At 71.5% G+C, this 458087-nt stretch carries 410 protein-coding genes, 3 tRNA genes, 1 other RNA gene, 1 pseudogene and 1 riboswitch (1 of these 416 running past the window's edge); of the genes and pseudogenes, 266 read left to right on the top strand and 149 right to left on the bottom strand.

The genetic code is table 11. The features are described 5' to 3' along the window. Positions 1-1039, top strand: partial view of an MGH1-like glycoside hydrolase domain-containing protein gene (locus tag KUA19_RS02060; protein WP_308167278.1) — the 3' end only. 1628 nt of this gene lie to the left of the window's left edge; the window shows 1039 of its 2667 coding nt (coding positions 1629-2667); its start codon lies beyond the left edge, outside the window; the stop codon is at positions 1037-1039. A gap of 69 nt (positions 1040-1108) precedes the next feature. On the opposite strand, the gene KUA19_RS02055 is transcribed toward KUA19_RS02060, so the two are convergent. The 5 genes from KUA19_RS02055 to KUA19_RS02035 form a co-directional block, all read right to left on the bottom strand. Next, positions 1109-2479 (bottom strand): ATP-dependent 6-phosphofructokinase, encoded by a 1371-nt coding sequence (locus tag KUA19_RS02055; protein WP_217394244.1) that lies wholly within the window; start codon positions 2477-2479, stop codon positions 1109-1111. A gap of 78 nt (positions 2480-2557) precedes the next feature. After that, on the bottom strand, positions 2558-3817 hold the full coding sequence (locus KUA19_RS02050) for a hypothetical protein (protein WP_217394242.1): 1260 nt from the start codon (positions 3815-3817) through the stop codon (positions 2558-2560). Between the two features lie 51 nt (positions 3818-3868). Continuing rightward, positions 3869-4780 (bottom strand): formylglycine-generating enzyme family protein, encoded by a 912-nt coding sequence (locus tag KUA19_RS02045; RefSeq protein ID WP_217394661.1) that lies wholly within the window; start codon positions 4778-4780, stop codon positions 3869-3871. A gap of 143 nt (positions 4781-4923) precedes the next feature. Next, the gene (locus KUA19_RS02040) at positions 4924-5556 is read right to left on the bottom strand and encodes an HdeD family acid-resistance protein (RefSeq protein ID WP_217394241.1); all 633 of its coding nucleotides are present in this window, start codon (positions 5554-5556) and stop codon (positions 4924-4926) included. 94 nt (positions 5557-5650) lie between these two features. After that, a complete protein-coding gene (locus tag KUA19_RS02035) occupies positions 5651-6355 on the bottom strand; it encodes a ZIP family metal transporter (RefSeq protein WP_217394240.1) in 705 nt (234 codons plus the stop codon). A gap of 510 nt (positions 6356-6865) precedes the next feature. Between KUA19_RS02035 and KUA19_RS02030 the strand changes: the two genes are divergently transcribed. The 8 genes from KUA19_RS02030 (at position 6866) to KUA19_RS01995 (ending at position 14528) form a co-directional block, all read left to right on the top strand. After that, positions 6866-8386, top strand: coding sequence for an arylsulfatase (locus KUA19_RS02030; protein WP_308167277.1), 1521 nt, complete (start codon positions 6866-6868; stop codon positions 8384-8386). A gap of 1 nt (position 8387) precedes the next feature. Beyond that, complete coding sequence (locus tag KUA19_RS02025) at positions 8388-9290, top strand: HAD family hydrolase (protein WP_217394238.1); 903 nt, start codon at positions 8388-8390, stop codon at positions 9288-9290. Between the two features lie 16 nt (positions 9291-9306). Then, the gene (locus KUA19_RS02020; RefSeq protein ID WP_217394236.1) at positions 9307-10557 is read left to right on the top strand and encodes an amidohydrolase/deacetylase family metallohydrolase; all 1251 of its coding nucleotides are present in this window, start codon (positions 9307-9309) and stop codon (positions 10555-10557) included. Positions 10558-10755: 198 nt separating this feature from the next. Continuing rightward, on the top strand, positions 10756-11238 hold the full coding sequence (locus KUA19_RS02015; RefSeq protein ID WP_217394234.1) for a hypothetical protein: 483 nt from the start codon (positions 10756-10758) through the stop codon (positions 11236-11238). A gap of 52 nt (positions 11239-11290) precedes the next feature. Further along, entirely contained in the window at positions 11291-12439 is a 1149-nt protein-coding gene (locus KUA19_RS02010; RefSeq protein ID WP_308167276.1) for a hypothetical protein, read from the top strand. A 137-nt stretch (positions 12440-12576) separates the two neighbouring features. Further along, positions 12577-13470, top strand: coding sequence for an NAD-dependent epimerase/dehydratase family protein (locus tag KUA19_RS02005; RefSeq protein WP_217394232.1), 894 nt, complete (start codon positions 12577-12579; stop codon positions 13468-13470). A 27-nt stretch (positions 13471-13497) separates the two neighbouring features. Next, the gene (locus KUA19_RS02000; RefSeq protein WP_217394230.1) at positions 13498-13908 is read left to right on the top strand and encodes an ester cyclase; all 411 of its coding nucleotides are present in this window, start codon (positions 13498-13500) and stop codon (positions 13906-13908) included. 17 nt (positions 13909-13925) lie between these two features. Then, on the top strand, positions 13926-14528 hold the full coding sequence (locus tag KUA19_RS01995; RefSeq protein ID WP_217394228.1) for a class I SAM-dependent methyltransferase: 603 nt from the start codon (positions 13926-13928) through the stop codon (positions 14526-14528). Positions 14529-14615: 87 nt separating this feature from the next. Here the strand turns inward: KUA19_RS01995 and KUA19_RS01990 are convergent, their stop codons facing one another. Both KUA19_RS01990 and KUA19_RS01985 read right to left on the bottom strand, forming a co-directional pair. After that, entirely contained in the window at positions 14616-16049 is a 1434-nt protein-coding gene (locus tag KUA19_RS01990; RefSeq protein WP_217394226.1) for a glycoside hydrolase family 76 protein, read from the bottom strand. A 107-nt stretch (positions 16050-16156) separates the two neighbouring features. Next, entirely contained in the window at positions 16157-17524 is a 1368-nt protein-coding gene (locus KUA19_RS01985; RefSeq protein ID WP_217394224.1) for a sigma-70 family RNA polymerase sigma factor, read from the bottom strand. Between the two features lie 236 nt (positions 17525-17760). Between KUA19_RS01985 and KUA19_RS01980 the strand changes: the two genes are divergently transcribed. Beyond that, complete coding sequence (locus KUA19_RS01980) at positions 17761-24435, top strand: RHS repeat-associated core domain-containing protein (protein WP_254548401.1); 6675 nt, start codon at positions 17761-17763, stop codon at positions 24433-24435. Positions 24436-24495: 60 nt separating this feature from the next. Continuing rightward, positions 24496-25500, top strand: a complete 1005-nt coding sequence (locus KUA19_RS01975) for a WD40 repeat domain-containing protein (protein WP_217394220.1) — start codon at positions 24496-24498, stop codon at positions 25498-25500. Between the two features lie 58 nt (positions 25501-25558). On the opposite strand, the gene KUA19_RS01970 is transcribed toward KUA19_RS01975, so the two are convergent. Then, positions 25559-26248, bottom strand: coding sequence for a tetratricopeptide repeat protein (locus tag KUA19_RS01970; protein WP_217394218.1), 690 nt, complete (start codon positions 26246-26248; stop codon positions 25559-25561). 119 nt (positions 26249-26367) lie between these two features. Here KUA19_RS01970 and KUA19_RS01965 point away from each other — a divergent pair, with 119 nt between their 5' ends. Continuing rightward, the gene (locus KUA19_RS01965) at positions 26368-26709 is read left to right on the top strand and encodes a hypothetical protein (RefSeq protein ID WP_217394216.1); all 342 of its coding nucleotides are present in this window, start codon (positions 26368-26370) and stop codon (positions 26707-26709) included. A 12-nt stretch (positions 26710-26721) separates the two neighbouring features. On the opposite strand, the gene KUA19_RS01960 is transcribed toward KUA19_RS01965, so the two are convergent. Further along, on the bottom strand, positions 26722-27951 hold the full coding sequence (locus KUA19_RS01960) for a CDP-glycerol glycerophosphotransferase family protein (protein ID WP_217394214.1): 1230 nt from the start codon (positions 27949-27951) through the stop codon (positions 26722-26724). 257 nt (positions 27952-28208) lie between these two features. On the opposite strand from KUA19_RS01960, the gene KUA19_RS01955 reads away from it, so the two are divergent. The 3 genes from KUA19_RS01955 (at position 28209) to KUA19_RS01945 (ending at position 37826) form a co-directional block, all read left to right on the top strand. Then, positions 28209-32735, top strand: a complete 4527-nt coding sequence (locus KUA19_RS01955; RefSeq protein WP_217394212.1) for an FG-GAP-like repeat-containing protein — start codon at positions 28209-28211, stop codon at positions 32733-32735. A gap of 238 nt (positions 32736-32973) precedes the next feature. Then, positions 32974-36702: a S8 family peptidase gene (locus KUA19_RS01950; RefSeq protein ID WP_217394210.1), complete on the top strand. Its 3729-nt coding sequence runs from the start codon at positions 32974-32976 to the stop codon at positions 36700-36702. Positions 36703-36839: 137 nt separating this feature from the next. Then, positions 36840-37826, top strand: coding sequence for a helix-turn-helix domain-containing protein (locus KUA19_RS01945; RefSeq protein ID WP_217394208.1), 987 nt, complete (start codon positions 36840-36842; stop codon positions 37824-37826). Here the strand turns inward: KUA19_RS01945 and KUA19_RS44405 are convergent. After that, entirely contained in the window at positions 37823-37930 is a 108-nt protein-coding gene (locus tag KUA19_RS44405; protein WP_308167314.1) for a hypothetical protein, read from the bottom strand. The genes KUA19_RS01945 and KUA19_RS44405 overlap by 4 nt on opposite strands. A 52-nt stretch (positions 37931-37982) precedes the next feature. Between KUA19_RS44405 and KUA19_RS44400 the strand changes: the two are divergent. Continuing rightward, positions 37983-38030, top strand: a pseudogene (locus KUA19_RS44400) (hypothetical protein); the annotation flags it as partial. A 43-nt stretch (positions 38031-38073) separates the two neighbouring features. After that, positions 38074-38241: a single stranded DNA-binding domain-containing protein gene (locus tag KUA19_RS44395; protein ID WP_217394205.1), complete on the top strand. Its 168-nt coding sequence runs from the start codon at positions 38074-38076 to the stop codon at positions 38239-38241. A gap of 95 nt (positions 38242-38336) precedes the next feature. Here KUA19_RS44395 and KUA19_RS01930 read toward each other — a convergent pair whose 3' ends face one another. The 4 genes from KUA19_RS01930 to KUA19_RS01915 form a co-directional block, all read right to left on the bottom strand. After that, positions 38337-39332 carry a DUF2339 domain-containing protein gene (locus tag KUA19_RS01930; RefSeq protein ID WP_217394203.1) on the bottom strand — a complete coding sequence of 332 codons (996 nt, stop codon included), beginning with the start codon at positions 39330-39332 and terminating at the stop codon, positions 38337-38339. Positions 39333-39774: 442 nt separating this feature from the next. Continuing rightward, a tRNA-Arg gene (locus KUA19_RS01925) sits at positions 39775-39849 on the bottom strand. A 242-nt stretch (positions 39850-40091) separates the two neighbouring features. Further along, complete coding sequence (locus KUA19_RS01920; RefSeq protein WP_217394201.1) at positions 40092-40718, bottom strand: DUF305 domain-containing protein; 627 nt, start codon at positions 40716-40718, stop codon at positions 40092-40094. Beyond that, a complete protein-coding gene (locus tag KUA19_RS01915; RefSeq protein WP_217394199.1) occupies positions 40718-41509 on the bottom strand; it encodes a thioredoxin-like domain-containing protein in 792 nt (263 codons plus the stop codon). Before KUA19_RS01915 ends, KUA19_RS01920 begins: the two co-directional genes overlap by 1 nt. An 86-nt stretch (positions 41510-41595) precedes the next feature. On the opposite strand from KUA19_RS01915, the gene argS reads away from it, so the two are divergent. From argS to KUA19_RS01880, 7 genes are all read left to right on the top strand, one after another. Further along, positions 41596-43242: an arginine--tRNA ligase gene (gene argS / locus KUA19_RS01910; RefSeq protein WP_217394197.1), complete on the top strand. Its 1647-nt coding sequence runs from the start codon at positions 41596-41598 to the stop codon at positions 43240-43242. 10 nt (positions 43243-43252) lie between these two features. Next, entirely contained in the window at positions 43253-44635 is a 1383-nt protein-coding gene (gene lysA / locus KUA19_RS01905; protein ID WP_217394195.1) for a diaminopimelate decarboxylase, read from the top strand. Between the two features lie 38 nt (positions 44636-44673). Continuing rightward, the gene (locus KUA19_RS01900; protein WP_217394193.1) at positions 44674-45960 is read left to right on the top strand and encodes a homoserine dehydrogenase; all 1287 of its coding nucleotides are present in this window, start codon (positions 44674-44676) and stop codon (positions 45958-45960) included. Positions 45961-46178: 218 nt separating this feature from the next. After that, positions 46179-47228 (top strand): threonine synthase, encoded by a 1050-nt coding sequence (gene thrC / locus KUA19_RS01895; protein ID WP_217394191.1) that lies wholly within the window; start codon positions 46179-46181, stop codon positions 47226-47228. Positions 47229-47341: 113 nt separating this feature from the next. After that, entirely contained in the window at positions 47342-48565 is a 1224-nt protein-coding gene (locus KUA19_RS01890; RefSeq protein ID WP_217394188.1) for an MFS transporter, read from the top strand. A gap of 80 nt (positions 48566-48645) precedes the next feature. Beyond that, the gene (locus KUA19_RS01885; protein WP_217394186.1) at positions 48646-49509 is read left to right on the top strand and encodes an SPFH domain-containing protein; all 864 of its coding nucleotides are present in this window, start codon (positions 48646-48648) and stop codon (positions 49507-49509) included. Between the two features lie 9 nt (positions 49510-49518). After that, entirely contained in the window at positions 49519-49710 is a 192-nt protein-coding gene (locus KUA19_RS01880) for a type II toxin-antitoxin system antitoxin (protein WP_217394184.1), read from the top strand. Between the two features lie 20 nt (positions 49711-49730). Here KUA19_RS01880 and KUA19_RS01875 read toward each other — a convergent pair whose 3' ends face one another. Further along, on the bottom strand, positions 49731-50162 hold the full coding sequence (locus tag KUA19_RS01875) for a hypothetical protein (RefSeq protein WP_217394182.1): 432 nt from the start codon (positions 50160-50162) through the stop codon (positions 49731-49733). A gap of 74 nt (positions 50163-50236) precedes the next feature. Between KUA19_RS01875 and thrB the strand changes: the two genes are divergently transcribed. Continuing rightward, positions 50237-51139: a homoserine kinase gene (thrB, locus tag KUA19_RS01870; protein ID WP_217394180.1), complete on the top strand. Its 903-nt coding sequence runs from the start codon at positions 50237-50239 to the stop codon at positions 51137-51139. A gap of 391 nt (positions 51140-51530) precedes the next feature. After that, on the top strand, positions 51531-53456 hold the full coding sequence (gene rho, locus KUA19_RS01865) for a transcription termination factor Rho (RefSeq protein ID WP_217394178.1): 1926 nt from the start codon (positions 51531-51533) through the stop codon (positions 53454-53456). 181 nt (positions 53457-53637) lie between these two features. Here rho and KUA19_RS01860 read toward each other — a convergent pair whose 3' ends face one another. The 3 genes from KUA19_RS01860 to KUA19_RS01850 all read right to left on the bottom strand — a co-directional run bounded on the left by KUA19_RS01860 (position 53638) and on the right by KUA19_RS01850 (position 56334). Continuing rightward, positions 53638-54222 carry a Uma2 family endonuclease gene (locus KUA19_RS01860; protein WP_217394175.1) on the bottom strand — a complete coding sequence of 195 codons (585 nt, stop codon included), beginning with the start codon at positions 54220-54222 and terminating at the stop codon, positions 53638-53640. A gap of 98 nt (positions 54223-54320) precedes the next feature. Further along, entirely contained in the window at positions 54321-55223 is a 903-nt protein-coding gene (locus tag KUA19_RS01855) for a phosphatase domain-containing protein (protein ID WP_217394173.1), read from the bottom strand. Between the two features lie 19 nt (positions 55224-55242). Further along, a complete protein-coding gene (locus KUA19_RS01850; protein WP_217394171.1) occupies positions 55243-56334 on the bottom strand; it encodes an RNA ligase in 1092 nt (363 codons plus the stop codon). Between the two features lie 161 nt (positions 56335-56495). On the opposite strand from KUA19_RS01850, the gene rpmE reads away from it, so the two are divergent. Together rpmE and prfA are read left to right on the top strand one after the other, a co-directional pair. Then, on the top strand, positions 56496-56720 hold the full coding sequence (gene rpmE, locus KUA19_RS01845; protein ID WP_217394169.1) for a 50S ribosomal protein L31: 225 nt from the start codon (positions 56496-56498) through the stop codon (positions 56718-56720). Between the two features lie 85 nt (positions 56721-56805). Further along, complete coding sequence (prfA, locus tag KUA19_RS01840; RefSeq protein ID WP_217394167.1) at positions 56806-57894, top strand: peptide chain release factor 1; 1089 nt, start codon at positions 56806-56808, stop codon at positions 57892-57894. Positions 57895-57901: 7 nt separating this feature from the next. Here the strand turns inward: prfA and KUA19_RS43755 are convergent, their stop codons facing one another. The 4 genes from KUA19_RS43755 to KUA19_RS01820 all read right to left on the bottom strand — a co-directional run bounded on the left by KUA19_RS43755 (position 57902) and on the right by KUA19_RS01820 (position 61616). Next, positions 57902-58951 (bottom strand): hypothetical protein, encoded by a 1050-nt coding sequence (locus KUA19_RS43755; RefSeq protein ID WP_217394165.1) that lies wholly within the window; start codon positions 58949-58951, stop codon positions 57902-57904. A gap of 93 nt (positions 58952-59044) precedes the next feature. Beyond that, the gene (locus KUA19_RS01830; protein WP_217394163.1) at positions 59045-59833 is read right to left on the bottom strand and encodes an ABC transporter permease; all 789 of its coding nucleotides are present in this window, start codon (positions 59831-59833) and stop codon (positions 59045-59047) included. Between the two features lie 2 nt (positions 59834-59835). Further along, entirely contained in the window at positions 59836-60621 is a 786-nt protein-coding gene (locus tag KUA19_RS01825; RefSeq protein WP_217394161.1) for an ABC transporter permease, read from the bottom strand. Next, a complete protein-coding gene (locus KUA19_RS01820; RefSeq protein WP_217394159.1) occupies positions 60618-61616 on the bottom strand; it encodes an ABC transporter ATP-binding protein in 999 nt (332 codons plus the stop codon). Before KUA19_RS01820 ends, KUA19_RS01825 begins: the two co-directional genes overlap by 4 nt. 68 nt (positions 61617-61684) lie before the next feature. On the opposite strand from KUA19_RS01820, the gene prmC reads away from it, so the two are divergent. From prmC to KUA19_RS01800, 4 genes are all read left to right on the top strand, one after another. Then, complete coding sequence (gene prmC, locus KUA19_RS01815) at positions 61685-62527, top strand: peptide chain release factor N(5)-glutamine methyltransferase (RefSeq protein WP_217394157.1); 843 nt, start codon at positions 61685-61687, stop codon at positions 62525-62527. Positions 62528-62581: 54 nt separating this feature from the next. Then, the gene (locus tag KUA19_RS01810; protein WP_308167275.1) at positions 62582-63250 is read left to right on the top strand and encodes an L-threonylcarbamoyladenylate synthase; all 669 of its coding nucleotides are present in this window, start codon (positions 62582-62584) and stop codon (positions 63248-63250) included. Then, positions 63250-63864, top strand: a complete 615-nt coding sequence (locus tag KUA19_RS01805; protein ID WP_217394153.1) for an arsenate reductase/protein-tyrosine-phosphatase family protein — start codon at positions 63250-63252, stop codon at positions 63862-63864. Before KUA19_RS01810 ends, KUA19_RS01805 begins: the two co-directional genes overlap by 1 nt. Positions 63865-63954: 90 nt before the next feature. Further along, complete coding sequence (locus KUA19_RS01800; RefSeq protein WP_217394151.1) at positions 63955-64359, top strand: Cg1360 family ATP-synthase-associated protein; 405 nt, start codon at positions 63955-63957, stop codon at positions 64357-64359. On the opposite strand, the gene KUA19_RS01795 is transcribed toward KUA19_RS01800, so the two are convergent. Further along, a complete protein-coding gene (locus KUA19_RS01795) occupies positions 64360-64833 on the bottom strand; it encodes a hypothetical protein (RefSeq protein ID WP_217394149.1) in 474 nt (157 codons plus the stop codon). A 274-nt stretch (positions 64834-65107) separates the two neighbouring features. On the opposite strand from KUA19_RS01795, the gene KUA19_RS42340 reads away from it, so the two are divergent. The 11 genes from KUA19_RS42340 to KUA19_RS01740 all read left to right on the top strand — a co-directional run bounded on the left by KUA19_RS42340 (position 65108) and on the right by KUA19_RS01740 (position 74296). Next, positions 65108-65440: an AtpZ/AtpI family protein gene (locus KUA19_RS42340; protein ID WP_254548395.1), complete on the top strand. Its 333-nt coding sequence runs from the start codon at positions 65108-65110 to the stop codon at positions 65438-65440. A 28-nt stretch (positions 65441-65468) separates the two neighbouring features. Then, positions 65469-66272 carry a F0F1 ATP synthase subunit A gene (gene atpB, locus KUA19_RS01785; RefSeq protein ID WP_217394147.1) on the top strand — a complete coding sequence of 268 codons (804 nt, stop codon included), beginning with the start codon at positions 65469-65471 and terminating at the stop codon, positions 66270-66272. 116 nt (positions 66273-66388) lie between these two features. Beyond that, complete coding sequence (gene atpE, locus KUA19_RS01780) at positions 66389-66592, top strand: ATP synthase F0 subunit C (protein WP_212833416.1); 204 nt, start codon at positions 66389-66391, stop codon at positions 66590-66592. 69 nt (positions 66593-66661) lie between these two features. Continuing rightward, positions 66662-67192, top strand: coding sequence for a F0F1 ATP synthase subunit B (locus KUA19_RS01775; protein WP_217394145.1), 531 nt, complete (start codon positions 66662-66664; stop codon positions 67190-67192). After that, on the top strand, positions 67192-68013 hold the full coding sequence (locus tag KUA19_RS01770) for a F0F1 ATP synthase subunit delta (RefSeq protein WP_217394143.1): 822 nt from the start codon (positions 67192-67194) through the stop codon (positions 68011-68013). The genes KUA19_RS01775 and KUA19_RS01770 overlap by 1 nt, the downstream gene beginning before the upstream one ends. Positions 68014-68077: 64 nt before the next feature. After that, positions 68078-69712: a F0F1 ATP synthase subunit alpha gene (atpA, locus tag KUA19_RS01765; protein WP_217394141.1), complete on the top strand. Its 1635-nt coding sequence runs from the start codon at positions 68078-68080 to the stop codon at positions 69710-69712. A 2-nt stretch (positions 69713-69714) separates the two neighbouring features. Next, positions 69715-70644, top strand: coding sequence for a F0F1 ATP synthase subunit gamma (locus KUA19_RS01760; RefSeq protein ID WP_217394139.1), 930 nt, complete (start codon positions 69715-69717; stop codon positions 70642-70644). Continuing rightward, positions 70644-72071, top strand: coding sequence for a F0F1 ATP synthase subunit beta (gene atpD / locus KUA19_RS01755; RefSeq protein WP_217394138.1), 1428 nt, complete (start codon positions 70644-70646; stop codon positions 72069-72071). The genes KUA19_RS01760 and atpD overlap by 1 nt, the downstream gene beginning before the upstream one ends. Positions 72072-72162: 91 nt before the next feature. Beyond that, the gene (locus KUA19_RS01750; protein ID WP_217394136.1) at positions 72163-73446 is read left to right on the top strand and encodes an LCP family protein; all 1284 of its coding nucleotides are present in this window, start codon (positions 72163-72165) and stop codon (positions 73444-73446) included. Positions 73447-73563: 117 nt separating this feature from the next. After that, a complete protein-coding gene (locus KUA19_RS01745; protein ID WP_217394134.1) occupies positions 73564-73845 on the top strand; it encodes a F0F1 ATP synthase subunit epsilon in 282 nt (93 codons plus the stop codon). A gap of 31 nt (positions 73846-73876) precedes the next feature. After that, entirely contained in the window at positions 73877-74296 is a 420-nt protein-coding gene (locus tag KUA19_RS01740; RefSeq protein ID WP_217394132.1) for a DUF2550 domain-containing protein, read from the top strand. Positions 74297-74393: 97 nt separating this feature from the next. On the opposite strand, the gene KUA19_RS01735 is transcribed toward KUA19_RS01740, so the two are convergent. From KUA19_RS01735 to KUA19_RS01720, 4 genes are read right to left on the bottom strand one after another with little or no spacing between them, the layout of a single operon-like run. After that, a complete protein-coding gene (locus KUA19_RS01735) occupies positions 74394-75170 on the bottom strand; it encodes an ABC transporter permease (protein ID WP_217394130.1) in 777 nt (258 codons plus the stop codon). A 31-nt stretch (positions 75171-75201) separates the two neighbouring features. Beyond that, positions 75202-76173 carry an ATP-binding cassette domain-containing protein gene (locus tag KUA19_RS01730; protein ID WP_217394128.1) on the bottom strand — a complete coding sequence of 324 codons (972 nt, stop codon included), beginning with the start codon at positions 76171-76173 and terminating at the stop codon, positions 75202-75204. Positions 76174-76221: 48 nt separating this feature from the next. Beyond that, positions 76222-76602 carry a VOC family protein gene (locus KUA19_RS01725; RefSeq protein ID WP_308167273.1) on the bottom strand — a complete coding sequence of 127 codons (381 nt, stop codon included), beginning with the start codon at positions 76600-76602 and terminating at the stop codon, positions 76222-76224. Then, entirely contained in the window at positions 76599-77177 is a 579-nt protein-coding gene (locus KUA19_RS01720; RefSeq protein WP_217394125.1) for a cob(I)yrinic acid a,c-diamide adenosyltransferase, read from the bottom strand. Before KUA19_RS01720 ends, KUA19_RS01725 begins: the two co-directional genes overlap by 4 nt. A gap of 82 nt (positions 77178-77259) precedes the next feature. On the opposite strand from KUA19_RS01720, the gene murA reads away from it, so the two are divergent. Beyond that, positions 77260-78549 (top strand): UDP-N-acetylglucosamine 1-carboxyvinyltransferase, encoded by a 1290-nt coding sequence (gene murA, locus KUA19_RS01715; RefSeq protein ID WP_217394123.1) that lies wholly within the window; start codon positions 77260-77262, stop codon positions 78547-78549. Between the two features lie 121 nt (positions 78550-78670). Here murA and KUA19_RS01710 read toward each other — a convergent pair whose 3' ends face one another. Then, positions 78671-78985 carry a hypothetical protein gene (locus tag KUA19_RS01710; RefSeq protein WP_217394121.1) on the bottom strand — a complete coding sequence of 105 codons (315 nt, stop codon included), beginning with the start codon at positions 78983-78985 and terminating at the stop codon, positions 78671-78673. Positions 78986-79145: 160 nt separating this feature from the next. Between KUA19_RS01710 and KUA19_RS01705 the strand changes: the two genes are divergently transcribed. Further along, on the top strand, positions 79146-79994 hold the full coding sequence (locus tag KUA19_RS01705; protein ID WP_217394119.1) for a 3-hydroxyacyl-CoA dehydrogenase family protein: 849 nt from the start codon (positions 79146-79148) through the stop codon (positions 79992-79994). A 159-nt stretch (positions 79995-80153) separates the two neighbouring features. Here the strand turns inward: KUA19_RS01705 and KUA19_RS01700 are convergent, their stop codons facing one another. The 3 genes from KUA19_RS01700 to KUA19_RS01690 form a co-directional block, all read right to left on the bottom strand. Further along, positions 80154-80984 carry an alpha/beta hydrolase-fold protein gene (locus KUA19_RS01700; RefSeq protein ID WP_308167272.1) on the bottom strand — a complete coding sequence of 277 codons (831 nt, stop codon included), beginning with the start codon at positions 80982-80984 and terminating at the stop codon, positions 80154-80156. Next, positions 80942-81757: an ABC transporter permease gene (locus KUA19_RS01695; protein WP_217394117.1), complete on the bottom strand. Its 816-nt coding sequence runs from the start codon at positions 81755-81757 to the stop codon at positions 80942-80944. The genes KUA19_RS01700 and KUA19_RS01695 overlap by 43 nt, the downstream gene beginning before the upstream one ends. Before the next feature lie 73 nt (positions 81758-81830). Next, positions 81831-82694, bottom strand: a complete 864-nt coding sequence (locus tag KUA19_RS01690) for an ABC transporter ATP-binding protein (RefSeq protein ID WP_308167271.1) — start codon at positions 82692-82694, stop codon at positions 81831-81833. 127 nt (positions 82695-82821) lie between these two features. On the opposite strand from KUA19_RS01690, the gene KUA19_RS01685 reads away from it, so the two are divergent. Continuing rightward, the gene (locus KUA19_RS01685) at positions 82822-84816 is read left to right on the top strand and encodes an ethylmalonyl-CoA mutase (protein WP_217394115.1); all 1995 of its coding nucleotides are present in this window, start codon (positions 82822-82824) and stop codon (positions 84814-84816) included. Here the strand turns inward: KUA19_RS01685 and KUA19_RS01680 are convergent. The 5 genes from KUA19_RS01680 to KUA19_RS01660 all read right to left on the bottom strand — a co-directional run bounded on the left by KUA19_RS01680 (position 84809) and on the right by KUA19_RS01660 (position 90161). After that, a complete protein-coding gene (locus KUA19_RS01680; RefSeq protein WP_217394113.1) occupies positions 84809-85465 on the bottom strand; it encodes a hypothetical protein in 657 nt (218 codons plus the stop codon). The genes KUA19_RS01685 and KUA19_RS01680 overlap by 8 nt on opposite strands. Further along, on the bottom strand, positions 85462-88122 hold the full coding sequence (locus KUA19_RS01675) for an FtsK/SpoIIIE domain-containing protein (protein WP_217394655.1): 2661 nt from the start codon (positions 88120-88122) through the stop codon (positions 85462-85464). Before KUA19_RS01675 ends, KUA19_RS01680 begins: the two co-directional genes overlap by 4 nt. Before the next feature lie 61 nt (positions 88123-88183). Beyond that, positions 88184-89194 (bottom strand): hypothetical protein, encoded by a 1011-nt coding sequence (locus KUA19_RS01670; RefSeq protein ID WP_217394111.1) that lies wholly within the window; start codon positions 89192-89194, stop codon positions 88184-88186. Positions 89195-89204: 10 nt separating this feature from the next. Continuing rightward, positions 89205-89465, bottom strand: coding sequence for a hypothetical protein (locus KUA19_RS01665; protein ID WP_217394109.1), 261 nt, complete (start codon positions 89463-89465; stop codon positions 89205-89207). A 93-nt stretch (positions 89466-89558) separates the two neighbouring features. Then, on the bottom strand, positions 89559-90161 hold the full coding sequence (locus KUA19_RS01660; RefSeq protein ID WP_217394107.1) for a DUF4126 domain-containing protein: 603 nt from the start codon (positions 90159-90161) through the stop codon (positions 89559-89561). Positions 90162-90233: 72 nt separating this feature from the next. On the opposite strand from KUA19_RS01660, the gene nucS reads away from it, so the two are divergent. The 4 genes from nucS (at position 90234) to KUA19_RS01640 (ending at position 93199) form a co-directional block, all read left to right on the top strand. Beyond that, positions 90234-90893, top strand: a complete 660-nt coding sequence (nucS, locus tag KUA19_RS01655) for an endonuclease NucS (protein WP_217394105.1) — start codon at positions 90234-90236, stop codon at positions 90891-90893. A 187-nt stretch (positions 90894-91080) separates the two neighbouring features. Continuing rightward, positions 91081-91722, top strand: a complete 642-nt coding sequence (locus KUA19_RS01650; protein ID WP_217394103.1) for a hypothetical protein — start codon at positions 91081-91083, stop codon at positions 91720-91722. A 99-nt stretch (positions 91723-91821) separates the two neighbouring features. After that, on the top strand, positions 91822-92490 hold the full coding sequence (locus KUA19_RS01645; protein WP_217394101.1) for a hypothetical protein: 669 nt from the start codon (positions 91822-91824) through the stop codon (positions 92488-92490). A 40-nt stretch (positions 92491-92530) separates the two neighbouring features. Next, positions 92531-93199, top strand: a complete 669-nt coding sequence (locus KUA19_RS01640; protein ID WP_217394099.1) for a hypothetical protein — start codon at positions 92531-92533, stop codon at positions 93197-93199. 79 nt (positions 93200-93278) lie between these two features. Here the strand turns inward: KUA19_RS01640 and KUA19_RS01635 are convergent, their stop codons facing one another. The 3 genes from KUA19_RS01635 to KUA19_RS01625 form a co-directional block, all read right to left on the bottom strand. Next, positions 93279-94778 (bottom strand): aldehyde dehydrogenase family protein, encoded by a 1500-nt coding sequence (locus KUA19_RS01635; protein WP_217394097.1) that lies wholly within the window; start codon positions 94776-94778, stop codon positions 93279-93281. A gap of 41 nt (positions 94779-94819) precedes the next feature. Continuing rightward, complete coding sequence (locus KUA19_RS01630) at positions 94820-95506, bottom strand: SDR family NAD(P)-dependent oxidoreductase (protein WP_217394095.1); 687 nt, start codon at positions 95504-95506, stop codon at positions 94820-94822. A gap of 199 nt (positions 95507-95705) precedes the next feature. Next, a complete protein-coding gene (locus KUA19_RS01625) occupies positions 95706-96782 on the bottom strand; it encodes an RNA ligase (ATP) (protein WP_217394093.1) in 1077 nt (358 codons plus the stop codon). 185 nt (positions 96783-96967) lie between these two features. Between KUA19_RS01625 and KUA19_RS01620 the strand changes: the two genes are divergently transcribed. The 3 genes from KUA19_RS01620 to KUA19_RS01610 all read left to right on the top strand — a co-directional run bounded on the left by KUA19_RS01620 (position 96968) and on the right by KUA19_RS01610 (position 100259). Further along, entirely contained in the window at positions 96968-98752 is a 1785-nt protein-coding gene (locus tag KUA19_RS01620; protein WP_217394654.1) for a 3-hydroxyacyl-CoA dehydrogenase family protein, read from the top strand. A 166-nt stretch (positions 98753-98918) separates the two neighbouring features. Continuing rightward, positions 98919-99188 (top strand): Rv1322 family protein, encoded by a 270-nt coding sequence (locus KUA19_RS01615; protein WP_217394653.1) that lies wholly within the window; start codon positions 98919-98921, stop codon positions 99186-99188. A 273-nt stretch (positions 99189-99461) separates the two neighbouring features. Then, on the top strand, positions 99462-100259 hold the full coding sequence (locus KUA19_RS01610) for an alpha/beta hydrolase (protein WP_217394092.1): 798 nt from the start codon (positions 99462-99464) through the stop codon (positions 100257-100259). Between the two features lie 20 nt (positions 100260-100279). Here the strand turns inward: KUA19_RS01610 and KUA19_RS01605 are convergent, their stop codons facing one another. The 4 genes from KUA19_RS01605 to mce all read right to left on the bottom strand — a co-directional run bounded on the left by KUA19_RS01605 (position 100280) and on the right by mce (position 105024). After that, a complete protein-coding gene (locus tag KUA19_RS01605) occupies positions 100280-101383 on the bottom strand; it encodes a DivIVA domain-containing protein (protein WP_217394090.1) in 1104 nt (367 codons plus the stop codon). An 80-nt stretch (positions 101384-101463) separates the two neighbouring features. Next, entirely contained in the window at positions 101464-102708 is a 1245-nt protein-coding gene (locus KUA19_RS01600) for a DivIVA domain-containing protein (RefSeq protein WP_217394088.1), read from the bottom strand. 191 nt (positions 102709-102899) lie between these two features. Next, positions 102900-104255, bottom strand: a complete 1356-nt coding sequence (gene ccrA, locus KUA19_RS01595) for a crotonyl-CoA carboxylase/reductase (protein WP_217394086.1) — start codon at positions 104253-104255, stop codon at positions 102900-102902. A gap of 289 nt (positions 104256-104544) precedes the next feature. Then, the gene (mce, locus tag KUA19_RS01590) at positions 104545-105024 is read right to left on the bottom strand and encodes a methylmalonyl-CoA epimerase (RefSeq protein ID WP_217394084.1); all 480 of its coding nucleotides are present in this window, start codon (positions 105022-105024) and stop codon (positions 104545-104547) included. 66 nt (positions 105025-105090) lie between these two features. Between mce and KUA19_RS01585 the strand changes: the two genes are divergently transcribed. The 5 genes from KUA19_RS01585 to KUA19_RS01565 all read left to right on the top strand — a co-directional run bounded on the left by KUA19_RS01585 (position 105091) and on the right by KUA19_RS01565 (position 112187). After that, positions 105091-106272 carry an acetyl-CoA C-acetyltransferase gene (locus KUA19_RS01585; RefSeq protein ID WP_217394082.1) on the top strand — a complete coding sequence of 394 codons (1182 nt, stop codon included), beginning with the start codon at positions 105091-105093 and terminating at the stop codon, positions 106270-106272. Beyond that, positions 106269-107225, top strand: a complete 957-nt coding sequence (meaB, locus tag KUA19_RS01580; protein WP_217394080.1) for a methylmalonyl Co-A mutase-associated GTPase MeaB — start codon at positions 106269-106271, stop codon at positions 107223-107225. Before KUA19_RS01585 ends, meaB begins: the two co-directional genes overlap by 4 nt. A gap of 218 nt (positions 107226-107443) precedes the next feature. Beyond that, a complete protein-coding gene (locus KUA19_RS01575) occupies positions 107444-110605 on the top strand; it encodes an FtsX-like permease family protein (RefSeq protein WP_217394078.1) in 3162 nt (1053 codons plus the stop codon). Next, positions 110602-111525 (top strand): ABC transporter ATP-binding protein, encoded by a 924-nt coding sequence (locus KUA19_RS01570; protein WP_217394076.1) that lies wholly within the window; start codon positions 110602-110604, stop codon positions 111523-111525. The genes KUA19_RS01575 and KUA19_RS01570 overlap by 4 nt, the downstream gene beginning before the upstream one ends. After that, positions 111525-112187, top strand: coding sequence for an ABC transporter ATP-binding protein (locus tag KUA19_RS01565; protein ID WP_217394074.1), 663 nt, complete (start codon positions 111525-111527; stop codon positions 112185-112187). The genes KUA19_RS01570 and KUA19_RS01565 overlap by 1 nt, the downstream gene beginning before the upstream one ends. Positions 112188-112351: 164 nt before the next feature. Here the strand turns inward: KUA19_RS01565 and KUA19_RS01560 are convergent, their stop codons facing one another. Continuing rightward, positions 112352-115573: a penicillin acylase family protein gene (locus tag KUA19_RS01560; RefSeq protein ID WP_217394072.1), complete on the bottom strand. Its 3222-nt coding sequence runs from the start codon at positions 115571-115573 to the stop codon at positions 112352-112354. A gap of 222 nt (positions 115574-115795) precedes the next feature. Between KUA19_RS01560 and icmA the strand changes: the two genes are divergently transcribed. Continuing rightward, on the top strand, positions 115796-117469 hold the full coding sequence (gene icmA / locus KUA19_RS01555; protein WP_217394070.1) for a coenzyme B12-dependent isobutyryl-CoA mutase large subunit: 1674 nt from the start codon (positions 115796-115798) through the stop codon (positions 117467-117469). Positions 117470-117543: 74 nt separating this feature from the next. Here icmA and KUA19_RS01550 read toward each other — a convergent pair whose 3' ends face one another. Both KUA19_RS01550 and KUA19_RS01545 read right to left on the bottom strand, forming a co-directional pair. Beyond that, positions 117544-118812 (bottom strand): hypothetical protein, encoded by a 1269-nt coding sequence (locus tag KUA19_RS01550; RefSeq protein ID WP_217394068.1) that lies wholly within the window; start codon positions 118810-118812, stop codon positions 117544-117546. After that, positions 118809-119324: an RNA polymerase sigma factor gene (locus KUA19_RS01545; protein WP_217394066.1), complete on the bottom strand. Its 516-nt coding sequence runs from the start codon at positions 119322-119324 to the stop codon at positions 118809-118811. Before KUA19_RS01545 ends, KUA19_RS01550 begins: the two co-directional genes overlap by 4 nt. 90 nt (positions 119325-119414) lie before the next feature. Between KUA19_RS01545 and KUA19_RS01540 the strand changes: the two genes are divergently transcribed. From KUA19_RS01540 to KUA19_RS01525, 4 genes are all read left to right on the top strand, one after another. After that, complete coding sequence (locus KUA19_RS01540; protein WP_217394064.1) at positions 119415-120347, top strand: tetratricopeptide repeat protein; 933 nt, start codon at positions 119415-119417, stop codon at positions 120345-120347. A 30-nt stretch (positions 120348-120377) separates the two neighbouring features. Next, on the top strand, positions 120378-121385 hold the full coding sequence (locus tag KUA19_RS01535; RefSeq protein WP_254548394.1) for an arginase family protein: 1008 nt from the start codon (positions 120378-120380) through the stop codon (positions 121383-121385). A 338-nt stretch (positions 121386-121723) separates the two neighbouring features. Next, a complete protein-coding gene (locus KUA19_RS01530) occupies positions 121724-122080 on the top strand; it encodes a hypothetical protein (RefSeq protein WP_217394062.1) in 357 nt (118 codons plus the stop codon). Continuing rightward, entirely contained in the window at positions 122073-122474 is a 402-nt protein-coding gene (locus KUA19_RS01525) for a hypothetical protein (protein WP_217394060.1), read from the top strand. The genes KUA19_RS01530 and KUA19_RS01525 overlap by 8 nt, the downstream gene beginning before the upstream one ends. 149 nt (positions 122475-122623) lie before the next feature. Here the strand turns inward: KUA19_RS01525 and KUA19_RS01520 are convergent, their stop codons facing one another. Then, positions 122624-123739: a hypothetical protein gene (locus tag KUA19_RS01520; RefSeq protein WP_217394058.1), complete on the bottom strand. Its 1116-nt coding sequence runs from the start codon at positions 123737-123739 to the stop codon at positions 122624-122626. Between the two features lie 188 nt (positions 123740-123927). On the opposite strand from KUA19_RS01520, the gene KUA19_RS01515 reads away from it, so the two are divergent. Then, entirely contained in the window at positions 123928-124437 is a 510-nt protein-coding gene (locus tag KUA19_RS01515; protein ID WP_217394056.1) for a SigE family RNA polymerase sigma factor, read from the top strand. A gap of 2 nt (positions 124438-124439) precedes the next feature. Next, a complete protein-coding gene (locus tag KUA19_RS01510; protein ID WP_217394054.1) occupies positions 124440-125549 on the top strand; it encodes a hypothetical protein in 1110 nt (369 codons plus the stop codon). 129 nt (positions 125550-125678) lie between these two features. Here the strand turns inward: KUA19_RS01510 and KUA19_RS01505 are convergent, their stop codons facing one another. Next, on the bottom strand, positions 125679-127583 hold the full coding sequence (locus tag KUA19_RS01505; protein ID WP_217394053.1) for a penicillin-binding transpeptidase domain-containing protein: 1905 nt from the start codon (positions 127581-127583) through the stop codon (positions 125679-125681). 204 nt (positions 127584-127787) lie between these two features. Between KUA19_RS01505 and KUA19_RS01500 the strand changes: the two genes are divergently transcribed. Then, positions 127788-132824, top strand: a complete 5037-nt coding sequence (locus tag KUA19_RS01500) for an NAD-glutamate dehydrogenase (RefSeq protein WP_217394052.1) — start codon at positions 127788-127790, stop codon at positions 132822-132824. 142 nt (positions 132825-132966) lie between these two features. Here KUA19_RS01500 and KUA19_RS01495 read toward each other — a convergent pair whose 3' ends face one another. Further along, the gene (locus KUA19_RS01495; protein WP_217394051.1) at positions 132967-133545 is read right to left on the bottom strand and encodes a flavodoxin family protein; all 579 of its coding nucleotides are present in this window, start codon (positions 133543-133545) and stop codon (positions 132967-132969) included. A gap of 74 nt (positions 133546-133619) precedes the next feature. Beyond that, positions 133620-135068, bottom strand: coding sequence for a glycoside hydrolase family 3 protein (locus tag KUA19_RS01490; protein WP_217394050.1), 1449 nt, complete (start codon positions 135066-135068; stop codon positions 133620-133622). Between the two features lie 207 nt (positions 135069-135275). On the opposite strand from KUA19_RS01490, the gene KUA19_RS01485 reads away from it, so the two are divergent. Continuing rightward, positions 135276-136469, top strand: a complete 1194-nt coding sequence (locus KUA19_RS01485) for an ROK family transcriptional regulator (protein ID WP_217394049.1) — start codon at positions 135276-135278, stop codon at positions 136467-136469. 134 nt (positions 136470-136603) lie between these two features. On the opposite strand, the gene KUA19_RS01480 is transcribed toward KUA19_RS01485, so the two are convergent. Together KUA19_RS01480 and KUA19_RS01475 are read right to left on the bottom strand one after the other, a co-directional pair. Continuing rightward, positions 136604-137581: a DUF2705 family protein gene (locus tag KUA19_RS01480; RefSeq protein WP_217394048.1), complete on the bottom strand. Its 978-nt coding sequence runs from the start codon at positions 137579-137581 to the stop codon at positions 136604-136606. Then, the gene (locus KUA19_RS01475) at positions 137578-138606 is read right to left on the bottom strand and encodes an ATP-binding cassette domain-containing protein (RefSeq protein ID WP_217394046.1); all 1029 of its coding nucleotides are present in this window, start codon (positions 138604-138606) and stop codon (positions 137578-137580) included. The genes KUA19_RS01480 and KUA19_RS01475 overlap by 4 nt, the downstream gene beginning before the upstream one ends. A gap of 153 nt (positions 138607-138759) precedes the next feature. Between KUA19_RS01475 and KUA19_RS01470 the strand changes: the two genes are divergently transcribed. The 7 genes from KUA19_RS01470 to KUA19_RS01440 all read left to right on the top strand — a co-directional run bounded on the left by KUA19_RS01470 (position 138760) and on the right by KUA19_RS01440 (position 145376). After that, on the top strand, positions 138760-139596 hold the full coding sequence (locus KUA19_RS01470; RefSeq protein ID WP_308167268.1) for an ABC transporter ATP-binding protein: 837 nt from the start codon (positions 138760-138762) through the stop codon (positions 139594-139596). Next, positions 139596-140210, top strand: a complete 615-nt coding sequence (locus KUA19_RS01465) for a ribonuclease FAU-1 family protein (protein ID WP_217394042.1) — start codon at positions 139596-139598, stop codon at positions 140208-140210. The genes KUA19_RS01470 and KUA19_RS01465 overlap by 1 nt, the downstream gene beginning before the upstream one ends. Positions 140211-140228: 18 nt before the next feature. Further along, entirely contained in the window at positions 140229-140606 is a 378-nt protein-coding gene (locus KUA19_RS01460; RefSeq protein WP_217394040.1) for a YccF domain-containing protein, read from the top strand. Between the two features lie 107 nt (positions 140607-140713). Then, positions 140714-141487 carry an enoyl-CoA hydratase/isomerase family protein gene (locus KUA19_RS01455; RefSeq protein WP_217394038.1) on the top strand — a complete coding sequence of 258 codons (774 nt, stop codon included), beginning with the start codon at positions 140714-140716 and terminating at the stop codon, positions 141485-141487. A 59-nt stretch (positions 141488-141546) separates the two neighbouring features. Continuing rightward, positions 141547-143187 (top strand): acetolactate synthase, encoded by a 1641-nt coding sequence (locus KUA19_RS01450; protein WP_217394036.1) that lies wholly within the window; start codon positions 141547-141549, stop codon positions 143185-143187. A 423-nt stretch (positions 143188-143610) separates the two neighbouring features. Further along, positions 143611-144564, top strand: coding sequence for an ATP-binding cassette domain-containing protein (locus KUA19_RS01445; protein ID WP_217394034.1), 954 nt, complete (start codon positions 143611-143613; stop codon positions 144562-144564). Beyond that, complete coding sequence (locus KUA19_RS01440; RefSeq protein ID WP_217394032.1) at positions 144561-145376, top strand: ABC transporter permease; 816 nt, start codon at positions 144561-144563, stop codon at positions 145374-145376. Before KUA19_RS01445 ends, KUA19_RS01440 begins: the two co-directional genes overlap by 4 nt. Here the strand turns inward: KUA19_RS01440 and KUA19_RS01435 are convergent. Further along, positions 145360-148476: an AfsR/SARP family transcriptional regulator gene (locus KUA19_RS01435; protein ID WP_217394030.1), complete on the bottom strand. Its 3117-nt coding sequence runs from the start codon at positions 148474-148476 to the stop codon at positions 145360-145362. The two genes, KUA19_RS01440 and KUA19_RS01435, sit on opposite strands and share 17 nt — an antisense overlap. A 121-nt stretch (positions 148477-148597) precedes the next feature. Beyond that, positions 148598-150640, bottom strand: a complete 2043-nt coding sequence (locus tag KUA19_RS01430; protein WP_217394028.1) for a right-handed parallel beta-helix repeat-containing protein — start codon at positions 150638-150640, stop codon at positions 148598-148600. 172 nt (positions 150641-150812) lie between these two features. Here KUA19_RS01430 and KUA19_RS01425 point away from each other — a divergent pair, with 172 nt between their 5' ends. The 3 genes from KUA19_RS01425 to KUA19_RS01415 all read left to right on the top strand — a co-directional run bounded on the left by KUA19_RS01425 (position 150813) and on the right by KUA19_RS01415 (position 154656). Continuing rightward, entirely contained in the window at positions 150813-152114 is a 1302-nt protein-coding gene (locus tag KUA19_RS01425; protein WP_217394026.1) for an MFS transporter, read from the top strand. Between the two features lie 68 nt (positions 152115-152182). Beyond that, the gene (locus KUA19_RS01420; protein ID WP_217394652.1) at positions 152183-153349 is read left to right on the top strand and encodes an alanine racemase; all 1167 of its coding nucleotides are present in this window, start codon (positions 152183-152185) and stop codon (positions 153347-153349) included. Further along, positions 153346-154656 carry a D-arabinono-1,4-lactone oxidase gene (locus KUA19_RS01415; protein WP_308167266.1) on the top strand — a complete coding sequence of 437 codons (1311 nt, stop codon included), beginning with the start codon at positions 153346-153348 and terminating at the stop codon, positions 154654-154656. Before KUA19_RS01420 ends, KUA19_RS01415 begins: the two co-directional genes overlap by 4 nt. Before the next feature lie 203 nt (positions 154657-154859). Here the strand turns inward: KUA19_RS01415 and KUA19_RS01410 are convergent, their stop codons facing one another. Genes KUA19_RS01410 through KUA19_RS01400 form a run of 3 tightly spaced genes read right to left on the bottom strand, consistent with a single transcriptional unit; the run spans position 154860 to position 156096 of the window. Next, complete coding sequence (locus tag KUA19_RS01410; RefSeq protein ID WP_217394024.1) at positions 154860-155258, bottom strand: PLD nuclease N-terminal domain-containing protein; 399 nt, start codon at positions 155256-155258, stop codon at positions 154860-154862. A gap of 18 nt (positions 155259-155276) precedes the next feature. After that, positions 155277-155651: a DUF202 domain-containing protein gene (locus KUA19_RS01405; protein WP_217394022.1), complete on the bottom strand. Its 375-nt coding sequence runs from the start codon at positions 155649-155651 to the stop codon at positions 155277-155279. A gap of 49 nt (positions 155652-155700) precedes the next feature. Beyond that, complete coding sequence (locus KUA19_RS01400; protein ID WP_217394020.1) at positions 155701-156096, bottom strand: YidH family protein; 396 nt, start codon at positions 156094-156096, stop codon at positions 155701-155703. 19 nt (positions 156097-156115) lie between these two features. Between KUA19_RS01400 and KUA19_RS01395 the strand changes: the two genes are divergently transcribed. Next, positions 156116-156967, top strand: a complete 852-nt coding sequence (locus tag KUA19_RS01395; protein WP_217394018.1) for a GNAT family N-acetyltransferase — start codon at positions 156116-156118, stop codon at positions 156965-156967. Positions 156968-157120: 153 nt separating this feature from the next. Here KUA19_RS01395 and KUA19_RS01390 read toward each other — a convergent pair whose 3' ends face one another. Next, positions 157121-157312, bottom strand: coding sequence for a hypothetical protein (locus KUA19_RS01390; protein WP_217394016.1), 192 nt, complete (start codon positions 157310-157312; stop codon positions 157121-157123). Between the two features lie 239 nt (positions 157313-157551). Between KUA19_RS01390 and KUA19_RS01385 the strand changes: the two genes are divergently transcribed. The 5 genes from KUA19_RS01385 (at position 157552) to KUA19_RS01365 (ending at position 162972) form a co-directional block, all read left to right on the top strand. After that, positions 157552-158331 (top strand): electron transfer flavoprotein subunit beta/FixA family protein, encoded by a 780-nt coding sequence (locus KUA19_RS01385; protein ID WP_217394014.1) that lies wholly within the window; start codon positions 157552-157554, stop codon positions 158329-158331. 30 nt (positions 158332-158361) lie between these two features. Continuing rightward, positions 158362-159318 carry an electron transfer flavoprotein subunit alpha/FixB family protein gene (locus tag KUA19_RS01380; RefSeq protein WP_217394013.1) on the top strand — a complete coding sequence of 319 codons (957 nt, stop codon included), beginning with the start codon at positions 158362-158364 and terminating at the stop codon, positions 159316-159318. 125 nt (positions 159319-159443) lie between these two features. Continuing rightward, entirely contained in the window at positions 159444-160616 is a 1173-nt protein-coding gene (locus tag KUA19_RS01375; protein ID WP_217394012.1) for a cysteine desulfurase family protein, read from the top strand. 260 nt (positions 160617-160876) lie between these two features. Beyond that, positions 160877-161956 carry a tRNA 2-thiouridine(34) synthase MnmA gene (gene mnmA, locus KUA19_RS01370; RefSeq protein WP_217394011.1) on the top strand — a complete coding sequence of 360 codons (1080 nt, stop codon included), beginning with the start codon at positions 160877-160879 and terminating at the stop codon, positions 161954-161956. After that, positions 161953-162972, top strand: coding sequence for a methionine synthase (locus KUA19_RS01365; RefSeq protein WP_217394010.1), 1020 nt, complete (start codon positions 161953-161955; stop codon positions 162970-162972). The genes mnmA and KUA19_RS01365 overlap by 4 nt, the downstream gene beginning before the upstream one ends. A 30-nt stretch (positions 162973-163002) precedes the next feature. Here KUA19_RS01365 and KUA19_RS01360 read toward each other — a convergent pair whose 3' ends face one another. Further along, entirely contained in the window at positions 163003-163551 is a 549-nt protein-coding gene (locus KUA19_RS01360; protein ID WP_217394009.1) for a hypothetical protein, read from the bottom strand. Between the two features lie 11 nt (positions 163552-163562). Next, a complete protein-coding gene (locus KUA19_RS01355; protein ID WP_217394007.1) occupies positions 163563-164231 on the bottom strand; it encodes a winged helix-turn-helix transcriptional regulator in 669 nt (222 codons plus the stop codon). A gap of 116 nt (positions 164232-164347) precedes the next feature. Here KUA19_RS01355 and KUA19_RS01350 point away from each other — a divergent pair, with 116 nt between their 5' ends. The 8 genes from KUA19_RS01350 (at position 164348) to gatA (ending at position 174491) form a co-directional block, all read left to right on the top strand. After that, a complete protein-coding gene (locus KUA19_RS01350; protein ID WP_217394005.1) occupies positions 164348-165046 on the top strand; it encodes an SDR family oxidoreductase in 699 nt (232 codons plus the stop codon). A gap of 96 nt (positions 165047-165142) precedes the next feature. Further along, a complete protein-coding gene (locus tag KUA19_RS01345; RefSeq protein ID WP_308167265.1) occupies positions 165143-166138 on the top strand; it encodes an ADP-ribosylglycohydrolase family protein in 996 nt (331 codons plus the stop codon). Between the two features lie 47 nt (positions 166139-166185). After that, positions 166186-168291, top strand: a complete 2106-nt coding sequence (gene ligA / locus KUA19_RS01340) for an NAD-dependent DNA ligase LigA (protein WP_372451741.1) — start codon at positions 166186-166188, stop codon at positions 168289-168291. A 24-nt stretch (positions 168292-168315) separates the two neighbouring features. Then, positions 168316-169371: a hypothetical protein gene (locus KUA19_RS01335; RefSeq protein ID WP_217394001.1), complete on the top strand. Its 1056-nt coding sequence runs from the start codon at positions 168316-168318 to the stop codon at positions 169369-169371. After that, positions 169368-170309 (top strand): GNAT family N-acetyltransferase, encoded by a 942-nt coding sequence (locus KUA19_RS01330; protein ID WP_217393999.1) that lies wholly within the window; start codon positions 169368-169370, stop codon positions 170307-170309. Before KUA19_RS01335 ends, KUA19_RS01330 begins: the two co-directional genes overlap by 4 nt. Positions 170310-170501: 192 nt before the next feature. Continuing rightward, complete coding sequence (locus tag KUA19_RS01325; protein WP_217393997.1) at positions 170502-172589, top strand: putative bifunctional diguanylate cyclase/phosphodiesterase; 2088 nt, start codon at positions 170502-170504, stop codon at positions 172587-172589. Between the two features lie 121 nt (positions 172590-172710). Continuing rightward, on the top strand, positions 172711-173010 hold the full coding sequence (gene gatC, locus KUA19_RS01320) for an Asp-tRNA(Asn)/Glu-tRNA(Gln) amidotransferase subunit GatC (RefSeq protein WP_217393995.1): 300 nt from the start codon (positions 172711-172713) through the stop codon (positions 173008-173010). A gap of 5 nt (positions 173011-173015) precedes the next feature. Beyond that, positions 173016-174491 (top strand): Asp-tRNA(Asn)/Glu-tRNA(Gln) amidotransferase subunit GatA, encoded by a 1476-nt coding sequence (gene gatA, locus KUA19_RS01315; protein WP_217393993.1) that lies wholly within the window; start codon positions 173016-173018, stop codon positions 174489-174491. Between the two features lie 94 nt (positions 174492-174585). On the opposite strand, the gene KUA19_RS01310 is transcribed toward gatA, so the two are convergent. After that, the gene (locus tag KUA19_RS01310) at positions 174586-175248 is read right to left on the bottom strand and encodes an aquaporin (protein WP_217393991.1); all 663 of its coding nucleotides are present in this window, start codon (positions 175246-175248) and stop codon (positions 174586-174588) included. Positions 175249-175567: 319 nt separating this feature from the next. Here KUA19_RS01310 and gatB point away from each other — a divergent pair, with 319 nt between their 5' ends. Beyond that, on the top strand, positions 175568-177064 hold the full coding sequence (gene gatB, locus KUA19_RS01305; RefSeq protein ID WP_217393989.1) for an Asp-tRNA(Asn)/Glu-tRNA(Gln) amidotransferase subunit GatB: 1497 nt from the start codon (positions 175568-175570) through the stop codon (positions 177062-177064). Between the two features lie 3 nt (positions 177065-177067). Here gatB and KUA19_RS01300 read toward each other — a convergent pair whose 3' ends face one another. Further along, entirely contained in the window at positions 177068-178564 is a 1497-nt protein-coding gene (locus KUA19_RS01300) for a metallophosphoesterase family protein (protein WP_217393987.1), read from the bottom strand. Positions 178565-178584: 20 nt separating this feature from the next. Continuing rightward, positions 178585-179700 (bottom strand): PQQ-dependent sugar dehydrogenase, encoded by a 1116-nt coding sequence (locus KUA19_RS01295; RefSeq protein ID WP_254548393.1) that lies wholly within the window; start codon positions 179698-179700, stop codon positions 178585-178587. A 103-nt stretch (positions 179701-179803) separates the two neighbouring features. Between KUA19_RS01295 and KUA19_RS01290 the strand changes: the two genes are divergently transcribed. The 3 genes from KUA19_RS01290 to KUA19_RS01280 all read left to right on the top strand — a co-directional run bounded on the left by KUA19_RS01290 (position 179804) and on the right by KUA19_RS01280 (position 182812). Further along, entirely contained in the window at positions 179804-180310 is a 507-nt protein-coding gene (locus KUA19_RS01290; protein ID WP_217393986.1) for a SigE family RNA polymerase sigma factor, read from the top strand. Next, positions 180307-181725, top strand: coding sequence for a hypothetical protein (locus tag KUA19_RS01285; RefSeq protein WP_217393983.1), 1419 nt, complete (start codon positions 180307-180309; stop codon positions 181723-181725). Before KUA19_RS01290 ends, KUA19_RS01285 begins: the two co-directional genes overlap by 4 nt. Before the next feature lie 163 nt (positions 181726-181888). Beyond that, positions 181889-182812: a 2-hydroxyacid dehydrogenase gene (locus KUA19_RS01280; protein ID WP_217393981.1), complete on the top strand. Its 924-nt coding sequence runs from the start codon at positions 181889-181891 to the stop codon at positions 182810-182812. A gap of 151 nt (positions 182813-182963) precedes the next feature. Here KUA19_RS01280 and KUA19_RS01275 read toward each other — a convergent pair whose 3' ends face one another. Next, positions 182964-183308, bottom strand: coding sequence for a PH domain-containing protein (locus KUA19_RS01275; RefSeq protein ID WP_217393980.1), 345 nt, complete (start codon positions 183306-183308; stop codon positions 182964-182966). Between the two features lie 90 nt (positions 183309-183398). On the opposite strand from KUA19_RS01275, the gene KUA19_RS01270 reads away from it, so the two are divergent. Both KUA19_RS01270 and KUA19_RS01265 read left to right on the top strand, forming a co-directional pair. Further along, positions 183399-184490 (top strand): WD40/YVTN/BNR-like repeat-containing protein, encoded by a 1092-nt coding sequence (locus tag KUA19_RS01270; RefSeq protein WP_217393979.1) that lies wholly within the window; start codon positions 183399-183401, stop codon positions 184488-184490. Continuing rightward, positions 184490-185182 (top strand): MoaD/ThiS family protein, encoded by a 693-nt coding sequence (locus KUA19_RS01265; protein WP_254548391.1) that lies wholly within the window; start codon positions 184490-184492, stop codon positions 185180-185182. The genes KUA19_RS01270 and KUA19_RS01265 overlap by 1 nt, the downstream gene beginning before the upstream one ends. A gap of 20 nt (positions 185183-185202) precedes the next feature. On the opposite strand, the gene KUA19_RS01260 is transcribed toward KUA19_RS01265, so the two are convergent. The 3 genes from KUA19_RS01260 to glyA form a co-directional block, all read right to left on the bottom strand. Then, positions 185203-185760, bottom strand: a complete 558-nt coding sequence (locus tag KUA19_RS01260; protein ID WP_217393978.1) for a hypothetical protein — start codon at positions 185758-185760, stop codon at positions 185203-185205. Between the two features lie 80 nt (positions 185761-185840). Beyond that, positions 185841-186857, bottom strand: a complete 1017-nt coding sequence (locus KUA19_RS01255) for a LacI family DNA-binding transcriptional regulator (RefSeq protein WP_217393977.1) — start codon at positions 186855-186857, stop codon at positions 185841-185843. A gap of 204 nt (positions 186858-187061) precedes the next feature. Beyond that, positions 187062-188327: a serine hydroxymethyltransferase gene (glyA, locus tag KUA19_RS01250; protein ID WP_217393976.1), complete on the bottom strand. Its 1266-nt coding sequence runs from the start codon at positions 188325-188327 to the stop codon at positions 187062-187064. 235 nt (positions 188328-188562) lie between these two features. Between glyA and KUA19_RS01245 the strand changes: the two genes are divergently transcribed. Beyond that, positions 188563-189132 (top strand): thioredoxin family protein, encoded by a 570-nt coding sequence (locus KUA19_RS01245; protein ID WP_217393974.1) that lies wholly within the window; start codon positions 188563-188565, stop codon positions 189130-189132. Positions 189133-189298: 166 nt separating this feature from the next. Here KUA19_RS01245 and ilvD read toward each other — a convergent pair whose 3' ends face one another. Then, positions 189299-191143 (bottom strand): dihydroxy-acid dehydratase, encoded by a 1845-nt coding sequence (gene ilvD, locus KUA19_RS01240; RefSeq protein ID WP_217393972.1) that lies wholly within the window; start codon positions 191141-191143, stop codon positions 189299-189301. Between the two features lie 186 nt (positions 191144-191329). Between ilvD and KUA19_RS01235 the strand changes: the two genes are divergently transcribed. From KUA19_RS01235 to KUA19_RS43750, 11 genes are all read left to right on the top strand, one after another. After that, complete coding sequence (locus tag KUA19_RS01235; RefSeq protein WP_217393970.1) at positions 191330-193630, top strand: putative bifunctional diguanylate cyclase/phosphodiesterase; 2301 nt, start codon at positions 191330-191332, stop codon at positions 193628-193630. Positions 193631-193810: 180 nt separating this feature from the next. Then, entirely contained in the window at positions 193811-195631 is a 1821-nt protein-coding gene (locus KUA19_RS01230) for an acetolactate synthase large subunit (protein ID WP_217393968.1), read from the top strand. A 75-nt stretch (positions 195632-195706) separates the two neighbouring features. Continuing rightward, entirely contained in the window at positions 195707-196225 is a 519-nt protein-coding gene (gene ilvN, locus KUA19_RS01225) for an acetolactate synthase small subunit (RefSeq protein ID WP_217393966.1), read from the top strand. 108 nt (positions 196226-196333) lie between these two features. After that, positions 196334-197344: a ketol-acid reductoisomerase gene (gene ilvC, locus KUA19_RS01220; protein WP_217393965.1), complete on the top strand. Its 1011-nt coding sequence runs from the start codon at positions 196334-196336 to the stop codon at positions 197342-197344. Between the two features lie 263 nt (positions 197345-197607). Then, positions 197608-199209, top strand: coding sequence for a phosphoglycerate dehydrogenase (gene serA, locus KUA19_RS01215; RefSeq protein ID WP_217393964.1), 1602 nt, complete (start codon positions 197608-197610; stop codon positions 199207-199209). A 234-nt stretch (positions 199210-199443) separates the two neighbouring features. Continuing rightward, the gene (locus KUA19_RS01210; RefSeq protein ID WP_217393963.1) at positions 199444-200466 is read left to right on the top strand and encodes a hypothetical protein; all 1023 of its coding nucleotides are present in this window, start codon (positions 199444-199446) and stop codon (positions 200464-200466) included. A gap of 65 nt (positions 200467-200531) precedes the next feature. After that, positions 200532-201461: a hypothetical protein gene (locus KUA19_RS01205; protein ID WP_217393962.1), complete on the top strand. Its 930-nt coding sequence runs from the start codon at positions 200532-200534 to the stop codon at positions 201459-201461. 19 nt (positions 201462-201480) lie between these two features. Further along, on the top strand, positions 201481-202032 hold the full coding sequence (locus tag KUA19_RS01200; protein ID WP_217393961.1) for a GNAT family N-acetyltransferase: 552 nt from the start codon (positions 201481-201483) through the stop codon (positions 202030-202032). 187 nt (positions 202033-202219) lie between these two features. Beyond that, positions 202220-203245 (top strand): 3-isopropylmalate dehydrogenase, encoded by a 1026-nt coding sequence (locus KUA19_RS01195; protein WP_217393958.1) that lies wholly within the window; start codon positions 202220-202222, stop codon positions 203243-203245. 146 nt (positions 203246-203391) lie between these two features. Next, the gene (locus KUA19_RS01190; RefSeq protein WP_217393957.1) at positions 203392-204486 is read left to right on the top strand and encodes a branched-chain amino acid aminotransferase; all 1095 of its coding nucleotides are present in this window, start codon (positions 203392-203394) and stop codon (positions 204484-204486) included. A 266-nt stretch (positions 204487-204752) separates the two neighbouring features. Further along, positions 204753-204875 (top strand): hypothetical protein, encoded by a 123-nt coding sequence (locus tag KUA19_RS43750; protein WP_302498253.1) that lies wholly within the window; start codon positions 204753-204755, stop codon positions 204873-204875. A 441-nt stretch (positions 204876-205316) separates the two neighbouring features. On the opposite strand, the gene KUA19_RS01185 is transcribed toward KUA19_RS43750, so the two are convergent. After that, on the bottom strand, positions 205317-206036 hold the full coding sequence (locus KUA19_RS01185) for a bifunctional DNA primase/polymerase (protein WP_217393955.1): 720 nt from the start codon (positions 206034-206036) through the stop codon (positions 205317-205319). Positions 206037-206267: 231 nt separating this feature from the next. Here KUA19_RS01185 and KUA19_RS01180 point away from each other — a divergent pair, with 231 nt between their 5' ends. Genes KUA19_RS01180 through KUA19_RS01160 form a run of 5 tightly spaced genes read left to right on the top strand, consistent with a single transcriptional unit; the run spans position 206268 to position 210830 of the window. Beyond that, a complete protein-coding gene (locus KUA19_RS01180) occupies positions 206268-207497 on the top strand; it encodes a helix-turn-helix domain-containing protein (protein WP_217393953.1) in 1230 nt (409 codons plus the stop codon). Further along, positions 207498-208091 carry a flavoprotein gene (locus tag KUA19_RS01175; RefSeq protein WP_217393951.1) on the top strand — a complete coding sequence of 198 codons (594 nt, stop codon included), beginning with the start codon at positions 207498-207500 and terminating at the stop codon, positions 208089-208091. It abuts the gene before it with no gap. Positions 208092-208117: 26 nt separating this feature from the next. Further along, positions 208118-208933 (top strand): Nif3-like dinuclear metal center hexameric protein, encoded by an 816-nt coding sequence (locus KUA19_RS01170; RefSeq protein ID WP_308167262.1) that lies wholly within the window; start codon positions 208118-208120, stop codon positions 208931-208933. A 44-nt stretch (positions 208934-208977) separates the two neighbouring features. Continuing rightward, positions 208978-209718, top strand: coding sequence for a zinc ribbon domain-containing protein (locus KUA19_RS01165; RefSeq protein ID WP_217393948.1), 741 nt, complete (start codon positions 208978-208980; stop codon positions 209716-209718). A 2-nt stretch (positions 209719-209720) separates the two neighbouring features. Then, positions 209721-210830, top strand: coding sequence for a bifunctional RNase H/acid phosphatase (locus KUA19_RS01160; protein WP_217394647.1), 1110 nt, complete (start codon positions 209721-209723; stop codon positions 210828-210830). A 153-nt stretch (positions 210831-210983) separates the two neighbouring features. On the opposite strand, the gene KUA19_RS01155 is transcribed toward KUA19_RS01160, so the two are convergent. Both KUA19_RS01155 and KUA19_RS42335 read right to left on the bottom strand, forming a co-directional pair. Then, on the bottom strand, positions 210984-212390 hold the full coding sequence (locus KUA19_RS01155; protein WP_217393947.1) for an RNB domain-containing ribonuclease: 1407 nt from the start codon (positions 212388-212390) through the stop codon (positions 210984-210986). A gap of 56 nt (positions 212391-212446) precedes the next feature. Beyond that, on the bottom strand, positions 212447-212881 hold the full coding sequence (locus KUA19_RS42335; protein WP_254548386.1) for a hypothetical protein: 435 nt from the start codon (positions 212879-212881) through the stop codon (positions 212447-212449). On the opposite strand from KUA19_RS42335, the gene KUA19_RS42330 reads away from it, so the two are divergent. Then, on the top strand, positions 212811-213563 hold the full coding sequence (locus KUA19_RS42330; protein WP_254548385.1) for a hypothetical protein: 753 nt from the start codon (positions 212811-212813) through the stop codon (positions 213561-213563). The two genes, KUA19_RS42335 and KUA19_RS42330, sit on opposite strands and share 71 nt — an antisense overlap. 205 nt (positions 213564-213768) lie before the next feature. Here the strand turns inward: KUA19_RS42330 and KUA19_RS01145 are convergent, their stop codons facing one another. From KUA19_RS01145 to KUA19_RS01135, 3 genes are read right to left on the bottom strand one after another with little or no spacing between them, the layout of a single operon-like run. After that, on the bottom strand, positions 213769-214272 hold the full coding sequence (locus KUA19_RS01145; RefSeq protein ID WP_217393946.1) for a protein-tyrosine phosphatase family protein: 504 nt from the start codon (positions 214270-214272) through the stop codon (positions 213769-213771). Between the two features lie 8 nt (positions 214273-214280). Next, complete coding sequence (locus KUA19_RS01140; protein ID WP_217393945.1) at positions 214281-215300, bottom strand: cation diffusion facilitator family transporter; 1020 nt, start codon at positions 215298-215300, stop codon at positions 214281-214283. Between the two features lies 1 nt (position 215301). Continuing rightward, a complete protein-coding gene (locus KUA19_RS01135; protein WP_217393942.1) occupies positions 215302-215622 on the bottom strand; it encodes an ArsR/SmtB family transcription factor in 321 nt (106 codons plus the stop codon). 64 nt (positions 215623-215686) lie between these two features. On the opposite strand from KUA19_RS01135, the gene KUA19_RS01130 reads away from it, so the two are divergent. Beyond that, entirely contained in the window at positions 215687-216259 is a 573-nt protein-coding gene (locus tag KUA19_RS01130; protein WP_217393939.1) for an HD domain-containing protein, read from the top strand. Here the strand turns inward: KUA19_RS01130 and KUA19_RS01125 are convergent. Together KUA19_RS01125 and KUA19_RS01120 are read right to left on the bottom strand one after the other, a co-directional pair. Further along, entirely contained in the window at positions 216256-216756 is a 501-nt protein-coding gene (locus KUA19_RS01125; protein ID WP_217393937.1) for a DUF1877 family protein, read from the bottom strand. The genes KUA19_RS01130 and KUA19_RS01125 overlap by 4 nt on opposite strands. A gap of 3 nt (positions 216757-216759) precedes the next feature. Beyond that, positions 216760-217290: a hypothetical protein gene (locus KUA19_RS01120; protein WP_217393934.1), complete on the bottom strand. Its 531-nt coding sequence runs from the start codon at positions 217288-217290 to the stop codon at positions 216760-216762. 114 nt (positions 217291-217404) lie between these two features. On the opposite strand from KUA19_RS01120, the gene KUA19_RS01115 reads away from it, so the two are divergent. Genes KUA19_RS01115 through KUA19_RS01105 form a run of 3 tightly spaced genes read left to right on the top strand, consistent with a single transcriptional unit; the run spans position 217405 to position 220624 of the window. Next, positions 217405-218166, top strand: a complete 762-nt coding sequence (locus tag KUA19_RS01115) for a DUF8692 domain-containing protein (RefSeq protein ID WP_217393931.1) — start codon at positions 217405-217407, stop codon at positions 218164-218166. Beyond that, complete coding sequence (locus KUA19_RS01110; protein WP_308167261.1) at positions 218163-219521, top strand: type I glutamate--ammonia ligase; 1359 nt, start codon at positions 218163-218165, stop codon at positions 219519-219521. Before KUA19_RS01115 ends, KUA19_RS01110 begins: the two co-directional genes overlap by 4 nt. Continuing rightward, positions 219509-220624 carry an amidohydrolase family protein gene (locus KUA19_RS01105; protein WP_308167260.1) on the top strand — a complete coding sequence of 372 codons (1116 nt, stop codon included), beginning with the start codon at positions 219509-219511 and terminating at the stop codon, positions 220622-220624. Before KUA19_RS01110 ends, KUA19_RS01105 begins: the two co-directional genes overlap by 13 nt. A gap of 259 nt (positions 220625-220883) precedes the next feature. Here KUA19_RS01105 and KUA19_RS01100 read toward each other — a convergent pair whose 3' ends face one another. Together KUA19_RS01100 and KUA19_RS01095 are read right to left on the bottom strand one after the other, a co-directional pair. Next, the gene (locus KUA19_RS01100; protein ID WP_217393928.1) at positions 220884-221978 is read right to left on the bottom strand and encodes a hypothetical protein; all 1095 of its coding nucleotides are present in this window, start codon (positions 221976-221978) and stop codon (positions 220884-220886) included. Between the two features lie 282 nt (positions 221979-222260). Then, entirely contained in the window at positions 222261-222695 is a 435-nt protein-coding gene (locus KUA19_RS01095; RefSeq protein ID WP_217393925.1) for an ArsI/CadI family heavy metal resistance metalloenzyme, read from the bottom strand. A 90-nt stretch (positions 222696-222785) separates the two neighbouring features. Here KUA19_RS01095 and KUA19_RS01090 point away from each other — a divergent pair, with 90 nt between their 5' ends. Both KUA19_RS01090 and KUA19_RS01085 read left to right on the top strand, forming a co-directional pair. Next, complete coding sequence (locus KUA19_RS01090) at positions 222786-223157, top strand: ArsR/SmtB family transcription factor (RefSeq protein ID WP_217393923.1); 372 nt, start codon at positions 222786-222788, stop codon at positions 223155-223157. A 264-nt stretch (positions 223158-223421) separates the two neighbouring features. Continuing rightward, entirely contained in the window at positions 223422-223790 is a 369-nt protein-coding gene (locus KUA19_RS01085; RefSeq protein ID WP_217393921.1) for a hypothetical protein, read from the top strand. A 560-nt stretch (positions 223791-224350) separates the two neighbouring features. Here the strand turns inward: KUA19_RS01085 and KUA19_RS01080 are convergent. After that, positions 224351-224833 carry a hypothetical protein gene (locus tag KUA19_RS01080; protein WP_217393918.1) on the bottom strand — a complete coding sequence of 161 codons (483 nt, stop codon included), beginning with the start codon at positions 224831-224833 and terminating at the stop codon, positions 224351-224353. A gap of 764 nt (positions 224834-225597) precedes the next feature. On the opposite strand from KUA19_RS01080, the gene KUA19_RS01075 reads away from it, so the two are divergent. Then, a complete protein-coding gene (locus tag KUA19_RS01075) occupies positions 225598-226407 on the top strand; it encodes an inositol monophosphatase family protein (protein ID WP_308167259.1) in 810 nt (269 codons plus the stop codon). A 47-nt stretch (positions 226408-226454) separates the two neighbouring features. Continuing rightward, positions 226455-227600: an EAL domain-containing protein gene (locus KUA19_RS01070; RefSeq protein ID WP_217393916.1), complete on the top strand. Its 1146-nt coding sequence runs from the start codon at positions 226455-226457 to the stop codon at positions 227598-227600. 597 nt (positions 227601-228197) lie between these two features. On the opposite strand, the gene rnpB is transcribed toward KUA19_RS01070, so the two are convergent. Next, an RNA gene (gene rnpB, locus KUA19_RS01065) (RNase P RNA component class A) lies at positions 228198-228611 on the bottom strand. A 72-nt stretch (positions 228612-228683) separates the two neighbouring features. On the opposite strand from rnpB, the gene KUA19_RS01060 reads away from it, so the two are divergent. Both KUA19_RS01060 and npdG read left to right on the top strand, forming a co-directional pair. Continuing rightward, the gene (locus KUA19_RS01060; protein WP_217393913.1) at positions 228684-229427 is read left to right on the top strand and encodes a sulfite exporter TauE/SafE family protein; all 744 of its coding nucleotides are present in this window, start codon (positions 228684-228686) and stop codon (positions 229425-229427) included. Between the two features lie 216 nt (positions 229428-229643). Further along, complete coding sequence (gene npdG / locus KUA19_RS01055) at positions 229644-230324, top strand: NADPH-dependent F420 reductase (protein ID WP_217393911.1); 681 nt, start codon at positions 229644-229646, stop codon at positions 230322-230324. Positions 230325-230463: 139 nt separating this feature from the next. Here the strand turns inward: npdG and panB are convergent, their stop codons facing one another. The 5 genes from panB to KUA19_RS01030 all read right to left on the bottom strand — a co-directional run bounded on the left by panB (position 230464) and on the right by KUA19_RS01030 (position 236341). Continuing rightward, complete coding sequence (panB, locus tag KUA19_RS01050) at positions 230464-231303, bottom strand: 3-methyl-2-oxobutanoate hydroxymethyltransferase (RefSeq protein WP_217393909.1); 840 nt, start codon at positions 231301-231303, stop codon at positions 230464-230466. Between the two features lie 193 nt (positions 231304-231496). Further along, complete coding sequence (locus tag KUA19_RS01045) at positions 231497-233251, bottom strand: NAD+ synthase (RefSeq protein ID WP_217393907.1); 1755 nt, start codon at positions 233249-233251, stop codon at positions 231497-231499. Positions 233252-233471: 220 nt separating this feature from the next. Then, the gene (locus KUA19_RS01040; RefSeq protein WP_217393905.1) at positions 233472-234509 is read right to left on the bottom strand and encodes a cation:proton antiporter; all 1038 of its coding nucleotides are present in this window, start codon (positions 234507-234509) and stop codon (positions 233472-233474) included. A gap of 2 nt (positions 234510-234511) precedes the next feature. Continuing rightward, complete coding sequence (locus tag KUA19_RS01035; RefSeq protein WP_217393903.1) at positions 234512-235447, bottom strand: hypothetical protein; 936 nt, start codon at positions 235445-235447, stop codon at positions 234512-234514. A gap of 78 nt (positions 235448-235525) precedes the next feature. Then, positions 235526-236341, bottom strand: coding sequence for a hypothetical protein (locus KUA19_RS01030; protein WP_217393900.1), 816 nt, complete (start codon positions 236339-236341; stop codon positions 235526-235528). A 151-nt stretch (positions 236342-236492) separates the two neighbouring features. Here KUA19_RS01030 and KUA19_RS01025 point away from each other — a divergent pair, with 151 nt between their 5' ends. Continuing rightward, positions 236493-237845: a glutamine synthetase family protein gene (locus KUA19_RS01025; RefSeq protein ID WP_217393897.1), complete on the top strand. Its 1353-nt coding sequence runs from the start codon at positions 236493-236495 to the stop codon at positions 237843-237845. Between the two features lie 166 nt (positions 237846-238011). On the opposite strand, the gene KUA19_RS01020 is transcribed toward KUA19_RS01025, so the two are convergent. Continuing rightward, the gene (locus KUA19_RS01020; protein WP_217393895.1) at positions 238012-238896 is read right to left on the bottom strand and encodes a 3-methyladenine DNA glycosylase; all 885 of its coding nucleotides are present in this window, start codon (positions 238894-238896) and stop codon (positions 238012-238014) included. Positions 238897-238967: 71 nt separating this feature from the next. Here KUA19_RS01020 and KUA19_RS01015 point away from each other — a divergent pair, with 71 nt between their 5' ends. The 6 genes from KUA19_RS01015 (at position 238968) to KUA19_RS00990 (ending at position 241985) form a co-directional block, all read left to right on the top strand. After that, positions 238968-239306, top strand: coding sequence for a PadR family transcriptional regulator (locus KUA19_RS01015; protein WP_217393893.1), 339 nt, complete (start codon positions 238968-238970; stop codon positions 239304-239306). Next, on the top strand, positions 239303-240109 hold the full coding sequence (locus tag KUA19_RS01010; protein ID WP_217393891.1) for an ATP-binding cassette domain-containing protein: 807 nt from the start codon (positions 239303-239305) through the stop codon (positions 240107-240109). Before KUA19_RS01015 ends, KUA19_RS01010 begins: the two co-directional genes overlap by 4 nt. Continuing rightward, a complete protein-coding gene (locus tag KUA19_RS01005; RefSeq protein WP_217393889.1) occupies positions 240106-240789 on the top strand; it encodes an ABC transporter permease in 684 nt (227 codons plus the stop codon). The genes KUA19_RS01010 and KUA19_RS01005 overlap by 4 nt, the downstream gene beginning before the upstream one ends. A 49-nt stretch (positions 240790-240838) precedes the next feature. Next, positions 240839-241627, top strand: a complete 789-nt coding sequence (locus KUA19_RS01000) for a fumarylacetoacetate hydrolase family protein (RefSeq protein WP_217393887.1) — start codon at positions 240839-240841, stop codon at positions 241625-241627. An 89-nt stretch (positions 241628-241716) separates the two neighbouring features. After that, a tRNA-Gln gene (locus KUA19_RS00995) sits at positions 241717-241788 on the top strand. A 124-nt stretch (positions 241789-241912) separates the two neighbouring features. Next, positions 241913-241985: transfer RNA gene (locus tag KUA19_RS00990), tRNA-Glu, on the top strand. 263 nt (positions 241986-242248) lie between these two features. Here KUA19_RS00990 and KUA19_RS00985 read toward each other — a convergent pair. Beyond that, positions 242249-242752, bottom strand: coding sequence for a MarR family winged helix-turn-helix transcriptional regulator (locus tag KUA19_RS00985; RefSeq protein WP_217393885.1), 504 nt, complete (start codon positions 242750-242752; stop codon positions 242249-242251). An 85-nt stretch (positions 242753-242837) separates the two neighbouring features. Between KUA19_RS00985 and KUA19_RS00980 the strand changes: the two genes are divergently transcribed. Then, a complete protein-coding gene (locus KUA19_RS00980) occupies positions 242838-244103 on the top strand; it encodes an MFS transporter (RefSeq protein WP_217393883.1) in 1266 nt (421 codons plus the stop codon). 84 nt (positions 244104-244187) lie between these two features. Here the strand turns inward: KUA19_RS00980 and KUA19_RS00975 are convergent, their stop codons facing one another. Then, positions 244188-246017 carry a DUF3352 domain-containing protein gene (locus tag KUA19_RS00975; protein WP_217393881.1) on the bottom strand — a complete coding sequence of 610 codons (1830 nt, stop codon included), beginning with the start codon at positions 246015-246017 and terminating at the stop codon, positions 244188-244190. A gap of 139 nt (positions 246018-246156) precedes the next feature. Between KUA19_RS00975 and KUA19_RS00970 the strand changes: the two genes are divergently transcribed. Then, a complete protein-coding gene (locus KUA19_RS00970; protein ID WP_217393878.1) occupies positions 246157-246537 on the top strand; it encodes a hypothetical protein in 381 nt (126 codons plus the stop codon). Positions 246538-246601: 64 nt separating this feature from the next. Here the strand turns inward: KUA19_RS00970 and KUA19_RS00965 are convergent, their stop codons facing one another. Next, positions 246602-247288: an IclR family transcriptional regulator gene (locus tag KUA19_RS00965; RefSeq protein ID WP_217394642.1), complete on the bottom strand. Its 687-nt coding sequence runs from the start codon at positions 247286-247288 to the stop codon at positions 246602-246604. Positions 247289-247354: 66 nt separating this feature from the next. Here KUA19_RS00965 and leuC point away from each other — a divergent pair, with 66 nt between their 5' ends. From leuC to KUA19_RS00950, 3 genes are all read left to right on the top strand, one after another. Then, positions 247355-248764 carry a 3-isopropylmalate dehydratase large subunit gene (gene leuC / locus KUA19_RS00960; protein ID WP_217393875.1) on the top strand — a complete coding sequence of 470 codons (1410 nt, stop codon included), beginning with the start codon at positions 247355-247357 and terminating at the stop codon, positions 248762-248764. 16 nt (positions 248765-248780) lie between these two features. Beyond that, positions 248781-249368 carry a 3-isopropylmalate dehydratase small subunit gene (gene leuD, locus KUA19_RS00955; RefSeq protein WP_217393872.1) on the top strand — a complete coding sequence of 196 codons (588 nt, stop codon included), beginning with the start codon at positions 248781-248783 and terminating at the stop codon, positions 249366-249368. 221 nt (positions 249369-249589) lie between these two features. Then, positions 249590-250162: an HU family DNA-binding protein gene (locus tag KUA19_RS00950; RefSeq protein WP_372451740.1), complete on the top strand. Its 573-nt coding sequence runs from the start codon at positions 249590-249592 to the stop codon at positions 250160-250162. Between the two features lie 68 nt (positions 250163-250230). Here the strand turns inward: KUA19_RS00950 and KUA19_RS00945 are convergent, their stop codons facing one another. Next, positions 250231-250893, bottom strand: a complete 663-nt coding sequence (locus KUA19_RS00945) for a TetR/AcrR family transcriptional regulator (protein ID WP_217393869.1) — start codon at positions 250891-250893, stop codon at positions 250231-250233. A gap of 93 nt (positions 250894-250986) precedes the next feature. Between KUA19_RS00945 and KUA19_RS00940 the strand changes: the two genes are divergently transcribed. After that, on the top strand, positions 250987-251343 hold the full coding sequence (locus KUA19_RS00940; protein ID WP_217393867.1) for a DoxX family protein: 357 nt from the start codon (positions 250987-250989) through the stop codon (positions 251341-251343). A 37-nt stretch (positions 251344-251380) separates the two neighbouring features. On the opposite strand, the gene KUA19_RS00935 is transcribed toward KUA19_RS00940, so the two are convergent. The 4 genes from KUA19_RS00935 to cofC form a co-directional block, all read right to left on the bottom strand. Further along, complete coding sequence (locus KUA19_RS00935) at positions 251381-252247, bottom strand: CHAD domain-containing protein (protein WP_217393864.1); 867 nt, start codon at positions 252245-252247, stop codon at positions 251381-251383. 31 nt (positions 252248-252278) lie between these two features. Beyond that, positions 252279-254519, bottom strand: coding sequence for an RNA degradosome polyphosphate kinase (locus KUA19_RS00930; protein ID WP_217393861.1), 2241 nt, complete (start codon positions 254517-254519; stop codon positions 252279-252281). A gap of 89 nt (positions 254520-254608) precedes the next feature. After that, positions 254609-254803 carry a cold-shock protein gene (locus KUA19_RS42325; protein WP_254548383.1) on the bottom strand — a complete coding sequence of 65 codons (195 nt, stop codon included), beginning with the start codon at positions 254801-254803 and terminating at the stop codon, positions 254609-254611. A 10-nt stretch (positions 254804-254813) separates the two neighbouring features. After that, complete coding sequence (cofC, locus tag KUA19_RS00925) at positions 254814-255410, bottom strand: 2-phospho-L-lactate guanylyltransferase (protein WP_308167258.1); 597 nt, start codon at positions 255408-255410, stop codon at positions 254814-254816. A gap of 163 nt (positions 255411-255573) precedes the next feature. On the opposite strand from cofC, the gene KUA19_RS00920 reads away from it, so the two are divergent. Genes KUA19_RS00920 through KUA19_RS00910 form a run of 3 tightly spaced genes read left to right on the top strand, consistent with a single transcriptional unit; the run spans position 255574 to position 258432 of the window. Further along, the gene (locus KUA19_RS00920) at positions 255574-256314 is read left to right on the top strand and encodes a lysophospholipid acyltransferase family protein (RefSeq protein ID WP_217393858.1); all 741 of its coding nucleotides are present in this window, start codon (positions 255574-255576) and stop codon (positions 256312-256314) included. After that, positions 256311-257303: an NAD(P)H-dependent glycerol-3-phosphate dehydrogenase gene (locus tag KUA19_RS00915; RefSeq protein ID WP_217393855.1), complete on the top strand. Its 993-nt coding sequence runs from the start codon at positions 256311-256313 to the stop codon at positions 257301-257303. The genes KUA19_RS00920 and KUA19_RS00915 overlap by 4 nt, the downstream gene beginning before the upstream one ends. Positions 257304-257334: 31 nt before the next feature. After that, positions 257335-258432 (top strand): cystathionine gamma-lyase, encoded by a 1098-nt coding sequence (locus KUA19_RS00910; protein ID WP_217393853.1) that lies wholly within the window; start codon positions 257335-257337, stop codon positions 258430-258432. Between the two features lie 176 nt (positions 258433-258608). Here KUA19_RS00910 and KUA19_RS00905 read toward each other — a convergent pair whose 3' ends face one another. After that, positions 258609-259136 carry a hypothetical protein gene (locus KUA19_RS00905; protein WP_217393851.1) on the bottom strand — a complete coding sequence of 176 codons (528 nt, stop codon included), beginning with the start codon at positions 259134-259136 and terminating at the stop codon, positions 258609-258611. Between the two features lie 82 nt (positions 259137-259218). Between KUA19_RS00905 and KUA19_RS00900 the strand changes: the two genes are divergently transcribed. Further along, positions 259219-260328, top strand: a complete 1110-nt coding sequence (locus KUA19_RS00900; protein ID WP_217393848.1) for a D-alanine--D-alanine ligase family protein — start codon at positions 259219-259221, stop codon at positions 260326-260328. Positions 260329-260465: 137 nt separating this feature from the next. Here the strand turns inward: KUA19_RS00900 and KUA19_RS00895 are convergent, their stop codons facing one another. Both KUA19_RS00895 and KUA19_RS00890 read right to left on the bottom strand, forming a co-directional pair. Beyond that, positions 260466-261044 (bottom strand): DUF3515 domain-containing protein, encoded by a 579-nt coding sequence (locus KUA19_RS00895; protein WP_217393846.1) that lies wholly within the window; start codon positions 261042-261044, stop codon positions 260466-260468. Further along, positions 261041-261274: an Lrp/AsnC ligand binding domain-containing protein gene (locus KUA19_RS00890; protein WP_217393844.1), complete on the bottom strand. Its 234-nt coding sequence runs from the start codon at positions 261272-261274 to the stop codon at positions 261041-261043. Before KUA19_RS00890 ends, KUA19_RS00895 begins: the two co-directional genes overlap by 4 nt. A gap of 92 nt (positions 261275-261366) precedes the next feature. On the opposite strand from KUA19_RS00890, the gene KUA19_RS00885 reads away from it, so the two are divergent. Then, positions 261367-262308, top strand: a complete 942-nt coding sequence (locus tag KUA19_RS00885) for a thiamine-phosphate kinase (protein WP_217393842.1) — start codon at positions 261367-261369, stop codon at positions 262306-262308. A gap of 181 nt (positions 262309-262489) precedes the next feature. Continuing rightward, positions 262490-262957 (top strand): GNAT family N-acetyltransferase, encoded by a 468-nt coding sequence (locus tag KUA19_RS00880; RefSeq protein ID WP_217393841.1) that lies wholly within the window; start codon positions 262490-262492, stop codon positions 262955-262957. A gap of 152 nt (positions 262958-263109) precedes the next feature. Here the strand turns inward: KUA19_RS00880 and rpmB are convergent, their stop codons facing one another. After that, positions 263110-263301 (bottom strand): 50S ribosomal protein L28, encoded by a 192-nt coding sequence (gene rpmB, locus KUA19_RS00875; protein ID WP_212833164.1) that lies wholly within the window; start codon positions 263299-263301, stop codon positions 263110-263112. A gap of 216 nt (positions 263302-263517) precedes the next feature. On the opposite strand from rpmB, the gene KUA19_RS00870 reads away from it, so the two are divergent. Both KUA19_RS00870 and recG read left to right on the top strand, forming a co-directional pair. After that, the gene (locus KUA19_RS00870; protein WP_217393839.1) at positions 263518-265113 is read left to right on the top strand and encodes a DAK2 domain-containing protein; all 1596 of its coding nucleotides are present in this window, start codon (positions 263518-263520) and stop codon (positions 265111-265113) included. 2 nt (positions 265114-265115) lie between these two features. Further along, entirely contained in the window at positions 265116-267311 is a 2196-nt protein-coding gene (gene recG, locus KUA19_RS00865; protein WP_217393836.1) for an ATP-dependent DNA helicase RecG, read from the top strand. A 63-nt stretch (positions 267312-267374) separates the two neighbouring features. Here the strand turns inward: recG and KUA19_RS00860 are convergent, their stop codons facing one another. Then, on the bottom strand, positions 267375-268637 hold the full coding sequence (locus tag KUA19_RS00860; protein WP_217393834.1) for an LPXTG cell wall anchor domain-containing protein: 1263 nt from the start codon (positions 268635-268637) through the stop codon (positions 267375-267377). Between the two features lie 203 nt (positions 268638-268840). On the opposite strand from KUA19_RS00860, the gene rsmD reads away from it, so the two are divergent. The 7 genes from rsmD (at position 268841) to mutM (ending at position 273344) form a co-directional block, all read left to right on the top strand. Further along, complete coding sequence (rsmD, locus tag KUA19_RS00855) at positions 268841-269434, top strand: 16S rRNA (guanine(966)-N(2))-methyltransferase RsmD (RefSeq protein ID WP_217393831.1); 594 nt, start codon at positions 268841-268843, stop codon at positions 269432-269434. Positions 269435-269441: 7 nt separating this feature from the next. Beyond that, a complete protein-coding gene (coaD, locus tag KUA19_RS00850; RefSeq protein WP_217393828.1) occupies positions 269442-269930 on the top strand; it encodes a pantetheine-phosphate adenylyltransferase in 489 nt (162 codons plus the stop codon). Positions 269931-270049: 119 nt separating this feature from the next. Continuing rightward, entirely contained in the window at positions 270050-270544 is a 495-nt protein-coding gene (locus tag KUA19_RS00845; protein ID WP_217393825.1) for an ATP synthase subunit B family protein, read from the top strand. 141 nt (positions 270545-270685) lie between these two features. Continuing rightward, positions 270686-271273 (top strand): YceD family protein, encoded by a 588-nt coding sequence (locus KUA19_RS00840; RefSeq protein ID WP_217393822.1) that lies wholly within the window; start codon positions 270686-270688, stop codon positions 271271-271273. An 86-nt stretch (positions 271274-271359) separates the two neighbouring features. Next, positions 271360-271533: a 50S ribosomal protein L32 gene (gene rpmF / locus KUA19_RS00835; protein ID WP_212833150.1), complete on the top strand. Its 174-nt coding sequence runs from the start codon at positions 271360-271362 to the stop codon at positions 271531-271533. A gap of 119 nt (positions 271534-271652) precedes the next feature. Continuing rightward, the gene (gene rnc, locus KUA19_RS00830) at positions 271653-272405 is read left to right on the top strand and encodes a ribonuclease III (protein WP_217393821.1); all 753 of its coding nucleotides are present in this window, start codon (positions 271653-271655) and stop codon (positions 272403-272405) included. Between the two features lie 81 nt (positions 272406-272486). Continuing rightward, on the top strand, positions 272487-273344 hold the full coding sequence (gene mutM / locus KUA19_RS00825; protein ID WP_217393818.1) for a bifunctional DNA-formamidopyrimidine glycosylase/DNA-(apurinic or apyrimidinic site) lyase: 858 nt from the start codon (positions 272487-272489) through the stop codon (positions 273342-273344). On the opposite strand, the gene KUA19_RS00820 is transcribed toward mutM, so the two are convergent. The 3 genes from KUA19_RS00820 to KUA19_RS44390 all read right to left on the bottom strand — a co-directional run bounded on the left by KUA19_RS00820 (position 273277) and on the right by KUA19_RS44390 (position 275281). Continuing rightward, positions 273277-273882 carry an endo alpha-1,4 polygalactosaminidase gene (locus KUA19_RS00820; RefSeq protein ID WP_217393815.1) on the bottom strand — a complete coding sequence of 202 codons (606 nt, stop codon included), beginning with the start codon at positions 273880-273882 and terminating at the stop codon, positions 273277-273279. The two genes, mutM and KUA19_RS00820, sit on opposite strands and share 68 nt — an antisense overlap. Continuing rightward, positions 273879-274502, bottom strand: coding sequence for a spherulation-specific family 4 protein (locus tag KUA19_RS00815; RefSeq protein WP_217393812.1), 624 nt, complete (start codon positions 274500-274502; stop codon positions 273879-273881). Before KUA19_RS00815 ends, KUA19_RS00820 begins: the two co-directional genes overlap by 4 nt. A 107-nt stretch (positions 274503-274609) precedes the next feature. Beyond that, the gene (locus KUA19_RS44390; RefSeq protein WP_308167257.1) at positions 274610-275281 is read right to left on the bottom strand and encodes a CAP domain-containing protein; all 672 of its coding nucleotides are present in this window, start codon (positions 275279-275281) and stop codon (positions 274610-274612) included. Between the two features lie 238 nt (positions 275282-275519). Here KUA19_RS44390 and KUA19_RS00805 point away from each other — a divergent pair, with 238 nt between their 5' ends. From KUA19_RS00805 to KUA19_RS00775, 7 genes are all read left to right on the top strand, one after another. Next, a complete protein-coding gene (locus tag KUA19_RS00805) occupies positions 275520-275714 on the top strand; it encodes a hypothetical protein (protein ID WP_155372087.1) in 195 nt (64 codons plus the stop codon). A 339-nt stretch (positions 275715-276053) separates the two neighbouring features. Further along, a complete protein-coding gene (smc, locus tag KUA19_RS00800) occupies positions 276054-279593 on the top strand; it encodes a chromosome segregation protein SMC (RefSeq protein WP_217393810.1) in 3540 nt (1179 codons plus the stop codon). Continuing rightward, on the top strand, positions 279590-280189 hold the full coding sequence (locus KUA19_RS00795; protein ID WP_217393808.1) for an HAD-IA family hydrolase: 600 nt from the start codon (positions 279590-279592) through the stop codon (positions 280187-280189). The genes smc and KUA19_RS00795 overlap by 4 nt, the downstream gene beginning before the upstream one ends. A gap of 338 nt (positions 280190-280527) precedes the next feature. Beyond that, positions 280528-281184 carry an ABC transporter ATP-binding protein gene (locus KUA19_RS00790; RefSeq protein ID WP_217393805.1) on the top strand — a complete coding sequence of 219 codons (657 nt, stop codon included), beginning with the start codon at positions 280528-280530 and terminating at the stop codon, positions 281182-281184. Between the two features lie 91 nt (positions 281185-281275). Then, positions 281276-284413 carry an ABC transporter permease family protein gene (locus KUA19_RS00785; RefSeq protein ID WP_217393803.1) on the top strand — a complete coding sequence of 1046 codons (3138 nt, stop codon included), beginning with the start codon at positions 281276-281278 and terminating at the stop codon, positions 284411-284413. Then, positions 284410-287382: an FtsX-like permease family protein gene (locus KUA19_RS00780; RefSeq protein ID WP_217393801.1), complete on the top strand. Its 2973-nt coding sequence runs from the start codon at positions 284410-284412 to the stop codon at positions 287380-287382. Before KUA19_RS00785 ends, KUA19_RS00780 begins: the two co-directional genes overlap by 4 nt. Before the next feature lie 2 nt (positions 287383-287384). Then, positions 287385-288278 (top strand): ABC transporter ATP-binding protein, encoded by an 894-nt coding sequence (locus tag KUA19_RS00775; RefSeq protein ID WP_217394640.1) that lies wholly within the window; start codon positions 287385-287387, stop codon positions 288276-288278. 20 nt (positions 288279-288298) lie between these two features. Here the strand turns inward: KUA19_RS00775 and KUA19_RS00770 are convergent, their stop codons facing one another. Continuing rightward, positions 288299-289915: an alkaline phosphatase D family protein gene (locus tag KUA19_RS00770; protein WP_217394639.1), complete on the bottom strand. Its 1617-nt coding sequence runs from the start codon at positions 289913-289915 to the stop codon at positions 288299-288301. Positions 289916-290007: 92 nt separating this feature from the next. Here KUA19_RS00770 and ftsY point away from each other — a divergent pair, with 92 nt between their 5' ends. The 7 genes from ftsY to KUA19_RS00735 all read left to right on the top strand — a co-directional run bounded on the left by ftsY (position 290008) and on the right by KUA19_RS00735 (position 299549). Continuing rightward, positions 290008-291276 (top strand): signal recognition particle-docking protein FtsY, encoded by a 1269-nt coding sequence (ftsY, locus tag KUA19_RS00765; RefSeq protein WP_217393799.1) that lies wholly within the window; start codon positions 290008-290010, stop codon positions 291274-291276. 21 nt (positions 291277-291297) lie between these two features. Next, complete coding sequence (locus KUA19_RS00760) at positions 291298-292101, top strand: aminoglycoside phosphotransferase family protein (protein WP_372451739.1); 804 nt, start codon at positions 291298-291300, stop codon at positions 292099-292101. 253 nt (positions 292102-292354) lie between these two features. After that, positions 292355-293797 carry an ammonium transporter gene (locus KUA19_RS00755; RefSeq protein ID WP_217393797.1) on the top strand — a complete coding sequence of 481 codons (1443 nt, stop codon included), beginning with the start codon at positions 292355-292357 and terminating at the stop codon, positions 293795-293797. Between the two features lie 24 nt (positions 293798-293821). Continuing rightward, positions 293822-294160 carry a P-II family nitrogen regulator gene (locus KUA19_RS00750; RefSeq protein WP_212833127.1) on the top strand — a complete coding sequence of 113 codons (339 nt, stop codon included), beginning with the start codon at positions 293822-293824 and terminating at the stop codon, positions 294158-294160. A 35-nt stretch (positions 294161-294195) separates the two neighbouring features. Next, complete coding sequence (locus KUA19_RS00745; RefSeq protein ID WP_217393795.1) at positions 294196-296484, top strand: [protein-PII] uridylyltransferase; 2289 nt, start codon at positions 294196-294198, stop codon at positions 296482-296484. Between the two features lie 337 nt (positions 296485-296821). Further along, entirely contained in the window at positions 296822-298375 is a 1554-nt protein-coding gene (gene ffh / locus KUA19_RS00740; protein WP_217393793.1) for a signal recognition particle protein, read from the top strand. A 259-nt stretch (positions 298376-298634) separates the two neighbouring features. Then, entirely contained in the window at positions 298635-299549 is a 915-nt protein-coding gene (locus tag KUA19_RS00735) for a sulfotransferase domain-containing protein (RefSeq protein ID WP_217393791.1), read from the top strand. 66 nt (positions 299550-299615) lie between these two features. On the opposite strand, the gene KUA19_RS00730 is transcribed toward KUA19_RS00735, so the two are convergent. Genes KUA19_RS00730 through KUA19_RS00720 form a run of 3 tightly spaced genes read right to left on the bottom strand, consistent with a single transcriptional unit; the run spans position 299616 to position 301982 of the window. After that, the gene (locus tag KUA19_RS00730; protein WP_217393789.1) at positions 299616-300422 is read right to left on the bottom strand and encodes a hypothetical protein; all 807 of its coding nucleotides are present in this window, start codon (positions 300420-300422) and stop codon (positions 299616-299618) included. A gap of 40 nt (positions 300423-300462) precedes the next feature. Next, entirely contained in the window at positions 300463-301206 is a 744-nt protein-coding gene (locus KUA19_RS00725) for a hypothetical protein (protein WP_217393787.1), read from the bottom strand. Next, positions 301203-301982: a hypothetical protein gene (locus tag KUA19_RS00720; RefSeq protein ID WP_217393785.1), complete on the bottom strand. Its 780-nt coding sequence runs from the start codon at positions 301980-301982 to the stop codon at positions 301203-301205. Before KUA19_RS00720 ends, KUA19_RS00725 begins: the two co-directional genes overlap by 4 nt. Before the next feature lie 49 nt (positions 301983-302031). Here KUA19_RS00720 and KUA19_RS00715 point away from each other — a divergent pair, with 49 nt between their 5' ends. Together KUA19_RS00715 and proS are read left to right on the top strand one after the other, a co-directional pair. Next, positions 302032-303114 (top strand): amidohydrolase family protein, encoded by a 1083-nt coding sequence (locus tag KUA19_RS00715; protein ID WP_217394637.1) that lies wholly within the window; start codon positions 302032-302034, stop codon positions 303112-303114. 23 nt (positions 303115-303137) lie between these two features. Next, entirely contained in the window at positions 303138-304547 is a 1410-nt protein-coding gene (gene proS, locus KUA19_RS00710) for a proline--tRNA ligase (protein ID WP_217393783.1), read from the top strand. 55 nt (positions 304548-304602) lie between these two features. Here proS and KUA19_RS00705 read toward each other — a convergent pair whose 3' ends face one another. Continuing rightward, complete coding sequence (locus tag KUA19_RS00705; protein ID WP_217393781.1) at positions 304603-305001, bottom strand: hypothetical protein; 399 nt, start codon at positions 304999-305001, stop codon at positions 304603-304605. A 225-nt stretch (positions 305002-305226) separates the two neighbouring features. On the opposite strand from KUA19_RS00705, the gene KUA19_RS00700 reads away from it, so the two are divergent. Beyond that, positions 305227-305874, top strand: coding sequence for a ribonuclease FAU-1 family protein (locus KUA19_RS00700; RefSeq protein ID WP_217393779.1), 648 nt, complete (start codon positions 305227-305229; stop codon positions 305872-305874). Positions 305875-306044: 170 nt separating this feature from the next. On the opposite strand, the gene KUA19_RS00695 is transcribed toward KUA19_RS00700, so the two are convergent. Further along, on the bottom strand, positions 306045-306377 hold the full coding sequence (locus KUA19_RS00695) for a hypothetical protein (protein ID WP_217393777.1): 333 nt from the start codon (positions 306375-306377) through the stop codon (positions 306045-306047). A 516-nt stretch (positions 306378-306893) separates the two neighbouring features. On the opposite strand from KUA19_RS00695, the gene rpsP reads away from it, so the two are divergent. The 11 genes from rpsP (at position 306894) to KUA19_RS00640 (ending at position 313743) form a co-directional block, all read left to right on the top strand. After that, complete coding sequence (gene rpsP / locus KUA19_RS00690; RefSeq protein WP_217393775.1) at positions 306894-307370, top strand: 30S ribosomal protein S16; 477 nt, start codon at positions 306894-306896, stop codon at positions 307368-307370. Beyond that, the gene (locus tag KUA19_RS00685; RefSeq protein ID WP_217393773.1) at positions 307342-307605 is read left to right on the top strand and encodes an RNA-binding protein; all 264 of its coding nucleotides are present in this window, start codon (positions 307342-307344) and stop codon (positions 307603-307605) included. Before rpsP ends, KUA19_RS00685 begins: the two co-directional genes overlap by 29 nt. Positions 307606-307621: 16 nt before the next feature. Then, a complete protein-coding gene (gene rimM, locus KUA19_RS00680) occupies positions 307622-308140 on the top strand; it encodes a ribosome maturation factor RimM (RefSeq protein ID WP_217393771.1) in 519 nt (172 codons plus the stop codon). A 14-nt stretch (positions 308141-308154) separates the two neighbouring features. Then, positions 308155-308925: a tRNA (guanosine(37)-N1)-methyltransferase TrmD gene (trmD, locus tag KUA19_RS00675; protein WP_217393769.1), complete on the top strand. Its 771-nt coding sequence runs from the start codon at positions 308155-308157 to the stop codon at positions 308923-308925. A 184-nt stretch (positions 308926-309109) separates the two neighbouring features. Next, entirely contained in the window at positions 309110-309466 is a 357-nt protein-coding gene (gene rplS, locus KUA19_RS00670) for a 50S ribosomal protein L19 (RefSeq protein ID WP_217393767.1), read from the top strand. A gap of 250 nt (positions 309467-309716) precedes the next feature. Then, positions 309717-310511 carry a signal peptidase I gene (lepB, locus tag KUA19_RS00665; RefSeq protein ID WP_217393765.1) on the top strand — a complete coding sequence of 265 codons (795 nt, stop codon included), beginning with the start codon at positions 309717-309719 and terminating at the stop codon, positions 310509-310511. A 140-nt stretch (positions 310512-310651) separates the two neighbouring features. Beyond that, positions 310652-311287: a signal peptidase I gene (lepB, locus tag KUA19_RS00660; protein ID WP_217393763.1), complete on the top strand. Its 636-nt coding sequence runs from the start codon at positions 310652-310654 to the stop codon at positions 311285-311287. 49 nt (positions 311288-311336) lie between these two features. Continuing rightward, the gene (locus KUA19_RS00655) at positions 311337-311813 is read left to right on the top strand and encodes an NUDIX hydrolase (protein ID WP_217393761.1); all 477 of its coding nucleotides are present in this window, start codon (positions 311337-311339) and stop codon (positions 311811-311813) included. Then, the gene (locus tag KUA19_RS00650) at positions 311807-312514 is read left to right on the top strand and encodes a ribonuclease HII (RefSeq protein WP_217393759.1); all 708 of its coding nucleotides are present in this window, start codon (positions 311807-311809) and stop codon (positions 312512-312514) included. Before KUA19_RS00655 ends, KUA19_RS00650 begins: the two co-directional genes overlap by 7 nt. A gap of 100 nt (positions 312515-312614) precedes the next feature. Then, the gene (locus tag KUA19_RS00645) at positions 312615-312932 is read left to right on the top strand and encodes a DUF2469 domain-containing protein (RefSeq protein WP_217393757.1); all 318 of its coding nucleotides are present in this window, start codon (positions 312615-312617) and stop codon (positions 312930-312932) included. A gap of 277 nt (positions 312933-313209) precedes the next feature. Further along, entirely contained in the window at positions 313210-313743 is a 534-nt protein-coding gene (locus KUA19_RS00640) for a M23 family metallopeptidase (RefSeq protein WP_217394636.1), read from the top strand. Between the two features lie 177 nt (positions 313744-313920). Here KUA19_RS00640 and KUA19_RS00635 read toward each other — a convergent pair whose 3' ends face one another. The 4 genes from KUA19_RS00635 to KUA19_RS00620 form a co-directional block, all read right to left on the bottom strand. Next, on the bottom strand, positions 313921-315090 hold the full coding sequence (locus tag KUA19_RS00635; protein WP_217393755.1) for an aminotransferase class V-fold PLP-dependent enzyme: 1170 nt from the start codon (positions 315088-315090) through the stop codon (positions 313921-313923). Between the two features lie 30 nt (positions 315091-315120). Continuing rightward, entirely contained in the window at positions 315121-316302 is a 1182-nt protein-coding gene (dprA, locus tag KUA19_RS00630; protein ID WP_217393753.1) for a DNA-processing protein DprA, read from the bottom strand. Next, the gene (locus KUA19_RS00625; RefSeq protein WP_217393751.1) at positions 316299-317822 is read right to left on the bottom strand and encodes a YifB family Mg chelatase-like AAA ATPase; all 1524 of its coding nucleotides are present in this window, start codon (positions 317820-317822) and stop codon (positions 316299-316301) included. Before KUA19_RS00625 ends, dprA begins: the two co-directional genes overlap by 4 nt. Before the next feature lie 61 nt (positions 317823-317883). Continuing rightward, positions 317884-318243, bottom strand: a complete 360-nt coding sequence (locus tag KUA19_RS00620) for a YraN family protein (RefSeq protein ID WP_217393750.1) — start codon at positions 318241-318243, stop codon at positions 317884-317886. Positions 318244-318532: 289 nt separating this feature from the next. Here KUA19_RS00620 and KUA19_RS00615 point away from each other — a divergent pair, with 289 nt between their 5' ends. From KUA19_RS00615 to KUA19_RS00580, 8 genes are all read left to right on the top strand, one after another. Continuing rightward, on the top strand, positions 318533-319408 hold the full coding sequence (locus tag KUA19_RS00615; protein ID WP_217393748.1) for a hypothetical protein: 876 nt from the start codon (positions 318533-318535) through the stop codon (positions 319406-319408). A 238-nt stretch (positions 319409-319646) separates the two neighbouring features. Then, positions 319647-320474 (top strand): 30S ribosomal protein S2, encoded by an 828-nt coding sequence (gene rpsB / locus KUA19_RS00610; protein WP_217393746.1) that lies wholly within the window; start codon positions 319647-319649, stop codon positions 320472-320474. A gap of 78 nt (positions 320475-320552) precedes the next feature. Continuing rightward, the gene (gene tsf / locus KUA19_RS00605) at positions 320553-321380 is read left to right on the top strand and encodes a translation elongation factor Ts (protein WP_217393744.1); all 828 of its coding nucleotides are present in this window, start codon (positions 320553-320555) and stop codon (positions 321378-321380) included. Between the two features lie 135 nt (positions 321381-321515). Beyond that, positions 321516-322235: a UMP kinase gene (pyrH, locus tag KUA19_RS00600; RefSeq protein ID WP_217393742.1), complete on the top strand. Its 720-nt coding sequence runs from the start codon at positions 321516-321518 to the stop codon at positions 322233-322235. A 173-nt stretch (positions 322236-322408) separates the two neighbouring features. Further along, a complete protein-coding gene (gene frr / locus KUA19_RS00595; protein ID WP_217393740.1) occupies positions 322409-322966 on the top strand; it encodes a ribosome recycling factor in 558 nt (185 codons plus the stop codon). Then, positions 322966-324324 carry a phosphatidate cytidylyltransferase gene (locus KUA19_RS00590; protein WP_254548381.1) on the top strand — a complete coding sequence of 453 codons (1359 nt, stop codon included), beginning with the start codon at positions 322966-322968 and terminating at the stop codon, positions 324322-324324. Before frr ends, KUA19_RS00590 begins: the two co-directional genes overlap by 1 nt. 129 nt (positions 324325-324453) lie before the next feature. After that, positions 324454-325581 (top strand): dual-specificity RNA methyltransferase RlmN, encoded by a 1128-nt coding sequence (rlmN, locus tag KUA19_RS00585; protein ID WP_217393739.1) that lies wholly within the window; start codon positions 324454-324456, stop codon positions 325579-325581. Between the two features lie 31 nt (positions 325582-325612). Beyond that, positions 325613-326803 carry a DivIVA domain-containing protein gene (locus KUA19_RS00580; protein ID WP_217393737.1) on the top strand — a complete coding sequence of 397 codons (1191 nt, stop codon included), beginning with the start codon at positions 325613-325615 and terminating at the stop codon, positions 326801-326803. 68 nt (positions 326804-326871) lie between these two features. Here KUA19_RS00580 and KUA19_RS00575 read toward each other — a convergent pair whose 3' ends face one another. Next, positions 326872-327096, bottom strand: a complete 225-nt coding sequence (locus KUA19_RS00575; RefSeq protein ID WP_217393735.1) for a DUF2631 domain-containing protein — start codon at positions 327094-327096, stop codon at positions 326872-326874. Positions 327097-327258: 162 nt separating this feature from the next. Between KUA19_RS00575 and KUA19_RS00570 the strand changes: the two genes are divergently transcribed. Then, complete coding sequence (locus KUA19_RS00570) at positions 327259-328857, top strand: Rieske 2Fe-2S domain-containing protein (protein ID WP_217393733.1); 1599 nt, start codon at positions 327259-327261, stop codon at positions 328855-328857. Between the two features lie 432 nt (positions 328858-329289). Beyond that, the gene (locus KUA19_RS00565) at positions 329290-330477 is read left to right on the top strand and encodes a S8 family peptidase (RefSeq protein WP_254548379.1); all 1188 of its coding nucleotides are present in this window, start codon (positions 329290-329292) and stop codon (positions 330475-330477) included. Between the two features lie 146 nt (positions 330478-330623). On the opposite strand, the gene KUA19_RS00560 is transcribed toward KUA19_RS00565, so the two are convergent. Both KUA19_RS00560 and KUA19_RS00555 read right to left on the bottom strand, forming a co-directional pair. Beyond that, entirely contained in the window at positions 330624-333098 is a 2475-nt protein-coding gene (locus tag KUA19_RS00560) for a GcvT family protein (protein ID WP_217393731.1), read from the bottom strand. Between the two features lie 35 nt (positions 333099-333133). Further along, positions 333134-333838, bottom strand: a complete 705-nt coding sequence (locus KUA19_RS00555; protein WP_217393729.1) for a TetR/AcrR family transcriptional regulator — start codon at positions 333836-333838, stop codon at positions 333134-333136. A gap of 100 nt (positions 333839-333938) precedes the next feature. Here KUA19_RS00555 and KUA19_RS00550 point away from each other — a divergent pair, with 100 nt between their 5' ends. From KUA19_RS00550 to ispG, 5 genes are all read left to right on the top strand, one after another. Next, on the top strand, positions 333939-336050 hold the full coding sequence (locus tag KUA19_RS00550) for an MMPL family transporter (protein ID WP_217393727.1): 2112 nt from the start codon (positions 333939-333941) through the stop codon (positions 336048-336050). A 375-nt stretch (positions 336051-336425) separates the two neighbouring features. Further along, positions 336426-336965, top strand: a complete 540-nt coding sequence (locus KUA19_RS00545) for a GNAT family N-acetyltransferase (RefSeq protein WP_217393725.1) — start codon at positions 336426-336428, stop codon at positions 336963-336965. 196 nt (positions 336966-337161) lie between these two features. After that, positions 337162-338343, top strand: coding sequence for a 1-deoxy-D-xylulose-5-phosphate reductoisomerase (dxr, locus tag KUA19_RS00540; protein ID WP_217394633.1), 1182 nt, complete (start codon positions 337162-337164; stop codon positions 338341-338343). Further along, positions 338343-339566: a M50 family metallopeptidase gene (locus KUA19_RS00535; RefSeq protein ID WP_217393723.1), complete on the top strand. Its 1224-nt coding sequence runs from the start codon at positions 338343-338345 to the stop codon at positions 339564-339566. Before dxr ends, KUA19_RS00535 begins: the two co-directional genes overlap by 1 nt. A 7-nt stretch (positions 339567-339573) precedes the next feature. Then, positions 339574-340734, top strand: coding sequence for a flavodoxin-dependent (E)-4-hydroxy-3-methylbut-2-enyl-diphosphate synthase (ispG, locus tag KUA19_RS00530; protein ID WP_217393721.1), 1161 nt, complete (start codon positions 339574-339576; stop codon positions 340732-340734). Between the two features lie 219 nt (positions 340735-340953). Here ispG and KUA19_RS00525 read toward each other — a convergent pair whose 3' ends face one another. Continuing rightward, a complete protein-coding gene (locus KUA19_RS00525; RefSeq protein WP_217394632.1) occupies positions 340954-341559 on the bottom strand; it encodes a PadR family transcriptional regulator in 606 nt (201 codons plus the stop codon). A gap of 146 nt (positions 341560-341705) precedes the next feature. On the opposite strand from KUA19_RS00525, the gene KUA19_RS00520 reads away from it, so the two are divergent. After that, a complete protein-coding gene (locus KUA19_RS00520; protein WP_217393719.1) occupies positions 341706-342542 on the top strand; it encodes a GNAT family N-acetyltransferase in 837 nt (278 codons plus the stop codon). Between the two features lie 170 nt (positions 342543-342712). Further along, the gene (locus tag KUA19_RS00515) at positions 342713-343228 is read left to right on the top strand and encodes a hypothetical protein (RefSeq protein WP_217393717.1); all 516 of its coding nucleotides are present in this window, start codon (positions 342713-342715) and stop codon (positions 343226-343228) included. 296 nt (positions 343229-343524) lie between these two features. Here the strand turns inward: KUA19_RS00515 and KUA19_RS00510 are convergent, their stop codons facing one another. Further along, on the bottom strand, positions 343525-344748 hold the full coding sequence (locus KUA19_RS00510) for an NAD(P)/FAD-dependent oxidoreductase (protein WP_217393715.1): 1224 nt from the start codon (positions 344746-344748) through the stop codon (positions 343525-343527). Positions 344749-344890: 142 nt separating this feature from the next. Between KUA19_RS00510 and KUA19_RS00505 the strand changes: the two genes are divergently transcribed. The 7 genes from KUA19_RS00505 (at position 344891) to KUA19_RS00475 (ending at position 351425) form a co-directional block, all read left to right on the top strand. Further along, entirely contained in the window at positions 344891-346234 is a 1344-nt protein-coding gene (locus KUA19_RS00505; protein WP_217393713.1) for a glutamine synthetase family protein, read from the top strand. 2 nt (positions 346235-346236) lie between these two features. After that, a complete protein-coding gene (locus tag KUA19_RS00500; protein WP_308167312.1) occupies positions 346237-347580 on the top strand; it encodes an aldehyde dehydrogenase family protein in 1344 nt (447 codons plus the stop codon). Between the two features lie 8 nt (positions 347581-347588). Continuing rightward, complete coding sequence (locus KUA19_RS00495; protein WP_217393709.1) at positions 347589-348353, top strand: 3-oxoacyl-ACP reductase; 765 nt, start codon at positions 347589-347591, stop codon at positions 348351-348353. Positions 348354-348358: 5 nt separating this feature from the next. Next, entirely contained in the window at positions 348359-349105 is a 747-nt protein-coding gene (locus tag KUA19_RS00490; RefSeq protein WP_308167256.1) for a gamma-glutamyl-gamma-aminobutyrate hydrolase family protein, read from the top strand. A gap of 162 nt (positions 349106-349267) precedes the next feature. After that, the gene (gene map / locus KUA19_RS00485) at positions 349268-350125 is read left to right on the top strand and encodes a type I methionyl aminopeptidase (RefSeq protein WP_217393705.1); all 858 of its coding nucleotides are present in this window, start codon (positions 349268-349270) and stop codon (positions 350123-350125) included. Next, positions 350122-350859 carry a VIT1/CCC1 transporter family protein gene (locus KUA19_RS00480; RefSeq protein WP_217393703.1) on the top strand — a complete coding sequence of 246 codons (738 nt, stop codon included), beginning with the start codon at positions 350122-350124 and terminating at the stop codon, positions 350857-350859. The genes map and KUA19_RS00480 overlap by 4 nt, the downstream gene beginning before the upstream one ends. Positions 350860-350960: 101 nt before the next feature. Then, a complete protein-coding gene (locus KUA19_RS00475) occupies positions 350961-351425 on the top strand; it encodes a nitroreductase/quinone reductase family protein (RefSeq protein WP_217394631.1) in 465 nt (154 codons plus the stop codon). Positions 351426-351508: 83 nt separating this feature from the next. Here KUA19_RS00475 and KUA19_RS00470 read toward each other — a convergent pair whose 3' ends face one another. From KUA19_RS00470 to KUA19_RS00450, 5 genes are all read right to left on the bottom strand, one after another. Further along, positions 351509-354265, bottom strand: coding sequence for an ABC transporter permease (locus KUA19_RS00470; RefSeq protein WP_217393701.1), 2757 nt, complete (start codon positions 354263-354265; stop codon positions 351509-351511). Then, positions 354262-354981 (bottom strand): ABC transporter ATP-binding protein, encoded by a 720-nt coding sequence (locus KUA19_RS00465; RefSeq protein WP_217393699.1) that lies wholly within the window; start codon positions 354979-354981, stop codon positions 354262-354264. Before KUA19_RS00465 ends, KUA19_RS00470 begins: the two co-directional genes overlap by 4 nt. Further along, a complete protein-coding gene (locus KUA19_RS00460; protein WP_217393697.1) occupies positions 354978-355550 on the bottom strand; it encodes a PadR family transcriptional regulator in 573 nt (190 codons plus the stop codon). Before KUA19_RS00460 ends, KUA19_RS00465 begins: the two co-directional genes overlap by 4 nt. A gap of 181 nt (positions 355551-355731) precedes the next feature. Further along, positions 355732-356172, bottom strand: coding sequence for a ferritin-like domain-containing protein (locus KUA19_RS00455; protein WP_217393695.1), 441 nt, complete (start codon positions 356170-356172; stop codon positions 355732-355734). Continuing rightward, positions 356169-356693 (bottom strand): hypothetical protein, encoded by a 525-nt coding sequence (locus KUA19_RS00450; protein WP_217393693.1) that lies wholly within the window; start codon positions 356691-356693, stop codon positions 356169-356171. Before KUA19_RS00450 ends, KUA19_RS00455 begins: the two co-directional genes overlap by 4 nt. Before the next feature lie 209 nt (positions 356694-356902). Here KUA19_RS00450 and rimP point away from each other — a divergent pair, with 209 nt between their 5' ends. The 18 genes from rimP to dapB all read left to right on the top strand — a co-directional run bounded on the left by rimP (position 356903) and on the right by dapB (position 375960). Beyond that, complete coding sequence (rimP, locus tag KUA19_RS00445; RefSeq protein WP_217393691.1) at positions 356903-357577, top strand: ribosome maturation factor RimP; 675 nt, start codon at positions 356903-356905, stop codon at positions 357575-357577. Next, entirely contained in the window at positions 357574-358632 is a 1059-nt protein-coding gene (nusA, locus tag KUA19_RS00440; protein WP_308167255.1) for a transcription termination factor NusA, read from the top strand. The genes rimP and nusA overlap by 4 nt, the downstream gene beginning before the upstream one ends. Before the next feature lie 15 nt (positions 358633-358647). Next, positions 358648-358992, top strand: a complete 345-nt coding sequence (locus tag KUA19_RS44385) for a YlxR family protein (protein ID WP_308167254.1) — start codon at positions 358648-358650, stop codon at positions 358990-358992. Positions 358993-359206: 214 nt separating this feature from the next. Continuing rightward, positions 359207-362320 carry a translation initiation factor IF-2 gene (infB, locus tag KUA19_RS00430; RefSeq protein WP_217393689.1) on the top strand — a complete coding sequence of 1038 codons (3114 nt, stop codon included), beginning with the start codon at positions 359207-359209 and terminating at the stop codon, positions 362318-362320. 88 nt (positions 362321-362408) lie between these two features. Next, a complete protein-coding gene (locus KUA19_RS00425) occupies positions 362409-363425 on the top strand; it encodes a TRM11 family SAM-dependent methyltransferase (protein ID WP_217393687.1) in 1017 nt (338 codons plus the stop codon). 21 nt (positions 363426-363446) lie between these two features. Then, positions 363447-363740, top strand: coding sequence for a DUF503 domain-containing protein (locus KUA19_RS00420; RefSeq protein ID WP_217393685.1), 294 nt, complete (start codon positions 363447-363449; stop codon positions 363738-363740). 142 nt (positions 363741-363882) lie between these two features. Then, complete coding sequence (rbfA, locus tag KUA19_RS00415; protein ID WP_217393683.1) at positions 363883-364365, top strand: 30S ribosome-binding factor RbfA; 483 nt, start codon at positions 363883-363885, stop codon at positions 364363-364365. Further along, the gene (locus tag KUA19_RS00410) at positions 364362-365399 is read left to right on the top strand and encodes a DHH family phosphoesterase (RefSeq protein WP_308167253.1); all 1038 of its coding nucleotides are present in this window, start codon (positions 364362-364364) and stop codon (positions 365397-365399) included. The genes rbfA and KUA19_RS00410 overlap by 4 nt, the downstream gene beginning before the upstream one ends. A gap of 63 nt (positions 365400-365462) precedes the next feature. Continuing rightward, positions 365463-365870: a hypothetical protein gene (locus tag KUA19_RS00405; RefSeq protein ID WP_217393681.1), complete on the top strand. Its 408-nt coding sequence runs from the start codon at positions 365463-365465 to the stop codon at positions 365868-365870. Continuing rightward, positions 365867-366085 (top strand): DUF6186 family protein, encoded by a 219-nt coding sequence (locus tag KUA19_RS00400; RefSeq protein WP_217393679.1) that lies wholly within the window; start codon positions 365867-365869, stop codon positions 366083-366085. Before KUA19_RS00405 ends, KUA19_RS00400 begins: the two co-directional genes overlap by 4 nt. Before the next feature lie 648 nt (positions 366086-366733). After that, the gene (locus tag KUA19_RS00395; protein WP_217393677.1) at positions 366734-367453 is read left to right on the top strand and encodes a hypothetical protein; all 720 of its coding nucleotides are present in this window, start codon (positions 366734-366736) and stop codon (positions 367451-367453) included. 19 nt (positions 367454-367472) lie between these two features. Continuing rightward, positions 367473-368855 (top strand): MATE family efflux transporter, encoded by a 1383-nt coding sequence (locus KUA19_RS00390; protein ID WP_372451738.1) that lies wholly within the window; start codon positions 367473-367475, stop codon positions 368853-368855. 77 nt (positions 368856-368932) lie between these two features. Continuing rightward, positions 368933-369775: a tRNA pseudouridine(55) synthase TruB gene (truB, locus tag KUA19_RS00385; protein WP_217394629.1), complete on the top strand. Its 843-nt coding sequence runs from the start codon at positions 368933-368935 to the stop codon at positions 369773-369775. Next, entirely contained in the window at positions 369775-370710 is a 936-nt protein-coding gene (locus KUA19_RS00380; RefSeq protein ID WP_217393673.1) for a bifunctional riboflavin kinase/FAD synthetase, read from the top strand. The genes truB and KUA19_RS00380 overlap by 1 nt, the downstream gene beginning before the upstream one ends. A gap of 160 nt (positions 370711-370870) precedes the next feature. Next, the gene (gene rpsO / locus KUA19_RS00375) at positions 370871-371140 is read left to right on the top strand and encodes a 30S ribosomal protein S15 (protein ID WP_217393671.1); all 270 of its coding nucleotides are present in this window, start codon (positions 370871-370873) and stop codon (positions 371138-371140) included. 199 nt (positions 371141-371339) lie between these two features. After that, positions 371340-373667, top strand: a complete 2328-nt coding sequence (locus KUA19_RS00370; protein ID WP_217393669.1) for a polyribonucleotide nucleotidyltransferase — start codon at positions 371340-371342, stop codon at positions 373665-373667. A 63-nt stretch (positions 373668-373730) separates the two neighbouring features. Continuing rightward, the gene (locus KUA19_RS00365) at positions 373731-375065 is read left to right on the top strand and encodes a M16 family metallopeptidase (protein ID WP_372451755.1); all 1335 of its coding nucleotides are present in this window, start codon (positions 373731-373733) and stop codon (positions 375063-375065) included. 139 nt (positions 375066-375204) lie between these two features. Continuing rightward, positions 375205-375960: a 4-hydroxy-tetrahydrodipicolinate reductase gene (gene dapB, locus KUA19_RS00360; protein ID WP_217393667.1), complete on the top strand. Its 756-nt coding sequence runs from the start codon at positions 375205-375207 to the stop codon at positions 375958-375960. Positions 375961-376113: 153 nt separating this feature from the next. Here dapB and KUA19_RS00355 read toward each other — a convergent pair whose 3' ends face one another. Continuing rightward, entirely contained in the window at positions 376114-376686 is a 573-nt protein-coding gene (locus tag KUA19_RS00355; protein WP_217393665.1) for a GNAT family N-acetyltransferase, read from the bottom strand. A 49-nt stretch (positions 376687-376735) separates the two neighbouring features. Between KUA19_RS00355 and KUA19_RS00350 the strand changes: the two genes are divergently transcribed. Then, complete coding sequence (locus KUA19_RS00350; protein WP_217393663.1) at positions 376736-378046, top strand: glycosyltransferase 87 family protein; 1311 nt, start codon at positions 376736-376738, stop codon at positions 378044-378046. On the opposite strand, the gene KUA19_RS00345 is transcribed toward KUA19_RS00350, so the two are convergent. After that, positions 377942-378508 carry a GNAT family N-acetyltransferase gene (locus tag KUA19_RS00345; RefSeq protein WP_217393661.1) on the bottom strand — a complete coding sequence of 189 codons (567 nt, stop codon included), beginning with the start codon at positions 378506-378508 and terminating at the stop codon, positions 377942-377944. The two genes, KUA19_RS00350 and KUA19_RS00345, sit on opposite strands and share 105 nt — an antisense overlap. 138 nt (positions 378509-378646) lie before the next feature. Here KUA19_RS00345 and KUA19_RS00340 point away from each other — a divergent pair, with 138 nt between their 5' ends. Continuing rightward, the gene (locus tag KUA19_RS00340) at positions 378647-379864 is read left to right on the top strand and encodes a winged helix-turn-helix domain-containing protein (protein ID WP_217394627.1); all 1218 of its coding nucleotides are present in this window, start codon (positions 378647-378649) and stop codon (positions 379862-379864) included. Positions 379865-379941: 77 nt separating this feature from the next. Next, a complete protein-coding gene (locus KUA19_RS00335) occupies positions 379942-380358 on the top strand; it encodes a DUF2752 domain-containing protein (RefSeq protein ID WP_217394626.1) in 417 nt (138 codons plus the stop codon). 183 nt (positions 380359-380541) lie between these two features. Here the strand turns inward: KUA19_RS00335 and KUA19_RS00330 are convergent, their stop codons facing one another. After that, positions 380542-381342 (bottom strand): DUF4097 family beta strand repeat-containing protein, encoded by an 801-nt coding sequence (locus KUA19_RS00330; RefSeq protein WP_217393660.1) that lies wholly within the window; start codon positions 381340-381342, stop codon positions 380542-380544. 18 nt (positions 381343-381360) lie between these two features. Then, complete coding sequence (locus KUA19_RS00325) at positions 381361-381846, bottom strand: toxin-antitoxin system HicB family antitoxin (protein ID WP_217393658.1); 486 nt, start codon at positions 381844-381846, stop codon at positions 381361-381363. 164 nt (positions 381847-382010) lie between these two features. Here KUA19_RS00325 and thyX point away from each other — a divergent pair, with 164 nt between their 5' ends. The 5 genes from thyX (at position 382011) to KUA19_RS00300 (ending at position 389382) form a co-directional block, all read left to right on the top strand. Further along, the gene (thyX, locus tag KUA19_RS00320; RefSeq protein WP_217394625.1) at positions 382011-382754 is read left to right on the top strand and encodes an FAD-dependent thymidylate synthase; all 744 of its coding nucleotides are present in this window, start codon (positions 382011-382013) and stop codon (positions 382752-382754) included. Positions 382755-382795: 41 nt separating this feature from the next. Continuing rightward, positions 382796-383692: a 4-hydroxy-tetrahydrodipicolinate synthase gene (dapA, locus tag KUA19_RS00315; protein ID WP_217393657.1), complete on the top strand. Its 897-nt coding sequence runs from the start codon at positions 382796-382798 to the stop codon at positions 383690-383692. Positions 383693-383815: 123 nt separating this feature from the next. Continuing rightward, the gene (locus KUA19_RS00310) at positions 383816-385501 is read left to right on the top strand and encodes a ribonuclease J (protein ID WP_217394624.1); all 1686 of its coding nucleotides are present in this window, start codon (positions 383816-383818) and stop codon (positions 385499-385501) included. Positions 385502-385766: 265 nt separating this feature from the next. Continuing rightward, positions 385767-388232 (top strand): DNA translocase FtsK, encoded by a 2466-nt coding sequence (locus KUA19_RS00305; protein WP_217393655.1) that lies wholly within the window; start codon positions 385767-385769, stop codon positions 388230-388232. 34 nt (positions 388233-388266) lie between these two features. Beyond that, positions 388267-389382 carry a low temperature requirement protein A gene (locus KUA19_RS00300; protein WP_217393653.1) on the top strand — a complete coding sequence of 372 codons (1116 nt, stop codon included), beginning with the start codon at positions 388267-388269 and terminating at the stop codon, positions 389380-389382. A gap of 126 nt (positions 389383-389508) precedes the next feature. Here KUA19_RS00300 and KUA19_RS00295 read toward each other — a convergent pair whose 3' ends face one another. Beyond that, positions 389509-389841 (bottom strand): CBU_0592 family membrane protein, encoded by a 333-nt coding sequence (locus KUA19_RS00295; protein ID WP_217393651.1) that lies wholly within the window; start codon positions 389839-389841, stop codon positions 389509-389511. A gap of 11 nt (positions 389842-389852) precedes the next feature. Further along, positions 389853-389920: riboswitch (guanidine-III (ykkC-III) riboswitch) on the bottom strand. Between the two features lie 178 nt (positions 389921-390098). On the opposite strand from KUA19_RS00295, the gene rimO reads away from it, so the two are divergent. The 5 genes from rimO to KUA19_RS00270 all read left to right on the top strand — a co-directional run bounded on the left by rimO (position 390099) and on the right by KUA19_RS00270 (position 394331). Beyond that, positions 390099-391604, top strand: a complete 1506-nt coding sequence (rimO, locus tag KUA19_RS00290) for a 30S ribosomal protein S12 methylthiotransferase RimO (protein ID WP_217393649.1) — start codon at positions 390099-390101, stop codon at positions 391602-391604. 1 nt (position 391605) lies between these two features. Then, on the top strand, positions 391606-392205 hold the full coding sequence (gene pgsA, locus KUA19_RS00285; RefSeq protein ID WP_372451737.1) for a CDP-diacylglycerol--glycerol-3-phosphate 3-phosphatidyltransferase: 600 nt from the start codon (positions 391606-391608) through the stop codon (positions 392203-392205). Beyond that, positions 392202-393041 (top strand): arylamine N-acetyltransferase family protein, encoded by an 840-nt coding sequence (locus tag KUA19_RS00280; protein ID WP_217393645.1) that lies wholly within the window; start codon positions 392202-392204, stop codon positions 393039-393041. Before pgsA ends, KUA19_RS00280 begins: the two co-directional genes overlap by 4 nt. A 91-nt stretch (positions 393042-393132) precedes the next feature. Next, positions 393133-393672: a CinA family protein gene (locus KUA19_RS00275; RefSeq protein ID WP_308167251.1), complete on the top strand. Its 540-nt coding sequence runs from the start codon at positions 393133-393135 to the stop codon at positions 393670-393672. A 206-nt stretch (positions 393673-393878) separates the two neighbouring features. Continuing rightward, the gene (locus KUA19_RS00270) at positions 393879-394331 is read left to right on the top strand and encodes a helix-turn-helix domain-containing protein (RefSeq protein ID WP_217393643.1); all 453 of its coding nucleotides are present in this window, start codon (positions 393879-393881) and stop codon (positions 394329-394331) included. A 235-nt stretch (positions 394332-394566) separates the two neighbouring features. Here the strand turns inward: KUA19_RS00270 and KUA19_RS00265 are convergent, their stop codons facing one another. From KUA19_RS00265 to KUA19_RS00255, 3 genes are all read right to left on the bottom strand, one after another. Then, the gene (locus KUA19_RS00265) at positions 394567-395346 is read right to left on the bottom strand and encodes an SAM hydrolase/SAM-dependent halogenase family protein (RefSeq protein ID WP_217393641.1); all 780 of its coding nucleotides are present in this window, start codon (positions 395344-395346) and stop codon (positions 394567-394569) included. Positions 395347-395368: 22 nt separating this feature from the next. Then, positions 395369-396547: an acyltransferase family protein gene (locus tag KUA19_RS00260; protein ID WP_217393639.1), complete on the bottom strand. Its 1179-nt coding sequence runs from the start codon at positions 396545-396547 to the stop codon at positions 395369-395371. 109 nt (positions 396548-396656) lie between these two features. After that, positions 396657-401132: an ATP-dependent helicase gene (locus KUA19_RS00255; protein ID WP_217393638.1), complete on the bottom strand. Its 4476-nt coding sequence runs from the start codon at positions 401130-401132 to the stop codon at positions 396657-396659. Positions 401133-401376: 244 nt separating this feature from the next. On the opposite strand from KUA19_RS00255, the gene KUA19_RS00250 reads away from it, so the two are divergent. Beyond that, positions 401377-401676 carry a hypothetical protein gene (locus KUA19_RS00250; protein WP_308167250.1) on the top strand — a complete coding sequence of 100 codons (300 nt, stop codon included), beginning with the start codon at positions 401377-401379 and terminating at the stop codon, positions 401674-401676. A 198-nt stretch (positions 401677-401874) separates the two neighbouring features. Here the strand turns inward: KUA19_RS00250 and leuE are convergent, their stop codons facing one another. Both leuE and KUA19_RS00240 read right to left on the bottom strand, forming a co-directional pair. After that, the gene (gene leuE / locus KUA19_RS00245; protein ID WP_217393634.1) at positions 401875-402525 is read right to left on the bottom strand and encodes a leucine efflux protein LeuE; all 651 of its coding nucleotides are present in this window, start codon (positions 402523-402525) and stop codon (positions 401875-401877) included. Positions 402526-402534: 9 nt separating this feature from the next. Further along, the gene (locus KUA19_RS00240; protein WP_217394622.1) at positions 402535-403737 is read right to left on the bottom strand and encodes a bifunctional pyridoxamine 5'-phosphate oxidase family protein/GNAT family N-acetyltransferase; all 1203 of its coding nucleotides are present in this window, start codon (positions 403735-403737) and stop codon (positions 402535-402537) included. Positions 403738-403828: 91 nt separating this feature from the next. On the opposite strand from KUA19_RS00240, the gene KUA19_RS00235 reads away from it, so the two are divergent. Then, complete coding sequence (locus KUA19_RS00235) at positions 403829-405163, top strand: aminotransferase class I/II-fold pyridoxal phosphate-dependent enzyme (RefSeq protein WP_217393632.1); 1335 nt, start codon at positions 403829-403831, stop codon at positions 405161-405163. On the opposite strand, the gene KUA19_RS00230 is transcribed toward KUA19_RS00235, so the two are convergent. Together KUA19_RS00230 and KUA19_RS00225 are read right to left on the bottom strand one after the other, a co-directional pair. Continuing rightward, positions 405160-405570 (bottom strand): TFIIB-type zinc ribbon-containing protein, encoded by a 411-nt coding sequence (locus KUA19_RS00230; RefSeq protein WP_217393630.1) that lies wholly within the window; start codon positions 405568-405570, stop codon positions 405160-405162. The two genes, KUA19_RS00235 and KUA19_RS00230, sit on opposite strands and share 4 nt — an antisense overlap. An 89-nt stretch (positions 405571-405659) precedes the next feature. Next, positions 405660-406547 carry a phytanoyl-CoA dioxygenase family protein gene (locus tag KUA19_RS00225; protein WP_217393628.1) on the bottom strand — a complete coding sequence of 296 codons (888 nt, stop codon included), beginning with the start codon at positions 406545-406547 and terminating at the stop codon, positions 405660-405662. Positions 406548-406963: 416 nt separating this feature from the next. Here KUA19_RS00225 and KUA19_RS00220 point away from each other — a divergent pair, with 416 nt between their 5' ends. The 5 genes from KUA19_RS00220 to rny all read left to right on the top strand — a co-directional run bounded on the left by KUA19_RS00220 (position 406964) and on the right by rny (position 413584). Continuing rightward, positions 406964-408268: an MFS transporter gene (locus KUA19_RS00220; RefSeq protein WP_217394621.1), complete on the top strand. Its 1305-nt coding sequence runs from the start codon at positions 406964-406966 to the stop codon at positions 408266-408268. A 477-nt stretch (positions 408269-408745) separates the two neighbouring features. Continuing rightward, positions 408746-408946 (top strand): DUF3046 domain-containing protein, encoded by a 201-nt coding sequence (locus KUA19_RS00215; protein WP_217393626.1) that lies wholly within the window; start codon positions 408746-408748, stop codon positions 408944-408946. 193 nt (positions 408947-409139) lie between these two features. Then, positions 409140-410192, top strand: coding sequence for a recombinase RecA (recA, locus tag KUA19_RS00210; RefSeq protein WP_217393624.1), 1053 nt, complete (start codon positions 409140-409142; stop codon positions 410190-410192). Between the two features lie 25 nt (positions 410193-410217). After that, positions 410218-410868, top strand: coding sequence for a regulatory protein RecX (locus tag KUA19_RS00205; protein WP_217393622.1), 651 nt, complete (start codon positions 410218-410220; stop codon positions 410866-410868). Positions 410869-411727: 859 nt separating this feature from the next. Further along, positions 411728-413584 carry a ribonuclease Y gene (gene rny, locus KUA19_RS00200; protein ID WP_217393620.1) on the top strand — a complete coding sequence of 619 codons (1857 nt, stop codon included), beginning with the start codon at positions 411728-411730 and terminating at the stop codon, positions 413582-413584. Between the two features lie 49 nt (positions 413585-413633). Here the strand turns inward: rny and KUA19_RS00195 are convergent, their stop codons facing one another. The 4 genes from KUA19_RS00195 to KUA19_RS00180 all read right to left on the bottom strand — a co-directional run bounded on the left by KUA19_RS00195 (position 413634) and on the right by KUA19_RS00180 (position 417059). Further along, the gene (locus KUA19_RS00195) at positions 413634-414539 is read right to left on the bottom strand and encodes an amino acid ABC transporter permease (RefSeq protein ID WP_217393618.1); all 906 of its coding nucleotides are present in this window, start codon (positions 414537-414539) and stop codon (positions 413634-413636) included. A gap of 61 nt (positions 414540-414600) precedes the next feature. Continuing rightward, positions 414601-415275 (bottom strand): amino acid ABC transporter permease, encoded by a 675-nt coding sequence (locus tag KUA19_RS00190; RefSeq protein ID WP_217393616.1) that lies wholly within the window; start codon positions 415273-415275, stop codon positions 414601-414603. Between the two features lie 76 nt (positions 415276-415351). Then, positions 415352-416206 carry a glutamate ABC transporter substrate-binding protein gene (locus KUA19_RS00185; protein ID WP_217393614.1) on the bottom strand — a complete coding sequence of 285 codons (855 nt, stop codon included), beginning with the start codon at positions 416204-416206 and terminating at the stop codon, positions 415352-415354. Positions 416207-416315: 109 nt separating this feature from the next. Continuing rightward, positions 416316-417059, bottom strand: a complete 744-nt coding sequence (locus KUA19_RS00180) for an amino acid ABC transporter ATP-binding protein (RefSeq protein WP_217393612.1) — start codon at positions 417057-417059, stop codon at positions 416316-416318. Between the two features lie 146 nt (positions 417060-417205). Between KUA19_RS00180 and miaB the strand changes: the two genes are divergently transcribed. The 8 genes from miaB (at position 417206) to KUA19_RS00135 (ending at position 427208) form a co-directional block, all read left to right on the top strand. Then, positions 417206-418771 (top strand): tRNA (N6-isopentenyl adenosine(37)-C2)-methylthiotransferase MiaB, encoded by a 1566-nt coding sequence (gene miaB, locus KUA19_RS00175; protein ID WP_217393610.1) that lies wholly within the window; start codon positions 417206-417208, stop codon positions 418769-418771. 382 nt (positions 418772-419153) lie between these two features. Further along, positions 419154-420287 carry an inositol-3-phosphate synthase gene (locus KUA19_RS00170; protein WP_217393608.1) on the top strand — a complete coding sequence of 378 codons (1134 nt, stop codon included), beginning with the start codon at positions 419154-419156 and terminating at the stop codon, positions 420285-420287. After that, positions 420284-421195, top strand: coding sequence for an SCO3242 family prenyltransferase (locus KUA19_RS00165; RefSeq protein WP_308167247.1), 912 nt, complete (start codon positions 420284-420286; stop codon positions 421193-421195). Before KUA19_RS00170 ends, KUA19_RS00165 begins: the two co-directional genes overlap by 4 nt. A 17-nt stretch (positions 421196-421212) precedes the next feature. Next, complete coding sequence (locus KUA19_RS44380; RefSeq protein ID WP_308167246.1) at positions 421213-422703, top strand: EboA domain-containing protein; 1491 nt, start codon at positions 421213-421215, stop codon at positions 422701-422703. Next, a complete protein-coding gene (locus tag KUA19_RS00150) occupies positions 422703-423551 on the top strand; it encodes a TatD family hydrolase (RefSeq protein WP_217393606.1) in 849 nt (282 codons plus the stop codon). The genes KUA19_RS44380 and KUA19_RS00150 overlap by 1 nt, the downstream gene beginning before the upstream one ends. Further along, positions 423551-424813, top strand: a complete 1263-nt coding sequence (gene eboE / locus KUA19_RS00145) for a metabolite traffic protein EboE (protein WP_217393604.1) — start codon at positions 423551-423553, stop codon at positions 424811-424813. The genes KUA19_RS00150 and eboE overlap by 1 nt, the downstream gene beginning before the upstream one ends. After that, positions 424801-426237: an alkaline phosphatase family protein gene (locus KUA19_RS00140; protein WP_217393602.1), complete on the top strand. Its 1437-nt coding sequence runs from the start codon at positions 424801-424803 to the stop codon at positions 426235-426237. The genes eboE and KUA19_RS00140 overlap by 13 nt, the downstream gene beginning before the upstream one ends. Positions 426238-426311: 74 nt before the next feature. Beyond that, positions 426312-427208, top strand: a complete 897-nt coding sequence (locus KUA19_RS00135; RefSeq protein WP_217393600.1) for an aldo/keto reductase — start codon at positions 426312-426314, stop codon at positions 427206-427208. Positions 427209-427636: 428 nt separating this feature from the next. On the opposite strand, the gene KUA19_RS00130 is transcribed toward KUA19_RS00135, so the two are convergent. Beyond that, a complete protein-coding gene (locus KUA19_RS00130) occupies positions 427637-429313 on the bottom strand; it encodes a cellulase family glycosylhydrolase (RefSeq protein ID WP_217393598.1) in 1677 nt (558 codons plus the stop codon). 150 nt (positions 429314-429463) lie between these two features. Next, positions 429464-430672: a DUF349 domain-containing protein gene (locus KUA19_RS00125; protein WP_217393596.1), complete on the bottom strand. Its 1209-nt coding sequence runs from the start codon at positions 430670-430672 to the stop codon at positions 429464-429466. Between the two features lie 235 nt (positions 430673-430907). Here KUA19_RS00125 and miaA point away from each other — a divergent pair, with 235 nt between their 5' ends. Both miaA and dapF read left to right on the top strand, forming a co-directional pair. After that, a complete protein-coding gene (miaA, locus tag KUA19_RS00120) occupies positions 430908-431867 on the top strand; it encodes a tRNA (adenosine(37)-N6)-dimethylallyltransferase MiaA (protein WP_217393595.1) in 960 nt (319 codons plus the stop codon). Continuing rightward, positions 431864-432643: a diaminopimelate epimerase gene (gene dapF, locus KUA19_RS00115; protein ID WP_217393593.1), complete on the top strand. Its 780-nt coding sequence runs from the start codon at positions 431864-431866 to the stop codon at positions 432641-432643. The genes miaA and dapF overlap by 4 nt, the downstream gene beginning before the upstream one ends. A 201-nt stretch (positions 432644-432844) precedes the next feature. On the opposite strand, the gene KUA19_RS00110 is transcribed toward dapF, so the two are convergent. Then, a complete protein-coding gene (locus tag KUA19_RS00110; RefSeq protein WP_217393591.1) occupies positions 432845-434281 on the bottom strand; it encodes an NAD-dependent malic enzyme in 1437 nt (478 codons plus the stop codon). A gap of 167 nt (positions 434282-434448) precedes the next feature. Here KUA19_RS00110 and hflX point away from each other — a divergent pair, with 167 nt between their 5' ends. Both hflX and KUA19_RS00100 read left to right on the top strand, forming a co-directional pair. Beyond that, the gene (gene hflX / locus KUA19_RS00105; protein ID WP_254548376.1) at positions 434449-435885 is read left to right on the top strand and encodes a GTPase HflX; all 1437 of its coding nucleotides are present in this window, start codon (positions 434449-434451) and stop codon (positions 435883-435885) included. 51 nt (positions 435886-435936) lie between these two features. After that, a complete protein-coding gene (locus tag KUA19_RS00100; protein WP_217393587.1) occupies positions 435937-437547 on the top strand; it encodes a hypothetical protein in 1611 nt (536 codons plus the stop codon). Between the two features lie 63 nt (positions 437548-437610). Here KUA19_RS00100 and lexA read toward each other — a convergent pair whose 3' ends face one another. Beyond that, positions 437611-438354, bottom strand: coding sequence for a transcriptional repressor LexA (gene lexA / locus KUA19_RS00095; protein ID WP_217393586.1), 744 nt, complete (start codon positions 438352-438354; stop codon positions 437611-437613). A gap of 445 nt (positions 438355-438799) precedes the next feature. On the opposite strand from lexA, the gene nrdR reads away from it, so the two are divergent. Further along, the gene (nrdR, locus tag KUA19_RS00090; protein ID WP_217393583.1) at positions 438800-439330 is read left to right on the top strand and encodes a transcriptional regulator NrdR; all 531 of its coding nucleotides are present in this window, start codon (positions 438800-438802) and stop codon (positions 439328-439330) included. A 67-nt stretch (positions 439331-439397) separates the two neighbouring features. Beyond that, on the top strand, positions 439398-442244 hold the full coding sequence (locus KUA19_RS00085; RefSeq protein WP_217393582.1) for a vitamin B12-dependent ribonucleotide reductase: 2847 nt from the start codon (positions 439398-439400) through the stop codon (positions 442242-442244). 72 nt (positions 442245-442316) lie between these two features. Here KUA19_RS00085 and KUA19_RS00080 read toward each other — a convergent pair whose 3' ends face one another. Then, a complete protein-coding gene (locus KUA19_RS00080) occupies positions 442317-443774 on the bottom strand; it encodes a hypothetical protein (RefSeq protein ID WP_217393580.1) in 1458 nt (485 codons plus the stop codon). Between the two features lie 127 nt (positions 443775-443901). Here KUA19_RS00080 and KUA19_RS00075 point away from each other — a divergent pair, with 127 nt between their 5' ends. The 3 genes from KUA19_RS00075 to KUA19_RS00065 are packed head-to-tail and all read left to right on the top strand — an operon-like array spanning position 443902 to position 445929. Beyond that, positions 443902-445044: an epoxide hydrolase family protein gene (locus KUA19_RS00075; protein ID WP_217393578.1), complete on the top strand. Its 1143-nt coding sequence runs from the start codon at positions 443902-443904 to the stop codon at positions 445042-445044. 37 nt (positions 445045-445081) lie between these two features. Beyond that, a complete protein-coding gene (locus KUA19_RS00070; protein WP_217393576.1) occupies positions 445082-445444 on the top strand; it encodes a DUF6915 family protein in 363 nt (120 codons plus the stop codon). Next, on the top strand, positions 445441-445929 hold the full coding sequence (locus KUA19_RS00065; protein ID WP_217393574.1) for a hypothetical protein: 489 nt from the start codon (positions 445441-445443) through the stop codon (positions 445927-445929). Before KUA19_RS00070 ends, KUA19_RS00065 begins: the two co-directional genes overlap by 4 nt. 39 nt (positions 445930-445968) lie before the next feature. On the opposite strand, the gene KUA19_RS00060 is transcribed toward KUA19_RS00065, so the two are convergent. Beyond that, a complete protein-coding gene (locus tag KUA19_RS00060; protein ID WP_217393572.1) occupies positions 445969-446280 on the bottom strand; it encodes a tetratricopeptide repeat protein in 312 nt (103 codons plus the stop codon). Positions 446281-446473: 193 nt separating this feature from the next. Between KUA19_RS00060 and KUA19_RS00055 the strand changes: the two genes are divergently transcribed. Beyond that, positions 446474-447373 (top strand): DMT family transporter, encoded by a 900-nt coding sequence (locus KUA19_RS00055; protein WP_217393570.1) that lies wholly within the window; start codon positions 446474-446476, stop codon positions 447371-447373. Positions 447374-447510: 137 nt separating this feature from the next. On the opposite strand, the gene KUA19_RS00050 is transcribed toward KUA19_RS00055, so the two are convergent. Beyond that, positions 447511-448800, bottom strand: coding sequence for a cellulose-binding domain-containing protein (locus KUA19_RS00050; protein ID WP_254548374.1), 1290 nt, complete (start codon positions 448798-448800; stop codon positions 447511-447513). Between the two features lie 223 nt (positions 448801-449023). Next, on the bottom strand, positions 449024-450025 hold the full coding sequence (locus tag KUA19_RS00045; RefSeq protein ID WP_217393564.1) for an aldo/keto reductase: 1002 nt from the start codon (positions 450023-450025) through the stop codon (positions 449024-449026). Positions 450026-450168: 143 nt separating this feature from the next. On the opposite strand from KUA19_RS00045, the gene KUA19_RS00040 reads away from it, so the two are divergent. Further along, the gene (locus KUA19_RS00040; protein WP_217393562.1) at positions 450169-450873 is read left to right on the top strand and encodes a flagellar basal body-associated FliL family protein; all 705 of its coding nucleotides are present in this window, start codon (positions 450169-450171) and stop codon (positions 450871-450873) included. An 86-nt stretch (positions 450874-450959) separates the two neighbouring features. On the opposite strand, the gene KUA19_RS00035 is transcribed toward KUA19_RS00040, so the two are convergent. Continuing rightward, positions 450960-451337, bottom strand: coding sequence for a VOC family protein (locus tag KUA19_RS00035; protein ID WP_217393560.1), 378 nt, complete (start codon positions 451335-451337; stop codon positions 450960-450962). Between the two features lie 73 nt (positions 451338-451410). Here KUA19_RS00035 and KUA19_RS00030 point away from each other — a divergent pair, with 73 nt between their 5' ends. Continuing rightward, complete coding sequence (locus KUA19_RS00030) at positions 451411-451944, top strand: hypothetical protein (protein WP_217393559.1); 534 nt, start codon at positions 451411-451413, stop codon at positions 451942-451944. Between the two features lie 15 nt (positions 451945-451959). On the opposite strand, the gene KUA19_RS00025 is transcribed toward KUA19_RS00030, so the two are convergent. After that, the gene (locus KUA19_RS00025) at positions 451960-452646 is read right to left on the bottom strand and encodes an iron-dependent transcriptional repressor DtxR (RefSeq protein ID WP_217393557.1); all 687 of its coding nucleotides are present in this window, start codon (positions 452644-452646) and stop codon (positions 451960-451962) included. Positions 452647-452852: 206 nt separating this feature from the next. On the opposite strand from KUA19_RS00025, the gene KUA19_RS00020 reads away from it, so the two are divergent. From KUA19_RS00020 to KUA19_RS00010, 3 genes are read left to right on the top strand one after another with little or no spacing between them, the layout of a single operon-like run. After that, a complete protein-coding gene (locus KUA19_RS00020; protein WP_217393555.1) occupies positions 452853-453671 on the top strand; it encodes a sulfurtransferase in 819 nt (272 codons plus the stop codon). Continuing rightward, a complete protein-coding gene (locus KUA19_RS00015; protein ID WP_217393553.1) occupies positions 453668-454843 on the top strand; it encodes an acetoin utilization protein AcuC in 1176 nt (391 codons plus the stop codon). The genes KUA19_RS00020 and KUA19_RS00015 overlap by 4 nt, the downstream gene beginning before the upstream one ends. A gap of 3 nt (positions 454844-454846) precedes the next feature. Then, positions 454847-457330, top strand: coding sequence for a GNAT family N-acetyltransferase (locus tag KUA19_RS00010; protein ID WP_308167245.1), 2484 nt, complete (start codon positions 454847-454849; stop codon positions 457328-457330). A gap of 158 nt (positions 457331-457488) precedes the next feature. Here KUA19_RS00010 and KUA19_RS00005 read toward each other — a convergent pair. Then, positions 457489-458087 (bottom strand): sigma-70 family RNA polymerase sigma factor (locus KUA19_RS00005; RefSeq protein WP_217393551.1); only part of this gene is annotated, 599 nt, incomplete at its 5' end.

Genomic DNA, 458087 nt, shown 5'->3' with positions numbered 1-458087 from the left:
CGGCCCGTTCGACCGGTCGGCGTCGCTGCCCGTGCCCGGGGTGCTGGAGCAGTCCGACGGCACCGCCTGGATGGCGATGTACGCCCTCAACCTGCTGGAGATCTCGCTGGTCCTGGCCACCCACGACCGGGTCTGGACCGACATAGCGACCAAGTTCCTGGAGCACTTCGCCTACATCGCCAACGCCGCCTCCGACCAGGGCCTGTGGGACGACGAGGACGGCTTCTTCTACGACGTGCTGCGCCGCACCGACGGCCGGGAGGTGCCGCTGAAGGTGCGCTCGGTGGTCGGGCTGCTGCCGCTGTGCGCCACCACCACGCTCAGCTCGGTGACGCTGGTGCGGCTGCCCGAGATCGCGGCCCGGCTGCGCTGGTTCCTCACCAACCGGCCCGAGTTCGCCGAGGTCGTCGGCTCACGGCGGATCTCCGGCGGGGGTCAGCAGCAGCGGCTGCTCGCTGTGGTCGGGCCCGAGCAACTGCGGCGCATCCTGTCCCGGATGCTCGACGAGGAGGAGTTCCTGTCGCCGTACGGGCTGCGCTCGCTGTCGCGTTATCACCTGGCGAACCCGTACACGGTGCGGCTGGGCGGCAACGACTTCACCGTCGGGTACGAGCCCGCCGAGTCGACCAACGGGCTGTTCGGCGGCAACTCCAACTGGCGCGGCCCGATCTGGTTCCCGGTGAACTACCTGCTCATCGAGGGCGTGCGCCACTACGCCCGGTTCTTCCACGAGGACCTGCAGGTGGAGTTCCCCACCCGCTCCGGCCAGAAGCTCACCCTCGACCAGATCGCCGACGACCTGTCCGACCGCCTGATCGCCCTGTTCCTACCGGACGGCAACGGTGACCGCCCGTACGCCCCCCGCCACCCCCAGCTGCCCGACCACGCCGACTGGACCGACCACCTGCTCTTCTACGAGTACTTCCACGGCGACACCGGCCTCGGCCTGGGCGCGGCCCATCAGTGCGGCTGGACCGCCCTGGTCCTCGACCTCATCCTCACCCGCCGCCACCCCGACCCCTCCCCAGACCCCCGCTGACCACCCCTTTCCCGTCGATCATGAACTTATGGCACGGGTCGACGGCGTGTCGGTGGCACGGCTTCCTGATCAACTGGCCCGGAGGATGGGGGCGGCGGGCTGGAGGGTGGGGGCGGGGCCGAAGGTGCGGGGCTGGCCGGTGGCCTCCAGGACCGACATCCAGAGGTCGCCGGCGGGATCGACCTGGTTGCGCTTGCTGATGGCCAGGGAGATCGGCACGTGTACGAACCGGCCGCGCCATCGCCCGACCACCATCGCGGTGCGCCCGGCCATCGCGGCGTGCACGGCGGCGTGGGCCAGCCGGATGCAGTAGACGCTGTCGTACGGGTTGGCGGGCACGCTGCGGATGGCGTAACTGGGGTCGATGTACTTGAGGTTGGCCTCCATGCCGTGCGCGGCGAAGTCGTCGGCGATGCGCTTGCGCAGGTAGATGCCGATGTCGCGTAGCTTCGGGTTGCCGGACTTGTCCACCTGCACCGGCTCGGAGTTCAGGTACTCCTGCCCGGCGCCCTCGGCCGCGACCACCACCGCGTGCCCACGCGTGCGCACCCGTCGGCGCAGGTGCGCCAGGAACCCGTCCTCCCCGTCGAGCGTGAACGGCACCTCCGGCACCAGCACGTAGTCGGCGTCGTTGTTGGCCAGCGCGGCGTAGCAGGCGATGAAGCCGGAGTGGCGGCCCATCACCTGCACCAGGCCGACGCCGTCGGGCACCGCCCGCGCCTCCACGTGCGCACTGCGGATCGACTCGGTCGCCTTCGAGAAGGCGGTCTGGAAGCCGAAGCTCTGGTCGATGTACGGGATGTCGTTGTCGATCGTCTTCGGCACCCCGATGACGGCGATCTTCAGCCCGCGCTCCTTGACCACGTCGGCGATGCGCAGCGCCCCGCGCATCGAGCCGTCACCGCCGATCACGAACAGCACGTTGATGCTCATCTGCTCCAGGCAGTCGACGATCTCGTACGAGTCCTGGCTGCCGCGCGAGCTGCCGAGGATGGTGCCGCCGTACTCGTTGATGCCGCTGACGGCCTCGGCGGTGAGGTCGATCGGCGGGTGCCCGTACTTGGCGATGAAGCCCTGGTAGCCGTTGCGGAAGCCGTAGATCTTGGTGACGCCGTAGTGGGAGGTCAGTTGGAGCACCAGACCCCGGATGACGTCGTTGAGACCGGGGCACAGACCGCCGCAGGTCACGATGCCGACCCGGGTCTTCGACGGCTGAAAGAAGATCTTGCGGCGCGGGCCGCCCGGCTCGAACCCCGGCAGCGCCTCGATCGGCATGTCGCGGCTGGTCAGCATGCCCACGGTGTCGTCGAACAGAACGCGGTCGTCCTCGTTGACGTAGTGCTCGGTCGATGCCGCCCCGTCCAGCAGCGACGCCAGCGGCGAGTCCACCCGGCAGTCGCCCAGCGACCGTACCGCCAGATCCACACCCTCGGGAACCATCCCAAACCTCCTACCCACCCGGGAGCCCGCACCCTACCCCCGCCCTGTTTCCCCCTCCACCCCTCGCCCACCTGTTGGTTAGAAGAGGAGCCAGGTGGAGAAGAGGGTGCCCATGGGCAGGGCGATGGCGGCAGCGGCGTCGGTGTACGGCCACAGGACCAGGCGGGCCGGGAGGTGGCGGAGCAGGAGGACGGCGGGCAGCAGCAGGGTGTGCGAGCGGTACTGCGAGACGCCCGGTCCAGCGACGAGTGGGCCGACGAACATGGCCAGCGCGTACAGGGCCAGCCCGGCGTCGACCGGGGTCAGCGTGCGGCGCCGCGCCGCGAGCACGGTGGCGGCCACGCACAGCAGCACCAGCCCCAGCGACCAGTACAGCTCCGCGTCGGTGAACACGTGCAGCACCCACAGCAGCTCCGGTCGGGGCTCGGGGATCGGGATGACCGCGGGCTGCGTGGCCAGCTGCCACAGCGAGGTGATCGGGTTGTGGAACCCGTTGCCGTAGTGCCGCTGGATCATCAGGTAGGCGTCCCAGTGCCCGACCGTCAGCTGGTACACCCCGAACACCACGGCCAGGCCGAGCAGTGGCAGGCCGCACGCCAGCAGTGCCGCGCGCAGCGCCCGAGGCCAGGTCAGCTCGCCCCGGTGCCACAGCACCGCGACCGGGCCGAGGCCGAGCGCCGCGACCAGGATCCCCACCGGGTACGCCGCGGCGACCACCGCCCCGAGCAGCCCCGCCAGCGCCCACCGCCGCGCGTGCAGCGCGAGCACGCAGCACAGCAGCAGCGCCGCGGCCAGCGACATCGGGAACACCGCGTGCAGATAGACGCCGCTGGGCAGAACCGTGGCCAGGGCGAGCACCGCCAGCGCCGTCCCGCGCGCGACGGCGGCGCGCCGCAGCAGCAGCCACAGCAGGGCGGCGGTGACGAGCAGGCAGACCTCGGTGATCAGCAGGCCCGCCTCGTACTCGCCGAGGCCCGTGATCGTCGTGATCGCCTTGATCAGGCCGGGGTAGAGCGGGAACCAGCCCGCCGAGCCGCACCAGGCGTCGGGGGAGAACAGCGGGGCCAGGGCCGGGTCCTCGCGGCAGGGGAACAGGTCGTAGCCGCGCGAGGCGATCAGGGCGTACAGCCCGGAGTCGGCGCGCACCCGCCCGTCCACCGGCAGGTACGGCTCGCCCACCAGCCACCCGGCGATCGTGTAGAGCAGGTGCCCCACCAGGTACGACACCACCGGCGGCAGCACCTCCCAGGCCCGTGCCCGCCACTGCCGCCGCCGGCTGGGTGCTTCGGTGTCGGCGGGTGCGTCGGATGTGCCGACGACGGGGGCGGGGGCGGACATGGCGACCATCCTCCCGAACCCGCGCCACCCGCGTGGTCCCGGGGTGCGGGCTCAGTCCGGGCGGACCACCAGCCGGAAGCCGAGATGACAGGTGGAGGTGTCGACGGCCTGCGGCATCCGGGCGGCGGGACGGTACCGGCGGCAGTAGTTCGGCGCGCACAGGAACGAGCCGCCCTTCATCACCCGCCGTGGGATGCGCACCCCGGGCAGGGCCGGGTCGTAGCTGTCCTGCTCGCGGCCGCCGCGCGGGTCGGCCGGGGCGCAGCAGGCGTGCGTGGCCGGCTCGTACGGCCCGAACCAGTCCGAGGTCCACTCCCACACGTTGCCGATCATGTCGGACAGCCCGAACAGGTTCGGCGGGAACGAGCCGACCGGCGCGGTGTGCTCGTAGCCGTCGGCGCACAGGTTGAGCACCGGGAACTCGCCCTGCCACACGTTGGCCAGGTGGATGCCGCCGGGCGTCAGCTCGTCGCCCCAGGCGTACTCGGGGGGCTCGGCGCGGCCGCCGCACGCGGCGTACTCCCACTCGGCCTCGGTGGGCAGGTCGGCTCCGGCCCACCGGGCGTACGCGGCGACATCGGCCCAGGCCACGTGCACCACCGGGTGGTCGTCGAGCCCCTCGATCGAGGAGTCGGGGCCGTACGGGTGGCGCCAGTCGGCGCCCGGCACGAAGTGCCACCAGTTGCCGAGGTCGCGCAGGTCGACGCGGTGGTTCGGTTTGACGAACACCACCGAGGCGGGCACCAGCAGCGCCGGGTCGGCGCCGGGGTAGTCGGCGGCGTCCGGGGCGATCTCGGCGACGGTGACGTGCCCGGTCTCGCGGACGAACCGGGCGAACTCGGCGTTGGTCACCGTGCACCGATCCATCCAGAAGCCCGTGACCGTCACCGGGTGCGCGGGCGCCTCCTCCGGATAGTGCCGGTCGGAGCCCATCCGGAAGGTGCCGCCGGGGATCCAGACCATGCCCGGCCGGGGTGGTTCGCGGTAGCCGGGCTGCTGCTCGATCGGGACGGCGGGGATGGTCTCGGTCGGGTCGTCGGGCTCGGGCAGCGCGGCGGCGTCGCCAGGGGCGACGCCGTTCACGGGCTTGTCGGCGGTCGTACGGATCACCTGGCCGCCGTGCCGTTCGTCAGCTCGCGGGCTCGGTGGGACAGCTCGCGGATGCGGAAGGCCATGATGAAGTCGGTGATGGCGCGGGTCAGCGCGATGACGCCGACCAGCACGATCAGCAGTCCGAGCGACCGGGTGAACCGGCCTGCCGCCCAGAAGCCCAGGATCATCTCGATGATGCCGATGATCAGGCCGAGCCACCAGCCGTCGTGCTCGCGCTTGGTCATGAACGCCAGGATGATGTCGGCGGCGCCCTTGAACAGCAGGTACCAGCCGATGAACGCGGCCAGCCAGAACACCGTCTTGCCGGGGTTGATCCAGCAGATGAAGCCGGTGAACAGGAACAGGATGCCCAGGATGGCGTGCAGCCAGCGCCAGCCGGGCGCGAAGAACGCCTGGAACAGCTCGGCGACGGCCGCGACCAGGATGACGATGCCGGTCAGGGTGGCGATGGTGTTGATGCTGCGGGAGTTGAACGCCAGCACCCACCAGCTGATGATGATCCAGCACACGCCGGTGATCAGGAACAGCCACCAGGGCACCTTGGTGAGCTGTGCCAGCTCCTGCCCGTAGAGCGTCTCGTTGGGCCGGGGCCCGCCGATGCCGGTGTTGCCCGCGGTGGTGCTCATCCGGACCTCCTGCGCAGTGTCGTTCGAACCACAGACTATGCACGGTATGCGTGCTTCGATGCCTTTTCCTGAATTAGCCGAATATCAACCGGTCCTACGCCATCGCGGACAGGGCACCGGCGACCGCGAAACCGAGCACCGTGAGCAGCCCCGTCGCCTTGCCGCCCTGCGCGTACGCCTCGGGCATCATCGAGTCGGTGAGCATCGTGAGCACCGCCCCCGCCGCGAACGCCTCGGCGTAGGTCCCGTCCGCCTGCGGCAGCAGCGTGACCGCCAGGTATCCGACCGCTGCGGCGAGCGCGGACAGGCCGATGATGATCCACCAGATCCGGTATGGCCGCCGCGGACCGCCCCCGACCGTGTCCATGGTGGCGGTGGCACCCAGCGACTCGGGCAGGTTGGACAGGAACACCGCGGCCAGGAATGCCACCCCGACCGTGCCGCCCTGCGCCACGCCCATGCCCAGCACCATCGACTCCGGGATGCCGTCCAGCAGCGCGCCGAGCGCGATCGACCGCTGGGCCGAGCCCGCGCCCCGGCTGGACCGCTTGGTGACGGCCCGGTCGAGCTGGTAGAAAACGGCCGCGCCGAGGCCGAAGGCGGCGAACAGCCAGGGGTCGGGGCCGAAGCCGGTCGGGATCAGCTCATACGCGATGGCGGCCAGCAGCGCCCCGGCGCCGAAGCCCATTACCATGCCGACGGTGGCGCGCGGCGCGCGCCAGTGCACCGCCAGCCAGGCCCCGATGAGTAGCGACGACGCTCCGAACGCACCCCACGCCGCCGCTTGCAGTGCCTCCACGCAGCGTCAACGCGCCTGCTGTCACGCCGGCTGCGGCTCTGCCCAAATTGACCTGAACATGAGAATTCCTGCCGTTAATCCCGGAATACTGGGCGAGCGAGTGTCCGCCCGATGCTGCAGTTTCGGGGAAAGTGCAGCAATGAGCCTGGTTGTTCGTGCGGTTTCCCGGAAAGTGCACCGTCCCCACCGGAGGTGATCATGGCGCGCAAGCAGGCGGTTGGGACCGCGGCTGGCCGGGCGCCCGCCGCGAAGGCGGCCGCGAAGAAGACGTCGACGGCGAAGAAATCGCCCGCGACGAAGACGGCACCCGCCAAGTCAGTGGTTGTGGCAGCGGGTCCGGCCGCGAAGCGGGGCACCGCCGCGAAAGCCGCCAAGAAGGTCCCGGCGAAGAAGGTGACAGCCAGCGCGGGTCCTGCCCCGTCTCCCCGGAAGAAGGCGGCGTCGGGTCCCGCCCGGAGCGCGTCGGCGAAGCGGGGTACGGCGAGGGCGACCAAGGCGACCGGGCGCGCAGTGACCGGCGGCGGGAGCGCGGGTGCGGGCCGACCCAACATCCTGGTGATCTGGGGCGACGACATCGGCATAACCAACCTGAGCTGCTACAGCGACGGGCTGATGGGCTACCGCACGCCCAACATCGACCGCATCGCCGACGAGGGCGTGCGCTTCACCGACTACTACGGCGAGCAGAGCTGCACCGCCGGTCGGTCCGCGTTCCTCACCGGGCAGTCGGTGTTCCGCACCGGCCTGTCCAAGGTCGGCATTCCGGGCGCCGAGATCGGGTTGCAGGAGCAGGACCCGACCATCGCCGAGGCGCTCAAGCCGCTCGGCTACGCCACCGGCCAGTTCGGCAAGAACCACCTCGGGGACAAGGACAGATTCCTGCCCACCCGGCACGGGTTCGACGAGTTCTTCGGCAATCTCTACCACCTCAACGCCGAGGAGGAGCCCGAGCACGAGGACTACCCGGACCCGACGGACTACCCCGACTTCAGGCGCAACTTCGGCCCACGCGGTGTGCTGCACTGCTGGGCCAACCCGGACGGCACCCAGCGCATCGAGGACACCGGTCCGCTGACGCGCAAGCGGATGGAGACCATCGACGACGAGGTGCTGACGCACGCCACCGACTTCATCGAGCGGCAGGCCGCGGCCGAGACCCCGTTCTTCGTGTGGTTCAACACCACGCACATGCACTTCAAGACGCACCCGCGACCGGAGATCAAGGGACAGGCCGGGCGCTGGCAGTCCGACTACCACGACGTGATGCTCGACCACGACCGCGCGGTGGGAGAGCTGCTGGACCTACTCGACCGGCTCGGCCTGGCCGACGACACGATCGTCATGTACAGCACGGACAACGGGCCGCACCTGAACTCGTGGCCCGACGCGGGCATGACCCCGTTCCGCAATGAGAAGAACTCCAACTGGGAAGGCGCCTACCGGGTGCCGGCGATGCTGCGCTGGCCGGGCCGGATCCGACCGGGCTGGGTCAGCAACGAGATCCTGAGCCACCTCGACATGTTCCCGACCCTGCTGGCCGCTGCGGGCGACCCCGACATCGCGGCGCGGCTGCGCGCGGGCACCGACCTGGCGGGCAAGCGGTTCAAGGTGCACCTGGACGGGTCCAACGCGCTGCCGTATCTGACCGGCGAGGAGGAGCACGGCCCGCGCGAGGGGTTCTTCTACTTCTCCGACGACGGCGACCTGACCGCGCTGCGTTTCGACAACTGGAAGCTGGTCTTCATGGAGCAGCGGGTGCAGGGGACGATGCGCATCTGGGCCGAGCCGTTCGTGGTGCTGCGCGTACCCAAGCTGTTCAACCTGCGCACCGACCCGTTCGAGCGGGCCGACGTCACCTCGAACAGCTACTACAGCTGGTTCCTGGACCGGGTGTACCTGGTGCTCGCCGGGCAGAAGCTGGTCGGCGACTTCATGTCGACGTTCTCGGAGTTCCCGCCGCGGCAGAAGGCGGCGAGCTTCACCGTCGACCAGGTGATGGAGAAGATCATGGAAGGCGTCGGGAGCCACTGAGATGATCGACCTGCTGCCGTCGTGGCGGCCCGGGGCGAGCCGCGACGCGGTCGAGGCCTTCCTCGCCGCGTCGCGGGACCTGCCCGCCGACCAGCGCGTCGCGGTGCTCGACAACGACGGCACGCTGTGGTGCGAGAAGCCGAGCTACGTCCAGTACGACTTCCTGGTCGCCCAACTGCATGACGCGGTGGCCGCGGACCCGGCCGTGGCGCAGCGGCCCGAATACCGGGCGCTGCTGAGCGACGACCGAGCCGCGCTGGGCGAGCTGGGCCTGCAGCGGGTGGCGACGGCGCTGCTGGAGCTGTGCGCGGGGCTGACCCCGGAGGAGTTCACCGATCGGGTGCACCGCTTCATGGCCACGGCGACACATCAGCGGGGTGTGCGGTACCCGAAGCTGGTGTACCAGCCGATGCGGGAGCTGCTGGGCGCGCTGCGGGCGCACGAGTTCTCGGTGTTCGTGGTCACCGGCGGCGGCACCGAGTTCGTCCGGGCGGTCAGCGCGCAGCTCTACGGCGTCGCGCCCGACGACGTCGTCGGCACGCTGGTGGAGTACCACTACGCCGAGCACGACGGCCATCCGGAGCTGGAGCGCACCGCCGCCGCGTTCGGTGAGGTCAACGAGGGTCCGGCCAAGGTCGCACACATCCAGACCCAGCTCGGGCGGCGACCGGTCTTCGCCGCGGGCAACTCCGGCGGCGACCGGCAGATGCTGGAGTACGCCGCCGCCGCGGGCCCGCCCAGCCTGGCCCTGCTCGTCGACCACGACGACGCCGACCGCGAGTACGCGTACACGTCCAAGGCCGTCTCCTTCGCCGAGACCGAGGCGATCACCGACGTGGCCCGGCGCGAGGGCTGGACGGTCGTCAGCATGCGGGACGACTGGACGCAGATCTTCGCCCGGTGACCGCTAACCTCGCCCCATGCGGTACGACCTGTTGCTGACCGGCGGGCGGGTGCTCGACCCCGGTGGCGGCCACGCCGGGGTGCTCGACATCGGCATCCGCGCCGGACTGATCGCCGAGGTCGGCCCCGGACTGCGGCGCGAGGCGGCCCGCGAGGTCGTCGACGCCACCGGCCGCCTGGTCACCCCGGGCCTGGTCGACCTGCACACCCACGTCTTCGGCGGCGCGACGTACTGGGGCATCGACCCGGCGCCGGTCGCCTGGTGCTCCGGGGTCACCACCTGGGTCGACGCCGGTTCGGCGGGGGCGTACACGCTCGACGCGCTGCGTACCGCCATCGCCGCGCACCGGGTACGGGTGCCGGTGCTGCTCAACGTCGCCGGGCCGGGGCTGGCCGCCGCCACCGGCGAGGCGCGCGACCTGGACAACTGCGACACCGACCTGGCCATCCGCACCGTCGAGGCCAACCGCGACCTGGTGGTCGGGATCAAGGCGCGCATCGACCACAACGCCGTCGGCGGCAGCGGGGTCGAGCCGCTGCGCCGGGCGCTGGCCGTCGGCCGGGCCTGCGACGTGCCGGTGATGGTGCACATCGGCGTGGCGCCGCCCACGATCGGCGAGGTGCTGCCGCTGCTGCGCCCCGGCGACATCGTCACCCACTGTGCCAGCGGCTTCGCCCACGACCCGGCCGCCCTGGACCCCGCCGTGCGCGCCGCGTACGACCGGGGCGTGCTGTTCGACGTGGGGCACGGGGCCGGGGGGTTCGCCTTCGACGTACTGGAGGCGCAGCTCGCGGCCGGGATGCCGCCGCACACGGTCTCCACCGACCTGCACGGGCGCTCGCAGCACGGCCCGGTGTTCGACCTGCCGACCACGATGGCCAAGCTGCTCGCGGTCGGGATGAGCCTGGACCAGGTCGTCGCGGCGACCACGATCGCCCCGGCCCGCGCTCTCGCACTGCCCGCCGGCAGCGGCACGCTACGCCCCGGCGCCCCCGCCGACGTGGCCGTGTTCACGGTCGAGAAAGGCGCGTTCGAGCTGGCCGACGTACACGGCCAGCGGCGCACCGCGCCGCTGCGGCTGCGCAACGAGGCGACCTACCTGTCCGGCCGACCGCTGCCCCCGGCGCTGCCCGCCGCGCCGGCGCCGTGGATCCCGCTCACCGACGCCCAGCGCGCCGCCCTGGCCAGCCGCGAGCGAGCCATCCGCGCCCTCCTCACCGTCCCCCTGGTCCCCCCGCACGCCCTCGCCAACCAGTTCCCGAGGTAAGGAAGGGCCCCTTCTTATCGCAATACGTGGTAGAAGGGCCCCTTCTTGACGCGACCTCGGTGGGCGGATGCTACGGGACGGGGTCGTCGGGTGACCGGGCTTTGCGGTAGTTCGTGGTGATCGGCCGGGTGGCGCGCAGAATGGACGTCTTGGGGCTGGCTCTCCCAGCCGGCGCCCTGGCCCCGTGAGGAGGACGTCATGCGACGCCTCTGCAGTAGAGCCGCCATCCTCGCCGCCACCGCCCTCGCGGCCGCGACCCTGTCCGCCGCCCCGGCCGCCGCCGCCACCCCGCCCGGCGCGGTCGAGCCAACCCCGGCGATATGCGCCAAGACGGCCAAGACGGTGGAGGACGGCCTGACCGAGTTCGCGGCGGAGCTCTCCGACGTCACCCAGGCCGCCGACTCCGGCGATCTGAGCGGGGCGGAGAAGTCGGTGCGCAAGGCCGGTGACGCGCTGGTCGCGCTCGGCGCCGACCTGCGCAAGGACGCGTCCACCGCCGACGCCGCCGACGTACGCAAGACCCTGGGCCAGCTCGCCGACGAGTTCGAGAAGCAGGGCAAGCAGCTCGACACGCTCAAGGACCTGCAGGAGCTGGACGTGTCCCGCATCGACGAGCTGTCCGACCAGATGATCGCCCTCTGCGGTGCCTCGGTCACGCCGTCGCCCGGGCGCACCTCCTGACGGGTGCACCGCTCGAGTCGTGCCGCGCGCGGTACGGCTCTAGCATCGTCGCGTGCCGCCCCGACCCCTGCCGCGCCTGCTGCTCGCCCTCGCCACGGCGTTAGCCCTGGCCGGATGCGATTCCGCGCCTGAAGCCGCCCCGGGCTGGGTGCCCGCGTCCGGCGCCGCCACCCCGAGCACCGCGCCCAGCGTCGCCGTGCGCCCGTCCCCGTCGCGGGTCCCGTTCGCGCCCGGCAACCCGAGGGGCGGGGCGACGGTGCCAGCCGAGGCGCGCGCGGTCGACACCTCGCATCCGACCCGGGTGGTCGGCACCGGCACCCCGGCCAGCTGCACCTCGCAGGCCGTGGTCAAGGCGGTGGCGGCCGGGGGCGTGATCACGTTCGACTGTGGCCCGGAGCCGGTCACGATCACCATGACCGCCACCGCGAAGATCCGCAACGCGAACGGTCCGCGCATCGTGCTCGACGGGGGCGGCCTGGTCACCCTGAGCGGTGGCGGCAAGCGCCGCATCCTGTACATGAACACGTGTGACCAGGCGCAGGGCTGGACCACCTCGCACTGCCAGGACCAGGACCACCCGCAGCTCACGGTGCAGAACCTGACCTTCGCCGACGGGAACTCCACCGGTGAGAAGACCGAGGGTGGCGGGGGTGGGGCCGTCTTCGTACGCGGCGGACGGTTCAAGATCGTCAACTCGCGGTTCATTCGCAACCGCTGCGACGGCACCGGCCCGGACCTCGGCGGTGCCGCGGTACGGGTGCTCAGCCAGTACCACAACCAGCCCGTGTACGTCGTGAACAGCACCTTCGGCGGTGCCAAGGGCCTGGGTGGCAGCTGCGCCAACGGTGGCGCGCTGAGCAGCATCGGCGTCTCCTGGACCGTGCTGAACAGCGTCTTCAGCCACAACTCGGCGATCGGCCGGGGCGCGAACCCGGCCCGCTCGGGCACCCCCGGCGGCGGCAGCGGCGGCGCGATCTACGCCGACGGCAACCTGTTCACCATCCGGGTGGCCGGGACGATCATCGAGGACAACCACGCCCGCGAGGGCGGCGGCGCGATCTTCTTCGTCAGCAACGACCGCACCGGCACGCTGCGCATCGAGCACTCCACGCTGCGCCGCAACCCCAGCGACGGGTTCGAGACCCGGGGCTTTCCGGGCATCTTCTTCCTCGGCGCCCGCCCGCCGACGGTCGTTCGGTGAATGAACGGGCCGTGTCGGGCAGCCTGTATGCTGCTAGGCGCCTGGCAGGCACCTCGCGAGATCGGTTCACGACCGGCTGACGGTGCGGCCGGGGCGGACAGCTGATACAGCCGAGTGGTGCGGGAGTCGAAGAAACCATGTCGAACGAGATCCTCCTGGTGACCGGCGGTGCCGGGTTCGTGGGCAGCCACCTCATCCGCGAGCTGTTGGCCACCCGCCCGGACGCGCACATCGTCTCGATCGACAACTACTTCACCGGCACGAAAGCCAACGAGATCGTCGACGCCCGGGTCACCTACCTCGAGGGCAACACGATCGACGTCGCCAAGATCTGGGCCGAGCACGGCTACGCCTCGCCGCGGCAGGTCTTCCACCTCGGTGAGTACGCGCGGATCGTGCAGTCGTTCGCCGAGTTCGACCGGACCTGGGAGTACAACAGCCGCGGCACCAAGGAAGTGATCATGTTCTGCGCCGAGCACGGCGCGCGCCTGGTCTACTCCGCGTCCAGCTCGAAGTTCGGCAACGAGGGCAAGGACGAGCACCTCAACCCGTACGCGTGGACCAAGGCCAAGAACGTCGAGCTGATCAAGAACTACGGCGACTGGTACGGCCTCGACTACGTGATCACGTACTTCTACAACGCGTACGGCCCCGGCCAGATCACCCACGGCACCTACGCCACCGTGATCGGCATCTTCGAGCGGCTCTACCTGGAGGGCAAGCCGCTGACCGTGGTCTCGCCCGGCACCCAGACCCGTGACTTCACCCACATCTCCGACATCGTCGCGGGTGTGCTCGCCGCCGCCGAGGGCGGCAAGGGCGACGGCTACCTGCTCGGCACCGGCCGCGAGTGGGAGATCCTCGAGGTGGCGAACCTGTTCGGCACCGAGGTCGAGATGGTCCCGGCGCTGCCCGGCGAGCGCACCAAGGGCCGCGCCGACAACGCCAAGGCCCGCGCGCTCGGCTGGGAGCCGAAGGTCGTGCTCAGCGAGTACATCGCCGAGTTCGTGCGGCAGCACCCGCGCGGCTGATCCACCCGCGTCGCTAGGCTGCGGGCCATGTCATACGCGGACACGGCCCGCCGCCTCGTCGCGCAGGTGTGGAACGCCGAGCACGAGGCCGCGGCATACGAGCTGGTCGCCGTCGGCTGCCCCGGCCTGGACGGCAGCGGACCCGACGCGGTGCTCGCCTGGCACCGCGACCGCCGCACCTCCTTCAGCGACCTGCGCTACCAGCTGGTCGAGGTCGTCGCGTCCGAGACCGGCGCCGCGCTGCGCTGGCGGGCCACCGGCACCCAGGACGGTCCGTTCGGCCCGGTGCCCGCCACCGGCAGGCCCGTCGCCTACGCCGGTGCGACGTTCCTGTCCTTCGACGCCGACGGCCGCGTCGCCGACGTGTGGAGCGTCAACGAGCTGTTCCAGCTCCTGCAGCAGCTCGGCGTCACCGTGACCCCACCGGAGCAGGGCTGACGGCTACCGTAGGGGCCATGCTCGACCCTCAGGCTGTCACCCGCGCCACCTACGACCAGATCGCCACCGCGTACGCCCAGCAGTTGGGCGGTGTCGACGGCATGGCACCGGACCGCGAGCGTTTCGCCGCGGCCCTCGGCTCGGGTGCGCTGGTGGCCGACATCGGCTGCGGCCCGGCCCACCACGTACGCGCGCTACGCGACCTGGGTCTACGCGTGGTCGGACTGGACCTCTCCGAGGGCCAGCTGCGCGCCTCCGACGGCGTGCCGGGGCTGGTCCAGGCCGACATGCTCGCGCTGCCGCTGTCCGCCGGCGCGGTGGACGGGATCTGGGCCATCGCGTCCCTGCTGCACCTGCCGCGCGAGCTGGCCCCGCGGGCGATCGCGGAGTTCGCCCGGGTGCTGCGCTCGGGCGGGCAGCTGTGGCTGACCGTGGCGGAGGGCGAGGGTGAGGGCTTCGAGCCCTCGCACTACGACGAGAGCCGCGCGCCGCGCTGGTTCAGCTACTACAGCGAGCCGGAGCTGCGCGGATGGCTGGAACCGGTCGGGTTCGAGGTGGCGTGGACGCGGCGCGGCCAGACCCACCGCTCCTGGCTGTCCCTCCACTGCCGCCGCGCCTGACCTGCAACCGGTTTGGAAGGGCCCCTTCTACCTCGCATTGCGATAAGAAGGGGCCCTTCCTTACTCCCGGGGCGGGGCGTGGGGGAGTTACCAGGCGGCGTTCATGAGGTCGGTGGCGCTCTGCTGCCGGGCGGCGTCCGTGCTGTCCAGTGGCCCCGCCCAGCGCAGGCCGTACGCGTCGAGCGGGTTGCGGTCGGCGGCGTACGCCGCGTCGGCGTTGCGCCGCAGGTAGGCCAGGTACGGCCGCCCCGACAGGGCGGTGTCGAGCTTGACCAGGCCGCGGGCGAACACCCCCTTGAAGGTCGGCCCGTCGGCGCCGCAGTTCGGCTCGCACGGTTCGCGCAGGATGCCGTTGACGTTGAGCGACGACGACGTGGTCGCCGCGTCGGCGGTGCGACGGGCGGCGGTGAGCAGGGACGCGTCCCCGGTGGCCCGGTTCAGCTCGGTCAGCCCCGCGATCAGGACCCCCTGGTTGTACGACCACGCCGTCGACCCGTTGTTGCGGCAGGTCGACAGGTTGATCCCGTCGTTGACCAGCCCCGACGAGTTGACCAGCCCGGTGTTCTGGATCCAGGTCCACGTGCTGCGGGCCCGCTGCAGGTACGCGGTGTCGCCCGGGATGCGGTTGTGCAGGGCCGCGTTGAGCTGCAGGAACAGGCTGTTGGCGATGGCGGCCTTGTAGGTGCGCGCGGTGCTCCACCACACGCCGCCGCCGCAGGTGCCGTCCCAGTAGGAGTTCATGAAGTCGGCGTCGAACCGGGCCGTGTTCAGGTAGCGGCTGTCGCCGGTGGCGTCGTACGCGGCCACCCAGGCCAGCCCCCACCAGCCGGTGTCGTCGAGGTAGTCGTTGGTGAAGTTCCCCCGGTTCTTGCCGATGTTCTTGTCGTAGGTGTTCGCGATCGCGTAGCGGTAGCTGGGCATGCCGGTCACCCGGATGCCGTCGATGACGGCGGTGAGCGCGTTGGCGCTGTTCCACCAGCCCGTGGTGTCGAACAGGCCGGTGCCGAGGTTGTAGAACTGCATCAGCGCCGTCGCGGCGGCGGTGGCCCGGTTGCCCGCGTTCCAGGTGGTGCGGGCCCAGGCCGTGCACGCGACCTCGGGCCGGTCCCCGGCTTTGCCGCAGGCGCGCAGCGCGCCCACCCCCAGGCCCGCCCAGTCGTCCACGTTGTACATCAGCGTCCGCCAGCCGTGCTGGCCGGTCGGGATCGCGGTGTCGCCGAGCTTGCTGCCCGCGGTCCAGGTGCGGCCGCCGTCCATGGAACGGTCCAGCCACACGTGGTCGCCGGGGTTGCCGTTGCCGATACTGGCCCAGCCCATGGCGTCGGCGTCGTCGAAGTGCAGCACGATCGTGCGGCCCCAGACCCCGGCGGTCACCGGTTGCCGGTCGCCCGGGGACAGGGCGGGATCGCGCGCGTCGCAGTACCTGTTGCAGATCGTCGCGGCCCAGGCCGCGCCCGGCGCGCCGAGCACCGCCACGGCCGCCAGCAACGCCGCCACCAGGGCGGTTCGAAATCTTCGCATGACTCTCTCCTGAAGGGACGGATCAGGGAAAGAGCGCTCTCTCGACTACGCTAGAGAGGGTGTGTCCAGCAATACAACCCTTTCGATATGCCAGTGTTCGAGACTGCTCAGCGGAAACCGAACATCTGGGTCCAGTAGTACCGGTACGGCCCGCCCGTGGCCCGTCCCACGCCCATCGCCTTGGACGAGCAGTTCAGGATGTTGGCGCGGTGGCCCTTGGAGTTCATCCACTGCTGCATCGTGGCCTTGGCGGTGGAGTTGCCCGCCGCGATGTTCTCCGCCGACGGCTGGGTGTACCCCTGCGCCTTGGCCCGGTCCCACGGCGAGACGCCCTCCGGGGTGTCGTGGGAGAAGTAGGCCCGCTTCGCCATGTCCTCGCTGTGCAGCCGGGCCGCCTTGGCCAGCCGCGCGTCGGCGTGCACCGGCCCGCAGCCGACCTTCTTGCGCTCGGTGTTGACCAGCGCCAGGATCTGCTCCTCCGGCGTCTGCGGGGCCCGGGGCGTCGGCTTGGGCGAGGCCGACGGCGCGGGGGAGGGCGAGCCCGACGGCGAGGCCGAGGTCGAGGGCGCAGCGCCGGTCGTGGCCGTCGCGGCCGGGTCGGGCGACACCGCCGCCGCGGCGCCCGGCGGCCGTGCCGCGCTGTCCGCCTCACCGCCGCCGGGCGGCATCAGCACGTACACGCCGGCCGCCAGTACCGACGCGGCCGTCACCACACCGGCCAGCCGCAGTGCCCACCGGCGCCCCGCGCCACCGGTCGACCGGACCATGCCCACGGTGAACAGCAACCCCAGCACCGCGTACGCGCTGACCTTGGTGCGCAGCCGACGGCAGTGCTCGCACTGGTTGATGTGCCGGTCCACCCGGCCGCGCTCGCGGGCGTTCAGTCGCCGGTGCCCCGGGGCGATCGCGTCCAGCCCGGCGCAGCGCCCGTGCTGGCGGGCGACCAGCATGGTGCGCACCGCGCTGCCCAGCGCCTTACGGGAGCGGTGCACCAGCACCGCCGCGTGCGCCGAGCCGACGCCCAGCACCTCGCCGACCTCGCGGCTGGACAGGTCCCAGCGCAGCGTCAGCTCCAGCACCGCCCGCTGGCGCGGCTCCAGTGCGTGTGCGGCGTTCCAGACCAGCTCGTACGCCTCACGCTGCTCGGCCGCGAACTCCGGCCGCCGGGCCCGGTCGTCGTCGGCGAGCAGCTCCTCCGGCAGCGGCCCCGGCGACACCCGCCCCGCCGCCGACATCGCCCGCCGGTACGCGATCGAGAACAGCCACGTCTTCAGCGCCGCCGGGTCGCGCAGCTTGTCCAGATCCCGCCAGGCGACCAGGAACGTCTCCTGCACCACGTCCTCGGCCGTGTGCCGGTCGCCGACCTGCCGGACCACGAATGCCAGCAACCCCGGCCGGTACTGCCGGTAGAGCCGTTCGAAGGCGTCCCGGTCGCCCGCGAGCGCGCCTCGGGCCAGCGATGTGTCCGACCGCATGACAACCTCCTGGAAGAGCGGTGATGCCAGTAGGTCCCGCCACAGCGCCCGCCATTACACCCCGCGGCCGATTCTTTGTCGACCGGTGCGCCAGGCGGCAGCCGTTACCGAAATGAGATTTCAAGGTCATCGGACGGGTCAGCGGAAGCGCGATCGTCCATGTCATTCTGTCGCCGCCGTTGACGGGGAGTGTTCCGTCCACATACGAGAACCAGTGGCGACCGATGGGGATTGACATGTACAGACGGAAGGGTTTGACGCTGCGCAGGGCATGGCGCCCTGCGGCGGTGATCGGCCTGGCCACAGTGGTGGCGATCAGCATCACCGGGGTGGCGGTGGCCAAACCGCCCAAGCCGAACGCCGCACCCGCGACCGGGCAGGTGCCCGCGGTGCGCGATGTCAAGGCCGTGCCGTCCCACTTCAGCCCACCGGCCGACGCCGCAGCGAAGTCGTTCACTCCGACCAAGACCGCCTGGCCCGCTGCCGCATCCGGCACCGCGACCCTCGCGGCGCCGGCGGCCGGTGCCCGCACCGGTGCACGCGTCGCCGCAACGGGTACGCCCGTCTGGGCCCGCTCTGTCGCCGCCGCGGCAGGCTTGGCCTACACCGGACCGTCGGCTGTCAGCGTCCAGGTCGTCGACCGGGCCCGCACCGAGGCTGCCGGGGTCCAAGGCGTCCTGTTCACGGTGACCGGCACCGGATCCGGCCCGGCCGAGATCGGTGTCGACTACGGTGCCTGGTCGCAGGCGATCGGCGGCAACTACGGTTCCCGGCTGCGCCTGGTCCAGTACCCGTCCTGCATCCTCACGACCCCCCAGGTCGCCGCCTGCAGGCGGGCCACTCGGCTGGCCTCTCGCAACGACGCCAAGGCCGCCACTGTCGCGGCGCAGGTCGCGGTGCCCGCCGCAGCTCCGGCGACTACCTCGCCGGAGCTGGCGAGCGTGCTCGGCATGACCGCCACGCCGATTCAGCCCATCGGCCAGACGCTCGTGCTCGCGGCCGCCGCCGACGCCGGCGAGGAGGGCGGGGCCGGTGGCACCTACGCGGCCACCGACCTCAAGCCGTCCGGCAGCTGGGCCGGTGGCTCGTCGACGGGCAACTTCACCTACACCTACCCGCTCGCGACCGCGCAGGGTCCGTCGTCACTGCTGCCGCAGATCAAGCTGGGCTATGACTCCTCGGCCACCGACGGGCAGACCGCCTCCACGCAGGCGCAGGCGAACTGGGCCGGCGAGGGCTGGAGCACCCCGCGCTCGTACATCGAGCAGACCTTCCTGTCCTGTTCGGACAAGCCCGAGGGCACCGCGGCGCCGGTCTCGACCTACGACCAGTGCTACAACGGGCCGATCCTGACCCTGTCGCTCAACGGCTCTTCGACGGCCCTGGTCTGGGACGCGACCAAGCAGGTGTGGAAGCCGGAGGCTGATGACGGCGCGGTGGTCAAGCGCGTCACCAACGGCGGCGACAACGGGACCCCGACCTACAACCACGAGTACTGGACCGTCACCGACCGCTCCGGCACCGTGTACTCGTTCGGGCTGAACCGCCTGCCCGGATGGACCTCGGGCAAGACCCCGACGAACTCGGTCGACTCGATCCCGGTGTTCTCGGCGCACAGCCCGAACGGGACGACGTTCACCGATCCCTGCTACAACGCCACCTGGTCGCAGTCCTGGTGCACCATGGCCTACCGCTGGAACCTCGACTACGTCAAGGACATCCACGGCAACGCGATGGCGTACTACTACAAGCAGGACACGAACTTCTACGGTCGCAACAAGGGCGCCACCATGACGTCCTACGTGCGCGACAGCCACCTGGACCACATCGACTACGGCTTCACCGACGGCAACGCCTACGGCACCGTGGCCAACCAGCTGAAGTTCAACACCGGCGACCGCTGCGTCAGCGGCACCTGCCAGCCGCTGAACTCCGCCAACAAGGGCAACTGGCCGGACGTCCCGTTCGACCTGATCTGCGCCTCTGGCGCCACCTGCACTTCGTGGTCCCCGGCCTTCTTCTCGACGGTACGCCTGACCTCGATCGTGTCGCAGCAGTGGTCGCTCGGGTCGGCGCAGTACGTGCCGCTGGACACGTACGCGTTCACCCACACCATCCCGCCGACCGGGGATGGCACCTCGCCGACCCTGTGGCTGTCGTCGATCACGCATACGGGTTCGGACACGAGCGTCGGCAGCACGCCGTCGATCGTGTTGCCGGCGACCTCCTTCACGGCGGTGCAGCTGCAGAACCGGGTCGACACCGTCAGCGACGGGCTTCCGGCCTTCTACAAGTACCGCATCCAGGGCATCACCACCGAGGCCGGTTCGCAGATCACCGTCAGCTACGGCCTGCCGAATCCGTGCACGGCGCCGGTGACGACCCCGGCGGCGACGAACACCTCGTCGTGCTATCCAGTGTCGTGGACGCCGCCGGGCTACACGAACCCGATCACCGACTGGTTCAACAAGTTCGTGGTCACCAAGGTCACCGAGTCCGACCCGACCGGCGGTGCCCCCGCCAAGGCCACCTCCTACAGCTACCTCGGCGGCGCGGCCTGGCACTACGACGAGAACGAGGTCGTCAAGGAGAAGTACCGCACCTACGGCCAGTTCCGCGGATACGGCAAGGTCAAGACGCTCGGCGGTGACGGCGTCAACGACCGGCGCTCTCAGTCCGAGACGGTCTTCTACCGGGGCATGTCGAAGAACAACAACACCACGGTGGTCAACCTCACCGACTCGCAGGGCGGCGTGCACGAGGACGTCGAGGAGTTGGCCGGCAAGGCGCTCGAGGTGACGGCGTACCTGGGTGAGGACGGTCCGGTCGACCACTCGACCATCACGTCCTACTGGGTCTCCGGCGCGTCGGCGACCCGCACCCGGACCGGCCTCTCGGCCCAGACCGCCCACAAGGTGCAGCAGGTGGAGTCGTTCACCCGGCAGGCGGTGACGAGCTCCGGCAGCACCGTCTGGAAGTACACGCAGACCGACGACACCTTCGACCAGGTGGTCACCTCGCCGACGTTCGGCATGGTCCTGTACTCCTACAGCCACACGGTGCCGGTGGACCCGGCCTACGACAAGTGCACCAGGACGGCGTACGCCCCGGCGAACACCACCAAGAACCTCGTCCTCGCCAGCGAGGTGGAGGTCCTGGCGGTGGCTTGCGGCGGCTTCACGGCCGGCGCGAACCCCTCGGCGCCGGGCTCGGTCAACACACTGACCGCGCCGACCTCGGTGAACCGCCCCGCGCAGGTCATCTCCGACAACATCACCTTCTACGACGACATCACCTGGAACACCACCTTCCCGCAGACGGCCGCGCCGACCCTGGGCACGGTGACGATGGGGCGGCAGGCCAGCGACTACACGGCCGGCGCGTACGTCTACAAGACGACCAGCCGCACCACGTACGACTCCTACGGCCGCAAGATCGACGAGTACGACGGCAACGCCAACAAGACTTCGACGGCGTACACGATGAACTCGATCGGCCTCACCACGGGGATGTCGATCACCAACGCCCTGGGCCAGACGACCTACAGCGCCCAGGCGACCGGCCGCGGCTCGACGCTGACCACCACCGACATCAACGGGATCGTCACCACGCAGAAGTGGGACGCGCTGGGCAGGCTGGCCGCGGTGTGGAACCACTCCCGCGCCACGACGCTGCCCGCTAACTACAAGTTCACCTACGTCATCGCCAACAACGGCACGTCGTCGGCCACGACGCAGAAGCTGAACGACTCGTCGGGGTACCAGACCTCGACGTTGATCTACGACGCGCTGCTGCGTACGCGCCAGACCCAGTCGATGACGCCGCAGGGCGGCCGAGTCGTCACCGACACGTTCTACGACAGCCGGGGCTGGACGACCCGCAAGTACAACAGTTGGTGGGACCCGGCCACGGCGCCCAACACCACCCTGGTGTCGCCGGCTGCGCTCAACCCGGTCTCGGTCGTCTCCGACCAGGAGGAGTACGTCTACGACGGCCTCGGCCGGGCGGTCATCACCCGGGCACTGAAGAACGGCGTCGAAGTCTCGCACAAGACCACCGTGTTCAACGGCGACCGGGAGATCGTCATCCCGCCGGCCGGCGGCCTCGTGTCGGCGAAGGTCACCGACACCGTGGGCCGCACCGTCGAACTCGACCGCTACTCGGTTCCGCCCACGCTCAACACGCCCGCTGACACGTTCACCGGGATCTTCAGCGTGACCGGCGGCACGATCGAGCCGGTCACCTACACCTTCGACAGCCACGGCAACCAGACGACCGTCACCCAGGGCGTCAACGGCCCGGTCTGGACGTCGACCTACAACCTGATGGGCCAGGTCACGTCGAAGACCGACGCCGACGCCGGGCAGGTCAGCGACATCCGGTACGACGGCAACGGCAACATGGTCCAGCAGACCGACGCGCTGGGCAAGACGACGTCGTTCACGTACGACGCGGTGAACCGCAAGATCGCCGAGTACGCCTCGACGGTCGCCGCTCAGGCGCCGAACAAGCTGATGGCGAGCTGGGTCTACGACAACTTGAACAACGCCGTCGTGGGTATGGCGTACCCGAAGGGCAAGTTGACCACGACGACCGTGTACGACGGCGGCAACGCCTACGTCACGCAGCAGAACAACTTCAACGTCTTCGGTTCGTCCACCGGGGTCACGTACACGATCCCGTCGGTGGAAGGCGCCCTGGCCGGCACGTACACGTTCAGCCAGATCTACACCGCCACCACCGGTCTGCCGCTCAAGGACATCTACCAGGCAGGCGGCGGCCTGCCGGCCGAGACGGTGCTGCACGGCTACTCCAGCGCGCTCGACCTGGCCAACACGCTGGGCGGGCTCACCGGATACTCCCAGGGCACCCTGTACGACGCGTTCGGTCGGGTCACCCAGCAGACGCTCGGCGCCGGCACCAACCTGGCCTACGTAACCAACACGTGGGACCCGCACACCGGCAACCTCACCAACCAGCTGATCACCCGGTCGACGGGCAGCGCGGCGGTCAACGAGGAGGCCTACTACTACGACGATGCGAGCAACCTGCTCCGTCAGGTCTCGACCCGGCTTGGCAGCCAGTCGGAGACGCAGTGCTTCGACTACGACGACCTGATCCAGCTCGTCGGTGCGTGGACCGCGACCGACAGCTGCGCGGCCGTGCCCACGACCGCCAGCCACGCCCAGGTCGCGAGTGGGTTCGGGACGAGTTCGGCCTACTGGACCACCTGGTCCATCAACAACCGGGGTGACCGTGACCAGCAGGTGCGACACGCCATCACCGGTGGGCCGAGCAGCGACATCACCACGGCGTACGCCTACAACGGCAACGGGGCCGGGCAGCCGCACACGCTGACCAGCACCACGACCACCGGTGGGGCGACCGGTGGCACCTCCTACACCTACGACGCGGCCGGCAACATGGCCACCCGCAACGCCGGCAGCGGCAGCCAGGTGTTCCACTACGGCGAGGAGAACCGGCTGCTCAGCATCACGGGCAGCACGGGCGGCGACTCCAGCTACGTCTACGACGCCGACGGCCGTGTCCTGGTGCAGCGCAACCCGGGCAAGAACGTCCTCTACCTCGGTGCGCAGCAGCTGACGCTGAACACCTCGACCCAGGCGGTGACCGGTAACCGCTACTACGGGCTGCCCGGCGGCGGGAACGTGGTGCGGACCGGGACGGCGACCAACGCGTACCAGTTCGCCATCCCCGACAAGCACGACACCCCGACGATCTACCTCGACGCGACCGCGCAGACGCCGACGTTCCGGCAGTACACGCCATACGGCGCCCCGCGCGGGGCGGCGGTCGCGGCACCGGACAACCACGGCTTCCTCAACAAGCCGATGGACACCACGACCGGGCTGACCCTGATCGGGGTGCGACAGTACGATCCGGACACCGGCCGGTTCGTCACGGTCGACCCGTTCTTCGACGCGCAGAAGCCCGAGCAGCTCAGCGGGTACTCGTACGGCGGCAACAACCCGGTGCTCAACGCCGACCCGTCGGGCCAGCGGTTCACCATGGACGACGGCGCCGAGGCCGGCCGCAGCTTCTTCTCAGCGCTGTCGGGCCTGTTCAACGGCGCGATGTTCCGCGGGCGCTCGTACCTGGCAGAGGCCAACAAACTGCGCAACACCGAGGCCGCCAAGCACATGAGCCGCACCACCGTCGCCTACTTCGATCGGCACGGTGCCGGCAAGTGGTGGCAGAAACTCACGCCGGAGCGCGCGATCATGCACGCGGCGCCGTCCGGCGGCGGCTTCTGCTGCGAGCCCAACGCGGCGGGCGGCAAGGAGGGCCCGCCCAACTATTCGACGAACAGGAACGGTCTGTGGACCAGGGCGGTCTCCTGGGAGCGGAACTTCGACGCCGCGAACGCCGTCGAGGACGTGCCGTTCAAGACGGGGGCGCCCGACGCGCCGCCCAAGACCCTGACCTACAAGCCGGTCTGCGCCCGTAACTGCCAGGTCGCCACCGTTCCCGAACGGTTCGTGCCGGGCACGACAGCGGCGGAAGGCGGTGCGTGGGGCAAGGAGAACGTCTCCCGCTGGACCCGCACCGGCACCTCGATGCTGGAGTCGGCGCTCAAGGACAACAAGCTCGGCTCGGCCCTGTCGAAGGTGAACGGCGTGCTCGAAGGTGCCGGGCCGGTGCTGAAGGGCGTCGGTGTGGTCGGCACGGTCATCACCGTCGGTGTCGACATCTACAACGTCGTCAACGCACCGCCGGAGGAGCGGCCCCGGATCGCCGCGCACGCGGTGGGTGAGCTGGCCGGCGGCATCGCCGGTGCCGCAGCCGGGGCGGCGATCGCAGGGCCGGTCGGGGCTATGATCGGCGGCTATCTGGGCAGTAAAGCCGGAGGATGGGTGGCCGACAAGGTCAGCGACTTCTTCCACTGGTGACGAAGGCTCGGGGCAGGCCCGCAGGGGCCTGCCCCGAGCCCCCTGTGATGAGGGGGAGCGATGGAACTGGCCGGCGGCTCCGGGCCCCCGTTCCTGGAGGTCGATCGGATCATCTCGTTCTGCGGCCTGCACACCACGCAGGTCGCGGGCCGGTCCGTGCTGGTGCTGGGCACCATGCGATTCCGCGACGCGGTGGAGTTATACGACGCCGCCGACGGCTCCCCGATCAACAGCATCGATGTCGGCAGCCGGGAGACGAACTACGGCAACCTGCGGACGCTGCTGCTCCCGTACCCGGAGCAGCCCCTGCTGCTCGGCGGGTTCTCCTACCGGCCGATCCACGTGTGGCAGATCCCCGACGGGGAGGTCGTGGCGCAGTGGAAGGCGCCCGGTCCCTGGGAGGCCGCGACGGTCCATGAACAGGGCTCGGTCACCACAGTCGCGATGGCGGTCGAAGGTACGGTACGCCAGTTGGACGCGTTCACCGGACGAGAGGCGGGCGAGCGTCTGCACGCGCGGGAGGGTAAGTCCCTGTTCCGCCGCAACACCTCTGAGCTGTGGAGTGTGGCGAGCTCCGGCCCGTATCTGCTGGCCGGGAGCTCGTCGGGCGATGTGTGGCAGTGGGACGCCGGATCCGGCGACGTGGTCGCAGTGTGGAAGGAAGCGCACTCCGGCCCCGTCCTGCGCATGACCGCACACGAGGTCGCGGGCCGCCCCGTGCTCGCCACCATGGGCTCGGACCAGGCCGTACGGGTCTGGGACGTGTCCGACGGCACCCAGCTCGGCGAGGACGTGTGGCTGTCGTTCGACATGCCGCGTCCGGCGTTCGCCGCCGGCGGCCGGCTGCTGATCGCCGGGGACCACGAGCTGAAGCAGGTCGACGTGCTGACCGGGGAGCGCGGCCCGGTGCTGGCGCGCTGGGAGCAGCCGAACCCGGAGCGCACCGAGTTCGACTATGCGATCGAGGAGATCGCCGTCGGCGACATGGCGGGCGTCGAGGTCGTCTTCGCGGCCTCCACCGCGGCGGTCTGGCGCCTCGACGCCGCGACCGGCGAACCCGTCTGACCGGGCGGTGTGCGCCCGTTCGCCAGGCCTGGGTGCTCTGGCCGGTGACCCGGCCGGGTCACCGGGACAGGGCGCTCATCCTGTCGCGGACGATCTCAGCGTCCTGGTGCCCCAGCTGCTCCAGGACGGCCAGCGACTGTCGCCAGGCTGCCACCGCCTGCACGCGTTCGCCGGTGGCTGCCAGACATTCGCCCAGATGGTTCAGGGCGTCGGCGGTGCCGTGCCGGTCGTCGATCTGCTCGAACAGCTCCACCGCCTCCCGCAGCCGGGCGGCCGCCTGGTCGAAGCGCTCCAGGCGCAGGTACGCGTAGCCGAGGCTGTCCAGTGTCGCCGCCCGCCCGCGCCGGTCGTCGGAGCCGCGCAGCAGCGCCAGCGCGCGCAGGCAGCAGGCCACGCAGCTCTCGTAGTCGCCTGCCTGCGCGTGATACCAGCCCGCGCAGTTGAGGGCGTTGCCCAGCAGGGTCACGTCGTCTGTCTGCTCGAACAACGGGATGCTGCGCAGTGCCCGTTCGAGGGTCTCCTCGGGGCGGTCGAGCAGCTCCAGCGCCAGCGCGATGTCCAGATGGGCCTGGCCCTCCCCGGCCGGATCACCGGCCAGCAGCACGATCGCGTGCTCCAGCGCCTCGATCGCGTCGTGGTGGCGGCCCGCGCAGGCCAGCGCGCGACCGAAGCCGCGGCGCGCGTGCGCGCGGTCGTGCCTGCTGCCGCCGCACTCGGCTGGGTCTTCGACGACCACCTGAACGACCACGGCAGCTACGTCCACTGCTGAACCGCCTGACACCGCCGGGCCCGCCTTCATCCAGGAGGCGGGCCCCGGCGGTGTTCCGCGTCGATAGACGTTTGTCGCGCCATGCCATCATCGGCGGTATGACCGTCAACCGCCGTGGCGTCACCGCCGTCCTCGGCTTCCTCGCCAGCTTCACCGCGTTCACGTCGATCGGGCTGTACTCGACCGGCACCGCCGCCTACCGCGAGGCCGGCGGCGCCACGACGCTGCAAGGAATCACCACCGACCCGTTCGGCCTCTGGCTCGCCACGGCGGTGCTCGCCTCGGCGCTGCTCGCGCTGGTCGGCACGATCCTGTTCCTGCGGGGGCGCCGAGCCGCTCCGACGCTGCTGGCCGCCGGGGTGCTGGGGCTGGTGGCGGTGGTTCCCGGCCTGCTGGCGCTGCTGACCTACCGGCGGGTGGCGCTGGACTCCCGGGTCTGAGACCGGGTCGGCTCAGCGCTGGGTGGCGAGCGTGGCGGCGGCCGCCGGGACGGGCTGCGCGGCGAGGGCGGTCTGCTCGCCGAGCAACACCCGCCGCACGATCCGCTCGCTGGCCCGGCCGTCCTCCAGGGCGCAGAACCGGTTGCGGAACGACGTCCGCGCCCGCCGGGCCGCCTCGTCGTCGACCGAACCCGTCAGGAACCGCTCGACCAGCTCGGCCTGGGTGGTCACGACGACGCCGGGGGACTGGTCGAAGATGTCGAAGTACACGCCGCGCTTGGTGCGGTACTGCTCCCAGTCCGAGGCGAACACGACGATCGGCCGGTCCAGGATCGCGTAGTCGAACATCGTCGAGGAGTAGTCGGTGACCAGGACGTCGGCGGCCAGGTAGAGGTCCTCCACCACCGGGTACGCGGTGACGTCGACGACCTGGGCGGAGTCGGTGGCCGGGCCCTGCGCGGGAGACTCGTAGAAGTAGTGCGTACGCAGCAGGATCGTCGTGTCCGGGCCGAGCGCCTCGGCCAGGGCGGCGACGTCGAGGTGGCCCGCGAAGCGGTTGGCGGTGCTGCCCCGGTGGGTCGGCGTGTAGAGGATCACCCGCTGGCCGGGGGCGACGCCGAGCGCGGCCCGGACCCGCTCGCCGTGCTCGGGTGAGGCGTTGACCAGGATGTCGTTGCGCGGGTAGCCGACCTCCAGCGACTCGAAAGTACCCGGGTACGCGGTGCTCCAGGCTTCGGTCGAGTGCCGGTTGGCGGCGACGCTGAAGTCCCAGCGGCTCACCCGCCGCAGCAGCTCCTCGCCGCCCTCGCCCTTGCGGCCCGCGTGGATGAAGCTGTCGACGCCCATGAGCTTGAGCGGGGTGCCGTGGTGGGTCTGCACGTGCACGCTGCCGCGCCGCTTGAGCACGTAGTCGGCGAAGTTGACGTTCCCGATGAAGAAGGCGCCCCGGGCCATGATCCAGAAATACTGGAGCGTCTCCTCGACGACGTATGAGACGTCCTCCGGCATGGTCGCGGCCGCTTCCTTGGTGACCACCCAGACCCCGCGCACCCGCGGCGCCAGGTCCCGGGCCTTCTCGTAGATCGCGGCCGGGTTGCACCGGTAGCCACGGCCCCAGTACGCCGTGTAGACGGCGAGGTACGGGTCGATCGGCAGCAGCAGGAACAGCCGGTAGCAGAGGTACTTCACGGCCCGGAACCCCTGCCGGACCAGTCGGCGCAGCTTCGGAAGGACGCTTCGCAACGGACTGACCCCCGACATGCCGACCCCTATCGCACCAGAGTGAACAGAAGGTATCAGCTCGTCGGCCCCAGGGAGAAGGCCAGGTTTTCGGAGGTGGGAGGTTTGTCGCCACCGTAACGGCGCCGCCGGGAGCCCTCGGCTACTGAAGATCATCGCTGTCCTGGGTGCCCCCATGGGGTGGACTTCTTTGGCTAGCCTGTCGCCGATACCGGGACGCGGGGGCCTTCATGGGAACGAGACGGGGATCATTCATGCGAATGCACAAGCACAGACGGCGCGTGCTGCACGGCGCGATCGTGACCACCGGATTGGCCCTGGCACTGGTCGCGGCGGGCATGCCCGCCGTGGCGGCGCCGAACGCGGCGGCGCCGCGCACCGTGGCGGCCGAAGGCGCCGCGGTGACGGCGGACCAGGCCATCGCCCGAGCCCGAGCGACCGGCCGGAAGGTGGACGTCGTCGGCTCCACGACCGAGACGGACACCCTCACCGCCAACCCCGACGGGACGCTGACCCTGACCAGATCCCTGAAGCCGACGCGGAAGTACACCTCCGCCGGCTGGCGCCCGCTGGATGCCACGCTCCGGCGTGCCGCGGACGGCTCGGTGGTCCCCACGCTGGCCGCGGGGCCGATCAAACTGTCCGGCGGTGGCAGCGGCCCGCTGGCGACCCTGGGCGAGCTGGGTCGTTCCGTGGCGCTGAGCCTGCCCGCCAACCTGCCGACCCCCACATTGGACGGCGCGACGGCGACCTACGCGGCGGTCCTGCCCGGCGTGGACCTGAAGGTGACCGTCGACGATCAGGGCGGATTCTCCGAGGTCCTCGTGGTGCATGACGCGAAGGCGGCCGCGAACCCGGCGCTGCGCACCCTGCGGCTGGCGACGACGACCGACGGGGTGAGCCTCAGCGGGGACGCGGCGGGCAACATCGTCGGCCACGACCGTCGGGGTGCCGTGGTCCTGAGCGCGCCGGCTCCGATCATGTGGGACTCGACGCCCAGCGGCCGCCGGGTCACGGCGGACGGGCGCGGGGTGCTGCGCGACGCCGAGACCGGCCGAGTGGCGATGTCCTCCGCCCGCGGGCCGGGCCTGGCCGCTCGGCGTGCGGGCATCGGCGTGCAGGTCAAGCGCGATGCCATCACGCTGTCGCCGCAGCAGTCGATGCTCACCGACGCGGCCACCGTCTACCCGGTCTACATCGACCCCAGCTTCGCCTGGGGGGCCACCGAGTCCGCCAGCAAGACCGGGTGGGCCACCGTCTCCCGGGGCTACCAGGGCAACGACTATTCGAACAGCAACTACTGGATGAACGGCCCCGACCCCGACGACAACTACCAGGTCGGCAACTCGGGCTGGACGCAGCCGGGACAGATCTGGTCCCGTACGCTGATCAACCTCAACATCAACACGACCCTGCTCAGCGGCGCCATCATCAACACCGCGACCCTGGACATGAGCCTGATCCGCTCCGCGAACTGCACCGATCACTGGGTCGCCCTCTACGCGCCGGCGGCGACGCTGACGCAGAGCAACGCGACCTGGAACGCCTGGGAGAGCAACCGCACGGCGGGCGGCTGGGGCGGCTACATCGACCACAGGAACGCCGCCGCCGGCTACACGGGCTGCGCCAGCGCGGAACCCGTCGGGTTCAACATCAAGAACACGGTCGTCGCCAACATCGCCGCCCACAAGAACACCCAGACATTCCTGCTCGCCGCGGAGAACGAGTCGGACACTCTGGCGTACAAGGAGTTCGACGAGAACGTCACCTACGTCACCATCAACTACAACCACGCGCCCAACACCCCGACGGGCATGACCACCAGCCCGGCGACCTCCTGCAGCGCGGGCACGCCCGACGCGGTCGGCGACGGCCAGGTCACCCTGTACGCCCCGGTGTCGGACCCGAACAACAACATCCTGGGCGTCACGTTCCAGCTCTGGAAGACCAGCGACCCGGCCACGATCCTGAAGTCCTCCGACCCGAACCTGCTCTCCGCCGGGTCGGGCACCACGGCGGTCTTCAACGTCGACGAGCCCACCCTCAAGACGGCTTCCGGCTCGGCGATCACCCAGTTCTCGTGGAAGGTGCAGGCCACCGACGGCAACCTCGCCAGCCCGTGGTCGGCGACGTGCTCGTTCATGTTCGACCCCACCCGTGCCGGCGCACCGACCGTGACGCCGCCCGCCTCGGCCACCATCGGCCAGAACGCGGTCTTCACGGTCACCAAGCCACCGACGGGCTCCGTGCCGTCCAGCTACACCTACCAGCTCAACGGCGGCGTGCCGGTCTCGGCTCCGGCGGTGTCGGGCAACGCCAGCATCACGGTCGTCCCCAGGCGGACCACCAACACTCTCACCGTCATCAGCGTCTCGCCGGGCGGCAACTTCGGCGAGACCGCGAGCATCGTCTTCAACGCGGTGCCCGGCCCCGCCGCCGCGGCCGACGACCTCACCGGTGACGGCATCGCCGACCTGGTGACGGTCGGCGCGGCCCACAACCTGCCGCCCGGCCTCTGGCAGGCGGCCGGCACCGGCACGGCGGCGTCGCTCAAGGTCGCGGCGACCAACATCGGGGTACGCGGAAACGGGATCTACGGCACTGACGGCCCCGAGGACTTCACTGGCGCACAGGCGATCACCGGCAAGTTCACCGGCACCAACCTGCAGGACGTGCTGGTCTACTACCCGGACGGGTTCAACGCCGGTGGCGGGTCCGTGATCAGCGGGCCGGGCGACGGATCGATCCTGCAGGCCCCGCAGTCGGGCAACCAGGCCACCATCAGCGCCGGACTGCTGACCGACATGAACGGCAACAACCCGGCCCAGCTCGCCAACGCGGGCGACGCCTCCGGCCAGCACCTGGCCTACCCGGATCTGATCGCGGTCACCGCCGGTGGCGGCAGCTCGTACCTGGCCTACTACGTGAACCAGAACGGGCTCAACAACTACAGCACGCCGTCGCCGCTGGCCAACCTGACCCCGGCCGGTGACACGGCCTGGAGCACCTGGACCATCGCCACCACCCAGGTCGCCTCGGGCACGGCGATGTTCCTCTGGCAGCCGTCGACCGGTGCGCTGCACCTGTGGACGCAGCTCAACTACAACATCAACGCAGGCACCCTGTCCTACACCGGCTACACGCTGCGATCCGGCGGGTGGAACACCGGCGCGGCACTGGGGCTGCGCGCGGCCGACATCAACCGCGACGGCGTGGCGGACCTGTGGACCGTCGCCAACGGGCAGAGCGTGACCGCCCACCTGGTCACCGGGCTCACCGGTACGCCGACCGTCACCGCCCAGCAGCCGCAGGTGCTGCCCTGCGAGGCGCACGCGTGGTCGCTCGACGACGTCCAGTCGGGCCCGATCGGCACCGCGGCCGAGGCGGCGGGCACGAACGTGCTGACCGCCACCGGCAACGCCGTCTGGAACGCCGGTGACCTCTTCCCCTCGGATGTCCTGCTCAACGCCCTGCCGGGCGGCACCTCGGTGGACCCGGCCGGGACGGGCAGCCTGACCAGCGCGACGCCGCTGATCGACACCACGAAGTCCTTCGGCGTGTCGATCTGGGTGAAGCCGCTGGTCGAGGGCGGCGTGATCCTCTCCGAAGACGGCGCGCACGCGTCCCGGTTCACGGTGTCGATCGATCCGACCACCAAGACCTGGCGATTCGGCATGGCGACCAGTGACCTCAACGGCGCGTCCTACGACGTGGCGGCCTCCTCGCAGACCGTTCAGCTGGGCGCCTGGACCCGGCTCCAGGCGGTCTACAGCGCGCCGACGAACTCGATGGCCCTCTACGTCAACGGCGCGCTCGGCGGCACCGCGGTGCACACCGCGGCGGTGTCCTGGCCCGCGACGGGTCGGCTCGTGCTGGGCCGTTCCCTGGTCAACAGCGCGTCCGGCAACTACTACGCGGGCGAGATCGGCAACCTGCAGGTCTGGGACGTCGTGCCGGCGATCGACCAGATCGGGCCGGTGAGCACCCAGCCCAACCTGGACTTCAACGCCGACGGCAAGCACGACATCGCCAGCATCGACGCCAACTGGGACCTGTCGATGTGGCCCGGCGACGGCGCCGGTCACCTGGTCAACGGCAACTACATGTCATACACCGGCGGCAAGTTCCTGAACTACCACGGCATCGCCGTCGGCGACTTCAACCTCGACAAGCGGGCCGACGTCGCCGCCATCGACGCCGCCAACAACCTCGTGTTCTACCCGGGCAACGGGGCCGGGCGGGTCGGCGTCGGCACGCCGATGAAGGGCACCGGCGGGTCGTTCGCCGGGTTCCACGGCCTCAGCGGCGGTGACTTCAACGGCGACGGCCGATTCGACATCGCCGCGATCGACTCGGCCAACAACATGCAGCTTTACCTGGGTGACGGTACCGGCCTGGTCGGCAACCCGAGCCCGATGCTGTGCACCACGGGCTGCTGGGTCAACTTCCACGGCTTCGTCGCCGGTGACTACAACGGCGACGGCAAGACCGACATCGCCGGGATCGACGCGTACAACAACATGAACTTCTACCCGGGTGACGGCGCCGGTCACGTCACCCTGGCCGGCAGTGGCGCGATGCTGTGCACCACGGGCTGTTGGCAGAACTTCAAGGCGATCGCGCCCGGCGACTTCAACAGCGACGGCAAGACCGACATCGCCGGGATCGACGCGAACAACAACATGATGATGTACCCCGGAGCTGGTGGGGGGCTGCTCATCGGGGGAAACCCGGCGGGCATGTACTGCACCAACGGCTGCTGGGTGAACTTCCGCGCCATCGCCTGACCGGACCCGTCCGGCCCCGGACCTCGGGGCCGGACGGGTCCGCCGGTCGTAAAGACGCTTGAAGCCGCTGATCTGCGTTGAGCAGATCAGCGGCTTCTGTCTTTGTGCGGGCAGCCGCGCGTCGCCGCCGGCGTTCGGTGGAAGCGTTGTTTCTCAGGCTCTGGCAGGTATTTGCCATGGCGATTATTCGTCGTCATCGGATCTTCTGGCCGGCGTCGGTGACTGGTAGACCCGTGCCATGTCCTCTCCCTCACAGTCTTCCGCCCTCCGGAGTAGGCGTTGGCAACTGCTGGCGGCGGTGACGGCGGTGCCGTTGCTGGCGACAGGTTTCGCCGTGCCGCAGTCGCCGGTGCAGGCCGCGCCGAGCAGGCCCGCCGTCCCGGCCAGGCCGACGGCGACTCACAAGGTCACCCTGGTCACCGGCGACGTCGTCACGGTCACCACGATGGCCGACGGCGAGCAGACCGTCGACGTCGACCGCCCGGACCAGGCTGTCGGCGGCGTGAAACTCCAGGAGATCAAGGGTGACATCTATGTCATCCCCGACGAGGCCGAGCCGCTGCTCGGCGCCGGCAAGCTGGACCGCCGCCTGTTCAACGTCACCGACCTGATCGAGATGGGCTACGACGACGCGAAGACGGCCAGCGTGCCGCTGATCGCGACGTACACCCAGGCCCAGACCCGTGCGGTCGTCGAGCCGAAGGTTCCCCGCGGCAGCAAGCTGACCCGCAGGTTCGCGAACATCCGCGGCGCCGCGCTGACCACCGAGAAGAAGCAGACCCGCACCTTCTGGTCCACGGTCGCGCCGCAGGGCAGCACGACGCTGGGCGAGGGCGTGGCCAAGTTGTGGCTCGACGGCCGCGTGCAGGTCAACCTGAAGGACAGCGTGCCGCTGATCGGCGCACCCGAGGCGTGGGCGGCCGGATACACCGGCAAGGGCGTCAAGGTCGCGGTGCTGGACACCGGCATCGACGTCAACCACCCGGACCTCAAGGACCAGATCGACGGCACCGCCAGTTTCGTGCCGGGCGAGGCCATAACCGACGTCAACGGGCACGGCACGCACGTGGCCTCGACGATCGTCGGCACCGGCGCCGCCTCCGGCGGCGAGTTCAAGGGCGTGGCCCCCGGCGCCGACCTGATCGTCGGCAAGGTGCTGGCCGGTGCGGAAGGCTATGGCCAGGACTCGTGGATCATCGCGGGTATGCAGTGGGCCGCCGAGTCCGGTGCCGACGTCGTCAGCATGAGTCTCGGCGACCAGTACCCGACCGACGGCAGCGACCCGATGTCGCAGGCGGTCGACGCGCTGTCGGCGCAGTACGGCACGCTGTTCGTCATCGCCGCGGGCAACTCGGGGCCGGAGAGCATCTCCACCCCGGGTGCGGCGGCCTCGGCGTTGACCGTGGCCGCCACGGACAAGCAGGACTACCTCGCCGGGTTCTCCAGCACCGGCCCGCTCGCGTTCTCCGGCGGCATGAAGCCGGACATCGCGGCGCCGGGGGTGGACATCACCGCGGCCCGCTCTCAGGACATGACCGACGGCGGCGAGGGCCTGTACCGCACCCTGAGCGGCACGTCGATGGCGACCCCGCATGTGGCGGGCGCGGCGGCCATCCTGGCTCAGCAGCACCCGGACTGGACCGGGGCGATGCTCAAGGAACACCTGATGAGTACCGCGAAGGCCCTGGGCGAGTGGTACTCGCCGTACGAGGTCGGCACGGGACGCGTCGACGTGGCCGCCGCCGTGCGGACGACGGTGCGCGGCACCGGGTCCCTGTTCTTCGGCAATCACACCTGGCCGCACGAGCCGACCGACACCGCCGTGACCAAGGACCTGACCTTTACCAACACCGGCGCCGCCGACGTCACGCTGAACCTGGCGTTGACCAACGCCGACGGTCCGTTCACGCTGGGCGCGGCCACGGTGACCGTGCCGGCCGGCGGCACGGCGACCGTCCCGGTGACCGCAGACCCGCAGGCCGCCGCCGTGGGCCTCCGGCACGTCGGCTACGTGGTCGGCACCGACGCGGCCACCGGGCAGCCGGTGACCCGCACCTCGGTGGCGCTGCTCAAGGAGGACGAGCGCTACGACCTGAACATCAAGCTGATCGGTCGGGACGGCAAGCCCGCCTCCGGCGAGGTCGCGGTGGCCCTGGTCGGCGACCCGCTGCCGTGGTTCGTGCAGGTCGACGGCTCGCTCACCATGCGCATGCCGCCCGGCACCTACGTCGTCTGGACCTACCTCGAGGTGGCCGGCGAGAAGGCGGACCGGTCCGGGCTGGCGGTGCTGGTCGACCCGGAGACGGTGCTCGGCGGTGGCCCCGCGGACGTGGTGCTGGACGCGCACAAGGCACGCCTGCTGCAGACCGAGGCGCCGCAGCGTACCGAGGACCGCCAGCGCAAGGTCGACTTCAAGGCGTCCTTCCGCGACCTCGGCACGTATGTGCGGCGCGGGTACGACATCCCGCCGATGTACGACGACATCTACGTCGCGCCGACGGAGCCGATGAAGCAGGGCGAGTTCATCCTGACCACCCGCTGGCGCAAGGGCGAGCCGGGGTTCGCGCTGAGCGCGTTCGGCGGCCTGGTCCGCTTCGAGACCCTCACTCAGGGGGGCAGCCTGCTGGACACCGGTTCGGACCGCCTGCGGCCCGTCTACGCCGGCAAGGGCGCGGCAGCGGACTACAAGAAGATCAAGGCCAGGGGCAGGCTCGTCGTCGTCGAGCGCAGCGACGAGGTGTCGGCCCAGGAGCGTACCGCGGCCGCGGTCGCGGCCGGCGCCAAGGCGTTGGTCGTGGTCAACGACGGCGTCGGGACCCTGGCGCAGTACATCGGCGAGTCGACGATCCCGGTCGCCACGGTGCACCGCGACGCGGGCAAGGTCCTCATCGCGCTGGCCAAGCTCGGGTTCTTCGAGCTGACCGTGAAGCAGACGGAGTTCACGCCGTTCGTCTACGACCTGACCCGCGACTACCCAGGCCAGGTGCCGGACCGGCCGCTGGTCTACCGGCCGAGCCAGCGCGACCTTGTCAAGATCGACGCGCGGTACTACAACGCGGGCACTCCGGGCGAAGCCGTCGGCTACCGGTACGACATGACGATCTCCCCGGGGCTCGGCGGACTCGAGCGCGAGTGGCACCCCGGCACCCGGGTCGAATGGGTCACCCCCGGACAGGCCTGGCGGGAGACGCACGCGCAGATCTTCGGCAACTCGCAGTTGTGGGTGATGTACTCAGGCACTGACTCCTACGCCGCGAACACCGCCCCGCGTCTGGACTGGTTCGCCCCGGCGATCCGTCCCGGCAGCAGCGAGGCCTACGAGATATACAACTCGCGTTGGCAGAACACCATGATGTGGAACACGCAGGCGTGGAGCTCCTCCAGCGACACCATGCAGCTCGGCGGCTGGATCGAGTGGGGTGCGGTGCCGACCCACACACAGCTGTTCCAGGGCGACACGCTCCTCCGGGAGAACCTGTTCAGCGAGGATGCGCAGTGGGTCGAGGTCCCGCCGGGCGACCTGCCGTACCGGGTCGTCATGGACGCCGAGCGGCCGGGTGACGTCTTCCGGCTGTCGACCCGCACCCATAGCGAGTGGACCTTCAGGTCCGACACCGTCGAGGCCGACGACCTGGTGCGCTTCTCGGTGCTGAACCTGAACTACCGGCTGGAGACCGACCTGCACGGCGACCTGCCGGCGGGCACCGTCCAGCAGATCGGGCTCAAGCCTGGGTCCATGGACCTCGGCACCGTCCCCGGCAAGATCACCAAGGTGACCCTGGACATTTCCTACGACGATGGCGCCACCTGGCGCAAGGTGACCCTGACCAAGGGCGCCAACGGTTACTGGAACGGGTCGTTCCAGACCCCGCACAAGCCCGGCTTCATCTCGCTCCGTGCGAGCGCCCAGACCGACGCCGGGTACAGCGTCAAGCACGAGATCATCCGGGCCTACGGCCTGCGGTGAGCCACCACGACGGGCCCCGGGCAGGCGACTGCCCGGGGCCCCACCCGTCACCCGCGTTTCCCGCGGAGGCCTGCCAAGGCCTGCCGCCATGGCGCATACTCTCCCCGCTGCACCAAGCGGAAGGGAGCCGGTCACCGATGCTCGATGTGCTGGGGCTCGAACCTGCCGACGAGAGCGTCTACCGGGCGCTGCTCGGACGGCCGAACTCCACCGCCGCACTGCTGTCGGATCTGCTCGCCGCCCCGCCCGCCGACGTCGACAAGGCCCTGTCCCGCCTGGTCGAGCGAGGACTGGCGATCAAGTCCGCCAGCGGGCAGTTCACCGCCGCACCCCCGGCCATGGCGCTCGGCGCGCTCATCAGCCAGCAGCGCGACAGGCTGCGTATGGCTGAACACGCACTGGTGGGTTTCGCCGAGCAGCACCGTGCGGCGATGATCGGGCGCGACATCAACGACCTGATCGAAGTCGTCACCGGCGTCGACGCCATCCGCCACCGCTTCCTGCAGGTGCAACAGGCAGCCCGCACGCAGATCCGCACCTTCATCACCGCGCCGTTCGTCGCCGTGCCACCCGAACAGAACACGGCCGAACCCGAGGCCATCGGCCGCGGCGTGCGCTTCCGGGCGGTACTCGACCGCGCGGTGCTGGCGGAGCCCGGCATCGTCACCGATGCCGTCACCTCCCTGCGCAACGGCGTGCAACTGCGGGTGGCCGACCACCTGCCGATGAAACTCGTGCTGGCCGACGCCGACTTGGGCCTGGTTCCGCTGGCGGTCACGCCCGCCGGCGAGCCCGGCGCGGTGCTGCTGCACCGCAGCGGCGTGCTCGACGCGCTGGACGCGCTGTTCGAGACGGTATGGCGCAGCGCCCATCCGCTGGAGTTGGTCGGCACCGGCGCGGACGCCGAGACCGCGGCCGAGCTCGGTGCCCCGGGCCCGACCGATCTCGACCGTAGGATCCTCGCGCTGCTGCTGGCCGGGGTCACGGATCAGACGGTCGCGACACAGCTGGGTCTGTCACCCCGGACGCTGCACCGGCGCCTGCGCCACCTCATGGACATCGCCGGAGTTCAGACCCGCATGCAGCTGGGCGGACACGCCACCCGCCAGGGCTGGGTGGACTAGACCCAGGCCGCGACAGCGCCAGACACCGCGCCGCGCAGCGACGAGGCCAGCCGCCGCTCCAGGGTGGCCAGGCGCTGGGTGGCGGACGGCTGCGAGACATGCAGGGAAGCCGCAGCAAGCCCTATCGACCCGCACTCGCAGACCGTGTGGCGCGAAATGGCCGAGAACGTCGCGGAGAGCCTGCGCAAGGGCGCCCGGGTCGTGGTGACCGGCCGTCTGCGGCTCAGCCAGTGGACCACCCCGGAAGGTGAGAAGCGCCAGAGGTTTCCAGCTCGACGTGGAGGACATCGGGGCGTCGCTGCGCTACGCCCGCGCCGAGGTCAAGAAGCTCGTCCGCACCGGGGATGGTCAGCCGCCGGCGGCTGAGGCCAACCCGTGGGCGACGGGCGGCGGCGACGCTGAGCCGCCGTTCTGACGGCCATGAGGTGTGTTTCCGCGCGGTCCGGTGGCGGTAGCCTTCCGGCCCGCGCGGCAAGCGTCGAGCCGGTATCCAGGCGGTGTCGCGGCTGTTCAGTCATCCAGAGGCAAGGCGTCCTTTTGGGATGCTGGTTTGCTGGTCGGCTCCTTCAGCCAGACCCGCACTCTCTGTGGGAGGTCAGTGGTCAACAGCGCCGTCGCCCCGAGGCCGATGACCGCCACCCCGACGCCGATGAGCGCCACACCACCCAGCGTCTCGCCATCCGTCAGCCCCGCCACCCCGGGACCGATACCCGCCGCCCCGACGCAGATGCCCACCACGCCCCACTTTGCCTCGCCGTTCATCAGGACCACCACCACCCCGGCACTGATCAACGCCGCTCCGAGGCCGATGAGCATCACGCCCCACATCGTCTCGTCTTTCATCAGCATCACCACTCCGAGGCAGATGGCCGCCACCCCGGCGCCGATGAGCGCCACGCCGGCCAGCCTCTCGACGTTCACCAACACGGCCACCCCGAGGCAGATGAGCGCCGTCCCGGCGCCGATGCCCGCCATGCCACCCAGCGTCTCACCGTCCGCCAGCACCGCCACCCCGAGGCCGACGAGCGCTACCCCGAGGCCGATGAGCACCACGCCAACCAGCCTCTCGACGTTCACCAGCACCGCCACCCCGGCACCGATGAGCGCCGTCCCGAGGCCGATGGCCGCCACGCCAACCAGCGTCTCGCCATCCGGCAGCACCGCCACCCCGACACCGATGAACGCCGTCCCGACGCCGATGGCCGCTGCGGCCAGGAGGTTCCGTAGCGCTATCTCCGGGTTGCTGGGGATGAGGACGGCAGCGGTGGTCGTCGCTGCGGCCAGCAGCGTCAGGTACAGGATCGCTGTGGGGGACAGGGGTGAGGCTGCCAGGAGCGTGGCGATGAGTGCGACGCCGAGCAGGAAGCGACTGGGGTAGACCACCCTGCGGGCGCGGGGTTGTTCGGCGGCCCAGTCGCGTACTCGGAAGGCTGCGGTGACCAGCGCTGCCGCCACGACGACCACGGCAAGGATCCGGAGGCCGCCGAGGTCGCTGGCGGAGTTCACCGCTAGTCCGGCGGCAGCGCCAGTGAGCGCAGAGGTGATCCACGTCTGCCAACGCTGGCGCGGTCGCGTCGATGTGGATCCCGGAGATTCAACCTCGCCCATGTGCACATGATGGCGACCACCGACAAGGCCATCAATGCTCCGGTCGCCTCAGGCGGTACACCCGAACGCCCGCCGCAACCTGCCGAACGTGTGGCCTGATGCACGTCCACGCAGCCCGGACGTCGAGCTGCCTACGTGCTGGCCACGGAGGCTGACACGCGAGAGTCGACCGGAGCCGAGCCTGACGCAACTGTGCCTGCGTTGGACGCGTAGGAACTTCGGCACCCGTTCGGCACGGACGGCCGCTCACGGCCGCGTAAGCCCGGTGGTAACCGTACATACGTTTGAAGCCGCTGGTCTGCTTCTCGCAGGTCAGCGGCTTCTTTTTGCTGGTGGTCCGTGGTGCCCCCGGCAGGATTCGAACCTGCGCCCCCGCCTCCGGAGGGCGGTGCTCTATCCCCTGAGCTACGGGGGCTCAGCGACCGACAAAGAGTAGCAGGGTCCGCTGCCCGGTGCCGAATCGGTATCCGCCGCCCGTGTCGCGGCCGCCTTGCCCTTCCGTGATCGCTGCTTGCGGTCAGAACATCGGCTCCCAGCCCAGGTTCTGACCGACAACGGCGATCATGGCGCCGCCAGCCGCGGCGACGAGGCTCCGCTGCCGTACCCACGGAAAAGCCCCGCCGGACCATGCCCGGCGGGGCTTCGGCGAGGAACCGCTCAGCTGAAGCCGAGCGTTGTCTGCAGTTGCTGCATGGCCGCGATCTCGCCCTGCTGTCCGCTCTTCATCGTCCCGGCGAGCCAGGTCACGTCCGACTGGTCGGTCGCGGCGAGCACCGCGTCGACCATGTGGATGCCGCCCAGATGATGCTTGATCATCATCTGCAGGAACAGCCGGTCGACGTCACGTCCGGTCGCCTTCTCCAGCTCGGTCATCTCGGCGGGAGTGGCCATGCCGGGCATCAGGTTGCCCTGGACGGCGCTGTCGCCGTCGGGCATCCACGCCATGGGCTTGGCCGCGGAGTTGACGTTGAGGTTCCAGTCGCGCAGCCACTGGCGCATCATGCCGATCTGCGCCTGCTGGGTCATCGCGATGTCGCCGCCGAGCGAGCGCACCGCGGGCGAGGTGGCCCGGTCCGCGGCGATCATGCCCATGGCCACGGCCTGAGCGTGGTGGGAGGACATGTCGCGGGCGAACCCGGCCGCCGCCGAGTCGTCGGCGGGCAGGCTCGTTCGGTGCACCAGGTTGGTGCCGACGAAGCCGATGGCGAGGCCGAGCAGGAGGGCGACCAGCCCGGCCACGCCGACCTGCCGCCAGGGGCTCGGGCTGGTCGTCTCCTGGGTCATCAGCCGTTCGTCCCGCCCTGCATCATGGCCTGGACCTGCTCCTGGGTCAGCGGAGTGGTGCCGGTGGCGGTGTTGCCGCCGGAGCAGACCGCGCCAGGCTCCTGGGTCGCGTTGACGCGCAGGTCGGTGATGAAGTCGTCGATGCGCTTGTCGTCGGCGTTGTCCAGCTTGAGCTGGAAGCCCCACGCCTGCAGCGAGATCGGCTTGTCCAGCTTCTCGATCGGGCTCATGAGCATGTATTCCTTGCCCGCGACCTTCGCCCGGAGCTTGTCGACCTCACCGGCGGGCAGGTCGCTGCGGTAGGCGACCCACACGGCCCCGTGCTCGAGGGCGTGCACGGCGTGCTCGTTCGGGATGGGCGCGTCGTAGACGTTGCCCATGCACTGCTGCCAGACCTCGTTGTGGTTGCCGCCGACAGGCGGGCTCTGCTTGTAGGTCTGGGTGCCGTACGCGTGGGTGCGGGTCAGGTCGGCCGCGTTGGTCTCGCGGAAGTCGACGATGCCGGGGATCGTCTTGGCGGCGCCCTCCCAGTCGAACGGGGGCTTGAACGCCTGCCAGGCGCCGTAGCCGATGATGCCCGCGGCGAGCAGGCCGACTGCGGTGAACAGGGCGATCGGGCCCCAGTTGCGACCCTGGTTGACCTTGATGGGCGTGATCGGCTTGCCCTTGGGGCCCTTGGGTGGGGTCTTCGCACCGGCCGGGGCCTTGGTGCCGGGCTTGGCGCCGGGCTTGCCGCCGACCTTCACAACGTTGGGGCGGTGCTGCTCGCCGCCCTGCGTGCTGATGCTCATCGTGGTGTCCGTCACATCGAGGGGTGGGCGCGCCCGCCATGTGGTGGGACGCAGAGGGCAGAAGTCTACCCGGTTAGCATGGCCGGGTGACTCCCGCGAATCTTGCCGACGCTGTTCTCGCCGCCGCTCGGGCCGTCTTCACGGCCCGTGATCTCGATCTGTCGGCCCTGCCGACGGTGGCGACGGTGGAGCGTCCGCGAAACCCGGAGCACGGAGACTACGCCACCAACCTGGCACTTCAGGTCGCCAAGAAGGTCGGCGCGAACCCGCGCGAGCTGGCGTCGGCGCTCGCCGAGGAACTCAGCAAAGTCACAGGCATCGCTTCGGTGGAGATCGCCGGACCGGGCTTCCTGAACGTGCGGGTCGACGCCGCGGCCGCCGGTGAGCTGGCCCGGTCGGTGGTCACCCAGGGCAGTGCGTACGGCCGGGGCACCGCCCTCGCCGGGCAGCGGCTGAACCTGGAGTTCGTGTCGGCGAACCCGACCGGCCCGATCCACCTCGGCGGGGTGCGCTGGGCGGCGGTCGGCGACGCGCTGGCCAGGCTGCTGAAGGCGGCGGGCGCCCAGGTCACCACCGAGTACTACTTCAACGACGCCGGAGCGCAGATCGACCGGTTCGCCCGGTCGCTGCTGGCGGCGGCGCGGGGCGAGCAGACGCCCGAGGACGGCTACGGCGGCGCGTACATCGCGGAGATCGCGGCGGCGGTGCGGGCGAAGGACCCGAGCGCCGACGACGTTGAGACGTTCCGGGTCGAGGGCGTCGAGCTGATGTTCGCGCAGATCAAGTCGTCGCTGGCCGAGTTCGGCACCACCTTCGACGTGTACTTCAACGAGAAGGACCTGCACGACAAGGGCGAGCTGGACCTGGCCCTGACCCGGCTGCGCGAGCAGGGCCACGTATACGAGGCCGACGGCGCGACCTGGCTGCGCACCACCGACTTCGGCGACGACAAGGACCGGGTGCTGCGCAAGAGCGACGGCGACTGGACCTACTTCGCCGCCGACTGCGCCTACTACCTGGACAAGCGGGAACGCGGCGCGGACCGGGTGGTGATGATGCTGGGCGCCGACCACCACGGCTACGTGGGCCGCATGCGTGCCATGGCCGCCTGCTTCGGCGATGACCCGAGCACCCACCTGGAGATCCTGATCGGCCAGCTGGTGAACCTGGTCAAGGACGGCGTCCCGGTCCGGATGAGCAAGCGCGCGGGCACGGTCGTGACGATGGAGGACCTGGTCGAGGCGATCGGCGTCGACGCGTCGCGCTACGCGCTGGGCCGCTTCAGCATCGACTCGCCGATCGACATCGACGTGGACCTGTGGACGCGGGCGTCGAACGAGAACCCGATCTACTACGTGCAGTACGTCGCCGCGCGTACCGCCGGGGTGGCTCGGCAGGCCGCCGAGCTGGGCCTGACCCGCGACAGCGCGGAGTTCGACCCGGCGCTGCTGGCGCACCCGAAGGAGCTGGAGCTGATCAAGGCGCTCGGCGACTTCCCGGGCGTGGTCGCCCACGCCGCCGAGCGGCGCGAACCGCACCACATCGCGCACTACCTCGAGCAGAACGTGGCCCGCGCCTTCCACCGCTTCTACGACGAGTGCCGCGTCACCCCGATGGGAGACGCGCCCATCGAGCCTGTCAACGTGGCCCGGCTCTGGCTCAACGACGCCACCCGCACCGTCATCGCCAACGGCCTCGGGCTGCTCGGCGTGACCGCCCCCGAACGGATGTGACGGCAAGACCATGAGAGCTCATGAGGCCGGTGCCCTGCACGGAGAGATCGGGCAGACCGGCCCCACCTGGCTGCGTACCCCCGGCGACGTGAACGCGCTGCTGGAGCCCTTGTGGCCGCGCACCGCGCGCAAGGACGACGGGGTGCTCCAGGTCGGCGGCCTGAGCGTGACCGAGCTGGCCGAGCAGTACGGCACTCCGGCGTACCTGCTCGACGAGGAGGACTTCCGGGCCCGCTGCCGCGCGTTCAAGCAGGGCTTCGACGGCGCCGAGGTGTACTACGCGGGCAAGGCGTTCCTGTGCCGGGCGATCGTGCGCATCCTGGTCGAGGAGGGGCTGAGCCTCGACGTGTGCAGCGGTGGCGAGCTGGCGACCGCGCTGTCGGGCGGCATGGACCCGGCCCGGATCGGGCTGCACGGCAACAACAAGTCGGTCGCCGAGCTGACCCGGGCGCTGCGCGCCGGGGTGGGCCGGATCGTGGTCGACTCCTTCGACGAGATCGACCGGCTGAGCGCGCTGGCGCGCGAGCTGGGCGTACGGCCCAAGGTGATGATCCGGGTCACGGTCGGCGTCGAGGCGCACACGCACGAGTTCATCGCCACCGCGCACGAGGACCAGAAGTTCGGCTTCTCGCTGGCGGGCGGCAAGGCGTTCGAGGCGGCCCGGCGGATCCTGGCCGAGGACACGCTGGAACTGCGCGGGCTGCACTCGCACATCGGCTCGCAGATCTTCGACACCTCCGGGTTCGAGGTGAGTGCACGCCGGGTGCTGGCGCTGCAGCAGCGGATCATCGAGGAACTGGGCGTCGAGCTGCCCGAGCTGGACCTCGGCGGCGGCTTCGGCATCGCGTACACCAGCCAGGACGACCCGCAGCCCGCCGCGGACCTGGCCGAGCGCATGTTCAAGATCGTCGAGGGGGAGTGCCGGGGCCTGGGCATCGCCCAGCCGCACCTGTCCATCGAGCCCGGCCGCGCCATCGTCGGCCCGTCCACCTTCACGCTGTACGAGGTCGGCACCGTCAAGCAGCTCGACGGTCTGCGCACCTACGTCAGTGTCGACGGCGGCATGAGCGACAACATCCGCGCCGCGCTGTACGACGCGTCGTACTCGGCGACCCTCGCGTCACGCGCGTCACAGGCGGAGCCGATTCTCGCCCGCGTGGTGGGAAAACATTGTGAAGCGGGGGACGTGGTGGTGAAGGATGAATTCCTGCCTGCCGACGTCAAACCAGGAGATCTTATCGCCGTGCCGGGTACCGGCGCCTACTGCCGGAGCATGGCGAGCAACTACAACCAGGTGCCGCGGCCGCCGGTGGTGGCCGTACGGGACGGGCAGGCACGGGTGATCGTGCGCCGGGAGACCGAGGACGATCTCCTGGCGTTGGACGTGGGGTAGGGGGCGTCCGCCCTCGCCGGAACGCATCGGAGAGACAAGTGGCTGACTCGCTCAAGGTGGCGCTGCTGGGGTGTGGCGCGGTCGGCTCGGAGGTCGTCAGGCTGCTGCACGAGCAGGCCGACGACCTGACGGCGCGCATCGGCGCGCCGATCGAGCTGGTCGGCATCGCCGTACGCAGGGGTGGGCGCGACCGGGGCAACCTGCCGGTCGACCCCGCCCTGTTCACCACCGACGCCCTCGGGCTGGTCAAGCGGGACGACGTCGACGTGGTGATCGAGGTCGTCGGCGGCATCGAGCCCGCGCGCACCTGGCTGGTCGAGGCGCTGCGCGCGGGCAAGAGCGTGATCACCGGCAACAAGGCCCTGCTGGCCGAGGACGGTGGCAGCCTGCACGACGCCGCCGCCGAGGGTGGCGCCGACCTGTACTACGAGGCTGCCGTCGCCGGGGCCATCCCGCTGCTGCGCCCCCTGCGGGAGTCGCTGCACGGGGACAGGATCATGCAGGTCACCGGCATCGTGAACGGCACCACCAACTTCATCCTGTCCGCCATGGACAGCACCGGCGCCGGCTTCAACGAGGCCCTCGAAGAGGCCACCGCCCTCGGGTACGCCGAGGCCGACCCGACCGCCGACGTCGAGGGCTTCGACGCCGCCGCCAAGGCCGCGATCCTGGCCAGCCTCGCCTTCCACACCCGGGTGCGGGCCGCCGACGTCTACCGCGAGGGCATCACCGAGGTCAGCGCCGCCGACGTGGCCAGTGCCAAGGCCATGGGCTGCGTCATCAAGCTGCTGTGCATCGCCACCCGCACCGCCGACGGCGGCGTCAGCGTGCGGGTGCACCCGGCGATGATCCCGCGCACCCACCCGCTGGCCGGGGTCAACGAGTCGTTCAACGCGGTGTTCGTCGAGGCCGACGCCGCCGGGCAGCTCATGTTCTACGGCCGGGGCGCGGGCGGCGCGCCGACGGCCAGCGCGGTGCTGGGTGACCTGGTCGCGGTGGGCCGCAACCGGCTCGCGGGCGTACGCAGCCCGAGCGAGTCCGCTTACGCCGACCTGCCGGTGCGCCCGATGGGCGAGGTGCGGACCCGGTACCACGTGTCGCTGGACGTCGCGGACCGTGCCGGGGTGCTCGCCGCCGTGGCCGGGGTCTTCGCCAAACACGACGTCTCCATCGCCACGGTCAACCAGTCCGGCCGCGGCGACGAGGCGATCCTGGTCATCGTCACCCACTCGGCCCCTGACGCCGCCCTGGCCGCCACGGTCTCCGAACTGCGCACTCTCGACTTCGTCCGCGCCGTGGCCAGCCTCCTCCGCGTCGAGTTCTAGCCCACCCGCCCCCCCGCCCCCGCCCGCCTCGCGGGTCGATCATGAACCTATGGCACGGTTCGACGGCGTGGCGGTGGCACGGCTTCCTGATCGACAGGCGGCTGGGCCGCCCGGCGGGACGGTGCGAGGATGGAGCATGTCCCGCTGGGTGGAACCCTGGTGGTGGCTGCGGCGTTGAACGGGCAAGGTAGCCGATGACAATCGGTAAGGGGGCCAGCATGTGGCGTGGATTGATCGAGCAGTATCGCGACCGGTTGCCGGTGTCGGAGAAGACGCCGGTGATCACGCTGCACGAGGGCAACACGCCCCTGGTCCCGGCGCCGGTGCTGTCCGACCGCACCGGCTGTGACGTCTACCTGAAGGTAGAGGGTGCCAACCCGACCGGCTCGTTCAAGGACCGCGGCATGACCGTGGCGGTCTCCAAGGCCGTCGAGGAGGGCGCGAAGGCGATCATCTGCGCCTCCACCGGCAACACCTCGGCCAGCGCCGCGGCGTACGCCGCCCGCGCCGGGATCACCTGCGCGGTCCTCGTGCCCCAGGGCAAGATCGCGCTGGGCAAGCTGGCCCAGGCGCTGGTGCACGGTGCGAAGTTGCTGCAGGTCAGCGGCAATTTCGACGACTGCCTGAGCATGGCTGCCAAGCTGGCACAGGACTACCCGGTGGCGCTGGTCAACTCGGTCAACATCGACCGGCTGCACGGCCAGAAGACCGCCGCGTTCGAGATCGTGGAGGCGTTGGGCGACGCCCCGGACATCCACTGCCTGCCGGTCGGCAACGCGGGCAATATCAGCGCGTACTGGATGGGGTATCAGGAGGACGTGGTCGCGGGCAACGCGACCCGTGCCCCGAGGATGTTCGGCTTCCAGGCCGCCGGCTCCGCCCCGATCGTCGACGGCGCGGTGGTGGCCAACCCGTCCACGATCGCGACCGCGATCCGCATCGGCAACCCGGCGTCGTGGACCAAGGCCCTGGACGCCCGGGACCAGTCCGGTGGCCTGATCGAGGCGGTCACCGACCGCGAGATCCTCTCGGCGTACCGGCTGCTCGCCCGCGAGGTGGGCGTGTTCGTGGAGCTCGGCTCGGCGGCCAGTGTCGCGGGTCTGCTGCAGAGCGCCGCCGCGGGCAGGCTCCCGGCGGGCTCGCGCATCGTCTGCACGGTGACCGGCCACGGTCTCAAGGACCCGGAGTGGGCCATCTCCACCGCCCCGGCTCCGACCACGATCGGCAACGACCTGCTGGCCGCGGCCCGCGAGCTCAACCTCGCCTGAGTCGCATCGCCTACGCCGCCGCCACCCGCCACGGGTCGGCGGCGGCTCGCGTATCCGCCGAGATCGGGGGTGGCGGACGATGCCTCCGAGCATCCCAGGTGTACGGTGCCTCTGTGTTTCGGGTCCTTACCTCCAACCGTGACTTCCGGCGGCTGTTCCTGGCCGAGCTGATCGTGTTCGGCGCGGACTGGTTCGTCATGGTCCCCCTGTTGTTGCTGCTCAACGAGAAGACCGGACAGGGGCTGTGGGGCGGCCTGGCCCTGGCGGCGGAGACCGGCACGGTCGCGTTGCTGCTGCCGTACGCCGGGACGATCGCGGACCGGTTCGACCGCAAGCGCATCCTCATCACCTCGAACCTGTCCGCCCTGATCGCCGTGGTGGGCCTGTTCCTGGTGCACGGCTCGTGGGCGGGTCCGATCGCACTGGTGTCGGTCGCGGCGCTGTCGGGGGCGAAGGCGTTCTACACCCCGGCCGCCAACGCGGCCATGCCGAACCTGGTCGACCGCAGTGACCTGTCGCCCGCGATGGCGGTGCACGGCGCGGCCTGGGGGACGGTCACCGTGCTCGCCTCGTCGCTGGGCGGGGTGGTCAGCGCCTGGCTGAGCCCGTACGCGTGCTTCGGGTTGGTCGCCTTCGGGCTGGTGGGAGCCGCCCTGCTCACCTCGGGCATCCACCGCCCCACGCGGGAGCCCGGGAAGATCGAGCCGCGCCCGGCGTTCGCGGCGATCGGCGAGGCCAACCGCTTCCTGCGGCGCGAACCGCGGCTGCTCGCCCTGGTCACCGTGAAGTCGGCGGTCGGCGTCGGCAACGGTCTGCTGGCCACGTTCCCGCTGCTGGCCACGGCCTTCGGCGTCGGGCCGCGCGGGCTGGGCCTGATGTTCGCGGTACGAGGTCTGGGCAGCCTGGTCGGCCCGTTCGTCTTCCGGGCGGCGCTGGCCCGCCCGCACTGGCTGTTCCCCGCGCTGGCCATCTCCATGTCGACCTATGGCGTGGTCTACCTCGGCGTCTCCGTGGCCACCTGGTTCCCGCTGGTGCTCGCCGGAATCTTCGTCGCGCACGCGGCCGGCGGCGGCAACTGGGTGATGTCGAACTACGCGCTGGCGCAGGAGGTGCCCGACGAGCTGCGTGGCCGGGTCGGCGCCAGCGATCAGATGATCGCCATGCTGGCGGTGACCGTGTCGCAGCTGGTCGTCGGCTTCTTCGTGGACTCGGTCGACGTGCGGCTGCTGATCGCCTGCTGCGCCACCACGACCCTGCTGTATGCCGTCGGCTGGCGCCTGGTCACCCGCCGCCTGACCACCACCGCCACCACGCCCGCCCTGGCCACCGCCGACTGACCGCTCCCGTTCACCTCCCGAGCGGGGCTTGACCGGCCCTGCTAGCTTAGTGATATCACTTCGATATTGGGGAGGCGGTCATGCAGAGGCGGGCGTTCCGGGTCTCTGGGTTCCTGCTGGTACTCGTGGCGCTGGCGGTGCTGGCGACCACCATCGCGGTCATCGCGGCGAAGTTCGAGACGCCCGGCGGGGACGGCGTCATCGGCATCACCGTCGCGGTCGCCGCGGTGCTGATCACGCTGATCTGCACCGGGTTCATCGTGATCAGCCCGAACGACGCCCGGCTGATCCAGTTCTTCGGCTCGTACGCGGGGACGATCGACACGCCCGGGTTTCACTGGACCTGGCCGCTGACCGAGAAGACCAAGGTCTCCAAGCGGGTGCGCAACTTCGAGTCCAACCGGCTGAAGGTGTCCGACGCCGACGGCAACCCCGTCGAGATCGCCGCCGTGGTGGTGTGGCGCGTGGTGGACACATACGCGGCGAAGTTCGCCGTCGACGACTTCGTGAACTTCGTGGAGGTGCAGGCCGAGACGGCGGTGCGGCACCTGGCCACCAGCTACCCGTACGAGGCGCACGGCACCGATCGCACCAGCCTGCGCGACGCCGCCGCCGTCAGCGACGAGCTGACCGCCGAACTGCGTGAGCGGGTGGCGCTGGCCGGGGTCGAGGTGGTCGAGTCACGGATCACCCATCTCGCCTATGCTGCGGAGATCGCTCAGGCCATGCTCGCGCGCCAGCAGGCGCAGGCGATCGTGGCCGCCCGCGCGACCATCGTGGAGGGAGCCGTGGGCATGGTCTCCGGCGCGCTGGAGCAGTTGCGCGAGCAGGGTGTCGTCGAGCTGGACGAGGAGCGCAAGGCGCAGATGGTGTCGAACCTGTTGGTGGTGCTGTGCGGCGATCGCGCCGCGCAACCCGTCGTCAACGCGGGCACCCTCTACTGAGGACGACGTGTGGCTGAGCGCAAGAAGCTGCTGCTGCGGCTCGATCCGGCGGTGTACGACGCGATCGCCCGCTGGGCCGCCGACGACCTGCGCAGCGTCAACGCGCAGATCGAGTACGCACTGCGCAACGCGCTGAAATCGGTGGGGCGGCCGGTCGACCGCCCCACCGCGGTCATCGAGGACGACGAGTCGGAAGACTGACCGTCCGCAGTGGAGCATCGTCAGACTGACGGGACCGTCCACTCCGACTCACCGGGCTTGGGGGCGAACAGCGCCGGGTCGACCTGCGCCGGGTCGACCTGCGCGGGCTGCGGGCGCTTGCGGCCCACGAACGCGCCCGCCAGCAGCAGCGACACCCAGAGCAGCTCGCTGGTGCTGATGAGGGTGCTGATTACGCGGATCATCGTGAACCGGTCCTTGACGTCGCCCTCGTAGACCGAGCGCAGCATCATGCTGTAGCCCCAGTACGACCACCAGACGGCGAAGCCGAACTGCGCGACGCCCAACGCACAGCCCAGGACGATCAGCGTGGTGGCGGCGGCCCCGAGCCGCTTGCGCAGCACCAGCGCCAGGACCAGCCCGGCCAGCAGCGCCAGGGGGATGAGCAGGGCGGGGATGGCCCACGCGAGTTCGGTGGGGTCGTCGAAGTTCATGTGATCTCCCGAGGGGTGGACAACCGGCACACCGTACCGGTCGGTCACCACCCGCGCAGTCCGATAATGACCGCGTGACGATCACCTTCGAACCGGGCGCCCGCACCGTGCTGGCCCCGGCGACCAGCGCGAACCTCGGCCCGGGGTTTGACGCGCTCGGCCTGGCGCTGGACCTGTGCGACGAGGTCACCGCCTGGGTGACCGAGGACGGAAAGACCCGGGTCACGGTCGAGGGCGAGGGCGCCGGGGAGTTGCCCGCCGACGACACCCACCTGGTCGTACGCGCGATGCGGGAAACTTTCGCCGAGCTGGGCGCACAGCCGTCCGGCCTCGGTCTGCACTGTCGCAACCGTATTCCGCAGGCCCGCGGCATGGGTTCGTCCAGCGCCGCGATCGTGGCCGGGGTGACCCTGGCCAACGCGCTGGCGGGCGGCCGCCTCAGCCGGGCCGACGAGGTGCGCCTGGCCGGCCGGATCGAGGGGCACCCTGACAACATCGCGCCCTGCCTGCTGGGCGGGTTCACCATCGCCTGGGGTGGCGCGACCGGCGCCAGGGCGGTGTCGCTGCCGGTGGCCTCCGGGGTGCGTCCGACCGTCTTCGTGCCCGCGGTCCGGGGCTTCACCGCCGCAGCGCGCGCCGCACTGCCGCCGCAGGTGCCGCATGCCGACGCCGCGTTCAACGCGGGCCGTTCGGCGCTGCTGGTGCACGCGCTGACCGAGGCTCCGGGGCTGCTCTACGAGGCCACCGAGGATCGGCTGCACCAGGGCTACCGCGCGCCGGGGATGCCGGAGACCGCCGAGCTGGTCGCACGGCTGCGGGCGGCGGGGGCCGCCGCCGTCGTCAGCGGCGCTGGTCCCAGCGTGCTGGTGTTGTCGCCCCTGCCGTCCGGTTTCGCCCCGTCCGGCAGTTGGCTGGCCCACAGTCTTTCGGTGAACGCTGGCGGGGCCATCGTACGCGAAGGTAGGATGCCTAGTTAGAAACCGGGGCGTATCACCTGAGTTTTTGCAGCAGTTCAGACACGCCGAGTAGCCCGGTGTTGCCGCTGGTCTAAGTCGTTGATTACGCTCTAGGGCAGCACAGCCGCGAAGCGCCCGATCTTCAGCGGGGCGGCGCAGCCGGAGCTCGGTTCAGACGGACACGTTTGCCTGACAGTACGGCCGTCCACCCCCTGTCTACGCCTGCCGCAGCCTGATCGCACGCTCCTGGTGCCCTGCCCGTCGCTTCTGGACGGAAATCGGGAACACCGTCGAGACTGCGCAAAAACCCCCGTAGGGCTCGCGATGAGCACCCACGGGTATCCGAGGCCGCCCGGCCGCCACTGTCGAAAGAAGACCCGGGCTGCCCCGGCCAATCGAGGGAAGGAATCCATTGAGCGACACCACCGACATGACGTCGGATGTCTCCCACGTCGCTGACGACGCCTCCACCGGCCGGCGCCGCCGTACCGCCGGCAGCGGTCTCTCTGCGAAGCTGCTGCCTGAGCTGCAGACCCTCGCAGCGGGGTTGGGCATCACGGGCACCGCACGCATGCGTAAGGGCGAGCTGATCGCCGCGATCACGGCCAGCCAGGGTGGTGGCGCTCCGCGTCCCCGCGCTGACGTCGCCGCGGCCGCCGCGCCGGCGCGCGAGGAGGTGCGGGCCGAGGTCCGCGAGACCGCGGCCGAGCCCGCCGGCGCGGAGGGTGCCGAGCCGCGTGGCGAGCGTCGTGGCCGCCGCGGGGCGCCGGAGCCGCGTGGTGAGGCTGAGGCGTCCGCCGCCGCCCCCGAGGGCCGCGAGCGGGGCGAAGGTCGCCGTGAGTCGCGCCGGGAGCGCAACGGCGAGCGGGGCGAGCGTGGTGACCGCGGCGAACGCGGCGAGCGCTCGGACCGGAGCGAGCGCGGCCCGCGCGACTCCGAGCGGGGCGAGCGCGCCGAGCGGGGCGAGCGCGCCGAGCGGGGCGAGCGGACCGACCGCGGTGAGCGCAACGCGGAGCGGGGCGAGCGCGCTGAGCGCAGCGCCGACCGCGCGCCGCGTGAGCGCGAGCGCGAGCGCGACTTCGACGGGGATGAGGACGGCGACGGCCGCCGCGGTCGGCGCAGCCGGTTCCGCGACCGCCGCCGCGGCCGCGACCGCGAGACCGGCGGTGCCGCCGGCGGCGGTGCCGAGCCGCAGGTGAGCGAGGACGACGTCCTGGTGCCGGTCGCCGGCATCGTCGACGTGCTCGACAACTACGCGTTCGTGCGCACCACCGGCTACCTGTCGGGCCCCAACGACGTCTACGTGTCGATGTCGCAGGTCAAGAAGTACGGGCTGCGCCGCGGTGACGCGATCACCGGCGCCGTGCGGGCCTCCCGCGACGGCGAGCAGCGCCGCGACAAGTACAACCCGCTGGTCCGGCTGGACACGGTCAACGGCATGGAGCCCGATGAGGCTCGCCGTCGGCCGGAGTTCTACAAGCTCACTCCGCTGTACCCGCAGGAGCGCCTGCGCCTGGAGACCGAGCCGCAGATCCTGACCACGCGCGTGATCGACCTGGTGATGCCGATCGGCAAGGGGCAGCGCGCGCTCATCGTGTCGCCGCCCAAGGCCGGTAAGACGATGGTCCTGCAGTCGCTGGCCAACGCGATCACGACGAACAACCCCGAGTGCCACCTGATGGTGGTGCTGGTGGACGAGCGTCCTGAAGAGGTCACCGACATGCAGCGCTCGGTGAAGGGCGAGGTCATCGCCTCGACCTTCGACCGGCCGCCGATGGACCACACCACCGTCGCCGAGCTGGCGATCGAGCGGGCCAAGCGCCTGGTCGAGCTGGGTCACGACGTGGTGGTGCTGCTGGACTCGATCACGCGTCTGGGCCGGGCGTACAACCTGGCCGCGCCGGCCTCCGGCCGCATCCTGTCCGGCGGTATCGACTCGACCGCGCTCTACCCGCCCAAGCGCTTCCTCGGCGCGGCCCGCAACATCGAGAACGGCGGGTCGCTGACCATCATCGCCACGGCGCTGGTGGAGACCGGTTCGATGATGGACACGGTCATCTTCGAGGAGTTCAAGGGCACGGGTAACGCCGAGCTCAAGCTCGACCGGAAGATCGCCGACAAGCGCATCTTCCCGGCGATCGACATCGACCCGTCCGGCACCCGCAAGGAGGAGATCCTGCTGGCGCCGGAGGAGCTGGTGATCGTGCACAAGCTGCGCAAGGTCCTGCACTCGCTGGACTCGCAGGCGGCGCTGGACCTGCTGCTGGACAAGCTCAAGCAGACCCGCACCAACATCGAGTTCCTGATGCAGATCGCCAAGACCACCCCCGGCGAGTAACCCTCGCCCACGGCCCGGTCGTACGTAAGAAAGGGCACCTTCTACCTCGCTTTGCGAGGTAGAAGGTGCCCTTTTTACGCGCGTGGCGTGCCGTGGCGGGGCGGCGCGGCGTGTCGCTGGGCGGCAGGGGCGGCACAGCGCGGCGCAGCGCGAGGGCACGCGGTCAGGGGATGGCGCGCGATCAGGGGGTGAGGTCGGCGACCGGGATGGCCGCCCAGTCCAGGCCCGGTACGGTGATGAACTCGCCCTCGCCGAAGACGCCGGTCGACTCGTAGGCGTCGGTCTCGGCCAGGTGGAACGTGTGCACCGCGAAGACGGGGGTCGGCTCGACCCGCCAGTAGAACGGGATCCCGGCGTCGGCGTACTCGACCGGCTTGTGCTTGCGGTCGGCGGTCTGTGTACCCGGGCTGACGATCTCCACGGCCAGCACCACCTCGCGCGGCGGGAAGCTGAACCAGTCGAGGTTGACCGCACCGGCACGCACCACCAGCACGTCGGGGTTGCGGCGCAGGTCGTCGGCGAGCCGGATCTCCTGCTCGTGCAGGGCGGCCAGGGCGGGCGGGCAGCGGCGGAGCAGGGCGGCGAGCAGCTTCATCATGACGATCTGATGCCGCGCCGTCGGTGGCGTCATGGGGCGCAGGACTCCGTCCAGGAGCTCGATGCGGCTGTCGGGGGGCAGCGTGTCGTACTCGTCCGGCGTGACGGTCACCGCGGCGGGCGGCGTGGCCGTCCCGTCCCGGGTGAGCTTCTGCGACAGCTTGGTCACCGTAGGTCCCCTTGCACTGACGTCTGTCAACCCATGTTAAGAAGGGCACCTTCTACTACGGAAGACGATAAGAAGGTGCCCTTCCTTACCCCGGAGGGCTAGAAGGCGCCGTCGGCGACCTGGAACACGGTCAGCCCCAGCTCCCGCCACATCCGCACCACCTGGTTGCGATCATCGAGCACAGCGACGACGTGCCAGTTGTCGCGTAGTTCCCGCTCGAAGATCTCCTGCTTCACGACGGAGTCCTTGCGCTGGTCGCCGGTCTTGCGCATGTGCAGCCCGGCGTACGGGACGCCGACGTGCTCGTCCAGCCAGGCGGCGGTCGCCTCGCGGCAGGCGTCGACCCGGCCGGAGCAGTAGACCACCGTGTGGCCCGCGGCGTGCAGGGCGCGAACCGCGTCGATGACCGGCTGGTTGGGCAGGTCCAGGTGGACGCGGGTGTGGTCGTACGGGCTGCGCGCGCCCATCAGCGCCACCGTGCCGTCCAGGTCGACCAGGATCGCCCGGGGCATCCCCGGCGGCGGCACGTAGGTGCGGTGCACCCCCGGCTCGGGCAGGACGATCTCGGTGCGGTGCCCGGCCAGGTAGCGCTCGTGCATGCGCAGGATCACCTCGGGGCCGACCCGCTCGCTCTCGGGCCGGGCCGCGTCGCGGTCCAGGCAGGTCTGCAGCGGCACGTCGGTGAAGTCGCGCAGCACCGTGCGCGCCCCGCAGGCGGCGGCGAGCTCGGCGAGTTCGCGCACCACCTTGGCGCGCAGGTTGGTGTCGTCGCAGATCACGTCGACTCCGGCGCGCAGCAGCGCCTCGACCTGGGCGCGCTGGGCCACGGTGACCTGAACCTCGGCCCAGCCTTCGCCGAGGTTGCCGCCGTGCAGCATGCGGCGCAGGTCGTCCCGGTTGACGCGGACGGTGCCCGGCTGCGTCTTGGCCCAGGTGGTCTTGCCGGAGCCGGGCAGGCCTCTCGTGATCGTGAGGGTCGGCGTGATGGTCAGGGTGGGCATGTGGCTCTCCGGTCTCGGGCTACTCGTCGTCGAAGGTACGGCCGTGCGGTGTCTCGTTCGCCTCCGGCCGCACCTCCTGCCACAGGGCGGGCCGGTAGTCCTTGCCGTCCAGGCGCGCGAACAGGTAGCCGCGCAGCTCGTGGCGCCCGGCGACGAGCGCGAAGTCCTTTCGGGTCCAGCCCTCGGGCAGGCCCGCGCGGATCTGCTCGTACGTCTGCTCGATGCGCGCCGACCGGGTCCGCATCTCGGTGCGCAGCCGGTCGGCGACCGAGGTGATCCAGCCGTGGAACTCGTCGGGCAGCGGCTCGGCGATCTGCGCGACCGTCGCCCCGGCGCCCAGCGCCTCCCAGATGCCCCGGGCGTGCAGCCCGTAGATGATCCGGTGCAGGTGCAGGTAGTCGGCATATTTGATCTTTACGCGGGTGTCCGGGCCGACCGCGTGCACGACCAACCCCTCCCGCCCGGGGCGGGCGGGGGCCGCCAGCGCCTCGGCGAACGTGGCGTAGCCGAAGACCTCGACCACCGGACCGGGCCAGTCCGGCACGCCCTCGGGGCCGTACGAGCGCCCGGTCGTGATGTCGACCGCACCGAGCAGCATCAGGTCGTTCAGGCCGCCGTAGTCGACCACGATCCGGTTCGCCGGGTAGATGATCTCCACCAGCACGGTGCGGCCCGTCGGTGGCGACCAGTGCGGGTACCGCTTGCGCAGCAGCTCGGTGGCGTGCCGCGCCTGGTCGGAGTTGAACGACCCGCGGGTGGCCACCGCCGGACCGTCCGGGGTCGGGTAGATCACACCGAGCGAGCCGTCGGCCTTGTCGGTGACCAGCACGGGTTCGTCCAGGCCGATCTCGGCCGCGCCGGGCTGGCCGTGGTTGAAGAACTTGGCCAACGGGCGCGCCACCACGACACCGGTGTCGTCGGTGATCAGGCCGCGGCAGGAAAGGGTCACCGTGTCCCAGAGGTTCGCATACGTGCACTTCTCGGTGTAGTTGAAGATTGTCAACGGCAGGTGCGGGTGCCGCTGCCTGCGGACCAGTCCCTCGGTCAGGGCGCGCTCGAGCGCGGGGGCCGGGAACAGAGCATCCAGTGTCGTTGTTGCGAGGGGGGACATGGCCGGTGACGCTACCGAGAGACCGCCGCAGGGCGCATCCGAGATAGATGGCATACTGGTCAGTCGGCCAGACCGGGACTGGTTCACGCCCGAGCGGACCCGCGTTATCGCGGACCGCGGTGACGGCGACCCAGCGCCCACGACTTGAAAGGACCGAGGCTATGAAGTCCGGTATTCACCCGCAGTACCAGGAGACGACCGTCACCTGCTCGTGCGGCAGCACCTTCACCACCCGCAGCACCGCCAAGGGTGGCGCCATCCACGCTGAGACCTGCAGCGCCTGCCACCCGTTCTACACGGGCAAGCAGCGCGTCATGGACACCGCCGGCCGGGTCGCCAAGTTCCAGGCCAAGTACGCCAAGGTCCAGAAGAAGGACGCCAAGTAGCTGTCTTTCCGGCGCCCGCTCCGTGTTTCACGGGGCGGGCGTCGTGCTGTTGCCGGAAAGTATCGTTTCTAGGGAGGATTCGGACATGAGCAACGAACGGCTCGACGCCCTGCTGGCCGAGTACTCGGACCTGGAGGCGAGACTGGCGGACCCGTCGATCCACGCCGACCAGGCGGCCGCCCGCAAGGTGGGGCGGCGCTTCGCCGAGCTGACTCCGATTCACAAGACCGCGGGCGAGCTGACGGCCACCCGCGCCGACCTGGCGGCCGCGCGTGAGCTGGCCTCGGTCGACCCCGACTTCGCCGCCGAGGCGGTGGCGCTGGAGCAGCGGCTGCCCGAGCTGGAGGAGAAGCTCGCCGAGTTGCTGGCCCCGCGTGACCCCAACGACGGCAAGGACGTGATCCTGGAGATCAAGTCCGGGGAGGGCGGCGAGGAGTCGGCCCTGTTCGCCGGGGACCTGCTGCGCATGTACCTGCGCTACGCCGAGAAGCACGGCTGGCTGACCGAGGTGCTCGACTCGCAGGAGTCCGACCTGGGCGGCGTCAAGGACGTCTCGGTGGCCATCAAGACCCGGGGGGTGCCGGACGGCGGCAACGGCGTCTGGTCGCGGCTGAAGTGGGAGGGCGGCGTGCACCGGGTGCAGCGCGTGCCCGCCACGGAGTCGCAGGGCCGCATCCACACCTCAGCCGCCGGCGTGCTGGTCATGCCGGAGGCGGAGGAGACCGAGGTCGAGATCGACGCCGGTGACCTGCGCATCGACGTGTACCGGTCGCAGGGCGCGGGCGGTCAGTCGGTCAACACCACCGACTCGGCGGTGCGCATCACGCACATCCCGACCGGCACCGTGGTGACCTGCCAGAACGAGCGCTCGCAGCTGCAGAACAAGGACAAGGCGATGCGGATGCTGCGCGCCAAGCTGGCGCAGTACGCCGAGGAGCAGGCGCTGGCCGCCGCCGCCGACGCGCGCAAGGCGCAGATCCGCACCGTGGACCGGTCGGAGCGGATCCGGACGTACAACTTCCCGCAGAACCGGATCACCGACCACCGGATCGGCTACACGGCGTACAACCTGGACATCGCGCTCGGCGGGGAGATCGACGCCGTCCTCGACGCGCTCACCACCGCCGACCGCGCCGCCCGCCTGGCGGGCGAGACGGAACTGTCCCGTCAGTAGCGGCCGGTCAGGCGGCCTTGGCCCGCCGCCGCCGTAGGCCGAACCACGCGCCCAGCCCGAGGGCGAGCACGACCGCCGCCCCGAGCGCGGTCCAGACCGCTGTCGGGCTGAGCGGGCCGCTGCTCTCGTCGCCGGCGAGATCCGTCAGGACCGTGGCGGCGGTGGGGGATGCGCTGGTCGCGGCCTCGTCCGAGGCGAGCGCGGACGGGGACGCCGCTGACAGTGCCGGTGACGCGGATCCGGTCGGCGAGGTCGGCCCGGCGCCGCCGCTGGTCGGCTGACCGCCGGTCGGCTGACCGCCGGTCGGCTGGCCACCGGTGTCGTGACCGCTGGCGCCGGTGGTGGCCGGATTCGGTGAGTCGGGCCCTGCGCCACCCGAGCACCATGCCGGACGCTGGTAGGTGCCCTCGAAGACGACCTCGCCGAGGTGCTTGACGGTCACCCAGTCCGCCTCGGCCCCCTCCAGGTAGACCATGGACGGGCCACGCCAAGGCTGGATGGCGATGTAGTTGTTGTGGTACCCGCCCGAGGCGGTGATGTCCGGGAAGGCGTACCCGCCAACCCGCTGCATGTCCGTGCTGTCGCCGTTGGTCATGGTCAGGGTGATCTGCTTGGCGCACTCGGATTTCATCGTGACCCGCAGGTCCGGCTGGCACGGGTTGAGGCGCAGCGTCTGGGTCAGCGTCTGCTCCAGCGGTCCGCCGTCGGTCCGGCTCTCCCAGCGCAGCGACACGCGCAGGGTGTAGGTCTGCGGGCTGTCCACGCTGCCGGACACGTCGATCGGGGCCGTGTCGTAGGTGTTCAGCACGGAGCCCGCCGCTGGGCGGCGGCTGATCAGGTTGCTCGGCAGGCCGCTGACCTCGGTGATGGTCGCCGGTGTGCTCACCGTCGAGTCGAGCAGGTATGTGCCGTAGAACTTGCCGGCGTTCTGGGACTGGCAGGACCAGCCCCCCTCGAGTTGCACCGTGCCCGCGGCTTGTGCTGGCTCGGCCAGCGCCGTGAGACACCCCAGTAGCGCGGCCAGGGTCAGCAGCAGGCGACGAGCGGTGCGGGCCATCTCAACTCCCCGTGATCATGATGACCCGCTGACGTTACTGACGGCAGTTGCGGCGGGCATCGCCCGAACGGACGATCAGCCGGGGCCGTACCGTCAGTGACCTGCGCTGTCGTAGCGGCGCAGGCCCGCGCGGAACGCGGTGCGGGCCAGCAGCGCCAGGTACAGCGCGGCCAGCGGGGTGAGCAGGCCGATCCAGGGCGACGGCTTGTCCAGCAGCCAGGCGACCGGGAAGTACGTCATGAACGCCCAGGGCACGACCAGCGTCAGCGCCGCCCGCACCCCCAGCCCGAAGATGCCGATCGGGTACCGCACCAGGTTGTTGATGTTCATGAGCGTCACCGCGAAGAACGGGTGTGGTCCGGCGATCCAGAACGACGCGCAGTTGCCCAGCACCACCAGCGACAGGTTGACCGTGATCGCGCTGACCAGCAGCACCAGCGCGACCAGTACGCGCACCGGCGACCAGGCGACGTCGAGGTGGGCCAGCGCCCAGGCGATCATGGCACCTCCGGCGAGCATGTCGCCCACGCCGTGCAGCCCGATCCCGCCGCTGATCACCTGCACCGGCACCGGCGCGGGCCGCACCAGCGCGTAGTCCAGCTCGCCGTGGTTGATCTTCCCGGCCAGCCGCCAGGTGCCCTCGAAGAACAGCGGGCCGGTCCCGATGGTCACGCCGAACATGCCCGTCAGCAGCAGCGCCTCCGGGAAGGTCCAGCCGTTCAGGGTTGGCACGTGCGCGAACACCGAACTGAGGAACAGCAGGTTCAGGGTCTGGAACAGGGCTCCGGCGACGACCAGGATCCAGAAGTCGGCCTCGTACTCCAGCACCGCGCGCAGGTTGGCACCCAGCCCGCGCCGATAGATCCGCAGCGTGCGCAGCATCGTCAGCCTCCGTGGACGGTCAGGGCGCGCAGCGCGCGCCGCCACACCAGCCGGGCCGCCCACCACAGCGCCAGCACCCAGGCGGCCTGCACCGCCAGCAGCCGCAGCGCCTCCAGCCCGCTCGCCTGGCCCAGCAGCAGCGCCGCCGGGGTGGCGGTGAGGCTCGCGAACGGCAGCACCGAGGCGAGCCCGCCCAGCCACGCGGGCAGCAGCGCCAGCGGGATCATCGCCCCGCTGAACAGGGTGACCAGCCCGTCCTTGGCCCAGGAGACGCCCATGAAGTTCTGGGTCCAGAAGCAGGTCATGGTGGTGAAGTAGGCGATGGTGAACTTCAGCGGCGGCACCATCGCGAAGCTGGCCGCGAACAGCAGCGCCTGCTCCACCGTCGGCACCGGGATGCCGCCGGTCAGCACGATCATGCCGCCGCCCGCGATCGCGATCGCCGTGAACTCCAGCGCCAGACCACCCATGTGCTCGCTGAACCGGGCCCACTGGTAGTCGATCGGCTTGGTCAGGTCGATCGCCACCTGCCCGGTCTGGATCCGCTCGGCCATCCACCAGTCGCCGTACGCCGAGCCGATCGCCGCCGAGGCCCAGCCCACCAGCAGGTACGTCTTCATGTGCGGCCAGTCGTAGCCGCCGATCTCGCCGTCGGCCAGCAGTGCGTGCCACACCGCCAGCGACGAGGCCAGGTACAGGCCGCCGCCGAGCCACGAGAGCAGGGAGTTCATCCGGTACGTCATGATCCGCCGGGTCGACATCCGCCACAACGACAGGTACGCGCTCATCGCAGCAGCTCCCCGGCGTACACCTTGCGCACCACGTCCTCGATCGCGGGCTCGTCCAGGTGCAGCTCACCGACCTCGACCACGTCCAGCACCGCCGCGATCACCTGCCCCGCGGTATGGGTGAACCGGTCGAACACCACCGTCACCTCCTGCGGCCCGTCGCCCGCCAGCACCTCGGCGTCGGGCAGCCGCGCGGCCACCTTCTCCACCGGCGTCGGCTCGGCCAGCTGCAACCGCATCCGCCGGGTACGCGCGAACCGGTCCTTCATCTGCGCCAGCGGCCCGTCGAAGATGATCCGGCCCTCGTCGATGATGACGATCCGCTCGCACACGTCCTCGATGTCGCCCAGGTCGTGCGTGGTCAGCATCAGCGTGGTGCCGTCGGCGCGCAGCTCGCGCAGGAACTGCCGCACCTTGTCCTTCACCGAGATGTCCAGCCCGATCGTCGGCTCGTCGAGGTACACGATGCGCGGGGTGTGCAGGAGCGCGGCGGCCAGGTCGGCGCGCATGCGCTGGCCCAGCGACAGCTTGCGGGCCACCACGGGCAGCAGGTCGCCGAGGTCGAGGACGGCGTCGAGCCGGTCCAGGCGCTCGCGGTAGGCGGCGGGAGTCAGGTCGTACATGTCGCGCAGCAGGTTCAGCGACTCGCGGACCGGCAGGTCCCACCACAGCTGAGTGCGCTGGCCGAACAGCACCCCGATGTTGCGGGCATTGGCCATGCGGTCCACGTGCGGGTTCGCGCCCGCCACCCGGACCGTGCCCGCCGTGGGCACCAGGATGCCGGTGAGCAGCTTGATCGTGGTCGACTTGCCCGCGCCGTTGGGGCCGACGTACGCCACCGACTCGCCCGCCTCGATGGCCAGGTCGATCCCGGCCACCGCGGTGAAATCCTGGTATCTGGGCCGCACCAGGTGTTTCAGCGAGCCGCGCAGGCCCGGATCCTTCTGCGGCCGACGGAAGATCTTCGTCAGCCCTTGGGCTTCCACCAACGCCATGCCGGTCACCCTCGCCAATAGCTGCCGTCGGAGGCAACCGGTTTCCCGTCTGCGGATACGGTGATCGGATGAGCGGAGCGGGCACGTTGTCGATGCGGTTGCGGCGGGCGGCGGCCCGGCTGGCGGAGGCGGGCGTGGACTCCGCGCGCGTCGACGCGGAGCTGCTGGCGGCGTACGTGCTGGGCGTGCCGCGTGGCGCGCTGCTGCTCATCGGCGAGATCACCGACGCGCAGGCCGAGGTGCTGGACCGGCTGGTGGAGCTGCGGGCGCAGCGGATCCCGTTGCAGCACCTCACCGGCACCGCGCCGTTTCTGGGGCGGGATCTGCTGGTCGGGCCGGGCGTGTTCATCCCGCGTCCGGAGACGGAGCTGCTGGCCCGGTGGGGGGTCGAGGCGCTGCGCGAGGTACGCGTGCCAACCGTGCTCGACCTGTGCAGCGGCACCGGGGCGCTGGCGGTGACCGTCGCCGACGCCCGCCCCGACGCGCGCGTCTATGCCGTCGAACGCGGCGAGGGCGCGCTGCCCTGGCTGCGGCGCAACGTCGAGGGCACCGGGGTGGTGGTGGTCGAGGGGGACGTGCGCGACGTCGCGCTGCCGCAGGCGGTGGACCTGGTGCTGTGCAACCCGCCGTACGTGCCGTCGACGGTGGCCGTACCCCCGGAGGTCGGCCACGACCCGCAGGACGCGGTCTTCGCCGGACCCGACGGACTGGAGCTCATCCCGGTGATCGTCACCCGCTCGGCGGCGGTGCTGCGGCCGGGCGGCCAGCTCGGCATCGAGCACGACGACACGCACACCGACGCCATGCGCGAGCTGCTGTCCGACGGTTTCACCGAGATCATGACGCACCCGGATCTGGCCGGGCGGCCCCGCTTCACCACCGCGGTGCGCTCGGGCGGGGCCACTGCCTGATCAGCGACGCGTCACGCCCGCCGCACGATGCGGTTCGCACCAGATGAAAACCGCGTGACAGACTGGCTCACCGTGAGGCTCTACGACTGTCGGAACGTCGTCGAACGTGACCGGGGCATTCAGGCCGCGATCGACGCCGTATCCAGTGGCGACCTTGTGGTTCTGCCGACCGACACGGTGTACGGCATCGGCGCCGACGCCTTCAAGCCCTGGGCGGTGACCAACCTGCTCAGCGCCAAGGGGCGGGGTCGGCACATGCCCCCGCCGGTGCTGGTGGGCTCCCGGCACACCCTCGACGGGCTGGTGCTGCGGCTGCCGGGCGTCGCCCGCGACCTGGTCGAGGCCTTCTGGCCGGGCGCGTTGACCATCGTGGTCGAGCAGGCGCCGAGCCTGCAGTGGGATCTGGGCGACACCGGCGGCACCGTCGCGGTGCGCATGCCGCTGCACCCGGTGGCGCTGGAGGTGCTGCGCAAGACCGGCCCGATGGCCGTCTCCTCGGCCAACCTGACCGGCCAGGCCGCCGCGGTCACCGCGGAAGAGGCTCGTGAGCAGCTCAGCTACAAGGTCAGCGTGTACCTGGAGGCGGGGGAGTGCCCCAACCCGGTGCCGTCGACCATCGTCGACCTGACCGGCGAGCGGCCCCGCGTCCTGCGCGCGGGCGCGATCGACATCGAGCAGCTGCGCGAGGTCGCCCCCGACATCGCCGGGCCGGGGGAGGCGTGATGGCCCCGTTCACCGTGCTGCACGTGTGTATGGGCAACATCTGCCGCTCGCCGATGGCCGAGCGCCTGCTGACCCGGGCCGTGGCCGAGCGCGCCGCCGCGCTGGGCGGCTCCGCAGACGGGACGGACCTGGTGTTGTCGCACTCGGCCGGCACCGGTGGCTGGCACGAGGACGAGGAGATGAACCCGTCCGCGGCCCGCCAGGTGCGCGCCCGGGGCGCGTCGCCGGACGGCTTCAGCGCACGCAAGCTGCGGGCCGAGCACATCGAGGCCGCCGATCTGATCCTCACCGCCACCGCCGACCAGTACGACTACGTCACCGCGCTGCGCCCCGACGCCGCCGACCGCACCTTCGTGCTCGGCGAGTTCGGCCGCCTGCTGCCCGGCGTCGACGTCTCCGAGCTGCCCCCGGCCGAGCCGACCCCCGACGCCGTCTACAACCGCGGCGTCGCCCTGGTCGCGGCGGTCGCCACCGCCCGCAACGGCGAACCCGCCCAACCCAAGGACGACCTCGACGACCCCTGGGGCCGCGGCGACCAGGTCTTCACCCGCGTCGGCGACGAGATCCAGGACGTCCTCACCCCGTTGACCGCCACCCTCCTCCCCCTCCCGTGACCAGCCTCTCTACCAGTTGATCATGAACTTATGGCAGGGTTGGACGGCGTGTCGTGTGCACGGGTTCATGATCGACTCTGAGGTGGCGTGATGTTGGCGAAGCGGCTGAAGTTCCTGCCGTACATGCTCGGTGTCACGGCCGTCGTCGCGGCGGTGGCGACCCCGGTCGCCTGGCTGACCGCCGGGGGTACGGCCGCGCTCGGCGTGCTCGCGGGCGTCGCGCTGGTCGGGGTGAGCTACCTGTTCACCAGCTTCATCCTGGCCTGGGCGGACTCGGTCAACCCGAAGCTGCTGCTCTCGCTGGGGCTGGCCACTTACGCGATCAAGTTCACGGTGCTGTTCCTGGTCATGGCCAGGATCGCGCAGACGGGCTGGGCGGGGCTGAAGCCGATGGCGCTCGGGATCGGCGTGGCCGCGATCGCCTGGACCGTCGGCCACGCCTGGTACGTGTGGAACAGCCGCATCTCGTACGTCGACGTCGACCTGATCAAGTGATCAGTCGAAGATCTTCGGCTTGCACGGGTTGCGCACGGCGCCGCTGACCAGGTTGTCGCCCTCGGTGTCCTTGCGCGAGGTGCGGCTCCAGTCGACCACGGTGCGGTAGCTGCCCTCGTGGCAGCTCATCGTCACGTCCTTGGCCTCGTACTTCAGCTCGGGGGCGTAGGTCTGCTTCCCCCTGAGCGTGTAGGTCTTCGAGGCGACCGTGCGCCACTTGTCGCTGTCGCCCTGCCGCTGCTCGATGCGGATCTTGAGGGTGAGCCGCTCGGCCCCCGGCGTCGCACAGCGGTAGCGGACCTGGCCGGAGACCTTGCCGGTGTCCTCGTTCTTCCTGGGGCCGTCGACCACGACGGTGCAGTGCACCGGCTTGGTTGCGGAGGCGTCGTCGTTGCCGCGCGGCTCGCACCCGGCACCTAGCACCGTGACCAGCACCAACAGCATGGGCGCGATCGCCTTGCGCATCTTCAGCACCGCCGGGAGGTTCGAGGGGTTTCCTCTATTTCAGCGGGTACCTGTAAGTAAAGCAATGTAGATCTTTGACTGTGGGCACACGAGTTCTCACTGTGTGCTTCGCCACGTCGTGCGGGACCTGCGCCGTCGGCCGCCATCGACGGCTGCGAGGTGGCGAACTCTGGCGTCGGGTGGGCTGAAATGTGACAATCGGCGGGCCGATGTCGGGAGTGACAAGCGGCGGAAAAGATACAGTAAACATCTGAAATATGTACAAAACGCGAACTAGACATTGATGACCGTCGTGACCGGTACGTATGTACTGGTCACGAAGGGCAAGGTGAGCTTGGCCATGGTGGGCCGGGGGGCGCTTGTCTCCCTGCGCCAAGTGGCTGATATTGTTCGCCGCGTCATGGCCGATGACCAGCCTCCGAAGCGCCCCCTACCTGCGGGCGCCGATGCGGGTTGGGCGGCCATCGGGTATCTCCTCGGCGGAATGCTGGTCTGGGGAGGGGTCGGATGGCTCATCGATAAGTGGCTGGGACTCCCCAACGTCGGGCTGTTGATCGGGTTGATCGGCGGCACGGCCGCCGGAGTCTTCTTGACCGTGAAGAGACTGGACGGGTGACCGTACCCGATCGACGGAGGATGACAGGTTGATTACGCAGCCGGGGTTCCTTGCTGAGGAGTTTCCTCCCAGCGTGGACAGCTTCGACTTCAAGAGCCTGATCCCGTCCCTCGAGGGCAACTTCTGGGGCCCCGCGTTCACCAAGATGACACTGCTGATCTGGATCGCCGTCGCGATCGTCATCGTGTTCTTCCTGGCGACGTACCGCAACCCCACGCTGGTCCCGACCAAGAAGCAGTGGCTGGCCGAGTCGGTCTACGGGATCGTGCGCAACAACATCGCCGGTGAGATCATCGGCGTCAAGGAGGGCGTGCGCTTCGCGCCGTACCTCGCGACGGTGTTCGTGTTCGTCTTCGTGACGAACCTGTGGAGCATCATCCCGTTCGCGCAGATCTCGCCGAACTCGCACCTGGCCTTCCCCATCGTCCTCGCGGTGATGACGTGGCTGATCTACATCGCCCTGGGCATGCGCAAGCACGGCGTCTTCGGCTACCTGAAGCACGCCTGCGTCCAGCCCGGCGTCCCGTGGTGGGTGCACCCGATCCTGGTGCCGATCGAGTTCATCTCGAACCTGGTGCTGCGGCCGATCACGCTGTCGGTCCGTCTGTTCGCCAACATGTTCGCCGGCCACCTGATCCTGCTGGTGTTCACCCTGGGCGGCGTCGCGCTGTGGAACGCACAGAACGCGCTGCTCAAGGGGGCCGCGCTGGGAAGCTGGGCGTTCGCGATCATCATGACGCTGTTCGAGTTCTTCATCCTGAGCCTGCAGGCGTACGTCTTCACGCTGCTGTCGGCGACGTACTTCCAGAGCTCGATCTCCGAAGAGCACTGATCCGCGCCCGGCGCGACCTTCACCTTTGCTTTCGATCAACAACTGAAGATCGTTCGTACCTACATACCAAAACGTGCGCGTGACTGGCACGCGTCCAACGCAGGAGGAAAACCGACATGAGCGGCAGCCTTAACGTCATCGGTTACGGCATCGCGGCCCTGGGCCCCGGCATCGGCGTGGGTCTGGTCTTCGCTGCCTACATCCAGGCGACCGCCCGTCAGCCCGAGAGCGCGGGCCTGACCCGTGCCTACATGTTCATGGGCTTCGCCGTGGTCGAGGCGTTGGCCCTGCTGGGCTTCGTGCTCGCCTTCGTCAAGTAACGCGTTCATAGGCCGAGACGTTCGGTGACCGGTCGCCCGCGACCGGTCACCCCCGAAGGGGAGTGACTTATGAACATCGCTGAAGAAGGGCACGCCTACAACGTGCTCGGCGTGCCGATCGCTGAGGTGATCGTCGGCCTCATCGCCTTCGGTGTGCTGCTCTTCGTGCTCACCAAGTACGTGTTCCCGCGTATGGAGAGCATGTTCCAGCAGCGCGTCGAGGCCATCGAGGGCGGTCTGGTCAAGGCGGAGAAGGCTCAGGCCGAGGCCGCCGCGCTGCTGTCGCAGTACAAGGCGCAGCTGGCCGAGGCGCGCACCGAGGCCGCTCGCATCCGCGACGAGGCCCGCGCCGACGCCGAGGGCATCCGTGCCGACGTGCTGGCCAAGGCCAAGGAAGAGTCCGACCGCATCATCGCGGCCGGTCGCGACCAGCTGGCCGGTGAGCGCGCGAGCATCGTTCGCGAGCTGCGGACCGAGATGGGCGCGCTGGCCGTCAGCCTCGCCGGGAAGATCGTCGGCGAGTCGCTGGAGGACGAGGCGCGTCGCCGCGGCACCGTCGAGCGGGCCATGGCTGAGCTCGAGACCGCCGGGGCGCGTTGATGCAGGCGGCAAGCCGAGAGTCGTACACCGCGGCCCGGGTAGCGCTCGAGGAGAGCGCCCAGGCGGCGGGGGCGGCGGCCACCGCGGCCACGGCCGACGAGCTGCTCGCCTTCGCGGACCTGCTCGCTCGCGAGCCGCGCCTGCGCCGGGCGCTGTCGGACCCGTCGCGGCCCGGCGACCAGCGCGGTGAGCTGGTTCGCAGCCTGCTGTCGGGCAAGGTGGGCCAGGGTAGCCTGGACCTGCTGGCGGTGCTGGCGTCCGGCCGCTGGTCGGCCGCGTCGGAGCTGCTGGATGGTGCCGAGCGCCTGGGCGCGGAAGCGCTGCTGGCCTCGGCCGACCAGTCCGGCGACCTGGCCGAGGTAGAGGACGAGCTGTTCCGTTTCGGGCAGATCGTCTCCGGTGACCCGGGCCTGGCCGCCACGATCGGCGACTTCTCCACCTCGGTGTCGCGCCGGGTGGAGCTGGTGCGGGGCCTGCTGGCCGACAAGGCCAAGCCGGTGACCGTGCGCCTGGCCGAGCTGGCCGTGGGCGGGTTCGGCGGCCGGTCGTTCGGCAACGCGCTGAGCCGGCTGGTCGAGATGGCCGCCGAACGGCGCGAGGCGCAGATCGCCTACGTCACGGTGGCGCAGCCGCTGACTGATGCCGAGGAGACCCGACTGGCGTCCTCGCTGTCGGGGATCTACGGCCGTCAGGTCTCGGTCAAGGTGACCGTGGACCCCACGGTGCTGGGTGGCCTGAGTGTGAAGGTCGGCAGCGACCTGTACGACGGCACGGTCGCCAAGCGTCTGGCCGCGGTCCGCAACGCGCTCGTCGGCAAGTGACGCAGCCGAGCCCTGAGAACGCATTCACTGACTTGACAGTCACGACACCGATAGGAAGCTGAGGATGGCCGAGCTGACCATCTCGTCCGAGGAGATCCGTGGAGCGCTTGAGCGTTTCGTCTCCTCGTACGCGCCCGAGATCTCCCGCGAGGAGGTCGGCGTCGTCACCGAGGCCGGTGACGGCATCGCCAAGGTTGAGGGTCTCCCCTCGGCCATGGCCAACGAGCTGCTGGAGTTCGCCGACGGCACCCTGGGTGTCGCGCTGAACCTCGACGTCCGCGAAATCGGTGTCGTGATCCTGGGTGCCTTCGGGGGCATCGAGGAGGGGCAGCCGGTCAAGCGGACCGGCCGCGTGCTCTCCGTGCCGGTCGGCGACAAGTTCCTGGGCCGGGTGGTGGACCCGCTGGGTGCGCCGATCGACGGCCTGGGCGAGATCGCCGACGAGGGCTTCCGCGAGCTGGAGCTGCAGGCTCCGAACGTGATGGTCCGCAAGAGCGTGCACGAGCCGCTCGAGACCGGCATCAAGGCCATCGACGCGATGACCCCGATCGGCCGGGGTCAGCGTCAGCTGATCATCGGTGACCGCAAGACCGGCAAGACCTCGGTCGCGCTGGACGCGATCATCAACCAGCGGGACAACTGGAAGTCGGGCGACCCGAAGAAGCAGGTCCGCTGCATCTACGTCGCGATCGGCCAGAAGGCGTCCACGGTCGCGGCGGTCAAGGGCACCCTCGAGGCCGCGGGCGCGATGGAGTACACCACCATCGTCAACTCCCCGGCGTCGGACCCGGCCGGCTTCAAGTACCTGGCGCCCTACACCGGTTCGGCCATCGGCCAGCACTGGATGTACGCGGGCAAGCACGTGCTCATCGTCTTCGACGACCTGAGCAAGCAGGCCGAGGCGTACCGCGCCGTGTCGCTGCTGCTGCGTCGCCCGCCGGGCCGTGAGGCGTACCCGGGTGACGTCTTCTACCTGCACTCCCGCCTGCTGGAGCGCTGCGCGAAGCTGTCGGACGAGCTGGGCGCGGGCTCGATGACCGGTCTGCCGATCATCGAGACGAAGGCCGGTGACATCTCGGCGTTCATCCCGACCAACGTCATCTCGATCACCGACGGCCAGATCTTCCTCGAGGAGGGTCTGTTCAACTCGGGTGTGCGCCCGGCCATCAACGTCGGCACCTCGGTGTCGCGAGTCGGTGGTTCGGCGCAGGGCAAGCCGATGAAGAAGGTCTCCGGCCGCCTGCGGCTGGACCTGGCCCAGTTCCGTGAGCTGGAGGCGTTCGCCGCCTTCGCCTCGGACCTGGACCGTGCCTCGCGCGCCCAGCTGGAGCGCGGTGGCCGCCTGGTCGAGCTGCTCAAGCAGCAGAACTACACGCCGTACCCGATCGAGGAGCAGGTCGTCTCGATCTGGGCCGGCACCGAGGGCAAGCTCGACGAGATCCCGGTCGCCCAGGTGCGCCGCTTCGAGTCGGAGTTCCTGCAGCACCTGCGCAGCTCCCACTCGGACGTGCTCAAGACGATCGCGGGCGGCACCTGGAGCGACGACGTCGCCGCCAAGCTCGACGGGCTGATCGCCAAGTTCAAGGAGGGCTTCCTGCCGTCCGAGGACAGCCTGGTGATCAACGAGGCTGACGCCGAGGCTCTCGAGGGCGACGAGCGCACCGAGACCGTCACCCGCATCGTGGCTGAGAAGAAGTAGTCATGGCTGGTGGGGTTCGGGTCCTTCGTCGGCGGATCAAGGCGACCCGCTCGACGAAGAAGATCACCAAGGCGATGGAGCTGGTCGCGACCAGCCGCATCGCCAAGGCCCAGGAGCGCGTCGCGGCCTCGCTGCCGTACGCGAACGCCATCACCGACGTGCTGACCGCGCTGGCGTCCAACACCAACGCACAGCACCCGCTGCTGGTGCCGCGCGACCCGGAGCACCGGGCCGGCGTGCTGCTGGTCACCAGCGACCGGGGTCTGTGCGGCGGCTACAACGCCAACGCGATCCGGCTCGCCGAGCAGCTCATCGCCCGTCTCAAGGCGCAGGGCAAGCAGGTGGCGCTGTACGTGGTCGGCCGCAAGGGGATCACTTACTACAACTTCCGCGGGCGCGAGCTCGCCGGGAGCTGGAGCGGGTTCTCCGAGCAGCCGCGCTTCGAGGACGCGCGCCGGGTCGGCGAGACGCTGATCCAGGCGTTCGTGCACGGGGCGGACGACAGCCTCAACGGGGCGGGCGCCGACGGCGTGCTGGGCGTGGACGAGTTGCACATCGTCTACACCGAGTTCAAGTCGCTCATGACGCAGACCGCGTCCACGAAGATCTTCGCGCCCATGCAGGTCGAGGAGCGCGAGGGTAGCAAGGACGAGCTGCTGCCGTCGTACGAGTTCGAGCCGAACGCGGAGGAGCTGCTCGACGCGCTGCTGCCGAAGTACATCAACACGCGGATCTACGCGGCGTTGCTGGACTCGGCCGCCAGCGAGTCGGCCTCCCGCCGCCAGGCGATGAAGAGTGCGACCGACAACGCGGACACCATGATCAAGTCGCTGACGCGGGAGATGAACTCCGCCCGCCAGGCCGCGATCACCCAGGAAATCAGTGAGATCGTCGGCGGCGTGAACGCGCTGGCGGCGGCGGGGAGTGAATGATGACTACTGACACGAAGGCGGGCGTCGGTCGAGTCGTCCGGGTCATCGGCCCGGTCGTCGACGTCGAGTTCCCGCGTGACGCGATGCCCGAGCTGTTCAACGCGCTGCAGGTCGACGTGACCCTGAGCGAGGGCACCCGGACGCTGACCCTCGAGGTGTCCAACCACCTCGGCGACAACGTCGTGCGCGCCATCTCGATGCAGCCGACCGACGGCATGGTCCGGGGCGCCCAGGTGCGTGACACCGGCTCGCCGATCAGCGTCCCGGTGGGCAACGCGACCAAGGGCAAGGTTTTCAACGTCCTCGGTGACTGCCTCAATCTCGAGAAGGGGCAGACGCTCGAGGTCACCGAGCGCTGGCCGATCCACCGCAAGCCTCCGGCCTTCTCGGAGCTGGAGCCGAAGACCGAGATGCTGGAGACCGGCGTCAAGGTGATCGACCTGCTCGCCCCGTACGTCAAGGGCGGCAAGATCGGTCTGTTCGGCGGCGCGGGCGTGGGCAAGACGGTGCTCATCCAGGAGATGATCATCCGCGTTGCCCGTAACTTCGGCGGTACCTCCGTCTTCGCCGGCGTGGGTGAGCGCACCCGTGAGGGCAACGACCTCATCCACGAGATGGCCGAGGCGAACGTGCTCGGCGACACCGCGCTGGTCTTCGGCCAGATGGACGAGCCCCCGGGCACCCGTCTGCGGGTCGCGCTGTCCGCGCTGACCATGGCCGAGTACTTCCGCGACGTGCAGAAGCAGGAGGTGCTGCTCTTCATCGACAACATCTTCCGCTTCACGCAGGCCGGTTCCGAGGTGTCCACGCTGCTCGGCCGTATGCCCAGCGCCGTGGGTTACCAGCCGACCCTCGCCGACGAGATGGGTGAGCTCCAGGAGCGCATCACCTCGGTGCGTGGCCAGGCCATCACCTCGCTGCAGGCCATCTACGTGCCCGCGGACGACTACACCGACCCGGCGCCGGCGACCACCTTCGCCCACCTGGACGCGACCACCAACCTCGAGCGCAAGGTGTCCGACAAGGGCATCTACCCGGCCGTGGACCCGCTGGCCTCGTCCTCGCGAATCCTGGCCCCGGAGTACGTCGGTGCCGAGCACTACGCCGTCGCCTCCGAGGTGAAGCGGATCCTGCAGAAGTACAACGACCTGCAGGACATCATCGCCATCCTCGGTATGGACGAGCTCTCCGAGGAAGACAAGATCACCGTGGCCCGCGCCCGGCGGATCGAGCGCTTCCTGTCGCAGAACACCTACGCGGCCAAGCAGTTCACCGGTGTCGAGGGTTCGACCGTGCCGGTGAAGGAGACCGTCGAGGCGTTCAAGAAGATCTCCCAGGGCGAGTACGACCACGTCCCGGAGCAGGCCTTCTTCATGTGCGGTGGCCTCGACGACCTCGAGAAGAACTACCGCGAGCTGACCAAGTAAGGCTCAGCGAAGTCGGTTCGAAGGCCCCGTTCCCTCCTGGGAGCGGGGCCTTCGGCATACCTCGGGTGGGTTCGACCTCGTTGTCCACTTCGTGGCGACGAAGACGGCGACCGAGACGGCGACGAAGAAGCTGCGCAAGGCGGCCCGGTGGGCCCGCTGGAGCGTGCTGGCGGGCACGGTGCTCATGCTGTTGAGCGGGGCCTCGCTGGTCACCGTGGACCGCCTGATCGCCCGCTACGAGGGCGCCGTGCACAAGGCGGACCTGTTCGGCGACGAGCAGCCGACCGAGGCCCGGGTCGCGGTCGAGCCCAAGCCGATCGAGGACCTGCACGGTCCGCTGAACATCCTGCTGGCGGGCATCGACCCACGGCACAGCGACCCGTACTGGATCCCGCGCGCCGACTCCGTGCTGATCATGCACATCCCGGCCGGGTTGGACCGCGGTTACCTGTTCTCGCTGCCGCGTGACCTGCTGGTGCCCATTCCGGCGTTCCCGAAGTCGAACTACGGCGGCAGCGCCTCCGAGAAGCTCGCGCACGCGATGTTCTTCGGCGCCCAGGTGCCGGGGGACCGGCGGGCCAACTACGCCCAGGGCTTCGAGCTGCTGGCCGCGACCGTCAGCGGATACACCGGCATTCCGCGCTTCGACGCGGGCGCGATCGTCAACTTCAGTGGATTCCGGCACATCATCGACGCGCTCGACGGCATCGACCTCACGATCGACGAGCAGGTCGTGTCGATCCACATGCAGCCCGACGGGGAGAAACGCAAGCCGGGGCGCAGTGCCAACGGCTACATCGGCCCCCAGATGACGTACGAGCCCGGCCACGCGCACCTCAACGGCTGGCAGGCGCTGGACTTCGCCCGGCAGCGCTACATCGCCGACGGCGACTACGGCCGCCAGCGTCACCAGCAGCAGGTGATCCGCGCGATGGTCAACAAGGGCGCCAGCGGCGACGTGCTGTCCGACCCGATCAAGCTGGACCGGGTGCTGCGCGCGGCGGGCGACTCGGTCACCTTCAGCGGCCGCGGCTACTCGATGCTGGACTGGGCTTTCGCGCTGCGGCAGATTCGGCCGGAGAACATCGTGATGGTGAAGCTGCTCGGCGGCGGGGTGGGCAGGTGGGTCGAGGACAAGGACGCCAAGTCCGACGACGAGGACAAGGCGGACGACGGGGACGAGGCGCCCAAGGACGACGACGCGAAGTCCGACGACAAGGGCGACAAGGACAAGAAGAAGGACGACAAGCCCAAGAAGAAGTACCAGTACCTGGGTGAGCAGCTCGACTACCCGTCCCGTACGTTCCTCACCTCGGTCGGGGACGGCACGGTGGAGCAGTTCCTGTTCATGCACCCGGAGATGCTCCAACGATGACGTCACAGTGAGCCGGTCCTGCTGCCGGTCGCCGATCACCTTTGGCTAGACTCGCCGGTACATCCATCTCGCGACCTGGCACGCCAGGTTGACCACCCTAGGCACTGAGGAGTCATCGTGGCCAAGCTGCTCCAGGTCGAGCTCGTTGCCGTCGAGGAGAAGGTCTGGTCCGGGCAGGCCGAGATGGTCATCGCCCGCACCACCGAGGGCGAGCTGGGCGTGCTGCCGAGCCACGCGCCGATGCTGGGCCAGATCGTGCCGGGCACGGTGCGGATCAAGCTCCAGGGCGGTGAGGAGCTGGTCTACGAGGTGAACGGCGGTTTCCTCTCCGTGACCGCCGAGTCGGTGACGGTGCTTGCCGAGACCGCCCTCCCGGTCGCCGCGTCCGCTCGCCACTGAGCCGACCGACGCGCCGCCCGGAACGCCGACGATGAGGTTGCTCGAGGCAGTCGCCATCATCCTCGTCGTCGCGCTCGCGCTGCTGGCCTTCCTGTTCGTGCGCCGCGAGATCTTCGCGCGCCGACACGGCACGGTCGAGCTCTACCTGCGCCTGCGTGAGCGTCCGGGCGGGCGCGGCTGGGCCCCGGGCTTCGCCCAGTTTCGCGGGGACTACCTGCGCTGGTACCGGATGTTCAGCCTGTCGCCCCGCCCCCGGCGCACGCTCTCCCGGCGGGATCTGACCGTCGTCAGCCGCCGCCCGCCGACCCAGGACGAGGCGATGCTGGTGCCCGCCGACTGGGTGGTGCTGCAGTGCGCCGACTCGCAGACCACGGTCGAGATCGCGATGCCGCTGCACACCGTGACCGGCTTCCTCTCCTGGCTGGAAGCCGCGGCGCCCTACTCCACCTGACCGCTCTCGGCCATGATCCGTTTTCGTGGACGCTGGGTGTCGCCATGGCAGCACCTGGCGTCCACGATTCAGGATCTTGCCCACAAGCGTGACGCGATCAGGACGGCCCGGCCGGGCGTGACAGCATCCGATAGCCGACCGGAATCGCCACGACCAGCAGCCCGACGATCCAGGCCAGCGCCGACAGCGCTGCCGCCGTCGGCCACGGACCGGAACCGTGCCACAGCGCGCGCAGCGCCGTCGCCACCACCGAGACCGGGTTCCACTCCGCGATCGGGCGCAGCCAGCCGGGCAGCTCGGCGGTGGGCAGGAACGCGCAGGACACCAGCACGAACGGGTACGTCCAGACCAGGCCGAGCCGACGGGCCCGCACGGGCGTACGCGCGGCCAGGCCCAGCACCACCGATACCCACGCGACAGCCTGACCGAACGCCAGCAGCAGCGCGAACCCGGCCGCGGCGCGGGCGGCGCCGGTGTCGATCCGCCAGCCCATCACCAGGCCGGTGGCGATGGTGACCGCCACCGCCGGCAATTGCGGGCCCAGGCTGGCGCCGACGTGCCCGAACAGCAGCGACCAGCGCGAGATCGGCAGGGCGCGGAACCGGTCCAGCGCCCCCCGGCGGCGGTCGGCGGCCAGCCCGACCGCGGTCAGGCCGCCGGCGAACGCCACCGCCTGGGTGAACACGCCCGGCAGCAGGAAGTCGCGGTAGTCGGCGACGGCGAGCACCGGGCCGATGACATACCCGAGGAAGAGTGCGATGACCACCGGTTGCCCGGCGGCGAGCAGCAGCAGTCCGGGCAGCCGCCAGGCCCGCAGCAGGTTGCGCCGCGCCAGCACGGCGCTGTCGGCCAGCATCGCGCCCAGCTCGCTCATGACGCGGCCCGGTGCGGCGTGGTTCGCTCGTTCACGTCCGGGCCTCCTCCTCGGCCACCGTCGGCGTCGCGGTCTGGCCGGTGAGCTTGAGGAACATGTCGTCCAGGCTGGCCCGGTGGATGCCGATGTCGACCGGTTCGATCCCGGCCGCGTCCAGTCGCCGCACCAGCTCGATCAGCGCCTGCGCGCCGCTGGTCACCGGGGCCTGGACCAGGTGCTGGTCGGGCAGCACGACCGCCTGGCCGCCGCAGACCCGGTTCAGGATGTCCTCGACCACCTGCGTCTCGGCCCGGTTGCCGAGCACGACCTGGATGCGCTCGCCGCCGATGCGGCGCTTCAGCTCCTCCGGGGTGCCCCCGGCGATGGCCCGGCCCCGGTCGATCACGATGATCTCGTCGGCGAGCTGGTCGGCCTCGTCCAGCTGCGCGGTGCACAGCAGCAGCGTGCAGCCTGCGCGGACGCGCTCGCCGAGCACGTCCCACATGCCCAGCCGCCCGCGCGGGTCCAGGCCCAGGGTGGGCTCGTCGAGCAGCAGCACCGGCGGCGCGGCGACCAGCGCCGCCGCCAGGTCGAGGCGGCGCCGCATGGCCAGCGAGTACGTGCGTACGGCCCGCGACCCGGCCTCGGCCAGGTGGAACCGCTCCAGCAGCTCCTCGGCCCGCGAGCGGGCCCGGCGGCGGCCCAGCCGGTGCAGCCGCCCGACCAGTTCCAACTGCTCGAACCCGGTGAGGAAGCCGTCGACGGCGGTCTGCTGGGCGCTCACGCCCAGGTGGCGGCGCGCGTGCTCCGGCTCGGCCACGACGTCGATGCCGTTGACGAAGCCGCGGCCCTGATCGGGCCGCAGCAGCGTGGCGAGGATGCGTACCGTGGTCGTCTTGCCGGCGCCGGTGGGCCCCAGCAGACCGAGCACGGTGCCCTGCGGCACGCTGAGGCTCAGCCCGGCCAGCGCCTTGACCTGGCCGTACCGTTTTGCGAGCCCCTCGGCGACGATCGCATCGGCCATGGCCTCACGGTAGCCACCGGGGCATTTCCGCGAGCCGGATCGCCGTTTTCAGCCCGCTACGAGTTCCACCTCATACCCCTGGGTGTCGTGCAGGTAGGCGGCGTAGGTGTCGGGGCCGCCCGCGAAGGGGTGCTTCTCCGGGAACATGAGCGTCCAGCCGTACGCGCTGGACTGCTCGACCAGGCGGTCGACGTCGGTGCGGGCCCCGGCGTGCAGGGCGAGGTGGTTGAGCCCCGGTGCGCAGCGGTCGTGGCGGTCGCCGGTCAGCGCCGGAGACTGCTCGAAGACCAGGTAGCCGGTGCCGTGCCGCCAGGAGACGCCCCCGGGGAAGCGCTGGAACTCGGTCCAGCCGAGTTCGGTCAGCAGCCAGCCCCAGGAGCGTTCGGTCTCGGCCAGGTCGGGGACCCAGACCTCGACGTGATGGATCACCGGTTGGCCCCGGGCACCCACTTGACGTCGGCAGTGCCGTTGGAGTTCGCCACGCGGCTGAGGATAAACAGCAGATCGGACAGCCGGTTGAGGTACTGTGCGCTCAGCGGGCTGGTGCGTGGCGCATCCGCCGCCAGCAGGGCGAACGAGCTGCGTTCAGCCCGGCGGGCAATGGTGCGGGCGACGTGCAGCAGTGCCGCTCCCGGCGTACCCCCCGGCAGGATGAACGAATCCAGCTTGGACAACCGAGCGTTGAACTCATCGCACCAGCCTTCCAGGCGGGTGACGTAGTCCTCGGTGATGCGAAGCGGTGGGTACTTGGGGTCGGGGGTGATGGGGTTGCACAGGTCGGCGCCCACGTCGAACAGGTCGTTCTGGACCCGCACCAGCACCTCGCGGACATCATCAGCTAAGTTGCCAAGGGCGAGCGCGACTCCCAGCGCGGCGTTGCACTCGTCCACATCGGCGTACGCGGCGATGCGCGGGTCGGTCTTGGCCACGCGCTCACCGCTGCCGAGCGCGGTGGTGCCGGCGTCGCCGGTCTTCGTGTAGATGCGGGTGAGGTGAACAGCCATGACAGCGAGCCTAATGGTGGTGGGTGGCGGTGAGTCCAGAGGAGCGTCACTGGGCGCGCGAATCGGTGATCCGGCTTCTACGATGGCCGACGTGGACGTGATCCGGGTCAGGGGCGGCGTACGGCTGGCCGGCGAGGTCGGCGTGGTCGGCGCGAAGAACTCCGCGCTCAAGCTGATGGCGGCGGCACTGCTGGCCGAGGGCGAGAGCGTGATCAGCAATGTGCCGCGGATCACCGACATCGCCCTGATGGGTGAGGTGCTACGACGGCTCGGCGCCGAGGTGGGGTTCGAGGACGACCAGGTGCGGATCAGCGTGCCCGCGCGACTGCACCCGGAGGCTGACTACGAGCTGGTGCGGCGCCTGCGCGCCTCGATCTGCGTGCTCGGGCCGCTGCTGGCCCGCTGCGGCCGGGTGCGGGTGGCGCACCCCGGCGGTGACGCGATCGGCTCGCGCGGCCTGGACATGCACGTGTCCGGCCTGGCCAAGATGGGCGCCGACATCAGCGGCGAGCACGGTTTCGTGGTCGCCGAGGCGCCCTCGGGCCTGCACGGCGCGCGGATCAGCCTCGACTTCCCCAGCGTCGGCGCGACCGAGAACCTGCTCATGGCGGCGGTGCTGGCCCGCGGCACCACGGTGATAGACAACGTGGCGCGCGAGCCGGAGATCGTCGACATCTGCCAGATGCTGATCGCCATGGGCGCGCGGATCCAGGGCGCGGGCACCTCGGAACTGGTGGTGCACGGCGTGGACCAGCTCCAGCCGGTCCGGCACGCCACCATCGGCGACCGGATCGTGGCCGGGACCTGGGCCTTCGGCTCGGCCATGACGCGCGGCGACGTGACCGTGCGCGGGGTCGACCCGCGCTGGCTGGAGATCGCCCTCGACAAGATCCAGCAGGCGGGCGGCGCCGTCGACTACGGGCCGGACTGGTTCCGGGTGCGGATGGCCGACCGACCCGCCGCCGTCGACGTCCGTACGCTGCCGTTTCCGGGCTTCGCCACCGACCTCCTGCCGATGGCGATCGGCATGGCGGCCGTCGCCGAGGGCGTCTCGCTGATCACCGAGAACATCTTCGACGGCCGGTTCATGTTCGCCGAGGAGCTCAAGCGGCTGGGCGCCGACATCCGGATCGAGGGCCACCACGCGATGGTTCGCGGGCGGTCGACGCTGTCCTGCGCCGAGGTCAGCGCCAGCGACATCCGCGCCGGGGCCGGGCTGGTCATCGCCGGGTTGTGCGGCGACGGGGTGACCACCATCCGGGCGGTGCACCACATCGACCGCGGCTACCCGGACTTCGCCAACGACCTGCGGTCGTTGGGCGTCGAGGTGGAGCGGGCCGAGGCCCCGGCAGATCCGGAGTACGGCTTCTGAGGCTGTGACATGCTCGCCGGCTACCGCGGCCCTGGCCGGTGCCGTCCTGCGCTTCACTCCGGACGGCACCGATGCTTCGCTCCGGACGGCATGGCGCGGCCGCTACCGCGGGCGACGTGAGTTATCCGACGAGGCGGCGGGCGCGCATGACCTCGTCGGCGAAGACGAGGATCCGGATGCGCCCGTCCGGCGCGGTGGCCAGGGTGGCCCGGATTCCGGCGCTGTGCAGGTGCTCGCGCAGTAGCGTCGCGTCGGCGAGCGTACGGACCACCGCGACGCTGGCCAGCAGGCCGTAGTCGTCGGTGCTCGGGGCGGTCGGCGCCACCGGTGCGGGAGTCTGCTCGTCGTGCTGGAAGCCGCGGTAGAGGATCACGGCCAGCACGGCGATCGTCAGGATCGCCACCATAGGCCCGGCGAGATATGCGCTCTCAGGCATGACCCAAGTGTGCACCCGCCTTGCGTTCATGTACGCACATTCGGGTTTCGGGCGGCGCACATTCGCATTTCCGGCAACGCACAATCAGCAAGAGGCCTGTCGAGGCCACCTGAGCGATCGTTTAGGCTCGACGGGACGACGTACTCGGGAGGCTTGGACAATGGCAGGGAAGCTCGCGGTGATCGGAGCCGGGCTCATGGGCTCCGGTATCGCGCAGGTGGCGGCGCAGGCGGGGTGGCAGGTCACGCTGCGCGACCTCGACGACGCGGCGACCGCGCGCGGCCTGGACGGCATCGGCAAGTCACTGAGCCGGTTCGCGGCCAAGGGCACCATCACCGAGCAGGACGCCCAGGAAGCCCTCGACCGCATCACCACCACCACCGACCTTGACGCCGCCGCCGAGGCCGACATCGTGATCGAGGCGGTCTTCGAGCGGCTGGAGATCAAGCAGGAGGTGTTCCGGGCCCTGGACCGCATCTGCAAGCCGGACGCGGTGCTCGGCACCAACACCTCGGCCATCCCGATCACCCAGATCGCGGCCGTCACCCAGCGGCCTGAGCAGGTCGTGGGCACCCACTTCTTCAGCCCGGTGCCGATGATGCGGCTGTGCGAGCTGGTGCGCGGGCTGCGTACCAGTGACGAGGCGCTGGCCACCGTACGGGCCTTCGCCGAGGGCATCGGCAAGACCTGCATCGTGGTGAACCGGGACGTGGCCGGGTTCGTGACCACCCGCCTGATCACCGCGCTGGTGGTCGAGGCGGTCAAGCTGGTCGAGTCGGGCGTGGTCAGCCCGGAGGACCTGGACACCGCCTGCAAGCTGGGCTTCGGGCACGCGATGGGGCCGCTGGCGACGGCGGACCTGACCGGGATCGACATCCTGGCGCACGCGGCCCGCAACATCCACACCGACACGGCCGACCCGAAGTTCTTCCCGCCGGAGCTCATGCAGCGCATGGTCACCGCGGGTGAGCTGGGGCGCAAGTCGGGGCGGGGCTTCTACCAGTACTGACCACGGGCACTGCGCCTACGCCGAGCAAGCCCGGCCCCACCCCGCTTAGCATCGACGCTGGCCTATCTAGAGGACGATTTTCGCTGATTCGTCTTCTGGATAGGCCAGCGTCGATTCAAGCCGGGCCGAACGTCGATTGAAGGTGGGCGGGGTGTCGGGTCAGGCGGGGGAGAGGGTGTGGCCGAGGAAGTCGAAGGCGGCCGGGGTGACCGTGTTCCAGTAGCGGCGGGTGTGGGCGCCCTCGGCGTACGCCGCCTTCGCGCCGGGAATCCGGCCCGCCAGCTCGCGCACCGCCGGGCAGAAGCCGTCCTGGCGGCCGCACCACAGCGACACGGGCAGCCCGGCGAGCTTCGCCGCGTCGGCGAAGACGCTGTCGCCCCGCGCCACGGCGGGCGAGAACGCCGCGACCGCGCGGTAGGCGGTGGGGGACACCTCGGCGGTACGCAGCACCCCGTACCCGCCCATGGACCAGCCCCAGAGCGCGATCCGGCTCACGTCGAAGCCGCGCTGGTCGCACCAGGCGGGCAGCTCCTCGGCGACCATCCGGCGCGGGTCGTCGGCGCCGGACGGCTCCCAGCGCAGGCGCCCGCCGGTCGCCCCGGCCAGCACGAACGGCGGGATGCCGCGGCGCACCGCGTCGGTGAGGAACCGGCCGAAGCCGAAGCGCGGAAAGTCGGCGGCGGTCGCCGACGCCCCGTGCAGCACCAGCACGACGGGCAGGCCCCTGCCGTCGCCGTGCCCCTCGGGCACCGCGGTGTAGAAGTCGACCTGCCTGCCCCGGGCGGCGGAGTCGCGCTGCTCCAGCCGCTCGTCGCCCAGCGGCACGTCCGGGATCAGCTCGAAGCCGTCGTCGTCGGTGTCGTCGGCGAAGGCCCGCCAGGTGCCGACCCCGGCGACGGTGAGGCCGAGGGCGGCGCCGCCCAGCAGGAGTGCCTGGCGGCGGTCCATCAGCCGTCCCGTCGGGTGGTCCAGCGGAAACCGAGCAGGCACAGCACCAGGCCGCCGATGCACCAGGCGGCGAGGACCAGGGCGACCTTGCCCAGCTCATACGAGCCGCCCACCTCCTGGGCGGCGAAGTCGGCGGGCAGGAAGACCGAGCGCAAGCCCTGGCACATCCACTTGAGGGGGAAGATCGCGGCGAACTGCTGCATCCAGTGCGGCAGGTCGGCGTAGTTGAAGAAGACACCGGAGGTGAACTGCAGGATCAGTGCGATCGGGGTGACGACGGCCGGGCCGGAGCGGCCGGACTTGGCCACGCCGGAGAAGGCGATGCCGCACAGCGTGCACGCGGTCAGGCCCAGCACGCTGACCCAGGCGAAGGTGAACCACTTCTGGCCGGTATCGGGAAGCGTGATGTCGTAGAACGCCACGGCCACCGCGAGCAGCAGCACGATCGACAGCAGCGCCAGCGCCGCCACGCACAGGATCTTGCCCGCGAAGTAGATCCACTTCGGCATCGGCGTGGAGCGGTAGCGCTTGAGCACGCCACGGTCCCGCTCGATCGGGATGGTGATGGCGAGGTTCTGGAAGCCGGTGGCCATGATGCCCGAGGCGATCATGCCGGTGACGAAGTACTGCGACAGCGTGACCGCGGGCGACACCCCGGGCGGGGTGATCACCGTGCTGCTGAAGATCGAGCCGAAGATCAGCATCAGCATCACCGGGAACAGCAGCGTGAAGACCAGCGACTCGCGGGTCCGCACGAACTGCTTGAACTCGATGCCGCCCTGCGCCAGGGCCAGGCTCACCCCACTGTCGCTCATGCCGAAGCCCCGCTTCGCGCGCCTTCGCCATGAGCTGTGTCGCTGTGCTCCATGATTCGCTCGCTCCGCTCGCTCATGCTGCCGCCTGCTCCTTCTCGCCCAGCATCTCCAGGTAGATGTCCTCCAGCGTCGGCCGGGTGACGGTCAGCTCCGGCACCTCGCCGCCGAAACGCTCCGACAGCCGCCGTACCGCGTCGGTGGGGTGGTCGGTCTGCTCGAAGCGTGCCTGGCCGTCCTCGCGCCAGCCGACGCGGGCCGTGGCCTGGTGTCGCCCGCCCAGCTCGGCCGGGGTGGAGACGGCGACCATGGCGCCGCGATTGATCACGCCGACCCGGTCGGCCAGCGCCTCGGCCTCGTCCAGGTAGTGCGTGGTGAGCAGGATCGTGGTGCCCTGGTGCGACAGCTGGCGGATCAGGTCCCAGAACTCGCGCCGGGCCGCCGGGTCGAAACCGGTGGTGGGCTCGTCGAGGAACAGCAGCTCCGGCTGGTTGATGATGCCCAGGGCCACGTCCAGGCGGCGCTTCTGGCCGCCGGAGAGCGTATGGGTGCGGGAGCCCGCCTTGTCGCTCAGGCCCACCCGCTCGATCACCTCGGCCGGGTCGTTCGCGTTCGGGTAGAAGCGGGCGAAGTGGCGCACCACCTCGCCGACCTTGAGTTCGTCGAACTCGCCGGTGCCCTGCAGCACGATGCCGATGCGCTTGCGCCAGTCGGCGCCCGCCTTGGCCGGGTCGACGCCGAGGACCGACACGTCGCCGCCGTCGCGCTGGCGGAAGCCCTCCAGGATCTCCACGGTGGTGGTCTTGCCCGCGCCGTTCGGGCCCAGCAGCGCGAACACCTCGCCGCGCCGTACCGTGAGATCCACTCCCGCGACGGCCTGGTTGTCCCGATAGGACTTGCGCAGACCGGAAACGCTGATAGCCAGCTCCTCGTCAGTCACACGCGCACGATACGCCTAGGCCGCACAAGGCCTCGCACACCGCGGGTACGGGGAGATCTGGACGACTCGCCCACCAGTGACATTGTTCACCGGATCAAGTTACTGAACGTTCACTTAGCATCGGCGTATGGAACCTCGCCTCGCCGATCGAGACCGTCCCTGGGTCATGCGCACCTACGCCGGCCACTCCAGTGCCTCGGCGACGAACGCGCTGTTCCGGCGCAACCTGGCCAAGGGCCAGACCGGGCTGTCGGTCGCGTTCGACCTGCCCACCCAGACCGGGTACGACGCCGACCACGAGCTCGCCGCGGGCGAGGTCGGCCGGGTCGGCGTGCCGGTGGCGCACCTCGGCGATGCCCGCGCGCTGTTCGAAGGCATCGACCTGGCCGCCGCGAACACCAGCATGACCATCAACGCCACCGCGATGTGGCTGCTCGCGCTGTACGTCACGGTCGCCCAGGAACAGGGCGCCGACCCGGCGCGGCTCGCGGGCACCACCCAGAACGACATCATCAAGGAGTACCTGTCCCGGGGGACGTACATCTTCCCGCCCGGCCCGTCGCTGCGGCTGACCACCGACGTCGTCGCGTGGACGGTCACCCACGCGCCCGCCTGGAACCCGGTCAACATCTGCTCGTACCACCTGCAGGAGGCCGGGGCCACGCCCGTGCAGGAGGTCGGCTTCGCGCTGGCCACCGCGGTCGGGCTGCTCGACCGGGTGCGCGACAGCGGCCAGGTCCCGCCCGAGCGGCTCGGCGACGTGGTGCAGCGAATCTCGTTCTTCGTCAACTCCGGAGTGCGCTTCGTCGAGGAGATGGCGAAGATGCGCGCGTTCACCCGGCTCTGGGACGAGATCACCCGCGACCGGTACGGCGTCACCGACCCCAGGCAGCGGCGGCTGCGCTACGGCGTACAGGTCAACTCGCTCGGGCTGACCGAGTCGCAGCCGGAGAACAACGTCGCCCGCATCGTGCTGGAGATGCTGGGCGTGACCCTGTCCCGGGACGCGCGTGCCCGCGCGGTGCAGCTGCCCGCCTGGAACGAGGCGCTGGGCCTGCCCCGCCCCTGGGACCAGCAGTGGTCGCTGCGACTGCAGCAGGTGCTCGCCTTCGAATCGGACCTGCTGGAGTACCCCGACCTGTTCGCCGGGTCGCACGTGGTCGAGGCGCTGGTCGACGAGATCGTCACCGGCGCGCGCCGCGAGCTGGAGCAGATCCTCGACCTGGGCGGGCCGGTGGCGGCGGTGGAGTCCGGGTACCTCAAGAGCGCGCTGGTCTCCTCCCTGGTCCACCGGCGACGGCGGGTCGAGTCGGGGCAGGACGTGGTCGTCGGCGTCAACCGGTACACCGAGACCGAGCCGTCCCCGCTGACGGCCGCCGGAGCGCAGGCGATCGAGCAGGTCGACCCGGCGGCCGAGCAGGCGGTGATCGCCTCGGTGCGGCAGTGGCGCGAGCGGCGCGACGCGCAGGCCGCCGCCGAGGCGCTGGACCGGCTGCGCGCCGAAGCCGCCGGGCGGGCCAATCTGATGGAAGCCACCTTGGCCTGCGTGCGCGCGGGTGTGACCACCGGCGAGTGGGCGGGCGTGCTGCGCGAGGTGTTCGGCGAGTACCGGGCGCCGACCGGGCTGGCCGGCGTCTCCGGTGGCGCCGACGCGGAGCTGGTCCGAGTCCGGGAGCGGGTCCGGGCCACGGCCCGGGAGCTGGGGCGGGAACGGCTGCGACTGCTGGTCGGCAAGCCGGGCCTGGACGGGCACTCCAACGGCGCGGAGCAGATCGCCGTACGGGCCCGCGACGCCGGGTTCGAGGTCGTCTACCAGGGCATCCGGCTGACCCCGGCGCAGATCGTCGCCGCCGCGGTGCAGGAGGACGTCGACCTGGTCGGCCTGTCGGTCCTGTCCGGCTCCCACCTCAACGCGGTCCCCGCGGTCCTGCGCGGCCTGCGTGAGGCGGGCCTGCCCGACCTGCCCGTGGTCGTGGGCGGCATCATCCCCGACGACGACGCGGTCACCCTCCTGGAGGCAGGTGTCGCCCGCGTCTTCACGCCCAAGGACTTCGGCCTCACCGACATCATGGACGAGCTGGTCACCGTCGTCCGCGACGCCACCCTCAGCCAGGTCAGGTGAGGGTGAGGGCGGCGGTGGAGAGCATGCCGGCTATGGCTACCAGGGCGGTCGCGCCGGGGTCCAGGCGGGCGCCCCAGTAACGGTCGGCCAGGTCGCGGGCGGGTACCAGGCCTGCCAGCGGGGCGGCCAGGATGAGCAGCCAGCCGCTGACGAAGCCGATCGGGCCGAAGGTCTGCAGGGTCAGGCCGAGCAGGGCGACGGCGGCCGAGCACACCGCGCCCACGGCGAACAGCAGCGGCAGGACCAGGGGCGGGAGCGGTTCGCCGCCGCGGCGGGCGCGGTCGATGCGGGCGGCGGCCGCCTCCAGCAGCGCGATCGGGTCCAGGATCGTGCCCTCGTGGGTGCCCGGTGCGGGGACCGGCGCCGGGGTCGGCCCGAGCCGGCGGCCGCGGCGGCCGCGTACCTCCTTGAGCTCGTCCCACAGGGCACCCGCGGCCAGGTCTGTCTGGGCCATCACCTTCTGCGCGTGCGCGGCGCGTGCCCCGGCGGCGACCACGGCGTCCTCGGCGGCGGCCAGGTCGTGCTCGACCGTGGCGACGCCGTCGGCGTGGGACTGGTTGGCCGCGGCGAGCGCGGTCTCATGGCGGCGCGAGGCGGCGACCAGGTCGGCGATCAGGGCGCGGTAGCGGGCCGCTGGGGTCGAGGTCACGGCGCCACCTCGTACGGGATGACGAGCTGCGGCCGCTGGTGCACGGCCCGGTCGAAGTGCAGCGCCCGGCCGGTTCGGGGCGCCCACGCCGGGCCGCCCGCCTGCGGGTACAGCGGGGACAGCTCGGGGCCGTGCACGTCGAGCGCGACCCAGGCACCGATGGTGTCGAAGCGGGCCCCGACGCCGCCCAGGTCGTCACGCAGCCGGGCGACGGTGCGCCACCAGCCCAGCAGGTGGGTACGCCGTTCCGGTCCCCGGGTCAGCACCGTGCGCAGCAGTTCGTGCCCGCTGGGCAGCCCCGGTCCGGGCTTGGCGGCGAGCCGGTCGTGCACCGCGTCCAGGGCGAAGCCGAACACGTAGTGCGGGGTCTCGTCGGTGTCGGCGGCCGCGGCGCGCAGCAGGGCGTGCACGTCGTCGACGGCGTACCAGTCGCAGCGGTGGCGGGCGGCGACCAGCGCGTGCAGCGACTTCGCGGCGGTGGTCGCGTCGTCGTCCAGGCACAGCAGGCTGAACCGGGCCGTGCCCGGGGCGTGCTGCCCGGCCAGCGCGTGCCCGGCCGCGAGCAGGATCGCGCAGGCCTCCTCGACCCGGGTGCCGAGCACGGCCAGGTTGCGGCCGGGGGCCCGGTTGAGCCGCAGGGTGGCCGGTCGGCCGCCGACGTCGATGGTCTCGCCGAGCAGCGCGACCGCGCCCAGCCGGGCGAGCAGTTCCGGGTCGGGGGTGGGCGGCAGCAGCGGGAACAGGGGCCGGGCGTCGCCGTCGAACAGCCGCGGCGGCTCGCTGCCGGGCGTACGGGCCAGCCACAGCTGCTCCTGCAGGCTGAGCCAGGTGCCGCGGTCGCCCGCGTCGGGCAACCGGACCACGGTGTTGGCCGAGGGCACGCCCGAGTCGGCGTTGACCACGGCATGGCAGCGGGGGATCAGCTCGGCGGCCAGGTTCACGTCGGACAGGATCCGCCGCGCCTTGGGCAGCGCGATCCGCAGCGTGAACTGCGAGACGAGGCCGGAGCGGCCCCACAGGGCCTCGATGCCGGAGACGTCCTGGCTGGCCAGCACCAGGTGGATGCCCTGCGAGCGGCCGCGCCGGGCCAGGTCTTCGAGCAGGTTGACCGCCTCGGTGGTGACCGCGTCGCGGGCCCCCAGCAGCACCTGGAACTCGTCGATGACGGCGACGATGCGCGGCCAGTTGCCGGTCGGGTCCTCGGCGCGCAGCTCGGCCAGCTTGGTGGCCTCGTGCGCCTTGGCGGCGGCGGCGCGGCGCTTGAGCTCGTCGGCCAGGTGCCGCAGCAGGGCCAGGCCGAACTCGCGGTCGGCGTTGACGTTGACGCCGACCAGGCGTACCTGCGGCAGCCAGCTCGGATCGCGGGTGCCCGGCGCGAACCGGGCGAAGGACACGCCCTCCTTGAAGTCCAGCAGGTACAGCGCCAGCTCGTCGGGGGAGTAGCGGGTGGTCAGCGCGGCCAGCCAGCAGTAGAGCAGGTTCGTCTTGCCGGAACCGGACGGGCCGCCGATCAGCGCGTGCGGCGGGTCGTCGCCGAGCACCAGTTCGACCAGGCGGCCGTCGGTGCCCTCGCCGATCGGCGCGCGCAGCGCCTCGGCCGAGGACTGCTGCCACGGCTGCTCGGGCAGCAGCGCCGCGAACGGCACCGGCGGCGGCCCGGCGGTGGCCTGCTCGGCCAGGGCCCGGCAGACGCCGGTGAGCAGGGTCGCGTTCGGCGGCGGGTCGAGCTGCACCGGGATCTCGCCGGTCAGGCTGGTCCGGGCGGCGCCGGCGCCGATGGTGATCGACTCGACGCCGGTGTCGGCGGCCAGGTCGAAGCCCCGGCTGATCAGGTGTACGCCCGCCGCGACCCCGCTGCGGGCCACCCGGTGGAGCTGCGCGCGCTCGGCCCGGCTCAGCTCGGCGCCGTTCGGGTCGGCCAGCAGCACCGCCACCCGCCACGGCTCGGGGCGGCGGCCGGTCTCGGCGGCCAGTTCGGCGACGCTGAGGTAGACCCCGCCCAGCACGTTCTCGTTGATGCGGCGGATCTGCTCGGCGAGGTCGTCGAGCAGCGGGGCGAGGCCGCCCGGCCCCAGGTATGTGATCATGCCGCCCGCCGCGAGCGGGGCCAGCCCGGCCAGGGCGCCGCCGAGCTGGCCAGGGTCGTACACGGTGACCCGGAGCGCGCCCGCCGGGACGCTGGCCAGGGCGCGCAGCAGCAGCGCGCCGATCAGGCCGTCGACGGTGGCGGTGGCGTCGCCGGACAGGCTCAGATGGGCCGCGTCCAGCAGCGGCACCAGCGCGGGCGGCGCGTCGGCGCCGGGCTCGTGGCCGAGCACGCCGATGCGCAGCAGCCCCGGCGCGAAGCCGGTCTGCTGGTCGGGTTTGGCACCGGGGCGCCAGGTCGCCCAGAGGCTGCCCGCGGCGCCCGGCGCGGCGGCCTCGGCCAGTTCGCGCAGGGTGCCGGTGAGCTTGCCAGTCTCCCGCTGCCAGCGGGTCTGCGCCTCGGCGCGGGCGGCGTCGCGCGCGTCCTGCAGCTCCTGGCGGCGCCGGGGGGCCGAGCGGCGGACGGCTTCCAGCTGCTCGCTGGCGGCGATGCGGGCGGTGACCGTGGCGGCCTGCGCGGCGCGCGCGGCGTGGCGCGCGGCGGCCAGTTCCCGGCGTACGGCCGCGACGATCCCGCGGCCGCCCTGCCGGGTGTCGGCGGAGCGGGGCGCGGGATCGTCGGGCAGCGGCGGCTCAGCCACCGCTGCGGCGCTTGGGGGGCTGCGTGGCCCGCCCCAGCTCGTCGACGGCCGAGCGCCGGCGGCCGCTGTCGGTGATGCGTAGCGCGGCCCGGTGCGCCTCGGCCCGCTCGCTGGCCCGCTGCTGGGCGGCTCCGGCGGCGACCCGTTCGGCCTCGATGATCTCGGTGAGCGCGTCGGCGTCGCGGCCGGTGGCGCGCAGCATCGCGGCGACCAGCAGCGCGGCCGCGGTGGCGGCGTCGACCGGATGCGTCGGCGTACGGTCGACGGGCCGGTGCGTCCGGGCGTGGCAGATCCGGGCCACGATCTCCTCGGCCGCCTCGGCGGGCAGCTGCGGCAGCAGTTCGGCGGACAGCGGCAGCGCGGCGCGCCGCACTCGGGCCAGATCCTCCAGCCGGGGCGGGTAGCCGACCAGTTCGGCGGCGAGGTGACGGACCAGCGGCGGTGCGATCGCGGCCAGGCCCAGCCCGACGGCGGGCCCGGCGGCGGCGAGGTGGCGGTGCAGGCGGCGGCGGTCGCCGTCCAGCGCGGCACGGGCGCAGCGGCGCAGCAGCTCGGCGGTGGACTGGGCGGCGTCGGCGCGGTCGTCGGCCAGCGTGTCGACGGCGAAGGATTCGCCGGTCACGGTGGCGATGCGCTCGCCCCACCAGTCGGACAGGCCGCAGTCGGCGGCGGCGCGGGCGGCCGCACCCCGTCCGGCCTGCACCGGAACGGCGGCGGTCCAGCCGTCGTCGGTGCGGCGGTGGGCGTCGACGGGCATGCCCAGCACCAGCGCGTACTCGTCCAGGGAGTCCTGGGCGACACGCAGCGCGGCGGCGGCGTGCTCCAGGCGCTCGACGGCGCGGCTGAGGTCGGGCACCGCGACCGGCGTGGCGCTGTGGTGCAGCACCCAGGCCAGCAGGCCCGACGCGGTACGCAGTCGTTCGGTCGCCCCGGCCACCTGTGGCAGTGGCAGCTCCTCGCGGGCGAGGCGGAGCTGGTCGGCCAGATCTTCGACGAGACTCATGCCCTGCGCCTCACAGCGTCGCGACGTACGACTCGGCCTGCTCGACCGCGCGCAGCGTCGCGGTCAGGCATTCCTCGAGTTCGGTGGCGGCCTGGGCCAGTGCCGCCTGGGCGGCGGTGACAGCTTCGTGGCCGGATCCCTCGACGGCGGTGGCGAGGCTGAGTTGCGCCTCACCGAGCCGGTCGTTGGCCGAGCGCACCGCGTCCTGGCCTTCCTGCACATGCAGCATGGCGGCATCGATGGCGGCTTTGACCTCGGCGACGCTGGCCACGGCACCTCCATGGGGGAATCAGATGGAATGAACCTCCGAGAGTATGCCGTTTTACCCCGATTAAACGCCTTTCGCCACGCCTGGCGAGCATTGTTACTTTCGTGACAGTACCCGGGCGGCCCGTCGTTCCCGGCGCTTGCGCGCAGCCACCACGGCCAGCCAGACCAGCAACGCCACGCCGAAGATGACCAGGAACGGGACGATGATCGCGACGACCGACAGGCTCACACTCGCGGTGTCCTCGACGGTCGACACGATCGGGGCGGCCACACCCACCGTGGCCAGATTCAGCGCGGGTCTCGCGACCGCCTTGGTGCCGTGCACCGTCAGCGAGATCAGCACGCCGATGACGATCGGTATCCACATCTTCTGCGTGAACAGATCGGCCGGGTTCTCCACCGTCACCGTCTGCGAACCGGAGCCCGCGGCGAAGGCCATACCGCCCGCGGTCGGTCTGACCACGGTCTGCACCACGTCGTTGACGCTGTCCACCGCCGGGATCTTGTCCGCCACGAACTCGATCGCCAGCAGCACCGCGAGGATCAGCAACACCCAGCCGTTGCTCAGCCAGTGCCAGGGGCCCGGCAGCGTGATCAGGTGGGTGTAGCGGGCCAGCAGGCCGACCACCATCAGCGGGATGTACGCATTGAGCCCCGCCGCCGTGGCCAGACCGGTACCGGTCAGAAGTTCAAGCACCGTCCAAGCATGGCACCATTCGGGCGACACCGCGTTTCGGGCGCCGCAGGGCCCATCGCCTAGGCTGGGTCGGTGCGCCTAGTCATCGCCCGCTGCACCGTCGACTACGTCGGCCGTCTGTCGGCTCACCTGCCCTCGGCCAAGCGCCTGCTCATCGTCAAGGCCGACGGATCGGTCTCCATCCACGCCGACGACCGGGCCTACAAGCCGCTGAACTGGATGAGCCCGCCCTGCAAGCTCGAAGAGGCGCCGGGTGTGTGGCGCGTGGTGAACAAGGCGGGCGAGGAGCTGCGGATCACCCTGGAGGAGATCTTCGAGGACTCCTCACACGACCTCGGGGTCGACCCCGGCCTGCAGAAGGACGGCGTGGAGGCGCACCTGCAGGAACTGCTGGCCGCCGCTCCGCAGACCTTCGGCGAGGGGTTCACGCTGGTGCGCCGGGAGTACATGACCGCGATCGGCCCGGTCGACCTGCTGTGCCGGGACGCCAAAGGCGCGCACGTCGCGGTCGAGGTGAAGCGGCGCGGCGAGATCGACGGCGTGGAGCAGCTGACCCGGTACCTGGAACTGCTCAACCGCGATCCGCTGCTGGCGCCGGTCGCGGGCTTGTTCGTCGCGCAGGAGATCAAACCGCAGGCCCGGGTGCTCGCCACCGACCGCGGCATCCGCTGCGTCGTGGTCAACTACGACCGCCTCCGCGGCGTCGAACGCGACGAGCTGACGCTGTTCTGACCCGCACCCGCCGCTGACTCGAGCCTGCCGCTGACCCGCACCCGCCGCGGGCGCGCCTGCCGACATCACGATGAGTAGTTGTGCGCGTACCTTCCGTACGGCATGGTATCGGTAGTTTGCACCATTTCCTCGATATAACCGATTCGGCCTCCCAAACGGGAGTTCCGATCTTCTATCGAGGAGAGACGTGAAAGCCTTCACCCGACGTCGGGCGCACCGCGCGCTGAGCGTGGCGGGCCTGGCAGCCGCGACGCTGTTGGCGTTCAGTGGCTTCGCCCAGGCCGAACCCGAGGCAGCGGCCACCATCAAGGCCTGCGTGCACAAGAAGACCGGCGACGTACGCATCGTCGAGTTGCCCAAGAGCGGCGGCACCGGCTGCGGCAAGGACGAACGCCCCACCATGTGGAACGTCCGGGGACCCCGCGGCCCGCAGGGCGAACCCGGTGAGCAGGGTCCGCCCGGAGCGACCGCGACGCCGGCCGCCTTCGCCCAGACGGGTAGCGGCAGCTTGCCGCTGGCGTCGACGGCCGTCGTCACGATCCCGGACGTGCCCGCGGGCCGCTACGAGTTGACGGCCACCGTGAACGCGCTGTCGCTGGACGGTCCGGCCGCGTTCGTCTGCGACCTGCGGGCCGAGAACACGGTCGGAGTCATCCTCGAGATCAAGTCGGGGCTTCAGGTGACCGGAGAGCACGGCAGCAGTGGCGCCGCCACGGCGGGGACCGTCCTGCCGCAGGCGAGCGACATCGTCCTGACCTGCGCCGGTGTGGGTTCCTACTTCGCCGCGGTCAACGCGGTCGCCGTGTCCGGCCCGCCCACGGCCCCCTGACCAGCCCGCGGGGGTGCACCGTGCACCCGTTCCGGGGCGAGCCCGCGTCGACGGCCGTCCCAACCGTTTGTCTGCGCTGACCATTCAATGAGGAGTGACATGAGCATTTCCACCCGACGCCGGGTCCGACGCGCCCTGGGCGTGGCGGGCCTGGCGGCCGCGACGCTGTTGGCGTTCAGCGGTTTCGCCCAGGCCGAACCCGAGGCGGCGGCCACCATCAAGGCCTGCGTGCACAAGAAGACCGGCGACGTACGCATCGTCGAGCTGCCCAAGAGCGGCGGCACCGGTTGCGGCAAGGACGAACGCCCCGTGAGCTGGAGCGCCAAGGGACCGCGTGGACCCCAGGGCGCACCCGGCACGCCGGGCGGGCCCGGACCCGCGGGCGGGCCGCCGTTCTCCATCAGCACCACGGCGACCGGGTCGCTGTCGGCCGAATCGCAGGACATCATCACGACCTCGCAGCTGGCCCCGGGCAGCTATCAGCTGACGGCCACGGTGTCCGCGGTGCGCGGCGACGAGCCGGCGGTCATCGACTGCCGCCTGACCGTCGGGTTGGCCACCCCCGCGCCCCGGCTGATCGTCGGCTTCATCCGCGAGCAGTCCCCGGCACCGACCGCCGCCCAGAGCCAGTTCGCCGCCAGCGGCGGCGCCACGAACGTGGCCGAGGTGGCCGCGGGCCAGGACGTCGTGCTCGCCTGCAGTGGCGCCGGCCGGTACATCGCCGCGGTCACCGCGACCGCGGTCACCGCCGTACCCGAGCAGCCCTGACGCCGAGACATCAACCCAGACAGCTTCAGCAAGGAGTGACATGAAGATTTCCACCCGACGCCGGGTCCGACGCGCCCTGGGCGTGGCGGGCCTGGCGGCCGCGACGCTGTTGGCGTTCAGCGGTTTCGCCCAGGCCGAACCCGAGGCGGCGGCCACCATCAAGGCCTGCGTGCACAAGAAGACCGGCGACGTACGCATCGTCGAGCTGCCCAAGAGCGGCGGCACCGGCTGCGGCAAGGACGAACGCCCCGTGAGCTGGAGCGCCAAGGGACCGCGTGGACCCCAGGGCGCACCCGGCACGCCGGGCAGGCCTGGACCCGCGGGCGGCCCGCCGCTCGCGTTCGTGGACCGGAACAACGGCAACCTGCCCGACGGATCCACGACCCTGCTCAGCCTGGGGAACCTTCCGCCGGGCCGCTACCGGCTGACAGCCTCGATGCAGGTCGGAACCGACGGCCGGGCACCTCAGCTCGAGTGCCGCATGTTCGCGGGGCCGAGCGGAGTGCCGCTACCGGCGATCGGCTACATCGACGAGAAGGACCCGCAGCAGGGGACCGCCGGCCAGCAGTACTCGAGCTCAGGCATGACGACGGCGGTGGTGACCGTGGCGCAGGGCGACACGGTCAAAGTCAATTGCGGCGGCCTCGGCGCCTTCGCCGGGACGCTCGTCGCGCTCGCTGTCGGGCCTGAGGCACCCGCCGCGCCGTAGCCGGCCGGGCGTGGGTCGGCGGCACCGGCCCACGCCCGAACGGGTCGAAGCAGCCCGGGGTCCGGGCGGCCGCCGATGGTCAGCGGGACCGGCCGTGCAGGAACTTCACCGCCGCCAGCGCCAGCTTCATGCCCGCCGGGGTACGGCGGAAGGTGAGCAGCGCCGGGGTGCTCGGCATGCGGCGCTTGGCGATGGACTTGGCGCGGGTGAACTCCTTGAGCCCGTCGGCGCCGTGGATGCGGCCGAAGCCGGACCCGCCCACGCCGCCGAACGGCAGCTCCGGCAGCACCGCGAACGCGAACGCCGAGTTCACCGCCGTCATGCCGGTGCGCAGCCGGGCCGCGATCGCCATGCCCTGACGCTTCGAGAACACCGACGAGCCCAGCCCGTACGCCGAGTCGTTGGCCAGCGCCACCGCCTCGTCCGTGCTGGCGACCCTGGTCACCACGATGGTCGGGCCGAACGTCTCCTCCCGCACCGCCGCCGACTCCTGCGGCACGTCGACCAGGATCGTCGGCCGTACGTACGCGCCGCGCACCGAGTCGGGGCCGCCCAGCAGGGCACGCCCGCCGTCGGTCAACGCGGCGTCGATGTGGCGGGCGATGATGTCGCGCTGGCCCGGCATCGTGATCGGGCCGACCTGGGTGTCGGTGTCGATCCGCTCGGTCTCGGCGACCAGCTTGGCCAGGAAGTCGTCATAGACCTTGGCGTGCACGTACGCCCGCTCGATGCCGACGCAGGCCTGGCCCGCGTTGAAGTTGGCGCCCCAGGCCGCGGTCTCGGCGGCCTGGGCCACGTCGGCGTCCTCGGCCACGATCATGGCGTCCTTGCCGCCGCACTCGATCAGCACCGGCGTCAGCGACTCGGCGCAGGCGGCCATCACCTTCGCGCCGGTCGGGCCGGAGCCGGTGAAGGCCAGCTTGTCCACGCCGGAGCGGCACAGTGCCGCGCCGACCTCGCCGCCGCCGTGCACGAGCTGCAGCACCGGGTGCTCCGGCACGACCTCGTTGAAGGCGTCGACGTAGAACTGGCCGATGGCCGGGGTGTACTCGCTGGGCTTGAAGACCACGGCGTTGCCCGCCGCCAGCGCGTACGCGATGGAGCCGAACGGGGTGAAGATCGGGAAGTTCCACGGGCCGATGACCCCGATGACGCCGTACGGCTGGTACTCCAGGTAACCGGCGTACTCCAGCTGCATCAGCGAGCCCGGCACCCGGCGGCGGCGCAGCACCTTGCGGGCGTGCTTGGCGGCCCAGGCGGTGTGGTCCACCGCGACGACGATCTCCAGCAGGGCCTCGTCGACGGGCTTGCCGCCCTCGCGGTGCATCAGCTCGGCCAGCGACTGCATCCGCTGCACCAGCAGGCTGCGCCAGCGCAGCAGGCGGCGGCGGCGCTCGCGCCAGCCGAGGCTCGCCCACCAGGCGCTCGCGGCGCGGGCCCGCTCGACGGCCGCCGCGACGTCGGCGGCGCTCGCCACGGGCAGGCGCGCCACCTCCTCGCCGGTGGCCGGGTTGGTGGAGATCAGCTCGCCCGCGCTGACGACACTGGCACCGGGCTGCGGCTGGCTAGTCGTGGTCACGCGCGCAGTCTAGAACTACCGGTGAGTAATCCGAAACATCCTCAGGCTTTTAGGTGCTCGGCGATCAGGTGGGCCGCCACGGAGGCCGGATCGGGCAGCTCGTCGTTGTCGTACAGGTCCTGGAACCGCTGCCTGCCGTCGAAGTCCGCGCCGCGGATGGCCTCCTGCATGCCCGTGTCCATCACGCCGGGGTTCACGCTGACCACGCTCACCCGCGGATCACTCTCGTACTGTGCGGCCACGTGGGCGAAGAACTCCTCGCCGCCGCGCTTGGTCGACGAGTACACCGACCAGCCGTCGATGACCCGGTGCGCGGCGCCCGAGGAGACGAACATGATCCGCACCCGGCGGAACAGCGGCGGCAGGGCCGACAGCAGGGTGTTCGTCAGCGCCAGTGGGGCGGCCAGGTTGATCGTCGCGGCGGCCAGCAGCTCGTCGGTGGGCAGCGTGCCGACGGCGCCGATCGGCCCCACCACCGCCGCGTTGTGGATCAGCACGATCTCGTCGGCGTCGGCGATCAGCTCGCCCAGCTCGGGGGCGGTCGGCAGGGTGGCCGGCTCGGCCAGCTCGCAGTGGCGCAGGATCAGCTTCGGCCCGGCGAGCATGCGCTGGTTGTCGGTGAACGTCCGGCCCAGCGCCAGCACGGTCGTGTCCGGCTCGGCGAGCAGCTGGTTGAGCAGGGCCTCACCCAGCCCACGGGACACCCCGGTGATGACGACATAGCGCATCCCGCCAGCCTAGTGCCGCTCAGCGCATGAGCAGCTCAACCGGATCGAACCGGGCCTCGAACGGCTCGCTGATCTCGAACATCTGCCCGGCGTGGATGCGGGTTGGTTTCGGTGGGAAGGCTCATGACCACCGATGTTGCCGGGCAGTCGGGGCTTTGAAGGGGTTTCGTACCCCCGACCGCCCGGCAAGTCGTCGGGCCTACTCGTACTCCGTACCGCCCTTGCGGGTCAGGTATGCCGTCGAGACGAGCTTGCCGATGGCGCGACCGGCCGTGATCGGACTGTATCGCTCGATCAGCGGCCTGACCACCAGGCCCTCCCGGATGTTGGCACCGGTACCCGAGATCGTCTCGACGCCCTCCGCCAGCTCCACCAGCCGCGCCTCGTCATACGGTCCCCGGTACAGCACCGGCACCGCGGGCACCCCGTGCGCGGCCGTGTACGCGGCCACCTCGTCCGGGGTCAGCCAGCGGATCTGCCCGTCGACGTCGACCGCGATGTCGAATACGGCGTAGCCGGGGCGGGTGCTGGCCTGCACGCCGTAACCGAGGTCCTGCACGCCCCGGCCGTACACCTCGCCGAAGACACCGACCCGGGTCGCGCCGAGGTCGGCGGCCACGGCGGCGGCGAGCACCGGCAGGTCGTACCCCCGGATGGCGCGCCAGTAGAGGTTGCTGTCAGCCTCCTTGATCGCCAGCCGCTGCTTGCCGAACCCCTTTGAGGACGCGAGCACCGTGCCGGTGGCCGCGACGTACGTCATCAGGCACGCCGAACCGTGGATCTTCTCGGTGGCCACCACCGGCTCGCCCGCGCTGAACAGCAGCGGGTAGCGGCGGATGTTCTCCACGTCCAGCCACGGCAGCAGATCCTCGGCCGGGTGCATGTCCCCGGCGAGGTGCACCGGGATCGGCGGCACCCACTTCGTCACGCCGAGCACCTCGGCGAAGTCGGTTCCGGCCGCGGCGGCCTCGGCCAGGTCGAGGTCGGCGAGCGCCTTCGGGCGGCAGACGATGCCCTGGGACAGCTCGCCGCGCAACCGTACCGCGGTGATCCGGTCCTTGTTCGGGCCCGCCAGGCGTCCGGTGAGACCCAGCTCGGCGATGAGCGGTTCGGGCAGCACCGAGCCTTCGGGCAGGTAGACGGCGTGGTCGCCGGTGCGGTAGGCGTCCTTGGCCACGACGGCGCGCAGGCGTCCGACCTCAGCGAGTTCGAGTGCGTCGGCGTTGGGGTGCGGATGGATCACCAGCCGCTCGGCGACGACCTTCAGGATTGACATGCGAGAGATCGTCCAGCGCGGCGAGGCGACCGGCAATCGCTTTACCCGCGACCGCGCGCTCAGGTGGCACCGCATCGACGCGCCCAGTGGCTTTGTTCACGCCGGGGACACGATGTGGCGGACCGGCGGCCGTGGCAGACTCCGCAGTAACCTTAGCGGTCGTTCGGGAGGACTGGGTGAGCACTGTGGCTCGCGAGATCAATACAGTCGGCGTGGTCGGTCTGGGCACCATGGGTGCGGGCATCGTCGAGGTGTTCGCCCGCAACGGCCTGAACGTGGTAGCCGTCGAGATCAGCGAGAACGCGCTGGAGCGCGGCCGCCAGAACCTCACCGGCTCCACCGACCGCGCGGTGGCCAAGGGCAAACTGTCGCCCGAGGACCGCGACGCGCTGCACGCTCGGGTCGACTTCCAGGTCGGCCTGCCCGCCCTGCACAGCGTCGACTTCGTGATCGAGGCGGTGCCCGAGCACCTGGACCTCAAGCAGGCCATCTTCGCCGAGCTGGACAAGGTCTGCCCGCCGCACGCCATCCTCGCCACCAACACCAGCTCGCTGAGCGTCACCGAGATCTCGGTGGCCACGCACCGGCCCAACCAGGTCATCGGCGTGCACTTCTTCAACCCGGCGCCGGTCATGAAGCTGGTCGAGATCATCCGTACCGTGGTGACCGCGCCGGAGGTCGTCGCCGACGTCGAGGCGCTGTGCGCGCGGCTGGGCAAGGTCGACGTCACCATCAGCGACCGAGCCGGGTTCATCGCCAACGCGCTGCTGTTCGGGTACCTCAACCACGCCGTCACCATGTTCGAGAACCACTACGCCACCCGCGAGGACATCGACGCGGCCATGAAGCTCGGCTGCGGCCTGCCCATGGGTCCGCTGGCGCTGATGGACCTGATCGGCCTGGACACCGCGTACGAGATCCTCGACACCATGTACCGCCGGGGCGGCCGCGACCGCCGCCACGCCCCGGCGCCGCTGCTCAAGCAGATGGTCACCGCGGGCCTGCTGGGCCGCAAGAGCGGACGCGGCTTCTACACGTACGAGAAGAGCGGCTCTCCGGTCGTCGTCGCCGACGCGCTCACCCCGTCGGGCGTCGAGCAGGCCTCCGCCGCGCGGCGCATCGGCACCGTCGGCGTGGTCGGCTCCGGCACCATGGCCACCGGCATCATCGAGGTCTTCGCCAAGGCCGGGTACGAGGTGCTGAGCGTGACCCGGGGCGCCGAGAAGTCCGCCAAGGTCTGCGAGAGCGTCAAGACCTCCCTCAACAAGGGCGTGGTCCGGGGCAAGCTGACCGAGGCCGAGCGCGACGCCGCCATCGGCCGCATCACCTGGTCCACCAACCTGGACCACCTGTCCGACGCCGACCTGGTCGTCGAGGCGGTGGTAGAGGAGCTGAGCGTCAAGAAGGCGCTGTTCGCGAGCCTGGACGAGATCTGCAAGCCGGGTACCGTCCTGGCCACCACCACCTCCAGCCTCCCTGTCGTCGAGTGCGCGATGGCCACCCAGCGCCCCGCCGACGTCGTCGGGCTGCACTTCTTCAACCCGGCGCAGGTGATGCCGCTGGTCGAGGTGGTCGAGACGATCCGGACCAGCCCCGCCACGCTCGCCACCGCCAAGGCCGTGGTGGACCACCTCGGCAAGACCGCCGTCGGCTGCGCGGACCGGGCCGGGTTCATCGTGAACGCGCTGCTGTTCCCGTACCTCAACGACGCGGTGAAGATGCTGGAGGCCAGCTACGCCACGGCCGACGACATCGACGCCGCGATGAAGCTGGGCTGCGGCTACCCGATGGGCCCGTTCGAGCTGCTGGACGTGGTCGGCCTGGACGTCTCCCTGGCCATCCAGCGCGAGCTGTACCTGGAGCTGCGCGAGCCCGGCTTCTCCCCGGCGCCACTGCTGGAGCACCTGGTCACCGCCGGCTACCTGGGTCGCAAGACCGGCCGCGGCTTCCGCGACCACACCCACCGCTGAGCGGCAAGATCGCGTAAGTTGCCGGGCAGTCGGGCGTATCTTGGTGCGCCGAGTACCCGATTGCCTGGCAACTCGAGCGATCTTGGGGGCCCCGGTACCCTTGGTCGACATGAGCCCGCGTCGCAACAATCCGAAGGATCGCGCCAAGCGCGAACTGGACGAAGGCATGTCCCGACGCGGGATCGAGTACGTCCGGGACGATCCGGACGGCGAGTGGACCGTGCGGCACCTGTCCGGGGACACCTCGGACAAGGCGTACCGCTGCCCCGGCTGCGATCAGGAGATCCCGCGAGGGGTGGCGCATGTGGTGGCCTGGCCCTCGGACGGCTGGGGCGACGCGGGCGACCGACGCCACTGGCACACCACCTGCTGGCGCGGCCGTCACCAGCGCAAACCCAACATCCAGCGCTCCCGCAACGCCCCCCGCTACGGCTGAGCCCAGCCCCCTCCCCGCCCAGGCGCGGCGTGCGTGCGGGGCGTTGCGCGGGCGGAGGCGTTCGGGTGCGGTTTCCGGGAAACTGCACGAATCATGGCCTGAATTCCCGCGCTTTCCCCGAAACTGCACGAACCCCGGGCCCGCGCGGACGCACCCCGGGACCGCGCGGGCGGGGCGGTCCGCGGCGGCGCAGCCGAGGCCGAGGGGTGATGTGATCACCGCGACCCGGTCCGGCCGTGATTACCGGCCGGGCTGGCGGGCAGACTGTTTACCGTGACCGCCATCCGCGCCAACTCGATCCTGCCCGCGCGCCGCGAGGAGATCGAACTGCACACCGCCGACGGCCTGCGCCTGGTCGGCGAGCTCGCCGTCCCCGCCGACCGCGACCCGGTGGCGACCCTGATCTGTCTGCACCCGCTGCCCACCCACGGCGGCATGATGGACAGCCACGTCTACCGCAAGGCCGCCTGGCGGCTGCCCGCCCTGGCCGGGATCGCGGTGCTGCGCTTCAACACCCGCGGCACGTCCAGCGTGCGCGGCACCAGCGAGGGCGCGTTCGACCACGCCGTCGGCGAGCGTTTCGACGTCGCCGCCGCGATCGAGTACGCCGAGTTCCACGAGCTGCCGCACCGGTGGCTGGTCGGCTGGTCCTTCGGCACCGACCTGGCCCTCAAATACGGCTGCGATCCTGCCGTGGACGGCGCCATCCTGTTGTCGCCGCCGCTGCGCTTCTCCCAGCCCGACGACCTGGCCGTCTGGGCGGATTCGGGCCGCCCGGTGACCGCGCTGGTGCCGGAGTTCGACGACTACCTGCGCCCGACCGAGGCGCGGCAGCGGTTCGCCGCGATCCCGCAGGCTGAGGTCGTGGGCGTGCCGGGCGCCAAGCACCTGTGGGTCGGCGACGCCGAGACGGTGCTGGACGCGATCGTCGCCCGCGTCGCGCCGGGCGTGCCCGTCCCGCTCCCGACCACCTGGACGGGCCCGATGGAGTACGGCGACGCCAGCGCGTACGCCGACCGCACCGTGGCCGCGTTCGCGGATCGGCCGGTGCCCTCGCCCGACGGCGCGTGAGCGCCGCCGGGAGGTAGCGCTCAGCGCGCCGGGCGGGTCTGGTCGGTGGAGATGGCGACCGTCTGCTCGTCGGTGCTGAGCATGACCGTCTGCTCGTCGGCCGACTCGTCGGCCTTGGCGGGCTCCTCGGCTTCGGCGGGCTCCTCGGCCTTGGGCTCGATCGGGCGCAGCGCCTCGGCGCGGCGCCGCTCGGCGAGCTCGGCCTCGCGCTGCGCGGTCGACAGTCGCTCCAGTTCGGCGGCCAGCTGACCCTGCAGCTCGACCAGACGCTGCCGCACCTGCGCCACCTCGGCCTGCACCGCCGCGAGCTGGTTGCGCGTGTCGGTCAGCTCCTGCTGCGTCCGCTCACTGGCGGCCTGCTGCTGCACGGCGACCTCACGAGCGCGGGCGGCCTCCTGCTCGGCCTGCGCCACACGCTGGTCGGCGGCGGCCCGGATGCCCGCGGCCGCCTGCTCGGCGGCGGCCCGGATGTTCGCGGCCTCGGTCTCGGCGGCGCCGCGGGCGGCGGCGAGGTCCTTGTCGGTCTGCGTGCGCCGGGAGGCGGCCTCCTGCGCCGCGACCGTACGCAGCTGCTGCGCCTCCAGCTGCGCGTGGGCCAGCAGTTCGCGGGCCTCGGTGCGCAGGCGCTGCGTCTCGTCGCTCAACTCGACGCGGCGGCGCTCCTCGTCCTGGCGCTCCTGGGCGCGGCGCGAGGCCAGCGCGAGGTCGAAGTCGCGGGTCGCGGTGGCGGCGCGGTCACGGGCGTCGTTGAGCAGCCGCTCGGCCTCGGCCCGCTGGTCGGCGATCTCCTGCACGGCGTTGTTGCGCAGGTCGTCGGCCTGGTCCTCGGCGAGGGTGAGGATCTGCTCGACCTTGGCGCCGAGGTGGCGGAACGAGATGCGCGCGGGCACCGAGCGCCGGGCGGCGTCGGACAGCTCGAGCTGGAGCTGCTGTACCTGGCCGGCGAGGGCCTGCACCTGTGAGAAGGCCTGATCCCGCTCCGCGGCCAGGGTCGACAGGTCCGATTCGACCTGATTGACGTAACGGTCTACCTGCTTCTTGTCATAGCCCCGCAGAGCGACATCGAAGCTGGGTTCGGATGAGACGCCCTCACCGAGAGCGAACAGGTCTCCGCCATGCGACATGCGGTCCATCTTCACATAAAAGGTCACGCCGCACCCCTCCGGAAAGGGGCACGGCGTGACCTAATGCGAAGCGTGATCGGCTATTCGCCGTCCGCAGCCTTCGGCTTCTCCTCCGCGGCGGCGGGGGCAGCCGGGGCGGCGGCGGGGGCGCCGACACCCGGGACGATGCCGGCCAGGCCGGACAGCATCTGACCCAGCTGCGCGGTGACCGCGTTCTTCTGGCGGGTGAGGTCCTCGACCTCGCGACGGGCCGCGTTGGTGGTCAGCTCGGCCTCGTTGCGTGCCTCGGTCACCAGTCGGTGCGCCTCGGCCTTGGCCTCGTTGACCGCCTTCTCCGCCCCGGCGCGGGCCTTCTCGGTGGTCTCGGCGGCGGTGCGCTCCGACTCGACCCGGCGGGCCTCGGCGCGCTGCTCGATCTCCTTGGCGCGGTCCTCGGCGGCGCGGGCGCGCTCCTCGGCCTCGCCGACCAGCTTCTGCGTGGCGGCGACGGCGGCGGAGTGACGCTGGGTCTCCTCGCGCTCGGACTTCTCCCGACGCTCGGCCAGCTCCAGCTGCAGGGCCTGCAGGTCCTTGTCGCGCTTGTCGCGCGCGTCGGCCAGCATCTTGGACGCCTCGGCGCGCTTCTCCTCCGCCTCGCGGGCGGCCTTGGCGCGCAGCTGGGTGATCTCGCGCTCGGCGGTGGCGCGCAGGGTGGCGACCTCGCGCTCCACGGTGGCCTTGAGCTCGGCGACCTCGTGCGAGGTGGCGGTGCGCAGCTGCTTGGTCTCGCGGTCGGCGTCGGCGCGCAGCGTGTCGGCCTCGCGGCGGGCCTGCACCCGGACCTCGGCGGCCTCGCGCTCGGCGGCGGTGCGCAGGTTGCCGGCCTCGCGCTCGGCGGTCGCCTTCATGGCGGCGGCCTCGGCCCGCGCCTTGTCGGTGATCTCGCGGGCCTCGAGGCGGGCGGCGGACAGGATGCCCTCGGACTCCCGCTTGGACTCGCCGCGGTGGTCGTTGGCCTGCTCCTCGGCCAGGCGCAGGATCTGCTCGACGCGCGTGCCGAGCCCGGAGAGGGTCGGGCGGCTGTTCTCCTCGAGCTGCTTGCTGGTGTCGGTGAGCTTCTGCTCGACCGAACTCAGTCGCTGCTCGGCCTGACGCAGCCGACGCTGGGCGTCGTTCATGCGCTGCTCGGCCTCGTTGCGGGCCTGCTCCGACTGGGCGAGCTGCGCGTTGAGGCGACCGACGAAGTCATCTACCTGCGTACGGTCGTAACCGCGCAGGACGACAGTGAAGTCATGCTGGGTGTTCGCGCCATCGAAGAACGCGACGTTGGACGGCTGCTGGGGCATTGGGACATACTCGCAGATGACCCTGGGTGCTCCGCAAGAGCGTGGGGGCACTTTCGCCCACCGGACGGTCAGTCGTTTGCAAACGGATGATCCGCAAGGGAAAGCAATCGTCTGATTCGCCGGAAATGCCGGACGGCGGGGACGCCCGAGAGCACCCCCGCCGTGGGAAAGATCACCGGATGTTCCGGCAGCTAGACCCCGCGGAACCGGTTGATGGCGGTGAGGTGGCGGGACCGCTTCTCGGCGTCGCGCACCCCGAGCCCCTCCTCGGGCGCCAGGCACAGCACGCCAACCTTGCCCTGGTGGGCGTTGCGGTGCACCTCGTACGCCGCCTGGCCGGTCTGCTCCAGTGAGAACGACTTCGACAGCGTCGGATGGATGCGACCGAGGTCGATGAGTCGGTTGGCCTCCCATGCCTCGCGGTAGTTGGCGAAGTGGCTGCCGATGATCCGCTTGAGCGACATCCACAGGTAGCGATTGTCGTACTGGTGCTCGTAGCCGCTGGTCGAGGCGCAGGTGACGATGGTGCCGCCCTTCTTGGCGACGTACACGCTGGCGCCGAAGGTCTCCCGGCCCGGGTGCTCGAACACGATGTCCGGGTCGTCGCCGCCGGTCAGCTCCCGGATGCGCGCCCCGAACCGCTTCCATTCGGACGGATCCTGAGTGTGCTCATCGGACCAGAACTTGTATCCCTCGGCGACGCGGTCGATCACCAGGTCGGCGCCCATGCGACGGCACAGCTCGGCCTTGTCCGGGGAGGACACCACGCACACCGGGATCGCGCCGCCGTTGAGCGCCATCTGTGTCGCGTACGACCCGAGCCCGCCGCTGGCGCCCCAGATCAGCACCACGTCGCCCTGCTTCATGTTCGCCCCGTGGTGCGACACGAGCTGCCGGTACGCCGTGGAGTTGACCAGCCCCGGGCTGGCCGCCTCCTCCCAGGTCAGGTGGGCGGGCTTGGGCATCAGCTGGTTGGCCTTGACGATCGCGAGCTGGGCCAGGCCGCCGAAGTTGGTCTCGAAGCCCCAGATGCGCTGCTGCGGGTCGAGCATGGTGTCGTCGTGGCCCGCCGCGTCCTCCAACTCGACGTTGAGGCAGTGCGCCACGATCTGGTCGCCGGGCCGCCACTTGGTCACGCCCGCGCCGGTGCGCAGCACCACGCCCGCCGCGTCCGAACCCACCACGTGGTACGGCAGGTCGTGGCGCGCGGTCAGCGGCGACAGGCGGCCGTACTTCTTGAGGAAGCCGAAGGTCGGCATCGGCTCGAAGATGGACGTCCACACGGTGTTGTAGTTGACCGCGCTGGCCATCACCGCGATCAGCGCCTCACCCGGCCCGAGTTCCGGGGTGGGCACCTCCTGCAGGTGCAGCGACTTGCGCGGGTCCTTGTCGCGGGTGGCCAGGCCGTCGAACATCGCGGCCTCGTCGGCGCGCACCACCATGCCTTGGTAGGTCGCCGGGACCGGCACCGTGGCCAGCTTGCGCAGGTGCTCGGCGGGGTCGGGGGAGCCCTCGGCTTCCATGATCACGTCGAGGATGTCTTGCACGGCGCCACCTCCGTGGTGAGGGAAGCGCAGGCGCCCGGCGGAGCTGAGCGGAAAGGCGCCTGGTTCCGGGATTTGAGTGCTTCGCCAGCGGCTCGTCCGACGGTTTCGCCTGGACGGCGGACCGTCGAAGACTCCCCACCGGCGACCCATCGTGGACGCGGTCCTGCTGGTGCCGCCATGTGGTCGACACACATGGCGGCTCAGGTGAGCGGGACGTTACTCGTCGGTAGCTTGGGCCGGAACCGGTCTGTGAAAAACTCCACGCGAGACTTAACGATGATTCAGCCGATCAGTGGTCGGCGGCGGGCTGGACCAGTTCCACGAGCACACCACCGGCGTCCTTGGGGTGGACGAAGTTGATCCGGGAGTTCGCGGTGCCGCGGCGGGGGGCCTCGTAGAGCAGCCGGATGCCGCGCTCGCGCAGCGCCGCGCAGGTGGCGTCGATGTTGACCACGGTGAACGCGAGCTGCTGCATGCCCGGACCGCTGCGGTCGAGGAACTTGCCGATCGCCGAGTCGGGGCGCAGGGGGGCCAGCAGCTGGATGGCGCCGCCCTCCACGCCGGGGGCGACCTGCATCATCGCCTCGCGTACGCCCTGCTCCTCGTTGGTCTCCACGTGCGCGCAGGTCATTCCGAACGTACCTTCGTAGAAGGCGATGGCGGCGTCGAGGTCCGGCACCGCGATGCCGACGTGATCGATGCGCTGCAGCCCGACGGAGAGCGATTTGACACTCTGTGACGAGGTCGACAGGGATGCTGGTTCGGTCATGCGGTTAGTCTGACCGAACCATCGTTAAGGCGGAACGTAATCCAGGCCACTCGGAGGGCTGTTCACATGACTTCAGTGATCGTCAGCGGCGCGCGTACGCCGATGGGCCGCCTGCTGGGCAATCTCAAGGACCTCTCCGCGACGCAGCTCGGCGCCGTCGCGATCAAGGCCGCGCTGGAGCGCGCCGGGGTCGCCCCCGAGCAGGTCCAGTACGTGATCATGGGCCAGGTGCTGCAGGCTGGTGGCGGCCAGATCACCGCCCGCCAGGCCGCCGTCGGCGCCGGCATCCCCATGAACGTTCCCGCGCTCACCGTCAACAAGGTCTGCCTGTCCGGCCTCGACGCGATCGCGCTGGCCGACCAGCTCATCCGCGCGGGCGAGTTCGACATCGTGGTCGCGGGCGGCATGGAGTCGATGACCAACGCCCCGCACCTGCTCATCGGCCAGCGCAACGGCTACAAGTACGGCGATGTCGTGATCAAGGACCACATGGCCCTGGACGGCCTCACCGACGCGTACGACCAGATCGCCATGGGCGAGTCGACCGAGCACCACAACAAGCGCTACGAGATCAGCCGCGAGGAGCAGGACGCGTTCGCCGCGACCTCGCACCAGCGCGCCGCCGCCGCGCAGAAGAACGGCCACTTCGCCGAGGAGATCGCGCCGGTCACCATCCCCGCCCGCAAGGGCGACCCGATCGTGATCAGCGAGGACGAGGGCGTGCGCCCCGACACCACTCCGGAGACGCTGGGCAAGCTGCGCCCGGCCTTCGCCAAGGACGGCACCATCACCGCCGGGTCCTCCTCGCCCATCTCCGACGGCGCCGCCGCGGTCGTGGTCATGAGCAAGGCCAAGGCGCAGGAGCTGGGCCTGACCTGGCTGGCCGAGATCGGCGCGCACGGCAACGTGGCCGGCCCGGACAACTCGCTGCACGCCCAGCCCGCCAACGCGATCAAGCACGCGCTGGCCAAGGAGGGCCTGACCGAGGCCGACCTGGACCTGGTCGAGATCAACGAGGCGTTCGCGGCCGTCGGCATCCAGTCCATGCGTGAGCTGGGCATCACCTCCGACATCGTCAACGTCAACGGCGGTGCCATCGCGCTGGGCCACCCGATCGGCATGTCCGGCGCCCGGCTCGCGCTGACCCTGGCGCTGGAGCTCAAGCGCCGCGGCGGCGGCGTCGGCGCGGCCGCGCTGTGCGGCGGCGGCGGGCAGGGCGACGCGCTGATCCTCAAGGTGGCTGCGTGAATCTCAGCTCGATCCCTGAGCTGCTCGAACGTGCCCGGGCCGGGGAGGCCCGGGCCGTCGCGCGTCTGATCACCCTCGTCGAGAACGGCTCGCGGCACCTGCCCGAGATCGCCGCCGCGCTGGCCCCGTCCGCCGGGGCGGCGATGGTCGTCGGCCTCACCGGTTCGCCCGGCGTGGGCAAGTCGACCACCACCAACGAACTGGTCCGCTCGCTGCGGGCGGCGGGTAAGCGGGTCGGCGTGCTCGCGGTCGACCCGTCGAGTCCGTACACCGGGGGCGCGATCCTCGGTGACCGGGTGCGGATGCAGGACCACGCCACCGACCCGGGCGTATACATCCGGTCCATGTCCAGCCGGGGGCACCTCGGCGGCCTGGCCGCCGCCACCCCGGCGGCGGTGCGGGTGCTGGCCGGGGTCGGCTGCGACGTGGTGCTGGTGGAGACCGTCGGCGTGGGCCAGGCCGAGGTGGAGATCGCCAGCCTCGCCGACACCACGCTGGTGCTGCTCGCCCCGGGCATGGGCGACGCGATCCAGGCGGTCAAGGCGGGCATCCTGGAGATCGCCGACGTCTTCGTCATCAACAAGGCCGACCGCGACGGCGCCGACGCGACCTACCGCGACATCCAGGGCATGATCGCGCTGGGCGGCCCCGACCGGGGGCCGGGCACCTGGCGGCCCCGAGTGGTCAAGGCGGTCGCGGCCAAGGCCGAGGGCATCGAGGACATCGTCGCCACGGTCGAGGAGCACCGGGCCTGGCTGGCCGAGTCCGGCCAGTTGACGGTACGGCGCCGAGCCCGCGCCGCCGCCGAGATCGAGGCCCTGGCCCTGGGCAAACTGCGTGCCCGCTTCGCCGACCTGCCCGGCACCAGCCTCGCCGACCTCGCCGACCACGTCGTGGCCGGTTCCCTCGACCCCTACGCCGCCGCCGAGAAGCTCCTCGACGAATTGGTGTAACCGACCCGCCGAGGGTCTTCGCGTGCTCGCGGCGGCGTCTGGACTGAGGAGCGTGACCGAGCCGAAGGCTCGGCAGCGACGAGGGAAGACGCCGCCTTGAGGCGAGCACGCCGCGTTCGCGCAGGCGAACGCCGAGTGACAAGGTGAAGCGCCTTTCAAGAGGCGCTGACCAATCGCTAAGGTGTCGGGGCACGTAAGGGCTTTGACAGGAGGCGTCGGTGACCGGTTGGACCGTCATGCTGCGGGGCATCCGGCACCGCTCCGGGCGCTCGCTGGTGGTGCTGACGCTGTCCGCGTTCGCCACCGCCGCGGCGGTGCTCGCCCCGGCGTACGGGCGGGCGGCCCAGCAGTCGGTGCTCACCGACGCGCTCAGCGCCGCCCCGGCCACGGCGGCGGCGGTGACCGTCGTCGCTGACGGCAGCGCGGAGACCGCGCCCGCCGCGCACGAGCCGGTCGGCGACGCGCAGACGGTGATCAGCGCCGCGCTGGCCCGCGCCCCGCACCTGTCCGCCGTGCTGGACAAGCCGGTCGGCGCGGTCAGCACCGACACCTCGCTCACCGCCGGTGGCGGCCGGTTCGCCGCCCGGCTGGCCTGGCGCCAGGGCGCCTGTGCCCACCTCAAGGTCGAGGGCGCCTGCGCGATCGACGCCGAGCAGATCGTGCTCAGCACCCGCTCGGCCGCTGACGCCGGAGTCGAGGTCGGCGACAAGATCACGGTGAAGTCCGCGCAGGCGGGCGTGTCCCGCCAGTTCGAGGTCGTCGGGCTGTACACGCCTTTGGCGCCGGACGACCCGTACTGGGGCAACAACGGCTACTTCGCGTACGCCCAGTCCGGTGGGGACGGCGCGCCCCGGCTGGACGCCGTGTTCACCGGCGCCGAGGACGACGTACGGCTGTCCGACGCGGTGCCGGTGGCGCTGTCGCTGACGTACCCGCTGCGGGCCGGCCAGGTGCGCCTGGACGACGTGAACGCGCTGCGCACCGAGCTCGGCTCGCTGGGCCTCGCGCTCAATGCCGGTGAGCTGCAGGTGCAGACCGCGCTGCTGGCGATCGTCGACGACGCCGCCAAGGACCAGGACGCGCTGGCGCGGACCATCCCGATCATCGCGGTTCCGCTGCTGCTGCTCGCGTTCGTGGTGCTGCTGCTGCTGGTCGCGGCGCTGACCGAGGAGCGCGGGCCGGAGCTGGCGCTGGCCCGACTGCGCGGCTACGGCAGCGGCGGCACCGTACGGTTCGGCCTCGGCGAGACGCTGCTGCTGATCGTGCTCGGCGCCCCGCTCGGCCTCGCCGCCGGGCTGGGCGCGGTCGAGCTCGCCGCCCGGACCGTGCTCGCCGACGGCGTGCACGTCGAACCGCGCTGGCCGGTCTTCGCCGCCGCCGCGGTCGGCCTGCTGCTGGCCTGCTGCGCCGCCTGGCTGGCGGCTCGGGCCACCCTGCGCCGCCCGGTGCTCGGCCTGCTGCGACGGGTCCCCGAGCGGCGCGGCTGGCGCGCGGGCGCGCTCGAAGGCGTCGTGGTGGCGCTGGCCGTCGCCTCGCTGGCGGCGGCGCTGCAGGACCGGGCCGCGCCGCTGGCGCTGCTCGCCCCGGCGGCGCTGGCCGTCGTGGCCGGACTGTTCGCCGGGCGGCTGCTCGCGCTGTGGGCGAAGATGCGGCTCAGCCTGGCCCGACGCCGGGGAGCCGTGCCGGTGCTGCTCGCCTCGGCGCAGCTGTCGCGGCGGCCCGGCGCTGGTCGTACCGTCGCGGTGCTGACCGCGGCCGTGGCCCTGCTCGCCTTCTCCGCCACCGCCTGGGACGTCGCCGCCGATGCCCGCGCCGAGCGCGCCGACGACGCCGTCGGTGCCCCGACCGTGTACGCCGTCGTCGCCGACCACCCACAGGCGCTGGTCGACGCGCTGGCCCAGGCCGACCCGACCGGCCGTTCGATGGCCGTGGTGCGCGCCGACGAGCTCTACAACAACCAGCGCGTCGAGCTGATCGGCGTGCAGTCGCAGAAGCTGCCCGCCGTGGCGATCTGGCGCGACCATGACGAGACCGCGCTGTCGACACTGGCCGGGGCGCTGCGTGGCCAGGCCGGTGCGCCCGCCGCCGTCGGCAGCGCGATCACGCTGCGCCTGGGCGCGGTGCTGCCCGAGCCGACGACCACCGAAACCGGAACCGGCACCGAGACCGGCTCCGAGACCGGCACCGAGACGGATGCCTCCGCTGTGGGCGGGGTGCGGGTCGGCGTGGTGCTGTCCGCGCCGGGCGAGCCGCCGACCGTGGTCTGGCTGGCCAAGCTCCAGCAGGGCGTGCACGACTACACGGCCAACGCCACGGGCTGCGCGGACGGTGGCTGCCGCCTGGTCGGCCTGGCCGTCGGCCGGGTGGCCGGATCGGCCGAACCCGTGCGGGCCGGGCTGACGGTGCACGAGATCCGCTCCGGCGGCAAGGACGTCCCGGTACGCATGACCGACGCCTCCGCGTGGCACTTCCTGGTCGACCGCACCCCCAACGCAAAGGTGCGCGTCACCGCCGGGGAGCAGCTGAAGGTCACCGTCGACTCCACCGACCAGGGCGACGTGCTCGTCTCGTACCTGGACACGCCCGCCGCGCTGCCCGCGGTGCTGGCCGGGGCCGCCCCGAGCAGCGACGACCCGACCGCGTTCGACCTGCCCGGCTTCGCCGAGGCGCCGCAGGCCTTCACCGTGCTGGAGAAGGCGGCCGTGCTGCCCCGCGCCGGTGACCACGGCCTGCTGTTCGACCTGGACCTCGCCGTCCGTGCCGCCTCCGTGACGCAGGGCCTGGCCGACGCCACCGACCTGCGGTACGAGGTGTGGGCGGCCAAGGACGCCCCGGCCGACCTGGCCACCAAGCTCGCCAACTCCGGCGTACGGGTGCTGCGCGCCGAGACCGTCCCCGACGAACTGGATCGGCTCGGCCGCCGCGCCCCGGCGCTCGGACTGCGGTTGTACCTGCTCGCGGGCATCGCGGCGGCGCTGCTGGCGCTGGGCGTGCTGGCGCTGAGCACCCGCCTGGGCAACCGCGAGCGGCGCACCGAACTGGCCGCGCTGCGCGTCACCGGCGTGCGCCCGGCGACCCTGCGCAAGGGCCTGCGCCGGGAACGGCTGGCCATGCTCGGCCTGCCGCTGGTCGTCGGGGCCGCGGTCGGGATCGCCGCCGCGGCGCTGATGCTGCCCGGCATCCCCCTGGTCACCGTCGGCGTCACCGGCACACCCGGCCTCGCGCAGGACGTGCTCGGCACGCTGGTGCCGCACCTGGCCCTGGACGCGCTCCCGCTGGCGCTGGCCGGTGGTGTGCTGGTGCTGGTCGTCGCGGTGCTGCGCGGCGGCCGCCTGGTCAAGCGGGCAACCCCCGAGCTCATCCGAGGAGGCGGCCGGTGAACGGCACCGTCAGCTGTCGCGGCCTGGTCTACATCTACCGGCTGGAGGGATACGACGTAGTCGCCCTCGGTGGGGTCGACCTGGACATCGCGCCCGGCGAGTCAGTGGCGCTGCTGGGCCCGTCCGGCTCCGGCAAGTCCACGCTGCTGTCGCTGCTCGCGGGCCTGATCCGGCCCGCGGCCGGGCGGGCCGGGGTCGGCGACACCGACCTGGCCAAGGCCACCGAGGCGGAGCTGGCCCGGATGCGGGCCACCGAGGTCGGCGTGGTGCTGCAGGGGGCCGAGCGCAACCTGCTGCCGTACCTGACCTCCGAGCAGAACGTGCGCTTCGCCCAGCGGGCTGCCCGCAGCCACGGCGTCACCGACCTGCCCGCCCCGCGCGACGTGCTGGCCCTGGTCGGCCTGCTCGGCGTACGCGGGCGGTTGCGTCAGCGCCCCTCCGAGCTGACCCCCGGCGAGCGGCAGCGGCTCGCGTTGGCCGTCGCGCTGGCGCACAAGCCCGGCATCCTGCTCGCCGACGAGCCGACCAGCCAGCTCGACTCCCGCGCCCGTGACGAGGTCATCGCGGCACTGGAGGGGGTACGCCGCAGCGGCACCACCGTCGTCGTGGTCACCCACGACCCGGCCGTGGCCGCCGGAATGACGCGCCAGGTCACCATCCGCGACGGCCGGGTCGGCGGCGAGGGCAGCCAGGGCGAGGAGTTCGCGGTCGTCGGCCGCGACGGCGCCGTCCACCTGCCGCCGGATGTGCTCGCCCTGCTGCCCCCCGGCACCCGAGTCCGGGTGCATCCGCGCCCCGACGGCACCGTGCTGCTGTCCGCCGCCACCGCGCGCCCGGAGTTCGACCACGCCGACGACCACCCGCGCCACGCGCAGCCGCTCCACGCGCAGTCGCCCAACTACGCCCGCGAGGTGGCCTGATGAGCCGTGCCCTGCTCGCCGACCGGATCACCGTCACCTACGGCCGTGACCGCGAGTACGCGGTGCTGCGCGAGGTCAGCGCCGCCGCGACGCCCGGCCGGATCCTCGCCGTCACCGGCGCGTCCGGGGCGGGCAAGACCACGCTGCTGTGGGCGCTGGCCGGGCTGCTCCAGCCCGCCGAGGGCCGGGTCACGCTCGACGGCGGACCGCTGGGCGACCGCGACCAGGCGGTGGCGGCCGGGATCGTACTGATGCCGCAGCACAACGGCCTCGCGCCGACGCTGACGGCCGAGGAGAACATCCAGGTCGCGCTGATCTCTTCCGGCATGCGCGCGGCGGACGCCCGGCGGGCGACCGTCGAGGCGCTGGAGCGCGTCGGGCTCTCGGGCCAGGCGGAGCAGCTGGTCGAGGAGCTGTCCGGCGGGCAGCAGCAGCGTACGGCGATCGCGCGGGGGCTGGCCCTGCGCGGCGCGGTGCTGCTGGCCGACGAGGTGACCAGCGAACTCGACGCCGCCAACCGTCAGCTGGTGCTGAACCTGCTGCGGGCCGAGGCGGACCGGGGCGCCGCGGTCGTCTTCGCCACCCACGACCCCCAGGCGGCCGCCGCCTGCGACGACGAACTCCACCTCGTCGACGGCTACGCCACCGCCCCAGCCCGCTGACCCGCCCACCCACGGCGGCCGCTGCCGCTCTTCGCTGCGGCCGCTGCCGCTCTTCGCTGCAAGATCACCGTCTTCGGTCATTACCCCGGCTGTCAGACCACAAAATGACCGGAGGCAGCGATCTCGCGGCGAAGATCGCTGCCTCCGGTCGGATCGTGACGCGGTCAGCGGCTGTAGATCTCGAATTCGTAGAGGGAGTAGCCGTAGGTGGTGCCGCGTTTGACGCCCTGCATGCGGATATAACGGGCCGAGACGGGGGCGAAGACGTCGTTGTCGGTGCCGCCGTTGCCGGTGGTGGTGGACCAGACCGTGGTCCAGGTGCTGTTGTTGGCGGAGACGTCGATGCGGTACTGCAGGCCGTACGCCGCCTCCCAGCGCAGCAGCACGCGTCCGACCGACTTGGCGCTGCCCAGGTCGACCGTGATGCTCTGGCTGTCGCTGGACGAGCTGGCCCAGCGGCTGGTCGGGCTGCCGTCGACGGCGTTGCCCGCCGGGTAGAACAGCTGCGTACTGGTCACCGACACCGGCCGCCCCTGGGCCAGGTTCGTGATGTCCTGGCCCCGGCTCGCCGGGAATGACACCACCTGCTGGTACGTCGGCCGGTTCTGCCAGGCCGTCAGCGGCGAGGTGATGCCGCCGAGCGGAGACTGCAGGATCGCGTCGGCGCACCACTGGTCGCCCGCGGCGCAGTGGCTGTCGCCGGGGTAGACCGCGGTCGCGGCCTGGCCGTTGGCGCTGGCCAGGGTCGACAGCAGGATGTCCCGGCAGGCGCTGAGCACGCCGCCACCGCAGTACGTCCGCCCGAGCCCGCCCGCGACCGGGTCGCCGAGCACCGCGCGGATGTCCTTGTCGACGTACCCCCACCAGCCGTGCTGGAACGAGGAGCCCTTGTGCGCCTGGGACTCGTTGGCCGAGGCCGGGAAGCTGGACACGTCACCGGCCTGGCCGCCCGAGGGCGACTCGTTGATCTGGATGGTGTCCACCAGCGTCTGGTAGAGCCCGTCACCGAGGCCGGACTTGAACTCGCCCCGGACCAGCAGCGGCCACCACGCGTCGAAGATCCGGATGGCGTCGGCGTGGGCGTACACCTTCGAGCCCGCCGCGGTCTCCTTGCGTGGCGCCCCGGCCTGCTGCCAGGCCTTGAGCTTGCTGACGACGGACGCGAGCGTCGGGTCGGTGACCGGCTGGCTCTCCAGGACCCGGATCAGCTTGCCGAGCACCTTCCAGCCGCGCAGGTCGGTGGTCCCGGCGTTCTCGACCACGCGGACCAGGCCTGCCCGGTCGAACTTCTGGCCGCTCGCCACCGCCGCCTTGATCGGGGCGTCGAGCAGGTCGCCGCGGTGCACCGCGCCGAAGCTGAAGTCACCGTCGGCGGCGCTGAAGTCCAGCGCCTGCTTGTTGTTCCAGCTGACGAAGTAGTCCTGGTTGACGGCCTGCGGGTGGGACGAGGCGGGCAGGTAGGCGGCGGTGTTGGTGGCCGGGTCGAAGCCCTGCCACTCGTACGCGGCCTCGGCCTTCACCGGCAGGTTCGGGTTGGTGCCCGCCGCGCGGACGGGGTTGAGACCGGAGTCGAAGTACGCGGTGTCGGTGGCGTTGACGTAGAACCAGTTGAACGCGTAGCCGACGGTGGACGCGGCGGTGGTGAAAGCGGCGGGCGTGCCCATCGCGGCCGGGTCGTTGAACATCTGGAAGCCGATCGCGGAGTCCGCCTCGTGCCGGTAGGTGGCGCGCAGTCGGGTGAACGCGTAGGGCGCCCCGCCGACCCTTCCGCGCCAGGCGACCAGGCCGAGCTTCGTACGATACGAGATGATCTTGTATGACCCGGCGGCGGTCCCGTCGGCCGTGGTCGGTGTCCAGCTGTTGGTGTGCGACAGCTCCTCCATCGCGGTGCAGGCCCCGTGGAAGAGGTACTTGTTGCTGGTCAGCGTGGGTGCGGTGCCGTCGGTGGTGCATAGCGGCAGCGCGTACGTGTCGGTGATGTCGTGCGCCGACGAGGTGGCACTCCACGCGTAGTCCTGCCCGCGCCCGAGCAGCACGTACAGGTTGATCCCGGCGAACGCGGCGCCCCGGGCGCTGATGCCCGGACCCTGCAGCTCCTGGACCATCAGCAGCTGCGGCGAGAAGTAGCCGGTCTGCGGGCCGAACACGGCGATGGGGTGGCCGGTGGCCGAGTTGGCCGCCGAGATCACCGCCGCGTTGGACATGCCCCGGCTGGCGGGGCCGATGGTGAGGCTGCCCAGCGCGGCCGCCAGGTCGGAGTCGTCGGTGATCGAGCTGGTCGCCGAGCCGGTCTTGTTGGTGACCACCGGCTCCACGCTGACCGAACCCGCGTCGGGCAGCACCACGCCGGGGGCGTTGTCGTCGGCGCCGCCGTACGGGAAGCTCTGGCCGTTGTGGACGGTCAGCACCGCCTCGGGGTCGTTGCGGGAGCGGAACGCGTTCCACACCGCGTCGCCCTCGGTGGTGCCGTAGCGGGCGCGGGCGGCCACGCGTACCAGCGCGGACTGCACCTCGTTGCCGCCACCGCCGCCGAACAGGCCGCCGACCACGCCCGCGATCGCGATCAGGTCGGTCATGGTGAACTGCACCGGGCCGCCCGCGTTGGTGACCGCGTCGAGGTGCCCGGTCAGCACGTACTCCCCGGGGCAGTCGCGGTCGGCCATGCACTGGGCGATGTACGCGTTGACGCCCGCGATGTAGTTGCTGACGTCGTCGTACAGCTGCTGGCCGCGCGTGCCGAGGTTGCGCAGAGCCTCGACCTGCGCCTGCAGGTCGGCCTCGGTGTACGGCGAGTTGCGCCAGACGCTCTGCTCCAGGTCGCGGTTGCCCTGCGCGCCGCCCGCGAACGGGGTGAGCGTGCCCCGGCCGACGTGGCGCATCAGGTCCATGGTGAACAGCCGGTCCTCGGCCCCGGCGAACCCGGCGCCGAACATGGTCCCGGCCCGGGTGGTGCCGGTGACGTGCGGCGTGCCGGTGGCCTTGTCGCGCACGATCGTCACGTCCGAGCGGGGCGAGTAGCTGCTCTCCACCTGCCCGGCGGGCACGCCGAACGAGGAGTTGTTGAAGTACGCCGGGATCTGCTCGTCGGTGAGCCCGGCGTAGTTGTAGATCAGGTTGGCGTACCGGTCGAGCTGGTCGGCCGAGTGCGCGGGGCGGGTGCCGAACGCCTGGTGGCCGAGGATGTCGACGAGGGTGGCGTTGCCGTTCTGGCCGGGCGGCAGGATGTCGCCGCACTGCTCCAGGCAGTAGTCGTTGGGGGCGAGGACGGCGGCGGCCGCCGGGGCGGCGGGGACGAACGAGGCCAGGGCCGCGGTGACGGCCATGGTCGAGGCGACGGCCAACGTGCGCCTGAGACGGGGGTACGGGGATGAGGCGCGTCGGGGCATGGGGACGGAACACTTCCCTTCGGGCTACGAGGGACGGTGCGACGCACTTACATGAAGCAATTTCGTGTACCGCATGGTAACCAAAGATTGACCCCTGTGAAAGAGCTCACAATGCGGACCTCTACTGGTCGGTAAACACAGGGCTTAGCGATCGTTCAGGCTGTCGGGCTACGCTGTGGTCGAAATCCTGTGATCCAGGTATCAGACCCAGGGAGGGCGCACGTGGACGCCGACGAGATCCAGGCAGGTCGCGAGCGCTGGCAGCAGCGCTACGACAGCGCGCGCAAGCGCAACGCCGACTTCACCACCCTCAGCGGCATGGAAGTCGACCCGCTCTACGGCCCGGCCGAGGGCGTGTCGTACCCCGGGTTCGAGCGGATCGGCTGGCCCGGCGAGTACCCCTTCACCCGGGGCCTGCACCCCACCGGCTACCGGGGCCGCGCCTGGACCATCCGCCAGTTCGCGGGCTTCGGCAACGCCCAGCAGACCAACGAGCGGTACAAGCTGATCCTGGGCGCGGGCGGCGGCGGCCTGTCGGTCGCGTTCGACATGCCGACCCTGATGGGCCGCGACTCCGACGACGCCCGCTCGCTGGGCGAGGTCGGCCACTGCGGCGTGGCGATCGACTCCGCCGACGACATGGACGTCCTGTTCGAGGGCATCAACCTCCAGGACGTCACCACCTCGATGACGATCTCGGGCCCGGCCGTACCGGTGTTCTGCATGTACCTGGTCGCGGCCGAGCGCCAGGGCGCCGACCTGAGCAAGCTCGACGGCACCCTGCAGACCGACATCTTCAAGGAGTACATCGCACAGAAGGAGTGGCTGTTCGACCCCGAGCCGCACCTGCGCCTCATCGGCGACCTGATGGAGTACTGCGCGCACAACATCCCGAAGTACAAGCCGCTGTCGGTGTCGGGCTACCACATCCGCGAGGCGGGTGCGACGGCCGCGCAGGAGCTGGCGTACACGCTGGCCGACGGCTTCGGCTACGTGGAGCTGGGCCTGTCGCGCGGGCTGGACGTGAACGTGTTCGCGCCGGGCCTGTCGTTCTTCTTCGACGCGCACGTCGACTTCTTCGAGGAGATCGCGAAGTTCCGCGCCGCCCGCCGCATCTGGGCCCGCTGGATGCGCGACGTGTACGGCGCCACCAGCGAAAAGGCTCAGTGGCTGCGCTTCCACACGCAGACCGCGGGCGTTTCGCTCACCGCCCAGCAGCCGGTCAACAACGTGGTGCGTACCGCGGTCGAGGCGCTGGCGGCGGTGCTCGGCGGCACGAACTCGCTGCACACCAACGCCCTGGACGAGACCCTCGCGCTGCCGACCGACGAGTCGGCTGAGATCGCGCTGCGGACGCAGCAGGTGCTGATGGAGGAGACCGGCGTCGTCAACGTCGCCGACCCGCTCGGCGGCTCCTGGTACGTCGAGGCGCTGACCGACCGGATCGAGGCCGAGGCGGAGGCGATCTTCGAACGGATCCGCGAGCGGGGCTCGGACGGCACCATCACCTCCGGCATCCTGCGCGGCATCGAGGACGGCTGGTTCACCTCGGCCATCGCCGACTCCGCCTACACCTACCAGCGGGCGCTGGAGGAGGGCATCAAGCGGATCGTCGGTGTCAACTGCCACACCGGCACGGTCGCCAAGGAGCTGGAGATCCTGCGCGTCTCGCACGAGGTCGAGCGCGAGCAGGTCAAGCTGCTCAAGGGGCGCAAGGAAGGCCGCGACCAGGGTGCGGTCGACGCCGCGATCAAGAAGATGATCGAGGTGGCGCGTACCGACGGGAACATGGTCCCGGCGATGCTGGACGCCTGCCGGGTCGAGGCGACCCTCGGGGAGATCTGCGACGCGCTGCGCGCGGAGTGGGGCGTCTACCGCGAGCCCGCCCGGTTCTGACCGGTGCGGCGCCCGCCCCCCAAGGCTCAGGGGCGGGCGCCGCACCGTGTCACGGGCATCTCGGCATCTCGGCGTCACGGCACCTCGACCGTGTCGGTGCGGACCACCTCCGACAGCAGGTGCTTGCCGGACAGTGGCGTCGGATACCACGCGAACCGCAGCGCCGACGCGTCGTGCCAGGCCGCGCCGACATAGATGGTGGGGTAGTCGACCATCGACTCCGGCCGCGTCCGCCGCCCGGCCCTGAACACCTGGTGGGCCAGTGGCGCCGAGGTGGCCACGTCCAGCACGGTGACCTGCAGGTCGAAGGGCCACTGCATGCCCCGCCAGACCACGGCGGCCCGGGTGCCGTCCGGCGACAGGCGTACGTCGACGGGCAGCACCTCGCCTCCGGGCAGGTTCAACAGGTATGAGCGGCGCGTGGCCAGGTCGTACACGGTGACGGCCGGGCCGGGGCCCTGGCCGGGCACCGGGTTGAACGCCCACTGCACCAGCCGGCCCGACTGCAGCGACGGGGCCGGGATGCCCTCCGTCACCGACTGCGGTCTGGGCAGCGTGCGCAGGTCGGCGACCTTGTGCTCGGCGCCGCTGGCCAGGTCGTGCGCCATCACCACGTCGTCGCGGTCGAGGTAGGCGTACCGCTCGTCGACGCCGACCAGGCCGACGGTGTGGCACTGCTTGCGCACGTTGCGCGACAGCCGTCGCTCGCCGGTCGCGTCGTACAGCTCCAGCCGGAACTCCAGGTTCGTGACACACGCGCCGTCCGTACGCCGGTGGCCGGGGTCGAGGTCGCGCGAGCCGAGCAGCGCCAGCCCGCCCGACGGCGTGGGCACGATGGCGTCGACCGAGGTGAGCAGCGTGTTGCGATAGCGCAGCGGCAGCCCCCGGCCGTCGTCGGCAAGCTCGCCGAAGTCGGGGAAGACCACGGTGGCGTCGGGCAGGGTCACCTCGCGGAAGTTCTGGAGCGTCATCGGCCCGTGGTAATCGACGTTCGACTCCGACTCGTACGCTCCGCGCCAGGCATTGATCATCCGCTGGGCGGACGGACCGGTCAGCTCGCGCGGCGCGGGCGAGGCGGATGCGCTCGCGCTGGTGGTGGGACGGGGCGAGACGGCCGGGTCCGGGCCCTTGGCACGGGCTGTCCAGATCGGCACCGCGGTGACCACGGCGACCAGACCGGCCAGCACCGCCGTGGTGGTGGCCACGCGGCGGCGGCGCAGCTGTACGCCCCGTCGCTGGACGGCCGCGACCCCCGCGGCGGGGACCCGGCTCGCGCCCGGGGCGGCCGCGTGCAGCAGCGCGCTGATCTCGGCCGGGATGTCGTCGGCGAACTCGTCGTTCATCGGGTGCCCTCCTCGTCGTGCAGGGCCGCGCGCAGGTGGCTCAGCGCGCGAGAGAGTCGGCTCTTGACGGTGCCCTCGGACAGGCTGAGGGCGGCGGCGGTCTCGGCGGTGGACAGCTGCAGCAGCACCCGGCACACCACCACCGAGCGCTGCGCCAGCGGCAGCGTGTCCAGCAGGGCGAGCGCGGTCGGGTCGGCGCTGTCGGCAGCCGGTTCCGACTCGGGCAGCGGCCGCTCCCGGCGGACCTTGCGCCACCAGGAGGTAGCCCAGTTGAGCCCGACGCGGTAGAGCCAGCCGCCGGGGTTGGCGTGGGTGCGCAGCTGCGCCCAGCGCGCGTACCCCCGGGCCATGGCCTCGTCGGTGGCCTCGGCGGCCAGCGTCGGATCTCGTAACGTGACGGCCAGCGCGCGGAACACCCGCTCGCGCTGGCCGGCGTAGAACTCCTCGAACTCCGCCGCCGCGTCGGAACGCGGGGCGGCGGCGCTCAAGGTCACCGCGGACGGCATCTGCATGCCACATACACGCGCGTACCCTATGCGCCGTTCCCGGCGATCGTGGACCTTCTCGAGGCAATAGTTACGGGCGTGGGAGACTGGGTAACCATGAGCGATCTCCGACCCGGACAGTCGATCTTCACGCGCGGCGCAGTGGACCTGAGTGGCCTGGCCAACCGGCCCGCCGCCCCGGCCACGCCCGCGTCGACCTCGGCCGACAGCGGCGCGCCCGAGCCCTCCGGCGGCACCTTCCCCGGCGCGCCCGCGGGCGGCGGCAACGTGGTGGACGTGACCGAGGCGAACGTGCAGACCGAGGTGCTGGAACGGTCGATGGCCACCCCGGTCGTGGTGGCGTTCCTGGCCCCCGGCTACCCCGAGGTGCAGCAGCTGGCCGACGCGCTGGAGCAGTTCAACGCCGCCGACGGCGGCCTGTGGGTGCTCGCCCGCGTCGACGTGCAGGCCAACCCGCGTCTGGCCGCCATGTTCCGGGTGCAGAGCGTGCCCACCGTGTACGCCGTCGTCGGCGGCCAGCCCGTCGACGCCTTCGCCGGCCCGGTCCCGCCCGCGCAGCTGCGCCAGTGGCTGGACGCGGTGCTGCGCGCCGGCGGTGTGCAGGTGGCCGTGCCGGAGGACCCGCGCCTGGCCGAGGCCGACGACGCGCTGATGATGGGCGACCTGGACGAGGCCGAGCGCGCGTACCGCAAGATCCTTTCGGACGCGCCCCGCGACGCCGCCGCCGAGGCGGGCCTGGCCCAGGTCGTGCTGGCCAAGCGCGTCGCCGGGGTGGACCCGCAGGCCGCGCTCGCCGAGGCCGACGCCAACCCCGACGACCTGCCCGCGCAGCTGCGCGCGGCCGACGTCGAGGTGCTGGGCGGCCAGGCGGAGCAGGCCTACCAGCGGCTGGTGAATCTGGTGCGCCGGGTCTACGGTGACGATCGGGAGACGGTGCGCCAGCACCTGGTGTCGCTGTTCGCCGTCGCCGGGCCGGACGACCCCGCGGTGGCGGCCGCGCGGCGTGCGCTGGCCAGCGCGTTGTTCTAGCCGCACAGCGTAGGTCCAGGGGAGAGGCGTATGCGCCGGATCGCGGTCCTCGACGCACCGTCCAACCTGGGCCTGCGCCCGCCCACCGAGACGTCCGTCCCCGGCTGCGCCAAGGCGCCCGGGGCGCTGCGTGACCGGCAACTGCTGGCGCGCCTGGACGCCCGGGACGCGGGCTGCCTCACTCCGCCCCGCTACGACCCCGGTGACTGGCGCCCCGGCGACGGGGTGTGCCACACGCCGCAGCTGCACTCGTACACGGTGCGGCTGGCCGAGCGGATCGGCGCGATCGTCGACGCCGGGGAGTTTCCGCTGGTGCTGGGCGGGGACTGCTCGATCACGCTCGGCTCGGCGCTGGCCATGCGCCGCCTCGGCGAGGAGGTCGACGGCCGGATCGGGCTGGTCTTCGTGGACGGGCACTCCGACTTCCGGCACCCGGGCAACGCCCCGTACGTCGGGGCGGCCGCCGGGGAGGATCTCGCCCTGGTCACCGGGCGGGGGCAGACCGAGCTGGCCGGGATCGAGGGGCGGCGGCCCTACTACCGCGACACCGACGTCGTCGTGCTCGGCATCCGGGAGCACGACGAGTACCGCCTCGACCTGCAGGCCGCCGGGTTCGCGGTGCGCCCGGCGACCGCGCTGCGCGCCGAGGGCGCCAAGCGGACCGCGCAGTGGGCTCGCGAGCGGCTGGCCGACTGCGCCGGGTACTGGGTGCACCTCGACGTGGACGTGCTCGACCCGGCGGTGATGCCCGCCGTGGACGCCCCCGAGCCCGGCGGCATCGCCCTCACCGAGCTGGAGCTGCTGCTCAACGGCCTGGTCAGCACCCCCGACTGCCTCGGCATGGAGCTGACCGTGTTCGACCCCGACCACGACCCCGACGGCCGGTACGCCGCCGAACTGGTCCAGGCGCTGGTGTCCGGGCTGGCCCCGCTGCTGCCGCCCAAGCGCGCCGGGCGCGTCTCGACCCAGCCCCGCCTCGCGGGCCAGCCCCGCGTCCCCACCCAGCGCACCCCCACCGACCGCCGCGCCGTCGCCTGACCCGCCCCGCCCCGCCCCGCCCCGCCGCGCCCCGCCCTGCCCCGCCGCACCCCGGCCCCGCCGCGCCCCGCCCCAAGATCACTCGACTTGCCGGGCAATCGGGCGTATCTTGCGCCCCTATTACCCCAGGTGCCGGGCAACTTAGATGATCTTGCGCGGCGCGGCGCGGCATGGCACGGCGCGGCACGGCGCGGCACGGCGCGGCACGGCGCAGTGTGGCGCGGTGTGGCGCGGTGTGGCGGTTGGGGGGGCGTGGGGCCGAGCGGGGGGAGTCGTGTGGGTCGCATGGGGGCGACCGTCACGTGGCGCTGGATCGACCGGCGGTTACTGTGTCTGCCATGTCCGATGTCCTGGCCACGGCGACCACGGTCGTCTCCCTGCTGCTCGCCGTGATCGCGCTGATCGCCTCGGCGCGCGACCGAGCGCCCGACCAGGTGCAGTTCGCCGGCACCGTCGTGGTCAACGTGGTGGCGGTGCTGCTGCTGGCCGCGGCCGTGGTGACCTGGGTCGGCGGCACTGGCCCGCGCGAGGTCGCGACCTTCGTCGGGTACGGCCTCACGCTGGCGCTGCTGCCCGCGGGCGCCTGGATCGTCGGCAAGATGGAGCCGACCCGTTTCGGCAGCCTGATCGTCGGCGTCGCCGCCCTGATCATGCCGGTGCTGGTCCTGCGCATGGGGCAGGTGTGGGGTGCCTGACGGTCTCAACCGCGGCCTGGGCCGGGTGCTGGTCTTCGTTTACGGCCTGTTCGCCGTCGCCGCCACCTCCCGGGCGAGCGTGCAGATCATCACCAAGTTCGCCGAGGCGCCGGTGTCGTACCTGCTCAGCGCCGTCGCCGCGGTGATCTACATCGTGGCCACCGTCGGCCTGGTGCGCGGTGGCGCGCACGGGCGGCGACTGGCCCTCGCCTGCTGCAGCGTGGAGCTGTTCGGCGTGCTCGCCGTCGGCACGCTCAGCGTGCTGGCGCCGCAGGACTTCCCCGACCAGACCGTGTGGTCGGGCTTCGGCGAGGGCTACGGCTACCTGCCGCTGGTCCTGCCCGTGCTCGGCCTGCTCTGGCTGCGCCGCTCCACCATGACCTCCGCGGCCTGATTCCCGCGTCGTCCCGCTGTGCCGGAGGTCCGGACGAGGTCCGGCCCGGGGCGGGTGGCGAACGAGGCGAGCCCCGGCTGGATCCGGCCGGGGCTCGCTCATGTCATACGGCTGCGGTCAAGCAGCAGCCGTATGACGGTCGGCGATTGTCAGAAGTTGCGGGCCCAGAAGTAGTTCCACTGGGAGAAGAGCACGCCGTTGGTGCCGGCGACTGGATCTTTCCCCGACGGCCACAGGGTTCCGTTGTGGAGCCAGCCGAACCGCTTCTGGAAGTACGACGACGAGGTCGACATGTTCTCGTTGTAGTGCGTGTTCGTGATTTGTTTCGACCGTCCGCCCGCGGCCACCTCGGGATCGACCCCGACGGTGGTGGTCTGGCTGCCGCAGGTGGCACCCCACTGCGGGTGCGACCCGGCAGCGTCGATCAGATCGTTGTTGTAGATCGCCTCATGCACGGCTCGATGGTCGTGGTGGCTGTAGTCGTAGCAGGCGGTGTAGTGACCGGCCAGGTTGGAGTATGCCGCGGCGACCACGCCGTACTCGTTGGTCAGCGGCAGTCGCGTCGCGCGGTTGGCGCGTACGTAGTCGACCGCCCATACCACCTCGGCGTCCGTGAGGTTGCCGTCGCCCAGATCGAACTCCACTCTGGCCGAGGTGCTGCCGACATACCAGGTCACCTGCTGTGCGGCGGACTGCTGCAGCGCCGGCACCTCGTTCAGGTTGCTCGGGACCGGAACTCCGGCCGTCGGGTTGGTGCCGGTGCACCCGGTGCTGCCCCAGGCGGGGTTGCACCCGGTCATGCCCGCGGCATTCGGGCCCCCCGAATCCGTGCCCCCGGCCGGTGCGACGTCGGTGTACTTCGTCATGTTGTAGCCGGCCGAGGTGTTCTCCGCCCTGACGAAGTCGTTGAGGTAGGCGTCTGCGGCGGACTGGTCGTCGAGCCAGGCGTTGAGGCTCGCCATCCGAGCAGCCTTGCAGGAGGGCAGGTCGCCCTCGGTGATGGACACGGTTCCCCACGGACTGCCGAGGTCCAGGGTGCGGGTGCTGCAGTAGCCCGTCTTCTCGCCCATGGTCAGGGTGATGAAGACCGGGTAGTTGGCGGACGAGTCCTGCACCAGCGACCAGGCCTCGAAGACATCGTCGGGGTGGGGGCTGACGAAGTACTGGATGTGTGTCTTCGTCGTCGTGATGGCCTGTGCCGCGGCGGTGGGCGCTGCGGCGGTGAACGCGACGGCGAGGCTGGCGGTGACTGTTGCCGCCCACACTGTCCGGATCGTGCGCGAAGCCACGAGAAGGGTCCCCGTTTCGTCGAAGGATCAAGCCAGCGCAGTCTAGGGAACTGCCCTGCGCGGCGCCGTCCCCCGGCGCCGCGCCTGCCGATTGATTCCTCGCCGATCGGAGCAACCTCCGCTCGCCCGCTCCGTGTTCGAGGGGTGAGAACGAGGAGGACGGGATGGCCAAGGACGTCGGCGGGTTCCGCGAGTTCGCCGCGAGCCGGATGGACGGCTGGCGGCGGACCGCCTACCTGCTCTGCGGCGACTGGCACGCCGCCGACGACATGGTGTCGGCGGCGCTGACCGGCCTGTACCGGCACTGGGACCGGGTGTCGCGGATGGAGCATCCCGACGCCTACGTGCGTACGTCGATGCTGCGGGCGATGCTCAACGAGCGCCGCCGCCCCTGGCGCCGGGAACGCTCTGTGGAGTTCCTGCCGGAGCAGGCCGCGACCGGGCCCGGCGCGGACGGCGTCGACCAGTACCTGGACGTCACCGCCCTGCTCGCCGAACTGCCGGCCCGCCGCCGGGCGGTGCTCGTGCTGCGCTACTTCTGCGACCTGTCGGTCGAGGAGACCGCCGCCGAGCTCGGCTGCTCGACCGGCACCGTCAAGAGCCAGACGTCCCGGGCCCTGGAGGCGCTGCGCGCGCGCCTCGGGGGTGCCGGGCTGGTCGCCGAGGAGGCCTGAACATGCACGATCTGTCCCACCGGATGCGCGCCGCGGTCGACGTATCGCCGCCGACCCGGATCGATCTCGACACCTTCATCGCCGGTGAACAGCGCCGTTCCCGCAGGATGCGCTGGGCCGGCGCGGCCACCGGGGCGGCCGCCCTGGTCGCCGGCGTGCTCACGCTGCCGCCGCTGCTGACCGGCGGTGGCAGCACCCCCGCCGCGGTCGTCGGTACCTCTGGCGCCGCAGCCTGCCCCACCCCTGGGCCGGTGCCCACCGCGTCGCCGGAGCCCGGCACCGGCGGGCCACTGCCCGTGGACTGCGCGCAGACCGTGCCCCGGTTGGCCGGAGCGGTGCGCGCCGCACTCGCGACGCTGGTCCCGACGGCGCGGGTCACCGCGCACGATGCGAGCGTCTTCGTCTTCACTCCTCGCCGCGGGCTGTACCAGGCGCTGTTCGAACTGGAGCGCCCGGACGGAGTTGGCTTCCTTACCGTCGAGGTCGGCCGGGCGGAGCACGAGGCGCCGGAGTTGAACGCGGAATGTGACATGGCAGGCCCGGCCTGCACCTATGAGCGGACGGCGGCCGGGACGGTGCTGCTGTCGGTGGCGCAGGGCGGCCAGAGCCGCGCCCAGGCGTACCTGCCGGACGGCACGTTGGTCAGTGCTTACGCCTACGAGCAGGCCGAGAACTACGTCGGATCCCCGCCACTGACCGCCGAACAGCTGCTCGAGTTGGTGCGCACCGACGGGCTGGGACTGTTCCCGGACGGGCCGGTCGGTCCGTCTCCAGCTCGGGACAAACTGGCGGACCTGCTGTCCACGCAGCTGGCGTCGTTCCTGCACGAGCTCGTGCCCGAGGCCAGGTTCGACCAGCCACGCGTGGAGGGTGCGCCCGCCACGGGTTACCGCACCGTGGTCGACCTGGGGTCCTACGGCACCCTCGACATCACCTTCACACCGTTCTCGTGCGGCTCCGAGGTTGCCTGCAAGGCAGGTGAGAGCGGTGGCACGACCGGGCCGATCCGACCGGACAGCGCCGCCGAGGGGATCACCGCGGAAGGGCCGATCAACGATCTGCTCAAGGAGGGCTCGACCCTGGTGGACCTGGGGAACGCCCTGCACTACTGAGGGGTGAAGCCCTGCACTGCTGAGGGGTGAAGCCCTGCACTGCTGAGGGGTGAAGCCCTGCACTGCTGAGGGGTGAAACGGTGCGACCCCGGTCGGTGTCACCGACCGGGGTCGCGTCACGCGGTGACCTCAGCGCAGGCCACGCAGGAACGCCTCGGTGATCGGGACGGCGGTGTCGGACGGGCGGATGCCCGCCTCCACGAACACCGCGAACGCGATGTCGCCCTGCCAGCCGATGAACCAGGCGTGGCTGTGGTCGGGGTTGTCGTCGTACTCGGCGGTGCCGGTCTTGCCCTGGACCGGGCCGCCGGGGACGTCCTTGAGCAGCGTCGCCGTGCCGTCGGTGACCACCTCGCGCATCATCGGCCGCAGCGCGGCCAGCACGTTGTCCTTGAGGGCGGGGCCGTCGGCGGCGGGCTTGGCCGGGGCGGGCTCGGTCAGCAGGATCGGCTGCTTCCACTGGCCGCGCGCGACCGCCGCCGCGACTCCGGCCATGGCGACCGGGCTGACGATGGTCTGGCCCTGGCCGAACGCGGCCGCGGCCTGCTCGGTGGCCGACCCGTTGGCCGACACCTTGCCGGTGAACGCGGGCGTGCCCAGGTCCCAGGCCTGGCCGAGGCCGAGCGAACCGGCGGCGGTGGCCAGCCCGTCCGGGCCCAGCTGCGGGGCCAGCGAGGCGAACGCGGTGTTGCAGGACTTGGCGTAGTCGACGTGGAACTGGACGTTGCCCAGCTCCAGGAAGTGCGAGTTCTTGAATTGGCGCCCGTCCACGGTGATGAACTTCGGGCAGGCCACGATCGTGCTCGGGGTGACCTTGCCCGCGTCCAGCAGCGCGTACGCGGTGACGGTCTTGAAGGTCGAGCCGGGCGGCACCTGCGCGTTGAAGGCCAGGTTGTCGTCGCCGCTGTTGGCCGCCGCGATGATCTTTCCGTCGCTGATCCGGATCGCCACCATGGCGCTGCGCTGCTTGACCGTCGCCAGCGCCTTCTCGGCGGCCACCTGCGCGGCCTGGTCGAGCGTGGTCTTCAGCGGCGTGCCGTTCTTGGCCTCGACCGTGTAGAGCGCCTCGTCCTGGGTGGTGCCGTCGGCCGCCTTGCGGGTCACCACGACCTTGATGCCGGCGGTGCCGCGCAGCAGGTCGTCGTACTGCTTCTGTATGCCGCCCAGGCCCGCCTGATCGCCGACGGCGTACACGCCGGGCTTGGCGTCCATGATCTCCTTGGTCACCGGGCCGACCGTGCCCAGCAGCGCGCGGGCGAAGGTGCGCGTCGGCGACAGCAGCCACTGCTCTTCACGGAAGACCGTGCCGTCCAGCGCCCGCAGCCGGTCGCGGATCGGGTCGTACACCTCCCGCCGCAGCGTCACCACCTCGACGAACGACATCGGCTGGGCGGCTTTGACCCTGGTGGCCAGGTCGGCCACGCTCACGTCGACCTTGCCGCTCTTGAGGATCGTGTCGATGTCCTTGACCAGCTGGTCCAGGTCCTTGACCTTCTGCGGTTCCACCCCGACCACGACGACCGGCCGCGGCTTGACGATCGGCTCGCCCGCCCCGTCGAGCACCCCGGCCCGCACCGGCGCGATGCGCCGCACGGCCAGCGCGTCGCCGAAGGTGAGCTTCGGGTGCACCACGGCGGGCTCCCAGATCACCCGCCAGGTGTCCTTGGCCTTCGACATGCGTACCGTGGTGGTGTATTCCCAGGTCGTGCCGTTGGGCAGTGGCTGCTTGACGACGACCTCGGCGGTGGCCAGTTCGGCGCTGACCACGGGGTCGGCCTTCTTGGTCACCGCGGGCGGGGTCTGGGCGAGGCTGCCCTCCAGCGCCCGCAGTTCGGTGCCGACCGCCGCCGGGTCCAGCCGCTCGCCGCTGGCCTTGACGAAGTTCACATTGTCGAAGGTCGCCTTCGGCCACCCGGCGAGGAAGGAGTCCAGCATCGGTGCCGGACCGGCCTCCTCGGAGCAGGCGGCGAGGGCGGGAAACAGCAGGGTGAGGGAGAGCAGGGAGAGGATGATCCTGGGGCGTCGAGAGGCCATGTCGGCATTCTGCCGCAGTCGTACCAGCGGTAGGAGTGGCCGTGGTGTCCAAGACTGGACTGCCGCCGTGCACGTGTCGGCGGCACCCGTGCGAGATCCTCGACGACAAGGCTGATTAGGCTGGGGGCGACGACGGGACGGCCCCTCAGACGGCCCGTCCCACCAACGACCCACAGCGCGGTGGGCGAAGGGGAGTGGCTTTCCATGGAGTCTGGCGGCCGAGTCGACGGCGGCACCGTTCCGGAAGTGGCGGCGGGAGCGAGCGGCGATACCGTCCGGATCGAGGGCACGCCGCAGGCGCGGCCCGACGATCTCGACGACACCGACCTCGACGAGCCCCTGCCGAACAGCGAGCGGCTGATCGCGGCCGCGGTCGCGCTGGCGGCGGCGGGCGGACCGAGCGGCCCAGGCGGCGGGACGGACGCGACGAGCCTGACCGACGAGCGGCTGGCCGAGGCGCAGCTGGTCCAGCGGTACTGGCGCTTCGCCCCTGACGAGGAACTGGCCGACCTGACCCCGGCTCGACTGGTCGAGGCGGCGCGCGCGCACCGCGAGCTGGCCGCGCAGCGGCGCCCGGGGGAGCTGAAGCTGCGCCTGTCGCTGTCGGGCGCCCCGCGCCACACCGTCGTCGAGATCGTCACCGACGACATGCCGTTCCTGGTCGACTCGGTCACCGCGGCGCTGAGCGCCCGCAAGGACGTGCAACTGCTGGTGCACCCGGTGATGGTGGTGCGCCGCGACGACGAGGGCAACCTGGCCGAGGTCTGCGCCGAGGTGGAGCCCGACGACGCGATCGACGGCGACCTGGTCGAGAGCTGGATGCGCATCGAGGTCGGGGCCATCCGCGATGAGGCGGAGCTGGAGCACCTGCGCGCCGACCTGGAGCGGGTGCTGGGCGACGTACGGCGGGCGGTCGAGGACTGGCCGGCCATGCGGGCCAAGGCGCTGACGCTGGCCGACGAGATCGCCACGGCCGAGCTGCCCGTCCCCGACCGCGACATCACCGACTCGGTCGAGCTGCTGCGCTGGCTGGCCGACCACCACTTCACCTTCCTCGGCTACCGCGAGTACGAGCTGGTCAAGGTCCCTGGCGCCGGCGGCGACACCGACCTGATGCGGGCCGTGCCCGACACCGGCCTGGGCATCCTGCGCGGTGACGGCTCGACCGCCCGGACGCTGGAGTCGATGACGCCCGAGGCGCAGCACAAGGCGCTGGAGAAGCGGCTGCTGGTGATCACCAAGGCCAACTCGCGCTCGACCGTGCACCGCTCGGCGTACCTGGACTACCTGGGCTTCAAGACGTTCGACGCCGAGGGCAACGTCACTGGCGAGCGCCGTTTCCTGGGCCTGTTGTCCTCGGCCGCCTACCGCACCAGCGTGCGGCAGTTGCCGGTGATCCGGCGCAAGGTCGACAGCGTGCTGGACCGGTCTGGTCTGTCGGCCAAGAGCCACTCCGGCAAGGACCTGCTGGAGATCATGGAGACCTACCCGCGCGACGAGCTGTTCCAGATCTCCACCGATGACCTGTACCACGCGGTGACCGGGGTGCTGCGCATGGCGGGCCGCCGCCAGCTGCGGCTGTTCCTGCGCCGCGACGGGTACGGCCGGTTCATCTCCTGCCTGATCTTCCTGCCCCGGGACCGGTTCACCACCGTGCACCGGCTGGCCATGCAGGAGATCCTGCTGCGCGAGCTGAACGGCATCGGCGTCGACTACACCACCCGCGTCAGCGAGTCGAACCTGGCCCGGATCCACTTCATCGTGCGCACCGACCCGGCCAACCCGCCGGGCGAGATCGACGCGGACGCGCTGGCCGAGCTGCTGGGCGACGCCACCCGCAACTGGGACGACGACTTCCGGCTGGTGCTGGAGCGCAAGGTCGGCGACGAGCAGGCCAAGGCGCTGGCGGCCCGCTACACCGACGCGCTGCCGGAGACGTACAAGGACGGGCACCTGGCCTACGAGGCGGTGCAGGACCTGGCCAAGCTGGAGCTGCTGGAGGAGCCTGGCCAGCTGGAGATGCACCTGTTCCGGCGCAAGTTCACCGCGGGCACGGGCAGCACGGTCGAGCGGACCGGCCCCGGCAACGACGTGCGGTTCAAGGTGTACCGCCACGGTGAGCCGATGCTGCTGTCGGCGGTGCTGCCGGTGCTGCACTCCCTGGGCGTACAGGTCACCGACGAGCGGCCGTACGAGGTGCGCCGCGGCGACGCCAACATGTACGTCTACGACTTCGGCCTGCAGCTGCCCGCCGGTGCCCGCGACCTGGCCGAGGTGCGCGCGCACGTGGAGAACGCGTTCGCGGCCGCGTGGCGGCACGAGGCGGAGGTCGACGGCTTCAACGAGCTGGTGCTGCGCGCCGGGCTGACCTGGCGGCAGGTCGTGGTGCTGCGCGCGTACGCGAAGTACCTGCGCCAGGCCGGGACTGTCTACGCGCAGGAGTCGATGGAGGCGACGTTCACCACGTACCCGCAGATCGCGGCGATGCTGGTGGCGCTGTTCGAGACCCGGTTCGACCCGAGGCTGCAACTGGCCGACACCGAGCGGTCCAGCCAGGCCAAGGAGCTGGTGTCGGCGATCGGGCGGCAGCTGGAGTCGGTGGCCAGCCTCGACCAGGACCGCATTCTGCGCAGCTACCTGACGCTGATCCAGGCGACCCTGCGCACCTCGTTCTTCCAGCGGGCGGCGGACGGGCGGCCCAAGTCGTACGTCTCGTTCAAGCTGGACCCGCAGGCGATCCCGGACCTGCCCGCGCCCCGCCCCAAGTTCGAGATCTTCGTGTACTCGCCCCGCTTCGAGGGCGTGCACCTGCGCTTCGGCTCGGTCGCGCGCGGCGGTCTGCGCTGGTCCGACCGGCGCGACGACTTCCGCACCGAGATCCTGGGCCTGGTCAAAGCACAGATGGTCAAGAACGCGGTGATCGTGCCGGTGGGCGCCAAGGGCGGCTTCGTGCTCAAGCAGGCGCCGTCCCCGGCCGACCGGGACGCGTTCCAGGCCGAGGGCGTGGCCTGCTACCGCCGGTTCATCTCGGCGTTGCTGGACATCACCGACAACCTCGACGCGGGCAAGGTCGTGCCGCCGGTCGACGTGGTGCGCCACGACCACGACGACCCGTATCTGGTGGTCGCGGCGGACAAGGGGACGGCGACGTTCTCCGACATCGCCAACGAGATCTCCGCGTCGTACGGGTTCTGGCTGGGTGACGCGTTCGCCTCCGGTGGTTCGGCCGGGTACGACCACAAGAAGATGGGTATCACCGCCCGGGGCGCCTGGGAGTCCGTGAAGCGGCACTTCCGCGACATGGGGCACGACACGCAGACGCAGGACTTCACCGTGGTCGGCGTGGGCGACATGTCTGGTGACGTGTTCGGCAACGGCATGCTGCTGAGCGAGCACATCCGGCTGGTGGCCGCCTTCGACCACCGCCACATCTTCCTCGACCCGAACCCGGACGCGGCGTCCTCCTACGCCGAGCGGCGGCGCATGTTCGACCTGCCGCGCAGCTCGTGGGCCGACTACGACCTGGAGCTGGTGTCCGAGGGCGGCGGGGTGTTCCCGCGTACCGCCAAGTCGATCCCCATCTCGGCGCAGGTGCGCGCGGCACTCGGCCTGGCCGAGACGGTGACCGCGATGAGCCCGCCGGAGCTGATGAAGGCGATCCTGCTCGCCCCGGTCGACCTGCTGTGGAACGGCGGCATCGGCACCTACGTCAAGGCGACCACCGAGTCGCACGCCGACGTCGGCGACAAGGCCAACGACGCCATCCGGGTCAACGGCGCCCACCTGCGGTGCAAGGTGGTCGGCGAGGGCGGCAACCTGGGCCTCACCCAGGCCGGACGCATCGAGTACGCCCGCAAGGGCGCCCAGGGCGCCGGTGGCCACATCTTCACCGACTTCATCGACAACTCGGCCGGCGTGGACTGCTCCGACCACGAGGTCAACATCAAGATCCTGCTCGGCGCGGACACGTCGCTGAGCCTGGAGGCCCGCAACGAGCTGCTGGCCAGCATGACCGACGAGGTCGGCACGCTGGTGCTGCGGGACAACTACGGCCAGGCCCGCGCGCTGGGCAACGCCCGCTCGCAGACGCTGTCGCTGCTGCCGGTGCACCGCCGGGTGCTGACGGCACTCGAACGCGCCGGAAAGATCGACCGTGCGCTGGAGGGCCTGCCCACCGACGACGAACTGGTGGTCCGCGGCGAGAACGGCGAGGGCCTGTCCACACCCGAGTTCGCCGTGCTCATGGCGTACGTCAAGATCGCGCTGGAGGAGGAGATCGTCTCCTCCGACCTGCCCGACGACCCGTGGACCGCCGAGACGCTCGCCGAGTACTTCCCGGTCCCGCTGCGGCACATGACCAAGGAGATGGCCGAGCACCGGCTGCGCCGCGAGATCGTCACCACGGTCCTGGTCAACGAGACGGTCAACCGGGGCGGCACCACGTTCGTGCACCGGGCCGTCGAGGAGACCGGCGCGTCGGTCGCCGAGGTGCTGCGCGCGTTCGAGGTCGTCTGGGAGGTCTTCGAGCTGCCCAAACTGTGGGCGGCCGTCGAGGCCACCGACAACCTCATCCCCACCGCCGCGCAGACCGAGGTCTACCTCAAGGCCCGCCGCCTGATGGACCGCGCCGTTCGCTGGCTCATCCAGAACCGGCGCTCGCCGCTGGACGTGCCCGCCGAGATCGCCCGGTTCAAGCCCGGCATCACCGCGCTCATGCCGCGCCTGTCCAGCCTGTTCCTGGGCGCCGAGCATGAGGCGATGAAGGCCCACGAGACCGAGCTGGTCGCGCTCGGGGCCCCGGTGGAGCTGGCCGAGTGGGGCGCGCGCACGCTGTACAGCTTCGGTCTGCTCGACGTCGTCGAGGTCGCCGCCGAGACCGGCCGTGACCTGGAGGAGGTCGCCGGGGTGTACTTCGCCCTGTCCGAGCGCTTCCGCGTCGACGACCTGCTGACGAAGATCTCGCAGCTGCCGCGCGACGACCGGTGGCAGACCCTGGCCCGCATGGCGCTGCGCTACGACCTGTACGCCGCGCTCGCCGCGCTGACCAAGGAGGTGCTGGCGGCCACGCCCGCCGACGCCGCGCCGCAGGACCGGGTGCAGCACTGGGAGCAGGCCAACGCCACGGCGACCGCGCAGGCGCGCAAGTCGATCGCGGAGCTGGACGAGGTGAAGGTGGACCTGGCCCCGCTGTCGGTGCTGCTCCGCCAGATCCGCACCCTGGTCCGCACCGCGGCCGCCTGACGGCGGGCGGCCGGGCGGCCGGGCGAGATGCCCACTTAGCATTGACGCTGGCCTATCCAGAAGACGGAATTCGAAAATCCGTCCACTGGATAGGCCAGTGTCGATGCTAAGACGGGGGCGGGGCCGAGGTCGCCGGAACGGGTCAGTTGAAGAACGTCTTCGCTGCCGCCTGGGCGTCGGCGTCGCTGTCGACGTCGCCGGGGCGGCTGCCGTTGCCCAGTAGGACGCCGCCCCAGTTCATGCCCAGGTAGCGCGCGCTCAGGCGCAGCGTCCCGACCAGCGGGTCGGCCGTGCTCGTGTCCGACGAGCTCAGCGCGCTGACCGCCCACATCGTCTTGCCGCCCATCCGGGCCCGGAAGTCCGCCCCCGGGACCCGCAGCCACGCCGACCAGTAGTCCAGGTACAGCTTCGTGGGGGCCGAGACGCTGTACCAGTACAGCGGGGAGGCGACGACGAGGTCGGTGGCGGCCAGGGTCGCCGACAGCAGGCGCTGCTCGTTGCCCTCGGGCTGCGGGTACACGCCGTCGGTGTGGCGCCGATCGGTGAACGGGGACAGCGGCAGGTCGGCCAGGTGCAGCCACTCCTGCGCGGTCCCGGCGGGCAGGTGCGCGGCGGCGGCGCGGGCCAGCGCCTCGGTGTTGCCGCCGTGCCGGGCGCTGCCCAGCAGGAAGAGGAAGCTGCGGTCGTCGGTCACCGGATACTCCTGTCGAATGAAATCCATGCCCGCGCATTAGATGCGCGGGCATGGATATGTTCGCAGCGGGGACCGGTGCGGGCAACCGAAAGTGACCGGCGCTACCCGGCCAGCCCCAGCACCTCGGCGGCGGCCCTACCGTTGGCGTGGCTCGCGCCGTACGTGGTGATGAAGGCCTGCGCACCGTGCGGCCGCCACCCGGCCGGCCAGCCCATCTCGACCACGGCCAGCGGGTGCACCGCGGCGAGCTGCTCGGCCAGCGAGCGGGCCGCCGGATTGCGGTGGGTGTGCCGCCCGACCAGCACGATCGGCCGTCCGGCCGCCGCGTCGAGCAGGGCGTCGACGCTGGTCTCGTCGGCCGCCACCGCCAGTTGCGGGGTGTCGGCCAGGTGCATGGTCAGCCCCCACGGCACCGCGCCCTCGGCGATGGTGTGCCCGGCCCGCAGCTGCACCACGAACGGGTGCTCGAACCCGGCCAGGCTGCCCTCGATGCTGACGGCGCGGCGGGCGGCGTCGTAGCCGAGGCGGGGGCTGGGCTCGATCTCGATGCTGCCGGCCGTCCACGCGGCGAGCGCGTCGTTGCGCGCGGCAGCCTGCTCGACCCGGGCCACGTCGAGGCTGCCGTCCTTGATCGCGGCGACGATGTCGGCCGCGACCTGCTCCACGATGGCCAGGTCGATGTCGGCGCCGAGGCAGAGCAGGTCCGCTCCGGCGTGCAGCGCGCGCACGGCGGCCGGGCCGATCCCTCCCGCGACCCGGAGCGCGCCCTGCATCTCCAGCGCGTCGGTGACGACCACGCCGGTGAAGCCGAACTCCTCACGCAGCAGGCCGGTCAGGATGGCCCGGCTGAACGTGGCCGGGTCGTCGCCGGTGAGCACCGGCACCCGGATGTGCGCGGTCATCACGGCCTTGGCGCCCGCCGCCACGATCGCCGCGAACGGGGGCAGTTCGCGCTCGCGCAGCACCTGCTCGGTGACGTCGACCGTGGGCAGGTCGTGGTGCGAGTCGGTGACGGTGGCCCCGTGGCCGGGGAAGTGCTTGGCACAGGCGGCGACACCGGCCTGCTGCAGCCCGACCACCGCGGCCGCGGCGTGCGCCGCGACCCGTACCGGGTCGGCCCCGAACGAGCGGGTGCCGATGATCGGGTTGTCGGTGGCGGTGTTGACGTCGACCGTGGGGGCCAGGTTGAGGTTGATGCCCGCGGCGGTCAGCTCCGTGCCGATCGCGTGGTACACCCGCCGGGTGAGGTCGAGGTCGCCGATCGCGCCCAGGGCGGCGTTGCCCGGGTACGGGCTGCCGGTGCGATGCGCCAGCCGGGTGACGTCGCCGCCCTCCTCGTCGATGGCGAGCAGCGCGTCCGGCCGCGCGGCGCGCAGTTGGGTGGTGAGGGTGGCGAGCTGGTCGGCGTCGGCGATGTTGTAGCCGAACAGCGTGTAGCCCGCCAGGCCCTGGGTGAGCAGGTCGGGGGCCCAATCCGGAGCGGTGTGGCCGGGGAACGCGGCCAGCAGCGTACGCAGGGCCAGGCGCCGCAGCCCGGGGTCGATGGTCACGGTGATCCTCCGCTTCCGTCGCCCGAACACGATGTTGGCCTTTTGGCCAGTGTGTCGGGTCTTGCCATCCATAGTGGGTTTGCGTGTCGAAGCCGTAGGCTACGGCCGTACACGGTTAAGGGTACCTAATCTAATAAGAAACTTAACTAAAAGCTAGTGTCGGCGTATGCGCGCCTACACTGCGGCGAGCACCTAGGATGATCGACCATGGCCGCAGTTTCCCAACCAGGCACCCCCCGACTTCTCCGCGCGCTCAACGACCGAGCCGCGCTGGAGCTGCTGCTGGCGCGTGGTCCCCTGACTCGCTCGCAGCTCGGCGAGCTGACCGGCCTGTCCAAGGTGACCGCTTCCCAGCTGGTCGAACGGCTCGAGGAGCGGGGCCTGGTCCGCCGCGTGGGTGAGCAGGCCGGCGGCCGCGGACCCAACGCGCAGCTCTACAGCGTCAGCCCCGGCAGCGCGTACGTGGTGGGCGTGGAGGTCGGGGTCGACCAGGTCACCGCGGCCTGCGCGGACATCACCGGCGCGGTGGTGGGCCGGGTCGAGGTGTCCATGCAGACCGAGAACAGCGGCGGGGTCGACGACCCCGTGCGCCTGGTGCACGACGCCGTGGTCACCGCCGCCGCCCAGGCCGGTGCCCCGCTCAGCGCCGTACGCCGCATCGTGCTGGGCACCCCGGGTCTGGTCGACCCGAACAGCGGCGACATCGTCTTCGCGTTCAACCTGCCGCGCTGGCAGCGGGGTCTGGCCGCCGCGCTGCGCGACGACCTGCACACCACCATCCTGTTCGAGAACGACGTGAACCTGGCCGCCGTGGCCGAGTCGCACCTGGGCGCCGCCCGCGAGGTCGGCGACTTCCTGCTGGTCTGGGTCGGCGCCGGTATCGGTCTGGCGGTCATGCTCGGCGGGCGCCTGCACCGCGGCTTCTCCGGCGCCGCCGGTGAGATCGGCTACCTGCCGGTGCCGGGGGCCGAGATCCCGCGCGACGTCAGCCGCCGCGTCGGCAAGGGCGCGTTCCAGATGGTCGCCGGTGCCGACGCGGTCCGCGCCGTCGCCCGCGAGCACGGTTTCCGCGCCCCCAACGCCGCCGACGCGGTGAAGGCCGCCATCGCGGCCGGTACGAAGGGCGGCCCGGTCCTCGACGAACTCGCCCGGCGGCTGGCGCTCGGCGTCGCCGCCTCCTGCCTGGTGCTGGACCCGCCGCTGGTGGTGCTCACCGGCGAGGTCGGCGCCGCGGGCGGCACCCCGCTGGCCGAGCGGGTGCAGCACGAGGTGGCCGCGATCAGCCCGGTCGCGCCCCGCGTGGTCGTCACCGGCGTCTCCGACGAGCCGGTGCTGCGTGGCGCCCTGCTGACCGCCCTGGACACCGTCCGCGACGAGGTCTTCGGCTCCACCGTCGACTGACCCCACGCCCCCGCGCGCGGCGCGCGGACGGGGCTGCAGTTTCAGGGAAAGTGCTGGAATTCACGCCAGTGAGGCTGCAGTTTCCCCGAAACTGCAGCCTCACGAAGCGAGCGGAGCGAGCGAGCGCGGTCAGGTCAGGTCAGGTCGCGGCGGCGGAAGCTGAAGTAGCCTCCCGTCACGAGCAGGACGGCCAGGCCGAGCAGCACGGCGGCGCCGGTGCCGCCGTCGATGACCAGGTCACCGTCGAAGCCGTTCCAGTACCGGAACCCGTCGTTTACCCAGGCGACGACGTAGGTGGACAGGAAGAACGGATCGTTGGGCTCCAGGTTGATCAGCTCGAAGACGAGCCGCGCGCCCAGTTCCCAGCCGATCACGTAACCGACGAAGACGCCCAGCGCCGCGGCGGTGTGCCGCCCGATGGTGGCGATGGCGTACGCGCAGGCCGCGACCACCAGTGCCAGCAGCAGCCCGCGCAGGGTCAGGTCGGTCAGGTCGAGCCAGAAGTCCCCGCCGAGGTGGCCCGCCCAGCCGGTGGTCGCGGCGAGCACCCAGAACACGCCGACGTAGAGCACCGTGAAGCCGATGTCGAACACGGCCAGCCCGGCGAGCAGGACCCCGAGCTTGGTGCCGTACACGACGCCGCGTTGGGGCCGCCACAGGAGCAGGTTGATCAGGCCCCCGCTGCTCATCTCGGCGCCGATGAACGACGCCGCGATCAGGAACCCGAAGAACGCGAGATACGCCGCGAGCATGTACACCAGGCCCGGGATCTCGTCACTGAACACGAACACCCCGGACAGGAACTGCTCGTCCCTGACCTGGGCGGCGTCGAACACGCCGCAGTCGACGCCACGGAACTTGTCCTGCAGTTCCGGCGGCGCCTCCGTGTCCGGCAGTTGCGCGTCGAGGCACTGCTGGTGGTCCCGCAGCTGCTGGGTGCGCACCTCCGTGGCCGTCTGGCGCGCCTCGGCCCACGCCTCGTCGGACGGGCGGCTGCTCTCGATCATCATGACGGCCACGGTCAGCCCGAAGACCGCGAACAGGACCACCACCATGAGCTTGCCGAACCGGCGCGACATCAGCCGGTTCAGCTCGGCTTTCGCGAGGTTCACGCGGGCTCCTTCGGGTCGAGGTCGATGACGGGGGACTCGGCGGGGACGAGCGCGGGGACGGGCGCCGGCTCGTCGGTCGGGGTCACGTCCTCGACCTGCGGCGGCTCGCCCGGTCTGGGGCGGGTCTCGGTGAGGTCGAGGAAGACGCTCTCCAGGTCCGGGGCGATCGCGACGAGCTCGGACAGCCAGAGCCCGGCCTCGCCCAGCGTCCGCGTGATCCAGGCCGGGTCGTCGACCCCGCCCACCACCACGAAGCCGCCGTCGACGCGAGCGCTGCGGCCCGAGTCGCGCAGCACCTGCACCGCGGCCGACGCGTCGGCGACCTGGAGGCGGAACTCGCCGGTGGCGTGCCCGGCCAGCACCTGCGCCACCGGACCGTGCGTCACCCGGCGGCCGCGCGAGATGATGGTGACCGAGTCGCAGACCTGTTCGATCTCCGCCAGCAGATGGCTGGAGATCAGCACCGTGACGCCGCTCGCGGCGAGGTCGCTCATCAGGGTCCGCATCGCGTGGATGCCCGACGGGTCCAGGCCGTTGGCGGGCTCGTCCAGGATCAGCAGCTCAGGCTGCTTGAGCAGGGCCGAGGCGACGGCCAGGCGCTGCCGCATACCCAAGGAGTAGCCCTTGACCAGGTCGTCGGCCCGGTCGCGCAGGCCGACGGTGGTGAGCACCTCGTCGACCCGGGTCGCGGGCACGCCACCCGCCGTGGCCAGGATCTGCAGCGTCTTTCGGCCGCTGAAGCCGGGGAAGAACGCCGGGCTCTCGACGATCGCGCCCACCCGGTGCGCCACGGTGGCGTAGTGCTCACTCGGCGTGCCGAGGATGCGCATGGTGCCGGAGTCGGCCCGCATCAGGCCCAGCAGCGTACGCAGGGTGGTGGTCTTGCCGGAGCCGTTCGGCCCGAGGAAGCCGTGGATCTGACCGGCGCGCACCTCCATGTCGAACCCGTCGAGGGCGGTCTGCCGACCGCGCCGCACGCTGCTGAACGTCTTGCGCAGGCCGCTGATCTCGATGACGGCGGTCAACGCGCCTCCTAGTAGGTGAGGGGATCGGCTCACCGTACGTGCCAGGCGCCGATCCGTGGGGGCAGGTGACGGTACGGGACCACGACAGCGCCGAGTGTGATCTGGCTGGCAGGGTCGCACGCGCGCAGTGCCGGGCGTGATTGGATATCGGCTGTGTCAGGACAGCACCGCGCCTTTGCCGCCGCACCCGAAGTCGCCGCCGACGACCCCGATCTGGTGATCGCCGCCGACCAGGTCGACGTGGTCCGCGAGGGCCAGCATCTGCTGCGTGAGGTCTCGTGGCGGGTCGAGCTGGACGAGCGCTGGGTCGTGCTGGGTCCCAACGGCGCGGGCAAGACCACGCTGCTGCACCTGGCCGCCGGGCGGGCCCACCCCACCAAGGGCTCCGTATACGTGCTGGGCGAGCGCATCGGCCGGGTCGACATGCACGAGCTGCGCACCCGCATCGGCCTGTCCACGGCCGGGCTGGCCGAACGCATCCCGGCGAGCGAGCTGGTCCGCGACGTGGTGGTGACCGCGTCGTGGTCGGTCGTCGGACGGTTCCGGGAGTCGTACGACCCGATGGACCTGGCGCGGGCCGAGCAGCTGCTCGGCGAGTGGGGCATGGCCGGTTTCGCCGAGCGGCAGTACGGCACCCTGTCCGAGGGCGAGCGCAAGCGCACCCAGATCGCCCGCGCCCTGATGACCGACCCGGAGCTGCTGCTGCTGGACGAGCCCGCGGCCGGGCTGGACCTGGGCGGCCGCGAGGACCTGGTGGCCCGGCTGTCGGAGCTCGCGGCCGACCCGGACGCGCCCGCGTTGGTGCTGGTCACCCACCACGTCGAGGAGATCCCGCCGAGCTTCACCCACGCGATGCTGCTGCGCGAGGGCGGCATCGTCGCCTCCGGTCCGATGCAGGACGTGATCACGTCGGAGCACCTGTCGGAGACGTTCGGGCTGCCGCTGACGGTCACCTCGTCCGGCGGTCGGTACGCCGCGCGCGCGGCCTGATGCGGCGGTTCGCGCCCGGTGACACGATCGTGCGCCGGGAGATCATGCACGGCGAGGTGTGGTTCGGGTACGCCGGAATCTGCGTGCAGGACACCGACGATCTGCTGGTGACGTTCCTGCCGGGCGGGACCCGGTTCGGATATCCGCGCCACGGCGCCTTCCCGGCCGGGCAGCATCCGTACCAGCTGCAGGGGCGGCAGGAGTGGCACGGCCACGGCATGCTGGCGCTGCACTTCCCGGGCATCGACCACGCCGTCTTCGTGTTCTGGAAGGGCCCGCGGCGCACCTGGAACGGGTGGTACTTCAACCTCCAGGACGCGCCCCGGCGTACCGCGATCGGCTTCGACACCCTCGACCACGAGCTCGACCTGCACTGGGCGCCGGGCGCGCCGCGCTGGGAGTGGAAGGACGAGGTCGAGTTCGCGCAGACCGGACCGGTGCGCTATCCGGGGCGGATGGAGGCGATCCAGGCCGAGGGCGACCGGGTGGCCCGGCTGCTCGACGCGGGCGAACGCTGGTGGAGCGACTCCTGGGCCGACTGGCGGCCCGATCCCCGCTGGCTGCCGCGGCAGCTGCCCGCCGGATGGGACGATCTCGCACCGACCTTGCCCTGAGGCGTCAGCATCGAGGGTATGCGGACTCTCCTCAACATCCTGTGGTTCATCTTCGGCAGCGGTTTCCTGCTCGGTCTGGCGTACGGGCTCGCGGGCATCATCTGCTTCGTCCTGATCGTGACCATCCCGTTCGGCGTGGCCTCGTTCCGGCTGGCCCGGTACGCGTTCTGGCCGTTCGGACACGACATCGTGGAACGGCCCAGCGCCGGTCTGGCCTCGACCCTGGCGAACATCGTGTGGCTGATCGTGGCGGGCTGGTGGCTGGCGCTGATGCACATCACCGCCGGGGTGGCCCTGTGCCTGACGATCATCGGCATCCCGTTCGGCATCGCGAACTTCAAGCTGGTGCCTGCCGCGCTGTGGCCACTGGGCCGGGAGATCGTGGCCCGCGCCTGACCGTCCGCCGACGCTGTCCGGCGGTGCCCGCCGGTGGTGCTTCGACGGCGGCTTAGCGACCGTTAGGCTCGAAGCGGCATTCGGCACTCGACGAGGAGGCAGCAGCGGTGGGCGAGTTCGTCAACCTGGAGATCGACGGTGGCATCGGCACCATCCGGCTGGAACGCCCGCCGATGAACGCGCTCAACGTGCAGGTGCAGGAGGAACTGCGGGCCGCCGCGCAGGCAGCCACCGACGACGGCCGGATCGCCGCGGTCGTGGTCTACGGCGGACCCAAGGTCTTCGCCGCGGGCGCCGACATCAAGGAGATGGCCGACATGTCCTACGTGGACATGTCGGCCCGTGCCGGGGCGCTGAGCAGCGCGTTCGACGCGGTGGCGCGGATTCCGAAGCCGGTGGTGGCGGCGATCACCGGCTACGCCCTCGGCGGCGGCTGCGAACTGGCCCTGGCCTGCGACTGGCGTGTGGTCGCCGAGGACGCCAAGCTCGGCCAGCCCGAGATCAAGCTCGGCATCATCCCCGGCGCGGGCGGCACCCAGCGGCTGGCGCGGCTGGTCGGCCCAGCCAAGGCCAAGGACATCATCTTCTCCGGCCGGATGGTCGACGCCGCCGAGGCGCTGACGATCGGCCTGGCCGACCGGGTCTGTGCCGCCGACATGGTGTACGACCAGGCCAAGGCGCTCGTCGCCGGGTACGTCGGCGGCCCCGCCCAGGCGCTGCGGGCGGCCAAGGTCGCCATCGACGGCGGGCTCGACCGCGATCTGGCCGGTGGGCTGGCGTGGGAGTCGCAGCTGTTCGCGGCCCTGTTCGCCACCGAGGACCGGCGCGAGGGCATGACCGCGTTCGTGGAGCGGCGCACCCCCAAGTTCATCGGCAAGTGAGAACTCTTCACCTTTTCCGGCGGGCCGGTTAGGCTCCCGGCAATCGAAGGGAGGCCGTGATGACGGCTGCGGTGGACGGTGCGGGCATCGAGGTCTCGGGGCACGGCGGGCAGCTCGCGCTGGCCGCGCTGCGCGCCGCGGGAGTGGGGGAGCTGTTCACCCTCTCCGGCGGCCACGTGTTCCCTCTGTACGACGCGGCCCACACCAGCGGCTTCCCCCTCTACGACGTACGCCACGAGCAGACCGCGGTGTTCGCGGCCGAGGCCGTGGCGAAGCTGCGACGGCGGCCCGGGGTCGCGGTGCTCACCGCCGGCCCCGGCGTCACCAACGGCGTCTCCGGCCTGACCAGCGCGTTCTTCAACGCCGCGCCGGTGCTCGTGCTCGGCGGCCGGGCCCCGCAGTTCCGCTGGGGGTCCGGCTCGCTGCAGGAGATCGACCACCTGCCGATCGTGCGCTCGGTGACCAAACACGCCGCCACCGTCGGCGCCACCGACGACATCGCCGGGGCCGTCACCGCCGCCCTGGAGCACTCGCTCACCCCGCACCGCGGACCGTCGTTCCTGGACCTGCCGCTGGAGGTCGTCTTCAGCACCGGTGACGCCAAGGTCGTCGCGCCGCAGGTGGCGGTGCTCGACCCCGACCCCGACCTGGTCGAGGCGGCGGCCCGGCGCATCGCGACGGCGCAGCGCCCGGTCATCATCGCCGGTTCCGACGTGTACGGCGGCGACGCGGTCGACGCGCTGCGGGCCGCCGCCGAGGCGTTGACCGTGCCGGTCTTCGCCAACGGCATGGGCCGCGGCGCGCTGCCGCCGAGCCACCTGCTGGCCTTCGCCAAGTCCCGCCGCAAGGCCCTCGACGGTGCCGACGTGGTAGTGGTCATCGGCACCCCGCTCGACTTCCGCCTCGGCTTCGGCGACTTCGGCGCCGCCGAGGTGATCCACATCGTCGACGCGCCGAGCCAGCGCGCCGAGCACGTCCAGGTGGCGCTGTCACCGGCCGGAGACCTGCGCGCCATCCTCACCGGGCTGGCCGACTGGGCCGGTGCGCGGGCCGACCACACCGACTGGGTGGCCGCGCTGCGCCAGGCCGAGCAGGCCGCCGCGGCCAAGCACGAGCTGGAGATGCAGGCGGGCGGCGAGCTGATCAAGCCGAGTCGGGTCTACGGCGAGCTGCGCAAGGTGCTCGACGCCGACGCGGTGACCATCGGCGACGGCGGCGACTTCGTCTCGTACGCGGGCCGCTACCTGGAGCCGTCCGTGCCCGGCAGCTGGCTCGACCCCGGCCCGTACGGCTGCCTGGGCACCGGCATGGGCTACGCCATGGGGGCCCGGATCACCTACCCCGACCGGCAGATCTGCGTGCTGATGGGCGACGGCGCGGCCGGGTTCTCGCTGATGGATGTCGAGTCGCTGGTGCGCCAGCACCTGCCCGTGGTGATGGTCGTCGGCAACAACGGCATCTGGGGCCTGGAGAAGCACCCCATGCGCGCCATGTACGGCTACGACGTCGCCGCCGACCTGCAGCCCGCCCTGCGCTACGACGAGGTGGTGCGCGCGATGGGCGGGGCGGGCGAGACTGTCCGCGACGCCGACCAGCTCGGCGCGGCGTTCGACCGGGCGTTCGCCAGCGGGGTGCCGTACCTGGTCAACGTCATCACCGACCCCGACGACGCGTACCCCCGCTCGGCCAACCTCGCCTGACGCGAAGCTTCGCTGACGCGGCGCTCGCGCCGCGTCAGCAGTGATGCGCGCAGCACCTTTGCTCTGCACCCACGGCCTTGCTCTGCACCCGAAGGCGCAACTGTCGCCGTGCTTTGCTCTGCACCCACGGCCTTGCTCTGCACCCGAAGGCGCAACTGTCGCCGTGCTTTGCTCTGCACCCACGGCCTTGCTCTGCACCCGTCGGCGCAATTGTCGCCGTGCTTTGCTCTGCACCCACGGCCTTGCTCTGCACCCGAAGGCGCAACGTGGTGCAAACCTGGTGCGTCCGTGGGTGCAGAGCAAGCGTTCGGGTGCAGAGCAAAGGATGGCGGGAGGGAACTGTCGCGGCTGGGCCGGCGGCGTGTCAGCGGGATGTCAGCGCGGGTCAGGGGGCGGTCAGGCGCGGGCGGCACCGTCTGCGGCATGACGAATGCGATCGTTGCCGAAGGGCTGGTCAAGCGGTTCGGCAAGACCACCGCGCTGAACGGGGTTGATCTGGCCGTACGCACCGGGACGGTGCTGGGCGTGCTCGGCCCCAACGGCGCGGGCAAGACCACGATGGTGCGCATCCTGGCCACGCTGCTGCGGCCGGACGAGGGCCGGGCCGTGGTCGGCGGGCTGGACGTGGTGCGTGACGCGCACCGGGTGCGCAGCATGATCGGCCTGACCGGCCAGTACGCCTCGGTCGACGAGACCCTGACCGGGGCGGAGAACCTGCTGCTCATCGGCCGTCTGCTGGGCATGTCCCGGCCCGACGCCAAGGCGCGGGCGCGGGCCCTGCTGGTCGACTTCCGGCTGGAGGAAGCGGCCGACCGGGCCGCGAAGACCTACTCCGGGGGTATGCGCAGACGCCTCGACCTGGCCGCGAGCCTGGTTGGCCGCCCCCGCCTGCTGTACCTGGACGAGCCGACGACCGGCCTGGACCCGCGCGCCCGCAACGAGATGTGGGACATCGTGCGTGGGCTGGTCGCCGACGGGGTGACCGTGCTGCTGACCACGCAGTACCTGGAGGAGGCCGACCAGCTCGCCGACGAGATCGTGGTGGTCGACCAGGGCCGGGTCATCGCGGGCGGCACCCCCGCCGAGCTGAAGGCCCGCACCGGCGCGCAGACGCTGGTGGTGCGGCCTGTGCACGACGCCGACGTCGCGATCGTGCGCAGCGTGGTGGCCGAACTGGCCGCCGGCGAGCCGGAGCTGTCCGGCACCGAGGTCACCGCGCGGGTGACCGAGCCGGCCGTGCTGCCCGCGGTGGTACGCCGCCTCGACGACGCCGAGGTCGACATCGCCGAACTGGCGCTGCGTGGCTCCACCCTGGACGAAGTCTTCCTCGCCCTCACCGGCCACCGCGCCGAGCTCACCGAAGAGGTGCCCGCATGACCACGCTCGCCCCGACCACCCTGGCCCCGACCACGACCGCCGCCCGGGTGAGCCCGATCGTGGGGCTGCGCCACACCATGACCCTGGCCTGGCGCAGCCTGGTGCAGGTCAAGCACAACCCGTTCGAGCTGCTGGACCTGAGCGTGCAGCCGCTGATGTTCCTGCTGCTGTTCACGTACGTGTTCGGTGGGGCGATCTCCGGGGACACCGGGACCTATCTGCAGTTCGCGCTGCCGGGGATCATCGTGCAGAACACCATCTTCGCCACCATGAACATCGGCGTGATGCTCAATGTCGACCTGACCAAGGGCGTGTTCGACCGGCTGCGGTCGCTGCCGATCGCCCGCTTCTCACCCCTGGCCGGGCGGATCGTCGCCGACACGGTCAAGCAGGCCTGGTCGGTGGCGCTGCTGCTGGGCGTGGGCGTGCTGATGGGCTTCCGGGTCGGCACGGACTTCTGGCACGTGCTGGGCGCGTTCGCACTGATGCTGGCGTTCTGCCTGGGCGTCTCGTGGATCGCGGTGCTGGTCGGCGTGCTCGTCGACGAACCGGACAAGGTGCAGCTGTTCGTGTTCGCGGTGGTGTTCCCGCTGACCTTCACCAGCAACGTGTTCGCCCCGACGGCCACCATGCCGGGCTGGCTGCAGACCTGGGTGAAGGTCAACCCGGTGACGATCCTTGCCGACGCGGTACGTGGGCTGCTGAACGGTCCGGTGCAGGTCGGTCCGATCACGAGTTCGCTGCTGTGGGCGGCGGGGCTGGTGGTGGTCGTCGCACCGATCGCGGTGTGGCGCTTCAGGAAGCGCGTGTAGTCAGCGCGCGCACGGTGCTCATGTCGGCGGCCTGCCCTCGCTGGTAGGCCGCCGCGAACGTCTGCTCGTCCAGGGCTGACCGGGCGGCCTGCTCGATGGCGGGCAGATCCACCAGCGAGTGGTCCACCGCGCCGTTGACCGCGCGGGCCGCCCCGAGCAGCGTCGCCGCCAGCGCCGGGTCCCCCTCGCGCAGGGCCAGGTCGGCGCAGCCCACCAGGGTGTGACCCACGACCGGTGAATCCACTGCCGACAGTGCGTGCTCCAGTGCTCGGGTGTGGTGCTCACGGGCGGCGGCCAGGTCGCCGCGCGCCCCGGCGAGCTGCCCCTTGGCGCTGGCCATCACCGCCCGGAACTGCGGGGCCACGGCCAGCTCGCGGACCAGTCCCTCGGCCTGCTCGACCCGTTCCCAGGCCTGGTCGATCTCACCGTTGACGCGGTGCAGGTTGCTCCACGCGTACGCCAGCGCGGCCAGGTTCACCGGCGAACCATGCCGGTCGGCGGTCACCTGAGCCTCGTTCAGCGCGACGACAGCTTCGTCGAGGCGCCCGTCCAGCCACCGCGCCTGCGCCAGCCGCAACTGCAGCGTGACCAGGTCGTCGGTGGTGCCCAGCTCGGTCAGCAGCGCGATGGCCTCCCCGGCCGCGTCCGCCGCCCGCCCGTACGCCCCGCGCTGGGTCTCCAACGTGGACAGCGCCTCCAGCACCAGCGCCATGCCCCAGCGGTCACCGATCCGGCGGTAGACGTCCAGCGCCGCGATGAAGTCCACTGTCGCCTCTACGTGCGACTGGCCGAGGTTCAGGGCGGCGTGGGCGTGGAAGGCACGGGCCGTGGCCGCCACCCACGGTTCGGGGTGGTCGAACAGGCGGGCGAAGTGGGTGGGCGCGCCGTCGGAGAACCAGTTGCCGTCGGTGTAGACGACGGTCATCAGCCGCTGCGCGGGCCCGATCAGCGCCAGCAGCGGGTGCTCGCCGGGTGCCCGCTCGGCCAGCGCCACCGCTTGCTCGAACAGCGCGCGGACCTGCTCCACGTCACCGGTGCCCTCGATCAGGTTGAGCGCGGCGGCGGCGCAGGCCACGGCGCGTGCCCGGCCCGGTGCGGGCCCGTCCAGTGCCATCGCCTCGGCACCCAGGTGACCGCCCTCGGCCCGGTGACCGGACAGCCACCAGTACCAGCCCAGCGCCGCGGCGAGGCGCACCGACAGCTCGGCGTCGCGGGCGTGCAGCGCCCGTCGCAGCGCCACCAGCAGGTTGTCGTGGTCGGCGCGCAGCCGCCGCAGCCAGGTCACCTGCTCGGCGCGGCGCAGCAGCGGCTCGGCCGTCTCGGCCAACTCCAGGAAGTACGCGCTGTGCGCCCGCACCGCCGCGCCGTGCTCACCGGACTCGTCCAGGCGGTCCAGGCCGTACTCGCGGATGGTCTCCAGAAGCTGGTAGCGGTCGCCGGACAGGCGCAGGATCGACTTGTCGACCAGGGCGGCGAGCACGTCGACGGTGTCGCTGCCCAGCTCGGCGCAGGCCGCCTCGGCGGCGGCGAGCGTGGCACCGCCCGCGAAGACCGACAGGCGGCGCCATACCGCCTGCTCGGCGGGGGTGAGCAGGTCCCAGCTCCAGTCGACCACGGCGCGCAGCGTCTGGTGGCGCGGCAGCGCGGTGCGGTTGCCGCCGCTGAGCAGCCGGAACCGGTCGCCCAGGCGCGCGGCGAGCTGCTCGGGCGGCAGCGTACGCAGCCGCGCGGCGGCCAGCTCGATCGCCAACGGCACCCCGTCCAGCGCCCGGCACAGCACGGTCATCGCGGCGGTGTTGCCGTCGTCGAGGACGAAGTCCGGCCGCCCCGCCATCGCCCGTTCCACCAGCAGCCGCATCGCGGGATAGCCCGCCGCCTCGTCGGGCCCGGCGCCCGGGGGCGGCACCGCCAGCGGCAGCACCGGCCACAGCGCCTCGCCGAGGACGCCGAGCGGTTCCCGGCTGGTCGCGATGATCCGCAGCCGCGGGCAGGCCGCCAGCAGCACCGCGGCCAGGTGCGCGGCCGCCTCCAGCAGGTGTTCGCAGTTGTCGAGCACGATCAGCGCCTGCCGGTTGGCCAGCGCGTCGGCGAGCCGTTCGGTCGCGTCCCGTCGGGCCGCCGGGCGGACGCCCTGCGACAGCGCCGACTGGTCGCGCAGTCCGAGCGCCGCGGCCACCGCGTACGGCACCTGGTCGGGCTCGGTGACGGCGGCCAGTTCCACCAGCGCCACGCCGCCGGGCAGGCGCCCGGCCAGGTCGCGGGCGACTTCCACGGACAGTCGGGTCTTGCCGGTGCCGCCCGGCCCGGTGAGCGTGACCAGCCGGTGCCCGGCGGCCAGCTCGGTCACCCGGACCAGTTCCCGCTCGCGCCCGACGAACGAGGTCAGCCCGGCGGGCAGCCCGCTGGCGGTGGGTGCGGCGGGCCCGGTGTCGCGCAGGATCTCCACGTGCAGCGCGGCCAGCTCCGGCGACGGGTCGGTGCCGAGCGTGGCGTCGAGCTCGGCCCGCAACCGCTCGTACGCGGCCAGGGCCTGTGGCGCCCGTCCGCGCGCCCGCAGCACCCGCATCAGCAGCAGTACCGGCCGCTCGCGCAGCGGGTGCGCCGCGACCAGTTCCTCGATCTCGGCCAGGTCGGCGTGGTCCCCGGCGGCGGCCAGCCGCTCCTCGCGCGCGCTGGTGAGCTGCTCGGTCAGCCGCGCCGCGGTGCCCCGGGCGAAGTCGGCGCCCGCCACCTCGGCCAGCGCCGGACCGCGCCACAGCGCCAGCGCCGCGTCAAGGTCGCCCGCGGCGCGCAGCTTCTCGAAGACGGTCACGTCGAGGTCGTCGGTGGCCAGGATGAGCCGGTAACCGGCCGGGTGTGGCTCGATCTCCAGGCCGGGCACGGCCCGGCGCAGCCGGGACACCAGGGCCTGCAGCGCGTTGGCGGTGTTGGCGGGCGGGTCGTCGGGCCATACCGCGTCGACGAGGGCGGCGTGGGTGACGACCCGGCCGGGGTCGAGGGCCAAGCGGATCAGCAGCGTACGCAGGCGCGCGCCGGCCAGCGCCACCGGCGCGCCGTCGGCGCCGCGCACCTCCAGCGGCCCGAGCAGGCAGATCCTCACCCCGCCGATTCTGCCCTGCCACCGCTCACCTCTTCACGCCCGAGGTTGATCGTCCAAGTTGCCGGGCAATCGTGCGTATCTTGAGGGCTGATTCCCCCGATTGCCCGGCAACTTGAGTGATCTAGGCGGGCGTGGGCGGCGGGGCGGCCGGGGTGGGGGTGCGGCGGGGAAGGACTGCCGCGCCCAGCGCCCACGGGATCCAGACGAACTCGGTGAGCACGCGTAGCAGCGCGGGCGACACCGGCACCCACGGGATCATGATCAGCCCGTGGTCGATCGCGCCCAGCAGCGCGAACACCGCGACGATCAGCGTGGTGGTGCCGAGTTTGCGAGTGCCCGCGGTCCGCAGCGCCAGGCCCAGCAATGCGAAGCCCGCGCCGTACAGGGCCAGGCCGATCGGGTGCAGGACGCTGCCGGTGTCGATGGTGCCGAAGACGCCGACGGTCAGGCCCGCCACGGCGAGCAGCAGCCCGAGCAGGGCCCGCTTCGAGTCGCGCAGGCGTCGGTAGTACAGGCCGATCGCCAGCAGCCCGAGCACGACCGCCCCGCCGAACGCCCACTTGACCTCGATGCGCGCCAACCCCTTCGCGGCGTACGCGCCGAACCAGTCGCAGTCGACCGGCAGGTGCTGCCGACCCTGGTCGTACGCGGCGCAGGCGTACATCTTCAGCGTGTTGCCCGGCTCGCCGAGGTAGCGGTGCGTGCCGATGGCGGGCAGGTCGTCGTCGCCGCAGCCGGGCAGGGTACGGATGTTGGTGTCGGACATGTCCGTCCAGCAGTTGCCCACGCCCTGCCCGTCCCACCAGAAGTTCAGCCCGTTGGGCTTCGCCTCGCCCTTCTCGCTGACGCCCATGCGGTTGTCCAGGTAGCGGTTGTGGTGCGAGGTGTCGAACTGGGCCGCGAAGCGGGTGTCGTTGCGGACAAAGCCCGGCACGAAACTGGTGACGAACCCGGAATAGTGGTTGTCGTAGATCCAGTTCTCGCGCCAGATGTTGTAGTTGCCGCCGGGGTTCACCACGCCGGTGCCGACCGGCAGGCCGACCGCCGGACACACCACGCCCTGCTCGTACCCGCGCTGCTCGAACGGCTTCTTGCAGCTGCCGTCGACGATGTGGGCGTAGTAGTCGGTGTTGTTGTGGGCGATGACGTTGCGCTCGAACCTCGAGTGGTTCTGCGGCATGCCGGGGTGGTCGGGGAAGGCGCTGTCGGTGGCGATGCCCGCGGTGTTGTCGGTGAACACGCTGTCGTGCACCCAGACCGAGTCGCCGGCGGTGCCGGAGTAGCCCAGCGTGTTGTGGTGGCCGTAGCAGCGCTGGATTTCCACGGCATAGCGCGGCACGTCGTGGCCGCGGTCCTTGTTGATGTTCGAGGCGGCGCCGGGGTAGATCGCGGAGTCGCCGTTGCCGTAGCCCTCGCAGTCGGTGTAGAGGCCGTGGTCGACGGCGAAGGTGAGGAAGGCGTACTCGTCGTTCCAGCGACCCAGGGTGTGGTCGAGGACGAAGCCGTCGGTCTCCATCACGTAGAAGGCGTTGAACTGGCTGCGCTGCGCGGACAGGTTGCGGAAGTAGATCCCGTCGGCGTTGTCGGCCCGGATCGCGTTGAGCTTCTTGTACTGCGCGTCGACGATCACGTCGAGCGGGTTCGCGCCGGTGCCCTCGATCTGCAGGTCCTTCTTGCCCAGGATGGCCACCAGGTTGCCCAGGTGCGGGCAGGCCAGCTGCTGGTCCCAGGTGAGCACCGGGTAGCCGTACACCTTGCCGCGGGTGGCGTTGTCCTCGACCGCCTTGCACTCGCCGGTGGCCGGGGCCAGGCTCGGCTCCTCCAGGTAGAGGCCGGGCAGCATCTTGATGATGGTGCCGGGCAGTTGGGCGGCGTCGACGGCGGCCTGCAGGTGCCGGTAGCCGTCGGTCTGGCACTGCTGCCACAGGGCCTCGTTGGCGGCCTTGAGTTCGGCGGGGAACCCGGCGACGCGGGTGGCGAAGTCGGCCGGGTCGGTCTTGCACACCAGCAGGGTCGGGCCCGTGGTCCGGTACGTCGGAACGGTGCCCGTACCGGCGAGTTCCCGCGTGGGTCGTTCCTCGTGGGCCGACGCCGCGGTCTGCGCGCCGAGGGCGGCGATGGCCGCCATGACCGTCACGCTCAGCAGTCGAGTGAGTGCCTTCATGGCGGCGGAGCCTAGAGAAGGTTTCACGTTCACGCCAGGGGTCGGGGCCCGCGTCGTTCGCTCGGTCGGGGTGTCGACGCGACACGGCGCGCCTCTCTGGCGTAAACATGAAAAGTTCTCTAGGCTCCCGCTCGCACCAGCCGTGACGTCCGCCCCAGCCGAGGGACCCCCCATGACCGAACCGGCCATCCTCGCGAGCGCGAGCAGCGAGAACTCCGCGCCCGACAGCGCGCGCCCCGCCCCGTTCGCCGAGCCCACCGCGCCGGTGACCGGCCGGTGGATCAGCCTGTTCGCGCTGGCCTGGCTGGGCATCTGGATGGCGCAGCTGACCCCGGTGCAGTTGCTGCTGCCGGTGCAGGTCGAAGCGCAGCTCAAGGCCGACGACTGGGTCGACAACGTGGTGGCCTTCGGGGTGGTGTCGGGCATCGCGGGCGTGTTCGCGCTGCTGGCGTACCCGCTGACCGGCGCCCTGTCCGACCGCACCGTGTCCCGCTTCGGCCGTCGCCGCCCGTGGATCGCCGCGGGCACGCTGCTGTTCGCGGTGTCGCTGGTGATGCTGGGCCGCCAGGACGGCATCGTCGCGATCGGAGCCTGGTGGACCGCCGCGATCGTCGGGTTCTGCGTGCTCACCGCCGCGCTGACGGCGACCATCTCCGACCAGGTGCCGGTCGGCCAGCGCGGCTTCGTCTCCGGCTGGATCTCCGCTCCGCAGGCCGTCGGCACCATCGCTGGCATCGTCCTGGTCACCACGGTCTTCCTGGGCCAGTTCACCGGGTACGCCTCGATGGCCGCGCTGCTGGTCGTGCTGGTGATTCCGTTCCTGTTCACCAAGGACGCGGTGCTCACCCGCGAGCAGCGCCCGAAGCTGACTTTCGGCGAGCTCATCGGCGGGTTCTGGATCAGCCCGAAGCGCTTCCCCGACTTCGGCTGGACCCTGCTCAGCCGCATCCTGGTCAACATCGGCAACGCGCTGGGCACCACGCTGCTGCTCTACTTCCTCAAGTACCACGTCAAGGTGGCGAACCCGGACGACTCGCTGCTGGTGCTGACCCTGATCTACATGCTGTTCGTGGTGCTGGCCTCGCTGTTCCTGGGCCGCCTGTCGGACCGCATCGGGCGGCGCAAGCTGTTCGTGCTGATCTCCTCGGCGCTGCAGGGCATCGCCGCGCTGCTGCTGGCGCTGTTCCCGAACCTGACCGTGGCCACCGTCGGCGCGGGCCTGCTGGGCCTCGGTTACGGCTGCTTCCTCTCGGTGGACCAGGCGCTGGCCACCCAGGTGCTGCCCGACCCGGCCGCGCGCGGCAAGGACCTGGGCATCATGAACATCGCCACCGCCGTGCCGCAGGCGGTCGCGCCGCTGCTCGGGGCGGCGGTCGTTGCCTATCTCGGTGGATTCGGGGTGCTGTACCTCGCGTCCGGTGTCATCTCGGTGCTCGGCGCGCTCGCCGTGCTGCCGGTGAGGAGTGTGCGTTGACCGCGTTTACCCTGCACCCGCCCACGGACCGGCAGCCCTGGCGCGACCGGGACGCGTACTGGGCGGGAATGGACGCGGCCACCGCGCACCTCGACCCGGTCTTCGGCGCGCTGAACCTGGCCGCGCTGTCGCACAACGCCCACGACATGGCCCGCCGGGCCGCCGGGGTGCCGATTCGGGTCGCCTCCAAGTCGGTGCGCGTGCGGGCGGTGCTCGACGCGGTGCTGGCGCTGCCCGGCTACCACGGCGTGCTGGCGTACACGCTGGCCGAGGGCCTGTGGCTGGCCGAGACCATCGACGACGTGGTGGTCGGCTACCCCAGCGCCGACCGGGCCGCGTACGCCGCGCTGGCCGCCGACGAGAAGCTGGCGAGCCGGGTCACCGTCATGGTCGACTCGGTGGCGCACCTGGACCTGATCGACTCCGTGGTGGCGCCGGACCGGCGCGCCCCGATCCGCATCTGCCTCGAACTCGACGCCTCCTGGAAGAGCCCGCTGCTCGGCCACATCGGCGTCTGGCGCTCCCCGGTCCACCACGCCACCGACGCGCGCGAGCTCGCCCAGCAGGTCGTCCGCAGGCCGGGCTTCAAGCTGGTCGGCATGATGGGGTACGAGGCGCAGATCGCGGGCCTGGGCAACAAGCCCGCCGGACAGCCCCTGCGCGGCGCGATGGTCCGCGCGATCCAACGCTCCTCCATGGCCGAACTGCGCCGCCGCCGTGGCGAGGCCGTCGCCGCCGTGCGGGAGTTGGCCGACCTCGAGTTCGTCAACGCGGGCGGCACCGGCAGCCTGGAGGCCAGCGGCGCCGACGCCTCGGTCACCGAGGTCGCGGCCGGGTCCGGCCTGTTCGGCCCGCATCTGTTCGACAACTACGCCCACTTCTCGCCCGCACCCGCTGCCGCGTTCGCGCTCCCGGTCGTACGGCGCCCGGCGCCCGATCGTGTGACACTGCTGGGCGGCGGCTGGGTCGCCTCCGGCCCGCCCGCCCCTGACCGGCTGCCGCAGCCGGTGTGGCCCGCCGGGCTGCGCATGGTGGCCCGGGAGATGGCGGGCGAGGTGCAGACCCCGGTCACCGGCGAGGCCGCGCGGCGGCTGACGGTGGGGGACCGGGTGTGGCTGCGCCACACCAAGGCGGGCGAGCTGAGCGAACACGTCAACGAGCTTTACGTGGTGGACGGGGAGCGGGTCGCCGGGTCGGTGGCCACATACCGTGGTGAGGGGAAGGCCTTCCTGTGAGCAACGACAAGGTGTGGCGCAACTGGGGGCGGGTCGAGAGCGTGACCCCGGCCCGGGTGGCGTACCCGGGCAGCCCGGACGAGGTCGTGCAGGCGATCGCCGCCGCGCGCGCCGAGGGCCTGCGGGTCAAGCCGATCGGCGCCGGGCACAGCTTCACCGGGATCGCGCTGGCGCCGGGCGTACAGCTCGACCTGCGCAATCTCCAGGGCATCGTCAAGGTCGACACCGACCGCGCGCGGGTCACCCTGGCGGCGGGCACCCACCTCTACCGCCTGCCCGAACTGCTCGCCCCGTACGGCCTGGCGCTGCAGAACATGGGTGACATCGACGCGCAGACCATCGCGGGCGCCACCTCGACCGGCACCCACGGCACCGGCGCCGCCTTCGGTGGCCTGGCCACCCAGATCACCGGCGTCACCCTGGCCACCGCCGACGGCGGCCTGCTCGTCATCGACGAGGAGAACAACGCCGACCTGCTCGACGCCGCCCGGCTGGGCCTGGGCGCGCTCGGCGTGCTGGTCGACGTGACGGTCCAGTGCGTGCCCGCGTTCAAGCTGCACGCGGTGGAGAAGCCGGAGCCGCTGGCGGCGGTGCTGAACGCGTGGGAGGAGCGGGCCACCGGCCCCGACCACTTCGAGTTCTACTGGTTCCCGCACACCACCACGGCGCTGACCAAGACCAACACCCGGCTGCCGATGGACGCCCCGAGCGCGCCGCTGGGCTCGTTCAAGCGCTGGGTCGACGACGACTTCATGTCGAACAAACTGTTCTCGGTGGTCTGCGGCCTGGGCAAGGCCGTGCCGGGGCTGATCCCGCCGGTGAACCGGCTGGCGCAGAAGCTCACCAACAACCGCGAGTTCACCGACGTCTCCACCGGCGTGTTCACCACCAAGCGGGAGGTGCGCTTCCGGGAGATGGAGTACGCGCTGCCCCGCGAGGAAGTCCCCGACGTGCTGCGGGCGCTGGACCGCCTGATCAACCAGAACAACTGGAAGATCTCGTTCCCGGTGGAGGTGCGCGCGGCGGCCCCCGACGACCTGTGGCTGTCCACCGCGCACGGCCGCGACACCGGCTACGTCGCGATCCACCGTTACTACAAAGAGGACCCCGGCCTGTACTTCACCTACGCCGAGCAGATCTTCCGGGCGCACGGCGGACGGCCGCACTGGGGCAAGATGCACACCCAGCACGCGGAGAGCCTGTCGGCGTCGTACCCCCGCTTCGGCGACTTCCAGGCCGTCCGCGACAAGCTGGACCCCCACCGGGTCTTCGCCAACGACTACCTGGACCGGGTGCTGGGCGCCTGACCCGCGATCGGCCGTCGACCGCATCGGTAAAGGAGCGTGGCATCGCGCAGCGATGTAGCGACGCGCCGATGCGGTCGGCTTCAAAGGCCGATCGCCGCGCCCGCGGAGGCGGGCGCAAACAGTAGAGCCGATCGCCGCGCCCGCGGAGGCGGGCGCCAGCAGCAGGGCCGATCGCCGCGCCCGCGAAGGCGGGCGCCATAAGCTCAGCCGTCGGGGTTCTCGCGCTTGCGGAGCTCGTCCTCGCGGCGGCGCAGGTCCAGCTCCCACTTGCTGAGCAGCTCGCGGTCGGCGTCGGCGGTCTGCTTCTGCTCCTTGGCCAGGCGGCGCAGGAACTCCGGGTCGTCGTCGGGGGCGACCTGACGCGGCCGCTCGTACTCCGGGAAGCCGCTGCCCTGGCGCCAGGTGCCGGGGCGCGGCTGCGGCTCGCGCCCGGCGACGAACCAGGCGATCGCGCCGATCGGTGAGAACAGCAGGATGATGACGACCCAGATGCCGCGCGACAGGGCCCTGATCTGGCCCTCCTCGGCGGACAGGCAGCTGATCAGTGCCGCCACCGTCAGCGCGATCTCGGCAAGGAATAGGAAGAGCCAAATACGCGTCACGGCGTAGAGATTAGAGCCTCACGCGAGGATGAGCAGTACCCCGAGCAGACCCAATCCGAGACACGACAGCGCGACCGCGGTGAGCGCCCGACCGACCCCGGCCGGGTCCGGCACTCCCATCGCCCGGATGCGCCGCTGCGTCACCCACAGCAGCGCCAGCCAGACCAGCGCGGTCAGCGACAGGCCCACCGCCCCGGCGGCGTCCAGCCCCCGGGCCACGCTCAGCCGCACCAGCAGCAGCGCGCACACCGTTGCCGCCAGCGCGGTCCGTCGCCAGGCCAGGCGGGTCCGCTCGGCCTGGGCTCCGGGGTCGCCCGGCTGGGACTCGGAGTCGCCCGGCTGGGACTCGGAGCCGCCCGGCTGGGCGCCGGGGTCGCTCGGCCCGGCGCTCACGCGGCGGCCCGGCGTCGTACGGCGCGTGCGCGCGGCGGCGCGAACCCGCTCATCCGCGTTTGAAGACGACGTCGATCAGCACCTCGGCCAGCAGCGCCAGTGAGCCGAGGGCGACGAGCACCGCCAGGATGGCCGGGAAGCGGGACGGCGGCAGCGGCCGTCCGGTGCGCATGGCGATCTCGCAGCGGATCCAGTGGTCGATCGCGCGCAGCGCGCAGCCGGCGCCGACGACGATCATCACGACGCCCAGCACCTTGGTCATGTGCGGGACGGCCAGCGGGGGCAGGAACTGGGCCACGGCCAGGCCGCCGCCGATCAGGGCCAGCCCGGTGCGGATCCAGGCCAGGAAGGTTCGCTCGTTGGCGAGGGAGAAGCGATAGTCGGGGGTTGTCCCCACTTCGCGTACTTCCCGCGGATCAAACCAGTTGCGTACCCTAGCCAGCACCTTCTTAGTATCGCGGGCGATGACTGAGCATCTTGACCCAGACGCCCTGCTCGTGGCGTATGACGCACAACTGCGCGCCCACGTGCCCCCCATCCTGCCCGCCGGAGTGACCGTCGAACACGACGGTCCGGTGACCCGCATGGTCGGGTTCGACCACGGCGGCTTCGTCACCTACCGCGACGTATCCGGTCTCGACAGCGCCGAACTCGACGCGCTCATCGCCCGGCAGCGCGACTACTTCGCCGCCCGCGGCGAGCGGGTCGAATGGAAGCTGCACGGCCATGACCTGCCCGCCGACCTGTCCGAACGGCTCGTGGCGGCAGGATTCGAGCCCGAGGAGCCGGAGACCGTGGTGATCGGCCTCGCCGCGCCGCTGGCCCAGCCGCCGGTGCTGCCCGAGGGCGTCACCCTGCGTGAAGTCAACTCCCGCGCCGACCTCGACCGCATCGCGGCGATGGAGGAGGCGGTCTGGAACGAGGGCCGCCTGTGGCTGGCCGAGGGCCTGGAGAAGGAGATCGCCGCCGATCCGGACTCGGTGACCGTCGTGGTGGCCGAGGCGGGTGGCGAGGTCGTCAGCGCGGGCTGGATCCGGTACGTGCCCGGCACCGACTTCGCCGGACTGTGGGGCGGGTCGACGCTGGCGCAGTGGCGCGGGCGCGGCATCTACAAGGCGCTGGTGGCGTACCGGGCGATCCGGGCGATCGAGCGCGGGTACTCGTACCTGCAGGTGGACGCGTCGCCGGACAGCCGCCCCATCCTCAACCGGCTCGGCCTGATCTCCATCACCACCACGACGCCCTACGTCTGGTCCCCACCGACGGACGCCGCCGCACCCGCCGCACCGGTCGGGCCCGCCGCGCCCGCCGCGTAGCGGCAGGTGGTGACTGCAGTTTCGGGGAAACTGCGCGAATCTTGGCCCGGATTCGTGCACTTTCCCCGAAACTGCCCCTCGACACGCACGCGCCCCTCGACACGCGCGTGCGGCGGGCCGCGGGTGCGTGCGCTCGACGCCGTGCGGGCGTGGTCAGCGGGTGTGGGTGGGGAGGTTCCAGAGGGTGCGGATGGTGTCGCGTACGCAGTCGTCGCGCAGCTGGCCGCAGGTGCAGAGGTGGTCGTCGGGAGCCGGACGGCGGTGGTGCTCCGCGACGGCGGTCGGGGCGGCGTCGCACGCGTCAACGGGTGCGTTGCCCGACAGAGGTGTGGTTTGCAATGCCATGTCTGACACCTCCTGCTCACCCCGACTGTACGGGATTGTCGGTATGACAGGGTGAAGTCGGTCACTATAGGTGAGCGTTTGCTGGGTCCACGGGGTGGAAATCACTAACTTACTCACTGGTAACCTTGCCTGGCCCGCAAAAAGTCACAGCCGGTCGAGCTTGACCGTCGGCTCTGGAGGGGACAGGCTGCGGCGAGGGCATGAACGTCCGTTCAACTCAGGAGGGTCGTCAGAGCGCGATGAAGATCGTCGTACTTGTGAAGCAGGTGCCGGACTCCGGCGCCGAGCGCAACCTGCGCGCGGACGACAACAGCGTCGACCGCGCCTCGGCCAACAACGTCATCAACGAGATGGACGAGTACGCCATCGAGGAGGCGCTGCGGCTGCAGGAGGCGCACGGCGGCGAGGTGACCGTGCTGACCATGGGTCCGGAGCGGGCCACCGAGTCCATCCGCAAGGCGCTGTCCATGGGCCCCGACGGTGCCGTACACGTGCTCGACGACGCCCTGCCGGGCAGTGACTACCTGGCCACCAGCCGCGTGCTGGCCGCCGCCATCGGCACCCTCTCGCCCGACCTGGTGATCTGCGGCGCGGAGGCGACCGACGCGCGCGGCCAGGTCATGGCGCACATGCTCGCCGAGCGGCTGGGCTTCGCGGCGCTGACCGGCGCGCGCAAGCTCACCGTCGATGGCTCGCAGCTGACCGTCGAGCGCCAGACCGAGGAGGGCTACGAGGTGGTCACCGCCGCCACGCCCGCCGTGGTCAGCGTGTGGGACACCATCAACGAGCCGCGCTACCCCTCGTTCAAGGGGATCATGGCGGCCAAGAAGAAGCCCGTCGACACCAAGTCGCTGGCCGACCTCGGCGTCTCCGCCGACCAGGTGGGCTGGTCCGGTGCGGCCACCACCGTGCTGTCGCACAGCAAGCGCCCGGCCCGCAGCGCGGGTGTCAAGGTCACCGACAGTGGTGAGGGCGGCGTCGCGCTGGTGGATTACCTGTCGTCCGAGAAGTTCGTCTGATCGGCCTAGAGGAAGAGAGAGCAGACGGACATGGCTGAGGTTCTGGTAGTCGTCGAGTCCGCCGCTGGGGCGGTCAAGAAGGTCACGCTGGAGATGCTGACCCTGGCGCGCTCGCTGGGCGAGCCCGCCGCGGTGGTGCTGGGTGCGCCCGGCACGGCCGCCGCGCTGGCCGACAAGCTCGGCGAGTACGGCGCGACGAAGATCTACGCCGCCGAGAGCGAGGAGATCGACGGGCACCTGGTGGCCCCGAAGGCCACCGCGCTGGCGCAGCTGGTGCAGCGGGTCTCCCCGGCGGCCGTGCTGATCGGCTCCACCCAGGAGGGCAAGGAGATCGCCGGTCGGCTCGCGGTCAAGCTCGACAACGGCCTGCTCACCGACGTGGTGGAGCTCGCCGCCGACGGCACCGCGACCCAGGTGGTCTTCGCCGGGTCGACCATCGTGAAGTCGAAGGTGACACGGGGTCTGCCGCTGGTCACCGTACGCCCGAACTCGCTGACGCCGACCCCGGCGGCCGCATCCCCCGCGGTCGAGGCGGTCGAGGTCTCGCTGTCCAAGAGCGACACGCTGGCCACCGTGGTCAAGCGGGTCGCCGAGGCCAAGGGCGCCCGCCCGGAGCTGACCGAGGCGTCGATCGTGGTCTCCGGCGGGCGCGGTGTCGCCTCGGCGGAGAACTTCAAGATCATTGAGGAGCTGGCCGACCTGCTCGGCGCGGCGGTCGGTGCCTCGCGCGCCGCCACCGACTCCGGCTTCTACCCGCACGCGTTCCAGGTCGGGCAGACCGGCAAGACGGTGTCGCCGCAGCTCTACATCGCGGTCGGCATCTCCGGTGCCATCCAGCACCGGGCCGGTATGCAGACCTCGAAGACGATCGTCGCGGTAAACAAGGACACCGAGGCGCCGATCTTCGAGCTGGCCGACTTCGGGGTCGTGGGCGACCTCAACGCGGTCGTGCCGCAGGCCTCCGAGGAGATCCGCAAGCGTCGCTGAACGTGATCCGGCTTCGGGCCCGGCCGCCGCATCTCGGCGACCGGGCCCGCGCTCGTTTCACCCCCGCGACGGAGCACACTCCAGGAGTACGCGGGACGGTCGGTACGGCTAGGCTTGGCGACGAGATGGCCTACCTTGATCATGCAGCCACCACGCCGATGCTGCCCGAGGCGCTGGACGCCTACGTCGCCACGGCGCGCGAGGTCGGCAACGCGTCGTCGTTGCACGGCCCGGGTCGCCATGCCCGCCGCCGGGTGGAGGAGTCGCGCGAGCGCATCGCCGCCGTCCTCAGTGCCCGGCCATCCGAAGTGATCTTCACCAGTGGCGGCACCGAGAGCGACAACCTCGCGGTCAAAGGGATGTACTGGGCCCGCCGCGACGGCGGCCGCAACCGGGTGCTGGCCAGCGCGGTCGAGCACCACGCCGTGCTCGACACCGTGCAGTGGCTGGCCGACCACGAGGGCGCCGACGTCACCTGGCTGCCCGTCGATGCCACCGGCCGGGTTCGGTCCGAGGCCGTCGCCGAGGCGCTGGACGGCACGGTCGCGCTGGTCACCGTGATGTGGGCCAACAACGAGGTCGGCACCGTGCAGCCGGTCGCGGAGCTGGCCGGGCTCGCCGCCGCGTACGCGGTGCCGCTGCACACCGACGCCATCCAGGCCGTCGGGCACGTGCCCGTCGACTTCGCCGCCAGCGGCGCCGCCTCGCTCACCGTCACCGGCCACAAGCTGGGCGGACCACAGGGCGTGGGTGCGCTGCTGCTCGGCCGCGACGTCCCGTGCACGCCGCTGATGCACGGCGGCGGCCAGGAGCGCGACGTCCGCTCCGGCACCCTGGACGTGCCCGCGATCGTGTCGTTCGCGGTCGCCGTCGAGCACGCGGTCAAACACCAGGAGCAGGAGGCCCACCGGCTGTCGGCACTGCGGGACGAACTGGTCGAGCGGGTGCTGTCCGTCGTGCCCGACGCGGTCCTCAACGGCCCGCGCCCCGACGACCCCGATGCCCCGGCCCGGCTGCCCGGCAACGCCCACTTCGGCTTCCCCGGCTGCGAAGGCGACGCCTTGCTGCTGCTGCTCGACGCCCAGGACATCGCGGTCTCCACCGGTTCGGCCTGCTCGGCCGGGGTGGCCCAGCCGTCCCACGTGCTGCTCGCGATGGGCGCCGACCCGCTGTCGGCCCGCTCGTCCCTGCGCTTCACCCTCGGCCACACCAGCTCCCGCGCCGACATCGACCAGCTCGTCACCGCCCTCCCCGCCGCCGTCGACCGCGCCCGCCGCGCCGCCCCCTCCCCCCGCTGACCCCCTTCTTCTCCGGGTCGATCATGAACTTATGGCACGGCTCGTCGGTGTGTCTTGTGCACAGGTTCCTGATCGGTAGCGTGCACATGTCCTGATCGGCACGGGTCGGCCACGGCGAGCTACTTGCCCCGGCCAATGGCCGGGGCGCGCGGTTGTGGGCAAGGTCAACAGGAGGCTGTGGCGGCGACACGCCGTCGAGCCGTGCCATAGGTTCATGATCAACCGAAATGGGGTTCGGGTGGGCGGGTAGGCTGTTCGGCGTGCGGGTATTGGCGGCTATGTCGGGTGGCGTGGATTCGGCGGTGGCTGCTGCCCGAGCGGTGGCGGCCGGGTATGACGTGACCGGGGTGCACCTGGCGCTGTCCAAGAACGCCGCAGCCCATCGCACCGGGGCGCGTGGCTGCTGCACGCTGGAGGACTCCCGCGACGCGCGCCGTGCCGCCGACGTGATCGGCATCCCGTTCTACGTATGGGACATGGCCGAGCGGTTCCACGAGGACGTGGTCGAGGACTTCGTCGCCGAGTACGCGGCGGGCCGTACCCCCAATCCGTGTCTGCGCTGCAACGAGAAGATCAAGTTCGCGGCGGTGCTGGACCGGGCGCTGGCGCTCGGCTTCGACGCGGTGGTCACCGGGCACCACGCCCGACTGGGCGCCGACGGGCTGCTGCGCCGCAGCGTCGACCTCGCCAAGGACCAGTCGTACGTGCTGGCGGTGCTCAACCGCGAGCAGCTCGACCACTCGATCTTCCCGCTGGGCGACTCCACCAAGGAGCAGGTCCGGGCCGAGGCGCACGCGCGCGGGCTGGCCGTGGCCGACAAGCCCGACTCGCACGACATCTGCTTCATCGCCGACGGCGACACCCAGGGCTTCCTGCGTAAGCACCTGGGCAGTGAGCCCGGCGACATCGTCGACTCGACCACCGGCGAGGTGCTCGGGCGCCACGACGGTGCGTACGCGTACACCGTCGGGCAGCGCAAGGGCCTCGCCCTGGGGCGGCCTGCCGCCGACGGCAAGCCGCGCTACGTGCTGTCGATCACCCCGGTCAGCAACACGGTCACCGTCGGCCCCGCAGAGTCACTGGAGGTGTCGCAGGTGGACGGTGTTCGCACAGTCTGGACAGCAGGCCCGGTCCCGGTCGGACCGATCGAGTGCGAGGTGCAGTTGCGCGCGCACGGGCGCCCCGCCCCGGCGGTGGTGGAGGTCGACGGCGGCGCGCTGAGCGCACGGCTGCGGCGGCCCGAGCGAGGCATCGCGGCCGGTCAGGCCGTCGTGGCCTACCGGCCGGACCCGGCCGGGGACATCGTGCTGGGCAGCGCGACCATCACCGGAGCGTCATGAGCGAGGGCGACCGGCCCTTGTGGCCCGCCGGGTCGGCGACCGGGATCGGATCGCTGCCGGGCACGGACGTCGCCGAGGCGGTCAAGTTCACCCTCGGTGAGCTGCCCGACCTGCCGTACCTGCCGGAACTGCCCGCGCGCGGGCCCGGTGCCGACATGATCGGGCGCGGCGCGACGTTCCTGGTGGACCTGCCGATCGAGCTGTACACCGGGCGGTGGCGGGTCGCCGCCAGCGCCGGGCGGGAGATGCGCCAGGCGTACGACTTCCTGGAGCGCGACCTCGACCAGCTTACCGAGCAGGCCGACGGCTACACGGGCACGCTCAAGATCCAGGCGGCCGGGCCGTGGACGCTGGCCTCCTCGATCGAGCTGCCGCTCGGTGAGGCGATGGTCTCCGACCACGGCGCGGCCCGCGACCTCGCGGAGTCGTTGGCCGAGGGGCTGAAGGCGCACGTCGCGGATGTACGGCGACGCGTGCCGGGGGCCACGGTGCTGCTCCAGCTGGACGAGCCGTCGCTGCCCGCCGTGCTGGCCGGGCGGGTGCGCACCGCGAGCACGCTGCACACGTACCGGTCTGTGCCGCGCCCGGTGATCCGCGAGACGATCGCCTCGGTGGTCGCCGCGGTAGGCGCGCCCGTAGTCGTGCACTGCTGCGCCCCGGACGCGCCGCTGGACCTGCTGCGCGAGGCCGGTGCCGCCGCGCTCGCCATCGACCTGGACCTGCTCGGCACCGACAGAGCGCGACTGGACTCGCTCGGCGAGGCGATCGACGCCGGGCTGGGCCTGTTCGCGGGCGTCGCCCGCACCACCGTCCCGGCGAACGGGCGTCGCCCCGACGCGGCCGCGCTGGCCGAGCGGCTGCGGCGGCTGTGGCGCGACCTGGGCTTCGCCGAGGAGCAGCTCGCCTCCAGCGTCGTGGTCACCCCGGCCTGCGGCCTGGCGGGAGCGACCCCGGCGTACGCCCAGGCGGTGCTGAAGGCGTGCCACGAGGCGGCCCGCAGGCTCACCGAGCAGTAGCGGGTCGGCTGCCGTGTCCGGGCACGCGGGTCAGAGCACGCACTGGGCGGACTGGAACGCGGTGAGGTTCACGACCTTCGGCTTTCCGCGCTGACCGGCAACCAGTACCTCGTCCGGGCCGAGCCGGTCCAGCGACGTGCTGGTGAAGACGATGGCGGATGCCGGGTCTCCCGCGGCCCGGCCCGTGAGGCGATAGTCCACCCCCGCCCCCAGGGCGGTGAAGTCGTCATCGGTGTTCTGCCAGCCGTCAGGCACCTCGAAGGCGATGACGTCGTTGACCGCGTGCGCCTCACCGCGGTCGATTCGCCAGGCGTCGCCGTCGCCGGTCTCGATGGCGATCGTGCTGACGGTCAGATATCCACACCTGTTCAGCGCGATGACGACGGTTCCGTCGCGCTTGGTCAGACCCATTACTGATCTTTCCCTGAGCGGAGTGCAGCCTGCGAGCAGGCCCAGCATGATCAGGGCGATCGCGCCGGCTGGCGCTGTCCGGTATCGCTTCATGCCGACATTCCCCATGGCCGAACCTCCGCTTGTCGGCCCGCCAGCGTACGAAGCGGACGCAATCCGTGCCGACACACTGGCCGCGGCTAGGACGTGCGGTTCACCTCGGCGGACCGACGCAGCAGCGCGAACACGCGCTCCAGTGCGGCCGGGTCGCCGTCGCCGCGAACCAGCTGCTGTTCCAGCGCCCGAGCCGGGGCGAGTTCGCCGGTGACCAGCGCCTGGAACGTGCCGAGGTCCGTCTCGACGACGTCGGCGCCCGCCACGGCGGGGCCGGAACGCACCCGTACCTCGGTGCCCTCGGCATGGAGGTGGAACGTCTGCTCACCGACGTGGAACTGCCAGGTGCCGGGCTCGCCGACCGGCTCGGCAGGGCGGGTCTCGGCCAGGTAGAGGGCGATCAGGTCGGCGCGGGCGGAGTCGAGGTCGGTGTCGGCGTCGATCGGCAGAGTGCTGCCCCAGGTGGCGAGCTGCATCAGGATCGGGCGCAGGGCCTCGCCGACGGGCGTCAGCTCGTACGCCCGCAGTTCGGCCGCGCCCGCCACCGGCCGCCGGACGACCACTCCGGCCTGCTCCAGCGACTGCAGCCGCTCCGACAGCCGGTTGGTGCCCATCGCGGGCAGCACCGACAGCAGTTCCTTGAATCGCCGCGGACCGAGCAGCAGCTCGCGCACGATGAGGAGAGTCCACCGCTCGCCGAGCACGTCGAGCGAGCGCGCGACCGGGCAGAGCTGCCCGTAGAGACGCTTCGCCATGGCAGCCAGCATACCTTTCGGGTAGCTGCCGCTATATGACTCGTATCTCACGGCGGAAGGTATACGTTTCGTATAGCGTTGCTCCGGGGCGTAGGGAACACACCCAGGAGGCAGACATGAGGATCGAAGGCGCGACCGCACTCGTCACCGGAGCCAACCGCGGGCTCGGCAAGGCGTTCGTCGAGGAACTGCTGGCCCGCGGCGCCACGAAGGTGTACGCGACAGCCCGCGACGTCAGCACCATCACCGACCCGCGGGTCACCCCGCTGGAGCTCGACATCACCGAGCCCGCGTCGGTCGCCGCGGCCGCCCGTGCCGCCGCCGACGTCGACCTGGTCGTCAACAACGCGGGCATCGCCACCGGGGCCAGCGTTCTGGGCGACGAGAACGACCTGCGGCGGGAGCTGGAGACCAACTTCTTCGGTCCGGTACGCGTGACCCGCGCCTTCGCGCCCGTCCTGGCCGCCAACGGCGGCGGTGCGGTGGTCAACGTGCTGTCCGTGCTGTCCTGGCTGGCGCTGCCGTCGACCGGCGGCTACTCCGCGGCCAAGGCAGCCGCCTGGGCGGCCACCAACGCGCAGCGCCAGGAGCTGGCCGGGCAGGGTACGCACGTGGTCGGGGTCCACGTCGGTTACCTCGACACCGAGATGGCCGCGCACATCGACGGCCCGAAGACCTCCCCGGACAAGCTGGCCGCCCAGGTGCTCGACGCCGTGGAGGCGGGCGAGCCGGAGGTGCTCGGCGACGACACCAGCCGCAACGTCAAGGCCGCTCTCTCCGGCGACCTGCGCGACCTCTACGGCAGCCGGGGCTGAACCGGCGCGCCCCGACGACCGCCTCGCTCGCGCACCAGAGCGGGGCGGTCCCCGATAGGGGAGGCGTGAGTTGCGGATGGGTGGAAGGATGCCCGCGTGGGACACGTGCGGGCGGCGAGCGGGTCATTGTTCGGATTGGCGTACGGGGACGCGCTGGGCAAGCCCACCGAGTTCCGCACGTACGCCCAGATCGTGCGCGACCACGGTCCCGGCGGCCCGCGCCAGCTGCCCCATCCCGCCCTGGTCACAGACGACACCCAGATGGCACTGGCGGTCGCCTGGGCCCTGCACGACGCGGCCGAACCAGCCCCGGAGGAGCTGGAGCCGCTGCTGCGGGAGCGTTTCCTGGCCTGGGCGGAGAGCCCGGAGAACAACCGCGCCCCGGGTATGACCTGCCTGACCGCCTGCGCGAACCTGTCCGAGGGCGGGCCGTGGCAGCGGGCGACCGTCGCCGGGTCGAAGGGCTGCGGCGCGAACATGCGGGTGACCCCGGTCGGCCTGATCGCGTCGTACGACCTCGACACGCTCGGCGGAGTCGCGCAGCTGCAGGCCGCGATGACCCACGGGCATCCGACCGCCCTGGCCGCTTCCGAGCTGACCGCCCTGGCGGTGCGTCTGCTGCGGGACGGCACGCCGCTGGCCGACCTGCCGGAGGCGCTGCGCGATCACTGCGCCGACCAGCGCACCGTCTACCGGTGGGAGTGGCTGGGTGACCTGTGGGAGCGGCCCGGCGCGACCACGCCGGAGGATTTCGTCGCACGCGGTTGGGACGAGTGCGCGACAGCGGTGGACGTGCTGATCCGGCAGGCGGGGCGGCGCGACGACGGCGGTGACGTGAGCGCGCTGACCGGCGAGGGCTGGGTGGCCGAGGAGGCACTGGTCACGGGGCTGTTCGCGGCGCTGCGCCACCCGGACGACCCGGTGGCGGCGCTGGGCCGGGCCGCGGCCACCAACGGCGACTCCGACTCGATCGCCTGCCTGACCGGTGCCTTCCTCGGCGCGGCCGGGGGAATGGCGATCTGGCCCGCGACCTGGGCCGACCGCATCGAGTACGCCGATCAGCTCGACCTGCTCGGCACCGCCTGGGACTGAGCGCCGCGTCCGGGCCGGTGGGCGGGCCTACCGGTGATCCTGTCGGGGTGGGCGGTTACCGTGCACGGGTGACCAGTGAGGTGACCGACCAGGTGAAGACGCGCTACGCCGAGCTCGTGGCGCAGATCAACGACGCGCAGCACCGCTACTACGTCGACGACGCGCCGACGCTGTCCGACGCGGCCTACGACAAGCTCATGCACGAGCTGGAGGCGCTGGAGGCGGAGCTCCCGGAGCTGGTTTCGCAGGACTCACCGACGCAGCGGGTCGGGGCCGGTCAGTGGCTGGGCTTTCCCAGCGTCGACCACGCCGAGCGGATGCTGAGCCTCGACAACGCGTTCAACGACGAGCAGCTCGCGGCCTGGGCGACCCGGGCCGAGCGCGACGCCGGGGTGCCGGTGCGCTACCTGTGCGAGTTGAAGATCGACGGGCTGGCGGTCAACCTCACGTACGAGAAGGGTCGGCTGACCCGGGGCGCGACCCGCGGCGACGGGCGCACCGGCGAGGACGTGACGCCCAACGTGCGCCGGATCAAGGGCATCCCGCACCAGCTCGCCGGGGACAACCCGCCGGACCTGGTCGAGGTCCGGGGCGAGATCTACTTCCCGGCCGAGGCGTTCAAGGCGCTCAACGAGGCGCAGCTCGAAGCCGGCGACCGGACCTACGTCAACCCGCGCAACGCCGCCTCGGGCTCGCTGCGGCAGAAGGACCCGTCGGTCACCGGCCGCCGGGCGCTCAAGCTGATCGTGCACGGCATCGGCGCGCGCACCGGCTTCGAGCCCGGCCACCAGTCGGAGGCATACGAGCAGCTCAAGGCGTGGGGCCTGCCGACCAGCGAGCGCTGGAAGGTGGTCGACTCGCTGGACGGGGTGCGGGAGTTCGTCGCGTACTACGCCGAGCACCGGCACGATCTGGAGCACGACATCGACGGCGTGGTCGTCAAGATCGACGACACCGCCGTGCAGCACAAGCTGGGCGCCACCAGCCGCGCGCCGCGCTGGGCGATCGCGTACAAGTACCCGCCGGAGGAGGTCAACACCAAGCTCCTGGCGATCGAGGTGAACGTGGGCCGCACCGGCCGCGTCACGCCATACGCGGTGCTGGAGCCGGTCTACGTCGGCGGCGTCACCGTGGCCAGCGCCACCCTGCACAACCAGCAGGAGGTGGTGCGCAAGGGCGTGCTCATCGGCGACACGGTGGTCATCCGCCGCGCCGGTGACGTGATCCCCGAGGTGCTGGGCCCGGTCGAGGCGCTGCGCGACGGCACGCAGACGGTGTGGACCATGCCCGAGGCCTGCCCGTCCTGCGGCACGAAGCTGGCCCCGAGCAAGGAGGCCGACGTCGACCTGCGCTGCCCGAACACCCGCTACTGCAAGGCCCAGCTGGTGGAGCGGATCACCTACCTCGGCGGCCGGGACGGCTTCGACATCGAGGGCATGGGCGAGAAGGCCGCGATCGCCCTGGTCGAGGGTGGTGTGATCAGTGACGAGGGCGGCCTGTTCAGCCTGGACGAGAAGCAGCTCGCGGCCGCGCCGTTCTTCCTGAAGAAGGACGGCACCCTGTCGGCGAACGCGATCAAGCTGCTGGCCAACCTCGAGAAGGCCAAGAGCCAGCAGCTGTGGCGGGTGCTGACCTCGCTGTCCATCCGGCACGTCGGCCCGACCGCCGCGCGGGCGCTGGCCGACCACTTCAACTCGGTCGAGGCGATCGCCGCGGCCTCGCTGGAGCAGATGTCGGTGGTCGAGGACGTCGGCGGCACCATTGCCGAGGCGGTGCGCGAGTGGTTCGCCGAGCCTTGGCACGCCGAGCTGGTCGCCAAGTGGGCCGCCGCGCAGGTGCGCATGGAGCAGGAGCCGGTCGCCGACACCGGGCCCAAGCCGCTGGACGGCATGAGCGTCGTGGTCACCGGCACCCTGGCGAACTACACCCGCGACACCGCGTCGGACGCGCTGGTGGCGGTCGGGGCCAAGGTCGCCGGGTCGGTGTCGAAGAAGACCAGCTTCGTCGTCGTCGGCGAGGACGCCGGGACCAAGCTGGACAAGGCGCTGGCACTGGGCGTGCCGACCCTGGATGAGGCCGGCTTCGAGGTGCTGCTCACCCAGGGACCCGAAGCGGCTCGCGCCTATGCGGAGGCCTCGCGCGAAAACGCCTAGACGGATGATCTAGGGTCATCCGCGATGACCCTTTCACCCCCGATCGACTGGTACGTCGACATCCTGGGCACCGGCTGCATCGCCGGAGTCGCCGCCGACGACGAGTTCGACCAGGTCGCGGCTGCGCTGGCGGCGCGGTTCGGCGACGATCCGGGCGAGAACGAGGACGACCACCAGCTGCTGCGCGACTACGGGCTGGTGGAGGCGTACTGGCAGCGCGCGTCCCAGCGGGCGCCGTGGCGGGGGACCGGGTTCATGGTGCAAGCGCACCGACTCGACCTCCCGCCGGACACGGCCCCGCCGGCGTACGCCGCGATCGCGGCCGCGGCGCGAAACCTCGACGTCGACCTGGTGGCGGTCGAGCGGACCTACGACGACGGCTACGACGAGATCGTGGCGCCCGTTACCGGTGTCAGCCTCTCGGTGATGCGCGAGCCGCAGGAGCATGTGCTGTCGGTGCCGGTCGGCACCATTGCCAAGATCTACGTTCCGGGGCACCGCCTGGCCGGTGCCGGGCCCGGCCCGATGCCCGAAGAGGCGTGGCGGGCGCTGCGCCGGTCGACCAAGGCGCTGGCCGTCGCCAACGACGCGGGCCGCCGCTGCTGGCTGAACCGGCGCGCCGAGGACGGCCCGGACTGGTGGGACCTGCGGCTGTGGGGTGCCGAGTCCGCCTGGCGCTCGGGCGCACTGCCGGCCGCAGCCGCCGCCGACCTGACCTCCTGGCTGCTGGACCGCGCTGATGAGCGCGGCGTGTTCGCACCGCCGGACGCCGCGTGCCGGCGGGCCCGGTTGACCGCTGACATCGTCGACCAGCACTTCGATGAGCAGGTGCTCGACCCGGCAGTGGTGGCCGACGCCGCCCGCGGCTGCCTGGACGCGCTGCCGCTGACGCCCGCGCGGGCGGCCGCCCTGCCCGCGAACTGGCGCGACCGCACGCCGGCGCAGCGGGCCGACGCCCGACTGACCCGCGTGCTGACCAGGCTCGCCGCCATGCTGGCGCCCGACGCCGCGCCTCTGGACCAGTGGACGGCCCTGCGCTCGGGGCTGTCCGGAACCTCCGACCACGGGGAGAACACATGAGCGACCTGGAGATTCGTCCGCTGCGCGCCGGTGAGACGGACCTTTTCCTGTCCTATCCGCACGCGCCCGTGCCCGGCGTGGGCATGGAGTCCCGCCGGTCGTACGCGGAGCTGGCGGAGGCCAACCAGTACCGTCCGGAGTGGACGTGGGTGGCGCTGCGCGACGGTGCGGTGGTGGCCCGGTGCGCGTTCTGGGGCGTGCCCGAGGAGACGCACCCGTACAGCCTGGACTGGCTGGAGCCGGGCCACGAGCCGGACCGGGTCGAGATCGGGGCTCGGATGCTGCGCGCGGCGCTGGCCGAGCTGTCCGCGCCCGACGGCGGTCGCCCCGAGTATCACCTGTTCCTGCCCCCGAACTGGCGCGAGGACCCGGTGGTGGCGGGGGCGGCGCACGATCGGCTGGAGGCGGCGGCGCTGGCCGGGTACGAGCCGTTCATCGAGCGGTTCAACTACACCTGGAGCGCGGACGGCGACCCGGCCCCGAGGCGTTCGGACCGGCTGGTCTTCGAGCCGGTGGACGACACCGAGGCGACCGGTATCTGCCTGGCGGTCATCGACGGCTCGCTGGACGGGTACACCCGCCGGGACGTGGCCCGGCACGGTGCGGCCGAGGCTGCCCGGATCATGGTGGCGGACCTGGTCGAGTTCCCGTCGCCGCGCGAGTGGTGGCGGGTGGCGCGGACGCCGCACGGCGAGCCGGTGGGGCTGATCGTGCCCGCGCGCAACCACACCCGGGCTGTGGTCGGGTACATCGCGGTCCTGCCGGAGCAGCGTGGCAAGGGGTATGTCGACGATCTCCTCGCCGAGACCACGGCGCTGCTGGTGGAGCACGGCGCGGACGCCGTCGGCGCCGACACCGACCTGGGCAACCGGCCGATGGCGGCGGCGTTCGTGCGGGCGGGTTACCGCAACACCGCCATCCGGGTGGTGCTGCAGTAGGCAACCACGTCTTTACATATACGCAAGGTTGTAGCGTATCCACGCTGCGTGAATCCCGAATGGGTCAAACAATCACATCTTCGTCACACGCGAACGCGGAGCGTGGTTCAGGGCGTTTTCGGGCTTAGAGTGAAGTGACCCGCCGCGCCGACGGTGCGGTGGTTCGGCGCAGATCCCGTCGGGAAGGTGTCCATGGCGGCCACGCCCCTTGCGCAGCAGACGCACCGCAACCGCATCCCGGCGGAGCGGCGGCGGACCTTCGGCCTGTACGTGCTGGCCGTCACCGTCGCCGCCGCGGCCTTCGCGCTGCGGGACCTGGCCACCGTGCCAGACGTGCTGCGGCACGCGACGTTCGGCTTCTGGCTGATGGCGGCGCTGGCGTTGGCGGGTGACGCACTGCCGGTCACGCTGCCGGGGCGGTGGAACACCTCGGCGATCTACCCGTCGATCTGCTTCACCTTCGCCATCATGATCGACTACGGGCTGGCCGCGGCGGTGCTGGTGCAGAGCCTCGCCGTCGCGGTCGCCTCGCTGCGGCTGCGCCACGCGCTGTGGCGGGCCGTGTTCAACCTCGGGCAGTACGCCCTGGCCTTCGGCGTGGCGTACGGCGTGCTGCGCCTGCTCGGCGGGGTCACCGGTGACGTCGGCCTGTCCGCGGCGGTCGGCGCCGCGATCGCGTGGTTCACCGCCAAATACCTGACCACCGCGGTGGCGCTGTGGCTGCGCGACGGCGGCGCGCTGCTGCCGATCATCATGGGCCCGCTGGGCAACGAGGCGCTGAGCACGGGCGCGCTGCTCATGCTCGGCCCGGTGATCGCCTTTCTGGCCCGGCTGCACCCGGAACTCGTGCTCGCCCTGATCCTCCCGCTGCTCGCGGTACGCCGCCTGTCGATCATCACGGCCGAGCAGCGGCATCTGGCCAACCTGGACACCCTCACCGGCCTGGCCAACCGCAAGGCGCTGATGGCCGAGGTCTCCGCGGCCGTGGCCGGGCACGCCCAGCGTTCGGTGCAGGGCGACCCGCGCAGCCGGTTCGGCCTGCTGCTGCTCGACGTGGACCGGTTCAAGCACGTCAACGACGCGCTCGGGCACGAGGTCGGCGACCGGCTGCTCATCGCCGTCGGTGACCGGCTCGCCGAGGCGGCCCGCGACGGCGACCTGGTCGCCCGGCTGGGCGGCGACGAGTTCGCGCTGGTCGCCAAGCGGCTCACCGGCGCCGACGAGGCCCGCGAGCTGGCCGAGCGGGTCGAGCAGGCGCTGTCGGCGCCGGTGGTGCTCGACGGCCTGCCGCTGGACGTCGGCGGCTCGATCGGCATCGCGCTGTACCCCGACCACGGCACCAACTTCGCCACCCTGATGCGCCACGCCGAGGTCGCCATGTACGCGGCCAAGAACGGCGGCGACGGCACCGCCGTATACAGCCCCGACACCGACCACAACACCCCGCAGCGGCTCAGCCTGCTCGGCGACCTGCGCACCATGCTCGGCAAGCCCGACCGGGGCGGCCTGCGGCTGTTCTACCAGCCCCAGGTGGAGATCTCGACCGGCGACGTGATCGGCGTCGAGGCGCTGCTGCGCTGGCAGCACCCGACGCGCGGGCCGGTCAGCCCCGACGAGCTGATCCGCGTGGCCGAGCCCAGCTCGGTGATGCGGCTGCTCACCCGGTGGGTGGTCGAGGAGGCCGTGATCCAGCTGGCCAAGTGGTCGGCCTCGGGCCTGCACCTGCGGATGGCGGTCAACGTCAGCGTGCGCGACCTGCACACCGGCGCCATCGTGGACCAGATCGAAGACCTGCTCGGCCGGTACGACGTGCAGCCGGAGCAGCTGCAGTTGGAGATCACCGAGAGCGCGCTGATGGCCGACCCGCACCGGGTGCTGGCCACCCTGACCCGGCTGCAGTTGCTCGGCGTGGGCATCGCGCTGGATGACTTCGGCACCGGCTACTCGTCGCTGCAGCACCTGCGGCGGCTGCCGCTGTCCGAGGTGAAGATCGACCGGTCGTTCGTGCTGGCCATGGCCGACGACGGGGACGACCTGGTGATCGTTCGGTCGATCATCGAGCTGGCCGGGGCGCTCGGGCTGCGGGTGGTCGCCGAGGGGGTCGAGGACGACCGGGCCTGGCGGCTGCTGCACGCCGCGGGCTGCGAGGTCGGTCAGGGCTGGTTCTTCGCCCGCCCGCTGCCCCCGGATGAACTGGCCGACTGGCTGGCCCGCACCACCATGCCCGCCCCGGCCCGCCTCCCGGCGCCCCCGGCCACCCGTACCTGGTCCCAGGTGTAGCGCGACCCTGGGCACAGGGCGCCTGCGGCCGCCCCGAGCCCGACAAATAGACTCGCTACGGGCGTGCGGGCTGTGTCATCGTGCGCTCCGACCGAGTCCACGTTACGTCTAGGGGGCAGTCATGGCCGCCATCTCCCGCGAGGAGGTCGCGCACCTCGCGCGCCTGTCGCGGCTCGCCGTCACCGATCAGGAGCTCGACCGCTTCGCGGGCCAGCTCGACGTGATTCTGCAGTCGGTGGCGCGGGTCGGCGAGGTCGCCGCGGATGACATCCCGCCCACCTCGCACTCGGTGCCGCTGGAGAACGTGCTGCGCGAGGACGTGATCGTGCCCGGCCTGACCCGGGCCGAGGCTCTGTCCGGCGCGCCGGACTCGGCCGAGGACCGCTTCCGTGTCCCCCAGATCCTCGCGGATGAGGAGTGACCCCGATGAGTGACCTGATCAAGCTGTCCGCGGTGGCGCTGGGCGAGAAGCTGGCCGCCGGGGAGGTCTCCGCCGAGGAGGTCACCCGCGCCCACCTGGACCGCATCGGCGAGGTCGACGGGCGCGTGCACGCGTTCCTGCACGTGGACACCGAGGGCGCCCTGGCCGCCGCGCGGGCCGTCGACAGCCGCCGCGCCGCGGGGGAGAAGCTGGGCCCGCTGGCCGGTGTCCCGATCGCGATCAAGGATGTCATCGCGACCAAGGACGTGCCGACCACCTGCGCCTCGAAGATCCTCGAGGGCTGGCGACCGCCGTACGACGCGACGATCATGACCCGGATCCGCGAGGCGGGCATGGTCATGCTGGGCAAGACGAACATGGACGAGTTCGCCATGGGCTCGTCGACGGAGTACTCGGCCTACGGCCCCACCTTCAACCCGTGGGACCTGCGCCGCATCCCCGGCGGTTCCGGCGGCGGCTCCGCCGCCGCGCTCGCCGCGTACGAGGCGCCGCTGGCCATCGGCACCGACACCGGCGGCTCGATCCGCCAGCCCGGTGCGGTCACCGGCACCGTCGGCGCCAAGCCGACCTATGGCGGCACCTCCCGCTACGGCCTGGTCGCCTTCTCGTCCTCGCTGGACACCCCCGGCCCGTGCGCCCGCACCGTGCTCGACGCGGCGCTGCTGCACGAGGTCATCGCCGGGTATGACCCGCGCGACTCCACCTCGATCCCGCAGCCGGTCCCGAACGTGGTGGCCGCCGCGAAGCTGGGCGCCTCCGGCGACCTGACCGGCGTGAAGATCGGCGTGGTCAAGGAGTTCGGCACCGAGGGGGTCGAGCCGGGTGTGACCGCGAACTTCCGTGACGCGGTGGAGACCTTGACCAAACTGGGGGCTGAGATCGTCGAAGTCTCGTGCCCCCACTTCGAGTACGCGCTGCCCGCCTACTACCTGATCGCGCCGAGCGAGTGCTCGTCCAACCTGGCCCGCTTCGACAGCGTGCGCTTCGGCCTGCGCGTCGGCGACGACGGCAACCGGTCGCTGGAGGAGGTCATGTCGCTGACCCGCGAGGCGGGCTTCGGCGACGAGGTCAAGCGCCGCATCATCATCGGCACGTACGCGCTGTCCAGCGGCTACTACGACGCCTACTACGGGCAGGCGCAGAAGGTGCGCACGCTGATCTCGCGCGACTTCACCGCCGCCTTCGAGCAGGTGGACGTGCTGGTGTCGGCGACCACCCCGTTCACCGCGTTCGAGCTGGGTTCGCGTACGTCGGACCCGTACCAGATGTACCTGGCGGACCTGTACACCATTCCGACGAACCTGTACGGGGGACCCGCGATCTCCGTGCCGATCGGCCTGTCCGAGGGTTTGCCGGTCGGACTGCAGGTCATGGCCCCGACGATGGCCGACGACCGGATGTACCGGATCGCCGCCGCGGTGGAGTCGGTGGTGGGGACCTTCACGCCGCCCGCCCTCTGAGGGCAGAATGATCGAGGCGCCCTCCACACCGCTGGGGCAGTGTGGGGGGCGCCTTCTTCGTGCCTGACCTGCCGCGGCTATCGCGGGCGACGTGCTACTTGGCCGCGGGGCGCAGCCGTGGGTAGAGCAGCCCGGCCAGCACGGCGCCGATGGCTCCGGAGACCGCGAAGACCCACAGGTCCGACCAGTCGGACTTGCCGCCGGCGATGGTGAGCGTCAGTTCCGGGCCGATGGTGCGGGCCAGGTTGAGTGACGCGCTGGTCACCGCGGCGATGGCCAGCGTGCCCACCGCGTAGACGGCGCCCAGGCCGAACCCGGCCCGCTCGCCGTCGCCGAGGGCGAACATCGCGCAGGCGAGAACGAACACGGCCAGCGCCTCGGCCGCGATCGCGGCGACCAGGCCCTTGCCGGAGCTCGCCGCCTCGGCCAGCCGGTTGGCGCCCAGCCCGGCCTGCACGCCGTTGTCGCCGTACGCCAGCCACATGAGCAGGCCGCCGACGACGCCGCCGACGAGCTGCGCCACGATCACGGCGACCGCGCCGAGCCAGTCCATGCTGCCGCGTACGGCCGAGGCCAGCGTCAGCCAGGGGTTGAAGTGGCCGCCGAAGATCCAGGCGGCGGCGGCCGCGGCGAGCATCAGCCCGATCGCCGCAGCCAGTAATGATCCGCCGGTGACCAGGGCGCCTACGCCGAAGAACACCAGAACCGCAGTGCCGAGCAGCTCCGCGGTCAGACGGGACGGTGTTACCGAACCCATCAGTGCACCTCCCTGTGCATCGATGAGGGGGAGAACGCGGTGGGCCGGATCGGCAGGTCGGGTAGGGGTGGACCGGCCGGGGCCCGCCGTGTTCACGGGGGTGAGCACAGGATGCGCGCACGTTGATCAGCGCACATACGTCGAATGAATGAGTACCCCCTCGATAGATCAGCTCATCTTGTGATCCGCGTCACGCCGCGGACGGCTCCGCTGCGCGTCCCAGGGGGCGATAACCCGGTGCGGGGGCCAACCAACGGACCACTAGGCTGGTGCCTGTTATGTCCGGCGATACGTTCGCCCCGAGAGCCTGGAGCCGACGATGAGCACCAGCGTGCTGCCCACCTACGACGAGGTCATCTCGCGTTACGAGCCGGTGATCGGCCTGGAGACCCACGTCGAGCTGGGCACCGCCACCAAGATGTTCTGCGGCTGCCCGACCGTCTTCGGCGCCGAGCCGAACACCCAGGTGTGCCCGGTCTGCCTCGGCCTGCCCGGCAGCCTGCCGGTCGCCAACAAGGCCGCGATCGAGGCCACCATCCGGATCGGGCTCGCGCTCAACTGCACCATCGCCACCTGGTGCCGGTTCGCGCGCAAGAACTACTTCTACCCGGACATGCCGAAGAACTTCCAGATCAGCCAGTACGACGAGCCGCTGTGCACCGACGGCTACCTCGACGTCGAGGTCAACGGCGAGACCGTGCGCATCGGCATCGAGCGGGTGCACCTGGAGGAGGACACCGGCAAGACGCTGCACGTCGGCGGCGCCACCGGTCGCATCCACGGCGCCACCGAGTCGCTGGTCGACTACAACCGGGCGGGCATCCCGCTGGTCGAGATCGTCACCAAGCCGGTGCCCGGCATCGGCGCCCTGGCCCCCGAGGTCGCCAAGGCGTACGTCGCCGAGCTGCGTGACGTCATCCGCACCCTCGGCGTCTCCGACGTGCGCATGGAGCAGGGCTCGATGCGCTGCGACGTGAACACCTCGCTGAACAAGCCGGGCGAGGAGTGGGGCACCCGCACCGAGACCAAGAACGTCAACTCGCTGCGCAGCGTCGAGCGCGCGGTGCGCTCGGAGATGCTGCGCCAGGCGTCGGTGCTCGACGCGGGCGGCACCATCACCCAGGAGACGCGGCACTTCCACGAGGACACCGGCGACACCACGTCCGGCCGGTCCAAGGAGACCGCGACCGACTACCGCTACTTCCCCGAGCCGGACCTCGCCCCGCTCGCGCCCGACGCGGAGTGGGTGGCGCGGCTCAAGGCGGCCCTGCCGGAGCTGCCCCGGGTGCACCGCGCCCGACTGCGCGCCGAGTGGAACCTGTCCGAGCTGGACATGCAGTCGATCCTCAACGCCGGTGCGGTCGAGCTGATCGAGCGCACCGTCGCCGCGGGCGCCAGCCCCGAGGCCGCCCGCAAGTGGTGGCTGGGCGAGCTGTCGCGCCGCGCCAACGCCGAGGGCGTCGAGCTGGAGTCGGTCGGCGCCACCCCGGCGCAGGTCGCGCAGCTGCAGACCCTGGTCGACGGCGGCAAGCTCACCGACAAGCTGGCCCGCCAGGTGCTGGAGGGCGTGCTCGCGGGCGAGGGCGACCCGGAGGCGATCATGGCGGCGCGCGGGCTGGAGGTCGTCTCCGACACCGGCGCCCTCACCGCGGCGATCGACGAGGCCATCGCGGCGAACCCGGACGTGGCGGAGAAGATCCGCGGCGGCAACCAGGCGGCGGCGGGCGTGCTCATCGGCGCGGTCATGAAGACCACCAAGGGGCAGGCCGACGCGAAGACGGTCCGAGAACTGGTGCTGGCCCGCCTGGCGGGCTGAGGCTCAACGCGGGGTCGGGGTGCCGCCGGCGGCCGAAGGGCCGACGACGGTGTCGTCGATGACGTGGCGCGACAGCGCCACCTCGGCCAGCCCGGCCCCGCCCACCGTGATGTCGTCATACGCCATGAGCTGGTGTTCTTTGTCGTAGTAGAGGACCGATAGGGCCAGCGGGGTCGGGTGGTCGCCCTCCAGGCCGCGCAGTCCGGCTCCGCCGGTCGAGCCCTCGACCATCAGCAGCGTCTTGCCGTCGCCGAGCTTGCCGACCTCACGCACGTGCCGGTGCCCGGCCAGCACCACCGGCGCGTATCCGGCCAGCGGGCCCGCCGACATCGGGTCGTGCACCATCGCGATGTCCACCATCTGGTCCGGCTGCTCGCCGATGGTGTTGGCCAGCGTGTCGCCGACCTCGATGATGCGCTCCAGCGTCTGCTTGGACACGCCCGAACCCGTCGGCTCCTGTTCCTTGTCGGGCGTGAACCGCGGGTCGCCGATGCCCGCGATGCGCAGCCCCGCGACGGTGACCACCTTGTCGTCCAGCACGATCGCGTTGGGCTGGCGGGCGACGGCGGCCTGTGTCACCGCCGAATCGTGGTTGCCGCGTACGAACACGTACGGCACCTTGAGCAGCGAGATCGACGCCACGAACGCCCGCTCCGGCTCGCTGCCCCAGTCGGTGATGTCACCGGTGTCCACCACCACGTCGATGTGGAAGTTGTCCACCACGGTCCGGATCACCGACCAGGCGGCCGGGTTCAGGTGCAGGTCGGAGACGTGCAGCACGCGCAGCGTGCCGTCGTCGGGGGCGTAGACCGGCAGGTTCTGCACCGTGGCGTAGAGCTTGCCGACGTTCTCCACCAGTTTCTGCAGCTGCGCGGCGTACTCGTCGTAGCGGTCGGCGATGCGCTGGGCGTCGCCGACCACCGACGGGGCGTTGGCCAGCAGGCCCTCGTAGCGCGGTTCCTTGAGCGCGGCGGGGTTGAAGGTGCCGAACGCGGCGCCGAAGCTGCCCGCCATCACGGCCAGCGCCAGCCCGCCCGCCCAGGCGACCTGGCGCATGCGCCGATAGACCAGCGCCGCGAGCAGCATCGCGCCCAGCATCGCCACCGCGGTGGCCCGCAGCAGCAGCCGGGTGACGCCCGAACGCACGTCGTCGACGGCGGTGCGGCTGGCCAGGGTGATCCCGGCCGGGTCGGTGATCAGGGCCTCGGTGCGGGCCCGGTCGAGAGAGTCCAGGCGCACGTTGAGGTGGGCGGGGCCGTCATGGCTGTCCAGCCGCAGCGAGCCCAGCGGCGGCAGGTCGACCTCGGTGTCGCCGTACAGCGACGGGCTGACGGTGAGGGTGGACCGGAACGGGCCGACGTCGACGCTGGTCGCGGCGAACAGGTACAGCCCGAGGGCCAGCCCGGACAGGGCCACGGCGAGCAGCCCCAGGCAGGCGCCGATTCGCCGGACGGGGATGCGGCGCAGCCACGCCCGGGTCGCCCACGGTCGCGCGCTCATCGCACCATCATGCCCGCCGGTCACATCCGGCCGAGGGTGATGCGGAGAATACGGTCGTCGTCCGGGGCGGGGTCGCCGCGGCCGTCGTGGTTGCTGGTGAGCACCCACAGCGAACCGTCCGGGGCCGGGTGCGCGTCGCGCAGCCGCCCGTACTCGCCGGTCAGGGCCGCGACCGGGTTGCCGTGCGGCGTGCCGTCGGCGCCCACGGGCAGCAGCCACAGCCGCGCACCCTTGAGACAGGCCGCGACCAGCACGTCGTCGACGATGCCCGCGCCGGAGCAGGACGCCTCGGCGGTGTGCCAGGCGACCACGGGGTCGACGAACCGCTTGTCCCCGGCGGCACCCTCGACGGTCGGCCAGCCGTAGTTCTTCCCCGGCTCGATCCGGTTGATCTCGTCCCAGGTGCTCTGGCCGAACTCGGTGGCCCACAGGTGCCCGCCGGAGTCCCAGGCGATGCCCTGCACGTTGCGGTGACCGTACGACCAGACCAGCGTCCCGAACGGGTTGCCCGGCGCGGGCCTGCCCTCCGGCGTCATCCGCAGGATCTTGCCGCCGAGGCTGTCCAGGTTCTGCGAGTTGCCGCGCTCGGAGGCGTCGCCGGTGGTGGCGTATAGGTAGCCGTCGGGTCCGAAGGCCAGCCGCCCGCCGTTGTGGATGCCCGAGATCGGGATGCCGGTGACGATCGGCTCCGGCCGCCCGCCCAGCTTCCAGCGCGCGACCCGGTTGTCCTCGCGGGTCGTGTAGTAGAGGAACAGCGTCTGGTCCTGCGCGTACTTCGGCGACGCCGCGATGCCCAGCAGACCGCCCTCGCCGCTCGGATCGGCCTCGGTGATCCGCCCCGCCTCGGTGGCGGGCTTGCCGGAGCCTGGCACGACCCGCAGCACCCGGCGCGAGTCGCGCTCGGTGACCAGCGCCGACCCGTCGGGCAGGAACGCCACCCCCCACGGCACCCGCAGGCCGGTCGCGATCGTGTCCACGCTGGACACCTGCGGAGCCGCCGCCGTGGTGGTCGTCGAGGACGACGGCAGGGCCGGCGGCCGCGAGGCCACGATGTCGGGAGCGCGGTCGCCGCAGCCCGCCACCAGGGCGAGCGCGGCGAGCATGCCGAGCGCGAGCGGAGTGCGATGCGACGACATGCGATCGAGCCTACTGCGGTGACACGTGCTCAACTAATGCTCCGTTCCTCTCAACCTGCGCCGCGCGGGCCGCGTGCAAGCGGGTGACGGAAGGGAGAGCCGTATGGCCGAGGACGAGTTCCGCGAGTTCGTCAGGTTGCGCTACGGCGACCTGCTGCGGACCGCGTACCTGCTGACGGGGTCGCTGCACGCGGCCGAGGATCTGGTGCAGTCGGTGCTGCTCAAGGCGTACCAGCGGTGGAACCGGCTGGACGAGCCGATGCCGTACCTGCGCCGGGCCCTGGTGAACCAGCGCATCAGCCTGTGGCGGCGGATCGGTTCGCGCGAACTGCTCACCGGCAACCTGCCGGAGCGGGGCAGGTCCGACGGCAGCCAGGCGTTCGCCGAGCGGGACGAGCTGCTGGCGGCACTGGCCACGCTGCCGGTGCGGATGCGCGCGGTGCTGGTGCTGCGCTACTGGGAGGACCAGTCCGAAGTGGAGACCGCGCGGCTGCTCGGCTGCTCGGTCGGGTCGGTCAAGTCGCAGGCCAGCCGAGGGCTGGACCGGCTGCGGACGGTGTTGGGGCACGACGGCGGGGCGTCGGCGCGGATGGTGGAGGTGACCGCATGACGGAGCAGGGGCTCAAGGCGGGGTTGGCGCGGCTGGCGGCGCCGGTGGTGCCCGCCGAGGATCCGTACGGGCGGCTCATGCGGCGGCGGCGTCGCTCTCAGCGAAATCGGCTGGCGGGTTTCGGTTCCGCCCTGGTCGCAGCGCTGGTCGCCGTGCTGCTGAGCCCGTTGGCTCAGCCCGGTGCCGCACCGTCGCCGAACCCGACTCCGTCCGGCGGCGAGAACCCCGGGCCGCACGTCGAGGCCAGAGAGATCACCCCATGGGTACGGCGCCTGATCGAGTCGCCGGTGCGCGGCTCGCTGGCCGGTGACACCGCCTACCTCGCCGAACTGACCGCGAAGGTGGCCGAGCACGACACCTACAACATGAAAGGCCAGGACAAGGTTCTGTTCGTGGGGGACGTCGGCAAGCAGCGGATCGCGATCGTGGCCCGCTACAACGACCACGAGCAGTACAGCCTCACCATGATCGGACCGCGTGGCATCGGCGCCGCCGAGCTGGCGAAGCAGAGGCGCGAGGAGCCGGACGGCACCGCGACCATCGGCATCTGGCTCACCCCGTTCTTCGTGGCCACCGTTCTCGACTACAACCACCTCGACATGCCGTACGCCTCGGTCGCGCTGGCGCCCGCCGGCTGCCGGATCGCCTCGGCGGACCCGGCCGCTGCGACCGTCGAGTGGCTGGACGAGCCGACCGGCGACTACCTGGTCAGCACTCAGGCGCACCGAGTGCACCGGGTGACCTGCGACGGCCAGGTCCGCTACCAGGGAGTCGGCGATGGCCCGGGAATGACGACGCCCCGCCGGTTCACCCAGGCCGAGTTGGACGCGGCCGCGCACGGTGTCCGGGGTGACGGCGACCCCGCGAAGACGGCCGAGACCGTGCAGGAGGCAGACCTGCATGACGCGGTGGCGCCGCCGAAGCTGCTGTACCTCGGCCGGATGCCAGGCGCCCCGGCCGACGATCCGGTGCTGGGGATCGTTCAGGTGCAGGCCCGTGACGGGTGGCGGGTCAGTGTGAACGAGGATGGCAAGAACGCGAGTATCCGGTCGCAGAAGGTGCTGGGTAGCCAGGACGCGATCATCGCGGTCGAGTACTGGCGGTATCCGGGCGAGTTCGACCTGGAGGCGACCCCCCGCGGGGGCGGCGGGCAGGTCCTCGGCGCCGATGGCCGGATGTTCGTCCTGGCGCCTCCTACTGCGGTCACGGTGCAGGTCCTTCGTGCCGACGACACGGTCCTGCGCTCGGCACCGCTCGTCGGTGGGGCCGGCAGCCTGGACTACAAGGTGGGCCAGACCCTGCGCCTGCGCGCGGTGGACGCGTCCGGTCACGAGGTCGCGTCCGGCATCGGCCCCCTGCCCACCGTCAGGGACCCTGAATACAAGTTCGCCGACACCGTCGACGACTGGTCCTGAGGCAGGGAAGGGCACCTTCGCCAGATCGCGTGAGCTGGAGACGAGCAACGGCTCGGCTCGCGCGTCACAGGGGGAAGGTGCCCTTCTCCGCGCGGTGGATCCCGAGCAATAGGAAGGTCGGGATCCGCGTGGGCCGACCGGATCGGCGGGATAGCGTGGGGTCGTGCAGATCTGGATCCCGCACGAGGCCGGTCGCGAGCTGATGGGGCCGCTGCCCGCCGGTGCCGAAGTCGATGTGCTGGCCCGCGCGGACGACCCGTTCCCCGGCGACCCGGCCGGGGTCGAGTTCTGGGTGCCGCCGTTCCTGAGCACGGGCGACGCGGTGAGACTGGCCGCGTCGATGCCGAATCTGAAGGTGGTGCAGCTGCTGTCGGCGGGTGCGGACGCCTGGGCGGGACGGCTGGCCGAGGGGGTGCTGCTGTGCGACGCGCGCGGGGTGCACGACGGGCACACCGCTGAGTGGATCGTCGCGGCGATCCTGTCCTCGCTGCGGCGCTTCGACCACTACGCGCGGGCGCAGGCGGACCACCGGTGGTCGTTCGCCGAGGTCACGCCCACCGACGTGCTCGAAGGCAAGCGGGTGCTGATCGTGGGCGCGGGGTCGATCGGCGCGGCCACGGCGGCGCGGCTGGCGCCGTTCGAGGTGGAGCTGACGTACGCGGCCCGCACCGCCCGGCCGGGCGTGCACGGGGTGGACGAGCTGCCCGACCTGCTGCCGTACGCCGACATCGTGGTGCTGCTCGTGCCACTGACCGCGCAGACGCGCGGGATGGTCGACGCGGCGTTCCTGGCCGCCATGCCGGACGGGTCGCTGCTGGTCAACGCGGCGCGAGGGCCGGTGGTCGAGACGGGCGCGCTGCTGAAGGAGCTGAACTCGGGACGGCTGTGGGCGGCGGTCGACGTGACCGAGCCCGAGCCGCTGCCGTCGGACCACCCGCTGTGGGACGCGCCGAACCTGCTGCTCACCCCGCACGTGGCGGGTACGGTGCGCGGGCTGCTGACCAAGGCATACCGCCTGGTCGGCGAGCAACTACGCAGCTACGCCGCGGGCGACCCGGTCACCAACCAGGTGCACGAGGGCTACTGACACCCATCCCTGCCGCGCCCCGTCTTGCGCCGCGCCCCTGCGCCGCGCCTCAAGATCGGTGCAGTTTCGGGGAAAGTGCACGAATTCCGGTCATGATTCGTGCGGTTTCCCCGAAACTGCACGAAAACCGTGGCCGCGCCGCACGCCGGGGTCAGGCGTGGTTGGCGGTGGCGGCGAGTTTCGGCAGGTCGGTGGGGCGTACCGCGGTCAGCGGGACCACCGTGCCGTCGAGCAGCGCCGCGACCACCCGGCGCGGGCCGTCCACCCGCAGCTCGTCTATCTGCGCCCAGGCGATGTCCCGGGTGGCCAGCAGCGCGCGCACGTGCAGGCCGTCGCCGTCGGCGTCGGTCCCGGCCCGCCACGCCCACACCGCGATCACCAGTGGCACCACCAGCACCAGTGGATACAGGCCGCCGAGGGCGGCGATCGGCAGCGCCCCGATCGCGGTGATGGCGGCGGCGACGCTGATGGGGGCGGGCAGGCGGAAGCGGGTCACGGGCCGATTGTTCCACGTAGTCTTTTGTGTCGGACGTCACGGGCATACTGGCCCGCATTCGGCAATCCACAGGTTGGAGCGAGGTCGACGATGACCGTACTGCTGCTGATAGGCACCGCGAAGGGACTGTTTCTGGCCCGCCGGGACCGGGTCGGTGACGCCTGGGATGTCTCGGTGCCCCAGTTCCCGATGACCTCGGTATACGCCGTGGGCATCGACCGGCGGCGGTCCACGCCCCGGCTGCTGGCCGGCGTGGACAGCTCCCACTTCGGGCCGAGCGTCGCCGTCAGCGACGACCTCGGCGGCTGCTGGCGCGAGCCCGACCACGCCCCGCTGGCCTTCCCCGCCGACACCGACACCGCGCTGCGCCGGGTGTGGGCGATCGCCCCCGGCCCGGCCGCCGAGCCGGACGTCGTCTGGGCGGGCACCGAACCGGGTGCGGTGTTCCGCTCCACCAACGGCGGCACCACGTTCGAGCTGGTCCGCGGTCTGTGGGACCACCCGCACCGGCCGCGCTGGGACGCCGGCTTCGGCGGGCAGGCGTTCCACACCGTGCTGCCGCACCCCACCGACCCGCGCCGGGTGCTGGTCGCGATCTCCACCGGCGGCGTCTACCGCACCGAGGACGGCGGGCAGAGCTGGCACGCCGCCAACACCGGCATCCAGGCGGTGTTCCTGCCCGAGCCGGACCGGTTCCCGGAGTTCGGCCAGTGTGTGCACAAGGTCGCCCGCGACGCCGCCGACCCCGAGCGGCTGTACCTGCAGAACCACCACGGGGTCTACCGCTCCGACGACGACGGCCGCAGCTGGAACTCGATCGCCGACTCGCTGCCCAGCGACTTCGGCTTTCCGATCGTGGCGCACCCGCGCCGGGGCGGGACGGTGTGGAACTTCCCGCTCACCGCCGACGCGCAGCGGTTCCCGGTCGACTTCAAGTGCCGGGTGTTCCGCACCACCGACGCGGGCGGGACCTGGTCGCCCCAGGCGTACGGCCTGCCCACGGCCCCGTTCTACCCGTCGGTGCTGCGTGACGCGATGTGCGTCGACGACGCCGATCCGGTCGGGGTCTACTTCGGCACCCGCACCGGCGAGGTGTACGCCAGCGCCGACGAGGGTGACAGCTGGGCGCTGGCCGCCGCGCACCTGCCCGACGTGCTGTGCGTGCGGGCGGTGCGGCTCTGATGGTCACCGTGCTGGTGCCGGGCCCGCTGCGGACCGAGTCCGGCGGCGAGTCGCGGCTGGAGGTCGACTCCGGCGGTACGCTGCGCGCGGTGCTCGACGAGGTGTCGCGGCGCTGGCCCCGGCTGGGCAGGCGGCTGCGTGACGAACGCGGCGAGCTGCGCCGCTATGTCAACGTGTACGTCGACGGAGAGGACTGCCGCATGCTCGACGGCCAGGAGACGCCGGTCCCGTCCGGCGCGGAGGTCCAGGTGCTGCCCAGTGTCGCGGGCGGCAGCGGGCCCGTGGCGCAGGAGACGGCCGTCTTCGACGGCGACCGGGTGCTCGCCGAGAACTTCGCGCCCTGGGTGCTGGAGCTGGGCCTGACCGTGGCCGAGACCGGCCCGGACTGGGCCACCCTGCGACTGCCCTGGTCGGACCGGCTGGCCCGGGAGGGCGGCGCGCTCAGCGGGCAGGCGCTGATGGCCGCCGCCGACACGGCCACCGTGATCGCGGTCAGCGCGGCCCGGGGCGGGTTCGTGCCGATGACGACGGTGCAGCTGTCCACCACGTTCCAGCGGCCGGTGCTCGGGAGCGACGTGCTGGTCACCGCCCGCCTGACCAAACTCGGCCGCACCATGGCCTTCGCCGACATCACCATGACCGCCAAGGGTGCCCTGGTGGCTCACGCCACCACTGTCTACGCCCTGCTGTGACGCGATGACCCGCTCCGGGGTCAGAGCAGGTCAGACCAGAACGGGACGGGCTTGGCCGGGGACTCGACGGGGGCGGGGGAGTCCACGGCGGTGGGCAGGTCGAACTCGCGGCGCAGGTACGTGGCGAGGTCGGCGCCGTAGACGATGACGTCGGTCTGCATGACGGAGAAGACCGGCAGGCCGGATTCGGGCAGGCCGGGGGCGTAGCGGTGGCCGTACACGGGGATCAGCCGTGGGGCTTCGCCCAGCCGCCGCCGCGCCACCGACAGCGCCAGGGTGAGCCGTCGCGGCCGGTCGCCCCAGGAGTCGAGCCAGAACCCGTTCTCCTGCACGTCGAACAGCACCCCGTCGATCGGGGCGTCCAGCGCGTCGCGCAGCCCGCCCGGGTCGCCGTCGCGCCAGTCGGGCCAGCGCTCGCCCAGCGGCAGCCCGGCCGCCAGCAGCGTGCGGTGGTCGGGATTGAACCGAAAGCCGTACGAGCGCTCGGCATACGCCAGCTCGCCCTCGCCCAGCGGCGGCCCCACCCGGCCGGGCAGGGCCGCGAGCAGGTCCCGGGCCACGGCCGCCGTCAGCGTCATGGGGCGAGCATAGACGGGCTACGGGGGTCGCTTGGCGCGTCCGCGACCGCGGCGGCGTGCCGCGACGAGCCGTGGTCTGGTCAGGCGGCCGGGGGAGCCGTGCTTCCGCGCGGGAGGAGCTGGGGCGTGGTGTCCTGGAAGCTGCGCATCGGCATGCCGTCGAGGATCTTCAGCAGCTGCGCGGCGGCGTGCGCGCCGTACGCGGCGATGTCGCGGCTGACCGCCGACAGCTGCGGGTGCACCAGCTGGCACAGCGGCGAGTCGTCCCAGGCCACGATGGACAGCTGGTGCGGGATCGCGATGCCCATCTCGTGCGCCACGCTCAGCCCCGCCACCGCCATGGTGTCGTTGTCGTAGATGATCGCGGTGGGCGACGGGCGCCGCGACAGCAGCGTGCGGGTGGCGCGGGCGCCCTCCTCACCGGTGTAGTCGGTGTAGACCGTGGTCACGTCGGTGAGGCCGACCCGGTCGGCGGCGGCGGAGACGGCCTGCCCGCGCAGCGCGGTGTGCCACAGGTCGGCCAGCCCGGCGACCCGGGCGATCCGCTGGTGGCCGAGCGCGGCCAGGTACTCGACCACGGAGGTGGTGACGGCGGCGTCGTCGGCCCATACGCCGGGGAGGCTGCCGAGGCCGTTGGGGCCGCCGATGATCACGCAGGGCAGGTTCAGCTCCTCCAGCACCGGCACCCGGGGGTCGTCGCGGCGCAGGTCGACCAGGATCACGCCGTCCACGCGGCGCTGCGCCCACCACCGGCGGTACGTGGCGATCTCGCGCTCGGGGTCCTCGGTGACCTGCAGCAGCAGGCTGACGTCGTGCTCGGACAGGGTGGCCTCGATGCCCGAGATGAGCTGCATGAAGAACGACTCGATGCCCAGCGTCCGGGCGGGCCGGTCGACGATCATGCCGAGCACACCCGTGCGGCCGTCCGACAGGGCGCGAGCGGCGCTGCTCGGGTGCCAGCCGAACTGGTCGGCGACGGCGAGGATGCGGCGGCGGGTCTCTTCCGAGACCCCGGGGCGGCCGTTGAGTGCGTACGAGACCGCGCCCTTGGACACGCCCGCGGCCCTGGCGATGTCGGCGATGGTGACGCGCTTCATGTGGCTCCCGGGGTGGTGTGTGTCGGCCAGCCTATGACCGACGGGCGACGGCGCGGGACCGCGGGCGGACCATCCCACGATTCCGCGCCGTCGGGGTGCGGCACGTCGCCGCCGATAGCGCCTGCTCAGCGTCGTCCGGAACGTAGTGGTGGATGACGCTGAGCAAAGGCGTGGTAGCCGGCGAGTATGAACCGTGTCGGGTGCTCAGCCGGTGTAGCCGGGCATCGGGAAGCCCTTGAGCAGGTCGCGGACCTCGCCCGCGATCCGGTCCAGGGTCGCGGTGTCGGCGGCGGCCGTGGCGTCGACCGCCTCGGCCATCCAGGCGGCGACCTGCGGCATGTGCTGCTCGGACAGGCCCCGGGTGGTGAGCGCGGCGGTGCCCAGGCGGATGCCGGACGGGCTCCACGGCTTGCGCGGGTCGTACGGCACCGTGTTGAAGTTGAGCTCGATCCCGGCCGCGTCCAGCGCCTTGGCGGCGGGCTTGCCCTCGACGCCCTTGCCGGTCAGGTCGATGAGCAGCAGGTGGTTGTCGGTGCCGCCGGAGACGAGGTCGAAGCCGTGCCCGGTCAGCGCGCCGGCCAGGGCCTTGGCGTTGGCGACGACCTGGTGCGCGTAGGCCTTGAAGGTCGGCTGCGCCGCCTCGTGCAGCGCCACCGCGATGCCCGCCGTGGTGTGGTTGTGCGGGCCGCCCTGCAGCCCAGGGAAGACGGCCTTGTCGATGGCGGTGGCGTGCTCCGCCTTCGCCATGATCATGGCGCCGCGCGGGCCGCGCAGGGTCTTGTGCGTGGTGGTGGTGATCACGTCGGCGTAGCCGACGGGCGAGGGGTGGGCACCGCCCGCGATCAGCCCCGCGATGTGGGCGATGTCGGCGACCAGGATCGCCCCGACCTCCTGCGCGATGGCCGCGAAGGCGGGGAAGTCGATGGTGCGGGGAATCGCCGTACCCCCGCAGAAGATCATCTTGGGGCGCTCGTTGCGGGCGATGTCGCGCACCTGGTCCAGGTCGATGCGGCCGGACTCGCGGCCGACCGTGTAGTGCACCGGGCGGAACCACTTTCCGGTCGCCGACACCGGCGAGCCGTGGGTCAGGTGGCCACCCTGGGCCAACTCCAGCGACAGGAACTTGTCGCCCGGATCCATGAACGCGAGATACACGGCCAGGTTGGCCGGCGAGCCGGAGTACGTCTGCACGTTGGCGTGCTCGGTGCCGAACAGGGCCTTGGCCCGGTCGATCGCCAGCGACTCGATCTGGTCGCAGAACTGCTGGCCCTCGTAGTACCGCTTGCCCGGGTAACCCTCGGAGTACTTGTTGTTCAGCACGGTCCCGCAGGCCTCCAGCACCGCGGTCGACACGTAGTTCTCCGAGGCGATCATGCGCAGCTTGTCGTGCTGCCGCTGCGCCTCACCCTCGACCAGCGCCGCCAGCGTCGGATCCGCCGCCGCCAGATGCCGCAACCCCGGCTCATGCATGGTGTGACTCCTTCTCCCCAGCTCACCCCCACCCTAACCCCGCTCCCTCCCGCCCCAACCGCCCCCCTACGCCACGTTGATCATGAACTTGTGGTCGCCGGTGAGGAGATGACGGTGGTCCGCCGTCCAGGCGGGCCGCCGAGACGCGTCACTGGCGAAGTGTTCGACGGTGTGTCGCGACCTGGCGCCGTGATCATCGAGCTACGGGCGGCCAGGGCGGGGGAGAATGGTCGGCATGGCTGTCAACTCGTTCATGGTGGACCTCGGGACGCCCGCGCCGGACTTCTCGCTGCCGTCTGCGATCACCGGGGATCCGGTGGCGCTCAAGGACTTCGCCGACTCGCCCGCGCTGCTGGTGGCGTTCCTGTCCAACCACTGCCCGTACGTCAAGCACGTCGAGAAGGTGTTCGGCGAGCTCGCCGCCTCGTACGCGACGAAGGGGCTGGCCGTCGTCGGGATCAGCGCCAACGACGTGGAGAACTACCCCGACGACGCGCCGGAGCGGCTGGCCGAGCAGGCGCACCGGGCCGGGTTCGCGTTCCCGTACCTGTACGACGCCGACCAGCAGGTGGCGCTCGCCTACCGCGCCGCCTGCACCCCCGACCTGTTCCTGTACGACGCCGACCGCAAGCTCGCCTACCGCGGCCAGTTCGACGACTCCCGCCCCCGCAACGACACCCCGGTCACGGGCGCGGACCTGGCCGCCGCCATCGACCACGTGCTGGCCCGTACCCCCGTCCCCGAGCCGCACCACCCCAGCAGCGGCTGCTCCATCAAGTGGCGCCCGGAGAACGAGCCCGCCTGACCCGCCCTGCCCAGACAGAGGCGCCGCCCCGGTCTCCCGGAGACGGCGCCTCTGTCTATCGATCATGAAGTTGTGCCCGCGACACGCCGTCGAACCGTGCCATAGGTTCATGATCGACGGGCGTGGGCCGCCCCGAGGCGGGCCGGGGCGGCGAGGGTGGTGCGGGTTACGGGACGCGGCGGTAGGCGCCGTCGGAGGCGCTGGTGGCCATGGAGGCGTAGGCGCGCAGGGCGGCGGAGACCGGGCGGTCGCGGTCCAGCGGGGTGTACGGCTTGTCGCGCTTCTCCTGGTGGAGGCGGCGCTCGGAGAGGACGTCCCAGGCGACGTCCAGCTCCAGGGTGCGGGCCGGGATGTCGATCGCGATCATGTCGCCGTTCTCGACCAGCGCGATCAGGCCGCCGCCCGCCGCCTCGGGCGAGATGTGGCCGATGGACAGGCCGCTGGTGCCGCCGGAGAAGCGGCCGTCGGTGATCAGTGCGCAGGCCTTGCCCAGGCCCCGGCCCTTGAGGAATGAGGTCGGGTAGAGCATCTCCTGCATGCCGGGGCCGCCGCGCGGTCCCTCGTAGCGGATCACCACGACGTCACCGGCGACGATCTCGTTGGCGAGGATGGCGGTGACGGCGTCGTCCTGCGACTCGAACACCTTGGCGGGGCCGCGGAAGCGCAGGCTCTCCTCGCCGACGCCCGCGGTCTTGACCACCGCGCCGTCCGGGGCGAGGTTGCCGTGCAGGATGGCCAAGCCGCCGTCCACCGTGTACGCGTGCTCGACCGACCGGATGCAGCCGTTCGCCGCGTCGGTGTCCAGCGTGGACCACACGTTCTCGGTGCTGAACGGCTGCGTGGTGCGCACCCCGCCCGGCGCGGCGTGGAACAGCCGCTCCGCCTCTGGCAGCGTCCTGCCGCTGCGGATGTCCCAGTCGTCGAGCCAGCTCTGCAGGTCGGGCGAGTGCACCGAGTGGACGTTGGTGTGCAGCTTTCCGCCGCGGTTCAGCTCGCCGAGCAGGGCCGGGATGCCGCCGGCGCGGTGCACGTCCTCCATGTGGTACTGCTGGCTGTTGGGCGCGACCTTGGCCAGGCACGGCACCCGGCGCGAGATCGCGTCGATGTCGGCCACGCCGAAGTCCAGCTCGGCCTCTCGCGCGGCGGCCAGCAGGTGCAGCACGGTGTTGGTCGAGCCGCCCATGGCCACGTCGAGCGCGACCGCGTTCTCGAACGCCTCACGGGAGGCGATGGCGCGCGGCAGCACCGACGCGTCGTCGCCCTCGTAGTAGCGCTTGCACAGGTCCACGATCAGCGACCCGGCGCGCTCGAACAGCGCCTTGCGGGCGGCGTGCGTGGCCAGGGTCGAGCCGTTGCCGGGCAGGGCCAGGCCGATGGCCTCGGTGAGGCAGTTCATCGAGTTGGCGGTGAACATGCCGGAGCAGGAGCCGCAGGTCGGGCAGGCGGAGCGCTCGATGCGGCCGAGCTGCTCGTCGCTGACCTTGTCGTCGGAGGCGGCGACCATGGCGTCGATCAGGTCGAGCTTGGTGTGCACCACGCCCTCGACCGCGACGGTCTTGCCGGCCTCCATCGGGCCGCCGGAGACGAACACGGTCGGGATGTTGAGCCGCAGCGCGGCCAGCAGCATGCCGGGGGTGATCTTGTCGCAGTTGGAGATGCAGACCAGCGCGTCGGCGCAGTGCGCGTTCACCATGTACTCGACCGCGTCGGCGATCAGCTCGCGGCTGGGCAGCGAGTAGAGCATGCCGCCGTGGCCCATGGCGATGCCGTCGTCCACGGCGATGGTGTTGAACTCGCGGCCGACGCCGCCCGCCTCGAACACCGCGTCGGCCACCAGGCCGCCGAGGTCCTTGAGGTGTACGTGCCCCGGCACGAACTGGGTGAAGCTGTTCGCGATCGCGACGATCGGCTTGCCGAAATCGTCGTCGGTCATGCCGGTGGCGCGCCACAGGGCTCGGGCGCCGGCCATCGTGCGACCGTGGGTGGAGGTACGGGAACGCAACTCGGGCATGTCGCAAGTGTGTCACTCGGCCGGGGGCGCGCCCAGCTCAGCGGTGACGTGTCCAACTCTCGGGACGGTCACTCGGGGGAATGTCGCACAGCGTGTCTCGCTTTGTGCGCAATGCTCGGGCAGAGTGGATCCGTGGACCTCCCCCCGGGGCTCGCGATAGCCGTTCTGGCGAGCGTGGTGACCGCTGTGCCCGCAGTCTGGGCGATGGCGACCAATCGGCTGGCCGACCAGCAGGGCCTGGTCGTCCGCGCGAATCGGCTGTGCGCCGGTGCGCTGGTTCTGTATGCGGTGGCGGCCCCGATCGCCTGGCTGCACACCATGCGCTGGGACGACGGCTGGGACGACCGGGTCGGCAGCCGCATCATGCTCGGCGGCCTGCTCGGCCTGCCCGCCTCGGTGGCGGCGCTGCTGCTGGTCGCGGCGCTCCTGGAGATCATCGATCAGGTGATCGGCGAGGGGGCGCGGCTGCGTCTGATGCTCGAGTCGCTGATGGGCGCCTCGGCCCTGTTCATCGTGCTGTGGACGGTGCTGCTCAGCACCCATCCGCACGCCCACGGCATGAGCACCGCCGTGCCCAAGACCTGCATGCCGGTGCTGATGGCGACCGTCCTCACCTGCGTGGTGGTGGGGTTGAGCGTGGTGCTGGTGGTGCGGGCGCAACTGCGCCGCGGGCCGCTGCTGCGCCACAGCGCGGGCGCCGCCCTGGCCTCGGTCGGCATGACCGCCGTCGCACTGGGCGCGTGCGCCGGCTGGGGCCCGATCGTGCTGCTCGGCGGGCTCATGATCCCGGCGGGCGCGGCGCTGTGGTTCGTCGGCCCGGCCCCGCAGGCGCGCACCCACGACACCGAGTCCGCCTCGCCCAGCTCCGGCCTGGCCACCGGCCTGGTGCCGGTGCTGGCGATCTCGTTCGTGGCGGTGCACGGGTACACCCAGAGCCAGGGCATCGAGATGGTGACCGCGCTGGTCGGCATCTCCAACGGCTTCTTCATGGCGGGGCGGCAGTACCTGGCCATCCTCGACGTACGCCGGGCCAACCAGCGGCTGGCCGACAGCGAGTCGCACTTCCGGGAGCTGGCCCACACCGACCCGCTGACCGGCCTGGCCAACCGCCGCGGCCTGCTGCGCACGCTCTACCTCGACGCGGTGAACGGGCCGCCGTGCGTGCTGCTCACGCTGGATCTGGACGGCTTCAAGAACGTCAACGACATGCGCGGCCACGACGTCGGCGACGCGGTGCTGATCGAGGTCGGCCAGCGGCTGCGGCTCAACCTGCGCCCCGGTGACCTGGCGGCGCGGCTGGGCGGCGACGAGTTCGCGGTGCTGATGTGGAGCAAGCAGGCCGAGGCGGCCAAGGTGGCCCAGCGGCTGCTGAACGTGCTGGCCCGGCCGTACCAGCACGGGGCGGCCGACATCTTCCTGTCGGCCAGCATCGGCCTGGCCGGGTGCGCCGAGGCCGACACGGTGCCCACCCTGCTGCGCAACGCCGACCTGGCGCTGCGCTCGGCCAAGCAGCGCGGCAAGAACCGGGTCGAGCTCTACGACGAGGTGTACGACCGCCAGCTGCGCCGCCGCACCGCGATCGAGCACGCGCTGCGCACCGCCGTCGACCGCGACGAGTTCAAGCTGGTCTACCAGCCGGTGGTGGCCCTGCCCAAGTACGGCATGGTCGGCGCCGAGGCGCTCATCCGCTGGACGCATCCGGAGCTCGGTACGGTCACGCCGCTGGAGTTCATCCCGATCGCCGAGGAGACGGGCCAGATCGAGGCGGTGGGCGCCTGGGTGCTCAACACCGCCTGTCGCCAGCTGTCGCGCTGGGTCGCCGACGGGTACGACGTCTGGGTCTCGGTCAACATCTCGCCTCGCGAGTTGCACTCCACCCGTTACGCCACGGCGGTCAAGGACGTGCTGCGCACGCACGGGGTGGCGCCCTCGCGGTTGGTGCTGGAGGTGACCGAGCACGCGGTCGCCACCGACATCGACGAGTTCCGCCGGACCCTGTCGGCGCTGCGGGCGCTGGGCGTGCGCATCGCGCTGGACGACTTCGGGGCGGGATATTCGTCACTCGGACAGCTGCGCAGCATGCCGGTGGACATCCTCAAGATCGACCGGAGTCTGGTCATCGACGCCCCGACCGACCAGGGTCCCGGCGCGCCCATGGTGGACGTGGTGGTGCGCCTGGGGCAGCGACTGGGCCTGCAGGTCATCGCGGAGGGGATGAGCGAGCCGCAGCACCGCAAGCTGGTCGAGGCGGCCGGCTGCCCGTACGGGCAGGGTCAGCTGTTCGGCATGGGGGTGCCCGCCGAGCACCTGGAGGCGATGCTGGTGGCGTCGTCCACCCGCGGGCAGGCCGGGCAGAGCGGCCAGCCACGCCCGACGGGGCTGCCGAAACCGGCCGGAAACGGCGGCATGACGATGGGTATCCACGGCCTGGTCGGCAACGGAACCGAACGTCACGACACTGCCGTCCCAACATCCGGGAGCAGTTGACTCAGCGGCTGAGATGCGTCAAGCTGAGCCCATGTCGACCTCTCGGCCGTCTGCCCGAGTACTTACCTGAGCGCACTCTCACCTGATGAGAGTGCGCTGGCCCCCGTGCGTTCCTGCACGAGGGCTTTTTTGTTGGCCGGGCTTCAACGACGTGACCTTCAGAGTCAAAGGTGATCGGAAATGACTAGACCAAGCCCTGAGTCCCTGGCCCAGCGGGCCGCGGCGCAGCGGTCCGCGCCACCTGCGGCGCCCGGCGCCCAGATCGCACCAGTTCCGTGCACCGGTGCACAGAGCCTCGTCAAGTCACTGGAGGCGCTCGGGGTAGAGGTGGTGTTCGGCATTCCCGGCGGCGCGATCCTGCCCGCGTACGACCCGCTGTTCGACTCGAAGGTGCGCCACATCCTGGTCCGGCACGAGCAGGGCGGCGGCCACGCGGCCACCGGGTACGCGCAGGCCACCGGCAAGGTCGGCGTGTGTATGGCGACCTCCGGTCCGGGCGCGACCAACCTGGTGACGCCGATCGCCGACGCGTATATGGACTCGGTCCCGCTGGTGGCGATCACCGGCCAGGTGGCCCGGCCCGCGATCGGCACCGACGCCTTCCAGGAGGCCGACATCCAGGGCATCACCCTGCCGATCACCAAGCACAACTTCCTGGTGCAGTCGGCCGAGGACCTGCCCCGGGTGCTGGCCGAGGCGTTCCACCTGGCGGCGACCGGCCGCCCCGGCCCGGTGCTGGTGGACATCCCCAAGGACGTGCTGCAGGCGCAGACCTCGTTCAGCTGGCCGCCGACGCTGGACCTGCCCGGCTACCGACCCACGCTGCACCCGCACGGCAAGCAGATCCGTGAGGCGGCCCGCCTGATCACCTCGGCCAAGCGCCCGGTGCTGTACGTCGGCGGCGGCGTGCTCAAGGCCAACGCCACCGGCGTGCTCAAGGAGCTGGCCGAGCTGACCGGCATCCCGGTGGTGACCACGCTGATGGCGCGCGGGGCGTTCCCCGACTCGCACCCGCAGCACATGGGCATGCCGGGCATGCACGGCACCGTCTCGGCGGTGTACGCGCTGCAGCGCAGCGACCTGCTGATCACCCTGGGCGCGCGCTTCGACGACCGGGTCACCGGCAAGTTGGACAGCTTCGCCCCGGACGCGCAGGTCATCCACGCCGACATCGACCCGGCCGAGATCGGCAAGAACCGCCACGCGGACGTGCCGATCGTGGGCGACGTCAAGCACGTGATCGAGGAGCTGATCACGGCGCTGAAGAGCGAAACCCACCCGCCGCGCGCCGACTGGTGGCGGCAGCTGAACGACCTGCGCACCCGCTACCCGCTGGGCTGGGAGGAGCCGGAGGACGGCACCCTCGCCCCGCAGTACGTGATCAAGCGGCTGGGCGAGATCGCCGGGCCGGACGCGATCTACTGCGCGGGTGTCGGGCAGCACCAGATGTGGGCCAGCCAGTTCATCTCGTACGAGAAGCCGGGCACCTGGCTCAACTCCGGTGGCCTGGGCACCATGGGCTACGCCGTCCCGGCCGCGATGGGCGCCAAGACCGGCAAGCCCGACGCGGTGGTGTGGGCGATCGACGGCGACGGCTGCTTCCAGATGACCAACCAGGAGCTGGCCACCTGCGCGCTGGAAGGCATCCCGATCAAGGTCGCCGTGATCAACAACGGCAACCTGGGCATGGTGCGCCAGTGGCAGACGCTGTTCTACGACGCGCGTTACTCCAACACCGACCTGGGCACGCACAAGCACCGCATCCCCGACTTCGTGAAGCTGGCCGAGGCGCTGGGCTGCATCGGCATGCGCTGCGAGTCCGCCGAGGACGTGGACAAGACGATCGAGGCCGCGATGGCGATCAACGACGCCCCCGTGGTGATCGACTTCGTGGTCGGCAAGGACGCCATGGTGTGGCCGATGGTGGCCGCCGGCACCAGCAACGACGAGATCCAGTTCGCCCGCGGCGTGCGCCCGACCTTCGACGAGGACGACATCTGACATGACCGAGCGCAGCGAGGGAATCATGGAGCAACTTCCGGCTCAGGCGGCCGCGGAGCGAAGCGGAGCGGTCGCATGAGCAAGCACACTCTGTCCGTGCTGGTGGAGAACAAGCCCGGCGTCCTGGCCCGCGTGGCCGGGCTGTTCTCGCGGCGCGGGTTCAACATCGACTCGCTGGCGGTGGGGGAGACCGAGCACCCCGAGGTCTCCCGGATCACCGTCGTGGTCAACGCCGACGAGCAGCCGCTGGAGCAGGTCACCAAGCAGCTCAACAAGCTGGTCAACGTGCTGAAGATCGTGGAGCTGGAATCCAGCACCGCGGTGCAGCGCGAGCTGCTGCTGGTCAAGGTGCGTGCGGACCGCCCGGTGCGCTCGCAGGTGCTGGAGACGGTCGAGCTGTTCCGTGCCAAGGTCGTCGACGTCGCTCCCGACGCGCTGACCATCGAGGCCACCGGCACCGCCGAGAAGCTGGACGCGCTGCTGCGCGATCTGGAGCCGTACGGCATCAAGGAGATGGTGCAGTCGGGCCTGGTCGCCATCGGCCGCGGCTCGCGCAGCATCACCGCCAACCCGTCGCTTCGTTTGGCCGCCTGAGCACCCAGAACGATCAACTGGTGAGACGCGGCCCGGGTCGTGTCACCGCAGCGCCGCCCGGCAGGCGAAGATGCCTGTCGCGCGGCGAGAGCTTGAGAGGGAACGAGAATGGTTGAGATCTTCTACGACGACGACGCGGACCTGTCGATCATCCAGGGACGCAAGGTCGCCGTCATCGGGTACGGCAGCCAGGGCCACGCCCACGCGCTGTCGCTGCGGGACTCGGGCGTCGACGTCCGGATCGGTCTGAAGGAGGGCTCGAAGAGCCGGGCCAAGGCCGAGGAGCAGGGCCTGCGGGTCATGACTCCCGCCGAGGCGGCCGCTGAGGCCGACGTGATCATGATCCTCGCGCCGGACACCGCGCAGCGCTTCATCTACGCCGAGTCGATCGCCCCGAACCTGACCGCCGGCAAGGCGCTCTTCTTCGGCCACGGCTTCAACATCCGCTACGGCCTGATCACCCCGCCGTCGGACGTGGACGTGGCGATGGTCGCCCCGAAGGGCCCCGGCCACCTGGTGCGCCGCCAGTACGTCGACGGCAAGGGCGTGCCGTGTCTCATCGCGATCGAGCAGGACGCCACCGGCGGCGCGCAGGCGCTGGCGCTGTCGTACGCCAAGGCGATCGGCGGTTCGCGGGCCGGTGTCATCAAGACCACGTTCAAGGAGGAGACCGAGACCGACCTGTTCGGTGAGCAGGCCGTGCTCTGCGGTGGTGCCTCCGCGCTGGTCCAGGCCGGGTTCGAGGTGCTGACCGAGGCGGGGTACACCCCCGAGGTGGCGTACTTCGAGTGCCTGCACGAGCTGAAGCTGATCGTCGACCTCATGTACGAGGGCGGCATCGCCCGCATGCGCTACAGCGTCTCCGACACCGCCGAGTACGGCGACGTCACCCGCGGCCCGCGCGTCATCGACAGCCGGGTCAAGGAGGAGATGAAGCGCATCCTGGGCGAGATCCAGAACGGCGAGTTCGCCCGCGAGTGGGTCGCCGAGGACGACAACGGCCGCCCCAACTTCACCAAGCTCCAGGAGCAGGGTGCGGTGCACCCGATCGAGGAGACCGGCGCCAAGCTGCGGGCCATGATGAGCTGGGTCGACCGGCCGATCACCGAGACCGCCTGAGCACTTCCCCCCATAGAGCAGCCGGACCGCGGACAACGGTGGTCGGGCCATACCGGGCCGCGCCCGAGGCGATCCCTCGGCGCGGCCCGGCTACTTTCGCGTTCGGGCGTGATCCGGACTGAGCTGGACAAACGTGAGGACGGTCACGGGCCGCCTTCGGCGTGCGAACCCATGTCAAGCCCGTAACATCGCCGGGGTAGGCCCCGAACGCAATGCGGCGGTTCCGGGCATCAGTCATCCAACTCTCAGTCGTGAGGCAAGCTGTGACTCCCGTCGTTCTCATTGCCGAAGAACTCGCTCCCGCCGCGCTCGACGTGCTGGCGTACGACTTCGACGTACGCCACGTCGACGGCACGGACCGGGCGGCACTGCTTGCCGCGCTGGCCGAAGCCGACGCCGTGATCGTGCGGAGCGCCACCAAGATCGACGCCGAGGCGATCGCCGCCGCGCCGAAGCTCAAGGTCGTCGCCCGCGCCGGTGTCGGCCTGGACAACGTCGAGGTGCCCGCCGCCACCGCGCGCGGTGTCATGGTCGTGAACGCGCCGACCTCGAACATCGTCTCCGCCGCCGAGCAGGCCCTGGCGCTGCTGCTGGCCGTGGCCCGCAACACCGCGTCGGCGTCGGCCGCGCTGAAGAACGGCGAGTGGAAGCGCTCGAAGTACACCGGTGTCGAGCTGCAGGGCAAGACGGTCGGCGTGGTCGGCCTCGGCCGTATCGGCGTGCTGTTCGCCCAGCGCATCGCCGCCTTCGGCACCCGCCTCATCGCGTACGACCCGTACGTGCAGCCGGCCCGCGCCGCCCAGCTCGGCGTGCGCCTGGTCGGGCTGGAGGAGCTGCTGCGGGAGAGCGACTTCATCTCGATCCACCTGCCGAAGACCCCGGAGACGGTGGGTCTGATCGGCGCCAAGGAGCTCCAGCTCGTCAAGCCCGAGGTGCGCATCATCAACGCCGCGCGCGGCGGCCTGATCGACGAGGAGGCGCTCGCCGAGGCACTGGCCGACGGGCGCGTCGCCGGTGCCGGCATCGACGTGTACCTCAAGGAGCCGTGCACCACCTCGCCGCTGTTCGCCTTCGACAACGTCGTGGCCACCCCGCACCTGGGCGCCTCGACCCACGAGGCGCAGGACAAGGCCGGTCTGGCCGTGGCCAAGAGCGTCAAGCTGGCGCTGCAGGGCGAGTTCGTGCCCGACGCGGTCAACGTGCAGGCCGGTGGCGTGGTCGCCGAGGAGGTGCGGCCGCTGCTGCCGCTGGCCGAGAAGCTCGGCAAGGTCTTCACCGCGGTCGCGGGCGGTGTGGCCGCCAGCATCACCGTCGACGTGCGCGGCGAGATCGTCGAGCAGCACGACGTGTCGGTGCTGAAGCTGGCCGCCAGCAAGGGCCTGTTCAGCTCGATCGTCGAGGAGCAGGTCACCTACGTCAACGCGCCGCTGATCGCGGCCGACCGGGGCGTGGAGATCAACCTGGTCACCAACCCCGAGGTCAACGAGCACAAGAACCTGGTCACGGTGCGCGGCGCGCTCACCGACGGCCGTACCGTCAGCGTCGCGGGCGCGGTGGTGACGCACGGCGTGCGCGAGCAGCTCAAGCTCACCGAGCTGGACGGCTTCGACCTGGAGCTGGACGCCGAGGGCAACCTGCTGTTCTTCCGCTACTCGGACCGCCCCGGCGTGGTCGGCGCGGTCGGCACCGTGCTCGGCGCCGTCGGCGTGAACATCGCGGCGATGCAGGTGGCCCGACGCGAGGCCGGCGGCGAGGCGCTGATGACGCTGACCGTCGACTCGCCGGTCCCCGCCGACCTGCTGCAGCGCGCGGCGGAGAACATCGGCGCGGCCTCGGTCAGCGCCGTGGACCTCACCGAGGAGTAAGCGACCGCTTGCGTAGCGTTGCGTCCGCTCGGTAGCCTGCAGGGGTCCACAGCGGACGCTCGCGACGCGGGCACGGGTGGACGGATCTTCGGGTGATCCGGTCCGCACGGACGCGACGCATCACAGCAATCAACGATCGGCCCGGTCAGGACTGTTTGCCGCAGTCCCGACCGGGCCGGTCGCTTGTGCTCCGATGCCGCCGCGCGAACGCCGCGAATGCGACATGATGACGAAATGCACTCCCGAATCGACGTAGGCTCGGACGACCCGAACCGTGCCGACCTCGACGCGGCCGAACCGGGCCGCGACGCCCCGGCGCACATCGAACCGGGCTGCGACGCCCCGGCGCACATCGAACCGCGCAAGCCCTCGGCCGCGCAGGTCGCGCTGCAGCGCCGCCTGGCCGACTCGCGCCGCGGCGTCGACATCTACCTGCTGCTGCTGCTCGCGGCGGTGCTCGTCTTCGCGATGCTGGTCGCCGGGCAGCCCAGCTGGACGTTCGGCGCGGCGGTCGTCGGCGGCCTGGTGACGGTGCTGGTGGCTTTCGGCGCGTTCCTCGTGGCCAACGGCGCCGACTTCCGACTGCGCCGCGACCTCGTGCCGCAACGGTTGGCGCTGTCCGCCACCGGGGAGACGGTGCCGGCGGAGTTGCGAGCCCTCCCGTGGCGCTCACCTCGCGCCATGATCGGCGCCTTCCTGCCCCTGGTGTACGTCGGCACGCTGATCTGGCGACTGCGGGTCGAGCAGGCCCACCTGGACGCCGTCCTGCCGGGCGACCACGTCGGCTGGAAGGACCTGCTCGCCTGGGCGCTGCTGATCGGGCTGATCCTGCTCGTCCCCGCCGGGATCCTGCTCGTCGTCTACCGGCGGTACCAGCCCGGCAGCGGCCACGTGCTGGCGCGCGTCGACGCGGGCGGCATCTGGCTGCGGGCCATGCGGGTCACCATCCCGTGGCACGAGATCGTCAGCATCGGCCTGCGCCTGGACGACCGGCCCGAGACCGGGCTGCTGGTCGAGGTCGCCGACCCGGAGGCGATCGTGGCCCGCAGCTCGTACCGCGGCCTGCGTCGCCGCTACGCCCTGTGGACCCTGCGTGGTGGCGACCGCAACATCATGATCGACGAGTTCTGGCTGGCCGAACCGGTGGACGCGGCCTTGGCCTCGGCTCGGGCGTACCACCGCGAGACCTGGGCCGACACCGACGCCGACGGCGCCGAACCCGTCCAGCGCGCCGAACTCACCGGCTGGGTCTTCTGACCGACCGGCCGAACGCCCCCCCGCCGGGGCAGCAGCGACTTGACGATTGCTTCACCATGGCGGGCATGTCCGATCCAATGCCCGAGTGGCCCGCCCTGGCCGAGCGGCTGCGCTCGCGTCGCCTCCTGACCGACGCGGCTCTGTGGCTCACCCTGGTGTCGGCCCTGACAGCGGCATTCGTGGAGATCCGTTATCCAGACGACAGCCTCAGCCCGGTCTCGAAATCGCTGACCGAAGGCGCGTCCATGCTGCTGTTGCTGCTGTCGGCCGGGCTGTACGCCTGGGAGTTCCGCGGCCGCCACGCCGCCGTCGCGGTGCGCCTCAGGCATGCGCTGGCCCGACCCGATGCCGCCGCGCGGTCGGTGGAGTTGGGCGCCGCCCGTTTCCGCTCGCCCCGCGCGATGATGCTGGTGCTGGTGCTGCCGGTGTACCTGGCGCTGCGCAATGACGCGTACGAGAATCCGTTCGACGTGGCGGTGACCGTCGCGATCGGGCTCCTGCTTCTCGACTTCGGCTGGCTCTCGGCCTGGCTGCACGGCACGTTCCGCCGCGGACCGGCGGTCCGGGTCGACGAGTCCGGGTTGTGGATCGCCGCCCTGAAGGCGACCGTCACCTGGCCGGAGATTTCCGAGATCGGCTTCGTCGCGCCGGGGGCGCCGAGGCGGCCGTTCTGGTCGAAGAACCTGTCGGAGCCGAGCGGGCCGCCCGAAATCGGGCTGGCGATCCGGCTGAGCGACCCCGGCCACACCCTCGGGCGCCTCGGCCTCGGGCTGCTCAACTGGCGCCTGGCCCGCCAGGTCCGCCAAGGCGCCGACTGGCTGGTGCTGCGCGAGTCGCTGCTGACCGGACCGGTCGACGACGCGGTCGCGGCGGCGCTGGCATATCACACGGGGCGGCAGGCGCCGGTGCTGCTGACGCCGCCCGGCTGGGGAGGCGGACCCGGTCCGTTCGGGGGAACGCGGCTCGTCCTGCCGAATCCGCTGCCGCCGCGCTGATCCGTGGCAGTCTGCTGGGATGAGTGAATCGTCGTCGGCGGAGATCGTCATCGCCCCCGTCGGGCTGGAGCACCTGCGGCAGGTGCTGGACCTGGGCTACCGGGTGTTCGACACCTCGGTGAAGCCCTACACCTCGTGGTCGCTGACCGCTGTCGCCGAGCACCTGGACAGCGGCGACAGCGCCTGCTGGGTGGCGCTGGACGGCGAGACCGTGGTCGGCTTCGTGCTCGGCTCGCAGACGTTCGAGCTGCGCGACGACTGGGGCTACCTGGAGTGGATCGCGGTGGACCCGGCATACCAGGGCCGGGGCATCGCCGGTCGGCTGGTGAACGCCTGCTGCGAGGCCCTGTTCGCGGGCGGCGCCAGCCGCGTCGTCACCGACGTCGAGAGCTCGAACAACGCCTCGGCCACCCTGATGTCGCGCAACGGCTTCGCCCCCGCCGTCACGGTCACCCTGTTCGTCCGCAGCAGCCAACCCGACGCCGAACCCACCCGCAACATCCCCGGCGCCTCCAAACGCCACCTCATCCGCAGCGGCCGCCTGGTCGGCGACCACCGCCCCGCAGGCTGAACCCCGTCGATCATGAACTTATGGCACGGTTCGTCGGCGTGTCAGTGGCACAGCTTCCTGATCAACGTGCTGATGGCGAGCATTGGTGTCCGCATGTTGGTACGGGTGTACCGTGGGGTGGGAAACTGGCTTAACGTTCGGTAGAACAGTCGGCATGGGTGCCGGTGTGGGTGAGAGGCGAGCGGGAATGCGCATTGCGGTCGTGGCCGGAGACGGGATCGGCACCGAGGTGGTCGCGGAGGGCCTCAAGGTGCTCGACGCGGTCCTGCCGGGTGTGGAGACCACCGCCTACGACCTGGGCGCGGCACGCTACCACCGCACCGGCGAGGTGTTCCCCGACTCCGTGCGGGACGAACTGGCCCAGCACGACGCGATCCTGCTCGGCGCCGTCGGCGACCCGAGCGTGCCGCCGGGTGTGCTGGAGCGGGGCCTGCTGCTGAAGCTGCGCTTCGACTTCGACCAGTACGTCAACCTGCGCCCGTCGCGGCTGTGGCCGAACACCAGCGGCCCGCTGGCCGGCGTCAAGCCCGGCGAGATCGACTTCGTGGTGGTCCGCGAGGGCACCGAGGGGCTGTACGCGGGCGCCGGTGGCGGCATGCACCGGGGCACCCCGCACGAGATCGCCACCGAGGAGAGCCTGAACACCCGCCACGGCGTGGAGCGGGTCATCCGCGACGCGTTCGAGCGCGCGGGCAAGCGCCCCCGTCGCAAGGTCACCATGGTCCACAAGACCAACGTGCTGACCCACGCGGGCGGTCTGTGGGCGCGCACGTTCGCGCAGGTGGCGGCCGAGTTCCCGGACATCACCACCGAATACCAGCACGTCGACGCGGCCGCCATGTTCATGGTCACCAACCCGCAGCGCTACGACGTGGTCGTCACCGACAACCTGTTCGGCGACATCCTCACCGACATCGCGGCGGCCGTGACCGGCGGCATCGGCCTGGCCGCGAGCGGCTGCATCAACCCGACCCGCGCCTTCCCGTCCATGTTCGAGCCGGTGCACGGCTCCGCACCGGACATCGCGGGCCAGGCCAAGGCCGACCCCGTCGCGGCGATTCTGTCGGTGGCGCTGTGCCTGGACCACCTGGGCTACGCCGACGAGGCACTCAAGATCGAAGAAGCGGTTTCGACCGAACTGTCCGGCCGTACGCCCGGACAGGCGATCCGCACGGCCGAGGTCGGCGACCGAGTATCCGTACTCGTAGCATGACCGCACGGCCGCGAGAATGACACGTTCGCCCGGTCCGTGAGGTGGCCGGGCGATGTGCTTTCTGCCTGGGACACCGCACGGGCTGGGGTTTAACGAGCGTTAGAGGTAAGTTTTCCCCGGACCCCTGACGATGGAGGGCAGCGCGCATGAGCGGCGGTGGCACGATCGACTTCGAGATCCGTCCGAGTTCGCAACCGGTATCGGCCACTGAGCGAGAGGCGCTCCTGGCCAACCCGGGCTTCGGCCGGATCTTCACCGACCACATGGTCACCATTCGGTACGCCGAGGGCAAGGGCTGGTACGACGCCCGGGTCGAGGCGCGAGCCCCGATCCCGATGGACCCGGCGACCGCCGTACTGCACTACGCCCAGGAGATCTTCGAAGGCCTGAAGGCGTATCACCGGGCCGACGGCAAGATCGGCCTGTTCCGCCCCGAGGCCAACGCGGCCCGGTTCGTCGAGTCGGCGCACCGCATGGCGATGGCGCCGCTGCCGACCGAACTGTTCCTCGGCTCGATCCGACAGCTGATCGACATCGACCGCGCCTGGGTGCCGACCAGCACCGAGGGCAGCCTCTACCTGCGCCCGTTCCAGTACGCCAGCGAGGCGTTCCTCGGCGTGCGCCCGGCCCGCGAGTACCTCTATGTGCTGATCGCCTCGCCGGTCGGCCCGTACTTCGCCGGCGGGGTCAAGCCGGTGACGATCTGGGTGTCGAACGACTACACCCGGGCCGCGCCCGGCGGCACCGGCGCGGCCAAGTGCGGCGGCAACTACGCCGCCGGTCTGGCCGCCCAGGCCGAGGCGGCCGAGCACGGCTGCGACCAGGTCGTTTACCTGGACGCGGCGGAGCGCAGGTACATCGACGAGCTCGGCGGCATGAACGTGTTCCTGGTCCGCAAGGACGGCACCATGATCACTCCGCCGCTGAACGGCGCCATCCTGCCCGGCATCACCCGCGACTCGGTCATCACGCTGGCCAAGGAGCAGGGCTACTCGGTCGAGGAGCGTCCGGTCTCGATCGACGAGTGGCGCGACGGCGCCCGCAGCGGCGAGATCGTCGAGGCGTTCGCCTGCGGCACCGCCGCCGTGCTGACCCCGATCGGCACCGTCCGCGGCACCGAGGGCGACTTCCTGATGGGCGACGGCACAGCAGGCCAGGTGGCGACCGCCCTGCGCGCACACCTCGTCGACATCCAGTTCGGCCGCCGCCCCGACCCCCACGGCTGGACCACCACCGTCTAGAAGTAAGGAAGGGCCCCTTCTCATCGCTTTGCGAGGTAGCAGGGGCCCTTCTTGACACCTGCGCCCAGCGGCGTAGGCGACGTGTCGCTGTCCGGCGATCGGAGCTGCGCGTGCGGGGCGGTGGGGTGGTGGTCGGCGGGGGACTTGGCTGTGGCCATACCAGATCAAGAGCCGGCGGCGGGCGTCGTCCCCAAGCCACCGGTTGTCCACCGACGGAGCCTGCGGCGGCTGGCCTGGAACGCCACAACATCCTCGGCCGCGTCGGCGTGCAGGTGCTGCACTTCGTGCCCTCGTTCGTGGCGCGGCGGCCGGACGAGGTGCGCCGCATCGTGGTCGAGGCCGCCGCGCGTCGGGCCGGTGTCGAGGTGGATGTACGCGTCCTGCCCTGAACTCTCGCCTCCGCTCCCGCCCGCTCCCGCTCCCGCCCGCTCCCGCTCCCGCCCGCTCCCGCTCCCGCCCGATCCCGCGCACTCGGCGCGGGAGCGTTTGGAGTTAAGAAGGGGCCCTTCTTCTACGGAAAGCGATAAGAAGGGGCCCTTCCTTACCAGCGGCGCGGCGCGTCAGCGCACCGGGCGGTGGGTGCTGGCGGGCCGGTTACCGCTCGGGCGGGAGCCGCCGGGGCGGGCGCCGTACGGGCGCGTGCCCGCCCACCGGGCCGCTGACGATCGTATGACCCCGAATTGGGACTCGACGTGTGCCAGGGCCCGTTCTACGTTGTCAGTTGCCATGTCGGACCTCCTCGATACCCCGACCGTCGACCGCGCTGCTGGGCGGTCGCTCGGTGCTGCCTGTCGCGGGGTGGTGGCGAGGGATGGTTCCGGTGTGGACGTTCAGCCGGCGCGTCGCAGTGCGGCCTGCATGGTCGGCGGGCGACCGATGCGCGGGGGCGGGGCGAGCCGCCGCCGTGCGGTGAGGGGCAGGTCCAGGAACGACGCGTCCAGACTGACCAACGAGCGGACCAGCGCCTGCTGCAGTTCCTCGGCGTCGGGCAGGTGCCAGTTCACCTGTGCGGGTGACACCTGCCAGCGCACGGGCCCTTCGGGCAGCACGGTCGGCGGGGCCGGGATCCACGAGCCGTGGCTGTGGCGCAGCACGTCGACCCGGTGGTCGAGTTCGGGCGCGAATGCCGCGCCGGGCTTCATGAGGAACATCCAGCGGCCGGTGGCGGTGACCGCTACCGGGCCGCGTACGCGGCCGGCAGTGCTGGCGGCGCCGGGCCCGGTGGGTGGCCCGCAGACGGCGCTGGCGCCCAGCAGCGCGGGGACTTCGAGCACGTCGAAGGTGTGCCCGGTGGGCAGCAGCACCGCGTGCGGATGCTGGCACCACCACTCGTCGAGCTGTGCGGTGAACGTACTGGACTGCGTCTCCCAGTCGGTCAGCAGCGGGTGGCAGCTGGTGGCCAGACAGGTGGCCCGGTCACAGGCCATGCGACGGCCGTTGAAGTACCCGCCCGGGGTCACCGCCCAGCCGTGGGCGGCGAACCGCAGCGCCGCACGGCGCAGCCGGTGCCGGAGCAGGTTCCTGGCGAACGGTCCGTGTCGCCACCGCATGGTGTCCGACCTCCTCTTCCGGGGTACGGCTGAAACAGGAAAGAGATCGACATCTCTCTTACCCGTATCTGTGGTCGCAGGCGCTCGTTACATCGACATCGGTCCAGTAAGCAAACGTCTCGATGCATTTTCTAACTGCAACTTGCAACAGAAGATACGAGTGACGGTACGGACGAGGGCGCACAGCCTGTGCGACTCGTTTCCCACACCCGATGAGGGGAGGGTTGTGACGTGGACGAGCTGCCCATAGGCCGGCGGGTGTCGTACTGGCGCAACCGCCGCAAGATGTCGCAGCAGGTCTTCGCCGACCGGCTGGGCAAGTCCAAGAGCTGGGTGGACAAGGTGGAGCGCGGCGTGCGCCGGCTCGACAAGTTCTCCGTCGTGTACGAGATCGCCGACGTGCTCCAGTTGGACGTGCAGCTACTGCTCGGTAAGGACCCGGAGCGGCGCCCCGACAGTGTGAACTGCATAGACCAGATCGAGGTCGCCGAGATCCGGTCCGCACTGGAGCGTTACGACCAGATCAGCGCCTTCTTCTACGCCCCGCCGGAGCCGCCGCCCATCGCCGAGATGCGCAAGGCCGCCCAGCACGCGTGGCAGACCTGGGAGCACGGCCGCTACGGCGTGCTGGCGCGGGCGCTGCCGAAGCTGCTGCGCGACGCCCAGGCCGCCGACACCGCGTACGCGGGCAGCGACGACACCCGCGACGCCGCGCACCTGCTCGGGCAGGTGTACCAGATCGCCTCCTCGGTGCTGCGCAAGCTCGGCGAGCTGGACCTGGCCTGGCTGGCCGCCGACCGCTCCATCGCGGTGTCCCAACGCGCCGGGGACCAGCTGCTGGCGGGCGTGGCCACCACCCGGGTCGCCAACGCGCTGCGGGCGCTGGGCCGCCACCGCTCCGCGCTGGAGGTCAACGTCAACATCGCCAACCGGTTGTGTCCGGCCGGCGGCGACGAGACCGCCGACGACCGCCTCTCCGTGTACGGCTTCCTGCTGCTGCAGGGCGCCATGGCCGCCTCCTGCACCGGCGACAGCGCCACCATGCGCGACCTGCTCACCGGCGCCCAGGACGCGGCCAAGGGCCTCGGCGGCGACCGCAACCACTACTGGACCAGTTTCGGCCCCACCAACGTGGAGGTGCACCGGGCCGCGGCAGCGGTCGAGCTGGGCGAGGGCGGCATGGCGGTGGCCATCCACTCCGCGCTGGACCCGGCCGCGTTCAACGCGATGCTGCCCGAACGCCGGGCGCACCACTACCTGGACATGGCCCGCGGCTACACCCAGATCGGTGACGTGGAGAAGGCGGGCGAGATGCTGCTGGAGGGCGACCTGCTCGCCCCGGCCGAGATACGCTGCCGTCCGATCGCGCACGAGGTGCTCAGCGACGTGCTGCGGCGGACCCGGGGCACCCCGACGGCCGCGCTGGCGGAGCTGGCCGAGCAGATGGGTGTGGGTGTCTAGATGACCGAGGAGCCGGCGTCGACCGACGAGCGGCCGCGGCCGGTGCTGTATGTGCTGGTCTGCGGCTCGCCCGTGGCCCGCGACGTCGGCAGGCTCGTCGATCTCGCCCAGCGGCGCGGCTATGACGTGTGTGTGGTGGCCACACCCGACGGGCGCAAGTTCCTCGACATCCCGGCGCTGGCCGCGCAGACGGGTCACCCGGTGCGCACCAACTACAAGAACCCCGGCGACCCCGACGTGCTGCCGCCGCCGGACGCGCTGGTGGTCGCCCCGGCGACGGTGAACACGGTGAACAAGTGGGCCGCCGGGATCGCCGACACGCTCCCGCTCGGCCTGCTCATCGAGGGGTACGGCAAGGGCCTGCCGATCGTGGCGTTCCCGTACACCAACGAGGCGATGGCCCGGCACCCGATGTTCCAGGAGAACCTGACCCGGCTGCGGAGCTGGGGCGTGCGCGTGCTCTACGGCGACGAGGTGGTGGCCCTGCCCGAGCCGGGCAACGGCGACGCGTTCCGCCACGAGTTCCCGTGGGAGCTGGCCCTGCGCGCCGTCGACGAGCGGCTGTCCCAAGCAGGAGTACGGGTGGGGGCCTGAACGGCCGAGCCGTTTAGGCTGTGCGGGTGAGCTGGACTGTCGCCTCGTTCGCGCGATTGCTCGATGAAGAGTTCCCGCCCAGCTGGGCCGAGCCCTGGGACCGCGTCGGCCTGGTGGTCGGCCGCCCCGAACACCCCGTGACGCGGGTGCTGGCCGTGGTCGACGTGCTGCCCGAGACCGTCGCGCAGGCACTGGACCTGGGCGCTGACATGATCATCGCGCACCATCCACTGCTGCTGTCGGGGGTCTCCTCGGTCGCCGCCGTCGACTACCAGGGCCGGGCGATCCACGACCTGGTCGAGAACCGGGTCGCCCTGTTCGTCGCGCACACCAACGCCGACGTGGCCAACCCCGGGGTCAGCGACGCGCTCGCCACCCGGCTCGGCCTGACCGACCTGCGCCCGCTGCGCCCGACCGAGGACGGCCGCGGCTCCGGCCGCATCGGCCGGATCAACCCGATGACGCTGGGCGAGTTCGCGCACCTGGCCGCCGCGGCGCTGCCGGTGGCGAGCTGGGGGGTACGCGTCAGCGGCGACCCCAACCGCCCCGTGACCACGGTCGCCGTCTGCGGCGGCTCGGGCGACAGCTTCATCCCCGACGCGATCGCGGCGGGCGTCGACGTGTACCTCACCGCTGACCTCAAGCACCACCGCGTCTCCGAGCAGCTGGCCGAGGGCGGTCCCGCGCTGGTCGACGCCGGCCACTACGCCACCGAGGCGCCCTGGCTGACACCCCTGGCCGCCTGGCTGCGTACGCGGACCGGACTTGAGATCATCGTCTCCGACGCGAACACCGATCCGTTCCGGTTCCACGCCTGCGCCACACTTGACCCTGCCACCTGAGCACGGGCGAGCACAGCAGAGCTGATCAAGAGAAGGAGTGCCGAATGAAGGCCGACCCGAAGGACCAGCAGCGGCTGCTCGACCTGCAGGCGATCGACACCACCCTGCAGCAGCTGGCGCACCGCCGCAGGACGCTGCCCGAGCTCGCCGAACTCGACGCGTTGACCAAGGTCGTCAGCCGGCTGGAGGACGAGCGGGTCCGCGCCGAGGTCGACGTCGACGACCTGGACCGCGACATCACCAAGCTGGAGCGCGAGGTCGACACCGTCCGGCAGCGCCGCGCCAAGGACCAGCAGCGCCTCGACGACGGCCGCCTGCCCGCCCGCGAGCTGAGCGCGCTGGAGCACGAGATCGCCTCGTTGAACCGGCGCCAGTCCGAGCTCGAGGACGCCGAACTGGAGCTGATGGAGAAGCGCGAGACGGCCCAGTCGGCGCTCGACGAGGTGGACCGGCGCATCGGCGCCGCCCGGGACACCCGCATCGCCACCGAGCAGCGCCGCGACCAGACCGTGGCGGAGATCGACAAGGAGGCGCAGTGGAAGCAGACCGCCCGCGGTCCGCTGGCCGCCGACCTTCCGACCGAACTGGTCCAGTTGTACGACAAGATCCGTGAGACCTCCGGCGGCCTCGGTGCCGCCCTGGTGCAGCACGGCCGCTGCGGCGGCTGCCGCCTGGAGCTGTTCGGCGCCGACCGCAACCGGGTCAAGTCGGCCGCGCCCGACGAGGTCGTGCGCTGCGAGGAGTGCCGTCGGATCATGGTGCGTACCGCCGAATCGGGCCTGTGACCATGCGGGTCGTGGTCGAGGCCGACGGGGGCGCTCGCGGCAACCCCGGCCCGGCCGGATACGGCGCGGTGGTGCGGGACGCGGCCAGCGGCCAGGTGCTGGCCGAGCGGGCCGCCGCGATCGGTGTCGCGACCAACAACGTCGCCGAGTACCGGGGGCTCATCGCCGGGCTGGAGGCCGCCGCCGAGCTGGGCGCGACCCTGGTCGAGGTGCGGATGGACTCCAAGCTGGTGGTCGAGCAGATGTCGGGCCGCTGGCAGATCAAACACCAGGGGCTGCGGCCGCTGGCGGCACAGGCGGCGGCGCTGGTGCGCAAGTTCGACCAGGTGACCTACGGCTGGATCCCGCGTGAGCGCAACCGGGCCGCCGACGCCCTGGCCAACGCGGCCATGGACGCCGCCGCGGCCGGTGGCGCCGTCATCGAGCACGACGCCGCGGTCGCCACGGCCGTCGCGGTGACCGAACCCAAGCAGGACTGGGCGCCGCGCACCGCCCCGGCCACCAGGCTGATCCTGGTGCGGCACGGGGAGACCCCGCTGACCGCGCAGAAGCGCTACTCCGGCCGGGGCGACGTGCCGCTGTCCGAGCGCGGCGAGCTGCAGGCGGCCGCCACCGCGCGCCGCGTCGCGGGGCTGGGCCCGGACCGGGTCATCTGCTCGCCGCTGAAGCGCTGCAAGGCGACCGCCCGCGCCATCGCCAAGGCGGCGGGCGGGGTGCCGGTGGAGGTCGAACCCGAGCTGATCGAGTGCGATTTCGGGGCGTGGGAGGGGCTCACCTTCGGCGAAGTGCGCGACCAGTACGCGGCCGAACTGTCGGCCTGGCTGGCCTCCACCTCGGTCGCCCCGCCCGGTGGGGAGTCGTTCCAGAAGGTGGCCAAGCGGGTCCGGGGCGTGGTCGGGCGGCTGCAGACGCAGTACGAGGGCAGCACCCTGGCCGTCGTCTCGCACGTGTCACCGATCAAGCTGATCCTGCGGGACGCCCTGGCCGCCTCGGACGCGTTCCTGCACCGACTGCTGCTCGACCCGGCCGGAGTGTCCATTGTGGACACCTGGCCCGACGGCGGCGTCTCGGTCCGCGTCGTCAACGACACCGCCCACCTCGCGGACCTCTGAACCCCGCTCCGCCCCTCCGCCGACCGTCCGCGCGCCATCGCGCTCCGCGGGTTGGGAAGGGACCATTCCACATCGGATAATGGGCAGAAGTGCTGCGTCGCCTCGCCGACGCGAGACGACGCAGGTGCCCTTCCCTAACTCGCGGGCCTGGGGTTAGGCGAGGGCGAAGCGGACGAGGCGTTTGGCGGGGTCGGCGGTGGTGAGCCGCACCGTCACCCGGTCGCCCGCGGTGAGTTCGCCGTCGCAGCGGGCGCGGACGGCGGGCTCGTCGAGGGCGACGGTGCCGCCGGGCTTGCCGTGGTTGGTGTCCAGCACGGCGGCGGGGAACGTCTCGCCGATACGGTCGGCGAGCACGACCGCCTCGACCAGGTCGATCGCGCCCCGCTCGGCGGCCGAGGCGACGGTCCCGGTGCCGATCATGATGCCCGGGAGCTGCGGCAGCGCCTCGGCGGCCCAGGCGGGCACGTCCCGGCCCTCGTGCAGGGCCAGGCACACCTCGGTCGCGTACCGGTCGGCCAGCCGTCGCAGCGGGGCGGTGACATGGGCGTACGTCGAAGCCACCGCCGCGTGCGCGGGCTCGGCGGGCAGTTCACCGGCGAACGGCGTGTACCCGGCGCCGCGTAGCAGCTCGGCGGCCTCGTCGATGAACGCGGCGGCCTTCGGGTCGGCGCAGTCGAGCCTGGCGATGACCTGCCCCACGGTCATGCCGTCGGGCCAGTCGATGCCCAGGCCCTGCCCGGCCAGGCGCAGCCGGGCCACGGCGTGCGGGTCGGGGGCGGGCATGGTGCGCAGCAGGCCGATCCGGCCCTTGAGCATGATCTCGGCGGCGGCCCGGCCGGTGAGCAGCGAGATCTGTGCGTTCCACTCCTCGCTGGGCAGCGGCGCGCGCAGGCTGAGCCGCCAACCCCGGCCGTCGGGCTCGATCTCCTGCTCCGGCATGGGCAGGTTGATGGCGCCGCGTTCCAGCGCCCGTGCGATCAGCAGTTTGCCCAGCTCGGGCAGCAGCGCGATCGGCTCGGCGAGCTTCCCGGCGTCGGCATCGGACTGTACGCCGTCGTAGGCGAGCTTGGCCCGGCTGCGGACCCGGGCCCGTTGCAGGGTCACGGTTTCGGTGTCCCCGTCGGCGCTGACGTCGATCGTCCACACCACCGCGGCCCGCTCCACCTCGGGCAGCAGGCTGACCGTGCCCTCGCTGAGCACCGTGGGGTGCAGCGGCACCTTGCCGTCGGGCAGGTACACCGTCTGCCCGCGCTTCCACGTCTCGGCCTCCAGCGCGCTGCCCGGTGGCACGTATGCCGCGACGTCGGCGATGGCGTAGTGCACCCGGTAGCCGCCACCGTCGCGGCGCCGCAGGCACACGGCCTGGTCCAGGTCGCGGGACGAGGCCGGGTCGACCGTCACGAACGGGATGTCGGTGCGGTCGACGCCCGGCAGCGGCACCTCGCGGGCGGCCTGCTCGGCCTGCGCCTGCGCCGCGGGCGGGAACCCGTCGGGCAGGTCCAGCTCACGGCGCAGGGAGGTGAAGTCGATGGCCTGGGTGGTCAGGCGGCGGTGTGCCATTGGTCATTCTTATCAGCAGCTGACCTTCGGCGGCACCGGCCGGCTGGTCACCCGAATCAGCGCATGCTCTTGCGAGCAGGCGTTCTGCGGGCTGTCGACTTGGCGACCACGGACTTCATCGCGGTCTTGCGTACGGTCGTCTTACGGGCGGGAGCGGTCTTCCTCGCCGCCATGGCCGTCTTCTTGGCCGGGGTGGTCTTGCGGGCGGTGGCCGCCTTCTTCATGGGCGTGGCCTTGCGGGCCGCCATGGTCTTCTTGGCCGTGGTCTTCTTGGCCGCGGCCTTCTTCACGGTCGCGGTGACCCGTTTGGCCGCGGTGCTCTTGCGGGCGGCCGAGGTCGTCTTGCGAGCCGCGGTGGTCTTCTTGGCGGCCGTGGTCTTCTTCGCAGTGGTCTTCTTGGCGGTGGTCTTCTTGGCGGTGGTGGTCTTCTTCGCCGGAGACGTCTTCCTGGCCGCGGTCGTCTTCTTCGCCGCGATCGTCTTCTTCGCCACGGTCGTCTTCTTTGCCGGCGACGTCTTCTTCGCGGTCGCCTTCCTGGCCGGCGACGTCTTCTTCGCGACGGCGGCCTTCTTCAGCGGCGTGGTCTTCTTGGCGGCGGCGGTCTTCTTCGCCGTGGTCTTGCGGGCCGTCGTGGTCTTGCGGGCCGTCGTGCTCTTGATCGCCATGGCCTTCTTCGCCGTCGCCTTCTTAGCCGGTGCGGTCTTCTTCACGGCCGCGGTCAACTTCTTCGCGGTGGTCTTCGCCGCCGCCGCGGTGGTCTTCCGGGCCGCCGTGGTCTTCTTGGCAGTGGTCTTCGTTGCCGCGGTGGCTTTCTTCGCGGCGGTGGTCTTCTTGGCGGCGGTGGTCTTCTTCACCGCGGTCTTCTTCGCCGGAGACGTCTTCTTGGCGGTCGCGGTCGCGGTCTTCTTCGCCGCAACCGGCCGACTCGGCGCCTTCTTGGCGGCCGCCTTCGTGGCAGCGGCCTTCTTCGCAGGGGCCTTCTTCGCTGCGGCCTTGGCTACGGCCATCGCTCCTCCTCACGGGTATGTCCTGCCGGACATGCCTCCGGCGGAACCGCGAACAGCGGTGTCCGGCCTCTCCGGCGAACGTGGTTCACCGGTGCGAATCCCGCGCACTGCTGCTCCAGACATCACTGTGCGCCGCAAAAGGCCCATGTGTGAGCGAAATCCATAAAATAGTGAAAGCGATCCGCAGTCGCGCAAGCACTCCACAGTGCACGTATCGCACCATCCCTTACGGCACCGCCTGTTGGGGCCTCCCCCGGCACACCGCCGCCTCGCCGGTAAGGAAGCACACCTTCTTTATCGCTTCGCGTAGAAGAAGGTGCCCTTCCAAACGTTGTTCGGCGGCGCGGGACGACGTGGATGGTGCGGGCTGGTCAGATTGATGGGGCGACGGTTTCGGCGAGCCGGACCAGGATGTCCCGCTGCGACCGCGTCTCCGGCGAGGGCAGGCCGCGTGCCTCGGTGAGGCGGGCCATCGCCTGCTGTGCCGACAGGCCCAGGTGGATCAGGACACCACCGGCGAGCAGTCCGGACCGGCCGATCCCGGCCCAGCAGTGCGCCACCACGTACGCCCCGGCGGTGACGTCGGCGGCCAGGCGGGCGGTGAGGGCCAGGTAGGGCGCGAACTCGGGGACGTCGTGGTCGCCGATGGGGAAGTGCTCGAACCGCATCCCGGCCCGACGCACCGCGTGGGCCTCGCCGAGCAGCCCCAGCAGCTCCAACTCATCCTCGGACAGGGCGCAGACCACGACGTCGACGCCGTGCGCCGCGCGCAGCTGGGCCAGGTCGGCGTCGAGCTGCACGTTGCGCCCCGGCCGGGGCATCATCGCGACGCGGCCGGGGGTGTGGTGCACGACGTACGGTTCGCTGTGCGGCATGGCGCCGATTATGCGTGCGGCGGCCGGTACACGGCACCGTGCGGATCGGCGCAGTGGGCGGCCGCGATCGCGGCCGGGGTGTCGTGCTCGTCGGTGTGGTCGACCTGCAGCGTGGTGTGCGCGATGTGGTGCTCACCGCGCAGCAGCCCCTCCACCTCGCGGCGCACCGCGTGGCAGTCGCCGTGCGGCTGCACCAGGATGTGCGCGGACAGAGCCGGGTAGCCCGAGGTGACCTGCCACACGTGCAGGTCGTGCACCTCGACCACGCCGTTCACGCGGGCCAGCTCGGCGCCCAGCGCGTCGGGGCTGAGCCCGGCGGGTGCCGCCTCCAACAGGATGCGACCCGAGGCGGCGAGCAGTTCCAGGCCCGCCTTGACCATCAGCCCCACCACGACCAACGAGGCGATGCCGTCGGCGCGGTTGAAGCCGGTGGTGAGCACGATCAGGCCAGCGATCGCGGTGGCGATGAAGGCGAACAGGTCGTTGAGGATGTGCTGGAACGCGCCCTCGATGTTGAGGCTGGACCGGTTGGCCCGCGACAGGCACCAGGTGGCGACCAGGTTGACGCCGATGCCCGCGATCGCGGTGATCAGGACCGCGCCACCGCGCACGTCCGGCGGGTGGATGAGCCGTGCGATTGCCTCGTACCCCAGCCAGGCGGCCAGCAGTAGCAGGGTGATGCCGTTGGCCTGGGCGGACAGGATCTCGGCACGCTTGAGCCCGTACGTGTAGCCGCCGCGCGGCGGGCGGGCGGCCAGTCGCATCGCCACCAGGGCCAGCACGATCGCTGCGGCGTCGGTGAGCATGTGCGCGGCGTCGGACAGCAGCGCGAGGGAGTCGGCGAGCAGGCCGATCACGACCTCGACGGCCATGAACCCGAGGATCAGCGCGAGCGCGATGCTCAGCCAGCGCCGGTCGGCGTCAGCCGACACGCCGTGCCCGTGGCTGCCGTGCCCGGGTCCGACGTGGTCACCGTGCCCGGGTCCGGCGTGGTCGGCGTGGTCGGCGTGGTCGTGTCCGGCGCCCATGTCAGGCCACCTCACTGGCGCAGACCGCCGGGTCGATGGCGAGCACCAGGCCGAGCAGGTCGTCGAGGGCGTGGGCCAGGCGGGCGTCGCTCAGCTCGTATCGGCTGCGTCGGCCCTGCGGGCTGGCCACCACCAGGCCGCAGCCGCGCAGGCAGGCCAGGTGGTTGGAGAGGTTGGTGCGGGTGACGCCGAGGCGGTCGGCCAGATCCGTCGGGTATGCCGGGCCCTCGCGCAGGGCCAGCAGCAGGCGGATGCGGGTGGGGTCGGACAGCGCCTGCCCGAAGCGAGCCAGCACCTCCACGTCAGTCGCGGCACCGAGCATGCCCCCGATTCTACAGCCAACGCTGACTTCAGCATCGGCTGAACAGTCTACTTATACTGAACCGATGCCCTCGCCCCTGCTCGAGCGCGCCCTGACCGATCCGCCCCTGCAGCCGCTGCCCGCCATCGCCGCCGATCTGCTGCGTACCCTCGACGCCCCGCCGCGCCTGGCCGCCCACCTGCGCCTGGTCCACGATGTCGCCTGGCGGCTGACCGCGGAACTGACCCGGCGCTGCCCCGCGCTGGCGTACGACCGCGACGCCGTCCTGTTCGGCGCCGCCACCCACGACATCGGCAAGACCACCCACCCCGACGAGCTGGCGGGGCCGGGCCACGAGCACGAGCGGGCCGGGGCGCGGCTGCTGGAGGCGCACGGTGTTCTTCCCGGGCTGGCGCGGTTCGCGGCCTCGCACGCGCACTGGGATCAGGGCAGCACCACCGAGGACCTGCTGGTCAGCGTCGCCGACAAGGTGTGGAAGGGCAAGCGGGTCGCCGACCTGGAACAGCTGCTCGCCGATCGGGTCACCGCTGCCGGGACCGACCGCTGGGAGGCGTTCCTGCTGGTGGACGCGCTGCTGGAACGGATCGCCGCCGGGGCCGACGAGCGCCTGGCCTGGCAGGGGTCGTACCCCCGCTAGGCGACCAGGATCTTCACGACCGCCTCGCCCGCCTCGGCCGCGCGGTGGTAGAAGTCGACCAGCTCGACCGCGTCCTGGGTCAGGTGGCTCGCGCGCTGGTCGTTCCACGGGTTCGGCGAGTAGCCGCGCAGCACCGCCGCCAGCTCCGTGGACCGCCGCGCGATCCACTCCTGCGGGTCGGCGTCGTCCAGGTACGCCGAGACCGCCTCGACCTGTTGCGGCGTCAGCACCCCGACCTCGTCGTCGGACTCGCCGATCAGCCGCCAGTCACCGCCCGACACCACCAGCCCGGCCGGGTCGGCGGCCAGCCCGGTGCTGCCCGCGAACAGCACCTCCAGCAGCAGGTAGTCCTCGGCCACCGCCAGCACCACGCCCTCGGCCACCGCCAGCGGGTAGCCGTCGTCGCCGAAGGTCGGCACCGACTCCCACAGCTCGCGCGGCGACGCCTTCAGCGCGGTCGCGGGGACGCGGTGCCAGTACATGTCCACACCGGTCACGGCTCAGCCCTTCGCCTTGGCGGGCGCCGCCGCCTGCTTGGACCCGCCGCCGCGCGGGGCGGGGATGACGCCGGCGGCCCACTTGTCCAGGTCGAACCGGAACCAGCCGCCCTTGACCGTACGCCCGGTGCCCAGCGCCAGCACGGCGCGGATGCGGGCGGGGTTCTTGTCGTACACCCGCAGCAGTTCGGCCACGTCGGCGGCCGGGACGGTCCAGGTCGCGCTCTGGTGGCCCTCCAGCCGGAACGGCAGCTCCGGCCCGCGCCGACCCTGCCCGCCCAGCATGTGCCGCCCGCGCACGCCCTGCACCTCGAACTCGCAGGTCACCACCTGCACCGCGCCGAGCGCACCGTTGGTGACGGTGGTGGCGATCAGGAACTCCTTGGCGTCCCCGGGCCCGAAGTTGTTCATGTGGTACAGCCGGGCGCTGGGGCGCGCCCCGCCCCGCCGGTACGCCAGGACGGCCACGGCAAGGGCCGCCAGCGCCACCACGGCTGCGGCGAGCGCGGCCATCCGCGCGATCGGATCGGACACAGCGGTGACTATGGCACAGCCGGGGCGGCCGGGAAACTCGACGACGTCGCGGCCACGCCGAGCACCACCCGGCGGGCTCGTGTCACAACGGTCCGACGCATCGTTGTAAACCTGGTGAAGCTCGACATTCCCGCCGGTCGCCTGCTGCGCGTCCTGCTGTGCGGCATCGCCGCCCTGCACGTGCTCAGCCTCGGCTTCTGCCTGGTCTACCACGGCCTCGGCGTGTACGACCCGTTCCCGTACTTCGGGCGCCTGGTCAAGTTCTTCTACGTCGACAAGGAAGACAACCTGCCGACCTGGTACTCCTCCGGAGTGCTGCTGCTGGCCGCGGTGCTGCTGTGGCAGGTCGCGGGCAACGCCAGGGCGGCCGGGGCGCGCTTCGCCCGGCACTGGCGCCTGCTCAGCGTCGTCTTCGCCCTGCTCTCCATCGACGAGTACGCCCAGATCCACGAGATCGGCGCCACCGTCGTCGTGGTGCACCTGGGCAAGGCGTCGTACCTGTCCTGGCTGGTGCTCGCCGCCCCGTTCGTGCTGGTGCTCGCGGCGTCGTACGTGCGGTTCCTGCTCGCGCTGCCGGGGCGGGTGCGGGTGCTCGTGCTCGTCGGGGCGGTGCTGTTCCTCAGCGGCGCGGCGGGCATGGAGGTCGTCGGAGCGTTCTCCGGACGCGAGAACATCGGCTTCACTCCCGGCTGGGCCAGCATGCGCTACGTGCTGTCGGCCTCGTTCGAGGAGCTGCTGGAGATGACCGGCGCGGCCCTGTTCGTGTACGCGATCGCGCTCTACCTGCAGCAGCACCAGCGCCCGACCGCGGCCGCCGCGCCCGCCCAGGCGGTCCGCGACACCGCCCCGACCGTTCCCGCCGGAACCGGCCGGTGACCGCCGAACCGGTGCTCGACCGGACCGCCCTGGCCGCCGCCGGTCGCGACGCCGCCGCCAAGCTCGCCGCGTCCGGCGTGCACGGCGTCGCCCTCACCTGGGTCGACAACGCGGGCGTGACCAGGGTCAAGGCCGTGCCCACGGCGCAGCTGCCCGGCGCGGCCGCGTGGGGCGTCGGCATGTCCACCGTGCACGACGTGTTCTGCGTCGACGACACCATCACCGCCGGGCGGCTCATCGGCGGACCCGTCGGCGACCTGCGGCTGCACCCCGACCTGGACCGGCTCACCGTGCTCGCGGCCCAGCCCGGGTGGGCCTGGGCGCCGGTCGACCGGTGGACCCAGGACGGGCAGCCGTACCCGGCCGACCAGCGCCTGTTCGCCCGCCGCATGACCGCCCGCGCCGCGGATGCCGGAATCAGCCTGCGCATGGCCTTCGAGCTGGAGTTCTACCTCGCCCGACCGGACGGCAGCCCCGCCTCCGACGGCCCCGCCTACGGCATGACCCGGCTGGTCGAACTGTCCGACCACAGCCGTGACCTGCTCGCCGCGCTGGCCGCCCAGGACGTCGCCGTCGAGCAGTTCCATCCCGAGTACGGCACCGGCCAGCTCGAGGTGTCCGTCGGCCACGCCGACCCGGTCCACGCCGCCGACCGAGTCGTGCTCACCCGCGAGACCATCCGCGCCACCGCCCTGCGCCACGGCCTGCGCGCCTCGTTCGCGCCCGTCGCCGTCGCCCAGCAGGTCGGCAACGGCATGCACCTGCACTTCTCGGTATGGGCCGACGGCGCCAACCTGCTCGCGGGCGGCGACGGCCCGCACGGCCTGACCGTACGCGGCGAAGCCGCCCTGGCCGGGGTGCTGTCGCGGCTGCCCGCGCTGGCCGGCCTCGGCACGCCCAGCCCCGCCAGCGCCCTGCGCCAGGCACCGCAACGCTGGGCGGGCGCCTACCAGTGCTGGGGACGGGAAAACCGGGAGGCGGGGCTGCGCTTCGTCACCGGGGTGGTCGGCAACCAGGGCGGCGCGGCCAACGCCGAGGTGAAGTGCGTGGACGGGTCGGCGAACCCGTACCTGGTGGTCGGGGCGGTGTGCGCGCTGGTCGCCGACGCGGTGGACGCGGGCCTGCGGCTGCCGGAGGAGGTCGGGGTCGACCCGTACACGCTGGCCGAGCCGCCGCCGCGCCTGCCTGACACGCCCGCCGCCGCGTTGGCCGCCCTGCACGCCGACCGTGGACTGTGCGCGGGGCTCGGGGCGCCGCTGCTCGACGCGTTCGACGCGGTGCACCGGGCCGAGGCCGACACGTTCGGGAAGCTGTCCGAGGCGGAGCTGGTGGAGGCGGTCCGGTGGCGGTACTGAACGCGCTGGACCTGAGCGGGCTCGATCTCGTCGACGGGCACTGCCACGGCATCACCACGGCCCCGCTGGAGGACGCCGCGTTCGAGCTGTGGTGCACCGAGGCCGACGAACCGGCCCCAGCGGGGGTCTCGTACCTGGACAGCCAGGTCGGGCTGGCGCTGCGCCGCTGGTGCGCGCCGCTGCTCGGGCTGCCCGCCGGAGCGAGCGTCGAGGAGTACCTGTGGCAGCGGCGGCGCCTGGGCACCGACGAGGTCGCCGGGCGCCTGCTGCGTGCCGCGCACCTGTCCACGCTGCTCGTCGACACCGGCCCGGCCGTGGGCAACCTGCTGCCGGTGGACGCGGTGGGCGCGCTGGCGGAAGCCGCCACCCATCCGGTGGTACGGCTGGAGCTCCTGGCCGAGGCGGTCGCGCCCGGCTGCGGGGCGGACGCCTTCGCCGCCGCCTTCGCCGACGCGCTGGGTGCCGCCCTGCCCGGCGCGGTCGCGACGAAGTCGATCGCGGCGTACCGGCACGGCCTCGGCCTCGACCCGATGCGGCCGCAGCCGCAGGAGGTGCGGGTCGCGGCCGCCCGCTGGCTGCGCGACGGCGGTCGCCTCACCGACCCGGTCCTGCTGCGCCACCTGCTGTGGTGTGCGGTCGACACCGGCCTGCCGATCCAGCTCCACACCGGCTTCGGCGACCGCGACGCGCTGCTGTCCCGAACCGACCCGTCCCTGCTGCAGCCGTTCTGCGAGGCCACGCTGCGCACCGGGACGCGGCTGGTCCTGCTCCACTGCTATCCGTTCCACCGCCAGGCGGGCTGGCTGACCCAGGTCTACCCGCACGTGTACGCCGACGTCGGCCTGACCGTCCCGCACCTGGGCGCCCGCGCCACGGCCGTGCTCGGCGAGTTCCTGGAACTGGCCCCGTTCGGCAAGCTCCTGTACGCGTCGGACGCCTTCGGCCTGCCCGAGCTCTACCTGATCGGCGCGTCCCAGTTCCGCCACAGCCTCGGCCGGGTCCTGGGCGAGTTCGTCGCCGACGGCGCGCTGCCGAACGCCGACGCACTCCGGATCGCCGACCAGCTCGGCTCGACCAACGCCAGACAGCTCTACAACCTCTGACCTGAGACGCCGCGCCGCGCGGGTAAGGAAGGGCACCTTCTTATCGCTTTCCGTAGTGGAAGGGCCCCTCTTTGACGCACGCCTGTGCACTTTCCCATCTGCTACCGCAACGCGGCCGACGGATTTGGCAGGCCCTGCCGAGGCTGGTCCAGTGCGGGCTTACACCTCATACGATGTGGCCACACGGTATGAGGTGTACGCGTCTGGCGGACGATCGCGCCGACGGGCGGTCGACATCGAGGCGGCGAGCGCCGCCCGCTCACTCGGCCGGCTCGGCCGCTTCCGTCGCGGGCCGACGGCCACGCCACCAGAGACCGATCGACGCGCCCAGGACCAGCGTCAGCACGAGGGCGAACACGACGATCGCCGGTGAGCCGGAGCCCGGCTCCGGTTCACCGGCATTCGTCGGCTCACCCGCAGCCGCCTCAGACCGCGTCGCGACCGGCGGTGCGGAGGTGGCGGACGCCTCGACCGTCACGGAAGGGGACGGCGCGGCCGTCGTGGGTGACGGCGACGACGCGGACACGGCCGCCGGTCTGGTCGACGTGACGGCGCCCGTGCCACGGGCGCGGACATCGAAACCGAAGAAGCTGTTGGTCATGTTGGTGTCGTCGCTGCGCTCGGCCACCAGCACGCTCATCCCGCCCGAGGCGCTCACGTTGGTCTTGGCGAACCGCAGGTGCATCTCCCAGTGCAGCGACCTGCCCGGGGCGAGTTGGGTGGTGCGGCACCGGAACGACGACTTCGCCAGCTTCGTGCAGCCGACCAGTTTGACGATCTCGAAGCCGGTGTTGCGTACCGTCAGCTCGAAGATCTCCTCCTCCATCGGACCCCGGTTGGTGACCGTGTACCGGAACACCGCTGTTTCTCCGGGGTTGGCCAGGGCGACCTTGTTGCCGCTGACCACCACGTCCGAGATTCGCGGCACGCCGACAGTGACCTTGACCCGGGCGGTGCCGAAGCGGGCGTCGTGGCGGACGGAGCCGCCGACAGAGCCCTGGGCCTGCACCACCATCGTGCCCGCGAAGCCGGTCTTCGCGTACGCCCGTAGCGTGATCATGGCGGTGAGCCGTCCCTGCTCGCCTGGTTCGAGCTGGATGGGGTTGCCGGTCGAACCGGCGTAGATCCGGCCGGTGTCGCCCTCCAGCGAGACCGCCAGGTAGGCCTGAGCGGTGGCCGATCCCTGGTTGCGCACGGTGATCTCCACCGCTGTGGTCACGTGCGCCCCGGTCGTCACCGCCGACGGCACATCCGACAGGGCCAGGTCGAGCGGTACGGCGGCGTACGCCGCTGACGGTGTGCACACGACGGCCCACAGGACGGCGGCCAACAAGCCCGCCAGACGTTTCCGCACGATCGCACTCCAAGTCCCCGTCACAATCTGGAAGATCAACGGGAACCTAGAAGATCGACCGGGCCGCGAGCATCCACCGAATGGTCCGCGATGAGTCCCAGCCCGACCCACCGGACGTCACGGCGACCTCACCCCACGATCCGTCCAGGCGTAAGGAAAGGGTGTGACTGCGCGGGGGGGGGGCAGGCCGCGGTGAGGACGCTGACGACTTCGTACGTAAATAGCGGCTGACCGCCAGATGCCGGGTGGCGCCGGTGGACGGCGGCACCCGGCGATCCTGGATCAGCAGCAGCTCGATGCGGTCTCCTGGCCGGCGCAGCAGGTGCTGTCGGCCTGCTTGGTCAGGGTGTCGGCGTCGGCCTTGACGACGTACACCTCCCAGGGCTCCGCTCCGGGGCCGTGCACCCACACCTTGTCCTGCAGGGCGTAGCAGCACCGGGTGTCGTCCTCGGCGAGGGTGACCAGCCCTGCCTCGGTGAGCCGCGCGGTCGCGGCGGCCACCTCGTCGCCGGAGAACACCTCGACGCCGAGGTGGTCCATGACGGTCGGCTGGCCGGACTCGCCCTCGATGAGCACGAGCTTGAGCGGCGGCTCGGTGATGGCGAAGTTGGCGTAGCCGGGCCGCCGCTTGGCGGGCTCGGTGTTGAAGAGCTTCGAGTAGAACTCGACCGACCCGTCCAGGTCGGCCACGCGCAGCGCCAGCTGTACACGGGACATGACTGCCTCCAAGGCGTTCATCGGAAGTTGTTTCGATGGCCATCTAGGCAGAGACTTGCACGCTGTCTAGATGGCTGTCAAGATAGGTGTGTGTCTAAACAACTTCCGGTGGTCGACGTCTCCACCGCCTCGTGCTGCGTGCCGATGGTTGCCGAACCGCTGAGCGCCGAGGCCGCCACCGAGTTGTCGCGTGGGTTCAAGGCACTGGGCGACCCGGTGCGTCTACGGCTGCTGTCACTGATCGCGGCACGGGCCGGGGCCGAGGTCTGCGTCTGCGACCTCACCGACGCGTTCGACGTCACCGGCCCGACCATCTCCCACCACCTGAAGGTGCTGCGTGAGGCAGGGCTCATCGACAGCGAGCGGCGCGGCACCTGGGTCTACTACTGGATCATCCCGTCCGCGCTGGGCGCGCTGTCACAGCTGCTGGACGCCTCGACGGTCACCTCGACCACCCGGTGACCACACCGTCGGCTTCTGGTGCCGGAGTTGGTCGGCGACCGAGCCGACGCTTCATACTCGACCGGCTGCCGGCCCCACGAGGCCAGGCCGCTGTCTTCGCGCTCGTCAGGCATTCGCCAGTAGGCGGTGGGCCCGCCGGTCTGGCCGTCCGCAGCGGCTGGCGTGGACGGTAGCCGGTGGCGACGGCTCGCGGGAGATGGACGTCTGCGCGCGGTTGCCTGCTCGGCCAGGCTGTCGTCAGCGCGGTGCCGGTACGATGCCGCGATGCTGCTGCTCAGCCGGTTCTGCCTGGTCATCACCTGTTGGGGCGCCCTAGCGCTGGCGCTCGACTTCATGCCGGGCGTCCCACCCCTACCGGCTGACGCGCTGACGATCTCCGCGATGGTGACTGTGGGCCTGATCGGCCTGGTCTTTCGTGGGCTGCGCCCCCATGGTCCGATCGTGCTCTGGCGACACAGACCCTGGTGGTGGCCCCTTTCGGTGGCCCTCATGCTGCTCTCGGCGGCTGTTGCCGTAGCGACGAAGATCCTGGCGGGTGCGATGGGTGAGCAGCGTGGCTTGGCGGTGGTCGTAATCGTCTTCACCAGCGTCGCCGCAACGCTCGCTGCGGCACGCGACGCCGTCCCGGACTGACTCCGGCCACCGAGCGGATATCGGCCGGTCCCTGATCTTGACGCGATATCGTCCGACAGGCCGCATGATCGCCGCGTCTGGGATCACCGGTCGGGACAGTCCGCCTCACTCCAGGTGGCGACGAGGTCCGCGCAGGTGACGGTGATGGACCCGTCCAGGCACGCCAGCTCGTGCCTGCAGCCGTGCTCATGGGGACGACCTCGTCGAGTATGACGTCGAGCAGCGTCGCGACGTCCGTCGCGGCGGCGGGATCGATCGTGACGCTGCGAACGTCCGTATAGCGGATGGTCAGGTCTTCCTCGTGCTTCCAGCAGTTGTGCCCGAGGCGCAGCTCAGCCCATCTGACTCCGTCGCTGTCGCCGACGGTCAGCGCCAAGGGCTTCAGGTCCTTGACGCACCGCCGGCTGAAGAAGGCATAGTGCTGGGGATCGGTTGCGAAGGCGCGCGCGCCAGGCGGAAGACGTTCGGCCAGCTCGGCGAGTGCGCCGAGGTACTCAGTCGGGTCGAGCGTGTTGCCGTAACGTCTCGCTGAACCTTGACGTACCGCATGTTTCTCCTGGTCAGAGAACGGGGAGTTCCTGCGCGATGCACCAGCTGTCGGCTGCCCGCGCCATCGTGTACGCGATGGTCAGCTTCATCGGTTCGGGTCGACCGGCGACGGTGACCTTCTGAGCGGCCCGGACCTCCACGGTTGCCCCGGCTGCCCGGGTTTCGGTGATCGCGTAGGCGGTGAGCGTGAAGCGCGGACCGAACGTCCCGGCATTCGTCTTGGCAACCGCGTCGTACTGCTCTCGCACATCAGCACAGATCAACAGGTGCCCCTGCTCGAAGTCCCCGCTTTCGACCGCGTCGAGATAAGCCGAGACGACCCCGCGCACCGCTTCGTCGACGGCGGGCTGGACCGCCGTGGCGGGCGAGGGCGAGGCGCTCGCGGAGGTGGGGCTGGCTTCGGGTTTGTTCGAGGAGTCGCATGCGGCAGTCCCGAGCGTGGCCAGGGCTGCGACGAGGGCGTACCGAAGGGTGCGTGACGAGCGGGTGATCATGATCCTGCCTTGCTGAGCTGCGAAGAGGCCACAGTGTTCCACACGGCGACGCGGCGGCAGCCCCTGGTGGGAGCGGGATCACGAGGGCGAACGGACGAGTCGACCTGTGTCACCCGCCCGCATCCCGGACGTCGGCACTACGGACCACCGAATGCGGTGGGCTACGCCTGTCGCCGCAAGGAGATCACCACTCACCACCACACGCCGAACACAGCACATTTGTGTTCAAGAGCTGTTGGAACCGTGGCGAGGCTGGACCGACGTGGCTGGCAGCCTTGCCGCGCCAACGTCATCGCCCCATCATGACGGAATGCCCGAAAGCCTCGGCGCCGTCGTAGGCCCCGCCGTCTTATCAGTCGCTTGGGTCATCTGGGCGTGTGTAATAACGGACCTGATGGACCGCGCCCGGACCGCCGATGGCGAACTGAGCACATGGACATGGCGGTTGGCGGCGCCTGTGCTTGTGGCGTGGTCGTGGATTGTCCTGGTCCCGCTGGCGTTCATGGCGCCTTCGAGCTGGACGGCCTGGATTGACTGGCTGTCCTGGCTGCCAGTCCTACTGCTGGGGGCGGCTTCACTGATGGCCCAGCGGGAGAGGCGCAGGACGCGGATACGGGCAGGCGATGCCAAACCGTAAGGCCGCCGGTACGGCAGCGAAGTACCGCAACGGCATCCCACCGAAGCGGCCCGTGCTGACAAAATGGCAGTTCAGAAGGCATGTCGGTTGGGTGATAAGGAAGGCGACGGACGAGAGGACAGCCGCTGTGATTGACCCCGCCGAGCTGCTGCCGACCGCTACGGCGGCCACCGCGATAGCAGTCGACCTGTTCGCCCGCACGGCGCCCGGACGGCACACCGCCAAGGGTGACCGCGATATGGCTACCGAGACCGACTGCACCATTGAGCGTGCGGTCCGGGCCTTCCTGGCAGAGAAGACGCCAGACGTTGGCTTCCTGGGCGAAGAAGACGGCCGCATGGGCGCTCCTGGGCCGTGGTTCTGGGTGCTCGACCCGGTCGACGGTACGGTCAACTTCGTCCACGGGTCACCGCTCTGCGGTGTGTCGCTGGCGCTGATGCGCGACACCCGCCCTGTGCTCGGCGTCATCGAAGTGCCAGCTCTGCGCCAGCAGTTCACCGCCGTGGACCAGCAAGGCGCCTACGAGAACGGCAAGCCGATCACTGTGTCGGCGACGGATGATCTGCGGAATGCCGTCGTGGCGATCGGCGACTACTCGGTCACCGCGGACGCAGCCACCGAGAATCAGATCCGGCTCGCGGTGACGGCGGCCCTTGCTGCTCGGGTTCAGCGTGTCCGCATGCATGGCTCTGCCGCGATCGACCTTGCTTGGCTTGCGTCCGGCCGAGTCGACGCCTCGATCACGATGTCGAACGGGCTGTGGGACATGGCTGCCGGGGTAGTCATCGCACGTGAATCCGGCGCGATGGTCTTGGACGCCGATGGATCGGAGTACTCCGCAGACTCGTCGGCAACGCTAGCGATTACCCCTGGAATCGCCGCCGACATCCTGGACCTCGTACAGCGTGCGAACTCCCGGCAGGCACGACTCGCGTAGCAAGCCCGAGACACGGAAGGCGTCGACTTCACACGGTCGGCGCCTTCATGCTGCGTGGACTTCTACCCCTGCGCGTCGCCCAGGTCCTCGACGCCGAGCTTTCGCGCGATGGCGGCCAACAACGCGCCTTGCCGCATCTGCTCCCGCCGGCCGGAGATCATGACCACGGGGTGCGGGGCCTGCACGACGTGCCGTTGTTCCTCAACGTCGAGCCCGAGACCTTCGGGGTTCATTGCCCACCCGACCTGGCCGACGCCCGCCATGAAGCGCTACGTCACCTCGATCTGGTGATCGAACTGACAGAGCGAGGCATTAAGAACCCGGCCGAGGTGTTCCGCTTCGTGGCCCGGGCGCGCGAGTACTTCGGTCGTCTTGCCCTGGACGACGTCGGCGCGGACCCGACCAGCCTGACCATGATGGCACTGGTCCGTCCCGATGTAATCAAGCTTGACCGCAGCCTCATCCAGGCGCGCCAAGAGACGTGGACACGGTCGTACGTGATCAACACCGCGCTGACCGTAGCCGCCAACACTGGCGCAGCCGTGTTGGCCGAAGGGATCGAAACCCCCGAGCACCTCAAGGTAGCGCGCGCCATGGGCGCACATCTTGGACAAGGATGGTTGTTCGGCAAGCCCGGCCCTCTGCCCGCAACCGTCAAACTGTCGGCCGTGCCGATTCCCCGACTGGCGATCATCCCGTCAAAGGCGAGAACTCCTTTCAGCGTCGTCGAAAGGCAGACCCAGGTCAGCCCAGGCAACGACCAGATGATCAGGACCCTGGGCCGGATGCTCGAAGAGATGGCATTGCACGGCAGCAGCGCCGCGATGCTGTTCCTCGTCGTGCCAGACGGGCAGATCGACAGCGACTGCCGCCTCATGTACAGCCACATAGCCCGCCACGGCGTCCCGGTCACCGCATTCGGCCCTGGACTCCCGCCAACACCCGGCCCAGGGATCCAGGGGGTGTCACTCCCTGCTGACGATCCGCTCTTCGCGGAGCACGCGGTGATCGTCATTGGCAACTACTTCGCCGCCGCGCTGACCGCCCGAACACGCCGCCATGACGCCGACGTCAAGACGGAGCTGATCTATGACGTCGCGCTGACCTACGACCGGCTACTCGTCACCGAAGCGGCACGCACGCTCATCGGACGGATGCCGCGTATGACTCACCGCTTCGGTAGCACCATATAGGCGGCCGCCTTTTGTAGCCGACCGCCGGGCGGCTAATCCGTAGGTTCAGGGTTGCCTCAGGCATGCGAGTTTCGCCCGTGGGACACAACAGGCCGGCCTTGCGTGAGAAGGCAGACCGGCCGACCTTCGTCACCCGGTGGGGGCACTTCAACTTCGATCGACCGGTGCTGGTTCACCCAGGCGAGACAATGTGGGTTGAGGGCAGTTACCTCATGGTCGCGCGCATCAGCGGCGAGGTGGCAGCGCGTGCCGCTTTGCGGGCCACTGGTCCTAGCGACCCGCGCGGAGCATTCACGGAATGATCTAGGGATCACGCCTCGCCACATTGCGCATCGTCGCAGGCAGTGACCCAGATGTGCGGCGGAGGACTGGCCCCTTCCAAAACCGCGGGCCCCTGCTCTGGTCATCGCGCGGAAGGCCGAAGTCACCAAGTTGCCAGGCCGTCTCCAGGCCGTCAGAGAGGCCCCAGGCCGTCTCTAGGACGTCAAACGGCGACCAGCAACCACCAACACCAACTGGCAACGCGGAATCCGACAGCAGCTCGCGGAATCCGACAGCAGCTCAGAGCTGCTGTCGGCCGCTTGGCCATGAGGGCGACGGACGAGTCGACCTGTACGCCGGATTTTGTACCGGTGCTCGCGCACCGGTGGCGGCCATCCATCTACGCCTGCCGTCGCCGACAGGCTCTAGCAACCTACCCGCGGACATCGGGCGGGCAGCCCTCGAACGTCCGCGCGACCACCGCTCGCCCGAGAGCTCACGGCGGCCAGTCTTGGTCTTGCTCCGGGTGGGGTTTACCGAGCCACCCCGGTCACCCGGGGTGCTGGTGAGCTCTTACCTCACCGTTTCACCCTTACCCGCACCGAGGTGCGGGCGGTCTGCTTTCTGTGGCACTGTCCCGCGGGTCGCCCCGGGTTGCCGTTAGCAACCACCCTGCCCTGTGGAGTCCGGACGTTCCTCGGCACCGCTTGGCCGAAGCCGCAGCGGTGACGCGACCGCCCGGTCGACTCGTCCGTCGCGCTGACCATGATACGTGGCACAACCGGCATGATCGGCGCACCGTACCCGCTACGGTCAGCCTCGATGAACGTGTTGCTGCCCGCGCTGGCCGTGACCGGGGTGCTCGCCGGGGCCGTGAACGCGGTCGCCGGCGGCGGCTCGCTGCTGGTGCTGCCCGCGCTGCTGGCGGCGGGGGTGCCACCGGTCGGCGCGAGCGTGACGACGGTGATGTCGGTGATCGGCGGGTATTCGGCGAGCGTGGCCGGGACGTGGCCGGACCTGCGGGGACGGTCGGCGCCGTTGCGCTCGCTGGTGCCGTTGGTGGTCGCGGGGGCGGCGACGGGTTGCGCGCTGCTGCTGCGTACACCCGCCACCGCGTACGCGGTGATCATGCCGTTCCTGGTCCTCGCGGCCTCGCTGCTCCTGGCCTTCCAGGGGCGGCTCTCCGGCCGCCTGGGCAATGATCATCCGGTATGGCTGCGCGCGCTGCTCCTGTTCGCCGTCGGCGTGTACGGCGGCTACTTCGGCTCGGTCCTCGGCGTGATCCTGTTGGCGGTGCTGGGGCTGATGCTCACCGAGACCCTCAACCGCCTGGTGGCGGTGAAGAACGTGCTCCAGCTCGCCGTCGGAGTGGTCACCACCACCGTGTACGCCCTGTTCGGCCCGGCCTACTGGCCCGCCGTGGCGATCCTCATCCCGACGACCCTGCTCGGCGGGTACGTCGGCGCCCGCCTCGGCCGCCGCCTGCCCGCGCGCACGCTGCGCCGCGTCGTGGTCGCCTTCGGCATCACCCTCTCCGCACTGCTCCTCGCGCGCGCCGTCTGGTGACCCCGGCCGGGCGCGACGCCACGGTTCAAGATCACTCGTGTTGCCTGGCAATCGGGCGTTCGGGGGCCTGTCTTTCGCCCAGTTGCCCGGCAACTTGAGCGAGCTTGAGGCCGCCTGCGCCGGGGCGCTCCCGGGGGCGTGGGCGGGGTGGCTTAACGATCGTTGGGAGTCATGTCACAGGGCGCGAACGGTGTCCGAGGTGCGAGGATCGGGCGCATGGCACTGGATCTGGCTTCCCTTCCCGACGTGACCGCGCTGACCGTCGGCATCCTCGGTGGCACCGGCGACCAGGGCCGCGGCCTGGCGTACCGGCTGGCGCTCGCCGGGCAGCACGTGCTCATCGGCTCGCGCAGCGCCGAGCGCGCCGCGGCGGCCGCCGGTGAGCTGGCCTCGGTCGGGCGGGTCGAGGGCGGGGCCAACGCGGAGGTCGCGAGCCGCTCGGACGTGGTGATCGTGGCGGTGCCGTACGCGGGGCACGCCGAGCTGCTGACCGAGCTGGCGCCGGTACTCGCCGACAAGATCGTCGTGGACTGTGTGAACCCGCTCGGCTTCGACAAGCAGGGGCCGTACGCGTTGGTGGTCGAGGAGGGCAGCGCCGCGCAGCAGGCGGAGAAGCTGCTGCCGAACTCCCGGGTGACAGCGGCGTTCCACCACGTCAGCGCGGAACTGCTGGCCGACCCGTCGGTGAACTCGGTCGAGCTGGACGTGCTGGTGCTCGGCGACGACCGGGAGGCCGTCGCGGTGGTGCAGGCGCTGGCGGGGCGGATCGCGGGGATGCGCGGGGTGCACGCGGGGCGCCTGCGCAACGCGGGGCAGATCGAGGCGTTCACGGCGAACCTGATCGCCATCAACAAGCGGTACAAGGTTCACGCGGGCGTCCGCGTCACCGACCTCTGACCGTCCGGCTCTTTCCCGACCGAAGGTTTTCCACGGACGTGGGCCCATCTCGTTGACTTCGATCCTGCGGCAGTCGACGAGATGGGTCCACGTCTTGGCAAGGCGGGGTTTGGGGAGGGGTTGGGTGGCGCAGGGGACGTCAGAAGGTGTGCTCGGCCGCCGGGAAGGCGCCCTCGCGTACGTCGGCCGCGAACGCCGTCGCCGCCTCGCTGAGCACGCTGTGCAGGTCGGCGTACTTCTTCACGAATCGGGGCGTCGGCCCCGCCGACGCGGGCCGCATGCCGGTCATGTCCTGCCACACCAGCACCTGCGCGTCGGTGTCCGGCCCGGCGCCGATGCCCACGGTGGGGATCGCCACCTCGGCGGTCACCTGCTTGGCGACCTCACCGGGCACCATCTCCAGCACCACCGAGAACGCGCCCGCCTCGGCGACCGCTCGCGCCTGCGCCACCAGGGTCGCGGCCGCGTCGTCGCCGCGCCCCTGCACCCGGTACCCGCCGAGCTGGTGCTCCGACTGCGGGGTGAACCCCAGGTGCGCCATGACGGGGATGCCCGCTCCGGTGATCGCGGCGATCTGCTCCGGCCGGAAGCCCTCCAGCTTGATCGCGTGGCAGCCGGTCTCCTTCATGAACCGTACGGCGGTGCGCAGCGCCTGCTGCGGCCCCTCCTCGTACGAGCCGAACGGCAGGTCGGCCACGACCAGCGCCCGCTTGGTCGCCCCGACCACGGCGCGGGTCAGCGGGATCATCTCCTCGACGGTGACCTGCACCGTGGTGGGGTAGCCGTAGACGTTGTTGGCCGCCGAGTCGCCCACGAGCAGCACGGGGATGCCCGCCTCGTCGAAGATCTGCGCGGTGTACTGGTCGTACGAGGTGAGCATCGCCCACTTCTCGCCGCGCTCCTTGGCCAGCAGCAGGTGCCGGGCGCGTACCCGGCTGCCCGCCTTTGCCCCGTAGAGGGACGCCACGCTGTCAGACATCACTGTCTCCTCTCACCTCGAGGCCGCGCTCGCGGTCCCCGGGTCTCTGAGGAGGATGTTTCCACCTGTTGAACAGCCGATGTCAGGGTTCAGTGCAGAATTTCACTGCTCTGCCGATCACACGCCCCGGCGATCGGGGTTAAGAAGGGGCCCTTCCTCTACGTAAAGCGATAAGAAGGGGCCCTTCCTTACCTCAGTGGGATTCGCGCCAGCGGTTGGTGATGGGCAGGCGCCGGTCGCGCCCGAACGACTTGAACGAGATCTTCGTACCGGGCGCGGACTGCCGCCGCTTGTACTCCGCCCCGTCGACCAGCCGCAGGATCCGGTCGACCAGGGCGGTGTCGTGCCCGGCCGCGAGCAGCTCGTCGCGACCCTGGTCGCCGTCCACGTACCCGGCGACGATCGCGTCGAGCTGCTCGTAGGGCGGAAGCGAGTCGGTGTCGAGCTGGCCGGGGCGCAGCTCGGCGCTCGGGGGCTTCTCGATCGAGTTGACCGGGATCACCGGCGAGACCGTGTTGCGCCAGCGGGCGAGCTTCCAGACCAGGGTCTTCGGCACGTCCTTGAGCGGGTTGAACGCGCCGACCGAGTCGCCGTAGAGGGTCGAGTAGCCGACGGCCAGCTCGCTCTTGTTGCCGGTGGTCAGGACCAGGTGACCTTCCTGATTGGACAGCGCCATCAGGATGACGGCGCGGACGCGGGCCTGGAGGTTCTCCACGGCCAGGCCGGACAGGTTCAGGTTGGACAGGAACGAGTCGACCATGTGCTGGATCGGCTCGACCCGGTAGTCCAGGCCGGTGAGCTGTGCCATCTCGGCGGCGTCGTCGCGCGAGTGCTGCGAGGAGTGCCCGCTGGGCATCGAGACGCCGACGACGTGCTCGGGGCCGAGCGCGTCGACCGCGATCGCGGCCACGGCCGAGGAGTCGATACCTCCGGACAGGCCGAGCAGCACCGACTTGGCGCCGTTCTTGCGGACGTAGTCGCGCAGGCCGAGCACGAGGGCCTGCCACACCTCGGCCTCGTCGGCCAGGCGCGCGGCGATGCCCGCGTCGGCGGGTGGGCCGACCGGCGCGCCCCAGGAGGTGGGCAGCACGTGCCGCGCGACCTTCATCGCGCCGAGGTCGCCGGTGGGCGCGTCCGGGTCGGCCTCGGGCAACTGCAGGTCGTGTACGAGCAGCGCCGGGTCGAGCTGCGGCCCCCGGGCCAGCAGCGTCCCATCCGTGGCGACGATCATCGAGTCACCGTCGAAGACGAGCTCGTCCTGCCCGCCGATCATGTTGACGTACGCCACGGGCGCGTTGGCCTCGGCGGCCCGTCGGGCCACCAGCGGCAGCCGCACATCGTCCTTGTTCAGCTCGTACGGCGAGCCGTTGATGTTGACGACCAGCCCGACCCGGGCGGCGGCGGCGACCGCGAACGGCCCGCCCGCCTGCCAGATGTCCTCACAGATGGTCAGCGCGACGTCGGCCTGACTGCCGTCGGCCCACTCCAGCCGGATCACGGTCAGCGTGTCGCCCGGCACGAAGTAGCGGTCCTCGTCGAAGACGCCGTAGTTGGGCAGGTGGTGCTTGTCGTAGCGGGCCGCGACGGTGCCGCGGTGCAGCAGCGCGAGCGAGTCGCGCGGGCCGACGGCGGAGGTGCTGTCGGCGCCGAGCCGGGCCGGTCCGTCGGCGTCGAGGTAGCCGACGACCACGGCCAGTTCGCCCAGGCCGTCGGCGGCCAGGTCGGCGGCCAGGCGCTGCAGCGCCTCGCGGGAGGCGTCGACGAACGACTGCCGGAACACCAGGTCCTCGACGGGGTAGCCGGTCAGCATCATCTCGGGGAAGGCCACCAGGTGGGCCCCTGCCTCGGCGGCGCGGGAGGACCACTCGCGCACCAGCGCGGCGTTGCCGGCGAGGTCGCCGACGGTGGGGTTGACCTGGGCGAGAGCAAGACGCAGCGTGGCGGTCATGTCCTCATCTTCGCGCATGGCCCCAGCCGGGGCCTGTCCCGGCACCCGTGTGCCCGGACACATCGCGGGTTGAGGGGCGATGTCCGGTCCCGCGCTCACACGTGTGGGGTTGTGCGCACAACCCCACACGTGTGAGCGCGTCAGACAGGTGTTGCCCGTGGCCCGTCCGCCCGGTGTCGGATTGTGCGGCGCGGTGCCGGGATCGCCGTGAAATGGCTGGTCAGGTTGCGGAGCCCCGACGGTCCAGGGCGCGGTTGGCGGCGAAGTGGACCAGGTTGGTGACCAGGATCGCGGGGGCTACGACGGCGACCACGCCCGCGAACGACGCCTCCAGCCGGACCGCCAGGATGATCGCGGTGATGCCGTTCTGCTGGGCCAGCATCAGGTGCTGCCGATCCAGCGGCGGCAGGTGCCGGGTCAGCGGCGCGCCGACGGCGATCTGGGCGGCGAACGCGGCCAGGCCCAGGGTCAGGCCCCGGATCGGCGCGACACCGTGCACCAGCAGCAGCCCCAGCAGGACCGTCGCGGCGTACAGGGCGGCGGTGGTCAGTTTCGGCAGCAGCCGCAGCAGGGCCGGCGGGCGCAGGAACAGCCCGGCCAGGGCCAACCCCAGCATGAGGAACTGCCACACGGCGACCGCGAAGGCGAGGGCCAGCACCACCGCCGCCCAGCGCGGGCGGGTGCGCAGCACGTGCCGCCACAGCAGCCACAGCACCGCCGCGAAGGTGAGATTCCAGACCAGATCCAGCGCGTACGACCAGAGCCCGGCGGCCGCGTGACCGGTCCCCGTACCCCAGCTCAGGGCGAACACGTCCCCGGCCAGCGCCGCCGCGTAGATCGTGAGCACGACGGTGATCGGGTCGTCGAACGACGACCAGGCCGCCAGCACGGTGCGGGCCCGCGGCGACAGCCGACCGTCGCCCAGCAGCGCCGCCACCGACAGCGGATCGATCTGCGCCACCACGATGCCCAGCAGCAGGAACAGCGGATCGTGCCAGGCCAGCGCCAGCACCGCGCCGATCAGCACGGCCTTGACCAGCACGCCGACGGTCACCGCGGTGACGATCAGGCGTCGGTCCGCCCTGGCCGCCGCGACGTCGATACCGCTGGTCGCGCCGTACAGCCCCACGGCCAGCAGCAGCGCCGTGCCGAGCAGGTACGCCCGTCCGCCGGTGGCCGCCGCCACGTCGGCGCCGGTGGCAAGAGCCAGGCCCAGCCCGGCCAACACCGCCGCGGCGAGTCCTGCCAGCCGCCGCATCGCTACGTGTTCTCCTTCGTGATCGGCAGTCGGCCGGAGCGGCGGCGCAGCTCCATGGAGAGCAGCTCCAGGTCGTGGTCGGCGGTGTGGATCTGGGCCTGGTCCAGGCTCACGCCGATGACATGCACCGCCGGGCTGCTGCTGATCATGTAGTAGAAGATCGCGCCCTGCTCCACGTCGAACACCATCCGGATCAGCGGCCCGGTCTCCAGCGGCTCGAACTTGGAGTCCAGCTCGTGCAGCAGGTCCAGGATCTGCGGGCCCTGCTCGTTGTAGCGCTCGCGCCGGGCCGCCTGGGTGGTCTCGACCGGCTGGAAGTCCTCCAGGCGGTCGAACAGGTCGAGATTGAAGACCCGGGTGCGGCCCTCGTAGTAGGCCACGTAGTGCAGCCGGTCCAGGCTCAGTGCCTGACGGCAGGCGTCGAAGTACTTGGTGTGCTTGAGCGGGTCGAAGCGGCCCGGCGTCCGTTCGAAGGTGACCTGCTCGATCGTCGGGGGCTTGCGCTGGGCCGGGATCGCGGCGTCCTTGGCCGGACCCTCGACCCGGAAGTAGAACCAGCCGATGGCGAACACGGCCAGGCCGAGCAGCAGCGTGACCATGCCGACCACGCCCTCGATCGGGGCCCCGACCATCCACTCCGGTCGCGCCGCCTGCAGGAACCCCTGCGTGGCGGTGACGAAACCGGCCACGATCAGGAACGCGGCCCGTGCCCGCTCGAACACGATCCGGCCGACCTGCGAGGCGTACAGGATCGCCGCGCCGATGCCCAGCACCATCGCCGTGATCGCCGTACGCACATAGTCGAACTGCTGGTTGTTGATGACCGCCAGCAGGATCTCGCCGAGCAGCGGGATCGCGAAGGATCCGGCCAGGATCCCGGCGAGCCGTTCAGCCCACGCGCCCTTCGGGGATGGCGCGGGGTCGGGAGAGGAGGGCATGAAGGCACCTTGTCGCGGAGGGGGAGCGAGCTGCCCACCATCCTAAGGTGACGATGCCGCCCCGGCGGGGCCGCGGACTCAGCCCAGCGGGACCGGGCCGGCGCCGAGTTTGCCCAGCGTGATCGGCAGCAGCTTGCGTGCGGCCTGGCCCAGCACCTCGGTGAAGTGGGCCAGGTCGGCCACGGCGCCGTGCTGCTGCGTCGACTCCATCTCACGCAGCACCGACAGCACCTTGCCGACCCGGCCCAGGGCCAGGTAGCCGGTCATCGTCTTGCGCGACCCGGTCAGGGTGAACCGCAGCGCGAACGCGTCGCCCTCCAGCTTCAGCAGTTCGGCGGGCAGGTGGTCGCGCGGCACGTCGTCGACCCGCACCCGGACCGCGGTGCCGTCCTCCAGCACCGCGTTGAAGTCGCGGCAGCGCTGCCCGACCCGGCGCAGCTCGTCCAGCGTGCTCACCGCCCCGTTCCCGGTGAACGTGGTGAGCACCTGCGTGATCAGAGTGGGACCGTACTGGCGGGACACGGCCTGCGCACTGGGGCGCACCACGGCCTTGGGATGCGGGGCGAGCGTGGCGGCGGTGTGCCGGATCAGCTCGTCCGGGGCGCCGAGCAGGCTGGCGCAGCGCTCGACGCGCGGCACGGCCGGGGCCTTGGTCGCGGGCGCCGGGGCGTAGCTGGGCGACAGGTCGGCCGGTGCCAGCAGCGCCGCCTGCAGCTCCGGCTGCGTGGCGGTGATGGTGTCGGTCTCGCGGATCGGTGCCGCATGGGTCTGCGGGGTGTGCTGGGCACCCATCACCCCGGCCATGATCAGCGCGGCGATGAGCAGGCCGCCGAGGGCGATGCCGCCGGCGATGGTGCGGTGACGCACCGGAAACAGGGTGTCCAGGCGGTTCATGGGAGCTCCTTCGTACTGCCCGGTAAAACGGGCAAGAAGGGTTCCGGTTGCGGGATCACCGTCACGGGGCGTACTGCTTGAGGATGGCGTAACGTGCGCGTAATGAGGCCGCGCCAGACTGGCCGGAGATCAGAGTCGAGAGAGGCCCGCCGTGGATCGTCAGCAGGAGTTCGTGCTGCGCACGCTTGAGGAGCGCGACATCCGGTTCGTGCGCCTCTGGTTCACCGACGTGCTCGGCACCCTGAAGTCGGTCAGCGTGGCCCCTGCCGAGCTCGAAGCGGCCTTCGAGGAGGGCATCGGCTTCGACGGCTCCGCCATCGAGGGCTTCGCCCGGGTGTACGAGTCCGACATGATCGCCATGCCCGACCCGACGACCTTCCAGGTCTTCCCGTTCGAGGGCGGCGGCTCGGGCGAGAGCGCCCGCATGTTCTGCGACATCCTCATGCCCGACGGCACCCCGAGCTGGGCCGACCCGCGCCACGTGCTGCGCCGTGCCCTGTCCAAGGCCGCCGACAAGGGCTTCACCTTCTACACCCACCCCGAGGTCGAGTTCTTCCTGCTCGCCGACGCCCCGGCGGACGGCGGGCTGCCGACCCCGGTCGACTCCGGCGGCTACTTCGACCACACCACGCACGCCATCGCGCGCGACTTCCGCCGCCAGGCGGTGCTGGCCCTGGAGCGGATCGGCATCTCGGTGGAGTTCAGCCACCACGAGGTCGCGCCCGGCCAGCAGGAGATCGACCTGCGCTACGCCGACGCGCTGACCACGGCCGACAACATCATGACGTTCCGCCACGTGATGCGCGAGGTCGCGCTGTCGCACGGGGTGCAGGCCACGTTCATGCCCAAGCCGTTCACCGACCAGCCCGGCAGCGGCATGCACACCCACCTGTCGCTGTTCGAGGGCGAGCGCAACGCGTTCCACGACCCGGCCGACCCGCACAAGCTGTCGAAGACGGCCAAGGCGTTCATCGCGGGCATCCTCACCCACGCGCGGGAGTTCACCGCGGTCACCAACCAGTGGGTGAACTCGTACAAGCGGCTGTTCCCGCAGATGATCCCGGACCGGATCTCCGAGGCGCCCGCGTACGTCTGCTGGGGCCACCTGAACCGTTCCGCCCTGGTGCGCGTCCCGGCGTACGGCAAGCCCAACTCGGCCCGGGTCGAGGTGCGCTCGATGGACTCGGCGTGCAACCCGTACCTGGCGTTCGCGGTGCTGCTCGGGGCCGGTCTGCGCGGCATCGAGGAGGGCTACGAGCTGCCCCCGGGCGCCGAGGACGACGTGTGGTCGCTGTCGAACGCCGAGCGCCGCGCGATGGGCTACGCGGCGCTGCCGGAGAACCTGTCCGAGGCGATCGACGTGATGGCGGGTTCCGAGCTGGTCGCCGACGTGCTCGGTGAGCACGTGTTCGACTTCTTCCTGCGCAACAAGCGCGCGGAGTGGGAGGAGTACCGCCGCGAGGTGACGCCGTTCGAGCGCCGCCGCTACCTCGGCGCCCTCTGACCCGTCACGCCCGTAGCGACATCCCGGCCTCCCGGCCCCCGCCTTTTTATCGACGCTGGCCTATCTAGAAGACGATTCTCGGAAATTCGTCCTCTGGATAGGCCAGCGTCAATGCTAGGTGGGGTGGGGGCGATGCTGGGTGGGGTGGGGCAACGCTTGCTGGAAGTCAGCCTCGATCGGCGCTGCCGGCCCCGGTGAGCAGGTAATCGCAGGCGGTGATCAGGGCGGCGCGCAGCGGGGCGGCGCGGTCGGCGAAGGCGCGCTGCTCGGCGGCGTACCGGGCGCGGCCCTCCGGGGTCTCGATCAGCACCGGCTCGAAGCCCAGGTCGGCTAGGTCGTACGGGCTGGCGCGCATGTCCAGCTCCCGGATCTCGCGGGACAGCGCGAAGCAGTCCGCGACCAGTTCGGCGGCGACCAGCGGCGACAGCTTGTACGCCCACTTGTACAGGTCCATGTTCGCGTGCAGGCAGCCCGGCTGCTCCAGCGCCTGCTGGGAGTCACGGGTGGGCTGGTGCGCGTTCAGCGGCCGGGCCGGCGCGGTGAAGAAGCGGAACGCGTCGAAGTGGGTGCACCGTACCCCCCGCTCCTGGACGACCTCGGCCGTCGCGGACGGTGACAGGCGCAGCGGCCAGGAGTTGTGCCGGACCTCGGCCTGGGTCTGCCGGTAGACCATGGCCCACTCGTGCATGCCGAAGCAGCCGAGCTGGGGCGGGCGGGAAGCGGTGCCCGCGAGCAGGTCGCGGATCCAGCGGACCGAGTCGGCGCGCTTGGCGAGCAGGGCCGGGTCCAGCACCGTGCCGCCGTCGGCGGCGACGTAGTCGCGGGCGGGTGCCCCACCCTCCAGCAGCACGCCCGCACCCGGGTGCCAGGTGCGCAGCTGGGCGGGCCGGTGCGAGTAGTACGTGAACAGGAAGTCGTGCACCGGGTGCTTCACGCCGTTGCGGCGGCGGTGCAGATGGTGCTCGAGCCAGCCGTCGACGCGCTGCTCGTGGGCCTCGCGCCGAACACGCCAGACCGGCTCGGCGAGGCGGGTGGCGGTCGCGGTGGTCACCGACCCAGGTTAGCGGCCGCGCTGGACTAGGTTGCGACGCCAGCTAGCTGGCTGTGCTACCTTCTGCCGCCATGGACTCCGAACGGCGCAGCCAGTGGCTGCGGGGGGTGCTGGACCTGTGCGTGCTCGGCCTGCTCGCCCGCCGCGAGTCGTACGGCTACGAGCTGACCCAGTCGTTGCAGGCCGTCGGCCTCGGCGCGATCCAGGGCGGCACCCTCTACCCCGTGCTGCTGCGGTTGCAGCGCACCGGCCTGGTCACCGCCGACTGGCGCGAGGGCGGCAGCGGTCCGGCCCGCAAGTACTACCGGCTCACTCCGGCGGGCGACCAGGTGCTGCGGCAGTCGGCGGCCGACTGGGACGCGTTCGCCGGCGGCGTGGGGGCGATCCTGCGAGAGGTGGCGGCGCGATGAACTGGCTCGACGAACTCGGCCGGGAGCTGGCCCGGCAGGGCCTGCCCGAGGGCGCGGTGCGGCACGTGGTGGGCGAGACCGCCGCCCACCTGTGGGACAGCGGCGAGGACCCGGTGCGCGCGTTCGGCCCGGCCGCGGCGTACGCGGTGGTGGTGGCCGAGAGCATGCGCGGCCCGGCGCCGTCGCGGCCGCGCGAGGTCGGCCCGGTGCGGCTGGAGGTCACCGGAATCACCAAGCGGTACGGCCGCCGCCAGGTGCTGCGCGGCGTCGATCTGACCGTACGCGCGGGCGAGGTCGCCGCCGTGGTCGGCGCCAACGGCAGCGGCAAGAGCACCTTCCTCGGCGTCTGCGCCGGGCTGGTCAGCCCCGACCGGGGCACCGTCCGCGTGCACGGCACGCTCGGCTACTGCCCGCAGGGCGGTGGCACCAGCGACTTCCTGCTGCCCGAGGAGCACTTCACCCTGATCGGCGCCGGGCGCGGGATGGGCCGCGAGGACGCCCGCGCCGCCGGGCGGGCCCACGCGCGGGCGCTGGACTGGGAACCGGCGCCGACCCAGGCCCGGCACCTGTCCGGCGGCACCCGGCAGAAGCTGAACCTGGTCATGGCCGGGCTGGGTGAGCCCGACGTGCTGCTGCTCGACGAGCCGTACCAGGGCTTCGACCGGGGGTCGTACCTGGACTTCTGGCAGCAGGTGGGCGCGTGGCGGGACGCGGGCAAGGCCGTGGTCGTCGTCACCCATCTGCTGAGCAGCCGCGACGGCGTGGACACCGTGCTGGACCTGACACCGCGGGAGCGAGCGTGACCAAGACCATGACCGTCGCCGAGATGGCGCTGCGCGAGGTGTCGCGCCGCCGGGGCGTGCTGGCCATCCTGCTGGTGTTCCCGCTGGCGTTCTACCTCAGCCGCCGGGACCTCACCGGACAGTCGATCCGCTTCGTGTGCCTCGGCGTGGGCTGGGCGATGAGCACCGCGGCCCTGTTCGCGGGCAGCGCGGCCCGGTCGTTGGAGCCGAGACTGCGCCTGTCCGGCTACCGGGGCCACCACCTCTACCTGGGGCGCCTGCTGGCACTGTGGACGCTCGGACTGGCCCTGGCGCTGCCGTACTTCGTGCTGATCCGCGTCGACGCGCAGCACGTGCGCTACGGCGCGATCGCGCTGATCATGCTGCTCACGGTGGCCGTGGCGGCGCCGTTCGGGCTGGCCCTGTCCTCGGCACTGCCGCGGGAGCTGGAGGGCATGCTGGTGCTGCTGACCGTGGTCGGGCTGCAGATGATGATGGACCCGGCCGACTCGGCCTCGCGGGTGCTGCCGTTCTGGTTCAGCCGCGAGATCGGTACGTACGCCGTCGACCACGCCGACAGCGGCTACCTGCACCGCGGTCTGCTGCACGGACTGCTGTTCCTGGTGGTGCTGCTCACGGTCGTCGCGGCCAGTTCCGCGGTGCGGCTGCGCCGACGCCCCCACCTCCGCTTCGTGCGCTGAACGCCCGCGTTAGGTTGGGCACGAGAGCTGTCGACATCTGGGGGCTGTGGTGCGGATCGCACGTTTTGTTCATTCGGGCGGCATGTCGTGGGGGGTCGTCGAGGGCGATCCGGCCGCGGGCACGCAGGGGCTGACCGTACGTGTCATCAACGGACACCCCTTCGGTGAGCTGGATCTCACCGATCTGCGCTTTGCGCTCGACGACGTACGCCTGGTGCCGCCGATCCTGCCCAGCAAGGTGATCGGGGTAGGGCGCAACTACGCCGACCACGTCGCCGAGCACGGCGTCGAGATGCCCAAGGAGCCGCTGCTGTTCCTCAAGCCGTCCACTTCGGTGGTCGGGCCGCACGACGTGATCTCGCTGCCGCAGCAGTCCCGCCAGGTCGAGCACGAGGCTGAACTCGCGGTGGTGATCGGGGTCACCGGGGCGCGCCGGGTCGATCGGGCCGGAGCGGAGAAGGCGATCTTCGGGTACACCTGCGCCAACGACGTGACCGCGCGCGACCTGCAGCGCAGCGACGGCCAGTGGACCCGGGCCAAGGGTTTCGACTCGTTCTGCCCGATCGGGCCGTGGATCACCACCGGGGTCGACGTGAGCGACCTCGAGGTGCGCTGCGAGGTCAACGGGGAGGTGCGGCAGCTGGGGCGCACCTCGGACATGGTGTTCGACGTGCCGACGCTGATCTCGTACATCTCGCACGTGATGACGCTGCTGCCCGGCGACGTGATCCTGACCGGCACCCCCGCCGGGGTCTCGCCGATCGCGGCCGAAGACGTGGTCAAGGTGCGTATCGAGGGGCTGGGCGAGCTGCGCAACCCGGTCAAGCCGGTGGTGTGACGAGCGTCCACGACGCGCGGGCGGGTATCGATTTGGCGGTGCCGGGGGTGTCAGGTAAAGTTCACTTCCGGCAGCGGAGACGGTGCCGATGGGGTATGGGGTAATTGGCAGCCCAACTGATTCTGGTTCAGTTAGTCTAGGTTCGAGTCCTGGTACCCCAGCTTCCAAGCCTGATCGGGCGAGCGCCCGATTCGCGCGAGGGAGCTGGAACTGTTAGAGTTTCAGCAGGCCGCCGAGCTGAGAAATCAGCAGAGGCGGTCGAAAACTGAAGAAGTGGAAAGTCCTGGCCCCGTCGTCTAGCGGCCTAGGACGCCGCCCTCTCAAGGCGGTAGCGAGGGTTCGAATCCCTTCGGGGCTACAAAGTCAAGCGGCTCACCAGCGAATGCTGGTGAGCCGCTTGCGTTGTGCGGGCGTCGGGGGGGGTGGTGGGGGGGGGGGGCGACGAGTGCGACAGGTGTGGTTGAGGAGACCCCTAACCCTTTGGGGGATAAAATTAACCGGGCCACACCCGCTATTGCTGGTGCGCCGCTTGCGTTGTGCGGGCGTCGTGCAGTTTCGGGGAAAGTGCACGAATCTTGGCCGCGATTGCTGTACTTTCCCCGAAACTGCACGAACCTCGACTCAGGTCGGTTGTGGTCGCTCGGCGACGAGCATGATGCGGCGTAGCAGGTCCGCCAACGTGCGCCTCTCGGCCCCGTCCAGCGCGCCGAGCAGCCGGTATTCCTCGTGCCCCAGCACGTCCATGGCGCCGAGCCAGGCTGAGCGGCCGGAGCCGGTCAGTTCGATGTCGACCCGGCGCCGGTCGGACACCGATGGCGTCCGTCGGATGAAACCCCGCCGCTCCAGCGCGTCCAGCCGCCCCGTGACCGTCGCCGGCGCCATGGCCAGGTCCATGGCGAGTTCGGACGGGGCGGCCCGCCCGCCGCGTCCGGCGAGCGAGTGCAGCGTGTCGAACTCGTGCCGCTGGAGGTCGAAGTCGACCAGTGACTGCTCGCGCACCCGCCGCAGGTGGTTGGCCAGCTTCTTCATCCGGGTGACCGCGGCCTCGATGTCCGGATCGAGTTCGGGCAGCACGGGCAGCCATCGAGCGACGTGCGCGTCAACCGAGTCGCGGGGCTCTTCCATGGCACGGATCCTATGCCGCACCAAAGTAGTACGTCATCGAAAAGTTCGTTGACAAATAATTCGGCAACAAAATATCTTCGCGGGTATGGCTCACCCCCTGCGGCAGCGCGCGTTCCGCCTGCTCTTCATCGGCCGCACTTTGTCCTCCCTGGGAGACTTCGTCATCCCTGCGGCGCTCGCCATCGCCGTGCACCACGCCACCGGCTCCAGCGGCGCGCTCGCGCTCGTGCTGGCGTGCGCGATGGTGCCACGCCTGGTGCTGCTGCCGCTGGGCGGCGTGGTCGGCGACCGGTACGACCCAAGGCTGGTGGCCCTCACCGCCGACCTGGTGCGCTGCGGCACCCAACTCCTCGTCGGCGCCGAACTGCTCGGCGGCGACCCCTCCGTGACCCACCTGGCAGCCGCATCGGCGATCGGCGGCATCGCGGGTGCTTTCGCCGCTCCCACCAGATCGCCGCTGGTCGCGGGCATCGTCGACGGTGCGCAGCGGCGGCAGGCCAACGCCGCCCTGGCCATTGCCATCGGCGTCACCCGCATCGCCGGCCCCGCCCTGGCCGGGGTGCTGATCCTGGGCGTCGGGGCGGGCTGGGCCTTCATCCTCGACGGGATCTCGTTCGCGGCCAGTGCGGCGCTACTGGCCGCGGTCCGCGTGCGCCGCGTGCCGGCACCACGCCGCACCCTGCTGGCCGACCTCGCCGCGGGCTGGGCCGAGGTGCGCTCCCGCGACTGGTACTGGAGCAGCCTCATCGCCCACGCTGCCTGGAACGGCGTCGCCGCGGTGCTGCTCACGCTCGGTCCGGCGATCGCGGTCGACCAGTTGGGCGGCGACGCGACCTGGGTGCTGGTGCTGGAGGCAGGTGCGGTCGGGCTGCTGCTCGGCTCACTGGTGGCGGCCCGGGTCCGTCCCCGCCGACCTGTGCTCGTGGCCAACCTGGGCCTGGCCACCTACGCGCTGCCGCTGGCGCTGATGGCTGCCGCCGCCCCCGCCCCGGCCGTCATCGCCGCGTACGGGGTGGCACAGGCGGCGCTCGGGTTCCTCAATCCGGTTTGGGAGACAGTCGTGCAGGCCGAGATCCCGCCCCAGGCCCTGGCGCGGGTGACCTCTTACGACTGGCTCTGCTCGCTGGCGGCCACCCCGGTCGGCTACACGCTCGCGCCGCTGGCCGCCGCGGCCTGGTCGCCGCGGGTGCCGCTCATCGCCGCCGCGATCGTGGTGGCGACCGCCTGTGTCGGCAGCGCCCTCGCCCCCGGCGTACGCCGCATCGCGCTGCCGGACGCACGTCGGCCCGCAGCGGGCGAGCCCGTCCTCGCAGACCCCGCCCCGTCGCCCGTGGCGGTCACCACTCGCTGAGTGCCGGTCAGCCACACCGCTCCTGATGCGGACCGGCCCCGGTCACGTGAGGTGACCGGGGCCGGGAAGCGGTGGTGCTTCGGGTCAGCGGAACAGTAGGCGCAGCACGCCGGTCTGGTCGCCGCCCTCGGTTGACTGGGCCAGGACCAGCGCCCGCACCGGCAGTTCGGTGTCGGCGCCGAGCGCCGCCAGGTCCAGGTAGACCGCGGTGTCGACGGTGCTCGGCAGGCCCGCGATGGCGGACTGGAACGCCGGCTGGGCCGACAGCGGGCTGCTCGACGCCACGTACCCCTTGGTGATCGCGGTCACCGAGCTGCCGTCGGCGGTGGCGTTGAGCCCCGCGCCCAGCGACTCCACCAGCTTGACCAGATTGTCGGCGGCCGTGGGGCTGGTCGCCGCCACGTCCACGCGCACCTCGGCCGTCGGGTCGGTCTTGTTGACGCTGACGCTGATCTGCGCCCCGTTCAGCGCGGCCAGCTGGTCCGGGGAGGGCCCGAACGCGCCGGAGACGCCCATGTCGCCGAGGTCGCCCAGCTCGCCGGGGTTCATGCCGGTGATTTCGGCGAAGCGCTTGCGCTCGGCGTCGGTGAGCTTGTCGAAGCCCTTCGCCGCCAGCGCGTCGATCTCCTTGAGCTCCGCCTCGGTCGGAGTGGGGAACGTGACGTCGGGTTCGAGGGTCGGCACCCCTGCCCCCGGGCTGGGCTCGTCGCCGGGGCCGAACATCGAGCCGCCGGAGGCGAACGCGGGCATGCCGAAGAGGAGCATGCTCAGGCCGCCTATACCGGTCATGCCGAAGGGCGTCGTCGCGGTGGTGTCGATGGTGTCGGCGGGCAGCTGTACGACGGCCCCGAACCGGGTGTCGCCCGGCAGTGCGCCGAGCCGGGCCAGCGCGTCGCTACGGGTGGGGGCGGGCTGGTCGGCGCCGGTCTGCCGGTAGCGCGCCTCCAGGCCGCTGTCGGTGGCGCGTACGCCCAGGATGACGCGGCCGTGCTCCTCCGGCGTCTTGGGCAGCGTGGCCTGGAACTCCGGGTCGGCGGACAGGGCACCCATGAACATGTCGTTCATCAGCTTGCTGAACTGCCCCATGTCGGCCCAGAAGACGGCGAGCTGGTCGCCTTCCAGCCAGGCGCGGTCCTGCGCGTAGTTCGTCGCGGTCGACAGCGGGGTGCGCTGAGCCTCGGCGAACGCCTTCTCGGCCGCCTGCTGGGTGTCGTCGGTGCCGAGCGCGACCAGGGCGATGCCGTCGCGCACGACGAAGCCGAGGCTGCCCTCGGCCTTGTGTGCGGCGTCGCGCATCCGGCCCAGCCCGGCCGTGGCGGCGGCGCTGTCGGTGCTGGTCACCGCGATGAGGGCGTACGGCTTCTTGCCGTCCTGCCACACGCTCAGGCCCACCCGGCGCCCGGCCCAGCTCAGCAGGTCCCGATCGACGTCCACGCCGTCGAGACCCATCCCCTTGAGGACCTGGCCCAGCAGCTCGTCGCGCTGGTCGGCGTCGGCGTCGCCCTTGGTCTGCTCGGGCAGGTGCCGCGCCAGCTGGAGCAGGCGGATCTGCTGCTCCAGGCCCGTGTCGAGGTCGACGGAGGCGAACATCACGGCCGAGCCGGGCAGAGCCTCCTCGATGTGCCGCCCGTCGCCGAAGGCGAACCGGTAGACGGCGTACGCGCCGACGCCGAGCAGCAGCACCACGGCGATCACGGCGGCGATCAGCACCGGCGTGCGGCGGGGGCGGGCGGCGGCCGCGGCTGGGGCGGCGTCGACGGCGTCGAGGGTGATGACCGCGTCGGAGCCTGGGGCGTCGGCTGCTGCGGTCGACTCGGCTACGGAGCGGGTCGGGTCGAGCGGGGAACCGGCGGGGGCCGATTCAGCGGAAGCGCCGGCAGACGGGTGGTCCACCGGCGCCGCTGGGTCAGACATGAGAGGTCGATCCCTTTCTGGGAGGTCAAGGCCGCTCATCGTAGGCGTGGAAAGCAAAGCCCGCTGGCCCGGAGGGTGTGTCCTGGGTCGTATGGAAACAGGGCGGCGCGATGATGAGGCATTCACTACGCTGCGCGCCATGTACCGCATGAAGATCGTTTCCAGGCTATGCCTGTCCGCGTTCCTGGCCGCGTCGGTGCTGTCCGGCTGCGGCGCTTCGCAGGACGTGACGTACTTCGCCGGTGGCGCCGGGGACGGCGGGAAGGGTTCCGGCACCGTCACCTATGTCGACGAGTCGGGGGCGACCAAGACCGAGACCGTGTCGTTCCCGTGGACCAAGACGGTGTCGGTGAGCGAGGGCACCAAGGTGAGCCTGACGGTGAAGCCGGTGCCGGCCGTGCAGGTCGTGGGCCAGATCCATGTCCCGATCCGGACCAGTTGTCAGATCACGATCGGCGGCGAGCTCAAGCAGTCCTCGGGGCTGCGTGAGGCGAAGGCCGCCTGCGAGGCCACCGCCTGAGCGTCGGGGACAGCGCACGGGGCCCCGGACACCGCACTGGCGGCCGGGGCCCCGACGTCTCGGTTCAGAGGCCGGACAGGCGCTGACCGGCTCGTACCACCGCCATGGCGTGGCGGTCGCCGGGGCGGCGGCCCAGCCGCTCTATCGGACCGGACACGCTGATCGCCGCGATGACCCGGCCGGTGCGGTCGCGTACGGGGGCGCTGACCGAGGCCACGCCCGCCTCACGCTCGGCCACCGACTGGGCCCAACCGCGCCGCCGGACCTCGGCCAGGGTGCGGCCGGTGAACTTGCAGCGCGGCAGCAGCGGCATGACCGCCTCCGGGGGTTCCCACGCGAGCAGGATCTGCGCTGCCGAACCCGCCGTCATGGGCAGGATCGCGCCGACCGGCACGGTGTCGCGCAGACCGCTGGCCCGCTCGGCCGCGCCGACGCAGATGCGTTCGTCGGCCCGGCGCAGGTACAGCTGCGCGCTCTCGCCAGTGGCGTCCCGCAATGCGGACAGCAGCGGCTCTGCCGCTGTCAGCAGTACGTCGGGAGCTGCGTTGGCGAGCTCCCCAAGTCGGGGACCCGGGCGCCAGCGGCCCTGCGTGTCCCGTACCAGCATCCGATGAATCTCCAGCGCTTGCGCCAGCCGGTGCGCCGTTGCTCTCGGCAGCTTGGTGCGATCGACGAGTTCCGCGAGGCTCGCGCCGTCGACACAGGCGGCAAGGATCACTACCGCCTTGTCAAGGACGCCCACGCCAGACATACTGTGTCCCACGGACCGAAACATACCTCCCAAGATGCGGGATGTCCAGATGGTGGGAGACACCCAGTGAGCAGGACCCTTGCCCAGAAGGTCTGGGACGCACACGTGGTACGCCAAGCGAGCGGCGAGCCGGACCTCCTCTATATCGATCTTCATCTGCTGCATGAGGTGACCAGCCCACAGGCCTTCGACGGCCTCCGGCTGGCCGGACGTGCGGTGCGCCGGCCCGATCTGACGATCGCGACCGAGGACCACAACACGCCCACCGACAACCTGCTGACGATCAGCGACCCGGTGTCGCGGACGCAGATCGAGACACTGCGCCGAAACTGCGCCGAATTCGGCGTGAAACTGCATCCGCTCGGCGATCCGCAGCAGGGCGTCGTCCACGTGATGGGACCGCAGCAGGGTCTGACCCAGCCGGGCATGACCATCGTGTGCGGCGACTCGCACACCTCGACCCACGGCGCCTTCGGCGCGCTGGCGTTCGGCATCGGCACCTCCGAGGTGGAGCACGTGCTGGCCACCCAGACGCTGCCGCAGTCGACGCCCAAGCAGATGGCCGTCACCGTCACCGGCGAGCTGCCCCCGGGCGTCTCGGCCAAGGACCTGATCCTGGCCCTGATCACCCAGGAGGGCACCGGCGGCGGCCGCGGCTACGTGGTGGAGTACCGCGGGCCCGCGATCGAGAAGCTGAGCATGGAGGGGCGGATGACCGTCTCCAACATGTCCATCGAGTGGGGAGCCAAGGCCGGGCTGATCGCACCGGACGAGACCACGTTCGCCTGGCTGAAGGGGCGCACCTTCGCCCCGCAGGGGCAGGCCTGGGACGACGCGGTGGCCTATTGGCGCACCCTGCCGACCGACGAGGGCGCGGTCTTCGACAAGGAGGTCTTCATCGACGCCTCGTCGCTGACGCCGTTCGTGACCTGGGGCACCAACCCCGGCCAGGGCGCCTCGCTGGACGGCAGCATCCCGGACCCGGAGTCGTTCGGCAGCGAGTCCGAGCGCGCCGCCGCCCGCCGGGCCCTGGAGTACATGGACCTCAAGCCGGGCCAGGCCCTGCGTGACGTGAACGTGGACGTGGTGTTCGTGGGCTCGTGCACCAACGGGCGTCTGGAGGATCTGCGCACCGCCGCCGAGGTGCTGCGCGGCCGCCACGTCGCCGACGGCGTGCGGATGCTGGTGGTGCCGGGTTCGGCGGCCGTGCGCGAGCAGGCCGAGCAGGAGGGTCTGCACGAGGTCTTCACCGCCGCCGGAGCCGAGTGGCGTTTCGCCGGGTGCTCGATGTGCCTGGGTATGAACCCCGACACCCTGTCCCCGGGGCAGCGGTCGGCGTCCACGTCGAACCGCAACTTCGAGGGGCGGCAGGGCAAGGGTGGCCGTACCCACCTGGTGTCCCCGGCCGTGGCCGCGGCGACCGCCGTGACCGGCCACCTGTCCGCACCCGCCGACCTCGTGCCCGTCGCGGCCTGATCCGGAAAGGCTGACCATGGAGAAGTTCACCGTGCACACCGGCACCGCGGTGCCGCTGCGGCGGTCCAACGTGGACACCGACCAGATCATCCCGGCGGTGTACCTGAAGCGGGTCACCCGGACCGGCTTCGAGGACGGCCTGTTCAGCGCCTGGCGCGAGGACCCGTCGTTCGTGCTCAACAACCCGGCCTACGCCGGGGCCTCGATCCTGGTGGCCGGGCCGGAGTTCGGCACCGGGTCCTCGCGTGAGCACGCGGTGTGGGCCCTGAACGACTACGGTTTCCGGGTCGTCATCTCCCCGCGCTACGGCGACATCTTCCGCGGCAACTCCCTCAAGCAGGGCCTGCTGACGGTGGAGCTGTCGCAGGAGGCGGTGGAGACGCTGTGGGCGCTGACCGAGGCCGACCCGACCACCTCGATCGAGGTGGACCTGCAGGCACGGGAGGTCCGGGCGGGCGGCCACACGTGGTCGTTCGCGCTGGACGACTTCAGCCGCTGGCGCCTGCTGGAAGGCTTGGACGACATCGGACTCACCCTGCGGCACGCCGACGCCATCGCCGAGTTCGAGACCCGGCGTCCCTCTTTCGGAGTGCTCGTCGGCTGAGCCGATACGGCCGTAATCTGGGCCTTTTCCCGGTCGTACCCGGGTGATGAAGAGTGACAGCAACGCGAAATGCCCCCGTCCTGTTATGCGGACGGGGGCATTTCTGCGTTGCGACACATAGGCGGTTTTTCACCCTCCTGTTGGCATATTGCTGACGTTGGGCCTACTGTGCGCACAGAATGACTGTTATAAGTTCAGTAGTACCTATACGGGAGGAATCCGTGAACAAGACAGAGCTGATCGACGCGATCGCCGCTCACCCCACCGTGGTCGACAAGAAGACCGCCGCGGCCGTGCTGGAGGCCACGCTCACCGAAATCCAGAACGCGGTCACCAAGGGCGACAAGGTCTCGCTGACCGGCTTCGGTGTCTTCGAAAAGCGGGCCCGTGCCGCCCGGATGGCGCGCAACCCGCGTACCGGTGAGGCCGTCAAGGTGAAGAAGACGTCGGTCCCGGCGTTCCGTCCCGGTGCGGGCTTCAAGGAGACCGTGGCGGTCGGCAAGGTCGCCGCCCCGGCCAAGAAGACCGCCAAGGCCACGGCGAAGAAGACCTCGGCTGCCGCGACCCGACCCGCGGGCAAGGCCACCGCCGCGGCGAAGACGGCCCCGGCCAAGAAGACGGCGACCAAGACCACCGCGACCAAGGCGACCGCCGCGGCGAAGGCGACCGCGGCCAAGAAGGCCCCGGCCAAGACGGCGGCGGCGGCGAAGAGCACGGCGGCGGCGAAGAAGACCGTGACCGCCAAGGCGACCGCGAAGAAGGCGCCGGCCAAGAAGGCCACCAAGAAGAGCTGACCCGACGCGTACGACCACAGGCGAGCGCCCGCCCGGACACCCGGGTGGGCGCTCGCCTTTCCGGTCGCCTATTGCGGCGGCTGGGATCGCCCCTTGCAGCCGGAGATGCGCAGCATGGCGCGGTAGGTCTGGCGCGGTGTCGGCGGTGCGGGCAGCGGTTCGGCGCGATCGCCCGCCCGGAACGCCTGCAGCAGGTACCCCACCAGCCGCTGCCACGCCTTCGGGGCGGCCTCGGCGGTGCCGCGCAGCACTCCGGCGTTGGCCATCAACAACAGCGGCAGGTCCTCGGCCACGTAGTCCTCGCGCAGCGTGCCCTCGGCCTTGGCGGCCGCGACCAGCTCGGTGAAGCCGCGGTGCAGTGCGATCCGGCGCTGTTCGAACTCCCGCGAACCGGGAAAGCTCATGGTGAGCACATCGGCCAGTCCGCCGTCGGCGGCCTGCATGGCGCAGACGGCGGTGACGTAGCCGCTGAAGCCGGTCCAGGCGTCGGGGGCGGCCTGAGCCTCACGTAGGGCGTGCTCGTACTGCTCGATCTTCGCGCTCGCGGCCGCGGCTGTCAGGTCGTCGCGGGTGGGAAAGCGGCGGTACAGCGTGGCGATACCGACTCCGGCCCGCCCCGCGACCTCCTCCAGCGGCACGTCCAGACCCCGTTCGGCGAACAGCTCGCAGGCGGCGGAGACGATGCGCTCGCGGTTGCGGGCGGCGTCGGCGCGCAGCGTATTGCTCTCCATGATCACCAGAGTACAGGACTGGAGGACGGCCTCCGGTTAGTGCTACCGTCCCGGACATCAAGTGGAGGAGATCCACCGTTTAGGAGAGCGCCTGTGAACATCGCCCTTTGGATAGTCCAGATCCTGCTCGGCCTGGCGTTCTTCGCCGCCGGCCTGATGAAGTCCACCCAGCCCAAGGAGAAGCTGCGGGCCAACCTCGGCTGGGTCGACGACTACTCGGCCGGCATGGTCAAGCTCATCGGCGTCAGCGAGGTGCTCGGCGGCATCGGCCTGATCGCGCCGTGGGCCACCGGCATCGCACCGGTGCTGACCCCGATCGCCGCGGTCGCCCTGGCCGGTGTGATGGTCGCCGCGGCCGTGGTGCACCTGCGCCGCAAGGAGTACCCGGGCATCGTCTTCAACGTGATCCTGGGCGCCCTGGCCGTCTTCGTCGCCGTCGGCCGCTTCTGAGCTCGCGGCCGCGCTCCGGCGGTTTGGCAGGGCACCTTCACCTACGTAGAGCGATAAGAAGGTGCCCTTCCTTGCGTAGGTGGCGGGTGCGGACGGTGCGGGCGGCGGCGAACTCGCGTTCCGCCAGGCGCCCGCACGTCACCGCCAGCTCAGGATGGTCGCGACCCAGCCGCTGCCACAGCGCGGCGGCCACGACGGCGTCCTGGTGCTCGCCGAGCAGGTCCTGGAGCTTGGCCAGCACCTTGGCGCGACGGCCCAGCCCGGCGGCTTCGGCGGCGTACCGGGCGCGCTTGGCGCTGATGCGCACCCCGTGCCAGTCCACATCGGGCGAGGCGACGGTCAGGTCAGGGGCGCCCGGGACGCCGTGGCGGCCCCGCCGGAGTTGGCGCAGCGGCCGCCGGACCAGGTCCGCCGGGTGGATCGTCGCGAAGGCCGCGTCGGTGAGCGGCAGGTGCGCACAGGCGGCCGCCAGCCGCCCCGCCAGGACCGCGTAGCGGTTCGTGTCCAGCCCCGCGAGCACCTCGCGGTACGCCGCCTCCCGCCGGGCCGCCAGCAGGCCGTCCAGGGCCGCCACGTCGGCCGGAGCCAGCGGATGCGACGGATCGGCCGCCGCGGTCGCCCACAGCCGGGCCCGCTGCACCTCGGCGTCCCGAGCGCCGCCCAGCAGGGCCGCGAGCCAGCGCAGTTCGGCCCGCAGCGGCACCGACCAGCTCTGGTCGACCAGGGGCGCGAAGGTACGCAGATCCGAGCGCAGCCGACGGCAGCCGACCCGCATCCGGTGCACCGCGCTGTCCCCGTCGGGCAGCGGCGCGTCCAGCCGGACCAGGGGCTCGTGGGTCAGGATCTGCGCCACGGCCCGGCGTACCGCCGCGGCGACCAGGCTCGCCGCCGCCTGTCCGGCCATGCGTCAAGCCTAGTCCCGCGACGCGGGTCCCTCAGCGCTTGAGCACCCGGTTCAGCAGCGCCACCTGCAGGTCGACCCGGGGGTGTTCCGAAGTGGAGATGTAGCGGGTCCAGGCGCCGTCCGGCTCCAGCTCGAACGTCTCGGTGCCGTCGGACATCGCGGCGTCGAGCAGGTCGGCCAGCTCGTTGCGGGCCGCGTTGTCGGTGACCTGGATCAGCGCCTCCACCCGGCGGTCGAGGTTGCGGTGCATGATGTCGGCCGAGCCGATCCAGAACTCCGCGCGCCCCCGGCCCGAACGCGGGTCGCCCGCGCCGAACCGGAACAGCCGCGAGTGCTCCAGGAAGCGGCCCAGCACCGAGCGCACCCGGATGTTGTCCGACAGGCCGGGCACGCCCGGCTTGAGCGCGACCATGCCGCGCACGAACAGGTCCACCTGCACCCCGGCCCGCGAAGCCCGGTACAGCGCGTCGATCACCTGCTCGTCGACGAGCGAGTTCACCTTGATCTGGACCAGGCCGCGCTTGCCCTCCCGGGCCAGCTCCGCCTCGCGCTCGATGCGCTCGATGAGCCCGGACCGGACCCCGTGCGGCGCCACCATCAGTCGCCGGTACGACGTCTGGCGGCTGTAGCCGGTCAGCGAGTTGAACAGGTCGGTCAGGTCCGCGCCGATCTCGGGATCGGCGGTGAGCAGGCCGAAGTCCTCGTACATGCGGGCGGTCTTGGGGTGGTAGTTGCCGGTGCCGATGTGGCAGTAGCGGCGGATCTGGCCCGCCTCCTCGCGCACCACCAGCGCCGTCTTGCAGTGCGTCTTCAGGCCCACCAGGCCGTAGACCACGTGGCAGCCCGCGCGCTCCAGCATCCGCGCCCAGCCGATGTTGGCCCGCTCGTCGAAGCGCGCCTTCACCTCGACCAGCACCACCACCTGCTTGCCCGCCTCGGCGGCGGTGATGAGCGCGTCCACGACGGGGGAGTCGCCGGAGGTGCGGTACAGCGTCTGCTTGATGGCCAGCACGTGCGGATCGACCGCGGCCTGCTCGATGAAGCGCTGCACGCTGGTCGAGAACGAGTGGTACGGGTGGTGCAGCAGGATGTCGCCGTCGCGCAGGATGTTGAAGACGCTGCGGGTCGACTCCCCGTCGCGCAGCCGGGGGTGCGTGGCCGGGACGAACGGCGCCTCCTTGAGGTCGGGCCGGTCCACCTCGTAGATCTGCCACAGCCCGGACAGGTCCAGCAGGCCCGGCACCCGCAGCACGTCGCGGGAGTCGACCTCCAGCTCGGTCACCAGCGTCGCCAGCACGTGGTCGGAGATCTCCGCCGACACCTCCAGCCGCACCGGCGGCCCGAACCGGCGCCGGGCCAGCTCCCGCTCCATCGCCTGCAGCAGGTCCTCGTCGCGGTCCTCGTCGATCTCGACCTCGGCGTTGCGGGTGACGCGGAACAGGTGCTGTTCCACCACCTCCATGCCGGAGAACAGCTGCCCCAGCTCGCCCGCGATGAGGTCCTCGACCGGCAGGAACCGGTACACCGTCTTGCCGTCGGCGGTCAACGTGCGGGCGGAGCCGCTGTTCAGCTGTACGAACCGCGGCACGTTGTTGGGCACCTTGACCCGGGCGAACAGCTCCTCGCCGGTGGCCGGGTCGCGCACCACGGCGGCCACGTTCAGCGACAGGCCGGAGATGTACGGGAACGGGTGCGCCGGGTCGAAGGCCAGCGGCGTCAGCACCGGGAAGATGTGCTCGCGGAAGTAGGAGCGCAGCTGCTCGCGCTCGCCCCGGTCCAGATCAGACCAGCCGACGATGCTCACGCCCGTCTTCGCCAGGGCCGGGCGCAGCACCTTGGCGAACTCGGTGGCGTGTTCGGCCACCAGTTCGGAACTGCGCTCGGCGACCATCTCCAGCTGCAGCCGGGTCGGCACCTGGTCGGCACCGCGGGTGGGCAGGCCGGTCTCCAGGCGGCGGCGCAGGCCCGCGATCCGCACCATGTAGAACTCGTCCAGATTGCTCGCGAAGATCGCCATGAACTTCAGGCGTTCCAGCAGCGGCTGCCGAGCGTCCTCGGCCAGGGCCAGCACGCGGGCGTTGAAATCGAGCCAGGAGACCTCGCGGTTGAAGAACCGATCCTCGGGCAGTTCGGCCAGTGCCGGATCGGCAGGCGCCTGTGCCTGCGCGATCAACTCCGGCGTGGTCGTCTCGGCGGCATCCGGGACGGTCTGGGCGGGCACGGAATCGGACGTCGAGGTCTTTCGCGGGCGGCGGGGCGGAGTCTGGCTCACACCACAATTCTCTCCCGATCGACATGAACGAGAGGTGAACTCATGGCAGCGTAGGGCGGTCGCGCGGGCGAGCTAGCCCGTGGTGTCCGTCACGGCATGGTGGGTATGGCGACCCGGCGCAACCGGTCGCCGTCGTACTCCAACCGAACCCGTTGGCCCAGGCGCAGCAGCCGCAGCCCCGACGCATCGAAGGCGGCCCGGTCGAACGCCACCGGCGTCCCGTCGTCGAGCAGCAGCGTGCCGGAACGGGTTTCGGGGTCGAAGGTCGCGACGGTGCCCTGCATGGATGCCAACCTACGCCGCCGGGCGCGCGTACGGCAGGCCCCAGGCCCGAACCGCCGCCAGGTCCTCGGCCGTGTCCACATCGCGCCGCAGCGTCGGCCAGTCACCGGCCAGTCGCCGCGCCCCCGACAGCTCGTGCGCGGTCGCCGAGCCCGGCCCGAACCGCGGCTCAAGACGGCCGCCGACCGCGCTGACCAGCAGCACCGTGCCGACCCCGGCCGCGTCGGGCACGAACGCGCGGTCCGGCCCCGCCTCGACCAGCGCCCGCGCCAGCTCGTCCGGCCGCAGCGCGGGCAGGTCGGCGGGCAGCGCCGCGAGGCGCCCGACGCCGTTGAGCAGGGCGGCGGCGCGGCTCAGCGCGTGGTTGAGGTCGCGGCCGCTGTCGTGCAGGATCTCGGCGCCGCAGCCGCGCAGTTCCCGGGCGGCGGTGTCGTCGCGGGTGACCACGTATACCCGGGCCACCCCGGTGGCGGCGCGGACGGCGTGGACCGTACGGCGGGCCAGGTCCAGGACGAGGCCCTCGTGGTCGGCCTCGGCGCCGCGCAGCCGGGTCTTCGCCTCGGCCAGCGGCTTCAACGGAACCAGGACGGTCACGGGCAGGGCGGGCACCATGCCATTCTGTCGCCCCGGCGTACCGGACGCGGTACCGGCGGGCGGGTTCCGGGTATGCCGGGACGTGACATGATGCGCTCACGTGGTCGTGACGTACCCTGGTGCGCCACGACGGCGGTGGCGTCCGCTGGAGGCGGCGGGCGTGTTGAAGGAGGCTACGTTGGCGCGGCGCAGGCTGGGTTTCTGGCAGCGGTTCGCGGTGTCCCTGGTCAAGCCGTCGATGATCATGCTGACCCGGCGGGACTGGCGCGGGTTCGAGCACATCCCGGCCGAGGGCGGCATCATCCTGGCCGTCAACCACGTGTCACACGCCGACCCGTTCACCACCGCCCACTACGTGTACGACTCCGGTCGCTGGCCGCAGTTCCTGGGCAAGGAGAGCGTCTTCCGGATCCCGCTGGCGGGCAAGATCCTCTACTGGTGCAAGCAGATCCCGGTGCACCGCGGCACCGCCGACGCGGTCAAGGCGCTCGACGCCGCCGTCGAGGCGGTCGAGCAGGGCGGCTGCGTGGTGATCTACCCGGAGGGCACCACCACCAAGGAGCCCGACCTGTGGCCGATGCGCGGCAAGACCGGCACGGCCCGACTCGCGCTGCTCACCGGCGCGCCCGTGATCCCCGTGGTCACCTGGGGCCCGGAGCGCATCTTCGACCCGCGTACCAAGAAGATCCGGCTCATCCCGAAGATCCCGGTGTCGGTATGGGCGGGCGAGCCCGTCGACCTGTCCCGCTGGCAGGGCGCCGAGCCGACCGCGGCGGTGCTCAACGAGATGACCGACGCGGTGATGCTGCGCCTGCGCGACATGCTCGCCGAGGTCCGGCACGAGCCGTCCCCGCCGCCGATCTGGACACCCGCCGCCCTGGGCCGACCCGGATCCCCGGCTGAAGGAGCAGGTCGATGAAGGTAGCGGTGCTCGGCGCCGGTTCCTGGGGAACCGCGTTCGCCAAGATCCTCGGCGATGCCGGCAACGACGTGATGCTGTGGGCGCGCCGTCCCGAGATCGCCGCCATCATCCGCGAGACCGGGCGCAACCCGGAGTACCTGGAAGGCATGTACGTCGGCGCGCGGGTCACCGCGACCGCCTCGGCGTACGAGGCGATCGACGGCGCCGAGATCGTGGTGCTGGCCGTGCCGTCGCAGACCCTGCGCCCCAACCTCGCCGACTGGGCCGCCACGGTGCACCCCGACGCGACCCTGGTGTCGCTGATGAAGGGCATCGAGCTGGGCACCACCCAGCGGATGAGCCAGGTCATCACCGAGGCGGCCGGGGTGTCCCCGGACCGGGTCGCCGTCGTCTCCGGCCCCAACCTGGCCCCCGAGATCGCGCTGGAGCAGCCCGCGGCCACCGTCGTGGCGTGCACCGACATCGACCGGGCCACCACCGTGCAGCGGGCCACGACCACGCCGTACTTCCGGCCGTACACCAACGACGACGTCATCGGGTGCGAGCTCGGCGGCGCGGTCAAGAACGCGATCGCGCTCGCGTTCGGCATCGCGCACGCGATGGGCCTGGGCGACAACACCAAGGCGATGCTGGTCACCCGCGGTCTGGCCGAGACGGCCCGGCTCGGCGTGGCGCTGGGCGCCGACCCGCTCACCTTCTCCGGCCTGGCCGGGATGGGCGACCTCATCGGCACCTGCATGTCGCCGCTGTCGCGCAACCGCACCTTCGGCGAGCACCTGGGCCGGGGCAAGACCCTGGAGCAGGCGCAGGCCGCCACCCGGTACACCGCCGAGGGCGTCAAGAGCTGCCTGGCCATCCGGGACCTGGCCCACTCGCACGGCGTGGAGATGCCGATCACCGAGCAGGTCGAGCGGATCTGTCACGAGGGCGTCGACCCCCGTACCGCGCTCACCACGCTGATGTCACGGTCGACCAAGCCCGAGTGATCCCGCCAGGTGGGCGGGTTACGGTTCGCTCATGACAACGCAGTACGGCGACAGCACCCTGTCGGTCCACGTCGGCATGCCCGAACCCGTCCCCGGTGCACCGCTGCTCCCGGGTCCGGTGCTGGCCGCGCCCTACCACCTGCCACCCGACGGCTACCGCCCCGACCTCGACGGGTACGGCCGGGGCGACAACCCGACCCGGCGGCTGCTGGAGGCGGCCATCGGCGGGCTGGAGGGCGGCGACTGCCTCGCCTTCGGCAGCGGCCAGGCCGCGATCACCGCACTGCTGCTGTCCGTGCTGCGTACCGGCGACACCCTCATGATCCCCGCCGACGGGTACTACCAGGTCCGCGCCTTCGCCGCCGGCACGCTCGCCGGACTCGGCGTGAAGACCGTCGAGGTGCCCACGGCGGGGCCGTACCCGTCGTTCGAGGGCGTACGGCTGGTGCTGCTGGAGACCCCGGCCAACCCCGGTCTCGACCTGGTCGACATCGCCGCCGTCGCGCAGGCCGCCCACGCCGCCGGTGCCCTGGTCGCGGTGGACAACACCACCGCCACCCCGCTGTCGCAGCGCCCCCTGGACCTCGGCGCCGACGTGGTCGTCGCCTCCGGCACCAAGGCCCTGTCCGGCCACTCCGACCTGCTGCTCGGCTACGTCGCCACCCGGTCACCCGAACTGCTCGACGGGATGCGGCAGTGGCGGGCGCTCACCGGCGCCATCCCGTCGGCGTTCGACTGCTGGCTGGCCCGGCGGTCCATGGGCACCATGGCGCTGCGGCTGCGCCAGCAGTCGGTCAACGGGGCCGCCGTGGTCGAGTTGCTGCGCTCGCTCCCGTCGGTCCGCGCCGTTCGCTGGGCCGGGGATTCGGCGCTGGCCGCGCGGCAGATGAAGATCGTGCCCGGGTTGGTGTCGTTCGAGCTCGAGTCGGCGGAGCGGGTGGCGGCGTTCCTGCGGGCCTCGAAGCTGGTGGCCGCGGCGACCAGCTTCGGCGGGCTGCACACCAGCGCGGACCGGCGGCACCAGTGGGGGGACAACGTGGCGCCCGGGTTCGTGCGGCTGTCGTGCGGGGTTGAGGACACCGGCGACCTGCTGGCAGACCTGCGTACGGCACTGACGGCCGCTGCCTGACCGACCGGCTGCCGCCCGCGGTTCGTCACCCGACGGTCGGTTTCCGGCCGTCAGAAACCGGGGGTCTGGCCCGAGCGCAGCGATCTTTCGGCGGGCTGTCTTCATGATCGCTGTCTGCGGTCCGAAAGTGCGGCTGAACGCCGCGTTCTGACCGCAGACTGCGATCATGACGGAGGCTAGGCGGCGACGGGGTCGGGCCGGGGTGCCGCGGCGGGGTCGGTGGCGGCGGCCAGGGCCAGGATGTGGCGGCGTACGACCAGCAGCGGGACGATGCCGACGACCCCGAACGAGCAGTCGATCGGGATCCACCACCAGGGCAGCCCCCGGGTCGGCGCCGCGATCAGCGCCAGCGGGATCACCGCCAGGCAGCAGAACATGCCCCAGTGGATCACCCAGAGGTTGCGGACGGGGTCGCGCAGCGGTCCCCAGTAGGCGGCCGCGATGACCAGGTGCGCGAAGGCCAACCAGTCCGTGCCGTACGCCAGGAAGGGGTAGTCCCGGTTGGCGGCCTCCAGCCCGCGCCGCACCTCACCGATGAAGTCGACCAGGGCCGAAGGCGCGGGCAGCCAGGATTCGCGCAGCAGCCCGTCGACCCAGCGGACCTCGGTCAGCAGTGGGAAAGCCGTCGCACCGCTGAGCACGAGGCAGATGATGAAAAGGACGAGCCAGATGCGGATGCGCCGCAGGCGTGCGTGAGGGGTCACGGTGCGAGACCCTATCGCCACCTCGGGTGCCGCACGATGTGCTCTTCACCGGTTCATCACAGAGCACGATAGGGTCAGCCGCGTGAGTGAAAGCAGCCAGCGCAAGATCCGCGTCGCCGTAGTCTTCGGCGGGCGCAGCACCGAGCACGGCGTCTCCTGCGTCAGCGCCGGCAGCATCCTGGGCGCGCTCGATCCCGACGAGTACGAGGCGGTGCCGGTCGGCATCACCCGCGAGGGTCGCTGGGTGCTCGCCTCAGGCGAGAACCCGCTCGCGATCGAGGGCGGCGCCATGCCGGAGATCACGGCCGCCTCGGGCCAGGCCGTCGTGCTGCCCGCCGACCCGACCAGCCACGACCTGGTGGTGCTCGAGCCCGCCGAGGGCGCGGCCGCCGCGCTGGCGGAGGTCGACGTGGTCTTTCCCGCCCTGCACGGGGCGTACGGCGAGGACGGGACGATCCAGGGGCTGCTGGAGATGGCGGGCATCCCGTACGTCGGGGCGAACGTGTTCGCGTCCGCGGCCGCCATGGACAAGGAGTTCACCAAGAAGCTCGCCGCCGCCGAGGGCATCCCGGTCGGGCCGTACGTGGTGCTGCGCAACGGCCAGGAGCTCACCCAGGCCGACCGCGACCGCCTTGGCCTGCCCGTGTTCGTGAAGCCGTCGCGGGCCGGTTCGTCGTTCGGCATCAGCAAGGTCAACAACTGGGACGACTTCGACGCGGCGCTGGCCAAAGCGCGCGCCATCGACCCGAAGGTGCTGGTCGAGGCTGGGATCGTCGGCCGCGAGGTCGAGTGCGGCGTGCTGGAGGGTGAGGCCGGGGGCCAGCCCGAGGCGTCGGTGCTGGCCGAGATCCGGGTGGTCGCGGGCGGGCACGAGTTCTACGACTTCGAGGCCAAGTACCTCGGCGACGACTGCGAGTACGACCTACCCGCGAACCTGTCCCCGGAGCTGACCGCGCGGGTGCGGGATCTGGCCGTGCGCACCTTCACCGCCCTGGACTGCGCCGGCCTGGGCCGGGTCGACTTCTTCGTCACGGCCGACGGCGAGGTCTACCTCAACGAGATCAACACCATGCCCGGCTTCACCTCGACCAGCATGTTCCCGCGTATGTGGGCCGCCAGCGGCCTGGAATACCCGAAACTGGTCTCCCGCCTGATCCGCACGGCCCTACGGAGAGGCACCGGCCTGCACTGAGCTGCTGGCGCCCGCCTTCGCGGGCGCGGGCGTGCCCGTTCTCAGGCGGTGTCTTCCCTCGTCGCTACCGGGCCTTCGGCCCGGTCACGCTCCTGAGTCCAGACACCGCCGCGGGCACGCGAAACCCCGGGGTCTGCTCAACGGCAGCCGGTGGGCATGGTTTCGGCGGAGGGGACCGTCTCGATGAAGGTCTTCGAGAACTCGCTGACCCACTCGCCGGGCCCGTCCAGACCGGCCGGGACGGTGACGGAGACGGGGACTTCACGGTCGACCGTGGTCCAGGTGCCGGCGGACTCGTGCCAGCAGACGCCGTCGAGCAGGTACACGTCGTCGGTGGGCGGGAAGGTCGGAGTCGTGCCGCCGCAGGTCAGGGTGAGGGCGGGGTCGCCCCAGGCGGCGTTCTGCTCGAAGCCGCCGGAGACCTCGCGCCGGGGCAGGTCACGGACCTGCTCGGGCAGCTGCGAGAGTAGGGCGCGGCATACCGTGGCCTGGCGCTCGCCGAGTGCGGAAACCGCCATCTTCACCGGCGCGGTCGGCATGACCTTCGGGCTGGTCGAGGTGCTCGCGCTGGGTTTCGGGGCCGCTGCGGGCGCGTCGGCGGAGCGCATGACCTGGAAGAAGCCCCAGCCGGCGAGGGCGGCGACGGGCAGCGCGATCGCGGCTGCGATGAGCTTGGCGGAGCGGTCGGCCGGACGGGCCGCCTGGTCGTTACTCATATGTGGATGATCGGGCACGTCAGCGTACGGGTGATGTTCGGGATCAACTGGATCTGTGACAGGACGAGTTTGCCGAGCTCATCGACGGTGTGCGCCTGCACCATGGCGACCACGTCGTACGGCCCGGTGACCGCGTCGACCCGGGTGACACCCTGGATGTCGCTGATTGCGGAAGAGACGTCGACCGACTTGCCGACCGACGTCTGGATCAGGATATAAGCGTGAACCACGGACGACTCCTTTGTACGTACCGCTGTGAAACTACCTCACGGGTGGGCTGCGGACAGCGGCAGGAGGCGCGCCACAAGCGAAAAGAGGTGCTATGAGCGTCGCGCGTACGGGTGAGTTCGGGCTGATCGAGCGGGTGGTGGCCCGACTCGGCACGGGCCCGGCCACCCTGCTCGGTCCAGGCGATGACGCCGCGCTCGTGATCGCCTCGGACGGGCGGGTGGTCGCCTCGACCGACGTGCTGGTCGAGGGGCGTCACTTCCGGCGCGACTGGGCCGAGGCCGAGGACATCGGCCGTCGGGCGGCGGCGGCGAACCTGGCCGACATCGCGGCGATGGGCGCCACGGCGACCGCGCTGCTGGTGGGCCTGTGCGCCCCGCCCGATCTGGATGTCGCCTGGGCCGAGCAGTTGGCCGACGGCCTGGCCGCCGAGGCGGCGCTGGTCGGCGCGAGCGTCGTCGGCGGGGACATGACCGCCAGCCCGACGCTGACCATCGCGGTGACGGCGCTGGGCGACCTGCACGGGTTGGCGCCGGTGCTGCGGTCGGGGGCGCGTGAGGGCGACGTGGTGGCGCTGGCGGGCCGGGTCGGGTACGCCGCGGCCGGGTACACGGTGCTGTCGCGCGGCTTCCGTACGCCGAAGGTGCTGGTCGAGGCCTATCGGCGGCCGATCGTGCCGTACGCGGCGGGACCGGCGGCGGGCCGGGCCGGGGCCACCTCGATGATCGACATATCGGATGGGCTGATCGCGGATCTGGGCCACATCGCGCAGGCCAGCAAGGTCGGCATCAACCTGCACCGGTCGGCGTTCGCGGTGCCGGAGCAGATGCGTGACGCGGCGCTGGCGCTGGGCGTCGACCCGTACCAGTGGCTGCTGGCCGGGGGCGACGACCACGGCCTGGCCGCGACCTTCCCGCCCGGCGTCCCGCTGCCCGACGGCTGGCACCCGATCGGCGAGGTGACCCACGGCACCACGGTCACCGTCGACTCCCGCCCCTGGTACGGCCCCAAAGGCTGGGACCACTTCCGCGCCTGACCCCACCCCACCCCACCCCACCCCCCCAACGCGTCGATCATGAACTTATGGGCAGGTTCGACGGTGTGTCGCCGCCCCAACTTCATGATCGACAGTGGCACGGTAAGGTACCGGCGAGTAGTGGACCGGTTACCTAACGGACAAGTGGTGCCAATGCCCAGAAGTCCGTATTCTCTGGCGCGTGACCGAGATCGAGATCCGGCCGACGCGCTTCGGGGCGCCGGTCGCGCGCAAGTTGATCGCCGAACTGATGGCCGACCTGACCGAGCGATACGGCGGCGGTGACGCCACCCCGATCGCCGGGGTCGAGTTCGACCCGCCGGACGGCGGGTTCTTCGTCGCGTACCTGGACGGGGCGCCGGTGGCCTGCGGCGGTTGGCGCAGCTGGAACGAGACCGAGGACGTCGCCGAGATCAAGCGCGTCTACACCGCGCCCACGGTGCGCGGCAAGGGTCTCGGGCGGCAGATCATGGCGGCGCTGGAGGCCGACGCGAAAGCGCACGGGCGGGTGCGCGCGGTGCTGGAGACCGGCACCGCCCAGCCTGAGGCCATCGCCATGTACCAGGCCATCGGCTACCAGCTGATCGAGAACTTCGGCCACTACCGCGACGAGCCCGGCTGCCGCAGCTTCGGCCGCGACCTGCACTGATCAAGTCGCCCCGCCCCGCCCGTGCCCGATCCGCCCCGACCCGACCCGATCAAAAGCGATATGGCTCACGGGTGGTTCGGTGGTGGCGGGGCATTCGGGGGGTACGGCAAAAGGCCGCCGAGCCGGAGCTCGGCGGCCTTTGAAGTCTCGCGTCAGGCGCGGGTGACCTTGCCGGCCTTCAGGCACGAGGTGCAGACCTGCACCTTACGGGTGTTGCCGCCACCGGCGGGGGTGCGCACCGACTGGATGTTCGGGTTCCAGCGACGGTTGGTCCGCCGGTGCGAGTGGGAAACGTTGTGGCCGAAACCCGGCCCCTTGCCACAGACGTCGCACACGCTAGCCACGGGAATCTCCTGAGTTCGTCTAGATCACTGACCCGACCGTAGCGTCACTGTGCCGGGAACCTGACCAGGGTAGCTGACCGGCTCCGCGGATGCCCAATCGGGGACGAGCCCGCGATGCCGGTCCTCGAGGTGAGGGCACACGATCGGGCTGCACATCACTGTACCGCTCGCGGCGCCGAGCGCGAGAACAGGGTGCGTCACCGTTAGGCTGGCCCCGTGCTGGAGGTCCTCGACGTCGCCGCGGTGCGCCGCTGGAGTTCGCTCGCCGTGGCCGTCGTCGGCCGGCAGGAACACGCGCTCAACCAGCTCAACGTCTATCCGGTGCCCGACGGCGACACCGGAACCAACCTGCTGCTGACGCTGACCGCCGCGCACCACGCGCAGGTGGATGTGCTGACCGACGATCCGACGCCGGGTTCGGTGCTGCGGGCGATGGCGCGCGGCGCGCTGCTGGGCGCGCGCGGCAACTCCGGCGTGATCACCGCGCAGTGGCTGTCCGGCCTGGCCGACGGCGTGGACGACGACGGGCTGGTGCCCGCCCTGGACGCGGCCGCGACGTCGGCGTACGCGGCGGTGGCGCGGCCGGTGGAGGGCACCATCCTCACCGTGGCCCGGGACGCCGCGAAGGCGGCCGCGGGCTGCCAGGCCGAGGACTGCGTCACGGCGGTGCGCGAGGCGGTGCTGGAGGCGCGGCGGGCCCTGGCGCGTACGCCGGAGCAGTTGCCGGTGCTGGCGACGGCCGGGGTGGTCGACGCGGGCGGGCACGGGCTGGTGCTGCTGCTGGAGGCGCTGTTGGAGGCGCTGACCGGCGAGCACGACGAGAGTCAGGTGCCGGGGGTGGTGGTGACCGTCACCGATGACGATGAACACAGCGGGCACGACCACGCGCACGTGCGTCCGGCGTACCGGGGCCCGGCGTACGAGGTGCAGTTCCTGATCGACACCGGGGCGGGGGAGATCGCCGCGCTGCGGGAGACGCTGGACCGGCTCGGGGACTCGCTGGTGGTCGTCGGCGGCCCGGCGACGTGGCGGGTGCACGTGCACGTCGACGACGCCGGGGCGGCGGTGGAGGCGGGGCTGGCGGCCGGGCGGCCGTACCAGATCCAGATCACCCACCTGACCAGCCCGACCGCGGAACACGCGCCGCGCCGACCCGACCCGACCGCCCGCGCGGTCGTGGTGACGGCGGCCGGGGAGGGCATCGAGGAGCTGCTGACCGCCGAGGGCGCGGTCGCGGTACCGGCGAACCCGTCGACGGCGGAGGTGCTCGACGCGATCCTGGCGACGGGCGCGGGCCGGGTCGCGGTGGTGCCGACCGACGGCAACCTGCGCGCGGTGGCCCAGGCCGCCGCCGACGAGGCGTTCGGCGAGGGGGTCAAGGTCCGGGTCATCCCGACGCGTTCGCCGGTGCAGGCGCTGGCCGCGCTGGCGGTGCGCGACTCCTCGCGCCGGTTCGAGGACGACGTGATCGCGATGGCGGAGGCGGCCGGTGCGTGCCGCTCGGCCGAGGTGACCTGGGCCAGCCGCGAGGCGCTGACGGTGGCGGGGCGATGCCGCCCCGGCGACGTGATCGCGCTGATCGAGGGCGAGGTCAACCTGATCGGCGACGACCTGCGTACCGTGTGCGTGGAGCTGCTGGACCGGATGCTGGCCAGCGGCGGTGAGTTGGTCACCCTGATCGTCGGCGCGCAGGCGCCGCAGGAGTTGGTGCCCGCGCTGAACGCGCACGTGGCGGCCCGCTGGCCGTTCGTGGAGATCCACGTGTACGACGGCGGCCAGCCGCACTATCCGCTGCTGGTGGGGGTCGAGTGACCATGGGCGACGCCGACGTCGAGACCCCGCTGACGAAGCTGGTCGGCGAGAAGACCGCCAAGGCCCTGGCCACCCACCTGGACCTGTACACCGCTGGTGACCTGCTGTTCCACTTCCCGCGCCGGTACGACCAGCGTGGCGAGCACACCGACATGCGTTCGCTGGAGATCGGCGAACAGGTGACCGTGCTCGCGCAGGTGCTGCGCACCACGACCCGCCCGATGCGACAGCGCCGCGGCAACATGCTGGAGGTCGTGGTCGCCGACGGCTCCGGCGGCCAGCTGATCCTGACGTTCTTCCAGCAGGCGTGGCGCGAGCGGGAGCTGCGCGCGGGCCTCTGGGGGCTGTTCGCGGGCAAGGTCGGCGAGTTCCGCGGCCGCCGCCAGCTCAACAGCCCGGAGTACGTGCTGCTCGACGCCGGGGTCGAGGACGGCGAGGTGGCCGCCGAGGTGGAGGAGTTCGCCGGGGCGCTGATCCCGGTGTACCCGGCCGCGGCGGCGGTGCCGACCTGGGTGCTGGCCCGGTGCGTACGGGTGGTGCTGGACACGGTCGAGCTGCCCGCCGATCCGCTCCCGTCCGGACTGCGTGCGCAGCGCAAGCTGCTCGACCTGGCCACCGCGCTGCGTGAGATCCACCGCCCGAGCTCCAAGGAGCTGCTGTACGCCGCGCGGCGGCGGCTGGCCTGGGATGAGGCGTTCGCCGTACAGCTGACGCTGGTGCGGCGCAAACAGGAGGCGGCGGCGTGGCCCGCCAAACCGCGGCCCCGCCGCGACGGCGGACTGCTGGTCGGGTTCGACGCGTCGCTGCCGTTCACGCTCACCGACGGGCAGCTCGCCGTCGGCGAAGAGATAGCCGAGGACCTGGCCCGGCCGCACCCGATGCACCGGCTGCTGCAGGGCGAGGTCGGCGCGGGCAAGACGCTGGTGGCGCTGCGGGCGATGCTGCAGGTCGTGGACGCGGGCGGGCAGGCGGCGCTGCTGGCGCCGACCGAGGTGCTCGCCGCCCAGCATCAGCGGGGCATCAGCCGTCTGCTCGGCCCCAAGGGCCGGGCCGACGAGCTCGACGGCGACCCCGACGGGACCCAGGTGGTGCTGGTCACCGGCTCGCAGGGGGCGGCGGCCCGCCGCAAGGCGCTGGCCAAGCTGGCCGACGGTTCGGCCGGGCTGGTCGTCGGCACGCACGCGCTGCTGTACGAGGGCGTCGACTTCGCCGACCTGGGCCTGGTTGTGGTGGACGAGCAGCACCGGTTCGGCGTCGAGCAGCGCGACGCGCTGCGGGCCAAGGCCGAGCAACCGCCGCACGTGCTGGTCATGACGGCCACGCCGATCCCGCGCACGGTCGCCATGACCGTGTACGGCGATCTGGAGGTGTCCAGCCTGTCCCAGCTGCCGGGCGGCCGCTCGCCGATCGCCTCGCACGTGGTGCCGGTGGCCGAGAAGCCCGCGTTCCTGGACCGGGCCTGGCGCCGCGTCGTCGAGGAGGTCCAGCAGGGCCACCAGGCGTACGTCGTGTGCCCGCGCATCGGTGACAACGGCACCGAGGACGAGGTCGAGCCGGTCGAGGGCGCCGAGGAGGACGAGAAGCGCCCGCCGGTGGCGGTGCTGGACGTGGCCCCGTTGCTGGCCGAGGGGCCGCTGCGCGGCCTGCGCATCGGGGTGCTGCACGGCCGCCTGCCCGCCGACGAGAAGGACGCGGTGATGCGGTCGTACGCGGCCGGGCAGCTCGACGTCCTGGTCGCCACGACGGTGATCGAGGTCGGTGTGGACGTGCCGAACGCGACCGCGATGGTGATCCTCGACGCGGACCGGTTCGGGGTGTCGCAGCTGCACCAGCTGCGCGGCCGGGTCGGCCGGGGTTCGGCGGCGGGCCTGTGCCTGCTGGTCACCGAGGCGGTGGAGGGCACCCCGGCGCGCGAGCGCCTGGACGCGGTCGCCTCCACCCTGGACGGGTTCCGCCTGGCCGAGCTGGACCTGGAGCAGCGCCGCGAGGGCGACGTGCTCGGGGCGGCGCAGTCGGGGCGGCGCTCGCACCTGCGGCTGCTGTCGCTGCTGCGCGACCGGGACCTGATCGGCGAGGCGCGCGCCGAGGCCGAGCAGCTGCTGGCCGAGGACCCCGAGCTGAAGGCGCACCCGCTGCTCGCCGCGCAGGTGGCCCGCCTGGTCGACGCGGACCGCGCCGAGTACCTGCAGAAGGGCTGAACCGAAACGAAAGGGCGGACCCCCCGAGGGGGCCCGCCCTTTGTTCGTGCGGCTAGCTCACGATCACACGTCGGTCAGGTTCAGCCGGCGGCGGCGGGCGAGCAGGAAGACCACGGCACCGACCGCGATCAGGGCCAGACCCGAGAACACGGCCAGCGTGACGTTCGCGCCGGTGGTGGGCAGGTGCGGCTGCGGCGAACCGGAGGGGGGCGGCGACGGCTCGTCGCACTCCTGGACCTCGGGGGTGTACTCGCCGCCGGGCAGCAGCACGCCGCCCTCGGTGACGGAGATCTTCTTGGCGTTCTTGGCGGGCACCGTGACCGGGACCGACTTCTCGCCTACCTGGACCACGATCTCGCCGCTGGTCCAGCTGTCGGTGCCGGTCACCACGAAGGTGGCGGCCTTGGTCGCCTCGGCGGCGTTGAGCAGCGTGACGGTCACGACGCCGGTGCAGTCGACGGCGAAGGTCACCGACGGCTTGGGGGCGTTCTTGACGCAGGCGCCCTCGAACGCGACCTCGCCGGAGTCGGTGTCGATCGCGCCGGCCGTCGTCGGGGAGGCGTCGGGCACCGGCGTCGCCGCGGGCGACGGCGATGCCGTCGGGCCGTCCGGCCAGTTCAGCTTCACCTTGAGTCGGGCCGCCGAGGCGGTGCCCGGGACCGACTGGGTCGCGGTCACGGTCGCGCCGCCGGGGATGACCTGCGCGTCGGCCAGGCCCACGATCTGCGTCTTGTCGGCCAGCGGCGTCCAGGTGCCGCCGGTGGACGTCCCGGTGAACTTCGCGTCGAGCGGGTTGACCACGATCTTGGTGTTGGCCGAGTGCGTGTAGTGCTTGTTGACGACCAGCCAGGTGACCTGCCAGGTGCCGGTGTCGGCGTCGCAGCGGGCCGACCCGGTCACGGCGGCCTTGTAGTGGCCGCAGTTCGTCACGTCCAGGTCGATGTGGCCGCTGTTGGTGGCCGACTTCCCGTTGGTCCAGGTGCCGGTGACGGTCAGGTCGGCGAAGTCGGTGGTCAGCGGCACGGACTGGTCGCCGGTGAGCTTGCCGCCCTTGAGGTTCTTGGTCTTGCCGGGCAGGGTCGCCCCGTCCGCGATGTTGGTGATCGGCGTGTCCGGGTTGGAGGTCACCTGGAGGCTGGCCGACATCTCGGTGTCCCAGTTCTCGACGGTCCAGGTGATGACCCACTCGTTCGGGGTGCACTTGGCCTTGGCCGTGACCACGGTGTGGTGGGCCTGGGCGGGGCTGGCCAGGACGAACGCGCCCGCGAGGCCGAGCAGCGCGCTGCCCGCGTAGGCGAGCAGACGTCGGGTGAATGGACGATTCACACGTGCTCCAGAGGGGTGGATGTGGCTAGGGTGAAAGGCTGAGACCGACTGACCCTAGTGAAGGCGCGCGGTCGCACGGAAACGCTACGGGTGGCCGTTAAATGAACCGTTGCCGAATCGTTATCACTTTCTGGCGACCATCGTCATGCGGTGATGGTTCCCGCGCGGGGGGTGAGTATCGGTCGATCCCGTAGCGTGGGGGCGTGACGAGGATCGTGGCGGGCAGGTACGGCGGGCGGCGGTTGCGCACCCCGGACGGCCGCGACACGAGGCCCACCTCCGACCGGGTCCGCGAGGCGCTGTTCTCGGCGCTGGAGTCCATGACCGACCTCGACGGCGCGCGCGTGCTCGACCTGTTCGCCGGGTCGGGCGCGGTCGGGCTGGAGGCGCTGTCACGCGGGGCCGCGCACGCGCTGCTGGTCGAGTCCGATGCCAGGGCGATCCGGGTGATCAGGGACAACATCGCCACGCTGGGGGCGGCTGGGGCGGCGGTGGCGCCGGGCCGGGTCGGCACGGTGCTCGGCGCGGGGCCGCAGGGCGGCCCGTACGACGTCGTCTTCGCCGACCCGCCGTACCCGTTGACCGAGCCGGAGCTGACCGCGGCGCTGGCCGCGTTGGTCGAACACGGCTGGCTGGCGCCCGACGCGGTGCTGGTGGTGGAGCGGGCCACCCGCTCGCCGGAGCCGTCCTGGGTGCAAGGCGTCACTGGCGATCGCGGTCGCCGCTACGGGGAGTCGACCCTTTGGTACGGTCGCGCCGTTGCGCAGAGTGGCGGAGCGTGTGAACCGGAAGGGTGAGCAGCTAGTGAGGCGTGCGGTCTGTCCCGGGTCCTTCGACCCGGTCACCCGAGGGCATCTGGACATCATCGATCGGTCGTCCCGGCTGTTCGACGAGGTCATCGTTGCGGTGCTGATCAACCAGTCGAAGCAGGGGCTGTTCTCGGTCGACGAGCGGCTGGAGATCCTGCGCGAGGTGACCGGCAGCTATTCCAACGTGCGGGTGGAGGCGTTCCAGGGTCTGCTGGTCGACTACTGCCGGGACAAGGAGGCCCAGGTCGTGGTCCGGGGTCTGCGCGCGGTCAGCGACTTTGACTACGAGCTGCAGATGGCGCAGATGAACGTGGGCCTGTCCGGGTTGGAGACGCTCTTCATGCCGACCAACCCGCTCTATTCATTCATCGCCTCCAGCCTGGTCAAGGAGGTCGCCAAGTGGGGCGGCGACGTCTCGCCGTACGTGCCGGAGCTGGTCGAGCGTAGGCTCGCGGAGCGGCTGCGGCCTGTCCGGGCGGCCTGAAAGCAGTCTGAAAACGCGCTACCTGCGGCGACTCGCCGCAGCGGGACCGGTCTGCCGCAGGGGTAGCGCCGGGACGCATCATGGTGTGGACAACAACCGTGTTTGAGGAGTGACCGTCGGTGGACCCACTCGACCGTATCGACGACATCATCGCCCTGGTGGAAGCCGCGCGATCGGTGCCGATGTCGCGCAACTGCATGGTCGACCGCGGTGAGCTGATCGGCACGCTGGACCAGCTGCGGGCAGAGCTGCCCGGCGAGCTGCGTCGCGCCGCCGCTCTGCTGGAGGAGCGGGACAAGATCCTCGACGCCGGTCGGCGCGAGGCGGACCGCATCATCCACGAGGGTGAGCAGGAACACGCCCGCCTGGTCTCGGTGAACGAGATCACAGTCTCCGCCGAGCACGAGGGCGCGCGCATCGTCGCCGAGGCGCGAGCCGAGGCGCAGCGACTGCGCGACGAGGTCGACGAGTACGTCGACACGGCGCTGGGCAACTTCGAGCAGTTCCTCACCCGGGCGCTGGCCTCGATCGAGCGTGGTCGCGACAAGATGCACGCCCTGCGGGAGATCGGTTCGTTCGTCCCCGGTGACGACGATCGTCCGCTTCCGTTCTGACTCTCGGACCGGCCCGCGCCGCGCGGGGAACGAGCCCGTTCGACGGGGTCGGGCCGGTTCAGGTAACCTTCTACGTCGGCCTGCGACAACTCGGCCAACCGTCCGCTGTCCCGGTGAAGTCTCACCTCTTTGCGAAAAGTCATGCCTGAACACTCGATGAAGCACCTCGATCCGCGAGCGCCGCTCGTCCTCGACCTCCGGGACCTGCCGCGCGGCGCGGGCGCGATGCGTACCCTCCATCGGGTGGTTCCGGCCCCGGAGGACCTCGGCCTCGAGATGATCGGGGTGCCGGAAGGCGCCGACCTCGTCCTGGACCTGCGGATGGAGTCGGTGTCGGAGGGCGTGCTCGTCTCCGGGACCGTCACCGGTCCGCTGGTGGGCGAGTGCGGGCGCTGCCTCATCGAGATCGACGACGAGCTGGACGTCCAGGTGCAGGAGCTGTTCGTGTACCGCGCGAGCGCCACGGACGAGACCACCGACGAGGACGAGGTGGGGCGGATCCAGGACGACCTGATCGACCTGGAGCCGGCCGTGCGGGATGCGGTGGTGCTCGCACTGCCGGTCAACCCGCTGTGCCGCGAGGACTGCCCAGGGTTGTGCCCCGAGTGCGGGGTCCGCTGGGACGAGCTGCCCGACGACCACAAGCACGAGGTGGTCGACGCACGTTGGGCGGCGTTGCGCGGGCTTACCGGTGTGGAGCCGGAGCAGCCCGCAGATCCGCAAGCCTGACCGGCGCCGCGGAGTCAGACACCAGTCGGCCGCCGGCCGAACGAGAGAAGGTCGGCACCCGCCGACTACTACTGAGGAGTAATACAGTGGCAGTCCCGAAGCGCAAAATGTCGCGCAGCAACACCCGTCACCGTCGGGCGCAGTGGAAGGCCACCGCGGTCGCGACCGTTGCCTGCCCGCAGTGCAAGTCGGCCAAGCTGCCGCACAGCGCCTGCACCGTCTGTGGCACGTACAACGGCCGTCAGGTGCTCGAGGTCTAATCCCGAGCCGTCCGGGTGCCGCGGGGGTTGTTTAACTCGTCGCGTCGCCGACCGGTTGACGCCGGTCGGCGACGTCGCCATGTCTGCGCCGTCCCGCGGTCGCCGAGAGGGTGTCGCTGATGGCAGCGAAATCGCATGACCCGAAACCGGCCGAGACGCCGGACCCGGCCGAGCTGTCCGCCGCGTTCGGCGTGCCGTTCGAGCCCGAACTGCTCCAACGCGCGCTGACCCACCGCTCGTACGCGTACGAGCACGGCGGTCTGCCCACCAACGAGCGCCTGGAGTTCCTCGGGGACTCGGTGCTCGGCGTGGTGATCACCGCTTCGCTGTACCACACCCACCCGGACCTGGCCGAGGGCCGACTGGCCAAGCTGCGGGCCAGCGTGGTCAACTCGCGCGCCCTGGCCGGGGTGGCCCGCACCCTGGGCATCGGCCCACACCTGCTGCTGGGCAAGGGCGAGGAGGCCACCGGCGGGCGGGACAAGGAGTCGATCCTCGCCGACACGCTGGAGGCGCTGCTCGGCGCGATCTACCTGGAGCACGGCATGAACCGGGCCAGCGAGGTCATCCGCGCCCTGTTCGACCCGCTGATGGCCGAGTCGGCCCGGCGCGGGGCGTCGCTGGACTGGAAGACCAGCCTGCAGGAGCTGACCTCCGAACACGGCTGGGGCGTGCCCGAGTACGTGATCGAGGAGCAGGGCCCGGACCACGCCAAGACCTTCACCGCCTGGGCGGTGGTCAGCGCCGAGCGCTTCGGCGGGGTGACCGGCCGCACCAAGAAGGAGGCCGAGCAGCGCGCGGCCGAGGACGCCTGGCAGGTGCTGTCGAACCGGGCCGTCGATCTGGACCACCCGGAGGCCCGGGAGGCGTGACCGCCTTCCCGCGCCCGCACTGACGCCGGTTGTCAGGGGGCCGGAGCAGAATGGTCGGGTCGGGCGAGGAGAGGGTGGAGCATGCCGGAGTTGCCTGAGGTCGAGACCGTGCGCAGCGGGCTGGCGCAGTGGGTGGTCGGCCGGACCATCGACACCGTCGAGGTCCGCCACGCCCGTGCGATCCGCCGCCACGCCGCCGGGGCCGCCGACTTCGTCGCCGTGCTGACCGGCCGGACCGTCACCGCGGCCTGCCGTCGCGGCAAGTACCTGTGGCTGCCGCTGGACAGCGGGGACGCGATCGTCGGCCACCTGGGCATGTCTGGCCAGATGCTGGTGCAGCCCGCCACCGCGCCCGAGGAGAAGCACCTGCACATCCGGTTCGACTTCACCGACGGCGGCCCGCAGCTGCGCTTCGTCGACCAGCGCACCTTCGGCGGTCTGGCCGTCTCGCCGGGCGGCGCGCAGCTGCCCGCCGAGATCGCGCACATCGCCCGGGACCCGATGGATCCGGAGTTCAAACCGGCCGACTTCCTCAACGCGCTGCGCCGACGCCGCACCGGCGTGAAGCGGGCGCTGCTGGACCAGTCGCTCATCTCCGGGGTGGGCAACATCTACGCCGACGAGGCGCTGTGGCGGGCGAAGCTGCACGGCGAGCGGCCCTGCGACGAGCTGTCGGCCCCCGCCGCGACGAAGCTGCTCCAGCACGTGCGCGAGGTGCTCGGCGAGGCGATCAAGGTCGGTGGCACCACGTTCGACGCGCTGTATGTCAACGTCAACGGGGAGTCGGGCTACTTCGACCGCTCGCTCAACGCCTACGGCCGCGAGGGCGAGCCCTGCGGGCGCTGCGGTACGGCGATCCGCCGCGAGCAGTTCATGAACCGTTCTTCGTACTCGTGCCCGAAGTGCCAGCCCCGCCCCCGTGTGAGGGCGGCAGCCTGAGGTCTGCCCGCGCGTCGGCGCGGTCCACCAGCCCGACCGGCAGGCGCAGCTCGCGTGCCGCGTCGAGCACCCGCACCAGCACGTCCTCGGGCGCCCCGGCCAGCCGGTCCAGCGCGGCGGCGTCGAAGCCCTTGTCCCGGCACACCCGCAGCCGGTCGGCCAGGATCGGCGCGACCGTGTCGCGCAGCGCCCGCGCCGGGGCGTCCCAGCGCACCCCCTGATCGGTGGCGGTGAGCGCGCTGGGGAAGCGTCCCGCGTCGGGCTGGCCGCCGACCGCGCCGATCTCCAGGTAGCAGACCACGTGGCGCCGCCGCCGGTGCAGGTCCTGCACCGTGGCGGCGTCGGTGGTGAAGCCGTCGAGCACGAACACGTCGGCGGCGTCGGGATCTGGTTCGGGCCGGTCCAGCGACCACAGCCAGTGCAGCCGGTCCGGGTCGACCGGTGGTGGCGGCGGGGGGTCGTACCAGTCGGCGGCTCGGGGCGGGGCGGCGCAGGCCAGGCAGGCCAGGACGACCGCCGCGGTGGCCGGGACCCTCACACCGCGACCGGCAGCACCGGCGCACCGTGCACGGACGCCTCGTTGGTGGCCAGCCCGAACCGGGCGCCGCGGGCACGCATCAGTTCGTGGCAGGTCTCGATCTGGTCCAGCGGCACCGAGTGCACCAGGTGGGCGTCGCCGGAGCGCACGCCGTCCTCGGTGCCGACGCGGTACTGCTCCCAGGAGCCCTCGAAGGTGCACAGCACCGTGCCGAGCCCGCGGTAGAGCGAGTCGGTGGGGCGGCCCGGGTTGACCAGCAGCGTGTCGAAGCCGATCCGCCGGGCGGCGCGCACCGCCACCGCGACCGGCCCGATCGAGTACGGGCTGGTCGGCGCCTGGTCGAAGAAGACTCCCCGGACGGGGTACCCGGCCCAGCGGCCGAGTTCGGCGCGGACGTGCTCGGTGGGCCGGGCGCCGTAGGCGAGGTCGACGTAGCCGAGCAGGCTGGCTCCGGCGCGTACCAGGCGGGTGGTCGCGGCGGTCCAGGTCGGATCGAGCCCGGAACCCGGGCCGGCGTCGATGTTGAGCAGGACGGTGGCGCCGACACCGGCGGCCTCGATCGTCGCCCACATCTCCGGGTGCAGGTGCGGGTGTGCGGGGAGCGGCAGCAGGGGGGTCACGCCCGTACAACGATCGATGCGCGCCGCCCGCGACTGCCCGCCCGGGTATGTCGGCATGCCGACCGAACTCCCCGAACGAACGACCGTGGGCTTGTCTCGGCCTTGGCTCAGCGGTAGCCGAAGTCCTGCGTCCAGTACGGGGTGCGGCCCTGGTAGGCCAGGCCGGTGGCGGACGCCTGTACGTCGCAGTTGAGGATGTTGTCGCGGTGGCCTGAGCTGCCCATCCAGGCTTCGACCACGGACTGCGGGTTGGGGTAGCCGTAGGCGATGTTCTCGCCGGCGGCGTCGGCGCGCGGGTACCCCGCGGCGGCGAGTCGGTCGACGAAATCGCTGCCGTCGCGGCTGGTGTGGCTGAAGTAAGCGTATTCGGCCATCTCGTCGCTGTGCCGTCGGGCGGCGGTGCGCAATCGCTCGTCGGTGTGCACCCGGGGGCACCCGCCCCGGCTGCGTTCGCGGTTGACCAGCACCGTCACCTGGTCCTCCAACCAGGTGATCAGGTCGGTGGCGGGGGTGATGGTTCGGGCGCGGCGGGGCTCGGCGGTGGCGGTCGCCTTCGGCCCGGCGGTGCGCAGGGCCGCGGGTTCGGGCTGGTCCGTGGCTCGTGGGGCGGTGGTGCCCGAGCTGTCCTGGTTGATCACCGGGGGAGTGCCACGCTGTAGCCCGACGGTGGCGCCCGCGGCGATCAGCGCCGCGCTCGCGGCCACGGAGAGTACGGCGGCGCAGGCCGCGATGGCCGGTGCGAGCCGCAGGGGCGTACGGTGCCGACCGCGGATTGCCACGAATCGACGCTAGCAGTTCGGGTGGTTTTGTCGCCTTGCGACACCAACGGCGGGGTGTGGCGCACGGCAACTTGACGTCACGGGGGTATCGGCGGACTATGGAGGTGTCGCCAGTCGCGCCCGACCGCGCTCGTCAGCTTTATCTGGAGTTACATTCCGGATAGCCGGGCCGGGAGTCGCGAATATAACTGGGCGCGCGTTTGGCCGGCGAACCGGCAGCGCTTCACAAGGAGACGATATGGCGAAGGCCCTCTATGGCCACGTCACGGCAGCGCCTGACCGGCGCATGCTTGACGAGGTCACCCGCTTGCGTGCCACGGTGCGGGCACTGGAGTTCGAGGTAACCCGGCTTCGGGCGGAGAATGATCGACTGGCGGCGGCTGCCGCGGAGGCCGACGAGTTCTTCCGCATTGCCGAACCGGCTCTGACCTGATTCCTTCCCCGCGTCAGCGGGACCGGACAGCTGCTCTACCGAGCGAGCTGCCGCGGCACCAGACCTTTTGCGCGCCTCCACCCTCTTGTGGCGGCGCGCTTCCTTTTGCCATCCAGCGTTCCCCGAATCTTGCCGACCCAGCGTTCCCGCTATCGACCTCGCCGAAACTTGGCATCCCCCGATGGTTCGGTAGCGTGACAGCCGGGCATACGACCGCGGGCTCGACGGCCCGGCGTGTCGGAAGGGCCTCTCGGCCGACCGGGTACCCTGCGCTTTGACCGGTAGCATGTGCCACCCACGCCCCGTACGGGGCGCCAAGATGATCGATTCCGGAGTGTCGTGCACCTCAAGAGCCTGACGGTGAAGGGCTTCAAATCCTTCGCCTCCGCGACGACGTTGAAGCTCGAACCGGGGATCACCTGCGTGGTGGGTCCCAACGGCTCGGGCAAGTCCAACGTGGTCGACGCGATCGCCTGGGTGCTGGGCGAGCAGGGCGCCAAGGCCTTGCGCGGCGGCAAGATGGAAGACGTGATCTTCGCCGGTACGTCCGGCCGCCAGCCCCTGGGCCGGGCCGAGGTCACCCTGACCATCGACAACACCGACGGCGCGCTGCCCATCGACTACACGGAAGTGTCGATCACCCGCCGGATGTTCCGCTCCGGCGAGAGCGAGTACGAGATCAACGGCGACGCCTGCCGCCTGCTCGACATCCAGGAGCTGCTCAGCGACTCCGGCATCGGCCGCGAGATGCACGTCATCGTCGGCCAGGGCCAGCTCGACGCGGTGCTGCACGCCAAGCCCGAGGACCGCCGCGCGTTCATCGAGGAGGCCGCGGGCGTCCTCAAGCACCGCAAGCGCAAGGAGAAGGCGCTGCGGAAGCTGGACGCGATGCAGGCCAACCTCAACCGCGTCACCGACCTCACCGACGAGCTGCGCCGCCAGCTCAAGCCGCTCGGGCGGCAGGCCGAGGTGGCCCGGCGCGCCGCCACGATCCAAGCCGACCTGCGCGACGCCCGCCTGCGGCTGCTCGCCGACGACCTGTTCACCCTGCGGACGACCCTCGACAAGGAGATCGCCGACGAGGCGGCCCTGCGTACCCGGCGCGAAATGGTCGAGGCCGAGCACGAGCAGGTGCAGGAGCGGCTGACCGAGTTGGAGGCCGCGCACGCCGTCGACGCGCCGGCGCTGACCAAGGCCCAGGACGTCTGGTACCAGCTGTCTGCGCTGCAGGAGCGGTTCCGCTCCACCGCCCAGCTCGCCTCCGAGCGCCACCGCCACCTGTCCGCCCCGGTCGAGGCCGAGCGGCCGGGCCGGGACCCGGAGCAGCTGGAGGCCGAGGCCGAGGCGGTGCGCGAGCAGGAGGAGACGCTGCGCGAGGCCCTGGCCGAGGACCAGGTGCGCCTGGCCGAGGCGGTCGAGCGCCGCCAGGAGCTGGAGCGCCAGCTCGCCGGCGCCGAGCGGGCCCTGGTCGCGGCCGTGAAGGCGATCGCCGACCGGCGCGAGGGCATGGCCAAGCTGACCGGCCAGGTCAACGCCGCACGGGCGCGCACCGCCTCCTCCGCTGAGGAGATCGAGCGCCTGTCCACCGCGTACGGCGATGCCGCGATGCGGGCCGAGGCGGCGCAGGAGCAGGTCGACGCGGTCGCCGAGCTGACCTCCGATGCCGACCGGGACAACGCCGACCTCGACACCCGGCACGCCGCCGCGGTCGCCGCGCACGAGGACGCCACCGCCGCCGTTCGGCGCCTCAACGAGGCCGAGCGCGCTGCCGAGAAGGACGCCACCGGCTGGAAGGCGCGCGAGGAGGCGCTGGCGCTGGGCCTCAACCGCAAGGACGGCGCCGGTGCGCTGCTGGCCCGCGCCGCCGAGGTGCCCGGCCTGCTGGGCAGCGTCGCGTCGCTGTTGAGCGTCGAGCCCGGCTGCGAGGCGGCGCTGGCCGCCGCGCTGGGCACGCTCGCCGACGCCGTGGCCGTCGCCGGGGTCGACGAGGCCACCGAGGCGATGCGGCTGCTCAAGATCCAGGACGCGGGTCGGGCCGCGCTGCTCATCGCGACCTCGCGCCCGCAGCCTCGCACCGACGTGGCGCTGCCGCCGGGCGCCCGCTGGGCGATCGACGTGGTGCGCTGCGCCGACTCGATCCGCCCCGCCGTCGCGCACGCGCTGCGCGACATCGTGCTCGTCTCCGACCTGTCGTCGGCGTCCGCCCTGGTCGCCGCCCAGCCGTCGCTGCGCGCGGTGACCGCCGAGGGCGACGTCGTCGGGGTGTTCGCGGGCGCGGGCGGTTCGGCCAAGGCGCCCAGCTACATCGAGGTGCAGGCGGCCGTCGACGAGGCGCGGGCCAAGAAGAACGCGGCCGAGGAGAGCGTCGCCGTCCTGCGCGAGCAGATCGCGCAGGCGCGCGAAGTCGTGTCCGAGCGCAAGGCCGCCATGGACGAGGCCGCCGCCGCCAAGCGCGCCGCCGAGGGCGAGCGCAACGCCGCCGCCCGCAAGCTCGCCGAGGTCAGCGCGGCCGCCCGGTCGGCGCAGGCCGAGGCGCAGCGCCTGGCCGCCTCGCGGGACAAGGCCACCGCCGCCCGCGAGGAGGACCTGGCCCGCCTGGCCGAGCTGGAGGAGCGGCTGGCCGCCGCCGAGTCGCTGCCGGTCGACGAGGACCCGTCCACCACCGAACGAGACCAGCTCGCGGCCATGGTGCCGCAGTCCCGGCAGAACGAGGTCGAGGTACGACTCGCGGTGCGTACCGCCGAGGAGCGGGTGTCGCAGATCGCCGGTCGGGCCGACTCGCTGCTGCGCCAGGCCGGTGCCGAGCGGGCCGCCCGCGAGCGCGCGGCCGCCCGACGCGCGGCCCGGGAGCGGGGTGCCGCGATCGCCAAGGCGGTCGAGTCGGGCACCCGGGAGCTGCTGACCCGCCTGTCGGTGGTGCTGGAGGAGGCCGCGGCACGGCGCGACGAGATCGCCACCGCGCGCACCGCCCGGGAGGCCGAGCTGGCGCAGGTGCGTGGCCAGGCCAAGCGGCTGGGCGACGACCTGAACCGGCTCACCACCGAGGTGCACCGCGACGAGGTCGCCCGCGCCGAGCAGCGCATGCGCATCGAGCAGCTGGAGACCCGCGCCGCCGAGGAGTTCTCGCTGGACGTGGAGACCCTGCTCGGCGAGTACGGCCCCGGCGTGCCGGTGCCCGTGATCGTGCTGGGCTCCTCGGATCTGGCCGAGCCGGAGCCGTACGACCGGGCCATCCAGGAGAAGCGCGCCGCCAAGGCCGAGCGTGACCTGAACCTGCTCGGCAAGGTCAACCCGCTGGCGCTGGAGGAGTTCGCGGCGTTGGAGGAGCGGTACAAGTTCCTCTCCGACCAGCTCGAAGACCTCAAGGCGACCCGCCGCGACCTGCTGACCGTGGTCAAGGACGTGGACGACCGCATCCTGGAGGTCTTCGCCACCGCGTTCGCCGACACCGCGCGCGAGTTCGAGGTCGTGTTCCCGATCCTGTTCCCGGGCGGCGACGGTCGGCTGGTGCTGACCGACCCGGACAACATGCTGACCACCGGGGTCGAGGTCGAGGCGCGCCCGCCGGGCAAGAAGATCAAGCGGCTGTCGCTGCTGTCCGGTGGCGAGCGCTCGCTGACCGCCGTGGCGATGCTCTGCGCGATCTTCCGCGCCCGCCCCAGTCCCTTCTACATCATGGACGAGGTCGAGGCGGCCCTGGACGACGTCAACCTCGGCCGACTGATCACGCTGTTCCAGGAGCTGCGCTCGCGCAGCCAGCTGATCATCATCACGCACCAGAAGCGCACCATGGAGGTCGCCGACGCCCTGTACGGCGTGACCATGCGCAACGGGGTGACCGAGGTGATCAGCCAGCGGCTGAAGGGTGAGGGCGAGTGAGGCGGCGACCGGCCGAGGCCCTGCTGATCGACTTCGACGGCGTGCTGCGGCAGTACGACCCCGACGCGTACCCCGGCTTCGAACAGCGCCACGGCATCGCGCCGTCGGTGCTGCTCGACTCGGGGCTGACCTGGGGACGGCTGCTGCCCGCGATCACCGGCTACTGGACCCGGCAGCAGTGGCTGGACGAGATCGCCGCCGACACCGGCGCCTCGGCGCAGGCGCTCGCCGAGTGGGACGCCTACCGGGGACGCATCGACGAGCCGGTGCTGGAGTTCGTGCGCGCCGCGCGGGCGGCCGGGCGCAAGGTCGCCCTGGTCACCAACGCCACCGACGACCTGCGTGACGATCTGTCGCGGTTCGGGCTGGACGCCGAGTTCGACGCGGTGATCTCGTCGGCGGAGCTGCGGACGCACAAGCCGACCAAGGAGTTCTTCGCCGCGGCGTGCCAGGCGGTGCAGACCTCGCCGGACCGCTGCCTGCTGGTCGACGACACCGACCGCCACATCCGCGGCGCCCGGGTCGCCGGGCTGTCGGCGATGCGCTGGACCGGCCCCGCCGACCTGCCGTACCTCCGCGCCGCCCTCTCCATCTGACCCCCGCCGCCCCGGCCCACCGCGCCCCGCCGGCTCGGCCGGGTCCGGCCGCCAAGATCGCGCAAGTTGCCGGGCAACTGGGCGAAAGGTGGTTCAAGATACGCCCGATTGCCGGGCAACTCGGACGATCTTGGGGTTCAGAGAGCGCTCTACCGCATATGTGTGCAACGGGGGTGCAACACGTGCACACAGCTTGCGTTGAGCTGTTCTTGTTGTGCCCGCCTGGTGAAACAGATTTCGTGTTCTGACAACCTGCTCGCTAGATTGCGCGTGACTACTGCGGAAACGGGAGATCACTTCCGTGGCGCTGGGTTCGGCAAGGCGAGAGGAGAGCGGCGATGTCGTCTGCTCTGGTGGTTGACCGTGTGACCGTGGAGTACGCGGCGGGCGCGCCCGTGCTGCGCGAGGTGACCGTGACGGCCCAGCCGGGACGGATGCTGGCGGTGACCGGGCCGTCCGGGGCGGGTAAGACGACGCTGCTACGGGCCATGGCCGGCGTGCTGCGTCCGGTCGCCGGCACGGTCGAGGTCGACGGCAGCGCGCTGCGCGACCGCGACGACGCGGTCGGCCGCAAGGTGGTGCTGATCCCGCAGGACAACGGGCTGGCCACCATCCTCACCGCGGGCGAGAACGTGCAGGTGGTCCTGGTGGCCAACGGGTTCACCCCGGAGCACGCCCGCCGCGCCACCGCCGAGTCCCTGGAGCTGGTCGGCCTGTCCGCCCAGGCGGGGCAGCTGGTCGAGGAGCTGTCCGGCGGTCAGCAGCAGCGTACGGCGATCGCGCGCGGGCTGGCCCTGTCCGGCCGGGTGCTGCTGGCCGACGAGGTCACCAGCGAGCTCGACGCCGCCAACCGCAGCCGCGTGCTGGACCTGCTGCGCGCCGAGGCCGACCGGGGCGCCACCGTCGTGCTGGCCACCCACGACCTCGAGGCCGCCGCCGCGTGCGACGCCGAACTGCACCTGCTCGACGGCACCGCCGAGCTGGTCCGGGGCTGACCCCGGTAAGCCCCTGATCCACCCCCTGACCGCCCCTGAGAGCGCTCCGCTCGCGCGTCACCGGCGATCTGATCATCCGAAGAGGTTGTTCATGCTCCGCTTGGTGCTCGGCGTGCTACGCAGCCGGCGCGCCCAGGCCGTGACCCTGGCCGTGCTCGCGGTCCTGTCGGTCGCGGCCGGAACCGCCGCACCGCTCTACGCCACCGCCGCCGACCGGGCCGTCGTCGCGGCCGAACTGCGCACCGCCACCCCGGCCGAACGCGCGATCACCTTCACCGCCGAGGTGTCCGCCGTCGACGGCCACGAGTCCTCCCTGAACGACCTGCGCGGGCAGGCGCTGGCGATGACCGGCGAGAACACGCTGACCCAGGCCGCCGGGGTGCTCCTGTCAGGCAGGGCGGGCTACGGCACGCAGGCCCAGGTCTCGGCGCCGGTCTCGGCGCGCGACGGCGTCTGCGCGCACCTGCCGCTGCTGTCGGGCGCCTGCCCGGCCGGGTCGGGTGGCGCGGTCCTGAGTGACCCGACCGCCAAGGCGCTCGGGGTGCGCGTCGGTGACGACTTCGTGTTCCGCGCCGACCGAGCCGAGCAGCCGGTCACGCTGAAGGTCGCCGGGGTGTACGACCCGGCCGCCGCGCTGCGAGACGGCGACCCGTACTGGGCCGGGCGGACCGACCTGACGCCGCAGCCGCTGCGCGCCACCAACCCGATCTTCGTCGACGAGTCGACCGTCGACTCGCTGGGCGCCGACACCGTCGTGGCCATGCTCGACCTGTACGCGGGCGAGGCCGCGCTGACTGCCGACAATGCCGCCGACGTCGCCGCCTCGCTCAAGGCGGAGCTGGGCATGCCCGGCATCAAGGTCGCCAACGGGCTGCCGCAGCTGCTCAAGCGCATTCAGGCCACCCGGGACCTGCTGGGTCTGGCCGCGCCGCTGGGTGCGGTGCAGCTGCTGGTCGTGTGCTGGTTCGTGCTGCTGATGGCGGTGGCCTACACGGCGGCCGGACGGCGTACCGAGCTGGCGCTGGGGCTGCTGCGCGGGGCGCCCGCCCGGCACCGGACCCTGCTCGCGCTCGGGCCGACAGCCCTGGTGCTGGTGCTGGCCGCCCCGTTCGGCGTGGTGCTGGGCTGGCTGCTGGTACGCCTGCTGACCTGGGCAACCTTCGCCGGGCAGGCGCCGGTGCCGCTGGACCGCACCGCGCTGCTGACCGCGGTGGGCACGCTGCTGCTGGTCATGGCCAGTGCCGCGGTCGCCGAGCGGCGCGCGCACGGCGGTTCACTGCTCGACGCGCTGCGCCAGGTCCCCGCCCGCCGAGGACGGCGCTTCGGGCTGGTCGAGCCCGCGGTGATCGTGATCGCGCTGGCGGCGGTCGGGCAGAGCTACGCCTCGTCCAATGACTCCGGCGGGCTGGCACTGCTGGTGCCGCTGCTGCTGGCGCTGGTCGCAGGGCTGCTCACGGCTCGGCTGATCCGCCCGGCCGCCACCGCGTACGGCGCGGCCCGGCTGCATCGGGGCCGTCTGGCCGCCGGGCTGGCCGCGCTACAGGTGGCGCGTCGCCCCGGCGCCGACCGGCTGGTGGCGCTCACCGTCGTCGCGGTCGCCCTGGTCGGCCAGACGTTCAGCGCCTGGAACGTGGCCGGTGCCGCCGCTCAGGAGCGGGCCGGGCTGGAGTTGGGCGCCGCCCGGGTGCTCACCGTGTACGCCGCCTCCCGGCCCGCGCTGCTGTCGGCCGTACGCACCGCCGACCCCGAGGGGGCCTGGGCGATGGCGGTGACGCGCCAGCCCGAGGGCGGTGACCTGCTGCTCGGCGTGGACAGTTCCCGGCTGGCGGCCGTGGCCCAGTGGCCGAAGCAGGCTGGGCTCACCGCCGAGCAGGTCGCGGCGACGCTGCGGCCGAAGACCGCCGACCCGGTCACGGTCACCGGCGGCGAGCTCGGCCTGTCCGTGTACGTGGTGCAGGATCTGGGCGCCGAGATGCACGTCACCGCCGTGCTGATCGGGCCGAGGGGCGAGCCGGTGACCGGCGCGGTCGACGTGGCCAAGGAGGTCGGCCCCGGCGCGTACCGGATGGCGGTGCCGCAGTGCGCGCAGGCGCCCGGCTGCCGCCTGGCCTGGCTGAGCTTCCCGCGTTCCCCGGACGAGCTGCAGCTGACCGGCCTGGACCAGTTCGGACCGGACCGCCCGCTGCTGTCGGCGGCCGCGATCAGCGCTGCCTCCCGCTGGCGCCCGCAGTTCGGCGCCGAGTCCGAGGTGACGCTGTTCAACGGGGCGCAGTCGCGCGCCGCCGCCGCGCTGGAGGGCAAGGAGGCGGTGCGGCCGGGGGCCAAGGACTACATCTCGCTGTCCTACGTGCCCGCGGACCCGCGCCACATCAGCACCGACATCCGGCTGGCGGTCGCCGACGGCCCCGTGCCGCTGCCGGTGGTGGCGGCCGGTCCCCGGCGGCTGGCGCACACCCGGGAACTGGCCAAGCTCACGCCGCTGCAGGCGCTGTCGCGCCCGGCCGACGTGCGGCTGGTGTCAACGGTGCTGCCGGGTGCGGCCGCCGACGGCGTGCTGTTCGACCTGGAACTGGCCGACCGGCTCGCCGACACCCGCGACAACACGGTGACGCTGCAGGTCTGGCTCAACGACCGGGCCCCGGCCGATGCCGTCGACCGGCTGCGCGCGGCCGGGCTGGTGCCGGTCGGCGACGAGACCGTGGCCGCCCGAGTGGTCCGCTACCAGGAACAGGGCGCGGGCCTGGCGCTGCGGCTGCACCTGGCCGCCGCCGTGCTGAGTGTGCTGCTGGTCGGCCTGGCCATGCTGGTGCTCGCCGCCACCGACCGGCGCGGCCGGGCCGCGGAACTGGCCGCGCTGCGGGTGCAGGGCCTGCCCGGGTCGGCGGCCGCCCGCGCGGCCCGGTTGGGCAACCTCGCCATGATCGCCATTGCCGCGCCGGTGGGCGTGCTGACGGCGTGGGCGTCGTGGACGCTGAGCGCGCCCGCCCGAACCGTGCTCACCTCGGCGGCCGACGCGCTGCCGATACCCGATCCGGACCTGAGCGTCGTCGCGCCCGCGGTGATCGCGGCGACGGCGGTACTCCTGCTGGCGGCGCTGCTGGCCGGACGGTCCCTGACCGGCGCCATCGCTGACGGGCGCTCGTCGGCGGGCCATCGTGCCGACGGGCCGCCGGGACGCGCAAGCAGCGGGCAAGGTAGCGACGAGAACGCGGCGGGGGTGCGGCGATGACGGCGCTGCTGTGGTCGATGATGAAGGCGCGCCGAGGACTGGCCGCCATCACGCTGGTGCTGACCGCGATGGCCGCGGCCGCCGCGGCGGCGGGCCCGATCTACCAGGCGGCGGCCACCGTGTCGCTGCGCGGGGTCGAGGTGCGCGCCGCCGGGATCTCCGAGCAGGCGCTGGTCGGGCTGGCGGCGGGTGATCCGCGCGAGCGCGGGTCCAGGCCCGACGACACGCAGTCGCTGCCGTACGTGTCGGGCTTCACCACCATCGGTGGCTCGATGGCCGAGGGCACCGGCGTGACCGCCACCGGGAACGCGCCGATGTTCCTGGTCTGGCGCGCGGGTGCCTGCGAACACCTGGTGGTCGTCAAGGGGCGGTGCGTCGCGGGCGAGCGCGAAGTCGTGCTGCGCGACGACGTCGCCACCCGGATCGGGGCGGCCGTCGGTGACGACTTCACGTTCACCCAGCCCGGGGTGCTGGGAGGCCGCCAGGAGAAGCCGGGGCCGGAGCCGTTGACCGTGGTCGGCCTGTACGCCCGCCCGGCCGTGAACGACCCGTTCTGGGTGGCTCGTCCGGCGCTGCTGGGCCTGGACGCCACCGCGGCGTTCACCAACGAGCGCACCGTCAACGCGGTCTCCCCGGCCCCGGTGCAGACCGTCGACCTGCTGGTCTCCGCCGACGCGTTCCGGGACCTGGACACGCTGCGCGACGACCTGGCGGACGCCGACGCGCAGCTGGTGGCCGCCGGGTACGGCACCGACAGCAACCTGCCCGATCTGATCGCCCGCGTCGACGCCGGGGAGAAGCAGCTCGCGGCCAGCCTGCTGCTCGCGGTCGTGCCGCTGGTGCTGCTGTGCTGGCTGGTCCTGTTCATCACCGTCGCCGGCGGGGTCGAGCAGCGCCGGGGCGAGCTGGGGCTGACCGCGCTGCGCGGCGTGCCCGGCCGCACCCGTTGGCTGCTGGCCAGCGCCGAGACGGCCGCACCGGTGCTGCTCGCGCTGATCCCCGGCTACCTGCTCGGCTACGCGGTGACGGCGCTGCTGGCCAGGTTCGTGCTGCCCGGCTCGCCGCCGGTGGAGCCGGACTGGGCCTCGATGGCGTACGCGGCCGTCGCGGTGCTCGGTGCGCTCGCGGCGGGCCTGCTGGCGCAGGTGCGCGCGCTGACCACGCCGGTGCTCGGGCTGCTGCGCCGGGCCCGGGTGCGCCGTCGCGGCGGGCTGGTCGGCGGCGTCGAGGTGGCCGTGGGCGCGCTGGCGCTGGTGGCCGGATACCAGGTCGCCGCCGGTGGCGCCGGTTCGGGCGGGGTGGGGCTGCTGGCCCCGCTGTGCGTGTCGCTGGGGCTGGGCCTGCTGGCGGCGCGGGCGGTCGGCGTGCCCGCCGAGCGCTACGGCCGCCGCGCCCTGCGCAAGGGCAGGCTGCGGACCGGTCTGGCCGCCTTGAGCCTGGCGCGCGGCTCGGGCACGCACTGGATCGTGATGCTGCTGACCGTCGTGTTCGGCCTGCTCGGGTTCGCGCTGACCGCCCGCGACGTGGCCGACCGGGCCTGGCAGGACCGGGCCCGCGTCGAGGGCGGCGCGGCCCGGGTGCTGTCGGTGACGCCGCTGCCGGTGCCCGCGCTGCTGCACGCGGTGCGTACGGCCGATCCGGAGGGCCGCTACGCGATGGCCGCCGCCCGGGTCAACATCGCCGAGGACACGAAGGTGCTGGCGGTGGACAGCTCGCGGCTGGGCGTGGCGGCGCTGTGGCCCGCCTCGTACGGGGCCATGTCCGGTGCCGACGCCGGGAAGCTGCTGCGCCCGCGGCCGGTGCAGCCGCTGCTGCTGCAGGCATCGGCGCTGCAGGTGACGGTGACGCTGGACGATCTGACCGAGGGCGGGCAGGCCGCGGTGACGCTGCGCCTGACCAGCACCAAGGGCAGCCTGGCGCTGGCCCGGGTGGACAAGCTGCGGCCGGGCACGGGCACATACCGGATCGAGACGCCGTACTGCGCGGACGCGCCGTGCCTGCTCAAGCAGGTGCAGGTGGACCTGTTCACGCGGGGGCGCTACCGGGTCGACGTGACCGTGGGCGGCATCGCCGACGGTGACGGCAAGCCGCTGTTCACCGGCGAGCAGCTGGCCGGGCACCAGTGGCGGCTGCCCGCCGAGACGGCCGCCCGGCCGGTGCCGGAGATGACCCTGTCGGACCGGGGCATGCGGCTCGAGCTGAACTCGGTGCTGACCCCCGACATCCGGGTGTACTCCGACTCCGCGCCCACCCCGCTGCCGGTCGTCGCCTCGGGAACCCTGCCCGACGAGCTGTCGGCCTACGCGGGAACGGTGCGGGTGCCGGTGACCCGGACGGGCACGCTGAACCAGGTGCCGCGCTACGGCGTGCACGGGGTGCTGGTCGACCTGGAGTACGTGGACATGCGCCTGGGGCAGGACTCCGACGCCACCGATCCGGAGGTGTGGCTGGCCGCCGACACCCCCGCCTCGGTGATCGAGAAACTCGGCGCGAACGGGCTGATGATCGTCGGCGAGAAGACCGCCGCCGACCAGCGCCGCCTCTACGGTCAGCAGGCCCCGGCGCTGGCGCTGTGGTTCCTGGCCGCGGCGGCGTTCACCGGCATCGTCTTCGCTGCGGGCGGCCTGCTGGTCACCGCGGTGCTGGAGCGTGGGCGCACCGACAACGGGCTGGCCGTGCTGCGCGGGCAGGGCCTGCCCGCCGGGGTGGTGCGCGGCGCGTCGCTGGGCGGCCGCTGGGCGCTGGTGGCGGCGGGCAGCCTGGTCGGGCTGATCGCGGCGGCCGGTTCGTGGCTGCTGGCGAGCCGGGTCGTGCCGATCTTCAGTGACGGGGCGGCGACCATACCCGCCGCGTCGTTGCCGGATCCGGTGCCGGTGCTCGTACCGGTGGCGGTGGCCCTGCTCGTGCTGTTGACGACCTGCGTCGTGGCCACGAAGGTGGCGGCGGGCGCGGACAGGAAGGTGGCGTGACCATGAAGAAGAACCAGAGCGCACCCAAGCACCAGAGCCTGACCGGCCTGGCCGTGGTCTGCCGCCGCGTGGTTCACATCTACCGCTCCGACGGCGGGGACGTGGTCGCGCTGGCCGGTGTCGACCTCGACATCGCGCCCGGCGAGCGGGTCGCGCTGGTCGGGCCGTCCGGCTCGGGCAAGTCGACGCTGATCTCGCTGCTGGCGGGCCTGATGCGGCCGAGCGCGGGCCGGGTGCAGATCGGCCTGGTCGACATCGGGCGGATCAGCGAGGCGGAGCTGGCCCGACTGCGCGGCACCGACCTGGGCGTCGTGCTGCAGGGCGCCCGGCGCAACCTGCTGCCGTACGCGACGGTGCTGAGCAACGTGTGGTTGGCCCAGCGGCGCGCCGCGAAGGTCCGCCCCGGCGACCTGGAGCCGCCGGAGCGGATCCTGGCCCTGCTCGGGCTAACCGGTCAGGGCCACCGCAAGGTGGAGGATCTGCAGCCCGGTGCGGCGCAGCGGGCGGCGATCGCGGTCGGCATGGCGTCCTCGCCCGGCCTGCTGCTGGTCGACGAGCCGACCAGCCAGCTCGACCGGGACGCCCGCGACGAGGTGCTGTCGGCGCTGGAGACGATCAACACCGAACGCGGTACGACCATCGTCGCGGTCACGCACGACCCGGAGGTCGGCGAGCGGCTGGGCCGCGCGGTGACCATCCGCGACGGCCGGGTCGGCTCGGAGGGCCGCGACGGGCGCGAGTTCGCGGTGATCGCGGGCGACGGCACGGTGCAGCTGCCGCCGGACGTGCTCGACATCCTGCCGCCCGGCACGCTGCTGTCGGTGGAGCACGCCAACGGCAAGGTCACGCTGCTCAGCGATGACCACTCGGTGGCGGTCGAGGTCCCCACCGCCTGACGGAAGACGCCGCGCGACGGTCACCGGCCGTCGCGCGGCCCGCCGGTGAGTCGTCGGCGCAGCACCGGTGTCAGGGCGCCGTCGGCTCCGGCCCCTTCGATCAGCACGTCGGCGGCGCGGCCCCGGTGGGTCAGCGTCGCCACGGCGGTGCCGAAGAACGGCGGCTGGCCGGTCCGCCAGCGCACGCGCGGACGCGGCACGCCGAAGAGCCGGGCGACCAGCCAGGCGGGGCCGGACAGGATCGGCCACCAGCCCAGGCGCAGCAGCGTACGCATGATGCCGCGCACGCTCTGGTGCAGCGGCGAGCAGACGATCTGGTGGACGGCGGCGGTGGCGCCGGGGATCTCGGCGCGGGCGACGTACGAGTGGTGCACGTCGCCGCCGAGCACGCTGACCGTGGCGGGTCCGCGTACGCCCGCGATCAGCGCCGTCAGCTCGTCGAACGAGTGCCCGACGGCGGCCCAGTGCTCCAGGTCGTACTTCTGGCGGAGCTTCTCCGCGCCGTCGTGCCGCGCCGCCAGCACCTCGATCACGGCCTCGCCGTGGTGGATCGCAGGCGCCAGCAGCCACGGCAGCGAACAGGCCAGCACCAGGTGGTCGCGGTCGGCGGCGGCCTGGGCGGCGAGGGCGTCCCACTGCTGCTGCGGCCACATCCGCCGGTGCGACCGGTCGAGCACCCGGTTGCCCCGGCAATCCATCATGATCAGCCGGGTACGTCCGACCTCGACCGAGTAGCCCCAGGCGTAGGGGTCCTCGCCCGCCGGGGTCGCCACCCGTCCCGCGAACTCCGTGAGCACCACCGTGGCGTCCTCGCCCGCCCGGATGCGCCGCCACACCGGGTCGAGGTCCAACTGTGCCGGGGCCAGGTTGCCCAGGTGCTGGAACAGCCAGTACGACGCCAGCCCGGCCGTGATCCGCTCATGCCACCACGGCTGCCGCCGTGCCTCGGCCAGCCACCCGGCGGAGGAGTTCCAGTCGTCGATGATCTCGTGATCGTCGAAGATCATCACCGTGGGTACGGTCGACAGCAGCCAGCGCACCTCCGGGTCGCCCCATGACTCGTGGTAGAGGTGCACGTACTCGGCGAAGCCGACGACCTGCCGGGGCGGCGCCTGCGGGTGGCGCTGCCGCCCGGCCAGCCACGCCACGGTCGGCGCGGACAGCTCGTCGGCGTAGATCTGGTCGCCGATCAGCGCCAGCAGATCCGGCAGCCCCGCCCCGGCGCCCTCGACCCGCGCCCGCCCCAGCAGCCGCGCCGCCAGGGCTTCGAGCGCATCGGGATCGTGGCCCCGCTCGCTGTGGCTGCGGCCGGTCGCCTCGCGGCAGGAGCCGAAGACGATCTCGGCGTCCCCGGTCGACGGGTCACGGACGGTCACCACCGAGGGCGGCTGCTCCGGCAGCGGCCACACCGCCCGCCCGTCCACGGCCACCGCGTACGGCGTGGCGCCCACCGGCAGGCCCGCCAGCACGACCACGCCGAGGTGCACGTCGAACGCGGTGAACGTGTCCGAGGTCACGGACACGTCGCCCGCGGTTACCGTGACCTGGGCGGGGCGGTCGGTCTGTACCCAGATGACCGCCTGATCGCCGTCGACACGGCGCAGCAGCGGACCGAGAAGGAGGTTTGCCACGCCGATATCGTCGGGGATCGGCGCGGCGGAGGCCAGCGACGACGGCGCGGCGGGCTCCGGTGTACGCCCCGTGACGATGAGTTTGAGAGGATGCCGGAATGGCTTCGCAAGACGTGCTCGTCGTCGTACTCGTGGTACTCGCTGTGCTGCTGCTCGGCGGCCTGGCGCTGTACCTGGTGCGCCGTCCCGGCAAGGGCACCACCCTGCCGCCCGCGCCCCCGGCGCCGACCGAGCCGCCGCAGGTGGAGCAGGGCCCGAAGATCCCGCCGAGCGTGCTCGAGGCGCCCGCCGACCAGAAGGTGATCGAGCGGCCCGCCCCCGCGCCGGAGCAGCCCACCGCGCCCGAGCGCCCGGCGCCGCCCGCGCCCGCCGAGGTGCCGACGCAGGCCGCGCCGCCGGTCACGGCGCCCGCCCCGGCCGAGCCGGAGATCGAGCAGCCCGAGCCGACCGCGGGCCGCCTGGTGCGGCTGCGTGCCCGGCTGGCCCGCTCGCAGAACGTCTTCGGCAAGGGCCTGCTGGGCCTGCTGTCGCGCGACCACCTCGACGACGACGCCTGGGACGAGATCGAGGAGAGCCTGATCAGCGCCGACGTCGGCGTGGCGGCGACCGGTGAGATCGTGACCAAGCTGCGCGAGCGGACCAAGGTGCTGGGCACCCGCACCACCAAGGAGCTGCGCGCGCTGCTGACCGAGGAGCTGACCTCGGCGCTGGAGCCGAAGATGGACCGCTCCGTGCACACCGGCATCGTCGACGGCAAGCCGTCGGTGGTGCTCGTGGTCGGCGTCAACGGCGCGGGCAAGACCACCAGCTGCGGCAAGATCGCCCGGGTGCTGGTCGCCGACGGCCACACCGTGGTGCTGGGCGCCGCCGACACCTTCCGCGCCGCCGCCGCCGACCAGCTCGCCACCTGGGCCGGTCGGGTCGGGGCGCAGGTCGTGCGCGGTCCGGAGGGCGGCGACCCGGCCGCGGTCGCGTTCGACGCGGTCAAGAAGGGCATCGAGGCCGGGGTCGACACCGTGCTCATCGACACCGCGGGCCGCCTGCAGAACAAGGTCGGCCTGATGGACGAGCTCGGCAAGATCAAGCGCGTGGTGGAGAAGCACGGTCCGGTATCGGAGACGTTGCTGGTGCTCGACGCGACCGCGGGCCAGAATGGGTTGAGCCAGGCTCGGGTCTTCACCGAGGTCGCCGACGTCACCGGCGTCGTGCTCACGAAACTGGACGGGACGGCGAAGGGCGGTATCGTGATCGCGGTGCAGCGGGCGCTGGGAATCCCCGTCAAGCTCGTCGGTCTCGGCGAGGGCCCGGACGACCTTGCCCCCTTCGATCCTGCCGCGTTCGTGACCGCGCTGCTGGGCGACGAGTGACGAACGGCTGACGAGCGAAACGTGACAGCTCCCTATCTGGACCCCACCGAGATCCCGCTGCGCGGCGGCAACGTCAGCACGGTGGTGCGGGTCGGCGAGACGGTTCGGCGCAACGCCGGACCCTGGACGCCGACCGTGCACGCCCTGCTGCGCCACCTGGAGTACGCGGGCTTCACCGGTTCCCCGCGCGCCCTGGGCATGGACGAGCACGGGCGCGAGGTCCTCTCCTACCTGCCTGGCGAGTGCGGCGAGTATCCGCTGGCCCCGCACTGGGTCACCGACGAGGCCCTGGTCACCGTCGCGACCATGCTGCGGATGTTCCACGACGCCCAGGCGGGCTTCCGCACGCCGCAGGGCGGGGTGTGGCGCTCGTTCGGGCCGCCGCCGCCGGACGCGGAGATCATCTGCCACCACGACGCGGCCCCGCACAACGTGATCTGGCGCCCCGACGGCACCCTCGCGATGATCGACTTCGACCTGGCCTCGCCCGGTTCGCGCATCTACGACGTGGCGTACGCCGCGTGGACCTGGGTGCCGATCTTCAGCGACCGCGACTCGATCACGCTGGGCTGGCACCGGCCGGACCGCCCGCGCCGCCTGCGCCTGTTCGCCGACGCGTACGGGCTGATCCCGCGCGACCGGCACCGCCTGGTCCGCACCATCCGCAAGCGGATCGTGGACCACGTCGAGGGCATCCGCCGACTGGCCACCGCGGGGGAGCCCGCGTTCGTGCGGATCGTGCAGAAGGGACACCTTCGGCGACCGCTGCGCGACCTTCGGCTGATTGACTACGAGCGTTACACGCTGGAGCACGCGCTGCGCTGATTCACCTGATGAATCGTTCTCTCACGTGTGAACATTTCTTCACACGTACGAAACAGATCGTGACGCGCTGGAAACCGACCAGCGTCGTTGCGTGAAACAGGGGACGGCGATGCTGCCCCCCAACCAGCACCAACGGCACTGATGCCGGAGGGCGGAGGCGACGGGCCGAAAGGTTCGCCGGTTTCAGCGGCGGTGAGCCGTACGGGACGCCTTCGAGGGCTGGGAGGGAGGATCTCACCCAAAGGAGGGCAGCGTGCTGCTCGCTGAGGAAGTACTTACGGTCGACACCGGCAACACCACCTGGTTGCTGGTCTCCTCCGCGCTAGTCCTGCTCATGACTCCCGGCCTGGCCTTCTTCTACGGTGGCCTGAACCGGTCCAAGAGCGTGCTCAACATGATGATGATGAGCTTCTCGTGCATCGGGCTCATCTCAGTCCTGTGGCTGCTGTACGGTTTCTCGCTGAGCTTCGGCTCCAATGAGAACAAGGGCGTCGACGGCGGCTGGGGCGTCAACGACTTCATCGGCAGCTTCACCCAGTACCTGGGCTTCGCCAAGGGGACCACGGGCACCACGTTCTCGGAGTTCTGGTTCGCCGGCGGCGCGTCCACCGGGATCCCGACCTACGTGTTCCTGGTGTTCCAGATGATGTTCGCCATCATCACGGTCGCCCTGATCAGCGGTTCGCTGTCCGACCGCACCAAGTTCTTCGGCTGGCTGCTGTTCGCGGCGGGCTGGTTCACGCTGGTGTACGTGCCGGTGGCGCACTGGGTGTGGGGCGGCGGCTTCATCGGTGCCAAGTGGCACGCGCTGGACTTCGCCGGTGGTACCGCGGTGCACATCAACGCCGGTGCCGCGGCCCTGGCCGCAGCGCTCGTCGTCGGCAAGCGCGTCGGCTGGCCGAAGGACACCTTCAAGCCGCACAACGTGCCGTTCGTCGCCCTGGGCGCCGGTCTGCTGTGGTTCGGCTGGTTCGGCTTCAACGCCGGTTCCGAGCTGACCGCCGATGGCACCGCCGCGGTGGCGTTCGTCAACACCCAGGTCGCCACGGCCGCCGCGCTGCTGGGCTGGCTGCTGGTCGAGTGGATCCGCGACGGCAAGCCGACCCTGGTCGGTGCCTCGTCGGGCGCCGTGGCCGGTCTGGTCGCGATCACTCCGGCCTGTGGCTTCATCTCGCCCTGGGCCGCGATCATCCTGGGTCTGGTCGCCGGTGCGGTCTGCGCCCTGGCGGTGAGCCTGAAGTACAAGTTCGGCTACGACGACTCGCTCGACGTGGTCGGCGTGCACTTCGTCGGTGGCTGGATCGGGTCGCTGGCGATCGGCCTCTTCGCCAACGCCGCGGTCAACTCCTGGATCACCGATCCGAACATCCTGGGCGCGAGCAACGGCCTCTTCTACGGCGGCGGCCTGACCCAGTTGGGTCGGCAGGCGGCGGCCAGTGGCGTGGTCTCGGTCTACTCGTTCACCGTCGCCGCGATCATCGCGTGGGTGGTCAGCAAGACCGCCGGCCTGCGGGTCTCGAAGGACGCCGAGGTCGGTGGCATCGACATCAGCGAGCACGCCGAGAGCGCGTACGACCTCTCTCCGGCCAGCGGCGGCGGCAGCGGCGCCTTCGCCCTCGCGGGTATCACCACGCCGAAGGCCCCCGTGGCCGAGGTCGAGGAGTCGGCTCCGGTCACCGAGAAGGTGTCCGGTTAAGGTCCCTGGATGGAGGGGTTGAGCATGAAGCTGGTTACCGCCGTCATCAAGCCGTACCAGCTGGACGCGGTGAAGGAGGCTCTGCACGCCATGGGCGTGGCTGGGCTGACGGTCAGCGAGGTCCAGGGTTACGGTCGGCAGAAGGGCCACACCGAGGTGTACCGGGGTGCCGAGTACACGGTGGAGTTCCTGCCGAAGATCCGGATCGAGGTCGTGACGGACGAGCTGGACGTGGAGAAGGTCGTCGACTCCATCGTCACCGCCGCCCGCACCGGCAAGATCGGTGACGGGAAGGTCTGGGTCACCGAGGTCTCCGACGTGGTCCGGGTGCGCACCGGCGAGCGCGGTCTCGACGCGCTCTGAGCTTGTCGCTGAAGCAACAACCTGAAAGAGGGACCATGGGCCCGGGGAACACCGCACCTTCCAGCACGGACGGGGCGGTGGGCCCCGGGCCTGCCTATACCCGGCTCGCGCAGCGCGATCCGTCCGCCATCGGCGCCGACGCCCGAGCCGCTCGGGCCGACGCGCTGGACGACTGGCTGCGCCGCCTGGTGCCGCCCGCCTTCACCGAGCGGTCCACGGGGCTGGCCCTGGTGGCGGTCGGGGGTCTGGGTCGCCGCGAGTGCACGCCGCACGGCGACCTCGACCTGATCCTGCTGCACAGCGGCGTGCCCGGCATCGACGAACTGGCCGCCTCGCTGTGGTACCCGATCTGGGACGCCCGGATGGGGCTGGACCACTCCACCCGTACCGTCGCCGAGTCACTGGACGCCGCGCACGACGACGTCAAGGTCGCGCTCGGCCTGCTCGACGCGCGGCACGTGGCCGGTGACCCGGCCCTGACCGCCCAGCTCTCCCGCGCCGCCGTCGACCAGTGGCGGCGCACCGCCCGCCGCCAGCTGCTGCGCCTGCGGGAGCTGTGCGAGGAGCGCCACGCCGCCCACGGCGAACTGGCGTATCTGCTGGAGGGCGACCTCAAGGAGGCCGCGGGCGGGCTGCGCGACGTGGGCGTGCTGCGCGGCATCGGCGTCGCCGGGGTCGCCGACGCGCTGCCACCGCAGGTGCGGGCGGCCGCCACCCGGCTGCTGGACGTACGCGACGCGCTGCACGTGAGCGTCGGGCGGCGCAACGACCGGCTGCGGGCGCAGGAGCGGCTGCAGGTGGCCGAGCTGCTCGGCTTGGCCGACGGGGACGCGCTGCTGCGCCGGATCGGGCTTGACGCGCGTACCGTCTCCTGGTCGCTGACCGACGCGTGGCGTTCGGTGCAGCGCTGGCATGGGCCGACCGGCCGGGGGGTCGACCCGCGCGCCGCCGAGGCGGCCGCGGTCCGCCGTCCCGTCGCCCGCGACGTCGTCGCCGTCAACGGCGAGATCGTGCTGGCCCGCGCCGCCGTCGGGCCGCATCCCGATCCGTCGCTGTCGCTGCGGGTGGCCGCCGCCGCGGCCCAGCACCACATGCCGATCGCGCGGGCCACGCTGGAGTGGCTGGCCCGGTTCTGCCCGCCACTGCCAACCCCGTGGCCGGCCACGGCGCGTACGGCGTTCCTGACGCTGCTCGGCGCGGGCACCGGTCTGGTGCCCGCCTGGGAGGCGTGTGACCGGTTCGGGTTGACCTCCCAGTGGCTGCCGCAGTGGACCCGCCTGCGCGGCACCCCGCAGCACCACCCGGTGCACCGCTACACCCTCGACCGGCACCTGGTGCAGGCCGCCGCCAACGCCGCGACCTGGTCGCGCGAGGTGTCTCGGCCGGACCTGCTGGTGCTCGGCGCGCTGCTGCACGACGTCGGCAAGGGCCTGCCCGGCGACCACAGCGAGATCGGCGCCGACCTGGCGCTGGAGATCGGCACCGCGATGGGCCTGCCCACCGCCGACGTCACCACGATCTCGAACCTGGTCCGCTACCACCTGCTGCTGCCCGACGTGGCCACCCGCCGCGACCTGGACGACCCGGCGACGATCGCCCAGGTGGTGAAGGCCGTCGGTGACGTGACCACGCTGGAGCTGCTGCACATGCTGGCCCGCTCCGACGCCGCCGCCACCGGCCCGGCCGCCTGGTCGGCCTGGAAGTCCAAGCTCATCGACGACCTGGTGAGTCGGGTGCGGGCGGCGCTGGGCGGGGCCGAGTCGCCCACGCCCGCCGCGCCTGATCCGGCCTTGATCGCCGGGCCGCTGCCGGTGGTGCAGGTCGCCGACGACTGGGTGGCGCTGGCCGCCCAGGACCGGCGCGGCCTGCTCGCGGCCGTGGCGGGCTGCCTGGCCACGCACCGACTGGAGATTGTCGCGGTCAACTCCTCGACGATGGGGCAGCGGGCGATCATCGAGTGCGCGGTGAACACCCGCTACGGCGCGGCGCCCGACCGGGAACTGCTCGCCGCCGACCTGCGCCGGGTCGGCCTCGACCAGCTCGCCGCGCCCCGACGGCTGGCCGCCGCGGGCGGCAACGGGCGCGGCTCGACCACCGCGCCCCGGGTGATCTGGGCGGAGGCGACCGACGCCCAGGTACTGGAACTGCGGGCCACCGACGCGCCGGGCCTGCTCTACCGGGTCACCTCGGCTCTGGCCGAGCTGGGCGTGGACGTGCGCACGGCCCGGGTGTCGACCCTGGGCGCCGACGTCGTCGACGCGTTCTACCTGGTCGGCGACTTCGACCGGGCCGAGGTGGAGGCCGCGGTGCTGGCAGCCGTCTGACCCACCTCACCCGCCGCCGTTTGCTCTGCACCCACGGCCTTGCTCTGCACCCACGGCCTTGCTCTGCACCCACGGCCTTGCTCTGCACCCACGGCCTTGCTCTGCACCTGTCGGCGCGACACCGCGCGCATCCGCCCTGCCGTCCGCCCCGTGATTCGTGCAGTTTCGGGGAAACTGCACGAATCACGGCCGCCTTTCCTGCACTTTCCCCGAAACTGCACGAAGCCCGAGGCGGTGAGGGCGCGCGGGCGCGGTGGGGTAGGCGGGCACGGGCTACCCTTACCAAGGCTGCTTCGGCCTGTACCCAGTAGAACTCGACGATTTGGGATGTTGCGCTGTGTTTGACACCCTGAGCGACCGGCTCTCCGGCATCTTCACGAAGCTGCGGGGCAAGGGCCGGCTCACCGACGCCGACATCGACGCCACCGCGCGCGAGATCCGACTGGCGCTGCTGGAGGCCGACGTCGCGCTGCCGGTGGTCAAGGCCTTCATCTTCAAGCTCAAGGAGCGGGCGCGCGGCGCGCAGGTGTCGCAGGCGCTCAACCCGGCCCAGCAGATCATCAAGATCGTCCACGAGGAACTGATCGCGATCCTCGGCGGGCAGGCGCGCCGACTGCAGTTCGCCAAGCAGCCGCCGACCGTGATCATGCTGGCCGGTCTGCAGGGTTCCGGTAAGACCACGCTCGCGGGCAAGCTGGCCCGCTGGCTGAAGGCCCAGGGCAACCAGCCCCTGCTGGTCGCGTGTGACCTGCAGCGCCCGAACGCGGTCAACCAGCTCCAGGTGCTGGGCCAGCGCGCGGGCGTCGAGGTGTACGCGCCGGAGCCCGGCAACGGCGTCGGCGACCCCGTACGGGTCGCCAAGGAGTCGATCGAGCACGCCAAGCGGGCCATGCGCGACATCGTGATCGTCGACACGGCCGGTCGCCTCGGTATCGACACCGAGATGATGAACCAGGCCGCCGCGATCCGTGACGCGGTCAACCCCGACGAGGTCATCTTCGTCATCGATGCCATGGTCGGCCAGGACGCGGTCGCCACCGCCGAGGCGTTCCGCGACGGCGTGGGCATCACCGGTGTGGTCCTGTCGAAGCTCGACGGCGACGCCCGCGGTGGTGCGGCGCTGTCGGTGCGTGAGGTCACCGGTCAGCCGATCCTGTTCGCGTCCACCGGCGAGAAGCTGGAGGACTTCGACGTCTTCCACCCCGACCGGATGGCCAGCCGCATCCTCGGCATGGGCGACGTGCTCACTCTGATCGAGCAGGCCGAGCAGGCGTTCGACGCCGATCAGAAGGAGAAGATGGCGTCGAAGCTGCTCGGTGGCGAGCAGTTCACGCTGGAGGACTTCCTCGACCAGCTTGTCGCCGTGCGCCGGATGGGCCCGATCGCCAACCTGCTCGGCATGATGCCCGGCATGGGGCAGATGAAGGACCAGCTCGCCGAGCTCGACGACAGCCACTTCGACCGGGTCACCGCGATCATCCGCTCGATGACCCCGGCCGAGCGGACCACCCCGAAGATCATCAACGGCTCGCGCCGGGCCCGTATCGCCCGCGGTTCCGGCGTCACCGTGATGGACGTCAACCAGCTGCTCAACCGCTTCGAGCAGGCGCAGAAGATGATGAAGCAGATGGGCGGCATGATGGGCCTGCCCGGTGCCCGCCGCAAGGCGACCAAGTCGCCGAAGAACAAGCGCAAGGGCACCAAGGGTGGCGGCGGTGGCGGCCGGGGCGGCTTCGCAGGCCTGCCCGGCGGCATGGCCGGCATGCCGCAGCTGCCCCCGGGCATGGACCCGGCCGCGCTGGAGCAGCAGCTCGGCGGCCAGAGTGGCGGCGCCTTCAAGGCCCCGAAGCTCGACTTCGGCAAGCTGATGAAGGGCGACAACGACAAGTAGTACGTGACGAAGACCGCCGTCCCCCGAGGGCTTGTGCGCGCCAGGCGCGCCGGGGGACGGCGGTCTTCGTCTGCATTGGATCGATGCAGTTCGTCGGCGATGCCTCACGTCGCCAACGGTGGGGCGCCGGAGCAGATGCTGACTGCCATCACTCAGCTGCTGCGGCGCCCCGCCATGGATCCATTATCGAACAGGTGTTCGAACAAGGCAAGCTTTACTCGTTCGAGTGAACCGTGAATGATCGACTAACCTCGGCGTCATGCCTGATCAACCCGTGCGCTACCGCTCGTCCGACGAGGACAGTGCCCGCTGGCTCGCCTTCCCGCCCCGCCTCGGCGACATTGTGATCAGCACCCGCTCCAAGAGCGGGACCACCTGGATGCAGATGATCTGCGCGCTGCTGGTCTTCCGGACCCCCGACCTGCCCGCGCCCCTGGCCGAGCTGTCCCCGTGGCTGGACTGGCTGATCACCCCGGCCGAAGACGTGTACGCCCAGCTCGCGGCGCAGCCGCACCGGCGTTTCATCAAGACGCACACCCCGCTGGACGGCATCCCGCTGCACGACGAGTGCACGTACGTGGTGGTCGCCCGGCATCCGCTGGACATGGCGGTGTCGCTGCACCACCAGAGCAACAACCTCGACCGGGTACGCCTGCGCGAACTCACCGGCCAACCCGCACCCGACCCGGCCGAGCCGCCCCGGCCCCACCGGACCGAGCATGAGGCCCTGCTGCGCTGGACCACCCGCGAGGCCGACCCGCGCGAGGAGATGGACTCGCTGCCTGGCGTGATGTGGCACCTCGCCGACGCCTGGCGCCGCCGCGAGCAGCCCAACATCCTGTTGGTGCACTACGACGACCTGCTCGCCGACCTCGACGGCCGGATGCGGGCGCTCGCGGCTCGGCTCGGCATCGCGGTGCCCGAGGAGGTCTGGCCGACGCTGGTCGAGGCGGCCACGTTCGAACGCATGCGGGCCGGTGCCGACCGGTTCGTGCCGGACACCCAGGGCGTGCTCAAGAGCCGGGCGGCGTTCTTCCGCCGGGGCGGCTCCGGCGCCGGGCGGAACCTGCTCGACGCCGCCGAACTGGCCCGCTACCAGGCCCGCGCCACCGAGCTCGCCACCACGTACGGCGCACCCGACCTGCTGCCCTGGCTGCACCGCGAGGCGGCCTGACCCCGCGCCCGGTTCAGTTCAGCGGGGCGGCCCGACCCGGGGGCTCGGTTCAGTTCGGCGGGGCGATCACGCTCCCGCCGACACGCCCCGGCTGTCACCCAGCGGCGGCGCTGCGCCGATAACGGCGGCATCGGAGGGGTCCGGTTCGGCGGTCAGGCGGGCGAGTTCGGCGGGGTCCCCGATGGCGGCGCGGTGCGCGGGGTGCTCGGCGTAATGGCGGATCGCCCGAGCCAGGAAGGCGCTGTCGACGTACAGGGGCATCAGGGTCAGCGCGACCCACCTGTCGGCTCCACCGGGCCGGGACAGGTCCAGCCACAGCTGGCGCTGATTGGGCGTGGGCACGCCCGGTCCGCCGGTCCGTAGCTCGGTCCACGGGATACGGCGCGTGCGCAGGGTCCGGATGTGCAGGCCCTGCGGCGTCAGCGTGACCCGGGGTCCGCGCCAGAGCCACATCGCGGCACCCGTCAGGCACAGCAGCACGACGACGGCACCCTGGGCGTTCTCGAAGGAGTCCGCGCCCAGTCGGCTGCCACCGCCGGGGCTGTACCGCGTCGGGACGGCATACCCGGCGAACAGCCCCCACACGATCGCCTGGTATCCGACGACCGCGGGCGCCGAGGGCGCGGTGAATCCGCCCGCCACGACGTCGAAGGCCGCCGGTGCGGCCCGGTACCGCCGGGCCGGCAGCCAGTAGGCCCAGGTGACCAGTCCGGCTATCGTCCCGAGCGGCAGCACGAGGCCGAGCAGAGCGTCGACCGGGAAGCTCAGGTCGTGGAAGCGGGGCGACCACCACAGCCGGTCGGCGACGTGCAGCAGGAACGCCAGCAGGGCGAGGCCGAACGCGGCCCAGCGCAGCCGGGAGAGGGCAGACATGGCGGACAGAGTAATGCTGCCCGCGAGGGCGGTGGGGTGGTCATGTCCGCAGGTCGGCGATGAGGCGGTCGTGCTCGGCCAGGGTGCCGATGGCGGCCCGGTGCTCGGGGTGTCCGGCGTAGTGCGACAGCGCCGCGGCCAGGAAGGCGTAGTCGATCGGCATGCCGGTCGGGATCAGCTCCTCGCGCTGGGAGCCGTTCGGCGACGCGGTGCGCCCGCCGGGCCGGGCGATGGTGACACGCAGGCCGCGCTCCCGGCGCGGGAAGGCCGGGTTCTGCGCCACGGCGGCCAGGTCCGACCAGGGGATGTCGGGGAAACCCAGGCCATGGACGCGTAGGTGGGTCTGGGTCAGTTCCAGGCGCGGCTGGAACAGCATCGCGACCCCGATCACCAAAGTGAAGATCAGGAACGGGGCCATTGCGTGGGTGATCTCGAGGGTGACCTGACCGAGGTCGGCCGGTGGCGGTGATCCCAGCAGTTTGAGCAGGCCCTGGCCGAACAGGTAGCCGATGGGGATCATCGTGACGACGAGCAGCGGCGAGCGAGGCGTCCGGAACGTACCGGACCGCACCAGGAACTCCGCCGCAGTGTGCCGGTGCGGGCCCACCGCCAGCAGTACCAGCAAAACCGTCGCCGTCACCAGCGCGACGCTCCCCGGCCACCCGGTCAGGTGCAGCGCGGCGGCCGGCGCGCGTGTCGCCACGCCGAACCCCGCGCAGACGACCGATGCCGCCAGCGGGCGCCGCACCATGACCGCAGCCAGGCTCCGCGAGATACCGGTCATGCCCGCCCCCCGAGGTCGCCGAGCGCCGCGTCGGCAGGGGCGGCATCCGCAGCGGCGACGGGTGCCGCGAGCGCGGCGGTCAGGCGGCCCAACTCGTCGTCGGTGCCGATGGCGGTGCGGTGTTCGGGGTGCTGGGCGTAGTGCCGAATGGCGCGGGCCAGGAACTCACCGTCGACGTACAGCGAAACCAGCCGGAGCCGCTCGCGGCGGTACGTGCCCGCGGGGGTGGCCGTGATCAGCAGCAGTTGGACGTCGGTCGCCTGCGGCAGGCCCGGTCCGCCCCGCCGCAGTGCGGTCCATGGGAGGTGCCGGGTCCGCACGCCGCGAATGGTCAGGCCGTCGCGGCCGAGCACCACCTGGGGCCCGCGCCACAGTGACAGGACGGCGAGCGCGAGCAGCGACGCGACCACGGCGCCGCCGAAGATCCAGGCCGCCGGGTGGTCGCTGGCAGTGCCGTCGGGCTTGAGGACGCTGTCGACGCCGCTTCCGGCGAGGTATCCGAAGATGAGCGCCGTCGAAGCCGCCCCGGGCGCGGCGGGCGCGATGAAGGTCGTGCCGGTCGTCTCGAAGGTGCGCGGCAGTTCGCGGTACGGCCGGATGAGTAGGACGTAGCCGCCGATGGCCAGCCCGAAAATGATCAGGGCAGGCAAGAACTGGCCGATGATCTCCTGGCGGCCGTGCCGGGGCGCCCACCACACCGCGTCCGCGGCGCGCAGGAGCAGGGCCAGGACGGCGAAGCACAGGGCGAGCCAGCGCAGCCGAGGCAGGGGCGACATGGCGGACACGGTAGCGGTGCTCGGCCAGCCGTGTGGGACAGTGCAGATCATGGCGACGGCGCTGCACGTACGGGGAGTGGTGCTCCCCGAGGACGAGTTGCGGGACCTCTGGCTGGTCGGCGACCGGGTGTCGCTGACCCCGGTGCCCGGCGCACGGACGGTCAGCGACGGCGGGTTCGTGCTACCTGGCCTGGTCGACGCGCACTGCCACATCGGTATCGCGCCCGGTGGCGCCCCGGTGACCAGCGTCCCGCAGGCGAAGGCGCTGGCCCTGATCGACCGGGACGCCGGGGTGCTGGCGCTGCGGGACGCGGGCTCGCCGTTGCCGTACCCGATGCTGGACGACGACCCGGAGGTGCCGCGCCTGGCCCGCGCCGGGCGGCACGTCGCCCCGCCGCGCCGCTACCTGCCCGAGATCGGGGTGGAGGTGCCCGCCGACCAGGTGGTGGCCGAGGTGACCCGGCAGGCGGCCGCGGGCACCGGCTGGGTGAAGCTGGTCGGCGACTGGATCGACCGAGACTCCGGCGACCTCGCGCCCGCCTGGGACGACGCCACGCTGACCGCGGCGGTGGCGGCGGCGCACGCGGCCGGGGCGCGGATCACCGCGCACTGCTTCGAGGAGTCCAGCGTGGCGACGCTGGTCCGGGCCGGAATCGACTGCGTGGAGCACGGCACCGGACTGTCGACCGACCTGGTCGACGAGATGGCGCGGCGGGGGACCGCCCTGGTGCCCACCATGATCAACATTGAGACGTTCGGGCACATCGCGGCGCGGGCCGAGGCCAAGTTCCCCGGTTACGCCAAGCACATGCTGGCGCTGCGCGACCGGTTCCCCGACGTGGTGCGCGCCGCGTACGAGGCCGGGGTGCCGGTCTTCGTCGGTTCCGACGCCGGCGGCGGCATCGCGCACGGCCTGGCCGCGCAGGAGATGCTCCGGCTGCACGCGGCCGGGATGACGCCCGAGGACGTGCTGGCGGCGGGGTCGTGGCGGGCGCGGAGCTGGCTCGGCTTCCCCGGACTGGACGAGGGCGGCTGGGCCGATCTTGTCGTGTACGCCGAAGATCCGCGGCGGAATCTGCGCACCCTGCTCGCCCCGCGCCGGATCGTGCTACGCGGCCGGGTGATCGTCTAGCCCGGCCGGTAAGATGGCGCGCTATGGCGCGCGTGCTCACACCCAGGGCGGAAGACTTCCCCCGCTGGTACCAGGATCTGATCTCCAAGGCCGAACTGGCCGACAACGGGCCGGTCCGCGGCACCATGGTGATCCGACCGACGGCCTATGCGATCTGGGAACGGATGCAGGCCGACATGGACGCCCGGATCAAGGCGGCGGGCGCGCAGAACGCGTACTTCCCGCTGTTCATCCCGGAGAGCTACCTCAAGCGCGAGGCCGAGCACGTCGAGGGCTTCTCGCCCGAGCTCGCCGTGGTCACCCACGGCGGCGGCAAGCAGCTGGCCGAGCCGGTCGTGGTCCGTCCCACCAGCGAGACCGTCATCGGCGAGTTCATGGCCAAGTGGATCGGCTCCTACCGTGACCTGCCGCTGCTGCTCAACCAGTGGGCCAACGTGGTCCGCTGGGAGATGCGGCCCCGGATCTTCCTGCGCACCTCGGAGTTCCTGTGGCAGGAGGGGCACACCGCCCACGCCTCCGAGGCCGACGCCAAGGCGTACACCCTGAAGATCCACCACGAGGTGTACGAGCGGCACATGCGTGACCTGCTCGCCATCCCGGTGGTGCTGGGCCGCAAGACCGACCGCGAGCGCTTCGCGGGCGCCACCAGCACGTACACGCTGGAGGCGATGATGGGCGACGGCAAGGCGCTGCAGATGGGCACCTCGCACGAGCTGGGCCAGAACTTCGCCAAGGCGTTCGACATCGCCTTCTCCGCCGTCAGCAACGAGCGCGAGTACGCCTGGACCACCTCGTGGGGCACCTCGACCCGCATGCTCGGCGGCCTGATCATGTGCCACGGCGACGACAACGGCCTGCGCATCCCGCCGGCACTGGCGCCGATCCAGGCTCTGGTCACCGTGGTCAAGGAGACCGACGGCTCGATCACCACCGCCGCGCAGGCGCTCGTCGACGACCTGGCCGCCGCGGGCGTCCGGGTCAAGCTCGACGACCGCGTCGACACCCCGTTCGGCCGCCGCGCGGTCGACGCCGAGCTCAAGGGCTACCCGGTCCGGATCGAGGTGGGTCCGCGCGATCTCGCCGAGGGCCGGGTCGTGCTGGCGCGCCGCATCGACGGCTCGAAGACCCCGCTCGCGCTCGGCGAGGCGGTCGGCGCGGTCACCGCCGCGCTGGAGGCCGACCAGAAGGCGCTGTACGACGAGGCGCTGGCTCGCCGCGAGGCCAACACCGTCGAGGTGACCAACCTCGACGACGCGCTCGCCGCGGCGGGCACCGGCTGGGCGCGGGTGCCGTGGTCGCGGGTCGGCGTCGAGGGCGAGGCCAAGGCGAACGAGCAGTCGATCACCGTACGCTGCCTGTTCCGGGCGGACGGTTCGGTGCCCGCCTCCCAGGACGAGCCCGACCTGACCGCCATCCTGGCCCGGTCGTACTGACGACGTGACGAAGGGCGGTCACCGGTACCCTCCGGTGACCGCCCTTCCCGCATGTTCAGGCCGTCCGCTGCTCCGGCAGCCGCGACAGGATCACGGCCAGCGTCTGCTTGACGTCGACCATGTCGGTCTTGAGCGTCGACACGTCGGTTTTGAGCGTTGACACGTCGGTCTTGAGCGTTGACACGTCGGTCTTGAGCGTTGACACGTCGGTCTTGAGCCCCACGACGTCGTCCTCCAGGGCGGAGAAGCGGGTCTCCACCACATGTCTGAAATCGGCGAGCTCGGTGCGGATGGCGGCGAGCTCGGCGCGGTGCTCGCGGTGGTAGACCGTGTGCCGCTCCAATATCGCGGTGTGCTTGCGCTGCGTCTCGGCGATCTCGGCGACGTGGGTCGCCAGCGAGGTCATGTCCTCGTCGATCTTGGGCATGCGGCCCGGGTTGAAGGGCATGGACATCCCTTCGGCCTCCTGAGTTCGGTGAACAGGGTCGTTACTCAGGTCTGGTCAGCTCGTCGCACCCGGCCCGGTCGCCCGGACGAGGACCAGCCATTCCCGCCATGGCGCCCGCGCTGGGTGTGCGCGCGGCCACCGGCGGGCCGGGAAAGGCCACTTCTTGCCTGTGACAGAGCGACTCTAATGTCAGCGACTTAATCAATCAAGCCGTCTCGTTAAGGTTGGCACATGCGTTTCGAACCCGGCCGGGTGATCCTGCACCGGCACTTCCACGGCCACCGGATCGGCCTGCTCAAGACCGCTGTCGTCATCGCCGACGACGAGCGTGGCCTGCTGCTGTGGGTGCCGCGCGGCGCGCCCATGCTCGACCGCAAGACGGTCGACAACCGGGGCCTGCGCGCGATGCCGTTCTCGGAGTGGCTCGTCACCGAGACGAAGCTGTGGGAGGTCGCGTGGAGCGGCCCGAGCCTGCTGAAGTGGCTGCCCCGGGGCGAGGACCACTCGGTCTGGTGGTTCCGCGACGAGCAGGGCCGCTTCGTCCGGTGGTACGTCAACCTGGAGGAGGCCGGGGTGCGCTGGGACGACGGCCACGTGGCCGGAGTCGACATCGTCGACCAGGACCTCGACATCGTGGTGGCACCGGACCGGAGTTGGCGGTGGAAGGACGAGGAGGAGTTCGTCGAGCGGCTGGCCTACCCGGGCGACTACTGGGTGGCCGACGAGGCGGCGGTGCGGGCCGAGGGCGAGCGGGTGGTGAAGCTGATCGAGGCGGGCTCGTTCCCGTTCGACGGCACCTGGTGCGAGTTCGAGCCGAACCCGGGGTGGACCCTGCCGGACACCGTGCCCGCGGGCTGGGACCGGCCACGCGAGCGCTGAGGCTGAGTACGCGAGCGCTGAAGCCGTACACGCGAGCGCTGGGACCGGGTACGCGAGCGCTGAAGCCGTACACGCGAGCGCTGGGACCGGGCACGCGAGCACTGAGGGCGGACACGGCGACGGCCGGGGTGCGTGGGCACCCCGGCCGTCGAAGTTCGCAGAGAGCGGGCTCAGGCCGCCGCGACCGGGTCGGTCGCCGGGGTCTCGTCCTCGCGCTTGCCGCGCACGATGCCCGCCACGATCCAGCCCGCGCCGCCCAGAACCATCACGCCGCCGAGGCCGGCCGCGATCTTGCCCGTGAGCTGCTGGCTCTCGCGCTCCTCGGCCAGGGTGTTCTCGTCGGTCGTGCGGCCGTTCTTGGTGTGGACGCAGATGTCGCCCTCGGTCATGGTCTGACCGTCGCAGGTGACCTCGGTCTGGTTCAGCTGCCAGATGCCGAAGCCCAGGGCGAGCACGCCGATGATGAGCAGGCCGTACTTGTTGCCGATGAGCTTGCCGAGCATGTCGGGTCCTCCCCGTGGTAGATGATCCCCGTTGTGACCTCCGGCACGTTACGTTCAGCAACTTCACAGCAGAATCATCCGTACGGACGAGGGTCGGTGCTGGTACGGCGGGTGTAAGCACCGTTCTCGGTGCTGGATTCCTCTGTGGTCGACGCCGCGGTGCGGCGGCACGACCGCGGTCGAGGCGGCATCGTGGCAGGTGACGGCATCGCGGTGCCCGCTCCGCGCGGGGATCCCCGCAGGATCCGGAGCCCGCGGCGGCATCATCACATCTACATCTCTGACAGTCGTGATGATCGCCACCTGGAGCCCACCGGGGATGTGGCGCGACTAACCCGCGCCTTGCCGCCGCCCGCGCGCGGCTGCGGGCCCGGGGTCTGGCACAATGGTCAGCTGATATTCGATGCGTTTCCGGCTGCCCTCTAACTACTGGGGCGCTTCGATGTCTCGAGCAACGGAGCCCGGCAACCCCACGCGGGGCAATGGCGCTCACCTCAATCCCACAGGAGTAAAACCGTGGCCGTTCGTATCCGGCTTCTGCGGATGGGCAAGATCCGCAACCCGCAGTACCGCATCGTCGTCGCCGACTCGCGCACCAAGCGTGACGGCAAGGCGATCGAGTACATCGGCATCTACCAGCCGAAGGAAGACCCTTCGGTGATCGAGGTCAAGTCTGACCGCGTGCAGCACTGGCTGTCGGTCGGCGCCCAGCCGAGCGAGTCCGTGATCGCCATCCTCTCCAAGACCGGCGACTGGCAGAAGTTCAAGGGCCTGCCCGCCCCGCCGCCGCTGCTGGTGGCGGCGCCGAAGGCCGACCGCAAGGCGACCTACGAGGCCGCCGCGCAGGCCGCCGCGGGCCTCGAGCCCGCCAAGGCCGCCCCGGCGAAGAAGGCGGCCAAGGCCGCCGAGAAGCCGGCCGAGAAGCCCGTCGAGGCCGTCGAGGCCAAGGCTGAGGAGCAGGCCGTTGCGGCCGGCGACGACCAGCAGGGCTGACTCGGCGCTCCGGCCCGCGCTGGAGCACCTGGTCAAGGGCATCGTGGACCACCCGGACGACGTCCGGGTGCGTATGGTCGACAACCGCCGTGGACCGCGGCTCGAGGTCCGGGTGCATCCCGAAGACCTCGGCACGGTCATCGGTCGCGGTGGTCGGACCGCGCGAGCTCTGCGCCAGGTGGTCGGCTCGGTCGGCGGCAAGGGCATCCGCGTCGACATCGTCGACACGTTCTGACGGCGGCCAGCAGCAGATGCTTCTGATCGTCGGACACGTCGTGCGCGCGCACGGCATCCGGGGCGAGATCCTGGTCCAGCCGCGCACCGACGAGCCCGAGCAGCGCTTCACGGTGGGCTCGACGTTGATCGTCGAGCCCACCGTCGCGGGGCTGCCGGGCAAGCTCACCATCGAATCGGTGCGCCCGCACCAGGGTCGGCTGATCATCGTCTTCGCGGAGATCCCCGACCGCAACACGGCCGAACTGGCCAAGAGCGCCCTGCTCAACGTCGACTCCGCCGACGTGCCCGCGCCCGAGGACCCGGACGAGTTCCTCGACCATCACCTGGTCGGGCTGTCCGTGGTCACCGTGGGCGGCGAGCCATTGGGCAAGGTGACCCGCATCGACCACGCCCCGTCGTCGGACCTGCTGGTGGTACGGCTGGCCGATGGCCGCACCGGCCTGATCCCGTTCGTGAGCGCGATCGTGCCCGAGGTGGACGTGGCCGGGGGCCGCATCGTGGTGGACCCGCCCGACGGGCTCTTCGACCTGTAGGAGGGGGAGGCGGTATGCGCGTCGACGTCGTCACCATCTTCCCCGAGTACTTCGCCCCGCTGGAGCTGTCGCTCATCGGCAAGGCGCGGGCCCAGGGCACGCTCGAACTCGGCCTGCACGACCTGCGCCGGTGGACCCACGACGTGCACCGCACCGTGGACGACACGCCCTATGGCGGCGGACCCGGCATGGTGATGCGCCCCGAACCGTGGGGTCAGGCCCTGGACGAGCTGGTGCCCGAGGGCAGCTCGGCTCGTCTGGTGGTGCCGACCCCGGCGGGCACCCCGTTCACCCAGGCCACCGCGTACGAGCTCGCGCACGAGCAGCACCTGGTCTTCGCCTGCGGCCGGTACGAGGGCATCGACCAGCGCGTGCTCGACCACGCGGCGACCCGGATGCCCGTCAGCGAGGTCTCTCTCGGCGACTACGTGCTGTTCGGCGGCGAGGTCGCGGTGCTGGTGATGCTGGAGGCGATGACCCGGCTGATCCCGGGCGTGCTCGGCAACGCCGAGTCGCTGGCCGACGAGTCGCACGCGCACGGGCTGCTGGAGACGCCGGTCTACACCAAGCCCGCGAGCTGGCGCGGCCACGACGTGCCCGAGATCCTGCGCTCGGGTGACCACGGGAAGATCGCCCGCTGGCGCCGGGATCAGGCGCTGTTGCGCACCGCGACCCGGCGGCCGGACCTGCTGGCCGCGCTCGACCGGGCCACGCTGGACAAACGTGATCTCGCTCTACTGGACGGGGCCGGATTTCCGGCCCGACCGGCCGGTGTGGCAGAGTAGAGAGGTTGCCGTCTCCGGACGGTGGCTTCGCCATATGGTGAACACTGCCGTCTGCCGGTCACGCCGTGGCCGACGACGAGGACCCCAACCGAACGCCCCGGTCCGTCCGACCGTGGCACGCGCGTGGGTCAGAAACGCCCGTCCGCGCACCGACACCGGTGCGCTGAGAATCAAGGATGCAGCGATGAACACGCTGGACGTACTTGACGCCGCCTCTCTGCGAGCCGACGTTCCCTCCTTCCGCGCCGGTGACACCCTCAAGGTGCACGTTCGCGTCGTCGAGGGCAACCGCTCGCGTATCCAGGTCTTCCAGGGCGTCGTGATCCGCCGCCAGGGCTCGGGCCTGCGCGAGACCTTCACGGTCCGCAAGCTGAGCTTCGGCGTCGGAGTGGAGCGCACCTACCCGATCCACGGTCCCGCCATCGACCGGATCGAGCTGGTCAGCCGCGGTGACGTGCGCCGGGCGAAGCTCTACTACCTGCGCGACCTTCGCGGCAAGAAGGCGAAGATCAAGGAGCTGCGGGACGCCAAGCCCGCCTGAGGCGCAAGCCTTCGGCAAGCCGGTGACATCCACTGATGTCACCGGCTTGTTACGTTTTGGCGGGCCGCCGCCCATCCGCCAGATCGGGTCTCCCGAAAAAGCTTCTCGTCTCTTAGGCTGACGCCCTGACATTCCGGGTCGACTCCGAGCGGCGGCAGTGGTGGCACTCATTCCTACCGGCAGGGCAGCTAAGAACGAGTTCACGGGCGAGGAATGGCCGAAGCGCCGCCGTCGTGGCCGGCGTAAGGGCATGCCCCTGTGGCAGGAGCTCCCGCTGCTGCTCGTGGTCGCGTTCTGCCTTGCCGTGCTCATCCGCACCTTCCTGATGCAGGCCTTCTACATCCCGTCTGGATCGATGGAGGACACGCTGCTGGTCGGCGACCGGGTGCTGGTGAACAAGGTGGTGTACGACTTCCGCGACCCCGAGCGCGGCGAGGTCATCGTCTTCCGCGGCCCGGACAACTGGGCGCCGGAGAACCGGACCGACCCGGACGCGGGTTTCTTCTCCAAGCTCGGCCGCACCGTTGGTGACCTGGTCGGCATCAGCCAGCCGGGCGAGAAGGACTTCATCAAGCGCGTCATCGGCGTGCCCGGCGACCGGGTCTCCTGCTGCAGCGTCGAGGGTTGGATCTACGTCAACGGGGTGCCGGTCGAGGAGCCGTACGTCATCCGCAACTCGCCGCTCGATTCCGGAAACGAGGCCAAGTCCTGCATCTCGCGTACGTTCCCCGAGGTCACGGTGGAGCCGGGGATGCTGTTCGTGATGGGTGACCACCGGTTGGTCTCGCAGGACTCCCGCTGCCAGGGGCAGGTGCCGATCGACAACGTCATCGGCAAGGCGATGGTGGTGGCGCTGCCGCTGGACCGCTGGGGCTCGGTGGCCCACCAGGAGGTCTTCGACAAGGTGCCCGCCCCGGGGGCGACCGCCCTCGGCGCGATCGGTGCGCATCAGCTCCCCACGACGGAACTGGCCGTGGTGGCGCCCCTGCTGCTGGGGATCGCCCTGGTGCGCCGTCGGCGGGACCGCCGTCAGCCGCGGGTGTGACGACCTTCTGTCACCTTTGCGGCGGAATATCGGCGCGTGCCAGGCCCGGCACGCGCCGTGACGGTAGGGCGGCGGTGTGCCATGCCGGGGACACACCACCGGTGATCGTCGTTTTCAGTTTCGCCGCGTAGGCTCCGTGCGTGATTGACGAGCAGACCAAAAGCAGCAAGGGTTCGTTCTGGCGCGAATTGCCAATCTTGCTGGGCGTTGCCATCATCGTGGCGTTCCTGGTGCGCCAGTTCGTGGTGCAGACCTTCTTCATCCCGTCCGGCTCGATGGAACAGACGCTGCTCGTCGACGACCGGGTGCTGGTAAACAAGCTCGTCTACGACTTCCGTGACCCCGAGCGCGGCGAGATCATCGTTTTTGTCTCGCCGGACAGCTGGCGCAGCACGCCCGAGCACGAGGACTACATCAAGCGGGTCATCGGCACCCCCGGCGACCGCGTGGTCTGCTGCGACCCGCAGGGCCGGATCCAGGTCAACGGCCACCCGCTGGACGAGCCGTACGTGTACCCGGGCAACAAGATGGCGCCGCAGAAGTTCGACATCGTGGTGCCCGAGGGCCGCCTGTGGGTCATGGGCGACCACCGCGAGGCCTCCGGCGACTCGCTGGCCAACTACAGCAACTCCAACCAGGACATCATGCAGGCCACCATTCCGATGGACTCGGTGATCGGGCGCGCGTTCGTGCTGTTCTGGCCGTTTGACCGGGGCACCTGGCTGACCGTGCCGGACACGTACAAGGACGTGCCGGCGCCGACCTCCGGCGGCTGACCGCGGGCGCGGCACGCCGCCGCGCCGCCGACGAACTAGGCTGCAAGTCATGTCCACCGAGCCGCAGCAGCAGCCCCGCCTCCGGCGTGCCGGACGGGTGCTGCTGGTCGACGCGCGTGAGCGGGTGCTGCTGTTCCACGGCACCGACCCGCACCGGCCCGACGAGTCGTACTGGTTCACCCCCGGCGGTGGCCTCGACGACGGCGAGACCACGGCCCAGGCCGCGGCCCGGGAGCTGTTCGAGGAGACGGGGCTGTCCGTGCCCGTCGACCGGCTCGGCGCGGTCGTGCACTCGCAGACCGCCCACTTCACCTTCGCCGGGGTGGCCTTCCGCCAGGAGCAGGACTTCTTCCTGGTACGGGTGGACAGCTGGCGCGTGGACACCAGCCGGTTCGACGAGGTCGAGCAGGCGTCGGTGGACGGCCACCGCTGGTGGAGCGTCGCCGAGCTGAGCCAGACCGACGAGGTCTACTACCCGGCCGAGCTGCTGTCGGTGCTGACCGGGGCGGGAGTGGCCGCGTGCTGACTCCCACGCGTCCGGTGGTGCGCTCCGAGAGCGGCCTCTACGCCCTCGAGCGCGCGCTGCAGCGGCGGGGCTTCGCCACGGTCGCGGGCGCGGACGAGGCGGGCCGGGGCGCCTGCGCGGGGCCGCTGGTGGCCGCCGCCGCGGTGCTGCCGCCCGGTCGGCGCGGCGAGATCGACGGGCTGACCGACTCGAAGCTGCTCACGGCGGCCGCCCGCGACCGGATCTTCGACGAGGTGGTCGCGGTGGCCACCTCGTACGCGGTGATCGTGATCGAGGCGCCCGAGATCGACGCCCGGGGCCTGCACGTGTGCAACCTCGCCGCGATGCGCCGGGCGCTGGCCGCGCTCACCACCCGCCCGTCGTACGTGCTGACCGACGGCTTCCCCGTCGACGGCGTGGGCGTGCCGGGGCTGGCGGTGTGGAAGGGCGACCAGGTGGCGGCGTGCGTGGCGGCCGCGAGCGTGCTCGCCAAGGTGTCGCGTGACCGGATCATGACACAGCTCGATATGGTGTATCCCCAGTACGGCTTCGCGGTGCACAAGGGGTACAGCACGGCCGAACACATGGCCGCGCTGGAGCGGTACGGCCCCAGTCCGGTGCACCGGCACTCGTACCAGAACGTCGCACGGGCGATGGATCGGGACGGTTCGGGCGCTACCTCACGGGGACGCGCCGCGGGCGGCCCGGCCGTGCCGGTGTGACCCGGCTGACGTCCCACGGCCGCCGTCCGTGGCTAACGCGCGTGCCGTGCCGCGGCGGGGTACGGTTCTTCGGCAGGATGTGGCCGCAGGAGGGCGAACGATGAGCGCAGAGGATCTCGAGAAGTACGAGACCGACATGGAGCTGCAGCTCTACCGGGAGTATCGCGACATCGTGCGCCAATTCTCCTACGTGGTGGAGACCGAGCGCCGGTTCTACCTGGCCAACCAGGTGGACCTGCACGTGCGCAACTCCGACGGAGAGGTCTACTTCGAGGTCGAGATGCACGACGCGTGGGTGTGGGACATGTACCGTCCCGCGCGCTTCGTGAAGAACGTACGCGTGATGACGTTCAAGGATGTGAACGTCGAGGAGCTGGAGAAGCCCGACATCTCGGTGCCTGCCGAGGGCGGCTTCTGAGGCGGGGCTAGCACACCGCACGCACGATCGGGCGGCTGTCCCCAAGACGGGCGCTGTCCACAGGACGCCGGGCCGGCACATCGCGTCCCGGCGCCCCGGGCAGCAGCCTCGGCTCATGACATCGATCGCATCGGTCCGGCTCCGCCGGGGCCGGACCGCCGCCCTGCTGCTTTGCCTCCTCCCGCCGCTGCCCAGTACCTCCGGCTCGACCGCCGCCACACCTGCCGCGGCACCGTCGGCCGCGCGGGACTCTGCTTTCGCCGTCGCACTGGCCGCCATGCCTACCGGGTCGCTTGCGGCCGCCGCACCCGCCTCTGTCGAGACCCCTCTGCCGGCGCATCCGGTCCTCGCTTTCCGGACGGCCGTCCCGGCGGCGGCTTGGGCCGCCGTCGCCCGCCTGGACAGCTGGCGTTGGCCGTTGGACGGAACACCGCGACCGGTGCGCCGGTTCGACCCGCCGCCGCAGCCGTGGCTACCCGGCCACCGAGGAGTGGATCTCGCCGCCGAGCCCGGCACGCCCGTGCTCGCCGCCGGCGCCGGGGTGGTTCGCTATGCGGGCACGCTCGCCGGGCGGGGCGTCGTCAGCGTGGCCCACCCTGACGGCCTCATCACGACGTACGAGCCCGTGCAGGCCTCGGTCCAGCCCGGGGAACAGGTGGACGCCGGAACCGTGCTGGGCGCGCTCACACCGGGCCACCCCGGCTGCCCGGTGGCCGCCTGCCTGCACTGGGGCCTGCGCCGAGGCGCCGCCTACCTGGATCCGCTCGCCGTCCTCGGCCTGGCCCGCGTCCGCCTCCTGCCCACCCGCTGACCCGTCCGCCGCGCCGGGTGGTGGTGCGGCGGCGGGTGGTGCAGTTTCGGGGAAACTGCTGGAAAGACCGCCTTGATTCGTGCACTTTCCCCGAAACTGCAGCCTCGCCGCGGCGCCCGCGCGGCCCGTGCGGCGGGTGCGTGGTGGGTGCGGCGGGTGCGGCGGGTGCGTGGCGGGTCAGCGCAGGAGTGCGGGCAGGGTTTCGGCGAGGCGGTCGTACTCGGCGGCGTGGTTGTAGATCTGGGCGCTGAGGCGGACGAAGAGGCGGTCGCGCCAGGACGTCACGTTCACCTCGGCGTGCAGTTCGTCGCTGATGCGGGCGCGCAGGCGGGACCCTTCGCCGTGACCGGAGGCGACGTGCGCGGGCACCGGCAGCACTCGCATGCTGACGCCCGGACCCGGGTCGGCGAACCCGGCCGGGTCGAGTCCGAGCGCCCGGCCGACGACGTACTGGCCGTACGCGGCGAGCGCGGCGTTGTGGTGGCGGATCGTGTCGGCGCCGTACCGCTCGAACAGCTCCAGGCCGACGGGGGCGGCCAGCCAGGTGCTGTAGTCGAGGGTGCCCTGCTGCTCGATACTGGCCGGGAATCCGTCGGGCTGCCCGTGGGACACCATCAGCGGCACCATCCGGTCCCGCCACCGCTCGGCTATCTGCAGCACAGCGGTGCCGCCGGGCGCGAACGCCCACTTGTGCAGGTTGCCGACCCAGAAGTCGGCGTCGAAGGCCGCGGGCCGGTCGAGCATGCCGGGCGCGTGCGCGGCGTCGACCAGCAGCGGCACCTCGCGTTCGCGCAGCCGCGTGGCGATCGCGGCGACCGGGTGCAGCTGAGCGGTCGCCGATGAGATCTGGTCGACGATCACCAGCCGGGTGCGTGGACCGACCCGGGACAGCACCGCCTCGACCGCCTCGTCGTCACCGGCCCCGAGCTCGATCGGCGCGGTGACCACCCGTACGCCGCGGCGGCGCGTCTGCTCGCGCAGGGACAGGGTGACCGCGTTGTAGCTGTGGTCGGTGATCACGATCTCGTCGTCGGGGCGCAGGTCGAGCGCGGCCAGGGCCAGTGCGGCGCCCGCGGTGGCGTTGGGGACCAGGGCGCTGCGGCCCGGGTCGGCGCCGCAGAACTCCGCCAGCGGTCCTCGCGCCCGGTCCACCCGGTCCAGCAGCACCTCGGTGATGAAGCGGGTCGGGTTGGCGTCGTGCTCTTCCTGGATGGTCCGTCGGGCGCGGGTCACCGCCAGTGGCACCGCCCCGAACGAACCGTGGTTGAAGTGGGTGTACGCCGGGTCCAGCGCGAACAGCTCGCGTGCTCCGGCCAGCGGCTCCGGAGGGGTCGAAGCGTCGATCATGTACGCGGAGTCTACGACCCCGGCCCCGCCTCACACTCTCGCGAAACCGCCGGAGTGCTCCCGCAGGTGCCCGCGCAGCGCCAGCGACGGCAGCTTCGCCAGCGCCTCGCGCAGCGGCACCCCGGCCTCGTACGCGATCTGGCTCGCCCCGGCGGCGCCCCGGCGGGGTGCCGCGTCCACCAGCTGCCGCTCCACCGGGTCGAGCGCGTCCAGTGACTGCTCCCGGCCGCGCGGCACGGGTGCCAGGTCGCCGACCCCGCCCACCTCCTCCAACACGTGCTCGACCGAGGCCACCGGCCGCACCGACTCATGCGGGTCGCGGCGTAGTTCCTCGTGGCAGCCGACCGAGTTCTCCGAGGTGACCGGGCCGGGCACGGCCATCGCGGCGCGGCCGAGCTGGCGCGCCCGGCGCAGCGTCTGCCGGGCCCCGCTGCGCGCGGCCGCCTCGACCAGCACCGTGCCGCGCGTCAGTGCCGCGATGACCCGGTTGCGCACCAGGAACCGCACCTTGAACGGGGCGGTGCCCGGCGGCCACTCACTGATCAGCAGGCCCTGCTCGGCGATCTGCTCGAACAGCGCGCTGTTGCTCGTCGGGTACGGCCGGTCCACCCCGCACGCCAGCACCGACACCGTCAGCCCACCCGCGGCCAGCGCGGCCCGGTGCGCCACCGCGTCGATGCCGTAGGCGCCGCCGGAGACCACCGTCCAACCCCGATCGGCCAGCCCGTAGCCGAACTCCGCCGCGACGTGTGCGCCGTACACGGTGTTGCTGCGCGAGCCGACCAGCGACACCGCGCGGGCCGTCACCTCGGGCAGCTCGTGCGGGCCGCGCACCCACAGGCACTGCGGCGGGTAGGTGTCGCGGTCGATCGTGTCGCGCCCCTCGGCGCTGATGTGCCGCAGGTCGTCCAGCTGCGCGGGCCACTGCGCCGACTCCGGCGTGACGATGCGTACGCCCAGCCGGGTGCTGCGCTCCCACAGGGCCGCCGCGATGGCGGCCGGGTCGCGCCCGTCGAGCCGGACCGCCGCCGCCTCGGCCAGCGCCCCGGTCGCGGCACCGGCGGTGACGCGCGCCAGCGCCTCCACCGGGCCGTGCGCCTTGACCAGCTCGTACAGCTGCTTGCTGCCCGGTTCCACCAGCGAGCCCAGCACCAGCCGCGCGTCGCGGACCTGCCGCTCGTCGGCGCCCAGCCCGTCGTCGGTGATCGTCATTGCCAACTCCCCTTGCGTAGTTCCAGCGCGATGTTGAGTTCCTCTTTGCCCGGTCGGTCGAGCCCGGCCAGGTCGCCCATGGTCCAGGCCATCCGGAGCACCCGGTCGAAGCCGCGGGCCGACAGCACGCCCTGGTCCAGGCGCTGCCGGAGTTCGTGGGTGACCGGTTCGGGCAGCTTCCAGCGGCGCCGCCGCAGCACGGTGCCGGGCACCTCGGCGTTGGTGCGCACGTCCAGTTCGGGGGCCCAGCGCGCGACGGCGGCCGCGCGAGCCTTGGCCACCCGCGCGGCGACGATCCGCGACGGCTCCCGCGGCGCGGACTCGGTGAACAGGTGGGCCGCCTTCAGCGGCATCAGGTCGAGCTGGATGTCGATGCGGTCCAGCAGCGGCCCGGAGACGCGCGCCCGGTAGCGACGCTTGGTGTGCGACGTGCAGCCGCAGGCGACGTCCCCGGCGGGTCGGGCGCACGGGCACGGGTTGGCGGCCAGCACCAGCTGCACCCGGGCCGGGTACACCACGACGCCGCGGGAACGGCCCAGCGTGATGGTCCCGTCCTCCAGCGGCTGGCGCAGCGAGTCCAGCGCGTGCCGGGAGAACTCCGGCGCCTCGTCCAGGAACAGCACGCCCCGGTGGGCCAGGGACAGTGCCCCCGGTCGGGGCAGCCCGCTGCCGCCGCCGACCAGCGCCGCCACCGACGCGGTGTGGTGCGGCGCCTGGAACGGCGGCCGTCGCACCAGCGGCGCCCCCGGCGCGAGCACCCCGGCGATCGAGTGCAGCGCGGTCACCTCCAGGGCCGCCTCGTCATCCAGCCGTGGCAGCAGCGACGGCAGCCGCTGCGCCAGCATCGTCTTGCCCGCGCCCGGTGCCCCGAACAGCGCCATGTGGTGCCCACCCGCGGCCGCCACCTCGACCGCGAGCCGCCCCATCTCCTGCCCGGCCACGTCGGCCAGGTCGAGTTCGGACGCCGTGGGCGGGGCGGGCACCGGTGGTGGATCGGGCAGCGCGGTGATGCCCCGGATGTGGGCGGTGACGGCGGCGAGGCTGTCGGCGGCGTACACCCGAATGCCCGGGACCAGCGCGGCCTCGGCGGCGTTGGCGCTCGGCACCACCGCCTCGGCCGCCCCCGCGCGAGCCGCGGCCGCGACCATCGGCAGCACTCCGCGCACCGGCCGGACCTCCCCGTCCAGGCCGAGTTCGCCGAGCACGAGCACGCCGTCCAGCGCGGCCAGCGGCAGCGTGCCCGTGCCGCCGAGGATCGCCAGGGCCATGCCCAGGTCGAAGCCGGAGCCCCGTTTGCGCAGGTCGGCGGGGTACAGGTTGATGATGATCCGGCGCATCGGCCAGGTCTCGCCAGAGTTGGTGATCGCCGCGCGTACCCGCTCGCGGGCCTCGTTCAGGGCCGAGTCCGGCAGGCCGGTGACGATCACGCCGGGCAGGCCGTCGGCGAGCATCGCCTCGACCTCCACCAGTTCCCCGGTGACGCCGTCGAGCCCGGCGCAGAGCACCCGTGCGTAACTCATGTGCGGCCCCGGCCTCGGTGGCGGGGCACGCTCTCGGTCGGCTTGCTCATCCCGGGCCCGCTCAGAACGCGCCGCGGATGTGGTCGACGACCGGCTCGGTGTCGCGCTGGGCGCGCACGCTGACCACGTCGAAGCGCACCTCGGACGGGCGGATGCCGCTGATGGCGAGCCACTGCGTGGCCAGGTGGCGCAGCTTGCGCACCTTCGCCCAGCCGATCGCCTCGGCGGGCGTGCCGTACCCGGTGCCGCGTCTGGTCTTGACCTCGCAGAACACCACCGCGTCGCCGTCGCGGGCGATGATGTCGATCTCGCCGCCCGCGCCGTGCCAGTTGCGGTCGAGCACCACCATGCCCACCGCCACCAGGTGCGCGGCCGCGAGCCGCTCGCCCCAGGCCCCGAGTGCCTGCCTCACCTTCGTCATGCCGCAGACCCTGCGGGCCGGTCCGGGGGCGGCGCATCCCGCGCCGGGCCCCGGCTGTGGACACCCGTGTGCTTGGGGATGACCGCCCGATCATGCCCCGGATCTGCTATCGGGCCGTACGGTGTCGCGGGCGGTAACGGTCCGCGACACCGTACGGCGGAACGGCCGCCGCCGACCGAGCCGACCGGGTGATGGAACCGGCGCGCGAACTCTGCCTGACGGTGTGATTGATCTTTCAAGGCCGCTGTGTATTGGCGCGGACGCGAGTTCTCCTCTACGGTTTGCGCCCGTGGACGGACGTGACGATTTCGCCGACTGGAGTTCATTCCGCGAGCCGCGTGGCGGCCGGGACGACCGCGGTGGCCGCGACGAGCGGCGGGGCCCGGACCAGTACGGCTACGACTTCGACCTGGAGGGCGAGGCCCGCGTGCCCGCGCCCCGTTCGGGCGATTCGCGCTACGCCTCGCTGGCCGAGCTGAGCGACCGCGGCGGCGAGCGTGGCAGCGAGCGTGGCAGCGAGCGCGGGTCTGAGCGCCCGCGCGGACGTGACCGCGATCGGGACCGTGACCGCGACCGGGAGTGGGACCGTGGCGGGGACCGGTTCCCGGTGCCAGTGGACCCCGACTTCGCCCCGCGCGGGGCGCGCTCGGGCGAGCCGCTGCCCCCGCCGCCTGGACCCATGCCCGGTGGACCCATGCCCGGTGGACCCATGCCCGGTGGACCGATGCCCGGTGGACCGATGGGCGGCCCGATGCCGGGTTCGCCGATGGGCGGGCAGGCCTACCCCGACCCGGAGCCCCTGCGCCAGCGCACGGAGACCGTCGACGCCGCCGCCATGCGGCGTTCGGTGGCCGAGTCCGACGGCGTCTACCGCAGCAAGCGTCCCGCGCTGGCGGTGGCGTTCGGCGTCTTCGCCGGTCTGGGTGAGTACACGATGCTGCGCCCGCTGCTGCGCGGCCTGTCGTTCACCCTGGAGGCGGGCCAGGCGCTCGCGCCGCTGCTGGCGATGGTGGCTTTCCCGTTCCTGGCCCTCGGCCTGTACGCGGTGACCACCGGCGCGGCGACCGCGGTGCAGTTCCAGGGCCCGCGGGTGTGGCTGCGTACCCCGCTGGTCTACCTGGTCATCGGCGCGGCGCTGATGTTGGCGGCGGCGTCGGCGGCATAGCCAGGGCGGTGTCCCGGGGGAGAGTGACCTGGGGCACCGCGTACACTTGAGTAACGCGACCACCTCGGTGGTCGACTTCGCGCGCCCTCCCACCTGTCACAGGTAGGGCGTCGGCCTCCCTGGTCCCCGCAGTGGGTCCCATCCTGGCCGACGACCGGGCGCCAGGCGGCGGCCGCCGGCCGCCGGTACAACCAGGGAGAGCACGGGCCTTCGTCCGTGCCGAGAGACAGGCAGACACATGGCTGTTGTCAGCATGCGCCAGCTGCTCGAAAGCGGCGTTCACTTCGGGCACCAGACCCGTCGTTGGAACCCGAAGATGAAGCGCTTCATCTTCACCGAGCGCAACGGCATCTACATCATCGACCTGCGCCAGACCCTCGACTACATCGAGAAGGCGTACAGCTTCGTCCGCAACACCGTCGCCGAGGGCGGCAGCGTGCTGTTCGTCGGCACCAAGAAGCAGGCCCAGGAGGCCGTGGCCGAGCAGGCCGCGCGCGTGGGCATGCCGTACGTGAACCACCGCTGGCTGGGTGGCATGCTCACCAACTTCCAGACGGTCTACAAGCGGCTGCAGCGGATGAAGGAGCTGGAGTCGATCGACCTGACCGGCACCGCCGCGGGGTACACCAAGAAGGAGACCCTGCAGCTGTCGCGGGAGAAGACCAAGCTCACCAAGACCCTCGGTGGTCTGCGCGACATGCAGAAGCTCCCGTCCGCGGTCTGGATCGTGGACACCAAGAAGGAGCACATCGCCGTCGACGAGGCCCGCAAGCTGGGCATCCCGGTGATCGCGATCCTGGACACCAACTGCGACCCGGACGAGGTCGACTTCCCGATCCCGGGCAACGACGACGCGATCCGCTCGGCCGAGCTGCTGACCAAGGTCATCGCGACCGCGGTGGCCGACGGTCTGATCGCCCGTTCGGGCAAGGCCTCCCGTGGCGGCGACGTGAAGCCGGAGCCCGGCACCGTCGCGGCCGACGAGCCGCTGGCCGAGTGGGAGCAGGAGCTGCTGACCGGCGACAAGCCGGCCGAGGCCGCCCCCGCCGCGACCGCCGCTGAGTGACCCGCTGTCACACGGTGCGGGCGTACCGCCCGCACCGTGTGGTACGACTTGCGAAGCTTTCTACCGAAGAGGGAACTGATGTCCACTATCTCCGCTGCCGACGTCAAGCGGCTCCGTGAGCTCACCGGCTCCGGCATGATGGACTGCAAGAAGGCGCTCGAGGAGGCCGAGGGCGACTTCGACAAGGCCGTCGAGATCCTGCGCGTCAAGGGCGCCAAGGATGTCGGCAAGCGTGCCGGCCGCTCGACCGCCAACGGCCTGGTCGCCCACTCGGGTGCCGCGCTGCTGGAGCTCAACTGCGAGACCGACTTCGTCGCCAAGAACGACGCCTTCGTCGCGCTGGCCGACCAGCTGGTCGCGCACGTGGCCGCGAACAACCCGGCCGACATGGACGCGCTGCTCGCCTCGAAGATCGACGGCACCACGGTCGCCGACCTGATCCAGGAGCAGTCGGCCAAGATCGGCGAGAAGCTGGTCATCGGTCGCTTCGCGGTGCTGAGCGGCGACATCGCCGTCTACCTGCACCGCAAGAGCGCCGACCTGCCCCCGCAGGTGGGCGTGGCCGTGGCGTACGCCGGCAAGAACGACGAGGCCGCTGAGGCCGACGCCCGCGCCGTCGCGATGCAGATCGCGGCCATGCGGCCGAAGTTCCTCACCCGCGAGCAGGTGCCCGCGGAGACGGTGGAGTCGGAGCGCCGCATCGCCGAGCAGACCGCTCGCGAGGAGGGCAAGCCGGAGGCCGCGCTGCCGAAGATCATCGAGGGCCGCGTGAACTCGTTCTTCAAGGACTTCGTCCTGGTCGAGCAGCCGTCGGTGACCGACCAGAAGAAGACCGTCAAGCAGGTGCTGGCCGAGGCCGGCATCGAGGTCACCCGCTTCGAGCGGTTCGAGGTCGGCCAGGCCTGATCTCGCCGCGGCGGGCCTCGTACCCGCCTGGGTGAAACGCACGAACACGGGGAGGTTGCTGGTGTCCGCCACGACCTCCCCGTGCCATATCGTCTGTCGGGAGAGGGCAGGCGAACCGCAGCAGAAGGGGCGCTGATGTCGGGTCACCAGTTCAACCGGGTGGTGCTGAAGCTTTCGGGTGAGGTCTTCGGCGGAGGCGAGGTCGGCGTCGATCCCGACGTCGTGGCCGGAATCGCCCGCCAGATCGCGGTGGTGGTCCGCCGTGGCATCCAGGTCGCCGTGGTGGTCGGCGGCGGCAACTTCTTCCGCGGCGCCGAGCTGCAGCGGCGCGGCATGGACCGGGCCCGCGCCGACTACATGGGCATGCTCGGCACGGTCATGAACTGCCTGGCCCTGCAGGACTTCCTGGAGAAGGAAGGCGTCGAGACCCGGGTCCAGACCGCCATCACCATGGCGCAGGTGGCCGAGCAGTACATCCCGCTGCGGGCGATCCGGCACCTGGAGAAGGGCCGCGTGGTCATCTTCGGTGCGGGCGCCGGCATGCCGTACTTCACCACCGACACGGTGTCGGCGCAGCGAGCGCTGGAGATCCGGGCCGACGTGGTGCTGCTGAGCAAGAACGGGGTGGACGGCGTGTACACCGCCGACCCGCGCACCAACCCCGACGCGGTCAAGCTCGACACCGTCACCTTCGCCGAGGTGCTGCGCCAGAACCTGCGGGTGGCCGACGCCGCCGCGTTCAGCCTGTGCCACGACAACGGGCTGCCGATGCTGGTCTTCGGCGCGGAGGGCGACGACACGATCGTGCGCGCGGTCGCCGGGGACAAGATCGGTACGCTGATCACGACGGACTAGGTTTGGCCGGTCCCGCCCGGGGCCGACCTTCCGCGAGCCCTCAGGGTGCGAGCGGTACCCTATGGCCGCGCGGCGACGTGCCCGGTAACGGTGGGTTGCGCCGCTCCATGAACGTTACGCCGCCGGCAGGCGGATGATCGAAGACAGAGCACCGAGACGAGACGGAGAAGCCCGTGATCGACGACACGCTCCTCGAGGCCGAGGAGAAGATGGACCGGGCGGTCGAGCACGCGAAGGAGGAGTTCGCGGCGATCCGGACCGGCCGGGCAAACGCGGCGATGTTCTCCAAGATTGTGATCGACTACTACGGCACGCCCACGCCGCTGCCGCAGATGGCTTCGATCGGCGTGCCGGAGCCCCGCATGGTGATCATCAAGCCGTACGACACCTCGCAGATCGGCGCCATGGAGCGGGCGATCCGCGACTCCGACCTGGGCGTCAACCCCGGCAACGAGGGCACCCAGCTGCGCATCATGGTCCCGCCGATGACCGAGGAGCGTCGTCGCGACATGACCAAGATCGCGCGTGCCAAGGGCGAGGACGCCAAGGTCGCGGTGCGCAACGTGCGCCGCAAGGCCAAGGAGGAGCTCGACCGCATCGTCAAGGACGGTGAGGCGGGCGAGGACGACGGGCGCCGCGCGGAGAAGGAGCTCGACGACCTGACCGGCAAGTACGTGGCGCACATCGACGAGCTCATCAAGCACAAGGAAGCCGAGCTGCTCGAAGTCTGATGAGCCACTCCTACGACCCGGACCCTCGCCGGTCCGACGCCACCCGGGCGCGGCGCCCCCACGATGCCGCGCCCGACGCGTATTCCGCGTCCTCCGACGGCTACGGCCCCAGCGACCGCGACTACGGCCGCGGCGACGGCGAGTACGGCCGCGGCGACCGCGACTACGGCCGCGACCACCGCTCTGCCGACCGCGGCTACGGTTCCCCGGATCGGAGCCGAGACTCAGCGGACCGCGATCGTGGCTCAGCGGACCGCGACTACGGTTCCAGCGACCGCGACTACGGTTCCAGCGACCGCGACTACGGTTCCAGCGACCGCGAGCGCGACTACGGCTCGGCCGACCGGGGCTACGGCTCCGGTGACCGCGACCACGCTTCCCCGGACCAGGGCTACTACTCGGCCGACCCCGACTACCGGTACACCGGGCGCGACTACGAACCGGCCGACCATGACGACATGTCCTCAGGCGGCGGCCGTCGCCACCGCCGGGAGGAGCCTGTCACGGAGCCCGCGTCGGCGCCCGCTGAGGAGCCCAAGCGCGACTACGGCCGGGCCGGGCGCAATGTCCCGGTCTCCATCGCCGTCGCTGTCGGCCTGCTCGTGGTCATCCTGGCTCCGCTGTTCTTCGCCAAGCCGCTGTTCCTGGCGATCCTGGTCGCCGCGGCGGGCCTGGGCGTATGGGAGATGACGCGGGCCCTGGCGACCTCCGGGGCCAAGCCGCCGCTGGTTCCGCTGATCGCGGGCGGCACCGCGATGATCTGCCTGGCCTGGTTCTCCGGCGTCGAGGCGCTGAGCATCGGTCTGCTGGTCACCGTGCTGGCCACCATGGTCTGGCGGATGGGCGACGGCCCGGCGGGCTACCAGCGCGACATCGGTGCCGCGGCGCTGATCATCGTGTACGTCCCGTTCCTGCTCGCCTTCGCCGCCCCGTTGACCACCCCGGCCGACGGCAAGTGGCGCATCCTGGCGACGCTGGCGGCGGTGGTGCTCTCCGACACCGGCGGGTTCGTGGCTGGTGTGCTGTTCGGCAAGCACCCGATGGCGCCCACGATCAGCCCGAAGAAGTCCTGGGAGGGCTTCGCGGGTTCGATCGTCGCCACCGCCGGGGGCAGCGCGGCCATCCTGTGGGCGTTGCTGGACCTGGCGCCCTGGTGGGGTGCGCTGTTCGGGGTGCTCGTCTCCATCGCGGCGGTGCTCGGCGACCTGGCCGAGTCTTTGCTGAAGCGGGACCTCGGCATCAAGGACATGAGCAACATCCTGCCCGGCCACGGCGGCATCATGGACCGGCTCGACTCGATCGTGTTCGCGGTGCCGACGGCGTATCTGTTGCTGTCCGTGCTCGTCCCGGCGTCCTGAGCCGGGACAGACGGAAGCCCGACAGAGGTGAGGTCGGCCACAACGAACGCCTGGTGAACGCCGTCAGCAGCGCGGTTGGCACCCTCGGGGGCTGTCGCCCGGGTACGGACGTGGGACACTGGATCGGTCATGACGAGCCTGCCCTTGATCTCAGTTACCGATGGTGACGGCGCGAACGCGCGCCGCGCGTCCATGCCGCCGCGCCACCTGGCCGACCTCGACCTGTCCGAACGTCGGACCGCCGTCGCCGAGCTGGGCGAGCAGCCGTTCCGCGCCGGCCAGCTGTCGACGCACTACTTCGGGCGGCTGGAGCGTGACCCCGCGCGGATGACCGACATCCCGGCCGCCGCGCGCGAGCGCCTGGCCGGCGACCTGATGCCCCGCCTGCTCACTCCGGTGCGCGAGCTGACCTGCGACGACGGCGACACCCGCAAGGCGCTGTGGCGACTGCACGACGGCTCCCTGGTGGAGAGCGTGCTGATGGGGTATGGCGACCGGGTGACCGTCTGCATCTCCAGTCAGGCCGGGTGCGGCATGGCCTGCCCGTTCTGCGCCACCGGTCAGGCGGGCCTGACCCGTAACCTGTCCACCGCCGAGATCGTGGACCAGGTCGTCTACCTGGCGGGCGTGGCCGCGTCGGGCGTGATGCACGGGACGCCCCGTCGGCTGAGCAACGTGGTCTTCATGGGCATGGGCGAGCCGCTGGCCAACTACAACCGCGTCATCGCGGCGGTGCGCCGGCTCACCAGCCCCGCCCCGGAGGGCCTGGGCCTGTCCCAGCGCCACGTCACGGTGTCGACCGTGGGCCTGGTTCCCGCGATGCGCAAGCTGGCGGATGAGGATCTCTCCGTTACCCTTGCGCTCTCGCTGCACGCGCCTGATGATGACCTTCGCGATGAACTGGTGCCGGTGAACCAGCGCTGGAAGGTGGCCGAGGTGCTCGACGCTGCCTGGGCCTACGCCGAGCGCACGGGTCGCCGGGTGAGCATCGAGTACGCCATGATCAGGGATGTGAACGATCAGCCGTGGCGGGCCGACCTGCTGGGTCGCCTGCTTTCGGGGCGGCTGGCACACGTCAATCTCATTCCGCTCAACCCCACACCGGGCAGCAAGTGGGACGCCAGTCCCAAGCCGGTGGAGCGGGAGTTCGTCCGGCGGTTGCGCGCCGCCGGAGTGCCGACTACGGTGCGTGACACCCGTGGTCGTGAGATCGACGGCGCATGTGGGCAGTTGGCTGCGAGCGAGGTTGAGGCATGAGCACGGAGCACGGTATGAGTGAGGTCCCGGCATGAGTTCTCATGGTCAGCGTTTCCGGCGCAGGGCGGTGCGCCGCGGTTACAAGGTCGACGAGGTCGACGTCTTCCTGGACCGGGTCGAGGCGACCCTGAACGGCGCCTCGATCGGTGCGGACGTGCGTTCGCACGAGGTGCGTGACGTCGTCTTCCGGGTCCGCTTCGGCGGTTACGACGAGTGGCAGGTCGACCTGCACCTCGATCGGGTCGAGCGGCAGCTCGCCGAGATCGAGGAGCGTGCGTCGGGTCCCGGCCGCGGTGCCGAGTTGCGCGCCGCGATGAGCCCGACCCCGCCGCCGGTGGCGACTCCGCAGGGCCCGCCCGGGCCCATGAACGCGCCGCCGCCGCTGCCGACCCGCACCCCCAGCGCCAACGTGCCCACGGGCGCGATGCCGCGCTACGACCAGCGCTTCGAGGAGCCGCAGCCGCAGCCGCAGTTCGCCGGGCCGCCGCCCGGTCCGCAGAACGGCGCCTTTGACGGCTTCAACGGCGGCCACGGCCGGGCCGACATGACCAGCGAGATCCGGATGGAGCGGCCGCAGCCGCCCCGGATGCCGGAGCCGCCCCGCAACGAGCCCCCGCGCGTCGACCCGTACGGGCCGAGTGCCGGGTTCAGCTCGCAGACCGGGCAGCAGCCCGTCTATGGCGGCGGCCTGCCGCAGCGCGGTGGTTATGACAACGAGGCGACCGGCACGTTCGGGGCCCCGCGCGGCGGCTACGACAACGACGCCACGGGCACGTTCAACGCGCCGCGTGGCGGGTTCGACAACGAGGCGACGGGCACGTTCGGTGCCCCGCGGGGCGGCTACGACAGCGACGCGACCGGCACGTTCGGGGCGGTGCCCCCGGCACCGGCGGTCTCGTCGTACGGTGGCGGCGGTTTCACCACGCCTCCGCCGCCGCCTCCGCCCGCCCCGGCGGGCCCGGCCTACACCGGTGAGCTGCAGCGCGTGGACCAGCTCCGGCGGACGTTCCAGCTGCGCCGCTTCGGCAGCGGTTACGACCCGCAGCAGGTGGACCGGCTGTTCGAGAGCCTGCTCGGCTCGCTGTCGGGCCGCATGAACGGTCCGGTCAACGAGGGCGAGCTGGACCCGTCGCGGTTGAGCCTGGTGCCCGGCGGCTACTACGAGGCCGAGGTCGAGCAGGCGCTGCGCGAGGTGCGCGAGATCGTCGTCGGCCGCCGCTGACGCGTCGAGACACGACGGCCCCGGTTCGCTGACCAAGGTCAGCGGCCGGGGCCGTTCTTCGTGTCAGCTCACTCGTCGCGCAGGCCGTTGCGGCGCAGCACCGCGTCGATGATCATGATGGCGGCCAGGATGCCGGCGACGAGAAGCAGCCAGATGTTCTCGACGTTGCCCCGGTGGTTACCGGCGAGCATCAGCAGCAGCATCACGATCACGACGACGCCCGCGATCCGGGCGGCCTTGACCGGCGTCTTCGCGTGCTGGTCGGGTGAGGTTACCGGCTCTTGTGCGGCCACGGTCTGCTTCCTTGTCTCTCGGTCCGCGTCCTCGCCGTGCGCGTGCCACGGCGGCGACAAGCACAGTCTGGCATGGCGGGGGTCCGGGCGGTCGCGTCGGGGCGGATGCGGCTCGGGTAGCGTCTAAGGCTGCACGACCAGCGGGTGAGAGGGGAACGAACAGTGCGGATCACCGGTACGGGCCACGCCAGCATGCGCATCGACACGGCGGCGGGCTCCATCCTGTGCGACCCGTGGGTGAACCCGGCGTACTTCGCCTCGTGGTTCCCGTTCCCGGACAACTCCCAGCTGGACTGGGACACCCTCGGCGACGTCGACTACCTCTATGTCTCGCACCTGCACCGCGACCACTTCGACGCCAAGCACCTCAGGCGCTTCGTGTCGAAGAAGGCGACCGTGCTGCTGCCGGAGTACCCGACCTCGCAGCTGGAGGACGAGCTGCGCGAGCTGGGCTTCACCAGGTTCTTCAAGACCGTCTCGGACGAGGTGCACGAGCTCGACGGCGGCCTGAAGATCATGATCCAGGCGCTGATCTCGCCGACCGACGGCCCGATCGGGGACTCGTCGCTGTGGGTGGAGCACGACGGCGTACGCGTGCTGAACCAGAACGACGCCCGCCCCACCGACCTGGTCCGCTTCACCGAGCTCGGCCACGTGCACGCGCACATGCTGCAGTTCTCCGGCGCGATCTGGTACCCGATGGTCTACGAGCTGCCCCAGGCCGCCAAGACCGCGTTCGGCAAGCAGAAGCGCGAGCGGCAGTACGACCGCACCTGGCGCTACATCGACGACCTCAAGGCCGACTTCGTCTTCCCGATCGCGGGCCCGCCCTGCTTCCTCGATGACGAGCTGTGGCAGTTCAATGACATCCACGGCGACGAGGGCAACATCTTCCCCGACCAGTGGGACTTCATCGCCGAGTACGCCAAGGTCGGCGGGGACAACGGCGTGGTGCTGCTGCCCGGCTCGGTCTCCGAGATCACCGTGGGTGAGTGCGACACCACCCACCCGGTGCCGGACCTGGGCGAGTTCTTCGCCGCCAAGGAGGAGCACCTCAAGGCGTACCGGGAGCGGCAGCGGGTGGTGATCGAGCAGGAGAAGGCGTCCTGGTCGCACCCGGAGATCGACGTGCTGGCCGGGATGCGGGCCCGCATCGAGCCGCTGCTGGAGGAGTCGGTGCGGCTGGCGCAGGGCGTGGGCGGGCCGGTGCGGTTCGACCTGACCGAGCCGGTCCAGGGCCAGGACGTGCCCGAGGTGGTCGAGTCCATCATGATTGACTTCCCGAACAAGGTGGTCCGACGGCCGGAGCTGGTGGACGGCGCGCCGGAGAAGGTGCGCTACCGGTTCCGCACCGAGCGGCGGCTGGTCGAGCATCTGCTGCACATCGACGAGGGCGACTGGGTCAACTCGCTGTTCCTGTCCTGCCGGTTCTCGGCCGCGCGGATCGGGCAGTACAACGAGTTCGTGTACGCGTTCTTCAAGTGCCTGTCCGAGGAGCGCCTGCAGTACGCCGAGGGCTGGTACGAGTCGCAGCGCCCCGACGCCGAGGACATCACCGTCGGCGACTGGTCCTTCCAGCGGCGATGCCCGCACCTCAAGGCCGACTTGACCCGCTTCGGCATCGTCGAGGGCAACCAGCTCACCTGCCAGCTGCACGGCTGGAAGTGGGACCTCAAGAGCGGCCGCTGCCTGACCAGTGTCGGCCACGAGATCCGCTCCGAGCCCGCTGGCCAGTCCGCCGCCCAGCAGACCGCGGTCTGACCCGGAGGCCGGACCTCCTGGCCCGGCTGGCTTCGGCCTGGGCTCTGGTTTGCGTGGCGTGTCGATGATCGGCGTCTGCGGTCAAGAACAGGCTCTGGGCCGCAGTTTTTGACCGTAGACGCCGATCTCCGTGCGGAGATCAGTGCTGTGGGTCAAAAACCGGTGTTCCGGGCAGGGGTCTGTGCAGGGGAATGACCGCGGGCGCGCGAGCCACTGTGAGGTCGCGTCCGCTCGCGGTGAGCCGGGGTTGCGACGGGCGGGACCGGCGCGTCGTCGCAGTTCAGGTGCCATATGCGCGCTTGACTGGCGGTCGAGGCGGGGCGCCCAACCTTTCCAGTGAAGCTGAGCGCATCGAAAAACTGAAGTCTTCTTATATTTACATTGGTTGTATACGTTCCTCCTCATATAGCAGGTCGGGTAGGGGAGGAACAGATGAGTCGTACCAGGATGCGCGTGCTGGCCGTCGTGCTGGCCGTCACCGGCGCCGTGGCCGTGCCCACCGCGGCCGTCGCCGCACCGCCCGAGGCGCCGCTGGTCCCCGTCAGCGGTGAGGCCGTACCGGGCAGTTACATCGTCGTTTTCAAAGATGGCGGCAAGGCTGACGCGGCCGCGCTGGCCGAACGTCACGGGGCGTCGGTGCGCCGCAGCTTCGCCGCCGGGCTCAGGGGCTTCTCGTTCAACGGCAGTGAGCGGGCGGCCCGCCGCATCGCCGCCGACCCGAGCGTGGCGTACGTGCAGCCCAATCTGATTCACCGGATCGAGGCCACCCAGTCGCCCGCCACCTGGGGCATCGACCGCATCGACCAGCGCAACCTGCCGCTGAGCAACTCCTACACCTACAACAACACCGCCTCGGCGGTACGCGCGTACATCATCGACACCGGCATCCGGTTCTCGCACGGCGAATTCGGCGGCCGCGCCGTCTCCGGCTTCGACGCGATCGACGGCGGCACCGCCGACGACGCCAACGGGCACGGCACCCACGTGGCCGGGACCGTCGGCGGCGCCACCTACGGCGTGGCCAAGGGCGTGACGCTGGTGGGGGTACGGGTGCTCGACGCCGAGGGCAGCGGCACCACCGAGCAGGTCGTCGCGGGCATCGACTGGGTCACCGCCGACCACGACCCGGGCGAGCCCGCCGTCGCGAACATGAGCCTCGGCGGCAGCGCCGACACCGTGCTGGACAACGCGGTCAAGGCGTCGATCGCCGACGGGGTCACGTACGCCATCGCGGCGGGCAACGGCATCCTGGGCATCTTCGCGGCCAACGCGTGCAACTACTCGCCCGCCCGGGTGCCCGAGGCGATCACCGTGTCGGCGACGCAGAGCAACGACGCCAAGCCGAGCTGGGCCAACCGGGGCACCTGCGTCGACATCTTCGCGCCGGGCGTGGACATCACCTCGTCGTGGTTCGGCGGCGACGCGGCCACGAACACGATCAGCGGGACGTCGATGGCGACCCCGCACGTCACCGGGGCGGCGGCGCTGTATCTGCAGAACAATCCGACGGCCACGCCCGCCCAGGTGCAGGCGGCGTTGATCGCGAACGCGACCACAGGCGTGGTCGGGTCACCGGGCAGCGGCTCCCCGAACCGCCTGCTGTACACCGCCAACTTCTGACCTGTCCTGAGCGCTCCGCGCCGCATCCCGTTCTAAATCGACGCTGGCCTATCTAGTGGACGAATCTTGGAAAACTGTCCTCTAGATAGGCCAGCGTCAATGCTAAGCGGGGCGGGGCGGGGCGGGGCTCGGCGCGCCCCGTCGGGTCAGAGCTTGATGCGGTCGTTCTTCGGGTCGTACAGGGGGCGCAGGCTCGCGATCGCGGGCCACTGGCGGTCGGCGATCTCCACCGTCCAGGTGCCCGCGTCGATCCACGCCTGGTCCAGCGGCTGCCCGGCCTCGATCATGGCCAGCCCGACCGCCCCGCCGAGCGTGTGCCCGTACGACGCGGCCCGGATGTAGCCGACCTCCACGCCGTCGCGCCGCACCACCTCGGCGTGGTACATCAGCGGCTCCGGGTCGGTGACCAGGATCTGCAGCAGGCGCCGGGTCAGCGGTCCCGCGGCCTTCTTCGCCAGCACCGCCTCACGCCCGATGAAGCCGCCCGGCTTGTCCAGCGCGACCGCGAACCCGAGCCCCGCCTCCAGCACCGAGTCGGTGTTGTCGATGTCGTGCCCGTAGTCGCGGTACCCCTTCTCCATCCGCAGGCTGGACAGCGCCTTGAGCCCGGCGTGCCGCAGCCCGAGCGGGGCGCCCGCGGCGACCAAGCGGTCGTAGACGTAGACCGCCTGCTCGGCGGGGATGTAGAGCTCGTAGCCGAGCTCGCCCAGGTAGGTGATGCGGATGCACAGGGCGCGGGCGAAGCCGAGGTCGATCTCGCGGGCGTGCCGGAACGGGAAGGACTCGTTGGACATGTCCGTCGTGGTGACGGCCGCGAGCAGCTCGCGCGAGCGCGGCCCCTGGATGTTGATCTGGGCGTACGCCCCGGTCACGTCGGTCGCGAACGCGTGCGCCCCGGTCGCGGCGAAGTGGCGGCGCATCCGCGTCTCGACGTGCCGGTGCGCGGTGTCGGAGGCGACCACCCAGAACTTCTCGTCGTCGAGCTTGGTGACGGTGAGGTCCGCCTCCAGCAGCCCGCCCTCGTTCAGCCACTGGGTGTAGGTGATCGTGCCCGGCTCGCCGTCGACCCGGTTGGCCGACAGCCGCTCCAGCGCCGCCCCGGCGTCACGCCCCTGCACCAGGAACTTCGCCATGAACGACATGTCCATCAGGATCACGTTCTCGCGGGCCGCGTGGTGCTCCTCGGCCCAGGTCCCGAACCAGTTCTGCCGCCCCCAGGACAGCTTCTCGATCTTCGGCTGCATGTCCGCCGTGGCGTACCAGTCGGGGCTCTCCCAGCCGCTGACGTCCTTGAAGTAGGCGCGCTGGTCGGCCAGCCGGGCGTGGATCGGCGACAGCTTCGCCCCGCGCGCGGTCTGCATGGCCCGGCCGGGGTAGTGCGGCTCGTAGACCAGGCCCAGCGACTCGACGGTGCGGGTGGCCCGGTATTCGGGGTTGCTCTGGTACGCGTGCAGCCGGTCGATGTTCATACCGGTGACGTCGATGTCGGGGCGGCCGTTGAGGATCCAGTGCGCCAGCGCCCGGCCGATGCCGCCGCCGGTGAGGATGCCGATCGAGTTCAGGCCCGCCGCGACGAAGTAGTTGCGCAGCTCGGGGGCCTCACCGAAGACGGGGGCGAGGTCGGGGGTGAAGCTCTCCGGGCCGCAGAAGAACTTGCGCACGCCTACTTCTGCCGAGATCGGGATGCGGGCCATGGCCTTCTCCAGGTACGGCGCCATCCGGTCCCAGTCCGGGGGCAGCTCGCCGAAGGAGAACGTGTCCGGGACGCCCTCGACCTTCCAGGGCGCGCACAGCGTCTCGAACAGGCCGATCATCAGCCCGGCGCCCTCCTCGCGGAAGTAGCCGTACGACGACGGATCCTCCAGCACGGGCAGGTCGCCGTGCATGCCCTCGATGGGCTCGGTGATCAGGTAGTAGTGCTCGGCGGCCTGCAGCGGAATGCTGACCCCGGCCTTCTCGCCGAGCTGGCGGGCCCACATGCCCGCGCAGTTGACCACGAACTCGGCCTCGATGTCCCCGTACGGCGTACGCACACCGGTGACCGCGCCGCCCTTGGTGGTGAACCCGGTGGCGCTGACCCCCTCGATGATCCGTACGCCCTGCAGGCGGGCGCCCTTGGCCAGCGACATGGTGACGTCGACCGGGTTGGCGCGTCCGTCCTCGGCGACATAGAACCCGGCCAGCACGTCGTCGGTGTTGGCCAGTGGGAACAGGCCCTTGACCTCGCCGGGCGAGATCTCCTGCACGTTCACGCCGCAGTGGCGGTTGAACGCCGACACGCGCCGGTACTCCTCCAGTCGGTCGGCGTCGGTGGCGACCTGCACGAACCCGACCTGCTTGAGCCCGGTGGCCAGGCCCGTCTCGGCCTCCAGTCGGCTGTACAGGTCGCGGGTGTACTTGCGCATCTCGGTCGAGGTCTCCGACGTCGAGCCGAAGGTGACCATGAGCCCGGCCGCGTGCCAGGTGGTGCCGGAGGTCAGCCGGTCGCGTTCGAGCAGCACGACGTCCTTGCAGCCCATGTGCGCCAGGTGGTACGCGACCGAGGTGCCGATGACCCCGCCGCCCACGACCACCACGCGGGCGCGGTCGGGCAGGTTCGGGGGCAGTGTGTTGCTCGTCATAGCGGGCGAGCCTACCTTCCTGAGCCGCCAGTCAGTCAACCGGCGTTCTTCGGCTCCCTGACCTGGGCGGAGAAGAAGGCGAGCTCCGCTTCGAACAGCGGTTCGGTAGCCACGCCGGTCCAGTTCAACTGGTCGAACAATTCGGCGGCGAGCACGCCGTAGAGACGGGTCCAGGAGGTCAGGAAGACCGCGGTGACCTCGACCGGCAGCTCGCCGTGGTTGGGCAGGGCCGATTTCAGCCGGGACAGGTCGACGTGGCCCATCGGCGGCAGGCGGCCGTCGCGCCACAGTTCCAGGATCGGCTCGATGAACAGCTGGCCGAAGCGCGCGCCCGCGTGCTCCAGGTCGACGCAGCGCTCGCGAAACTCCTCCACGCCCGGCAGCGGCGGGCCGAAGATCAGCGTCGCCTCGGGGCGGTGGTCCAGGGTCCAGCGGCGTAGCTCGCGGGCCATGGTGAGCAGGCGCGGCACCGCGTCGGCGTCCGGGCCGAGAGCGTCCCGGGCGGCCTCGCAGGCCAGGCGCAGCTCCTCGTAGAGGTCGGTGCACAGGTCGATGACCAGGGCGTCCAGGGCGGGGAAGTACCGGTAGAGCGCGGCTGCGGTCATACCCATGTCGCGGGCGATGGCCCGCAGTGAGATGCCGGTCGGACCGCCCGCCACCAGCTGCGCCCGCGCGAGGTCCTTGATCTCGACGACGGTGCGCTCGCGCAGCCGCTCGCGCCGGTGTGAGGTGTCCGACATAGTGCTCCCTTGACGTCAGTGAACGTCGTCCGCGAAAGTAAACACCGTTCACTCAACTGAGTGGCGTAAACAGCATAGCGAATCCTCCGGGGAGGAACTGATGTTCGCGTGGTGGGGGCGTGCCGTGGTACGGCTGCGCTGGTGGGTGCTGATCGCCGCGGCCGCGGTCGTGATCGTCGGCGGGACCTGGGGTGGGGCCGTCTTCGGCGACCTGACCAGCGGCGGCTTCAACGATCCGGGCAGCCCGTCCAGCAAGGCGCAGGAGCAGATCACCGCCGCGCTCGGACGGCAGAACATCGACGTCCTCGCGCTGTACAGCTCCGCCACGCGCACCGTCGACGACCCGGCCTTCCAGCAGGCCGTCGGCGCGATCGCCACCGGTCTGTCCGGCCGGACCGAGGTCACCAGCGTCGTCACCGGCTACGCGCAGGGCGCCCCGCCGGTGTTCTTCTCCTCCGACCGACACGCCACGTACGTCGCGATCCAGTTGCGTGACGGCGACGAGAACCACAAGCTCGACGACCTGGCCTCCATCGAAAGCGCGCTGCGAGCCGGGGGCGGGTTGAAGACCGAGGTCGGCGGACTCATCCCGTTCCTCAGCGACGCCAACGAGCAGGTCAGCGAGGACATCACGATGGCCGAGCTGATCAGCATGCCGATCCTGCTGGTCCTGCTGGTGTTCATCTTCCGGGGCCTGGTCGCCGCCGCGACGCCGCTGTTCGTCGGCATCCTCGCGGTGCTGGGGGCGTTCACCGCGGTCCGGCTGATCGCCCAGGTCACCGAGGTGTCCGTGTTCGCCGTCAACATCATCACGATGCTGGGGCTGGGCATGGCGATCGACTACGCGCTGTTCGTGGTCAACCGGTACCGGGAGGAGCTGGCGGCCGGGCGTACCCCGGCCGAGGCGGTGGCCGCGACGCTGACCACCGCCGGGCGTACCGTCGCGGTCTCCGGCATCACCGTCGCGCTCGCGCTGGCCAGCCTGCTGATCTTCCCGATGGCGTTCCTCAAGTCCATGGCCTGGGGCGGTATGGCCGCGGTCCTGGTGGCGATGCTCGCCGCGCTCACCGCGCTGCCCGCCCTGCTCGCCGTGCTCGGCCCGAAGATCAACGCGCTGCGGGTGCCACTGCCGCGCCTGTTCCGTCCCCGCCCCCAGGCCGAAGGCGGTTGGGCGCGGATCGCCCGCAGCGTCATGGGCCGCCCCGTCCTGTACGCGCTCGGCGTCGCCGCGATCCTGTTGCTCACCGCCACCCCGTTCCTGCGCGCCCAGTTTGGCGGGTTCGACGAGCGGGTGCTGCCCGAGGGCACCGAGTCGCGCACCGTCACCGCCCGGCTGGCCGACGAGTTCCCCGGCGGCAGCGCCGCGCCGATCAGCGTGCTGGTCACCGGCCCCGGCGCCGACGGTCTCGCGGCCACGATCAAGACGCTGCCGGACGTCACCGACGCCCGGATCACCGCCCAGCGCGGCGACAGCACCCTGATCTCGGTCGCCTACCCGGGCGAGGCCGCGTCACCGCGCGCCCGCGACGTCGTGCAGGCCATCCGCGACCTGCCCGCCCCCGCCGGGGCCACCATCATGGTCGGCGGGCGGCCCGCGGCCGACCTCGACCAGCTGGACACCATCGGGCAGCGGCTGCCGTGGATGCTCGGCATGGTCGCGCTCAGCACGTTCCTGCTGCTGTTCCTGGCCTTCGGGTCGGTGGTGCTGCCGCTGAAGGCGATCGTGATGAACGTGATCTCGATCGGGGCGTCGTTCGGCGTGGTCGTCTGGATCTTCCAGGACGGGCACCTGTCCGACTGGCTCGGCTTCACCGTGACCGGGTTCCTGGAGCCGGGCAACATGGTGCTGATGCTCGCGGTGCTGTTCGGGCTGGCCACCGACTACGAGGTGTTCCTGCTGTCGCGGGTGCGCGAGGAGTGGGACGCCACCGGGGACAACACCCAGGCGGTGGCGTCGGGGCTGCAGCGTACCGGCGGGATCATCACCGCGGCGGCGCTGCTGCTGATGGTGGTGCTGGGCGGGTTCGCCACCGGGGGTACGACCACGATCAAGGTGCTCGGGGTGGGCATGGTGGTGGCTGTGGCCATCGACGCGGCGCTGGTGCGGGCGGTGCTGGTGCCCGCGACGATGCGGCTGCTCGGGCGCTGGAACTGGTGGGCGCCGGGACGGCTCGGCGTGGTCTACCGCCGCTACGGCCTCAAGGAGGCGTGACCGCTGAGGGCCTGGGCGTGATCATCTGCCCAGGCCCTCCCGCCGCTCCCGCTCACCTCAGCCGAAGCCGAACCAGGTGGTATGCCAAACCACATGCCGAACTCGTTCGGCGGCTGGACGGCCACATGGTGGCGTACTCGCGCAGTTCCTCGATCGAGGCCAGTCGGCGGGCGCGACGCAGGCCCAGCTCCCGCGAGCGTTGCGCGAGGGCCGCTACCGCCTCGACTCCGCCCAGCGCAGCGACCCCGAGTTCGACCCATGCCACGATCTGCCGCCTTGAGACCTCGGGCGACCGCAGGGCCGCGCGGATCTGATGTCGACCGCGATCGCACACCTGGCCGGTCGGCGACGCCCGGATGCGGCACGATGACCGGCATGGTCGTGATCTGTGAGACGGAGCGCCTGATCGTTCGCGAGTGGGCCGACACGCCCGCCGACGTAGACCGGACCTTTGACATCTACCGGCGTGACGAGGTGACCCGCTGGCTGGGCATGGCCACCCCGCTGGCCGACCGCGAGCAGGCGGCAGCCGCGATCACCCGGCGCGTCGAGGGGTACGCGGCACAGCCTGGCTACGGCCTCTGGGCGGTGCAGGTGCGGGAGACCGGTGTGGTCGCCGGGTCGGTCGCGCTCAAGCCGCTGCCCGAGCCCGATGACGGTGTTCCCGGTTTCGGGGAGGTGGAGATCGCCTGGCACTTCCACCCCGACTCGTGGGGTCGCGGCTACGCCGCCGAGGCGGCGCGGGCGCTGCTCGGGTACGCGTTCACGCGGCTGGCCCTACCCGAGGTCCACGCCATCGCCAAGCCCGACAACGCCCCGTCGCTGGCCGTGATGCGCCGCCTCGGCATGACCCACCTCGGCCAGACCTCCCGCTGGTACTCCATGCCCGCCGAGCACTACCTCGCCCGCCCCTGACCCCGCATCCGCCCTCGGGGCGCCCAGCGAGGTTGCAGTTTCGGCGAAAGTGCAGGAATCCGGGCCAAGATTCCGGCGCTTTCCCCGAAACTGCATCACGACGCCGTGGGGCCCGACGGCTGCTGGACGAGTAGCCCCCTTCGGGCGGCGGGCGGGCGGCCTCGGCGAGAATGGGCTGATGAACCCCCGCGAGATAGTGCTGCTCGGCTCGACCGGGTCGATCGGCACGCAGGCGATCGACATCGTGCGCCGCAACCCGGACCGGTTCCGCGTGGTCGCGCTGGGCGCTGGTGGCGGCAACGTGGAGCTGCTCGCCGCGCAGGCGCTGGAGCTGGGCGTCGAGGCGGTCGGCGTGGCGAAGGCGACCGCGGCGCAGGACCTGCAGCTGGCGTTCTACGCCGAGGCCCAGCGGCGCGGCTGGTCGTCCGGTGACTTCAAGCTGCCGAAGATCCTGGCCGGGCCGCAGGCGATGACCGAACTCGCCCAGTGGCCCGCCGACCTGGTGCTCAACGGCGTGGTCGGCTCGCTCGGCCTGGCGCCGACGCTGGCCGCGCTGAAGGCGGGCCGACTGCTCGCCCTGGCGAACAAGGAGTCGCTGGTCGCGGGCGGTCCGCTGGTGCGGGCGGCGGCCGCGCCGGGGCAGATCATCCCGGTGGACAGCGAGCACTCGGCGCTGGCGCAGTGCCTGCGCGGCGGTTCGCGGGCCGAGGTGCGACGCCTGATCCTGACCGCGTCGGGCGGCGCGTTCCGGGGGCGGCGGCGCGAGGAGCTGGCCGAGGTCACCGTCGAGGAGGCGCTCAAGCACCCGACCTGGGACATGGGCCCGGTGGTCACGATCAACTCGGCGACGCTGGTGAACAAGGGCCTCGAGGTGATCGAGGCGCACGAGTTGTTCGGGATCTCGTACGACGACATCGAGGTGATGGTGCACCCGCAGTCGGTGCTGCACTCCCTGGTCGAGTTCACCGACGGGTCGACGCTGGCGCAGGCCAGCCCGCCGGACATGCGGCTGCCGATCGCGCTGGGGCTGGGCTGGCCGGACCGGGTGCCGTACGCGGCCGCGCCGGTCGACTGGACGCTGGCCCACAACTGGGAGCTGCGCCCGCTGGACACCGAGGCGTTCCCGGCGGTGGAACTGGCCAAGGCGGCGGGCCGGGCCGGGCGGTGCCGTCCGGCGATCTACAACGCGGCGAACGAGGAGTGTGTGGCGGCTTTCACAGCCGGGCGACTGCCGTTCCTGGCCATCGTCGACACCGTGGCGGAGATCCTCTCCGGTGCGCCGGACTTCGACGAACCGGGTACGGTCGATGATGTGCTCGCCGCCGAGCACTGGGCGCGTACCCGGGCTCATGAACTGATCAAGGAGAAAGGTGCCTGATGACGTACATCGTCGGGTTGATCCTCTTCGCGCTGGCGATCCTGATCTCGGTCAGTCTCCACGAAGCCGGGCACATGAGCACCGCAAAGGCCTTCGGCATGAAGGTCACCCGCTACTTCGTCGGCTTCGGACCCACTCTCTGGTCGTTCAAGCGCGGTGAGACCGAGTACGGCGTCAAGGGCATCCCCCTCGGCGGCTTCGTGAAGATCACGGGCATGACTCCGCAGGACGAGGACGCCGACGACGAGCGCGCCATGTGGCGATACCCGGTGTGGAAGCGGACGATCGTGATGTCGGCCGGTTCCGTGGTGCACTTCATGCTCGCCGCGGTCGCCCTGTTCATGGTGGCGATCTTCTCGGGCCTGCCCAATCCGGCGCTGCCGCGCGGCCAGGAGGTCACGGCGCAGCCCGCCGTGCTCGACGTGCAGCCTTGTGTCGTGACCGCGCTGCCGCTGCGCGACTGCGCCGCCGGCGACCCGCAGAGCCCCGCCACCGCGGCCGGGCTGCGCAACGGCGACCGCATCACCGCGGTCAACGGGACCGCGGTGAGCACGTGGGGGCAGGCGGTCGACCAGATCCGGCCGCTGGAGGCGGGCAAGGCCGCGACCCTGACCGTGGTACGTGACGGCACCGCGCAGCAGGTGACGGTGACTCCGGCCGCGGTCGAGCGGACGATGACCGACGGCAGCACCAAGAAGGTGTCGGCGATCGGCGTGGGCCTGACCCCGACGATCCCGTACACGGTGCGCTACTCCGCGGGTGAGGCGGTCGGGGCCTCGGCCGACTTCGCCGGGGTGCTGGCCAAGGGCACCTTCGAGGCGATGAAGCAGTTCCCGCAGCGGATTCCGAACCTGTTCTCGGCCATCGCGGGCGAGGAGCGCGACCCGAACACCCCGATCAGCGTGGTCGGCGCGAGCCGCCTGGGCGGCGAGGCGGTCGAGAACGGCCTGTGGAACGTCTTCTGGATGCTGTTCATCACGCTGAACCTGTTCGTGGGCGTGTTCAACCTGCTGCCGCTGCTTCCCCTTGACGGGGGACATATCGCGATCGCCTGGTTCGAAAGAATCAGGTCATGGGTCTACGCTCGGTTGCGCAAGCCCGACCCGGGCCGGGTCGACTACTTCAAGCTCATGCCGCTGACCTACACGGTCATCCTGATCTTCGGTGCGTTCACGCTACTGACCGTCACCGCGGATATCGTCAACCCCATCACGATCAAGTGAGAGAACTGTGACTGCGATCAACCTGGGTATGCCGGCCGCTCCTCCCGCGCCCATCGCGCCCCGACGCCAGACCCGGCAGATCATGGTCGGCTCGGTGCCGGTGGGTGGTGGCGCTCCGATCAGCGTCCAGTCGATGACGACCACGCTGACCTCGGACGTGAACGCCACGCTGCAGCAGATCGCGGAGCTGACCGCGTCCGGCTGCCAGATCGTGCGGGTCGCGGTGCCGTCCCAGGACGACGTCGAGGCGCTCCCGGCGATCGCGAAGAAGTCGCCGATCCCGGTCATCGCCGACATCCACTTCCAGCCGAAGTACGTGTTCGCGGCGATCGACGCGGGCTGCGCGGCGGTCCGGGTCAACCCGGGCAACATCCGCCAGTTCGACGACAAGGTCAAGGAGATCGCGGCGGCCGCCTCGGCGGCCGGGGTGCCGATCCGCATCGGTGTCAACGCCGGTTCGCTGGACAAGCGCCTGCTGGAGAAGTACGGCAAGGCGACCCCCGAGGCGCTGGTCGAGTCGGCGCTGTGGGAGTGCTCGCTGTTCGAGGAGCACGGCTTCCGTGACATCAAGATCAGTGTCAAGCACAACGACCCGATCGTCATGATCAAGGCGTACCGGCTGCTGGCGCAGAAGTGCGACTACCCGCTGCACCTGGGTGTGACCGAGGCCGGCCCGGCGTTCCAGGGCACGGTCAAGTCGGCGGTGGCGTTCGGCTCGCTGCTGGCCGACGGGATCGGTGACACCATCCGGGTCTCGCTGTCGGCCCCGCCGGTCGAGGAGATCAAGGTCGGCACGGCGATCCTGGAGTCGCTGGGTCTCAAGGAGCGTGGCCTGGAGATCGTCTCCTGCCCGTCCTGCGGCCGCGCCCAGGTCGACGTGTACACGCTGGCCGAGCAGGTCACCGCGGCGCTGGAGGGCTTCCCGGCCCCGCTGCGGGTGGCTGTCATGGGCTGTGTCGTCAACGGCCCCGGCGAGGCGCGCGAGGCCGACCTGGGCGTGGCTTCGGGCAACGGCAAGGGGCAGATCTTCGTCAAGGGTCAGGTCATCAAGACCGTGCCGGAGTCGATGATCGTGGAGACCCTGGTCGAGGAGGCGATGAAGATCGCCGAGGAGCTGGGCATCGACCCGCTGGGCGAGCCCGCGAGCCCGCTGGTGACCGTGCACTGACAGGTTCCGACTCACACGGCTGAGGCCGCTGGATCCGTTGTCCGGATCCAGCGGCCTCAGCCGTTGCGGGGTGCCACTCCGCGATCGGCTTCACGCCCCGCGCTTTGCATCGACGCTGGCCTATCCGAAGCACGAATCGTAGAAAATGGTCCACTGGATAGGCCAGTGTCGATGGAAAAACCCCGGGGTGGGCGGTCGGGTGCGCACCGCCCGGTCGGGTCACTCGGCCAGGATGGCGTACAGCTTGCGGCGGGCGTCGACCAAGACCGCCAGGGCCGCCTGGCGCTGGGTCTCGGTGCCGCTGAGCCCGATCTGCCGCAGCGCCTCCATCAACGCCCCGCCCGCCTGCCGGAACTCCTGGGCCTCGGCGATGTGCTCGGCGTCGAACTGCTGCCAGGGCTGGCGGCCGCCGCTGTCGGTGGTCTGCGCCGCCTCGGTCTCGCCCGCCTCGGTGAGCGAGAACCGCTTGCGGCCGCCGCTCTCCTCGCTGACGATCAGGCCCTCGTCCTCCAGTAGCTGCAGGGTGGGGTAGATCGAGCCGGGGCTCGGGCGCCATACGCCGCCGGTGCGGGCCTCCAGCTCGGAGATCATCTCGTACCCGTGCATGGGTCGTTCCTTGAGCAGGCCGAGGACTGCCGCGCGGACGTTGCCGCGCCGTCCCCGGCCACCCCCTCGCCCCTGTCCGCCGCCTCGTCCACCTGGGCCGAAGCCGCCGAACGGCGGGCGCATCGGACCGAAGGCGAACAGGCGCGGGTCGTGGTGCCCGTGGTGGCCCTCGTGGCCGCGTCCGTGGCGGTCGTGCCCGTGGCTGTCGTGGTGGCGCATCCGGCGCTCGAGGTTGTGTCGCAACATGTCATGCTCCTATCGATGATGTGTCGCCGATACGTTAACGATATATCGGCAATGTGTCGGAACACAACCACCTCGGGGATACCCCTGGCATGACGCGAAGATCTCACTAGGCTGTGGTCATGCTCACCCTCCCGGTGCGGCAGTTGGCTGAGTCCGACCGTGCCGCAGTGGAACGCCTCCTCGCGGCGTATCCGATCGCGGCGGCGCAGGTGGCGGAGCGGGTGGCGGTGCGTGGCCTGGGCTGGCGCGCCGACGGACGGCTCTACGGGTACGGCGGCCGTCGACAGCCCGAAGCCGTCCTCTGGTCCGGCGGACAGGTCTCCCCGGTGGGTGCCAACGCCGCGGCGGTGGACGCGTTCGCCGAGATGATCAGTGGCCAGCCCCGGGTGTGCGCGTCGCTGGTCGGCGAGGCGGAGTCGGTGCTGGGCCTGTGGGAGCGGCTGCGTCCGAGCTGGGGCCCGGAGCGTACGGTGCGCGCCTGTCAGCCCCTGCTGGTGCTGGACACGCTGTCGTCGGTGAAGGTCGACCCGTTGGTGCGCCAGGTCCGCCCTGATGAGGTCGACCTGGTCTTCCCGGCCTCGGTGGCGATGTACACCGAGGAGGTCGGGGTATCGCCGCTGGGCGAGGATGGCGGGCGCGGCTACCGGGGGCGGGTCGCGGAGCTGGTGCGCGCCGGGCGGTCGTACGCCCGGATCGTCGAGGGCCAGGTGGTGTTCAAGGCCGAGCTGGCCGTCGTCACCCGACACACCGCCCAGATCCAGGGGGTATGGGTGGCGCCCTCGCACCGCGGCCACGGCTACGCCACCGCCGGGATGGCGGCGGTGGTGCGCGACGCGCTGCGCCGGGTCTCCCCGACGGTCAGCCTGTACGTCAACGACTTCAACACCCCGGCCCGCCGCGTCTACGACCGCCTCGGCTTCCGGCAGGTCGGCACCTTCGCCACCGTCCTGTTCTGACAGGTCGCCCCTGTTCTGACAGGTCGTCGGGCCCGGTTGCGCCGCTGGAACTTCCACGCGCGCCACGCCGCAGTCACGAGCCGGTTCTCGTGACTTTCAGCACTTTCGTAACTACTTTAGGTAACGATTGGTGCTGACCACATGTGACGGCCGGCGAGGTGACTACCCCGATGGGGCGGATCGTAAAACAGCTCTCTGAAACCACCACGAAGTACTACTGGTACCCCGGAGAGAAGCAGGAGTGGATCCGCGCTGTCATCGCCATCGGCAGCGGCGGCGCCGCGGGCGCCCTCATGATGCTGCTGACCCGCGACAGTCTCGTCGCCGTCACCGTCGGCTGCTCGGTGTGCCTGGCGGTGGCCGGTTTCAACTTCGGTCGGCGCGATGCCAAGGCGCTGGGCGGATTCCCGGACCTCGGCGACAAGGCGGCTCGGCGGGCGGCGGTGGCGCACACCGGACGGGCTGCGTGGCGCGCGAGCGTACACGGCCTGGGCGGGGCGGTCGCGGCGATCGTGGTGCTCAACCTGCCGCATACCGGCTGGCTGGCCGACTGGCTGCTGCCGGTGGTCCCCGCCGTGGTCGGCGCGCTGGCCCACCAGACCGGCATGATCTGGTCCCAGCTCGCCAGCACCGTCGAGACCACGGGCCCCGCCGCCGCCCCGACCCCGAAACCCTCCACCGACTGACCCGTTCGCCCCGCGGCCCGGGTCGCCGCCCCGGTCGCGGTCGCCCCTTGGTCGCCCCTTGATCGCTCAACCCGTTCGCCCCGCCGCCGGGTCGCCGTCGCCCCTTGATCGCTCAAGTTGCCCGGCAATCGGGGGGATCGGGGTTCAAGATACGCACGGTTGCCGGGCAACTCGCGCGATCAAGGGGGCGGGGCGCGTTGGTGATCACGGTGCCGGGGTGGGGACACACCGTCGAACACGGCCATAAGTTCATGATCAACGGGAAGTCCGTGTTCAACGGGGAAGGGTGGTGGGGGTCAGGCGCGGCGGAGGGTGTCGAGGGCGCGGGTGGTGAGCCAGTCGCGGGTGGCGGCGGCGGGGCCGAAGCGGTCAGGGAGCAGGGCGGTCAGGTCCCAGGTGGAGGCTCCGGTGGTGATCCACTCGGCGAGATGGCGGCCCAGGCCACCGGCCAGGGCCATGCCGTGCAGGCCGCCGCCCGCGGCGACCCAGAGGCCGGGCAGGGCGGTCGGGCCGGCGAGCGGGGCACCGTCGGGGGTGTACGCCTCCACCCCGTGCATGATCTTCGCGAGCTTCACCCGTTCCAGCTCGGGCATGCGGGCCCGCGCCAACTGCCACAGCGGCGCGAACGCCTCCTCGTCCGGTTCGGCCAGCTCGCGCGCCTTGGCTAGCGGCTCGGCGTCTCCGGCGGGCCAGGCCGCCCTCGGATCGGGGCGGCTGCCGCCGATGATCACCGCGCCGTTGGCGGCGCGCAGGTAGAACTGCTGCTCGGGCACGCGGCACGTGGGGGTCGTATCGGGGTCGAGGGCGGGGTGCAGGACTTCGGTCACGCCGTATTGGTGCAGCACCGGAACGACCGGCACGCCCACTCCGGCCAGCGCGCCGATCGCGCCCGCGGCGGCCCCGGCCGCGTTGACGACGACCGGGGTCTCGATGACGCCGTCGCTGGTATGGACGGCGCGGACCGCCCCGCCGGTGGTGTCGATTCCGGTCACCCGTACCCCCGTGCGGATGTCGGCGCCGTGCGCGCGAGCGCCCGCGACCAGCGCGCCCACGAAGTCCTTGGGGCGGACGTAGCCCTCGCCCGGCAGCCACGCCGCGGCCTGCACGTCGGCCAGGTCCAGCCGCGGCGCGAGGTTCATGGTGGCGGAGGCGCCGCGCAGCTCCAGCGGCACGCCCAGCTCGTCGGCGCGGCGGGCCAGCCGCCGCAACTCGTCGACGTGGGTGTGGGACAGGGCGAGCCGCAGGCCGCCCACCGGTCGCCAGCCCGGGTCGTGCCCGGTCTCGGCGCGCAGCATCGCCGCCAGCGCGGGCAGGTATCCGGCCAGCCGCGCGTGCCAGCCGGGGCCGTCCGGGCCGCGCATCGAGGTGACGAACCCGGCTGTGTGCCAGGTCGTGCCCTCGGTGAGTCCGTGCTGCTCCAGCAGCACCGTGTCGCGCCAGCCGGCCCGGCCGAGATGGTAGGCCAGCGAGCAGCCGATCACGCCGCCCCCGATGATCACCGCTGGTGCACTCGCTCCCATTCGGTCAGTGGTAATCGATCGGCCCGGATAACGGAAGGGCTCGGTCACGATTTTGCACCGAGCGGGAGTCGGAGGTGACGGCGCGGAGAACGAATCATGCAAGTGGTTGACGGCGGTCAACCGTGCCGGTAGACCTTGGGGCATGTGGTCGGTGGAGCGTCTGCGCGCACTGGTCGAAGCGGGCGAGATCGACACGGTGCTGCTCGCCATGACCGACATGCAGGGGCGGCTGCAGGGCAAGCGCCTGCACGCCTCCTATTTCCTGGACGAGGTGGTGGCGCACGGCAGCGAGGCGTGCAACTACCTGCTCGCCGTGGACGTCGAGATGACCCCGGTCGACGGCTACGCCGTCTCCGGTTGGTCGCAGGGGTACGGCGACTTCGTGCTCGCCCCCGACTTCGACACCCTGCGCCCGCTGCCCTGGCTGCCCGGCACCGCGCTGGTGCTCGCCGACGTGACGTGGCTGGACGGCAGCCCGGTGGTGCAGTCGCCCCGGCAGATCCTGCGCCGCCAGCTCGACCGGCTGGCCGAGCGCGGACTGACCGCGTATGTCGGAACGGAGCTGGAGTTCGTCGTATACCAGGACACGTACGAGCAGGCGGCCGCGAAGCGGTACCAGGGACTCACCCCGGCCAACGGGTACAACGTGGACTACTCGCTGCTGGGGACCACGAAGGTGGAGCCGCTGCTGCGCGGCATCCGGCTGGCGATGACCGGGGCGGGGTTGTCCCCGGAGAGCGCCAAGGGCGAGTGCAACCTGGGCCAGCACGAGATCGCGTTCCGGTACGCCGAGGCGCTGAAGACCGCCGACCAGCACTCGATCTACAAGCACGGGGCCAAGGAGATCGCCGCGGCGCAGGGCATGTCGCTGACCTTCATGGCCAAGCCGAACCAGCGCGAGGGCAACTCGTGCCACATCCACTTCTCGCTGCGCGACGCCGACGGGCGGCCGGTGATGGCCGAGGGGCACGCGCTCAGCGAGCTGGGGGAACGGGTGCTGGCCGGGCTGCTGGCGACCACCTCCGAGCTGAGCGTGCTGTACGCGCCGAACATCAACTCGTACAAGCGGTACCAGGCGGGCTCGTTCGCGCCGACCGCGCTGCGCTGGGGGCGCGACAACCGCACCTGCGCGCTGCGCCTGGTCGGGCACGACCACTCGCTGCGGGTGGAGCACCGCTCGCCCGGCGGCGACGTGAACCCGTACCTGGCGATCGCGGCGCTGGTCGCGGGTGCCCTGCACGGCATCGACCACGGGCTGACGCTGGAGCCGGAGTTCCGGGGCAACGCCTATCAGGACCCGGCCGCGCCGCGGATGCCCGCCACGCTGCGCGACGCGCTGGGGCGCTGGGAGGGCTCGGCGGTGGCCCGGGAGGCGTTCGGCGACGAGGTGGTCGAGCACTACGGCCACGCCGCCAAGGTCGAGCTGGCCGCCTTCGACGCGGCCGTGACGGACTGGGAACTGGTGCGGGGGTTCGAGCGGCTGTGAAGATCGTCAACCCGGTCACCGAGGAGCTGATCACCTCGGTCGAGCCGGTCGACCCGGCGGGCGTGGACGCGGCGGTGCGCCGCGCGGCGAAGGCTTTCGAGAGCTGGCGGCACGTGTCTCCCGGCGACCGGGCCCGGTTGCTGCGCCGCTTCGCCGCCGTGGTCGACGCGCACGTCGAGGAGCTGGCCCAGCTGGAGATCGACAACGCCGGGCACACCGTCGGCAACGCCCGCTGGGAGGCGGGCAACGTCCGCGATCTGCTCGACTACTACGCGGGCGCGCCGGAGCGGCTGTGCGGGCGGCAGATCCCGGTCGCGGGCGGCTGGGACGTGACGTTCCACGAGCCGCTGGGCGTGGTCGGCGTGATCGTGCCGTGGAACTTCCCGATGCCGATCGCGGCCTGGGGCTTCGCGCCCGCGCTGGCGGCGGGCAACACGGTGATCGTGAAACCGGCCGAGGCGACGCCGCTGACCGCGCTGCGCCTGGGTGAACTGGCGCTGGCGGCCGGGTTGCCCGAGGGCGTGCTGCAGGTGCTGCCGGGGCACGGCGAGGTGACCGGGCACGCGTTGGTGACCCATCCGGGCGTACGCAAGATCTGCTTCACCGGCTCGCCGGCGGTCGGCCGCCAGATCATGGCGAGCTGCGCCGCCGACCTGACCCGGGTCACCCTGGAACTGGGCGGCAAGAGCAGCACCCTGCTGTTCGCCGACGCCGACCTCGAGGCGGCCGCCGCCGCGCTGCCCGGGGCCGTGTTCGACAACGCCGGGCAGGACTGCTGCGCCCGCTCTCGCCTGCTCGTCCAGCGCTCGGTGTACGACGAGTTCCTGGACCTGCTGGAGCCCGCCGTCGCGGCCTGGCGCTGCGGCGACCCCCGCGACCCGGCCACCGGCATGGGTCCGCTGATCACGAGCGAGCACCGGGAGCGGGTGCGCGCCGGAGTGGGCGACGCCCGGGTGCTGCTGCGCGGCGCGGCGCCGGACGGCCCCGGCTGGTGGCATCCGGCGACGGTGCTCGCGGCGAGCGCCCCCGACGAGGACCACTGGCAGCGGGAGATCTTCGGTCCGGTGCTGTCGGTGCTGCCCTTCGACGACGAGGACGAGGCGGTCCGGCTGGCCAACGACACGCCGTACGGGCTGTCGGGCTCGATCTGGACCCGGGACGTCGGCCGGGCGCTGCGGCTGGCCCGCGCCGTCGAAGCCGGGGTGCTCAGCGTCAATTCCCACTCGTCGGTGCGCTACTGGACCCCGTTCGGCGGCGTCAAGCAGTCGGGCATGGGCCGCGAGCTGGGCCCGGACGCGCCGCTGGCGTTCACCGAGACCAAGAACGTCTTCATCGCTACGAGCTAAGGACACCAGTGCAGCGACTTCAGGACCGGGTGGCGGTCATCAGCGGTGCGGCCAGCGGCATCGGCGCCGCCACGGCGCGGCGGTTCGCGGCTGAGGGGGCGTACGTCGTCTGCGTCGACCTCGCCGAGGAGCCGGGCAAGAAGATCGCCGAGGAGGTCGGCGGCGAGTTCGTGCAGTGCGACGTCAGCGACGAGGCGCAGGTGCGCGAGCTGTTCGACGGCGTCGCCGCCCGGCGGGGCCGCCTGGACATCGCCTTCAACAACGCCGGCATCTCCCCGCCCGACGACGACTCGATCCTCGACACCGGGCTGGACGCCTGGGAGCGGGTGATCCGGGTCAACACCACCAGCGTCTACCTGTGCTGCAAGTACGCGCTGCCGCACATGCTCGCCGCGGGCAAGGGCTCGATCATCAACACGGCCAGCTTCGTCGCCCTGATGGGTGCCGCGACCAGTCAGATCGCCTACACCGCCAGCAAGGGCGGGGTACTCTCGATGAGCCGTGAACTGGGCGTCCAGTTCGCCCGGCAGGGGGTGCGGGTCAACGCGCTGTGCCCCGGGCCGGTGGCCACGCCGCTGCTGATGGAGCTGTTCGCGAAGGATCCGGAGCGGGCCGCTCGCCGACTTGTCCATGTACCGATGGGCCGGTTCGCCGAGCCCGAGGAGATCGCGGCGGCGGTAGCCTTTCTCGCCAGTGATGATTCGTCATTCGTCACCGCCTCCCAGTTCATCGTGGACGGAGGCATTACCGGCGCCTACGTGACACCGTTGTGAGCGATGTGACCAGACCGTTGATAGGCATCACCACGTACGTGGAGAATGCCCGCTTTTCCGTGCATGACACCAAGGCCGCCGTGGTGCCCTGGGCCTATGTGGACCAGGTGAGCCGCGCCGGTGGTCGCCCCGTGCTCATCCCGCCCCAGGTCGACGGCGGCGTCGAGGTCCTCGACGGCCTGGACGGCCTCGTCATCTGCGGCGGCGCCGACGTCGACCCCGCGCGGTACGACGAGGCCCCGCACCCGGCCGTGTACACCGACGCGCTGCGCGACTCCGGTGAGCTGCCGCTGGTGCGGGTCGCGTTCAAGACCGGGCTGCCGCTGCTCGGGGTGTGCCGGGGCATGCAGCTGATGACGGTCGCGGCCGGGGGACGGATCCACCAGCACGTGCCCGAGGTCGTCGGCCACGACGGGCACCGGCCGCTCGGCCCGACGAAGGTGTACGCGCACCACCCGGTGCGGTTCGCCACCGGCTCGCGCTGCCGGGAGCTGTTCGGGGCGGAGGCCGTCGTGAACTCGTTCCACCACCAGGCGGTGAAGGACCCGGGTCGGCTCGTGCCGACGGCCTGGTGTGTCACCGACAACCTGATCGAGGCGGTCGAGCATCCCGATCACCCGTTCGCCGTCGGGGTGCAGTGGCACCCGGAGGACATGGCCGCGCCGGACCTGTTCCAGGCGCTGGTCTCCGCCTCGGCGAACACCCACTCGGCCCGTACTGCAACCCGCACCGAGTTCTTCGCCACGGTCTGACCCCCCACCCCACCCGTCTTGCATTGACGCTGGCCTATCTAGAGGGCGAATCCCGGGAAACCGTCCTCTAGATAGGCCAGCGTTTATGAAAGGGCGGGCGTCCGGGGCCCGTCACCCCCGGCGCGGGGCGCGGTGGTGGGTGGCGGCGCTAGAGTTCATGGCATGAACGGCCGTGCGACGCTCACCCCAGGCAAGCAGTCCCCGTGGCGGGACGTCCCCGCCCACATCCCGCGTCCCGAGTACGTCGGCCGCAAGCAGCCCAAGCGCTGGGACGGCCCGCTCACCCAGGACGCCGAGTCGATCGAGAAGATGCGGGTCGCGGGCCGGATCGCCGCGCAGGCGACGCAGCTCGCGGGCGAGCACTGCAAGCCCGGGGTGACCACCGACGAGATCGACCGCCTGGTGCACGAGTTCCTGTGCGACCACGACGCGTACCCGTCGACGCTGGGCTACAAGGGCTTCCCGAAGTCCTGCTGCACCAGCCTCAACGAGGTCATCTGCCACGGCATCCCCGACTCGACGGTGATCGAGGACGGCGACATCATCAACGTGGACGTGACCGCGTTCAAGGACGGGGTGCACGGCGACACCGACGCCACGTTCTGCGTGGGCGAGGTGGCCGAAGAGGCCCGGCTGCTGGTGGAGCGTACGCACGAGGCGATGATGCGGGGCATCAAGGCGGTCGCGCCCGGCCGCCCGATCAACGTCATCGGCCGGGTGATCGAGTCGTACGCGAAGCGGTTCGGCTACGGCGTGGTGCGTGACTTCGGCGGGCACGGCATCGGCCAGTCCTTCCACAGCGGACTGTTCATCCCGCACTACGACAACCCCGCCGCTGACACGATCATGGTGCCGGGCATGACGTTCACCATCGAGCCGATGATCACGCTCGGCGGCATCGCGTACGAGACCTGGCGCGACACCTGGACCGTGGTCACCAAGGACCGTCGCTGGACCGCCCAGTTCGAGCACACGTTGGTCGTCACCGAGGACGGCGCGGACATTCTGACCCTGCCATGAGCGCCGACCACCCCTCGTCGGCCGCACAGGCACAGCACGTTCCGCCGATCGATCACGAGCACGCCGACGTCTCCGGCGGCTGGCTGCGCGCCGCCGTGTTCGGGGCGATGGACGGCCTGGTCACCAACATCGGCCTGATCGCCGGGGTCGGCGGCGCGGGCGTGGCGTCGCGCACCATCGCGCTGACCGGCGTCGCGGGCCTGGTCGCGGGCGCCATCTCGATGGGCCTGGGCGAGTACGCCAGCGTGCGCACCGCCAACGAGCAGATCGAGGCCGAGGTCGCCAAGGAGCGCCGCGAGCTGCACCGCAACCCGCTCGCCGAGGCCGACGAGCTGGCCCAGCGCTGGATCGACCGGGGCATCGCCCCCGACCTGGCCCACCAGCTGGCGCGGGAGCTCTCCGAGCAGCCCGACGAGGCGCTGCGCATGCACGTACGCGAGGAACTGGGCATCGACCCCGACAGCAAGCCGAGCCCGTGGACGGCCGCGATCTCGTCGTTCGTCTGCTTCTCGATCGGGGCGCTGATCCCGCTGCTCAGCTACCTGCTGGGCAGCGACTCGCTGTGGCTGGCGCTGGGCATCGGCGGTCTGGGCCTGTTCGTGGCGGGCGCGCTCACGGCCCGGTTCACCCGCCGCCACTGGTGGGCCACCGGCCTGCGCCAACTCCTGCTCGGCGCCGCCGCCGCGGGCGCCACCTACCTCATCGGCGCCGCCATCGGCGTCAGCACCGCCTGACCCGAGGTAAGGAAGGGCACCTTCTTATCGCTATCCGTGGTAGAAGGTGCCCTTCTTGACGGAAGCGGTGGCTTCCGAGAATTCCTCGCGTAGTGCAGACTGTGCGCGTGCTGAGCCGTCTCGCCCGTACCCTCGGACATCGCCGCTGGTTCGCCCGCATGGGCAAGGCGATCGTGCCGCTCGACCGCGCCGTCGCCAAGCTCACCAAGGGCCGGGTGATCGCGCTCGGGGTGATGCCGACACTGGTCCTCACCACGGTCGGCCGCAAGTCCGGGCAGGCCCGCAACCAGCCGCTGGTGTACGTGCGCGACGGCGAGAACTACGTGGTCATCGGGTCCAACTGGGGCCAGACCAGCCACCCGGCCTGGTCGGGCAACCTGCTCGCCAACCCCGACGCGACGATCACCCTCGGCGGCCGCGAGATCCCGGTGCGCGGTGTGCTGGCGCGCGGCGCCGAGCGGGAGCGGCTGTTCGGGCTGCTGCTGGCGGTGTGGCCGGCGTACCGGACGTACAGCGAGCGCGCCGGTGACCGCGAACTGCGCGTCTTCAGTCTCATCCCGCGCTGAGCGATCCGATTCCCGGAGCGTTAAGAAGGGCCCCTTCTACATCGCAGAGCGATAAGAAGGGGCCCTTCCTTACACCCCCATTGCTACAGGCGGCGTTCGACGGGGAGGCGGGAGCGGGTCAGCAGGCCCGCGCCGGCCATCGCGATCAGCGGCACCGCCGCCACGATGGCCATGGTGTTCCACGGCAGCACCAGGCGCATGGGCCAGAGGTCGGTCGAGGCGTACGCCTCGCTGCCTACGTTGAGGGCCATGATCACCGCGTACGCCGTACCCAGGCCGGCCAGCACGCCCAGCAGGGCCCCGAGGCCGGAGATGACGCCCGACTGGCTCAGCGACAGCGTGCGCCGCATCCGGGGGCTGGCGCCGACGGCGGCCAGGGTGACCAGGTCGGAGCGACTCTCGGCGGCGGCGAGGCCGGTCGCCACCCCGGCCGCGCCGAGCGCCACGAGCGCGGCGACCAGCCCGAGGATCCAGATGATCGGCTCCTCCTGGTAGTTGGGACCCCGCTCGATCGAGAGCCCGACATCGCCGGCGGTGGCGAAGACCGCGGCGTTCAGCGCCTGGGCCTGGTTGCCGTCCGGGGCTGCCCCGTCGCCGACCACACCGCCGGGGCGCAGGCCGAAGCCGAGCCGTCTGGCCAGCGCGGGCGAGACCATGACCGAGAAGCCGTCGATTCCGCCGATACGGAACCCCGGCACCGTCACCTGCGGCAGCGTCGTGAGGTCGTCCGGCCGTACGCCGTCGATCGTCTGCAGCCCGACCTTCCCGTCGCGCAGGTAGATCGAGTGGGTGACCACCGCGCCGCCCTCGGCCAGCGTGCGCCGGGCCGCGGCGATCTGGTCGGCGGGTGCGCCGGTCAGCGCCTCCAGCGTGCTGCCGTCGTCGACGACGGTGAAGACGGCCGAGTTCGAACCGCTGTCCTGGCAGCGCGGGTCGCGCCGGATGGCGGCCCAGTCCGGCTCCTTGTTCTGCGCTCGGGCCTCCCGCCAGTACGGGCACTCGTTCTCGGGCGGCAGGACCAGCTCGATCGTGCAGTCCCGGGGCTGCTGTTCCTGCGGAGCGGGGTTCGCGGTCGGGGCGGGGGTCGGCCCGGGGGTGGGGGTGGCGGGGGGTTCGGCCGGAGAACCCGGCCGCACGGGAGTCGACTGCCAGGCGCAGGCCAGGTCCTGGAAGTCGTGCAGCCGCGTCGTCGGCATGGCGGTCGCCACCGCCTGGCGGACCTTGGCCCACTCGGATGGCGTACTGCCGTCCGTCGGTGGCGTGTGCCGGACGATGAAGTTGCCGACCGGCATCATCTTGTCGTAGTTCTCGATGGAGTGCTGCCGGTCGCTACCCACGAAGGCACCGATCGACACCGCACCCGCCACGGCGGCCATCACCGCGGAGATGGCCGGCGCGGACGAGCCGCGGTTGCGCGCGGTGTCGCGCAGCGCGATCCGGGGCGCCAGGGGCAGCCAGCGCCCGAGCCGCGAGATCAGCCCCACCAGGGCCGGGGTCAGCAGCACCAGGCCCAGCTCGCTGAGCACCACGCCGGTGAGGATCACCGTCGCGCCCTGGCTGGCGGCCGCGCCGTACGCCGCGACGGCCGCGCCCGCCGCCGTCATGACCAGGCCCAGCACGACCCAGCGCTTGCGGGACCGGGTCACGCCGCGCCGCCCGGCGAGCACCGTCACCACGTTCTGCCTGGCGGCGGTGAAGGCGGGCACCATGGCGGCGAGCAGACCGGTGCCGATCGACAGCAGGATGATCGCGCCCTGCGCGGGCAGGTAGAAGCGCAGCCCGCCGGCGCGGGCGTTGATGAGGTGCTCCTCCACCACCGGGCGCAGCACCGCGGCCAGCAGCATGCCGCACAGTACGCCGCCGACCGCCGCGATCGCGCCCAGCACGACCCCGTCGGCCAGCACGATCCGGCGCAGATGCGCCGGAGTGCCACCGGTGGCGGCGATCACCGCCAGGTCCCGACTGCGGCGCCGGGCGCCGACAGCGAACGCCGGACCGGCCAGCAGCACGACCTCCAGCACCATCAGCCCGACGACGATGACGATCAGGGCGATGTCCTCGACCCGCGGCCCGTCGTCCGACTGGTACTGCCACTGCACCGGAGGTGGATTCAGCACAACGGCCCGGCTGTACGCGACGATGCCCTGCTGGTTGAGTTTCTGCACCTCGGGCCAGGTCAGTTCCCCCGGGACGTCGACCAGCCACTGGCCGTCGCTCAGCACCTGGCCGGGGCGGAACACGATGTTGCCGTTGAGCGAACCGGGGAACTCGACGAACGCGGTGACCTTGAAGGTCCGCTCCGGCGAGACGGTCCGCACGGTGTCGCCGATGCCGACGTGCAGCCAGTCGGCCACCTCGTCGTTGACGGCCACCTCGTCGTCGCGCTGGGGCACGGTGCCCGAGAGCAGGTTCACGATGCCGTGGAGCATGGGGTCGGCCAGGTCCATGGTGTGCCCGTTGGTGGTGCCCATGCCGTACGGCGTGTGCATGTCGACCGGCGAACCCGCGACCTGGGTCAGCCGCGACCCCGGCGGCAGCGCCGCGAGCAGGTCCTCGGCCGTGACCGTCTTGGTCAGGCTGCCGCCCTGGGCGGACCAGCCCTCACTGGTCGGCTCCTGTTCGACAGGTCCGTCGCTGACCTTGGTGATGCGGGCGTCCGCCTGGCCGATGGTCCGGTCCAGCTCCTCGGCCGGGCGCAGCTCGTGCATGTCGTACGTCGCGACGAAGAACGACAGCAGCAGCACCGGCAGGCCGATCATGGCGATGACCAGCGCCGAGCGGCCCTTGGCCCGCCGTGCCTCGCGCCGGGCCACCCGCAGCGCGGGGATCCACGACTTCACGCGGTCGCCTCCAGCAGCTGCTCGGGCCGCGCGAGCGGGCCCGAGGTGTCGACGATCACGCCGTCGCGCAGGAAGACGACCCGGTCGGCCCAGCCCGCGTGCCGGGCCTCGTGGGTCACCAGCACCGCGGCGGCACCGGCGTCGACCCGAGCCCGCAGCAGGCGCAGCACCGCCTCGCCGGTCTGCGAGTCCAGCGCACCGGTCGGCTCGTCGGCCAGCACCAGCCGCCGCTGCCCGACCAGGGCGCGGGCGATGGCGACGCGCTGCTGCTGGCCGCCGGACATCTCGTCGGGGAAGCGGTCGGCGTACCCGGACAGCTCGACCTCGGCCAGCGCGGCCTCGGCCTGCGGGCGGGCCTTGCGGGCCGAGACGCCGTCGAGCTCCAGCGGCAGGGCCACGTTCTCGGCGGCGGTCAGGCTGGGCACCAGGTTCAGCGCCTGGAAGACGTACCCGACGCTGTGGCGACGCAGCTTGGCCAACTCCTGGCGGCTGAGCGTGGACAGGGCCCGGCCCTCCACCAGCACCTCGCCGGAGTCGGGGGAGTCCAGACCCCCCGCCAGGTTGAGCAGGCTGGACTTGCCGGAGCCGGACGGGCCCATGACGGCCACGAGTTCACCCGCCTGCACCTCGATGGTCACGCCGCGCAGCGCGTGTACGGCGGCCTCGCCCTTGCCGTGGGTGCGGTGCACCTCACGCAGTTCCAGGATCGGAGTCATGCCTGGGTCTCCCGTGTCGTCGAGGGGGTTTCGTCGCGGGTCGGTAGCGGCGCCGGCGGGGCCGGGCGAAAGCGGACCAGCGCGGTCTCGCAGTGGTCCAGCCAGCGCAGCTCGGCCTCGGATTGGAAGATCATCGCGTCGAGTACGAGTCGCCAGGGCAGCTCGGCGTCGCCGCGTTTGAGCCGGGTGTACTCCTGCAGCGCGCGCATCGTGGCGGTGCGCTGGGTCTGCACGACGGCCGCGACGTTCACGCCCGGGGTGGTCAACGCGAGGGCGAGTTTGATCGCCAGCTCGTCGCGGGGCCGGTCGGTGCGGGCGATGGGGGTGGCGAACCAGAGCGCCAGCTCCGCGCGTCCGGCGCCGGTGATCTCGTACGGCCGCTGCCCCCCGTCGTGTTCGGGCAGCGGATGCACCAGGCCGTCACGTTCGAGTCGGTTGAGGGTGGTGTAGACCTGGCCGATGTTCAGCGGCCAGGTGGAGCCGGTGGAGTCCTCGAACTCGGCCCTGAGCTGGTATCCGTACCGGGGTCCGCGTTCGAGCAGGGCGAGCAGGCCGTGCCTGATTGACATGACTACTGAGTATGCATACGCGGTATAGCCCACGCAACCACTCACACAGCACGGCTGGTCGGAGTGGTTGGCGCCGACGGCGGGGGCTTACCGCGCCACGAGCCACGAATCGGGGCGTCGGCCTCGGCGATCATCGCCGGCCGCCAGAGGCCAGCCGCGAGCCGCGTCAGGGCTGGGGTGGTCAGCGGGTGGTGGGGCGGCCGGGGTAGGTGACGGTGACCGGGGTGAGGCCTGCCAGGCGGCGCCAGTGCGCCGCGCGTACCGCCGCGTCGGTGTATCCCGAGAGCACCTGCTTGCGCAGCTCGCCCTCGGTGGCCGAGAGCGTGGCGCGCCACGTCGCGGCCACCCCGTCCTCGACGTACGCCGCGAGCTTCAACGCCGACGCCTTGTCGGTCACCGGGAACGGCATCGCGTACCCCGCCTCGGCCGCGGGCGGGTCGACCTTGAGGGCGGCCAGTTGCACCAGCAGCGCGTCCCGGCGCACCCGGTGCACCTCCTGGACCGTCCGGGCCAGTTCCCGACCCGCCTTGTCCAGCAGCACCCCCAACCGGCCGTACGCGAAGATCGCGGCGTACTCCGCCGCCAGCGCGGCGCCGAGCCGCTGCCCGAGCTGCTCACTCACGGGATCAGCACCTCCAGGTGGGTGGCGCGGGCGACCGCGATCTCCCCGACGAGCGTGGCACGGGCGGCGGTGGTGGCCAGGCAGGCCTCGGCGGCCTGGCGGCCACCGTTCTGTTCGGCGGTGCGCAGCGAGTTGATCACGGCTTTACGGTCCCCGGCGGCCGGGGCGAGGCTGCTCGGCCCGAACGCCTGCGCCGACGGACGCGGGTTCATCACCGCGGTCAGGGCGTCGGCGTGCCGGCGGTGCGTCTCGCGCAGCGGCCCCAGCAGCGGCCCCAGCTCGGGCAGCGCGGTCAGCGCCGAGTCGTACGCGGCGATCAGCGTCCAGGTGCCCGCCAGCAGCCCGGTCAGCTCGTCCGGCGCGGGCGGGGTGTCCGGCTCGCCGTCGAACAGGCCGCAGCCTGACGCCGTGACGAGCGCTCCGCTCGCCACCACGCCCGCCAGCGCGCTCCGACGCAGCAGTTCGCGCCGATTGGTGCCCGGCCCGCCCTGCCCGCTACGATCATCTGCCCGTGTCCGCACCGCGCCAGTCTTCCTGATCGCGGCATGCTTTGCCTAATAGCGCAACCAAGCGCTCACACCAGGCATCGGCGGTTGCAGGCCGCTCGGTGTCATCCGGAGCGAACGCGCAGGATGACACCGATTAAGGCCGCAGAGCCGATGCCGCAGCAGTACAGCCTCGCGGGTTACGCTCTGCGCAGTCGACGTATCACCGAGAGGGGTGCCCTCAGATGGCTCAGCGTGGCCGTGCCGCAGGTCGTCAGGCGGGCCGACCGGCCAGTCGGCCAGCCGCCGCGCCCCCATCGCGCACCCCCGTGCCCGAGCTGGCCGCGCGGCGGACCAAGCTGCGCGAGGTGATCGAGCCGGTGGTGGCCGAGACCGGCTACGACCTGGAGGATCTGACGCTCAAGCAGGTCGGTCGGCGGCACCTGGTGCAGGTGGTCGTCGACGGCGACGGCGGCGTCGGCCTGGACGCGATCGCCGACGTGTCGCGCGCGGTCTCCCGGGCGCTGGACGAGGCCGAGGAGGCCGGCACCGACCTGATCCGGGGCGAGTACCAGTTGGAGGTCTCCTCGCCCGGAGTCGACCGGCCGCTCACGCTGCCCCGGCACTGGGCGCGCAACACGGGCCGCCTGGTCAAGGTGAAGGTGGGCGACAAGACGCTGACGGGTCGGATCACCGAGGCCGGCGCGGGCGGTGTCGTGCTCGACGTGGACGGCAAGGTGACCGAGGTCGCGTACGACGCGCTGGGTCCGGGCCGGGTCCAGGTCGAATTCAAGCGGATGAACGAGATCTCCGATGAGGAGCTCGCCGAGTTCGGCGACGACGAGGACGACGATGAGTCGGACCTCGACGCTGACGCTGATGACGAGGCTGGGCCGGATGACGAAGGAGAAGAGCGGTGAACATCGATCTTGCGGCGCTGCGGGCGCTGGCACGTGACAAGGAGATCTCGGAGGAGACCATCCTCCAGGCCATCGAATCCGCGCTGCTCACCGCATACCGGCACACCGAAGGCGCGCAGTCGCACGCCCGCGTCGAGATCAACCGGCACTCCGGCGCGGCCGTGGTGTTCGCGCAGGAGTACGACGCCGAGAGCGGCGACATGGTGCGCGAGTGGGACGACACGCCGCACGACTTCGGCCGCATCGCGGCGATGACCGCCAAGCAGGTCATCCTGCAGCGCCTGCGCGAGGCCACCGACGAGGTGCACTTCGGCGAGTACGTCAACCGCGACGGTGACCTGGTCACCGGCGTGATCCAGGCGCACGAGAGCCGGACCGAGAAGGGCATCGTCTCGGTCGACCTGGGCAAGGTCGAGGCGGTCCTGCCGCAGTCGGAGCAGGTGCCGGGGGAGACGTACCCGCACGGGCAGCGGATCCGGTGTGTGGTCGTACACGTCGCAAAGAGCTTCCGCGGCCCGCAGGTGACGCTGTCGCGCTCGCACCCGGCGCTGGTGAAGAAGCTGTTCGCACTGGAGGTGCCGGAGATCGCCGACGGCACCGTGGAGATCGCCGCGATCGCCCGTGAGGCAGGTCACCGCACCAAGATCGCGGTGCGGTCGACCGTGGCCGGGGTCAATCCGAAGGGCGCCTGCATTGGCCCGATGGGTCAGCGCGTGCGCGCGGTCATGAGTGAACTGCACGGTGAGAAGATCGACATCATCGACTGGTCCGATGACCCGGCCGAGTTCGTCGGCAACGCGTTGTCGCCCGCCAAGGCGCTCAAGGTCGAGGTGGTCGACCTGGCCGCGCGTGCGGCGCGGGTCACCGTCCCGGACTACCAGCTGTCCCTGGCGATCGGTCGAGAAGGGCAGAATGCCAGGTTGGCGGCCCGTCTGACCGGTTGGCGAATCGACATCCGGTCCGACGCGGCCGACGCGCCCGGCGGTGCCGCGCGTCCGCCCCGTAGCGGTGCTGATCACGAGACGGAGCCGGGCGGCACCCCGATCTCCGCATAGGGGTAGACTTGCTCGGTGGTACGACGCACGCGGCTCGCACCGTCGGCGGCATCGCAGGCGGCATCGCAAGCGGCGTCCTCACCTGTCACGCCTGTGGCACCTCCGGTGCGCACATGCGTGGGGTGTAGGCGACGTGCGTCTGCTGTCGATTTACTACGTGTCGTCGCGGTGGAGTCGGAAGCTGGCCAGTTCAGCCTTCGACCCGATCCGCGGCGTGCGATGACCGGCCGCGGGGCGCACGTCCACCCGACGGCGGCCTGTCTCGAGTCGGCGCTGCGGCGCCGCGCCTTCGGGCGCGCGCTGCGGATCACCGGTGTCCTGGATGCCGGCGAGCTGGCCGAGGCGATCCACGGGCCGTGAGGCCTGGAGGATCACGATCCGATCCGAAGGATCGCCGCCACCATCACTGGCGGACCACCGTAGACGCAGCGCTCACGCACGGCGTCTGAGGATCACAGCAAGGTAGGACTACCGACATGGGCACACGATGAAGTCACTGAAATGATCAGGCTTCAAGTGCACAAGTGAGGTCGTGGCGGGTCACTGCCCGCGCGACCTCGGAGTGAGGAGTGCAGTGGCAGGCAAGGCCCGCGTACACGAGCTTGCGAAGGAGCTCGGCGTCGAGAGTAAGGACGTTCTCGCCAAACTCAAGGAGATGGGCGAGTTCGTCAAGACCGCGTCGAGCACCGTGGAAGCTCCCGTCGCCCGACGGCTGAAGAACGCCTTCGCGGCCGGCTCCGGGGGTTCCGCCCCGAGCTCGTCGCATTCGGCACCGGCCCCGGCGGCGACCACAGCGGCGACCGCGAACGAACCCCGGGTGACGGCCAGGCCGGCGCCCCCCAAGAAGCCCGCGGCGGCGCCTTCGGTGATGAAGCCGAAGCCGCCCGTGTCGATGGTGCCGCCGACGCCGGTGACCAAACCGGCCAGCGCCCACGACATCGAGGTCGCGGCAGCCGAGGCGCGTGCCTCGGCGCTCAAGGCCGAGCAGGAGGCCGCACGCGCGGCCCAGCAGGCTGCTCGCAGCCAGCGCGAGGACTCGCCTCGCGGCGACGGCCCCAAGCCCAGCTTCATGCCGCCCCGGCCCGGTTCGTCCGCGGCCGGCGGAGCCCGTCCGGGAGCCCCGGCCGGGCGTCCTGGCGCGCCTGGTGGCGACCGTCGGGACGGGCGTCCCGCCGGCCCCGGTGGGCCGCGCCCCGAGGGTGGTCGCGACCGCGACCGTGGCGACCGTCCGGTCGGCCCGCGTGGCGAGGGCGGCGGCCGTGAGGGCCGTCCCGGCGCCCCGGGTGGCAACCGTCCGCCGCGCAGCGGCGGCAACAACCCGTTCGGCATCTCGTCGGGCGGCGCGGCCCCGTCGCGTCCGTCCCCGGCGGGCATGCCCCGGCCGAACCCGGCGTCCATGCCGCCTCGGCCCAGCCCGGCCTCGATGCCGCCGCGGCCCAACCCGGCCTCCATGCCCAGCCAGCGCCCGGCCCGTCCGGGTGGCCCTGGTGGCGGTGCCGGTCGTCCCGGTGGCGGCGCGGGTCGTCCCGGTGGCGGCGGCGGTGGCTTCCGCGGCGGTCCCGGTGGCGGCGGCGGTGGCGGTGGCTTCCGTGGCGGTCCTGGTGGCGGCGGTGCCGGCACCGGCTTCCGTCCCGGCGGCGGCGCTCCTGGCGCCGGCGGCGGCTACCGCGGTGGCCCCGGTGGTGGCACCGGTGCTCCGCCGGCGGGCGGCGCGGGTCGTCCCGGTGGCGGCGGCGCGGGTGGTCGCGGTCGTGGCGGCGGCGCCGCAGGTGCCTTCGGTCGTGGCGGCGGCAAGTCGCGCGGCCGCAAGTCGAAGAAGCAGCGGCGTCAAGAGTTCGACAACCTGTCCGCGCCCACGATGAGTTCGGGCGCGCCGCGTGGTCAGGGTCAGGCGATCCGGCTGCCGCGCGGTGCCTCGCTGTCGGACTTCGCGGACCGGATCAACGCCAACCCGGGCTCGCTCGTCCAGGAGATGTTCAACCTGGGCGAGATGGTGACGGCGACCCAGTCGTGCACCGACGACACCCTGCTGCTGCTGGGTGCGCACCTCGGCTTCGAGGTGCAGATCGTCAGCCCCGAGGACGAGGACCGCGAGCTGCTGGCCCGGTTCAACATCGACCTCGACGCCGACGTCGACGAGGAGCGTCTGGTCAGCCGGCCGCCCGTGGTGACCGTCATGGGTCACGTCGACCACGGTAAGACCAAGCTGCTGGACGCGATCCGGTCGGCGAACGTGGTCGAGGGCGAGGCCGGTGGCATCACCCAGCACATCGGTGCGTACCAGGTGCACGTCGAGCACGACGGTGAAGACCGCGCGATCACGTTCATCGACACCCCGGGTCACGAGGCGTTCACCGCCATGCGTGCCCGTGGTGCCCAGGCCACCGACATCGTGGTGCTGGTCGTCGCGGCCGATGACGGCGTCATGCCGCAGACGATCGAGGCGCTCAACCACGCCAAGGCGGCCGACGTGCCGATCGTGGTGGCGGTCAACAAGATCGACAAGCCCGAGGCCAACCCCGGCAAGGTGCGTCAGCAGCTGACCGAGTACGGCCTGGTCGCCGAGGAGTACGGCGGCGACACCATGTTCGTCGACATCTCCGCCAAGAGCCGTCTCAACATCGACGGCCTCCTGGAGGCGGTGCTGCTGACCGCGGACGCGTCGCTGGAGCTGACCGCTCCGATCGACGGTCACGCCCAGGGTCTGGCCATCGAGGCCCGGCTCGACAAGGGCCGTGGTCCGGTGGCGACGGTCCTGGTGCAGAAGGGCACGCTCAACGTCGGCGACTCGATCGTGGCGGGCAACGCCTACGGTCGCGTCCGGGCGATGCTGGACGAGAACGGCAACCCGCTCGCCTTCGCGGGTCCGGCCCGTCCGGTCATGGTGCTCGGTCTGACCGCGGTGCCGGGTGCGGGTGACACCTTCCTGGCCGCCGACGACGACCGTACGGTGCGCCAGATCGCCGAGCAGCGCCAGGCCCGCAAGCGGGCGGCCGAGCAGGCGAGCCTGCGCGGCCGGGCGACGCTGGAGAACCTGCTCGAGAAGATCAAGGAGGGCGAGCGCACCTCGCTCGACCTGATCATCAAGGGCGACGTCTCCGGTTCCGTGGAAGCCCTCGAGGACGCGCTGGTCAAGCTGCCGATCCCGGAGGAGATCCAGCTTCGGATCATCCACCGTGGCGTCGGCGCGATCACCGAGAACGACGTCAACCTGGCGTCCGCCTCGGCGAACTCGACCGCGATCATCATCGGCTTCAACGTGCGCCCGATGGACCAGGCTCGCGACCTGGCCGACCGCGTCGGCGTGGAGATCCGTTACTACACGGTCATCTACCAGGCCATCGACGAGATCGAGGCGGCCCTCAAGGGCATGCTCAAGCCGGAGTTCGAGGAGGTCGCCCTGGGTTCGGCGGAGGTCCGCGAGGTCTTCCGTTCGTCCAAGGTGGGTCTCATCGCCGGTTGCCTCGTGCGGTCCGGTCTGCTGCGGCGCAACGCCAAGGCCCGGGTGGTCCGCGACGGCACGGTCGTGGCGGAGCACGCCTCGATCACCTCGCTCAAGCGGTTCAAGGACGACGCGACCGAGGTCCGCGAGGGCTTCGAGTGCGGTCTGACCCTGGGTGGCTACGGCAACCTGCAGGTCGGCGACGTCATCGAGACCTTCGAGATGCGGGAGAAGCCCCGCGCGTAAGGCTCAACCCAGGCGGCCGGTGCGACAGCACCGGCCGCCTGGCCATGTCCGGGGCATGCTGCCCTGATACTGGGTTCGAGGAGGGCAGATGGCCAGATACGCACTGCTGACGGCACCATCGGCGAACAGGGTGTACGCGCAGTCCGCACCCGACCTGGTCGCCGCCGAGCTGTCCGTGTTCGGCGAGCGGGCAATGGACGGGCGGCTGGAACCGGCCGAGACGGTCGAGTTCGCCGGGCTGCCATACCTGGTCTTCGAGACCGAGGGTGGCCCGCTGTCCGACGACGACCTGCGCCTGCTGGCGAACCTGTCCTCCGGGTACGCGCTGTTCGAGGTCACCGGGGACGACCTGTTCCGCCCGGTCGGGCGGCCGGGCCTGGACCGGTTCGACGACGACCTGATCACGATCCAGAAGTACGCGGGCAAGACCAACGAACACTTCACCAAGCTGCTGCTCAACGTGACCGTGCTGGCCACCAGCTGGGCCGATCAGCTGCTCACCCGCCGGTTCACCGTGCTGGACCCGGTGGCGGGCCGGGGCACCACGCTCAACCAGGCCCTGATGTACGGCTGGGACGCGGTCGGCATCGAGCTGGACGGCAAGGACGTCGAGGCGTACTCGGCGTTCCTGAAGACCTGGCTCAAGCGCAAGCGGATCAAGCACACCGCCGAGGTCACGCCGCTGCGCCGCGAGGGCAAGCGGCTCGGGCGGCGCTTCGACGCCCGCATCGGCGACGTGCGCGACCAGCCGCAGCACGTGGCCCTGCTGGAAGCCGACACCACCGCCACCAAGGGCCTGCTCAAGGGCAACTCCGCCGACGTGATCGTGGCCGACCTGCCGTACGGGGTGGTGCACGGCAGCCGTACCGGCAAGGGGCTCGCGCGCGGGCCGCAGGAGCTGCTGGAGGAGTCGCTGCCCGGCTGGGTGGCGCTACTGCGCCCCGGCGGCGCGCTGGGCATGTCGTGGAACACCCACGTCGCCCCGCGCGAGGACGCGTTGGACCTGCTGGAGGAGAACGGACTGGAGGCCGTCGACTACGAGGGCTTCGAGCACCGGGTCGACCAGGGCATCAACCGCGACATTCTGGTGGCCCGCAAGGTGTGATCTCGCGTACGCTTCCGGCTCGTGCATACCGGAACATCCGTCTTCGACCTGCTGCTGCCGGGTGACTCCCGGTCGCTGAAGGAGAAGCGCTCATACGTGCGCCCGATCATCGCGGCGCTGAAGAAGTTCGAGGTCGCGGTCGCCGAGGTCGGCGCACTGGAGTTGCACGGCCGCACCGAGATCGGGGTGGCCGTGGTCGCGGCCGACCCGGCCCACGTCACCGAGATCCTCGACCGCTGCGAGCGGCTCGTGGTCAACCGCCCCGAGGTGGAGGTCGTCTCGGTCAAGCGGCGCTGGTACGGCGACGACGACTAGGTCGCCCATGTGCGACCGAGCGGGGGTTCGGGTAGGGCAGGTAGTGTCATGGTGTTGGTTTCGACCCTGCTCGGGGCTCGGCGGGCGGCAACTGGGCCGACGTTGAGTCACGGGTGCGGTCGTCGGTCGCGGAGGTGACGTGATGGGTGATCCGGCAAAGGTGCGCAAGCACGCCGAACGAGTGCGGGAGCTGGTGGCTTCCGCGGTACGCACCCAGGTCAAGGACCCCAGGCTCGGCATGATCACGATCACCGACGCCCGGATCACCGCCGACCTGCGGGAGGCGACCGTCTTCTACACCGTGCTCGGTGACGCCGAGGCCCAGGCGGGCACGGCCGCCGCGCTGGAGAGCGCCAAGGGCATGCTGCGCGGCGTGGTCGGCCGGGCCCTGGGCCTGCGCCACTCGCCGTCGCTGGCCTTCGTCTCCGACGACGTGCAGGAGCACGTGAAGCACATCGACGACCTGCTGGCCGAGGCCAAGCAGCGCGACGCCCAGGTGCAGACGCTGGCCGCCGGGGCGGAGTACGCCGGGGACGCCCAGCCGTACCGGGTGGATGAGGACGACGAGGACGAGGCGCAGGACGACGAGGAGGAGTCTGCGCTGCCCGCGGCGGCTCAGCGGTGATCGCTACGGAACCGGCCGGCGCGGCGGTGTCGCGCCGGCCCTCGGAACAGGACTGGGACGCCGCGGTCGCGGCGGTCCGGACCGGGCTGCGGCCCGGCGCCCGCGTGCTGCTGGTCTGCCACGTCAACCCCGACGGCGACGCGCTGGGCAGCATGCTCGGCTTCGCCCAGGGGCTGCGACAGCTCGGCGTCGAGTCGCTGCAGTGCACCTTCCCCGGGCCGCTGACCGTGCCCGCACCGCTGCACATGCCCGCGATGGACCTGCTCGTCCCCGAGTCCGAGGCCGACCCGGCCCCCGACCTGCTGGTCACCTTCGACGCCGCGAGTGAGGGGCGCCTGGGCTCACTCGTCGACCGGTTGGAGACAGCCGAGGCGAGCGTGGTGCTCGACCACCACGCCTCCAACACCGGGTTCGGCAAGGTGTCGCTGGTCGACCCGTACGCCGCGGCCACCTCCGTGGTCGCCGCCGAACTGCTGCGGCGCCTCGGCGTGACGCTCGACCGGGGCATCGCCGAGTGCCTGTACATCGCGCTGGTCACCGACACCGGCTCGTTCAAGTTCGACCTGACCACGCCCGAGGTGCACGAGCTGGCGGCCCGGCTGGTCGCCACCGGCATCGGTGTCGGCGAGATCTCCCGTCGGATCTTCGACAACCGCCCGTTCGGGGCGATCCGCCTGTTCGGGGAGGTGCTGGGCCGGGCTGAGCTCGACCCGGCCGCCGCGGGCGGGCGCGGCCTCGTCATCGCCGTGGCCACCCTGGACGACCTGGCCAAACACGAGCAGCCGCCATACGTGCTGGAGGCGCTGATCGACTCGGTGCGCTGCACCGCCGAGGCGGACGTGGCCCTGCTGCTCAAGCAGGTCGCCCCGGCCGAGTGGGCGGTGTCGATGCGCAGCAAGGGCGGCGCCGACGTCAGCCTGATCGCGGTGGCGCTGGGCGGCGGCGGGCACCGGCTCGCGGCGGGCTTCACCGGACGCGGCACGGCCGCCGAGGTCATCTCAGCGGTCCGGGAGCGCCTGGCCGAGCAGGACTGACAGCCGCACGTCTCGGGCGGAAAGGCTCCCCGGCACACCGGTCATCGGGGCACAATCGGGAGCATGGAGACACCGCCCGAGGTAGTCGTCGAACCGACGCGGCCCTGGGCGCGGGCGCACGTGATGCTGCCGGTGTTCGTACCGCTGTCGCTCATCGGCGGGCTGCTGCCCTCGTTCTCACTGGCCGCCAACCTGTATGTGCTGGCGCTTGGCGGGGGCATGCTCGTGGCCGGGATGTCGTCTCGCCTGCCGCGCCGGGCCGCGCCGTCCGGGCTGCTGCCCGGGGTGGTCTGGTGGCTGCTGCCCCTCGCGATCTTCGTCGTGGTCGAGGTGTTCACCTTCGGCATGGGCTCGACCAACGCCTACCCGACCCTGTCCCTGCTGGCCGATCCGGTGCTGGACGGATACCCGGCCCGCGCGCTGGCCTACTTCGGCTGGCTGTGCGCCTTCTGGGGGCTGGTGCGGCGATGACCCTCAGTCGAACCCTGGTCATCGCCGGGTTCCTCCTGTCCGGGCTGGCACTGGCCGCGGTGGAGTGGGCCGCCCGCCGCCCCGGTTCCCGCATCCCCACGCTCGGCGACGTGGCCGCCCTGGTCATGCGGTACGACGTCGGCGGCCTGCCGGTGGGCCGCCTGGCCATCCTCCTGTTCTGGTTCTGGCTCGGCTGGCACTTCCTCGCCCGTTGACCCCCGCCGGCTCCCCGCTGACCCCGTCGCCCCGCCGCTGACCCGCTCGGCCCGCCACCGGTCGGTTCGCCAAGATCACTTAAGTTGCCGGGCAATCGTGCGTATCTTGGGCACTCTTTCCCCCGATTGCCCGGCAACATGAAGTGATCTTGGGTGTGACCCCGGGCCGGGCAGGGCGGGATGGGCGAGGCGAGGGTGGTGGGGGTGTGACGGATCGCGGAAAGGACATTTCCGACTGATTGCCCGTTCAGCAACTCCTGAAGTGCGCAGAGTCGGAAACGCGATTCCGTGATGTGGGAACGTGCGTGCAGGATGTGGAACTGAACGATAGTTTTGTCTGAGCGTCACTTCCGGTTCACCATGACCGGCTCGGCGCGAGGAGTCACCACCGGCACGGCTCGGCGATCCCGAGGACGGCGGCGGCTAAAGGACGGACCACGGCGTGCACCCGGCACGGACCCTGGGCTGTCACCCAAGCTGACCCGTTTTCTCGCAAAGGATCGCTCTCATGCCCACGTCGAAGAAGCCGCAGCCGCAGCCCACCGAGGACGACCGCGAGCAGGCGCGCCGCGCCCTGCAGACCTCGATGGACACCCGCCAGTAGGCGAGGGTCCACACCACGGCACCCCGTCCGTCTACGCTGTCGGCGTGCCGATCTCGATCGACGAACCCGCTGCCGCGACCCTGATCTCGCGGTTGCGCCTGCAGGAACGGGCACTCGGCCGCTGCGCCTGGCTCTACGGCCTGGTCGGCCTGATCGCCACCGCCCTGTGGGTCCGCTCGGCCCCCGCCCGGACGGGCTGGACCGCCGACGTCGGCATCGCCCTGATCGCCCTGCTGCTCCTGGCTGCCTTCCTGATCACGGCGGCCCGGGTGCGGCAGGTGCGGATGCCGACGGGGCTGGGCCTGCACGGCCGCCCGCCCGGCTTCAGCGCCGCCGACCGGCCCACGCTCTACGCCGGGGCGGTCCTGCTGCTCTGTCTCGCGGGGACCGCCGATGATCCGGCCGAGTACGGCGCCGCGATCGTGATGGTGCTCCTGGCCGCCCTGATCGTCTTCCGGCCGCGCCGGGTGACCCTGCACCACGACAAGCTCACCGTGCGCCGGCTGCGCCGGGTGGACATCGCCTGGCCGTGGCTGACCGGTGTGGTGTGGACCCCCGAGCAGCCCCGGGAACTGCACCTGGCACTGAGCCGCCCCGGCGGCCGCGAGGACGTGCTGCGGGTGCGGGTCGACCCGCTGGAGGTGGAGCCGGGCTTCCTGGCGTACCTCATCGAGCACTACCGCACCGTGCCGCACGACCGCACCGCCATCGGCACCTCCGCTGAGCTGGCCCGGCGTCTGGCGGCGTACCCTTCCCCGGCATGAGCGCGCTGAGCACCAGGCGGTGGCCGTGAATCACAGCGCGGCTGCCGTGAGCGGATACCGCAGGATCGCGGCGCTGGCGCTGCCCGCGCTGGTGGTGCTCGCGGCCGAACCGCTGTACGTGCTGGTCGACACGGCCGTGGTGGGGCATCTCGGCAAGGTGTCGCTGGCCGCGCTCGGCCTGGCGGGCACCCTGCTCGGCCTGGCCGTCTGGCTCGGCAACGTGCTCGCGTACGGGACCACGGGCCGCGCGGCCCGCCGCTTCGGCGCGGGCGACCGCCCCGGCGCGGTCGCCGAGGGCGTGCAGGCGTCCTGGCTCGCGCTGCTGACCGGCTTGGCCCTGCTTGTGACCACCCAGTTGGCGGCCGGACCACTGGCCCGGGTGCTGGCCGGTGGCGGCCCCGACGCGGCCGAGGTGGCCCGCGAGGCGGAGCTGTGGTTGCGGGTGGCCGTGCTGGGCGCCCCGTTCATTCTGCTCGCGCTGGCCGGAAACGGCTGGATGCGTGGTGTGCAGGACACCCGCCGCCCGCTGTACTACGTGCTCGGCGCCAACCTCGCCTCGGCCGTGCTGTGCCCGCTGCTGGTGTACGGCCTCGGCTGGGGCCTGGTCGGCTCGGCCGTGGCCAACGTGACCGCGCAGACAGTCTCCGGGCTGCTGTTCGTGCGCGCGTTGGTGGTGGAGCGGGTGCCGCTGGCGCCCCGGCCCGACCTGCTGCGTCACCAGCTCGCCGTCAGCCGTGACCTGATCGTGCGGGGGGCGGCGTTCCAAGCCTGCTTCCTGTCGGCGGCCGCGGTCGCGGCCCGGTTCGGCGCCGCGGCGCTGGCCGCGCACCAGGTGGCGCTGCAGCTGTGGTTCTTCACCGCGCTGGTGCTCGACTCGGTGGCGATCGCGGCCCAGTCGCTGGTCGGGGCGGAGTTGGGCGCGGGCGACGCGGCGCGGGCCCGGCGCACCGCCCGCCAGATCACCTGGCTGGGCTGGTGGTGCGGGGTCGCGTTCGCCGTCGTGCTCGGGGCGGGCGTGGCGGTGCTGCCCGCCCTGTTCACCGACGATCCTGCGGTATGGGCCCAGTCCGCGCTGATCTGGCCGTGGTTCGCGCTGCTGCTGCCGATGGGCGGCATCGTGTTCGCGCTCGACGGGGTGATGATCGGCGCAGGCGACGTGACGTACCTGCGCAACCTGACCATCGTGGCGGCGCTGGCCGGGTTCCTGCCGATGACCTGGGCCGCGTACGCGTTCGAGCTGGGGCTGAGCGGGGTGTGGGCCGGGTTGACCCTGTTCCTAATGGTGCGGCTGGTGGCGCTGCTGCTGCGGCTGCGCACGGGTCACTGGGCGGTGCCCAGCGCGGTGCCCAGCGCGGTGCCGAGCGCCGTGCCCAGCCCGGTCACCCCTTCGCCCCAGCCGTAGGCTGGTCGGCTGTGAGCAGCGCGAAGAACTCCCGGCCGGTGACCGACGGCCTGATCGTGGTGGACAAGGCCCCGGGCATGACCTCGCACGACGTGGTGGCGAAGGTGCGCCGGATCGCGGGCACCCGCAAGGTCGGCCACGGCGGCACCCTGGACCCGATGGCGACCGGGGTGCTGGTGCTCGGCGTGGGCCGGGCCACCCGGCTGCTGACGTACGTGGTCGGCACGGACAAGGTCTACCGGGGCACGATCCGGCTCGGGCAGACCACGGTCACCGACGACGCCGAAGGGGACGTGACGGCCACGACGCCCGCCGGGCACATCACCGAGGAGCGGATCCGGGCCGGGCTGGCCGCGCAGACCGGGGCGGTCGACCAGGTGCCGTCGGCGGTGAGCGCGATCAAGGTGAACGGGGTGCGGTCGTACCACCGGGTGCGGCAGGGCGAGCAGGTCGAGCTGCCCGCCCGCCGGGTGACCATCTCGCGCATCGACGTGCTGAACATCACGGCGGTCGATGACGTGATCGATGTCGAGGTGGAGGTGGCCTGCTCGTCGGGCACCTACATCCGGGCCATCGCCCGCGATCTCGGGGCGGGGCTGGGCGTCGGCGGGCACCTGACCGCGCTGCGGCGCAGCGCGGTGGGCGGGTTCACGCTGGCTGAGTCGTACACCCTGGAACAGCTCGCGGAGCTGGCCGACCCGGTGGCGCTGCCGCTGGCGCAGGCCCTGGGTCGGGCCATGCCCGTGCGCACGGTCGACGCCGACGCCGCCAAGACCGTCTCCCATGGCGGGCCGCTGCCCGCGACCGGCCAGACCGGGCCGTACGGTGTGGTGGGTCCCGACGGCGCGGCGCTCGCGGTCATGTCCGAGCGCGACGGCAAGGCGCGGGCCGAGATCGTTCTGGTGGGAGGCGAGCAGTGATGCAGCGGTGGCGTGGGTTCGACGCGGCACCCGGCGGCTGGGGCCGCTCGGTGGTCACCATCGGCGTCTTCGACGGCGTGCACTCCGGGCACCAGCAGACCATCGGGCACGCGGTCAAGCGCGCCCGTGACCTGGGCCTGCCCGCCGTCGTGGTGACCTTCGACCCGCACCCGTCCGAGGTGGTGCGGCCCGGCTCGCACCCGGCCGTGCTGACCCCGCCGCTGCGCAAGGCCGAGCTGATCGAGGGCCTGGGCGTGGACGTGCTGTGCGTGCAGCCGTTCACCCTGGAGTTCTCCAAGCTGTCGGCGGACCGGTTCGTGCACGACATGCTGGTCGAGCACCTGCACACCGCGCTGGTGGTGGTGGGGGAGAACTTCCGGTTCGGGCACAAGGCCGCCGGCGACGTGGAGTTGCTGAGCAAGCTCGGCCGCACGTTCGGGTTCGCGGTCGAGTCCGCGCCGCTGGTCACCGGCGACGGCACGGTGTTCTCCTCGACCTACGTGCGGGCCTGCGTCGACGCGGGCGACGTCGAGGCCGCCGCGGCGGTGCTGGGACGTCCGCACCGGCTGGAGGGCGTGGTCGTACGCGGTGACCAGCGCGGCCGCCAGCTCGGGTTCCCGACGGCGAACCTGTTCACGGCCAAGTACGCCGCGGTGCCCGCCGACGGGGTCTACGCCTGCTGGCTGGTGCGCGGCAACGAGCGGCTGCCCGCCGCCGTCTCCATCGGCACCAACCCGACCTTCTCCGGCCAGGACCGCCGGGTCGAGGCGTACGTGCTCGACTTCTCCGGCGACCTGTACGGCGAACGCCTGGCCCTGGACTTCGTCAGCCATCTGCGGCCGACGCTCAAGTTCGACGGCATCGAGTCCCTGATCGCCGCGATCGAGGACGACGTCCTGCGCACCCGCGCCGTGCTGGGGGTGCCCGCGCCCTAGCGGGTTCGCCGGGGAAACGCGCATTCCGTATACCGGCGGGGTGCATCGGCACCAACTGGTAACGTGGTACCAACGCCGGGTCACCGGCGTGGACCCAGGTATGCCTGCTCGACGCCGCGGGCTGCCAGGGTGGCTAGGAAGACCCACAGTTAGGGAGAACATGGCGCTCGACGCTACTGTCAAGACCCAGATCATGACGGACTACGCGACCACCGAGGGTGACACCGGTTCGCCGGAGGTCCAGGTGGCCGTGCTGACCAAGCGGATCCAGGATCTGACCGAGCACCTGAAGGTGCACAAGCACGACCACCACAGCCGTCGTGGTCTGCTGCTGCTGGTCGGTCGCCGCAAGCGGCTGCTGGCGTACCTCTCGAAGTCGGACATCGCCCGCTACCGTGCGCTCATCGAGCGCCTCGGCCTGCGCCGATAGACGAACCGGGGGAGCGGCGCCAGTGTCGCTCCCCCGATGCTTAACCCAGAAGAAGGCACGTCACCCGCTCGTCGGGTGAACCGGGTCGGTCCTCGGTAGTGGTGTCCGGAGTCACACTCCGGGCGCTTCGATCGAAGACCGACTGTCAACCCGGGGTGTGGGCGGCGGCGTGCCGCAGACAGAAGGAGCACACAGCTTCATGACCGAGAGCACACTCGGCGAGCAGCACAGCAAGGCAGTGATCGACAACGGCGCGTTCGGTACGCGCGAGATCACGTTCTCCACGGGCCGCCTGGCCCGCCAGGCCGCTGGTTCGGCCATCGCCCAGCTGGGCGACACGGTGGTCCTCTCCGCGACCACCGCGAGCAAGACCCCGAAGGACCAGTTCGACTTCTTCCCGCTGACGGTGGACGTCGAGGAGCGGATGTACGCCGCGGGTCGCATCCCGGGCTCGTTCTTCCGCCGCGAGGGCCGTCCCAGCGAGGACGCCATCCTCACCTGCCGTCTGATCGACCGGCCGCTGCGCCCGTCGTTCGTGAAGGGCCTGCGCAACGAGGTCCAGGTCGTCGAGACGGTCCTCTCGCTCGACCCGGCCCACCCGTACGACGTGGTCGCCATCAACGCGGCCAGCATGTCCACCAAGCTCGCCGGTCTGCCGTTCAGCGGCCCGATCGGCGCGACCCGGGTGGCGCACATCGACGGCCAGTGGGTCGCCTTCCCGACCCACGCCGAGCTGGAGCGGGCCACCTTCGACATGGTGGTCGCCGGCCGGACGCTGGAGGACGGCGACGTCGCGGTCATGATGGTCGAGGCGGAGGCCACCGAGCACACCGCCAAGCTGGTCGCCGCCGGTGCGACCGCCCCGACCGAGGAGGTCGTGGCGAGCGGCCTGGAGGCGGCGAAGGCCGCGATCCGGGAGCTGTGCCGGGCGCAGAGCGAGCTGGCCGCGGTCGCCGCGAAGCCGGTTGGCGAGTTCCCGGTGTTCCTGGACTACCAGGACGACGCGTACGCGGCGGTCAAGGCGGCGGCGGGCACCGAGGTGGCCGAGGCGCTGAAGATCATCAGCAAGGCCGAGCGCGAGGAAGCTCTCGACCTGGTCAAGGAGAAGGTCCTGACCCAGGTCGCGCCCCAGTTCGAGGGGCGCGAGAAGGAGCTGCCGGCGGCGTTCCGCTCGCTCACCAAGTACGAGGTGCGCCACCGCGTGCTGCGTGACGGCGTGCGCATGGACGGCCGGGGCCTGCGTGACATCCGCGCGCTGACCGCCGAGATCGGCGTGCTGCCGCGGGTGCACGGTTCGGCGCTGTTCGAGCGCGGCGAGACCCAGATCCTGGGTGTCACCACGCTGAACATGCTGCGCATGGAGCAGGCGCTGGACACGCTGTCGCCGGCCAAGACCAAGCGCTACATGCACAACTACAACTTCCCGCCGTACTCGACCGGTGAGACCGGCCGGGTGGGCTCGCCCAAGCGCCGCGAGATCGGCCACGGCGCGCTGGCGGAGCGGGCACTCGTGCCCGTGCTGCCCTCGCGCGAGGAGTTCCCGTACGCGATCCGGCAGGTGTCGGAGGCGCTGGGCTCCAACGGCTCGACCTCGATGGGCTCGGTCTGCGCGTCCACGATGTCGCTGCTGGCCGCCGGTGTGCCGCTGAAGGCGCCGGTCGCGGGTATCGCCATGGGCCTCATCTCCGACGAGGTCGATGGCAAGACCAAGTACGTGACGCTGACCGACATCCTCGGGGCCGAGGACGCGTTCGGTGACATGGACTTCAAGGTCGCCGGTACCCCGGACTACGTGACCGCGCTGCAGCTGGACACCAAGCTCGACGGCATCCCGTCGGACGTGCTGGCCGGTGCGCTGCAGCAGGCCCACGAGGCGCGCGGCACCATCCTCGGCGTGATGGCCGCGGCCATCGCCTCGCCGGGGGAGATGAGCGACTACGCGCCGCGCGTCACCACCGTCAAGATCCCGGTCGACAAGATCGGTATGGTGATCGGGCCCAAGGGCCAGACCATCAACGCGATCCAGGACGAGACCGGCGCCGAGATCTCGATCGAGGACGACGGCACGATCTACGTCGGCGCGACCGACGGCCCCTCGGCCCAGGCCGCGGTGGACCGGATCAACGCCATCGCGAACCCGACCCTGCCGAAGGTGGGCGACCGCTTCCTGGGCACCGTGGTGAAGACCGCGGCGTTCGGCGCGTTCGTCTCGCTGACGCCGGGCCGCGACGGCCTGCTGCACATCTCGAAGGTGGGCGACGGCAAGCGGGTCGACAAGGTCGAGGACTTCCTCAACGTCGGCGACAAGGTTGAGGTGATCATCGCGGACGTGGACGCCCGCGGCAAGATCTACCTGGACAAGATCGGCCCTGACGGCAACCCGATCGTGAGCGACAAGGCCCCCCGCGAGGGTGGCGACCGGGCTCCGCGCGAGGGTGGGGACCGGCCGCGTAGCGGCGACCGCGGCGGCGACCGTCCGCGCGGCGGCGACGACAGCGAGCGCCGTCGTCGTACCCGTCGCGACTGACCGTCGGTGACCGCACAGCAAGACAGCGCACAGCCCGCGCAGACCTCCGAGTCTGCGCGGGCTGTGCCCGTTGCCCGTACCTTCAACCAGGTCAAGGCGGAAACCCGCGTGGACATCAGCGACCCGCTCGGCGGCACGGTCCGGCGGACGGTGCTGCCCAACGGCATGCGCATCCTGACCGAGGCCGTGCCCGCGATGCGCAGCGTCAGCTTCGGCATCTGGGTGGGGGTGGGCTCGCGCGACGAGGCCCCGCAGCTCGGCGGCGCCTCGCACTTCCTGGAGCACCTGCTGTTCAAGGGCACGCGCAAGCGCTCGGCCCTGGACATCTCCGCGGCGATCGAGGCGGTCGGCGGCGAGACCAACGCCTACACGGCCAAGGAGTACACCTGCTTCTACGCCCGGGTCCTCGACGCCGACCTGGAGCTGGCGATCGACGTCATGTGCGACGCGGTCGCCGACTCGGTGCTGGCCGAGGCGGACGTGGAGACCGAGCGCGGCGTGATCCTCGAAGAGATCGCGATGCACGCCGACGAGCCCGGTGACGAGGTGCATGACCTGCACGCCGAGGTGCTGTACGGCGACCACCCGCTGGGACGCCTGATCTCGGGCACCATCGAGACGATCACCCCGATGACCCCCGAGCAGATCCACGGCTTCTACCGGCGCCGCTACACCCCGCCGGTGATCGTGATCGCGGCGGCGGGCAACCTCGACCACACCACCGTGGTCAAGCTGGTCAAAAAGGCGTTCGAGGGTACGCCGCTGGGCGACGCCCCCGACGCCGCGCCCGAGCCCACCCGCTCGGCCCTGGCCACCGTCAGGACGCTTCCGGCGGGCACCCTGCTGCGCGAAGACGACACCGAGCAGGCGCACCTGGTGCTCGGCGGCCCCGCGCTGCACCGCCACGACGAGCGGCGCTTCGCCCTCGGCGTGCTCAACAACGTGCTCGGCGGCGGCATGTCCAGCCGCCTGTTCCAGCAGATCCGCGAGACCCGCGGCCTGGCCTACTCGGTCTACTCCTACACCTCGCAGTACGCCGAGACCGGCTCGTTCGCCGTCTACGCCGGCTGCGCGCCGGCCAAGGCGCAGGAGGTGCTGGACCTGGTCCGGGCCGAGCTCGCCGAGGTGGCCGCGAACGGGATCACCGCCGAGGAGCTGCGCCGGGGCAAGGGCATGCTCAAGGGCTCGCTGGTGCTGGGGCTGGAGGACACCGGGTCGCGGATGAGCCGCCTGGGCAAGGGCGAGCTGCTCTACGGCGACCTGATGGACGTCGACGAGCTGCTGGCCCGCATCGACGCGGTCACCATCGACGATGCCAACGCGATCGCCGCCGAGGTGCTGACCGTGCCGATGTCGCTGGCGGTGGTCGGCCCGTTCGACGAGGGCGCGCTGTCCTGACCTGCGCTCCGGTTCCGGAATGCTGTCCTGACCTGCGCTCCGGTTCCGGAATGCTGTCCTGACCTGCGCTCCGGTTCCGGAATGTGGTGTCCTGCGTGGTCGCCGCACCGGAGTCCGGAGCATCGGCTAGGTTGGGCGCGTGACTGAAGCAGTGGAGCCGATTCGGGTCGGTGTGCTGGGCGCGCGCGGCCGGATGGGTGTCGAGGTCTGCCGCGCGGTGGACGGAGCCGAGGACCTCGACCTCGTCGCGATGATCGACCAGGGTGACTGGCTCTTCAACGCCTCCGACGCGGGCGCGCAGGTCGTCGTCGACTTCACCAACCCCGAGGCCGTGCTGGACAACCTGCACTGGTGCATCGACCAGGGCATCAACGTGGTGGTGGGCACCAGCGGCTTCACCGACGCGCGCATCGAGCAGGTGCGGGGTTGGCTGGCGGACAAGCCCGACGTGGGGGTCGTGATCGCACCCAACTTCGGCATCGGCGCCGTGCTGATGATGGAGTTCGCCGCCCGTGCCGCGAGATACTTCGAGTCCGTCGAGATCATCGAGCAGCACCACCCCCGCAAGGTCGACGCGCCCAGCGGCACCGCCCTGCACACCGCCCGGCTCGTCGGGCGGGCGCGTGAGGAGGCCGGGATGGGCGCCATGCCTGACGCGACCACGGACGAGATGGCCGGGGCGCGGGGCACCGAGGTGGCGGGCGTGAAGATCCACAGCGTACGCGCCTCCGGGCTGGTCGCCCACCAGGAGGTGCTGTTCGGTGCCACCGGCGAGACGCTGACCATCCGGCACGACTCGTTCGACCGGGTGTCGTTCATGCCCGGCGTGCTGCTGGCCATCCGCGAGGTGGTCAAGCGCCCCGGCCTGACCGTGGGCCTGGACGCCCTGCTCTAGTCGGGTGCCGCTGTCGGCCCCCACTTTTGATTGACGCTGGCCTATCCGGAAGACGAATCATGGCTTGATCGTCTTCTGAATGGGCCAGCGTCGTCTTCTGAATGGGCCAGCGTCGTCTTCTGAATGGGCCAGCGTCGAAGCGAAGCGGGGGTGCTACAGGAGCGTGTGCAGGCGGAGTTGGGGGACGAGCATGTCGTCCACGTCGAGGGCGCGGGTCGCGCCGTCGGGGGCCCAGCCCGCCGAGGTGAGGAACTTGCGGGTGGCCGCGTCACGGTCGAACGCCCAGCACACCGCCGAGGCGTACCCGTCGGTGCGCCACAGGTCGACGCTGGCCGACAGCAGGCGGCTGCCGTGCCCACGACGCCCCCAACGCGGCTCGACCAGCAGGTCTGTGACGGCCGCCACGGTCTCGCCCGCGCCGATGTGATCCTCGCCGGGGGCCAGCGCCGCCTCGTCGAACGGCCCCGACGCCGCGAAGCCCACCACGTATTCTTGGACCGCCTGATCGACGGCGTTCTGCTCGACCGCCACCAGCACCCGATGCTGGGGGCTGGGCGGGGCGGAGACCGCCTCGGCCCACTGCTCGCGCAGGAACGACTCGTCGAGCTGTTCGAGCACGTGCCGGGGGAGCAGGCGTCTGTAGGCGACCCGCCAGGTCGTCAATTGAATACGCGCGATCTCGCCGACGTCGTCCAGACGCGCCGGCCGGACGAACCCGACAGCCATGCCGAAAGCGTACCGAGCGGCCGGGTGCACTGATCAGGAGGTATGAGGTTTGAGCCGGGCCAGGCAGATCACCATCGTGGCGGCGGCAGCCGTCGCGGCGCTGGTGTTCGTGGCGCTGTTCGCGCAGCGGCACGGCTTCTTCGACCTCAACGTCTACTACGGCGCCGTCCGGTACTGGGTGTCCGGTGGCGAGATCTACGACTTCTTCCGGCCCCGCAGCACGTACGGCTTCACGTACCCCCCGTTCGCCGCGCTGGCCATGCTGCCGATGGCGGTGCTCGCCTGGCCGGTGGCGATCGTGCTCAGCTGTGCCGCGACCGCCCTGGTCACCTGGTGGCTGCTGCGGCGGCTGCTCACCCCGCTGGCCCGGCAGCGGGGCTGGGACCGCTGGTTCGTGGTGGCCCTGGCCCTGTGCCTGGTCACCGTGTACGAGCCGATGCGCGAGACCTTCCTGTTCGGCCAGGTCAACATGCTGCTGCTGGGGCTGGTCGCGTTCGACCTGCTCGTGCTCGCCCCGCGCGGCAGCCGCTGGACCGGCGTCGGCATCGGCCTGGCCACGGCGATCAAGCTGACCCCGGGCATCTTCATCGTCTACCTGCTGATCACCCGCCGCTGGCGGGCCGCCGCCACCGCCGCGGGCACCGCCGCCGGGGCCACCCTGCTGGCCGCCGCGGTCGCCCCCGACGCCACGCGCGAGTTCTGGACCAGTGCGCTGTGGGACACCGACCGGGTCGGCGTGCTGTCGTTCATCTCGAACCAGTCCCTGCAGGGCATGATCGCCCGGATCGGGGACGTGCCCGGCGGCAAGGCCGTCTGGGCGGTGCTGGTGCTCGGCGTGCTGGCGCTCTGGTTCGTGCGCTGCCGCCGCGCCGCCGCGCAGGGCGACGAGGTGGCGGGGCTGGCGTACACGGGCATCGTGGGGGTGCTGATCAGCCCGGTGACGTGGGTGCATCACCTGGTCTGGCTGATTCCCGCCCTCGTCCTCCTCCTCCAGCACGGCCTTGAGGTAAGGAAGGGCCCCTTCTTATCGCAATCCGTAGAAGAAGGGGCCCTTCTTAACCGTCGCTCGCGACGACGCCGGTGGGCGCTACTGGGGCTGGCGGCGGGGTCGTACGTGATCCTGACCAGCCGGGTGGTGTGGCTGTGGGAGGACCGGGTCGGCGGCTGGGCCGTCTTCTTCGGCGCCAACGCCTACGTCTGGATCTGCCTCGCCCTGCTCCTGCTGACCCCGATCACCCAGCGACCGGCCCCGGAACTACCCGAGCTGCCCGAGTTCCCGGATGAGGGTGCAGCGCAGCTCGGGGATGTCGACGTCGCTGCCGCGCGGCCGAAACGTCGAGTGCGTGCCGTCCGGGCGTAGCCCGTGGCGGGCGTAGAACCGCAGCGCCCGCGTGTTCTCGGTCAGCGCCCACAGCCGCACCTCCGGCTGGGGCAGCCCGGCCAGCGCCGCCTCGATGAGCCGGTCGGCCACGCCGGTGCCCCAGCGGTCGGAGCGTACGTACAACGCCAGGATCTCGCCGACCTGGGCGTCGAGGCTCCCGCCGAGGCTGTGGCCCTCCTCCCGGTACGGCCCGAAGCACACCCAGCCGACCGGCTCGGTGTCGACCGCGATCAGGTTCGTGAACGGGCTGTCGGACACGCTCAGCCGTTCGACGCGTTCGCGGGTGCGCTGCTCGACGTCGAGTGCGGCGAGGACATGGTCGGGGACGATCCCGACGTACGCCGCCCGCCACGACTCGATGTGCAGCGCCGCGACCGCCGCGCAGTCCGTGACTGTTTCCGCCCTGACTGTGATCACGCTGTCGCGTGCCTCGCTCCCCATGCTGGGGATGTTAGGAAGGGCACCTTCTACAACGCAAAGCGATAAGAAGGTGCCCTTCCTTACCTCGGTGCGCCGCGGCCGCGGCGCACCGAGGAAGAGTGTCGTGGGGTGGGGGTAGCGTCGGGCGGCGTGGAGTCGATGACGATCGCGCAGGCACGGCGAATGGCACTGGCGGCCCAGGGGTTCACCGACCGGGCGCCCAAGGGCGCGATCGAGGCGCGGCACCTGCGCAAGGTGGTGGTCGGCCGCACCGGACTGTTGCAGATCGACTCCGTCAACGTGCTCCAGCGGGCGCACTACCTGCCGGTTTACAGCCGACTGGGGGCGTACGACCCGACTGTGCTGGATTCGGCGAGCGCCCGACGGCCGCGCTGGCTGTTCGAGTACTGGGGACACGAGGCCTCGCTGCTGCCGGTCCAGCTGCAGCCGCTGTTCCGGTGGCGGATGGCGCGGGCCGAGGGCGCCTGGGGTGGGCCGCGCAGCATCGCCGTGCAGCGTCCCGACCTGGTCGCCTGGGTGCTCAAGGAGGTCGGCGAGCGCGGTCCGGTGACCGCCGCGCAGATCGAGCAGGACGTGCCACGGCCCAAGGACAACTGGGGCTGGAACTGGTCGGACGTGAAGAAGGCGCTGGAGTGGCTGTTCTACGCCGGCGACATCACCTCCGCCGGGCGCACCAGCCAGTTCGCCCGGCTGTACGACCTGACCGACCGGGTGCTGCCCGCCGCGGTCGTGCACACGCCCACGCCGGAACCGGCCGAGGCGTACCGGCGCCTGGTCGAACTGTCCGCCCGCGGTCTGGGCGTGGCCGCCGAGCCGGAGCTGCGCGACTACTTCCGACTGCCGCTGGACGGGACGCGGGCCGCCATCGCCGACCTGGCCGAGGAGGGCGTGCTGGTGCCGGTGGAGGTGCGCGGTTGGAAGCAGCGGGCGTGGCGACACCGTGACGCCGCGATGCCGCGCCGGGTGTCGGTGTCGACCCTGGTCAGCCCGTTCGATCCGCTGATCTGGGAACGCGGCCGCACCGAGCGGCTGTTCGACCTGCGCTACCGCATCGAGATCTACGTGCCGCAGGAGCAGCGGGTGCACGGGTATTACGTGCTGCCGTTCCTGCACGGCGACCGGTTCGCCGCGCGCGTCGACCTCAAGGCCGACCGGCGCGCCGGGGTGCTGCGGGTGCCCGCCGCGTGGGCCGAGCCGGGCGTCGACCCGCAGGTCACCGCCCAGGCGCTCGCGGTGGAGCTGCGCCGCCTGGCCGACTGGCTGGGGCTGTCCGAGGTGGCCCCGCCCGAACGGGGTGATCTGGCCTCGGCGCTGGCCGATGCGGGTGTGCGTGGCAGTGTAAGTTCAGTGGTGTGACTGAGGCCTCCGCGTACCCTGACGCCGGGCACTTCGCCCCGCCGCCCGTCGACCGGGCCAGCCGGTTCGTCGAGTGGATGCGCGCGCACACGCCCCGCTGGGCGGTGCCGCTGGCGGCGCTGGGCTGCATCGGCGGCGCGCTCGGATACACGCTGCTGGTCGACCCGACCAACAACCCCGCGGAAGCGACCCCGACCTGCCTGGTCAAGCTGCTCACCGGGTTCGACTGCCCGGGCTGCGGGGGTACGCGCGCGGCCTGGTACCTGATGCACGGCGACCTGCCCGCGGCGGCCCGCCACCACCTGCTCTTCACCTTCGCGGTGCCGTTCCTGATCTACATGTACGTCGCGTGGGCGGGCAACACCACGTTCCGGTGGAAGCTGCCGCAGCTGCGGATCACGCCGAAGCTGGTGGGGCTGTTCCTGGGGGCGTGGGGTGTCTTCATGGTGCTGCGCAACCTGCCCTGGGCCCCGTTCACGTACTTCTTCGTGTGACCCGGTCCGCCTCGGCGGATCGACGAGGGCGTCTCGCCCCGACATGGCATCGACACTGGCCTATCCAGAGGGCGACTTCGCTGATTTCGTCCTCTGGATAGGCCAGTGTCTATTCAAAAGCGGGGCTGTCGCGGCCCGGGTCGCCGGGGGCGGGAGGAGGCGTCCGCTCTCCGGCGACACGGATCACCCGTTGACGCGGCGCAGGGTGACGTCACCGCTGGCGGTGCGGGTCTTGATGGTCAGGCTGTGGCCCGTCGCCACGGGCGAGCCCGGCATGGACAGATCGCTGGCGGTGCGCCCGGAGACCGTGTTCACGTCGAGCCACACTCCCGTACCGGCCGCGACGCCGACGGTCACGTCGCCGCTGGCGGTGTTGATCCGGATCTCGCCCTGCCGGGTGATCCCGAACGCGACATCGCCCGAGGCGGTGGTGACTTTGGCGTCGCGGGCCGCGGCTTCGATCTCCACGTCGCCGCTGGCGGTGTGCACGGTGATCTCGCCGCCGACCTGTCCGGTGCGGACGTCGCCGGAGGCGCTCTTGACCCGCAGCGCACCGCCCACCTCGCCCAGTCGGACATCGCCGCTGGCGGTGTTGACGCTGGTGTCGCCGGTGACTCGCTCGACCTCGACGTCACCGCTGGCGGTGTTGACGACCACATCGTGGTATCGACCGGTGATGCTCGCGTCGGCCGAGGCGATGCTGACGCTCAACGCGCTGTCGGCGGGCAGCTCGACACGGACCAGCAGTTTCGCGCGGCGGAACAGCCGCCAGCCGCCGTGTTCGGGGGCGCTGACCAGCAGGCGGTGGCCGTCGACCAGCTCCACCCGGCACTCCTCGACGGCCTGGGCGCTGGCCTCGCTGCTGTCCAGCGGGGTGATGCTGACGGTCGCGGTCTGGCGGTCGCCCGCCACGACCTCGAGACGTCCGGCCGACAACTTCAGGTCGGCGTGGATGGTGCCGTTGCAGGGGAACTCACGGTTCATGGTCGGCTCCTCGCCGTTTCAGGCCTGGGCGAAGCCGGTGATCCGGCGCCCGTGGTGGGTGGTCGGGGGTGCGGGCATCGGCCCGCGCAGCGCGTTGGCGGTGGCCCGGACGAGCCAGGCGTTGACGGAGATGCCCTCGGCGGCGGCGGCGCGCTCGACGCCCTCCTTGAGGCCTTCGGGCAGGCGCAGCGTGAGCCGGGTCAGGTCGCCGCTCTCCACGACGGGTGCGGCCGGTGCGGCTTCCGGCGTCTCCGCCGGGGTCGCGGTGGTGGTGACCACCAGGTCGGCTTCGCGGCCGCGCAGGCGGACCTCGACGGTCGCGCCGTCGAGCTTGGTGGTGATCTCCGCGGTGGCGTCGGCGAGCACCTCGATCAGGCACAGCCGGGCCGAGGCGTCCAGCGCGGTGGCGAGCAGGTCCGCCACGCGGGCGGTCTCCTCACCGCCGGGTGCGGCGGTCGCGGTCAGATCCCGCCGCAGGGAGTCGAGGTACGGGGACAGGTCCATGACACCACTATGACGTCAGAAGTGACGTCATGCAAGCGTCAATTCTGACGTCGTCTTGACGGTAGTGACGTCATAGATGGCGTCACTCGCGCGCAAGGGTGACCCTCGCCTCCCGCGAGCAGCCAGAAGGGGTCGGTCCACTAGGATCAGCCGTTGTGACTGAGATCGTGAAGCCTTCGGTGCAGTTGATCGCGTGGACGAACTTCCAGGCTCCGGCCGACGTGGAGTGGGATACCGATGCCGACGGCGGCCAGGCGCTGGCGGAGTTCGCCGGGCGGGCCTGCTACCAGTCCTGGACCAAGCCGAACCCGGCCACCGCGACCAACGAGGGCTACCTGCGGCACATCCTCGAGGTCGGGCACCTGTCGGTGCTGGAGCACGGCACGGCCACGTTCTACTTCACCGGCGTGTCACGTTCATTCACGCACGAGCTGATCCGGCACCGGCACTTCTCGTACTCCCAGCTGTCCCAGCGGTATGTCCCCGAGCGTGACGCGGCCATGGTCGAGCCCGAGGTGATCGCGGCCAATCCGGAGCTGCACAAGAAGTTCGTCGAGGCGAGCGAGGCCGCGGTGCGGGCGTACAACGAGCTGCTGGAGGGCCTGGAGGCGACCTTCGCCGACGTGCCCAACGCGACCCTGCGCCGCAAGCAGGCCCGTCAGGCCGCCCGCTCGGTGCTGCCCAACGCCACCGAGACCCGGATCGTGGTCACCGGCAACTACCGCGCCTGGCGGCACTTCATCGCCATGCGCGCCACCGAGCACGCCGACGTGGAGATCCGCGAGCTGGCCGTGGCCACGCTGCGCCACCTCCAGCAGCTCGCGCCGAACGTGTTCGGCGACTTCACCATCAGTACCCTGCCCGACGGCACGGAGATCGCCTCCAGCGTCTTCACCTGGGAGTCCTGAGGCCAGGGCTGGCACCCACGGTATTCCGCTAGGTTGTGTGCATGACGTACGACGCTCACCGGCCCTTCGGCCGCCTGATCACCGCGATGGTCACCCCGTTCCGCCAGGACGGCTCCCTCGATGTCGACGGAGCCGCCAAGCTTGCCGCGTACCTCGTGGACGAGCAGCGCAACGACGCGTTGGTCATCAACGGCACCGCCGGTGAGTCGCCCACCACCACCGACGCCGAGAAGGAGACTCTCGTGCGCGCCGTGGTCGAGGCCGTCGGCGACCGGGTGCAGGTGTTGGCCGGGGTGGGCACGTTCGACACGCACCACACGATCGAGCTGGCCCACGGCGCGCAGCGGGCGGGCGCGCACGGCCTGCTGCTCGTGACGCCGTACTACTCCCGGCCGCCGCAGGCCGGGGTCGAGCGGCACTTCCTGGCGGTGGCGCAGGCCTCCGAACTTCCGATCATGCTGTACGACATTCCGCACCGCACCGGCACCGCGATCGCCACCGACACGTTCCGCCGGGTGGCCGAGCATGAGCGCATCGTGGCGGTCAAGGACGCCAAGGGCGACCTGACGGCGGCCTCCTGGGTCATGCGCGACACGGGGCTGGCCTTCTACTCCGGCGACGACGCCAACACGCTGCCGCTGCTGTCGGTCGGCGCGGTCGGCGTGGTCGGCACCTCGACCCACCTGATCGGGCCCGGCACCAAAGAGATGATCGAGGCGTACGAGCGGGGCGACGTCGCCACCGCGCTGCGCCTGCACCGGCAGCTGCTGCCGCTGTTCACCGGCATCTTCCGTACCGCGGGGACGATCCTGACCAAGGCCGCGCTGAACACCCGCGGCCTGCCCGCGGGCCCGGTGCGCGCACCGTTGGTGGACGCGACCGAGGCCGAACTGGCCCAGCTGCGCGCCGACTGCGCGGCGGCGGGCGCGGCGCTCTAAGACGTACCGGCGGCGTCGAGCCGCCAGCAGAACGGCACGCCGCGCGTGCCGACAGATTGGCGGCATGTCGAAAGCCGCCAAGCCCGAAGGAGAGATTAATTGACCGCAGCGAATTTGGACGCGGTGCGTAGCGCAAGTCTGGGCGCACCGCCGCCGCTGCCCGAGGGCGGCCTGCGCATCATCCCGCTGGGCGGATTGGGTGCCATCGGCCGGAACATGACGGTGTTCGAGTTCGGCGGCAAACTGCTCGTCGTCGACTGCGGCGTGCTGTTCCCCGACACCGCCGACCAGCCGGGCGTCGACTTGATCCTGCCCGACTTCGCCCCGATCCTGGACCGCCTGGAGGACGTGCAGGCGATCGTGCTCACGCACGGGCACGAGGACCACATCGGCGCGGTGCCGTACCTGCTCGCCCACAAGAGCGACATTCCGCTGGTTGGCTCGCAGTTCACGCTGGCGCTGATCGAGGCGAAGCTGGCCGAGCGGCGTATCACGCCGTACACGCTGACCGTGAGCGAGGGGCAGCGCGAGCGGCTCGGCCCGTTCGAGCTGGAGTTCTTCGCGGTCAACCACTCCATCCCGGACGCGCTGGCCGTGGCCATCCGCACCGACGCGGGGCTGGTGCTGCACACCGGCGACTTCAAGATGGACCAGCTGCCGCTGGACGGGCGCATCACCGACCTGGCCGGGTTCGCGCGCCTGGGTGCCGAGGGCGTCGACCTGCTGCTGTCGGACTCGACCAACGCCGAGATCCCCGGCTTCGTCACCCCGGAGAAGGAGATCGGCCCGGTACTGGCCTCGATCTTCCACAAGGCGAAGGGCCGCATCATCGTGGCCTCGTTCGCCTCGCACGTGCACCGGGTGCAGCAGGTGCTCGACGCCGCCGAGGAGAACGGCCGCAAGGTCGCCCTCATCGGCCGCAGCATGGTCCGCAACATGGGCATCGCCCGTGACCTCGGCCTGCTGCGGGTCAAGCCCGGCCAGGTGGTCAACCTGGAGGACGCGGCCAGCCTGCCGCCGGACGAGATCGTGCTGATGTCGACCGGGTCGCAGGGCGAGCCGATGAGCGCCCTGGGCCGGATGGCCACCGGCGACCACCGCCACATCACCGTCGCCCCCGGCGACACGGTGGTGCTGGCCAGCTCGCTGGTGCCCGGCAACGAGACCAGCGTGTACCGGGTGATCAACCAGCTCGCCCGCGCCGGCGCCACCGTGATCCACAAGGACGTGGCGAAGGTGCACGTCAGCGGGCACGCCCCGGCCGGGGAGCTGCTGTACCTGCTGAATGTGGTGAAGCCCAGCAACCTGATGCCGGTGCACGGCGAATGGCGCCACCTGCGCGCCCACGCCCGCCTCGGCGTCGAGTCGGGCGTGCAGGCGGACCGCGTGGTGCTGTGCGAGGACGGCGACGTCGTCGACCTGGTCGAGGGCCACGCCAAGCTGGTCGGCCACGTCAAGAGCCGGTACGTCTACGTCGACGGTCTGGCCATCGGCGACGTCGGCGAGAGCCTGCTCACCGAGCGCCGGGTGCTCGGTGACGGTGGCTTCATCGCGGTCACCGTGGTGGTCGACTCGGTCACCGGCAAGGTCGTCGGTGGGCCGATGCTGTCGGCCAAGGGCTTCTCCGAGGACCCGGCCGCCTTCGACCCGGCCCTGCCGCTGGTCACCGAGGCGCTGGACCGGGCGGCCCTCGACGGCGTGACGGATTCCCACCAGCTCCAGCAGATCGTCCGCCGGGTGGTCGGCCGCTGGGTCAACGAGGCCTACCGCCGCCGCCCCATGATCGTCCCCACCGTCCTGGAGGTCTGACTCCCGCGGCTGTGCCACCCTCTCCACGTCGATCATGAACTTATGGCACGGTTCAACGGCGTGTCGTGGGCACAACTTCCTGATCGCCGGGCCTGCGAGCGTCGCGGGTTGCCGAGGTCAACAGGAGGCTGTGTCAAGGACACGCCGTCGAACCGCGCCATAAGTTCATGATCGACGGGAAAAGGGGGTGGGGGGTCTGAGATGGACGGGGAGACACGGGGGGAAAAGCGAGGAGTTGTCGATGATCTCCTCTACCGTGTGAGGCATGGCGGGCCGTACCTCCTCTTCAAGCCGTCGTCGAGCTGCCACGCCGACGAAGGCGACGGCTGCGCGTACCCGACAGGCGGGCCGTAACGCCCCCGCGCGACGACCGGCGGCCCGGTCGCGTGCGCGGCGGCCGCGGCTGACCGTGAACCCTGTCGCCCTGGTCGGACGTGGCCTGGGTGCGATATGGATGGCCGTGGCGCACGGCGTCGGCTGGATCGCCCGCGCGGCGGGCAGCCAGGCGGCCAAGGCGCGCGACCTCGACCCGGAGCACCGCCGCGACGGCGTCGGCCTGCTGCTGCTCGGCGCGGCGATCCTGCTCGGGGTCGCCATCTGGGGCGGCGGCGCCGGACCGTTCGGGGAGTGGCTCGCCACCACGATCAGGTTCTTCATCGGCGCGACCGCTGCCGCGCTGCCACTGCTGCTGGCGGTGTCGGCGATCCGGGCGATGCGCTCGGAGCCCGATCCGGCCCAGCGCGGCCGGGGCGTGGTCGGCTGGACCGCGCTGGCCGTGTCCAGCACCGGCATCCTGCACATCGCGCAGCACCCGGTCGACCCGATCCAGATGGAGTACGCCGGCGGCCTGCTCGGCAAGCTGCTCGGCGGCGGCCTGGACAGCGCGGTGACGGCCTGGGTGGCCGTACCGCTGCTGCTGATCCTGCTCGGGTTCGGTCTGCTCGTGGTCACCGCGACCCCGGTCAACAAGATCCCGGAGCGGCTGGCCGCGGCACGCGACATGATGCTGGGCACCGGCGCGCCGCCCCCGGACGAGGACGAGCCGCAGGAGATCCCGGCGCCGCGCCGCAAGCGGCTCACCCCGCCCGCCGCGTTCAACCCGCCGCCGGAGCCCGGCGACGAGGACTTCGACCCCGAACTCGCCGAGCACGAGACCGTCGCCATCGACCGGCTGCCCAAGCCGCCGCGCAAGCGGCCGGAGCCGCCGCAGCACACCCCGCCGCCGACCAGGACGGAGCAGCTGCTGCTGCCCAGCCTCGGCGGCGACTACGCCCTGCCGCCGCCGAACCTGCTGAAGCAGGGTGAGGCGGCCAAGAGTCGGTCCAAGGCCAACGACGAGGTCATCGCGGCGCTGGCGCACGTGTTCGACCAGTTCGACGTCGACGCCGCCGTCACCGGGTTCACCCGCGGCCCGACCGTCACCCGGTACGAGGTGGAGCTCGGGCTCGGGGTGAAGGTGGAGCGGATCACCGCCCTGTCCCGCAACATCGCGTACGCGGTGAAGAGCCCCGACGTGCGCATCCTCAGCCCGATCCCGGGCAAGAGCGCCGTCGGCGTGGAGATCCCCAACACCGACCGCGAGGACGTGGCCCTCGGCGACGTGCTGCGTTCGCGCATCGCCACCAGCGAGACGCACCCGATGGTGGTGGCGCTGGGCAAGGATATCGAGGGCGGCTACGTGGTGGCCAACCTCGCCAAGATGCCGCACATCCTCATCGCGGGCGCGACCGGCGCGGGCAAGTCCAGCTGCCTGAACTCGCTGCTGGTGTCGATCCTGGTCCGGGCCACGCCCGACCAGGTGCGGCTGCTGCTGGTCGACCCGAAGCGGGTGGAGCTCACCTCGTACGAGGGGATCCCGCACCTGGTCACCCCGATCGTCACCAACCCGAAGAAGGCGGCCGACGCCCTCGAGTGGGTGGTGCGCGAGATGGACATGCGCTACGACGACCTGGCCGCGGCCGGGGTGCGCCACATCGACGACTACAACCGCAAGCTGCGGGCGGGGCAGATCAAGCCGCCGCCGGGCTCGGAGCGCGTGCTCACGCCGTACCCCTATCTGCTGGTCGTGGTCGACGAGCTGGCCGACCTGATGATGGTCGCCCCGCGCGACGTCGAGGACTCGATCGTGCGGATCACCCAGCTGGCGCGTGCCGCGGGCATCCATCTGGTACTGGCCACCCAGCGGCCCTCGGTCGACGTGGTGACCGGTCTGATCAAGGCGAACGTGCCGTCGCGGCTGGCGTTCGCGACCAGCTCGCTGGCCGACTCGCGGGTCATCCTGGACCAGCCCGGCGCCGAGAAGCTGATCGGTCGCGGCGACGCCCTGTTCCTGCCGATGGGCGCCAGCAAGCCGCAGCGCATCCAGGGCTCCTGGGTCGCCGAGAACGAGATCAACGACATCGTCGCGTTCTGCAAGCGGCAGCGCCAGCCGGAGTTCAAGCCCGAGGTGCTGGCGGTGCCGACCGAGGGCAAGAAGAAGGTCGACGAGGAGATCGGCGACGACCTGCAGCTGCTGATCCAGGCGGTCGAGCTGGTGGTGGTGTCGCAGCTCGGCTCGACCAGCATGCTGCAGCGCAAGCTGCGGGTCGGCTTCGCCAAGGCCGGGCGGCTGATGGACCTGATGGAGACCCGCGGCATCGTCGGGCCGTCCGAGGGCTCCAAGGCCCGCGAGGTGCTGATCAAGCCGGACGAGCTGGCGGAGGTGCTCGCCGACCTCGGCGTGGACGAGTGACCTCTGTGGACGGATGATCATCTAGGATGGCGCGGTGACCGACCCCTCTGTCGGAGTCGACCGCGAGCCGGTCGTCCGCGTGTCCACCCTGGAACTCTTCTTCGACCTGGTCTTCGTCTTCACCGTCACCCAGCTCACCGCGCTGCTGGCCGGGCACCCGACCTGGTCCGGCGCCGGGCGCGTGGTGGTCCTGCTGCTGATGATCTGGTGGATGTACGACGGCTACGCCTGGCTCACCAACCACCTCGCCCCCACCGACCACGTACGCCGCGGACTGCTGCTGCTCGGCATGTTCGGGTTCTTGATGATCGCGCTCGCCGTCCCGGGCGCGTACGCAGGCAGCGGCTGGGTCTTCGGCGCCGGATACTTCCTCGTCAACCTGATCCACAGCGGGCTGCTGTTCCGGGTCGCGCCCACGGCGATGCGCCACCTGTTCGGGCTCAACCTGCTCAGCGCCGCGCTGGTGCTCGGCGGCGGCATCGTCACCGAACCCTGGCGGACCTGGCTGTGGCTGGCCGCGATCGCGGTCATGGCAGCCTCGCCGTACCTGCACCCGCTGTCGGAGTGGAGCATCTCCTCGGCGCACTTCGTCGAGCGCCATGGGCTGATCGTGATCATCGCGCTGGGTGAGTCGGTGGTCGCAATCGGCGCCGGGGCGGCCGGGCTGGAGCTCACCCCGGCCCGGCTGGGCGTCGCCGGGCTGGGACTGTTGCTGTCGTTCCTGCTGTGGTGGCTGTACTTCGGCGGGGACGATGTGAAGGCCGAGCACGCGCTGGATTCGGTGCCGTCGGCGCGGCGCGGTCGTACGGCGCTGCACGCTTTCGGCTGGGCACACGTACCGCTGCTGCTGGGCGTGGTGGTCTTCGCGGCCGGGGTGAAGAAGGCGGTGCTGTACGCCGGGGGACACCTGTACCCGGCGTACGCGCTGCTGCTGGCGGGCGGGATCGCGGTGTTCCTGCTCGGGGACGTGCTGTTCCGCTGGGTGCTGTGCATCGGACGACGCCGCTACCGCCTGCTGGGCGCGCTCGCGGTGCTGGCCACCATCCCGCTGGGCCTGGTCAGCACCCTCGCCCAGCTGGCCACCCTGGCCGCCCTCCTCGCCACCGTCATCACCATCGAGTCCCGCCCGCCCCACCCCTCCCCGAGGTAAGGAAGGGCCCCTTGTTATCGCTTTCCGTAGTAGAAGGGCCCCTTCGTAACGGTGCGGGCGTCGACGACCTCATCCGCGACCCGCGGGTGCAGGCCGGGCGGGCGTGGCTGGGCGCCCACCGGGCCGTCAGCGGCTGTTCGTGACGGGTGCGCGCGTGCCAGCGGCTGACGGGTGCTCGCGTGCTCGCGCCGGGGCGGGTTCCGAGCTGCTCGGGGCGGGCGCAGCGCCGCGACGCAGGACGAGGTACAGCGACACCGCCGACACCGCGGCCCAGGTGCCCTCCAGCAGCAGGAAGCCCCAGTCGCGGCCGAGCCAGGCCAACCAGGCGAGCAGGCCCGCGCCCACGGTGTTGGCGACCAGATAGCCGATCGAGCGGGTCGTCGTGCGGCCCAGCTGGGCGGCCACGTAGCCGCCGAGGACGGTCAGCGCGCCGATGACCTGCAGAACGTCATGATTCATGCGCGTGGTTCTGCGCGCCGTCTTGTCGGGCCGGGTACGGCGAGCTCTCGTCCGGAACGGCGCGGTCGGGGCGCCGCCGCACCCAAGGCTAGCGCGGCGGCTCGACCGGCGGTCCGCGACAGCGAGTTAAGAAGGGGCCCTTCCTATACGCAAAACGAGAAGAAGGGGCCCTTCCTTACCTCGGGGGTGGCGTGGGTTACATACACGGGGGTGGAGGTTGGGGTGGGTGTGTCGGGTGCGCCCGGTAGCCTTGTCGAGTGCCTGCAACCTCCCCGTCACCCACCGAACAGCCCGCGCGCCGGGTCGCTCTGCTGACCCTGGGCTGCGCCCGTAACGAGGTCGACTCCGAGGAGCTGGCCGCGCGCCTGGCCGCCGACGGCTGGCAGGTCAGCACCGACGGCGAGGGCGCCGACGTCGTCCTCGTCAACACCTGCGGCTTCGTTGAGAAGGCCAAGCAGGACTCGATCGACACGCTGCTGGCCGCCGCCGACACCGGCGCCAAGGTCGTGGCCGCCGGCTGCATGGCCGAGCGCTACGGCAAGGACCTCGCGGGCAGCCTGCCCGAGGCGGCCGCCGTGCTCGGCTTCGACCACTACCCGACCATCGCGAACACCCTCGATGCCGTCCTGCGCGGCGAGCAGGTGGACTCGCACACCCCGCGCGACCGGCGCGAGCTGCTGCCGGTGGCGCCCGCCAAGCGGCGGGACACGGGCGTGATCGTGCCGGGGCACGCCGCGTTCACCAACGACGAGCACACCCCGGCGCACCTGCGCCCGGTGCTGCGCCACCGGCTGGACAGCAGCCCGGTGGCGTCGCTGAAGCTGGCCAGCGGCTGCGACCGGCGCTGCTCGTTCTGCGCGATCCCGGCGTTCCGGGGTTCGTTCGTCAGCCGTACGCCTGACGAGCTGCTCGCCGAGGCGGAGTGGCTGGCCCGGACGGGTGTGCGGGAGCTGGTGCTGGTCAGTGAGAACTCGACGTCATACGGCAAGGATCTGGGCGACCCCCGCGCGCTGGAGAAGCTGCTGCCGCAGCTGGCCGCGATCGCGGGCATCGTGCGGGTGCGGGTGAGCTACCTGCAGCCCGCCGAGACCCGGCCGGGCCTGGTCGAGGCGATCGCGACGACGCCGGGCGTGGCGCCGTACTTCGACCTCTCGTTCCAGCACTCGGCCGAGCCGGTGCTGCGGCGCATGCGCCGGTTCGGCTCGACCGAGCGGTTCCTGGAGCTGCTGGCCTCGGCCCGTGAGCTGGCGCCGGAGGCGGGCGCCCGCAGCAACTTCATCGTCGGCTTCCCGGGCGAGTCCCGGGCCGACTTCGAGGAACTGGTGCGCTTCGTCAGCGCGGCGCGGCTGGACGCGATCGGCGTGTTCGACTACTCCGACGAGGACGGCACCGAGGCCGCGGGCATGGCCGGCAAGATCGGTTCGGCGACGGTCAAGCGGCGGTACGACAAGATGCTCACCCTGGTCGAGGAGCTGTGCGGCCAGCGGGCCGAGGAGCGCCTGGGCACCCTCGTGGACGTGCTGGTCGACAGCGTGGACGGTGGCGTGGTCGAGGGTCGCGGCGCCCACCAGGCGCCCGAGGTCGACGGCTCGACCACGCTGGTGGCCGGAGCAGAAGGCGTGGATCTCGCCGCGCTGCGCCCCGGTGACCTGGTCCGGGCGCGGGTCACCGGCACCGAGGGGGTCGACCTTGTCGCAGTCCCGACGCTGATGCTCGACGCCGCGCCACGCGATCACTCGCCGCTGCTCGCCGTGGCTGGCTAACGTGTCGGTCGTGCAGGAACGTTCACGCCGGGTGCCACCCGTGCTCAATGCCGCCAACATCCTCACCGTGGTTCGGATCATCCTCGTCCCGGTCTTCGTGATGTTGGTGGTCGTTTCCGGCATGACCGACACGAAGTGGCGGATCGCCGCCGCGATCGCGTTCGGGGTGGCCTCGGCGACCGACTACATCGACGGCTGGATCGCGCGCCGGTTCGAGCTGGTCACCTCGTTCGGCAAGGTGGCCGACCCGATCGCCGACAAGGCGCTGACCGGCTCGGCGCTGATCCTGCTCAGCGTGTACGACGCGCTGCCCTGGTGGGTCACCATCGTGATCCTGATCCGGGAGTGGGGCGTGACGCTGCTGCGCTTCCTGGTGATCCGGTACGGCGGCGGCGTGATCGCGGCCAGCCGCGGCGGCAAGCTCAAGACCGTGCTGCAGATCGCCGCGATCGCGTGGTACCTGTGGCCGTTCCCGCAGCCGTGGGCCTCGGTCGGACCGTGGCTGATGGGCGCGGCGCTGGTGGTGACCGTGGTCACCGGGATCGACTACGTCGTCGCCGCGATGCGGCTGCGGCGCCGGACTCCTAAGCTCGGCTCGTGATCGATGCCTACCTGCGGCTGCTCGGGGTCAGCCGCAAACCGCCGTCACCGCAGTTCCTGCACGAGCTGCACCGCGCCCACGTGCACCGGGTGCCGTACACGAACATGGAGATCATGCTCGGGCGGCCGGGCACGGTCGACCAGGCCGAGTCGGTCGACCGGGTGGTGCGCCGCCGGGGCGGCTACTGCTTCCAGCTCAACGGCGCCTTCGCCGCGCTGCTGCGCGAGCTGGGCTTCACCGTGACCATGCATCGGGGGTACGTCGTCAGCGACCTGACCCAGGTCACCGCCGACCTCAACCACCTCGCCCTGCTGGTGCACGACCTGCCCGACGACGCCCACCCGGACGGCGTGTGGTTCGCCGACACCGGCCTTGGCGACGCGTTCTTCGAGCCGCTGCCGCTGCGCCACGGCGACCACCGCCAGGGCCCGTTCGGGTACGCGTTGGCGCAGACGCCCCGCGACGAGCCCGGCTGGCGGCTGCACCACGACCCGACCGGGTCCTTCCTGGCCTGCGACGTCATCGCCGCGCCCGCCGAGATCGAGGACTTCGGCGGAGCGCACTCGCACCTGTCGACCTCACCGAAGTCGCCGTTCACCCAGGTCTTCACCGCGATGCGGCGCACCGGCCGCGAGGTGCAGATCCTGCGCGGCTGCGTGCTGACCACGCTCGACGACTACGGGCGCGAGGAGCAGGAGCTGCTCAGCCGCGACGAGTGGCGCCAGGCCCTGGCCGACCTGTTCGGGCTGATCGACGACGGCCTGGACCGGCTGTGGCCGTCGGTGCGTACCGCCCACGACGACTGGGCCGCCAAGCGCGCGGGTCGGGTCGCGTGAGCGCCAACGACGACTGGGCGGCCGAGCGCACGGGGTCGGGTCGCGTGAGCGCCAACGACGACCGGGCCGCCAAGCTCGCGGGACGGGTCGCGTGAGCGCCAGGGACGACGACGTCGCGATGACGGAGTTGGACCGGCGGCGCCTGGGGAACGGGGCCACCGGGGCGGGCCGGGTGGACGCGCTGGTGTCGCGGCTGGTCGAGCGCGGCGAAACCGTGGCGGCGGCGGAGTCGCTGACCGGGGGCCTGCTCACGGCCACGCTGGTGACGGTGCCGGGGGTGAGCCGGGTGCTGCGCGGCGGGCTGGTCGTCTACGCCACCGACCTGAAGCACAGCCTGGCCGGGGTCGACGAGGCCCTGCTGGCCGAGCGCGGGCCGGTCGACCCGGACGTGGCGGTCGCGCTGGCGCGGGGCGCCCGCGAGCGGTGCGGCGCCCACTGGGGGCTGTCGACCACCGGGGTCGCCGGACCCGGTCCGCAAGACGGCATTCCGGCCGGAACCGTGTTCGTGGGACTCGCCGGGCCGGACGGGCTGAGCGACGTGGTCGAGTTGCGTGTGCGCGGTGACCGGGCCGCGGTGCGAGCGACCAGCGTCGATGCCGTACTGGATCTGCTGTGGCGGGCGACAGCCTGATTTCCGCGGTTCGGAAAGGGTGGCGCGGGGTTTGGTGATCTGTGCCACTATGGCGGGAGGCGCTGGAAGAGTCGGACACCCGCATCGGCGGGGCGGGGTGTCGATCTGGCACAGAGAGAGTACGGTTCATCTCAGCCGTCGGTGACAACCGGCGGCTGACGGCATATCGGCTGCTGGTTACGGGGAACTAGAGCAGGGGGTGCGACATGGTGCTTTTGCGTCGAGTGATCGGTGATGCCCTCCGTGCCCGTCGGCAGGGACAGCATCGAACCCTGCGCGAGGTCTCCACGGCTGCCAACGTCAGCCTCGGTTACCTCTCGGAGATCGAGCGTGGTCAGAAGGAAGCGTCCAGCGAACTGCTGACGTCCATCTGCGACGCGCTCGGGGCGCGGCTGTCCGAGGTGCTGCGCGAGGTCAGTGACACGATGGCTGTCGCCGAGCAGGTCGAGGGTGTGCTGACGCCCCCGCTGCCGCGCGGTGGTCAGGACAAGCCGTTGGAGCCGATCTCGGCTCGACCGCGTACCGAGGTGGCCACCGACGGCCAGGTCTCGGTCACGGTACGCCGCGACAACCCGCTGCGCACCACGCTGCGGGCGACCCGCAACACCCGACCCACCAACCCCGGCAGCACCCGCGGCCGCGAGGTCGTAGGCGTCTGACCTGGGCCGGGCACCTTCGTAGGCCCGACCCTGCCCATCGCCCGGCCCGTACGTGGCCGGGCGACACCGCTCAACCCGAGCCCTCCGCGCGAGTCCGCGTGTGAGGGCTCCCTCATTGCCGCACTTTCGGGGAAAGTGCTGGAATCATGGGGCGAATTCGCGCACTTTCCCCGAAACTGCAGCCTCACGCGACGCGGGCGCGCGGCGCTGGGCGGGCGCGCCGCGCTGGGCGCGGTCAGGAGATGCGGACGATGTCGCCGGGGTTGACGGCGAGCATGACCGCGGCCCGGCCACCGTTGACGGCGATGGCGATGCGGTCGGCCGAGTCCGCGAAGACGACCAGCCCGCCGGAGGGCACGTCGGCGAAGGTGGTGCCGCGTACGGCGCGGCAGCCGCCCACGGTCAGCCGGTCCGGCAGTGCCGCCAGCGCCTCGCCGGACGCCGCGAGCTGCACGTTGCCGAACCGGTCCACGGTCAGCACCTCGGCTTCCAGCCAGCCGTCGCCCAGCGCGATCACCGGGTCGGGCAGCCGCACCAGGCTGTCGGCGGCCAGGTCGGGCCCGGCCTCGCCCAGGTCGGCACCGAGCGCGAGCCGGGCGGTGGCCGGGGCGAACACGTCGCGGCCGTGGAAGGTGCGCGAGACGGTGGGGGCGAACCAGTCGGTGCTGGCCAGTTCGACCGCCCGCTCGATCCCGCCGAGGGCCTGGGCGGCCCAGCCGAGCAGTCCGTTGTCGGGGCCGACGAGCAGGCCGTTCGGGGTCTGCAGAACGACGGCGCGGCGTACGGTGCCGACGCCGGGGTCGACGACGGCCAGGTGCACCGACGGGGGCAGGTAGGGCACGGTCTGGGCCAGCACGGCGGCGCCTCGGGTGACGTCGCCGGGCGGGATCTGGTGGCTGACGTCGATGACGCGAAGCTGTGGCGCGGTTCGGGCGATCATGCCGTGGCAGGACGCCACGAACCCGTCCGACAGCCCGTAGTCGGTGGTGAACGAAATCCAGTCGTATCCGGCCATACCCATCAACTTAACGCCGCTGTCACGGCCTGCCGGGCGTCCCGATCTCCCGCGGAGTGTCGATCGAGGCCGGTCCGGCCTGGGCGGGCACGGTGACCTGTGTCGACGACCTGAAGTGCCCGCGTTGCAGGCGACGGAAGAGCAGCAGCACCGGCACGGTGCAGATCAGCGGGCCGATGATGGCCAATGGGCGGGTGAGCCACCAGCCCAGGTCCACATCGGCCGGTTTGTCCATGTCGAAGGCGAACAGCACCCAGGTCAGGAACAGGAACAGCGCCATTCCGGTGGTGTGCACCAGGTACAGCGGCAGCGAGAATTCGTTGATCAGTTCGTTGGCGCGTTTCCAGCGGGGACGCTGCAGCAGGATCTGCATGCGCGGCCGCAGCAGCTCCACGAATCCGATCTGGAAGATGAGCAGCGCCACGATGACGAAGGTCGGCGGGGCCATGTTCGAGAAGCGCTCGCCGGGTACGCCGACCATCGAGCCCGGGTACAGCCCGGAGCCGACCAGGCCGGTGAGGCCGAACAGGCCCAGCCACAGCAGCGCCCAGTCGTTGCGGCGGGGCGAGTCGACGACGTTCTGGTAGAAGAAGCCCGCCTGGTGGCACAGGCCCCAGACCAGCACCATGTTGAGCCAGCCGATGTCCTCCAGGCCCCGGTCGAACCGCAGCACGTCCACGACCATCGCCGCTCCGGCCAGCCATACCAGGGCGAGCAGGCCCGCCTTGCGGTGCAGCCACAGGCCGATCGGCAGCAGCGCGATCAGCATCAGGTACACGGCCAGGAACCACAGCGGGCTGACCACCAGCTTCACCGCCCGGCCGACGCCGGTGAGGTTGAAGTACGTCCCGATCAGCGAACCCAGCCCGATCCATACCAGCAGCACGATCCCGGCCGGGATGGTCAGCTGCCGTACTCGCCGCCACACGAACGCGCCCATGCTCACGCCCCGCGTCTGGGCCCGTTCCCAGCTGCGCAGGTGCACGTAGCCGCCGATGAAGAAGAACAGCGGCATGACCTGGAACAGCCAGGTGGCCAGCCACAATCCTCGGGTGAAGCCGAGCGGGCTGGTCGCGTGCGGCCCGTCCGCGCGCCAGTCGAGGATGGTGAAGGCCCAGTGCCACACCACGACCACGATGAGGCTCAACGCCCGCAGGAAGTCCACATAGGTGTCTCGTCGGGCGGGTGGGGCGCTGGTCATGAACCGCAGCATGCCACCGCACGGCCCCGACCCGCCAGGCCTGAGCCGACCGCCGTTCCCCGGTGTTTCCCTGACCGTTTCCCCTGCCGCCGCCCTGGAGAAGTCAGGGTCAGCCGCGTATCCGCAGGCCGCGCGGGGTCATCCGGAACCCGGCCGCCGCCAGCGCCGCGCCGAGCGGGCTGTCGGTGATCGACTCGCCGTCGGCCCGTTCCACCGTCAGGGGGCCGAGCGCGCCCGCGCCGACGGCCTCGGCCAGCGCCGTGGCGGCCAGCCCCTTGGCGGTGTCGTCGGAGCCGAAGGTGAGCAGGGTGCGGCCACCGCGCTCGACGTACAGGACGAGCTCGCCGGCGACGAGGACGACCAGCGCCCCGGCCTTGCGGCCGGGCCGGTGGCCCTCGCCGGTGGCGGGCCAGGGCAGCGCGGCGCCGTAGGGGTTGGCCGGGTCGGTCGAGGCCAGCACCAGGGCCCGCGAGCTCTCGTTGTCCGTGTACGACCGCAGCCGGTCCACCGCCCCCGGCAGCGCGAACTGCGCCGCCCCCAGGCCCTCCACGAAGTACCCGCGCCGGGCCGCGCCGCGCTCCTCCAGCGCCGCCAGCACCGGATACACCGCCGCGAACCCGCCCGGCCGCCCCTCGGCCGCCACCGCCCCCCGGGTCACCACCCCGTGCCGCTCCAGCAGCACGTCAGCCAGTGCCGCCGCGCAGGCGGTGGCGTCGGTCTCGCGCGGGGCCAGCGCGTGCCAGCGCCCGGCCGCCGTGGGCGAGGTCGCCCGCGCCGAGGCCAGTGACCGCCCGCCGGTGAGGCTGGGCCGCCGGTAGCGGGCCCGTGCCGGGGCCGGTCTGGCCCGGTGCGCGCCGTGGCCCCCCGCGACCAGGGCCCGCACCGGGGCCAGGGTGTCGTTGCCGACCAGCCCGGCCCAGACCAGGTCCCACAGGGCGGCCAGCAGTTCGTCGGTGTCGACGCCGTCGACCCGGTCGGCGAGCTGACGGAAGAACAGCGCGCCCTCGCCGAGCGCGGCCAGCAGCGACTCGTGCAGCTCGGTGCGGGCGATGTCCAGCGGCGGTGGGAGCAGCAGCGGCGCCGCCTCGGCGAAGGCCAGCGTGACCCAGCCGTCGTTGCCGCCGATGGCCCCCGCCCCGGCCCACACCACCTCGCCGGTGGCGCACAACTCGTCCAGGTACGCCGGGGTGTAGTCGGCGACGCGCTGCGGCAGGACCAGGCGTTCGAGGGCGGAGGCGGGCACGGGCACGCCCTGGATCTGGTCGATCGCGGCGGCGACGGCGTCGATGCCGGTGGACCGGCGGCCGATCTGCTGCCATACCGGCAAGAAGCGGCCGAGGACCGCGGGCGGCACCGGCTCGATCTCCTTGCGCAGCGCGGCCAGACTGCGGCGGCGCAGCGTACGCAGCACCTCCGCGTCGCACCACTCCACGAACCCGCCGTCGGAGGCGGCCGTGAACTCCCCGGACACCAACCGCCCCGAAGCCGACAGGCGCCGCAGCGTGTGCTCGACCACGGCCACGCCCAGCCCGAACCGGCGCGCGCAGTCGTCGGCGCGGAACGGGCCGCTGGTCCGGGCGAACCGTCCGATCAGGTCGGGCAGCGGATCGGTGACCTGCGCCGTATACGCGGCGGGCAGCCCCGGCGGCAGCGCCACCCCGAGCGCGTCGCGGTAGCGCCCGGCGTCCTCGGCGACGATCCAACGCTCCTGCCCGGCCACCCGGATGGCCAGCACCCGCACGGCACGGGCCAGCTCGGTCAGCCAGCCGGGGTCCACGCCCCGCTCGACCAGCTCGTCGAGGCTGAGATCACCGAGGCGGCGCAGCATCTCGACGGTGTCCTCGGCGTCACGCACCCGCCGGTCGGTCCAGCGCAGGTGCGCGGCGGTGGCCTCGATGACGGCCGGGTCCAGCAGTTCGCGCAGCTCGACCCGGCCCAGCAGCTCGCTGAGCAGGGTCGGGTCCAGGGCCAGCGCGGCGGCGCGCCGTTCGGCCAAGGGCGCGTCCTCGCCGTACAGGAACGCGCCGACGTAGCCGAACAGCAGCGAGCGCGCGAACGGCGACGGCTGTGGCGTGGCCACCTCGACCATGCGGATCTTGCGCCCGGCGATCTCGCGCATCAGCCCGGTCAGCGACGGCAGGTCGAACACGTCGCGCAGGCACTCGCGCGCCGCCTCCAGGGTCACCGGGAAGTCCGGGAACTCCCGCGCCACGTCCAGCAGCTGCGCGGCGCGCTGGCGCTGCTGCCACAGCGGTTGGCGGCGGCCCGGGTCACGGCGGGGCAGCAGCAGCGACCGCGCCGCGCACTCGCGGAACCGGGACGCGAACAGCGCCGACGTGCCGACCGCGTCGGCCACCATCGGCTCGATCTCGTCGGGGTCGAAGGCGAACGTGTCGGCGCCGGGCGGCTCCTCGGCCGTCTCCGGCAGCCGGATCACGATGCCGTCGTCGGCCGCGTGCACCTGCGCGTCCACGCCGTATCGCTCGCGCAGGCGCTGCCCGATCGCCAGCGCCCACGGGGCGTTGACGGGGGCGCCGAGCACGCAGTGCAGCACGATCCGCCAGTCGCCCAGCTCGTCCCGGAACCGCTCGACCAGCACCGTCCGGTCGTCCGGCAGATGCCGGGTGGCCTGACGTTGCTCGTCCAGGTACGCCGCCAGATTCCGGCGCGCGGCCGGATCGAGATTGTCCACGTCCGACTCGGTCTGCTTGCGCAGGTAGGCACCCAGCGCCCGGCCCAGGGCCACCGGCCGTCCGGCCTGGTCGCCCTTCCAGAACGGCAGCCGCGCGGGCTGGCCCGGGGCGGGGGAGACCAGCACCCGGTCCGGGGTGATGTCCTCGATGCGCCACGAGCTGGTGCCCAGCGCGAAGACGTCGCCGACGCGCGACTCGTACACCATCTCCTCGTCCAGCTCGCCGACCCGGCTGGCCTTCTCCGAACCGGCCAGGAACACGCCGAACAGACCCCGGTCGGGGATGGTGCCACCCGACGTGACGGCCAAACGCTGGTTGCCGGGGCGGCCGGTGAGCCGGTCGGCGGCCCGGTCCCAGACGATGCGCGGGCGTAGCTCGGCGAAGGCCGTCGACGGGTACCGCCCGGCCAGCATGTCCAGCACCGCGTGCAGCGCCGACTCGGGCAGCGCCGCGAACGGCGCCGATCGGCGTACGAGCTGGGCCAGGTCGGCCACGGTCCAGTCGTCCATCGAGGTCATCGCCACGATGTGCTGGGCCAGCACATCCAGCGGACTGTGCGGGAAGTCCAGCGGCTCCAGCTTCCCGGCGGTCATCCGCAGCGACACCACCGCGCAGGACAGCAGGTCACCGCGGTGCACCGGGAACACCACGCCACGTGAGACCGCGCCGACCTGGTGCCCGGCCCGGCCGACGCGCTGCAGCCCGGCCGCCACGCTGGGTGGGGCGCCGACCTGCACCACCAGGTCGACCGCGCCCATGTCGATGCCGAGCTCCAGACTGGACGTCGCCACCACCGCGGGCAGCCGACCGGACTTCAGCTCGTCCTCGATCTGTTTGCGCTCCTCTTTGGACACCGAGCCGTGGTGGGCGCGGGCGATCAGCGGCGCCGCACCGTACCCGGTGCCGGACTGGGCCATGATCTGCGCGGGCGGCGGCACCGGCTGGACCACCGCCTCGGCCGCCAACTCGTTGAGGCGCGCGCACAGACGCTCGGCACCGCGGCGGGAGTTGGTGAAGACGATGGTGGAGCGGTGCGCGCGGATCAGCTCGAACACCCGCTCCTCGACGGCGGGCCAGATCGACGAGCGGCGCGGGCCCTCGTCGTCGGGCTCGCCCTCGTCGAGTGCGGTCATGTCCTCGACCGGCACCTCGACGGTGACCTCGATGGTCTTCTCGGTGCGCGGCTGCACCACGTGCACCGGCGCGGCCCCGCCCAGGAACCGGGCCGCCGACTCGACCGGCTCCACCGTCGCGGACAACCCGATGCGCTGTGCGGGCTTGGGCAGCAACGCGTCCAGCCGCTCCAGCGACAGGGCCAGGTGGGCGCCCCGCTTGGTGCCGGTGACCGCGTGCACCTCGTCGATGATCACGGTCTCGATGCCGCGCAGCGACTCGCGCGCGGCCGAGGTGAGCAGCAGGAACAGCGACTCGGGCGTGGTGATCAGGATGTCGGGCGGGCGGCGGGTGAAGGCGCGGCGCTCCTCGGCGGGCGTGTCGCCGGTACGCATGCCCACGGTGATCTCGGGCTCGGTCAGCCGCAGCCGGTCGGCCGCCTGCCGGATGCCGGTCAGCGGCGTGCGCAGGTTGCGCTCGACGTCGACGGCCAGCGCCTTGAGCGGACTGATGTACAGCACCCGGCAGCGCTTGGCCGGATCCTCGGGCACGGACTCGTGCGCCAGCCGGTCGATCGCCCACAGGAACGCGGCCAGGGTCTTGCCCGAGCCGGTCGGCGCCACCACCAGGGTGTGATCTCCGGCACTGATCGAGCGCCAGGCGCCCGCCTGGGCGGCGGTGGGAGCCGCGAAGGCCGCGTCGAACCAGGCCCGGGTGGCCGGGCCGAAGTTCGGGTCGAGGGCGGCGGTGCGAACGGAATCGCCAGGCTGCTGCTTCATCACCGACCATCCTGCCTGCCCGGTACGACAACCGCCGACATCATCCGAACGGACGATGGAAGATTCGGGTGTACGGCTGGGTTCTAATGGGTAGCACCTGTCGAGTGAGACAGAGTGCTTGCCGGGGTTGCCCGGAGTAGTCCGAATCACGTACCGTCTTGCTCACGGTAAGTAGCGCAACGAATACGTCGCGAGAGGTAGGGACGCAATGGTCGAGCGACGGAGCTTTCGTCACGAATCGGACGTGCTGCTGCGGCAGCTCGACGGCCACCTGGCCCGGCTGCAGGCCGGAGAGCCCCAGCCCAGCCACGAGATCGCCCTCTTCGAGCGCATCGCGGCGCATCTGCGCCAACTGATCCGCGAAACCGTACGCGCCAGCGCCGTCGACCGCGCCCGGGTGCGCGCCGCCGTGCACTATGTGGTGACGCGCGGGCGCGACGCCCGCCATGCCCGACCGGCCCATGTGGACGTCTGGGTCGTCAACGACATCATCCGCGACCTCGGCCGCCTCGACCTGCTCATCCCGGAACCAGCCCTGAGCTGATCGCCAGCGCGCCCCACCCGTATGCGACGGCCGGTCGCGGGGGTGCCGCGAGACGAAGCGTGGGCCGTCCGTTCGTGCAGTTTCAGGGAAACTGCACGAACGCGACCCAAGATTCCAGCACTTTCCCTGAAACTGCACGATCAGTCCGCCCATGTGATCGCTCAGGGTTCGAGTGAGCGGCGCGGGGGCGGTCGGAGGTCAGTTCAGGGAGGCGGTGGCGAGCTTCAGGCCGAAGCCGAGGAAGAGGGCGCCGATGGTGGTGCTGCCCGCGGCGGCCAGGCGACGACGACGGCGGAACGCCTGGGCCAGCCGGTTGCCGCTGAAGATCAGCACACTGAGGTACGCCGCGCTGAACAGCTGCGCGATCGTCGCCAGCAGCAGGAACGTGACCGCGGGGTAGGCGTACCCGGGGTCGACGAACTGGATGAAGAAGGAGACGAAGAACAGGATCGCCTTCGGGTTCATCAGGCTGATCGTGAACGCCTTGCGGAACGGGTTGGTCGTGTCCGGTTCGGTGACCGGGACCGCCTCGGCGACTTCGCCGCGCGAGCGCCACCGGGTGACCGCGGCGGCGACCATCCGCACCCCGAGATAGCCCAGGTACGCCGCGCCCGCGTACTTGATCACGAGGAAGACCGGCGGGTACGTGCGCAGCAGCGACGCGACGCCCGCCGCCGAGGCGAACATGAGCACGCTGTCCCCGGCGAACACGCCGAAGGCGGCCCGGTAGCCCTGGCGTACGCCACGGGACGCGGCCGTGGACAGCACGTACAGCGAGTTGGGTCCGGGCAGGAGCACGATGGCGACGGTGCCCAGGACGTAGGTCCAGATGTCAGTGACGCCGAGCATGTCTCATCCTTACCGTGTCTCGGCTCCGCGGAGAAGTCGGCTGGTCAGCTGCTTCTGTGCGTCCGGCCACTCGGCGGCGAGCATGCTGTACAGCGCCGAGTCGCGCGCCGAGCCGTCCTTGCGGTTGCGGTTGCCGCGCAGGACCCCCTCGGGCACCGCGCCCAGCCGCTCGATCGCCGCGCGTGAGCGCAGGTTGCGCACGTCGGTCTGCCAGGTGACCCGCCGCGCCCCGAGCACCTCGAACGCGTGCGTGAGCAGCAGCAGCTTCGCCTCGGTGTTGACCGCCGTACGCCACCGGGGCCGGGCCACGATGGTGCCGCCGATCTCCAACGCCCGCACCCGCTCCTCCGGGTAGAGGGAGGTGGTGCCGAACAGCTCGCCGGTGACGGCGTCGCGCTGCGCGTACGGCACGCGCCGCCCGGCCTCGTACTCGGCCAGGATGCCGCGGATGACGTCGGCCATCTGCGCCCGGGTGTGCGGGCACCTGGACGGCAGGTGCTCCCAGACCTGCTCGTCGCCGCCGAGCGCGGCGAACAGGCCGTCGGTGTGGGCGAGGTCCAGTGGTTCGAGGTGCACGTACCTGCCGCGCAGCGGGGTGGGGGTGAGCCAGCGGGAGACGGCCGGGCGCAGGTGGTCGGGCACGGGTACGCGCACTCCCGGGGCGGGATCGGGCAGCCCGGCGGTGACCCGCAGCGGCACCACCCCGGCCCAGTAGGGCAGGTCGAGGTCCTCGTCGTCGTCGCCGGCCGTGCCGGTGCGGCTGCGCACCGAGACCTCGACCAGCGGTAGCGCCAGCACGGCGGTCTGCGCCAGCTCGCGGTCGTTGGGGCCGCGGGTCTGCGCGGCCCGGCCGGCGCCGATCTTCTCGGTCAGCGCGGTGAGCACCCGCCGCTTCTCCTGCTCGTCGGTGACCAGGGTGGCGGTGCCGTGGGCGATCACCGAGCGGTAGTTGGCGCTGTGGTGGAACTGCGACCGGGCCAGCACCAGGCCGTCGAGGTGGGTGACGGTGACGGCCACCGGCAGGCCGCCCCGGGCCGCCAGGCCCATCCGGCCGCCGGTCGAGCCGTGCAGGTAGAGCGTGTCGTCGAGGCGGACGTGCAGGGTGGGCAGCACCTGGGGCAGCCCGTCGCGGACGAACGCCAGCGAGCAGTGCCAGCCCTCGTCGAGGATCGCGTGCGCGGCCTCGCGGTCGTACGACATGCGTTCGCGCATCCGCAGGGCGGTCGTGCGCTCGGTCTGCGGATATTCGGTCACGGCCCGGCTCCTTGCCTCGCGAACTATGTACTAGTACATTCTTAAGATTGTGACAGCACAATATCGGATCACCGGTGGCTCGGCAATCGCGATCAGCGACTCCGTCGAGGAGGGTGTCCGTCGTGGCGCGCTCGCCCCAGGCGCGGCGCTGCCCAGCGTGCGGGCCCTGGCCGGGGAGCTGGCGGTGAGCCCGGCCACCGTCGCCACGGCCTACCAGCGGCTGCGGGACCGGGGCATCGTGGTCACCGCGGGCCGCCACGGCACCCGGGTGCGTGCGGTCACCCCGATCGCGGCCACCAGGGCGGCACGGGCCGCCATGCCGGTGCCGTCCGGCCTGCGCGACCTGGCCGCCGGAGACCCCGACCCGAGGCTGCTGCCCAACCTCGCCCCGATCCTGCGCGAGGTCGCCGACGAGTTGGCCGCCCGCGACGGCGCCGTCGGCTACGCCGAGGGCGGGCCGCTGCCCGAACTGCTGGCGCTGGCCCGGCAGCGGATGCCGGAGCTGCCTGAAGACGCGTCGTACACCCTGGTCTCGGGCGCGCTCGACGGCCTGGACCGGCTGCTCGCGGCCCGGCTGCGGCCCGGCGACCGGGTGGCGGTCGAGGATCCCGGCTGGGCCGCGCTGCTGGACCTGGTCGCCGCGCAGGGCCTGGTGCCGGTCTCGATGCCGGTGGACGACCAGGGGCCGACGGTGGCCGGGGCGCGCGCCGCGCTGGCCGCCGGGGCACGGGCGGTGATCGTCACCACGCGGGCGCAGAACCCGACCGGCGGCGCGGTCGGGGCACAGCGCGCCCGCGAGCTGCGGCCGCTGCTGCGCGACGTGTTCGTGATCGAGGATGACCATGCCGGGGAGCTGGCCGATGTGCCGCTGCATCCGGTCGGCGGCGGCGCGACCTGGGCGTTCCTGCGCAGCGCGGCCAAGCCCTACGGGCCGGACCTGCGCTGCGCGGTGCTGGCCGGGGACGCCGAGACCGTGTCGCGGGTGGAGGGGCGGCTGCGGCTGGGTGCGGGCTGGGTCTCCACCGTGCTGCAGCGCACCCTGCTGCGGCTGTGGCGCGATCCGGGGGTCGGCGCCGGGATCGAGGCCGCCGGTCGGGCGTACGACCAGCGCCGGTCCGCCCTGGTCGCGGCGCTGGCCCGACGGGACGTCGCCGCGAGCGGGCGCACCGGGATCAACGTGTGGGTGCCGGTGCCCGACGAGACCCGCGCGGTCGCGTCGCTGCGCGACGCCGGATACGCGGTCACCCCCGGCCACGTCTACCGCACCGCCACCGGGCCCGGCATCCGGCTGACTGTGGCGACACTGGCCCTGGACGAGGTGGAGCCGCTGGCCGCCGCGGTCGCCGCCGCGCTGACCGGCGGCCCCGCCCCGATCACGCGCTAGTCGAACAGCTCCTCCAGGAAGCTGCCGTGCTTCTTGTGCTTCTTGTGGCCGTGCCCGTACTTCGGGTACTCGTCGGAGTCGTAGTCGCGCCAGCCGTGCTGGCTGTGCCCGTGCTGCGGCTGTCCGTGCTGCGGCTGTCCGTAGCCGTGCTGCTGGGGGTAGCCGTGCTGCTGCGGGTAACCCGGCTGCGCGGCGGGCGGCGGGTAGTGGCCGGGCTGGGCGTGGCCGGGCGCGGTGTGCTGCGGCTGGGCGCGCGCGCCGTGCCAGGCGTTCTCGGCGTCGACCAGGCGCTCCAGCTCACCGCGGTCGAGGAAGATGCCCCGGCATTCGGTGCACTGGTCGATGGTCACGCTGTTTCGCTCGTACTGCCGCATCGGGGCATGGCATTTGGGGCAGGTCATGTCCATGCGCCCGAGCCTAGCCACGCCCGCCAACCTCGGCACAGACGGCGAGAGGCCGCCCCCGAACCGGGGACGGCCTCTCGGCAGGCTTTCGTTCAGCGACGCAGCCAGGGGAAGGACGAGTCGAGCTGACCCTGCTCCTTCAGCTCGGTGTAGAGCGGAACCTCGTCGGGGAAGTAGCCCCACGCGTGGTCGCCGCCGTCCACCGGGTCGTCGATGCGGCCATCGAGCGCGCCGACCAGCTGGCGCTGCACCGGGCTGAGCCGGGCCACGTCCTGCGCGGCCGGCTTCTGGTCGCGGGTGGCGATCCAGCGGAAGGTGTACCCGAAGAAGACCGCCTTGCGGGTGATCTCCGAGTAGTTGTTCGAGCGCGCGTGCCAGATGCGGCGGTCGAAGAAGACCACGTCGCCGGGGTGCACGCAGACCTCGATGGCACCGGCGGGGTCGGGCCACTCGATGTCGCGGCTCGGCGGGCCGTCGATCCGGTTCATCTTGTGGCTGCCCGGCACGACCTTGAAGTTGCCGCGGCCCGGCTCGGACACGTCCGACAGCCAGAACGCCAGCTTCACCGACAGACGGGGGCGCGGGTCGGTCTCCAGCTCGCCGTTCTGGCGGCCGCCGTCCTGGTGCCACTCGAAGCGGTACGGCTTGGTGGTGGGGATCGGCGGGTGCACGTCCAGGTGCGAGTGGTAGACGTGTACGTTCCAGCCGATCATGGACCACACCAGCGGGAACACCGCCGGGTGGTCGACCAGGCCGTTGAGCTCGGGGCAGCTGGCGACCGCGCTCAGCTTGTGCAGCGACGCGTCCGCACCCAGCTTGCCGACAGCCTCGTGCTCGGCGTACACCCGGTCGACGGCCGCGGCGTAGTGCGCGACCTCGTCCGGGGAGAGCACGTTGCGGATGATCAGATAGCCGTCGCGCTCGAACTGCTCACGCTGTTCGGCAGTCATCGCGCGCGGCGTGACGGGGGTGATGGTCACGGGTTGTCCTTCCCCGATCGGCTGGGTGGCGCGCGGCGTCGCCCAGTGGCTCTTGCGGGGCAGCGGCGCTGCCCTTGCGCACTGGACGTGCTGGTCGGGAGCGACGTTGCCTCAGGGATCAAGATCTGACCGGACGTCCGAGAAAGTCCGGTCGGTTCAGTTGTGCGCGCCGCCGGAATCACGGCACACATCGCGTGCGTGTGCCGCGGAGGGACCCAGCTGGCATGCGTTTTCCTGCTGCGGCCAAGACGATACCCGAATCGTCTTCGACTAGCCCGGGGCCGGTGCCGACCGGCACCATGAGGCAAGGTAGAGACAGCGGCACCACCCCTTACCCCCGACCCCCCGGGAGTCCCCTCGTGAGCGCCACCCTGGCCGACTACGCGCCCGTGCAGGCCCGCACCGTCCGGGTGCTGATGGGCGCGGAGATCATCAGTGGGCTGGGCACGGCCATGGGCATCTCCATCGGCGCGCTGCTCGCGCAGGACATCACCGGCACCGCCGCGCTGTCCGGCCTGGCCCAGAGCGCGGCCGTGGTGGGCGGCGCGCTGTGGGCGATCCCCGCGACGAGCCTGATGAGCCGGTACGGCCGCCGCCCCGGCATCGCCGCGTGCTACCTCATCGGCACCCTCGGCGCGGCGGGCGTGCTCAGCTCGGTGCTGCTGCGCTCGGCACCCCTGCTGTTCGTCGGGTTCTTCCTGTTCGGGGCGGGCAGCGCGGCCAAGCTCCAGTCCCGCTACGCCGCCGCCGACCTGGCCGAGCCGCACCGGCGCGGACGGCAGCTGTCCCTGGTGGTCTGGTCGACCACGCTCGGCTCGCTGGCCGGGCCCAACCTCGCCGCGCCGCTCGGGCGGCTGCTGGAGCCGTACGGCATCCCGCTGCTGGCCGGGCCGTTCGCCTTCTGCGCGCTGTCCTTCCTGCTGGCCGCCGCCCTGCTCACCCTCCTCCTGCGCCCCGACCCGCTCCTCCTGTCCACGCGCGTCGCCCGCGAGGCCGCGAGCGTGCGCGAGGCTGCGGTTTCGGGGAAAGTGCAGGAATCCGGGGCGGAATTCGGGCAGTTTCCCCGAAACAGCAGCCAAGAGTCGGGGGTGGCGGCACGGCCGCGCTTCGGTGACGTGATGCGCGCGGTGCTCGCGTCGCCCGCCGCGCGGCTGGGCATGGCCTCCATGGCGCTCGGCCACCTGGTCATGGTCGGCGTGATGTCCATGACACCCGTGCACCTCGGCGAGACCCACTCCGGCCCCGACACGCTGCGCCTGGTCGGCCTCGTGCTCAGCGCCCACATCGCCGGGATGTACGCGCTGGCGCCGGTCGTCGGCTGGCTCACCGACCGGTACGGGCGGCTGCGGGTCATCCTCGGCGGCGTCGCGCTCCTGCTGACGGCCTGCGCCGTGGCCGCCACCGCGGGCCACCGCACCGACCTGATCACCGTCGCGTTGGTGCTGCTGGGGCTCGGCTGGTCCGGGACCATGGTCGGCGGATCAACCCTGTTCGCCGAATCGGTGCCGGTCGCCGTGAAGGCCCGCGCGCAGGGCGTGTCCGACCTGGTCATGGGCTTGGCGGCGGCGGGGTCGGGAGCGGCGTCCGGGGTGATCGTCGAGCTGTCCGGGTACCGGGTGCTGGCCCTGCTGGCGGCCCTGGCGACGTTGCCGCTGGTCGCACTGGCCCTGCGCCCGTCCACCCTCGCCGCCCTCGCCGCCCTCACCCCCGCCACCAACTGACCGCCCGCCTCTGTCCCGCGCCCACCCCACCTCGCCTGACCCCACCCCGTACCGCGCCGCGCCCGACCTTGTCCCGGGCCGCGTCTGACCTTGCGGCCTGACCTCGCGCTCTGCCTGACCTCGCGCTCTGCCTGACCTCGCGCCTGCCTGACCTCGCGCTGCGTGTTGCTCGCGGCGCGTCACGCGCTTGCCATGATCGACTGCAGTTTCGGGGAAAGTGCAGGAATCTTGGGCTGGATTCGTGCAGTTTCCCCGAAACTGCAGCCTGATTGGGGCGTGGGTGGCGGGGGAGTTCGCTCCGGGCGGTGGCGGCGCGGTGGGTGGTGCTCGTCGTGTGGTCGTGTGGTCGTGTGGTCGTGCGGGAGTTGATCGCGGTCTTCGGGCGGAAGGTGCGGTGGGGCTTCGGGAGGTGACCGGAGGTGGCGATCATGCAGGTGGGGGCGGGCGGAGATCGGCGGGGAGTGGCAGACTGGCCGGATGCGACGGACGGACTTCTGGGAACGCCTGCGTGAGGTGTTCGGCCCGGTGTACGCCACCAGCGTGGCCAAGGACCAGGTGCTCGCCAGGCTGGGTGGGCGCACCATCGACGCCGCGCTGGCCGAGGGTGAGGAAGTACACGTGATCTGGCGTGCCGTGTGTGAGCAGTACTCCGATCGGGTGCCCGCCCGACTTCGCTGACGCGGGTGTGGGCACGACTACGGCGTGGCAGGATGGCGCTCGTACAAGTGTTCGGCTAATCTCCACTCCCGTGCGCTTGTCCACAGGCGCGGCGTGCCCGTATCGCTTTGTCGGACCCAGCGCCTAGCGTGACCGCGTGACGAAAAAGGCTGCGAAGTCGACTGACAGTGCACTGACAGAGGTGGCGACGAAGATGGCGACGACGAATCCCGACAAGACAAAGGCGCTGGACCTGGCGCTGGCACAGATCGACAAGCAGTTCGGCAAGGGTTCCGTGATGCGCCTGGGTGAGCGTCCCCAGGTGCAGATGATGATCATTCCGACCGGCTCCATCGCCCTTGACGTGGCGCTGGGCATCGGCGGTTTGCCCCGCGGCCGCATCGTCGAGATCTATGGCCCGGAGTCCAGCGGTAAGACCTCGCTGGCCCTGCACGCGATCGCCAACGTGCAGCGCGCGGGCGGGATCGCCGCGATCATCGACGCCGAGCACGCGCTCGACCCGGAGTACGCCAAGGCCCTCGGCGTCGACACCGACGCGCTGCTGGTGTCCCAGCCCGACACCGGTGAGCAGGCGCTCGAAATCGCCGACATGCTGGTGCGCTCGGGCGCGCTGGACCTGATCGTGATCGACTCGGTGGCCGCGCTGGTGCCGCGCGCCGAGATCGAGGGTGAGATGGGCGACAGCCACGTCGGTCTGCAGGCCCGCCTCATGAGCCAGGCGCTGCGCAAGATGACCAGCGGTCTGAGCAACTCCAACACCACCGCGATCTTCATCAACCAGCTGCGCGAGAAGATCGGCGTCATGTTCGGCAGCCCGGAGACCACCACCGGTGGTAAGGCGCTGAAGTTCTACGCCTCGGTCCGCCTGGACATCCGCCGCATCGAGAGCCTGAAGGACGGCACCGAGGTCGTGGGTAACCGCACCCGCGTCAAGGTCGTCAAGAACAAGGTCGCCTCGCCGTTCAAGCAGGCCGAGTTCGACATCATGTACGGCAAGGGCATCTCGCGCGAGGGTTCGCTGATCGACGTCGGCGTCGAGCAGAACATCATCCGCAAGGCGGGCGCCTGGTACACGTACGAGGGCGACCAGCTCGGCCAGGGCAAGGAGAAGGCGCGCGAGTTCCTCAAGGAGAACCCGGACGTCGCCGCCGAGATCGAGAAGAAGATCCTGGAGAAGCTCGGCGTCGGCGTGTCCAGCGTCTCGGACGCCGCGGGCGGCCCGGCGCTGCCGCCGGTGGACTTCTGATCCGCTGAACTGCTGAGACGCCACGATGGCAGGACGTCGGCGCGCGCGTACCGGTCGGGGTTGGGACGCCAAACCACCCGCCCCGCCCCGTGCGCCGCGCACCGGGGACCCCGGCGAACCGGGTGACCCGTCGGCGGCGACCCGGCCGGAGCCGGCGCCGCGTGATCCGTACGAGCTGGCGCGGGAGATCTGCCTGCGCCAGCTCGCCGTACGCCCGCGCACCCGGTCGGAGCTGGCCACGGCGTTGCGCAACCGCGGTGTCGAGGACGAGGTCGCGGCAGCGGTGCTGGACCGTTACGACGAAGTCGGCATGATCGACGATGCGGCGTTCGCGCGAGCCTGGGTGAGCAGCCGTCACCACGGGCGTGGCCTGGCCGCGCGGGCGCTGGGGCAGGAGCTGCGCCGACGCGGCGTGGACCAGGAGACCGTCACCGAGGCCCTGTCGGAGCTCGACGACGAGACCCAGGAGCGCACGGCGTACGAGTTGGCTGAGCGCAAGCTGCGCACGGTGCGCGGGGAGCCCGATGCGGTGTTCCGGCGGGTGGTGGGCATGCTCGCCCGCAAGGGGTACCCCGGCGGGGTGGCGGTCCGCGCGGTCAAGGAGGCGCTGGCGGCCCGCAGCGCCGCCGACGCCGAACTCGCCGAACTGATCGACCCCGACGTCTTCGACGACTGACCACCGCCGGTCCGCGTGCCGCCGGTCCGCGTGTCTCCCCGGTGGTAGTAGCCGCTCTTATCGTGCAGTTTCGGGGAAAGTGCATGAAAGCCGACCATGATTCGTGCACTTTCCCCGAAACTGCACTCACTTTCCGAAACTGCGCGCTCGCGCGTGGGGCGGCCGGGGCGAGCGGCGGTTTCGCGGGGGTCATGGCCGGTGCCGAACGCTGACCCGTAATGTTGATCATCGCGGCATCGCGGCATCGCGGCATCGCGGCATCGCGGCATCGCCTGGCGGCGGGCGGGGGATGACAACGTTTTCGGGGAAGTGGCGCGTTCGGTCGGGGCGAGGTTCGGGCGGGCGGGGGCCGCGTCGGGGCGGAAGCGCGGACACGCGCGACACGCCGGGATTCAGAACCGTTACGGACAGCGCGCATTGCTTGCCATCCGGACACAATGGGCGATGCGTGCGAGTTGGTGTCCGATCATGAGTTCTTGACCGGACCGCCTCCGGCAACCTAGCCTCGCATGAAGAGGTATCACCGACCAGCTCGTGTTAAACCACACAACATAGAACGCGTAACAGTACGACAACAGTTTTGCCTGGTGAACACACTCGGCCGCCGACACCCCAGCGCGGCCGACCACACGAAGTCGCAGCTCCGACGCGCCCTGGCGCCGGCTGAGCAGCGCGACGGGACGAGCCTACCCGCGTACCGAAGCGGAATGTAGTCTCGTCACAACGCGCTGTGCGCAGCGATGATCGTGCGGTGCCGTCACCCCCCACCCTGGTCGGGTGCCTCCGCACCGGCACCACCGTGCCGGCCGGGACCGAGCGTCAGGAGGCGGGCCATGACCGAGCATGACGGGAACGCGCCATGAGCGTCGTGGAGACAGCGTTGCTCGCGGCGATCGTCGTGCTCGCACTGCTGGTCGCAGCGACGCTGGTGCTGGGCGCGCGGCTGATGCGCCGACTGGCCGGGCCCACCGCGCCGACCGGCGCGCCGCTGAGTGTGATCGTGGACGACCCTGAGGCGGTCGCCGAGCGTGAGCGGCAGCGGCAGACCCTGGTCGAGCTGCAGAACTCCGTCGCCGACGCGCAGGCCGCGCTGGAGAACGAGCGCCGTTCGGTCGCGTCGGCCCGAGCCGAGGCCACCGCCGTACGGGCCGAGAACGCCGCGGTGAAGGCTGAGGTGACCACCTCCCGGGCCGAGGCGCAGCGGGTGCTCGACGCCGCCCACGCCGAGGCCGACACCGTGCTGCAGCGCGCGCACCGCCAGGCCGAGGAGGACGCCGAGCAGGTGCGCAGCACCGCCCGCCGGACCGGCGAGCGCGAGATCGCGATGCTCACCTCGACCGCGAAGGAGCAGGCTGCCGAGGCCGAGCGCCGGTTGCAGCGGCTGGACGAGCGCGAGCGGCTGCACGCCGCCGAGGCGGAGCGGCTGGCCGAGCGGGAGCGGCAGAACGTGGAGGAGGCCGAGCGGCTGGCCGAGCGCGACCGGCGCATCGCCGCCGCCGAGACCGAGCTGGCCAAGTGGGACCTGGCCCTGCAGGCCAAGGAGCAGGAGCTGGCCCAGGCGCAGGAGCAGCGCCGCCGCGAGCTGGAGCGGGTCGCCGGGCTGACCGCCGACGCGGCCAAGTCCGAGCTGGTGGAGACGATCGAGAACCAGGCCAAGCGCGAGGCCGCGCTGCTGGTGCGCGACATCGAGGCCGACGCCCGCGCCACCGGTGAGCAGCGGGCCCGGCACATCGTGGTCGACGCGATCCAGCGGGTGGCCAGCGAGCAGACCGCCGAGAGCGTGGTCAGCGTGCTGCACCTGCCCAGTGACGAGATGAAGGGCCGCATCATCGGCCGTGAGGGCCGCAACATCCGTGCCTTCGAGACCGTCACCGGCGTGAACCTGATCATCGACGACACGCCGGAGGCGGTGCTGCTGTCCTGCTTCGACCCGGTGCGGCGCGAGGTCGGACGGCTCACGCTGGAGAAGCTGGTGCTCGACGGGCGCATCCATCCGCACCGCATCGAAGAGGTCTACGACGTGGCCCGGTTCGAGGTGGAACGGATGTGCCAGCGCGCGGCGGAGGACGCGCTGGTCGAGGTGGGAATCACCGACATTCACCCGGAGCTGGTCACGCTGCTGGGACGGCTGCGCTACCGCACGTCGTACGGGCAGAACGTGCTCAAGCATCTGGTGGAGACGGCGCACATCGCCGGGATCATGGCCGCCGAGCTGAAGCTGGACCCCGATCTGATCAAGCGGTCGGCCTTCCTGCACGACATCGGCAAGGCGCTCACCCACGAGGTGGAGGGCTCGCACGCGCTGATCGGCGCGGACGTGGCCCGCCGGTTCGGGGAGAGCGAGGAGGTCGTGCACGCGATCGAGGCGCACCACAACGAGGTGCCGCCGCAGACCATCGAGGCGGTGCTGACCCAGGCGTCGGACGCCTGCTCGGGCGGGCGGCCGGGGGCGCGCCGGGAGTCGCTGGAGGCGTACGTCAAGCGGCTGGAGCGCATCGAGGAGATCGCCGGGGCCAAGTCGGGCGTCGACAAGGTGTTCGCGATGCAGGCCGGTCGGGAGATCCGGGTGATGGTGCGCCCGGAGGAGGTCGACGAGATCGGTGCCGCGGTGCTGGCCCGGGACGTGGCCAAGCAGATCGAGGAGGAGCTGACCTACCCGGGTCAGATCCGGATCACGGTCGTCCGCGAGTCGCGTACCACCGAGATCGCCCGCTGACGAGTTCGGAAGGCGCCGCCCCGCTGGCCGGGACGGCGCCTTCCGCATGTCAGGCGCCGCCACCGCCACCGAGGCCCGACGCGGCCGCGTTCGCCGCACCTAGGCGGGCGGCCGGGGTGGCCACGCCGCGACGGTTGGCGCGGCGCTCCAGCAGGTGGGCGATGAGGGTGAGCGTGGCGTTGATCAGGATGTAGATCGCGGCGAGCACCAGGAACACCGGGATGGGGTTGCTGTAGTTGGCGTAGATCTTGCTGCCTTCCAGCATCAGCTCCGAGTACGCCACGATGTAGCCCAGCGCGGTGTCCTTGAGTACCACCACCAGCTGGCTCACGATCACCGGCAGCATGCTGCGGGCCGCCTGCGGGATCAGGATCAGCCGCATCACCTGGCTCTTGGTCAGCCCGAGGCTGTACGCCGCCTCCGACTGCCCGCCTGGCACGGCGCGGATGCCCGCGCGGAACGCCTCGGCCAGCACGGAACCGTTGTAGAGGGTCAGCCCGATGACGACCGCCCAGAAGGCGGGCACGGCGGTGCCGAAGACGTAGTAACCGCCGTACACCAGGAAGAAGATCATCAGCAGCAGTGGGACGGCGCGGAAGAACTCCACGACCATGCCCGCGGGCACCCGCACCCAGCGGTGCTCCGACAACCGCGCGACGCTGAAGACCAGGCCGAACGCCAGGGCCAGCACCATCGCGGTGGCGGCGGCGCTGAGCGTGCCGATCAGGCCGGGCACGATGTAGTCGGCCCACACGTTGACCGGGGGGCCGCCGGCGGTGGGCATCTCCTGGAAGAACGGCTGCCACTTCTTCCAGTCCCACTGGCCCTTGGCGTCGAAGGCCCGGTAGACCCAGTAGGCCCCCGCCAGCAGCAGCGCGGCGACGACGACGCTGAGCACCCGGTTGCGCAGGCGGGCCCGCGGGCCGGGGTGGTCGTAGAGGACGCTCGCGCTCATCGGATCTCCAGAGTCTCGAGGCGGGTCACCGGCGCACCACCGGGCGGTTCGGGGCGGCGGGTCACCGGCGCACCACCAGGCGGTTGGCCAGGGCGCTGAAGCCGTACCCGATGGGGACCAGCAGCACCACGAAGGCGAGTGCGAAAACCGCGAAGATCTCCACGGCGGCGTCGCCGTTGTCGTTGATCAGCTGCTTCATCTGCGACGACGCCTCGAGCACGCCGATCACCCCGGCGATGGTGGCGTTCTTGGTCAGCGCGATGAGGATGCTGCCCAGCGGCGCCACCACCGAGCGCACCGCCTGCGGCAGGATGATCAGACGCAGGTTCTGCGAGAACGTCAGGCCCAGCGCCCGTGCCGCCTCGGCCTGCCCGATCGGCACCGTGTTGATGCCCGAGCGGATCGCCTCGCACACGAACGCCGCCGTGTACGCCGAGAGCCCGACCACCGCCAGCCAGTAGTTGTTCACGTTGATGTCGTCGGAGAACTTCACGCCCATGGCGCTGTACAGCCCGAAGAAGCAGAACGTGATGATCAGCGTCAGCGGGGTGTTGCGGAACAGGTGCACCCAGCCCGCGCCGAGCGCCCGCAGCACCGGCACCGGGGAGACCCGGCACGCGGCCAGCAGCAGCCCGAGCGCCAGCGACAGCAGTGCCGACGCGGCGGTCAGCTTCAGGATCATCGCGAAGCCGTCCAGGAAGGCCTGCCGGTTCAGCGGATCGGAGAAGACGTCCATCCCGTTCCCTCTAGGTTGCCCGTTGCCTCGGTCCCGGTGGGGCGGGCAGCCGGACTCCCCGCCCCACCGGCAGTGGTCACGCGGGACAGTTGGTGAGCTTGGTCGTGTCCAGCGTCGGGGCCGGGGTGCCGCTCTTGCCGAGCGTGGCGTTCCACGCGGCCGCGTACGAGCCGTCGGCAACCGCGGCCTTCAGGATCTCGTTGATCTTGTTGCAGCCGGCCTTGTCCTCCAGCTTCACGCCGATGCCGTACGGCTCCGACGAGAACGGCTTGCCGAGCAGCTTGAGCTTGCCCGCGTACTCGGGCTGCGAGGCGTAACCGGCCAGGATGATGTCGTCGGTGGTGACCGCGTCGACAGTCCCGTCGTTGAGCGCCGTGATGCACTTGGAGTAGTTGTCGAACAGCTGCAGCTGAGCCTTCGGGTGCTGCTCCTGGATCCGCTTGGCCGGGGTCGAGCCGGACACCGAGCAGACCTTCTTGCCGTCGAGCCCCTCGGGCCCGGTGATGGTCGAGTCGGCCTTCACCAGCAGATCCTGCCCGGCGGTGTAGTACGGCCCGGCGAAGTTGACCTTCTTCTTGCGGTCGTCGTTGATGGTGTACGTCGCCACGACGACGTCGACCGTGCCCTGCTGCAGGAACGGCTCGCGGTTCGAGGACACGGTGGTGACGTAGGTGTTCTTGGCCGGATCACCGCCGAGGCCCTTTGCGATGATCTTCGCGATCTCGATGTCGAAGCCCTCGTAGTTGGTGCCGACCTGCAGGCCGAGACCCGGCTGGTCGGCCTTGACGCCGAACTTCAGCTGGCCTGCGGCCGCCTTCGAGGTCAGCGGGGTGCCGCCGGCCGGCGTCTCGGGCTCGTCACTGCCGCAGGCGGTCGTGCCGAGCGCGAGCATCGCGACCGCGGCGATCGCCGCCATACGCGTGAAACGCATTGATTCGTCCCTCCTCCTTCAACACCCTCGTCACGGTGGGCGACGCCGGGCGTTTCCTGCCGCCGCCGGTCCGGCGACGGAGTCTCATCCAGGTCGTCGAGCGGTGCCCTCAGTGCTGCAGGACCTTCGACAGGAACTCGCGGGCCCGCTCGCTGCGCGGATTGGCGAAGAACTCCGCGGGGGCGGCCTGCTCGACCAGCTGGCCGTCGGCCATGAACGCCACCCGGTGCGCGGCGTGGCGGGCGAAGCCCATCTCGTGCGTGACGACGATCATGGTCATGCCGTCGCGGGCCAGGGAGGTCATCACGTCGAGCACCTCGCCGACCATCTCCGGGTCCAGGGCGCTGGTCGGCTCGTCGAACAGCATCGCCTTGGGCTGCATGGCCAGGGCGCGGGCGATCGCGGCACGCTGTTGCTGGCCGCCGGACAGCTGCACCGGCAGCTTGCCCGCCTGGTCGGCGATGCCGACCCGGTCGAGTAGTTGCAGCGCGCGGTCGCGGGCGGCGGTGCGTGACTCGCCGCGGACCTTCACCGGACCCAGCATCACGTTGTCGAGCACGCTCATGTGCGCGAACAGGTTGAACGACTGGAACACCATGCCCACCTCGCTGCGCAGCCGGGCCAGCGCGCGGCCCTCGGCCGGCAGCTCGCGGCCGTCGAAGCGGATGGTGCCGGAGTTGATCGTCTCCAGGCGGTTGATGGTGCGGCACAGGGTGGACTTGCCCGAACCGGAGGGGCCGATCACCACGACGACTTCGCCCCGCTCGACCGTGAGGTTCACGTCGCGCAGCACGTGCAGTTCTCCGAACCACTTGTTCACGGAGTCCAGCACGATCAGCGGTTCGTCGGACATGCCACCGTCCTTTCGGTGTCGGTACATCGTCTGACTAGTGAGACTAGAGGGACGGAAGTGAAAGTGGAGACCCACTTGGGTCACATCCGGGTAACTTCCCTCGATTCCGTCGATGTACGCCCGACCGGATACCCTTTTCGGTTGAGATGACTACCCTGCCTGACACCCAGCTTCCCGCCGCCGAAGGTCAGCCCGACGGCGAGGTCCAGCCCGTGCGCACCTACGAGGTGCGCACGTACGGCTGCCAGATGAACGTGCACGACTCCGAGCGCATCTCGGGGCTGCTCGACGGCGCCGGCTACGTGCGGCTCGACCCGGCCGCCGAGCCGGGCCGGGTGCCGGACGTGGTCGTCTTCAACACCTGCGCGGTACGCGAGAACGCCGACAACCGCCTCTACGGCAACCTCGGCCACCTGCGCCCGGTCAAGGACAAGAACCCCGGCATGCAGATCGCGGTCGGCGGCTGCCTGGCGCAGAAGGACCAGGGCGACATCGTCAAGAAGGCGCCCTGGGTCGACGTGGTGTTCGGCACCCACAACATCGGCTCGCTGCCGGTGCTGCTGGAGCGGGCCCGCCACAACGAGTCCGCCCAGGTGGAGCTGCTGGAGTCGCTGGAGGTCTTCCCGTCGACGCTGCCGACCCGGCGCGAGTCGACGTACTCCGGGTGGGTGTCGATCTCGGTGGGGTGCAACAACACCTGCACCTTCTGCATCGTGCCCAGCCTGCGCGGCAAGGAGAAGGACCGTCGCCCCGGCGAGATCCTGGCCGAGGTCGAGGCGCTGGTCGCCGAGGGCGTGCTCGAGGTGACCCTGCTCGGCCAGAACGTCAACACGTACGGCGTGGAGTTCGGCGACCGGCTGGCCTTCGGCAAGCTGCTGCGCGCCTGCGGGCAGTTGCAGGACAGGGGCCTGGAGCGGGTGCGCTTCACCAGCCCGCACCCGGCCGCGTTCACCGACGACGTGATCGAGGCGATGGCCGAAACGGCCAACGTCTGCCACCAACTGCACATGCCGCTGCAGTCCGGCTCGGACGCGGTGCTGCGGGCGATGAAGCGGTCATACCGGTCCGACCGGTACCTGTCGATCATCGAGAACGTGCGCGCGGCGATGCCCGACGCGGCGATCACCACCGACATCATCGTCGGCTTCCCCGGCGAGACCGACGCCGACTTCGAGGAGACGCTGCGCGTGGTGCGCGAGTCGCGCTTCTCCTCGGCGTTCACGTTCCAGTACTCCAAGCGGCCCGGCACGCCCGCGGCGACCATGGACGGCCAGGTGCCCAAGCAGGTGGTGCAGGAGCGCTACGAGCGCCTGGTCGCCACCCTGGAGGACATCACCTGGGCGGAGAACAAGAAGCAGGTCGGGCGCGAGCTGGAAGTGCTCGTCGCGGTCGGTGAGGGGCGAAAGGACGAGGCCACCGGGCGTATGTCCGGACGCGCCCGCGACGGCCGACTGGTCCACTTCGCGGTCACGCCCGAGCAGGCGGCCGCCGTCCGGCCGGGCGACGTGGTGCACACCGAGGTCAGTTATGCCGCGCCGCATCACCTCAACGCCGACGGGCCGCTGCTGTCGCACCGCCGGACCAGGGCCGGTGACGCGTACGAGGCGGGCCGCGCGGTCCGTACCGCCGGGGTGATGCTCGGCCTGCCCACCATCGGCAAGCCGCCCACCCAGCCCACCCCCACCACCGGCAGCGCCTGCTCCACCTGCTGACCGCCCCCCGAAGCCCGGCGCCGCCCTCCGGCGCGCGCGTTTCAAGGTCATCCAGGTTGCCGGGCAATCGTGCGTATCTTGAACCGTCTTTCCCACGATTGCCCGGCAACTTGCGCGATCTTGGTCCGCCCGGCGGTTGTTCGGCGCCCGTCCGGCGGGTTGTTCGGCGCCCGCTCGGGCGGGTTGTTCGGCGCCCGTCCGGCGGGTTGTTCGGCGCCCGCTCGGGCGGGCGGGGGCACCGCCCGTGGCCGGAGTGGGGTTGGAACACGCGGGGGTGAGCTGCGGGGATGGCGGACAAACGGACATAGCGTGTGCATCCGGGTATTGTGGCGAAATCAAGTAATCTGGCTTGGTTTCTCCTCAATCTCCCCGGGAGACCACAATGCGAACAGGTGTCTGGCTGGTCGGTGGGCGGGGGTCGGTCGCCGTAACCAGCATCGTCGGGGCTGCCGGGCTGCGAGCCGGTCTGGCCGAGCCGACCGGATGCGTCACCGAACTCCCACAACTGCGCAGCCCCGCCCTGCCCGCCCTGTCCGAGCTGGTCTTCGGTGGTCACGACCTGGTGTCGACGCCGCTGGTCAAGCGGGCTGACGAACTGGCCGAGGCCGGGGTGCTGCCCGCGCGCCTGGTCGCGGCGCTGCGACCTGATCTGGTCGCGATCGAGCCCGAGCTGCGCCCGGCGCCGCGCGGCGACACTCAGGCCGCGACCGCAGCACAGGCCGCCGCCGATCTGACCGACTTCCGCGAGCGCCACGCACTGGACCGCGTCGTCGTGGTGAACGTGTCGGCCACCGAGCCGCACGCGGCCCCACATCCAGCCCACGCCGACGCTGACGCGCTGGTGGCGGCGTTGGACGGCGATGACGAGGTGCTGCCGCCCAGCTCGCTTTACGCGTACGCGGCGTTCGCCGCCGGGTGCTCGTACGTGGACTTCACGCCGTCGACCGGGGCGCGGCTGCCCGCGCTGCACGAGCTGGCGCTGCGGGCGGGGGTGCCGTACGCGGGGCATGACGGCAAGACCGGGGAGACCCTGGTCAAGTCGGTGCTCGCGCCGATGTTCGCCCAGCGCAACCTGCAGGTGCGGTCCTGGTCGGGGACGAACCTGCTCGGCGGCGGGGACGGCGCCAACCTGGCCCGGCCCGACGCCAACGCGGCCAAGGCCGCCAGCAAGCAGCGGGTGCTCGCCGAGACGCTGGGCTACCAGCCCGAGGGCCACACCCGCATCGAGTACGTCGCCGACCTCGGCGACTTCAAGGCCGCCTGGGACCTCGTCACCTTCCGCGGCTTCCTGGGCACGCCGATGCGGCTGGAGTTCACCTGGCACGGCTGCGACTCGGCCCTGGCCGCGCCGCTGGTGCTGGACCTGGCCCGGATCGCGGCCGGCGCGCACGCCGCCGGTCGGCGCGGTCCGCTGCCGGAGCTGGCCTTCTTCTTCAAGGACCCGATCGGCTCGGTCTGTCACGACCTCAGCGGCCAGTTCGAGGCGCTGCGAGCGCTGATCGCGGGGCTGGCGTGAGCCGGTCGGGTGTTGGCGCGCGCCGGTCGGGGCTGGCTCGGCTGGGGGACCTGGCCGAGCTGGTGCGGGCCCCGGCCGCGTTGTCGGTGCCGGGTGACGTGCTGGTCGGTGCGGCCACGGCGGGCACGCTGGGGCGGCGTACCCCCGGCCTGGCGGCCGCGTCGGTGTGCCTGTACCTGGCGGGCATGGCCGCCAACGACTGGGCCGACCGGGAACTCGACGCGGTCGAGCGGCCGCAGCGGCCCATCCCGAGCGGTCGGGTCAGCCCGAACACGGCGTTGGGCCTGGCCGCCGGGCTGACCGCGGCGGGCCTCGGCCTGGCCGCGTGGGCGGGCGGCAGGCGCGCCCTGGCCGTGGCGGCGCCCCTGGCCGGGGCGGTCTGGGCCTACGACCTGGTCGCCAAGAACGGACCCGCCGGGCCGGCCGCGATGGCCGCCTGCCGGGGACTGGACGTGCTCCTCGGCGCCACCGGCGGCTCAGTCCGCCGGGCCCTGCCCGCGGCCGCGACGGTCGCCGCGCACACCTACACGGTGACCGCGCTGTCGCGGCGGGAGATGGACGGCGCCGACCGCCGGCTGCCGGTGGCGACGTTGGCCGGGACGCTGGCCGTCGCCGCCACCGCAGCCGGCGCGCAGCGCCGCCAGGACCGAGGACGGACGGGGTGGCGCGGGCTGCTGCCGGTCGCCCTGGCCGGGCTCTACCTGAACCACTACGGCCGCCCGCAGGTACGGGCCGCCCGGCAGCCCGACGCGCCGCAGGTGCGGGCCGCTGTCGGGTCCGGCATCACCGGACTACCGACGCTGCAGGCCGCGCTCACCGCCCGGCACGGCGCGAGCCTCCCCGCGCTCGTGCTGACCGCCGCCGCGCCGCTGGCCCGGCGCCTGGCCCGGAGGATCTCGCCCACATGAACTTACGTTTCGACGGTATGCGCTTTGGATATGGCACCAACGGCTTCAGCAACCACCGGCTCACCGACGCCCTCGACGTCATCGCCGGGCTCGGCTATGTCGGGGTGGCGCTGACGCTGGACCACCACCACCTCGACCCGTACGCCCCGGGCCTGGCCCGGCGCGTCGCCGGGACCGCCGCCCGGCTGTCCGCGCTGGGGCTGTCGGTGGTGGTCGAGACCGGCGCCCGCTACCTGCTCGACCCGCACCGCAAGCACGCCCCGACGCTGCTGGACGACGACCGCGAGTTGCGGCTGGACTTCCTGCGTCGGGCCGTGGCGATCGCCGCCGACCTGGGCGCCGAGGCGGTGTCGTGCTGGTCGGGCGTGCTGCCCGGTCACGTGTCCCGGCGGCAGGGCTGGGACCGGCTGCTCGACGGCTGCGAGCAGGTCGTCAAGGCCGCGCAGGCGGCCGGGGTGCCGCTGGGCTTCGAACCGGAGCCGGGCATGCTCGTGGCCGACCTGGCGGGCTGGCACGCGCTGCACCGGGCGCTGGGCACCCCCGACGGCTTCGGGTTGACGCTGGACCTCGGGCACTGCCGGGCCAACGAGGCCGTAGGCGTGGCCGAGTGCGTCCGGCAGGCCGCGCCGCACCTGGTCAACGTGCAGATCGAGGACATGCGGCGCGGGGTGCACGAGCACCTGGAGTTCGGCGCAGGGGAGATCGACTTTCCGCCGGTGCTGCGGGCGCTGACCGACTCGGGCTACCGCGGGCTGGTCGGCGTCGAGCTGCCCCGGCACTCGCACGCCGCGCCCGAGGTGGCGGCGCGTTCGCTGACCTTCCTGCGGGCCGCGTCCGGGCAGCCGGTCGGCCCGCCCAGCCAGCGCCGCCCCGGCCGGGAACCGCGCCCGTCCGGGCTGGACGAGCTGCGGGCCGCGCTGCTGCACCCCGCGCCCGGGACCCGGTCGGAGGGTCCGACCTGGCTGCGCGGGGCGCTGGCCAGGGTCGCCGCCGAGCCCGCCCGCATCGGCGGCTTCTTCGCGGCGGCCGGGCGCCGGTGTGGGCGGGAGTCGCTGGCCACCGCGCCCGGGTGGAGCGCCGACGAGGCGGCCCGCGCGCTGCTGCTGTCGGCGCTGCCCGCCGACGAGGTCGCCGGGCAGGCCCGGGAGCTGTACCGGCACGGCGACGCCGCCGAGCGCCGGGCGGTGCTGCGGGCGCTGCCGCTGCTGCCGGTGGGGCCGGACGCCGTGGACCTGCTGCACGACGCGATCCGCACCAACGACACGCGGCTGGTGGCGGCGGCGCTCGGGCCGTACGCCCGGCACCTGGACGCGGCCGCCTGGCGGCAGGCGGTGCTCAAGTGCGTGTTCATGGGCATCGCCCTGTCCGCCGTGGACGGGCTGGACCGCCGCGCTGACCGCGAACTCGCCGCGATGCTGGCGGGGCTGTCGGCCGAGCGGCACGCCGCCGGGCGGACCCTGCCCGACGACGCGGCGCGGCTGCTGGAACGCCTGGAGAAGGGGAACTGATGCGCATCTTCGACCCGCACGTGCACATGACCTCGCGCACCACCGACGACTACGCGGCGATGGCCGCCGCCGGGGTGCGGGCCGTGGTGGAGCCCGCGTTCTGGCTGGGCCAGCCACGCACCAACGCGGGCTCGTTCACCGACTACTTCGACGCGCTGATCGGCTGGGAGCCGTTCCGGGCCGGGCAGTTCGGCATCCGGCACTACGCCACGATCGCGCTGAACCCGAAGGAGGCCAACGACCCGCGCTGCCGCGAGGTGCTGGACCTGGTGCCGCGCTACCTGGACAAGGACGGCGTGGTCGCGGTCGGCGAGATCGGGTACGACGCGATGACCCCCGCCGAGGACGAGGTGTTCGCCGCGCAGCTCGCGCTGGCGCTGGAGTTCGGCCTGCCCGCGCTGGTGCACACCCCGCACCGGGACAAGGTCACCGGCACCCGGCGCAGCCTGGCCGTGGTCGCCGAGTCCGGCCTGGACCCCGCCGCCGTGGTCATCGATCACCTGAACGAGGTCACCGTCGGGCTGGTCCGCGACACGGGCTGCTGGCTGGGCTTCTCCATCTACCCGGACACGAAGATGTCACCGGAGCGGATGGTGGCGATCCTGCGCGAGTGCGGCACCGAGCGGATGCTGGTCAACTCGGCCGCCGACTGGGGCCGGTCGGATCCGCTGCTGACGCTGCGGACCGGTGAGGCGATGCTCGCGGCCGGGTTCGACGAGGACGACGTGGACCGGGTGCTGTGGCGCAACCCGGTCGAGTTCTACGGGCAGTCCAAGCGGCTGGACCTCGACGGGGTCAGTGGCGAGGCGACGTACGCGGGCAACTCGATCCTGCGCGGGGGTGCCTGATGCGGCTGGCCCATCGCGACGGGCAGACGGTGCACCTGAGCTACTGCACCAACGTGCACCCGGCCGAGGACCTCGACGGGATCGTGGCGCAGCTCGACACGTACGGGCTGGCGGTGCGCAAGAAGCTGGACGTGGACGTGCTCGGGCTGGGGCTGTGGCTGGCCGCGCCGGTCGCCGCCGCGCTGGCCCACGAGCCGGTGCTGCGCCGCAGGCTGCGCCACGAGCTGGACGCGCGCGGGCTGGAGGTGGTGACGCTCAACGGGTTCCCGTACCAGGCGTTCCACGCCGACGTGGTCAAACACGAGGTCTACCACCCGGACTGGACCACCCGGGAGCGGCTGCGCTACACGCTGGACCTGGCCCGGGTGCTGGCCGATCTGCTGCCCGACGACGCGGTGCGCGGGTCGATCTCCACGCTGCCGGTGGCGTGGCGCGAGCCGTGGGGCCCGGAGCGGGCCGGGGCGGTCGACCGGGCACTGGCGGAGCTGGCCGACGGCCTGGCCGAGATCGCCGGGCGGACCGGCCGGACCGTGCAGGTCGGGTTCGAGCCCGAACCCGGCTGCGTGGTCGAGAACACCCACCAGGCGGCCCGGCTGTGGTCGGGCATGGACGGCGACTGGCTCGGCGTCTGCCTCGACCTGGCCCACCTGGCCTGCGCCTGGGAGGAGCCCGCGGCGGCGCTGGCCCGGCTGGCCCGCGCCGGGCTGCCGGTGGTCAAGGTGCAGGTGTCGGCGGCGCTGGCGGCCGAGGACCCGGTCGCGGCCGCGTCCGTGCTGCGGGGGTACGCCGAACCGAAGTTCCTGCACCAGACCCGGGGCGCCGGGGGCGAGGCCGCCGACGACCTGGACCAGGCCCTGGACCTGCTGCACGCGCCCGCGCACGTGGCGGCACGTCGCCCGTCCCAGGGGGCCGCCCGGCCCGTCCAGGTGCCCGGTCAGGGCTGGCGGGTGCACTTCCACGTGCCGCTGCACGTCGAACCCGCGCCCCCGCTCGCCTCGACCCTGCCCGTGCTCCGGACCGCCCTGCGCGAGCTGTACGGCGGCCCGATCATGGCCTGCGACCACGTCGACGTCGAGACCTACACGTGGAGCGTGCTGCCGCCCGGCCAGCGCCCGGACACCCCGGAGCAGCTGGCCGCGGGCATCGCCGCCGAGCTGGCTTTCGCCCGCGACGAACTGCGCGGACTGGGGCTGGTCGACACCGTCCCCGGTGAACCCGCCCCGGCCCGCTTCGTCACCGGGGGCGCGCCATGGGCCCGGTGACGCCGGGCCAGGTGCCGCCGGGCCCGGTGACCCCGCTGGTCGTGCTGAACGTCGTCGGGCTGACCCCGCGCCTGCTGCCGCACATGCCTCGGCTGAACGCGCTGGCCCAGGCCGGATTCGCGGCCCGGCTGGGCACGGTGCTGCCCGCGGTCACCTGCTCGGTGCAGGCGACGCTGCTCACCGGCGCGCCGCCGGCGGTGCACGGCATCGTCGGCAACGGGTGGTACTTCCGCGACCTGGGCGAGGTGCTGCTGTGGCGGCAGCACCACGCGCTGGTCGGCGGCGAGAAGGTCTGGGACGCCGCGCGCCGGGTGCACCCCGGCTACTCGGTCGCCAACGTGTGCTGGTGGTACGCGATGGGCGCCGACGTGGACTGGACCGTGACGCCACGGCCGGTCTACCGCGCCGACGGTCGCAAGGAGCCGGACTGCTACACCGACCCGCCCGCGCTGCACGACGAACTCACCGCCGAGCTGGGCACCTTCCCGCTGTTCCAGTTCTGGGGGCCGGGGGCGGGCATCGCCTCGTCGCGGTGGATCGGCGCGGCCGCGCGGCGGATCATGTCGGCGTACGCCCCGGACCTGACCCTGGTCTACCTGCCGCACCTCGACTACGACCTGCAGCGGCACGGCCCCGACGACCCGCGCGCCGCGGCCGCCGCGGCCGAACTGGACACGGTCGTCGGCCCGCTGCTGGACGCGGCCGCCGCCCGGGGCGCGACCGTGCTGGCCCTGTCCGAGTACGGCATCACCCCGGCCCGCCGCCCCGTCGACATCAACCGCGCGCTGCGCGCCGAGGGCCTGCTGCGGGTGCACACCCAGGCGGGCATGGAGTACCTCGACCCGTGGACCTCGCGCGCCTTCGCCGTCGCCGACCACCAACTCGCCCACGTGTACGTCCGCGACCCCGCCGACCTCCCGCTGGTGCGCAAGGTCTGCGCCGACCTGGCCGGGGTCGAGCAGGTGCTCGACGCCCAGGGCAAGCGCGAGCACGGGCTGGACCACCCGCGCGCCGGGGAACTCGTGCTCGTCGCCGAGCCCGACGCGTGGTTCACGTACTACTACTGGCTCGACGACGCCCGCGCCCCCGACTTCGCCCGGCTGGTGGAGATCCACCGAAAGCCCGGCTACGACCCCGCCGAGCTGCTGTTCGACCCGGCCGGGCCGGGCGCGGCCAAGCGGCGCGCGGCGCTGGCGCTGCTGCGCAAGAAGCTGGGCCTGCGCTACCTGATGCAGGTGGTGGGCCTGGACGCCGGGGCGGCGGCGGTACGCGGCTCGCACGGCCGGCTGCCCGCCGACCCCGCCGACGGACCCCTGCTGATCTGCTCGGACGCCACCGCGGCCCGCGACGGCTTCGCCGCCACGGAGGTCAAGGACCTGATGCTGCGACTGTCCGGTCTGGCTGTTCCAGTACAAGAAAAGTAGCAGCGATCGCGGTTTCGCGGTATCGGTCACCCGACCGGCTGCGCGGCTCAGCGCAGCACCGCTACGGTCGCCCGATGCCTACGAACGAGATCACCGCGGCCGCCGCGGGCACCTGGCTCCTCGGCGACCGGACCGTCCACCGGATGGGCTTCGGCTCGATGCGCCTGACCGCCAACCCCGACCGCGACCGCGCCATCTCCGTCCTGCGGCGGGCGGTCGAGCTCGGTGTGAACCACATCGACACGGCGGCGTTCTACTTCTCGCCCGGCGGCATCATCGACGGCCCGCCCGGTCCGGTGCGCTACGCGACCGAACTGATCCGCGACGCCCTCGCGCCCTACCCAGCCGATCTGTTCCTCGCCACCAAGGTCGGGCCGGGGCTGGACGAACACGGCGAGTGGAGCGAGGCGACGACCTACGCCCAGTTGCGGGCGCAGGTGGAGGAGAACCTGCGGCGGCTCGGCCGCGACGAGCTCGACCTGGTCAACCTGCGGATCGTGAAACGCCCCGGGCGGGACTCGATCGCCGAGCGGTTCGGGGCGCTGGCCCGGATGCGCGAGGAGGGCCTGATCCGCAACCTCGGCCTGTCCAACGTCCGGCTGGACCATCTCGACGAGGCCCAGGAGATCGCGCCCGTCGCCTGCGTGCAGAACGGGTACGCGCTGGACTTCAACCGCACCGACGACGAGTTGCTGCGCGAGTGCGGGCGGCGCGGGGTGGCGTACACCCCCTTCTTCGCCGTGGCGGGCAGCGGCCGCGAGTCGGGCGCCTCGGCCGACCACGACGCCGCCCTGTCCGACCTCGCCCGCGCCCACGACGCGACCCCGCACCAGATCCGCCTGGCCTGGACCCTGCACCAGGGCCCGCACGTACTGGCCATCCCCGGCACCGGCGACCCCGCCCACCTGACCGCCAACATCGCCGCCGGCGCCATCCACCTCCCACCCCCCACCCTCGCCACCCTCGGGTAAGGAAGGGCCCCTTCTTATCGCTTTCCGAGGTAGAAGGGCCCCTTCGTAACGGTCGTCCGGTGCGCCCCCGGCCCGCGTGCGCGGGCGGTGCGCGCAGTTCCGGGAAGGTGGGTGCAGTTTCGGGGAAACTGCACGAAACCGGGCCAAGATTCGTGCAGTTTCCCCGAAACTGCAGCTAGGCCGGGCCGGGCTGGGCTAGGCGCGGCGGGGCGTGTGCGCCGCGGTGGGGCGGGGCGGGGCAGGGGGTGGAAATACTCGTCGGCTCGGACGAGGCATGTCCGAGCCGACGAGCCTGGCGCGCGGACCGGTGGTCACCGGTGGATCGATGCGGCGCCAGGAGAGGGTTACCCGCCGCCGCGGATCTCAATCGCGGTGCGCGGCGGCGGGCTGGCGGCGGCTGGGGTTGCGTCAGCGCCGCCGGTTGCGGGTCACGCGCAGGTGACGCCGTTGAGCTTGACGTTGCTCGGCGCGGGGCTGGACGGCCCGGTGGCCGTGTACCCGATCGCCACGCTGGCACCCGGCGCCAGCGACGTGCTCCAGCTCGGCGCGGCCGCCGTGATGGTGGTGCCGCTCTGGGTCACCGTGGCGTTCCAGCCGTTGGTGAGCGCCACCCCGCTGGGCACGGTCCAGGTGACCGTCCACGGGTTGACCGCGCTGGTGCTGGTGTTGGTCACCTTCACCTCGGCCTGGTAGCCGCCCTGCCACGAGTTCGTGATGGTCACGACCTTGGTGCAGGTGCCGTTGCCGCCGGGTGACGGGGAGGCCGACGGGGACGGCGAGGCCGACCGCGACGGGGAGACCGACGGCGAGGGCGAGGTCGACCGCGACGGCGACGGACTGGCCGACGACGGCTGCGGCGACGGGTTGCCCGACGGCGGGTTCAGGTACGGCTGCAGGATGTTGTACTTCGTCTGGTTGATCGAGTACCAGTCGTCGAGTGCGATACCCCCGGTGTCACCCGAGTTGGGGTTCCACGACCAGTACGTGAACGACAGCCCGTTGTCGCCGATGTAGGCCATCAGCTTGGTCAGCCACTGCACGTCGAGCGGGTTGGCCAGGGTGCTGCCGAACTCGCCGATCATGATCGGGGCCACGTTCTGCTTTGCGATCTTGCCCCAGAAGGCGTCCCAGACGGCCGGCAGGTTGTTCGGGAAGTTGGGGTCGTTGAACCAGGACTGCCGGTCGTACACCGAGATGCCGTACTCGTGCGGCGAGTAGACCAGGCGGTTGGCCACGTTCAGCCGGACCGGCTTGTCGATCGCGGCGGACAGGTTGCCACCCCACCAGTCGCAGGCCATCGGGTCGTCGGGGATGTTGTCCCAGACGTTGGCGACGCCACCGGACAGGCAGCTCACACCCTCGACGAAGATCAGCCAGTTCGAGTTGGTCTGCAGGATCGCGTTGCCGATGCGCTCGGCCGCCAGGCGCCAGTCACGGGCCTGCACGTCGCAGCCCCAGCAGGCGCCGGTCGCGGCCGGGTCGGTGCCCTCGGCGTGCGGCTCGTTGAACAGGTCGGCGCCGATCACCGTCGGGTTGCCCGCGTACCGCGCCGCCAGCATCTGCCAGTCGGCGATCATGCTGGCCTCGGAGACGCTCGCGGTGTACCACAGCGGGGTCTGCCCGGCCGCGGTCGGCCGGTGCCGGTCGAGGATGACGCGCATCCCCTTGGTCCCGGCGTACGCGATCACCTTGTCCAGGATCTGCAGCGGCGACAGCCCGATCAGGTCCGGGTTGGTGTAGTCGTTGATGCCGGTGGCGGCCGCACCGGCCTTGAGCGCGTCACCGGAGTACGGCACGCGCAGGGTGTTGAAGCCCAGCGAGGCCATCTTGTCGAGCTGCCCCTTCCAGGTGGCCGGGGCGTTGGCCCACAGCCCGTGGAAGGTCTTGTTGTCGGTCTCCATGCCGAACCAGTTGATGCCGGTCAGGCGGACGGTCTTACCGGCGCTGTCGACGATGTTGCGACCGTTGGTGTGCAGGTAGCCGGTGCCGGTGTCGGCGCTGGCCGGGCCCGCGGTGAGGGTGACCGCCACGAGGGCGGTGGCCGCTGTGGCGAGCGCGGCCGAGACGGCGGCCACGAGGGCAGCCGGACGAGACTTGAAACGCATTTCGGGTGTGCTCCATCCATAACGGACTTCTGCTTGATCGGGAAATGCGTGCCTGCCCTGGCTCCGGTTACATCGTGCACCGTCCATGCCGAGCACAGCAAGAGGGGCGAGCGCCGCAGCGCCCGCCCCTCTCGGTTGATCAGGTGAAACTCAGCTGGCCTTCTCGGCCAGGGCAAGAAAGTTTCGCTTGCCCGCCAGCGCCTGCTCGGCCTCCTTGATGCGCTTGGCGTCGCCGGCCGCCTGGGCCCGCTCCAGCCGCGCCTCGGCTTCGGCCACCTGCTCACGCATCTGCGCCAGCAGCGGGTTGGCCGACGGCTCGGTACGCCGCCACGCCGCGTCCATCGCGTCGCGGACCTTGTCCTCGACCGCGCGCAGGCGCCGGTCCAGCCCGGCGACGGACTCGCGGGGGACCCGGCCGGTGTCGTGCCACTGGCCCAGGATCTCGCGCAGCGCGTTCTGCGCGGCCTTCGGGTCGGCGTCCACGTCGATCGCCTCGGCCTGCGACAGCAGCTCCTGGCGGCGCACCAGCGCGGCCTTCTGCTCGTTGTCGCGGGCGGAGAAGACCTCGCTGCGGCGGGAGAAGAAGGCGTCCTGCGCGGCCCGGAAACGGTCCCACAGCTTCTGCTCGGCCTCCTTGGAGGCGCGCGGCGCGGTCTTCCAGTCCGCCATCAGCTCCTTGAGCCGGGCCGCGGTGGCCGCCCAGTCGGTCGACTCGGCCAGCGACTCGGCCTCGGCCACCAGGTCGTCCTTGACGGTCTGGGCCTGCTTGCGGGCCGCGTCCAGGGTGGCGAAGTGGCCGCCCCGGCGACGCGTGAAGCTGTCACGGGCGACGGAGAAGCGCTTCCACAGGTCGCCGTCGGTCTTCTTGTCGACCCCGCGAATGGTCTTCCACTCGTCGAGGATCTCCTTGAACCGGTCGCCGGTCGCCTTCCAGCTGGTCGACTCGGCGGCCAGCTTCTCGGCCTCCTCGACCAGGGTGGTCTTACGGGCCACAGCCTCGGCGCGGGCGGCGTCGCGGGCGGCCTTGGCAGCACCCGCCTTCTCGTCGGCCAGCGCGGACAACCGGTCCAACCGGGCCGCCAGGCCGTCGATGTCGCCGACCACGTGCGCCTCGTCCAGGCTCGCCCGCAGGCGCTTGACCGTGCTCACGCTCTGCGCGGCGTCGGCCGCGCCCGAGTTGAGCCGGGTCTCGATCAGGTCGACCTCGGTGACGAGATCCTCGTACCGTCGGACGAAGTGCGCCAAACCCTCCTCGGGCGTGCCGGCCTGCCATGATCCGACGGCGCGCTCGCCCGCGGCCGACTTCACCCAGACCGTGCCGTCGGCGTCCACCCGGCCATACGATGCCCAGTCGCTCATGATGCCCATCCTCGTTCTTCCCGACCGAACCCCGTCACGTCCGTGCCGAGGTCGCCGCCATAGCGCAGTCAAACCCGTGATCCCGTGGGAGAGTACGCCGCTCCCAGAAGCATTGTCACAGGTCCCGCTGGGCACGCGTCGCGCGCCCAGGACAAGGTGACCTTACGGGGTCCGCGCCCACACCGCATCTGGTGTACCCCGGCTGGCAGAGCACGATCCGGTTACGGTTGTCGGCGTGAGTTCCGTCCCCTCCGACACCGGCCAGGCGCCCGCCCCCGACCCCGTCGCGCCCGAGGTGGTCGCCGTCGTCGGCCCGACCGCCGCCGGCAAGTCCGCGCTTTCCATCGCGCTGGCGCACGCGCTGCGCGGTGAGGTGGTCAACTGCGACTCCATGCAGGTCTACCGGGGTATGGACATCGGCACCGCCAAACTCACCGAGGACGAGCGCGAGGGCGTGCCGCACCACCTGCTCGACCTCTGGCCGGTCACCGCGCCCGCGAGCGTGGCGGAGTTCCAGCGGCTGGCCCGCGCCGCGATCGACGACATCCGCTGCCGCGGCAAGGTGCCGCTGCTCGTCGGGGGATCGGGGCTGTACCAGCGGGCGGTGTTGGAGGACTTCGACTTCCCGGGTACGGACCCGGCCGTGCGGGCCCGGCTGGAGGCCGAGTTGGAGGCGGGCGGTCCGGCGCCGCTGCACGCCCGGCTGGCCCAGGCCGACCCGGTCGCCGCCGCGAAGATCCTGCCCAGCAACGGTCGGCGGATCGTCCGCGCGCTGGAGGTGATCGAGATCACCGGGCAGCCGTTCACCGCCTCGCTGCCCGAACCGGTGCCGGTGTACCGGTGCCTGCAACTCGCCGTCGACCGCGCGGACCTGGACGTACGGGTCGAGCAGCGGGTGGACCGGATGTGGGCGGCCGGGTTCGTCGACGAGGTGCGCGGGCTGCTGCCGCACGGGCTGGACGGCAGCCTCACCGCATCGCGCGCGCTGGGCTACCAGCAGGTCCTGGCCTTCCTGCGGGGCGAGTGCGAGGAGAATGAGGCACACCGGGACACGGTCACCGGCACCCGCCGGTTCGTTCGGCGGCAGCGCTCCTGGCTGCGCCGCGACCCCTCGGTACGCTGGCTCGACGGCGCCGCGCCCGACCTCGTCGAGCAGGCGATAAAGATCATCGACAGCGCTGGCGGAGTGGCATGAGGTTCACCAAGGGGCACGGCACCGGCAACGACTTCGTGATCATCGAGGATCTCGACGGCACGGCGGAGCTGACCCCGGCCCAGGTCGCGGCCCTGTGCGACCGCCGCTTCGGCATCGGCGGCGACGGCGTGCTGCGGGTGCAGCGCTCGACCGACCCGGCCGCCGAGTTCTTCATGGACTACTGGAACTCCGACGGCTCGCTGTCCGAGATGTGCGGCAACGGGGTCCGCGTGTTCGCCCGCTACCTGCACACCCGCGGCCTGGCCGGCGACGTCATCCCGGTCTCCACCCGGGGCGGCCTGCGCACCGCGTACGTCGAGGGCGACTGGATCCGGGTCGACATGGCCGCGCCCACCATCCTGGGCGAGTCCACCGCGATCGTCGACGGGGTCGAACACCGCGGCCTCGGCGTCTCGATGGGCAACCCGCACCTGGTCTGCGACGTCGACGCCGACACGCTGGCCACCGTCGATCTGAGCCGCGCCCCGAAGACGGACGCGGGGATGTTCCCGGCCTCGGTCAACGTCGAGTTCTCGCTGAAACTCGCCGACGACCACCGCCGCATGCGGGTGTACGAGCGCGGCTCCGGCGAGACCATGTCCTGTGGCACCGGCGCCACCGCGGTCGGCGTCGCGGCGCTGTACACCTCCGGCCGCTCCACTGGCACCGTCACCGTCGACGTCCCCGGCGGCCGCCTCGCGGTCACCCTGGACGCCCACACCAGCTGGCTGGCAGGGCCCGCCGTCCTCACCTACACCGGCGACATCCCCCTCTGACCCCCTGACCCGCTGACCCGCCAACCCCGCTGCCCGCCCCGGCCCCCTCCACTCCGTCGATCATGAACTTATGGCACGGGTGGGCGGTGTGTCGCCGGCACGGCTTCCTGGTCAACTTCGGTGCCTCGTCGGGCGGTCGATCAGGAAGCCGTGCACATGACACACCGTCGAACCGTGCCATAAGTTCATGATCAACTGGGCTTAGGCGGTGGGGGTGGGGTCGGTGTCGAGGATGGGGGCGGTGGCGGCCTGCTGGGCTACGGCGCGGACGGCGGCCGCGACCGCCGGGGCGACGCGGGAGTCGAAGACGCTGGGAACGATGACGCTCGGGTTGAGCTTCTCCTCGCCCACGACGTCGGCGATGGCCATCGCGGCGGCCAGGGCCATCTCGGCGGTGAACTCGCGGGCCTGGGCGTCCAGCATGCCGCGGAAGACGCCGGGAAAGGCCAGCACGTTGTTGATCTGGTTGGGCTGGTCGGAGCGGCCGGTGGCGACCACGGCGGCGTACTTGCGCGCCTCGCGCGGGTCGACCTCCGGGTCGGGGTTGGCCAGGGCGAACACGATGGAGTTCGGGGCCATCCGGGCGATGTCGTCCCCGGTGAGCAGGTTCGGCGCGCTGACGCCGATGAACACGTCCGCGCCCGCGATCGCGCCGGGCAGGTCGCCGGAGTAGTTGTCCCGGTTGGTGTGCTCGACCAGCCACTGCCAGTCGGGGCCGAGGCCGGCCATGTCGCGGTGCAGGGCGCCGCGGCGGTCGTACGCGATGACGTCGCCGACGCCCTGGCGCAGCAGCAGCTTCATGATCGCCGTACCGGCGGCGCCTGCGCCGGAGACCACGACCTTGACGTCCTCCAGCTTCTTGCCGACCACGCGCAGCGCGTTGGTGAGCGCGGCGAGCACGCAGATCGCGGTGCCGTGCTGGTCGTCGTGGAAGACCGGGATGTCCAGCATCTCGCGCAGCCGGGCCTCGATCTCGAAGCAGCGCGGGGCGGCGATGTCCTCCAGGTTGATGCCGCCGTACACCGGGGCGATGGCCTTGACGATCTTGATGATCTCCTCGGTGTCCTGGGTGTCCAGGCACACCGGCCAGGCGTCCACGCCGCCGAAGCGCTTGAACAGGGCGGCCTTGCCCTCCATCACCGGCAGCGCCGCGGCCGGGCCGAGGTTGCCCAGGCCCAGCACGGCCGAGCCGTCGGTGACCACGGCGACGGTGTTGCGCTTGATGGTCAGGCGACGGGCGTCGTCGGGGTTGTCGGCGATGGCCTGGCAGACCCGGGCCACACCCGGGGTGTACGCCCGGGAAAGCTCGTCCCGAGTGCGCAGGGCCACCTTCGAGGTGACCTCGATCTTGCCGCCGAGGTGGAGCAGGAAGGTGCGGTCGGAGACCTTGCGCACCTCGACCCCGTCCATCGCCTCCAGGGCCTTGACGACCTGGTCGGCGTGGGCGCTGTCGGCGGTGTCGCAGGTGACGTCGGCGACCACCCGCACGTGGTCGGAGTCGACGACGTCGACGGCGGTGACGATCGCTCCGGCCTCGCCTACCGCCGTGGTGAGTCGTCCGACCGCCGAGGAGTCGGCGATGACCGCCACTCGTACGGTGATGGAGTATCCGGCGCTGGGCAGGCGGGTTGTGGGCACGATGTCGCCTTTCGGGTCGATGGTCGGCCTAGATTTTCCCACTCGTTGGAACGAAGGGTTTTACGACCCCACGACTGGCGGGTAACACCCGGCATCGAATGCAGGTGCGCTTGGGCTCACAGCGTGCCAACCTTGAAGCCGTACACCTGAACGATGGAGGAGCAGATTTGCCTACATTTCCCGACACGCTGGTGGCCGACGGGACCACCGGTGACCTGGAGCTTGCCGAGCGTCACTCGCTGCGCCGGGTAGCCGGACTCTCGACCGAGCTCACCGACGTCACCGAGGTCGAATACCGGCAGCTGCGGCTGGAGCGGGTGGTGCTGGTAGGCGTCTGGACCTCCGGCACCGTCACCGACGCCGAGAACTCGCTCACCGAGCTCGCGGCCCTGGCCGAGACGGCCGGGTCGCAGGTGCTGGAGGGCCTGATCCAGCGGCGCAGCCAGCCCGACGCGGCCACGTTCATCGGTCGCGGCAAGGTCGACGAGCTGAAGGCGGCGGTCGAGTCCACCGGCGCCGACACCGTGATCTGCGACGGCGAGCTGTCGCCCAGCCAGCTGCGCAACCTGGAGGAGAAGATCAAGATCAAGGTGGTCGACCGGACCGCCCTGATCCTGGACATCTTCGCCCAGCACGCCAAGAGCAAGGAGGGCAAGGCCCAGGTCGAGCTCGCCCAGCTGCAGTACCTGGTACCCAGGCTGCGCGGTTGGGGTGAGGCGCTGTCCCGGCAGACCGGTGGTTCCGGTCGCGGTGGCGGCGCGGGCGGCGGCGTGGGTCTGCGCGGTCCCGGTGAGACGAAGCTGGAGACCGACCGCAGGCGCATCCGCACCCGGATCGCCAAGCTCAAGCGCGAGATCACCGCGATGGGCACCATCCGCGACACCAAGCGGCAGGGCCGCAAGGCCGCCGAGGTGCCGTCGGTGGCGATCGCGGGCTACACCAACGCGGGCAAGTCCAGCCTGCTCAACCGGCTCACCGGAGCCGGGGTGCTGGTCGAGGACGCGCTGTTCGCGACCCTGGACACGGCGACGCGGCGCACCACGGCCCGCGACGGGCGGCAGTACACGCTGTCGGACACCGTCGGGTTCGTGCGCCACCTGCCGCACCAGCTCGTCGAGGCGTTCCGCTCGACGCTGGAGGAGGTCGCCGACGCCGACCTGGTCGTGCACGTGGTCGACGGGGCCCACCCGGACCCGGCCGAGCAGGTGCGGGCGGTGCGCGAGGTGCTGGCCGAGGTCGGTGCCGACCGGCTGCCCGAGCTGCTGGTGGTCAACAAGGCCGACGCCGCGTCGGCGGAGACGCTGCTGCGGCTCAAGCGCGAGTGGCCGGACGCGGTGTTCGTCTCGGCGCGCACCGGCGCGGGCATCGATGAGCTGCGCGAGGTGATCGAGTCGAAGCTGCCGGTCCCGGCGGTCGAGGTGGTCGCCTGTGTGCCGTACGACCGTGGCGATCTGGTGGCGAAAGTCCACCGAAGGGGTGAGGTGCTCGCGTCGGGTCACACCGCCGCGGGTACGCAGCTCAAGGTACGAGTGGATCGTGAGTTGGCGGCTGAGCTGGAGCGATACTCAATCACCGAAAGTGACTGGGTCTCAGACGCATCGTGACGAATTAATCGCGTTACACGGTAGTGCGTCCGGTCGTGGCAAACTGTCCGGATGCGGTTAACGGGATTCCTGGTCAAGGCATGCGCGGCCACATTCGGCGTCGCGCTCGGAGCCGGGCTGGTCAGTGCCCCTGCAGGGGCGGCACCCAACCCGTCCCCGAGTGCGGCGTCGACGGCGGTCCCGGGCACGAAGGTGTGCACGATCAACGACACCCGCCTGACCGAGCTGTCCGGCATCGTCGCCGTCGGCAACTTTTACTACGTGATCAACGACGGCTCCGACATCGCCGGCCGTACGCGCATCTTCAAGTTGAACAAGCAGTGCGGGATCGTGGGCAGTGCCATCAACTACGCGGGCAACGGCGCGGCCGATCCCGAGGACATGGCGATCGCGCCCGACGGCAAGACCATCTGGATCGCCGACACCGGCGACAACAACGACAGCTACAAGCAGACCCGGACGACGGTCGCGCTGTGGAAGATGGTCAACGACAAGGTCACGGGGCCCTACCGCTTGCGGTACCCGGACAAGAAGTACGACGCCGAGGCGCTGCTGATCGACAAAGACGGCAACCCGATCATCATCACGAAGAACTGGGACTTCACCGCCGCTGGGACGACCCACGTCTTCACGACCGCCGCTCCGCTCGGCGCCGCTGGTGCCACGGTGGATCTGAAGGAGGTCGGCACCGTCAAGCTGCCGGTCACCCAGACCGAGGTGATCGGCGGGTCGGTGGCCCGCCGCATGGTCACCGGCGCCGCGGCCTCGCCCGACCGCAGCAAGGTGGTGCTGCGCACCTACGGCGACGCGATGGAGTACGACGTCACCAACGGCGACATCATCAGCGCCCTGACCAAGGGCAAGCCCCGGGTCACCCCCGTCCCCGACGACCCGCGCCGCGGTGAGGCGATCACCTACACCACCGACGGCACCAAGTTCCTGACCGTCTCCGAGACCGAGCACCTCAAGAGCACGGACGCGGCCCGCAAAGCGGTGATCTGGAGCTACACCCCCAGCGTCGAGCACTTCGTCGAGGCGACCCCGCAGGCAGGCCCGAAGAAGGCCGACAAGGCCTGGTACATGAAGCTCTTCGGCAGCGTCGACGACCTCTACCTCGCCCTCGGCGGCGTCGGCGTGGTCGGCGTGCTGCTGGTGCTGCTGGGCGTGTTCGGCATCGTGAAGTCGCGCAAGCGTCGGGCCCGCAAGGGCGGCGACGAACCGCTGGACGACATGGCGCCGGCCGACAACTCCGCCACCGCGATGCTCGCCCCGGTCGGCGGCTACCAGGCGTCCGGCTACTACGCCGACGGCTACGGCCAGCAGCAGGGCTACGGCCAGCAGCAGGGCGGGTACGACCAGTACGGCGGCCAGCAGTACGGCGGCCAGGGCGGCTACGACCAGTACGGTGGCGGCCAGCAGGTGTACGCCGGGCAGGGCTACGGCCAGCAGGGCGGCGGCTACGGCGCGGACCCGTACGCGGGCCAGCAGTACGGACAGCAGCAGCAGGGCTACGGCGGCGACTCGGGCTACGACCCGTACGCGGGTCAGCAGCCGGACGGCTATGGCCAGCAGCAGGGCTACGGCCCGCAGCAGAACGGCCAGTACGGCAACCAGGGCTACGGCCAGGAGTACGGCGACCAGGGCTACCAGCAGTACCGCTGACCCACGACGTGACACGGCCCCGGCAGGAGTTCCCGCCGGGGCCGTTCGCTGTTCGGGGGCCGGTCAGACCCGGCGCATCACGAAGACGACCTTGCCGAGGATGACGGCCGCGTCGCCGGGGATCGGGTCGTACGCCGGGTTGCGGGGCATGAGCTGGACGTGCCCCTCGCGCAGCCGGTAGACCTTGACCGTGGCCTCGCCGTCGATCATCGCGGCGACGATGTCGCCGTTCTCGGCGACCTGCTGCTGGCGCACCACGACCCAGTCGCCGTCACAGATGGCGGCCTCGATCATCGAGTCACCCTTGACCTGGAGCGAGAAGAGCGTGCCCTGGCCGACGAGCTCGCGCGGCAGCGGCAGCACCTCCTCGATCGACTCCTCGGCCAGGATCGGGCCACCGGCGGCGATGCGGCCGAGCAGTGGCACGTACACCGGGGTGGGACGGGCGGCCAGCGTGGTCTCTTCGCTGTCACTGCTGTCGACCGGGGTGCGCACGTCGACGGCGCGCGGGCGCGACGGGTCGCGGCGCAGGAAGCCCTTCCGCTCCAGCTCCTTGAGCTGGTATGCCACCGAGGACGGCGAGACCAGGCCGACGGCCTCGCCGATCTCGCGCACGGTGGGCGGGTAGCCGTGCTGCTCCACCCATTCCTTGATCACGCTGAGAATGCGCCGCTGGCGGCTGCTCAGGTCCCCGTTCTGCAGATCCGCGGTGGTGCCGCTGGTGGCCGCGACCGCGCGCAAAGGTCCCGCTCCGGCGGGCGCGGTCGGCGGCCTACCAGGTCGCGACGCTCGCTCATTGGGGGACATTCGGACCTCCGGTGATGTGGCGTACGCGCAGCCACCAAGTTCGCATCGGTGGTGGTGAACGTTACGAGTGGTTCTTACCGGACACCTTAATGCGACTTGGTGTCAGTTTCAAACATCTGTACGATCCTCCATCCGTGTCGATGCTTGATCACCGCTGTGCCCCGTGTGGGTGACGGTCCGTGTTGTTGCTCGCGACACGTCTCAGAAATGGGCGAGTCAACTTGCGACCGGGGCTCCTGGGGCATAAGTTCAACCCCACATCTTGTGGTGGTGTCGAGCCGACCACCCACAGATTGGGTTTCAGGGCCCATCTCGTGGGGGAACGGCCGAGTCACTCTCCGTCGTTGTACCCGTTGACGGCCGCATTGGCGACCGTCGACGAAGTCATGCCCGGAGCGGTGCCGCACTGCCCGGAACGGTGACGACGACGTGGGAGGTGACAGCGATGCGATGCCCGTACTGCCGACACCCCGACTCCCGCGTGGTCGACTCCCGCGAGGCCGAGGACGGCGCGCTGATCCGGCGGCGCCGACACTGCCCCGAGTGCGGCAAGCGGTTCACCACCGTCGAGGAGACGGTGCTCTCGGTGGTCAAGCGCAGCGGCGTGACCGAACCGTTCAGCCGACCGAAGATCATGAACGGGGTGCGCAAGGCCTGCCAGGGCCGCCCGGTCGCCGAGGACGCGATCGCGCTGCTGGCCCAGCGGGTCGAGGACGTCGTGCGGGGGCGCGGCGCCGCGGAGGTGCCCAGCCAGGAGGTCGGCTTGGCCATCCTCGGGCCGCTGCGGGACCTCGACGAGGTGGCGTACCTGCGGTTCGCCTCCGTCTACCAGGACTTCCAGTCCGCCGACGACTTCATCCGTGAGATCGAGTCGCTGCGGCGGCATAACCAGCCCGTCCCGGGGCAGGAACCTGCCGGGCCGGACGTCACCGAGGACGCCGACGCGGGCGCCAGGGCCGGGCAGGTCGCGGGCTGACGCCCGTACCAGAACGTGTTTTTGCAGTTGAAGTGTTGTTTTAAGTCGTTGACCTTAGGGGGCTGACGTGGGGGAGAACGCAACAGCGAGCGCCAAGCGCACGCGGGCGGGCGCCGGTGGTCTCAAGATCGAGCGGGTGTGGACGACCGAGGGCGTCCACCCGTACGACGAGATCACCTGGGAGCGCCGTGACGTCGTGATGACGAACTGGCGCGATGGCTCGATCAACTTCGAGCAGCGCGGGGTGGAGTTCCCCGAGTCCTGGAGCGTCAACGCGACCAACATCGTGACCACGAAGTACTTCCGGGGCGCGGTTGGCACCCCGGAGCGGGAGTGGAGCCTGCGCCAGCTCATCGACCGCGTGGTCAAGACCTACCGCAAGGCCGGTGAGGAGCACCGCTACTTCGCCACCGCCACCGACGCCGAGGTGTTCGAGCACGAGCTGACCTGGATGCTGCTGCACCAGGTGTTCAGCTTCAACTCCCCGGTCTGGTTCAACGTGGGCACGGCCAGCCCGCAGCAGGTCAGCGCGTGCTTCATCCTGTCCGTGGACGACTCGGTCGACTCCATCATGGACTGGTACAAGGAGGAGGGGCTGATCTTCAAGGGCGGCTCCGGCTCCGGCATCAACCTGTCCCGCATCCGCGCCAGCAAGGAACTGCTCTCCTCCGGCGGCACCGCCTCCGGCCCGGTCAGCTTCATGCGCGGCGCCGACGCCTCCGCGGGCACCATCAAGTCCGGCGGCGCCACCCGGCGCGCGGCCAAGATGGTCATCCTCGACGTGGACCACCCCGACATCGAGGAGTTCATCTCGACCAAGGCGCGCGAAGAGGACAAGATCCGCGCCCTGCGCGACGCGGGCTTCGACATGGACCTGGGCGGCCGCGACATCGTCAGCGTGCAGTACCAGAACGCCAACAACTCGGTGCGCGTCTCCGACGAGTTCATGACCCGGGTCGAGGAGGGCAAGAGCTTCGACCTCGTCGGCCGCCTCGACGGCCGCGTCATCGAGACCGTCGACGCCAAGAGCCTGTTCCGCAAGCTCGCGCAGGCCGCGTGGGAGTGCGCCGACCCCGGCATCCAGTACGACGACACCATCAACGCCTGGCACACCTGCTCCGAGACCGGCCGCATCACCGCGAGCAACCCCTGCTCGGAGTACCTGCACCTGGACGACACCTCGTGCAACCTGGCGTCGCTGAACCTGATGAAGTTCCTGCGGGCCGACGGCGGCTTCGACATCGAGAAGTTCGTCAAGTCGGTCGAGTTCGTCATCACCGCGATGGACATCTCGATCTGCTTCGCCGACTTCCCGACCGAGAAGATCACCGACAACACCCGGGCCTACCGGCAGCTCGGCATCGGCTACGCCAACCTCGGCGCGCTGCTGATGGCCTCGGGCCTGCCGTACGACTCCGAGGCGGGCCGCTCCCTGTCCGGCGCGATCACCGCCCTGATGACCGGTGCCGCCTACCGGCGCTCGGCCGAGCTGGCCGGCGTCGTCGGCGCGTACGACGGCTACGCCCGCAACGCCACCCCGCACCAGAAGGTCATGCGCAAGCACGCCGAGGCCGCCGAGGCGCTCACCCCGCACGGCCCCGTCGCCACCGCCGTGGCCGCCGCGGCCCGCAAGGAGTGGAAGTCGGGCAACAACCTCGGCGAGAAGCAGGGCTGGCGCAACGCCCAGGCCAGCGTGCTCGCCCCCACCGGCACCATCGGCTTCATGATGGACTGCGACACCACCGGCGTGGAGCCGGACCTGGCGCTGGTCAAGTTCAAGAAGCTGGTCGGCGGCGGCTCGATGCAGATCGTCAACCAGACGGTGCCGCGCGCGCTGCGCAACCTGGGCTACCAGGAGGAGCAGCTCGAGGCGATCACCGAGTTCATCGCCGAGCACGGCCACGTCGTGGACGCCCCCGGCCTGAAGCCGGAGCACTACGCCGTGTTCGACTGCGCCATGGGCGAGCGCTCCATCGCGCCCATGGGCCACGTGCTGATGATGGCCGCGGTGCAGCCGTTCATCTCCGGCGCGATCAGCAAGACCGTCAACATGCCGGAGGCGGCGACGGTCGAAGAGGTCGAGCAGATGTACTACGACGGCTGGAAGCTGGGCCTCAAGGCGCTGGCGATCTACCGCGACAACTGCAAGGTCGGCCAGCCGCTGTCGGTGGCGCAGCGCCAGCCGCTCGCGGCTGCCGCCGCGACGAAGGAGAAGGAGCCCGCCGCCACGCAGGCGGTGGCCCAGGTCGCCACTCCGGTGATCGAGAAGGTCATCGAGTACCGGCCGGTGCGCAAGCGGCTGCCGAAGAAGCGCCCGTCGCAGACGGTGTCGTTCACCGTCGGCGACGCCGAGGGCTACCTGACCGCCTCGTCGTACCCCGACGACGGCCTCGGCGAGGTGTTCCTCAAGCTCGGCAAGCAGGGCTCGACCCTGGCCGGGGTGATGGACGCGTTCTCGATCGCCGTCTCGGTGGCCCTGCAGTACGGCGTGCCGCTGCAGACCTACGTCGAGAAGTTCATGAACATGAAGTTCGAGCCCGCCGGTATGACCGACGACCCGGACATCCGCCTGTCGAACTCGGTGATGGACTACATCTTCCGACGGCTGGCACTGGACTTCCTGCCATACGAGCAGCGGGCTGAGCTGGGCGTCTTCACGGCCGCCGAGCGCGCCGCACGGCTGCGGGCCGAGGAGGAGGGCGTCGAGTACGTCCCGGCTCCGGTCGCCGCCGAGCCGCAGGCCGGGGCGACCGTGCTGCCGGTGACCCGGGTCGGGTCGTCGACCGAGGTGCTGGAGGCGATCACCGGGCGGGTGTCGGACGCGCCGCTGTGCTACACGTGCGGCACGAAGATGCGCCCGGCGGGCAGCTGCTACGTCTGCGAGGGCTGCGGCTCCACCAGCGGCTGCAGCTGATGACGCCCTGATGGCGTGACAGAAGGGGAGCCAGGCGAACGCCTGGCTCCCCTTCTGCTGTCCGCGACAGCGTCAGAAGCGGCCCGCCACCGCCGCGAACGCGTCCGTGGTGTAGGTCGAGCTGTACTGGTAGACGCCTGCCAGCACCGGGCCGCCGGAGCGGCTGACCGTCCACCCGGCGTCCGACTCGAACGTCGTGTTCGACACGCCGCAGCCGCCGCTGAAAGCCAGATCGTCGTATGCGACGTTCACCGAGTAGTTCGAGACCTTCTTCAGCTCGGCCAGGCGCAGGATCAGCGAGATCCGGTGCCCGGACACGAGGTAGGGGCGCAGGTCGAGGGTGCTCGTCCACTCCCACTGGTCCCACGTGGTGTTCTCGGACGCGACATCGCGCCTCCAGATGATGGTCTGCGTGCCCGTGGTCTCGTCCCGGACCAGGATCTGCTTGTCGTGATATCCGAGGTCCTGGCCGATGTTGCGATCGTCGGCGTACCGGAGGGACAGGGTGCAGGGCTGGGCCGGGGTGAAGGTGACATCCGCCTTGGCCTGCGCGTACTGGCCCGCTGCCGTCTCCGTGCCGGGTGCCACGGACAGGCTCAGCGCCCCGCTGCCCGTGTTGGCCTTCCGGAAGGACCCGCCCGCGGGAGCGCCCGCCGGATCGAGCACGAGCTGCCAGATGATGACGCCCGCGATCTTTCCGGCGGAGGTGTCGGCCAGCGCCGTGTCGACAGCCCGGGTGAGGTAGTCGACGTCGGGCCGATCCACGGTCGCGCTGAGCTCGTTGCCGTAGACCATGAGGATGAGCCGTTTGCCCTGGGCCGCCAGCATGGCCGAGACGGAGTCGATCGCCGCCTGCTCGGTGTCGGTCATCGTGGTGTTGCGGTTGACGCCGTCGCGATACGGCATGATCACGCCGTCGATCGCGTACTCGTAGCTGTTGATCACCGTCTGCGTGAGGCTGGGCTGGTAGTACTCGAGGTAGAAGTCCAGGTGCGGCTGGATGGCGCTGGCCGCCACGTTCATCTGCCGTACGTAGGCCGGGGTGAAGAAGTCGGGGTTGTAGAAGTAGCTCCGGCTGCCCATGTCCATGTCGTCGATGGTCCAGGCGGTGAGCAGGGGGTACTGATTGGACAGCGTCGCGATGTCCTGGCCCCACGCCACGTAGTCCTTGTGATGCGGGAGGTACGTGTCGCAGGAGTAAGGGCTGGCGGCAGAGCTGGGGCACTCCGTCGGCGGAAGCAGGTAGACGATGACCCGGACCCCGTTGGCCTGGGCGGCGGGCATGAATTCCAGCCTGAGGTCATCCCAGTCCGTCGCCGCGCGGACCAGGTACATGTAGGTGTTGGCGTGCAGCTCCACCAGCCGGCTGACCGTCCGCGCCGAGTCGACGTGCCCGTCGGCTCTACGGATCACACCCTCGGCGGTGCCCTTGACTCCGTCCGGCGGGGCCGCCAGTGCCGGCGACGGGCCGGTCAACGGGAGACCGGCCAACAGGACGAGCAGGGCAAGGCTGCGCAGCGTTGTTCTCAAGAAGACTCCCCGTGTCACATGACGTGTCGCCGGAGCCTAGTGGGACCAGCCGCATGGTGGGGGGCGCTGCGAGGCCGCCCGAAAGCCGGAACGCCGCAGGGTCCGGCGTGGGTGGCAGAATCGGCATGTGCAGCCGTTTCTGATCGATGTGCCTGATGGTGTGCTGGACGACCTGCGGGAACGGGTGGTGCGGACCCGGTTCGGGCGGCGTAGCGGGGCGCAGGCGTGGGACGCGGGGACCGATCCCGACTACCTGGCCGAGCTGCTGGACTACTGGGCCGAGGAGTTCGACTGGCGGGCGCAGGAGCAGCGGCTCAACGCGTACCCCCAGTTCCTGACGGAGATCGACGGGCAGACCGTCCACTTCGCGCACGTGCGCGGCAAGCGGTCCGAGGGCGGCGCGGCGCCGCTGCCGGTGATCGTGACGCACGGCTGGCCGTACTCCTTCGTGGAGATGCTGAAGCTGGTGCCGCTGCTGACCGACCCGGCCGCGTCCGGCGCCGACCCGGCCGACGCGTTCGACGTGGTGATCCCGTCGCTGCCCGGCTACGGGTTCAGCGACCTGCCGCTCAACGGTCCGTCGACCAAGCCGAGGACCGCCGACGTCTGGGCGAAGCTGATGGCGCGGCTCGGGTACCGCCGGTTCGGGACGTCGGGCGAGGACGTCGGCGCGGGCGTGAGTGACTGGCTCGCGGTCCGTCACCCCGAGAAGATCATCGGCTTGTACGCGGCGCACCCCGCCTACCCGCCCCATTCGCGCCGCACCGGCCTGTCCCCGGCCGAGGACGCGTTCCTGGACTGGCTGAAGGCCAAGTGGCAGGGCGGCGAGGGGTACGCCGAACTGCAGGCCACCCGCCCCGACACGCTCGCGGCGGCGCTGCTGGACTCGCCCGCGGGACTGGCCGCGTGGCTGGTGGAGAAGTTCCGGGCGTGGAGCGACTGCGGTGGTGAGATCGACCGCCGCTGGAGCAAGGACGACCTGCTCACCACCATCACGCTGTACTGGGTGACCGAGACCGTCGGCACCGCGATGCGGCCGTACTTCGACGAGCACCACGAGCCGGTGCTGCCGCTGGTGCAAGTGCCCGCCGGGGTGAGCGTCAGCCTGGCCGACCAGGGCATGCCCCGCGAGCTGGCCGAACGCACGTACACGGACCTGCGCTTCTTCCACCCGCTGGTCTCCGGCGGCCACTTCGTCGCGTTCGAGGAGCCCGACCAGGTGGCCGAGGACATGCGCGAGTTCTTCCGCCCGCTGCGCGCCGCCGGTTGATCGAGAACTGTCGGGGGTACGACTTAGCGTCCGCGCCATGAATTCGTGGCACCACGCGCAGTCGGCCGCCCGCAAGTGGGGCGGCGAGCCGGAGGACTACCTGGCGATCGAGGAGTTCATCGACTCCTCGAAGCAGATCATCGGCGACGTGCGGCACCGGGCGATGTACCACCACACCGCGGGAGTGTTCCTGTGCCAGCGGATCTTCGGCACCACGCTGGAGGTGGGCCGCAAGCGCATCCCGGTGCGACTGATCGCCGAGCGGCACATCCTGGAGGACCTCGGCTGGCTGCCCTCGCCCGCCGACTATCTGGCCGGGATGCCGATCAAGCCATGGATGTCCGGCGCGCAGCGCAAGGAGGTGCCCTTGTCGGTACTGCTCGGAGAGGACAACCGTTGAGCCACACCAGTTTCCTGGGAATCCCGGTGGAAGGGACGATCACTGAGTCGGACCGGGTACCGCAGCGCCCGCTCTCGGAGCTGCAACCGCTGCTGCGGGCGCTGCTCGATGACGAGACGATCACCGAATTCGGATGGCGGCAGTTCACGCCCTACTTCAATGACGGTGAGCCCTGCGTCTTCGGTCTGAGCGACTTCTGGGTGCGTACCACCGGGGACACCGAGGTCACCGACCTCGGTCTGCTCGAAGTCGGCGAGTACGCCGGAACGCATCCGACACTCGGCGGGCACGCCGCCGAGAGTCATGGTTGGCAGTACGGACCGTACCGGGGCGACCAGCCTGAGCGTTACCACCGCGCGCGGGCGCTGGCCGACGCGTTACACGGGAACGAGTTCGCCGACGTGCTGCTCGACGCGTTCGGCGACCACGCCGAAGTGACCGTGCGTCGTACCAACATCAGCGTGGAGTTCTACGACCACGAATGAGGCCGGTGACGCGGGCCGGCGCTTCCGGCCCGCGTCAGGTCAGCAGGCGCCCATGGCCTCGGCGATGCGCAGGTGGCGGCGGGCTTCGTCGTGGCGGCTCTGGCGTTGCAGGGTGCGGCCGAGCATCAGGTGCGCGTAGTGCTCGGCAGGGTCGCGTTCGAGCACCAGCCGCAGCTGCTCCTCGGCCCGGTGCAGCTGGGCCGAGTGGTAGTAGGCGCGCGCCAGCAGCAGGCGCGGGGCGACGTCCTCGGGCACCTCGGCGACGACGTCGGCGAGGATACCGGCCGCGGTGATGTAGTCGCCGTAGTCGAAGAACAGGCGGCCGCGTTCGTACTCCTCCAGGATTCTCACGATCTGGTTTAACGGTTTGGCGGCCCGCCGCATTCCGGGGCACCATCGACCGCATGAGGCGCACCATCATCTCCCCGCCGGTCCGCTGAGCGGACGGCGCTGCCCCACTGCCGTGACGGCCTAGGCCGCACGCCGGTGGCCCGTCCGCATACGCGGAAACCGACGGCCATCGAGACAGTGGAGAAGCAGGGAAATGGAGTCCTCAACCGGGCTCGCGCCGGCGCGCGCGAGCACCACCGCGTCGTACGGGCGCGGCTTGTTCTTCGTCGGCACCGCCGCGGTCGCCTGGGGCACCGGTGGCGCCGTCGCCTCGGTCCTCTACCGCACCAGTGGCCTCGGGCCGCTCGCGGTGTCGTTCTGGCGCCTGGTCTGCGGCATCGTCATGCTGTACGGCCTGCGCGCCCTCACCCGCGACCGCACCCCGGTCCGCCCCCGGGACGCCCTCGTGCTCGGGTTCGGGCTGGCCGTCTACCAGACCGCCTACTACGGCTCCATCGCGTACGGCGGGCTCGCCGTGGGCACCGTGGTCACCCTCGGGGCCTGCCCCGTGGTGATCGCGCTCGCGGCGCGGGTGGTGCTCGGGGAGGCGCTGACGCCGGCGCGGGCCGGATACGTCGGCGCCGCGCTGGCCGGGTTGGTGCCGCTGGTCGGGTCGGCCGGGACGGCAGGGCCGAATCCGCTGCTCGGGGCGGCGTTCGGGGTGCTGTCGGCGGCGGGGTACGCGGTGGTCACGATCTACTCGCGGCGGGCCGGGGGTGATCTGTCCTCGGTCACCTCGGCCGCGTTCGTGGTGGCCGCCGTGTGCGTCGCGCCCCTGGCGGCGCGGGAGGGACTGCTGCCGACCATGGGGACGCTCGCGGTGCACGGGGCCTGGCTGCTGTACCTGGGGGCGGTGCCGACGGCGCTGGCATATCGGCTGTTCTTCGCCGGGGTGGCGGCGGTCCCGGCGACGGTGACGGCGGTGGTGACGCTGCTGGAGCCGGTCGCGGGGGTGCTGATCGCGGTCGGGCTGCTGGGCGAGCGGCTCACCGTCGTGGCGGCCGCCGGGGCGGTGCTGATGTTGGCCGCCGTGGCGGGGCTGTCTCGCCGCTGACATCGGCCAGGCTGCGGCTTCGGGAAAAGTGCGGGAATCCGACCGTCCATTCGTGCGGGTTCCCCGATACAGCACGAATGGACGGACGGGGCGCGCCCGTCGGGGAAGAGGGGAGGCGCGCCCCGGGTTCGGCGGGGTCAGTAGCCCCAGCGGGACTTCAGGTGGCGCCACCAGTCGCGCAGCATCCACTTGTCGAACTCGGTGATGGACGTGGCGCTGCCCGCGTTCATGATGAAGCAGCACTGGCCGGTGGGAGTCCAGTCGTAGAAGTCGTCCAGACCGAAGCTGTGTCCCATCTCGTGCAACAGGATGTGGATGTTGTCGGTGTTCAGGTTGCTCGTGTAGTACTCGCTGCCGATCCGCTGGCCCCAGTCGCCGCCCGCGCCGCCGGTCATGCCCGCGGTCAGCCACAGCGACATGTCGTAGTGGTGCGACGCGCCGCCGGCGCAGCCGGAGTAGTTGCCGTCCTGGTGGAAGAAGCGGCCGCACGGCTCACCGCACTGCGGTGCGTTCTCGCGGATGTTGTTGACGTAGATGTCGACCGAGCTGTCGGTCCACTCCAGGGCGGCGCGGTCGCGTACGGCCCAGCCGACGACCTTGACCGGCACGTTCGCGTACGGCCAGCCGTTGTGGCCCGCCATCACGTCCATCCACTTCTTGAACTGGCGGGCGAGCGCGGCGTGGATCTGGTCGCGCTGGGTGGCGGTGACGTGGGCGCTGGAGTCCCAGCGTACGCAGTAGTTGATCTGCCCGCCGCCCGCCATGACCTGGTCCCAGCCGTAGTTGCGGAACGTGTAGAGCTGGTTGTACGTGCTCTCGTAGTGCGCCCACACCTCGTTGAGCGGCTGCACCAGGTTCGCGGGCGGGTTCCAGCCGCTGCTGCTCGGGCTGGTGCTCGGGCTGGGGCTGGCCGACCGGGACGGCGACGGCGAGGGGGAGGCGCTGCGGGACGGCGACGGCGACGGCGAGGCGGTCCGGGACGGCGACGGTGAGGCCGGGGTCGTCGTTCCGGTGCAGGTCACGCCGTTGAGCGTGAACGAGGTCGGCACAGGGTTGGCCGTCGTCCAGGCTCCGTTGAACCCGATCGACGTGCCGGCGCCGGTGCCGAGGCTGCCGTTGTAGCCGAGGTTGGCGGCGGTGACCTGGGCGCCGCTCTGGCTGAACGTGGCGTTCCAGCCCTGGCTGACGGCCTGGCTCGCGGCCGGGAAGGTCCACTTGAGGGTCCAGGCGGTGACGGGGTCGCCGAGGTTGGTGAGGGCGACGTCGGCGGTGAAGCCGCCGCCCCACTGGGACGACACGCGGTAGGTGACCTGGCAGCCCGCGGCGGCTGCCTGCGCGGTGGGCACGAACAGGCCCCAGGCGACGGTGGCGAGGCCCGCGGCTGCGGCGACGAGGGACGCGACGAGGCGCCTGCTGATGGGGGACAAGGTGACTCCCGGAGCGGATTCGGGCGCGCGGGGGGCGCGCTGACGGGTTATCCGCGTGGGCGAGATACCCGGAGTCTCGGCGACACGCATTGAGCGCGACGAATCCTATACGGCTGGGAGCGTTCCCACAATGCCTGCCAACCAATCTCGTCGATCATGAACTTATGGGCGTGACACGCCGTCGAACCCGCCCATAAGTTCATGATCGACAGAAGGAAGGAGGTCAGTGGCCTACGGTTTGCATGCCTTGGGGGTTGTAGCGGTCGCCGGCTACGGCGTCGGCGGGGACGGCGGCTGAGAGGCGGGTGAGTTGGTCGGCGGAGAGGGTCACGTTCTCGGCGGCGACGTTCTCCTCCAGGTACGACACGTGCTTGGTGCCGGGAATGGGCAGGATGTCGTCGCCCTGGGCCAGCAGCCAGGCCAGGGCCGCCTGCGCCGGAGTGGCCCCGACCTCGTCGGCGACCTCGCGCACCGCCTGCACCAGGGCCAGGTTGTGTGCGAAGTTCTCCTCGGCGAAGCGGGGCACGCTGCGCCGGAAGTCGTCGTCGGCCAGGTCCTCGCGTGAGGTCACCTTGCCGGTGAGCCAGCCCCGCCCCACCGGCGAGTACGCGACCAGGCTCACGCCCAGTTCCCGGCACGTGGCCAGCATCTCGTCCTCGACGAACCGGGTGAACAGGGAGTACTCCATCTGCACGGCGGCGATGGGGTGCACCGCGTGGGCGGTGCGCAGCGTCTGCGGACTCACCTCGGACAGGCCGAGGTGCCGCACCTTGCCCTGGGCCACGAACTCGGCCATCGCGCCGACCGTCTCCTCGATTGGAGTGTCGGGATTGCGACGGTGCATGTAGTAGAGGTCGATCACGTCGGTGTTCAGCCGTCGGAGTGAATCCTCCAGCGCCTGGCGGGCCCAGGTGGCCGAGGAGTCCACGAAGCGGCGTACCGGCTGACCCTGGGCATCCAGTTCGGCACGATTGGCGAACTTGGTGGCCAGCACGTACTCGTCGCGACGGCTGCCGAGCGTTCGGCCGATCAGCTCCTCATTGTGGCCGAAGCCATACATGTCGGCGGTGTCCAGATGGGTCACCCCCAGGTCGAGGGCGCGCCGCAGGGTGGCGGCCGACTGCTCGTCGTCGCGCCGACCGTACGCGAAACTCATGCCCATGCAGCCCAGGCCGATCGCGCCGACCTCGGGTCCGCTCGCCCCGATGCGCCGGGTGGTGCTCATGGTCGTCTCCTCACTGTCGGTGTTCGTGATCTCGGCCTTGCCCACCGAAGTCGTCACTGAACGCGAAACCCGCTGCGACACTGTCGCCTGCCCTGGTTACGATGCGGCTCAACCCCATAGACACATGACTCAGGAGCGTTCGCGTGTCCCAGCCTCCCACCCCGGAGTACCCCCCGCCGTACCCGACCCAGCCGCAGTACCCGACCCAGCCGATCGCGCCGCCGAAGAAGTCCAAGGCGGGCCTGATCATCGGCATCGTCGTCGTCGTGCTGCTGCTGTGCATCGGCGGCGTCGTCGGCGTGTTCTTCCTGGCCAAGGACAAGGTCGAGGACGCGGTCCAGGACGTCAACGACGCGGTCGCCTCGGCCCAGGCCCAGCTGCCGACCAAGAAGACCACCGTCGTCGCGCCGGACAAGCTCGGTGGCCGCGCCCCGGTCGAGCAGGCTGAGCTCAAGTCGCTGTCGGAGACCATGAAGTCGGGCCTGTCGTCCGCGGTCCCCGGCGCCTCGAACGTGGTGGCGGGCTTCTACGGCGACCCCGCCAAGCAGGACATGGTCATGCTGTTCGCCGCGGCGGCGAAGATGGGCAACCCGGAGAAGGAGCTCGACGAAGCCTTCAAGGGCATGGGCACCTCCGGCCTGACCGCCACCGACCTCGCCTCGGTCGACCCGGGCCCGCTGGGCGGCTCGGCCAAGTGTGGCTCGGCCACGACCGCCGGTGTCGACCTCGCGGTCTGCGCCTGGGCCGACAACGGCAGCCTCGGCATGTTCGTCTGGTACTTCAAGTCCGTCGACGACATCAAGACCGAGTTCGTGACGCTGCGCGGCCAGGTCGAGCAGCAGAGCTGAACCGCCGCCATGCCCGGTCGGACCGTGTCCGGCCGGGCATGGCCGTGTCCGGGCATCGCCGGGTCCAGCCGGGCCGCCCGACACGGTCAGGCGTTCTGCCACAGTCCGAGGGGGTTGCCCTCGGTGTCGACGACGTACGCCGTGAACCCCATCTCGCCGACCGGCTGCCGCTCCTGCAGCACCGCGCCGCCCAGCGCGACGACCTTGGCCAGGGCGGTGTCGATGTCCTCGACCTCGACCGTGATCATCGGCTGGGTCACCGGCGCCTCGCGCCGGGTCATGCCGCCGTTGATGGACCCGGGTTCGGCGGGCATACCCCGGTCGTCGGTGCGGGTGGTGCGCACCCAGATGTAGTCGAACCCCGGCATGTCGTCCAGCTGCCAGCCGAAGGCGTCCGTGTAGAAGGTCCGGGCCCGCTCCACGTCGTCGACGGGCACCTCGAAATGCACCACTTTGCCGGTCATGGGACCAGGCTAGGCAGGTCCGACCCGGCTCGGGCGACTTTCGGCGGACCGGCCCGGCCGCTAGGTTGTTCGGGTGCGAACGACGGTGCTGACCCTGGCGATCGGCGCGACCCTGCTCGCGGGCTGCTCCGGCCCGGCCGAAGCCGAGCCCGACGCGACCCCGTCGGTGCCGGTGCGCGCCACGGTCGCCGCCGGGGGTGCCTGCCGCCTGCTCGACCACGACCGCATCACGCGCAGCCTCGGGCTGGACCTCACCGTCGCCGGGTCGGCCAAGCAGGGCAAGACCAACACGTGTGTGGCCCGCCAGGCCGACACCCCGCTGCCCGAGCTGAGCCTGTCGGTCACGCCCACCACCGCCGACGTGGCCGTGTTCAAGGACACCATTCCGCCGGACGGGGCCAGCACGGTCACCGAGCTGGGCCGGGCCGCCTACCAAGCGGTGCGGCCCGCAGCCTCGGGCCGCGGGCCGTACGTGGAGATCGGGTGGTTGGCGGGCAACGCCCGCCTGATGCTGCTCAAGGTGACCCTGCCCAAGGGTGGCGACTCGGCCGGGCTCGCCCCGAAACTGGTCGATCTCGCGCGCGAGATCGACCGGGCCGGTATCTAGCGAGCCGGGCCCGACCTAGCGGGACGTCGAGACGAACACCCGCGAGGCGACCTCGCGGGGCAGGCGCACCGGCTCGCCGCCGTGGTCGATGGCGACGCCGTCGCGCTCCTGCGCCACGGTGACCGTGGCACCCGGGTCGACCCCGGCGGAGTGCAGCTGGCGCAGCACCTCGGAGTCGGTCTGCACGCTCTCGCAGATCCGCCGCACCACGACCTGGCCGGTCAGGCCGGGGAAGGCCAGATTGCGCTCGGGGTCGTTGCCGACGGACTCGCGCGGGCTGGTGTCCAGCGCGTCCAGGCCCGGGATCGGGTTGCCGTAGGGCGAGCGGGTCGGCCGGTTCAGCAGGTCGTAGACCCGCTTCTCGACCGCGTCGCTCATCACGTGCTCCCAGCGGCAGGCCTCCTCGTGGGCCTCCTCGTACGGCATGCCGATGACGTTGACCAGCAGCAGCTCGGCGAGGCGGTGCTTGCGCATGACAGCGACGGCATGCGCCCGGCCGGCCTCGGACAGCTGCAGGTGGCGGTCGGTCTCCACGACGGTGAGCAGCCCGTCGCGCTCCATCCGGGCCACGGTCTGGCTCACGGTCGGGCCGCTCTGGTGCAGCCGTTCGGCGATGCGGGCGCGCAGGGGCGGCACGCCCTCCTCCTCGAGCTCGAGGATCGTGCGCAGGTACATCTCGGTGGTGTCAATGAGGTCGGACATGAAATGGTCCTCTCCAAGTCGCTGGAAGCGATTCTATTGCGCGTCACCGCAGTGACACCTTCCAGGTGCAACCGGTTGATCATGCGGCGTCCGGCCGGGTTCGTCATCTCGGGAAGAGCGCAGTGCGCCCGCCGCAGTGTGGCAGGTGGGACCGACGGTTCGCGCCGACACGCGTGGGCCCGGTGCGATGGTGTTGACTTGCTTGTGTGCGTACACCTCTGATCAGTGCGACGGACCTGACGGCGCTGCTGCGCGAGCCCGCGCCGCCCACCCTGCTGGACGTGCGCTGGCGGCTGTCCGGGCCGCCGGGGCGTGACGACTACGACACCGGCCACGTGCCGGGCGCGGTCTTCGTCGACCTCGACCGGGACCTGTGCGGCCCGCCCGGCTCCGGCGGGCGCCACCCGCTGCCCCACCCGCAGGCCCTGGAGGGCGCACTGCGCGCCGCGGGCCTGCGCGAGAACCACCCCGTCGTGGTCTACGACGGCGGCGACGGCCTGGCCGCGGCACGCGCCTGGTGGACGCTGCGCTGGGCCGGGGTGGCCGACGTACGGGTGCTCGACGGCGGCTTCCCGGCCTGGACGGCCGCCGGTGGCGCGGTCGCGGCCGACCAGCCCTCGGTCACCCGGGGCGACGTGGTGGTGCGACCGGGCGGCCTGCCGGTGCTCGACGCCGACTCCGCCGCCGACCTGACCCGGCACGGCGTGCTGCTCGACGCGCGCGCCGCGGCCCGGTTCCGGGGCGAGACCGAGCCGGTCGACCCGGTCGCCGGGCACATCCCGGGGGCACGGAACCTGCCCTACGGCGAGCTGGTCAACGCCGACGGCACGCTGCGCGAGAACCTGGCCGAGATCTTCGCCGAGTTCGACGGCGAGCCGGTCGGGGCGTACTGCGGCTCGGGCGTGACCGCCGCGCACACCGTGCTGGCGCTGCACGCGGCCGGGCGCACCGACGCCGCGCTGTACGTCGGCTCGTGGAGCCACTGGATCACCGACCCGGCCCGCCCGATCGGGACGGGCGAATGAACTCGCTGGTGGTGTGGAGCGACAAGCTCCTGGCCTACAACCTGGGCGACCATCCGCTGGATCCGGTGCGGGTCGAGCTCACCATGGCGCTGGCCCGCGAACTGGGCGTGCTCGACCGGCCGGGCGTGCGCAAGGTCACGCCCGAGCCCGCCACCGAGGACGAGCTGCTGCGCGTGCACCGGCGCGACTACCTGGAGGCGGTCAGGGCCGCCCCCGACGACCCGTTCTTCCGGGGATACGGCCTCAACACCCCCGACAACCCGGTCTTCGACGGCATGCACGAGGCGTCCGCGCTGGTCTGCGGCGCGACGCTGGCCGCCGCGCGGGCGGTGTGGCGCGGCGAGGTCCAGCGCGCGGTGAACGTCTCGGGCGGCCTGCACCACGCCATGCCCGCCCGCGCCGCCGGATTCTGCGTGTACGACGACCCGGCCGTCGCCATCGCCGACCTGCTCGACCAGGGCGCGCAGCGGATCGCCTACGTCGACATCGACGTGCACCACGGCGACGGGGTGCAGGAGATCTTCTACGACGACCCGCGCGTGCTCACGGTCAGCCTGCACGAGTCCCCGCTGACCCTGTTCCCGGGCACCGGTTTCCCCGACGAGACCGGCGGCCCCCGCGCCGAGGGCAGCGCGGTGAACCTGGCCCTGCCCGCGGGCACCGGCGACGCCGGCTGGCTGCGCGCGTTCCACGCGGTGGTGCCGTCGGTGCTGCGCACGTTCCGGCCGCAGCTGATCGTGCTGCAGGCCGGGGCGGACAGCCACCGGCTCGACCCGTTGGCCAACCTGCGGCTCAGCGTGGACGGGCAGCGGGCGGCGCAGCTGGCCGTACGGGAGCTGGCCGACGAGCTGTGCGACGGGCGCCTGGTCGCCACCGGCGGCGGCGGGTACGCCCTGGTCGAGGTGGTGCCCCGGACCTGGACCCACCTGCTGGCGATGATCACCGGCGAGCCGCTGGACCCGGCCACGCCCACCCCGCAGGCGTGGCGCGACCTCGCCGAGCGGCTGCGCCCCGGCCGGGTCGTGCCCGCGACGCTGAGCGACGGCGGCACGCCGAAGTACACGCCGTGGCAGCCCGAGGCCGAGGCCGACCCGCTGGACCGGGCCATCATGGCGACGCGGCGGGCGGTCTACCCGCTGCACGGGCTCGACCCGCACGACCCGAGGGACTGAGCGGTGCGCAGCGCGGACGTCCTGCTCGCCGACGGCACGGCGGTCCACCTGCGCCAGGTGGAGCCGAGCGACGCCGACGCGGTGGTGGCGATGCACGCCCGGTTCTCCGAGCGCACCCGCTACCTGCGCTACTTCTCGCCGTACCCCCGGATTCCCGCCCGTGACCTGCACCGGTTCGTCAACGTCGACCACGTCGACCGGGAGGCGTTCGTGGTCGCCGTCGGCGACCGGCTGGTCGCGGTCGGCCGCTACGAACGCCTCGGCGAGAACGCGCCCGTCGCCGAGGTCGCGTTCGTGGTCGAGGACGCCTACCAGGGCCGCGGCGTCGGCTCGGTGCTGCTGGAGTACCTGGCCGCCGCCGCGGGCGAGGTCGGCATCAGCCGGTTCGTGGCCGAGGTGCTGCCGGAGAACGGCGCCATGCTGCGGGTGTTCACCGACGCCGGATACGAGGTCAGCCGCAAGTTCGCCGACGGCGTGGTGGCGCTGACGTTCCCGGTCGCGCCGACCGAGCGGTCCCGGGCCGTGCAGGCCGACCGCGAGCAGCGCACCGAGGCCCGCTCGGTGGCGCGGCTGCTGCGCCCCGGCGCGGTCGCGGTCTACGGCGCCAGCTCGGCCGGGCACGGCGTCGGCGCGGCGGTGCTGGCCCACCTGCGCGGCGCCGGGTTCGCCGGGCCGATCCACGAGATCCACCCCAAAGGCCTGCTCACCTCGGTATCGCAGGTGGACGGGCCGGTGGACCTGGCCGTCGTCGCGGTGCCGCCGTCGGCGATCGCGGACGTGGTCGCCGACGCGGCCGCCGCGGGCGTGCACGGGCTGCTGACCCTCACCGAGCTGGACCCGGCCGCGCGGCGCGAGCTGGTCCGGTCGGCGCGGGCCGCGGGCATGCGGGTGATCGGGCCCGGCAGCCTGGGCGTCGCCGACGCCACGGTACGGCTCAACGCCACGCTCGTGCCCCGCCTGCCCTGGCCCGCCCCGCCCGCGCCGCCGGGCCGGGTCGGCCTGTTCTGTCACTCCGGCACCCTCGGCCTGCTGCTGCTCGCCGAGGCCGACCGCCGGGGCCTGGGCGTGTCCGGGTTCGTCAGCGCGGGCCGCCGCGCCGACGTCTCCGGCAACGACCTGCTCCAGTTCTGGGCCCAGGACCCGCACACCGACGTGATCGCGATGTACCTGGAGACCTTCGGCAACCCGCGCAAGTTCGCCCGCATCGCCCGTGCCGTCGGGCGGCACCGGCCGATCGTGATGCTCGCCGGGCACACCGGCATCGGCGGCTCCGCGCTCGATGACGCCGCCATGCAGGCGCTGCGCGCCCACTCCGGCGTGATCGAGGTCGGCACCGTCGGCGAGCTGTTCGACGTGGCGATGGTGCTGGCGAGCCAGCCGGTGCCCACCGGCGAGCGCATCGGCGTCATCGCCAACGCGTTCCCGCTGGCCGCGCTGGCCGCCGCCGAGATCCGCGCGACCGGGCTGCCGGTCGGCCGCTCCGGTGCCGTCGGGCCTGGGGCGAGCCCGGCCGAGTTCGCCGCGGCCGTGCGCGGCGTCGTGCACAGCGACGACGTGGACGCGCTGGTCGTGGTCGTGGCGCCGCCGCTGCCGACCGGGCCGTTGGCCGCCGACCAGAGCGTGGAGACGGAGCTGCTGGCGCCGTACGCGGCGGCGCTGGCCGAGGCGGTGGCGGAGTCGGACAAGCCGGTGGTGGCGAGCTTCCTGGCCGGGCAGGGGCCTGCCGGGGTGCCGTCGTTCCGGTCCATCGAGGAGGCGGTGCGGGCGCTGGCCCAGGTGATCCGGCGCGCCGCCTGGCTGCGGGTGCCCCCGGGCACGCTGCCGCCCGCCCCACCCGGCGCCGATCCGGACGCGTCGACGGTCGAGGGGTTGCTCGCGTCGTACGGCGTGGACGTGGTCGGGTCCGTGCGAGCCAGGGGTGCCGAGGAGGTGGCCGCCGCGGTCACGGCGGCCGGGGTGCCGGTGGCGTTGAAGGTGGCCGACCGGCCGCACCGGATCGACCTCGGCGCCGTACGCCTCAACGTGGCCGGACCGCAGGAGGCCCGCCGTGCCTACGCCGACCTCGAGCAGCTGTTCGGGGCGGGGGTGGAGGTGCTGGTGCAGCCGATGGTGGCGCCCGGGGTGGCGGTGGTGGTCGAGGTCGTCGACGATCCGGCGTTCGGGCCGGTGGTCGGGTTCGGGCTGGGCGGGCCGGTGACCGAGCTGGTCGGCGACCGGGCCTGGCGGGCGGCGCCGCTCACCGACGCCGACGCGGCCGCCCTGGTCCGGGCACCGAGAGCGTTCCCGCTGCTGCACGGGTCCGACCTGGACGCGCTGGCGCAGCTGCTGGTGCGGGTGGGGCAGCTGGCCGACGAGGCGCCCCGGCTGCGCCGGCTGACGCTGAACCCGGTGCTGGTACGGGCCACGGGCCTGTCGGTGCTGCACGCGAGCGCCGAACTCGCCGAACCCCAGCCCCGCCCTGACACCGGCCCCCGCCACCTGCGCTGACACCCCCGCCCCGCCGACCCCGCCCCGTACTTAAATTGACGCTGGCCTATCTAGTGGACGATTTGTGGAAATCCGTCCACTAGATAGGCCAGCGTCAATGCTAGGTGGGGCCGGGGCAGCCGCGGTGACGCCCCCGCCGGAGCAGTAGGCGCTCCGGGTCAGGCGGCGTAGACCGACAGGCGCTCGGCGCGGTCGCCGCTGCGGAGCTTGAGCAGGGTGGTCTTCTCGATCTGGCGGATGCGCTCGCGGGACAGGCCGAACTCCTTGCCGACCTCGTCCAGGGTGCGCTGGCGGCCGTCGTCCAGGCCGAAGCGCAGCCGGATGACCTCCTGCTCGCGCTGCGACAGGGTGGCCAGCACGATCTCCACCTCGTCGCGCAGCTGCCCCTGGGCCAGCGCGTCGGCGGCGTCGCCCCGGGGGTCGACGGCGGCGACGAAGTCGCCCAGCGCGCTCTCGCCGTCCTCGCCGACGGCCTGGTCCAGGCTCACCGGCTCCCGGTCGTACGAGATGAGCTCGATGACCTGGTATTCCGGCACGTCCAGCGCCTGCGCGATCTGCGCGATGGACGGCTCGCGGCCCAGCGCGGTGGCGAGGTCGCGGCGCACCCGGACCATGCGGTTGACCTGCTCCACCATGTGCACCGGGATGCGGATGGTGCGGGCCTGGTCGGCCATGGCGCGGGTGATGGCCTGCCGGATCCACCAGGTGGCGTACGTGGAGAACTTGTAGCCCTTGGTGTAGTCGAACTTCTCGACGG

Source organism: Catellatospora tritici (assembly GCF_019083965.1).
GTDB classification, from domain to species: domain Bacteria; phylum Actinomycetota; class Actinomycetes; order Mycobacteriales; family Micromonosporaceae; genus Catellatospora; species Catellatospora tritici.
Note: the sequence above shows the minus strand (reverse complement) of the source record. Positions and strands in the feature narration are given on the sequence as shown.

What these genes read in the sequence shown, in the direction of transcription:
- KUA19_RS02055 (WP_217394244.1), bottom strand. Translation starts at nt 2,479, where the DNA reads ATGGTTCCCGAGGGTGTGGATCTGGCGGTACGGTCGCTGGGCGACTGC.
- KUA19_RS02050 (WP_217394242.1), bottom strand. Translation starts at nt 3,817, where the DNA reads ATGTCCGCCCCCGCCCCCGTCGTCGGCACATCCGACGCACCCGCCGAC.
- KUA19_RS02045 (WP_217394661.1), bottom strand. Translation starts at nt 4,780, where the DNA reads ATGGTCTGGATCCCCGGCGGCACCTTCCGGATGGGCTCCGACCGGCAC.
- KUA19_RS02040 (WP_217394241.1), bottom strand. Translation starts at nt 5,556, where the DNA reads ATGAGCACCACCGCGGGCAACACCGGCATCGGCGGGCCCCGGCCCAAC.
- KUA19_RS02025 (WP_217394238.1), top strand. Translation starts at nt 8,388, where the DNA reads ATGATCGACCTGCTGCCGTCGTGGCGGCCCGGGGCGAGCCGCGACGCG.
- KUA19_RS02020 (WP_217394236.1), top strand. Translation starts at nt 9,307, where the DNA reads ATGCGGTACGACCTGTTGCTGACCGGCGGGCGGGTGCTCGACCCCGGT.
- KUA19_RS02015 (WP_217394234.1), top strand. Translation starts at nt 10,756, where the DNA reads ATGCGACGCCTCTGCAGTAGAGCCGCCATCCTCGCCGCCACCGCCCTC.
- KUA19_RS02005 (WP_217394232.1), top strand. Translation starts at nt 12,577, where the DNA reads ATGTCGAACGAGATCCTCCTGGTGACCGGCGGTGCCGGGTTCGTGGGC.
- KUA19_RS02000 (WP_217394230.1), top strand. Translation starts at nt 13,498, where the DNA reads ATGTCATACGCGGACACGGCCCGCCGCCTCGTCGCGCAGGTGTGGAAC.
- KUA19_RS01995 (WP_217394228.1), top strand. Translation starts at nt 13,926, where the DNA reads ATGCTCGACCCTCAGGCTGTCACCCGCGCCACCTACGACCAGATCGCC.
- KUA19_RS01990 (WP_217394226.1), bottom strand. Translation starts at nt 16,049, where the DNA reads ATGCGAAGATTTCGAACCGCCCTGGTGGCGGCGTTGCTGGCGGCCGTG.
- KUA19_RS01985 (WP_217394224.1), bottom strand. Translation starts at nt 17,524, where the DNA reads ATGCGGTCGGACACATCGCTGGCCCGAGGCGCGCTCGCGGGCGACCGG.
- KUA19_RS01980 (WP_254548401.1), top strand. Translation starts at nt 17,761, where the DNA reads ATGTACAGACGGAAGGGTTTGACGCTGCGCAGGGCATGGCGCCCTGCG.
- KUA19_RS01975 (WP_217394220.1), top strand. Translation starts at nt 24,496, where the DNA reads ATGGAACTGGCCGGCGGCTCCGGGCCCCCGTTCCTGGAGGTCGATCGG.
- KUA19_RS01965 (WP_217394216.1), top strand. Translation starts at nt 26,368, where the DNA reads ATGACCGTCAACCGCCGTGGCGTCACCGCCGTCCTCGGCTTCCTCGCC.
- KUA19_RS01955 (WP_217394212.1), top strand. Translation starts at nt 28,209, where the DNA reads ATGCACAAGCACAGACGGCGCGTGCTGCACGGCGCGATCGTGACCACC.
- KUA19_RS01950 (WP_217394210.1), top strand. Translation starts at nt 32,974, where the DNA reads ATGTCCTCTCCCTCACAGTCTTCCGCCCTCCGGAGTAGGCGTTGGCAA.
- KUA19_RS01945 (WP_217394208.1), top strand. Translation starts at nt 36,840, where the DNA reads ATGCTCGATGTGCTGGGGCTCGAACCTGCCGACGAGAGCGTCTACCGG.
- KUA19_RS01920 (WP_217394201.1), bottom strand. Translation starts at nt 40,718, where the DNA reads ATGACCCAGGAGACGACCAGCCCGAGCCCCTGGCGGCAGGTCGGCGTG.
- KUA19_RS01915 (WP_217394199.1), bottom strand. Translation starts at nt 41,509, where the DNA reads ATGAGCATCAGCACGCAGGGCGGCGAGCAGCACCGCCCCAACGTTGTG.
- lysA (WP_217394195.1), top strand. Translation starts at nt 43,253, where the DNA reads ATGAGAGCTCATGAGGCCGGTGCCCTGCACGGAGAGATCGGGCAGACC.
- thrC (WP_217394191.1), top strand. Translation starts at nt 46,179, where the DNA reads ATGTGGCGTGGATTGATCGAGCAGTATCGCGACCGGTTGCCGGTGTCG.
- KUA19_RS01885 (WP_217394186.1), top strand. Translation starts at nt 48,646, where the DNA reads ATGCAGAGGCGGGCGTTCCGGGTCTCTGGGTTCCTGCTGGTACTCGTG.
- KUA19_RS01875 (WP_217394182.1), bottom strand. Translation starts at nt 50,162, where the DNA reads ATGAACTTCGACGACCCCACCGAACTCGCGTGGGCCATCCCCGCCCTG.
- KUA19_RS01855 (WP_217394173.1), bottom strand. Translation starts at nt 55,223, where the DNA reads ATGCCCACCCTGACCATCACGCCGACCCTCACGATCACGAGAGGCCTG.
- KUA19_RS01850 (WP_217394171.1), bottom strand. Translation starts at nt 56,334, where the DNA reads ATGTCCCCCCTCGCAACAACGACACTGGATGCTCTGTTCCCGGCCCCC.
- rpmE (WP_217394169.1), top strand. Translation starts at nt 56,496, where the DNA reads ATGAAGTCCGGTATTCACCCGCAGTACCAGGAGACGACCGTCACCTGC.
- prfA (WP_217394167.1), top strand. Translation starts at nt 56,806, where the DNA reads ATGAGCAACGAACGGCTCGACGCCCTGCTGGCCGAGTACTCGGACCTG.
- KUA19_RS43755 (WP_217394165.1), bottom strand. Translation starts at nt 58,951, where the DNA reads ATGGCCCGCACCGCTCGTCGCCTGCTGCTGACCCTGGCCGCGCTACTG.
- KUA19_RS01830 (WP_217394163.1), bottom strand. Translation starts at nt 59,833, where the DNA reads ATGCTGCGCACGCTGCGGATCTATCGGCGCGGGCTGGGTGCCAACCTG.
- KUA19_RS01825 (WP_217394161.1), bottom strand. Translation starts at nt 60,621, where the DNA reads ATGAGCGCGTACCTGTCGTTGTGGCGGATGTCGACCCGGCGGATCATG.
- KUA19_RS01820 (WP_217394159.1), bottom strand. Translation starts at nt 61,616, where the DNA reads ATGGCGTTGGTGGAAGCCCAAGGGCTGACGAAGATCTTCCGTCGGCCG.
- prmC (WP_217394157.1), top strand. Translation starts at nt 61,685, where the DNA reads ATGAGCGGAGCGGGCACGTTGTCGATGCGGTTGCGGCGGGCGGCGGCC.
- KUA19_RS01805 (WP_217394153.1), top strand. Translation starts at nt 63,250, where the DNA reads ATGGCCCCGTTCACCGTGCTGCACGTGTGTATGGGCAACATCTGCCGC.
- KUA19_RS01800 (WP_217394151.1), top strand. Translation starts at nt 63,955, where the DNA reads ATGTTGGCGAAGCGGCTGAAGTTCCTGCCGTACATGCTCGGTGTCACG.
- KUA19_RS42340 (WP_254548395.1), top strand. Translation starts at nt 65,108, where the DNA reads ATGACCGTCGTGACCGGTACGTATGTACTGGTCACGAAGGGCAAGGTG.
- atpE (WP_212833416.1), top strand. Translation starts at nt 66,389, where the DNA reads ATGAGCGGCAGCCTTAACGTCATCGGTTACGGCATCGCGGCCCTGGGC.
- KUA19_RS01775 (WP_217394145.1), top strand. Translation starts at nt 66,662, where the DNA reads ATGAACATCGCTGAAGAAGGGCACGCCTACAACGTGCTCGGCGTGCCG.
- KUA19_RS01770 (WP_217394143.1), top strand. Translation starts at nt 67,192, where the DNA reads ATGCAGGCGGCAAGCCGAGAGTCGTACACCGCGGCCCGGGTAGCGCTC.
- atpA (WP_217394141.1), top strand. Translation starts at nt 68,078, where the DNA reads ATGGCCGAGCTGACCATCTCGTCCGAGGAGATCCGTGGAGCGCTTGAG.
- KUA19_RS01760 (WP_217394139.1), top strand. Translation starts at nt 69,715, where the DNA reads ATGGCTGGTGGGGTTCGGGTCCTTCGTCGGCGGATCAAGGCGACCCGC.
- atpD (WP_217394138.1), top strand. Translation starts at nt 70,644, where the DNA reads ATGACTACTGACACGAAGGCGGGCGTCGGTCGAGTCGTCCGGGTCATC.
- KUA19_RS01740 (WP_217394132.1), top strand. Translation starts at nt 73,877, where the DNA reads ATGAGGTTGCTCGAGGCAGTCGCCATCATCCTCGTCGTCGCGCTCGCG.
- KUA19_RS01735 (WP_217394130.1), bottom strand. Translation starts at nt 75,170, where the DNA reads ATGAGCGAGCTGGGCGCGATGCTGGCCGACAGCGCCGTGCTGGCGCGG.
- KUA19_RS01730 (WP_217394128.1), bottom strand. Translation starts at nt 76,173, where the DNA reads ATGGCCGATGCGATCGTCGCCGAGGGGCTCGCAAAACGGTACGGCCAG.
- KUA19_RS01720 (WP_217394125.1), bottom strand. Translation starts at nt 77,177, where the DNA reads ATGGCTGTTCACCTCACCCGCATCTACACGAAGACCGGCGACGCCGGC.
- murA (WP_217394123.1), top strand. Translation starts at nt 77,260, where the DNA reads ATGGCCGACGTGGACGTGATCCGGGTCAGGGGCGGCGTACGGCTGGCC.
- KUA19_RS01710 (WP_217394121.1), bottom strand. Translation starts at nt 78,985, where the DNA reads ATGCCTGAGAGCGCATATCTCGCCGGGCCTATGGTGGCGATCCTGACG.
- KUA19_RS01705 (WP_217394119.1), top strand. Translation starts at nt 79,146, where the DNA reads ATGGCAGGGAAGCTCGCGGTGATCGGAGCCGGGCTCATGGGCTCCGGT.
- KUA19_RS01695 (WP_217394117.1), bottom strand. Translation starts at nt 81,757, where the DNA reads ATGAGCGACAGTGGGGTGAGCCTGGCCCTGGCGCAGGGCGGCATCGAG.
- KUA19_RS01685 (WP_217394115.1), top strand. Translation starts at nt 82,822, where the DNA reads ATGGAACCTCGCCTCGCCGATCGAGACCGTCCCTGGGTCATGCGCACC.
- KUA19_RS01670 (WP_217394111.1), bottom strand. Translation starts at nt 89,194, where the DNA reads ATGAGTCTCGTCGAAGATCTGGCCGACCAGCTCCGCCTCGCCCGCGAG.
- KUA19_RS01645 (WP_217394101.1), top strand. Translation starts at nt 91,822, where the DNA reads ATGAGCATTTCCACCCGACGCCGGGTCCGACGCGCCCTGGGCGTGGCG.
- KUA19_RS01640 (WP_217394099.1), top strand. Translation starts at nt 92,531, where the DNA reads ATGAAGATTTCCACCCGACGCCGGGTCCGACGCGCCCTGGGCGTGGCG.
- KUA19_RS01630 (WP_217394095.1), bottom strand. Translation starts at nt 95,506, where the DNA reads ATGCGCTATGTCGTCATCACCGGGGTGTCCCGTGGGCTGGGTGAGGCC.
- KUA19_RS01625 (WP_217394093.1), bottom strand. Translation starts at nt 96,782, where the DNA reads ATGTCAATCCTGAAGGTCGTCGCCGAGCGGCTGGTGATCCATCCGCAC.
- KUA19_RS01615 (WP_217394653.1), top strand. Translation starts at nt 98,919, where the DNA reads ATGTCCCGACGCGGGATCGAGTACGTCCGGGACGATCCGGACGGCGAG.
- KUA19_RS01605 (WP_217394090.1), bottom strand. Translation starts at nt 101,383, where the DNA reads ATGTCGCATGGCGGAGACCTGTTCGCTCTCGGTGAGGGCGTCTCATCC.
- KUA19_RS01600 (WP_217394088.1), bottom strand. Translation starts at nt 102,708, where the DNA reads ATGCCCCAGCAGCCGTCCAACGTCGCGTTCTTCGATGGCGCGAACACC.
- mce (WP_217394084.1), bottom strand. Translation starts at nt 105,024, where the DNA reads ATGACCGAACCAGCATCCCTGTCGACCTCGTCACAGAGTGTCAAATCG.
- KUA19_RS01585 (WP_217394082.1), top strand. Translation starts at nt 105,091, where the DNA reads ATGACTTCAGTGATCGTCAGCGGCGCGCGTACGCCGATGGGCCGCCTG.
- KUA19_RS01565 (WP_217394074.1), top strand. Translation starts at nt 111,525, where the DNA reads ATGAGCCGTGCCCTGCTCGCCGACCGGATCACCGTCACCTACGGCCGT.
- KUA19_RS01560 (WP_217394072.1), bottom strand. Translation starts at nt 115,573, where the DNA reads ATGCCCCGACGCGCCTCATCCCCGTACCCCCGTCTCAGGCGCACGTTG.
- KUA19_RS01550 (WP_217394068.1), bottom strand. Translation starts at nt 118,812, where the DNA reads ATGAACGACGAGTTCGCCGACGACATCCCGGCCGAGATCAGCGCGCTG.
- KUA19_RS01545 (WP_217394066.1), bottom strand. Translation starts at nt 119,324, where the DNA reads ATGCAGATGCCGTCCGCGGTGACCTTGAGCGCCGCCGCCCCGCGTTCC.
- KUA19_RS01540 (WP_217394064.1), top strand. Translation starts at nt 119,415, where the DNA reads ATGAGCGATCTCCGACCCGGACAGTCGATCTTCACGCGCGGCGCAGTG.
- KUA19_RS01535 (WP_254548394.1), top strand. Translation starts at nt 120,378, where the DNA reads ATGCGCCGGATCGCGGTCCTCGACGCACCGTCCAACCTGGGCCTGCGC.
- KUA19_RS01530 (WP_217394062.1), top strand. Translation starts at nt 121,724, where the DNA reads ATGTCCGATGTCCTGGCCACGGCGACCACGGTCGTCTCCCTGCTGCTC.
- KUA19_RS01515 (WP_217394056.1), top strand. Translation starts at nt 123,928, where the DNA reads ATGGCCAAGGACGTCGGCGGGTTCCGCGAGTTCGCCGCGAGCCGGATG.
- KUA19_RS01510 (WP_217394054.1), top strand. Translation starts at nt 124,440, where the DNA reads ATGCACGATCTGTCCCACCGGATGCGCGCCGCGGTCGACGTATCGCCG.
- KUA19_RS01505 (WP_217394053.1), bottom strand. Translation starts at nt 127,583, where the DNA reads ATGGCCTCTCGACGCCCCAGGATCATCCTCTCCCTGCTCTCCCTCACC.
- KUA19_RS01500 (WP_217394052.1), top strand. Translation starts at nt 127,788, where the DNA reads ATGGAGTCTGGCGGCCGAGTCGACGGCGGCACCGTTCCGGAAGTGGCG.
- KUA19_RS01495 (WP_217394051.1), bottom strand. Translation starts at nt 133,545, where the DNA reads ATGGATTTCATTCGACAGGAGTATCCGGTGACCGACGACCGCAGCTTC.
- KUA19_RS01485 (WP_217394049.1), top strand. Translation starts at nt 135,276, where the DNA reads ATGGCCGCAGTTTCCCAACCAGGCACCCCCCGACTTCTCCGCGCGCTC.
- KUA19_RS01465 (WP_217394042.1), top strand. Translation starts at nt 139,596, where the DNA reads ATGCGGCGGTTCGCGCCCGGTGACACGATCGTGCGCCGGGAGATCATG.
- KUA19_RS01460 (WP_217394040.1), top strand. Translation starts at nt 140,229, where the DNA reads ATGCGGACTCTCCTCAACATCCTGTGGTTCATCTTCGGCAGCGGTTTC.
- KUA19_RS01450 (WP_217394036.1), top strand. Translation starts at nt 141,547, where the DNA reads ATGACGGCTGCGGTGGACGGTGCGGGCATCGAGGTCTCGGGGCACGGC.
- KUA19_RS01445 (WP_217394034.1), top strand. Translation starts at nt 143,611, where the DNA reads ATGACGAATGCGATCGTTGCCGAAGGGCTGGTCAAGCGGTTCGGCAAG.
- KUA19_RS01440 (WP_217394032.1), top strand. Translation starts at nt 144,561, where the DNA reads ATGACCACGCTCGCCCCGACCACCCTGGCCCCGACCACGACCGCCGCC.
- KUA19_RS01430 (WP_217394028.1), bottom strand. Translation starts at nt 150,640, where the DNA reads ATGAAGGCACTCACTCGACTGCTGAGCGTGACGGTCATGGCGGCCATC.
- KUA19_RS01425 (WP_217394026.1), top strand. Translation starts at nt 150,813, where the DNA reads ATGACCGAACCGGCCATCCTCGCGAGCGCGAGCAGCGAGAACTCCGCG.
- KUA19_RS01420 (WP_217394652.1), top strand. Translation starts at nt 152,183, where the DNA reads ATGGACGCGGCCACCGCGCACCTCGACCCGGTCTTCGGCGCGCTGAAC.
- KUA19_RS01395 (WP_217394018.1), top strand. Translation starts at nt 156,116, where the DNA reads ATGACTGAGCATCTTGACCCAGACGCCCTGCTCGTGGCGTATGACGCA.
- KUA19_RS01390 (WP_217394016.1), bottom strand. Translation starts at nt 157,312, where the DNA reads ATGGCATTGCAAACCACACCTCTGTCGGGCAACGCACCCGTTGACGCG.
- KUA19_RS01385 (WP_217394014.1), top strand. Translation starts at nt 157,552, where the DNA reads ATGAAGATCGTCGTACTTGTGAAGCAGGTGCCGGACTCCGGCGCCGAG.
- KUA19_RS01380 (WP_217394013.1), top strand. Translation starts at nt 158,362, where the DNA reads ATGGCTGAGGTTCTGGTAGTCGTCGAGTCCGCCGCTGGGGCGGTCAAG.
- KUA19_RS01375 (WP_217394012.1), top strand. Translation starts at nt 159,444, where the DNA reads ATGGCCTACCTTGATCATGCAGCCACCACGCCGATGCTGCCCGAGGCG.
- KUA19_RS01365 (WP_217394010.1), top strand. Translation starts at nt 161,953, where the DNA reads ATGAGCGAGGGCGACCGGCCCTTGTGGCCCGCCGGGTCGGCGACCGGG.
- KUA19_RS01355 (WP_217394007.1), bottom strand. Translation starts at nt 164,231, where the DNA reads ATGGCGAAGCGTCTCTACGGGCAGCTCTGCCCGGTCGCGCGCTCGCTC.
- KUA19_RS01350 (WP_217394005.1), top strand. Translation starts at nt 164,348, where the DNA reads ATGAGGATCGAAGGCGCGACCGCACTCGTCACCGGAGCCAACCGCGGG.
- KUA19_RS01335 (WP_217394001.1), top strand. Translation starts at nt 168,316, where the DNA reads ATGACCCTTTCACCCCCGATCGACTGGTACGTCGACATCCTGGGCACC.
- KUA19_RS01330 (WP_217393999.1), top strand. Translation starts at nt 169,368, where the DNA reads ATGAGCGACCTGGAGATTCGTCCGCTGCGCGCCGGTGAGACGGACCTT.
- KUA19_RS01325 (WP_217393997.1), top strand. Translation starts at nt 170,502, where the DNA reads ATGGCGGCCACGCCCCTTGCGCAGCAGACGCACCGCAACCGCATCCCG.
- gatC (WP_217393995.1), top strand. Translation starts at nt 172,711, where the DNA reads ATGGCCGCCATCTCCCGCGAGGAGGTCGCGCACCTCGCGCGCCTGTCG.
- gatA (WP_217393993.1), top strand. Translation starts at nt 173,016, where the DNA reads ATGAGTGACCTGATCAAGCTGTCCGCGGTGGCGCTGGGCGAGAAGCTG.
- KUA19_RS01310 (WP_217393991.1), bottom strand. Translation starts at nt 175,248, where the DNA reads ATGGGTTCGGTAACACCGTCCCGTCTGACCGCGGAGCTGCTCGGCACT.
- gatB (WP_217393989.1), top strand. Translation starts at nt 175,568, where the DNA reads ATGAGCACCAGCGTGCTGCCCACCTACGACGAGGTCATCTCGCGTTAC.
- KUA19_RS01300 (WP_217393987.1), bottom strand. Translation starts at nt 178,564, where the DNA reads ATGAGCGCGCGACCGTGGGCGACCCGGGCGTGGCTGCGCCGCATCCCC.
- KUA19_RS01295 (WP_254548393.1), bottom strand. Translation starts at nt 179,700, where the DNA reads ATGTCGTCGCATCGCACTCCGCTCGCGCTCGGCATGCTCGCCGCGCTC.
- KUA19_RS01290 (WP_217393986.1), top strand. Translation starts at nt 179,804, where the DNA reads ATGGCCGAGGACGAGTTCCGCGAGTTCGTCAGGTTGCGCTACGGCGAC.
- KUA19_RS01285 (WP_217393983.1), top strand. Translation starts at nt 180,307, where the DNA reads ATGACGGAGCAGGGGCTCAAGGCGGGGTTGGCGCGGCTGGCGGCGCCG.
- KUA19_RS01270 (WP_217393979.1), top strand. Translation starts at nt 183,399, where the DNA reads ATGACCGTACTGCTGCTGATAGGCACCGCGAAGGGACTGTTTCTGGCC.
- KUA19_RS01265 (WP_254548391.1), top strand. Translation starts at nt 184,490, where the DNA reads ATGGTCACCGTGCTGGTGCCGGGCCCGCTGCGGACCGAGTCCGGCGGC.
- KUA19_RS01260 (WP_217393978.1), bottom strand. Translation starts at nt 185,760, where the DNA reads ATGACGCTGACGGCGGCCGTGGCCCGGGACCTGCTCGCGGCCCTGCCC.
- KUA19_RS01255 (WP_217393977.1), bottom strand. Translation starts at nt 186,857, where the DNA reads ATGAAGCGCGTCACCATCGCCGACATCGCCAGGGCCGCGGGCGTGTCC.
- glyA (WP_217393976.1), bottom strand. Translation starts at nt 188,327, where the DNA reads ATGCATGAGCCGGGGTTGCGGCATCTGGCGGCGGCGGATCCGACGCTG.
- KUA19_RS01245 (WP_217393974.1), top strand. Translation starts at nt 188,563, where the DNA reads ATGGCTGTCAACTCGTTCATGGTGGACCTCGGGACGCCCGCGCCGGAC.
- ilvD (WP_217393972.1), bottom strand. Translation starts at nt 191,143, where the DNA reads ATGCCCGAGTTGCGTTCCCGTACCTCCACCCACGGTCGCACGATGGCC.
- KUA19_RS01230 (WP_217393968.1), top strand. Translation starts at nt 193,811, where the DNA reads ATGACTAGACCAAGCCCTGAGTCCCTGGCCCAGCGGGCCGCGGCGCAG.
- ilvN (WP_217393966.1), top strand. Translation starts at nt 195,707, where the DNA reads ATGAGCAAGCACACTCTGTCCGTGCTGGTGGAGAACAAGCCCGGCGTC.
- ilvC (WP_217393965.1), top strand. Translation starts at nt 196,334, where the DNA reads ATGGTTGAGATCTTCTACGACGACGACGCGGACCTGTCGATCATCCAG.
- KUA19_RS01210 (WP_217393963.1), top strand. Translation starts at nt 199,444, where the DNA reads ATGCACTCCCGAATCGACGTAGGCTCGGACGACCCGAACCGTGCCGAC.
- KUA19_RS01205 (WP_217393962.1), top strand. Translation starts at nt 200,532, where the DNA reads ATGTCCGATCCAATGCCCGAGTGGCCCGCCCTGGCCGAGCGGCTGCGC.
- KUA19_RS01200 (WP_217393961.1), top strand. Translation starts at nt 201,481, where the DNA reads ATGAGTGAATCGTCGTCGGCGGAGATCGTCATCGCCCCCGTCGGGCTG.
- KUA19_RS01195 (WP_217393958.1), top strand. Translation starts at nt 202,220, where the DNA reads ATGCGCATTGCGGTCGTGGCCGGAGACGGGATCGGCACCGAGGTGGTC.
- KUA19_RS01190 (WP_217393957.1), top strand. Translation starts at nt 203,392, where the DNA reads ATGAGCGGCGGTGGCACGATCGACTTCGAGATCCGTCCGAGTTCGCAA.
- KUA19_RS01185 (WP_217393955.1), bottom strand. Translation starts at nt 206,036, where the DNA reads ATGCGGTGGCGACACGGACCGTTCGCCAGGAACCTGCTCCGGCACCGG.
- KUA19_RS01175 (WP_217393951.1), top strand. Translation starts at nt 207,498, where the DNA reads ATGACCGAGGAGCCGGCGTCGACCGACGAGCGGCCGCGGCCGGTGCTG.
- KUA19_RS01165 (WP_217393948.1), top strand. Translation starts at nt 208,978, where the DNA reads ATGAAGGCCGACCCGAAGGACCAGCAGCGGCTGCTCGACCTGCAGGCG.
- KUA19_RS01160 (WP_217394647.1), top strand. Translation starts at nt 209,721, where the DNA reads ATGCGGGTCGTGGTCGAGGCCGACGGGGGCGCTCGCGGCAACCCCGGC.
- KUA19_RS01155 (WP_217393947.1), bottom strand. Translation starts at nt 212,390, where the DNA reads ATGGCACACCGCCGCCTGACCACCCAGGCCATCGACTTCACCTCCCTG.
- KUA19_RS01145 (WP_217393946.1), bottom strand. Translation starts at nt 214,272, where the DNA reads ATGCCGCACAGCGAACCGTACGTCGTGCACCACACCCCCGGCCGCGTC.
- KUA19_RS01140 (WP_217393945.1), bottom strand. Translation starts at nt 215,300, where the DNA reads ATGGGCGCCGGACACGACCACGCCGACCACGCCGACCACGCCGGACCC.
- KUA19_RS01135 (WP_217393942.1), bottom strand. Translation starts at nt 215,622, where the DNA reads ATGCTCGGTGCCGCGACTGACGTGGAGGTGCTGGCTCGCTTCGGGCAG.
- KUA19_RS01130 (WP_217393939.1), top strand. Translation starts at nt 215,687, where the DNA reads ATGCCCTCGCCCCTGCTCGAGCGCGCCCTGACCGATCCGCCCCTGCAG.
- KUA19_RS01095 (WP_217393925.1), bottom strand. Translation starts at nt 222,695, where the DNA reads ATGTCCCGTGTACAGCTGGCGCTGCGCGTGGCCGACCTGGACGGGTCG.
- KUA19_RS01085 (WP_217393921.1), top strand. Translation starts at nt 223,422, where the DNA reads ATGCTGCTGCTCAGCCGGTTCTGCCTGGTCATCACCTGTTGGGGCGCC.
- KUA19_RS01080 (WP_217393918.1), bottom strand. Translation starts at nt 224,833, where the DNA reads ATGATCACCCGCTCGTCACGCACCCTTCGGTACGCCCTCGTCGCAGCC.
- KUA19_RS01070 (WP_217393916.1), top strand. Translation starts at nt 226,455, where the DNA reads ATGCTGCGTGGACTTCTACCCCTGCGCGTCGCCCAGGTCCTCGACGCC.
- KUA19_RS01060 (WP_217393913.1), top strand. Translation starts at nt 228,684, where the DNA reads ATGAACGTGTTGCTGCCCGCGCTGGCCGTGACCGGGGTGCTCGCCGGG.
- npdG (WP_217393911.1), top strand. Translation starts at nt 229,644, where the DNA reads ATGGCACTGGATCTGGCTTCCCTTCCCGACGTGACCGCGCTGACCGTC.
- panB (WP_217393909.1), bottom strand. Translation starts at nt 231,303, where the DNA reads ATGTCTGACAGCGTGGCGTCCCTCTACGGGGCAAAGGCGGGCAGCCGG.
- KUA19_RS01045 (WP_217393907.1), bottom strand. Translation starts at nt 233,251, where the DNA reads ATGACCGCCACGCTGCGTCTTGCTCTCGCCCAGGTCAACCCCACCGTC.
- KUA19_RS01040 (WP_217393905.1), bottom strand. Translation starts at nt 234,509, where the DNA reads ATGCGGCGGCTGGCAGGACTCGCCGCGGCGGTGTTGGCCGGGCTGGGC.
- KUA19_RS01035 (WP_217393903.1), bottom strand. Translation starts at nt 235,447, where the DNA reads ATGCCCTCCTCTCCCGACCCCGCGCCATCCCCGAAGGGCGCGTGGGCT.
- KUA19_RS01030 (WP_217393900.1), bottom strand. Translation starts at nt 236,341, where the DNA reads ATGAACCGCCTGGACACCCTGTTTCCGGTGCGTCACCGCACCATCGCC.
- KUA19_RS01015 (WP_217393893.1), top strand. Translation starts at nt 238,968, where the DNA reads ATGGACTCCGAACGGCGCAGCCAGTGGCTGCGGGGGGTGCTGGACCTG.
- KUA19_RS01010 (WP_217393891.1), top strand. Translation starts at nt 239,303, where the DNA reads ATGAACTGGCTCGACGAACTCGGCCGGGAGCTGGCCCGGCAGGGCCTG.
- KUA19_RS00985 (WP_217393885.1), bottom strand. Translation starts at nt 242,752, where the DNA reads ATGGAAGAGCCCCGCGACTCGGTTGACGCGCACGTCGCTCGATGGCTG.
- KUA19_RS00980 (WP_217393883.1), top strand. Translation starts at nt 242,838, where the DNA reads ATGGCTCACCCCCTGCGGCAGCGCGCGTTCCGCCTGCTCTTCATCGGC.
- KUA19_RS00975 (WP_217393881.1), bottom strand. Translation starts at nt 246,017, where the DNA reads ATGTCTGACCCAGCGGCGCCGGTGGACCACCCGTCTGCCGGCGCTTCC.
- KUA19_RS00970 (WP_217393878.1), top strand. Translation starts at nt 246,157, where the DNA reads ATGTACCGCATGAAGATCGTTTCCAGGCTATGCCTGTCCGCGTTCCTG.
- KUA19_RS00965 (WP_217394642.1), bottom strand. Translation starts at nt 247,288, where the DNA reads ATGTCTGGCGTGGGCGTCCTTGACAAGGCGGTAGTGATCCTTGCCGCC.
- leuD (WP_217393872.1), top strand. Translation starts at nt 248,781, where the DNA reads ATGGAGAAGTTCACCGTGCACACCGGCACCGCGGTGCCGCTGCGGCGG.
- KUA19_RS00945 (WP_217393869.1), bottom strand. Translation starts at nt 250,893, where the DNA reads ATGGAGAGCAATACGCTGCGCGCCGACGCCGCCCGCAACCGCGAGCGC.
- KUA19_RS00935 (WP_217393864.1), bottom strand. Translation starts at nt 252,247, where the DNA reads ATGGCCGGACAGGCGGCGGCGAGCCTGGTCGCCGCGGCGGTACGCCGG.
- KUA19_RS42325 (WP_254548383.1), bottom strand. Translation starts at nt 254,803, where the DNA reads ATGCAGGGCACCGTCGCGACCTTCGACCCCGAAACCCGTTCCGGCACG.
- KUA19_RS00915 (WP_217393855.1), top strand. Translation starts at nt 256,311, where the DNA reads ATGAAGGTAGCGGTGCTCGGCGCCGGTTCCTGGGGAACCGCGTTCGCC.
- KUA19_RS00910 (WP_217393853.1), top strand. Translation starts at nt 257,335, where the DNA reads ATGACAACGCAGTACGGCGACAGCACCCTGTCGGTCCACGTCGGCATG.
- KUA19_RS00895 (WP_217393846.1), bottom strand. Translation starts at nt 261,044, where the DNA reads ATGAGTAACGACCAGGCGGCCCGTCCGGCCGACCGCTCCGCCAAGCTC.
- KUA19_RS00885 (WP_217393842.1), top strand. Translation starts at nt 261,367, where the DNA reads ATGAGCGTCGCGCGTACGGGTGAGTTCGGGCTGATCGAGCGGGTGGTG.
- recG (WP_217393836.1), top strand. Translation starts at nt 265,116, where the DNA reads ATGGGCGACGCCGACGTCGAGACCCCGCTGACGAAGCTGGTCGGCGAG.
- KUA19_RS00840 (WP_217393822.1), top strand. Translation starts at nt 270,686, where the DNA reads ATGCCTGAACACTCGATGAAGCACCTCGATCCGCGAGCGCCGCTCGTC.
- rnc (WP_217393821.1), top strand. Translation starts at nt 271,653, where the DNA reads ATGGCAGCGAAATCGCATGACCCGAAACCGGCCGAGACGCCGGACCCG.
- mutM (WP_217393818.1), top strand. Translation starts at nt 272,487, where the DNA reads ATGCCGGAGTTGCCTGAGGTCGAGACCGTGCGCAGCGGGCTGGCGCAG.
- KUA19_RS00805 (WP_155372087.1), top strand. Translation starts at nt 275,520, where the DNA reads ATGGCGAAGGCCCTCTATGGCCACGTCACGGCAGCGCCTGACCGGCGC.
- KUA19_RS00790 (WP_217393805.1), top strand. Translation starts at nt 280,528, where the DNA reads ATGTCGTCTGCTCTGGTGGTTGACCGTGTGACCGTGGAGTACGCGGCG.
- KUA19_RS00785 (WP_217393803.1), top strand. Translation starts at nt 281,276, where the DNA reads ATGCTCCGCTTGGTGCTCGGCGTGCTACGCAGCCGGCGCGCCCAGGCC.
- KUA19_RS00780 (WP_217393801.1), top strand. Translation starts at nt 284,410, where the DNA reads ATGACGGCGCTGCTGTGGTCGATGATGAAGGCGCGCCGAGGACTGGCC.
- KUA19_RS00775 (WP_217394640.1), top strand. Translation starts at nt 287,385, where the DNA reads ATGAAGAAGAACCAGAGCGCACCCAAGCACCAGAGCCTGACCGGCCTG.
- ftsY (WP_217393799.1), top strand. Translation starts at nt 290,008, where the DNA reads ATGGCTTCGCAAGACGTGCTCGTCGTCGTACTCGTGGTACTCGCTGTG.
- KUA19_RS00750 (WP_212833127.1), top strand. Translation starts at nt 293,822, where the DNA reads ATGAAGCTGGTTACCGCCGTCATCAAGCCGTACCAGCTGGACGCGGTG.
- KUA19_RS00745 (WP_217393795.1), top strand. Translation starts at nt 294,196, where the DNA reads ATGGGCCCGGGGAACACCGCACCTTCCAGCACGGACGGGGCGGTGGGC.
- KUA19_RS00735 (WP_217393791.1), top strand. Translation starts at nt 298,635, where the DNA reads ATGCCTGATCAACCCGTGCGCTACCGCTCGTCCGACGAGGACAGTGCC.
- KUA19_RS00730 (WP_217393789.1), bottom strand. Translation starts at nt 300,422, where the DNA reads ATGTCTGCCCTCTCCCGGCTGCGCTGGGCCGCGTTCGGCCTCGCCCTG.
- KUA19_RS00725 (WP_217393787.1), bottom strand. Translation starts at nt 301,206, where the DNA reads ATGACCGGTATCTCGCGGAGCCTGGCTGCGGTCATGGTGCGGCGCCCG.
- KUA19_RS00720 (WP_217393785.1), bottom strand. Translation starts at nt 301,982, where the DNA reads ATGTCGCCCCTGCCTCGGCTGCGCTGGCTCGCCCTGTGCTTCGCCGTC.
- KUA19_RS00715 (WP_217394637.1), top strand. Translation starts at nt 302,032, where the DNA reads ATGGCGACGGCGCTGCACGTACGGGGAGTGGTGCTCCCCGAGGACGAG.
- proS (WP_217393783.1), top strand. Translation starts at nt 303,138, where the DNA reads ATGGCGCGCGTGCTCACACCCAGGGCGGAAGACTTCCCCCGCTGGTAC.
- KUA19_RS00705 (WP_217393781.1), bottom strand. Translation starts at nt 305,001, where the DNA reads ATGTCCATGCCCTTCAACCCGGGCCGCATGCCCAAGATCGACGAGGAC.
- KUA19_RS00700 (WP_217393779.1), top strand. Translation starts at nt 305,227, where the DNA reads ATGCGTTTCGAACCCGGCCGGGTGATCCTGCACCGGCACTTCCACGGC.
- KUA19_RS00695 (WP_217393777.1), bottom strand. Translation starts at nt 306,377, where the DNA reads ATGCTCGGCAAGCTCATCGGCAACAAGTACGGCCTGCTCATCATCGGC.
- rimM (WP_217393771.1), top strand. Translation starts at nt 307,622, where the DNA reads ATGCTTCTGATCGTCGGACACGTCGTGCGCGCGCACGGCATCCGGGGC.
- trmD (WP_217393769.1), top strand. Translation starts at nt 308,155, where the DNA reads ATGCGCGTCGACGTCGTCACCATCTTCCCCGAGTACTTCGCCCCGCTG.
- rplS (WP_217393767.1), top strand. Translation starts at nt 309,110, where the DNA reads ATGAACACGCTGGACGTACTTGACGCCGCCTCTCTGCGAGCCGACGTT.
- lepB (WP_217393765.1), top strand. Translation starts at nt 309,717, where the DNA reads ATGCCCCTGTGGCAGGAGCTCCCGCTGCTGCTCGTGGTCGCGTTCTGC.
- KUA19_RS00655 (WP_217393761.1), top strand. Translation starts at nt 311,337, where the DNA reads ATGTCCACCGAGCCGCAGCAGCAGCCCCGCCTCCGGCGTGCCGGACGG.
- KUA19_RS00645 (WP_217393757.1), top strand. Translation starts at nt 312,615, where the DNA reads ATGAGCGCAGAGGATCTCGAGAAGTACGAGACCGACATGGAGCTGCAG.
- KUA19_RS00640 (WP_217394636.1), top strand. Translation starts at nt 313,210, where the DNA reads ATGCCTACCGGGTCGCTTGCGGCCGCCGCACCCGCCTCTGTCGAGACC.
- KUA19_RS00635 (WP_217393755.1), bottom strand. Translation starts at nt 315,090, where the DNA reads ATGATCGACGCTTCGACCCCTCCGGAGCCGCTGGCCGGAGCACGCGAG.
- dprA (WP_217393753.1), bottom strand. Translation starts at nt 316,302, where the DNA reads ATGACGATCACCGACGACGGGCTGGGCGCCGACGAGCGGCAGGTCCGC.
- KUA19_RS00625 (WP_217393751.1), bottom strand. Translation starts at nt 317,822, where the DNA reads ATGAGTTACGCACGGGTGCTCTGCGCCGGGCTCGACGGCGTCACCGGG.
- KUA19_RS00620 (WP_217393750.1), bottom strand. Translation starts at nt 318,243, where the DNA reads ATGACGAAGGTGAGGCAGGCACTCGGGGCCTGGGGCGAGCGGCTCGCG.
- rpsB (WP_217393746.1), top strand. Translation starts at nt 319,647, where the DNA reads ATGGCTGTTGTCAGCATGCGCCAGCTGCTCGAAAGCGGCGTTCACTTC.
- tsf (WP_217393744.1), top strand. Translation starts at nt 320,553, where the DNA reads ATGTCCACTATCTCCGCTGCCGACGTCAAGCGGCTCCGTGAGCTCACC.
- pyrH (WP_217393742.1), top strand. Translation starts at nt 321,516, where the DNA reads ATGTCGGGTCACCAGTTCAACCGGGTGGTGCTGAAGCTTTCGGGTGAG.
- KUA19_RS00590 (WP_254548381.1), top strand. Translation starts at nt 322,966, where the DNA reads ATGAGCCACTCCTACGACCCGGACCCTCGCCGGTCCGACGCCACCCGG.
- rlmN (WP_217393739.1), top strand. Translation starts at nt 324,454, where the DNA reads ATGACGAGCCTGCCCTTGATCTCAGTTACCGATGGTGACGGCGCGAAC.
- KUA19_RS00580 (WP_217393737.1), top strand. Translation starts at nt 325,613, where the DNA reads ATGAGTTCTCATGGTCAGCGTTTCCGGCGCAGGGCGGTGCGCCGCGGT.
- KUA19_RS00565 (WP_254548379.1), top strand. Translation starts at nt 329,290, where the DNA reads ATGAGTCGTACCAGGATGCGCGTGCTGGCCGTCGTGCTGGCCGTCACC.
- KUA19_RS00560 (WP_217393731.1), bottom strand. Translation starts at nt 333,098, where the DNA reads ATGACGAGCAACACACTGCCCCCGAACCTGCCCGACCGCGCCCGCGTG.
- KUA19_RS00555 (WP_217393729.1), bottom strand. Translation starts at nt 333,838, where the DNA reads ATGTCGGACACCTCACACCGGCGCGAGCGGCTGCGCGAGCGCACCGTC.
- KUA19_RS00550 (WP_217393727.1), top strand. Translation starts at nt 333,939, where the DNA reads ATGTTCGCGTGGTGGGGGCGTGCCGTGGTACGGCTGCGCTGGTGGGTG.
- KUA19_RS00545 (WP_217393725.1), top strand. Translation starts at nt 336,426, where the DNA reads ATGGTCGTGATCTGTGAGACGGAGCGCCTGATCGTTCGCGAGTGGGCC.
- KUA19_RS00535 (WP_217393723.1), top strand. Translation starts at nt 338,343, where the DNA reads ATGACGTACATCGTCGGGTTGATCCTCTTCGCGCTGGCGATCCTGATC.
- KUA19_RS00525 (WP_217394632.1), bottom strand. Translation starts at nt 341,559, where the DNA reads ATGCGCCACCACGACAGCCACGGGCACGACCGCCACGGACGCGGCCAC.
- KUA19_RS00520 (WP_217393719.1), top strand. Translation starts at nt 341,706, where the DNA reads ATGCTCACCCTCCCGGTGCGGCAGTTGGCTGAGTCCGACCGTGCCGCA.
- KUA19_RS00515 (WP_217393717.1), top strand. Translation starts at nt 342,713, where the DNA reads ATGGGGCGGATCGTAAAACAGCTCTCTGAAACCACCACGAAGTACTAC.
- KUA19_RS00510 (WP_217393715.1), bottom strand. Translation starts at nt 344,748, where the DNA reads ATGGGAGCGAGTGCACCAGCGGTGATCATCGGGGGCGGCGTGATCGGC.
- KUA19_RS00505 (WP_217393713.1), top strand. Translation starts at nt 344,891, where the DNA reads ATGTGGTCGGTGGAGCGTCTGCGCGCACTGGTCGAAGCGGGCGAGATC.
- map (WP_217393705.1), top strand. Translation starts at nt 349,268, where the DNA reads ATGAACGGCCGTGCGACGCTCACCCCAGGCAAGCAGTCCCCGTGGCGG.
- KUA19_RS00480 (WP_217393703.1), top strand. Translation starts at nt 350,122, where the DNA reads ATGAGCGCCGACCACCCCTCGTCGGCCGCACAGGCACAGCACGTTCCG.
- KUA19_RS00465 (WP_217393699.1), bottom strand. Translation starts at nt 354,981, where the DNA reads ATGACTCCGATCCTGGAACTGCGTGAGGTGCACCGCACCCACGGCAAG.
- KUA19_RS00460 (WP_217393697.1), bottom strand. Translation starts at nt 355,550, where the DNA reads ATGTCAATCAGGCACGGCCTGCTCGCCCTGCTCGAACGCGGACCCCGG.
- rimP (WP_217393691.1), top strand. Translation starts at nt 356,903, where the DNA reads ATGGCTCAGCGTGGCCGTGCCGCAGGTCGTCAGGCGGGCCGACCGGCC.
- KUA19_RS00425 (WP_217393687.1), top strand. Translation starts at nt 362,409, where the DNA reads ATGGCCAGATACGCACTGCTGACGGCACCATCGGCGAACAGGGTGTAC.
- rbfA (WP_217393683.1), top strand. Translation starts at nt 363,883, where the DNA reads ATGGGTGATCCGGCAAAGGTGCGCAAGCACGCCGAACGAGTGCGGGAG.
- KUA19_RS00405 (WP_217393681.1), top strand. Translation starts at nt 365,463, where the DNA reads ATGGAGACACCGCCCGAGGTAGTCGTCGAACCGACGCGGCCCTGGGCG.
- KUA19_RS00400 (WP_217393679.1), top strand. Translation starts at nt 365,867, where the DNA reads ATGACCCTCAGTCGAACCCTGGTCATCGCCGGGTTCCTCCTGTCCGGG.
- truB (WP_217394629.1), top strand. Translation starts at nt 368,933, where the DNA reads ATGACCTCGCACGACGTGGTGGCGAAGGTGCGCCGGATCGCGGGCACC.
- KUA19_RS00380 (WP_217393673.1), top strand. Translation starts at nt 369,775, where the DNA reads ATGCAGCGGTGGCGTGGGTTCGACGCGGCACCCGGCGGCTGGGGCCGC.
- rpsO (WP_217393671.1), top strand. Translation starts at nt 370,871, where the DNA reads ATGGCGCTCGACGCTACTGTCAAGACCCAGATCATGACGGACTACGCG.
- KUA19_RS00370 (WP_217393669.1), top strand. Translation starts at nt 371,340, where the DNA reads ATGACCGAGAGCACACTCGGCGAGCAGCACAGCAAGGCAGTGATCGAC.
- KUA19_RS00355 (WP_217393665.1), bottom strand. Translation starts at nt 376,686, where the DNA reads ATGGCTGTCGGGTTCGTCCGGCCGGCGCGTCTGGACGACGTCGGCGAG.
- KUA19_RS00345 (WP_217393661.1), bottom strand. Translation starts at nt 378,508, where the DNA reads ATGGGGAGCGAGGCACGCGACAGCGTGATCACAGTCAGGGCGGAAACA.
- KUA19_RS00340 (WP_217394627.1), top strand. Translation starts at nt 378,647, where the DNA reads ATGACGATCGCGCAGGCACGGCGAATGGCACTGGCGGCCCAGGGGTTC.
- KUA19_RS00335 (WP_217394626.1), top strand. Translation starts at nt 379,942, where the DNA reads ATGCGCGCGCACACGCCCCGCTGGGCGGTGCCGCTGGCGGCGCTGGGC.
- KUA19_RS00330 (WP_217393660.1), bottom strand. Translation starts at nt 381,342, where the DNA reads ATGAACCGTGAGTTCCCCTGCAACGGCACCATCCACGCCGACCTGAAG.
- KUA19_RS00325 (WP_217393658.1), bottom strand. Translation starts at nt 381,846, where the DNA reads ATGGACCTGTCCCCGTACCTCGACTCCCTGCGGCGGGATCTGACCGCG.
- dapA (WP_217393657.1), top strand. Translation starts at nt 382,796, where the DNA reads ATGACGTACGACGCTCACCGGCCCTTCGGCCGCCTGATCACCGCGATG.
- KUA19_RS00305 (WP_217393655.1), top strand. Translation starts at nt 385,767, where the DNA reads ATGGCGGGCCGTACCTCCTCTTCAAGCCGTCGTCGAGCTGCCACGCCG.
- KUA19_RS00295 (WP_217393651.1), bottom strand. Translation starts at nt 389,841, where the DNA reads ATGAATCATGACGTTCTGCAGGTCATCGGCGCGCTGACCGTCCTCGGC.
- KUA19_RS00270 (WP_217393643.1), top strand. Translation starts at nt 393,879, where the DNA reads ATGGTGCTTTTGCGTCGAGTGATCGGTGATGCCCTCCGTGCCCGTCGG.
- KUA19_RS00265 (WP_217393641.1), bottom strand. Translation starts at nt 395,346, where the DNA reads ATGGCCGGATACGACTGGATTTCGTTCACCACCGACTACGGGCTGTCG.
- KUA19_RS00260 (WP_217393639.1), bottom strand. Translation starts at nt 396,547, where the DNA reads ATGACCAGCGCCCCACCCGCCCGACGAGACACCTATGTGGACTTCCTG.
- KUA19_RS00255 (WP_217393638.1), bottom strand. Translation starts at nt 401,132, where the DNA reads ATGAAGCAGCAGCCTGGCGATTCCGTTCGCACCGCCGCCCTCGACCCG.
- leuE (WP_217393634.1), bottom strand. Translation starts at nt 402,525, where the DNA reads ATGCTCGGCGTCACTGACATCTGGACCTACGTCCTGGGCACCGTCGCC.
- KUA19_RS00240 (WP_217394622.1), bottom strand. Translation starts at nt 403,737, where the DNA reads ATGCGCGAACGCATGTCGTACGACCGCGAGGCCGCGCACGCGATCCTC.
- KUA19_RS00230 (WP_217393630.1), bottom strand. Translation starts at nt 405,570, where the DNA reads ATGGACATGACCTGCCCCAAATGCCATGCCCCGATGCGGCAGTACGAG.
- KUA19_RS00220 (WP_217394621.1), top strand. Translation starts at nt 406,964, where the DNA reads ATGGGCGCGGAGATCATCAGTGGGCTGGGCACGGCCATGGGCATCTCC.
- KUA19_RS00215 (WP_217393626.1), top strand. Translation starts at nt 408,746, where the DNA reads ATGCGACGGACGGACTTCTGGGAACGCCTGCGTGAGGTGTTCGGCCCG.
- recA (WP_217393624.1), top strand. Translation starts at nt 409,140, where the DNA reads ATGGCGACGACGAATCCCGACAAGACAAAGGCGCTGGACCTGGCGCTG.
- KUA19_RS00205 (WP_217393622.1), top strand. Translation starts at nt 410,218, where the DNA reads ATGGCAGGACGTCGGCGCGCGCGTACCGGTCGGGGTTGGGACGCCAAA.
- rny (WP_217393620.1), top strand. Translation starts at nt 411,728, where the DNA reads ATGAGCGTCGTGGAGACAGCGTTGCTCGCGGCGATCGTCGTGCTCGCA.
- KUA19_RS00195 (WP_217393618.1), bottom strand. Translation starts at nt 414,539, where the DNA reads ATGAGCGCGAGCGTCCTCTACGACCACCCCGGCCCGCGGGCCCGCCTG.
- KUA19_RS00190 (WP_217393616.1), bottom strand. Translation starts at nt 415,275, where the DNA reads ATGGACGTCTTCTCCGATCCGCTGAACCGGCAGGCCTTCCTGGACGGC.
- KUA19_RS00185 (WP_217393614.1), bottom strand. Translation starts at nt 416,206, where the DNA reads ATGCGTTTCACGCGTATGGCGGCGATCGCCGCGGTCGCGATGCTCGCG.
- KUA19_RS00180 (WP_217393612.1), bottom strand. Translation starts at nt 417,059, where the DNA reads ATGTCCGACGAACCGCTGATCGTGCTGGACTCCGTGAACAAGTGGTTC.
- miaB (WP_217393610.1), top strand. Translation starts at nt 417,206, where the DNA reads ATGACTACCCTGCCTGACACCCAGCTTCCCGCCGCCGAAGGTCAGCCC.
- KUA19_RS00170 (WP_217393608.1), top strand. Translation starts at nt 419,154, where the DNA reads ATGCGAACAGGTGTCTGGCTGGTCGGTGGGCGGGGGTCGGTCGCCGTA.
- KUA19_RS44380 (WP_308167246.1), top strand. Translation starts at nt 421,213, where the DNA reads ATGCGCTTTGGATATGGCACCAACGGCTTCAGCAACCACCGGCTCACC.
- KUA19_RS00150 (WP_217393606.1), top strand. Translation starts at nt 422,703, where the DNA reads ATGCGCATCTTCGACCCGCACGTGCACATGACCTCGCGCACCACCGAC.
- eboE (WP_217393604.1), top strand. Translation starts at nt 423,551, where the DNA reads ATGCGGCTGGCCCATCGCGACGGGCAGACGGTGCACCTGAGCTACTGC.
- KUA19_RS00140 (WP_217393602.1), top strand. Translation starts at nt 424,801, where the DNA reads ATGGGCCCGGTGACGCCGGGCCAGGTGCCGCCGGGCCCGGTGACCCCG.
- KUA19_RS00135 (WP_217393600.1), top strand. Translation starts at nt 426,312, where the DNA reads ATGCCTACGAACGAGATCACCGCGGCCGCCGCGGGCACCTGGCTCCTC.
- KUA19_RS00130 (WP_217393598.1), bottom strand. Translation starts at nt 429,313, where the DNA reads ATGCGTTTCAAGTCTCGTCCGGCTGCCCTCGTGGCCGCCGTCTCGGCC.
- KUA19_RS00125 (WP_217393596.1), bottom strand. Translation starts at nt 430,672, where the DNA reads ATGAGCGACTGGGCATCGTATGGCCGGGTGGACGCCGACGGCACGGTC.
- dapF (WP_217393593.1), top strand. Translation starts at nt 431,864, where the DNA reads ATGAGGTTCACCAAGGGGCACGGCACCGGCAACGACTTCGTGATCATC.
- KUA19_RS00100 (WP_217393587.1), top strand. Translation starts at nt 435,937, where the DNA reads ATGCGGTTAACGGGATTCCTGGTCAAGGCATGCGCGGCCACATTCGGC.
- lexA (WP_217393586.1), bottom strand. Translation starts at nt 438,354, where the DNA reads ATGTCCCCCAATGAGCGAGCGTCGCGACCTGGTAGGCCGCCGACCGCG.
- nrdR (WP_217393583.1), top strand. Translation starts at nt 438,800, where the DNA reads ATGCGATGCCCGTACTGCCGACACCCCGACTCCCGCGTGGTCGACTCC.
- KUA19_RS00070 (WP_217393576.1), top strand. Translation starts at nt 445,082, where the DNA reads ATGAATTCGTGGCACCACGCGCAGTCGGCCGCCCGCAAGTGGGGCGGC.
- KUA19_RS00055 (WP_217393570.1), top strand. Translation starts at nt 446,474, where the DNA reads ATGGAGTCCTCAACCGGGCTCGCGCCGGCGCGCGCGAGCACCACCGCG.
- KUA19_RS00045 (WP_217393564.1), bottom strand. Translation starts at nt 450,025, where the DNA reads ATGAGCACCACCCGGCGCATCGGGGCGAGCGGACCCGAGGTCGGCGCG.
- KUA19_RS00035 (WP_217393560.1), bottom strand. Translation starts at nt 451,337, where the DNA reads ATGACCGGCAAAGTGGTGCATTTCGAGGTGCCCGTCGACGACGTGGAG.
- KUA19_RS00025 (WP_217393557.1), bottom strand. Translation starts at nt 452,646, where the DNA reads ATGTCCGACCTCATTGACACCACCGAGATGTACCTGCGCACGATCCTC.
- KUA19_RS00015 (WP_217393553.1), top strand. Translation starts at nt 453,668, where the DNA reads ATGAACTCGCTGGTGGTGTGGAGCGACAAGCTCCTGGCCTACAACCTG.